Here is a 461,373-nt window from a genome sequence, read left to right as displayed (position 1 = left end):
ATAGCTTGCTCAATTTGTTTAATAGATTGTGTATTTACGTATCTACATCGAACATTCCACTTTTTTTCGTGCTCAGAAAATAATCGATACGTTCCTCCGTATAAATCTTCAGATACAATAAGTTCGTCTCCAGAGTGGAATAGAGAAAGGACGAGGAGAACAGCCGCCATCCCTGAACTACAGGCATAACCTTGTTCGCCATATTCTAAGTCTGCGATCGCCTGTTCTAAAAGACCGCGAGTTGGATTGCCAGTTCGTGAATAGTCAAAGCCAGTAGATTTACCAATTCCTTCGTGACGATAAGCGGTTGAGAAATAAACCGGTGGATTAACCGTTCCTGTTGTAGTTTCACTGCGATTTCCGATTTGTGCTAGTTTCGTTTCGATTGTTGACATGTGAAAATTCCTCCTTTTTAAATTGAAACATTAAGTGAATATAAAATAAAAAAAGCCTTCTAAGAAGAAGGCTTTCGGTTTGAATAGAGTCTTCTTCTCATCTGTCAAATCTTTCACAATTTGCTGGAATTAGCACCTTATTAACAAACTGTTAATGGTTGCTGAGGCGTCATAGGGCCAGTCCCTCTACCTCTCTAGATAAGAATGTTCGTATGAAATTTTTATTATGTTTTTAACTTTACAACAAAAGATAATTGAATTGCAAGTTTATTTTAAATAATTTTTATTTTTCCGCAAGTATCATTGACTTTTACTTTTGTGCATGCTAAATTTATTAAAAAATTAACAAACATTGTTAAAAGGGGAACGCATTTCCTTTTAGCTACATAAATAAAATAATAAAGACAACTCTTATTGAGAGCGGTGGAGGGAAAGGCCCTGTGAAACCCGGCAACCTTCAAACGAAATGTTTGAAACGGTGCTAATACCTGCAAAACGAATGTTTTGCATAATAAGAGGAGGAACGATTATGTCCCCCTCTTCAAAGTGAAGAGGGGGTTTTTATATTGATAGAAATGAGGGAGATTCGTGAAATTACTAGATTTATTATCAAAAGGAATTGTAATAGGTGATGGTGCGGTTGGGACGTTATTGCATTCACATGGTTTGCAAAGTAGCTTTGAAGAATTGAATGTATCTGATCCAGACTTAATTATATCGATTCATAAACAATATGTAGCTGCTGGAGCAGATGTAATTCAAACGAATACGTATGGGGCAAATGAGACGAAATTACGTATGTATGGTTTAGAAAATCAAGTTACAGAAATTAATAGAGCCGCAGTAAAACTGGCGAAAGCATCTGTTACAGACAGAAATGCAATTTTAGGAACAATTGGTGGTATGAAACACATCGGAGCTGTTACAACGACTGATATGGAAAGGGAGTTTATGCTACTTGAACAGGCAGGGGCTTTACTAGAAGAACAGGTTGATGGATTACTATTAGAAACTTTTTACGATGAATTTGAATTACTTCATGCCGTTAAAGTATTGCGTAAGCAAACGAATATTCCAATTGTTGCTCAATTAGCGTTACATGAAGCAGGTACGACTCAAAATGGAAATGATGTCAATGAAATATTAAAGCAACTTATAGATTGCGGTGCAAATGTTGTTGGATTGAATTGTCAACTAGGGCCGCTTCATATGACGGAAGCTTTCAAAATGATATCGATTCCGCAAAATGGCTATTTATCAGCATACCCAAATGCAGGTCTCCCGAATTATGTGGAGGGACGTTATGTATATGAGGGAAGCCCAGCTTATTTTGAAGCGATGACACCGAGATTTATTGAGCAAGGTATTCGATTATTGGGTGGTTGTTGTGGTACGACTCCAGAACATATTCAAAGTATGAAGCACGCTGTTGCGAATATTACCCCTGTAATAGAAAAAGACACGATTCAAAGGCCGAAAGTCGTTCATACGCATGAGAAACGTTCGAAGGCTCACGTCACTCTAGCAGAGAAAGCGAAAAAACAAACGACAGTTGTAGTAGAATTAGATCCACCGAAAACGTTAGATACACAGCGTTTTTTTGAAGGAGCAAGAGCGTTAAAAAGAGCGGGAGCAGATGCTATTACTCTAGCAGATAATTCATTAGCATCGCCTCGCATCTCGAATATGGCAATGGGTGCGTTATTAACCAAGCATGATATCCCAGTATTGACACATTTAACGTGTAGAGATCATAACGTCATTGGACTACAATCTCATTTGTTAGGTTTATCGGCGTTAGGGATGGAAGAAGTGTTAGCTTTAACTGGTGATCCAGCGCGCGTTGGTGATTTTCCCGGTGCAACTTCTGTATATGATTTATCCTCTATTGAGCTCATTAAAATGATTAAAGAAATGAACGATGGACGTTCAATTTTAGGGAAATCAATTGGACCGGCGACAAGGTTTTCTGTAGGCGGCGCATTTAATCCTCACGTGAGGCACTTAAAAGCAGCGGTTAAGCGAATGGAACGAAAAATAGATGCTGGAGCGGAGTATTTTTTAACTCAGCCAATTTACGATATCGCGCTAATTGAAGAAGTGTATGAAGCGACAAAGCATTTGGAACAACCTATTTTTATTGGAATTATGCCGTTAGTAAGTAAGCGGAATGCAGATTTTCTTCATTTTGAGGTGCCGGGTATTACTCTTCCTGAAGAAATAAGAGAGAGAATGGATGGACACGAAACGAAAGAGGCAGCAATTGAGGAAGGGATTCGCATTTCGCAAGAATTAATCGACATAGCGATGAAATATTTTAATGGTATTTATCTTATTACACCATTTTTAAAGTATGAAATTACAGAACATCTTGTTAAATATGTAAGAGAAAAGCAAGAAGTGAAAGAAGGTATTAATTGATGAAGTGTATAGAAGAAAAATTACAGAATAGCATTTTAATATTAGATGGGGCAATGGGGACAATGATTCAGCAAGAGGATTTAACTGCTGAAGATTTCGGAGGAGAAGAGTACGAGGGCTGTAATGAATATTTAGTAGAAACAAGACCAGACGTTATTTTAAAAATTCATAAAGCTTATATTGAAGCTGGAGCGGATATTATTGAAACAAATACATTTGGGGCAACGAATATTGTACTAAGTGATTATGAGCTGTCTCATTTAGATGAAGAACTAAATGAAAAGGCAGCACTTTTGGCGAAGCAAGCTGTTAAAGAAAGCGGGAAGGAAGTATATGTTGCGGGAGCAATGGGACCAACAACGAAAGCAATTAGTGTTACAGGTGGTGTGACTTTTGAAGAATTGATTGAGGCTTATACAAGGCAGGCACGAGGATTGTTAAAAGGAGAAGTTGATGTATTACTCGTTGAGACGAGTCAAGATATGCGTAACGTGAAAGCAGCTTATATTGGAATTCAAGCTGCTTTTGAAGAAATGAAAAAAACGGTTCCTATTATGATTTCAGGAACGATTGAGCCAATGGGAACGACTCTGGCTGGGCAAACAATTGAAGCTTTTTATTTATCAGTAGAACATATGAAACCATTATCTGTTGGATTAAACTGTGCGACTGGTCCGGAGTTTATGAGGAACCATATTCGTTCACTATCTGATTTATCGGAGTGTTACATTTCTTGTTATCCAAATGCAGGTCTTCCTGATGAAGATGGACATTACCATGAATCTCCATCTTCTCTTGCTGAAAAGGTGAAGCGATTTGCTGAAGAAGGATGGGTTAATATTATCGGTGGTTGTTGTGGCACGACACCAGAACATATAAAAGCAATGAAATCCGCGCTAGCATCTCTTAAGCCTCGTGACCATCATGAGAGAGAAGGACATGGAATTAGTGGATTGGAGGCACTTCAATACGATGAGTCTATGAGACCGTTATTTGTAGGTGAAAGAACGAATGTTATTGGATCACGTAAATTTAAACGATTAGTAGCAGAAGGGAAATTTGAAGAGGCTGCTGAAGTGGCAAGGGCGCAAGTGAAGAAAAATGCTCATATTATTGATATTTGTATGGCAGATCCTGATCGTGATGAAATAGAAGATATGGAGAAATTTTTGACAGAAGTTACGAAAGTGTTAAAAGTACCGATTATGATTGATTCAACGGATGAAAATGTTATGGCAAGAGCACTTACTTATATTCAAGGAAAAGCTGTTATCAACTCTATTAATTTAGAAGATGGAGAAGAGCGTTTTGAAAAGGTAACACCGCTTCTTCGTAAGTATGGTGCTGCAATTGTAGTTGGTACAATCGATGAAGATGGTATGGCAGTAAGTGCTGAAAGAAAATTAGAAATTGCAAAAAGAAGTTACGAATTATTAACGACGAAATATGGAATACGTCCGTCAGATATTATTTTTGATGCACTTGTGTTTCCAGTAGGGACAGGTGATGAAGAATATATTGGTTCAGCGGCAGCGACTATAGAAGGAATTCGTCTTATTAAAGAAGCGTTACCAGAGTGTTTAACGATTTTAGGTGTAAGTAACATATCATTTGGTTTACCACCAGCTGGACGTGAAGTATTGAATTCCGTCTTTTTATATCATGCTACGAAGGCTGGATTAGATTACGCGATTGTTAATACGGAAAAATTAGAACGCTATGCGTCGATTCCAGAGGAAGAAAAACACCTTGCAGATGCATTACTGTTTGAAACGACTAAAGAGACGTTAGAAGAATTTACAAACTTTTACCGAGTCGCTAAAAAGAAAGATGTCGTTGTGCAAGAAACGTTAACGCTTGATGAAAGACTAGCAAATTATATTGTAGAAGGTACGAAACAAGGATTACACGAGGATTTAAGTCTTGCACTTGAAGAAGGAAGAAAACCTCTTGATATTATTAACGGTCCGCTTATGACAGGGATGGACGAGGTAGGACGACTATTTAATAATAATGAACTTATTGTTGCTGAAGTATTGCAAAGTGCCGAAAGTATGAAAGCTGCTGTAAGTTATTTAGAGCCATATATGGAATCTAGTGATAGTGCGAAAAAAGGGAAAGTATTATTAGCAACTGTAAAAGGTGACGTGCATGATATTGGGAAAAATCTCGTTGAAATTATTTTAGCGAATAACGGATATGAGATTATTAATTTAGGAATTAATGTACGTTCAGATCGAATTGTTCAAGAAGTACAAGAAAAGAATCCGGACATTATAGGACTTTCAGGTTTATTAGTAAAATCAGCGCAACAAATGGTAACGACTGCTGAAGATTTAAAAGCTGCAAATATTGATGTTCCCATTGTTGTAGGTGGTGCAGCATTAACGAGAAAGTTTACAGATAATCGGATTTCACCATCATATAAAGGGCTCGTTTGTTATGCGAGTGATGCGATGACGGGGCTCGATATTATTAATAAGCTTCAAAAAGAAGAAGAGCGTGAGAAGATGAAACAGGATAAGAAAGAACGGCATCTTCATATCGTAAAAAAAGAGGAGAAGAAAGTAGAAATTCCAGCAGTAATTGAGCCATTACCAAAGGCTGAGGTTATCGTGCCTGATTCAACAAAACGAATTGTATTACGCGATATTCCCGCCCTTCATCTCGCTCCATTTTTAAATAGACAAATGCTACTTGGGCATCACCTTGGATTAAAAGGAAATGTGAAGAAGCTTTTGAAAGAGGGAGATAAGAGAGCGCATGAATTAAATGATTTAATAGATGAATTATTGCAAGAAGGACAATCTTGGTTAAAGCCAAAAGCAGTGTATCAATTTTTTCCAGCGCAAAGCGATGGACAAAACATTGTAATATATGATCCAGAAGATCATACGCGTGTTATAGAGCGTTTCACGTTCCCTAGACAAGGAAAGGCCCCCTATCGTACTTTAGGCGATTATTTGCGCCCAATTGGAGATGAGATGGACTATGTTGCTTTCTTATCTGTTACGGTTGGGGAAGGAGTTCGGGACATTGCTGAAGAGTGGAAGGCGAAAGGTGATTACTTACGTAGTCATGCCATTCAATCGTTAGCGCTTGAATTAGCAGAAGGACTTGCTGAAAAAACACATATGCTCATTCGTGACCGCTGGGGCATTCCAGACTCACCTGAACTGACGATGGAAGAACGTTTCCGTACGAAATATAGAGGAATACGCGTGTCATTTGGTTATCCGGCGTGTCCAGAACTTGCAGATCAAGAAAAGCTATTTCGCTTAATTCATCCAGAGGAAATAGGTATTTCATTAACAGAAGGATTCATGATGGAGCCAGAAGCGTCCGTAACGGCTATGGTATTTTCTCACCCTGAGGCAAGATATTTTAGTGTATTATAGTCTAGAAGGGGGAGACGTATGAAGAAAATAGTCTTTACAGGTGGCGGTTCGGCAGGACATGTAACACCTAATTTAGCCATTATCCCACATTTACAGGAAGACAACTGGGATATCTCTTATATTGGTTCTCATCAAGGTATTGAGAAAACGATTATAGAAAAGGAAGGCATTCCCTACTATAGTATTTCGAGTGGAAAGCTACGTCGTTATTTTGATTTGAAAAATATAAAAGATCCTTTTCTTGTAATGAAGGGTGTTATGGATGCGTATGTAAGGATTCGAAAACTAAAACCAGATGTGATTTTTTCAAAAGGCGGTTTCGTATCTGTACCAGTCGTAATTGGAGGATGGCTAAATAGAGTACCAGTTTTATTACATGAATCTGATATGACGCCAGGACTAGCAAATAAAATTGCGCTTCGTTTTGCTTCGAAAATATTTGTTACATTTGAAGAAGCAGCGAAGCATTTACCGAAAGGAAAAGTAATATATACGGGATCTCCTGTACGTGAAGAAGTGCTGAAGGGAAATCCTGAAACAGGTTTAGCATTTTTAGGTTTTTCACGTAAAAAGCCAATTATTACGATTATGGGAGGCAGCTTGGGCGCGAAGAAAATTAATGATACGGCTCGAGAAGCATTACCAGAACTTCTTAAAAAGTATCAAATTGTTCACCTTTGCGGAAAAGGTAACCTTGATGAAAGTTTACAAAATAAAGAAGGATATAGCCAATTTGAATATGTACATGGAGAACTGCCGGATATATTAGCGGTAACAGATTTTGTTATTTCACGCGCGGGCTCCAACGCAATTTTTGAATTTTTAACATTACAAAAGCCGATGGTTTTAATTCCATTATCGAAATTTGCAAGCCGTGGAGATCAAATATTAAATGCAGAGTCCTTTGAAAGGCAAGGGTATGCCTCCGTATTATATGAAGAAGATGTAACTGTAAAATCTCTGATAAAGTATGTCGAAGAATTGAATCAAAATAATGAGAAGTATAAAACAGCACTAAAAAAATATAATGGAAAAGAAGCAATTCAAACAATCATTCAAAATATTTCAGAGGCATGATGAAACAATCATGCCTCTTTTAGTAGGGTGAAAGATTCCAAGAATTGATATTTTTATGTTACAATAAAGTGAAACTTTAATCAGTTGGGTGCATCCCACATCTAACTTCTTTACTTTTACTGAAATTTGAGGAGGGAGTCTTACTGCCCTCAAATAGCGGGATAATAACTGGGTTAATAGAGAAATTCCAATTAATGAGGCGTGAAAATACGAATGGATTAGGAGTGACTGTGTTGGAGCTAAGTCTCTATGAAAATACTGCACTTATTATATGCTTTGTGTTGTACGTTGGTAGTGTTATTGTTTATATTTCAAGGAAATTTTCGCAAGAAAGAGAGCTTGAAAAGTCAGAGATAACAGCTGAACTAGAAATGTTAGCTGATGAAAGTTATAAAAAACAAAAAATAAAAGAAGACCATGAAGCATCCCATCATTTAAACGCAAATAAGTTTTAAAGATGGGGATTTTTTTTGAAGTTGTTCTTTATTATAGCTATAACAAATAACGCTAAAAAGGAGTTTCCCCATACATAATGAAGGAGTGTATATAAATGAATTTTTATATCGCCTCAGGTTTCCAAAATAAACATCTTGTACGTTCCGTAGCAAATGAACTGAAACATGCAGGATGGCACCATACATATGATTGGGCCAAAAACGAAAGAGCAGCGAATCAAGAACAATTAAGAGAAATTGGTCAGGCAGAACAAAATGCTGTAAAAGAAGCGGATGTGTTTTTACTTATATTAGATGGCGGAAACGGGAGCCATACAGAGTTTGGAATGGCGATTGCGCTAGAGAAAACGATATATGTATATCATGCAGGAAATCCGCTCCAAACAACGTTCTATCACTTGCCAGAAATAAATATTTTTGAAGGAGATGTAGCTGAGTTTGCATCTTATGTTATGAATCATGTGAAATAATGTAACTACCTAAAAGGTTATAAAAGTGATCTTTTGGGTACAGTGATGATAAGAAACGTATATAAAGGAGTACATAATATGAAATTAGAAAATGGATGGGAAACGAGCTTTTTAGAAGTCGTACAAAATAGTGAATTTAAGAAAGAGGCACTTCTTAGTCAATTGCTTTGTCAGGATAGTGAAGAAGTAGAAGAGCTTGTGGATGATTACGGCTACGAAGAACTTGTTGAACGTGAACATGATGATGAGTTAGCTGAAATCTTAGGAGAAGAACTTTTTAGTGAGATGGAACGCCAAGTATTCTTATCTTCAAACCCAGAAGAAAAACTTATTGCATTCGTCAATGGATTAGGTTTTCATGTGTTAGATTGGATCGTTCTTCTTGAAACAGAATTTGGAATTGATAGTGCAAACTTTACATCAGATGCTGTAAAGGTGTTAGAAAAGCGTTTCAGACAGTTTCCGTACATAGAGGACAATACAATTTTTGATATGACATTTGGAGAATCGATGGATGTATTAGAATCTGTTACAGGATTACAACTAAAGGAAAAGATGAACATATAATGAAAAAAGAACGTGATTGGATCACGTTCTTTTTTTACATAATAATAATTTTATCATCTAGTTTTGTCTGCCCGGTAAGAAGTGCGTTTAAATATTCCACTTTTCTTATACAAGCTTGTATATGTCTTTCAACCTCTTGTAACTCTGCTTGGTGATGTGTTTCAATTGGATGAATTTGTACGTTGAATTTTTCAAATTGACTACTATATGTTATTTCTGCATAGCCGCTCATAATATCGGTTTCGTTATGAAATAAAAATTGCCTCGTTTTGTCACAGAATGATACATCCTGAAAGCCATATACTTTTAATGCTTCAATTACTTTTTTTATCATTTTTGTATTCATTTTTTTAACCCTCTTTACGAAGTTCTACTTTTATATTATAACACAAAAAATTACATAGAAAGCGCTTCCAAGTGTATTTTATTATAAACTTTACGTTTCAATCACAAAAATGAAACAAAGAAAAAATAATTGTAAAGAAGGAAGGACTCTTTTATTGTTTCGTCATATATATAGAGAAATAGTGCAATGAAAGGAAATTTTCCGAGGTGGAGATCGTATTTCCAATTTGAGCGCAGTAAAAGAGGTGAAAATCTTGAACTTTGATATTGTAGGACAAAAAGCATATATAAAAGATGGACCGCATCGGAACCGAATTGGAATTGTAAAAAAAAACGAGACAAAATTAGCATCGCAGTTTGCTATTGTAATTGGAGAACAAATCATTGATGTAGAGCTAAAGGATATCGTGTTAGTTGGGGTGGACGTAGGACAATTTCATAAATGGTGCGAACAAAATGGTTATTTGTGAAAAGGACGGGCTGTGAGATAATGAAATATATTTGAGGAAAGAGAATATATTATTGTATTCTCTTTTTCTATGTTTAAGGAGGCGGAGATGAAGTATACAGAACGAGATTTTACACTGGAATTGAAAGAGAAAATTCAATGCATGGAGAAGGAAATAGAACGGATATCACTTAAACTTTATAAAGAGTATTCGCATTTATACATAGAAAAAAACATGGAATTAGATATGGGATTTGCAAGAGAAAAAGAGAATCCCTTTGAGGTGGGTTATTATTCATCAGTTGCTATAGCTATATTAGATGAAGAAAAAGAGATGATTGGATTTTACAATATACCAATTTGGAAATGCGAAAGAATCTTTTTAGGAATGCCAATTCAATCAAACATTTTGGGTAGTAAGAAAGTAGGGGAACTCGCTGATGAATCTTGTTATGAGATTGAGGAAGAGTTAAAAGAGCAATTAAAAGAATACTTGGAGTGATAATTCTCAAGATAAGATCTATAAAGAGGGAACGGAATAAAAAAGACGCTAACAATTGTATGTTAGCGTCTTTCTTTCATTATGAAGCAATTTCACCAGTTTTTGTATCGTCTTGATTGTACGTATCTTGATCTAATTCACCAAGCCATTTACTTGAAATAAGACCTGCTGTCATAGAACCACTTACGTTAAGAGCTGTACGACCCATATCGATTAATGGCTCAACTGAGATAACTAGAGCAACAATACCGATTGGTAAGTTCATTGTAGATAGTACGATTAAAGCTGCGAATGTTGCACCGCCACCAACTCCGGCAACACCGAATGAGCTAATAGCAACAACAGCGATTAAAGTTAAAATAAATTGTGGTTGTAATGGATCAATTCCTACAGTTGGAGCGACCATCATTGCAAGCATTGCTGGATAAATACCTGCGCAACCGTTTTGTCCGATAGATACCCCAAATGAAGCTGCGAAGTTTGCAATTCCTTCGGAGATACCAAGCTTTTCTTTTTGAGCTTCAATATTTAATGGCATCGCACCAGCACTAGAGCGAGATGTGAATGCAAAAGTTAGTACAGGGAACACTTTTTTCAAATATTGAATTGGATTTAAACCAGACAATGCAATTAATAATAAGTGAATGATAAACATTACGATAAGTGCTACATAAGAGGCTAACACGAAGTTACCAAGCTTTAAAATAGCATTTATATCGCTACCAGCAACTGTTTTTGCCATAAGAGCTAATACGCCGTATGGAGTAAGGCGTAAAATTAATGTTACCATACGCATTACGATTGCATATACAGCATCAAGCATTTTCTTAAATAGCTCTGCTTGTTCTGGATATTTTCGTTTTACACCTATAAAGGCAATGCCGATAAAGGCTGCAAATATTACGACAGAAATTGTTGATGTTGGACGAGCGCCTGTTAAATCAAGAAACGGATTTGTAGGCAATAGCTCTAATAATTTATCTGGAATTGTTGTCTTTTCAATAGAAGTAAATCTTTCTTCAACTAGTTTCAGACGAGCAGATTCTGCATCACCTTGTTGTAGGCCTGTTGCAGATACATCAAATCCTGCACTTGCAGCGATACCGACAGCTGCAGCGATTCCTGTAGTAAGAATTAAAATTCCGATAATAAGACCACTAATTTTACCAAGGTTTTTCGTTAACTGTAATTTTGTAAATGCTGAAATAATAGATACTAAAATAAGTGGCATAACGATCATTTGAAGTAATTTCACATAACCGTTACCAATTAAGCCAAACCAAGTATTTGATTCAATAATTACTTTAGAAGTTGGCTCATAAATGAATTGTAATATAAGACCGAATAAAATTCCGACTCCTAAAGCGGTAAATACACGTTTATTAAAAGATACATGCTTACGTTGCATATAATATAATATGCCAACTAAGATGAGCATGACTGCAACGTTAATTCCGACAAGCAGTGTATTCATGTTGATTCCCCCTAATTCCAATCTGTTATATAGAATATAAGGTAATAAAACCTATAAGTCAACTAGGAAATTCCGGGATTAAAAAAAAGATGGCAAAATGCCATCTTTTAATGTCCAGCCCCAGGGACAAGTAAAAATGTCGTGTAGTATGTAAATCCTATGAAGAAAACAGTTAAATATGCCCCGAATACGTATATATACATACGCTCTGTTAATTTTAAATAGCTTAAAAGTACGAAGAAACCTGTTTGTCCTAAAAATAGTAGTGCAGCCTGTTGCATATCTCCTACGTAAAACATAACCGAGAAAATTCCAGTCCAAAAGCCGAGAACGCGAAACATGCGATCCATGCTATTTCCCTCCTTTTCTAGAAAAAGTAAAACCTCTTTTCATTATAGTTTATTTTTCTTACTATTGTAAATATTCATTCATATAAAAAGAAGCCAATTATTATTGGCTTCTTTTTATATGAGAAATTAAATTGTTAGTTTATAATTACAAGATTTACATCCATCTAATAGACTATCATTTCGAGTTAATTCCATGTTAGGGAATAGGATTTCAAAAATTCCTTTCATCATATCTCCGTGCATGTTACAAATTTCAGTTGGATGATGAACAGCCACTTCTTTAAATGGACAATTGTGTACATCATAGAAAATTTTTGTTCCATCTGCACTTAATTCAAATGCAGGTGATAAGCCGGCTGTTGAGAAAGCTTCTTTTGCAATTTGAACTTTTTGTTCTACTGTTAAAGCACCTTCACTCACATTTAAACGTTGCATATGTTGTTGCATTAATTCGGCCCCGAATTGTTTTCCTGTTTCGTATAGCGCTTTCTCACCAGCAGCGCCAAGGCTAAGTAAAGAATTAAATGCTATTCTTGCTAACAATTGATAATCACGGAATGGAAATTGCAATTGAATAACATCTTCAGATAAGACATATAATCTGCTTGGTCTTCCGCCTTTTCCAGTTTTCTTTGTTTCCGATTTAAGCATATGAACATCTTCTAATTTAGATAAATGTAAACGTGCTACGTTTGGATGAATATCGAATTCATCTGCAATTTCTTGTACAGTTACGTAACTATGTTTTTGCGAAATATATTTATAAATGTAATAACGAGTTGGGTCAGCTAAAACACCTGTAATTTTTAAAGCTTGTTCCATGAGGATCTCCACCTTTATCACTTTATCCAAGATAATAACATTATAATACAGATAAACATGAGTATAGGTAATTTCAGACAATAATTCGGAAATTGTTCATAATTTCACAAACATATTTTTCCTTTTTACTCTATTGAAAATACAAAAATCCAAATTTTTATTGTGCATGTTTTCATGCTATATACATAGTGAGGAGGGAAAAGTGATGAATGGGATTGAAATTTTTGCGAATACAATTTTAAAAGAAGCGTGTAGGGTACAAGCGTCAGATTTACATATTGTGCCCCGGCAGAAGGATGTAGCGGTGCAACTACGTATAGGAAAAGATTTAATGACGAGACAATGTATTGAAAAGGAGTTTGGAGAAAAACTTGTCTCACATTTTAAATTTTTAGCATCTATGGATATAGGAGAGAAACGGAAGCCACAGAATGGTTCGTTGTATTTGCAAATTGATGGACAAGAAGTGTATTTACGCCTTTCAACACTTCCAACAGTATATCAAGAAAGTCTCGTTATTCGCCTTCATTTACAAGCATCTGTTCAGCCCTTATCACATCTTTCGTTATTTCCAAGTACGGCAGCAAAACTACTCTCGTTTTTACGCTATTCACAGGGGCTACTCGTGTTTACTGGACCGACTGGTTCTGGGAAGACAACGACAATGTATGCATTATTAGAGGTAATTAGAAAAAAGAAAACACGTCGTATCATTACACTTGAAGATCCGGTTGAAAAAAGAAGTGACGATGTATTACAAATTCAAATAAATGAAAAAGCGGGTCTTACATATGAAACAGGATTAAAGGCTATTTTACGTCATGATCCAGATATTATTTTAGTCGGTGAAATCCGTGATGAAGAAACAGCAAAAATAGCTATAAGAGCAAGTTTGACAGGACATTTAGTAATGACAACGCTGCATACGAATGATGCGAAAGGAGCAATCATTCGTTTCATGGATTATGGTATAACGAGGCAAGAGATTGAACAGTCTTTATTGGCTGTAGCTGCACAGCGACTTGTCGAATTGAAATGTCCGTTTTGCAGAGGGAAGTGCTCAACTTTATGTAAATCAATGAGGCAAGTAAGGCAAGCAAGCATTTATGAGCTGCTATATGGGTATGAGTTAAAACAAGCGCTTAAAGAAGCGAATGGAGAATGTGTTACTTACAAACATGAGACTTTAGAATCGTCAATACGAAAAGGATATGCTTTAGGGTTTTTAGAAGATGATGTTTATGTTTAAGAAAACTTGGAGTTTAAGTAATCAAGTAGTATTGTTGAAACGTTTAGGAGAATTATTAGAAAAAGGCTACTCTCTTTTACAAGCATTAGAATTTTTACAGTTTCAATTACCTGTAGAAAAGAAAGTACAATTGCAACGCATGGTTGAGGGATTAAAAGATGGGAAAAGTCTACACGATTCTTTTCATCAGTTAAGGTTTCATCAGGACATGTTAAGTTATTTATTTTATGCCGAGCAACATGGTGATATTTCTTTCGCTTTGCAACAAGGAAGTGCACTTCTTTATAAGAAAGATAAGTATAGGAGAGACATGATGAAAATAATGCAGTATCCTATGTTTTTGGTGTTTTTTCTACTAATCATGCTTTTTATTTTCAACCTCATCTTATTACCTCAGGTTGAAATGGTTTATAGTTCGTTCGGTTCTAATACACCACTACTTACAGAACAAATTTTAAGTGCAATAAAAATGCTACCTTACATTATTTTAACCGCTATTGTAACTGTTATTATTGGATGTAGTTTATATATGTTGTATTTTAGGAAACTTCCACATATTAGACAGGTAAAAATCATGCATCGTATTCCCTTCATCAAAACATTTCTTATTTTAAAGCATTCACATTATTTTGCTACTCAGTTGAGTGGTTTATTAAATGGTGGACTATCAGTATGCGAAGCTTTAACAATAATGATGGAGCAAAGATATCATCCGTTCTTTCAATATGAAGCGAGCCGAATTGAAAGACAATTAATTGGAGGAGAACAGTTACAATCTATCATTGCTAAAAGTGGGTATTACGAGAAAGAACTTTCTTATGTTATTACGCATGGACAAGCAAACGGTAATTTAGCGATTGAATTAGGTGACTATAGCGATCTTATTATGGAAAAGATGGAACGGAAAATTAAACATATGGTAGTTATCATTCAGCCTATTTTATTTACATGTATTGGAGGAATCGTTGTCCTTATGTATTTAGCGATGATTATGCCGATGTTTCAAATGATGAATTCTATTTAGGAGGCATTTGTATGCAGAATGAGGAAGGATTTACTCTGTTAGAGATGCTATTAGTAATGGTTGTCATAACTATATTATTACTATTAATTATTCCGAATGTAGTTACACAGCGCTCATCGATCCAAGGAAAAGGGTGTGCAGCTTACGTGAAATCTATAGAAGCGCAAATACAAGTATATCAATTACAACATAATAAAATTCCATCGTTAAAAGAACTGATAGATGAAAAGTATATTACAATTGATAAGTGTCCGAATGGCGAATCTATTCATATTTCAGATGATGGCACAGTATCAATTAGGACATTGTGAAACAACAGGGGTTTACTTTTTTAGAGATGTTACTCGTTTTATTTGCTATTTCTGTATTGAGTATAGTTACGTATTTTAGTGTTCATTCCTTATACGAGCGACAAAAAGTTGAACAATTTTTGAGACAGTTTTCAAATGATGTTTTGTATATGCAGCAATTAGCGATAAACCGTCAAAAGCACTATACATTACGTTGGTATAAAGATAGAAATTTGTATGCTATAAAAGAGTTAGGTACAAAGTATTATATCGTCAAGCGGGAGTATGAAGAAGATATACAAATTGATTTGCATACGTTTCCAAACCCGATGACATATAACCCAAGTGGAAATATTAATAGAGGTGGTACGATTATAATTTCGTATCGAAATTATAAATATGAAATTGTATTTCAGCTTGGAAGAGGGAGATTTACGTATCGTGAAATGTCAAAAAGGGTCCATAATGGCTGAAATGATTGTGTCGTTAAGTGTTTTAATGATGGCTGTATCGTTACTACTACCGCAAACAGTATTAGTTATGCAAGAAAGAAAAAATATACAAATTCGTTATAAGGCATCTGGGTTATTAAAAAAAGAAGCAGCTATATATATGTATGGAAATGAAGAAAAGCGAATAATAGAAAAGAATATGAATGGAATTGTGTATTACACATATTGGGGAGGCAATGAAGTTTGTACCATGTGGAGAGATGTGAAAGAAAGAATGGTGGAACAATGCTTTTATGTAGGAGAAAAAGTAAATTAGAATTTGGTTTTTCATTAATAGAAATGATTGTATGTCTGTTTCTATTATCAATATTTTTTTTGCTCTTTCCCCGCCTACATTTCATTGAAATGGAAAATAAACAGTCAAAAGGATTAAATGATTGGGAGTGGGATGTGTTTTTAGGTCAAACGCAATTGGAGTTTCGTGAAGTATCATCTGGAGAACAGCTAGCATTTGAAAATGGAGAAAGTATTTTAAGATTCCGATCGCGTAATGGGAGTGAAGTATCATATGAAAAAGAGAATAGTCGTCTTATAAGAAAGGTAAATAGGCGTGGGAGAGAAGTTGTTTTACAAAATATTGGAACGGTTTCTTACAAACTAACACCTCATGTACTCATTATAAATGTGAAAGATACTAGTGGGAAAATATATGAAGGGGTAGTTATGCGATATAGTGAAATGGAAATGAATGTATGAGAGGGCAAAATGGGTTTACAATGCCTGGAACGATCATCTTTCTTATTTTATTAACTTCTTTTTTTATATACGAAACCAATATGCTGCTTACAGATAAAAATTTTTATATGGAAATAGAACAAAAGTTTTTACTGGATGAACTACTTAACCGATCTATTACAGATATAAAAAAAGACTTACAGCAAAAAGAAAAAGAAGGTGCATTTTTCTTTCAGTATGAAAAGGGAGAAGCGAGTGGGAATTATGTTTTTGAAAATGATTCAATTTTCGTTGCGTTGCAGTGCAAACTCAAACAGGAAGCTTTCTATACGGTGAGCTTTCGGTATAGAAAAAAGGATGGAAAAATAGTCGATTGGATAGAAGGATAATATGTGAAATATATGGAGATAAACCAGGGGTTTCTATTATAAATTGAATTGACTTTTTAGAAGAAATGGATAAATATAATGATTAAAAGTTTAAATTTTCTCAAAAAAGAGAAAGGTAGAAAGAATATGATATATTCATGCTATCCAATCATTATTTTTAGGGAGAATAGGGAAATGACAAATAACAATCAAATAGGTGAAAATAAGGAACAAACTATTTTTGATCATAAAGGAAATACGATTATGACAGAAGATAGAGAAATACACATTATTTCAAAATTCGAAGAACCTCTTATTGTCGTATTAGCAAATGTACTAAGTGATGAAGAGTGTGATAAATTGATTGAAATGTCTAAAAATAAAATGAAGCGTTCTAAAGTTGGTTCATCACGTGATGTAAATGATATTCGAACAAGTAGCGGTGCATTTTTGGAAGACAATGAACTTACTTCAAAGATTGAAAAACGAATTTCATCTATCATGAATGTTCCTGCGTCGCATGGTGAAGGATTGCACATTTTAAATTATGAAGTGGATCAACAATATAAAGCACACTATGATTATTTTGCGGAACATAGTAGATCAGCTGCTAACAATCGTATTAGTACGCTTGTAATGTACTTAAATGATGTAGAAGAAGGCGGGGAAACGTACTTCCCGAAATTAAATCTTTCTGTACATCCTAGAAAGGGAATGGCAGTATACTTTGAGTATTTTTATCAAGATCAATCACTAAATGAGCTTACGTTACATGGAGGGGCACCTGTAACGAAAGGCGAGAAATGGATTGCAACGCAGTGGGTGAGAAGAGGTACTTATAAGTAAAAGCGAGTGTTACGTTTTGTTCTTCATAGTATAAGAACAAAACGTTTTTTTATTAAACAAAGTAGCATCTTTCGTTATAATAACAATTAATAAATGACGATTGAGAGGACAGAAAATGAAATCTATATACATAACCGGCTATATGGGAGCAGGGAAAACAACAATTGGAAAAGCATTAAGTCAAGAACTTCAAATGGATGTTGTAGATACTGATCAAAAAATCGAAGAGAAGCAAAAGAAGGCAATTCGTGATATTTTTGCCGAAGAAGGCGAAATGACTTTTCGGGAATATGAAAGCGAAATGTTACGTTCGCTACCAGTCCATAATGTCATTATTACAACTGGTGGGGGAATTATTGAACGAGCGGAAAATCGCAAGTGGATGAAAGAGAACGGAACTGTCGTGTATTTATATTGTGATCCAAATGTAATTGCAGAAAGGCTTCGTGAAGATACGACACGTCCACTATTTCAAAAGAAAGATATAGATGCATTCGTAAAGAAATTTGAATCACGCCGAGCTTATTATGAAGAGGCTCATATTCATATCGATACGACAAATAAGTCTGTAAAGCAAATTATGAATGAATTAAAGGAAAAGATTAATGTATAAAAAAGTGGACATACTAATCAAGTAGAGGTGATGATAATATGTCTACTAATGATTATGTTCGCTTTGTGACGCAGCAGTTTGTGTCGTATATGGATGCTCCAAAAGAAGATCGAAAACAAAAGAAAGAACAACGCCGTGCTGAAAAAGAGCCATTTATGAATAAGTGGTTTGGTGTTATGCCGCTGAGTGCTGCTTTGTTTTATCGAAATGTAAAAAGTAAAAGAAAAAAATCAAGTTAAATTTTAGTCATATGTCTAGCAAAACAAAGATCCCCTAGTGTCGTAATACACTAGGGGATCTTTGTTTACTGCACGGATTCTTGTTCTTCCGTAACGGCATGTATTTTATTGTTCACCCATACGAACCCTATTCCGATACAAATAGAAATGCCCCAGCCGACAGCGGTCATAATCGCTCTCATTTCACCGTAGCCATCTACACCAAAAACAGAGATGAAATAAATTTTTAAAAAGCTTTTTAATATAAATTGTAGCCCGAAAAATAACGTTAAATATTGCAGTGCTGGATATATACGACTATCACGATAAAGCTCACGACTTTTATCGCGGTCATGGCCTTGCAGCGCTGCAATATCTGCTGCGAAATATAACATAAGTGGTTTTTTTATAAAAATTGTACATATGACGATAATACCGAGTACGATGTGATAATACGCATCGTTCCATAACATTCGTTCAGCTGACCCAGATAATAGATCTACCGTTGTATTAGAAATGAGTGTAATTAAAATAAATAATCCTGTCACGTTAAACTGTTTTTCTTTTTTAAAGGTATACAGTGTATAAATAATCCCCGGAACAGAGGAAAGTAACATCGCGTAATAAGGATCGATATAAGGTTTTGCAAATTTCCAAATGAGGAATGGGATTACGAGATAAAAGACAAGATCTAATATAGCTTTTTTATTTTGATTCATACAAAGCCTCCTTAAGTCATACATATATTTTATAATATAATTTCTGAAAATTGTATAAGGTTTAATGGGAAAAGAAAAAATATATCAATTTTTGAGGGATTAGTAGATTGAAAAAAATTGCCCCTAGCGTAGTAAGTTTTTTTAGTATATAATAAAGGAAACGCTTTCATTTTTAGTTTGTTCACAAAATGGACGGAAAATCACATATTTACTATCGATATGTTGCTTTATAATGAAACTAATTAAATATACATGCATACAATATTGTGAAATAAATAACATAAATAATCTATATAAATGTAAACGTTATCAAAAGAGAGAGGTGGAGACAATGAGTAAATTTTTCTTCAATCATAATCCAGCAACAGTAGAGGATGGAAGGCTTGTTAAATATGCTGAAATTATTTATGGAGAAGGTGGCCGTTCTGTATTAGAAAATTTAATGGTGAAGGCATCTATCAGATTGCGTGATCGTTATCCGAATAAATCTGACGAGCAGATCTCGAACCTAGTAAATAAAGGCATCCATGATATGTTTCAAAAATATGTGAGCGAGTAAGAGTAGCCAATGGCTGCTCTTATTTTTTTGTATAAGGATTGAAACTCTAGCTGAAAATAAACATGTATTTTGAAAAACGCAAAAAGGAGTGGGAAAGATGAGCAATGGAATTGGACGTTCGAAAGAAAATCTTCCAACTGATGCAAATCATGTGAGCGCAAAGGATCGTGCACAGCAGAAACGTATGGCACAGAAAAAACAGCAAGAGCGTAGTGGCGATAGCGAGTAGGGTAGAAAATAGCTCAAAAGAGGCTCCTTCTAAAGCAGAAGGAGCTTCTTCAAGATAGAAAATGATTCGCGGTAACATAAAAAAGGCCACCGTTAATAATTTGCACTGTAATACGTGGTTCATACTGTTCTTGCAGAGCTTGTTTTTCAATTTCATAGCTCTCAGGAAGTTCGTCACTTTCTTCATAAAAACGGTTTAAAAGGTCTAGATCATGATTCCAACGCACTCTTGCTTCTTTTGCCCACGTATGGTCATCTTCTGCAATTATATTTTTTAAAGCGTCTTCTATGCGTTGTAAACCACTTTGAGGTTTAATGATGGGCGAGAGCGTAAAACAAAAATCAGGTATTTTTGGTGTAAGTTTAATGTTTGTTAATGTTTCATGAAAGTTTGCCATCATTGTTCCAGAAATGAGATGAATGCCAATCGAGTGAAGGATGTCTTTTTTTCGATCACATTGATAGGAAACTTTTATATTAATACCGAGCCAAGGGTGGAGCGGTGTATGTGTTGCCCCATTATGTCTTACATCCTCATATAAACGTATGTAAGAGCCTAATTCTTTTGTCGTTTGGAAAATTTGATGTAGACGTGGTGAACCGTAGTGAATAAGCTCACCATCATTTTTTTCATTTTCTTCATTTTCTGGATTTGTAATAAGAGTAAGGCGCATCGGATTCGGTACGCCTCCTGTTTTCTCAAGATAGTGCCAATAAAAAGGGCGATTCATTAATAATTTATCCATCTCAATTGTTAACTGTACATCTAATAAATGAGGAGAACGTTCTAAAATTTCACAGTTATTCGCCTCAAAGAAATTGTATAAGTAATTATGAATTTCATGTTGCTGCATAGCCTTGCACCTCAGCTTCATTTCGTTTCGCAAAGTCGATAATAGATGTTAAGTTTTCCATCTTAATTCTAATTTCACCTTCGCTTTTTGATTGCGCGAAAATTTCTTGAATGTGCGCGTCGATGTTTTTCATATTAATTCTCGTTAAAATTTCATCGAGTTCACCGATAACACGCTCGAATAAGTTGATTTTTTCATATAACAGTTTCAAAATATGTTCTTCAACAGTATGCTTTGTAGCTAAGTTATAAATATGAACATCATTCTTTTGACCGAGACGGTGAATACGCCCGATTCTTTGCTCAAGACGCATTGGATTCCATGGCAAATCATAATTGATCATATGGCTACAAAACTGTAAGTTAATGCCTTCTCCGCCAGCTTCCGTTGCAATTAACACTTGGGCACGATTTTGGAAAAGTTCCTTCATCCAATCTTTCTTCCCGCGTTTAAATCCGCCGCGGAATGGAACGGAAGAAATACCGTGTTGTTGTAAAAACCATTGTAAGTACATTTGTGATGCTCGATATTCTGTGAAAATGACGACTTTATCGTCAATTTCTTTTATAAGCTCTAGAGCTTTAGTTGCTTTCGAGTTGAAAGGAATATGATTAATTTTGTCCATTAGCACATCGATATGTGGATCTTTTATATAATGTTCATTTTCTTTCTGTCTTTTTTCTACATGCTTTTTCAATGAATAGTAAACAGCCTCACGACTACTACACGCTTCCCGTTTTAAAGTTAACGATGAGAAAGCAGATGTGAAGGCGTCTTGTCCTCGCCAATTTTCGATATCATTATATAGAGCTTGTTCTTGTTCATTAAACTCAACAAAAATTGTACGTACATGTCTCTTCGGCCAATCGATACCGGTATTATGTCGTCTATTTCGCACCATTACTTTGTTAATGAGAGCTTTTAAGTCTTCATCTGATTCGGCTGAACGATTTTTGGAAGCGTAATATTCTTCAAAGTTGGATTGATTGCCTAGATGTCCTGGCTTTAATAAAGAAACAAGGTTAAAAATTTCATCAATCTTATTTTGAACAGGAGTAGCGGTTAGTAATAAACAAAACTTCTTTTTTAATCGTTGTGCAAATTCATAGTTTTTTGTTTTATTATTTTTCAGTTTATGTGCTTCATCGATAATAATAAGGTCATATTCTAAGTTCAACACGATATCGCGATGTGGTGAACGTTTCGCAGTATCAATTGATGATACGATTACGTCAGCTTGTTCCCACGAGTAGCTTTTCTTTTGTGCTACAGCGGGAATGAAAAACTTTGTATTCAGCTCGTATGCCCATTGTGATACGAGAGAAGCTGGGACAAGTATAAGTACCTTTTTCACAAGCCCGCGGACCATGTATTCTTTCAAAATAAGTCCAGCTTCGATTGTTTTTCCAAGACCTACTTCATCTGCTAGAATCGCTTTACCATTCATTTGTTCAATTACATTTTGAGCGACTTCTAATTGATGCGGAAGCGGCGTGAAATGGGATAAATGTTTCGGTGCTTGTAGTCCATCAAAAGTAGGAACAAGTAACGATTTTTCTGTTTCATAAGCTAAGTGATATAAATCCCAGTTTGTCCAAGGACCATCTTCATCAATTCTATTTAAAAAATTGTTTTGCCACGTCCGATCTACGGAAATATCGACATTCATTACGACTCTCCCACCTTTTATAAACTAAAGTAATTATTTTTTAATGTATGATGATTTGCCTCAAAAGAAGGCATAATTATCGTTATTAAAGGCTATATGATAGACAATAATAAAGTATTAAATCTCAAAAGCTGTATTTATTGTGTTTTAACATAAAAAATTCTAAATTATTTTTTATGCTAGAATATTGATGAAATATAGCGAATGATGTTAGGATAATGGTGTGAAATGTGTGGAATCTTTCGTATTTTATCCAAGAAAGTGATTTTTTATTTACGCTTTCATAAAAAAATATAATGAGATTCCGTATATCCTATCTTTTCAGAATGAAAATGTTTAGAAAAAGGAAGCAACTTTTATTGATTTGTCAAAGCATAAGGGGGAGAGAGCATGATTACATTACAACGTACACCGTTATTTGATGTATACGCGAAGTATGGTGGGAAAACAATCGACTTCGGTGGTTGGGAATTACCAGTTCAATTTTCAAGCATTAAAGAAGAACACGAAGCTGTACGTACAGCTGCAGGTTTGTTCGACGTGTCTCATATGGGAGAAGTTGAAGTAAAAGGTGTAGATAGTTTAGCATTTTTACAACGTGTTGTTACAAATGACGTATCTACCTTAAAGGTAGGGGGCGCACAATATACAGCTATGTGCTACGAAAATGGTGGTACAGTAGATGATTTATTAATCTACAAACGTGGTGAAGAAGACTATTTATTAGTAATCAATGCATCAAATATAGAGAAAGATTACGAATGGTTAGCAAGTCATGTAATTGGCGATGCGACAGTAGTCAATGTTTCTAGTGAAGTTGCACAGCTTGCAATTCAAGGACCAAAAGCAGAAGGCATTTTACAAAAAGTTGTGTCAGAAGATTTGAAAGAAATTAAGTTCTTTAAATTTAAAAACAATATTCTTGTAGATGGAATTCCAGCACTTGTATCTCGTACAGGTTACACAGGTGAAGATGGATTCGAAATTTACTGTAAGAGTGAAGATGCTGCAAAACTTTGGGAGAAACTTCTTGAAATTGGAGCAGAAGAGGGCTTAAAAGCATGTGGTTTAGGTGCTCGTGATACACTTCGATTCGAAGCAACATTACCACTTTATGGACAAGAATTATCAAAAGATATTACACCGATTGAGGCTGGAATTGGCTTTGCGGTAAAAACAAATAAAGAAGCAGACTTCTTTGGAAAAGCAACGTTAAAAGAGCAAAAAGAAAACGGTGCGCCTCGTAAATTAGTCGGCATCGAAGTAATCGAACGTGGAATTCCTCGTACGCATTACCCTGTATTTATTGGTGAAGAAAAAATTGGGGAAGTAACGAGTGGTACACAATCTCCAACGTTAAAGAAAAGCATTGGTTTAGCACTAATTGATGTAAAATACGCAGCAGTTGATACAGAAGTAGAAATTGAAATTCGTAATAAACGCGTCAAAGCAGTAGTTGTTCCAACACCATTTTACAAACGTTCAAAGTAACGGGGAGAGGGGTAGATTTCATGTTGCATCGTTATCTTCCAATGACAGAAGAAGACAAAAAAGAAATGTTACAAACGATCGGCGTTCAAACGATCGATGAATTATTCTCTGATATTCCAGAGAGTGTTCGTTTTAAAGGGGATTTAAAAATTAAAGAAGCAAAATCAGAGCCAGAGCTTTTAAAAGAGCTATCTCAAATGGCTAGTAAAAATGCTAACTTAAAAGAATACGCTTCTTTCTTAGGAGCAGGCGTATACGATCATTATGCTCCAGTAATTGTAGATCATGTTATTTCTCGCTCAGAATTTTATACAGCTTACACACCATACCAACCGGAAATTTCACAAGGGGAATTACAAGCAATCTTTGAATTCCAAACAATGATTTGTGAATTAACAGGAATGGATGTAGCAAACTCTTCTATGTATGACGGGGGTACAGCTTTAGCTGAAGCGGCAATGTTAGCAGCTGGCCATACTCGCAAAAAGAAAATTCTTGTATCTAGCGCGGTTCATCCAGAATCAAGAGCAGTACTTGAAACGTATGCAAAAGGTCAAAATCTTGAAGTTGTTGAAATTAATCATAAAGATGGTGTAACAGATTTAGACGTATTACAAAGTGAAGTAGATGATACAGTTGCTTGTGTAATCGTTCAATATCCAAACTTCTTTGGACAAGTTGAAAAATTAGCTGATATTGAAAAAATCGTTCATCAACAAAAATCATTATTTATCGTTTCTTCAAATCCATTATCATTAGGCGCATTAACACCACCAGGGAAATTTGGTGCTGATATTGTAATCGGTGATGCACAACCATTTGGTATCCCAACGCAGTTTGGTGGACCGCATTGTGGTTACTTTGCAACAACGAAAGCATTTATGCGTAAAATTCCAGGACGTCTTGTTGGACAAACTGTAGATTCAGATGGTAAACGTGGATTTGTATTAACGTTACAAGCACGTGAACAGCATATTCGCCGTGATAAAGCGACATCTAACATTTGTTCAAACCAAGCGTTAAATGCATTAGCAGCTTCTGTTGCAATGACGGCACTTGGCAAACAAGGTGTGAAAGAAATGGCACGTCAAAACATTTCTAAAGCACAATATGCAAAACGTCAATTTGAAGCGAAAGGCTTTACTGTAACATTTGCTGGACCATTCTTCAATGAGTTTGTTGTAGATTGCAAACGTCCAGTGAAAGAAGTAAACGATGCATTATTACAAAAGAATATTATCGGCGGTTACGATCTAGGCCGTGATTATAAAGAGCATGAAAACCATATGCTTGTAGCGGTAACTGAGCTTCGTACGAAAGAGGAAATTGACACACTTGTAAACGAAATGGGGGCTATCCAATGAAGAACCAAGACCAAGCACTTATCTTTGAAGTGACTAAAGAAGGACGCGTAGGATATAGCTTACCCAAATTAGATGTAGAAGAAGTGAAACTAGAAGATGTGTTTGAGAGCGATTATATTCGAGTAGAAGATGCAGAGCTACCAGAAGTATCTGAACTTGATATTATGCGCCACTATACAGCACTTTCAAACCGTAACCACGGTGTTGATTCTGGATTCTATCCACTTGGATCTTGTACGATGAAATATAATCCGAAAATTAATGAGAGTGTAGCTCGTTTCGCAGGATTTGCAAATATTCATCCACTGCAAGATGAAAAGACAGTACAAGGTGCAATGGAATTAATGTACGACTTACAAGAGCATTTAATCGAAATTACAGGTATGGATACTGTTACTTTACAACCAGCAGCTGGTGCACACGGAGAATGGACAGGTTTAATGTTAATTCGTGCATACCATGAAGCAAATGGTGACTTTAACCGTACGAAAGTAATTGTGCCTGACTCTGCTCACGGAACGAATCCAGCATCTGCAACTGTAGCTGGTTTTGAAACAATTACAGTAAAATCAAATGAAAATGGCCTTGTTGATTTAGAAGACTTAAAACGTGTTGTCAATGAAGAAACAGCAGCACTTATGTTAACAAATCCTAATACATTAGGTCTATTTGAAGAAAATATTTTAGAAATGGCAGAAATTGTCCATAATGCAGGCGGTAAATTATACTATGATGGTGCAAACTTAAATGCGGTATTAAGCCAAGCGCGCCCAGGAGATATGGGATTTGACGTTGTGCATTTAAACCTTCATAAAACATTTACAGGTCCTCACGGCGGTGGTGGCCCAGGTTCTGGTCCAGTAGGTGTGAAAGCTGATTTAATTCCGTACTTACCAAAACCGATTTTAGAAAAAACGGAAAATGGTTATCACTTCAACTACGACCGTCCAGAAGCAATTGGTCGTGTGAAGCCATTCTATGGTAACTTCGGAATTAACGTTCGTGCATACACGTATATTCGCTCTATGGGTCCAGATGGCTTGCGTGCAGTAACTGAGTATGCTGTATTAAATGCGAACTATATGATGAGAAGATTAGCGCCATTCTACGATCTTCCATTCGATAGACATTGTAAGCATGAATTTGTATTATCAGGTCGTCGTCAAAAGAAACTTGGCGTACGTACATTAGATATTGCAAAACGTCTGCTTGATTTCGGTTACCATCCACCAACAATTTACTTCCCATTAAATGTGGAAGAATGTATTATGATTGAGCCGACAGAAACAGAATCAAAAGAAACATTAGATGGTTTCATTGATAAGATGATTCAAATCGCTAAAGAAGTAGAAGAAAATCCAGAAGTTGTACAAGAAGCACCGCATACGACAGTCATTAAACGTTTAGACGAAACGATGGCTGCACGTAAACCAGTTTTACGTTATGCAAAGCCAGCTCCTGTACAAGTTTGATTAGAATAACAAAAAAAGAACTCGCTGCGGCGGGTTCTTTTTTTGTATGGAGAATTTGTGCAGAAATAGTGAAGAAAATGTTAAAAAATTATATTTTTTGTTTCCTAATGGTGTAAAGGTGTAGTTTTATAGGTAGTTTTGTTGAAAAAGTCGGTTTGATAAAAGTATTTATTTTTGTTAGAATTTTATTGAAATTAAGAAGATGTGATGAGGCAAAAATTACTCATTTTTATGTATATGTGAAAAAACGAGCAAGACGGGGGTGAAAGTGTGGGATATCGATGTTATAGAATGGTATACCATTTAGAAAATGGAGAAACAATTAAAGATGTAAAAGAATTTTGCTATCGAGACCAAGGGAAAGTGTTAGAAAGAGTAGTAAATCGTGTAATGGATAATAGAGAAGTGACGGCAATTGATAAACAAGGAACAATCATTTCAATAGCATGTGAGGACATTGTAAAGGTGGAACTTGATTACATAACAGAAAGTTAACCTTGAGTCATATCGAATTATTCGATAAAATAAACTGTTGAATGGTGAAGTGAGAAGAGAGGAGTTTATCATGGGTAGTACAAGACACTTTTATATGTTTATCTTAGCGTTTGTTCTTGTTGTGGCATTAACGATTTACTTAATCGTTGACAGCAGCTGGTACAACACGGTTCATCCGGCATTCCTTCTGTTTATGTATATAGGAATTGCAGTAGTAAGTTTCGGAATGAGAGACGAGATGTTAGATCGCTTTGAAAAGTGATACATATACGAAAGACCAACAGGGAAATGTTGGTCTTTTTTTCTTGGGGAAATTTCAAAAGGCACGTTCTTCAATAACGACAATACGAGAGCAGTAGTTTATAAAAAGAAACGCTATTTGGCACATCTTTTGGAGTATGTAATATAAAGCTGAAAACGATGATGAGAATAAGAAATAGGAAAAATAAAAATAGGATTTGTTTATGTATAGAATTTGGCATATTATTCACTCCTTTTTTAGGTAGTCTGTCCAAAAGAAAGGAGTGTATGAAAAATTTTAGGAGGGGAGAATGATGAACAAAAGAAAATGGTTATATAGAATAGGGGTACTTTTCGTTTCAATCGGTCTCATATTAGCAAATTTTTATTCAGACATACCATCACCGTTGCCTAATTTGCATAAAGGGATTGGTATAAGTATTGTCATAGTTGGTCTGTTTTGTCTTATTGCATCTAACTTTTATAGAAAATCTGAATGAATATAAAAAAGGACAGTTACTCTTTTTCAGAAGTACTGTCCTTTTTAAATAATGTATTCCACAGTTTGGCGATACTCCATATAATGACGATTGCAATGGAGGCGATAATGGACCAAACAATCGATATAATTTCAAGTGTCATGTTAGGAAAGAATGTGAGAATGGATAATACTTTATGAAACAATGATTCTATTATATGAAAACTTATTTGTAATAGAATGACAATCCCGAGTGTAATCCATGCTAACAGTTGATTCCCTTTTTCTTTCCACATGACATTCACCTCACGTTAGCTTAATAGTTTTAAGCCAACAGCGCCGCATAAAATGCAGCTTAAGAAAGCAAGACGACGCCAATCCGCTGATTCTCGGAAAATGAGAATGCCTAGAAGTGCACTTCCAGCAGTTCCGATTCCAGTCCAAATCGCGTAAGCAGTTCCCATCGGTAACGTGTTCATCGCAAGAGATAAGAAGAAGAAGCTTACGCCGAAGTTAGCGATTAAAATAACTTTTGGTGCCCAGCCTTTCTTTTCAGTGGCTACTTTCATAAAGAGTACACCAATAATTTCACACATACCAGCTAGAATTAAAAATACCCAAGCCATTTTATGCAGCCTCCTTCGTTTCTTTTTCTTCTGTTACTCGTTTTAGACCAATTACTCCGAAGAAGATTAAACCGATTAATAAAACTTTTACAATAGAGAAAGGTTCTCCGAAGATGAAAATCTCTGTAAGAACGATTCCGCCAGCTCCGATTCCTGTGAAGACTGCATATACAGTGCCGACAGGTAAATCTTTATAAGCTCTAAATAATAAGACGAAACTAATTGTAATTAATAGAGCAACACCAGCCCACTCAAGTGGTGCCTCCGCTTTTTTTAGTCCAATCACCCAAAAGATTTCAATAATACCAGCGATGATTACATAAATCCATGCCATATGTCATTTCTCCTTCCTACCAGTCGTTAGGTAAAGTGCTTAAAAACGACGCATTGCAAAGGAGCAATCCGTCAGTTTGAAAGTCCGCGCCAAAATACTTTCCAAGAAGCGTCTAAACGTGTCTCAAAACGATTTAAACCTGCGTATAATAGTTCAACCATAAGACCATCGAGTAAGCATAGAAAAGCCTCTAAGGCGTCTTTTACTTCAATGTTATGCAGCTCATCTTGTTCGCTTGCTCTTTTAAATACAGGGAATAAAAGTTTTCCGACGTTTTCAATGTGTACATTTGCTTTATCAATAATTTGTTCGCGAAATGCATCAGGCGGAAAATAAGAAGTTCGTAACCAAAACATCGATTCTTCACTTTCACCAAATCGTTTTGCATAGCCTTTTAATAATTTTAAAAGCAATTCTTCAGTGGACGAATTGGAAAAGCTTTCGATATCGCCTGTGAAGCTCTGCAAATCTTTTTGAAGAGCAGATTCTAAGCATATGAAATATAGCTCTTCTTTTCCTTTAAAGTGTGCGTAAATCGATGGTTTTTTAATCCCAACTTCTTGAGCAATATTTGCCAATGAAGTTCCTTCATAGCCGTAGCGTGCGAAATGAGAAAGTGCTACAGCTTTAATGCGGTTTGCTGTCATTTTCATCCCCTACCTACCGTTCGTTAGGTTAATTATATGAGATGAAAAATATAATGTCAATAGGTGAAGAGCTGAAAAAGAGCGTTATAGGTAACGCTCTTTTTAGACAGTCTCTCGCTTAATTAAATGGAATGAAAGCTCTTTTGCACTGCCGACAATTTGCTCGCTTTGAATCTGCTTATGGAATAAAGAAAAAGCATGTGAGCCCATTGCGAGACCGGGATGTTCAATTGTGGAAATTTCTAATGCCTTTGAAATTTCATGATTATCAAATCCAAGGATAGCAAGGTCTTCAGGTACTAGGATGCCATGTTTTCGAGCCTCTGTTAATAAACCAGCTGCAACTTGATCGTTCGCTGTGAAAATAGCAGTTGGACGATTTTTCATATTTAAAATACGATGGAGTATTTGTGCTCCGTCCTGCATTGTATAGCATTGGTGGAAAATCCATTCAGGATGCAACGTCTTCCCTTCGTTACAAAGTGTATCGGCGAACGCCTTTTCACGCTCCATGGAATTTACACTTGTTTTTCTCGCTAAACAAATTCCGATCTTTTCATGGCCTTTACTTAGTAAATAGGTAGTACCGAGACGAAAGCCTTCATAATGATCTACGTAGATGGATGAAATGAGGGGATGGTTCATTTTTTCACATGAAATAATAGGGGCAAATTTTGCGAAAGGTTCGATTTGTTCCCAAGAGCTCGTCCGGGAGCAAATAATCATCCCATCAAATTGTTTCATTTTCATCATTTCAAGAACACGAATTTCTTCAAGGCTATCGTAATTTGTTTGGCATAAATTAATGTGATACCCAGCTAATAATGCTTCGTTACCAATTCCTTCAATAATGGTACTGAAGTAGGGGAGGTTAATGAAAGGGAGCATAACGCCAATTGTATATGTTTTCCCTCTTATTAAATGGACAGCATTTATATTTTTTGCGTAGTTTAATTCTTCAACAGCATCTAGAACACGCTTACGCTTTTCTTCTTTTACGTAAGGGTGATTATTCAGGACACGAGAAACAGTTGATATCGATACACCAGCAGTTTTAGCAATTTGTTTTATATTGGCCATATGTATCACCTCTTTCTCTTATTATAAAGGGAAAATAATAAGAAAGAAAAAATCTTGACCTGAAAAGCTTTTCACAAACTATGGTATTAATAAGACTTCTTTTTATTCGCGTAACCTTTTCACTTGGGCGTAAGAATGATAGGGGTCTTTTTTGTTTGCAAAAAGTGTTGTCAAAATGTGTGAGAATAACGTGGAAAGTTTTCAAAGGTGTAGTTTGGTGACAAAGCGAATATGAAGAGCATATAAAGTGAAACTTTAATCAGTGGGCGCCATCCCCCACTGATTATTAGCCGGCACTAATCGGGCCGTTAGTGCGGGATCAACGCTTCGTTCGTTAAGAGAGCGGTATGAAAGGGCGGAAACAAATTGAAAAAAAGAATCATTTGTTTCGTGTTTTCTAGTTTTGTACTTAGTTCGTGTTCGTTTCAGCAAACGATGCAAGAAGAAAAACACTTTGTGGGAACAACAGGAGGAGCTATGGATCGTGTTACGGATCCTATTCCGCTAAAGGAAATTCCAAAATATTTTCCGGTGAAGTTTAAAGTTCCAACGTTTTTACCGTACGACATTATAAGTGATGTAAAGGGTGAAGTAAGAACGCTTGGGAAAAAGAAGGCTGTCTTAACGATTAAATATAAACAGCAGGAGCAAGGTAGAAATGAGTATATTGAGTTAAATGTCGCGAACTTTCCTTATAGTTTTCCGGATTTCGTGGAAGAGAAGCGATTTCAAGAACAAATGAAACTAAATAATGGAACGTCTGCTTATTTTAAAAATAAAGATGATTATGAACGTGGTGACGAATTTGCTACGCTTCTATGGAAAGAGAAAGGAATTGAATATCAGCTATTGTATCGGAATGTAGAAGAGAGCGATAAAGACACGATTAAGCAAAATTTATTATACATTGCGAATAAGATGAAATGAAAAAACTAGCTGATTTATTCAGCTAGTTTTTTGTATGTTATTATTTCTTTTTAATTTTGCCTGTCCAAGATTTAAATCCACCTTGTAATTGGTAGAAATCTTTGTAGCCTTGTTTTTTTAAGTATTGCGCTGCACGACCTGTACGGAATCCGCTTTGGCAATATAAGTAAACAGGTTGATCTTGACGAAGTTCTTTATGGCGAAGGCGAATTTGTGATAACGGAATGTTACGTGCACCTAAAATGTGCCCTGCGTTATATTCATCTGTTTCACGAATATCGATAAGCTGTGCTTTACGGTAGCCAGCGCGAAATTCTTCTTCTGTAAGAGTTTTAATTAATTTTTTCTGATAGAAGTACATCCATACAGTGTAGCCGATGAATGCTACGATTACGGCTAATAAAATAATCCAAGTTGTTGACACGATTCTATCGCTCCCTTTTTTCTTATCCTACTTTCAATATTATAATGCCCATATGTATTTATGCAACAGATTCATTTGCATATAAGAAGAAATTTCGTATTCTTTCACAAATTTTGTCGAATTTGGTAGACTAGAGAATGTGAAAAATACTTGGTTATATGAGGTGCAGGATGGGAAAAGAAAAATGGTGTTATATTAACTCTGGTCAATGTTCACCGGCATTTAATATGGCGTTAGATGAATGTTTATTAAATTGGCAAAGTGAAAAGAAAATGCCACCAACAATTCGTTTTTATGAATGGGAAGTACCAACATTAACAGTTGGATATTTTCAACGTGTTGAAAAAGATATTAATATGGATGTAGTTAACGAAAAGAAATATGGATTCGTTCGTCGTCAAACAGGCGGCAGGGGTGTACTACATGACAAAGAGTTAACGTATAGTGTTATTGTGTCTGAAGATCATCCGAATATGCCGAAAACAGTTACAGAAGCGTATCGTGTTATTTCGCAAGGCTTATTAGATGGTTTTAAGGCATTAGGGCTAGAAGCATATTATGCAGTTCCAAAAACAGAAGCAGATCGTGAAAATTTAAAAAATCCACGTTCAGGCGTATGTTTTGATGCACCATCTTGGTATGAAATTGTAGTGGAAGGAAGAAAAATTGCTGGTAGTGCTCAAACACGTCAAAAAGGTGTTATTTTACAGCATGGATCGATTCCATTAGAAATTGATTTAGATGAACTATATGATCTATTTTTATTCCCAAATGAACGTGTGAAGGAACGTATGAAAAGTATGTTTTCTTCTAAAGCGGTAGCAATTAATGAATTAACAGACCGTACATTTACGATAGAACAGTTAATTAAAGCGTTTGAAATTGGGTTTGAAAAAGGATTGGATGTAGAACTTGTTCCATATGAATTAACAGAAGAACAGTTACATGAAGTTCAAACGTTAGCGAAAGAGAAGTATGAAAGTAATGAGTGGAATTATAAAAAATAAGAGATGGCAATTGCCACCTCTTATTTTTTTATAGTAAATTAAGTACTTTTTCTACTTTGATTCCTTTATCTTGTAAAGAACGAAGGCGACTTACAACGTCCATAATTTCTTTGTCAAATGTAACGCTAATACCTTGGCTTTGTAGTTCTTCTTTTAAGCTTTCAATAGAATCATCTATGTCGATGCCAAGCTCGTAATCTTGACAAACTTCAATTGTCTTTTTCACGAGTTTAACATAATTTTCTTGTAGTTTTGAATTTGTTTCAGTCAAAGCAGGCTGCTTCGGTTTTGCAGGAGCAACCGGTGCTGTTTCTTGCTTTGTAACTGGAGTAGGGACTACTTTTTTCACAGGTGCTGGAGTAGTTAGTTCTACAGCCGCTTCTACACTTACTGGCTTCGGTGTCGGTACCGGAGTAGGCTTAGGTGCCATAGCAGGTGTTTCCACACGCGTAACAGGCTTAGGAGCGGGTGGAATTGCTTTTGGAGCTTCTACAACTACTTCTTTTTTCGGCGCTGCTTCTACCTGTGTTTCTTCTTGCTCGGCAGCGTCTTTATTTTCTTTACTCCACATAACGCGTTCAATTTCTAGAGAAACATTGTTTTTGTTCATCGCTGTTAATGTAACTTTACCAACTTCAGCGTTTCCAGTGAAATCAACAATTTTATAAATAACACTCTTGTTCCAATCCACGTTTCCGCTCAAAAATAATTCTTCGTTACATTTCGGCGTTAAGCCCTCGATTTTAATTTCTGCGTTTACACCGTTTTCACTATATACCATAATTAGCGAAGCATTTACATCTTCGTCTGCTAACATTAGTTCACGTACCATTTTGCCGGTGCGTACTTGCGTTTTCTTCTTAACTGACATCTAATTTCTCCTCTCAAAAATTCAGTAATAATAAAAAAATCGTATAACGAAAAATAATTGCTCACGAAGATTTATGATACCGATAATAAAAGCATCACGTCAACAATTAACTTTAATTATTTTGCATTTTTCTTATTTTCTTTATGAAATTTTTCAATTTGTAAAATTAGACAGAAGAAAAACAGCCTTTTGAAGGGCTGTTAAAAATTTGATTTTTTGTATAGTAATTTATATAAAATAAAAAATAAGATAGCAATTAAGGCACTTTGCCAAAAGTTTAGATGGTAAATGAGATAAGGTTGCTTTTGGAAATAAATATTTAAGAATACAGCGGAACAAAATGGAGTAGCAAATGCGAATCCAAATAGAATTCTTCTTTTCCAATTCATTTTCTGATCAAAGGAGTAACGCTTTAATAAATATAAAATAAATAGTATACCTAGTATAATTATTGAAACAGACAAAGTAGTTCCAAGGATGCTAAAAGGCGGACTTGATAATGTATTGTTTTTTTCAAAGAGAAACATAAAAAATGAAATAATTGCATTTATGCCAAACTGTATAGCAAGAAGTAAGCTAATAGAAAATCCAATTAAAGAAGTTTTTTCTAACTTTGTTTGAGTTGGTAAAGCTGATATAAGTTCATCGCAATAAGATTGTAAATTATCTCCAAAGATGTCATAAGCGTTTTTATTTTCTGCTTGTGCTTCGATGAGGTGATCTAATATTTCTAGTAACAGTTCCTCCATTTGTTGCTCGGGTACGTTTGATATTCGAAGATATACTAACATATCACCATAAGCAGCCTCGTTTTCGGAAGTTAGAAGCTCACGTTTTTTATTATTCAATCATGTCTTGTGCATTCATCCCTATCACTCCCCCTGTAATAAGTTATTTACCGTAGTAGAAACCATTCCCCAGCTTTGTTTAAATTCTTCAAGTTGTTCTAACCCTTTATCGGTTACGTGATAATATTTTCGCTTTGGACCGAGTGAGGAAGCTTTTAATGTTCCTTCAATCAATTTTTCTTTTTGCATACGTAACAATAACGGATATATGCTTCCTTCGCTTACGAATGTAAAGCCGTGCTTATTTAATTTTGTACTCAGTTCATATCCGTACACTTCTTCTTGTGAAATAATGTATAGGATGCAACCTTCGAGCACACCTTTTAACATTTGGCTGTGCATGATTTCACCACCTTTTATTTAGGTAACTTGCGTTGCAAGGTAGCTGTTATCCAAATTATAACATTCAGTAACTTGCAAAGCAAGTTACTGAAGTGGAAAACTTTAATGCGTGTTAATTTTTCAATGCTTCCCATACTAACGAGAGGAGGGAAGCATATGAAACCATTTATGCCAAAACTCGTTTACTTTGAACCAAAGGCACTTGAATATCCACTTGGAAAAGAGCTTTATGAGAAGTTTACGAAGATGGGATTAGAAATTCGTGAAACGACATCACATAATCAAATTAGAAATTTGCCAGGAGAAAATGATTTGCAAAAGTATCGTAATGCAAAGGCTACACTTGTCGTTGGAGTGAGGAAGACGCTAAAGTTTGATACGTCAAAACCGTCAGCTGAATATGCAATTCCGCTCGCAACAGGGTGTATGGGACATTGTCATTATTGCTATTTGCAAACGACACTTGGGAGTAAGCCTTACGTTCGTGTGTATGTCAATCTTGATGAAATATTTGAGAAGGCAAAGCAATATATGGATGAAAGGGCACCTGAAATAACAAGATTTGAAGCAGCGTGTACATCAGACATTGTTGGAATTGATCATTTAACACATGCATTAAAGCGGGCGATTGAATTCATTGGAGAAAGTGAATATGGGCGCTTACGTTTCGTCACGAAATATTCGCACGTTGATCATTTATTAGATGCAAAGCATAATGGGAAAACTCGTTTTCGATTTAGTATAAATTCACGATATGTAATTAAAAATTTTGAACCAGGGACATCGCCGTTTGAGGAGCGAATAGAGGCTGCACGTAAAGTAGCAGGTGCGGGTTATCCACTTGGATTTATAGTTGCGCCGCTTTATATGCATGAAGGGTGGGAAGAAGGATACCGTGAACTATTTGAGCGACTGTACAATGCACTAAAAGATTTGTCGATACCAAATTTAACATTTGAATTAATTCAACATCGCTTTACAAAACCGGCAAAAAAGGTCATTCAAGAGCGTTATCCGAAGACGAAACTTGAAATGGATGAGGAGAAGCGTAAATATAAATGGGGACGATACGGCATCGGAAAATACGTATATAAAAAAGATGAAGCAGCAGTATTGGAAGAAACGATAAGAGGTTATATAAATGAGTTTTTTCCTAATGCAGAAATACAATACTTTACTTAAGGGGAGTCTGTATGCAAATACAGATTCTTTTTTGTTTTATATATTTAGGCTCGTTTCCACCTTGTCACGTTATTCTTTCTGGTGTATCATTTTATTGATTGCTTCGTACGGAATAAGCAAAATGAACTTGGATGGAGGAAACCGATGCCTACCCCTAGTATGGAAGATTATATTGAACAAATTTATTTGTTGATTGATGAAAAGGGTTATGCCCGCGTATCTGATATTGCTGAAGCGCTTAGTGTACATCCATCCTCTGTAACAAAAATGGTGCAAAAATTAGACAAAGATGAATATCTAATTTATGAAAAATATAGAGGGCTTGTATTAACAACAAAAGGTAAAAAAATCGGAGAACGTCTCGTATATCGTCATGACTTGCTAGAGCAATTTATGCGTATTATCGGTGTGGATGAAGGTAAAATTTACAATGATGTAGAAGGAATTGAGCATCATTTAAGTTGGGAAGCGATTGATCGCATTGGTGATTTAGTGGAATACTTTGAACAAGATGCAGTCCGAGTGGAAACACTTCGCGGTGTTCAAAGAGCAAATGAAGAGAAAAGTAATTAAGGGGAACGTATGGCGTTTCCTTTTTTATTTCAATTCGAAAAGGATGGGAGAATTATGAAAGCAATTATTTTTGATTTTGATGGATTAATTGTGGACACAGAAACGATATGGTTTCACTCTTTCAGAGATGCTGTTCGTGAATACGGCGAAGAACTACCTTTAGAGGAATTTGCGAAATGCATTGGAACAACAGATGAGGTACTTTATGCATATTTAAATGATCAATTAAAAGAGAAGTTTAACAAAAGTGCATTAAAAGAAAAAGTGGCAACTTTACATAAAGAGAAAATGAAAATACCAAAAGCTCGTGACGGGGTAAAAGAATATTTAGAAGAAGCGAAAGAAATGGGATTAAAAATCGCACTAGCTTCTAGTTCGTCTAGAGAATGGGTTATTCATTTTTTAGAAGAGCTACAGATTCGAGATTATTTTGAAGTTATTAAAACGAGAGAAGATGTTGAGAAGGTAAAACCAGATCCAGCTCTTTATCGAATTGCAATAGAAGAATTAGGAATTAAGCCGTCTGAAGCTGTTGTGTTTGAAGATTCATTAAATGGATTGAGAGCAGCAATTGCAGCGGGATTAACGTGCGTTGTGGTACCTAATGATGTGACACGGAATTTACCATTTGAAAATCATCATCTTCGAATTGAAAGTATGAGAGAGAAAAGTTTAAAAGAAGTGCTTCAAAGTATAAAAAAAGACCGTATTTCCTAAAAGGAAGCACGGTCTTTCTTTTTGCTTTTTTTGCCTTCAATGACAGTTAAATGAGACTGTTTTCTTTTTCGTTTCAAAGTGGAAGAATTCCCTTTTTTACTTTTGTCATTAGAAGTATTTGACTTAAAGAAAGAATTGCCTAGGGGTGCTACATTTTGTTTCCCATGTTTGCGGTTCGATTGTTTTGCCGCACGCTTATATGAGCTTTGCGAATTTGCAGAACCACTGGAATTTGTAAACATCTTGTATAGCAAGTAAAAGATACCGACAACAAGTAACATGTACCCGATATTTCTTAATACACCCATGGGATTTGTAATAACAGATGAAACAAGGCCGAATATTGCCAATCCGATAATAAGCACAAATATAGCGAAAGTAAACGAACGACCGTTCATAAGGGACACCTCCTAAAAACGTATATTAAAATTAGTATATTAACGATGAGGAAAGGAGTTGAACACCATTTTTAAATAATTATTGTTTGTTCTCTAAACGTAATAATTCTTCAAACGATGCAATTGCTACTTCCACTTGATCATCTGTTGGTTCTTTCGTTGTTAATAGTTGTAGCCATAATCCAGGATATCCAAGTACGCGTAATACGGGAATATCTCGTAATCGATTTGTAAATTGCAATACTTCAAAAGAAATACCAAGTACAACTGGAATTAATAAAATTCTGTTTATAACTCGTGCCCAAAGAGGATCTGTAGGGACTAGGAAATAAACGAACATTCCAATAATGACTGTAAATATAATAAAGCTACTGCCGCATCTATAATGGAGACGAGTTTGCTTTTGAACGTTTTCTACAGTCAGAGGAAGGTCATTCTCATAAGCATTGATTACCTTATGCTCTGCACCGTGATACTGAAATACCCGCTTAATAAGTGGGGTTAAAGAAATAAAGTATATATAGCTCAATAATAGCATGAGCTTAATGACACTTTCGACAATGATTTGCCCAGTATGAGATGGGAAAATCGGTCTTGTTAATTCAGCTAATAGTGCAGGAACTGCTGTGAAAATGACTTTACCGAATATGAAAGATAAAACGCCAACAGCTGCAACTCCTAATACCATCGTTAATTTTGATTGTTCTTCTTTTTTATTAGCAATTTGTTCATCATCTTCTGGGTGGACGTCAAATCGTTCAGAAGCGAAGTTTAAATGCTTTGCTCCATTCGCACTTGCATCCACAATAGCGGCAATCCCTCGTAAAAATGGAATTTTTTTTAGGATAGATAATACTTTATTACGAACGCGTGGTAATCGATAAAATTCGATCGATTTATCTTTACGACGAACCGCTGTAACAGTATATTCTCTACCGCCAAACATAACTCCTTCTATGACCGCTTGCCCGCCATATATTTGTTTTGACTCTTCTGCCATGTTAACACCAACCTGTATTTGTTTCTCTCTTATGTAGAAAAAGAGGCAATTGTCATACTGGGTTCTGTCGTTTTGAAATAAGACAATCACCGAGTTTCCTTTATTTTATCGGCAAATACAAGTAGATGACAAGGGAAAATATTATGAGAGTCGGACATTTCTTATTCTTTTTATAGACAAATTTCGCAGGATTTAAACATGCTTCAAAATAGTTTCGGGCATACTATTGAGCGGAGGTGTCGATGTGAGTCAAGAACAATTAGGAACAAGGAATTTTGTGCAGATCGGTTTGTTTGGTGGAATCTTTTGGGGCGGGATATGGTATTTCCTTCATATATTTTCATTCACGGAGGCGGGACCGAATTATTTCCTTTTACCATTTGCGTTTGGAAGTTGGAAAGAGGGGGTATGGGGCAATGTGTCTGGAATAGTGTGTATGGGACTTCTTTCAATTTTGATTGCCTTTTTATATAAAGCATTTTTTGCAAAGTTTGAAGGGATTATTGCGGGAATTATTTATGGGCTATTTTGGTGGGCATTACTGTTTTTGGGGATGGGTTTAATGGCTCCTGTTATTAAAAGTGCGCTCCATTTGCCAAAAGAGACAATTGTAACGACAATATGTATTTTTATATTATATGGTGTGTTTATAGCATATTCTGTTTCTTATGCAGTAAATAGCAATAAAGTAGAACAAGAAGGGCAAGAGAAGACGAACTATTCAAATAAGTGACTCCTATGTTAAAATATTGTATAGATATTAATATTAAGGAGTTTTAAGAATATGAAAAAGTTACTCCTCGTAAACGGTCCTAACCTAAATCGCCTCGGTGTTCGTGAGGTAAATGTATATGGAAAGGGCACGCTAGCGACACTTGAAGCAGATATGAAGCAAGAAGCAGAAACAATGGGAGTGGAGTTAGAATGTTTCCAATCGAATCATGAAGGTGCCATTATCGACATTATTCATGAAGCGGAAGATATATATGAAGGGATCATTTTAAACCCGGGAGCATTTACGCATTATAGCTATGCGATTCGTGATGCCATTGCGAGCATTTCGATTCCTGTTATTGAAGTACATATTTCTAACATTCATCAGCGTGAATCGTTCCGTCATGAATCTGTGACGGCAGCTGTTTGTGCAGGTCAAATTGTAGGATTTGGTTTTTATGGCTATAAGTTAGCGTTATTTGCATTAATGGAGAAATTGAGGGAGGCATAGAGTAATGGAGAAAATTGAAAGATTACGAAGTGCATTTGATGAGGCTGGCATTGACGGTATTTTGTTAACAAATGAACATAGTCGTAGATATATGGCTAACTTCACAGGAACAGCAGGCGTTGTTCTTATTTCAAAAGATCGTGCTCAATTTATTACAGATTTCCGTTACGTCGAGCAGGCAAGTAAACAAGCGGTTGGATATGAGGTTGTACAGCACGCAGGATTGATCATTGATGAAGTGGCAAAGCAAGTGAAAGGGCTTGGAATTCAAAAACTTGGTTTTGAGCAAGATACTCTTACATATAGTTCTTATTCAGTGCATAAGGAAGCGATTGATGCTGAATTTATCCCGACTTCTGGACTTGTAGAAAAGTTACGCTTGATAAAGACTGATTCAGAGATTAAGATATTAAAGGAAGCTGCACAGATTGCAGATGCTGCCTTTGAGCATATTCTATCATTCATTCGCCCGGGAGTATCTGAAATTGAAGTGTCAAATGAACTTGAATTTTTCATGAGAAAACAAGGAGCAACATCTTCTTCGTTTGATATTATCGTTGCTTCAGGTCTTCGTTCGGCATTACCGCACGGCGTGGCATCTGAAAAAGTGATAGAAACAGGAGATTTCGTTACATTAGACTTCGGCGCTTATTACAAAGGATATTGCTCTGATATTACTCGTACGATTGCAGTCGGTGAACCATCTGATAAATTAAAAGAAATTTATAATATCGTTTTAGAAGCACAACTACGTGGTGTGAACGGTATTAAAGCTGGTTTAACAGGTCGCGAGGCTGATGCGCTAACGCGTGACTACATAACGGAAAAAGGATATGGTGAATACTTTGGACACACTACTGGTCATGGAATAGGTCTTGAACTCCATGAAGCACCAGGTTTAGCGTTCCGTTCTGATACAGTACTTGAACCAGGTATGGCTGTAACAGTAGAGCCAGGTATTTATATTCCAGGTATTGGCGGCGTACGTATTGAAGATGATATCATTGTGACAAGTGAAGGTAATGAAGTAATTACGAAATCACCAAAAGAACTTATTATTTTGTAATACACAGGAGGATTTTTTTACATGATTTCAGTAAACGATTTTCGTACAGGTTTAACAATTTCAGTGGACAATGCCCTTTGGCAAGTACTTGATTTCCAACACGTAAAGCCAGGTAAAGGTGCTGCATTCGTTCGTTCTAAACTACGTAACATTCGCACAGGTTCTGTTCAAGAGAAAACATTCCGTGCAGGTGAGAAAGTAGAAAAAGCACACATCGAAAACCGTCGTATGCAATACTTATACGCAAGCGGTGAGGCTCACGTATTTATGGATAACGGAACTTATGAGCAAATCGAACTTGGTGAAAAACAAATCGAGCGCGAGCTTAAATTCCTAAAAGAAAACATGGAAGTAGCAATTATGACTTACCAAGGCGAAGTACTTGGTGTTGAACTTCCAAACACAGTTGAATTACAAGTTACAGAAACAGAGCCTGGTATTAAAGGTGATACTGCTTCTAACGTAACAAAACCAGCTACATTAGAAACTGGTCTTGTTGTACAAGTACCAATCTTCATTAACGAAGGCGAAATGCTTATCATCAACACTGGTGAAGGTAAATACGTTTCTCGTGCATAGTAAAAAAGCACTCGTGATAATTCACGAGTGCTTTTTTTATAGGAAATAGGGTAGATAGTAAATAACTGTTATTATAAAACTGACTAAAACAAGTGAAAGAGTACCCATAATAGATGGAGTCAAAACAATTTGAAATGGTTTTATTTCGCCAGTCTCAACGCCAGTTAATGTTTTACTTATTGCGTGATCTGTAATGTTATTTCTATGGTTACTCATAATAATTAACCACATAATTGCAAATATTGCTAAACTACCAAGGAAAAAGGTCTCTATAAATGACCAACCGACCAATAATGAAAAAAGATAAATAAGAGCTAATTCTACTACAACGGTTAAACTAACTTTCAATACCTTCATATTTTGCCTCCTCATTCTGTAATTTCAACCAATTTAAAAAATTTTCACGTGACACGACATGCAGAGAGCAAGGTGACTTTACTTCTTTCTCTAGTGCAGCGTGTTCGTCTGGAAACTTGTTTTCCACATGCAATGAAATATAAGGTAGTTTTTCTTGTGCTTTTAAAGAGCGGATATTATTCGTTTTAGCACCAGCAAATACGTAGGAAAGTTGTAAGTCTAAAAAGGCGATTTTAAAGATTTCTTTTTTAGCAGCCTCGTTATAGCCTTTTCTCCAGTACGGATAGCCGAGCCAACTACCAATGTGAGATTGCTTTTTCTCATTATTAATATGTTTAAGTGTGGTGAGGCCAATTATTTCATTTTCTTCATTCACAATCATTCTCGATAAGGATTTCTTTTGACGCTCTTCTTCTATTGCGAAAAGAAGAAATGTTTTCGTGTCTTCGATGTTTTCTACCGTTATCCCCAATGCATTTTTTATATGTGGATCACTTGATAGCTCGAAAATCACATTTGTATAGCATAAATCTAGTGGTAATAAAGTGACGTGCTGCATGGTTTAAACCCCTTTTAAACTAAATATACCATAATATACCATGAAATAATATGAATATTCAGATTGTAATTCAGACTTTAGAGAAAAATTATGTTTTTACTTCTGAAATAGACAACCTCTGCATATGGTTGTACAAATATATTCTTTTTTAGAATACGAAGTTAGTAACTGTTACGGGAGAAGGTGGAAGAATGAAACAGTGGCTAGCGGCAATGGAAACATCCGTGCTTGTTATGGGGGCACTTCGATTATTTTCAGGTAGTGCGGAGATATTTGCTGCTTTGCTTATGCTTTATGTGAATGATGCGAAGAAAGCGTTGTTTATAAATGGTATGTTGGCGTTTGTTGGACCTACCGTATTAATTTTAACAATGACAATTGGGATAGCGAGTGTAGCAAGTGAAATTTCTTTCTTGAAGCTCTTTTTTCTAGCGCTTGGAATTTGCTGTATTTTTATCGCATTACTGAAATAGTAAGTCGAGTATAGTGGGGAGAAGCCGATGAAAGAGGTATTAGAAGTTTTACCAAAAACGATGAAGTACTTAATTGAAGAATGTGAGCAATACGATGCTTTAGAGGAAATTCGTGTTCGAATTGGAAGACCGCTAGAGTGTATTGCACACGGAAAGGTGTTTTTTTATGACTATATCACTACTGCAGAGGATGCTATTTACTTATTGAATAAGTTAAGTCAATTCTCAATTTATACGATGGAAGAGGAATTAAAACGTGGGTATGTGACGCTTCGCGGGGGGCATAGAATCGGGTTAGCGGGAAAAGTCATTACAGAAAAAAGTGCAGTGAAAATGATTCGTGATGTCTCTTCCTTTAATATTCGTATTGCTCGTCAAAAAATAGGGATTGCTGAACCGCTTTTGCCATATTTGTATGAAAAAAGATGGTTAAACACGATGGTAATTGGCCCTCCGCAAACGGGAAAAACGACGCTTTTAAGAGATGTAGCACGTTGCATGAGTCAAGGGGTAAGTGCTTCGGAAATTCCTTCCTGTAAAGTGGGGATCGTTGATGAACGGTCAGAAATTGCCGGCTGTGTGAAAGGGATCCCGCAATATGATTTTGGTACCCGAGTCGATGTGTTAGACGCATGTCCAAAGGCAGAAGGAATGATGATGATGATTCGTTCTATGAGTCCTGATATTTTGATCGTAGATGAAATTGGTCGTAAAGAAGATAGTGAAGCAATTATGGAGGCAGTGCATGCAGGTGTTCAGCTTTTTATAAGCGCACACGGATTTTCCTATGAGGATGTTGTGAGACGTCCATCGCTCAAGGCAGTGCTAGAGCTTCGTATATTTGATAGGTTTGTGGAGTTGTCAAAAGCGAGGGGTCCAGGAACGGTTATGCAGGTGAAAGATAAATATGGAAAACCAGTGTTATCAAATAGAAAGGCTGAGGGCGTATGGTGAAAATATTTGGTGCAGTGTTAATCGTTGCGGTCAGCACCTTTTTCGGGTTTTCATACGCTAAAAGATACAGTGAAAGGCCGAGGCAACTTAGATTATTAAAATCAGCACTTCAATCATTAGAGGCAGAAATTATGTATGGACACACACCTTTATCTGAGGCTGCCGAGCGATTAGTTAAACAAATGCCGAAGCCATTAAATTGGATCTTTCAAAGTTTCGCTAAAAAACTAGAAAGTGGAGAACAAACAGTAAGGGAAGCTTGGATAGATAGTTTGAAAGAGAATTGGAAGTTGACGGCGTTTCAACAAACCGAGTATGAAATACTGCAGCAATTTGGTGAAACGCTCGGGCAACATGATCGTGAATCACAACAAAAACATATTCGCTTATGTATTACACATTTGGAGAGAGAAGAAGAGGAAGCAAAAGCTTTACAACTGCAATACGAGAAAATGATCAAGAGCTTAGGGGTACTAGCAGGGCTACTTATTGTAATTTTACTGCTATAGGGGGGAGAAAGGCGATGTCCATTGATGTTGGATTAATATTTCAAATCGCCGGAATCGGCATTGTTTTAGCTTTCATTCATACTGTACTAAAAGAATTGAAGCGTGAGGATATTGCAAATTGGGTTATCCTTGTCGGTTTTGTCGTCATTTTATTTCATGTCGCATTTTTAATTAATACGCTATTCGACAAGATTAAAAGTGTCTTTCTCTTCCAGTAAAGGAGGCGGTTCGAATCGAAATTATACAAATTGTCGGATTAGGCCTCGTTGCTACGTTTTTAGCTGCTGTTTTGAACCAGCATAAATCTAGCATTACATCTTTATTTATTGTGTTCGTAGGTAGCGTGATGTTTCTTATTTTAATTGATCAAATTCATGCTATTTTACAAATGATTGAGAGAGTAGCGAGTGAAGCGAAAGTTAGTAACGTCTATGTGGAAACGTTACTAAAGATTATTGGAATTGCTTATATTGCTGAGTTTGGAGCCCAAATTACAAAAGATGCTGGTCAAGGTGCCATCGCTTCGAAAATTGAACTTGCTGGGAAAATCCTCATTCTCGTTATGGCAATTCCTATTTTGACGGTTGTAATTGAAACTATTCTCGGATTTTTACCGACGGGATAAGGGGGAGTGAATGTTGAGGAGGTTTGGAGCTAAGCTGCTATTTGCTTGCTTCCTTTTCTTTTCTTTACCGGTTGTTGTACAAGCTTCTCCTGTAGAAACAAACGTCGTTGATCAACAATTGGATAAGCTCGGAATTGAAGATGTGAAGCAATTTTGGGACGGGCTTGTTACAAAATATGGAGGCTATTTGCCAGAGAGTCAAAAAGGGAGCTTTATGGAGTTTGTAAAGGGAGAAAAAGAATTCTCTCTAAAAGAGTGGATGATAGGGTTATTAAAATATTTATTTCATGAGCTTGCAGCTAATGGAAAACTGCTTGGCACACTTATTATGCTCACAATCTTTAGTGCATTGTTGCAATCACTGCAATCCGCTTTTTCAAAAAGTAGCGTAAGTAAAATTGCTGATGCTGTTGTATATATGGTACTTATTATTTTTGCTTTAAATAGTTTTTATGTCGTTATGACATATGCAAGAGAAACGATACAAACAATGGTAGATTTTATATTAGCATTATTGCCAATTTTGCTGGCGCTTATAGCAACTGGCGGGGGGGTTGTATCTGTATCGTTTTTTCATCCGGTTATCATTTTCTTAATGAATACGAGTGGTCTTCTTATGAATTATATCGTTCTACCACTTTTATTACTGGCAACGATATTAAGTATTGTAAGTACAATGAGTGATCAATATAAAGTGACGAAATTGTCCAAGCTTCTGCAAAATGTTAGCGTTGGGATTATCGGTATTTTTTTAACGATTTTTTTAGGAGTATTATCTGTACAAGGAACAGCAACAGCTGTTGCTGATGGAATAGCTGTGAAAACTGCTAAATTTGTAACAGGAAACTTCATTCCAGTAGTTGGAAGGATGTTTACAGAAGCGGCAGATACTGTTATTAGCGCATCAGGATTATTGAAAAACACAGTCGGAATTATTGGGCTCGTCATTTTATGCTTAATTGTTGCCTTTCCAGCGATTCAAATTTTCTGTATCGCATTTATTTATAAATTCGCAGCAGCAGTATTGCAACCGGTTGGCAGCGGAGCAATTATTCAATGCTTAGACATTATTGGACGAAGCATCATTTACGTATTTGCTTGCTTAGCTATCGTATCATTTATGTTCTTTTTAAGTATTACAATTATTATTGCTGCGGGGAATATTACACTTATGATGCGGTAGGAGGTGAAGAGTATGCAATTTGTTACAGAGTGGATTAGAAATATTATCGTTTTTTTGCTCTTAGCGACAATGCTTCATCTTATTCTTCCAAATTCGAATTTGCAAAAATACGTTAAATTTGTTGTAAGTCTTTTGTTAGTTGTATTAATTTTAACGCCTCTTTTTAAATTATTGCAGACAGATGTAAATGAAGTAATTGCAAATTTTAATGAAGAAAAGTACGTAGCAGAAGGATCTGTAAAAAATTCAATAGATTCGAAGAAAAAAGAAATACAAGCTCTAACACGTGCATATAGTTTAGAAGAGATGGCTACCAAAATGAAAAAAGAAGTAGGAAAAGAGTTTGAGAAAAAGTATGGTATGACTGTCTCTGAAATACAAATAGTCGCAGCAGAAAATACAGAAGAAGTAAAGTCGGCGAAAGATATTCAATCTGTTGTTGTGACGTTGAAAGAAAAAGAACGCAGTAAAAATGATGCAATCGAAACAGTAAAGCCAATTGAAATTAATACGAAAGAGCCTCCAAAAAAAGTGGAAGAAACGAATGTGGAAATGAAAGATTTCTTTTCAAGCAGGTGGCAACTAGAGGGTAAACAAATCCAAGTTCAAATGGAAGGGAGGACAGGTAGAGTAAATGGACAATAAAGATAAAAATTCGAAGTTCTCATTTTTTCGAAACTTATTGAATGGGGATCAAAAAGAAAGCAACGAGAAGGGTAAAAAGGTAACACCTAAGTTTTTACTTGTCCTACTCATACTTGGAATTTTGCTTATGTTTTCTAGTAGTCTATTTTCAAGTAAAAAAGAAGAAGTACCTGTATTTAAAGAACAAAAAACTCAAAACCAAGAAAAAGACTTACCAACTTTCGGACAAAAAAATAATGATAGTATGTCAAATGTAGAAAAATATGAAAAAGCGTATGAACAAGAATTAAAAGCTGCTTTAGAAGAAATAGCAGGAGTAAAAGACGTAACGATTAAAGTGAATTTAGATTCATCTGAAGAAAAAATTTTAGAAAAAAATACAGTGAAACGCTCACAAACAACAGGTGAAACAGATAAAACAGGCGGTAAGAGAGAAGTAGAGGACGAGTCTCTTGATGAAAAGACTGTCATTATACGTGAAGGGGATAAAGAAACTCCTGTTGTTTTACGAACAGAGAAGCCGAAAGTACGTGGTGTTCTTGTCGTAGCAAAGGGAGTGGATAATATACAAGTTAAAGCAATGGTAAAAGAAGCTGTGATAAGGCTGCTAGATGTACCAGCCCATCGCGTTTCAGTTTCACCGAAAAATTGATAGGGAGGAAATAAAGTGTTAAAAAAACAAACAGTTTGGCTATTAACGATGTTAAGTTTAGTTGTTGTACTATCTGTGTATTACGTGACAACTCCTGACAAAATGAATACAGCATCGCCGGCAACAGGTGAAAAGATTGGACAAGAAAAACAAGGTACTGATAAAGCAGTAACAAACGAAGCACCTAAAGAAACCCCGAAAAAAGAAAATACAAGCAAGGAAACAACAAATAAAGAAACAGACAAAAAAGAAAATACTAAAAAAGAAACAAGTAAAAAAGAGGGTAATGTATCAGTTCAATCAAGTGATGAGAATTTCACAGCCTTACGTATGCAAATGGAAGATCAACGTAGTGAAGCGAAAGCAAAATTACAAGAAGTGATGAATTCTTCGAAATCTTCAGCAACAGAAAAGAGTAAAGCGAAAGATAACTTTGATGCAATCACTACAATGGAAACGAAGCAAGAATTACTTGAGACAGTAATTAAATCTCAAGGAGGATATCCAGATGCTCTTGTAAGAGCTGATGGTACAGATATTAGAGTAACGGTTAAAGCGGCAAAACATTCACAGAAAGAAGCAAATAAAATTATTCAACTTGTAAGAAGTGAAGGCGGATCAAAAGATGTAGGTGTGAAATTTGATCCACCAGCGAAATAAGTGAAACTTTAATCCGTAGGGGGTTTCCCTGCGGATTATTACCTTTTACTAAGCAAAGGGTATGCAAATAGTGGAATAGAGTATGTAAGTACGTGTGAATAGAAAAAAGCTATCATTTTCGATAGCTTTTTTCTATTTTGTCTTTGTAGTTATTTTTACTATGTTCAACTCGGAATGGAGAAACACGTTGTGAGTAAAAGATTAATGGTTCATGGTACTGATGATTACTTTTTCCGGATTTGACGTGGATGCAAAGAACACATGCCCAAACGATTACGGCAGGTAAAAAGAGGATGAGCCATATCATATTTCCACACCTCAGCACAATATATTTTCTACACTTTGAACATACTATTCTTATATGAAGGAATGATGAACGGCGTGTAAACAAAAATTAATATTTGGTAAAAATATGTTATTGACTATAGATGTGGTGAAGAGTGGAGAGGGAATGGCGTGTTTGCTATGTAACGTTTTGCAAAAGTAGTGAATGTTTTTTTTGAAGTGGTCTTGCCAATTTCGTGTGAAACTTGGTATTATTACTAGGTAATAATTTTTTATTGGAATAATATTTTTTACAGGAGTTTCGATTTATTATAAAGAAATATAAATTGGAATGTTTAAAAAATTTATCGTAAGATGGAAATAGTAAATATTTCTATTAGTTAATGAAATATATTTTCTAATAGAATACATCGTATTTTTACAGTCAATCTAGTTTTGTGACGAGAATCTGTAAAAACGGGACAAACAAGAGTATGGGAGTGGATTTTACATGTTTAAAATTCAAGAAGTTCGTGAATTAATTAAATTAATTGATAGCTCTAATATTGATGAATTTGAATACAAAAAAGACGGTACAACAATCAAAATGAAAAAGCGTGGTAATGAAGTTGTTGCTGTGCAAGCACCTGCAGCAAAACAAGCTATGCAACCAGTAGCGCCTGTTGAAGTTGAAACGACAGTAGCAGCAGCGCAAGCAGAAGCACCGAAGCAAGAAGAGAAGAAAACTGTTCAAGATGAAAACCTACATAAGATTACCTCACCAATGGTAGGTACATTCTATTCTTCATCTTCACCTGATACACCTCCATATGTAAGTATTGGGGATAGAGTATCGAAAGATTCTATCGTATGTATTGTCGAGGCTATGAAGTTATTTAACGAAATTGATGCTGATGTAGAGGGCGAAATTGTTGAAATTCTTGTTAATAACGGACAGCTTGTTGAGTATGGACAACCGCTATTTCTTGTAAAAGCGTAATAAGGGAGTCTTTGTGATGATAAAAAAAGTATTAATAGCCAATCGTGGGGAAATTGCTGTACGAATTATTCGTGCTTGTAAAGAAATGGACATTGAAACAGTTGCAATTTATTCAGAAGCAGATAAAGAGTCACTTCACGTACAGATTGCAGATGAGGCGTATTGTGTAGGACCAACGATTTCGAAAGAAAGCTATTTAAATTTGACGAATATTATTAGCGTTGCGAAGTTAACAGGCTGCGATGCTATTCATCCGGGATACGGATTTTTAGCAGAGAATGCAGATTTCGCAGAGTTATGCCGTGAATGTAACTTGATTTTTATCGGTCCAAGTCCAGAAGCTATTTCAAAGATGGGCACAAAAGACGTTGCTCGTGATACAATGAAAGAAGCAGGGGTTCCGATTGTACCAGGTTCACAAGGGATTATTAAAAATACCGAAGAAGCGATCGAGCTTGCTAATCAAATTGGATATCCAGTCATTATTAAAGCGACTGCAGGTGGCGGCGGAAAAGGTATTCGTGTTGCACGCCATGAAGAAGAGCTTATAAAAGGAATTCAAATTACACAGCAAGAAGCTAGTACCGCTTTTGGGAACCCTGGTGTATACTTAGAAAAGTACGTTGAAGATTTCCGCCATGTTGAGATTCAAATAATGGCAGATACACACGGAAATGCCATTCATTTAGGAGAGCGTGATTGTACAATTCAGCGCCGTTTGCAAAAACTATTAGAAGAAAGTCCATCACCTGCACTTGATGAAGATATTCGCAAGCAGATGGGTGAAGCGGCAGTTAAAGCGGCGGTAGCGGTTGATTATACAGGTGCTGGTACGGTTGAGTTTATTTATGAATATAAAACGAAAACCTTTTATTTCATGGAGATGAATACGAGAATTCAGGTTGAGCATCCAGTTACTGAAATGGTAACGGGAATGGACTTAATTAAAGAACAAATTCTTGTTGCTTCAGGAGAAAAGTTATCGTTACAGCAAGAAGAAGTACAATTTAATGGTTGGGCAATTGAATGTCGAATTAATGCGGAAAACCCTGCCAAAAAATTCATGCCATCTCCAGGTAAAGTAGAAATGTACTTACCACCAGGAGGATTTGGTATTCGCGTCGATTCAGCTGTATATCCGGGATATTCAATCCCACCTTTCTATGATTCGATGGTTGCTAAATTAATTGTTCACGGAAAAACACGTGAAGAGGCAATTGCAAAAATGAAGCGCGCACTTAGTGAATTTGTCATTGAAGGCGTACATACAACAATCCCGTTCCATTTGCAATTGCTAGATCATCCTGATTTTGTAAAAGGTGAGTTTAATACGAAATTTTTGGAAGAGCATGAACTTGTGACGCAGTGATACATTAAAGGAGGTTTTTTTCATGGCTGAACATATGTTAGATATGGGTCAAGATACAACTCTTGGTAAAGTAGAAATTGCACCAGAAGTAATTGAAGTAATTGCAGGTATTGCAGCTGCTGAAGTAGAAGGTGTAGCGGCAATGCGCGGTAATTTTGCTACAGATGTTGTTGAGAAGTTAGGTAAGAAAAATCATGGTAAAGGTGTAAAGGTTGAATTAGCAAACGAAGATATTATCGTTGACCTTTATGTTGTAATGTATTTTGGTGTAGCAATTCCAGTTGTTGCTCAAAAGATTCAAGACAATATTCGCCAAGCGCTCTTTACAATGACAGGACTTGAGCCAAAAGAAGTGAATGTTCACATCGTTGGCGTAACATTCGAAACACAAAAAACAGAAATCGAACCAGTGTAAGAATGAAAAGGTGCCTAGTAACATAGGCATCTTTTTTATCGTTTCATTTCTTCACAAATTACAATCCTCTAATTATTATACTATTTCAAAAAATAAGAAATAAAAAAGAAAATGTGTCGTTTTTCCAAAAAACGTACATTGTGATAAGATATGGAACTTGAAGTTAATCTTTTTATTATTTTTCAGCCTTGTAACCCGTGTGTGAAACGATAAATTGTGTTATTATCATTGTATTATAAGGTTGGAAAATCAATGAAAACTGTAAGAGTAAGTGAATTGACGGCTTATAAATTATAATAATATAACAAAGTATAAGGAAAGACTTGAAGCATAAAGGAGAGTTACAATGAAACGTAGGACGGCTAGAGAAAGAGCAATGCAAGCATTATACCAAATGGATATTACAGGTGAATTAGAACCGAAAGTAGCAGTGGAAAACACGCTAGATGAAGGCGAAGAAACAAATGAGTTTCTAGAGTCACTTGTAGTAGGTTTTGTAGAAAATAAAGAAGCAATCGATGAAGCGATTCGTCAAAACTTAAAAAAGTGGAAACTTGAGCGTATTAGTATTGTTGATCGCAGTATTTTACGTGTAGCTGTGTATGAAATGAAATACATGGAAGAAATTCCACACAACGTAACAATTAACGAAGCAATTGAAATTGCTAAAACATTTGGGGATGAGGAATCTCGTCGTTTTATTAACGGCGTTTTATCTAATATAAAAGATACACTGTAAATTCTTTAAGGGGGAATCTTAAAATGGTAGCAGTAATCATCAAAGGAAATGAAGTTGCGGAGAAAAAACGAGCACAATTAACAGAAGAAGTTGTGAAGTTGAAAGAGCAAGGGATTGTACCAGGATTAGCAGTTATTTTAGTTGGAGAAGATCCAGCATCTCGTTCTTATGTAAAAGGAAAAGAAAAAGGCTGTGAACAAGTAGGGATTTACTCAGAGCTAATTGAACTTCCTGAAACAATTACTGAGGAACGCTTGCTTGCTGAAATCGATCGCTTAAATGGCGATGACCGTATTAATGGCATATTAGTGCAATTACCTTTACCGAAACATATTGAAGAAAAAGCTATCATTGAAAGAATTTCACCAGAAAAGGATGTAGATGGATTTCACCCAATTAGCGTGGGACGTATGATGACGGGACAAGATACATTCCTTCCATGTACACCGCACGGTATTGTAGAATTAGTAAAAGAAACGAATCTTGATATTTCTGGAAAACATGTAGTAGTAATTGGAAGAAGTAATATTGTCGGTAAACCAGTGGGACAATTGTTCTTAAATGAAAATGCAACTGTCACATATTGTCATTCTAAGACGCAAAATATGAAAGAGTTATCGAAGTTAGCGGATATTTTAATCGTAGCTGTTGGACGACCTAAAATGATAACAGCGGATTATATTAAAGAAGGAGCGGTTGTAATTGACGTTGGTGTAAACCGTTTAGAAACAGGGAAACTTTGTGGTGATGTTGATTTTGACAACGTGTTAAATGTTGCGGGTTACATTACACCTGTGCCAAAGGGTGTTGGTCCAATGACAATCACAATGCTTCTTCATAATACTGTTGAATCTGCCAAACGTGCAGGTGTCGTTTGTAAATAATTTGAGTCGGCTATGAGGAGAGAGAAATGGAGAAGCAATATTTAACCGTTACAGCGTTAACACGCTATATAAAAACAAAAATAGAATATGATCCGCATTTGCAGTCTGTTTGGTTAAAAGGTGAAATTTCCAACTTTAAAAATCATAGCCGTGGCCACATGTATTTTACATTGAAAGATGAAAATGCAAGAATCGCAGCGGTTATGTTTGCGGGTCATAATCGTAATATTAAATTCAAACCTGAAAATGGGATGAAGGTACTCGTGAAAGGGAAAATCTCTGTTTACGAGGCGAGTGGTTCTTATCAAATTTATATTCAAGACATGCAGCCTGACGGAGTCGGAAATTTACATTTAGCGTACGAACAGTTAAAAGTTCGTTTAGAAGAAGAAGGACTTTTTTCTCAAGTTTATAAAAAAGCAATTCCTCCTTACGCTAAAACAATAGGTGTGATTACGTCGCCAACAGGAGCAGCGATTCGTGATATTATAACAACGATTAAACGTCGTTATCCAATTGGGAATGTTATTGTATTTCCGGTACTTGTACAAGGGGAGTCAGCGGCTCCCTCGATTGTACAAGCGATTCGTACAGCGAATGAAATGGGAGAGATAGATGTACTAATCGTTGGCCGTGGTGGAGGTTCTATTGAGGAATTATGGGCTTTCAATGAGGAAATGGTTGCAAGAGCAATCTTTAAGAGTGAAATTCCTATTATTTCGGCAGTAGGCCATGAAACGGATTTTACAATCGCAGATTTTGTTGCAGATTTACGCGCGCCAACACCGACTGCAGCAGCTGAGCTGGCAGCACCTAACATTATAGAGTTACAAGAAAAGGTATTACAAAGAACTCTGAGATTGCAAAGAGCGATGAGAGAGTTAGTACATAAAAAAGAAGAAAAACTACAAGTGTTGCAAAAATCGTATGCGTTCCGTTATCCAAGACAAGTATATGAGCAAAAGGAAGAGCAATTAGATAGAGCGCTAGAACAGCTTGTTTTAGCGAAAGAGCGCTATATTGATAAAAAGGTGAATCAGTTAAAGCAACTTTCATTTTATTTAGAGAAGCACCACCCATCTCAAAAAATTATGCAAACAAAGGTAGCTGTTGAAACGTTGCAAAAGCAATTACAACGTGAAATGCAAACGTTACTTCAAACGAAAGAATTTGCCTTTGTAAGAGCTGCTCAAAAACTTGAAGCGTTAAGTCCGCTTAAAGTAATGATGAGAGGGTACGGGCTTGTATATGATGAAGAGAAGCAAGTGTTAAAAAGTGTGAAAGATGTAAGCCTTGGAGATGCTGTTTCAGTTCAATTACAAGATGGAATACTAGATTGTAGCGTATCAGGCATAGAGGAGCGTGAATTGAATAATGGAAAATAAATTAAGCTTTGAAGAGGCAATTTCGCAACTTGAGCATCTTGTTTCTAAGCTAGAACAAGGTGACGTACCGTTAGAAGAAGCGATTTCTTATTTTAAAGAGGGCATGGAATTATCTAAGCTTTGTGATGAGAAGTTGAAGAATGTACAAGAACAAATGGCAGTTATTCTTGGGGAAGATGGAGAGCTTGAACCGTTTACTGCTGTAGGAGATGAAGCATAGTGACGATTGCTTTTGATACTTTTTTGAAAGAAAGTAAAACTTTCGTAGAAGAGAAACTTGTAAGCTATGCAAATGAATTACAATGTCCAAATGTACTTCGTGAAGCGATGGCATATTCTTTGGAAGCGGGTGGAAAACGTCTCCGCCCGTTACTTTTGTTTGCAACATTACAAGCGTTTGGGAAAGAAAGAAATCTTGGAGTAGGTGCAGCTTGTGCTCTTGAAATGATTCATACATATTCTTTAGTTCATGATGATTTACCTTGTATGGATGATGATGATTTAAGAAGAGGAAAACCCACAAATCACAAAGTATTTGGTGAAGCGATGGCAGTTTTAGCAGGAGATGGCTTATTGACGTATGCTTTTCAAGTAATTATGGCATATGAGCAAAAAGAAATTTCTGCCGAAAAAAAAGTAAGACTTGTACTTGAACTTGCAAAAGCAGCAGGACCAGAAGGAATGGTTGGCGGACAAGTGGCAGATATGGAAGCTGAAGGGAAACGCCTTACGATTGATGAATTGGAGTACATCCATAAACATAAGACGGGAAAACTGCTTGAATTTGCTGTGCTTGCGGGTGCGATACTTTCTGATGCGACAGAAGAGCAAGAAGAAAAGTTGCTTACGTTTGCCAAATATATCGGTCTAGCTTTCCAAATTCGAGATGATATTTTAGATGTCGAAGGAACCGAAGAAGAGATTGGGAAACCGATTGGTAGTGATCTTTCTAACGAAAAGAGTACATATACGACGTTGTTTACTGTAGATAGAGCAAAGGATATTTTAGAAGAAACAATTGCAGAAGCAAAAGGTGCGATTAGCTCCTTGCAATTACAAGATGAATATTTACTATCTATTTGCGATTTAATTGCAAAACGTAATAACTAATATAACAGCGTTTTCATTTGTTGAGTCATTTATCATTTTATGATATAACTGTAGGAAAAGGTTTTTCTTTTCTTGTTATTGGCAAAAATATATGTAGATTACATTGCCGTTATCACTTCGTGTTAGCGGCTATTTTTTTCATCGCCTAAAGAAATATGGTTTATAATAGGATTAGGGCGCAATAGACTGGTTAATAGCGGGACAAGACGAAAAATAGAAAAGAGAATTTCTTGTTTTGTGTAAATGTTTTTTATAATATTTGACATGTTGACAGATTATGAAATGAAAGTGAGTGATCCATGTGGATCTAACGCAAATTCAAAACCCTAGTTTTTTGAAAGATATGTCTATCAGTGAACTAGAGGGATTGAGTGAGGATATTCGTAAGTTTTTAATTGAAGAGCTCTCTCAAACAGGTGGACATATTGCGCCTAATTTAGGTGTAGTAGAACTCACAATTGCTCTGCATAAATTATTTGATAGCCCGCAAGATAAATTTTTATGGGATGTAGGACATCAATCCTATGTACATAAAATTTTAACTGGACGCGCGAAAGAGTTTGGTACATTAAGGCAATATCAAGGCCTATGTGGTTTTCCGAAACGTTGTGAGAGTGAGCACGACGTATGGGAAACTGGTCATAGCTCGACATCGTTATCGGCTGCAATGGGAATGGCTCTGGCACGTGATTTAAAGAAAACGAAAGAATATGTTATACCAATTATTGGAGATGGTGCTTTAACAGGCGGAATGGCTTTAGAGGCATTGAACCATATTGGACATGAAAAGACAGATATGATTGTTATTTTGAATGATAATGAAATGTCAATTGCACCAAACGTTGGTGCGCTCCATAATGTACTTGGTCGTTTACGTACCGCAGGAAAATATCACTGGGTAAAAGATGAATTAGAGTATATATTAAAGAAAATCCCAGCAGTTGGCGGGAAAGTGGCTGCGACAGCAGAGAAAATAAAAGATAGTCTTAAATATTTACTAGTATCTGGTGTCTTTTTCGAAGAGTTAGGCTTTACATATTTAGGTCCAGTCGATGGGCATGATTATGAAAAGCTATTCGAAACGTTGCAATATGCAAAGAAAACAAAAGGCCCAGTGCTTGTTCACGTTATTACGAAAAAAGGAAAAGGTTATAAACCGGCCGAGAGTGACGTTATTGGAACTTGGCATGGAACAGGACCTTATAAAATTGAATCAGGTGACTTTGTTAAGCCGAAAGAAGTTGCACCAGCATGGAGTGCTGTTGTTAGTGAAACAGTACTTAAGCTAGCGAGAGCGGATGAGCGTATCGTAGCAATTACACCTGCAATGCCTGTTGGATCAAAACTTGAGAAATTCCAAAAAGAATTCCCAAATCGTATGATTGATGTAGGTATTGCAGAACAGCATGCTACAACGATGGCAGCAGGTATGGCAACGCAAGGAATGAAGCCATTCTTAGCAATTTATTCGACATTTCTACAAAGAGCATATGACCAAGTTGTTCATGATATATGCCGCCAAAATTTAAATGTTTTCATTGGAATAGATCGCTCAGGATTAGTAGGAGCAGATGGTGAAACGCATCAAGGCGTATTTGATATCTCATTCTTACGTCACTTGCCAAATATGGTGCTTATGATGCCGAAAGATGAAAATGAAGGGCAACATTTAGTTTATACGGCGATGCAATATGAAGATGGACCAATCGCATTGCGTTATGCGCGCGGTAATGGACTTGGCGTTCATATGGATGAAGAATTAAAGGCGATTCCGATCGGTACGTGGGAGACGTTAAAAGAGGGTACACAAGCAGCTATTTTAACGTTTGGTACGACAATACCAATGGCGATGGAAGCCGCTGAGCGTCTTGAAAAAGCTGGAGTTTCAGTGAAAGTAGTGAATGCTCGCTTTATTAAACCAATGGATGAAGCATATTTACATGATCTTCTAGGAAAGAATATACCGATTTTAACGATTGAAGAAGCTTGTTTAATTGGTGGTTTTGGAACAGGAGTAGTTGAATTTGCATCTGAAAATGGTTACCATAGTGCATTAGTTGAACGAATGGGTATTCCAGACCGCTTCATAGAGCACGGAAGTGTAACAAAATTATTAGAAGAAATTGGTTTAACGACAGATGCTGTCGTAGACCGTATTCATACAATGATTCCATCAAAACAAAAAAGGGCGTAACAAATGAGCGTAAAAAAAGAAAGAGTAGATGTACTATTAGTAGAGCGAGGACTTATAGAAACGCGTGAGAAAGCAAAGCGCGCCATTATGGCGGGACTCGTATATGCAAATGAAATGAGACTTGATAAGCCAGGAGAGAAAATCTCGCAAGATACTGAGATTACGGTGAAGGGACAAGTTATGCCGTATGTAAGTCGTGGTGGTTATAAACTTGAAAAGGCATTAGAGACATTTCATCTTGATTTACAAGATAAAGTTATGATAGATATTGGTTCATCAACTGGTGGCTTTACAGATTGTGCGCTTCAAAATGGAGCGAAATTATCTTATGCATTAGATGTAGGATACAATCAACTAGCGTGGAAATTACGTCAAGATGAGCGTGTTGTTGTAATGGAACGAACAAATTTCCGTTACGTGACACCAGCAGACTTAGAACGTGGTTTACCTCAATTTGCAAGTATTGATGTTTCATTTATATCATTAAAGCTTATACTGCCAGTTTTAAAAACAATGCTTATGCCTAACGGAGATGTAGCGGCGTTAATTAAACCACAGTTTGAAGCTGGAAGAGAGCAAGTTGGGAAAAAAGGTATCGTTCGTGATAGAAAAGTACATGAAGCTGTTGTAGAAATGATTGTCGAGTTTGCTTTAAAAGAAGGCTATGATGTGGAAGGTTTAACATTTTCACCAATTACGGGTGGAGACGGTAATATTGAATTTTTAATTCATCTGAAATGGCATGGTGAACGTGAGAATGGCGAAAATCATTCTCCGATTTCTATAGAGCAAGTTGTTACAGAAGCGCATGACGTTCTAAAACAAAAAGGGAAAGGGGAATAACATATGTTGTTCCTCTTTTTGCTGTAATTGTATAATGATTGTAAAAACAATTGTGTACAAGAAACGAATTATAAGTTAACATAAATAAGTGAAGTATACCAATGTTTAAACTATGGTAAGAGATAGTGTGAGGTGCAAATGTATGAATAAAGGTCAGCGCCATATTAAAATCAGGGAAATTATTGCAAACAAAGAAATTGAAACACAAGATGAATTAGTTGATATTTTACGTAATGAGGGATTTAATGTAACGCAAGCAACAGTATCGCGCGATATTAAAGAACTGCACTTAGTGAAGGTGCCATTACATGATGGGCGCTATAAATATAGCTTGCCAGCAGATCAACGATTTAACCCGTTACAAAAATTAAAACGAAATCTAGTGGATTCATTTGTAAAATTAGACACGGCAGGACATATGCTTGTGCTAAAAACATTGCCTGGTAACGCTCATTCACTTGGAGCACTTATTGATCATTTAGAGTGGGATGAGATCATCGGAACCATCTGTGGTGATGATACTTGCTTAATTATTTGCCGTACACCTGACGATACAGGTGTTGTCTCTGATCGTTTCTTAAATATGTTGTAACAAAAAATCTTGTTTGCTTTCCATCGTAAAGTGGAAAGTGAACAAGATATTTTTATTGGTTAAAAATATGAATTTTCAATTGTAATATAATATTTTGTTTGCATAAAGTTAGAAAATAGATGGATTGACCCGTAAAACAAATGTTTGGTACAATGAAGCGGGTTAGAAGAGTATATACATACAAATATATAACATGATTATTTGAATGAAGAACTGAGAAAATCCTTTAGTAAGGGATTATTTTATAACGAGGTGAATGGGGCATTGTTATCGGAATTATCGATTAGAAACTTTGCTATTATTGAAGCATTAAATATTTCTTTTCAAAAAGGTTTAACGGTTTTAAGCGGTGAAACAGGGGCCGGAAAATCGATTATTATTGATGCGATTAGTTTACTTGTAGGTGGCCGTGGATCAGCAGAATTTGTTCGATATGGAACAGAAAAGGCTGAGATTGAAGGGCTATTTTATGTTGAAGATGAGAAGCATCCATGTATTGAAAAGGCAGAAGAGTTAGATATAGAAATAGAAGATGGCATGATTATTTTAAAGCGTGATATTGCTGCGAACGGAAAGAGTGTATGTCGTGTAAATGGGAAGCTTGTTACACTTAGCATATTAAAAGAAATTGGGAAATCACTTGTTGATATTCATGGACAGCACGAAACGCAAGATTTAATGAATGAAGAACGACATCTGTTTATGCTTGATCACTTTGATGGGGATCGAATCGTTAAACAATTAGACATATATCAAAATGTATACGCTGACTATGAAAAATTAAAAAAACAATTGAAATCGTTAAGTGAAAATGAACAACAAATGGCACATCGCTTAGATTTAATTCAATTTCAGCATGAAGAAATTCGCAAGGCAGATTTAAAGATGGATGAAGAAAATGAATTAACTGAGGAACGATTGCAAATTTCTAATTTTGAAAAGATTTATAAAGCGTTAGGTGATGCATATCGTTCGTTAAGTGCCGACGGACAAGGGTTAGATAATGTAAGAGGTGCAATGGGACAAATGGAAAGTATTACACATTTAGATGAAATGTATCAAGAGAATTATGATTCAATTGCAAATAGCTATTACTTATTAGAAGAGGTTGCCTATCAACTGAGAGAAAAGCTCGATATGATGGAATATGATCCAAATCGTTTAGATGAAATCGAAACACGTTTGAATGAAATTCGTATGCTAAAGAGAAAATATGGAAATACTGTAGAAGAGATTTTAGCGTATGCAGATAAAATTGAACAGGAAATTTTTACAATTGAAAATAAAGACGTTCATATTGAAACGACGAAGAAACAGTTGAAGGAATTAGAGAGTGTTATTCTGAAAGAAGCAACGTTGTTAAGTAATATGCGTCATGAGCTTGCAGAACATCTTACAAATGCAATTCATCAGGAATTAAAAGAATTATATATGGAAAAAACGAAATTTGAAGTGCGAATTATGAAGAGAGCAGGAAATGCAGAAGAACCCCTTGTGGAAGGTGCACCGGTAAGACTTACGGTGGATGGTTACGATCATGTGGAATTTTATATTTCAACGAACCCAGGAGAGCCGCTAAAACCACTTTCAAAGGTTGCTTCTGGCGGAGAGTTATCTCGTATTATTTTAGCTTTAAAAAGCATTTTTTCTAAGCATCAAGGGGTTGCATCTGTTATTTTTGATGAAGTGGATACGGGTGTAAGTGGCCGAGTCGCACAGGCTATTGCGGAAAAAATTTATCGAGTATCAGTAAACTCGCAAGTACTTTGTATTACGCACTTACCTCAAGTAGCTTCAATGGCGGATTCACATTTATTTATTCGAAAACAAGTAGCGAATGATCGGACAATTACATCAGTTACTGTTTTAACTATGGAGGATAAAGTAACAGAAATAGCTCGAATGATTTCTGGTGTAGAAATCACAGATTTAACGACAGAGCATGCGAAAGAATTACTTACGCAAGCGCATCATTTTAAACAGACAGCAGAGGCTATCCAGTAATGGATAGCTTTTTTTCTCAAATGACGATTTCTTAATTCTTCCGGTTATAAATAATGCACTGCAAGGAGAGATTAAAAAGTGAAGCCAAGAGGCTGAATGTGGGGTAGGAGCGAGGAGAGTGAACAAGTTGAAATTAGAAAAATTTCGAAAAATAATAGGTCTTTGTCTCCTTGTTTCTTTAGTTTTTATTGGATGTTTTAAACCGCTTCGAACGTTTATTTCATCACCGAAACAACTTGTTGTTTTTGAAGGACAACAATCAGAAATATCATCATTACCAGTTTTCAAAGCTTCATCCACAAATCGTCATGTATTTACAGTGAGTTCGAATGAACAAAAACAAGGACTTATGGTAAATTCTCATCAAAATGGTGAAGCTGATATGGTATTTCAGCTTGCTGGTTTTCCAGTGAAAAAAGTAAATGTGAAAGTGTTAAAAGATTTTAAAGTAATTCCAGGTGGACAATCAATTGGTGTGAAATTAAATACAAAAGGTGTACTTGTTGTAGGCCATCATTTAATTCAAACTGAAAAGGGTAAAATATCTCCTGGTGAAACAGCAGGTGTACAAATTGGAGATATGATTACTGAAATTAATGGTAAAACAATTGAAAGAATGAGTGATGTAGCACCGTTTATTCATAATAGTGGAGAAACAGGTGAACCGCTTAATCTTGTATTGTTAAGAGATGGAAAATATATTCGTACGAAGCTAACTCCACAAAAAGACAACGGTGAATCGTCTTATCGAATTGGCTTGTATATCCGTGATTCGGCAGCTGGAATTGGAACGATGACATTTGTTCATCCAGATTCTATGAAATACGGGGCACTTGGTCATGTTATTTCTGATAATGATACGAAAAAGCCGATTCAAGTCGAAGATGGACAAATTATGCGCTCGACAGTCACATCAATTGAAAGAGGTAGTCATGGGAATCCAGGGGAGAAATTAGCAAGATTCTCACCAGATCGTGAAGTGATTGGCAATATTACAATTAATAGTCCATATGGTATTTTTGGCAAATTAAATACGAATATGAAAAACGGTATAATGGATAAAGCGATGCCTATCGCATTATCTCATCAAGTAAAAGAAGGACCGGCAAAAATATTAACAGTTATTGATCAAGATAAAGTAGAAGCGTTTGATATTGAAGTTGTTAGTACAGTGCAACAAAAATTCCCAGCCACAAAGGGTATGGTAATAAAAGTAACAGATAAACGTCTATTAGCGAAAACGGGCGGTATCGTACAAGGGATGAGCGGAAGTCCAATTGTACAAAATGGAAAAGTAATTGGTGCTGTTACGCATGTATTTGTAAATGATCCAACATCAGGATATGGTGTTCATATTGAATGGATGTTACATCAAGCTGGAATTAATATTTATGATCAAGAGAAAAAAGCGAGCTAATATATATATTAGCTCGCTTTTTCTGTTGAAAAATTCGTTGAAATTTTGTAAAAGCTCCGCAAGAGGTGTTTTTTGTTGTAAAATAAAAGAAAAGGGTTGAACGTTTCGTTGTATTTCTATGATGGAATGTGTTGCGAAAGGGAATAAATGAACGATAAACATATTTTTTTGTGATTTTATCGGAAAGTAAGAAACTTTAAAAGGGAATTTTCACACAATTGTCGAACAATTCATGTAGCCTAGAAGGATACACATGTCGGAGAATCGATTCGGTAAGGGAGGAAAAGCTGTGGAGAAAATTAAAGTATGTCTTGTGGATGATAATAAAGAACTAGTATCAATGTTAGAGAGCTATGTAGCTGCTCAAGATGATATGGAAGTAATCGGTACTGCTTATAATGGTCAAGAGTGTTTAAACTTATTAGCAGATAAGCAACCTGATGTACTCGTTTTAGACATTATTATGCCACACTTAGATGGTTTAGCTGTATTGGAAAAAATGCGACATATTGAAAGGTTAAAACAGCCTAGCGTAATTATGTTGACAGCATTCGGGCAAGAAGATGTGACGAAAAAAGCAGTTGACTTAGGTGCCTCATATTTCATATTAAAACCATTTGATATGGAGAATTTAACGAGTCATATTCGTCAAGTGAGTGGTAAAGCAAACGCTATGATTAAACGTCCACTACCATCATTCCGATCAGCAACAACAGTAGATGGAAAACCGAAAAACTTAGATGCGAGTATTACGAGTATCATTCATGAAATTGGTGTACCCGCTCATATTAAAGGATATATGTATTTACGAGAAGCAATCTCCATGGTATACAACGATATCGAATTATTAGGATCGATTACGAAAGTATTGTATCCAGATATCGCAAAGAAATATAATACAACAGCAAGCCGTGTGGAGCGCGCAATTCGTCACGCGATTGAAGTAGCGTGGAGCCGTGGGAATATTGATTCTATTTCGTCCTTATTCGGTTATACAGTATCCATGTCAAAAGCAAAACCTACGAATTCTGAGTTTATCGCAATGGTTGCGGATAAGCTGAGACTTGAACATAAAGCTAGCTGAGAGTAGAAGTAGAAAAGGGTTTTTGTTTTAGTAAAACCGATGCATGCTGGAACTCTATACTCGACAGTAATTTTAAAACTAATAAACTTTTTAATGAAAGACCAATGAATGTTATAATTCGTTGGTTTTTTTATTTTGTTTAGAAAAAGAGATTATTTGATATTATGGAAAATAAAACCTGTTTTTAGTAATATTACATGTAAGTGAGTTTTTTTATAAGACAATTAAATAGATATAGATAGGGGGAAGGGGAATGAAAAATAAAATTTCAACTTGGCTAGGAATAGTAGCAGCTATGGGAGTTCTTGCTATTGCAGTTACATTTGGGATGTTAGAACTTGCCGATAATCCAGTAGATAAAGAAGTGAGCGCTCAAATAGATAAAAAAGAAGACCAAACAATAGTAGGTAGAGAGGTAGATGGGGTCTTTGTTGATGTGTATGTTACTGAAAATTCTACTGAAAGAGAAGTCATTACAGCGATGCATCGCATGACTCATCAAAAAGTGGTGGCAGAACGAAAATCGGGCTCTATCCCAATGATTCAAAATAATGCTAAAAAATTAAAAGAAATCATAAATAAGAGTAGCTTTTCGAAGAAAAATGAGCTATTAGCAATTGCTAATAGATGGGCACAAAAAGATTTTAGTAAAATTGTAGAAGATCACAATTATTTCTCGGATGTTCAAGAAGATAACGTTTGTAAAGCAACTAGAGCGATGGATGCGGTAGAAGAGCAACATTATATTTTAACTACATTCGGGGAGGAAAAAGCGAAAGTACTATACGAATCAGGGGATGCTCCGCACGTTCAATAAAAAATAATATAAAGGGCTTCTAGTTTTTTATGATCGTGTTTAAGGACGCAATGGGGGCTTATAAATAAATAGTCTGCTTTCTTTATGATTTGTAACAAAAATAATAAAGGAACGGCTAAATCGCATCGTAGCACATCTGTTAAAGGATTTTAGCAGGGAAGTCATCCGTGATATAATAGAAAATAATAAAAAGCCCTGCAAAACAGGACTGTATTATTCTTCGTCTTTATTTTGTTTTTCTAATTCAACTAGCTTTTGAATTAAAATGTGTTGCGGCATATGCATGAGTTGTTCAAGTGGAACACCTAGTGCTTTTGATAAGCGGACTGCAGTATCTGGAGAAATTTGCAATGGTCTCATAGAAGTACCTCCTTTTTCGTATAGTATAGCATAAGATTGGGGGAGTGAGGATGACTCTTATATTTGCGCATCGTGGTGCGGCTGGAACGTACCCAGAAAATACAATGCTTTCATTTGAAGCGGCTGAGTCTTTTAGAGCGGATGGAATTGAACTTGATGTTCAATTAACGAAAGATGGAAAAGTTGTCGTCATTCATGATGAAACGGTGGACCGGACTACAAATGGAAAAGGTGCGGTTCGGAATTATGTATATGAGGACTTATGTAAGTTAGATGCAAGTTATAAATTTGGTGATAAAGTAGGTTTTTGTAAAATACCACTTTTAGAAGAGGTATTAGAGTGGCTTGAACAAACGAGTTTGCTACTTAATATTGAACTTAAAAATAATAAAATTCCATATAGAGGTTTAGAGGAAGAAGTTATAACGCTTGTACGGAAATTTAGTTTAGAGGATCGCGTTGTATTTTCTTCGTTTAATCACTACAGTATGAAACGGTGCCATATGATGGCTCCTGATATTCAAACTGCAATTTTATATCGCGAAGGTTTGCATAGTCCGTGGGCATACGCGAAAAAAATGGGGGCTACAGCAGTACATCCGAATTATCGTTACCTTCAAGATGCTATTGCTGAACTAACGATGGAAAGTGGTGTAGAGGTTCGCCCTTATACAATTAATGAAGAAACGCTTATGCGTAAATATTTTGATATGAATATATCGGCGATTATTACTGATTACCCTGAAACGGCAAGAACGTTATTGCCGATAAAAAAATGAGACCGCGTGTAACGGTCTCATTTTTTTATTTATAAATAGTGGGGCATTCCTATCTTCTGAAGCGAGCTTGTACTTTATTTCGTTTACGATCTCGGTGTACGACGAAGCCACCAAAAATATAAAACCCGAGCCCGAAGCAGAGAGCGCCGATTAAAAATTGTAACCACAGTATAGAGATTGGTGGAAATAGAATCCCGAATACAGTATCTCTCATTAACTTTATACCAAACACAGCTAATGAAATAGGGATGAGTGCTAATGATAGAGCAAGGTAACGCTGCATATAAACGCTCCTTTTCAGATTATTTTGTTTATTTTAATGATGTTATATGAAAAGGGGGTTTGTCAAGAGGGGGTTGAACGAGTAAGATAAGGGTGTGAAAAAATTTGCAGAGTTACTTCGAGAGGAAGTGTAATATATGAAACAAAAAGTATTAATTGTTGGTGCAGGTGAAGGCGGGAGCGCACTGCTGAATCTGTTATATAGTTCGAATATATTTCAAATTATAGGGATTATTGATATAAATCCGTTGGCAAAAGGATTACAAATTGCTAAGGAATATGGAATTGCAATTGGAGAAAGTGTAACTCCATTTCTTTCTATGCATATCGATGTAATATTTGATATGACAGGTGAAGATGATGTACATAAAGTTTTATTGGAAAAAAAGAAAAAAGACACTCTTCTTATACCAGGTGATATTGCAAAAATTGTTACAGGATTAGCGCATGAGAAGGAAGGGTTAATTGGGCGGTTAGAGGAACAAACGCAACAAGGAGAATTAATTTTAAATTCTACGCATGACGGCATGATCGTAATTGATCAAGAGGGACAAGTTCGTCTTTTTAATAAAAGTGCAGAGCGTATTATCGGATATAAAAAAGAAGAGGCGATAGGAAAATATATTTTAGAAGTTATTCCGACTAGTAAATTACTTCGCATTATACGTACGAAACAAATAGAAGTAAATTATGAACTAACATTAGAGAATGGAAAGAAAATTATTACAACGCGTATACCGATATTAAAAGAGGGCGGAGAGGTACAAGGGGCATTTGCAATTTTTAAAGATATAACAGAAGTTGTAGATTTAGCGGAAGAAGTTACAGACTTAAAAGAAATTCAAACACTATTAGAGGCGATTATTAACTCATCTGAAGAAGCGATTTCGGTTGTGGATGAAAAAGGAAGAGGTTTAGTCATTAACCCGGCATATACGAAATTAACGGGTTTAACAGAAGAAGATATTATTGGGAAGCCTGCTACAACTGATATTGTAGAAGGCGAAAGTATGCATATGAAAGTACTTCGAACGCGTCGTGCGGTGCGCGGAATACATATGAAGATTGGGCAAAAAAAGCGCGATGTAATTGTAAACGTAGCGCCAGTTATTGTGGATGGAATATTGAAAGGAAGCGTCGGCGTTATCCGTGACGTGTCGGAAATTCAAAAGTTAACAAATGAATTGAATAGAGCGAGGCAAATCATTCGCACATTAGAAGCGAAATATTCTTTTGATGATATTGTCGGAAATTCAGATGAAACAACTGCAGCTATCGAACAGGCGAAGCTAGGAGCGAATACACCGGCAACGGTACTGTTACGCGGTGAATCTGGGACTGGTAAAGAATTGTTTGCCCATGCAATCCATAATGGAAGTAATCGAAAATACAATAAGTTCGTCCGTGTAAACTGTGCGGCCATTTCGGAGACGTTGTTAGAAAGTGAATTATTTGGTTATGAGGAAGGGGCGTTTTCTGGAGCGAAAAGAGGCGGGAAACGTGGGTTCTTTGAGGAAGCGAATAACGGTAGTATTTTTTTAGATGAAATAGGGGAGTTATCTGCAAATACACAAGCGAAACTCCTTCGTGTATTGCAGGAAAAAGAAATTGTAAAAGTTGGTGGAACGAAAGCGATACCTATTAATGTTCGAGTAATTGCAGCGACACATGTGAATTTAGAAAAGGCTATTCTAGAAGGGAAGTTTAGGGAGGATTTATATTATCGATTAAATAAAATTCCAATTCAAATTCCATCTCTTCGTCAACGTAAAGGAGATATACCGAAAATTGCGGACAGGTTGATTCAAAAAATTAATCAAGATTATGGTCGTAATGTAGAAGGGCTCACTGATTCAGCTATTTTATATTTACAATCATACGAATGGCCAGGGAATGTGAGAGAACTTGAAAATATTTTAGGACGAGCGATTATTTTTATGAATTATAACGAGATATATATTGATGTACAACATTTACCACCATTACATAACGAAGAGCAGGTGGAGTCAAAGCAATCTCATTTATTACCTGAATTAGAAGAAAAGCCACTTGAACATTTAGTGACAGAGTTTGAAGGGAATATTATTCATGAATATTTGGAGAGATTTGATGGGAATAAAACACAAACTGCAAAAGCGTTAGGAATTTCCGTACGAAATTTATATTATAAGCTAGAAAAGTATGACCATGCAAAAAATAGCATGCAATAAATTGCGTACTGTGCAATTTATTGCATGGTATACAAAAAGCGACAAAATAAGACAGAATCTTTTGTTATTTTCCAAAGTATTGATTTTACTGCATTTTGAATGCGTTTTCATTATTGGTAAGACCACTTTTAAAAGTTGGCACGGTATTTGCTTTATAAATAGACGAGGGACGACGGAAAGGGTTGATTACAAAATATGAAGTTAGAATACTTAATTGATCAAGCAGCGGGACAGCCTAAAAAAACTGTAGCTGTAGCAGTAGCTGAAGATCATGAAGTAATTGAAGCTGTAGCGAAAGCAATTAAATTACAGCTAGCTCAATTTCGTCTATATGGAAATCAAGAAAAAATAATGGGGATGCTACAAGAACATGGTTTACAAACTTCAGAACATGTTGAAGTGATTGCAGCAATGTCTAATGCAGAGGCTGCAGAACTTTCTGTTAAAGCTGTGAGAAATGGTGAGGCAGACGTGCTTATGAAGGGGAACATCCCAACAGCGAATATTTTGAAGGCTGTGTTAAACAAAGAGTGGGGCCTACGTAAAGGTAGCGTACTTTCACATGTAGCAGCATTTGAAGTTCCAAATTATGATCGTCTTATTTTCGTTACAGATGCAGCGATGAACATCGCACCTGATGTAACACAAAAAGCTGCTATTATACAAAATACTGTAGAAGTTGCCCAGGCAATAGGAATCGACTTGCCAAAAGTGGCACCAATTGCAGCAGTAGAAGTTGTGAATCCAGCGATGCAGGCGACAATTGATGCAGCGATGTTAACACAAATGAATCGCCGCGGACAAATTAAAGATTGTATCGTTGATGGACCACTTGCTTTAGATAATGCAGTATCACAAATTGCAGCAGAGCATAAAGGCATAGTAAGTGATGTAGCAGGTAAGGCAGATATTTTACTCGTCCCAACGATTGAAGCTGGAAATGTGCTATATAAATCACTCGTATACTTTGCGGATGCAAAAGTAGGAGCAATGATTGCTGGCGCAAAAGCACCGATTGTTTTAACATCTCGTGCTGATTCAGCAGAAACAAAAGTATATTCATTAGCATTGGCAGTTGCGACTGCTTCAAAATAAACCAAAAAGGGTAAAACATTAGGGGGAAACGACAATGACATTAGAAATCTTCGAATACTTAGAAAAATATGATTATGAGCAAGTGGTATTTTGTCAAGATAAAGAATCTGGTTTAAAAGCAATTATTGCAATTCATGATACAACACTTGGACCGGCTCTTGGTGGAACAAGAATGTGGACATATGATTCTGAAGAAGCGGCGATTGAAGATGCATTGCGTCTTGCAAAAGGGATGACATACAAAAACGCAGCAGCTGGTTTAAACTTAGGTGGTGCGAAAACAGTAATTATCGGTGATCCTCGTAAAGATAAGAGTGAAGCAATGTTCCGTGCACTAGGACGTTATATCCAAGGACTAAACGGACGATACATTACAGCTGAAGATGTTGGTACAACAGTAGATGATATGGATATTATCCACGAAGAAACTGACTTTGTAACAGGTATCTCACCATCATTCGGTTCTTCTGGTAACCCATCTCCAGTAACTGCATACGGTGTTTATCGTGGTATGAAAGCAGCTGCAAAAGAAGCTTTCGGTACTGACAATTTAGAAGGAAAAGTAATTGCTGTTCAAGGCGTTGGTAACGTAGCATATCATCTATGCAAACATTTACACGCTGAAGGAGCAAAATTAATCGTTACAGATATTAATAAAGAAGCTGTACAACGTGCTGTAGAAGAATTCGGTGCATCAGCAGTTGAACCAAATGAAATTTACGGTGTTGAATGCGATATTTACGCACCATGTGCATTAGGCGCAACAGTTAATGATGAAACTATTCCACAACTTAAAGCAAAAGTAATCGCAGGTTCTGCAAATAACCAATTAAAAGAAGATCGTCACGGTGACATCATTCATGAAATGGGTATTGTATACGCACCAGATTATGTAATTAATGCAGGTGGCGTAATTAACGTAGCAGACGAATTATATGGATACAATAGAGAACGTGCACTAAAACGTGTTGAGTCTATTTATGACACGATTGCAAAAGTAATCGAAATTTCAAAACGCGATGGCATAGCAACTTATGTAGCGGCAGATTGTCTAGCTGAAGAGCGCATTGCAAGCTTGAAAAATTCTCGTAGCACTTACTTACGCAACGGTCACGATATTATTAGCCGTCGCTAATCATTCATATATAACTTTTACAAAAGGTGTGGTTACCTCTTATGAGGTTTCCGCTTCCTTTTGAATTTATTAGTGGAGGTAGCAACATTGTCTGTAAATCGAATTCTTGTTATTAACCCAGGTAGTACATCCACAAAAATTGGTGTTTTTGATAATGAAAGACCCGTTCTAGAAGAAACGATTCGTCATGACGTAGAACAGATTGGAAAATATAAGCGAATTATCGACCAATATGAGTTTCGAAAAGAAACGATTTTAGAAGTTCTACATTCTCATGGTATTAACATTTCAAAATTAAACGCTGTTTGTGGACGTGGTGGATTACTTCGTCCAATCGAAGGCGGTACTTATACAGTAAACGATGCGATGTTAGAAGATTTGAAAAATGGCTTTAGCGGTCATCACGCTTCAAACCTTGGAGGCATTTTGGCATATGAAATTGCTTCTGGATTAAATATCCCTGCATTCATTGTGGATCCTGTCGTTGTAGATGAGATGGAGCCGGTTGCTCGTATAAGTGGCATTGCTGGTATGGAACGCAAAAGTATCTTCCATGCATTAAATCAAAAAGCAGTTGCTCGTAAAGTAGCTGAACAGTTAAATCACAAATACGAGGATTTAAATTTATTAGTTACACATATGGGCGGTGGCATTACAGTTGGTGCTCATAAAAAAGGAAGAGTAGTCGATGTGAATAACGGTTTAAACGGAGAAGGACCATTTAGTCCAGAGCGCGCTGGTACAGTACCAGTAGGGCAACTAGTAGAAATGTGTTTCTCTGGTGAGTATTACCGTGATGAAATGATTAAAAAACTTGTCGGACAAGGTGGACTTGTAAGTTTAATCGGTACAAATGATGCGATTAAAGTAGAGAAAATGGTTGAAAAAGGTGATCCTGAAGCAACTCTTATTTATAAGGCAATGGCATATCAAGTTGCAAAAGAGATTGGCGGAGCTAGCGCTGTACTTCACGGAAAAATCGATGCAATCGTATTAACTGGTGGACTGGCATACAGTAAAATTCTTGTCGATGAAATAAAAGAGCGAGTGGACTGGATTGCAGATGTTATCGTACATCCAGGCGAAGATGAGTTAGAAGCGTTAGCAGAAGGAGCACTTCGTGTGTTACGTGAAGAAGAAGCTCCAAAAGAATACGTTGTACGTGAAAAAGAAACGGTAGCTAGGGGTTGAGATAATGGCAAAAGAATATGATTTAGTCATCGTTGGCGGCGGTACTGGTGGATATGTTGCTGCAATTCGTGCATCACAATTAGGATTAAAAACAGCACTAGTCGAAAAAGAAAATCTTGGTGGTACTTGTTTACACAAAGGATGTATTCCTAGTAAAGCTCTTTTACGTAGTGCGGAAGTATATGCAACTGCTAAAAAAAGCGAAGAGTTCGGAGTTATTGCAAGCAATGTAGAACTAAACTTTGCGAAAGTACAAGAGCGTAAAGAGAAGATTGTAACGCAGCTTCATAAAGGCGTTCAACATTTAATGAAACAAGGTAAAATTGATGTGTTTGAAGGTATTGGTCGTATTCTTGGCCCGTCTATTTTCTCTCCTATGCCAGGGACAATTTCAGTTGAACTTGCAAGTGGAGAAGAGAATGAAATGTTAATTCCAAAAAATGTACTTGTTGCAACAGGTTCTCGTCCAAATTCATTACCAGGTTTAGAATTAGATGGAGAATACGTAATGTCTTCGGATCATGCCCTAAAAATGGAAACGCTTCCTAGTTCGATTATTATCGTTGGTGGCGGTGTAATCGGTATTGAGTGGGCATCTATGCTTGCTGACTTCGGTGTAGAAGTTACAGTATTAGAGTATGCAAAAACGATATTACCACTAGAAGATCAAGACGTTTCAAAAGAAATGCAACGTCTATTCAAGAAAAAAGGTATTAAAGTGGTAACTGGTGCAAAAGTATTACCAGAAACATTGGTAAAAGATAATGGAGTAACAATCCAAGCTGAACATAACGGTGAGAAAAAAGAATTTAAAGCTGAAAAAATGCTTGTATCTGTTGGAAGACAAGCGAATACGCAAAATATTGGCTTAGAGAACACAGATATCGTTGTGGAAAAAGGATACATTCAAACAAATGAGTTTTATCAAACGAAAGAATCGCATATTTACGCAATTGGAGATGTAATCGGTGGTTTGCAACTTGCTCACGTTGCTTCTCATGAAGGAATTGCTGCAGTAGAACATATTGCAGGGAAAGAAGTTACACCAATTGATTACTCTATGGTATCAAAATGCGTATATAGCAGTCCAGAAGTTGCTTCTGTTGGCTTAACAGAACAAGAAGCGAAAGAAAAAGGCTATAAGTTAAAAGTAGGTAAGTTCTCATTCCGCGCAATCGGAAAAGCACTTGTATACGGAGAATCAGATGGTTTCGTAAAACTTGTAGTTGATGAAGAGACAAATGACATTCTTGGTGTTCATATGATTGGACCACATGTAACAGATATGATTTCTGAAGCTGGTCTTGCAAGAGTACTTGATGCAACACCTTGGGAAGTAGCACATACAATTCATCCGCATCCATCATTATCTGAGGCGATTGGTGAAGCAGCACTTGCTGTAGATGGAAGAGCGTTACACGCATAAAAATGTGGATTTAGGAGGTTATGAAAAATGGCAGAAGTAAAAGAAAAGCGCCATGAAGAGCTTGGCTTAAGTGATGAGCAAGTATTAGAAATGTTCCGTACGATGTTACTTGCACGTAAAATCGACGAACGTATGTGGTTATTAAACCGCGCTGGTAAAATTCCATTCGTAATTTCTTGTCAAGGACAAGAGGCTGCACAAGTTGGAGCGGCGTTCGCTCTTGATAGAGAGAAAGATTATGCATTACCATACTATCGTGATATGGGTGTTGTACTAGCATTTGGTATGACAGCTAAAGAGCTTATGTTGTCTGCTTTCGCGAAAGCTGGAGATCCAAACTCTGGTGGTCGTCAAATGCCTGGTCACTTCGGTCAAAAGAAAAATCGTATTGTTACAGGTTCATCTCCAGTAACAACGCAAGTACCACATGCAGTTGGTATTGCACTAGCTGGAAAAATGGAGAAGAAAGATTTAGTAACGTTCGTTACATTTGGAGAAGGTTCTTCAAACCAAGGTGACTTCCATGAAGGGGCAAACTTTGCTGGTGTACACAAACTACCTGTTATTTTTATGTGTGAAAATAACAAATATGCAATCTCTATTCCGGTTGAAAAACAATTAGCATGTAAAAACGTATCAGATCGTGCAATTGGTTATGGTATGCCTGGATATACAATAGACGGAAACGATCCGCTTGCAGTATATAAAGCTGTAAAAGAAGCAGCAGATCGCGGTCGTCGTGGTGAAGGCCCAACTTTAATTGAAACAGTATCATATCGTTTAACAGCACATTCTAGTGACGATGATGATCGTGTTTATCGTGATAAAGAAGAAGTAGAAGAAGCAAAGAAAAAAGATTCAATTATAACATTCGCGGCTTATTTAAAAGAAGCTGGTGTGTTAACTGAGGAATCGGAAAAACAAATGTTAGACGAAATTATGCATATCGTAAATGAAGCAACAGAATATGCAGAAAATGCTCCGTATGCAGCACCTGAAGATGCATTGAAGCACGTATACGCAGAATAGGGGGGAACGTTTCATGGCTGTAATGTCTTATATTGATGCTATTACATTAGCAATGCGCGAAGAAATGGAACGCGATGAGAAAGTATTCGTTTTAGGAGAAGATGTTGGTAAAAAAGGTGGCGTGTTTAAAGCGACACACGGTTTGTATGATCAATTTGGTGAAGATCGTGCGCTTGATGCACCGCTTGCAGAATCTGCAATTGCTGGGGTAGCAATTGGTGCAGCAATGTATGGTATGCGTCCAATCGCTGAAATGCAGTTTGCTGATTTCATCATGCCAGCAGTAAACCAAATTGTTTCTGAGGCAGCAAAAATTCGTTATCGTTCTAATAATGATTGGACTTGTCCAGTTACAATCCGTGCACCATTTGGCGGGGGGGTTCACGGTGCATTGTATCATTCACAATCTGTAGAAGCGATGTTTGCAAACCAACCAGGTTTAAAAATCGTTATCCCTTCTACACCATATGATGCAAAAGGCTTATTAAAAGCAGCCATTCGTGATGAAGATCCAGTATTATTCTTCGAACATAAACGTGCATATCGTTTAATTAAAGGTGAAGTGCCGGAGGATGACTACGTATTACCAATCGGAAAAGCAGATGTAAAACGTGAAGGTGATGATATTACAGTTATCACGTACGGATTATGTGTTCATTTTGCTCTTCAAGCAGCTGAAAAGTTAGCACAAGATGGCATCTCTGCACACATTCTTGATTTACGTACTGTATATCCATTAGATAAAGAAGCAATCATTGAAGCAGCTTCTAAAACAGGTAAAGTTCTTCTTGTAACAGAAGACAATAAAGAAGGAAGCATTATGAGTGAAGTGGCAGCAATTATTGCTGAAAACTGTCTATTTGATTTAGATGCGCCAATCGCACGTCTTGCAGGTCCAGACGTTCCAGCAATGCCATATGCACCAACAATGGAAAAATTCTTTATGGTAAATCCAGATAAAGTTGAAAAAGCAATGCGTGAACTTGCGGAATTTTAATCGGGGGGACTATACATGGCTGTAGAAAATATTACAATGCCTCAGCTCGGGGAGAGCGTTACAGAGGGCACAATTAGTAAATGGCTCGTTAATGTTGGCGATCACGTAAACAAGTATGATCCGCTTGCAGAAGTAATGACTGATAAAGTAAATGCTGAAGTACCATCTTCTTTCACTGGTATTGTGAAAGAGTTAATCGCTGGTGAAGGTGATACGTTAGCTGTAGGTGAAGTAGTTTGTGTGATTCAAGTAGAAGGCGCAGACGAAGTAGCAGCAACAGCTGTTGAGGAAAAAACGAAAGAAGAACCAAAGGCAGCAGCAATTACGCCTGAAAAAGCACCGAAAGTAAAACAACCAACTGATGGAAAACCACGTTTTTCACCAGCTGTGTTAAAACTTGCGGGTGAGCATAACGTTGATTTAGATTTAGTAGAGGGTACGGGAGCAAACGGCCGTATCACTCGTAAAGATATTTTAAAGCTAGTGGAATCTGGAAATATTCCACAAGCAGGTGCGAAGAAAGAGGAAGCTGTAGCGGTAGTAGTAGAAGCTCGCCCAGAAGCACCAAAAGCAGCACCAGTAGCGCAAAAAGTAGAAGCTGCGAAACCAGTTTCTGTACCTACAATGCCTGGAGATATCGAAATTCCAGTAACAGGTGTGCGTAAAGCAATCGCAGCAAACATGTTACGCAGTAAACACGAAGCACCACACGCTTGGATGATGATTGAAGTAGATGTGACAAACCTTGTGTCATACCGTAACTCAATTAAAGGTGACTTTAAGAAGCGTGAAGGCTTTAACTTAACGTTCTTTGCTTTCTTCGTAAAAGCAGTGGCACAAGCGTTAAAAGAGTATCCTCAAATTAATTCAATGTGGGCTGGCGATAAAATTGTTCAGAAGAAAGATATTAACCTTTCTATCGCTGTTGCAACAGAGGAAGAATTATTTGTACCAGTAATTAAGCAAGCGGACGAGAAAACAATTAAAGGTATCGCTCGTGAAATTACAGAACTTGCAGGAAAAGTACGCACGAAATCGCTAAAAGCAGACGAAATGCAAGGTGGAACATTTACAATTAATAACACAGGATCATTCGGTTCTGTTCAATCTATGGGTATTATTAATTACCCACAAGCGGCTATTTTACAAGTTGAATCAATTGTAAAACGCCCAGTAATTATGGATAATGGTATGTTCGGTGCTCGTGACATGGTTAACTTATGTTTATCACTTGATCACCGCGTACTTGATGGTTTAATCTGTGGTAAGTTCTTAGGACGTGTTAAAGAAATTTTAGAAAACATGTCAGAAAACAATACATCTGTATATTAATAAAAAGCTCGCTTATGCGAGCTTTTTATCGTCTTATTTCTTCATCTACATCCTACTATATGTATAAATACCTTTCCCAGTAATCTTACAATAAACGATTATGTATTAGGAATTTACGAAAATACATTGCTGATATATGGTATATGGATATAAAATAAGAAAAGAATAATTTTTTTGGCAAATCTTACTGATGAAACTGTAGTATAATATATTGTATTGTATGAAAAAGAGAGTTATTCTATATAAGTGTTTTATAGATAATGTGTAATCAGTCGTCAAAACATGAAGAATGTTGACTCCTGGTTTTTTATTTTGCTGTAACAATGTTTCAGGAGGATGTCATGAAAAGAAGTACCGAGTTTCTAAAAAGTTTAGATGTAAAATTAATTTTAATTTTGTGTGCACTATGTGTGACGAGTATAGCTGCTATATATAGCAGTCAGCAAACGGGACAGTATGGAGCTGCAAACTTTGCTATGAAGCAGGGGATTAACTACATAATTGGGGTTGTATTGTTACTTCTTATTGCTAGCATTGACTTAGATCAGTTGCAAAAATTGTCTTGGCCGCTTTATATTGCTGGGTTTGCTTCACTTATTCTTTTGAAAGTATTACCACCATCAGGTTTTACACCTGAAAAATTAGGTGCAAAAAGATGGTTTGTTTTCCCAGTATTTGGACAAATTCAGCCGTCTGAGTTTTTCAAAATTGCATTGCTTCTTGTAGTAGCGAGTATAGCAGTGAAACATAATGCACAGTATATGGCAAGGACATTCCAAACAGATTTAAAGCTAGTAGGTAAAATTATGCTAGTGTCACTTCCGCCTATGGCGGTTGTATATAGTCAACCGGATACAGGTATGGTGTTCTTATATGCTGCTGCAATTGCATGTATTTTATTTATGTCAGGTATACAAAAGAAATTGATAGCATTATGTACAGTTATTCCGTTGACCATATTATCTGCTTTAATATTTATTTTCTTTAAGTATCAAGATTTTTTCTATAATAATTTAGTTACTTTACTAAAACCTCACCAACAGTCGCGTATTGTAGGTTGGTTAAATCCATTTGAAAATGCAGATCAAGGTTACCAAACGCAACAATCGATTTTAGCTGTAGGTAGTGGAGGAATGGAAGGTAAAGGGTTTGGGGGAGGAAGCGTCTATATCCCAGAGAAGCATACTGACTTTATTTTCGCTACAATTGCCGAAGAAGGTGGGTTTATCGTAGCAGCGTTAGTTGTCTTCTTGTTCCTATTACTACTATATCGAACAATTATTATTGGTTATTCCGCTGATAATTTATTTGGTACATTATTATGCGCTGGATCGATTGGTATATTAACAGTTCAAATATTCCAAAACATCGGTATGATCGTTGGATTAATGCCTGTAAAAGGTATTGCATTACCTTTCTTATCGTATGGGGGAAGTTCCTTATTCTCGAATATGATTATGATGGGGCTCATACTATCGGTACGGAAAACTTATAAAAAATATATGTTTTCAGTTAAGTAAAAAAAGCTGGTTCGTTTTTAAACGAATCAGCTTTTTTACATATATGCTCATAAACGTTGCAAACTAAAACAGGATAGCAGTTTGAGACGGGTAAGGAGTGCAAATTGATGCATATGCATATTTTTGAAGGAGCACGGCATCTTTCTAATAGTGAATGGGTTATTCGGGCTATTATAGCATACATATTTTTAATATTAGTTGCGAAAGCGATGGGGCAAAGGTCTATCGCACAACTTCGTTTTTTAGATGTTGTATTAGTGTTATTGCTTGGTGGGAATATTTCTAACGCATTGTCTGATGAAAAAGTAGGGTTACTGGGCTCGATGATTACAACGTTCATACTTGTTGTACTTCATATTATAAGCTCAGTTTTAATGCTGAAATGGGATAGATGGAGACGCTTTTTAGAGCCAGCACCTATCATTCTTATACACAATGGTTCCATTGATTTTAGCAATTTGAAAAAGGCGAGAATTACGGCGGAATATTTATTTTCGGAACTTCGCATGCGAAATGTGAGCGATATTCAAACGGTTAAATTAGCATTATGGGAAGCGAGTGGCGTTGTTTCTATATTTCAGTATCCAGAATATGAAGCAGCTTCACGGCGGGATCTAAAAGTGGCGGGGAGAAGGTCTCCAGTTTCTTTCATTTTAGTGAAAAATGGAAGGATTCAACAGGACGTTCTCGCTTTAATAGGAAAAACAGAAGAGTGGGCAAAAGAGTTTTTAGAGAAGAGTGCGGAAATTGAATCCATTATGTTAGCTACAGTAGATGAATCACATAAAATAAATATTTTGTTAAAAAAATGAAAAATATACGCATTTTGTCGTTTTGTACATATGATACAATAGTGTGGACAACGAAAAAGGAGGCGATACGGTGGGATATGTAGAAGAATTACGAAAAATAGTTGGTCATCGCCCTTTAATTTTAGTTGGTGCTGTTGTACTCGTTATAAATGAAAATGGTTATGTTTTATTGCAGCAGCGGACAGAGCCGTACGGAAAATGGGGGCTACCTGGCGGACTAATGGAGCTTAGTGAATCACCAGAAGAAACAGCTTATCGTGAAGTATATGAAGAGACAGGAATAAAAGTGAAGAACTTGCGACTAATCAATGTATTTTCTGGAGCGAACTACTTTACAAAATTAGCAAACGGTGATGAATTTCAATCTGTAACAACCGCCTATTATACGGATGAATACGAAGGGGATTTTGTTATGAATAAAGAAGAAGCAGTTCAGCTTAAATTCTTTTCAGTAACAGAACTACCTGACTATATTGTAGGATCGCATAAAAAAATAATTGCTGAATATATGAATATTATGGAAAAAAAGATATAATAAAAGTGAAAGAAATACAAAAACACAGCTCTGGTTGGTAGTCCAGACGCATGATTTCATGTCAGTAACCTTCCCCTCCGGGATGTCCCGTATTTCTAATTTTTTAAAGGAGGGGCTGTCAATGGAGTTGACAGTATATCATGATGGCCAATTTTTTGTTGGAATTATTACATGCAAAGAACAAGGGAAATTGTATGGAGCGAGGTATATTTTTGGAGCGGAACCGTCAGATGAAGAAGTGCTTATGTTTGTGAATGGTTCACTTTTAGAGCATTTTCAGCATTTTGCAAAATGTGGTGTAGAAGTTAAAGAAAAACAGCGTCCTAAAAATATAAAGCGTATCATACGACAAACAGCAAAAGAAACAAATGTTAAACGTTTTACTAAGGCGCAAGAGGCGATTAGTTTATCTTATGAATTGCATAAACAAGAAAAGAAAGTGCAGTCTAAGGAGAAGCGAGAAGCTGAAAAAGAAAGAAGACGTTTAATTAAAGTACAAAAAGCAAAGCAAAAACATCGTGGTCATTAAAGAAAAGGTGTTAGAGCAAGTGCTCTAACACCTTTTCTATACTTAAATACAAGTAAACTTACTTGTATTTCATAAACATTAACTGGTAAGATACAAATAGGTAGTTTTAGAGGAGGGAAAAGAGTGATTAATTTTAACTTTTTTATGAATGATGTTGTCCGCCAAGCGCGTGAAGAGATTGTCTCTGCTGGATATACAGAATTGACGACGCCGGAAGCGGTAGAAGAAGCGTTTAAAAGAAATGGAACAACACTTGTAATGGTAAACTCTGTATGTGGTTGTGCAGGTGGTATCGCTCGTCCTGCTGCTGCGCATTCCGTACATTATGATAAACGTCCTAACCACCTTGTAACGGTGTTTGCAGGTCAAGATAAAGAAGCGACAGCAAGAGCGCGTGAATATTTCGAAGGGTACCCACCTTCTTCTCCATCATTTGCTTTATTAAAAGATGGAAAAATTGTAACGATGGTAGAGCGTCATGAAATTGAAGGTCATGAACCGATGCAAGTTATTGCAAAACTACAATCGTATTTCGAAGAGAATTGTGAAGAACTATAAAAAATAATAAAAAAGGCGGCACGTCCACAATCAAGTGGATGTGCCGCCTTTTTTATTTATTATTTTAATTTCTGAGATATGCATAGTTATGTTATTTTATGCATTATTTTATACACGACAAAAAGCGTTTGTATTGTTATTTTATTTATTTTTATTTTATATATTGCATAAAAATAAAAGTGCTGATACAATACAAACATCGAATAAATATTCTATTAAACTTTTAAATATACATTATTAGGGGGAAGAAAGATGAAGAAGTTATTATCAATATCGTTTGCACTTATTTTAATTGTAAGTATATTCAGCGCTTGTAGTAATGGGGAATCGAAAGAAACAAAAGGAAATAAGAAAGTACTCGTAATGGGGACTTCAGCAGATTATAAACCATATGAATACGTGGAAGCTTCAAAAAGTGATGAAATTATTGGTTTTGATGTTGATGTTGCTAAATATATCGGAAAAGAACTTGGGTATGAAGTGAAAGTGAAAGATATGGACTTTGGTGGTTTATTAGCATCTCTTAGTTCAGGAAAAGTTGATTTCGTAATGGCAGGTATGACGCCAACTGCAGAGCGTAAAAATAATGTTGATTTTACAGATATTTATTTTGTTGCGAAAAATATGGTCGTTTCTAAAAAGGATTCTAATATTAAATCTGTAGAGGATTTAAAAGGGAAAAAAGTAGGAGTACAAACAGGATCTATTCAAGAAGAGAAAGCAGCAGAATTTAAAAAACAAGTAGATTTCCAAGTTGAGGGACGTGACCGTATACCAGAAATCGTACAAGAAATTAAAGCTGGTCGTTTTGACGCTGCAATTATAGAAGACACAGTTGCTAAAAATTATTTAGAGAAAATGAAAGATTTAAAAGGAATTGAAATTAAAGAAGCGCCAGAAGAAGTTGGCGCAGCAATTGCCCTTCCGAAAAATAGTGATAAAACAGCTGAATTTAATAAAGTAATTAAAAAAATGCAAGAAAATGGAGAAATGGATAAATTAGTGAAGAAATGGTTTGGCAGCGAAAAATAAGCTGCCTTTCACTTTTCTTTGAGGGGAATGAAAAGGATGAACTTAGATTTTTCGGCGATTACGCCTTCGATACCATATATACTAAAAGGTTTAGAAGTTACTTTGAAAATTGTAGCAGTATCAGCTTTAGCAGGATTTATTTTAGGAACATTATTAGCACTTTGTAAAATTGCTAGAATACGAGCGTTAAATATAGCAGCAGATTTTTATACATCAATTTTTCGTGGTACACCACTTGTATTGCAATTAATGATTATTTATTTCGGCGTCCCGCAAATAATTGGTTATGAAATACCAGCATTCTTAGCAGCTGTACTTGCATTTAGCTTGAATTCAGGTGCATACATGTCAGAAGTGATTCGTGCTGGTATTCAAGCAGTTGATAAAGGACAAACAGAAGCAGCGATGGCTTTAGGGATACCGTACGGAAAAATGATGAGAAATATTATTTTCCCTCAAGCATTAAAAAATATATTACCAGCTCTTGTGAACGAATTTGCGACACTTACGAAAGAATCGGCTGTAGTAACAGTAATAGGCGCGACTGATTTAATGCGTCGTGCTTACATCGTAGGCGGTGAGACATTTAAATATCTTGAACCATTACTTTTTGTTGGACTCATTTATTATATGTTAGTCATTATTCTTACATTAGTCGGGAAGGCAATTGAAGGGAGAATGAAGAAAAGTGATTAAAATTGAAAACCTTCATAAATCATTTGGTAAAAACGAAGTATTAAAAGGAATTACAACAACGATTGAAAAAGGGGAAGTAGTTGCAATTATAGGACCTTCTGGATCAGGAAAATCAACATTTTTACGTTGTATGAATATGTTAGAAGCACCAACGGATGGTCACATTTGGATTGGAACGGAAGAAGTAACGAATTCGAAAACGAATGTTATGCATGTTCGTGAAAATGTCGGTATGGTATTTCAGCATTTTCACTTATTTCCTCATATGACTGTATTAGAAAATATTACGTATGCTCCTATCAATGTAAAAGGGGTAACGAAGCAAGAAGCTGAAAAGAAAGCGGAGAAACTTTTAGAAAAGGTTGAATTAGTAGATAAAAAAGATACGTATCCGAATCGTCTTTCGGGAGGACAAAAGCAACGTGTAGCAATTGCAAGAGCGTTAGCGATGGAACCGGAAGTTATGTTATTTGATGAACCGACATCGGCGCTAGATCCAGAGATGGTGAAAGAAGTGTTAGAAGTTATGAAATCGTTAGTTACGACAGGAATGACGATGGCTATCGTTACACATGAAATGGGCTTTGCAAAAGAAGTGGCAGATCGTGTTCTTTTCTTGGACGGAGGAAAGCTTGTAGAAGATAGTGTGCCAGAAGAATTTTTTGCAGCGCCGAAAAGTGAACGTGCGCAACAATTTTTACAAAAAATATTGTAATATGAAAAGGTTATGTGAATAATAAGTAGAAAAGGATGACATTGTGTCATCCTTTTTTTATACTAACTGTAAATACGTTTATACATATAGGAGTAATGATATGTTTAAAATTGGATATCGTACAGTAAAAACAGCAATTGGGACAGGCGCGGCAGTTTTTATTGCTCAGTTATTAGGATTAGAATTTTATAGTTCAGCGGGTATTTTAGTTATTTTATGTGTACAAAATACGAAGCGCAAATCGCTTCAAGTGTCGTTACATCGTTTTCTAGCGTGTGTATTATCAATGGTATTCGCGTTTTGTATTTTTGAAACGATCGGCTATACACCACTTGCAATTAGCATATTGTTACTTACATTTATTCCGACTGCAGTTATGCTCAAAATTCAAGAGGGTATTGTCACGAGCTCAGTTATTGTTATGCACCTGTATTCATTGAAGCAAATTACATGGCTTATAGTTGGAAATGAAATTGCTATATTAACGATAGGGATTAGCGTGGCTCTATTAGTGAATATGTATATGCCGAGTAGTGAAAATAAGCTAAAAGAGTATCAAGATAAAATAGAGAGTAATTTTAAAACGATTTTGTTTGAAATGGTTGTGTATTTACGAAATCGAGAAAGTAGTTGGAGTGGAGCAGAACTCATTGAAACCGAGAATATGTTAAATGAGGCAAGAGATTTATCGTTTAAAAAACTTGAGAATGCATTTATGCGAGAAGATGATTATTACTATCGTTATTTTAATATGCGTATGCAACAATTCGAAATTTTAGAGCGAATGATACCACTAGCAGCTTCTTTATCGTGGACATATGAACAAGCTGACATGATTGCAGATGTTGTTGAAAACATTGGTAATGCTATTAGCCCTGAGAGTACTGGCGTTATTTCCTTAAGGCAGCTTCAAGAAATGAGGGAATTATTTAGAGACATGCCATTGCCAGCTACACGCGAAGAATTTGAGATACGTGCGAAACTTGTTCAACTTGTGTATGAAATGGAACAATATTTACTCATTAAAAGTCGCTTTAAGGGAAAGGATAATATAAAAGAACTTATATAGAAGGTAGGAATTATCTATGCCGTATCTTCTCTCTATCATATTATGTCTTTCTTTATCGCCGCTTTGGCCTCTTGGGGATAATCCGCGTGCCGGAGATCCTTTTATTATTGTAAATAAAGCAACGAATAAATTAGCTTACATTGACGATGGAAAGATTCAAAAAGTTTTTCCAGTAGCGACAGGGAAAACGAATGAATTAACTCCAGAAGGAACTTTTGATGTTGTAATGAAAGCGAAGGACCCGTATTACATTGCGAAGAATATTCCGGGTGGATCGCCAAAAAATCCACTTGGGTCAAGGTGGATTGGGTTTAATGCAAGAGGAACTGATGGAAGTAAATATGGAATACATGGAACAAACCAACCGAGTTCAATTGGAAAGTATATTTCACAAGGATGTATAAGAATGAAGAAAAACGATGTGGAATATTTGTTTGATCGTATTCCAATTGGAACGAAAGTATGGATTGTGAAATCGAAAAAATCATTTCAGCAATTGGCAAAAGAAAAAGGAGCCGTTGCATATGAAAAAGCCAACGAAAAGGTTGGCTTTTTCTATTGTAATAAGTTGTCTTGACATGTGTACATAACCATGCGTTAATGAAAGTATAGAAAGATAAAATTAGATAAAGGGGTTGCTCATATGTACTTGAATCCAAAACTTTCGTATATGCAGTTTTTTATGGGATTTCTATTTGTTATTACATTCATATTGGCAACTTTTAATATATGTTCTTATCTTGTAGCGATTGTATGTATGGCATTACTTAATCTCACTTTTGTTATTGGAGCATTTCAGCAGAAACAATATACAAGTTTTGTAATAGCACTTGTAATGTCATTTTCCTTTAGTATTGTAGCGATTGTGTTTTATATAAAATAAACCATCTCGATGTCGAGATGGTTTATTTTTTCATGTGTAAAAAGTAAAAAAAGGACGAACACATCGCCCTTTTTACCAAAACATACTCGCGCCAGCAAGTAATGTTGTTACAAGCATAGAAATTAGCATCACATAAACCATAATTTTTTGAGCTTTTTTATGCATCGTTATACCTCCTTGCAAATCAGTACAATTTCATTGTAACGAGAAATGAAATTATGGACAAGGGGAGAGTGAGGACAAAATTCGGGAGGGGATTGCAAAATATAACAGGAAATTTGAGTGTGTATAGAGAATATAGTTAAAGGATATATTGTTAATTTTTAGTTGGGCAAGCTGAAGAATGGAGATACGATGATGAAAATATACGAAACAGATCGTTTATACTTAAGGGAAATAGATGAGTCGTATGCTGAAACAGTTCTTCAATATTACGACAGAAATCGTGAATTTTTAAAAGCTTGGGAAGAGTATAGACCGGATGATTTTTTTACGCTAGATTATCAAAAGAAAAAGTTGCAAAAGGATAGAAAAGAGTTCGAAGACGGGAAAATCATCAGACTATGGATTTTTAAAAAGGGTGATGATACAAAAATAATTGGGTGTATTTCATTTAATTTAATCGTTCGTGGCATTTATCAATCTTGTGTACTCGGTTATAAATTAGATAAAGCAGAGTTAAACAAAGGGTATACGACAGAAGCACTTAGAAAAGCAATTCAAGTTGCTTTTGAGGAATTTCAGTTACATCGTATAGAAGCTCCGATTATGCCTCGTAATTTAGCATCTATACAAGTGGTGACGAAGATAGGTTTTCAATATGAAGGCGTGTCTAGGAAGATGTTAATGGTAAATGGCGTGTGGGAGGATCATATGCGCTGGGTATTGTTAAATGAGTAATAGAAAGCAGATGGTTATCTAGACATGTAAACCATCTGTTTTTTGTCTTGTATTTCGAAACTTTTGCGAAATTCTGTTATAATTAGTAGTGTTACATACATAATGGTAGTGCAGGAGGCGCAGTCTTATGATTAATCAAGAACGTTTAGTAAATGAATTTATGGAATTAGTACAAGTAGATTCTGAAACGAAATTTGAAGCAGAAATCTGCAAAGTATTAACGAAGAAATTTACAGATTTAGGTGTAGAAGTATTTGAAGATGACACAATGGCTGTAACTGGTCATGGTGCAGGCAACTTAATTTGTACTTTACCAGCAACAAAAGATGGTGTTGATACAATTTACTTTACTTCTCATATGGATACAGTAGTTCCTGGTAATGGAATTAAGCCTTCTATTAAAGATGGATATATCGTATCAGATGGTACAACAATTTTAGGTGCGGATGATAAAGCTGGATTAGCATCAATGTTCGAAGCAATCCGTGTTTTAAAAGAGAAAAATATCCCTCACGGTAAAATTGAATTCATTATTACAGTCGGAGAAGAATCAGGTCTTGTTGGTGCAAAAGCTTTAGATCGTGAGCATATTACAGCGAAATATGGCTATGCATTAGATAGCGATGGAAAAGTTGGTGAAATCGTTGTTGCAGCTCCAACACAAGCGAAAGTGAACGCAATTATTCGCGGGAAAACAGCTCACGCTGGTGTAGCGCCGGAGAAAGGTGTATCTGCAATTACTATCGCAGCGAAAGCAATTGCGAAGATGCCACTTGGTCGCATTGACTCTGAAACGACTGCAAATATTGGACGTTTTGAAGGTGGTACACAAACGAATATCGTTTGCGATCATGTACAAATCTTTGCAGAAGCTCGTTCGTTAATCAATGAGAAAATGGAAGCACAAGTTGCGAAAATGAAAGAAGCATTTGAAACAACTGCAAAAGAAATGGGCGGTCATGCAGACGTTGAAGTAAACGTTATGTACCCAGGATTTAAATTTGCTGATGGGGATCACGTTGTAGAAGTTGCAAAACGTGCAGCTGAAAAAATTGGTCGTACACCTTCTCTTCACCAAAGTGGTGGCGGAAGTGATGCAAACGTAATTGCAGGACACGGTATCCCAACAGTTAACTTGGCAGTTGGTTATGAAGAAATTCATACAACAAACGAGAAGATTCCTGTTGAAGAGTTAGCAAAAACAGCAGAATTAGTTGTTGCAATTATTGAAGAAGTAGCGAAGTAATGGAATAGAAAAAGCGTGTAAATCAATTGTGATTTACACGCTTTTTATTTTGACTCGATTGCTTTGACAAGACGTATAAGCCAATATAAGAAAAACTATGGAAGTATATACGTTGTTGCTATATGTACTAGACGAGGGAATAATCCTAACGTATTCATATTGAAAATCGGAAGTAGTAAATAATTAATTGCAATGATTAATATAACTACAAGGAACATATAGTTAATTTCATCATAATCAGCCTCTTTCACATGTGTATCCTCTTTATATCGATTATAAAAAAGAACAAGTAATTATTATAACTATTGTGCAAAATTTGATATAATAAAAGAACGAACGTTCTGATCAGGGGGTGAGTACTATGCGAGAAATGTATCCGAAAAATGGTCGTGTTATTTTACATGTAGATATGAATTGCTTTTTCGCATCTGTTGAAATTGCTCATGATCCATCATTACAAGGAAAGCCATTAGCGGTTGCTGGAAATGAAAAAGAGAGAAAAGGAATTATAATAACATGTAGTTATGAGGCGAGAGAATACGGAATACGTACGACGATGCCCCTTTGGGAAGCGAAAAGATTATGCCCGCAATTAGTTGTAAGGCGTCCTAATTTCACATTATATCGCGAAGCTTCATTTCAAATGTTTCAAGTCCTTTCCCGTTTTACAGAAAAGATACAACCAGTCTCAATAGATGAAGGATATTTAGATATTACAGATTGCTATGCACTTGGTTCGCCTCTTGAAATAGCAAAGATGATGCAACAAGCACTATTAACAGAGTTACAGCTTCCGTGTAGTATCGGAATCGCTCCAAATCTTTTCCTAGCAAAAACAGCTTCTGATATGAAAAAACCTCTCGGTATTACCGTGCTTCGAAAACGTGATATTCCAGAAATGATTTGGCCACTTCCAGTTGAAGCAATGCATGGGATTGGAGAAAAAACAGCTGAAAAATTAAATGAAATTCATATACATACAATTGAACAGTTAGCGAAGGGAGACGAGCATATCATTCGCGCTAAAATTGGCAAGCACGGTATTGATTTACAAAAGCGTGCAAAAGGTACGGATGATAGGGAAGTGGATCCGAGTCAAATGGGCCAACATAAAAGTGTCGGTAACTCGATGACTTTTTCAAAGGATATGGATGAAGAGAAAGAATTACTTGATATGTTAGAACGGTTATCAAAATCAGTGAGTAAAAGATTACAAAAGCGAACCCTTGTCAGCTATAATATTCAAATTATGATTAAATACCATGATAGGCGAACAGTAACACGGAGTAAGCAATTGAAAAATGCGATTTGGGAAGAACGTGATATTTTTCAAGCAGCATCCCGTTTATGGAAGCAACATTGGGATGGTGATTCCGTTCGTTTACTAGGTGTTACAGCTACTGAAATAGAGTGGAAGACAGAATCGGTGAAACAATTAGATTTGTTTTCATTTGAAGAGGATGCGAAAAAAGAACCACTACTTGCTGTCATTGATCAAATTAATGATAAGTATGGAACACCGATTTTACAACGAGGTAGTCAACTACTACGTAAGCAAGAGAAGTCGTTTCAACAAAAGTTAGAAAATAAGTTTATGTAGAAGGTGTCATGAAGTAGTAAAATCATGACACCTTTCATTTTTAACTTGCTTCTAAATCTAATGAAGTTTTCCAACCAGCTGCAGTAACGCCAGATTCTAATAGCATTCTACTTACTATTTTTTCAATTAAGATAGCCGCATTTGTCTTGCAATGTAATGTAGCCTGTATACACACCTTTCGATTAGAATCTACGTCTTCGCTATACAACTCTTTTAAACCGAGCCCTTCTGTACTTACCATATGCATAAGTAAAAAACGAATATGTGCTTCATTTTCTTCTGAACAAGTAAGGGAAAGTAAGTAGTTTGTTTGTTCTGGTGATTCTTTTTTTGATTTTTTATTCATAAAAAGAGCAATTGGGCGAAGGAGTATATTTGCTAGTAACACGCCGGCTGTACCTAATATAGCTGCAACGAGGAAACCGGCGCCTGTAAGAGTACCGACAGCAGCTGCACACCATAAAGTAGCTGCCGTATTTAGCCCTCTAATACTAAAACCATCGCGGATAATAACGCCACCCCCTAAAAAGCCAATGCCACTAACGACTTGAGCAGCAATGCGGGATGGGCTAGCATCATGATCAAGCATGACGGATAATAAAACAAATATACAGGCACCAAGTGATACGAGAGCATTTGTCCGTAACCCAGCCATTCTGTGTCTCCATTGTCTTTCCATTCCAATGCAAGCTCCTACAATAATTGCTATAACTAATCTGAATACAATGTCGTACCATACCATCATGGTCACCTCCATATATAAATATGTGTTATGTCTTTTAGAATGAGCGGGGAATATCCACTCATTCTTATTTTTACAACCAGCTACGAAACTTTTTAATATAAAGCTTTTTTAGGAATTGTGTTAAAAAAGCGTAGCCTAATAGTATTCCTACTAACCAAGGAAAGTAGTTAAGTGGCAATGCTTGTAAACCAACGGCTGCACCAAGTGGTGAGAATGGAATATAAATCCCGATTGCCATAATAAGAGCGGTTAATAAAACGACTGGTGTTGATGCAGTGCTTTGAATAAATGGAATCTTTTGTGTTCTTATCATGTGAACAATTAAAGTTTGTGTTAACAATCCAACGACAAACCAACCGGACTGGAATAATGATTGCTCGCTCGGTGTATTTGCACCAAATACATTCCACATGACTACGTATGTGATAATATCAAATACGGAACTAATTGGGCCGATACAAATAATGAAGTTTCGTAAGTTTGCAGTATCCCATTTTCGTGGTTTTTCTAGAAACTCTTTATCCATTTTGTCCCATGGAATAGAAAGTTGTGAAATATCATAAAGTAAGTTTTGAATTAAAAGATGAATGGCAAGCATCGGTAAAAAAGGAATGAAAGCACTTGCTACTAACACGCTAAACACATTACCGAAGTTAGAGCTAGCTGTCATCTTAATATATTTTAAAATATTTCCGAATGTAGTACGTCCTTCTAAAATACCTGCTTCTAATATAGTTAAACTTTTTTCGAGTAGAATAATATCGGAAGCTTCTTTCGCAATATCAGTAGCAGTATTAACAGATATTCCGACATCAGCTTCACGTAATGCTACAGCATCGTTAATGCCGTCTCCCATGTAACCTACAGTGTGTCCATTTCCTTGTAATGCGTGTATAATACGAAATTTTTGCATTGGATTAAGCTTCGCAAATACAGTCGTTTCTTCAGCAAGTTTTGCTAATGCTTTATCTGGTAAAGAATCAATCTCGTAACCGAGGATTGGTTCGCCGATATCTAATCCAACTTCTTTACAAACCTTTCTTGTAACAATTTCGTTATCGCCAGTTAAAATTTTCACTTGTACACCATGTTTTTGTAATGCTTGAATTGCAGCTGCTGCAGATGGTTTCGGTGGATCTAAAAAGCCGATATATCCACTGAGAATCATATCTGTTTCGTCTTTTACTGCGTACTCTTTATTATTTATTCTTCTATCTTTTTTATAAGCCACAGCAATAACCCGCATACCTTCACTATTTAATGTCTCACTTAGTTTTTTGACATTTGAACGTATTTCCTCGGTGAGTGGAACGACTTTTTCATCCACTTCGGTGTAATTACAAATTGATAAAATTTCTTCTACGGCACCTTTACAAACCATTGTATGTTCACCTGAAATATCTTTTACGATGACTGACATACGCCGGCGGGCGAAATCGAATGGAATTTCATCTAGCTTTTGAAAAGCTGATGGATTAAATTTATTGTTTTCCTCTGTATGCTTAATAACAGCTTTATCTATTAAATTTTTCAATCCAGTTTGATAGAAACTATTTAAATAGGCAAATTGTAAGACGCGATTGCATTCATTTCCCTTGGGATCTAAGTGACGAACAAGGACAACTTTATCTTCTGTTAAAGTTCCGGTTTTATCTGTACAAAGAATGTTCATAGCACCTAAGTTTTGAATAGAATTTAGCTGTTTTACAATTACTTTTTGTTTAGACATGTTAACGGCACCTTTAGCTAAATTAGCAGTTACAATCATTGGTAACATTTCAGGTGTAAGACCAACAGCGACGGCAATAGCGAAGAAGAAAGCTTCTTGCCAATCTCCTTTTGTGAATCCATTAATGAGAAGGACAATAGGCGCCATAATAAGCATGAATGTAATTAAGAGCCAGCTTACTTTGTTTACACCTTTATCAAAGCTTGTTTCTACACGCTTTCCGATTACCTTATTTGCTAAAGAGCCGAAATACGTATCGGTACTTGTTGAGATGACAACAGCTTTTGCGCTACCACTTACAATATTTGTTCCCATGAAGCAAAGGTTTTCCATATCGAGTGGATTGTAATTTTTTTTCATGTTTTTCGGTAAGATATGCTTATTTTCTGTATGGTAGCAGTGTTCGTATTTTTCTATAGGAAGTGCTTCCCCTGTCAAAGAAGATTGATTAACAAATAAATCTTTAGCGGATACAACACGCACATCAGCTGGAACGATATCACCAGCTGAAAGGGAAATAATATCGCCAGGTACAAGCTCTTCAATTGGAATTTCTGTTGTGTAATTTCGATTTAAATTCGTTACATTTTTTGTTTCATGTACAAATCCATTTATTCTAAATACGCTCGCAGTTGTTCGAACCATAGCCTTTAAATTATCGGCAGCTTTTTGAGAACGAAATTCTTGGGAAAACCGAATCGTTGCACTAAGTAGTACCATTGCAGATACGACAATTGTTCCTTGTATGTCATCTGTGAAAAAGGAGAGTGCCCCAAGAGCTAATAAAACGAAAATAAATGGATTTTTAAATGCCAGCAGAAATTGAATGTACCACGGCGCCATTTTATTATGAGCTATTTCGTTCGGACCGTATAAAGAAAGTCTACGAGCCACTTCTTGTTTAGATAATCCATCTTGTGTTGTTTCTAGAAGTTTTAACGCAGAGATTACATCTTGTGTTGCAACCTCCACTAATAATTCGTTATTTGTTTTCATGCTATCTTGCTCATAAGCATGCTTTGTTTCTTGTCTTTGTAAATTAAACATCGGTAGTTCCTCCTCTGTCATGAAGGAGGAAACAATCTGTTACCTAACTAACTATTTGAAATGGTGAGGAACAGTTTCTTTCCTACCTACATGATGAAATATGAATGTAAAACGTATGGGTATCTGGGCCGAATCATCAATTGCCAACTGTTCCTCACCTCCGTACAATTTAGTAGTTTCTGAATATGCTATGTTTGTTTCATAGTAAGGTGCATATAGACGTAAAAAGACCTTTACTCAAAACGAGTAAAGGTCTGAATTCGCAGTTAAAAGAGTCCACAACAAAGACTGCTAGTAGACATAAATAAAAACAGTTTTTGTGTATGACAAAATACATGCACCTCTCCCTCGTTGAGTTTTAGCACTGTATAGCATAGGTACTGAAACCAGCTACGTTAAAAAAGGCCTTCATTCCGACCTTTCCTGTTGACCCATTGGCGTCTCTCGACATTTTTGGGCAGCAGCGTTTCTCTATACAGGAGCCTCACCTAACAGAGACCATATTCAATTACATGTTGAATGTTAGCACTGTAAAATCGTAGTGTCAATATCTTTTTTATCTGTGTTTTTAAAATATTAAATGGATTTATAATAGATATATGGGATGAAATACATGATATTAATTATAAATAATGTGGAAAATAAATATTTTTATAAAAGGGGAATTTGTAATGGTACCACAAAATTTTATTATAAATATTGAGAATCAAAAGTGGTTGTTTAATGAGCAGGAAGATTTATGTTCTCACGGGGAAATTTATTTAAATGTGGATGGAACGATTATTACGCGGACAGGTATGGATGAGGAATGGGGAATAAGTGAATCAGCTTTAGCTCTGTTACGAACTTTAGATAAAGAATATATTTGTGATATTGAAAATGAAGAGGGGCTTATTTTGCACGGATGTGGCACTATGCTCATGTTAGGATGCCCAATTTCAATTCATTGGACTATAAACCATATAGGTGAAAATGTGGTTTTAAAGGATTTTGTCAAAGTTATTTCTACTGATCAAAAGGCTATATACTATGAAGGGCTTCATATAGAATTGAATGAAAATGAATATAGAAAACAAATTGTTTCTTTTGCACTACAAGCAAAAGAATTATTTAATAAATCAAGTGAAAAGATAATTTTAAATGAGCTTGAGCGAAGTATGTATACCGACTTTTGGACGGAATATGATCATTTGTTAAATAAGTATAAATAAAAAAGCACTGTAACCAGTGCTTTTTTATTATAGATTACGAGATTGTAGGGTTTTCAAAAATAACAATCTCTGAACTGTTTGTAGTTGAAACGCGTTGGGCGTAATATGTTAAAGCTGAAGAAATATATGCTGGTAACGTATCATTTGTATGTGATGTTGTATATTCATGGATTAATTCCTTTAAAGTTGTCCATTCTAATTGTGCTGGGTGATCAGACACGAAAGAACTTACCCAGCGATCAAATGAAGATGAAAAATCAGTTTGTAAACGAAATACTTCTTTCATAATAAAACGCTCCCTTAAAATGTAGTATAATTATTTTACCACAAAACACGAACGATTGGTAAATTTTTTAAGTATAACGTTCGTGTTATATAGTTGTCTAGATGATTGGTTATGTAAATTCGATTTGCCATTTGAAATAACATTCCGTAAGATGAGAGATAGAGTATATTTAGAGCTGGAGGAAAGAAAGTGGAATTTGTATTTTTAGGAACTGGTGCAGGTGTTCCTTCAAAAGGAAGGAACGTTTCAGCAATTGCTTTACAATTGTTAGAAGAACGAGGACAGACTTGGTTATTTGATTGTGGCGAGGCCACGCAACATCAAATATTACATACATCGGTACGTCCGCGCCGCATTGAAAAAATATTTATTACGCATTTACATGGCGATCATATTTTTGGATTGCCTGGTTTATTAGGTAGCCGTTCATTTCAAGGAGGAACTACGCCTTTAACGGTGTATGGACCGAAAGGAATTAAACAATTTATTGAAGTGGCATTATCGGTAAGTACGACACATGTGAAATATCCACTTGAAGTTGTGGAGATAACAGAAGAAGGTACCGTATTTGAAGATAATGAATTTTATGTAGAAACGAAAAGATTGTCACACGGTATAGAATGTTTTGGATATCGTATTGTAGAGAAAGATATACAAGGTGCTCTTTTAGTTGATAAATTGCTTGAGATGGGTGTGAAACCAGGTCCAATCTTTAAACGTTTAAAAGATGGAGAAGTAGTTGAATTAGAGGATGGCACGATATTAAATGGAAATGAGTTTATCGGCCCACCTCAAAAAGGAAGAATTATTACTATCTTAGGTGATACGCGATATTGCGAAGCGAGTAGGGAGCTTGCGCAAGATGCAGATGTACTTGTCCATGAAGCGACTTTCGCAGCAGAAGATGAGCAACAAGCGCATGATTATTTTCATTCCACATCTAAGCAAGCTGCGAGCATTGCACTTCAGGCAAATGCGAAGCGATTAATCTTAACTCACATTAGTTCTCGCTATCAAGGAGATACATATAAGGAATTATTGAAAGAGGCAAGAGAGTTGTTTTCTAATACAGAAATAGCGACAGATTTGAAATCATTCCCAGTAGAAAAATAATAATTTTGTAAAAAATGGTAACGATGGGTTACCATTTTTTTATGTCTAAAAAAATTTAAAAATAAAACTGTTATTATTTTATGCTTATACTTGGATGATACAGAAAATTAGAATGGTTTGAATATATACGATAAAAATACGAAATAATGATTATTTAGAAAAACTGTTATATAAGTCAGATGACATACAAGTGATACAAATAGCAGGAATGGACTTTTATTCAGAACTTTTAAAATTCAACAAAAGTAAGCGTTTTATAAAAAACAAGCTATAATGAGGGCAGATTATAATTTATGATAAGTCACATGCTTTTTAGTTATTATCGTAACAAGTGAAGTTGACTAAACCATGAGAGAGTAACATGAGAATTATAATAGGAAAGATATCACTTGTTTATGCTATGCTTGCAATGGCTTCTGTGTTAAACTTTGGATTGCTACCAGACTTTATTGTGGATTATCTTATATCATTTTTTTAATGAAAATAATACTAAGATTCTTATGTATTATGATAACTGGTATTATTTCAGGTTATATTGGATTACTTTTATTCAAAAATTATCCAATTCATACAGCAGAACAAATTCGTGGTACAACTGGAAAAGCGACAGATGTAGCAGCTTAATAGAATAGTAGAATAAATTTTTTTCATAGAGGTTTAGGGGGAGTTATGATGAAGTATCGCTCAGTATTTGATATTATCGGTCCAGTTATGATTGGACCATCAAGTTCACATACAGCAGGCGCGGCAAGAATGGGGCAAGTTGCTCGCCAGCTGTTTCGTCATGAACCAGAAAGAGTAAGCATTTCGTTATATGGATCATTTGCAAAGACGTATCGAGGGCATGGTACCGATGTAGCACTAATCGGTGGAATATTGGGATTTGAAACAGATGACTTACGTATTCCAGAGGCGCTAGAAATAGCAAAAGAGCGCGGAATTGAAGTGGAATTCATTGAAGAAGATGCCAATGCACCTCACCCAAATACAGCAAGAATTCGTTTGTATAAAGGTGAAGAAGAAATTGAAGTTGTTGCTTGCTCAATTGGTGGCGGTAAAATTGAAGTTGTAGAATTAAACGGATTCGATCTTCAATTATCAGGCACAAGTCCAGCACTACTTATTGTAAATAACGATCGCTTTGGTGCTATTGCAGCGGTGGCTTCAATCCTTGCTACACACGAGATTAACATTAGTACAATGAGTGTTTCTCGTAAAGAAAAAGGAAGAAGAGCGCTTATGGTTATTGAAACAGATGAATTATTAGCAGATGAAGTGATTGAAGAAATAAAAGCGCAACAAAATATTTGTCAAGTAACTATTATGGATTAATTGCAGGGGGGACACACCATGTTTCGGAACGCAGCGGAACTAGTGGCGCAAGCTAAAGAACAAAATGTAAAAATCGCAGAAATTATGATTCAATGTGAAATGGAAACAAGACGTATTTCACGTGAAGAAGTAATTGCTGGTATGGAAAAGAACTTAGTCGTGATGGAACAAGCAGTAGAACGTGGTATTCGCGGCGTGAAATCACCAACTGGTTTAACTGGTGGAGATGCTGTAAAAGTTCAAGCGTATATGAAGAGTGGAAAAGGCTTATCTGGAGATACGATTTTGGATGCAGTAAGCAAAGCTGTTGCAACAAATGAAGTAAACGCAGCGATGGGAATTATTTGTGCAACACCAACAGCAGGGTCTGCTGGAACAGTGCCAGGTGTACTATTTGCACTAAGAGAAAAATTGCAGCCTACACGTGAAGAAATGATTGAGTTCTTATTTACAGCAGGAGCTTTCGGTATGGTTGTTGCGAATAATGCTTGTATTTCTGGTGCGGCAGGAGGATGCCAAGCTGAAGTTGGTTCAGCAAGTGGAATGGCGGCTGCAGCTGCAGTTGAGATGGCTGGTGGAACACAAGATCAAGCAGCTACAGCGATGGCAATTTCATTAAAGAACATGCTTGGTTTAGTGTGCGATCCTGTTGCAGGACTTGTAGAAGTGCCTTGTGTAAAACGTAATGCAGCAGGAGCTGCGAATGCGATGATTTCAGCAGATTTAGCATTAGCTGGTGTAACGAGTACAATTCCATGTGATGAAGTAATTGAGGCAATGTTTAGAATTGGACAAACGATGCCAGTAGCACTTCGTGAAACAGCAGAAGGTGGACTTGCAGCAACGCCGACTGGTCGTCGCCTGCAAGAAGAGATTTTTGGGAAGAACAATAACTAAGTGTAAAAATAGAAAAAGGAGCTCAAGTTTATTTGAGCTCCTTTTTCTATTTTTCTTTTGTTAGTTGTTCTAATGTTTTTCCAAGATTATGTGATCGTTCCGTTGCCTGTGTAATACAAGAAATAAGTGCTTGTTGAAATTCATGTTCTTGTAATACTTCAATACCTGCTTCGGTAGTTCCACCAGGAGAAGTAATTTCCTTTCGCAAAATAGAAGGGTGCTTGTCACTTGCTTTTAGCATTTCAGCAGCACCAATCATCGTTTGAAGAATAAGTGATTTTGCAACATCTTCTTTTAAACCAATTTTTTTTGCAGCTTCTTCCATAGCTTCCACTACGTAATAAATATAAGCAGGTCCACTTCCGGATAATGCAGTGACAGCATGCATATCATCTTCCTCTACAACAGAGACGAGACCGATCGTTTCAAATAAAGATGTTGCAGTGCGAATATGTTCCGCTGTTGCATGTTTTGAAGGGGAGATAGCGGTAGCTGATTTTAGAATGGCTGCGGATGTATTTGGCATTGCACGAATAATTGGAACGTCTTTTTGAAGTAGTTTTCTAATTGAGTGAGTAGAAACACCTGCTAGTAATGAAATAATAAGCACGTTATTATTTATGTATTCTTTAAAAGGGGTAAGCGCCTCTGCAACATCCTTTGGTTTCATTGCTAGAAAAAGAATATTTGCATCAGTAAGTAATTCTTTTTTATTATGAGTACCTTTGACACCGTATTTTTTATGTAGCTCTTGTAATCTCGTCTCGTTAGAACGATTACTTACAGTAATTTGTTCACCTTTAACAACATTTGCATGTAACAAGCCACCAATAATAGCTTCAGCAATAGAGCCTGCACCGAGAAAGGAAATGTTTTGAATAGACATGATGTTCCTCCTTTAATTTTGGTTAGAAATTCTTATAAATGTACATACATTCGTTTTCTTATAGGAAACACCTCTTTTTATCTGAAAATAATGACAAATATATATAGAAGTTGTAAACTGAAGAAGTATTCATTTTTGAACCGGAAAGAGACAGGGGGGCTAAGCATGACGGCGATTCACCGAATGGAGATTCCTGTACCATTTGCAGTGGAAACTGTGAATGTGTTTTTAGTTGAGGGGGAGACATTAACATTAATTGATACAGGGACGAATACAGAAGAGGCAAGGAATGCGTTAGAAAGTCAATTAGGTGCATTAGGATATACGATAGAAGATATTGAAACAGTAGTCATTACGCATCATCATGCAGATCATTGTGGACTTTTAAATATATTTTCTGAGAAGACGAATATTATTGGACATCCTTGGAATGAGCCTTGGATCACACAAAATCCAGAATTTTTAAAGCGGTATCATGAATTTTTTAGAGAGACGGCCTTACAGTTTGGTGTGCCAGCAGCATTTTTGAAAGACGAGTCGTTATTGACGACGAGGACACTTAAATATTCTTGTAATAGATCGTTAACGCATACTGTGAGAGAAGGAGATCGTATTAATTCTTTGCCTGGATTTACAGTGCTTGAAACACCAGGCCATGCTTCTACTCATATTTCTTTATATAGAGAATCTGATGGAATATTAATTGGTGGAGATGCTCTCATTAGTCATATTTCTTCGAATCCAATACTAGAACCACCATATGAAGGGCAAACAGAACGGGCACGCCCATTACTACAATATAATCAAACATTACAGCGTTTAAGCGAAATGAATATTTCACGCATTTTATCAGGGCATGGGGAAGATGTTCTAAATGTGAAACAACTTATTGAAACGAGATTACAAAAGCAAGAAACACGTGCTTTTAAAGTGCTTGAGTTATTAAAGGAAAAACCAATGACAGCATTTGAAGTATGTGTAAAACTATTTCCGGTATTATATAAAGAACAATTACCACTTACTATTTCAGAAACGGTTGGACAATTGGACTATTTAGCATATAATCAACAAGTGATGATTGATGAGTCATCGCAACAATTGATTTATTATGCAAAGTAGGTGACAGCAATGACAGGACGTTTACAAAATAAAGTAATCGTCATTACAGGTGCTTCTAGTGGGATTGGTGAGCAAGTTGCAATGCAAGTTGCAGCACAGGGAGCGACTCCAGTATTAATGGCTCGAACAGAAGAGAAACTACAAGCGTTAGTAGACAAAATTAAAGAAACTTATAATACGCCTTGCTATTATTATGTATTAGATGTAAGTGAAGAGATGGAAGTACAGTCTGTTTTTTCAAAGGTATTACAAGAAGTGGGACGTATTGATATATTAGTAAACAATGCGGGATTTGGTATTTTTAAAACGTTTGAAGATGCGTCAATGGGTGAAGTAAAAGATATGTTCCAAGTAAATGTATTTGGATTAGTAGCATGTACGAAAGCGGTACTACCTTATATGGTAAACAAGAATGAAGGACATATTATTAATATTGCTTCACTTGCTGGAAAAATTGCAACTCCGAAATCGAGTGCTTATGCAGCAACGAAACATGCCGTATTAGGATTTACGAATAGTTTACGCATGGAATTAGCGAATACAGATATTTATGTTACAGCAATTAATCCAGGTCCGATAGATACAAACTTTTTTGAAATAGCGGATCAATCTGGTACATATGTAAAGAATATGGGACGTTACATGTTAAAACCAACATACGTAGCAGAACAAATCGTAAAGTCGATGCACACGAAAAAACGTGAAGTAAACTTACCGAAGTGGATGGGCATTGGTCCGAAACTTTATGCTTTATTCCCAGGTTTATTTGAGCGTGTTGCAGGTAAATCATTAAGTAAAAAATAGGAGATTTCCATATGGAAATCTCCTATTTTTTATTGTTTTCCAGTTACATAATCATAAACAATATCCTCAATTTCCTCGTATAAATCAATTTCAATATTTGAATGAGTCACCGTTTGAATATGTTTCACTAGCATTTCCTGATCTTCTTTTGATATTGGACTGCATTGATATTGTTGAAAACTTTTTATAATCATTTTCTCAATTAATTTTTCGTTCATATTTTTCCCCGCCTGTATGTACGTATGTATTGTTTTATTGTACTTGAAGTGAAATAAAAAAACTACTATGCACTATTTTTGTATAAAAATTCGGTTGAGTATATTATTTTTCTAATAAAATTAAGTTTTTTTAGATTTAAAAATTTATAAATATTTAATTGACTCTATAAATATACAATATTATAATCATACTTAATTTAAAGAATCGATATGAGGAGGAACTTATGAAAGTCGCAATTATTGGAGCCACTGGATATGGGGGCATTGAGTTAATTCGTTTATTAGAACAACATCCATATTTTTCGATAGCATCTCTCCATTCTTTTTCACAAGTTGGTGAGTGTATAACAAATGTATATCCTCATCTTCGAAATGTCCTTTTTCATACGTTACAAGAAATTGATGTGGAGACGATAGGAAAAGAAGCAGAAATCGTATTTCTAGCAACCCCAGCAGGAGTATCGGCGGAGTTAACTCCTAAGTTATTAGCAGAAGGTTTAAAAGTAATTGACCTATCTGGAGACTTTCGTATGATAGATCCTTCGTCATATGAACTGTGGTATAAAAGGCCAGCAGCGAAAGAAGAAATTCTTAGAAAAGCAGTGTATGGGTTAAGTGAATGGAAAAGGACTGGGATTCAAAAGGCAAATTTAATTGCAAACCCAGGATGTTTTGCTACAGCCACATTGCTAGCGATAGCGCCGTTAGTACGTAGCGGCATGATTGAAGAAGATTCGATTATTATTGATGCGAAATCAGGGGTATCAGGAGCAGGTAAAACACCAACAACAATGACTCACTTTCCTGAGCTATATGATAACTTGCACATTTATAAAGTGAATGAGCATCAGCACGTTCCAGAGATTGAGCAAATGCTTACAGAATGGAATAGTGAATCACAGCCAATTACATTTAGCACACATTTAATACCGATATCACGAGGAATCATGATTACACTTTATGCAAAAGTAAAACAAAAGATGGAAATAAAGCAACTTCAAAAATTGTATGAAGAAACGTATGAACAATCGCCTTTCATCCGAATTTGTACGCAAGGGAAATTTCCAAGTCCAAAAGAAGTGAGAGGCTCAAATTATTGTGATATTGGCATAGCTTACGATGAAAGAGCTGAAAGAGTTACGGTCGTTTCTGTTATAGACAATATGATGAAAGGCGCGGCTGGGCAAGCGATTCAAAATGCAAACATAATAGCGGGACTAGAAGAGACAACAGGTTTACAACATATGCCGCTTTATGTATAAGGGGGACATGGTGATTAAAGTAGCGTCTATTACAAAATTAGAAAATGGTTCAATTGTAACGCCGAAAGGCTTTTCGGCAATTGGTACTGCAAATGGTTTAAAAAAGGAGAAAAAGGATTTAGGTGCCATCGTTTGTGATGTACCAGCATCATGTGCCGCTGTGTATACAACGAATCAAATACAAGCAGCTCCTTTGCAAGTAACGAAGGATAGTATAACGGCAGAAGGGAAGTTACAAGCAATTATCGTTAATAGTGGAAATGCAAATGCTTGTACTGGAATGAAAGGATTACAAGACGCATACGAGATGCGCGCATTAGGGGCGGAACATTTTGGGATGAAAGAAAATTACGTTGCAGTAGCTTCAACAGGTGTAATTGGTGTTCCACTGCCGATGGATATAATCCGAAAGGGAGTTGCAACTCTTATACCGACGAAGGAAGAAAGTGAAGCATATTGTTTTTCTGAAGCAATTTTAACGACGGATCTTATAATGAAAGAAACTTGCTATGAAATGATTATTGATGGGAAGAAAGTGGCGATTGCGGGTGTTGCAAAAGGTTCAGGGATGATTCATCCGAATATGGCAACGATGCTTAGTTTTATTACGACAGATGCTCATATAGAGCATGACGTATTGCAAACAGCGTTATCCGAAATTACGAATCATACATTTAATCAAATTACGGTAGATGGAGATACTTCTACGAATGATATGGTCATCGTTATGGCAAGTGGATTATCAGAAACAAGGCCGATAAATATGGAACATACAGATTGGGAAACTTTCGTATGTGCTTTACAGCAAGTATGTGAAGATTTAGCGAAAAAAATTGCGCAAGATGGTGAAGGAGCTACGAAGTTAATAGAAGTAAATGTGCTAGGAGCTCAAACGAATGAAGAGGCAAAAAAAATTGCAAAGCAAATAGTCGGTTCGAGTCTTGTGAAAACAGCAATACATGGTGAAGACCCAAACTGGGGGCGAATTATTAGCAGTATTGGACAAAGTGAAGTAGCTATTCATCCGAACACAATTGACATTACTCTTCAATCTATATCGGTATTAAAAAATAGTGAGCCTCAAATATTTTCTGAAGAAGAAATGAAAGAGAGATTACAAGAAGATGAAATAGTCATTAATGTGTACTTACACTTAGGTGAAGAGACAGGATCAGCTTGGGGCTGTGACTTAAGCTATGAATATGTGAAAATAAATGCTTGTTATCGTACATAAGGAGAGAGAAGATGAGCGATTATATTGTAGTGAAATGCGGCGGTAGTATGTTGAATCAATTAAATGCTGTGTTTTTTGATTGTATAAAGAAATTGCAACAGAAGTATAAAGTGGTGATTGTTCATGGTGGTGGGCCAGAAATTGATGCCAAATTAAAAGATTGTAACATCAACGTAGAAAAAAGAGATGGATTACGCGTAACACCAAAAGAAGTTATGGATGTTGTTCAAATGGTGCTATGCGGAAGTACGAATAAAAAACTCGTAATGAATTTACAAAAGCATAATTTACTTGCTGTAGGTTGTTCAGGGTGTGACGGTAATTTACTTCAAGTTCAACCTGTCAGCGAGGAGATAGGATATGTGGGAGAAGTAAGTTATGTAGAAACAGCCTTATTAAAAGGATTAATAAATATGGGGTATATTCCTGTTATTGCTCCAATCGGGGTAAATGGTAATGAAATTTATAACATAAATGCGGACAATGCTGCAGCTGGGATTGCGGCCGCGTTAGGGGCAAAAGAGCTGATTTTTATTACGGATGTAGATGGAATATTACATGAAGGGAATTTGGTAAAGGAAACGGATGAATCTGAAATTGCAACTTTTATAGAAACAGGTGTTATTACAGGTGGGATGATTCCGAAAGTACAGGCGGCACTAGCATCATTAAAAATGGGAGTGCAAAAGATAAGTATTGTGAATGGTACAAAAGATTTTACTGAGGTTACGGGAGAGTGTATTGGAACGACGGTAACGAAAGGTGTGAGTATTGCATGACGAGTCATCTTTTTCAAACGTATGGCAGAAGAACTATTGAGTTTGTAAAGGGAACTGGAACGAAAGTTATTGATAATAAAGGTAAGCAATATTTAGATTTTACATCAGGAATTGGCGTATGTAATTTAGGACATTGTCACCCTACTGTTCTCAAAGGTGTACAAGAGCAACTTGATGATATATGGCATATATCTAACCTGTTTACAAACAGCTTACAAGAAGAAGTTGCGTCATTATTAACAGAAAATAGAGCATTAGATTATGTGTTTTTCTGTAATAGTGGGGCAGAGGCAAATGAAGCGGCTTTAAAGTTAGCACGTAAGCATACTGGAAAATCTCTCGTCGTAACATGCCAGCAGTCTTTTCACGGTAGAACATTTGGAACGATGAGTGCAACAGGCCAAGATAAGGTAAAAGAAGGATTTGGTCCATTACTTCCATCTTTTTTACATATCCCTTTTAACGATATTAAAGCATTAGAGGAAGTAATGAATGAAGAAGTTGCGGCGGTAATGGTAGAAGTAGTTCAAGGAGAGGGAGGAGTAATACCTGCTGATCTATCTTTTTTGAAAGAGATTGAAACATTATGTAATAAGTTCGGTTCCTTATTTATTATAGACGAAGTACAAACGGGGATAGGAAGAACTGGAACACTATTCGCTTATGAACAAGTGCGAATAGAGCCTGATATCGTTACCGTTGCAAAAGCACTTGGGAATGGGATTCCTGTCGGAGCAATGATTGGCCGGAAAGAGCTCGGAACGTCGTTTACTGCAGGATCACACGGTTCAACTTTTGGCGGGAATTACATCGCGATGGCTGCAGCGAAAGAAGTATTGCAAGTAAGTAAAAGACCATTGTTTTTAAAAGAAGTACAAGAAAAAGGCGAGTATGTATTAGAGAAGTTGCAAGAGGAATTACAGCATGTCGAATGTATTCAAAATATACGTGGTAAGGGGCTTATGATTGGGATTGAGTGTAAGCATGAAGTTGCAAGTTTTATAGAACAACTAGAAAACGAAGGACTTCTCGTATTACAAGCAGGCCCTAATGTTATAAGACTATTACCGCCACTCATTGTCACGAATGAAGAGTTAGAACAGGCAGTATATATAATAAAAAAAGTAGTTTGTACAAAAAACGTATCAATCATATAAGGGGGAAGTTTCATGTCAACTGTACAAGTACCGAAATTAAATACGAAAGATCTTTTAACACTAGAAGAATTAACGAAAGAAGAAATTATTTCTTTAATTGAGTTCGCTATATATTTAAAAAAGAATAAGCAAGAGCCTTTATTACAAGGCAAAATATTAGGGCTTATTTTTGATAAGCATTCAACTCGTACTCGTGTATCTTTTGAAGCGGGAATGGTACAACTCGGGGGACATGGTATGTTTTTAAGTGGGAAAGAGATGCAAATGGGAAGAGGAGAAACCGTTTCAGATACTGCGAAAGTATTATCGCAGTATATTGACGGGATCATGATACGTACATTCTCACACGCGGATGTAGAAGAGCTTGCAAAAGAATCGAGTATTCCTGTTATTAATGGATTAACGGATGACCATCATCCTTGTCAAGCATTGGCAGACCTCATGACGATATATGAAGAAACAAATACATTTAAAGGAATAAAATTAGCTTACGTAGGTGACGGAAATAATGTATGTCATTCATTGTTGTTAGCTAGTGCAAAAGTTGGAATGCATATGACTGTTGCAACGCCTATAGGGTATGAACCGAATGAGGAGATTGTAAAAAAAGCGTTAGCGATTGCCAAGGAAACAGGAGCTGAAATTGAAGTTTTGCATGATCCTGAATTAGCGGTGAATGAAGCAGATTTCATTTATACTGACGTTTGGATGAGCATGGGGCAAGAGGGCGAAGAAGAGAAATATTCTTTATTTCAACCTTACCAAATCAATAACGAACTTGTTAAGCATGCGAAACAAACATATCGTTTCTTACACTGTTTACCTGCCCATCGTGAAGAAGAAGTAACAGGCGAAATTATAGATGGACCACAGTCTATCGTATTTGAGCAAGCTGGTAATCGATTGCATGCTCAAAAAGCGTTATTAGTGAGTTTATTTAGAAATGTAGAAGAGCCTTCCTAAAAGGGAGGTTTTTTTATATTAAAATGTCGGATGTATATTTGGTTAACCATTTCGATATCATTTATAATAAAAGAGAAAACTAAATTTGTTTTTCAGAGTGTGTAAGGACATACTACATATAAAAATATAGTTAAAGAGATGATGAGGGTGAAAACAACTAAGAAAACATATTCGTTTTTTCAGCGGATGTGGAGAATATTAAAGTTTCAATATTATAAGTTGCTTCGATCGCCAGAAGGCGCAAAGAAAGTATCGTTAGGGTTTGCTATAGGATTCGGCTTAGAAATGTTAGTCATTTATACGGCATCGCTCGTATATGTAATATTTTATCCAATCGTCAGGTTAGCAAAGGGATCTTTCCCTGCGGCAGTTATTGGCAATATTATTGGGAAAATATCGTTTCTCCCAGTATTTTTATTTCCGCTTGCGTATGCGCTAGGAAAAATGATTTATCCATTCCATGTACAGAAAATTCATCATGAACCATTTACGGTATCGGACTTGTTTTCAAGTCACATTTTTACGATATTAAAGAGCTTATTACAAAGTGAAGTGTATGTATTAATTGGAATGACGATTTTAGGAGTTGTGTTTGGTCTCATTTCGTATTTCGTTGTGCATTATTTATACGAAAAGAACCGTAAGTTACGCTTGAAGAAAAGGAAGAAACGAGTGAGAGAACCACTTGTACAATTATAAACAATGTCACATCCATTTTCTCCTTTGAATATGTTTAAGAAAAAGGAGGAGAGGATAATGTATTATTATTACGTACCTCAAGTATATCCATATGTAAATTATTATCCGGTTTATGATACGAGTAGACAATACGAATTATATCGGCAACAACAATTACAGCAATTATCACAAATACCACAATTACCACAACAACAGCCTACACAGGAAAAAAAACCATATTTAACAACATGGCCATATTCCAATGTGTACTATGGTAACTATTACGAATCATAAAGCTGCTTCTATTTAGAAGCAGCTTTATACGTTTGTTTTCAAAATTAAATTTTGAATGGTTTGAAGAGAATGAATGAGCTTTTCGCGCTCTTCCTCAGATAATGTTTGGAAATTTTCTTTTAGTTTGTCTAAAATGAATTGCTGATACTGATTTACTAATAATTTCCCTTCAGCTGTTAGGGAAATTAAAATGACCCGTCGATCTTTTTCGCTATAATGACGCTCTATTAGTTCTTCTTGAATAAGTTTGTTTAATAGAGGTGTCATGTTAGGCCGTGAAATCGCTAGCCGCTTGCCGATTTCGGAAACTGCTAATGTGCCGTTTTCATGCAAAAGCAGTAATACTTGTGTATGTGATGGCGGCATATGTCTTTGAGAAGAAAATTCTCCAGGAAGCATAAATTTGCGATAAAAAAGAGGCACTAGCGAAAGAAGATGATCAACAATACGTTCCCACTCGCGTGATTCCATATAAAGGCCCCCTTCCACTATCATTGTAACAAAAAAGACATGTTATAAAAATAGAATTGTTTCATGGTCGCTTTAATATTTGTAGGATAACACTTGCTTTGTAAATGTATTGGCAATAATCGCATAGCCGTTATCATTTGGGTGTACTTGGTCAAATAATAACTCTTTTTTATCATTCGATATTAATTTACGAATTGGTAAAACGATAGATGGTTGATTTGCTTTGGAAATGGAATAAACAGATTCATTCCAGCCATCTAAAAACATATCTGCATAACTTGCGATGGAGTCATCGAGTTGTAACGGGTTATAGAGTTCTGAGAGAATGAGTAAAGCATCCGGATTTTGATCTCGAACTGTCTTTACAATACTTTTTATATCCGCTTCAAAATGGGCTTTTTCTTTATTTAACATTTTTATACCATCTATAACACCAACATCACGATTTAAACGAAATAAATTATTTCCTCCAATATTAATTGTAATTATATTTGCTGCTCTAATTTTTTCCTTTACATCTTCTGATTGAACTTTTTTAGCGAGACGATCTGTTGTAAGACCGTTTACCCCAAGGTTTTCTACTGTAATTGGTTTATGAATTTGTGCTTCTATTTGCTTAGAAGCTAATTCAGCAAATCCACCTTGTGTCGATCCATATCCTTTAGCGAGTGAATCACCTAATACAAGATGATAAAAAGATTCATTTGTTTGCTTATCAATCCAATTTGGGGCAGATGTTTTTTCGGTTTTTTCTTCAGATTCATTTTGTTTTGTCTCGTCGTTCTTTTCAAAATAAGAATAAGAAATGATCAGAAGGAGGAGACAAACAATTGTTAAGATGACTTTTTTCATAAATTCATCCTCCTTGTAATTGGTAATTGTATCATATTCAGCAGTATTAGCAATGTAAGGGCATATTATATGTTTATGAAAAGTTTATAATAACTTTACAGAAAATTTGTTGAAGTTTGTCAAAAAATATTGACGATAGGAAAGAACTTTATATATGATAATGTCAGATAAGGTGAAACTTTAATTAGTGGGAGCTTTATTTCCGATTAATTAATGGTCTTCATCAATCGGGCGTTTAAGGGGACTACTCGTTAGCGCAGGGTGAAATGAAAATTGTGTCTCTAATAGAAGAAAAAAGGTATGTGGTTAGAGACAGATAGGGATTCATTTCATTATTTTTGGTAATTGTATAAGGGGGATTTTTTGTGAAAAAGTCAAAAAAAATGCTAGCTGGAGCAACTCTTGCGATTGGTGTTATAGCGCCGCAAGTAATGCCAGCAACAGCTCATGCAGATGAGAACACTGGGGAGAGTACAGTTAACTTACGAATTCTAGAAACATCAGATATTCACGTTAACTTAATGAATTACGATTATTATCAAACGAAAACAGATAATAAAGTAGGACTTGTACAAACGGCAACACTCGTTAATAAAGCACGTGAAGAAGTGAAAAACTCTGTCCTATTTGATGATGGGGATGCATTACAAGGGACACCGCTTGGGGATTACGTAGCGAATAAAATAAAAGATCCGAAGAATCGTGTGGATCCTAGTTATACACATCCATTATATCGTGTAATGAATTTAATGAAGTATGACGTCATCTCTCTTGGGAATCATGAATTTAACTATGGTTTAGATTATTTAAACAAAGTGATTGAAAAAACGGATTTCCCGGTTATTAACTCGAATGTATATAAAGTTGACCATGATGATAAGGAAGAGAACGATGAAAATTATTTTAAACCATATCATATTTTAAAGAAAGAAGTAGTGGATGAAGCAGGCCAAAAACAAATAGTGAAAATTGGTGTAATGGGATTTGTTCCACCACAAATCATGAACTGGGATAAAGCGAACTTAGAAGGAAAAGTAAAAGCGAAAGACATCGTCGCAACAGCAAGAATAATGGTGAAAAAAATGCAAAATGAGGGTGCGGATATTATCGTTGCATTGGCTCATTCAGGCGTCGATAAGAGCGAATATAAAGAAGTGAATAAAATGGAAAATGCATCATATCATTTAGCAACACAAGTTCCTGGCGTAAATGCAGTATTAATGGGACATTCACATACTGAAGTGAAGGATGTATTTAATGGTGTTCCAGTTGTAATGCCGGGTGTTTTTGGTAGTAACTTAGGTATTATTGATATGCAATTGAAAAAGGTAAACGGAAAATGGGAAGTGCAAAAAGATCAGTCTAAGCCGCAACTTCGTCCGATTGCTGATAGTAAAGGTAATCCATTAGTAGAATCTGATCAAAAATTAGTTAATGAAATTAAAGATGAACATGAAAAGACAATCGAATATGTAAATACACATGTAGGTGAAACGAAAGCACCAATTAATAGTTATTTTTCATTAGTACAAGATGATCCTTCCGTACAAATTGTGACAAATGCGCAAAAATGGTATGTAGAACAAGAACTTAAAAAACCAGAATACGAAAAGATTAAAGATATTCCAGTTTTATCTGCAGGAGCACCATTTAAAGCAGGTGGCCGAAACGGTGCGACATATTATACGGATATTCCAGCTGGAACGTTAGCGATTAAAAACGTTGCAGATTTATACGTGTATCCAAATACGTTATATGCTGTAAAAGTAAATGGGGCACAAGTGAAAGAATGGCTTGAAATGTCTGCAGGTCAGTTTAATCAAATTGATCCAAAGAAAACAGAAGAACAGCCGTTAGTAAATATAGGCTATCCTACATATAACTTCGATATTTTAGATGGCTTAAAATACGAAATTGATGTAACACAACCGGCGAAATACGATAAAGATGGAAAAGTTGTAAATGCAAATGCTAATCGTATTGTAAATATGACATATGAAGGTAAGCTAGTAGCTGACAAGCAAGAGTTCATCGTCGCTACAAATAACTATCGTGGAAGTAGCCAAACGTTCCCAGGTGTAAGTAAAGGGGAAGTTGTATACCAATCACAAGATGAAACACGTCAAATCATTGTGAAGTATATGCAAAAAATAAAAGATATTGATCCAGCAGCTGATCAAAATTGGACATTTAAACCGATTGTTGCAGATAAATTAAATACAACATTTGATTCTTCACCAAATGCACAAAAGTATATAAAGAAAGATGGAAAGATTTCATATGTTGGACCATCTGAAAATGAATTTGCGAAATATGCAATTGATATAACGAAGAAAAATGATGATAAAGAAACTGGTGAAGGAAATCCAACGACACCGCCAACAGGTGGTGGAGAAAATCCAACAACACCGCCAACAGGTAATGGAGAAAACCCAACACCACCAACAGAAGAAGGTAATAATGGTAATGAACCAAAACAAGATGGAAATAATACCGGATCTGGACAAACTACAACAGATGATCAAAATACAAAAGAAACAACAACAACTGTAAGTGAAAATAAAGAAGCTGAAAAAGATGAACGTGATTTACCGAAAACAGGTGCAAGTATTGCTTCTACAATTGGAGCTGGTCTTGCGTTTGTTGGAGCGGGATTACTTATGTTATTTAGAAAAAAGAAAGCGAATAGATAGTAGAGAAATATAAAAAGGATTACCAATTTGGTAATCCTTTTTGTTATATTATGAAACTGGTACTGCTTTTTCTTTTTTCCATGAAAGACCGAATCCAGTAAAGCCGACGATAATGGTTACGACTGGACACGCTAAACAGAAGATTGCGTATGGCAGGTAATCGAATGTTGGAACGCTAAGAACGTTTGTTAAGAATACGCCACTTACACCCCATGGTACGAGTGGATTAATTACTGTACCAGCATCTTCTAATACTCGTGATAAATTACGACGTTCTAAACCGACTTCATCGTATTTATTAGCAAATGCTTGTCCTGTTAAAACGATGGATAAGTACTGCTCACCGAGTAAGAAGTTTACACCAATTGCAGTTGAAGCAGTAGAAATAATTAAGCGTGTACTAGTTTTTACGAAGCTAGAGATAATATTCATCAGCTGCGCTATAATACCCATTCCTTGTAATAATCCTCCCATACAAAGAGCTAGGAAAATAAGAGCAATTGACATCATCATACTTTGCAGGCCACCGCGAGATAATAAGCTATCAATATCTTTGATACCAGTTTTAGAAACGTAACCGTCTTGCATAATTTTTATTAAATCAGCTAAAGAAGTGCTAGGTTTAAAAATAAAGAGAATAATAATCCCTACCACAATTCCTGCAAGTAATGTTGGAACTGCGGGTACCTTTTTAAATGCGAATAGGAACAGTAATAAAATAGGAATCAGTGTAACGATAGAAATCGTTGCATTTTTTTCTAATGTGTTAATAAATGCTGAGAAATCAACGTTTCCACCAGATCCGCTTCCTAAAATGAAAAATGCGATAAAAGCAATAATGAAAGCTGGCACTGTTGTCCAAAGCATGTTACGAATATGTTCAAATAAATCTACACCCGTTACAGCAGGCGCTAAGTTTGTTGTATCAGATAAAGGAGACATTTTATCTCCGAAGAATGCCCCAGAAATAATTGCCCCAGCAATAAGAGCTGGATCGTATCCAAGGGCAGTACCCATTCCCATAAAGGCAAGTCCTACAGTTGCAGCAGTTGTAAATGCACTACCGATACTCGTTCCAACAATTGCACAAACAACAAAAACAGTTGGAACGAAAATTTTTGGAGATACAAGTTGGAAGCCGTATACCATTAAAGTCGGAATAGTTCCAGCTGCGATCCAAACGCTAATTAATACGCCTACAAGTAAGAAAATAAATATAGATGGAATACCAGCTGAAATACTACTAATCATCCCTTTCTCCATAGTAGACCAAGAGATTTTCTTCAGGAATCCAAATGCTAATAAAAGAACGATACCAAATAAAATTGGGATGTGTGGTGAAACTTCTAATTGAATAACACTAAAACCAATACAGAAAAAGATAAAAATTGTTAAAAGAACAGACTCAATTTTTGAAACCATTGTTTTCCCCTCCTAAGTAATGTGAAATAGCTCTTTTTTATATAAAATTCGCCAATATTGTATATTTCCTTCTAAATTTTAGAATTTTGTGACAAATTACCGGTAATTGTTGGTTCTTCTATATGATGCGGAAATGATTGGATAAAAAAACGTCCCTGCATATAATTATGCAGGGACGAAGAAATCGCGGTACCACCCTAGCTTGTGAAATGAATGTATCACAAAATAAAGGGTCATATGATATGCGCTTATAAAATAAAAAACGCCCCTGCAATATATGCAGGGACGAAAAATTCGCGGTACCACCCTAAATTGTGAAACAGTGTCGTTTCACCACTCTTTAGACATAACGGTCTATAACCGTCTTTCACTACTCCTCACGTTTCGTAAAAGAAGCTCCAGGGGGTAATTCATAATTCGCTCTGTACTGGTTCGCACCGACCACCAGCTCTCTGAAATCAGAAATCGAAATACTACTAAATCCTATCATCGCCGATTCATATGATGTTAGTTAAATTTTTATCACATTTTCATCTTAAATGTCAATAAAAATATTAAATGTTTTTTTAGGGAAATAAAGGAGAATTGTTTTAAAGCTCTAATTTTGTACGTTATAATGAATTCGAAAGGGGAGGAAAGAGTGAAGAAAAAAATAATTCTTTTTACCACCTTACTAGTCGTTGGCGGAAGTGCTGGAATTTACACAGCTTTTGCGGCTGAATCAGAGCAGTTGAAACAAAAACAAATACAACAGTCAGAAGTGAAGAAAGTAAAAGAAATAGAAGAGAAGAAATCAATGGAAAAAGCAGCAGAGAAACTAGGAGTTTCTACTGAGGGGAAAACAAAAGAAGAGGTTACGAAAGAAGTAAATACCGCTAGGTTTGAGAAGCGTCATGATTTATTAATTGAGCACGCTAAACAACTTGGAATTGATACAGAGGGAAAAAAAGATGAAGAAATTATTTTAGAAATTGGAAAGATACAGCATGGAAAGTAGAACAACTTATCGTATGATAAGTTGTTCTTTTTTAAGAACTATTTGATTTTAAAATAATTGACAGTCATTCGGATTTAATGTTAACTATATTTATAAACAAGTTAACATTAGGAGTGACAGTTGTGACAATAAATAGTAGAACGATTGAAAAATCATCTTATACATATGAAGAATTAGCAGAGAAAAATAAAGCTTACGTATGGCACCCATTTACACAAATGAAAGATTATTTAGAAGAAGATCCTGTCATTATTGAACGTGGAGAGGGAAGAAAGCTATACGATGTAAATGGTAATGAATATTGGGATGGTGTTTCATCTATATGGTTAAATGTTCACGGACATCAAGTACCGGAATTAGATGAAGCAATTCGTGAGCAATTAAATAAAATTGCTCATTCTACTATGTTAGGACTTGCTAACGTTCCATCTATTTTATTAGCAGAAAAAATTATTGAGGTTGTACCAGATGGATTGAAGAAGGTATTCTATTCTGATTCAGGTTCTACCGCTGTTGAAATTGCAATTAAGATGGCTTTCCAATATTGGCAGCATAAAGGGAAACCAAAGAAACAAAGATTCGTTACATTAAAAGAAGCATATCACGGTGATACAATTGGAGCTGTTTCAGTAGGGGCAATAGACTTGTTTCACCAAGTGTATAGTTCGCTCTTATTTGATGCGATTAAAATGCCGTATCCATATACATATCGTTCTCCTTACGGAAATAATAAGGAGGAAATTGTAAAAAGCCATTTAGCAGAAATGGAAGAATTGTTGAAAGAAAAGCATGAAGAAGTAGCTGCCATCATTGTAGAGCCATTAATGCAAGGTGCTGGTGGAATGATTACAATGCCAAAAGGATATTTAAAAGGACTGCGCGATTTATGTACAAAGTACAATGTATTATTTATTACAGATGAGGTAGCGACTGGATTTGGGCGTACAAGGAAAATGTTTGCGTGTGAACATGAAAATGTGACGCCAGACATTTTAACTGCTGGTAAAGGTTTAACAGGTGGATATTTACCAATTGCAGTTACCGTAACGACAGATGAAATATATAATGCCTTCTTAGGAGAATATGAAGAACAAAAAACATTTTTCCATGGACATAGCTATACAGGCAATCCGTTAGGGTGTGCCGTAGCAATCGCGAATCTAGAACTATATGAAAAAACAAATTTAATAGAAGAAGTGGCACGTAAAACGGATTATGTGGCAGCGCAATTAGAAAAGCTCTTTGCGTATAAACATGTAGGTGATATTCGTCAGTGCGGATTAATGGTTGGTATCGAGCTTGTGAAGAATAAGGAAACGAAAGAAGCTTTTGACTGGACAGAAAGAGTCGGTGTTCAAGTATGTAAACGCTCAAGAGAGCTAGGTATGATTTTACGACCGCTAGGTAACACGATTGTATTTATGCCGCCACTTGCTTCTACTTTTGAAGAGATTGATGATATGTTACGCATCTTATATAAGGCAATCTCGGATGTTACGGAGGGAGAATAATGAGTGGTTTTTTCATAACAGCAACTGATACTGAAGTTGGAAAAACAGTAGTTGCAGGTGCTATAGCAGGTGTATTTAGAGAATTAGGATATAACGTAGGGGTATATAAACCGTTGCAAAGTGGGCATGTTGCATCAAACCCTGAGGGAGATGCGGCAAGGTTAAAAGTATTATCAGGTGTACCGACACAAGAAAATGAAATTTGCCCTTATTCTATTGAAGAACCACTTGCTCCGAGACTTGCCATGAAAAGAGCTGGAAGAGTAGTAAAGTTAAAAGAAATTACTGATTACTATAATGAACTATTAAAAGAGTTTAATAGCTTATTTGTAGAAGGAGCAGGTGGGCTTGCTGTCCCATATACAGAAGATGCTTTAGTAATTGATTTTGCAAAAGAATTACAGTTGCCTCTTATTGTAGTAGCTCGTCCTACATTAGGAACAGTAAATCATACAGTGTTAACGATTGCTTACGCAAAGGCGCATGGCTTAACCGTAGCGGGTGTCATTTTATCAGGTTGCAAAGAATGTGAAATGGAAAGAGTGCAAGAAAATAAAGAGATGATTGAAGAGTTGAGCGGGGTACCAGTTTTAGGATTATTACCATTCTTTGAAGGTGAGTTTACGAAAGAAGAAGTATTGGAATCTGCAAAAGAATATATTATGATTTCAAAATTAGAGGAGTTTATCCAAAATGAATCAAACGTGGCGGGCGCACCTTCAATCTAAATTACAACAATTACATAAGCAAGGGCAGTATCGAAATTTATATGTAACAGAGCAGGCAGAAGAGACTTGGCTTATTCGAGATAAAAAAAGGATGTTAAATTTAGCGTCAAATAATTATTTAGGGTTAGCTGGAGATGAAAGGTTAAAAGAAGCTGCTATTGCCTGTACAAAAAGATATGGAACTGGAGCGACTGCCTCTCGTCTCGTTGTAGGAAATCATCCATTATATGAAGAGGTTGAGAGAAGCATATGTGACTGGAAAGGTACTGAAAGAGCTTTAATTGTAAATAGTGGGTATACGGCAAATATAGGTGCCATATCTTCTTTAGCCTCTCGGCACGATATTGTTTTTAGTGATAAGTTAAATCACGCAAGTATTGTTGATGGAATCATATTAAGCGGGGCAGAGCATAAAAGGTATCGTCATAATGATTTGGATCATTTAGAGAAGCTTTTGAAAATGGCTTCGCCTGAAAAGAGGAAATTAATCGTAACAGATACCGTTTTTAGTATGGATGGTGATACTGCGTATTTGAGAGATTTAGTACAACTGAAAGAGAAATACGGAGCAATCATTATAGTCGATGAAGCACATGCGAGTGGAATATATGGAATCGGCGGAGCTGGATTATCTCACATAGAAAAAAATCTTTCTCAAAAAATTGATATACATATGGGGACGTTTAGCAAGGCTTTAGGGTGTTATGGTGCGTATTTGACAGGTGATGAAATTTATATAGAGTATTTACAAAATATGATGAGAAGCTTTATTTTTACTACAGCTTTACCACCAAGTACGTTAGGAGCGGTGCAAAAAGCAATTGAAATTGTAAAAGAAGATAACGAAAGAAGAGAGAACCTTATAGCAAATGGAGAATACTTCAGAACTAAATTAAGGGATGCTGGTTTTGATATTGGGAATAGTTCAACTCATATTGTACCGATTGTAGTCGGTTCAAATGAACATGCTTTACGGTTTAGTAAAAGGTTGCAAGAGGCAGGGATTGCGGCTATTGCAATTCGTCCGCCAACTGTGCCGGTTCATAGTTCTCGAATTCGCTTTGCAGTTACATCGCAACATACAATAGCTGATTTAAAATGGGCTATTGATCGAATTATTCACATTGCGAAAGAAGAGGAGATTTTCGTATGAACGAGCTAAAGATTATTTTTATTCCCGGATGGGGAATGGAAGAGAATATTTGGGATTTAGTAATTCCGTATTTTAAAGGATATCCTGTTCAATGCATAGATTGGCGTAATGTGAAAGAACGAAGTGAATTTGCGGAACGAATTATAGATGTAGCGCATAATGACAACGTAATTTTAGTTGGATGGTCACTAGGAGCGTTAGCAGCAGTTGAAGCTTATAAAAAGATTAAGGCAAAAGGCATCGTATTAATTGGTGGTACTGCTAAATTTACAAGTACGAGCGATTACAGTAACGGATGGAATGCTTTGCATGTAGAACGGCTGAAAAGAAATTTGGCGAGAAGGAAAGAAGATACGCTCAAGCGGTTTTATGAAAATATGTTTACGAAAGATGAGCTAAAAGAGAATAAAAACTTTGAAGACATTGTAGACCGTTTTAAAGGTGATTCTATTCAGTCTTTACAACTAGGTTTAGATTATTTAATAGAAACAGATATGAGAGAAGAACTAAAAGAAATTAAAGTACCTATACTACTTATTCACGGAGAACAGGATGTAATATGCCCATTGTCTGCGGCACGTAGTATGACGGAGAATAGCAGCAGCGAGCTGAAAGTAGTAAGTGAAGCAGGGCATGCATTATGTGTAACGAATTTTGAATATTGTGCAAATGAGATAATTCAATTTGTAGAGGGGATACGACATGATCAACAAAACGTTACTACAAAAACGGTTTAATGGGGCAGCCGTATCTTACGATCGATATGCAAATGTACAAAAAAAGATGGCACATTCATTACTTTCAATCTTAAAGGAACGATATAGTGAAACGGCATCAATACGTATTTTAGAACTGGGATGCGGGACGGGGTATGTAACAGAACAATTATCAAAGTTATTTCCGAAAGCACATATTACAGCAGTTGATTTTGCTGAAAGTATGATTGCGATTGCGCAAACTAGACAAAATGTAAAAAATGTAACGTTTCACTGTGAAGATATTGAGCGATTACGATTAGAAGAATCATATGATGTCATTATTTCAAATGCTACATTTCAATGGTTAAATAATTTACAACAAGTGTTAAGAAATTTATTTCAACATTTGTCTATAGATGGCATATTACTCTTTTCAACGTTTGGACATGAAACATTTCAAGAATTGCATGCTTCGTTCCAACGTGCGAAAGAAGAAAGAAATATAAAAAATGAAACATCGATTGGTCAACGTTTTTATTCAAAAGATCAGTTGCTTCATATATGTAAGATAGAAACAGGGGATGTGCATGTTTCTGAAACATGTTACATAGAGAGTTTTACAGAAGTTAAGGAGTTTCTGCATTCTATTCGAAAAGTAGGAGCAACTAATAGCAATGAAGGATCATATTGTCAAAGTCCCTCACTCTTTCGTGCGATGCTGCGCATATACGAAAGAGACTTCACGGGAAATGAAGGGATAATGGCAACGTATCATGCTTTATTTATGCATATAACAAAAGAGGGGAAGAGATGAAATGAAACAAGTACAAACAAAAAGGGATTGGAAAAAACTTGCATACGACGTAGTGGAAGAAAAGATGATTACGAAAGAAGATGCAATAGCGATATTAGAAGCTGATGATACAGAAGTTTTAGAAATTATGAATGCAGCTTACATTATTCGCCATCATCACTTTGGTAAGAAAGTAAAATTGAATATGATTATTAATACGAAATCTGGATTATGTCCTGAAGATTGTGGATATTGCTCACAGTCTATTATTTCAGAAGCACCAATTGATAAATATGCATGGTTAACGCAGGAGAAAATTGTAGAAGGGGCACATGAAGCAATACGCCGTAAAGCAGGTACATATTGTATTGTAGCGTCTGGTCGTCGTCCGACGGATAAAGAGGTAAATCACGTAATTGGAGCAGTTAAGGAAATTCGTGAAACGACAGACTTGAAGATTTGTTGTTGTTTAGGTTTCTTAAATGAAGATCAAGCAGGACGTTTAGCGGAAGCAGGCGTGCATCGTTATAACCACAACTTAAATACACATGCAAATAATTACGATAGTATTTGTTCAACGCATACGTATGATGATCGTGTTGATACAGTTCAAAAAGCGAAACAAGCTGGTATTTCACCATGCTCTGGAGCGATTTTTGGCATGGGAGAAACAATTGAAGAGCGTGCTGAAATTGCATTTGAATTACAACGTATAGATGCAGATTCTATCCCTTGTAATTTCCTTGTTGCTGTAAAGGGGACACCTCTTGAAGGGCAAAAAGAGTTAACGCCAGTAGAATGTTTAAAAGTACTGGCAATGATGCGTTTTGTAAACCCAACAAAAGAAATTCGTATTTCAGGAGGACGTGAAATCAATTTACGTTCTGTACAGCCAATCGGTTTATTTGCAGCAAATTCTATTTTTGTCGGGGACTACTTAACGACAGCTGGACAAGAGCCGACTGCGGACTGGGGTATGATTGCAGATTTAGGATTTGAGATTGAAGAATGTGCATTATAAGATAGATGAAAAAGCAAACTTGTAAAAGGGTTTGCTTTTTTTGTAAATAAAATGTAATAAATAGTTGTGAACGCTTGGTATTATTGGTTTTTGAGCGAAAAAAAGAATTTTTGTGGACGAATTTTCCAAGCCCTAGTTGTACATAGTAAATATGTAATTTATATTGGGTTGGAGGATTTTACATGTACAAATACATATTAGCGATTATGACTTGTTTAATTTTAATAAAAGCAATAAGTTCTGATCCAGTTAAGGCTGCTGAAAATCCTGAACAAAAAGAGATGCAACAAAGAATCGAACAACACTTTCGAACGAAAGCTGAACATTTTGGATTGAAAACGGAAGGAAAAGATTTAAAGGAAGTTAGAAAAGAAATTACTATTATAGAAGAAGCGAAAAAAAGAGAGAATGTATGGAGAACAGCACAAGCTCTTCATATAAAAACAGAAGGAAAAACGATGAATGAATTAATAAAAGATGTACAAAAAAAGGTGAAAAAATAAAAAGAGGCCGCAGCCTCTTTTTTTATGCCCATTGTTTTGATAAGTGAGCCATTTCAATTGCAGCAACAGCTGATTCATATCCTTTATTACCAGCTTTCGTACCTGCGCGTTCAATCGCTTGTTCAATTGTTTCTGTCGTTAATACGCCGAAAATAACTGGGATGTCCATTTGTAGTGATAAAGACGCAACACCTTTTGCTACTTCATTACAAACGTAATCGTAGTGAGTTGTAGCACCTCGGATTACAGTACCTAATGTAATAACAGCATCATACTTTCCGCTACTAGCCATCTTTTTAGCGATTAAAGGAATTTCAAATGCACCAGGAACCCAAGCAACATCAATATCATTTTCTTCTACACCGTGACGCTTTAATCCGTCTAAAGCGCCGCCAAGTAACTTACTTGTAATAAATTCATTAAAACGTCCAACAACAACTCCAACTTTTAATCCTGTACCAACCAAATGACCTTCGAATACCATAATAAATCTCTCCTTTAATTATAAGTTTAGTAAGTGTCCTAATTTGTTTACTTTCGTTTGTAAATACGATTTATTCTCTTCTTTTGCTGGCATTTGCAACGGTACACGCTCGACTACTTCTAAATCGTAACCTTCTAAGCCAGCAATTTTTCTTGGGTTATTCGTTAATAATCGTAAACTTTGTAAACCTAAATCTTTTAATATTTGTGCACCGATACCGTAATCACGAAGATCAGCAGGGAAGCCGAGTTTTTCATTTGCTTCTACAGTATCGAATCCTTCTTCTTGTAATTTATAAGCACGAAGCTTATTAAGAAGCCCAATGCCTCTTCCTTCTTGTCTCATGTAAAGAAGAACACCTTTTCCTTCACGCTCAATTTGAGCAAGTGCTGCATGGAGTTGTGGTCCGCAATCGCAGCGATGTGAACCGAATACATCTCCTGTTAAGCATTCAGAATGAACACGCACAAGTACCGGTTCACCTATTGAAATATCACCTTTTACAAGTGCGATATGTTCTTTCGTATCTAATGAGTTAGAATAGCCAATTGCGTGGAAAGTACCGAAATCTGTAGGTAATGTAATTTCCACCTCTCTCGTCACAAGTGTTTCATGATGGCGGCGGTAAGCAATTAAATCTTCTATTGTAATCATTTTTATATCAAATTGTTTTGCGCATTCTATTAAATCAGGTACACGTGCCATCGTGCCGTCCTCATTTATAATCTCGCAAATAACTCCAGCTGGTTCGGCACCGCATAGCTTTGCTAAATCAACAGCAGCTTCTGTATGACCTGCACGACGCAGGACACCGCCTTCTTTCGCAATTAATGGAAAGATATGTCCAGGTCGATTGAAATCAGTGCCTTTTGATGCGGGATTTAACAATTCTTGTATCGTAGTTGCACGTTCGTGAGCGCTAATCCCTGTTGTTGTAGAAACATGGTCAATGCTCACTGTAAACGCAGTATGATGTGAATCTGTATTATGAGATACCATTGGTTCTAATTGTAGACGTTCTGCGTATCCTTCCGTAATCGGTACACAAACGAGACCACGACCATGTGTAATCATAAAATTAATTGTTTCCGGTGTAATGTACTCTGCTAAAGCAATAAAGTCGCCTTCATTTTCTCGGTTTTCATCATCACATACGATAACGACTTTACCTTGTTTTAAATCTTCTAGAGCTTCTTCAATACGATGAAACATTGTGCTTCCCCCTTATAGAAATCCGTTTTCTTGTAAAAAACTTTCGGTCATTGAACCTACTCGTTTTGCAGGTTTAGTAATAAAGCGTTCGATATATTTACCAATCATGTCACACTCAATATTTACGATATCTCCGGCATTTTTTTCTCCAATGACAGATTCGCTTACTGTGTGCGGGATGAGTGAAATCGTTATGGAAGCTTCGTCTATATCAAATATCGTTAAACTCGTTCCATCAACAGCAATGGACCCTTTATGCAAACAATAGTGTAGCAATTTATCAGAAATTGCTATTTTATAATAGACGGCATTGTAATGTTGTTTTTTAGTTAAAATCGTTCCGATGCCATCAATATGTCCTGAAACGAAATGTCCACCGAATCTTCCATTTGCAGACATTGCCCGCTCTAAATTTACTTTAGAGTGGGGTTTAAGCATGCGAAGCGATGTCGACTGCATCGTTTCAGGCATTGCATCAACTGTAAATGAAGTAGTTGTAAAGTTTGTTACAGTTAAGCAAATACCGTTAACCGCGATACTATCACCTAAGTGAACATCTGATAAAATTTTCTTTGCATCAATCGTTAATTTCATCGCTTCTCCGCTTTGTTGCATGTTTGCTATCGTTCCTAATTCTTCTACAATTCCTGTAAACATTCCGTCACCTCGTTTCGGGCATTCGCAACGATTTTTATATCATCACCAATTTGTTTCATCTCTTGAATTTTCAAGGAAAGCGCATCTTGTAATTTTGAAAAACCATTTCCTCCAAATAAAGTAGGAGCATCTTTTCCACCAATTAATTTCGGGCTTATATAGGTTACAATTTCATTGAAATTGTTTGTTTTTAAGAAACTTGCATGAATTGATTGGCCACCTTCAACGAATAGAGAAAGAATTTGTTTCTCTCCAAGAAAGGAAAGAAGGTCCTCGATTTCTATATGCTTCGTTTCCATTTGGAATATATCTATATTTTTAGAATTATAAGAAGATATCTTCTCTTTCTTTACATCCTTACCGACAATAATCCATGTCGGTGCTAAACCATCTGTTATAACATGAGAAGATGGTGGCGTTCGTAAATGGGTATCTAAAACAACGCGAATAGGATGTTTCCCACCATTTGGAATTCTTGTTGTTAAATGAGGATTATCAGCTATAACTGTATTCACTCCAACAAGAATTGCATCATGTGTATGGCGATATTGGTGAACATCAGCACGTGCTTCTTCACCTGTAATCCACTTACTTTCACCAGTTACAGTTGCTGTTTTTCCATCTAAGCTCATCGCTGTTTTGATTGTTACAAAAGGGCGTTTCATTTTCATGTAGTGAAAAAAGTAGCGATTTAATAAAACTGCTTCTGCTTCAAGAACACCGGTAGTTACTTCAATTCTAGCTTCCTCTAATCTTCTTTTTCCGTTACCAGAAACGAGCGGATTACAATCGAGAGTAGCAATTACCACACGCTTAACTCCTTTTTCGATGAGCAATTCACAACAAGGTGGTGTTTTTCCAAAGTGGCTACACGGTTCCAGTGTTACATAAACGGTAGCGTCTTTGGCGTTCTGACCAGCCATTTGAAGGGCATGAACTTCTGCGTGTTCTTCACCAGCTCGTAAATGAGCCCCCATACCAACGATGTTTCCATCTTTTACAACAACGGCACCAACCATAGGATTTGGACTTGTTTGTCCTGATGTTCCTTCTGCTAACTGCAGGGCAATCCTCATATATTCTTGATCTGTCATTTTCTTCACCTCTCCTAAAAAAATCAAAAAACCCCAAGGATTTAATATCCTTGGGGTTTGGGAGACGTGATTTCTAGAAATATAGTTTGAATACGAAAGCATAGGAAAGAAACCTAACGATAATTGATATTTCTGCATAAGGAAAAAACCTAGCAAAATATCGAATTTTTAAACGCTAGTTGTCTCTTTTTATTTCAGTATAAAAAATAAGTATAGAAAATTAAACATATATAAAGAATCAAAATGAATCTTTAAAAATATGCATACTGAAATAAAAGTGTATTCACTATATAAAAAACTAGAAACATATCCTTCTCCCATCCAGACTATACTGTCGGCCCTAGAGTTTCACTAGATCCACCGTTTTCGAGTTGAAAACGGGTCACGGACTTAGAAGTTTTCACTTCATCACCGCCGGTTGGGAATTTCACCCGACCCCGAAGGATGCTGTTTGCTCAAATTATAGCACAAAAAAAATAAAAGGCTAGTAAAAAATATTCGAATGTGAAGAATTGTGTGAAAATATATGTGGGCTGGAATGGAAATAAAAGTATTAGAAATGTTGTAAGGAGAAGGGATATAACGGAGTTGCTAAAAAGAAAAAACATGCACAAAAAAATGTGCATGTCACATGTAAAATTATTCTGCCTCTGGTGCTCTAACAACAGACTCGAATTTACCTTTATGCGAAGCGTCGCAATAAGGCATATTTTTTGATAAACCACAACGGCATAAAGAAAATGCCGGTTTTGCTGGGAATACATTCCCTTGTGAGTCGACTAATTCCACGTCCCCTGTAACGCGAAAAGAGCCATTATCATTTACTTTAATTTGTACTTTTGCCAACGTTATCCCTCCTTCCCAAACGCTTAATTTCATCATATAATCAAGGGAAGTGCTTGACAATATAAAAAGAGCACTTTGTTTGAGAAAGAAGAGAGTGTTATAATAGTTTTCATAACTGACTAGAGTAAGGTGACGAGAGATGGATAAACAATTACATACATTACGAAACATTGCAAATGAGCGCACGTGGGCATCATTTTTGAATGATAATCATCCATATAGTTTGTTACATTGGTCCATTGCAGGTGTAGGGCAAGAGGCAAAGGATGTTTGGTTACTTCAAGATGAAGTAACATTTCAAACGACAGAATTCCCAACGTTAGATGATGCAATGCAATGGATTTCTGAAAATATGGAACAAGTTACAGACGTTTTAGCGCAATAAAAAAACAGGCTTATGCAAGCCTGTTTTTTGTTTCTTTCACATATGTGTTTAAAAATTGATCGATGGCTGCTTCGTACTCTTCTTTATTTTCGTTATAAGAGCAAGCGTGTGCACCACGTTCTGCAATATAAAGTTGTTTATTGTTTTCTTTTGCTTCATATAGTGATTTCGTCATATCAGCTAAAATATAATCATCATCTTTACTATGAATAAAGAGGACGGGATTGTTAATATTTTTTATACAATCAATTGGTGAAACTTCGCGAATCGTATAACCGTCACGCACTTTTAAAAAAGCATTTGCTAAAGGTAATAAAGGCCATTTTGGTAAATGGAATTCAACCTTTAAACGGTGCTGTAATTGTCCGTGAAAATCAGAGAAAGGACAATCTGCAATATAGAAATCAGCACCATCCTCTACAAGTCCTGCGTATTGAAGAAGTGTTGCAGCTCCCATAGATTCACCATGAATACCGAGTGTTATATTTGTTCCAAAGCGACTTTTTAGCCAGTCAACTACAGATTTTAAATCATGTTTTTCATAGTATCCATAGCTTGTTGTTTTTCCGCCAGTTTTACCATGACGACGATGATCATAAATAACGACATTATACCCTCTGTTTAAAAATAACCTTGCATATTTTACAGAGTTCATTTTATTTACAGTTACGCCGTGACAAAAAATCATAAACTTATTGGAATGACCAGCAGGAATGTAATATCCGTGAAGATCATATCCGAATTGTGAAGGAATATGAATTTCTTCTTTATGAAGAGCATCAAAATCTTCTATACGAAAATGTTTTTTCGTTTCTCTTTCGAGTACTTCTTCCTCTGTTTTTTTCTTTAAATACATCACTTTATTTGTAAAGAAAATCCCAAGGGCTGTTATCGCACCTAGTACAGTAAACAATGCTGCAAAAAAACGTTTCATACTTTACCTCATCCTCCAAATACCGTTACATGTGATACACTTATATTGTATCACAATGATATAAAAGGGGAGAAATAGGAAATGGTGCATATACAAAAAATTACGCCAACGATGAAAGAAACAATTCGAATGTTTATGTGTGAGAACTGGGGAAGTTCATTGATGGTTTCACGTGGTAAGGGGCATCAATTAGAAGAGTTGCCAGGATTTGTTGCGTTTTCTAATGACAGAATAATCGGAATTATAACGTATGAAGTGACTGGAAATATGTGTGAAATTATATCGTTAGATAGTATTGAAGAAAGAAAAGGAATAGGGAAGAAGCTTGTGGATTGTGTATTGCAAGTTGCAGAAGAAGAACGGTGCAGGCAGGTTTGTCTTATTACAACAAATGATAATATGAATGCGTTACGATTTTACCAAAAACGTAATTTTGTAATGACTAATTTATATGTGAATGCGGTAGAGGAGGCACGAAAAATAAAGAAAGAAATTCCACGCATTGGATATGATAATATCCCAATTTTACATGAAATTCAGTTGGAGTATCGTTTAGTGAAATGATGTAACAATTTTCAGAAATATGAGTTATTAATCTTGACGGATAGTGTAATTTAGGTTACCGTAAAATTGTAATCTATTACCATATTAAGGGGTGACGATGTGGCAACTATACGTGATGTTGCAAAATTGGCAGGTGTTTCAGTCGCAACCGTTTCACGAGTTATTAATGAAAAAGGATATGTTCATGAGGACACAGTAAAACAAGTAAAGGAAGCAATTGAAGAATTACGTTATAGGCCAAACAGTGCAGCGAAGCCACTATTTAAAGAGAATTCAACGATAATTGCATTACTTGTAGATAATCTATATGACCCATCAAACATCACTTTGCTACATTGTATTGAGGAAATAGCATATAAAGAAGGATATCAAATCATTGTTTGTAATATAGAGAATAAAGATAGATACATATATATGTTGAAGGAGAATAACGTTGCAGGTGTTATTTTAACAAAATCCGTTTTTAAAAGTATAGGAGAAATTCCATTTCCGTTTGTTGTGATTGATGAGCAACAATCACATGGAAATTATTATGAAAGTGGACAGAGGGCTGTTTCTTTATTAAAAGAGAAAGGGTGTCACTTTCTTGCATATTTCGGTGAGGGAGAAGAAAGTGAAGAAATGGAAGATCATATAGCAGGTTTTTTAGATACTGTTTGGGATGAAGGAATCTCTTATCGAGAAGAATGTGTACAAGGGTATACAAATAAACAATTTATTACATTATTGCGAAACAATCCGTATATAGATGGAATTGTAACCTCAAGTGATCAGATTGCTATTGAGTTAATTCGGTCAGCAAGATTTGTAAATATACATGTACCAGATAAATTAAAAATTGTTGGACCGAATGGGAGCATAGAGTGTGAATGGATAGGTTCATCACTACCGGCAATTGAAAGCTATGTCAAAGATAACGGAAAAGTAGCTTTTCAACAATTAAAAGGAAAAATAAAAAAGTAAAAGGTGCGTTTTATACGCACCTTTTTATAATGTAATTGCGGCAATAAAGCCAAATATAAGTAACGGTATATTGTAATGTAGAAAAGTGGGTACACATGTATCCCATATATGATGGTGCTGACCATCAGCATTTAAACCGGATGTTGGTCCGAGGGTACTATCTGATGCTGGAGATCCTGCGTCACCTAGCGCTCCGGCTGTACCAATAATTGCAATTGTAGCCATCGGACTAAATCCAAGCTGAATGCACAGAGGTACAAAAATTGTTGTTAAGATAGGGATGGTTGAAAAGGATGAACCAATTCCCATCGTAACGAGAAGTCCAATAACAAGCATAAGAAATGCAGCGAGTGGTTTGTTATTTCCGATTATATGTGCACTCGTTTGCACCAGAGATTCAACATGTCCTGTTTTTCGAAGAACAGCGCCGAATCCAGCGGCAGCAATCATAACAAAGCCAATAAAGGACATCATACGCATTCCGCTTGTTAATATCGCATCTGCTTCTTTAAGTGGTAGACTACCACTTACTGATAAGACGATAATACCTGCTAAAGCACCGAAAATCATTGATTCTGTTGTTAATTGAACAGTTAATGTAGCAATGATAGATAATAACCCGAAAGTAATGCTACGTTTTGTATAGGGAACAATCTCATTTTCGGTAGTATGAATTTGTTCTGTTTCATACGTACGAGGTTTTCGGTACGTAATGAATACCGCTACACATAATCCAATAATCATACCGAGTGCTGGGATAGTCATTGCTTTTGGAATAAGTGTGACATCAAATGTAAGACCGCTTTGCGCAGCGTTGGTTTGCAATACGTCATGATAAATTTTTCCGAACCCTGCAGGGATCCACATATAAGGAGTAATTAATCCAAATGTAATAATACACGTGACAAGTCTTCGATCCACTTTCAGCTCATTTAATACTTTTAAAAGTGCTGGAATTAAGATGGGGATGAAAGCAATGTGAACAGGAATCACATTTTGTGAGAAACAAGCCATCGTTAAAATAATGAATAAAATAAGTATTTTAGAATAAACTTGTTTTTTCGTGTCTTGTTCATTGCCAATCCATTTTAATGCAGTTTGAATCATAGCATCTGGAAGTCCTGTTTTGGAAAGGGAAATAGCGAAACCACCAAGCATTGCATAACTTAAAGCGATTGGAGCACTGTTTCCAAGACCAGTTGTAAAAGTGTTAATCGTTTCTGAAATACCGAGTCCGCCGATAATTCCGCCTGTTAAAGCTCCAACAATGATGGCGACAATGACCTGGACACGTAACAAACTAAGCAATAGCATAATTGCTACTGCGACGAGTACAGCGTTCATAATAAATGTAATCTCCCTAAATTTTTATTCTGTTAAGACAAGTAAATATGAAACATTTTGCTATGTTTATACATACTTGCGACATATTATTATAAAATGTTTTCTATGAAATGTAAAAGAGCCTTTTGTTACTAATGCTGAAAAGCTAGCTCTTGTTTAATTGATTGCAAAGAATTGGCGAATAATTCTGGTTCTTCTAGATCAGGAGAATGTGCTGAATTTGGGAACCAAATCATTTTTTTTATAGGCGCTTCAATAATATCGCAATATTCCTGAACGAGTGCATAAGGAGTTTGATAATCATAGCGACCAGAACAAAAATAAACTGGAATAGATAAACTTGAGATAGAAGAAAAGAAATCGATTGTCAGCATTTCTTCCCATAAAACGCCAGATTTTAAATTTCCTGCGAGAAACTTGAACCAATCTAATAGCGTATATTCAGGAGAAAAGAAACCTTTTCGTATGAAAGAAAAGGAAGATCCGTTTTGGATTGCTCCTCCGAATGTGCCAAGCCACTTTCTTTGAATAATAAGACGTCTCATATCTAAAAATGGTGGTTTTCCTAATTTTAAAAGGGAAGCTAATGCTTTTTTATGATCATGTTTTTTTGCAGAACTAATTAAATGTTGATATAGCAATTCTTCATTTTGTTTCATATGTACAATTTGCCCAATACCGATGTAAGCCTCGATATACTTTGGATATTGATGTGCTATGTTAAGCCCAATAATACTTCCCCAAGAATGACCAGCGAGAAATAGTTTTTGTTTGTTGAACCTTTTAAGTGCATATTGAATCACTTCTTTTGCATCGGAAACGAATTGTTTGATTGTAAAATTTGCTCCGAAATCTTTCATTGAAAAAGATTTACCCGCCCCGCGCTGATCCCAATTAATAACAATAAAGTGCTTCTCTAATTCTTTTTGAAAATGACGAATAAATCCGATTTGTGCCATGCCGGGTCCACCATGGCAGCATAATAAAATAGGCTGCTCTACGTTTTGCCCACGCATAAGGAGAGTTTGTTTTCGATTATTAATCATAACGCTTTCTATCGTAGCGATACTATTAGGAATGAGTTGTTTGTTTTCAGTATAGAACTGAGGGGTATAGCTACGCAAAAGCATATTGAAAACCTCCTTTTGTGAAATCGTATGAATCGCACAGGCTATTCATTTTGCATATACTGTTAGAAAATCATTGTAACATACCATACTAGTGTCATTTCAACACGGGAGGAGGGAAATTGTGACGATTGGAGAAATTATAGATGGTTTAAATAGGCGTGAATCCATCGCTATTATAGCAAAACGTCTTGAAATAAGCCCGTATACATTATCGAAGAAATTAAGATTGATTGGATACGAATATGATGGAGAGCAGAAGAAACGTATTTTTGTAGGAGATGGAGAAGAACCACGTCACTTACAACTCCAAGAAGCGACCGCCCTTCAATATGAGAAAACAGATTATCAATTATTAATTTATGAGCAATTACAAAGTATTTATGAATTATTAAGAAGAAGAGAAGAAGTAATTGCACCAATTATGAGTAAAAGTACAGAGAAAAAGAGACGCACCTTTTCTATTAATACAGAAATATTAGCAAGATTGGACCTTATATCAGAATCGAAAGGAATTCAAAAATCTAAAATTGTAGAAGAGGCGTTGCAACAATTTTTACAGCAATATGAATTTAACAAAACATCACATTTTGATAACTAAAGAAAAGGATACTATGTTCATTGGAAGAACGAGTATCCTTTTTATGATGCATATTACGTATAAATACAGGATTAGTGCAAATCTTTTATGGCGTGAAAAATGAAATTTCTTATTAGAGAAACACTTAATTTACTTTTTGGATTCTTCCATCAATAACTGGCTGAATTGGTTCTTTTAATTGTTTTACGTAATCGACTAACGCTTCAAAGTCGTTTGGACCAGTTTCTGCATTTTTACCATTTTTAAATGATATGAATCCGTCACCGCCAGAAGCTAAGAAAGCATTTGCAACTACGCTATACGTTTTAGATGGAGATAATTCTTCTCCGTTTGTTAAACGTATATTTGTAACTTTTTCACCGTTTGGTTTATTTGCATCCCACGCATATTGAATACCTGAAATTTGAAGCATTCTTGTTGTTCCTTTTTGCCATTGCTGATTTAAAATATCGCGAATGTCTTGACCTGTTAAATCTACTTTAATCAATTGATTTCCAAAAGGTTGAATACCGTATAACTCACCCCACGTAATATCACCAGCATCTAAGTCATTACGAATGCCACCAGGATTCATGAGGGCGATTTGAGTTTGCATCGTTTGACGCTGAGCATCGGCAACTAAATTTCCAAGAGTGGACTCACCAGCATCATTTTGTTTACGGTCGATAGATGCTGTAGATTTTCCGACCACTTCATTTACAAGTGGTGCGATTTTTTCTTTATATTGATCTAGTTTTTTCTTTACTTGTTTATCAGGTTCTACACCTTCATGATACGTTGTAACAACTTCAGCTTTTTTCTTTATAATATCCTTTGTTTTACGATCAATTGTTACATCCACGTCTGAGAAAGCCGTGCCGTAAGAATTTGCTTGGACAATTAGCTTATTATTTACTGTACCATTTACATACGTATGACTATGTCCACCGAAAATAACATCAACTTCTGGGTCTGTTTCATTTGCAATTCGAGTAAGGTCGCCATTTGTTACCCCAGACTCATCGGTTGTTCCACCGACATGAGCAAGAACGACGATAGATTTAACGCCGAGGCGTTTTAATTGTTGTGTTGATTTATTAATTGCTTCTACTTCATCAGTAATTTGTACATTTTTAAGCATCGTAGGCATAACGACATTTGGTGTATCAGTTGTAACAACACCAATGAATCCTACAGGAACACCATCTACCATTTTTACAGTAAATGGTGGTAAAAATAAGCGGCCAGTTGATTTGTTATAGAAGTTAGCAGCTACATAGGGGAAGTTAGCCCCTTTGAAATTCCCTGTTTTTTCATGATATCCACCGTAAATGAGGCGTTTCATTTCATCAATGCCTTCATCAAATTCATGGTTTCCGATTGTACCAACATCAAATTTTAAATCATTTAAAAATTCAATCGTCGGTTCATCCTGTAATAATGCTGAAACTGGTGGACTAGCTCCGACGATATCACCAGCATGTACGAGAAGTGTATTAGGGTTTTGTTTTTTACGTTCTTTTAAATAAGTAGCTAAGTAATCAGCGCCACCAGCTTCTTTATTATTAATTTTTTTAACAGTATCTAGTTGTCCATGGAAATCATTAATACCAAGCATTTGTACGTCTATGTAGCGGTTTTGTTCAGCTGGATTCTGAGATGGGGGAGCGGCAAATACGCTTGAAAAAGTAATAGTGCTTAAAACAGCAACGGCAGGAATAATTTTTTTCCACATAGTTCATTTCTCCTTTTTTATAATCTGACATCATACGACATAATTTTAATAGATTCATAGGATTATAGCTACATAAAAATTTAGTCTTTTCGAAAAATTAACATATTTACAAAAAGTGGATAATAGAGTAAAGACCCTTTTTTATTGTCGATTGCATCGTGTATCTACTATAATGGAGAAAAAAGTAAAAGGTGAGTAGCATGAAGAAAAAGAAACAAAGACAAATGCAAAGACAATCGCAAGTGAATCCACCAAAGAAAGAAACACTTACATTAGGCGATCAATTAAATGATTCACTCATGCAACAATTAAAGAGTAAGAAGAAAGAGTTGCAAGTGAGAGAAGAGGAAAAAGAGGCAGCTGAACTGGAAAGAAAGCGCAAAGAACAAAAAGAACGTGAAAAGAATAAATCATTTGAAGAACTGCTAAGTGAAAGTAACCTTACTTGGAAAGACTTTAAATAATAAAAAAATGATCAGTGAAATTCACTGATCATTTTTTGACGAGCTTGTAAGAAAAGGGGAGTTATTATGAGGAAAATTGTAGTTGTTCCGCATGAAAATCATTGGAGTGAAAAATTTCAAATGGAGGCTGAAAGATTAAAAACAGCGATGCCAGAAACGGTGAAAATTCATCATATTGGAAGTACGTCAGTGCCAGGACTGGCAGCTAAACCTATTATTGATATGATCATGGAAGTAGAAAGTATTGAAAGGGTAGATAGGTGGAATGAACGATTTATAGAGCTTGGTTACATCGTAAAAGGGGAAAATGGTATTTCAGGACGCCGATTTTTTATCCATGGAACGGAAGAAAAACGTTTGTATCATTTACACGTGTTTGAAAAAGGAAATCCAGAGATAGTAAGGCATTTAGCATTTCGTGATTATATGATGGCTCATTGTGAAGAAGCAGAGGCATATGCAACCTTAAAGAAAGAATTGGCCGAAAAGTATACATATGATGGCACGTTATATACGGAAGGGAAAAATGAGTTTGTGCGCAATGTGGATGAAAAAGCGAAAGAATGGAGAGAAAATAACGTGAATAAATGAGTTCACGTTATTTTTTAGCTATATAAAAGTGTTATGTAAACTGTACGTATGTTTTGACTTTTGGGATGAATCTTGTTGAAATAAAGTTGTGGCTTATAAAAAAATGTAACAATGAAAGGGAGACGACTGTGTATATTCCAACAACTACACTTCATAATGGCGTGAAAATGCCGATGATTGGTCTAGGCGTTTATAAAGCAAAAGAAGGCGACGAAGTAAAACAAGCAGTAAAAACAGCGTTAGAAGTTGGATACCGTTCGATTGATACAGCAACTGTGTATGAAAATGAAAGCGGTGTCGGAGAAGCGATTCGTGAATCAGGAATTCCAAGAGAAGACCTATTTATTACAACAAAAGTTTGGAATGACGATCAAGGATACGAGGAGACACTCGAGGCGTTTGAAAAAAGCTTAAAGAAATTACAAATGGACTATGTAGATTTATATTTAATACATTGGCCAGTAAGAGGGAAGTATGTGGATACGTACCGAGCGTTAGAAAAATTATATGAAGAAGGTAAAGTGCGTGCGATTGGTGTTTCTAATTTTCATAAACATCATTTAGAATTGTTATTACCAAATTGCAAAGTGAAGCCGATGGTGAACCAAGTAGAACTTCATCCGATGTTAACGCAATTTGAATTGCGTAATCATTGTCAAGGTGAGCAAATCCAAATGGAAGCGTGGAGTCCGTTAATGAGGGGCGGAGAAGTATTTCAGCATCCAATCATTCAGGCTATTGCTAACAAATATGAAAAAACACCTGCGCAAGTTATATTAAGATGGGATATTCAAAGCGGGATTGTTACAATTCCTAAATCTGTTACACCATCTCGTATTAAAGAAAACTTTACTATTTTTGATTTCTCACTAACTGAAGAAGAGATAAATCAAATTAACACGTTGAATCGCGATTTACATGTAGGCACAAATCCTGATAAATATGATACGTTATAAAAAAGACTGTCTCCTAATAAAGGAGACAGTCTTCTGTTTATCGGTAATTCGATATTTTTAACGATGCAAAGCATATGTGTCATATTTAACAATTTTTTGAAGTTGTACATATTCTTCTTTAGTTAAAGGTAACTGTTGGCTAGCTCGTATATTTTCCTGCAATTGTTGAAGAGAGCTTGCGCCAGGTATAACAGCTGCAACAGTCTTATTATGTAAGCAATATTGAATAGCTGTTCCTGTTAAAGAGCTTTCTCCAATCGTTTCTTTTACACTCGCTAGAGTTGTATGTAATTCATCGTAAGAATAAGAGAGGTAATCCTTTTCCTTTACTCTTTCTATTTTTCTTGCATTGTTATCAGTTAAAATTCCTTTTGCAAGTGGTCCGCGAGCAATGATGCTAATTTGGTATTCATTCAGAAGCGGGAACCATTCTTCTGGACGACGATTTAAAAGGCTATATTCCATTAGTACACTAACGATGTTTGAGCGTTTTGCATATTCACGGATTACATTTGGACGTATAGAAGAAATACCGTAATGGCGGATAATACCTTCTTTTTTCAATTCTTCAAAAGCTTCAATTGTTTCATCTATTGGATCTTCAATCGTTCCGCCATGAAGTTGGTAAAGGTCAATATAATCAGTTTGAAGTCTACGTAAACTTTCTTTTACTTCAGCCTTTATGTAAGCTTTAGAAGGGTCCCAAGACCAGCCGTTTTTTTCTTCTGTCCAACGATTTCCAACCTTCGTTGTAAGAACAATTTTGTCTCGTTTCCCCTTCAAGGCTTTTCCAACAAATTCTTCATTTAATCCGTAATCATATAAATCTGCTGTATCAAAAAAATTAATTCCTAAATCGATTGCTTCATCGACAATACGCATAGCCTCTGTTTCAGATGTACCGAGAGACATACAGCCAAGGCCCATTTCTGTAACAAATAAATCTGAGTTTCCTAATTGACGTTTTTTCATAGGTCAACCTCCTTACCTTTATTGTACGAGAGGGAAAAGAGGTTGACAAACGTTTCCTTTTCGCTTTGCATTAACTGCCCGTAAAAGCATAATTAATGTGAGCTTAATGGATTAATGTTTCATTTTATTTGCTGTAATCCACTCTTGTACAGTTGTATACTCTTTGCTATATTGTTTTAGCTTATGGCGAATTTGCCATGCTTTTCCGACTAACGTGATGCGATTTGGTAAAATATAAACTTTCATTTCTATCACGCTCCTTTCAATGTGGTAAAATGTATGAAGAAAGAATAGGAAATAGAACAGGGAGATGAAGTAGTATGAGTAATCTTACAGAGAGAACAGTAAAAACTGAGCCGATTTTTGATGGTAGAGTTATAAAAGTTCGTGTTGATGATGTAGTATTACCAAATGGAGAAATGAGTAAACGTGAAATTGTAAATCACCCTGGTGCAGTTGCGATTATTGCTATTACAGATGAGGGGAAAATTGTGCTTGTTGAGCAGTATCGTAAAGCGCTTGAAAAGGCGATTATAGAAATTCCAGCCGGCAAGTTAGAGCCTGGTGAAAAACCAGAGGTAACAGCAGTTCGTGAATTAGAAGAGGAAACAGGATATGTATGTGAAAATATGGAGCTTATTACTTCTTTCTATACATCTCCAGGATTCGCAGATGAAATTTTATATGTATATAAAGCGACAGGTTTGACAAAAAAAGAAAATAAAGCTGAGTTAGATGAAGATGAGTTTGTGGAATTAATGGAAGTATCGTTAGAAGAAGCGATTACTCTTATGAAAAATCTTCGTATTCATGATGCGAAGACGATGTTTGCAGTACAATATTTACAACTACAAAAATAAACACTCGCCAAAGGCGAGTGTTTTTAATTGATTTTTGCATATACACGTGCATCACGTAAGCTACCGTCTGGTGCTAGGAAATCATTTTCCATTGTACCTTCTAGAATGAATTCTAAACGTTCTGCTAAGCTACATGCATTTATATTTGTTGCATCAGTACGAATTTCAATTCTTCTAGCGCCTAGTTTATCAAAGGCGAATTGGATAGCGCCTTTAACAGCTTCAGTCATATAGCCTTGTTTTGTATAATCGCTATGCAACCAGAAGTGAAGTGAAAACTTTGGAATATCCCAGTTTTCAGGTTTTAGTGTAATTGCTCCGATGAATGTACCAGATACTTTATCGTATAAGTGAAAATCAAGTGTTTCACGAAGTAAAAACTGTCCGTGAGCTTCGCGAACAATTTCTTCAGCACTCTCTTCTGTTTCAGCGTTAATTGGTACCCACGGTACTAAGTCTTCTAGAGAAGCTTGGATTGCTTCATATACTTCTGCACCATCACCTGGAAATGGTTTACGAACTTGTAAGCGTTCAGTTTGAAATAATGTTGGAAAATCTAATAATAATGGTTTCAAGAGAAATCCCTCCTATTCTCTACTTTTTAGTTTAGCAAAGTAGAGCGGAATTTCAATGTTAATTCGTCATACTTTTTTCTTTCTTTCATACATTTTTAATAAGAGTGTGAACGGAGGGAAGAAAAATGTGGCGAAAAAATTGGCAAGACCGTGTAATGTCTCACATACAGGAAAACTCTTCATTATATATATTTAACGCTGTTTTATTATTGATGGGAGTAATATTTGGAGCCATTCTTGTGAATAGTTTACAAATCAATCAAAAACAAGATTTATCATTTTATTTACAACGTTTTTTTGGACAAGTCTCTAAAGGAGAATTTGCCATTGCGGGCGAAATGTTTCGAGAAAGTTACTTTTCGCAATTAAAATACATCGGATTTATTTGGATTTTAGGGATTTCAATTATTGGATTACCACTTATTTTTATTTTATTATTTGTAAAAGGAGTTGTTGTTGGATTTACAGTTGGTTTTTTAGTAAGTCAGCATGGATGGAATGGACTATTATTAGCATTTGTATCTGTTTTGCCACAAAATTTAATTATCATTCCAGTCTTTCTCATTATGACAACCATTGCTGCAAGTTTTTCTTTACGGATGATTAGGCATCAATTTATTAGAAAAATAACCGAGCCACTATTACCATTATTAATCCGGTATACATGTTTCTTTCTTGTAATTGGAGCGGTATTAGCAATGGCTTGTAGTGTGGAGGCTTACGCATCACCAGTTTTAATGAAAGAAGTTGTTGAGGCTATTAATAAAAAATAAATATTTTTTGAGAATAATTATCAATTTGTTTTTATTGTTTTTCTTTTGACAGAAGCCCTTCTTCTGATATAATGGTGTAAGAGTGGCGAGGAGGGAGTAGTACCGAATGGAAGAAAGAATTGAACGAATTAAGAAGCAATTACATGCAGCGAGCTATAAATTAACACCGCAACGTGAAGCAACAGTTCGTGTGCTGCTAGAAAATGAAGAAGATCATTTAAGCGCAGAAGATGTTTACCTCCTTGTAAAAGAAAAGTCGCCAGAGATCGGATTAGCAACCGTCTATCGAACTTTAGAACTATTATCTGAGTTAAAAGTTGTCGATAAGATTAACTTCGGAGACGGTGTTTCACGCTATGACTTACGCCAAGAAGGTGCGCAGCGTTTTCACCATCATTTGATTTGTACACAATGTGGTGCTGTACAAGAAATACAAGAAGATTTACTTGGTGAAGTGGAAAGGAAAGTAGAACGAGACTGGAGCTTTAAGGTGAAAGATCATCGTTTAACATTCCATGGGATTTGTAAAAATTGTCAAGAAAATGAAACGGATGAAAAATAACCTTTTCCTATTTATCTAGGAAGAGGTTTTTTATTTGAATAAGGTATAAATTGGTGAAAGCTTGGCATATGTTGTAATAACTTATATTTTGGAGGAATTTACAATGCGCCGAGCTTTAAAATTAACTTTTGATGGAATAAAAGTATTTTTATTATTTACAAGTTGTACGATTTTGTTTTATTTCGCTATACTATGGATAAATGAAGAATATGAAAGCTATCATCGTTATGAAAAACCTAAAGAAGAGACTGTAGAAAAAGTATCAGGGAATGAAGAACCGGCAAAGGATGCTTTCGTAAATAGAATGATGTTTTTCTATGAAAATGGGGAGTAGTGTAGAGTGGAAGATCAATTAAAAGATTTTATTCATTATATGGTTGTCGAAAAAGGATTAGCAAAGAATACAGTAGTATCTTATGAACGGGATTTAAAAAGCTACGTAAAGTATTTGCAAAATGTGGAACAGACGAAAACTTTTCATGAAGTGACCCGTTTACACATTGTTAACTTTTTGCAGTATTTAAAAGAAAACGGAAAATCTTCGAAAACATTGGCGCGTCATATTGCATCAATTCGTTCGTTCCACCAATTTTTACTTCGTGAACGAGCGGTAGAGCACGATCCATCCGTACATATTGAAACGCCGCAAGGGGAACGGAAATTACCAAAAGTATTATCAGTTGATGAAGTAGAGGCGTTACTTCAAACACCAAAAATGACAAGTGCTTTTGGGATACGTGATAAGGCGATGCTAGAGTTACTGTATGCGACAGGACTTCGTGTTTCAGAATTGATTGCACTCAATTTAGAAGATGTACATTTAACGATGGGATTTGTTCGTTGCATAGGGAAAGGGAATAAAGAAAGAATTATTCCACTAGGAAGTTTAGCAACGGAAGCGATTCAAAAGTATATTGAAAAAGGAAGAAGAGAATTAATGGGGAAAAAAGTAGTAGATGCACTCTTTTTAAACCATCATGGTAATCGATTATCAAGACAAGGATTTTGGAAAATATTAAAACGATTAGCGAAAGAAGCAAATATTGAAAAAGAGCTTACACCTCATACGTTGCGTCACTCGTTTGCTACGCACTTATTAGAAAATGGAGCAGATTTACGTGCTGTACAAGAAATGCTTGGTCATGCAGATATTTCAACGACGCAAATCTATACGCACGTTTCAAAAACTAGATTAAAAGATGTATATAAACAGTTTCATCCAAGAGCATAGTTACTATGCTCTTTTTTCATAGATTCAGAAGGGAAGACCGTTTCACAGAAACTTCACAAACATTTCGTATATTGTTTTCAGCAGAAGACTGGAATATTACAATGTATTTCCTCTATACTAAATAAAGTATAAAGGAGGAAATGATGATGAAAAAACTGATTATAACTTTATTTATCGCGATGCTAGCGTTGGCTGGCTGTAATACAAACAAAGAAGAACCGAAAAAAGAACAGAAACTTGAAGCTGTAAAAGTAGCAGTCCAAACAAATCCGAAAGAAATTAAACCAGGTGAAAAAACAGAAGTACAAGCACTTGTTACACAAGGAAAAGAAAAAGTAACGGATGCCGATGATGTAAAGTTTGAAATTTGGAAAGATGGCGACGAAAAGCACGAGATGTTAGATGGTAAGCATAAAGGAAAAGGTGTTTATGCAGTAGAGAAAACATTCGAAACGGATGGAGTATACCATATTATCGCTCACACAAATGCACGTGAAATGCACGTTATGCCGGAAGTGAAAGTTGCTGTAGGAAATGCGAAAGTAGAAGATGCGAAAAAAGAAAATAGTGATCACAGTGCAGGACATGGAGATCATAAAAGTGACACAATGATCCATCTTATGGCTGGAGACATAAAGGCAAATGCTGAATCTACAATGAAAGTTCATTTAAAGCAAAAAGAAGAAGCATTAACTGGTGCTGAAGTACAACTAGAGATTTGGAAAGATGGTGTTGAAAAACACGAATTTATTCCAGCGAAAGAAGGGAATAAAGGAGAGTATGAAACGAAACATACTTTCAAAGAGAACGGTGCTTACAAAGTGAAAGTGCATGTAAGAAAAGGCGAATTGCATGAACATAAAGAAGAAACAATAGAAGTAAAATAAAAAGTAGCTCTTTAGAGCTACTTTTTATTTTTAATATGAAGAAATAAATCATAAAAAAATTAGCACTTCGTTGCAGAATGGATTACAATAGAAGTGTGAAGAAAATGAGAAATTCTACGAAAATGTATTAAAAAGAAAGCGTAAACATGTTATGATATCAGTATCAGATGTCTGACATCTGACTTAGAAAAAACTAGAAATGTTTTTGAGTCGTTTCAAGTAAAACGAAATAGGTTAGAGAATGGTTTAAAGAAGTACTGTTTGACAATGAGAATTCTTATGGATAACAGTTTCACTTTATAGCGTTTTGAACATACTACAAGAAGTAGAACTGAACTTATAGGAGGTCGCAGTTATGAATAAATATAAACGTATATTCCTAGTCGTAATGGACTCTGTGGGAATCGGTGAAGCACCAGATGCTGAGCAATTTGGTGATTTAGGATCTGACACAATTGGTCACATTGCTGAACATATGAATGGTTTACAAATGCCTAACATGGTGAAATTGGGTCTTGGTAACATTCGTGAAATGAAAGGTATCTCTAAAGTAGAGAAACCACTTGGATATTACACAAAAATGCAAGAGAAATCTACTGGTAAAGATACAATGACAGGTCACTGGGAAATCATGGGCCTTTACATTGATACACCATTCCAAGTGTTCCCGGAAGGATTCCCGAAAGAATTACTTGATGAATTAGAAGAAAAAACAGGCCGTAAAATTATCGGTAATAAGCCAGCTTCTGGAACTGAAATTCTTGATGAACTTGGCCAAGAGCAAATGGAAACCGGCTCTTTAATCGTTTATACTTCTGCTGATAGCGTATTGCAAATTGCAGCACACGAAGAAGTAGTGCCACTTGATGAGTTATATAAAATCTGTAAAATTGCACGTGAATTAACATTAGATGAGAAATACATGGTAGGTCGTGTTATTGCTCGTCCATTCGTTGGTGAACCTGGAAACTTTACACGTACACCAAACCGTCATGATTATGCATTAAAACCATTCGGCCGTACAGTAATGAATGAATTAAAAGATAGTGACTACGATGTAATTGCTATCGGTAAAATCTCTGACATCTATGATGGTGAAGGGGTAACGGAATCACTTCGTACGAAGTCTAACATGGATGGAATGGATAAGCTTGTAGATACATTAAATATGGACTTTACAGGTCTTAGCTTCTTAAACTTAGTTGACTTTGATGCATTATTCGGCCACCGCCGTGATCCACAAGGATACGGAGAGGCTCTGCAAGAATATGATGCACGTCTTCCAGAAGTATTCGCAAAACTACAAGAAGATGATCTATTATTAATTACAGCAGACCACGGTAATGATCCAATTCACCCTGGTACTGACCATACACGTGAATATGTACCATTATTAGCATATAGCCCAAGTATGAAAGAAGGCGGACAAGAGTTACCACTTCGTCAAACATTTGCTGATATTGGTGCAACAGTAGCAGAAAACTTCGGTGTGAAAATGCCAGAATACGGAACAAGCTTCTTAAACGAGCTAAAGAAATAGGGGGATAAACAAATGAATCGTGAACTTATTACAAAATCAGCTTCATACTTAAAAGAGAAATTTCAAGAGACACCACAAGTAGGACTAATCCTTGGATCAGGACTTGGTGTATTAGCAGACGAAATTGAGAACGCAGTAACAGTACCTTACAGTGAAATCCCTGAGTTCCCAGTATCAACTGTAGAAGGCCATGCAGGTCAACTAGTATTTGGTACACTTCAAGGTGTAACAGTAGTAGCAATGCAAGGACGTTTCCACTTCTATGAAGGATACGACATGCAAAAAGTAACATTCCCAGTTCGTGTTATGAAAGAACTAGGTGTAGAAACGGTTGTTGTAACAAACGCAGCTGGTGGTGTAAATACATCATTCGAGCCAGGCGATCTTATGTTAATTTCAGACCACATTAACTTCATGGGTACGAATCCATTAATCGGGCCAAATGATTCTGAAATGGGCGTACGTTTCCCTGATATGTCTACATCGTATACAGTAGAACTTCGTGAAATGGCGAAACAAGTTGCAGCAGACTTAAATATTAAAGTACAAGAAGGTGTATACGTTGGAATGACAGGTCCTGTATATGAAACACCTGCTGAAATTCGTATGCTTCGTACACTTGGCGGAGATGCAGTTGGTATGTCAACAGTACCTGAAGTAATTGTAGCACGTCATGCTGGAATGAAAGTATTAGGTATTTCTTGTATTTCAAATATGGCAGCTGGTATTTTAGATCAGCCACTTCATCACGATGAAGTAATTGAAACGACAGAACGTGTTAAAGCTAACTTCTTAGCATTAGTAAAAGCAATCGTAAAACAAATGAAGGGGTGACTTCACAATGAGAATGGTGGACCTAATTGCAAAAAAACGTGACGGACATGCATTAACGACAGAAGAAATTAACTTTATTGTTGAAGGATATACAAATGGTGATATTCCTGATTATCAAGTAAGTTCACTTGCAATGGCAATTTTCTTCCAAGATATGAACGATCAAGAGCGTGCTGATTTAACGATGGCAATGGTAAATAGCGGCGATACAATTGACTTATCAGCTATTGAAGGTGTAAAAGTAGATAAGCATTCGACAGGTGGTGTTGGTGATACAACGACACTTGTATTAGGTCCATTAGTAGCTGCTTTAGACGTACCAGTAGCGAAAATGTCTGGACGCGGTTTAGGACATACTGGTGGTACAATTGATAAATTAGAAGCAGTTCCAGGATTCCATGTGGAAATTGAAAACGATGAATTCATGCGACTTGTAAATGAAAACAAAATCGCTGTTATCGGCCAAAGTGGTAACTTAACACCTGCTGATAAAAAGTTATATGCACTTCGTGATGTAACAGCAACAGTAAACTCAATTCCGCTTATTGCAAGTTCGATTATGAGTAAAAAAATTGCTGCTGGTGCAGATGCAATTGTTCTTGATGTAAAAACTGGAGCAGGTGCATTTATGAAAACGGATGAAGATGCAAAACGTTTAGCAGAAGCAATGGTACGCATCGGTAATAACGTTGGTCGTAATACGATGGCAGTTATTTCTGATATGAGTCAACCACTCGGTGAAGCTATCGGTAACGCACTAGAAGTACAAGAAGCAATTGATACATTACAAGGTAAAGGGCCAAAAGATTTAGAAGAGCTATGTTTAACACTTGGAAGCCAAATGGTGTACCTTGCTGGACAAGCTTCATCTTTAGAAGTTGCACGTGAAAAGCTAATTGAAGTAATGAACAACGGAAAAGCGCTAGAATCATTTAAAACGTTCTTATCAGCGCAAGGCGGCGACGCATCTGTTGTTGATGACCCTTCTAAATTGCCACAAGCACAATTTAAAATTGAAGTGGAAGCGAAAGAAGACGGATATGTATCAGAAATCGTTGCAGACGAAATCGGAACAGCAGCAATGCTTTTAGGAGCAGGACGTGCAACGAAAGAGTCAGAAATTGATTTAGCAGTTGGTCTAATGCTGCGCAAAAAAGTAGGCGATAGCGTGAAGCAAGGTGAATCCCTTGTTACAATTTACGCGAACCGCGAAAATGTTGAAGATGTAAAAGCGAAAATTTATGAGAACATGAAGATCTCTAAAGAACACGTAGATGCACCAACTTTAGTACACGGTATCGTAACGAAGTAATAAAAAAAAGCTGAGGAGATTTCTCCTTGGCTTTTTTTACTATTTTTTGTTTATAATAATAATGGGTGAAATTATGATTAGAATTTGTGCAGTAACAAAAACAGATGAAGTATTATATGATGTTTCTCTAGAAGAAACAAAGAAAGACCATATTGTATGGTATTGGCTAGATTTATATAAGCCAACGAAAGAAGAGTATACATATATTCTGCAAGACCATTTTAAGTTCCATCCCCTTGCAATTGAAGACTGTCTAGAATATGTACAGAGGCCAAAAGTTGATTTTTATGATGGATATAACTTTTTAGTTCTTCACGCGTTTGGAGAAGATGGGCTAGAACCACATGAAATTGATTTGTTTGTTAGTGATCGCTATATTGTTTCTTTCCATTTTTCTCATAATAATGCAATTGAAAGAGTATGGAAAACACTTGGTGAGAAGAGGCGGATTAAGAAAGGACCTTTACATGTAGCACATACAATCACTGATCAAATTGTAGATGATTATTTCGCACCTGTATATTACATTGAAGATCATTTAAATGCGATTGATGATAATTTAACAGGTGAGACAGCAGGAGCCGTGCTAGAAGAAGTATTTGATATTAGGGCAGATTTATCTAAGTTAAGACGTACAATTATTCCAATGCGTGATTTATTGTATCGTATTTTGAATTCCACTCGTTTTTACGGTATAAGTGATCATGAGATTTATTTTAAAGATATACATGATCATTTACTTAAACTTACGGAAATGATTGAGGCAAGTCGAGAGTTAACGGCGGATATTCGGGATAGTTATTTTTCATTAAACTCACATCATATGAATAACATTATGAAAACATTAACTGTATTCTCGACTATTTTCATGCCATTAACATTTATTGCGGGAGTATATGGAATGAACTTTACGCATATGCCAGAGCTTGGTGGACAATATAGTTATTTTATTTGTCTTCTTCTAATGGCATTAATTGGCGGCGGAATGATGGCATGGTTTTATAAAAAAGGATGGTTTAAGTAAAAAACACCGAGGATTTCCTCGGTGTTTTTTCTTAACCAATAGCATGTAATACAAACATAGCTAAGAATAAGCATGTAATGATATACATAGATGGTGCGACTTCTTTACGCTTTCCAAGAGCAACTTTTAAGATAGGGTAAGCAATAAATCCGAACGCAATGCCATCAGCGATACTATATGTGAGCGGGATCATAACGATAATTAAGAATGCTGGAAATCCTTCTGAAAAGTCGTTCAGAGGAATTTGTTGAATGCTTGTAATCATCAGACCGCCAATAATAATTAAGATTGGTGCAATGGCACTATCAGGAATTAATTTGACAAATGGAAGAGCAAACAGTGATGCAAAGAATAGCAACCCAGTAACGATAGACGTCAGACCTGTCTTACCACCTGCAGTAATACCTGCGGCACTTTCTACTGTTGAAACGGTAGGGCTTGTGCCAAATAGACCACATGTCATTGCTGAAATTGCATTGGCTTGGTAAGCACGTGGGAATTTACGATCATCTTCTAATAAACCGTGCAGAAGTCCCATGTTCTCAAAAATAAGCACCATGCTTAAAGAGAATGTTGCAATCCAAAATGGTAAGGAAGAAAGTTTCCCAAATGACATAGCTCCAAACACATCACCGTAATTAGCGAATGAGAATGAACTATTTCCCATTTGACTCGTATCCACAAGACCAAATAACCATGAGATACCAGTTCCTATTGCAATCGTCCATAAAAAGTTTCCACGTACGTTACGAATAAATAATACAAGTGCAATGATAAGAGTAAGTAATGTCGCAAGAACGACAGGATTACTTAATTTCCCCATTGCCACAGCAGTATTTGGGTTCGAAACGACTAAACCACCTTTTTGCAATCCGATAAACGCTAAAAATAATCCAATGCCGACAGTAATCGCTTCCTTTAATGACTTTGGAATTGATACTGATAGCACGCGAGCGATTGGTGTAAAAGCGGCAATTGCAAAAATAATACCAGAGATAAAGACAGCAGCTAATGCTTCTTGCCAAGTTAGTCCAAGCGTATGCACAGCTGTGTACGTGAAGAATGCATTTACACCCATACCAGGGACAAGAATAGCAGGTGCATTTGCCCAAAATGCCATGAGTAGACATCCGACAAATGAACTAAAAACAGTTGCTAAAATTCCAGCTTCAAGAGGAATGCCAGCATCTGATAAGATGGACGCATTTACAATCATAATATATACGATTGTGAAAAATGACGTAACTCCAGCTAAAACTTCTTGTTTTGGTGATGTTTCGTGTAAACCTAATTTAAATGTTCTTTCAAGTATTCCTTTCATGTTAAACCTTCTTTTTCATATCCCTCTCCCACCCGTGATATCTCTTTTGTAAGAGCTCACCGTCCTTTATTATATCAGAACATCATGTTTTTACAACAAGTAAAATGATAACGTTTACTTGTAAAGAGAATTCGTTATAAATACGTAAAAATAGCCCGTATGGATGAAATGATTTCTAATTCACCAGATTGAATGGGCGGGGCTGCTTGTGCATGTAAAGTAGCATAAGACGTAACCTCCCGTGGTAATTGGGCAGATTCTTCAACGAATGAGAGGGGAACAGGATTAATATTTAGATTATATGTACTCGCAATAGCACGAGCTTTTTCTACTGCCTGGTGCAGAGCTTGAATGAGAGCCTTCTCATAATATTTATTTGGATGAGATACTCGGAAACGTAAACCTTTTGCTACATTTGCGCCATTTGATACGGCTATATCATATACTTCCCCAGCTTTTTGTACATTTAAAACGGTAATTTCATACAAATGCTCCACACGGTATCCTTGGAGCAATGCTTTATCATTTACATATTCGTATTGAGGAGTGATCGTATAAGAAATCGTTTCTATATCTTTATCGGCAATACCCAGCTGTTTAAGTGCATCCAGTAATTGTTTTGATTGTACTGCATTTTCTTCCTGCGCTTGTTTTACATTTTTACTATCAGTTCGAATGCCAAGCGTTAATATAACAACGTTTGGTTTTGCTTTGACAACGCCTTCGCCTTGTACAGTAATAGTAGCTTCTTTACCAGTATTAGCTGTGCGTACGTTGTGTAAATAAGGATTTATTCCACCCTGCATTTTCCATCACCATCCTTTTTATATGTATATGTGTGAACAAAAAAGAAATTTATATGAAAAAAGTTACATAAATGAGAATGTTGAGGAAAGAAATCATATACAATATAGGTATTTATAGATTATAATATGTGTAAATATGATAAAAAAGGGACGAGGCTATTGAACGAAAAAAGAGAAACGCTGATTTTAGATTTATCTGCATCATTTCGAAAAATGATACGTTTATTACAAAATGATATTAATACACGTTTTGCAGAACATATGCCATATAATGAATTTTCTGTATTACGTGCGTTATTTTTAAACAGTCCACAGATGGCTTCGCAAATTGCGAGTGAAGTAAACGTAACCTCCAGTCATATTACAGCTGTTACAGATCGACTTGTACGAAAAGGATTAGTAGAAAGAAAACGTTCTAATTCAGATCGTCGTATCGTGTACTTAGAAATTACAGAGCACGGAAGAGAAGTAACTGAAAAACTTGAAGCTGTGCGTAAAGAATATTATAAAGAGAGATTTAAAGGTTGGAGCGACCAAGAAATAGAAATGGTCTTAGAACTATTTGGCCGCGTATTATAATAAATGAGGATAGGAAGCGAAAGCATTCCTATCCTTTTTCTTTTGAATAAAAATATTTTGAAACTCCGATACTTTAATTAAAAGATCGGAGGAAAGATTATGAAATATATTGCTGCACTTACCATTTTATTTGGTAGTTTTTTCTATTTTCAAACATTCACGTACGCAGATACGCCTATCCAAGTGGTGCGAAAAGAAGTGAAGTACATTGAAACTGATAATACAGTTTTATATTCGAAATTATGGGTTCGTTCTATGCAAAACGCAGTATTATTTCACCATAGCGATAATATTCGTAATCGGGACACATTACGTAATGTAACAAGTTCATCGCTTGTTAAAGCGAAGCAACTATCTTTTCAGAAAGCAGCACTTTATATACCGAGACTATCGCAATACGTATCAAAAATAGGGAAAGAAAACATTCAAGTGTACTACATTGCGATTCACTATAATGTGAAAAAAGAAAATGCATATCAATTAGATGGTATGAACTATTTTCTACAAGTATTTGTAAAAGAGCGTGGGGAATGGAAAATTGCCGAAAGTGTAGTTGCACCGACAGAGCAAATTGTGCAAAATGGTGATGGATTTGGGATGAAAGAAGAGATGGTGTATGGGGATAGGAGAGAGAATGTGAAATAACCTCCTCTTTAAGAGGAGGTTATTTCACACGCCAAGAAAATTTAAATTTTAATAAGCGAGATAATAGTAGGTAGACTATCGTACTGGTTCCTATAAAACCAATATAATAATTTAAGATAGAATGACTTCCTCCCGTTGCCATTCCTCCAAACATTCCAATAAAGATTACACAACATATCATACATAGTGTTTTGAGTTTCGGATATAATAGAAAATTCCCATTTTGTTCATTAGGTGATCTTGTATATAAGTACATTCCTAAAGGTAATAGAATAAGTACATTTGCGATTGGGCCGATAAGTTTTGTTGCTGAGGGAATATACGTAAAATTAGGTTCATCATGACGTACGCCTTGTTCATCAGTATAAGCACGTTGAGGATCGTAATTAAAATTAATATTGAATCCGCGAACTGGCGCTAAAATACTCACTTTTTCTATTACTGAACCGTAACGATCTACATTCTCCTCCGTATAGACGGGATGATTAGAAATAAGTCCAACCGTATGAATAGAAATAGCTCCGGCAATTAGAGTCGGCAAAATAAAAGGGAATCCAAGTATAGCAACACTGAAGAATCCTTGTGAAATCATATTACCAGCAATTGTTCCTATGCATAATGCAAGTGTATATATAGCAATTAAGATGATAACCATGTATAAGAAATAGGTATGAAATGGTGAAAATATTTGATACTTATTATGAAAAGTTGCCTTTTTCATAATAGCAAAAAGTCCCCAATTCAATATAACGATAGCTAAAATATTACACACACCAAAAAGCCATTTCGTCATGAAGAGATGTTTCCGTTTAACTGGCATAGACCATAGAATGTCACTTGATTGATTTTGACGCTCCCATCCAATAAGGATGCAGGCTAATGCAATAAGGAGTGCTCCTTGAACCATGATAGCATCGGGAAGTGAAAGGTGATAATTGTATCGGTATATATATTTCCATTCATTATTTTTATGAAAATATTTTAATTGCTCGGCAGATGCTAAGTAGTATTTATAGGATAGTACATAAAAACTTACTAACCAAAATAGCCAAACAATATATTTACTTTGCTTGTAGGTATGCATCCATAATACTTTTTGAAACATAGGATCTCTCCTTTAAAAAACTTTATAGTTTGTAAGACGTGATAATATAAAATAAGTGACGATTCCAAATAAAAAGAACCCAACATAGTAACTAAATAATAAATCAAAACGCTTCAACATTTGCCCACCTATTAATGCAACATAAAAGGTAGTACTCCATATCCAGAGTGAGTTGTATTTTGGAAAAAGGAAAATTTTTTTATTATGTTCATTAGGTGATCGTGTATAAAGAAACATACCAATTAGTAAGCTGGAAATAGTATAGAAGATAGAAACAAGTATTACTTTTGCAGAGTAGTAACTATGAAAAGTGGGTCCCCTGTGTATTACTTTTCCATGATCTTCATATGATTGAGCTGTTGGATGGTAATTATAACTAATTGAAAAGTCTAATATGGCGCTTGAAATGTTGGTCTTTTTATTGAATTCATAAATGTTTTCGAAATTCGTATAACTTTTATTCCCCTGTATTGCCTCAGCATGAGCTGTAAAGAATAGGAGTAAGAGTGAAAAGATTCCCATTCCCATGATGCAAAAAGTAATGCTAAAGATGCTTTGTGAAATAATACTGCCAGTAAATGTACCGATACATAAAGAGACAGTATAGATCGCTATATATGTGAAAATTGCATACAGGAAATATCGATGAAACGGTTCGAAAGATTGATATTCAAAGTGAATCGTAGATTTATAAATAAAATACATAAGACCCCAATTGATTAGAAGTGATAGTACAATGAAAAATCCACCGAAAACCCACTTCGATAAGAACATATCACGTCTTTTAAATGGAAATGTCATAAGTGAATCTCCACTTTGATTACTTCGCTCCCAACCAATCAATATACAGGATAGGATAATTGTAATAATACCTAACCAAAAGCTATTAGAAGAATAAAAAGAATAATGATAGTAGAACTTTTCTTCACCTATTTTTTCTGGATGGAGAAAGAGAGACTGTTGAGTTTCTGCTGCTTGATAGTATTCGAAAGATAAAAAATAAAGCGAACTAAAGAAAAACAGTAACGCAGCATATTTCCCGCGCTTCCAATTCCACATCCACAACGCTTTATGAAACATACCCATCCTCCTCCAGTGTCGTAACGAAGACATCTTCAAGTGACATTGTTAGTTCTTCAATGAGTATAGGTTGCTCTTTATAAAACTTCTCCAGTGTTGTAGCTACATTTCCCTCAATTAAGATTGTATATACTTTTCCCGTTTGGTTTAATATTTTAATATTGCTTAAGTTTTCTAGTTTTTGAGGTAATGAGCGTTCATAGGCTACTTGGATTTTAGCAAATTGTGATTTTGCATCGTCTAGTGATGTAATAGAAGATACAGTATGTCCTTTTAAAATAATGATTGTATCTGCAATTTGTTCAACTTCATCTAAATGATGGGTAGATATGAAAATGGTAATCTCTTTTTCTGCAACTTCTCCAACGAGAAACTGTAAAATCTGTCTTTTAACGATAGGATCAAGTCCGTTTGTTGGTTCATCTAAAATAATATATTCTGCCTGTGCAGCAACAGCTAAAATGATGGCAAGCAGTGCTTTCATTCCTTTTGAATAACTACGAATTCGTTTGTTTGGTAAATTGAAACGCTCTAGTAGTTCGTAGAAATATGGTTCATCAAATGCTGTATAAACTGCTTTATAAAACTTCACGATTTCTTTTACTGTATAACCGTTCAGTATGTTAGTAGAATCCGGAACATATACGATTTTTTGTTTCGTTTCAGGATTTTTATGAATGTCGATATCCTCATATGTAACAGTTCCCTCATCTGGGTCTAAAATACCGACTATCGTTCGTAATAAAGTTGTTTTCCCCGCACCATTTCTTCCAAGTAATCCGACGATACTACCTTTTTGTAATGTGAAAGAAACATCGTCTAAAATTGTTTGATTATCAATTGTTTTCTTCAAGCTTGTCACTTTCAACATCCGTATTTCCTCCAATCTCTTTATAGTATGAATCTATCCAATCATGAATTTTATCTTTCGTAATACCAAGATAAGAGGCTTCTAATAGTAATTGATGAAATTGCTTTTCAACCATAGCGATTTTCCTTTCGTCTAATGTTGGGGTAATCGATTGGGATACAAATGTTCCTTTTCCTCGTAACGTTTCAATAATTCCTTGTCGCTCTAACTCTTGATACGCTTTACTCACTGTATTTGGATTTATAACGAGTAAAGAAGCGAGCTCGCGTACAGAAGGAAGTTTATCACTTGGAGCCAACATGTTTTTCAATACGAGTTCTTTTATATTTTGAACAATTTGTTCCCATATCGGAGTGTTGCTTCTTGGGTCAAGTTGAATATGCAAGAGCAATGTCTCCTTCCTCATATGTATTAAGTGTACTACTGTGTGTAATACACTTAATACAATATAGGGGACGAATGTATTTGTCAAATGAAAATAATAGAAAAAATTGGTATTAAAAAAAGAGAAATTGGAAAAAATAGGTCTGATATAGAATGGAGGGTTAGTCATGAAGCGAGTTTTTGGAATACTTGTTTGTTTCATGTTATTGCTTTCTGGAACTTCAGTGAGTTTTGCGCAATCTGAGAAAACGAAGCAGGAGAAAACAGAAGAAACAACGCCGAAGTTAGCGGAACAAGCGTCGTCAGCAATCGTAATTGAGCAAGATACAGGTAAAGTTTTATTTGATAAAAACCCAAATGAAAAATTACCACCTGCTAGTATGACAAAGATTATGACAATGCTTTTAATTATGGAACAAGTTGAAAAAGGAAAACTAAAACTGACCGATAAAGTTAGAGCGAGCGAACATGCAGCTTCAATGGGTGGATCGCAAATCTTTTTAGAACCTGGGGAAGAGATGACTGTAAATGAGATGTTAAAGGGTATTGCAATTGCATCTGGAAATGACGCATCTGTTGCAGTAGCTGAGCATATCGCAGGTTCAGAAGAAGGATTTGTAAATATGATGAACAAAAAGGCGAAAGATCTAGGGTTGAAAAATACACATTTTCAAAACCCAACAGGTCTTCCGGCCAAAGACCATTATTCGACAGCAAATGATATGGCTATAATGGCGAGAGAATTGATGAAGTATCCACTTATTCGTAAATACACAGGTAAGTACGAAGATTATTTACGTGAAGATACGGATAAAAAGTTTTGGCTCGTTAATACGAATAAGCTAGTACGTTTTTATCCTGGCGTAGATGGAGTAAAAACAGGTTTTACGACAGAAGCGAAATATTGTTTAACAGCATCGGCTCAAAAAAATGGCATGCGTGTCATTTCAGTTGTCATGGGAGCACCAACATCAAAAGAACGGAACAACGAAGTGACGAAGCTTCTTGACTATGCATTTGGACAATATATGACAAAGAAATTGTATACGCGCGGCGAAAAAATTAAGACAGTTCAAGTAGGAAAAGGGAAAAAAGAAAAAATAGATTTAGTTGCGTCAGATAATGTTTCTCTTCTTATGAAGAAGGGCGAGAGTATGGACAAGGTAAAACAAGAAGTAATTGCTGAAAAGAAAGTAAAAGCACCGATTAAAAAAGGTGACGCGCTTGGCACACTTGTTATTAAAAAAGATAAAGATGTTTTATTAAAACAAACAATTGTAGCAAAAGAAGATGTTGCTGCAGCGAGCTGGTGGGAGTTATTTAAAAGAAGTTTTGGGATGTTTTCAACATCAAAATAGCGGCAAATAGTTTGCCGCTTTTCTATTCGTATGCCAGTGAATAATGCTGAAAGGTTTCACTTTATGACGAAATAGTTCTTCTTTTGTCAGCAGGAAGGATTCTTATTTTATATCACGAAAATCTTTATGTATGTGAATAAGTAAAGTTTGAGCATAAGGAGGAAATCGTGTGAGTCTTTCCATGCAATTAGAAGTAAAACGTGACGTCCTATGTGTGAGACTAGAGGGTGAATTAGATCATCATACGGCTGAAGAGTTGCGAACGAAAGTAACAGATATGATTGAGACACATGGTGTTCATCATATTGTTTTGAGCCTAGAGAACTTATCGTTTATGGATAGTTCTGGTCTAGGTGTTATATTAGGCCGATATAAACACGTAAAGGGATTAGGTGGAGAAATGGTTGTTTGTGCAATTTCACCGCCTGTTAAGCGTTTATTTGAAATGTCGGGCTTATTCAAAATCGTTCGCTTAGAAGAAAGTGAAGCGCACGCGCTCGCGACGTTGGGGGTGGCATAGATGAGAAATGAAATGAACCTTCAATTTTCAGCATTAAGTCAAAATGAATCATTCGCTCGCGTTACAGTGGCGGCTTTCATTGCACAACTAGATCCAACGATGGAAGAATTAACGGAGATCAAAACAGTTGTGTCAGAAGCGGTTACAAATGCAATTATTCATGGATACGAAGGAAATGCAGAAGGTATTGTTTATATTTCTGTAATTTTGGAAGAAGCAATGGTGAAACTCACGATTCGAGATGAAGGGATTGGAATCTTTAACTTAGATGAAGCGAGACAACCCCTTTTTACAACTAAACCTGAATTAGAGCGTTCCGGAATGGGATTTACTATCATGGAAAATTTTATGGATGAAGTAGAAGTTATTTCAAACGAATCTTTCGGGACAACAATCCATTTGACAAAATACTTATCAAATAGTAACGCTCTATGCAATTAAGGAGAATAGCCTATGGACATAGAGGTCAAAAATGAGAAGAAGAAACCTCAGTTAAAGGACCACGAGCTAAAAGCGTTAATTCAAAAAAGTCAAGATGGAGATCAACAGGCGAGAGATACAATCGTTCAAAGTAATATGCGTCTCGTTTGGTCGGTTGTACAGCGGTTTCTTAATCGAGGATACGAACCAGACGATCTATTTCAAATTGGATGTATTGGGCTCTTGAAATCGGTAGATAAATTTGATTTATCTTTCGACGTGAAATTTTCAACATATGCAGTTCCAATGATTATTGGAGAAATACAACGTTTTTTACGTGATGATGGATCAGTGAAAGTTAGTAGGTCTTTAAAAGAAACAGGGAACAAAATTCGAAAGATGAGAGATGAGCTTTCGAAAGAGTTCGGAAGGGCTCCAACGATTAATGAGGTGGCAGAGGCGCTAGAACTAACGCCAGAGGAAGTTGTTCTAGCACAAGAAGCGAGCCGGGCGCCTTCATCTATACATGAAACTGTATATGAAAACGACGGTGATCCAATCACTATTTTAGATCAAATTGCAGATCAATCTGAAACGAAATGGTTCGATAAAATTGCTTTAAAAGAAGCGATTAGAGAACTAGATGAACGAGAGCGCTTAATTGTATACTTGCGTTACTATAAAGATCAAACACAGTCAGAAGTAGCAGAGCGCATAGGTATTTCGCAAGTACAAGTTTCAAGACTTGAAAAGAAAATATTAAAACAGATGAAAGATCGAATAGACGAATAATTGTCTATTCGATTTTTTTATGAAGTTAATAGGAGAGAGATGTTAATTTTCGAAAAAATTAACAGAATTTATTGATAATTTAGTTAATTTAAAATATAATCCAAGTATGAACTTGTCATAAAGGGGGGAAGGAAACATGGAAACGAGGCAACAATGGGGAACGAGAGCTGGATTTATTTTCGCAGCGGTCGGATCTGCCGTTGGATTAGGAAACATATGGCGTTTTCCTTATACAGCGTATGAAAATGGCGGCGGGGCATTCTTTTTACCGTACTTATTTGCATTATTAACGACGGGTATTTCATTGTTAGCATTTGAGTTTGCTCTTGGTCATCGTCATCGTGGCTCAGCACCACTTACATTTTTCCGTATTAGCCCGCGTGCCGAATTTATTGGATGGTGGCAAATGTGCGTAACATTTATTGTTTCAACATATTATGCAGTGATTATTGCTTGGTCTATATCGTATACATACTTTGCAATTACTGGAGCATGGGGAAAAGACACGCAATCATTTTTATTTAAAGAGTACTTACATGTTGCAGATAAGCCAGGACAATTTGGAGGACTTGTACCGGAAGTATTAATTCCGTTAGCTCTCGTTTGGATTATTGTGCTTGGCGTTGCATTTAAAGGAGTTAAAAAAGGAATCGAAGTTGTTAACCGTATATTTATTCCTTTATTAGTTGTTATGTTCCTTATTATCGTCGTTCGTGCAGTGACGATGGAAGGTGCTATGCAAGGACTAGATGCATTCTTTAAACCAGATTGGAGTCGTATTTTTGATGGGAAAGTATGGCTTGCTGCTTATGGTCAAATATTCTTTAGTTTATCTTTAGCATTTGGAATTATGATTACGTATTCTAGTTATTTACCGAAAAACTCTGATACAACAAATAATGCCTTTATTACTGGATTCGCAAACTCAGGATTTGAATTATTAGCAGGTATTGGAGTCTTTGCAGCTCTTGGATTTATGGCAAATAATATGGGAGTACCGGTTGATAAAGTAGCAAGTGCTGGCGTTGGACTTGCGTTCGTAGTATTTCCGCAAATTATTAATGAGTTGCCGATGTCACCGTTGTTTGGTGTATTATTTTTCTTATCGTTAACGGTTGCTGGAATCACATCACTTATTTCACTTGCGGAAGTATGCTTTGCCGCTGTATCTGAAAAATTCAGTTTAAGTCGTGAAAAAACCATTGGAATTATGGGAACCCTTCTCGTGTTAGTTTCTCTTGTTTTTGCAACACGTGGTGGACTTATGTTCTTAGATGTTGTCGACTATTTCGCTAATAATTTCGGATTAATTACAATTGCACTTGCGGAAGTAGTTACGATAGGGCTCATTTTACGTCGTTTACCAGTTTATCAAAATCATGCAAACTTTGTATCTGATATTAAATTAGGAACGTTTTGGAGAGTGAGTTTACTCGTTATTACTCCGCTTATGTTAGGGTATATGCTAATTGATGGTACAATCCAAAATATTAAAAAGAACTATGGAGATTATCCGACTGAGTTTGTTGTAACGTATGGTTGGTCGATAGCAGCAGCATTCCTCATAGTTGCAATAATCATTGGTCTGAAAAAATGGGATGCACAAATTCATTCGGACTCTGCCAAACTTGAAAAAGAATGGAAAGATCGAGGTGTTTCATAATGAGTGGATCAGCGATTATGATGATGGTTATTGGAATCGTAGTCATTTGGGGAGGGCTTGCATTAAGTATTGCAAACTTATTTAAGAAAAAGGCATAAGTAAAAAACATCTGCACCAAAATGGTGCAGATGTTTTTTTATGAAAAAATTGTATTAGAAAAAAATTCAATAACCATACTACAACTACGAGGAAGAGTGAAGGGGTGAATGAAAGTTGGAACAAACGATTTATATTAAAATGCGCAATCGTTTAAAAGTTTCTCCTACTTATGAAGTAAAGCTGGGCGATGTTGCTCAACTTGCCGGAGATTCTTCTGTAGTTGAGTTGTTACAAAATGAGATAGTTTACAAAATAACAGCGCATGATAAGACGCATGTTGTAATTGATGTTATGAAAGTAATTGAGATTATTCAACAGAAAGCATCTCATGTACAAATTAATTTACTCGGTTCTGGACAAACTCTTGTTGAAATTATATACGAAAAAAAGAAGGCGCATCCAGTTTTTTTCGGGCTTGTATGGCTGTTACTTTTCATTGGAGCGGCCCTTGCGATCATTTATTTCCATGAAGATGTAAGTATGCAACAAGTACATCAACGGTTATATTACATGATTACTGGAGAATTTAATGCGCAACCACTTTTATTTCAAATTCCTTATTCTTTAGGTCTTGGCTTAGGGATGGTTTTATTCTTTAATCATGTATTTCAAAAGCGAATTAATGAAGAGCCAAGTCCGCTAGAAGTTGAGATGTTTCAATACCAACAGTCGCTTGATCAATATGTAATCGTTAATGAAAACAAGGATAATATGAAACAACTTGCCGATGATTGAGTCTGGATTTGTTATTTTAATTGGTTTAGCTGGAGGGATTGCGGTAGGTAGCGGGTATGTCGCATTTTTAGCTGTACTTGGTATAATCCCCCGTTTAGCTCAATTAACGAGAAGTGGAAAGCATATTCAATATTTTGAGTGGGCAGTCATTGCAGGTACTTTAACAGGGGCTTGGTGTAGTTTGAAAAACATTACATTTCAAACATCGCAATATTGGCTCGTTATATTAGGGATATTTTGTGGCACGTTCATTGGAATGCTTGCTGCGGCATTAACAGAGGTGTTAAATGTTCTACCTATTTTAGCGAAACGAGTAGGGGTAGAGGGGAAGATTGTTGTTTTACTCATTGCTATTGTACTTGGGAAAGTAATAGGATCATTGTTTCACTGGATTTATTTCGTAAAGTAGGAGGCAGTATATAAATGACAAGTCAGAAATTGAAGGATGATTACATAAATAAAGTGAAGGAGTATCATCCAAAGCCAAACTATTTACTAAATTGTATCAAAGCATTTCTTGTAGGTGGACTCATTTGTACAGTTGGAGAAGTATTGATGAAATTTTATATACATTATTTTCACTTCAGTGAACAAGAGGCAGGAAACCCAACTGTTGCAACGCTTGTTTTATTATCCGCGATTTTAACAGGATGTGGTGTATATGATAAAATCGGTCAATTTGCTGGAGCAGGATCAGCGGTGCCGGTGACAGGATTTGCAAATTCTATGGCGAGCGCTGCCTTAGAGCATAAGAGTGAAGGGATTGTTCTAGGGATTGCTACAAATATGTTTAAACTGGCAGGAAGTGTAATTGTATTTGGGGTTGTTGGTGCATATATCATTGGGTTAATAAGGTATACCTTTAAAGTTTTTATGTCTTAAAGGAGGGGCTAGTATGAGGTTGACCGGAAAACAAACGTGGGTATTTCAAAATGATATATATGTGAATGCAACGGGTACTGCTGTCGGTCCGAAAGAAGCTGAGGGCCCTCTTGGAAAAGATTTTGATATTTCATACGATGACTTGCATTGTGGAGAGGAAAATTGGGAGCTCGCCGAACGAAGATTAATGTCAGACTCAATTCAACAAGCAGTGCAAAAAGGGAATATAAAAACATCGCAAATTGATTTCTTTTTAGCGGGAGATTTATTAAATCAAACAGTGACAGCAAATTATGTTGCGCGTAAGTGGGGCATTCCTTTTTTAGGAATGTTTAGCGCTTGTGCGACGTCTATGGAGACTTTAGCAGTTGGCTCAGCTTTTATAGACGGTGGATTTGCAAATCGTGTCTTAGCTACAGTAAGTAGTCATAATGCAACGGCTGAAAGACAATTTCGCTATCCAACAGAGTATGGTGGGCAAAAGCCAGGGACAGCAAATTCAACTGTGACTGGTGCAGGATCTATATTAATTAGCAATGAAAAAAGTGCGATTAAAATTACGGCGGCTACAATCGGAAAAGTGCAAGATTTAGGAATCACAAATCCTTTGGATATGGGGGCAGCGATGGCTCCAGCAGCAGCTCATACAATTCAACAGCATTTTGAAGATTTAAGAAGAAGTGCCGATGATTATGATTTAATTGTTACGGGTGATTTATCAGCTGTTGGGACGCCGATTGCAAAACAACTTTTACTTGAGGAAGGTTACGATCTTGGGCATATATACAATGATTGCGGATTGATGATTTATGAATCAAGTCAAGAAGAAGTGTTTGCAGGTGGTAGTGGTTGCGCTTGTTCAGCAGTTGTCACATATGGCCATTTATTACACGAGATGCAAAAAGGGAATTTACAACGAATTTTTGTCGTTGCCACTGGCGCATTATTAAGCCCGATGATGATGCAACAGAAAGAAACGATTCCAACAATTGCACATGGTGTCGTATTTGAAAGAGTTAAAGGAGAGTGAATTGTGGATTTTATATATGCATTTCTTGTAGGTGGAGCTATTTGTGTAATTGGGCAACTATTGTTAGATTTCGCAAAGTTAACACCAGCTCATTTAATGGCAACTTTTGTAGTCATCGGAGCAATTTTAGATGGATTTGGATTGTACGATAAACTAATAAAGTTTGCAGGTGCTGGAGCAACAGTCCCTATTACAAGTTTTGGACATTCACTATTGCACGGAGCAATGCATGCAGCAGAAAAACATGGATATTTAGGAATTGGTATTGGCATGTTTAGTTTAACGTCTGCGGGCATTTCCGCAGCGATATTGTTTTCGTTTTTTATAGCACTTATATGTAAACCGAAAGGATAAATCAAATGAGACGAAGGGTTGTTTTGGTCACAGATGGAGATGAATATGCAAAGCGGACAATTGAGCTTTTAACAAAGGAATTTGGGGGAAGGTGTATTTCAGCATCACAAAGTAATCCAACCAAATTGACAGGGAAAAAAGTTGTTGAGCTTATTATGCAAACGCCATATGACCCTGTATTTGTCATGTTTGATGACAGTGGATTTATTGGAGAAGGATCTGGTGAGAAGGCTTTAAAATATGTGGCTACCCATAAACAAATTGATGTGCTCGGAATTTTAGCAGTAGCGTCTAATACGCATCATTGGGAATGGGCACGTGTAGATGTAAGTGTAGATCGGAATGGGAATTTAACCGAATACGGTGTTGATAAATTTGGACTTCCAGATGGTGAAATTGGCAGGATTAGTGGAGATACAATATATTGCTTAGACGATTTAAATGTTCCTGTCATTGTTGGAGTTGGTGATATTGGTAAAATGTGCGGGAATGATGAATGGGAGAGAGGGTCACCTATTACTAGAAAAGCGATTCAATTAATTTTGGAAAGGAGTGGTTTTTATGACGAAGCCTAAAAAGGTGGATATCCCTATATCAACTTTCATAAGTGACAATGAAAATTATTTAAAGCAGACAGTTGGACTAGGCGTTACATACGATGTTGGCATTCGTAAATTTCAAATTTTGAATAAAGAAATTGGTGTGTTATTTGTAAACGGACTTTGTGATACAAATTATATTATCCCTATTTTAGAAGAAGCGGTGGATACAAATGAGATAAGGGATGTAGAAGAAGATACAGTGAAGCTTTTAGAGAATCGCTTAATCCATCAACAAGTAAGCAAAGTGAAAACGATGGATGAGGTAATGCTCCAAGTATTATCAGGACTCATTGTGATATTTGTGGAAGGTGAAACGGAAGCGTTCGCGATCGATGTTCGTAGTTATCCAGGGCGAACACCGACAGAACCAGATACCGAAAAGGTAGTACGCGGTGCGAGGGATGGGTTTGTTGAAAATATCGTTGTAAATACAGCATTAATTCGTAGAAGAATTCGAGATCCACGTCTTCGAAATGAAATTATTCGAGTAGGAGATAGATCACAAACGGATATTTGTATTACATACGTTCAAGATGTTGCAAATCCAGACTTAGTAAAGATTATAAAACAAGAATTAAATAACATCGATGTAGATGGAATTACGATGGCGGATAAAACAGTAGAAGAATTTGTTGTAAAGCAAAGCTATAACCCATTCCCACTTATTCGATATACAGAAAGGCCAGATGTAGCAGCAAATCATCTACTAGAAGGGCATGTGTTAGTGCTCGTTGACACATCACCAAGTGCTATGATTACACCGACAACATATTTTCATCATTTACAGCATGCGGAAGAATTTAGACAAAATCCAGCTGTCGGTACATTTTTACGCTGGGTGCGCTTTTTAGGTGTTATATTCTCGTTATTTTTATTACCATTTTGGCTAGTGTTTGTATTTGATCCAACTCTTTTGCCAGCAAATCTTGCTTTTATTGGACCGACTAAGATGACGCATTTACCAATTTTATTACAGGTGTTAATGGCAGAGGTCGGACTTGAGTTTTTAAGGATGGCAGCCATTCATACTCCAACGCCGTTATCGTCTGCAGCAGGGTTGATTTCCGCTATATTAATTGGTCAAATTGCAATTGATGTAGGTTTGTTTGTGCCAGAAGTAATTTTGTATGTAGCGGTTTCGATGATTGGTGCATATGCAACACCGAGTTATGAATTAGGATTAGGGAATAAGGTTGGGAAATTGTTTGTTATTATTTTAACAGGTCTCTTCCATGAGATGGGATTTGTAATTGGTATGACGATATTAATTTTATTTTTAACGTCTATAAAAAGTTTACAAACACCTTATTTATGGCCGTTTTTACCATTTGATTGGGGCGCGTTAACAAAAATTTTACTCCGTCCAACAATGTCTAGTTTAAAAGTACGACCAAGTATTGTAAGACCTCAAAATGTAAAAAGACAAAAATAAACGGGCTTATACACCCGTTTATTTTTTTAGCAAAAATTTATTGTTTTTTAACAAAAATCACACATTTTTTGTGTACACTTAGAGTAGATATTGTGTATGGAAGGGGAAGAGGGCATGATTAAATTATTTGTAAGTGATTTAGATGACACGCTCGTTTACGATGTGAATCATATGCAAAAAGAAGATGAACGTGCGCTGTGTTGGTTAGCTGAGAAAGGGACAAATATTTGTTTTGCCTCTGGCCGCTTTACACATAGAATTGATGAAGTTGTAAAAAGGTTTTCATTCCCATATTACACAACAGGCTTAAATGGAGCGACAATGTTACTTCCGGATGGGGATTTATTCCATGAATCGAGTTTTGAAAATACGGTTGCCCAGGAAATATATCGATATATACATAAAAAAGGACTAGCGGATATTGTTTGTGCAAATGAGCAGCGATATACAAAAAGGAAAAATGAACAACACCATAATTTTGAAGCGTATATGGGTGTGCATATCGCTGAAATTGAAGCGTTAGAAGAAGAGTTTGGTAAGACTGTGCACCCTGCAAAATTGTTTGTTTTTGGAGAAGAAGAGAAAATTGTGACGTTAGATCAAGAGCTACGAGATACGTTTCAAGGCGAAGCGGAAGTTTTTATATCAGGTAAACGCTATGTTGATATTATGCCAAGAGGCGTGAGTAAGGGTAGTGCTCTAAAGCGACTAATGGACCATTTGCAAATTGAAGCAAATGAAGTTGCTTGTATTGGAGATTCTTTCAATGATATTTCTATGTTTGAAGTAACCCCGCATTCATTTACTCTTCATCATGCCCATCCATATGTAAAGGAGAAAGCAAATCATATAGTGCGTTCGGTTGAAGAGGCTGTTATGAAATTACCGTTACTTGTATAAAAAAGAAGCCCGTCACTGGCGGGCTTCTTTTTTACTTGAATAAAGATTTAACAAAATCAATGATACTTGAGAAGAAATCTTTCACTTTATCTAGAAAACTTTGTCCTTCTTCAGATCCTAAAAAGGCAGAAACGTGTTCTTTTGCTTTGTTTAATTGACTACCAACTTGATTCCAATCGATATTAAGATTTTTCATTTTATCAAATAACGATACTAAGTTATCTAACTGTTCATCTGTTAATGTAATGCCTAATTGATCAGCAATTTTTTTAATTAATGAACGTAAATCTTCTGTTGTTTTTGGCTGTTCTTTTGCAATTTCTTCTTTAATTTTTGCAACAAGTTGAACTGCTTTTTCTTCACCAATTTTATCACCAAGCTGGGCTGTTTGTACCATTTCTTCATTCGCTACTTTTTTAACTTCTTCAGGAATTTGTTTATTGGACGCAGTTTCATATGCTTTCATTAATCCAGTTAAAGCTGCAGTTCCTGAAACTTTAAAAGGTGCGTTAATTTGAATTTCTGCATCTTTTACACCTGCTGTAATCAAAGCGTTAGTGTACATTGCATCTGTTACCCAGTTAATGTTCTTTGATCGTACAATAAGACCAGATCCTGGTTTAGTGTATGTAATCATAGAAGAAGAAATTGCTCTCGTACCAATTTGTGCTTTTGGAACAATGCCTTCTAGAAATTTATGTTCTTCCGCATTAGATACAGTAATAATTGTAGCATCTTTCGGTGCTTTCATTTCTTTTAACAGATCTTGTTTTTGTTGTTCGGATAAGTTCTCTCCTAGTGTAACAATTGATTCTCCCTCGATGATGTCTGCAAATGAAGCTGTTGGCATCATAAATACCGTTACAGCTAATAGCAGAGCTAATAATTTCGTTCTCACGAAAAATCGCTCCCTTTCTCTTTCTAAAATTTTCGGGCAACAAAGTTATTATAGTATATATTTCTTATTTGTCACCTAGCTTTTTCCACATTTCAAAAAAGAAGTATCTAGATTGTCGGATTCTTTTTGTTTCTAGTCATGAATGTGGTAATATAGTGCTGAGATAGTTGAAAGGAGACATATACATATGAAAACTTTAGGATACATATTAATGGAAAACGGTGAAAAAATCGACTTGGAATTTTTCCCAGAAGAAGCACCGAAAACAGTAGAAAACTTTAAAAAATTAGCAGAGCAAGGATTTTATGATGGTGTTACATTCCACCGTGTTATTCCTGGCTTCGTAAGCCAAGGTGGAGACCCAACAGGTACAGGTGCAGGTGGCCCAGGTTACTCTATTCCATGTGAAACTGATGGAAACCCTCATAGACACCTTGTCGGATCACTTTCTATGGCTCATGCTGGCCGTAACACAGGCGGTAGCCAATTCTTTGTTGTTCATGAGCCACAGCCACATTTAGATGGCGTTCATACTGTATTTGGTAAAGCAACAAGCGGTATTGAAACAGTATTAAAAATGCGTCAAGGCGATGTAATGAAAGAAGTTAAAGTTTGGGAAGAATAAGGTAAGGGAAAAGAGAGCTTTTGCTCTCTTTTTTTACTTTTAAATGGGACGGGGTACTTCTTCTGCAGCTCATCATACAAGTAGTATTGTTGCTAAAATATATTGCTTGTGAGAACAAACCTTTAACAAATTACATAGAATACATTGCATTATATGTTTCAATAAATATTTTTTGTTATATTAATTTTGCTAGAAGTGTGCTGCTTTAGGGTAACTATTAATGAAGTGATATTGAATGATATGTTTCTTTCCATTCCATATAAAATTTTCTTTTTTTAACTCTATTTATTAAAGGAATAGTGCTGAAACATAGATTTGACTTTCTTCTTTTCGCTTTGTATGATTATCAAGTTGTTTTAGGCTCTTCTCACTCTGTTGAAAATATTGTAAAATGAATATGATATGAAAAGAGTGATTGAGGGGATTACTAGTTTGTAACTTTTGTAAGAAGGGATAAGGGTTATGTTAATTCGTTTTAAAAAAAGTTATGAAAAAATTGCAATGGGGCTTCTTTCGTTTATGCCAACTGAAAAAGATGTGAAAACATTACAATTGACAATGAAAGAATATGAAGCAAAAGATGATTGGCAATTGTATTTGTGGAAAGAGAATGAAGATTTTGTTGGAATAATGGGGATTGTAAAAAAAGAGAATCAAGTATTAGAAATTCAGCATTTGAGTGTCAACCCATCTCACCGTCATGTAGGGATTGGGACAAAGATGGTTCAAGAGTTAAAGAGTAAATTTCTTGAGTTTACAATTTGCGGAAATGAGCAAACAGCAAGTTTTTGCGAAAAATGTAAAGGGCTAGAACAAAATATACATTCGTGAAAGCAGGGATAAGTAGTTTATTATCTCTGCTTTCTTTTTTGTAATTGTTCATTTCGTTCAGTAATGACTTCTGTGCGATCACGCATAGTATGCTTGTTTATAATATATTCACTTGGGATAGCATTCAAATCTTTCCAAGGGAGGTTTTGTTTTTGACATAACTCTGTGCACTGCTTCTCTAACGATGGATCTGATAAGGGTAAAAATAAAGGTACAAAACGTTCTTTTTTATGGATAGATTGCAATCTTTCATTGAGCAAGGAAAGAAGTTGTACTTGATTAATTCCTAAACGTTGTAAAGACACACCGCTTTTTTCTAAAATTGTGATTGCGCTTTTCATCATTTTTGTAGAACCATTCCAGTTATCACGTCTTTGGTGGTATAAAGAAACTGCAATTTGAATGAGACCAACTAAGTAATGATCACGATTTCCTCGTGGTTTTGTCTTCCAGTACTCTTCTAGTATTTCGTGGCATTCAAAATAGTCGTAATCTCCTTGGAAATGAATTAAAAATTGTATGTATTCGGTAGGATACATGTTTTCTCGCCCCTATCTAACGGTTATACATATAAGTGTATCATAGAAATATGAACAATAAACGACTAGGAGATTTCCCCCTAGCCGTTATTGTTCATATTAGCAGAAGCAAGCTGCTCCTACAATAATTAGTAAAATAAACAGTACAACAAGTAATGCGAACCCACCGCTAAAACCACAATCAACGTGACCCATAGTTTTTTGACCTCCTACATTGTTCTTACTACACTGTTATCATATGAAGTGGTGGGCATGATGACATAGGCATCGGTCTATTTTTAATTAAATTTCTTAAAAAGGTTGGATAGAACATGAGTATGCTCTATACTTATGTTGTTATAGAAAAAATGTGGTGGGATGCTTTGTGCAATATAATTTTAAAGTAGAGGCTTTTGAAGGGCCTTTAGATCTATTGTTACATTTAATACATCGTTATGAAATTGATATATATAATATTCCTGTAGCAGATATTACAGAGCAATATTTATCTTATGTGCATACGATGAAAGAACTTCAATTAGATGTTGCAAGTGAGTATTTAGTAATGGCCGCAACGTTATTACAAATTAAAAGTAAAATGTTGTTGCCGAAACATGAAGAAGATGTACTTGATAACGGTGATGATTTTATAGATGATCCTCGTCAAGAATTGATGGAGAGGTTAATCGAATATAAGAAATATAAGCAAGTTGCTACTGAGTTAAAAGAAAGAGAACAAGAAAGAGCACAGCTATATACACGTCCACCAATTGACTTTACATCGTTGCAACAAGAAGAGGAGACAAGCTTGCCTCTTGATGTTACGTTATATGATATGCTAGCGGCATTTCAAAAATTAATGCGCCGTAAAAAGGCAAAAAAACCTGTAACAACACGTATTACTCGTCAAGAAATACCAATTGAACAGCGAATGACTGATATTTTAAAGCAGTTAAAAATAAAGGGTGGTCGCCAAAGTTTTTATGATTTATTTGTTGATGATGAACGTGAAATAATGGTCGTAACATTTTTAGCAGTTCTGGAACTTATGAAAAATCAACAAATCATAATTGAGCAAGAACATAATTTTGATGAAATTTTCGTATCAAGCTCTAATAAATCTGCATAGGGCAAGTATGTAAAATTGGGATAAAAACACTTTATCTCATGCTATGTTTTAATGTATCGTTTGGAACAAGAGAAAAAATATTGAACCGAACGCATTGATTGTGATTCGGTTTTTTGATGTGTATTTTTATGGGAAAATAGAAGGAAGGAGCTCGTGAAATGGATAGGAAAGAACAAAAGTCAATTATTGAAGGCCTTTTATTTGTTTCTGGTGATGAAGGGATTTATCCAGAACAAATAGCGAAAGTTCTTGAAATTGAAATGAATGAAGTAATGAATATTTTAGAAGAAATGCAACAAGAATGTGAAGGTGCAAACCGTGGTTTGCAAATTGTACAGTATGCAAAAGTATATCGTTTTGCTACAAAGAAAGAACATGCTTCATATTATCAAAAACTAATAGATACACCAACAGCTGCTTCGCTCTCACAAGCTGCCCTTGAAACGTTAGCGATTGTTGCATATCGTCAACCAATCACAAGGACTGAAATGGAAGAGATTAGAGGAGTTAAAACCGATAAGGCGTTACAAACGTTGGTTTCCCATTTACTTATAAAAGAAATGGGAAGGGCGGAAGGACCAGGGCGTCCTATTTTATACGGAACAACAAAAGAATTTTTGGACACATTTGGATTGAAAACATTAGATGATTTACCCCCGCTTTCTGAAGAGAATGAACAAATGAATGAAGCAGATTTATTCTTCGGTTCCTTACAAGAGATATCGAAATAAAAGCTTAGCATTTTGCTAAGCTTTTTTTGTATATCAATTATTTACAGTGCCATACTAAATGAAAAAAGGAGACGAGTTATGAGAGGTATGCGGATTATTCTATTATTAGTTTCTGTTTTATTATGTTTTTCTTTAAATAGCGCATCAGCTAAAAGGTATATGATGTCCATTCATACTACGTCTCCTTTACATATGCATCGGCAACATCTTAGTAAAATGAAAGTGAGCTTTTTAAAAGTGGGGCAAGGTGATGCAACACTTATCATAATGCCAAACGGACAAACAATGTTAATTGATGGAGGACCTTATGAAGCAGGAGAGGTTATTATTCAGAAATTAATTGAGAAAGGGATTAATCATTTAGATGTAATTGTCAGTACGCATCCCGATATGGATCATATAGGGGGGCTAATTCCAATTGTAGAGCAAATGCCGGTATCGCTTATATTAGATAGCGGAAAAACATATAGTTCTCTTACTTATCATACATATCGGAATAATATTAAAAAAAGAGGGATACCTTTCGTTTCAGTAAAGGAAGGGCAATATATACCGCTGGATCCACATGTTTCTATACAAGTATTAAACAATGGGAAATCAAAAGATGAAAATAATGAATCCTCAATTGTTTTGAAGGTACGATATGGAAAAGCGGATTTTTTATTAATGGGTGACGCGGATGTACGGACAGAACATGAAATATTAAAACAATTTGATGTACATGCAGATGTTTTAAAAGTGGGGCATCACGGCTCGTATACTTCAACAAGTGAAACGTTTATAAAAAAAGTGGAACCGCAGTTTGCTATTCTGTCTTATGGGAGTAGTAATCCGTATGGACATCCTCACCAAAGTGTAGTAAAACGCTTAAAAAGGCACGGTATAATGGTATATAGAACGAATAAACGTACAGTAGAAATAGAAACAGATGGTGAACATGTTATGTTAGAGTCTAGTGGGTTAATGCCATTGTTGAAGTGACTTCTATATTAGGGGTGGATACTGTCCCTTTTTGGAAAAATGAATACTATATATTATAATTATAATGGACGTAAGAAATTTCCTTTTTTGTTGAATAAAAAGGAAATTTCATTAGAATGTATAGACAACTACTCGTGCATATATTAAGATGGAACTAGGCGAATAAGGTAATAATAACAAGTAGGTATTTCATGGGAAAGGATCGATGAAAATGAAAACGCAAATTGTCATCAATGCCAAAATTTACACAGGTCAAGAAATAGTGGAAAACGGATTTATTCGTTACGCAGAAACCATTAAAGAAATTGGTTTGATGGCTCAATATGTACCACAAGAAAATGAAACTGTTTTTGATGCTACAGGGAAGATTGTAATTCCAGGTATGATCGATGTTCATATTCATGGTGGATACGATATTGATGCGATGGATGCAAATAGCGATGGGTTAGTAACTCTAGGTAAAGAAATGTTAAAAGAAGGGGTTACAACTTACTTCCCAACAACAATGACACAAGCTCCAGAGGCAATTGAAGCAGCGCTAACTGCTGCGAAAGAAGCAAAAGAAAAAGGAGCACATTTCGAATATATTCACTTAGAAGGACCTTATGTTTCAAAGAAACGTGCAGGTGCACAACCACTTGAACATATCGTTCCTGCAAATATTGAGCAATTTAAACAATGGCAAGAAGCAAGTGGGAATTTAATTAAATTAGTAACATATGCACCAGAAGAAGAGGGAGCGTTAGAGTTTGAACAATATCTTACTGAAACTGGTGTAGTTGGCACAATGGGGCATACAGATGCAATTGATGCGCAACTAAAAAATAGAAAGATTACACATGCGACACATTTATACAATCAAATGCGTGGATTACATCACCGTGAGCCAGGAGTTGTTGGTCATGTGTTATTAAATCCAGATGTAATGGTTGAAGTAATTACAGATGGTATTCATATTCACCCTGATATGGTGAAATTAGCATATAAGTTAAAAGGACCGAAAAAAGTAAGTGTTATTACTGACGCAATGCGCGCAAAAGGTCTTGAAGATGGATTATATGAGCTTGGCGGACAGCCGGTACATGTAAAAGATGGTAGTGCTCGATTAGAAGATGGAACGTTAGCTGGTAGTATTCTAAAAATGGATCAAGCTTTCCGAAATGTAATTGAATTTACAGGTTGTTCAATCGAAGATGCAGTACTGATGACATCAGTTAACCAAGCAGAAGAGTTTGGATTAAATAATAAAGGTGCATTAGCGGTAGGAAAAGATGCAGACTTTGTTGTGATGAATGAAGATTTACATGTATATGATACGGTTCGTTTAGGAATTCATATGAAGGAAGGGAAGTAATTAAATGAATATTCTTGTTGTAAAAACTCCAGAAGAACTAGCAGAAGCAGGTTATAAATTAATTGAAGAAGTTGTAAAAACAAAAGAAAATCCAACATTAGGAATGGCTACAGGAAGCTCTCCATTAGGTATTTATGCAGAAATGCGAAAAAATAAACTTGATACAAGCCGTGTAACCACTGTAAACTTAGATGAGTACGTAAATTTACCACATGAAGATAAAAACAGCTATCACTATTTCATGCAAGAACAGTTGTTTGATCATCTTCCATTTAAACAAACTTATGTACCAAACGGGATGGCAAGTGATTTAGAGGAAGAATGCAAACGTTACGAGGGCATTCTAGCTGCTAACCCAGTTGACCTACAGATTCTTGGAATCGGTGAAAACGGTCACATCGGATTTAACGAGCCAGGAACACCGTTTAATTCTCCAACGAACATTGTTGAATTAACAGAATCTACACGCCAAGCAAACCTTCGCTTCTTCGAAAAAGAAGAAGATGTGCCAACTCATGCGATTACAATGGGAATTGGAAGCATTATGAAAGCGAAACAAGTTCTACTTGTAGCTATGGGTGCTAAAAAGGCAGAAGCTGTTAAAGAATTATTGCAAGGTGAATATAGTGAAGAGTGTCCGGCTACAGTTTTACAACGTCATCCGAATGTAACCGTAATCGCAGATCAAGAAGCTCTATCTTTATGCAGTGAGGCGATTGCTGATGAACATCGACAAGTATTCACCATTTCCGATCTATTATCAGATTCAAGAGTGGGTGAAACAGCTAATTGAGGACGGCGAATGGAAGCCGGGAGATAAAATCCCATCTGAGAATGAACTTTGTGATAAGTTCGAAGTGAGTCGTATGACAATCAGACAGGCGATTAATAATTTAGTGGAACAAGGCTATTTATATCGGAAGCGTGGAATTGGAACATTTGTCCAACTTCCGAAAGTGGAACAAAAATTGCAAGGAATGACGGGATTCACAGAAGACATGATTTCTCGTGGGATGAACCCAAGTAGTCAATTACTTAGTTTCCGCCTAGTTCCAGCTACTGCTAAAATAGCAGACCGGTTGAGAATACAGGAGGGGGAATCGGTTTATGAAGTGAGGCGTATTCGCTTAGCTGATGATGAACCGATTGCTTTTGAGACGACATATTTGTCGCCAGCTCTTGTAAAAGATATTAACGAAGAGATATTGCAACAATCTTTATATGAACATTTAGAGAAAAAACTGGGCTTTAAACTTGTTAGCGCTACTCAGTCAATTGAAGCTTCTGTTGCAACGGAAAATGAAGCTGAACATCTGCATATTCCTAAAAAGGCGCCTGTACTTGTAATGCGTCAATGGTCATATTCAGAAGGTGAGATACCGCTAGAGTACGTGAAATGTATTTATCGTGGAGATCGTTATAAATTTATTACGAATATTGCACGTAACAAATAGTATATTTCAGTTTGTGAAGTACAGTGGAAATGAAAATGGATAACATGTAAAGAAATAAAAATACGACTCATCCTTATAAGGAATGAGTCGTATTTTTATTATGAGCAATTACGTGGTTAACAGCATCTTTGACGTGATTTACTACATAGTGAGCGTGTTTTTTCACTGTATCATCGGCTTGCGACATAGCAAAACTGTGAGGAGTTAAAGAAAACATAGGAATATCATTGTAAGAATCCCCTATACAAGCAATTTCCTCAGGTTTTATTTGAAACTCATTTAATAAAACAGAAATGGCAGAGCCTTTACTAACATTCGGTGGCATTACATCTAAACATTGTTCTGCTGAGATGAAAGTACTAACTTTCCCGTGGAATTTTTCATCAATTTTTTTCTGAAGGAGTTGTAAGCTCTCCTTTGTTCCACCGACAGAAATTTTATTTGGGAAAATTGTATCATCAATCTTCTGTAGTAAGTTTGGTTCTTCAACAGAAGTCATTGTTACTTGTTGTTCAAGTTCTTGAATAAAAGGTGTTTTCTCTTCAATGTAATAATTATGCTCATCACTTACATAACGGAAATAAGGATTTTCATTCGTCATAGCTAACAAATCGGGAAGTATGCTGGAATCAAAAGTTGCAGATAATAGTTGTTTATTTTCATGTGTATATACAAAAACACCATTTACACTAATACGATGAAAATTTGTATTTACAGCTTTCATTAAGTCTGCAATTTCATTATCAAGTCTTCCGGAAGCGAAGCAAAGAATAACATTTTGCTCGGCGAGGCTGCGTAGTGCCGCAACATCTTGCTCATCAATAAGACCTCCGTGTTGCATCATTGTACCATCGATATCACTTACAAACATTTTAATCATGTTGTTATCTCCTTTCTATGTACAGTTGCTCTTACATTATACGCATCATATATAAACATGTCTAAAAAATGAATTTTTATTAAATGGCAGATGTTTTACATTGACGACAAAGAAGAATATTCTGTAACATAAAAGTAGGCTATTTAAGTACGAGGGTGGTGTTATATGAATAATTATCTAGAAATTAAAAAAGTTTTAAATAATAATGTCATCATTGCTAGCCATCCTGAACACGAGGAAGTAGTAGTGATTGGTAAAGGAATTGGATTTGGGAAAAAAGCGAAAGATGTATTGGAGCAAGAACAAATCGAAAAAATGTTTGTCTTAAAAAATGAACGTGATCGTGAACAATATAAATTATTAGTGCCGCATGTTAGTGAAAAATTAATTGAATTGATGAACGATATTATGCTGTACATTCAAGAAAAAGCAAAATCTCCACTAAATGAACATATTCATATTGCGTTAACAGATCATATTTCATTTGCAATTAAAAGGTTAAAACAAGGACTTACAATTGATAATCCTTTTTTAGTTGAAACAAAAATGCTCTATCCAGAGGAATATGAAATTGCTGAAGGTGTTGTAGAACTTTTAAATTCTCGTTTGCAAATTACATTGCCAGAAGGAGAAATTGGTTTTATTGCACTTCACATTTACAGTTCGCTTACAAATTCTGATTTATCTTCAGTTAATCAAAACTCCCGTCTCATTGCACAACTTGTATCTTTAATTGAGACAAACTTACAAATTACATTAGATCAAGAGAGCATTCATTATTTACGCCTTATTCGTCATCTTCAATATGCTATTGAGAGGGTGAAAAAAGGAGAAAAAGTAGAGGAATCGCAAAGTTTTGCTGATTTATTAAAGGCGGAGTATCCAGTTTGCTATAACGTGGCTTGGAAGCTAGTTAAGGTCATGCAAAAAGAGTTGCAACTACCTGTATATGAAGCTGAAAGTATTTATTTAACGATGCACTTGCAACGCTTAGTAAAGGCAGAGCATGTGTAAAAAGTCATATATTTTTGTCTAAAATGAAAACGTTAAAAAAAATGATTGAATCGCTTACAATAGTTATGTATAATAACTATTGCAAAGTTATACAAATTTCGACAAACAGATTAAGGAGAGTAACGAAAACGTTTGCCTTAATTATAGTGAACTTATACGTAAACCTATTTTTGACACGTGTTACTGATTCGATCAGGCATGAGTGGAGAAAAGTAAGGAATGTAAGCTAGAGAAAGGGATATACTACCCTTTGTATAGCTATCGTTCTATCTTTTTTTCCTCATGTCTTTTTGGCGTTTGTCGGAAGGTATCAATATAGATAAGAGAGGAAGGGTTTCCATGTTTAAGAAGATCTTTGGTGTTCTTCAAAAAGTCGGAAAAGCGTTAATGCTTCCAGTAGCGATTTTACCGGCGGCAGGTATTTTACTTGGATTTGGTAATGCATTTCAAAATCCACAGTTAACAAATGTTATTCCTGCTTTAAAAGCAGATTGGTTCGTAATGGTTGCAAAAATTATGGAACAATCTGGTGATATTATTTTCGCTAACCTTGCATTATTATTCGCAGTTGGGGTAGCAATTGGTTTAGCTGGTGGAGACGGAGTAGCTGGTTTAGCAGCATTCGTCGGCTACTTAATTATGAACAAAACGATGAGTGTGTTCTTAGAAGTAGATAAGCTAGTGAAAGTAACAAGTTCTGGAGCAGACCCAGTAAAAATTGGATTTGCAGATCCAGCGTATGCAAACGTATTAGGTATTCCGACGCTACAAACAGGGGTATTTGGTGGTATTATCGTCGGTATAGTAGCGGCATATTGCTATAATAAATACTTCAACATTGAATTACCATCATACTTAGGTTTCTTTGCAGGTAAGCGTTTCGTACCGATCGCAACTGCAACATTCTCTTTAATAGTAGGTATTATCATGTGCTTCGTTTGGCCATACATTCAAGGTGGCTTAAACACGTTCTCACATCAAATGATTGATGCGAATAGAACAATCGCAGCATTTATATTCGGTTTAATTGAACGTTCATTAATTCCATTTGGACTACACCACATTTTTTATTCACCGTTCTGGTTCGAATTCGGTCAGTATACAAATGCAGCTGGCGAATTAATCCGTGGTGACCAAAAAATCTTTATGGCACAGTTAAAAGACGGTGTAGAATTAACGGCAGGTACATTTACAACTGGTAAGTATCCGTTCATGATGTTCGGTCTTCCAGCAGCAGCTTTAGCAATGTATCATGAAGCACGTCCAGAAAATAAAAAATTAGCAGCAGGTATTTTAGGTTCTGCAGCATTAACATCTTTCTTAACAGGTATTACAGAGCCACTTGAATTTTCATTCTTATTCGTAGCGCCAGTATTATTCGGAATTCATGCTGTATTTGCTGGTCTATCATTTATGACAATGCAAATTTTAGGTGTTAAAATTGGTATGACATTCTCTGGTGGTTTAATTGACTTCCTATTATTCGGTGTATTACCAGGCCGTACAGCATGGTGGTGGGTAATTATTGTTGGTCTTGTACTAGCAGTTATTTACTACTTCGGATTCCGCTTTGCAATCCGTAAATGGAATCTAAAAACACCTGGTCGTGAAGAGGCAAATGCGAATGACGGTGCAGGAAAAGCAGAAGCAGGCGAACTTCCTCGTGAAGTATTAGTAGCACTTGGTGGTAAAGAAAACATTGCTTCTTTAGATGCTTGTATTACTCGTTTACGTGTTCAAGTTAACGAACAAAAGAATGTAAACAAAGACCGCTTAAAAGAACTTGGAGCAGCTGGTGTACTTGAAGTTGGAAATAACATTCAAGCTATTTTCGGACCGAAATCTGACACGTTAAAATCACAAATTCATGATATTATGTCAGGTCGTACACCTCATGTTGAAAAAGAAGAACCTGTAAAAGTGGAAGAAACTCCTCAAAAAGTTGATGAAAATGAAACAATTGTATCACCAATTGAAGGGAAAATATTACCAATTACAGAAGTACCTGACCAAGTATTCTCAGGAAAAATGATGGGAGATGGATTTGCAATTGAGCCAACTGAAGGAACAGTAGTTTCTCCAGTTAACGGTGAGATCGTTAATGTATTCCCTACAAAACATGCGATTGGTATTCAATCTGAAGGCGGAAAAGAAATTTTGATCCACTTCGGTATTGATACTGTAAAATTAAATGGTGAAGGTTTTGAAGCGCTTGTAGCACAAGGCGACAAGGTGAAACAAGGCCAACCATTATTAAAAGTAGATCTTGCATTTGTAAAAGAAAATGCACCATCTATCATTACACCAATTGTCTTTACAAACTTACAACAAGGGCAACAAGTCGAATTGAAAAAAGATGGAAATGTTAAGAAGGGCGAAACCGCTATTATTGACATTCAGTAGGAATTTGACGCAAAATGTTTATAATTATAATAGGCGATGTGGTTGACCGAACATCGCCTATTATATACAATAGATGATGTAGTACTCACGTCTATACAACTAAAAAAATACTGTAATTTAAAGGAGATAAATTATCATGGAAAAAATCTTTAAAGTAACTAGCGACTCAGGAATTCATGCTCGTCCAGCAACTCTACTTGTAAACACTGCAAGCAAATTCGGTTCTGACATTAACTTAGAGTATAACGGAAAGAACGTTAACTTAAAATCAATCATGGGCGTAATGTCTTTAGGTATTCAACAAAACGCAGAAATTAAAATCACTGCAAATGGTGATGATGCAGCTCAAGCACTAGCAGCTATCGAAGAAACTATGAAAAACGAAGGATTAGGAGAATAATGACTCTTAACATTCAAGGGATCGCTGCATCAAGTGGGATTGCTATTGCAAAGGCTTTCAGACTTGAAAATCCTGAATTTAACATCGAAAAGAAATCAATTACAAACGAAGCTGCAGAAATTGCACGCTTAGACGCTGCGCTTGAGAAAGCAAAAACTGAATTAGAAGCTATTAAAGACCACGCATTTGCTGAGCTAGGTGCTGACAAAGCTGCGATCTTTGAAGCACATTTATTAGTGTTAAATGATCCAGAACTAGTAAACCCAGTAAAAGATAAAGTGAATAGCGAAAAAGTAAATGCTGAATTTGCAATGGATGAAGTTGCATCAATGTTTATTTCTATGTTTGAAAACATGGATAACGAATATATGAAAGAACGTGCTGCAGACATTCGTGACGTAACAAAACGCGTTCTTGCACATTTACTAGGAATTAACTTCTCAAATCCTGGTACAATTTCTGAAGAGGTAATCATCATTGCTGAAGATTTAACACCATCTGATACAGCTCAGTTAAACCGTAAGTATGCAAAAGGTTTCACTACTGATATCGGTGGACGTACATCTCACTCTGCAATTATGGCTCGTTCTATGGAAATTCCAGCTGTTGTTGGTACAAAAGTTGTTATGGAGAAAATCCAAAACGGCGATATCGTTATCATTGACGGTTTAGATGGAGAAGTAATTGTAAACCCATCAGAAGAAACTCTTCGTTCGTTTGAAGAAAAGAAAGCGAAATTTGAAGAGCAAAAAACTGAATGGGCAAAATTAAAAGACCAAGCTACTGTAACAAGTGATGGACATCACGTTGAGCTTGTTGCAAATATCGGAACACCAAATGATGTACAAGGTATTATCGATAATGGTGGAGAAGGCGTTGGTTTATACCGTACAGAATTCTTATACATGGGCCGTGACAATCTTCCAACAGAAGAAGAGCAGTTCGAAGCGTATAAAGCAGTTCTTGAAGGTGTAAAAGAAGGTCAACCAGTCGTTGTTCGTACACTTGACATCGGTGGAGATAAAGAGCTTCCATACTTACATTTACCAAAAGAAATGAACCCATTCTTAGGATACCGTGCAATTCGCTTATGTCTTGATGAGCAAGATGTGTTCCGTACACAACTTCGTGCATTACTTCGTGCTAGCGTATACGGCAACTTAAAAATTATGTTCCCAATGATTGCAACTCTTGATGAGTTCCGTCAAGCGAAAGCGATTTTATTAGAAGAGAAAGCGAAACTTGTAGAAGCGGGTACAACTGTTTCTGATTCTATTGAAGTTGGTATGATGGTTGAAATCCCAGCTTCAGCAGTATTAGCAGATCAATTCGCGAAAGAAGTTGATTTCTTCTCTATCGGAACGAATGATTTAATCCAATACACAATGGCTGCAGACCGTATGAACGAACAAGTATCATACTTATACCAACCATATAACCCATCTATTTTACGTCTTGTAAAAATGGTTATCGATGCTGCTCATAAAGAAGGCAAATGGGCTGGCATGTGTGGTGAGATGGCGGGAGATTCACTTGCTATCCCATTATTATTAGGATTAGGTTTAGATGAGTTCAGTATGAGTGCAACATCTATTCTTCCTGCAAGAACACAACTAAGCAAGTTGTCAAAAGCAGAAATGGAAACATTAGCAGAAAAAGCATTAATGATGTCAACTGCTGAAGAAGTTGTTGAACTAGTTAAAAGCATATAATTAATAAAAAAACCTGAGTCGATTTGAAATCGGTCTCAGGTTTTTTCTATGAGAAAAGTAAATCTTGTTTTCTTACTATAGAGGATAAGACACAGAACTAGATAGCGATAGCAACGATATCAGTTGGGCATACACGTAAAATACCATTAAAAGTATTACGTTGACGGTTCTTATCATCTTTGTTGTCGTCTTTATTATCTTTATCATTATTGTTACGAGCTAAAGCGGAGAAAAGAGCAACACCGTTAGCGAAACCTTCAAAAATTACATCGTTGAAAGATCCGATACCTTTAATGCTTAAAAGAGAAAGCTCTGTTCCAACTGAAATGCTAGCAAGTACGTTACATACAGCTGGTTGTTGTGGTTTTACCTCTCTCTCTTTCTCGCGATGGTCACGATGGTCGCACTCTCTTTCACGATGATGACAGTCTCTAAAGTTATCACAGCATCCAAATGATCCAAACATAATCCTCATCACCCCCTTCACACTTATAATCTATGTAAGTTCGGTAGTTAGTGACTGGACAGAGAGTGGAATTTTTTCTAGGGGATTTTCTCATTTTAAATGACTAGCTGGGTGTTTAGTATGGAATGATGTTTAAAATAGGGGTAATATAACAAAAAAATGTAAAAACCACCAAAATAAACGAAATGGGTAGCTTTTACACTTTTTTACTTTTATATAAAACGACGATATATACAGGAAGAGCTAGGAGTAGTGGTACGATGGATCGTGCAGTATGTTTTTCTGATTCTAATTGAAATGCTTCTTCTTTTGGGAATTGTAAAATGGAGATGTTTGCGGCATCACCAATAAAATATAGAAGCAGTACAGTTACTATGTAACATAAAAGTGCGATCAAGCTTCCGTATGAACTCAATGAAAATCCCTCTCTTGTTATCTATTTGTTATCATTGTATCACAATTGTAATAAAAACACACGGGTATATTTCAATACCTTAACAAAATTCGACACAAAACGTCACGTTTATTTATGATAAAGGAATAGAATATACTTTTCTATAAGTATAAATGTCGAATGATTTGTAGTAATATTACAAAAGTATGACAGGAAATAAAAAACGAAGGTAATGTAGTTACCTTCGTTTTTTATTATTTTGCCCACTCACTCACTTGCTCTACGCTCATACGTGGTGCAGGGTGACCTTTTAAAGTTGATTCACCAATTGTAATAAGCATAATTGGAACGTAACGAGATGAAACGTTAAATTCGTCTGTCAGTGCTTGTGGATTGAAGCCACCAATAGCACAAGTATCCCAACCAGTTGCTTTAGCTGCAAGCATAAGTTGCATTGCTGCGAGAGATGCATTTGAAAAGGCAGCATCTCTCGGGAATTGTTCACGAGCATATGCAGATTCAATATTTTTAGCTAAGCGTTCTTTTGCTTCTTCTTTCATAAATCCTTGTTCTACAATTGGACCATATACTGGCTCAACATTTTTATAAGCTTCTAAATCACCTAAAATAGCGACTACTGCAGAAGCATCAAGAATTTGTTGTTGGTTATAAGCTATTGGGTGTAATCGTTTTTGTACATCTTCACCTTGAAAAACAAGGAATTTCCAGTGTTGTAAGTTCCAAGCGGAAGGTGCTTGTGCTGCGGCTTTTAAAATCTCATGCAATTCTGTAGATGAGATTTCTTTATTTGGGTTGAATGCACGTGTAGATGTGCGTTCATATAAAACGTTAAAAAAGTTGTCGTTTGTCATTATATATCCTCCAAATTGTATATAAAATTATCAAGAAAACGCAATGTATATTACTTACATTTTGTAAGTTGTCGAATTTAAGAATATAATATCTTTATTTTAATTGTCAAGTTTTAAGAAATAAGCTAGGGCATTCATACAAACGATATAATTCCTATAATCATACACTAAAAAAGGAATTTATAGAGTGAAAAGGGAAGATAACATTCTCAATTAGCTTGTTAATATGTATCTCTCGCAAATTAAAGTTTATTAGAGAACAGTCTTTTAAAAATGTTTGTGAGGAATTCAGTAGAACAAGATATATGAAGTGAGTGAAGACTAGTGATGAACATACTACATTTTTTATTAGAGAATACGGTTTTCCAAAATGTGTTACAAGATTTGCAGTTAAATGTCCTTTATATAGAAAATGGATGTAAGCATCAACAAACGATAGAAAATATCCATCCAAAATGTATGTTTATAGCAAATAATTTTGAAGAGGGCGAACTATTATTTCAAAGAACGAAACCGCACATTATAATTATGTATGTAACAGATTATTCTCAAATCAAATATATAAAGAATATGTATACCCCGCAAAGTACATTCATTGTCATTTGGGATCAACAAATAACAAAAGAATTTACAGATGTACTTGCATTAGGAATACGTAATATTGTAATAGCCCCTGTAACTCCACAAGCAGTATTAGAAGAAGTGAATAAGAGTTTGTATCAACTTTCTTTAGTAAGGCAAGTTAGTTTGCAACAGGAACTGCTTCAAACGATGTTTGATTTTCAAAATGATTTATTATTTATAGTAGAAGATGATGAAATTGTTGATTGTAATACAAATTTTTTAACTTTTTTCGGATATGAAAATTTGTTTGCCTATCGTGAGCAACATTTAGTATTTGCTGAACATTTTATTAGAGAAAATGGATACTACTCGACGACGCATGATATAACATGGCTAGACGATACTTTATCAAGTGGTAGAAGAATTAAGATGTCAAATTATGAAGGGGAAGTATCTACTTTTCTATTACGTGCGACACCATTGCCAGAAGATTTATCAAGATTTATTGTAAAATGCACGGAAATTACAGAATTAGATGAAATCTATCAAGAACAAGAAAGACTTGCTATGGTAGATTCATTGACAGAGATTTATAATCGTTTAAAGTTTCAACAAATACTAGAGGTAGAGTGGGAAAAGGTAATACGTAGTGATGAGAAAATAGCAATCATTTTATTTGATATAGATAATTTTAAAACAGTTAATGACACATATGGTCATGATTTTGGTGATTTGGCATTAATACAACTTGCAGAGCTTATGAAATCTAAAGTGGAGCAGCAACACGTATTTGCAAGATGGGGAGGAGAAGAATTCATTATATTAGTGACAAATACAGTAGAAAAGGAAGCATTTCAAGTTGCGGAGTCATTACGATTCTTCATTGAAACAAAGCAATTCACTGGAATTTCGAAGCTAACAGCTAGCTTTGGAGTTGCGTTATATGAACAAGGAACTACAAGAGAAGAATTAATGCAACGAGCGGACATTGCTTTATATGAAGCGAAAAAAAATGGAAAGAATCAAGTATGTGTGTACAGAAAAGAAAAAATGTAATTTTTCGCAACAAATTGTTGCGATTTTTTTTTATTGTTTGATAATAGAATAGGGGGACAATTTTTAGCGAAGGAATTATGGAGGATCGACATGATAAAAAAAGTAATGATAATGGCTTCACTGTCTGCTATAGTTGGCGGCGGAGTATACTATTTTCTTGTTAGCCCCAATATAAAGGAAAACACAGTATTAACAACTAAGGTGAATCCTACTATTGAACCAGAAGTGCAAGGGAATATAGAAGAAAAAGAAGAGCAACAAATTGATTATGCTAGCATATCTCAAAAATTAGATCAATATTTAGTCGGAAAGCAATTTAATGGAACAGTTTTGGTAACAGATAAAGAGCATGTTATATTGAATAAAGGATATGGCTATGCTGATGTTCAAAATAAAATTGAAAATACGCCTCAAACAAAATATCGTATCGGTTCTATTACGAAAACAGTTGTTGCCACATCTATTTTACAGCTGCAAGAACAAGGGAAATTGAATATTCAAGATAATGTAAATAAATATATTCCTTCATTTCCGGAGAATAAAAATATTACGCTATATCATTTATTAACACATACCTCTGGTTTACCTGAACACGCAAAAGGCAATGTTAATGCTGCTTCCCGTTTACAGTTAATTAATTGGATCGGACGTCAAAATTTAGAATTTCCTGCAGGAACAGGTTGGAGATATACAGATTATAATTATATGGTGCTTGCTTATATAATAGAACATATATCGAAAAAACCTTTAGGAGATTACATAAAAGAAAACATATTTGTAAAAGCAGATATGCATGAATCCGGTATGGGAAATATGGTACCTGGCGATAAAAATTTTACAAAGGGTTATGTGAAAAAAGATCAAGAGCTTGTACCAGCGCAGAAGTTAGGCATGGATTGGCTATATGGTTGTGGTGAGATGTATACGACAGTTGGAGATATGAAGAAGTTAGACGAAGCAATTATAAATGGAAAACTTCTTTCTGAACAAAGTATACAAGCAATGTTTTCACCTTCAGCAGAACGGAAATATGCATTTAGTTTTTATATATATGCAGATTATTTTCATAATCATGGTGTATTATCTGGTTGGAACACTTTTAATAATTTTAATAAAGAAAAAGGAACTTTTGTTATGTTATTTTCAAATGTGAAAAATAGTATGGATGATGACTTTAATAAAGAGTTCCGAAAGATGGTAAATGATTTATTAGAACAAAGGGGATGAGAAAATGGAACATAAAACTTTATCAATAGGTTTCATTGGTATTGGCGTAATGGGAAAAAGTATGGTTTATCACTTAATGCAAGATGGTCATAAAGTATATGTATATAATAGAACGAAAGCAAAAACAGATTCTTTAGTGCAAGATGGTGCACATTGGTGTGATACGCCAAAAGAGTTAGTGAAGCAAGTTGATATTGTAATGACAATGGTTGGATATCCACATGATGTAGAAGAAGTGTATTTTGGTATAGAAGGAATTATAGAACATGCAAAAGAAGGTACGATAGCAATTGACTTTACGACATCTACACCTACTTTAGCAAAACGCATTAATGAAGTTGCAAAAAGCAAAAATATATATACGTTAGATGCACCTGTCTCAGGAGGAGATGTTGGTGCGAAAGAAGCAAAACTCGCAATTATGGTAGGTGGAGAGAAAGAAATATATGATAGATGCTTACCTTTACTTGAAAAGTTAGGAACAAACATTCAATTACAAGGACCAGCTGGGAGTGGACAACATACAAAAATGTGCAATCAAATTGCGATTGCTTCCAATATGATTGGAGTATGTGAGGCTGTTGCTTACGCGAAGAAGGCTGGACTGAATCCAGATAAAGTGTTAGAGAGCATTTCAACAGGGGCAGCAGGTAGCTGGTCATTAAGTAATTTAGCTCCTCGAATGTTAAAAGGAGACTTTGAGCCGGGATTTTATGTAAAGCATTTTATGAAAGATATTAAAATTGCTTTAGAGGAAGCAGAAAAATTACAATTATCAGTCCCGGGCTTAAGTATGGCGAAAGAATTGTATGAAGAGTTAATTAAGGATGGAGAAGAAAATAGTGGAACACAAGTATTATATAAAAAATATATAAGGGGGTAAACGAGGTGGACCTTCAAAAGTTTGATGAGATGATTGATACTGTACAGCGAGCTACTTGTATGAAAATTAATGAAAAACAAAAAGAAGCTTTTAAACAAAAGTATGATTTTGAACCAGAATTTGAATATGGAAGAGATGAGAAGGGGCATTATGTAATTCGAACCTCAAAAAAGATGTTAGAAGAAATGGAGTTTTATTTGGCATTGAAATATGATCGTGATGGAGTGGATCTTTATATGCAAGCTGAGATTGACGGTATATTTCATGTATCTGTTAGCTATGGTGAAGATGCCCTACATCTACAAGAATTGTTTCAATTTCTAGAAGAAAATAAATAAAAGTCCTCATTTGAGGACTTTTATTTATTTAGTCATCTTTAATTTTTATAATTATAAGTTAGAAGCGCGGCGGCATCGTTCAACCGGGAATGGGATAATTTGTGCGATGTGATTAGGACCCAATTGTTTTGTACGAGCATGGCGTATTATATAAAAAGCACACAGAATTGAAACAGGAATAGCGCCGAATAAACCAAACAATAAAGCGCTTACACAAGATGCGACAAATCCTAAAACACCAATTTCTAACTCTTCCATAATAGCTCCTAAAATAACTGGAAATGCTCCACATGTAACCCCAAGTATAAGTGCGATAAGTAAGCTCATGATTATCCCCCTCTGTTTGCGATATTATTTTCCTTCTTAATTAATTGTAGTATATCATATACAAAACAGAATTTTCAGAAAAAAATCAATAAATATTCAAAAAATGTTCAAAAAATATACTTGAAAAATCAAGGTGTTAAATTTGTGATGAAGTGGTACTTTTGAGTAAATAAAAAATCAGGCTTATTTCAAAAATGAAATAAGCCTGTTCCATAGGAGGATGTATATATGTAGAGTGAATAAAAGTTTGGAAAAGGGGGTCCAAGTCCTTTTATTCAACTAACTACCTTAATAGATTGGAACCCAGCCTTCAGTTGTCACAAAAATACGAATAGCTACAACTTGACGATCATCTTGCAAGGTAAAATAATGTCTTGCATTTTCAGGAACAGATATGAGATCGCCTGGCTCAAGTTCAACATCAAAGAATTTCCCATCTTTGCCTTCAATAGCGAAAATGCCATGACCACTGACGATAAAGCGAACTTCGTCATCTGTATGATGATGTTCTTTTTGGAAATTAATTAATAATTCGTCAAGGTTAGGTGTGCTATTTGAAAGTGAAATTACATCATGTGCTTTATAACCTCGACTTGCTGAAACATCAGCGATTTCTTTTGAAAAAACAGCTAATATTTCAGCTTTGTTTTCATCTGTTAACGAATAATTTTCATTTAAATGAGTAGGAAGTTTAGAAATGTTCCATTTCTCATATAAAACGCCTTCCTCTTGTAGAAATTTAGATACTTCCACTTCATTTTCAATGCGAGTATTTACTTCATGAATACGAATTTGCGCCATTAGAAACGCCTCCTTGAATTGATAATAGTTTTATATGAAATTGGAATAAAAACTCATAAGCTTCTAATCTTTTCTTTGCATCAAAGCTATCTCGGCCCCATACGGTAATACCGTGGTTACGGATTAATACTGCTCCTGAATCACCTTTTATATGCTTTCGGAAGTTTTCTCCAAGCGTTGGGATATGGGCATGGTTTTCGATAATAGGAATGTGAATTGTTGCACCTTCTTCCCAAATATCGAGAGCTTTAATAATTTCTTGATTTTGAAGGGTGACTGCATCATTATATAAATTTGTGATGACATTGTTATCAGTTGTATGAACATGAAGTACGCACCCGGCATTTGTATTGTTATAAATATGTGTATGCAATACTGTTTCTGCTGAAGGGCGTAATTCAGTCTCTAAAACAGGAACTCCTACATGATCTACTAATAGAAAATCATCTGGAGTGGTTTTTGTTTTATCTTTACCGCTTGCTGTAATGAGAAAAGTAAGTGGCTCATGACTAACTTTTATAGAAATATTACCACTTGTTGCTGGGAACCAATTTCGAGTTGTTAATTCTTTTTTTATCTCGCTTAAGTCATACCATTGACGAAAAAGTTGTTTCATGATTTCACCTCCAACAAATGTTTTAATTCATTTTGAATATCATGGAATGTTTCAAACGGTGTATAAGCAATATAATTCTCTGCACACTTTGTAATAAGGAAGTCACGAGCAAATACTTTATCTGCTTGTTTCGCAGCTTGTAAATCAGTAATTGAATCTCCAATCACAATATGGAAGTCATTCGTATCACTCAATTTACGGATGAGAGATGATTTACATAATCCGCAATGATTTTGACAATGATGATCACAAGGATGAGGCCAATTCACCGTAATGTATTCATTTGAAAAATCTGTTTCATTACAGTAAATTTGCTCTTTTGGAATGAGTCCTTGTAAGAGTGGATAGACGAAGAAATCCATTCCACCTGATATAACGTAAAAAGAAATGTTATTTTCATTTACAAATTGTATAAATTCATGAAAACCATTACGAAGTTCAGCAGTTTCTATTAAAAATTGAATAATTTCATCGTGCAGATGAGTAGGTATTAATCGAAATAATTGAGAAACACCTTCTTGAATAGATAGCTCTTGTGATAAAATTCTATTCTTTACTTCTTCAGCTTCTGGTGGTGCGAATTTTTCCATAATGGACATAATGTTATCATTATTTGTAATCGTGCCATCGAAATCACAAAATACTTGAATACTCATAATTTCACCTCATGAGAGGGATTTCCCCATATTTGTAGTGCACTATGCAAATTTATGTCATCTACTTCATGGAGTGGTTTATTTTGCAAAGTAGCCTCAATTGCAGTACGGAATGCTTTACCACCGCCTTGCGCTCCATTTGGATGTCCATGTATCCCGCCGCCAGCATTAATAACAACATCTTTACCGAAATCTCGTACAATAAAGGGAACGAAACCAGGGTGAATACCAGCAGATGGAACAGAAAAGCTCTTCTTGAAAAATGCATCGTCTTCAGTTAAATATTTTGAGATAGCAAGAGCTTCCTCTTTTTCTAGCGCAACACTTCCGTATGGAGATGGGAATAATGAAAAGTCAGCCCCAGCATAGCGTAGTAGCTTTCCGAGTAATAATGGAGATGAAATTCCATATAACTTAGATGCTGAATAAGCACCACTTACAGCAGGGTGTGCCATAATAGGAACTGGGATTTCATCATCTTCTGCAAGTGATTGCAGTACATCTAGTCCGTAAGCAAATACGTTAAATAATAGAATATCAGCTCCAGCTTGCACTGCACGTTTCGCACTTTCTTTTAAATCAAAAGTTCGTCCTGTTAAATTTACGGCATATAACGTTTTATGTCCGTATGTTTCATATACGGATTGTAAAACTTCTTTTCCAGATACAATGCGTTTCGTAAGTGGTGTTAATGCATTTTCAAATAATATTTCATCATCTTTTACTATATCTACACCACCAATTGCTTGATCGCGTAATTGCGTTTTTAAATACCCAATATTTCGTCCAATCATTCCTTTAAAAATACTCATTAAAAGGGGACGATCATGCACTTGTAAAAGATTTCGAATACCATCTATCCCGAATTTTGGCCCAGGAAAATGTTTTTTTAACTCGTCTGAAAAAGTTAAGTCAATTAATTTTACTTCGCCATCAAGGGATAGCTTTCCAAATGTAGTCGTTAAAATTGCTGGTAAATCTGGACTGAAGTTTAATAACGGATATTCGATTTTAATAATTCCGCGTTTTACTTTTTTACGTAAATACGAATTTGTATGTTGATGTTCAGCTAATTCCACAATATGAATGACGTTGCCTTTATGTTGCTTTAATTGTTCTTGCAATAATTGTGGCAAATGAGTCCAAGAGCCAATTGTTAAACCAAGTGCAATTTGCTCAGCCTTTTTTTCTAAGTTATGTGAATCATCATGGATTAAATACGTCGCTATAATTCCGCTCATTGTTATAACCTCCTAGTTAAATAAAAAAACCTCTCAGCTAAGGAGAGGTTTTTTTACAACCAGCTCCTTATCTGTCAGCGTAATGCTGCGAGAATTAGCACCGTGTCTACAATTGTAGATCGGTTGCCGGGTTTCATCGGGCTCGTCCCTCCACCTGCTCTTGATAAGAAGTATTTAGAAATGTTTAAATTTTTAAGATAACTGAATTTTGTCAGATATTTTTCATGTTGTCAATTACTTTTTGAAAAAATTTAATTTATCAATTCGATTAATGGCTTCCCGTAATCTATCTTCTGTATGCAAGAGACCAACACGGATATACCCTTCGCCATGTTCACCAAATCCAACACCAGGAGCAACTGCAACATGTGCTTTTTCTAGTAAAATATCAGCAAATTGCTCAGAGGTATATCCTTTTGGAACAGGAAGCCATGCAAAGAATGACCCTGTTGGAATGTCTACATTCCAACCAATTGATTGACAAGCCGAAATAAGAGCGTTTCGTCGAGATTCGTAACTATTTACAAGGTCTATTACGCAAGACTGTGAACTTAATAGTGCTTCGCGGGCAGCATCTTGAACTGCACCAAAAATACTAACATACATATGATCTTGTAATAAGTTAATGGTTTCAATGACACTTTCATTCCCTACTGCAAAAGCAATACGCCATCCAGCCATATTGAAAGTTTTCGATAGAGTGTAAATTTCAATACCTGTATTTTTAGCACCGTCTGCTTGCAAGAAACTAACAGGTTTTTGACCATCGAATCCAATCGCACCGTAAGCAAAATCATGAACCACTAGTATATTATGTTTATTAGCAAAATGAATAGTTGCATCAAAAAAATCTTTTGATGCAGTAGCACCTGTAGGATTATTTGGATAGTTTAAAAACATTAATTTTGCACGCTCGGCAATAGAGTTATTAATTTTTGTGTAATCTGGTAAAAAGTTATTTTCTGCAATAAGCGGCATTGTTTCAAATTGTGCTTTTGCTAAAGCAACTCCTGATAAATAATCTGGATAGCCTGGATCTGGAACGAGAATCGAATCACCAGGGTTTGTAAAACAAACTGGTAATTCTACTAATCCAGCCTTTCCACCAAACAATATAGCAACTTCAGTTTTCGGATTTACTACTACATCATATTCACGTTGATAGAATGTTGCCACGGCTTCTTTTAAACTTTCATGTCCGCGAAATGGCGGATATTTATGATGAATGGTCTTTTCGGCAGCATCTTGTAAAGCTTTTACGATATGCTGCGGTGTTGGTTGATCTGGATTACCTTGACCTAGATTAATAACATCGTGACCAGCTGCAACGACTTTGTTAACTTTTGCAACAAGTGAAGCGAAAAATTGTGTTGGCAATGATGTTACTATCTCAGAAGGTTGAAATAATTTCATACTTTCCACCTCTTTTGAAAGTTGTTACAATTCTAGTGACAAATGATATAATCTTTCCAGTATTTTGTAAAGAGAAAAATAAGAATGGGGCTGAAAAAATGAAAGTCGCATGTATTCAAATGGATATTGTTTTTGGAGATGTAGAAAAAAATATTGAGAATGCTAAAAATAAAATAAGCGAAGCTATGAAGGAAAGGCCAGATGTTATCGTCTTACCAGAGTTATGGACAACAGGATATGATTTAACGAGACTTTCTGAAATTGCAGATAGGGATGGAGTGGAAACGAAAGAAAAGTTAATAGAATGGGCGAAGCAATATGATGTACATATTGTTGGTGGGTCCATAGCAAAGCAAACGGAGCAAGGCGTTACAAATACGATGTATGTTGTAAATAATGAAGGACAGCTAGTCAACGAATATAGTAAAGTACACTTATTTCAGCTTATGGATGAACATAAATATTTAATAGCTGGTAATAGTACGGGCGAATTTAAGCTAGATGATGTTGAATGTGCTGGAACAATTTGTTATGATATTCGTTTTCCAGAGTGGATGCGTGTCCATACTGCTAAAGGGGCAAAAGTATTATTTGTTGTAGCAGAATGGCCATTAGTTCGTTTAGCACATTGGCGTTTGCTATTGCAAGCAAGAGCGGTTGAAAATCAGTGTTATGTTGTTGCGTGTAATAGAGCAGGAAAGGATCCAAATAATGTATTTGCGGGTCATTCTTTAATTGTGGACCCTTGGGGTGAAGTTGTAGTAGAGGCGAATGAAGAGGAATCAATTTTATTTGGAGAGCTTGAATTCGAGAAAATTAAAGAAGTACGTAAAGGAATTCCAGTTTTTGCGGATCGCCGTCCAGAATTATACAAATAAAATGTTGACAAGTGATTTTTATTCTTGGTATAGTCTTCAACATAAAGTTAAAAATTCAAAAAATTATACAACTCTTATCAAGAGCAGGTGGAGGGATTTGGCCCGATGAAGCCCAGCAACCGACCGTAATACCATTGTGAAATGGGGCGTTTATTACGCCAAAAGGCACGGTGCTAATTCCAGCAGAAAGTAAAACTTTCTGGCAGATAAGAGGGGAGAAGATAAACTTCAAACCTCTTTCTTAGTGGAAAGAGGTTTTTCTATGTTAGAAAAACCTCTGAATTTAAAAAGGGGGAGAAGACGATGGGATATTATTCATTAACAGAAATAACAGCTGTACAATATGCGAAAGATCATGGCTATTTTGAAGCGAAGGCAAATGTCGTTTGTCATGAAATTGGAGACGGAAACTTAAATTACGTGTTCAAATTAGATGATGGAGAGAAATCAATTATAATAAAACAAGCACTGCCTTATGCGAAAGTAGTTGGTGAAAGCTGGCCATTGTCTATAAAAAGAGCAACGATTGAAAGCAAGGCACTGCAAATTTTTGCGCAGTATGTACCGGATTATGTTCCGGTAGTGTACAGTCATGATGAAGAGTTAGCGATAACGGTAATAGAAGACTTATCAAGACTAACAATTACAAGAAAAGGATTAATAGACGGAGAAGAATATCCGCTTTTATCCCAGCATATCGGCCGTTTTCTAGCACATGTTTTATTTTATACTTCAGATTTTGGTTTACAGTCAGAAGAGAAGAGGGTACTAGAAGGTACCTTTGTAAATCCGGACCTTTGTAAAATTACAGAGGATTTAGTGTTTACAGATCCGTTTGGACATTATGATACAAATGATTATGAGCCAGATTTACAGCTCGTGGTTGATGAACTTTGGAGTGATAAAACTTTAAAACTAAAAGTAGCACAATATAAATATAAGTTCTTAACAAGAAAAGAAACTCTTATTCATGGTGATTTACATACTGGTAGTATTTTTTCGTCACCTTCTGAAACGAAAGTGATTGATCCAGAATTTGCGACATATGGCCCATTTGGATTTGACATAGGTCAATTTATTGCAAATCTATTATTAAATGCTTTATCTAGAGAAGAAGAAAAAAGAAGTGTACTATTTTTCCATATAGAAAAGACGTGGAGTTATTTTGTAGAGACTTTTACAAAGTTATGGATTGGAGAAGGTGTAGAAGTATATACGAAAGAAAAACAATGGTTACCAATTATTTTGCAAAATATCTTTACTGATGCAGTTGGATTTGCCGGATGTGAACTGATTCGTAGAACAATTGGTTTAGCTCATGTAGCAGATTTAGATGAAATAGAAAATAAAGAAACAAGAATTCAAGCTAAGAAGCAAGCGCTATCCTTAGGTAAAGAACTAATAAAATATGAATCTAAAAGTGCAGATATTCAACTGTTTCGAACATTATTTCAACAGACAGTTTCAGGGGGCGTAAAAGCGTGAGTACAATTGTTACTGTTCCGAGATCTGTAAGCTGGAAAGGTGATGCAATTGCGGTATTAAATCAAACGAAATTGCCGCATAGCACAGAATACAAAACATTGACGACTATTGAAGAGGTTTGGAAAAGCATCGTAATGTTAGAAGTACGAGGAGCGCCTGCAATTGGAATTGTAGCTGCATTTGGCTTGGCGCTTGCATCAAAAAAATATAACACTGTACATATTGAAGAATTTCAAAAGAAGTTTAATAGAGATTGTAATTATTTAGGAACGTCACGCCCGACAGCAGTAAATTTATTTTGGGCAATTGATCGTATGAGAGAATCTATTCGAGAGATTACTACAATAAAAGAAGCACAAAAAACATTAGAAGAAGAAGCGCTTCGCATTCAGCAGGAAGATGAAGAGGTGTGCCGAAATATTGGGGAATATGCGTTAACATGTTTTAAAGATGGCGATAATATTTTAACAATCTGTAACGCTGGAAGTATCGCAACTGCCAGATATGGAACTGCATTAGCTCCCTTTTATATTGGAAAAGAGAAAGGTGTGCGTTTACATGCATATGCGTGTGAAACGAGACCAGTTTTACAAGGTGGTCGCTTAACGACCTGGGAATTGAAGCAAGCAAATATTGATGTGACCCTTATTACAGATAATACTGCAGCTCATGCTATTCAAACGAAAGAAATAAATGCAATTATTGTAGGGGCGGATCGAATTGTCGCAAATGGAGATACGGCAAATAAAATAGGGACAATGAATTTAGCTATTTTAGCAAAGCACTTTGATATCCCATTTTATGTTGCTGCGCCACTGTCAACATTTGATGTTAGGAAAGAAACTGGAGCCGAAATAATTATTGAAGAAAGAGATGAAACAGAAGTTACGAAAATCTTTGGAAAACAAGTAGCACCAATCGGAACGAATGTTTATAACCCTGCATTTGACGTAACACCGAACGAATTAATTACAGGAATTATTACTGAGAAAGGTATTATAAGCGGGGATTATAAACGAGAAATTGCATCATTATTTGAAAAACAGGCTAATACATAATAGCTTGTTTTTTTATGCCTAAATGCATTGTTTTCTCTTACTTATATAATGAAAGGAGGAGAAGAGGATGGAAGAGTGGATCAAGATGATAGGTAATGTAGGGTTTCCAATTGTTGTAACATTATATTTACTCCACCGTATTGAAAGTAAATTAGAGGGGGTAATTGTTGCAATTGAGAAGCTCCCGCGGCAATTACTAAAGTACGAAGATCCTCGCGATAAAAAATAAAGTTTGCTCTTCTTGAGCAAACTTTATTTTTTATTGAGCAGTATAGCCACCATCGATAACGACAGCTTGACCAGTTATACCTTTAGCTTTTTCACTCGCTAAAAACATAGCATAATCAGCGATTTCTTGTACTTGTAGCAAACGCTTCTGTGGTACAAGTGGATAAATGACATCTTCTAAAACATTTTCAAGTGGTACATTTCGTGTAGTGGCTAAGTCCTGCAGTTGATTACGTACAAGAGGGGTATCGACATAGCCAGGACAAAGGGCATTCACAGTAATCCCGTGGGTAGCACCTTCTAAAGCAGCAACTTTTGTCAATCCAATTACACCATGTTTTGCACTATTGTAGGCAGCTTTTCCAGCAAACCCGACAAGGCCGTTAATAGAAGCGACATTAATAATACGACCATATTTTTGCTGTTTCATAATCGGAAAGGCATGCTTAATTGCGATAAACGGAGCAATTTGCATAATTTGAATTAGTAGCTCGAACTTTTCAGTTGGAAAGTCTTCAATGGGTGAAACGTGTTGCATTCCTGCGTTATTAATTAATATATCTAATGAACCGAAATGATCAACTGTTTGAGAAATTGCTGCTGTAATTTCCTCTTCAGATGTAACGTCACATTTTAAACCGATAGCTTGAAAACCTTCATTTTGTAATTGTTCAGCAGCTTCTTTCGCACGTTCTTCAAGACGATCAGTAATCACAACTTTTGCACCTTCTTTTGCAAAAGTACTTCCCACTTCATATCCAATACCACTCGCAGCACCTGTTAAAAAGACAACTCGATTTGTAACCATGATGAAAAACATCCCTTCATAATAAAGTTTTCATAGTGCTCTATTTAGAGAGGTTATAATGAAATTCCTGCAAACATTTGGAAAAAATATCGTTAGCTATCTTGTTTTGCAAAATAGTCTTTGCTATACTATTTTGTAAAGCGAGATACTTACGCTTATCTATCTTGTAAAACAAGATAGTAGGAGGATTTGAATTATGTCGACAAGTCAAATGCTGAAAGGGATCTTAGAAGGATGCTTACTTGCTATTATTTCTGAAGGCGAAATATACGGTTATGAAATGAGTGAGAAGCTAGCAAAGTATGGTTTTACAATGGCGAGTGAGGGAAGTATTTATCCGTTATTAATACGAATGCAAAAAGAAGGATTAATAACAAGCGTAATGAAGGAATCTCCATCTGGTCCAAAGAGAAAATATTACACATTAACAGAAAAAGGCGAGGAAGCACTTGATGAATTTATGGATCGCTGGGAAGCGATGCAAAGTAGTGTAGAACGTTTACTTGAAGGGAAGGGAAGGAGAAAATAATGTTATCAAGTGAAGCACAAAAGTTTTTGTTAGATATGAGATTATTTTTGACGGCAAAGAGTGTGAAAGAAAGTGATATTGAAAACTTTTTAGAAGACGCAGAACTTCATTTAATAGAAGGTGAGAGTGAGGGGAAGAGTGTGGAAGATATTTTCGGAAGCTCACCGAAAGAATATGCAAATGAACTTGTAAAAGTGATGGAAAGAGATAGACAGGAAACGTGGAAGCAAATTGGTTTTACAGTAATGAATATCGTATCTTTTTGGATTATTGCTTCTATCTTAATAGTGAGTAATGGAATGTTACAGATTTCACTTATTCAGTGTATCGGTTACAGTTTTTCATTGATTTTAGTTGTTATGGGTCCTAATTTTCTACTTCGCAAAATGACCTTCGTCACAAGCTTTACAAAAACATGGTTTTCTATGTGGTCTTTAGTTATGATTGCTCCATTGTTTTTATTAGGAGCTGTTACGATATTAGATGTGATATATCCTACAAAAATGCTCACATTCACCGAAGTCCAAAGTTATATATTAGCTGGTGGGATTTTTATCATCACAGTAGCTATAAATATATATTTTGAAGGGTGGTTTAAAAACTTATATTTAATCATTCCGCTTTCTATTATGTTAATGTTTAAAACATTTACATCTGAAGATCTTATGCCAATGTTATTTCAAATTATATGTTTATACGGAAGTTTGTTTATTTTAATTTCCCTTGAAATTATGATGAAGACGAATAGAAGAGAAATGGTTAAATAAGGGAGTGATAAAAGTGCTATCGAATGAAGGGCAAAAGTTTTTAGATGATACTCAAGGGTATTTACGAACGAAGGGCATTAGAGAAGCTGATATTATTTCCTTTATAGAAGATGCGGAAGTTCATTTAATAGAAGGAGAAAAGAGAGGAAAGAGTGTAAATGATATATTCGGTCATGCTCCAAAAGAGTATGCAAATCAACTTGCCAAAGAGATGGAAGTTGATAAAAAAGGGAATTATAAATTATTGCTTTACTTTATTATAAATTTATTAGCATTCACGATGATGAAGAGTGTATTTTTTAGTGAAGCCGACCATCGTTTGTCTTATTCTTTAATTGAATTAATCGGATATCCGATTATGATTTTTGTAGGAATTAGTGTATTAATATGGGGCATGAGAACAGCCTCATTTAAGCGTAAAAGAACTGAATTTTTAATTATGTATATAACAGGTGCGATATGGTTTTTATCAATTTTCAGTATTGCATTATTAAATAATTTTTATGGTACAACATTTATTAAATTTACTGCGACAGAAAGCTTCATTCTTGTTGGAATAGTAGTTCTATTTGCAGCTATTGTAAATATTAAATTTGGTGGTTGGTTTACTTTGGCGTATTTACTAGTTCCAATTGCATTGGAATATGTATTCGTAATGATAGATTTATCAAGTATTATTGGAATGTATGTACAACAAATAATTCTTTTCATTGTTATTTATATGCTTTTGAAAATTCATATAAAATTAGAAAAAGGAAAGTATACGAATAAAAAGAGAGACAGTATTATTTATAGGTAAATTGAGTAGTAGTTTTCTAAGGTTAACCTAACAATAACTCTTTTATAAAAAGGATATATGTTGACTATTTTATTAATATATTAGATTACACATCAGGATATATTCTGTTTTTCGGTTTAATAGGAAAGCGGCTGCTCTGGATATGCAAAAAATTATTTCCAAAGAAATATTATATAGGGATTTTTAGAGGGATTACATTTACATTTAGTTGTCTATTTTTATTTCTAGCAGCCGGGATTTGGTTTGTTGATTGGAACAAGTTGTTTTAAACAGTAACATGAGGGTTACTGTTTTTTTCTTTGTAGTAAAGAGCTTTGTAAAGAGAGCGCTTTTTGTTCTGTTGTTAATAAGGAATGAATATGAACGTTTTCTGGACGAGGGACTATCGGATACATAAGATTTGTTGGAGAAGGGTGATGCTCCGAGCCGGTTGGAGAATGAGGATCTGCATGAGTAAGTTTTCCATGAATACGTCTTGTAAATAAAATATGACCGATTTCGTGAGCGAGCGTATATATATTTTTCATAGGGGCAGCCGAATTTGTTAAAACGATATAGCCAGTAAGTTGCTGTTGTTTTGCTAAAGAATAAGCGCAGGCAATTACTGCAGTTTCTTTGAAATAATCACTGCCAATATAACAAATATAAAGGTCGCATTCAGGAGCTTCATTTACACATGTTTGGAAAAAGGATGCCAACTTTTCTTGACTTTGAATGGAATTTTTATAACTGATTTCACGGTCAAAAAAACGGAAAAGTTCATTTAATACAATTACTTCTTGAATTTGAAATGTAATGGGGTGCCAAATTGATTCTGCAACAGCTAAGTCTTTTGCGATACGGTCATCAGAAATATCGGCGCCGGGAGTAATGCAAATACATATATTGACGTATGGATCCATAAGGAACACCTCAAATGAAAAAAAGTTCTTCCTATAATATATGTGGGAAAAAGATGTCATGTATGGATAAACGCCTTCTTTATTGAATATATAGATGACAAGTCGAAAAAATTTCATAGTTCTATAACATGGTATGGTCGTCTTTTTGATATAGTAAAGGAAAGGGGGAGAATATATGTATACATTAAAAATCGTTTCAGACAGAGAAGCACTTTATCAATTTGCGAGTTATGTAAGAGTTGTACAAGGGGTTGAAGATGTATATGTAGAGGTGGGAGAACCTTTATATGAACATCCTTTAATGAAGTTTTATGTACATATTAAGCTGAAAGAAACATATGAGCAGCATAAAGCGTTACAGGAAATAGCAAGATTAGTAGAATTGGGTCGTTTTACATATGTCCATTATCGTAATGATGAAATTGAGGAAGCTTTTGAAGCTGTAAAATATGAAAGTTTTAAGAAATAAAGATGAAAAAATGGAGGCGAAAGCTTCCTTTTTTTCTTTAAAATTACATGAACAAAAAGAGAGAAATTTTGTTATGATAAGGGAGGTTAGGGAAAGGGGAATTTACATATGGGGTATATTGAAGAGTTACGAAAAGTCGTTGGTACAAGACCGCTTATTCTCGTAGGATCAGCAATCATTATATTAAATGATAAACAAGAAGTATTGCTTCAATATCGTTCAGATACATATGATTGGGGTGTACCTGGCGGGGCGATGGAACTAGGTGAAACGACAGAAGAAACGGCACGTAGAGAGTTATTTGAGGAAACGGGGTTAACTGCAAAAATAATGCAATTTCTTGGTGTTCTATCAGGAAAAGAAGTATATTTCCGTTATCCGAATGGCGATGAAATTTTCAATGTCATTCATCTGTATCAGGCACATCATGTGAGCGGGGAATTAAAGCTCGATCATGAAGGGTTGAAACTTCAATATTTTCCAGTAGATAAGTTGCCAAAATTGAATGAAACGACAGAGAAAATTTTGCAAAAGTTTTTATATGCACTGACAGAATAGAAGGTTAATTCCTTCTATTTTTATTATATGAAATATTTTGATTTTTTAGTATGTTTATAGTATGATAGTTATAGATATACATCTTATGGAATTTCACCTAAAAACTTACTAGGGTACATAAGAGAGGGGCAAGTACAAAATGCATAATGTTGTTATTACAGCTGCAGTTCGTTCGCCAATTGGAACTTTTGGAGGAGCGCTAAAAAATGTAACGCCAGTAGAATTAGCTGTTCCTGTACTTCAGGAAGCTGTAAAACGAGGCGGGGTAGAACCACATGAAGTTGATGAAGTAATTTTAGGTCATTGTATTCAAAGAACTGATGAAGCAAATACGGCGAGAACAGCTGCATTAGCGGCAGGATTTCCTGACACAGTTACGGGATATACAATCCAACGTCAATGTTCTTCAGGTATGCAAGCAATTATGTCAGCTGCAATGCAAATCCAATTAGGTGTAAGTGATGTTGTTGTTGCAGGTGGAGTAGAAGCGATGAGTTCGAGCCCTTATGCATTGAAACAGCACCGCTGGGGACAACGTCTACAGCACGGAGAAATTCGTGATACGGTGTGGGAAGTGTTAGAAGATCCGATTCACCATATTATGATGGGTGAAACAGCGGAAAATTTAGTTGAACAATATGAAATTACAAGAGAGGAACAAGATGAAGTTGCTCTTCGCAGTCATACATTGGCACTGAAGGCAATCGAGTCTGGACACTTTGACGATCAAATTGTTCCTATTACAATAAAAGAACGTAGAAAAGAAGTAGTATTTTCGAAGGATGAGCATCCACGTGCAGATATTACAGCGGAAAAATTAGCAGGGTTAAAACCAGCATTCCGTAAAGATGGGTCTGTAACTGCAGGTAATGCATCTGGCCTGAATGACGGAAGTGCAGTTCTAGTATTAATGAGCGAAGAAAAAGCAAAAGAAAAAGGCTTACAACCGTTAGCTAGAATTGTTGGATATTCAGTAGCTGGAGTAGACCCGAAAATTATGGGTATTGGACCAGCACCAGCAATCCGAAAAGGATTAGAGAAAGTAGATTGGTCATTAGAAGATGCAGATTTACTGGAAATTAATGAAGCTTTCGCGGCTCAATATTTAGCTGTAGAGAAAGAGTTAGGCTTAGACCGTGAAAAAGTGAACGTAAACGGTAGTGGCGTAGGACTTGGGCATCCAATTGGTTGTACAGGGGCTCGTATTACAGTAAGTTTAATTCACGAATTAAAAAGACGTGGTTTAGAAAAAGGAATTGCCTCTTTATGCGTTGGTGGCGGTATCGGGGTTGCCTTATTTATAGAAGCACTATAAAAAAGAAGCAGCTATTGCTGCTTCTTTTTTTATGACTCAAATAGATGATGGAATAATCGATCGCGATTTTCAAAGAAAAGTTTCGTCGTTTGATAATGCTCGGTTTCTTCTAATGTGGATTCGTGAATCCCCTCTTGTGTTAAAGAGTATATAGTAGATTCAGGGTAAGCCATTAAAATAGGAGAATGCGTCGCAATAACAAATTGTGAACCTTGTTCAGCTAGTTCGTGCATTCGAATGAGCATGGAAAGTTGTCTCATCGGTGATAGAGCTGCCTCAGGCTCATCTAAAATGTATAAACCTTGTCCTGAAAAACGATTCATAAATAAGGAAAAGAATGATTCACCGTGTGATTGTTCGTGTAGTGAAACGCCGCCGTAAGATTTTATAGCATCTATTTCATCAATATAAGAAGCAACGTTATAAAATGATTCAGCGCGAAGAAAGAAACCGTCGTTTGGTGTATTGAAACTTTTTGAAATTCGAAGGTATTCATGTAAAGATGAATGTGAATCGTTTGTGCTAAAGCGGAAATTCTTCGTTCCACCTTCTGCATTAAAACCTAACGCAATTGCAATTCCTTCAAGTAATGTTGATTTACCCGTTCCGTTTTCTCCAATAATGAATGTTACATTTGGATGGAAAGCTAGTGATTGTAATGTTCGGATAGCGGGTAAGCAGTAAGGATATGCGGAAAAACTAGGGATATTTTCTTTTTTTAATGTGACATTTTGTAAAAAGGGTACGTCAATCAATATATAAACCTCAATTCATAACGGATTTTGAATCTAAAAAGGCAGCAAATACAAGTGTTAATAACACCTGAATCCCTTCTTGTTTTCTGAATATTTATGTGGATTATATCATTTAAACTATCATATTCCAATGTGAAAATAAATATTGCATGAAGTTCCATTCTCTCGTTATGATATATGGTATTCTACTGAAAATGTGAGAAGGAGTTAAAGTATGCCGTTTACATTTGCACATCCAGCAGCAGTTCTTCCTTTTGCGAAAAAGCATTCTAAATATATGTCAGTAACGGCTCTTATATTAGGTAGTATGGCGCCTGACTTTGAATATTTTTTACACTTTAGACCGTATGGTGTTATTGGGCATACGTGGCTTGGGTTCTTATATTTAAATTTACCACTTGTCTTCTTATTAGCATACATATATCATTACATTTTAAAAAAGTCTTTTATAACACATTTACCTAAGCCATTTGCTGGCTACTATACATATGCAGTAGACAAGGGGTGGGGTCTTCATACATGGAAGGATCTTTTTGTATTTTGTTATTCAGCATTATTCGGTATGTTAACGCATGTTGTTTGGGATGCATTCACTCATAAGACAGGCTATTTTGTTATGAAAATACCATTATTGCAAAGAGAATGGTACGGTATCTCTGTTTATAAATATATGCAACATGGAAGTACATGTATTGGTTTTCTATTATTAGCATACGTTTTATGGAAGCATAGAAATGAAATGGGTAAAGACTTTATTTTAGCTTCGGAAAAAAGAAAGTATTGGATTTCAGTAATTGTTGTGGCAACTATTATATTTATCGTGTATGTGTTCCTAGATCCCTATTTTCATATTTTCCAAATTGGAGGTATAATAGTATCTGGACTGACAAGTTCATTTTGTGGACTTTTCATTGTTTCTATAGTTTACAAAGCAAGGGATTAATTTTATATTCATGAATGATAGCGTTAGGAGAAATGAAATGATGAAAGCATGGAAAAGTATTTTTGTTTTATGTAGTTTTCTTCTTATGTTAAGTGGTTGCTTCCATCAAGAAGAAAAGAAAGCTGAACCGAAGAAGAAAGAATCTATTCCTGAAACAAAAGAATATGGTGGGCGTGAGCTGAAAAAAGTAGGACAAAAAGTGAAAGAAACAGGCTGGGGTACTTTCATGTTAGAGCAGATGCATTCTGTGAATCAAACATTTGAAGTAGCGCCAATGAAAATTCACGTACAAGATGTGAAAGTAATCTCTTTATCACAGATGAGTGAAAAGGCAAAAAATACATTGAAAGTATACACGGCACTAACTCCTGAAGAAGTAAAACGTAGATTAGGGGATAAAGTAAGCCAAGAAGATGCAGAATTATATGCATCGCTAAGTGGAACAGAGATTAGTAATACAATTCGTTACGTTGAGATTACATATAAAGTGGAGAATAGCGGAAATAAAAATATGCAATTTTTCTCTATGAATGATGTTATAATTAATGGTAAGCAACATTTTAAAGTAGCGACTCAAAACTTTTTATATGACGAAGATACGTTAGTTGGTACAAAAAATGTATCAAGAGAAGACTATAAGCCTGGTGAAACAAGAGATGGGATTATTGGTTTAATACTTGACGATGGAAAAGACAAGGTAAAGGATATTCAGTTTATAACTGATGATTTACTTGCAGGAGATTCAGAAACACAAGATGTTGTAAAAGAGCCACAAACGTTTAATATCTCACTTTCGGAGTAATGTGTTTTTAAAATAATGTAAGACAAAACAGTCAGCACTCAAAAGATTATGCTGACTGTTTTTTTATTTCTTTTATGTATGAATCTACATTTTGAAAAGGTACCTTAATTTTAAACGCATCTTTTTGTTTATTAAATTGCTTTTCATTATAGGGACCGAAACGTTTATTGTGCTTTACGTCAATAATCCAATAATGTTCACTTTTTTTATTTGCAATTGCTGCGTCAGGGTTATTTGGATCTGATTTTTCCTCAGTTTGTTTTGCAATAATGTATTTATCATCCCAAGCAATGTCTGTAATTTTTGCAGGGATGTATTGTGTGGCATATACAGCATCTTGCGAGGGGAAAAGTTCAAATGCATTTCCAGAAGTACGTATGAGCTCGTATTCATCGTTAACCGTATAAGTTAAGTGACTTGTGTTTCCTGTACAACCAGTTAATAGGAAGGCGACGAATAGGATTATCCATTTTTTCAATATGGGAACCTCCTTTATAATGCTATTGTAACAAATTGTACAAGAAAAGTAAGAGAAACGCTAGTTTACAATGTTTTTTAGAAGTGGTACGATGAGACGGGTAAAGAAGGATATGAAGGAGTCGACATAAAATGAAGTTAAAGATGCATCGTCCAGCGCTTGTAATGAATCGCATAGGTGCTTCCCTAATTGACATGTTTTTAATCTCGGTTATGTATGGTGCAGTAGTAGCTATTATGACCGGAAACTATAGTGCTATGTTTAAGCGCTTTAATATAAGTTTAGGTGATTTTAGATATGATTTCGCAGTAGTTTTCATATTAATGGCGATATATTTTATTGTGTTACCCTTTATTTGGAACGGTGTTACACTTGGCAAAAAGGTAACGAGAATAAAATTAATTTCATTGAAGAGTGAAAAGCTAACGTTGCAAACATTAATTATAAGATTTTTTGTATTGTTATTGCCGAACGTATTGCTATTAGGAATTCCATTAATATGTAACGTATATATGATGTTGTTCCGCAAAGACAATTGCGGTTTTCAGGACTTAATTACAAAGACGAAAGTAATAAGTCTTGTATAATGAAAAAAGACCTTTTTATCCATAAAATAAGAAGGTCTTTTTTTGTTATACTACAATTTATGTAATAATATCATTTTGGGTTTTAATAGATTGAAAATTAAGAAAATTTTATAATGATTAAAATAATATCTTTATATAATAAGGGGGAAATTGAAATGACTGGAGGTAGTGTAATCTTTTGGGGGATTTTAATTTTCATCGGTTTAGTTTTCGATCAGCGTAATAGTAGGAAAAAAGAAGGAGTAAAAAAGTAATCGCTTACAAACGAATGAGCAATTTTTCTTGCTTGCAGATTAATCTTATAAAGGAGTATACTGAATGACGGTAAGACTTATAGAAGGGGTAATGAAAATGAAGCTTGCAGGAAAAGTTGCTATCGTAACTGGCGGTGGCATCGGTATTGGACGTAATACAGCTCTTTTGTTGGCTAAACAAGGCGCAAAAGTTATTGTGACGGACATTGATCAAGAGAGTGGACAAGCAACAGTGGAGGAAATTATGAATCTAGGCGGAGAGGCACTTTTTGTATCCTATGATATGGGAAAGCAAGGAGATTGGCAACGCGTTATTAGCATTACTTTGAATGCATTCAGTCGCATTGATATGCTTTTTCAAAATGGTGGTTTATATAAAATAGATTCTATTTTTTCTCGCCAACAAGAGAACGATTCCAATGTACTTTGTATTAATGACGTTTGGATAGAGATAAAACAATTAACGTCATCTTTTATGAAACAGCAAGAAGAAGTGGTGCTTAGTGATTTACCGATTTTCGGTATTATTAGCACGAAAGGACAATCATTTCATACAGTAGAAGCCCTAGTATAATAATGAAAACCGCCCTCAATATATGTGGACGGTTTTTTTGTATGTTATATAGAAGGAAATTTCTTTAGCGAATACGTTGTTCTGTTTGGCTGTCAAAGAAATGCGCTTTATTTAAATCAAATGCCAATTTAATTTGATCTCCAGGTGAGAATATATGTCGTGCATCAACACGTGCTGCAAAATCTTGATTTCCAAGTTTCATATATAAAATAGATTCAGCACCTAACAATTCAGCAACTTCAATTTTTGTTGTGAAAGTAGTAGATTGTGAAGCTTCTAAAAATAGTAGTTCATCATGAATGTCCTCCGGGCGAATACCTAAAACAATTTCCTTATTTACATAGCCTTGTTCACGTAGCATCTTCATTTTTCCTTCAGATACTTTGATTTTTATGGTATTGTCTATAACGAAATCGGTTTCAGTCAATTTACCACGAAAGAAGTTCATCGCTGGTGACCCGATAAATCCACCCACGAAAATGTTTTCTGGTGTTTCATATACTTCTTTTGGAGTTCCAATTTGTTGAATCTTTCCATCCTTCATAACGACAAGACGCGAAGCCATAGTCATTGCTTCTGTTTGGTCATGTGTTACATAAATTGTTGTTGTTCCAAGGCGATGATGTAGCTTAGAAATTTCTGAGCGCATTGCAACACGGAGTTTAGCATCTAAGTTTGATAATGGTTCATCCATTAAGAAAACTTTTGCATCTCGAACGATTGCTCTACCTAACGCAACACGTTGGCGTTGTCCACCTGATAATGCTTTCGGTTTTCTATCTAAATATTGTTCAAGCCCTAAAATTTTTGCTGCATCTTTCACACGACGATCGATTTCATCTTTTGGTATTTTTCGAAGTTTTAATCCAAATGCCATATTATCATATACACTCATATGTGGATAAAGAGCGTAGTTTTGGAAGACCATTGCGATATCTCGATCTTTTGGAGGAACATCATTCATTAGTTTACCATCAATTGAAAACTCGCCTTTTGAAATATCTTCGAGTCCAGCTACCATTCGTAATGTTGTAGATTTTCCGCATCCAGAAGGACCGACAAATACGATAAATTCTTTATCTTGAATGTGTAAATTAAAATCGGTTACAGCTGTTACGTTATTATCATATATCTTATAAATATTTTCTAATTTAAGTTCTGCCATGGTATTTCCCCCTAGAAATAATTATGCAAACGTTTTCTTTGAGTTCATTATAAACGAATAGATTCAAAAAATAAATAAAAAAATAAAACGTTTTCATTTATTGAAGAGTTATTAGTAATTTTCGTATGTTTTCTTAGAAAAAGAACAATAAAAATTGTAAGCGCTATTTTAAATTGAGATAGAATCTGTTATCATTCATTAATGAAAACGTTTGCGCCTTAAAAAAGAGAAAAATGAATTATGAATGAAATGGGGTAGCATAATGGAAAAACAATGGTGGAAAGAAAGCGTAGTATATCAAATTTATCCTCGTAGCTTTATGGATAGTAACGGTGATGGTATAGGAGATCTTCAAGGGATTATTTCAAAGCTAGATTATTTAAAAGAGTTAGGGATTGATGTGATTTGGTTATCACCAGTCTATGAATCTCCAAATGATGATAATGGTTATGATATAAGCGATTATTGTAAGATTATGAACGAGTTCGGAACAATGGAAGATTGGGATGAGCTATTACATGAAATGCATGAACGTAATATGAAATTGATGATGGATTTAGTTGTTAATCATACATCTGATGAACATAAGTGGTTTATTGAATCACGTAAATCAAAAGATAATAAATATAGAGATTACTATATATGGCGTCCTGGAAAAGAAGGGAAAGAACCGAACAACTGGGGAGCTGCTTTTAGTGGGTCTGCATGGAAGTACGATGAAATGACGGATGAATATTATTTACATCTGTTTTCTAAAAAACAGCCGGATTTAAACTGGGATAATGAAAAGGTAAGACAAGATGTTTATGAGATGATGAAGTTTTGGTTAGAAAAAGGAATTGATGGATTCCGCATGGATGTGATCAATTTTATTTCTAAAGAAGAAGGATTACCAACTGTTGAAACAGATGAAGATGGCTATGTTTCAGGTCATAAACATTTTATGAACGGTCCAAACATTCATAAATATTTGCATGAAATGAATGAGGAAGTATTATCGCATTATGATATTATGACGGTTGGTGAGATGCCAGGTGTAACGACAGAAGAAGCCAAATTGTATACTGGAGAAGAACGAAAAGAGTTGCAAATGGTATTCCAATTTGAACATATGGATTTAGATTCAGGAGAAGGTGGAAAGTGGGATGTAAAACCATGCTCACTTCTTACTTTAAAAGAGAATTTGACAAAGTGGCAAAAAGCATTAGAGCATACCGGATGGAATAGCCTTTATTGGAATAACCATGATCAGCCTCGCGTTGTATCTCGTTTTGGTAACGATGGAATGTATCGCATTGAATCAGCAAAAATGTTAGCGACAGTTCTTCATATGATGAAGGGAACGCCATATATTTATCAAGGTGAAGAAATCGGAATGACGAACGTTCGATTCCAATCAATTGATGAATATCGAGATATTGAAACGTTAAATATGTATAAAGAAAAAGTGATAGACCATGGTGAAGATATAGAAAAAGTAATGGAGTCTATTTATATAAAGGGTCGTGATAATGCTAGAACTCCGATGCAGTGGGATGATCAGAATCACGCTGGATTTACAACAGGTGAACCTTGGATTACTGTAAATCCTAACTATAAAGAGATTAATGTGAAACAAGCAATCCAAGATGAAGGTTCAATTTTTTATTACTATAAGAAATTAATTGAGCTACGCAAAAATAATGAAATAGTTGTATATGGATCATATGATTTAATATTAGAGAATAATCCTTCTGTTTTTGCTTATGTAAGAACATATGGAGACCAAAAACTACTTGTTATTGCAAACTTTACTGCGGATGAAAGTGTATTTGAAATGCCTGAGGATATTAGTTATAGTGAATCAGAATTATTTATACACAATTACGATGTAGAAATCGGATCGATAGATAACATTACATTACGTCCGTATGAAGCGATAGTATTCAAATTGAAATAAGAAAAATCCTTATGCCACCTTGGCATAAGGATTTTTTGGATTACCATTTTAATATGGAGAATCCATATGGAGGAAGTGTAACTTGTAATACACTTGCTTCCGCTGAAAATTCTTCATTTGTATAAATGTTAATTATTTTCTTACCAGTAACATGAAGAGGGAGTGAAACTGTAACTTCACTATTAGTAGGGTTTAAAACGAAAAAGATAGTTTCATCCTCATATGTTTTCGTATAAGAAATATAATTATGTTCATCATTTGCTTCGATGAATTGAAAAGTACCATGTCCTCCAAAAGCTTCATGTTGTTTTCGTAATGAAATCAATGTTTGTATATGTGTAAATAATGCATGATCTTGTTCTTTAGTATCCCAAATCATACATTTACGGCAATCGGGGTCCATACCACCATCCATGCCGATTTCATCTCCGTAATAAATGCATGGAGAACCGATGAAAGAAAGATGGAATACATAGAGCAATTTCAACTTATTTTTATCTCCGTTGCATGTTGTTAAAATTCTTGGAGTATCATGGCTATCTAATAAATGAAAGGCTGCTTCATTTACATTCATAGAGTAGGAATGTAGAGATTCTGTAATTTGCTTCATGAACTCACTTGCTTTAATGGAATCGTTAGCAAAGTAAGAAAGTAGAGCGTTTGTAACAGGGTAGCTCATGACAGCATCAAATTGATCGCCTTGTAGCCATGGAAGGGCATCGTGCCAAATTTCTCCCAAAATATATACTTCAGGATTTAATGTCTTTATTTCAGTTCGGAATTCTCTCCAAAAATTGTGATCGACTTCATTTGCGACATCAAGGCGCCAGCCATCTATATTAAATTCTCGTACCCAATAACGTCCTACTTCAAGTAAGTATTCTTTTACATCTGGATGAGCTGTATTTAATTTAGGCATATACGGTGTAAAGGCGAAAGTATCATAATTTGGAAGTGGCTCGGTTATAATTGGGAATTCATGAATGTGGAACCACTCTTTATATGCGGACTTCTCACCGTTCTCTAGTACGTCTTGAAATTTCTCGAAAAAGTATCCACTATGATTAAACACAGCATCGAGCATTACTTTTATACCGTGCTTATGACATTCTTCAACGAGCTCTTTGAAAGTTTCTTTCGTCCCAAATTGTGGATCAATTTCCATATAGTCAATTGTGTCATATTTATGGTTTGAATGAGCTTTGAAAATAGGTGTGAAATATATTCCGGAAATGCCAAGCTTAACAAGGTAATCAAGGTTTTGAATAACACCAGAAAAATCTCCGCCGAAAAAATTAGTTGGAGTTGGATTCGCACTTCCCCAAGGAAGGGTGTTTTCTGGATTCAGCGTACTATCGCCATTAGCGAATCGCTCAGGGAAAATCTGATACCAAATGGTGTCTTTAATCCAAGATGGTGCTTTGAATACATCATCTGCATGAATAAATGGAAAACAGAAAAAGTTACCAACATCATCATTTGGAATGTTAGAAAAGAATCCTCGCTCTGTATAAATAAGAGTGTCTGTTTCAGATTTTAATTCAAACCCATAACGTAAGCGCTTAAATTTGGGTTCGATTGAAATGGACCAATAATCAAATAATGCAGTAGAACCCGTTTTTTTCATGGGTGTACTTGATGATATCCATTTCCCGTCTTTCCATTCGTAAGGATCACCGTAAATAAGATCGGCGCTTTGAATATCATCTCTCTTAGTACGTACTCGGATGTGAATTGTTTGTTCATCATAAGCGTATGCATAATTATCTTTCGGCCTATGATAAATGGCTTCTTTAAACATATAGAAAATCCCCCTTCAATATCTCTATACATAGTATTCCCTTAAGTGTAATAATAAAGCCTATATTGCAAACGATTGCCTTTCTCGTAGCTTTAATATTGCTTATAAGAGTAGTATTCATTTCATATAAAGTCAATGTATAAAGAGTATAATGACATAATTTTTAAATTAATATTTGCAAAATGAATAAAAGAATGTATAATGATAGACAAATAGCGCAAACGTTTTCATAGACTTGGGATATTGTTTGCGCTTCAATTAAACTATTAAATGCAAACGTTTTCAGTTACTGAGGTACATAGACAATTTAGGGAGGTTTTTGGGATGAAGAAAGCATTATCATTATTAACGGTTTCAGCATTATCTATTGGTATGTTATCTGCATGTGGACCGAAAGATTCAGGGAAAAAAGAGGAAAGTAAAGCGAAAAAAGACTATGACCTTCTTGTTTGGGAAGATGAGAAAAAAGGTGTGGGTCTAGAGCCAGCGGTGAAAAGTTTTGAAAAGAAATATAATGTGAAAGTAAAAGTTGAAGAGGTTCAGATGACGAAACAAATAGAAAAACTTCGTCTCGACGGTCCAGCTGGCACAGGGCCAGATGTTGTAACATTGCCACATGATCATATTGGTAATGCGGTAACAGAAGGGCTACTTTCAGAAGTGAAAGTAGATGATACAGTAAAAAGTAAATTTACAGATTTATCAATAGAAGCACAAACATATAACGGAAAAATATACGGTTTACCAAAAGCGATTGAAACACCAATCTTTATTTATAATAAAAAAATGATGCAAAAAGCACCCGAAACGATGGATGAACTGTTTAACTTCTCAAAAGACTTTATGAAAGATGGAAAATACGGATTTTTAGCATTAGGAGATAACTTCTACTTTGCTAATGCATTTATGGCAGGTATGGGTGGTTATGTATTTGGTGAAAAAGATGGAAAGCCAAATGCAAATGATATTGGATTAAATAATAGCGGTGCGGTACAAGGTGCTGAATATATTCAAAAATGGTACAAAGAAAAGTTATTCCCGAAAGGTATTATCGGTGAATCTGGTGGTTCAGCTGCAGATGGATTGTTTAATGAAGGAAAAGCAGCATCTATTATGAATGGTCCATGGGCATTCCAAGCGATGGAAAAGGCTGGAATAGATTATGGTGTTGCTCCAATGCCGAAATTACCAAATGGTCAACCGATGAAAACGTTCGTTGGTGTAAAAGGATGGCATGTAACAAGCTTCTCTAAACAAAATGATTTAGCTACAAAATTTACTGAGTGGGTTACAAATGAAGAAAATGCTAAAATTCGCTTTGAGAAAACGAAAGAAATTCCACCAGTAAAATCAGTAATGGAAGATCCAATCATTAAAGAAAATGAGGCTGCAAAAGCGGTTGCGACGCAATCGGAAAATGGAATTCCAATGCCGAATATTCCAGAAATGCAGGAAGTTTGGAAACCAGCTGGGGATGCGCTTCAATTAGTTGTATCAGATAAAGAAGCACCAAAATCCGCACTTGATAGTGCAGTGAAACAAATTAAAGGTAATATTGAGGCAAATCATAGTAAGAAAAAATAAGGTGAAATTCGTGCCTCTAATATGAGGGGCACGAATTCTCTCCCTTCCATGTGGGAAGAAAAAAGGGGGAAGGAACATGCAAAAATCTATGGAACCTGCAAAGGGGTTAAACCATTCAAAGCATAGGAAAATGGCAACCGTGTTATCAATCATTCCGGGCATGGGCCAAATATATAATAAACAATTTGTAAAAGGTCTTATTTTTCTAGTATTAACAGGTTCATTTATTGTAGCCTTTGCTGATTTATTAAATATGGGATTATGGGGCATTGTAACGCTCGGTACAGAAGTTCCACGTGACCATTCTGTCTTTCTATTAGTAGAAGGGATCTTGGCACTTATCGTTATCGCGTTTGGGCTCGGCATATATGCATTTAACTTATATGATGCATATCAAAATGGAAAGAAACGTGATATAGGAACACCGTTAAATTCTGTAAAAGAGCAATACCGTAATTTGTTAGATCAAGGCTTTCCTTATTTAATGGTTTCACCAGGTTTTCTACTACTTATCTTTGTTGTCGTATTTCCAATCATCTTCGTAATTTTAATTGGATTTACAAACTATGATTTATATCATTCTCCTCCAGCTAAATTAGTAGATTGGGTGGGTTTTAAAAACTTTATTGATATTTTCACATTACCGATGTGGAGAGATACATTTTTAAGTGTATTTTCTTGGACTGTCATTTGGACATTCGTTGCAACAACATTACAAGTTGCACTTGGTATTTTTTTAGCGATTATCGTAAATCAGCCTGGTATTAAAGGTAAGGCAATTATTCGAACAATCTTTATTTTACCGTGGGCTGTTCCAGCATTCGTATCTATTCTTGTATTTGCTGGTATGTTTAATGAAACATTTGGAGCAATTAATAACCAAGTATTAGCTTTATTCGGGATTGAAAAGATTGCTTGGATGACAGACCCGTTTTGGTCAAAGATTGCTTTAATTATGATTCAAACATGGCTTGGTTTCCCGTTCGTCTTTGCAATGACAACAGGTATATTGCAATCGATTCCAGGAGAATTATATGAAGCGGCTACAGTAGATGGAGCAACTGCTTGGCAACAGTTCCGCAAAATTACATTGCCACTTGTGTTATATGCAACAGCGCCAATATTAATTACGCAATATACGTTTAACTTTAATAATTTTAGTATTATTTATCTATTTAATAACGGAGGACCTGCTGTGTCTGGACAAAATGCAGGTGGAACGGATATTTTAATTTCATGGATCTATAAGTTAACGATGACTTCGGCTCAGTACGGAAAAGCAGCAGCTCTTACAATGATTTTATCGTTAATTGTTATTACAGTTGCGTTATGGCAATTTAAGAGAACAAAATCATTCCAAGAAGAGGATATGATGTAAATGAATATTAAACGACAAAAGATGCTACGTCTTTCATTAAGTTATTTAGTTATCTTCATAATGTGTGCGATTATTTTCTATCCATTACTATGGATAATTGGCTCATCGTTTAATCCAGGGGATAGTTTATCTGGGTCAAGTATTATTCCGAAAAATGCCACATTAGATCATTATCGCAAGCTACTTGATCTCGATTCAAGTAATTACTTACTTTGGTATAAAAATACTTTGAAAGTTAGCGTAATGACGATGATTTTCTCTGTACTAGCCATTAGTTTTACTGCTTATGCATTTTCGAGATATCGTTTTGTTGGAAGAAAGAATGGTTTATTAACATTTTTAATTTTGCAAATGATCCCGAATTTTGCAGCGTTAATCGCACTATATATATTAGCTCAGTTAACAGGATTACTTGATACACATCTTGCATTAATTTTAATTTATGTGGGCGGAGCAATTCCGATGAATACATGGCTTATGAAAGGGTATTTTGATACGATTCCGAAAGAGTTGGATGAATCAGCTCGAATGGATGGAGCAGGGCATTTCCGTATTTTCTGGCAAATCATTATGCCACTTGCAAAGCCAATCGTAGCGGTTGTAGCGTTATTTACTTTCATTGGTCCATTTACAGATTTCATTTTAGCGAGTATTATTTTGCGAACACCAGAAAATTATACTTTGGCAGTTGGATTATATGAAATGGTTGCGAAGAAATTCGGTAATGAATTTACAACGTTTGCAGCGGGTTCTGTGTTAATTGCGATCCCGATTTCAATTTTATTCCTATCACTACAAAAATATTTTGTTTCCGGTTTAACAGCTGGAGGTACGAAAGGATGAAAAATGGGACATTACGTCCCATTTTTCTTTTCATCTCCCTATAAATAACTTTATAGGGAGATGAAAAGAGATTTGACATCACATGTGAAAAGATGTCAAATAAATAGTATATTATAGTATAGGAAAAAATAGCTATATCCCTTACAATACATGAAGAGGGAGAATAGGATTAGTTTTGCAAGATATAAGAAATAAAAGTTTATGACTTGCAATGAGTGCGAGATAAAATATATGAAAAATGGCAGAGAAATGAGAGGAGGGGGATTTTTATGACAGTTACAATTAAAGATGTGGCGAAGCAAGCGAATGTTGCACCATCAACAGTTTCTCGTGTAATTGCTGATAATCCAAGTATAAGTGAAAAGACAAAGCGCCGTGTTAGGAAAGTAATGAGTGAATTAGGGTATCATCCTAATTTAAATGCGAGAAATCTTGCGAACCAAACGACGAAAACACTTGGTCTTGTTATGCCAAGTTCTGCAAGTAAAGCTTTTCAAAATCCATTTTTCCCAGAAGTTATAAGAGGGATTAGTTCATTTGCACACGTAGAAGGTTATGCGCTTTACATGTCGACAGGTGAAACGGAAGAAGAAATTTTTAATGGTGTTGTAAAGATGGTACAGGGACGCCAAATTGGTGGCATTATTCTTTTATATTCAAGAGAGAATGATCGGATTATTCAATATTTACATGAACAAAATTTCCCGTTTGTTTTAATAGGAAAACCATATGATCGAAAAGATGAAATTACATATGTAGATAATGACAATTATACAGCTGCAAGAGAAGTGGCAGAATATTTAATTTCATTAGGGCATAAGCAAATCGCGTTCATTGGTGGTGGTTCAGATTTACTTGTAACGAGAGATCGTTTAGCTGGTATGAGTGATGCCTTGAAATTAGCAGACATTGTATTACCAAAAGAATATATTTTACATTTTGATTTTTCGAGGGAAAGTGGTCAACAAGCGGTTGAGGAATTAATGGGACTGCAGCAACCGCCGACGGCAATTATGGCAACGGATGACTTAATTGGACTTGGTGTGTTAAGTGCTCTTTCTAAAAAAGGATTCGTTGTACCGAAGGATGTTTCTATTGTAAGCTTTAATAATGCTTTATTATCAGAAATTGCGAGCCCTCCACTTTCGACAGTTGATGTGAATATTTATCAGCTGGGATATGAGGGAGCAAAAGCTTTAGTTGATAAAGTAGAGAATGCAGAATCCACTGCAAAGTGTATCATTATTCCTCATAAATTACTAAAACGTCAAACTTGTGATCATTATGCATAAAAAAGCTAAGAGTTTAACTCTTAGCTTTTTTCTTTAGAAAGGCTTCTAATCGGTCGCAGCCTTCTTTTAAAGTTTCAATACTATACGCATAGGACAAGCGAAGGTAGCCTTCACCGTATTCAGAGAATGCTGTTCCAGGAACTACAGCTAGTCCAGCTTCTTTGACAAGATCAAGTGCAAAATCAAATGATGAAGATGTCAAATGACCAACATATGGGAATAAGTAAAATGCACCTGTTGGCTTTTCAACTGTTAATCCCATTTGAGTGAGTCTATTATATACGTAATCACGGCGTTTTTTATATTGGTGGCGCATCATTTTGGGTGCGTCTTTAGCTGCTGTTAATGCTTCAATTGCAGCGTATTGAGCGATTGAAGTAGCACACGTTACATTGTATTGATGAACTTTTAATATGTGTCCAGCTAAATAGCTTGGTGCAAATAAAAGTCCAACACGCCAGCCAGTCATAGAATGTGATTTAGATAAACCGTTAATGACAATTGTCTTTTCACGCATTTCTGGGAAATGAGCGATAGATGTGTGCTTTTGTTCATATACCAGCTCGCTATAAATTTCATCTGAAAGGACGAAAATATTTTTGTCTTTTAAAACATCTACAATATCTTTTAGTTCTTCTGTTGATAAAGTTACACCGGTCGGGTTAGAAGGATACGGTAGTACGATACATCTTGTTTTTTCTGTAATAGCATTTTTAAGCGCTTCAGCTGTTAAACGGAATCCAGTTTTACGAACATCTACAAAAATAGGTGTTGCACCGCATAATCGAATAATAGGTTCGTAACCTGGATAAATAGGAGCAGGTAAAATTACTTCTGTTCCTGGCTCTAAAATCGTTCGAAATGTAACATCAATTGCTTCGCTAGCACCGATTGTAACGATGGTTTCGTTTTCAGGTGAGTAATGTAAATCGTAGTTATCTTTTACGAAGTTACAAGCTGCCTTGCGTAATTCTAGTAAACCAGCGTTATGTGTATAGCTTGTATAGTTTTCTGTAATAGCCCGTTTTGCAGCTTCTTTTACGAGAGAAGGTGTAGGGAAATCGGGTTGTCCGATTGTTAAAGAAATCAAATTATCATAGTTTTGAATCATGTTAGAGAATTGACGGATTCCAGAAATTTGGATGTCCTTCACTCTAGGGTTAATGAATTGTTCCATTGTATCTCCCTTTCTTCCGTTTGAAAATTAAGTTCATTTTATCATATTTTCTATGATCGCGCTTTTTATATGTAATTTAGAAAGAGAGAGAAAAGAGAAAAAAGCCGCTATAAGCGACTTTTTAATATCCGTATTCCCAATCTATTTCATCTTCATTCCAGAGTACAGAGGATACCTTGCCAAGGTGAACAACTGATTCATTTACAGCACATGTGCAATTTTCATCTCCTGCTTTATGCTGTAATTCTTCATATACTGATTTTTCAACATTTTCTAGAACAACCAAATTTTCTTCTTTTAAAACAAGCGTAGTACCCGCCATATTTATCTTCCTCCTACTAAAGTAATGATCACTTATTTGTAAACATAGATAGTATGGATTATATGCTGTATTTTGCTATAGTTGTCCGTCTAAAAAAGTATTTTTATATTTTCTTTGTAATCCGTATTCATTGTATACTGCACGAAGGAAATTTGGTACAGGGTTTACAATCATTTCGAAAATCTGTAACAATTATGATGAGTTGTTAACAAAGAATTAACAAATATGTTAAGAAAAATCAAAATTTTAAAACAAATACACCTATAAAATGATATAATCATATCAAAATACATATAGGGGATGAGAGGTTATGGAGCTTATCCGTGATTTATTGATTCAAATTGCCATCATAATTTTGCCACTATTTTTATATGAAGCGATTCGTTTAAATCGCTATCAAGAAATGCCTCCGAAGCCAAATCGTTACTTTATTATGTTTTTATCTAGCGTTACGCTCGTTCTCTCCATGACATACTCTATTTGTTTTGGCAATGTGTGTGGGTATAACTTTCACCCCATTCCAATTGTCAGTGGTTTTTTATATGGTGGGATTGTTGGTTTAATCCCAGCGGTTATTTTTGTTGCATATGAATGGTTACTAAAGGGAATGAGCTTTCTTCCAGTTTTAGAAGTAATATTTTTATTGATAGTTCCGCTGTTTTTATCAAAGAAATGGTCTCTTTTTTCAAGGGATAAGAAATTAATTTTAGCATTTATGATTTCATCATTTTATGTGCTTGTTTCTTTAGTATTAGGCATGATTAATGTTCTTTTGGAAACAGGATTTACACCGTATATTTCGCAAATATATAGCGGATTTATATTTGCCTCGCTTATCATGGTCATGACAATGGTATTTCAGGTGTATTTAACTGAATATTTAAACGAAAATGCATTGCTACGTACAGAGATGCAAAAATCAGAAAAGCTTAATATTGTAAGTGAGTTAGCAGCAAGTGTGGCACATGAAGTTCGAAATCCACTTACTGTTGTTCGTGGATTTATCCAATTGTTAGAAAGTACGGAAGATGTGAAGAATAAGGATTATATGCGCCTCGTATTAGCTGAATTGGATCGGGCGGAACAAATTATTTCAGATTACTTGAATTTAGCAAGGCCGCAAATTGAGAAAAAAGAACACATTTGTTTATCAGCCCAATTAATAGAAATGACCACTCTCATGTCGTCATTTGCAGCGATGCAAGGTGTATATTTACAAGTTGAAATTTCAGAAAGTCTTTATACGATTGGTGATAAGACAAAGTTGAAGCAAGCTATTATGAATGTTGTTAAAAATGGTATTGAAGCAATTCAAGGAAATAAAGGATATTTAAAAGTAACAGCCATTCAAAAAGACGAAACAATCATAATAAGAGTTAAAGATAGTGGTGTTGGTATGACGAAAGAACAGTTAGCAAGGCTGGGGCAACCATATTATTCTTTAAAAGAAAAAGGGACAGGATTAGGGCTTATGGTAACATTTAGTATTTTACAAGCGCATAATGGTACATTGGAATATAAGAGTGAAAGTGGAAAAGGCACTGAAGCAATTATTATATTACCAGCTGTACAAAATAAGGAATAAAAGTTACCGATGGAAGGTAACTTTTTATTTTATATTGCTTATTCATTTGTTTTTTCTTGTTTTGCTCGGCTAAATAAACTTTTAAATGTTTGAAAGAAACTTTGCTCTTTTGAGGCAGCAACCATTCTTTTTGTTTCTTGAATTTCTCGAATAACTTGCATAAGCTGTGCATCACGATTACTGTCCTTGTTATAAATTTGACTAACAAGTTTATTCATTTTTTCTTCCTGTTTGGATTCTCGTTTATACATATGATTCATTAATAAGTCCATCTTTTCTTTTTGTAATGCATCTGTTTGAGCGGCGTGCTCGACTAACTCTTGAAGCATTTTTTCTTGAGAGCCTTCTTTTACATAAACTTGTTGCATCAATTCATCTAGTTTCTCATCCTTTAAACGATTTTGTGTAATTAGAGTAGAATTTTGATGAATAATTGCTTCATTTAATTGAGCTAGCATTTCAAGTTTCAACATGAATTCCTCAAAGTTACGTCCATCTTCCTTTTCTTTCGGTTGTATCTCTTGCTTATCTTGTATAACTGGTACAGGTGGGGCCTCTTTTTCTTTTAAAATAATCGGTATCGTTTCTGAAATATCTTCTTGTAATGTAGCAGCTCTTTCATGTATAGATTTCAATAGTTTTAAATCATCAAGTTTATAAATACGAGCATCAGCTGTTTTAGAAATCATATAGCCATGTTCCTCTAACAGTTGACTATATTTGCGGACTATATGTTTTGGGATGCCTGTTTTATTCGTGACATCTTTCGTTTTATAGGTAGCTTCCATGATATTTCCTCCCCAAAAAGTATCGTATATATCATTTCAATCTTTTATGAGGACTTCCTTTGAAAAAGAATGTCGGAAGGCTATTAGTTTTCTACAGCATTAGTGAAAAAATGAAAGTTTTTGGCGGAATGGCAAGGAATAACTAAAATAATGTCTGAAAACATATACAGGAGAAGTTTGTTATAATAACGGAGGAAAAAAGAAACTGGTAGAAACATGGAGGTATACATGAAGCAATTAAAAGGTATTATCATTTCAATTATCGCAATTCTGTCTATTTTAGTAGCAGTTTATGAAGTACTTGTGCCAGAGGAAACAAGTGTAAAGAAAACGAATACGTATGATCAAGTGTTAGAATTTCCGAAAGAACGTTATCCAGAGACAGGAAAACATATTACGGATGCTATAAAAGAAGGGCATTCAGAAGTTTGTACAATCGATCGTGGTGGTGCTGCAGATAGAAGGAAATTGTCGTTAGCACCATATCCTTCAAAAAAAGGGTATGATCGTGATGAATGGCCAATGGCGATGTGCAAGGAAGGCGGAAAAGGAGCACATATTGAATATATAAGTCCGGCGGATAACCGCGGAGCAGGCTCTTGGGTAGGGAATAAGTTAGATAAATATCCAGATGGTACGCGTGTGAAATTTGAAGTGAAGTAGTAGTTGTACATTTCATAATGAAGGAGAACGGGAACTATGGAGTTAACAATTTCTTATTCGCAATTAATGTTGATGAACTATGACGGTGAGCAGCCTTATGTAGACTGGACGGATGAAGATTTTGAAAGAGGTTATGCTGAGGCAGAGGGAACTGTTATTTTTGAAGCACTTTCTGATTATACTTGTGAAGTGAAAGTGACCCCAGGGAAACATATTGAAAAAGAAGAAGTGATTAGAACGATTACGGTTCCTTTTACAGTTGAAAATGAAAGTATCGTTATAACGAGTATTCTTTCAAATAAATTTCAAATACCTATTCCAAATGGTGAGTATACAGTGGTCTTACAAGCAATTCCTCTTGAAGAGCCAACGGATGATGAATTATATAAAATACAATACGAATTCTTTTTTGAAAGTAAAGAATAAAAAATGGGTTATCCTCAATAAGGATAACCCATTTTCGTTATGCGTTTGTTTTTAGCAGGGAGCGAGCATCTTTTGCTGCTTGCACCATGTGCTCTAAAGCTGGAATAACTTCTTCTGTTCTTCTCGTTTTTAAACCACAATCAGGATTAATCCAGAAATATTTAGGATCGCATACTTCTAAAGATTGTTCTACGATTTTATACATTTCATCTTTACTCGGTACACGTGGGCTATGAATATCATATACACCTAGACCGATGCCTTTTTCATATGTTGTATGTTTTAATGTATCAATAAATTCACCGTGACTTCTTGATGTTTCGATAGAAATCACATCTGCATCTAATGCGCGAATCGCATCAACAATATCTTCGAAGTTACTGTAACACATATGAGTATGAATTTGTGTTTCATTTGCTACAGAAGAAGTTGCTAAAAGGAAGGATTGAACTGCCCATGTAATATAAGCGTCCCAATCTTTTTCTTTTAGTGGCATTCCTTCACGAAGTGCTGGCTCATCGACTTGGATTACTCGAATTCCGGAAGATTCAAGTAGTTCAATTTCGTGACGAAGAGCTAATGCAATTTGATACGAAACTTCTTTTCTTGGAATGTCATTTCGAACGAAGGACCAATTTAAAATTGTAACAGGTCCAGTTAACATTCCTTTTACAACTTTCTCTGTTAAGCTTTGTGCATAAACAGTTTCCTTAATAGTCATTCCGTTAATAAAGGCTACATCACCATAAATAACAGGTGGTTTTACGCAGCGGGAACCGTATGATTGTACCCAACCGTTTTTAGTGAATGAGAAACCAGCAAGACGCTCACCGAAATATTCGACCATGTCAGTTCTTTCAAACTCACCATGTACAAGGACATCAAGACCAATTTCTTCTTGGTAACGAATCCATTTTTCTGTCTCTTTTTCAATAAATTTTTCATATTGTTCATTTGAAATAACACCGTTACGCCATTCTTTTCGCGTTTGACGAACTTCAGTTGTTTGCGGGAAGCTACCGATAGTTGTTGTTGGTAACAATGGTAACTCTAGGGCAACTTGTTGTAATTCGTATCGCTTTTCAAATGGAAGAGGACGTGAAAAATCTTCTTCTTTTAGTGCTGTTCGTGCTGCTTTGACATCTTCACGGTTACGTACAGCAGATGAACGAATTGTATGATGTACATTTCGATATGTTTCCAGCTCATTACTAATACTTTCTGTACCTTTAGTGAGAGCAGAATGAATAAGAACTAACTCTTCTAATTTTTGATTTGCAAATGCTAACGCATCAAATAGCTCAGTCGATAAGTGAGTTTCTTCTGTTTTATCGATTGGTGTATGCAATAAGCTACAAGAAGGCTGAACAATGAAGTCTTTCGTTTGGACTTGTTTTTGTAGCGTTGTAAATAACGTAAGAACTTCATCAAGGTCAGCTCTCCAAATGTTACGGCCATCTATACAACCGACAGCTAAAGTTTTATCAGCTGGGAATCCATATTTTGAAATAGCATGTAGATTACCTTCTTTACCATGAACGAAATCTAATCCAATACCGGATACAGGGAATGTAATAATTTCTTCATAGTTTTCTTCTACACTATCAAAATATGTTTGTAAAAGAAGGTTCGCATTTGGAACTTCTTTACGAATAGCTTCATAAATTTCTTTTGCTTGTTGAACTTCTTCTTTCGTTAAAGAAGCGAAAATCGGTTCATCAACTTGAATGACTTGTGCACCAGCTGCATGTAGTTCTGAAAGCAGTTGTACGTATGGTGCAACTAATTGTTTTAAAATCGTAGCGAATTGTTCTTGTGTATAACCTTTAGCTAATTTTAAGAAAGTATATGGTCCTAAAATAACAGGTTTTCCATCTACTCCTAATTCTTGTTTTGCCTCTTCGTATAAGCGAAGTGGACGATTATCTTTTAAGGAGATTTGTAATCCCTCTTCATATTCAGGAACGATATAATGATAGTTTGTGTTAAACCATTTTGTCATTTCAGAAGCTACGTGATCTTTAGAGCCACGCGCCATTGCGAAATATACATCAAGGTAAGATGTAAACTCAGAAAAACGTGATGGGATAAATCCTAGCATATAAGCAGTATCCAAAACGTGATCATAATATGTAAAGTCGCCAATTGGAATGAGTTCAATCCCTTTTTCTTGCTGTACTTTTACGTGTTGAAGGCGAATTTCTTTCATTGTTGTTAAAAATTGTTCTTCATCGATTTTATTGGACCAAAAAGCTTCCAATGTTTTTTTCCACTCTCGTTGTAGTCCGATACGTGGATAACCTAAGTTACTTGTTTGAATTGCCATTTTAAATTCCTCCCTAATTGAAAGTAAGCATTTCCGTTTACTAGGAAATACCTATAACAAAAAGTACAAAGACATAGAAAATAAGCCTTCCTTTTTGTTTTAACACCTCATCATCATCCGTGAATCTATCAGTGTTGTTAAAACAGGCAGGTCTCCTGACTTATGCTTCATATAATTTCTTTCACCTTCCCGTTTTCACAGTGGCACTAAAAAGAAATCTCAGCATTTACAGTGGCGGGACCGTGTTGGAGTTTCACCAAGCTTCCCTTTTAAACACGAAACGAAACTTTCGTGTACCTATTTTCCTTTTGAAAGGAATTTAACAAGCGATATGATATTGAAACAAATTCTAACACAATTTTTGGAATTTTGTCTACTGTTTTAAAATAAGAAAATTCCAAAGTTTTTATTTCTTATTATTCTGACTTTTACATTCTGAAGTAACTAATAATATTACATTATAAAAAGAGAAATTGAGCTATGAAAGAAGTAGGGATGTCTTCTTTCATAGCTCAATTTTCATCTATAGCAACTTCTGAAAGCCGGCCTGCTATAGCATCTTTAAGGAGGGTGTTTAGCCATTGTAGTTCAACTGTAATATGCTCAATTACACTTTGTAAAATATATAGTTGTGCACGTGGAACTTTTCCTTTATTACAATCATATATCGTTTGCATAGTATATAAATATTGAAGAGTATCGTTTTTCTTTTTTTCTAAAATAGGAACTAATTCGTGATCATTGCTAAAGTGAGCGAAAGATAAGGCTGAATAAATAGGTTTATATATTTGGTTTTTTGCTTCGAATTGTTTTAATAGTAAAGTGTGGAATAGTTTTTTGCCTTCTTCTGTTATATGAAAAATCGTTTTGTCAGGTCGATTTGTGTCTCTAATTACATTTGTAATATGAATTGCGCCTTGCTTTTCTAATTGCTCGAAGGCGTAATAAAGTGATCCTTTAGCATATTTAATGTAACAATCCATTTGTCGTTCTTTCATAATATGCTGCACTTCATATGGATGTTTATCTCCTTCGAGTAGCAAGCCGAGAATGACTAATTTCATGCTCATGCTGTCTCAACTCCTGTATATAAAAACTTTATCCGGCATTAACGGGCAGTAAGACACCCATCCAAAAATTCAGCGGAACCAAAGAAGTTAGGTGGGGGGCGGGCTGTCCGTAAAAGCCCGATTGGTTCAATTAATAATCAGTGGGGGATGAACAAAACCGCCACTGATTAAAGATTAACTTTATACATATTATAAACGGCATATCCTTTTTCATAAAGGGATATGCCGCTTCTTTTTTATATTAACTGACTTGCTTTTGTTTTTCTTTCTTTTTAGGGCCTGTAAAGAGGCGTTCATTTCCCATAAGTAAAATACAAATAATACTTAGTACAGCCGGAATAAGTGCCCAGAAGAATGTGTTCGCAATAGATGTAGCGAGAGCTTCTTTAATACCCGCTAATATTTCAGCAGGAATTTTTGCGGTAGCGCCTGGCGATAATAAGAAACTTGTGTCTCCACCTTTTGGAGCTAATTTTGCTAGTTCAGGGGGGAACACAGAGTTTAGTTTATCTGTAAAAGTATGATTTTGAATTGTACCGAAAATCGTTACACCAAGAGTCATACCGAGTGATCGGAAGAATGAGTTTGTTGATGTTGCCGAACCACGGTCTCGCATTTCTAATTTGTGAATAGAAGACATACTTAATACTGAGAATGAGAAGCCAACACCAAGCCCAGCGAGAATCATAAATAGTGTTACGAGTAAACGAGGTGTATCCATTGTTAAAGTACTTAATAAATAAATACCAAGAACGAAGAAGACGCCAGATACCATCATAATGTTACGATAGCTTGTTCGAGAAGCTAATTGTCCTCCTGTTTGACTTCCAATTACAGAACCAACCATCATTGGTGTTAAAATTAATCCGGCATTAGAGGCGGAACCTCCAAGAACGCCTTGAATGAAGATTGGAATATAAACTGTACAGATAATAAAAGCGGCACCATAGAAAAAGGCAACTCCTTGACTAGCTGCGAATAAAGGTTTTTTAAATAGATGGAACGAAATAATAGGCTCGGTTGCTTTTCGTTCTACAAAGAAGAAAATAATAAGCGTAATAACTACTGTTGTAAATAAGCCAATAATTACAGTGGAATTCCAGGCATATTCCTTACCACCAAGTTCTAATGCGAACATTAAGCAAACGATACTTATGACAAGTGTAATAGCACCAGCCCAATCAATTTTTTGTTTTCTAAATTCTAGAGACTCACTGTAGTATTTAGTAATGAAGAAAAAGGAGATAAGTCCTAATGGAATATTGATATAGAAGACCCAATGCCAACTTATATAGTCTGTAATATAAGCGCCTAATAAAGGACCGAATACACTAGAGGTCCCGAAAACAGCACCGAATAGTCCTGTCATCTTCCCACGTTTTTCTGGTGGGAAGATATCGTACATAATTGTGAAGGCGATAGGCATAAGGGCACCACCACCGATACCTTGAATAGCTCTATAAATACTTAATTGCTCAATACTTGAAGCTGTTCCGCAGAGCGCAGAACCGAATAAGAAAAGAATGAGGCCACCAATATAAAAACGTTTCCGCCCGTACATATCAGAAAGTTTCCCGAAGATAGGCATCCCTGCCATTGTTGCTACCATATAAGCTGATGTGACCCAAACAAACTTATCAAATCCTCCTAAGTCTCCAACAATTGTTGCCATTGCGGTTGCAACGATTGTATTGTCCATTGCGGCCATTAATATACCAAGCAGTAAACCAGCAACAACAAATTTTGTCTTGTTGGCGTCTTTTTTTAATGGTTGAGTTTCCAAATATAACCCTCCTTTAGAAATAAGTAAACTATATTAAGTTTTGAGTGCAGTGGATAAAAAATTTAAATGTATAGGTGATTTTAATTTCTTTTCCATAAGTGCACTGATATGCCATAAAGAATATTATAGTCAAATTTGACTATAAGGCAAACTTTTTCTTCCGTCAAAATATTCTTTCGTATGAGTAGAGAACGAGTGAGCCATATTGAATATTGCCATAAAGTAAATTGTAAAAAAATTTCATTAAGAACACCTTCTGTTAATAGATGAAAAATGGTTTTTTCTTCATATTGTCGAATAGGATAAAAGGAAGAGAAATATTAAACATTGCTTGTAGTAAGCTTTAGTAATTTGGGGAATTCATTGTGTGTATGATACATCTGAAATGAGGTGAATATATATTATGAAAATATGGGGACGAATTTCGGATACAGGAAAGTATTCAATACCGCTACAACCAGTATTGTGGATTGACGGATCGAAAAAGGAAAATGAATTTCCTCAAGTAGCCGTTACATTAAAAATTGGTAGTATGTATACAGAACAATTTTCGTATGAATTGACCTACGATGTAAACGACATACTTATTATGAGAATTGAAGTGGAAAATAAAGGGGTAGAAATGATTTCGAGAGTTGTTGTAAGTCATATGATTCGAGATTACTTTGCTTATATTCCTAATTCTTTAAAAGTTGATAAGGGGATAAGTGAGTTTTTATTCCAGCTTGTAAGGTGGCGAATTGATGATTTGTTACCGAATGAAAAGGTGGAACTACGTTGTAAAATAAAAGCTAATAAAGATAAAGCTCTTAAACAAGCATTCTTTCAGGCTACATATACATTTCAAGATAAAGAGATATCATATGGTCCACTGCAAACAAATGAAGTTGTTGTGCGTCAATAATAAAAAGGAACCTGTACAAAAGGTTCCTTTTTTTAGTGAAGGTTGTGTTTTTTGAGTATTTTCTTTTGCTCCATTCCTTTTTTTCCTACATAGTTATTTTTGTAGCCAAAGTATAGAATAAATAAAAATGAAACAACATTAACAATAGCGTCAATTTGATCGTTTGTAATAAAGTGTATGCCGAAAGAGGTAAATAATAATTTTAATGATAATAGAAAACCAGCTAGTAACCGCATAGCATCTGATAGATTCTCTTTTTGTAGCATATAGATTACTCCTTTCTATAAAAGTTATATATTATATATATGAAATAGAGTAGAAAAGGTATACAAGCTTAAGCAGAAATGTACATTGGATATGTACATTTTTTATTTGGTAGAAAAACATTATTGATATAGAAACATATATTGGTATAAAAGGGGGAGAAGTATGAAACATAAAGGGAAAATTAGTGGATTATTACTTGGAAATACAGTGGCAGTTACAGAATGGATTGCACTTCAGGATGTAATTGCAAAACTGGATTCACGATCATTTTATACCGTCTTTATTATTTATATATTGCAAATGATACTAAGTTATTATTTTGGACATTGGTACGATAAAAGAGCGAACAAGCGTATGAATGAAGAAGTAGGAGGAATGGCAAGCAACGATTTTGTTGTTGATTTTTTTGGGAAAGTAGCCGCTTTATCTGAAAGAGCTTCCCGTAATATTACAGTTTACATTCTTTCTGTAAAAGAATGGGAAGGATTAAAAGACACGTTGCAAGAAAAAAAATTGGGAGTGTTAGTACAAAAATTAGAGAGTACCATTGTAAAGTCAATTCGGAAGGGAGATGTTGTTACAAAGTGGGATGAAAATAAGTATGTTATTGTAGCAATTGATAATGGTCATGAAACATCAACAATAACAAACAGATTAATGAAAAATATTGAAAGTGAAATAGAAGGTGATTTACTCAGTGTCACTCTTTTATTTGGAGCAGCTAGCTATCCAGTAGAAGGAAAAACGTTTGAAGAACTGTTGAGAAAGTCGCAAAATCAATTGTACCAGTATAGAAATTTGCAAGAAAATGAGTGAAGCTTTGATTTGAAGATATTTGATAGGAAGAAGTTTTATTTGTAACATTTTTTTGACTTTTATTACAAAAAAACGCTGCGTTTGTAATAAAAGTCTTTAAAAATATATGAAATAAGCATATAATTATGATGGTAGTGTCAATGCAATTTGCACAATGTGTTTTATTTTAAAAGTGTAGAGGAAAGCAAGCTCTACACTTTTCCTTTTTAGGAAATGAAAAGAATATTTGTAAGTTGTTGCGAGATATCGATTGTACTGTGTAAAATGAACAAAGAGATTATTTGATAGAAAGCTGGAAAGGGAATGATAGACGTGAGAGCGGAACGATCACCTTTTATCAGGTGAACTATTATAGTCTTATTAAGACTGAGGTGAAATTCTGTGGCCATTAAGGTAATACATAGTGTGAACAGATTTTAAAGAACACGAAGTACTATACTTAAAGATGGATATGGAACTGCTAAATACTTCAAAAAGAATAATGTAATATTAAGTAATAATTTGTACAAACAATATTAATGATCTTCGTAAAAAAGATGCGAGTGTATAGAACAATTACATATTTTATAACTTTTTTATATTACACGATGGTCGTTTATAAGTAGGAGGAAGAGATGTTGAAATATAGTAAATTAGCAATTATAACTGCATTATCAATGACTTTATTAGCCGGTTGTTTTGGACCGAAACCAGAAGAAGAATTATATGTAGCGTTTGAAAACGCTGCTAAACAAGAAAAAACAATGTTTGAAGATGCAAAAAAACTTGAGACTTTAGAGAAAGAAGGACAAGAATTATATAACCAGATTGTGCAAGAAGGAAAAGATAATAATCAAACTGTTAAAGAAAAACTGAATCAAGCAGCAAAGAATACAACTGAACGAGAAAAAGTACTTACAAAAGAAAAAGAGGCCTTAAATAAAGCGCAAGAAGAAGTGAAGTCAGCTGATAAGTATGTGAAGAAAATTGAAGATAATAAGTTGAAAGATCAAGCTGATAAAGTGAAAAGCATGTATGAGAAACGACACGATTCATTTAATAAAATGTATGACAGCTATAATAAATCTTTAAAACAAGAAAAAGAGTTATATACAATGTTACAAGATAAAGGTACTAAATTAAAAGATATTAGTGAAAAAGTAAAAGTAGTAAATCAATCTTATAAGGATATTGAGTCAGAAAAAGATAAATTTAATGAATTCACAAAGTCTTATAATACAGAAAAAGTAGCTTTTTATAAACAAGCAAATATTAAAATTAAAGAAGAGAAAAAATAAAACAGTTTGGCCTACACTTGGCCAAACTGTTTTATTTTTTTGTATAAGTACGACTATACCATGGAACCGGTTCACTTAATTTTTTTTCTTGTTTCAATGCTTCAGGCCCAATATAATCTTGAAGTGTTTTTTTTGCTACTGTTAAAGATAAGGTTGTTTTCGGATTTCGATAGGAGGATTCAAGATGACCAAGATGCGGTAGAATTCGAAAATCTTCTTTCGTAGGAGGGATGTGGAAAAAATAATCGCCTAAACGTATAAGGACATCAGATTGTTGTTGGCTAAAACGTGGGTTTCTAGAAAAATGTAATCCTTCTTTAATTGCTTTTTTTTCAGCAATCAAACGCTCTAAAGCTGTCTTTTTTAACCAGTATAAATATTTAGGATTAGTAGCTGCTTTAGCATGACGATTCACAACGAAAATAGATTGGGCTAGTCGATTAATAGAATGTTGGTTTTGTAATTGAGATTGTGGTTGTGAAGGTTTCATATTGAATCTCCTTTCAATTTTTCATTATTATAGCATAAATAAAATAGGTTTTTATTATATGCAAAAAGTGATTGTATATATTTTCAATATTAAAGCAATATTGTTACAAAAAACAACTATTTTGTATAATAGTAATAGAATATGTTTTTGAAATTTGATAATGAAAGAGTGAGAAGTTTGAAAGAAATATTAAAACAACAGTATGCCATTATAGATATTGGATCTAATACAATGCGTTTAGTTATTTATGAAAAGCAAAATGGAGGTTTTTATAAAGAGATTGAAAATACGAAAGTGGTTGCTAGGTTAAGGAATTACTTAATTGATGGTGTGTTGAATGAAGAGGGAATAGAAGTATTATTACAGACATTATTTCAATTTCAAGAAAGTACAAGGTTCCATCAGTTGCATCATGTACTTTGTGTTGCAACAGCAACAATTAGACAGTCTGAGAATCAAGAGGAAATTAAAAAGCTTATTGAAGGACAAACGGACTTTACTCTTAGAGTATTATCAGAATATGAGGAAGCGCGTTACGGATACTTGGCGGTTATGAATTCTACATCGTTTTCAGAAGGAATAACGGTAGATATTGGTGGGGGAAGTACGGAAGTTACATACTTTAGAAATAGAGAGATTTTAGAGTACCATAGTTTTCCTTTTGGGGCACTTTCTTTAAAGCAACAATTTATTAAAGGTGATATTCCTACTAAAGATGAGTTAGAGGGAATGCAACAGTATTTAGAATTTCAATTTCAAACGTTACCATGGTTCATCAATAAGAAATTGCCTCTTATTGCAATTGGTGGTAGTGCGAGGAACTTAGTAAAAATCCATCAAAATTTAATATGTTATCCTATAGCAGGATTACATTTATACAAGATGAAAGAAGAAGATATTGAAAATGTAAAAGATGAGTTGGAAAAATTGTCGTTCATAGAACTTCAGAAATTGGAAGGATTGGCAAAAGATCGAGCGGATACGATTATTCCAGCGGTTGAAGTATTTCATACACTTGTTAATGTTATAGAGGCACCGGCATTTGTATTAAGTAGAAAAGGATTAAGAGAAGGTGTTTTCTATGAAGAGTTGACAAAAGATTTGGGGATTTCATATTATCCGAACGTAGTTGAAGAAAGTTTGCATTTACTATCACATGAATACGAAATGGACATGGAATTTGTTATTCAACTTATTAAACATGGAAGACTAATTTGCAAACAACTTGAGGAAATAGGGCTTATTTCTATGTCAGTAAAAGACTGGGAAGTATTCCATCAAGCAGCGAAAGTATTTAATATAGGCAAATATATAGACGAAGAAGCGAGCCGTTTACATACGTTTTATTTATTGGCGAATAAGACAATTGATGGCATGATGCATAAAGATAGAGTGAGGTTAGCGCTTATTGCATCTTATAAATCAAAAATGCTATTTAAACAACATTTATCTCCATTTGAAGGTTGGTTTGATAAAAGTGAACAAAAAAAAATCCGTCTATTAGGAGCTGTTTTACAATTTTCAGCTGCTTTAAATGCAAGGCAACGATCGCTTGTTGAAACCATATCTATAACAGAAAGCAAAGAGGCATTAACGTTTAAAGTTTTATGTGAACAGTCTGCATTAGCAGAAAAAGTGCAAGCTGAAAAACAAAAAAAACAGTTAGAAAGAGTATTAAAAACGAATATTAACTTGTTATTTGAACTAAAACATTAGGTCGTACGGATGTCTTTACGAAAAATTTACACTTTGTAATATTGTAATTTGATAAAATAAAATTAACTAAATTATAGTAAAAAAGTTTCAAGGGGAAGTGTGAAGAGAATGGAATTATCGAAGGGGAATGCAGTAAATTTAAATGATACAGCTTATTACAATAATCGAGAGTTAAGCTGGCTAGCATTTAATGAACGTGTACTACAAGAAGCGCAAGATGGAAAAAATCCACTTTTGGAAAGATTGAAATTTATTAGTATTTTTAGTTCGAATTTAGATGAATTCTTTATGGTACGTGTAGCGGGATTAAAGGATCAAGTGAGTGCTGGATTTAATCAGCCAGAAAATAAAGCTGGCTTAACACCAAAAAAGCAACTAAATAAAATTGCGATAAAAGCCCATGAACTAATGACAGTACAATATGATACATTTAAAAATTATGTATTGCCAGCGCTTGAGTTAGAGGGAATTGAACGTTTAACATTCCATGATTTGACGAAAGAGCAGCGAGAATTTATAGAAGAGTATTTTGATGAGCAAATTTTTCCGGTGTTAACCCCTGTAGCTATTGATGCATATCGCCCATTTCCAATGTTATTAAATAAAAGTTTGAATTTAGCTACTCTTTTATATGATGAGAAGCAAGCGGAGGAAGAGAATCGGACGAAGCTAGGAATTGTACAAGTTCCTTCATTACTTGAGCGCTTCATATTTTTACCGAGCGAAGGGCAAAAGCATAAATTTATTTTATTAGAAGACGTAATTAGTAGCTTTACTCATAAATTATTTACGGGATATACAGTATCATCTGTTACTCGTTTCCGTATTACACGCAATGCAGATTTAACGATTCATGAAGAAGGTGCGAGAGATTTATTAAAGGTAATTGAAAAAGAATTAAAAAAACGTAAGTGGGGGGGGGCTGTACGTTTAGAAGTTGGGAAAGAACACATTGATGAAAGAGTATTAGCGTTATTATATGAGGTTCTGGAAGTAAAAGATGAAGATGTATATATAATGGATGGGCCATTAGATTTAACATGTTTGTTTTCTTTATATAAAAAACTAGCTCCTTTATATGAACATCTTGTATATCCGGCTCTTATTCCGCAACCGCCTCAAGATTTAGGTGATGAAGAAGATGTATTTGAAAAAGCAATTGAGCATGATATTTTATTACATCATCCTTTTGAATCATTTCAGCCGGTAGTTGATTTTGTCCGTGATGCGGCAGACGATCCAAATGTACTTGCGATTAAACAAACGTTATATCGAGTAAGTGGTGATTCACCAATTATTCAGGCGTTAAAGATAGCGGCTGAAAAGGGAAAACAAGTGACGGTATTAGTTGAATTAAAGGCAAGATTTGATGAAGAAAACAATGTTCATTGGGCTAAAGAATTGGAACAGGCAGGATGTCATGTTATTTACGGTGTAAGTCACTTGAAAACACATAGTAAAATTACGTTAGTTGTAAGAAGAAAAAACGGAAAAATCGAAAGGTTCGTACATCTTGGAACTGGAAACTATAATGATGCAACAGCGAAGTTATATACTGATTTTGGATATATTACATCAAGAAAAGACTTTGGGGTTGATGCAACCAATTTCTTTAATTATTTAAGTGGTTATACAACAAAGCCACATTTTCATCATTTATCTGTTGCTCCATTTGATATAAGAGAACAATTTATGGATTTAATAGATGAAGAAATCCGTTATCATAGGCAATATGGAAATGGATATATTATCGCTAAGATGAATTCATTAACAGATAAACCATTAATTAAAAAAATGTACGAAGCATCACAAGCTGGAGTAAAGGTAGAGCTCATTGTTCGAGGAACATGTTGCCTACGACCTGGTATTCCAAATGTAAGTGAAAATATTCGTGTAGTTAGTGTTGTTGGAAGATATTTAGAACATAGCCGTATTTATTATTTCCATCATAATGGGGAGGAGAAAATATATTTATCTTCAGCTGATTGGATGACGCGAAATATGGAGAAGCGAGTGGAAATATCTTTCCCGATATTAGATATTGAAATGAAGGCACGAATTAAGGCGATTTTACAGCTTACATTAGCTGATAATGTGAAAACACGTGAACAAAATAAAGATGGTGATTACTATTATGTTATTAATGGTAGTACAGAAGAAATTGATAGCCAAGTGAAGTTGTTTAAGATGGCGTATCAAAATACAGATGCTGAATAATGAAAAAAGTAAAAACCTCTTATGTCTATAAGAGGTTTTTACTTTTTTCTACTCATATGCTCCCAAAATGGGAGGATGAGTAGAAACAATAGTTTTATTATAAGCGTGTAATAAGGTGGCTCGTTGAGAGAATAACATTTGAAATAATCGTTATTTTAACTTAGTAATAGTATGGTTGTTGACATGGTCCACCGTAACAAGGATAAGGTGCTGGCGGCGGGAAAGGTGGTGGATAAGGTGGGTAAAATGGTCGAGGGCCGAAAGCTAATGCTCCGCCGAGTAATCCACCAGCAATTCCAGCTAGAAAGGGAACGCCAAAAAACGGGAAGAAGCGTGAGTCGCCTACTGGACCAATAGGTGCTGAACGGACTGGGATTGGTTGATAATATGGATACATGAACATACCTCCTTTATTGGACTCACTTTCATCATATGGTAAATGAAACGTGGATGAGCGCGTACAAGAAAGGATATGCAAGAAAATAGGCGAATTATTACGAATGTTGGAGTGTAAAAAGTGTAATTTCAGGTTTTGACATAAAACGGAATGGAACACGCGTTCTTCCTAGGCCTCGATTAACATAGAGAGTTAAATCTTGAATTGTATAGAAGCCTTCAATATAGTCTTTGGCGAGTGATGGTGTAATAATAGCTCCTAAAAAAGGAATTTGTACTTGTCCGCCGTGGCTATGACCAGAAAGTTGCAAGTTGATTGGATATCTGGAAACTTGGGGCGCGATATCTGGTTCGTGAACAAGAACAATGTTATAAGTATTTTGTCGTGCATGCTCTAATGTTTTCTCTATTTTGGGTTTGCCTAGTAGTATATCATCGAGACCGAAAATAGAAATCTCACTATTATCCATTAGACGAATTCTTTTTTCATTATTTAGCAATAGTTCAAATCCAGATTCACGCATGATGTGCTCATAGTATTCAGTTCCATATCCACCGTGATCATGGTTACCATAAATAGCGAATTTACCGAAGGGGGCTTGTATATTTTTTAAAATGGATGCAACGAAAGGAGTGTCAGTATACGTTTGGTAATTATCAATGAGATCTCCAGTAAAAAGGACAATATCTGGATTTACAGCATTAATTTTAGAAACAACTTGAGATAAATGTTGAAGCGAGAAATAGTATCCAAGATGTAAATCGCTGAATTGAAGAATTTTCATACCATGAAAACTTTTTGGGATGAGTTGTGATTTTAATGTGTGCTGTGTAAAAGAAATGAAATGGGGTTCTATATATTTAGCATAGTAGTATCCAATGCCACTGGTTATAAATGAATAGAGACAAGTGCGCATACCAATTTTTAAAAAATTTCTTCTTGTAATGTGCTTCATAAAAATATGAGTATACCTCAATGTTTTTATTCCATTTATAGGCTACTCGAATCTCCTTTCAGTTTATTTAAAATATACTTTACATAATAAAAATTTAGTATAGATTACGAAAAAAAATGAATGAAAAGAAAATTCTTTACATTAAAATATCAGAAAAGTTTAAAAATATAAAGATTTCTATTAAATAAAGTGATAAAATGAATGTGTATTCATTTTTTGGAGGGGATGTATGTGAAAGAGAAGGTAGTTATTATAACAGGTGGATCGAGTGGAATGGGAAAAGGAATGGCGACTCGTTTTGCAAAAGAAGGGGCACGAGTTGTTATTACAGGACGTACAAAGGAAAAACTAGAGGAAACAAAGTTGGAAATTGAACAATTTCCGGGGCAAGTATTACCTGTACAAATGGATGTAAGAAATACGGATGACATTCAGAAAATGATTGAACAGATTGATGAGAAGTTTGGTCGAATTGATGTTTTAATAAATAATGCAGCTGGAAACTTTATTTGTCCAGCAGAAGATTTATCTGTGAATGGTTGGAATTCAGTCATTAATATTGTGTTAAACGGTACATTTTACTGTAGCCATGCTGTCGGAAAATATTGGATTGAAAAAGGTATAAAAGGGAATATCATTAACATGGTAGCAACATATGCATGGGATGCAGGTCCAGGAGTTATTCATTCGGCTGCAGCGAAGGCAGGGGTATTAGCGATGACGAAGACGCTCGCTGTTGAGTGGGGACGTAAATATGGAATACGAGTTAACGCTATCGCGCCAGGACCAATTGAACGTACGGGCGGTGCTGATAAATTATGGATTTCAGAAGAAATGGCTAAGCGTACGATACAAAGTGTTCCGCTTGGAAGGCTGGGTACGCCAGAAGAAATCGCTGGTCTAGCTTATTATTTATGCTCAGATGAAGCTGCGTACATAAATGGAACTTGCATGACAATGGATGGAGGACAACATTTACATCAATATCCATTTTAAAAGGGATAAAAAAATGAATGTTTGATTCATTTTTTTATGGTTAAATGTGACGGAATTGTGACATATGAAAGAAAAGTGTTTACAAGAGGTCATATATACGTTATATTTAAGACCTCTTTTTTCTTCATAGTAGAATTGCTAATTCCCCTTAGCATTTTACCCCTCTAATCCCTTCAGGAAAACTGAAGGGATTTTTTATTATTTTTCCGTAAATATCATGTTATAATTTTTGAAAAGTAAAGGGAGGGAAGCACGTTGATAGATGCATTAGATGTAATGAGTAACTTGGATAAAGTCCTTCCTTATTATCAAGCTATTTTTAGTGCTGATGAGCATACTGTAATTGGATATGAAGTAGTAGGACGTATTCAAACAGAAGAGGGCATACAAAGTTTAGCTTCTTTCTTTCACGATGATTCGATTCCAAGTGAATTTCAACTGGAAGCGGATAATATTATAGTAGAAAAAGCTTTAAATCGTTATTTAGAAAGCGATCAAAAATTATTATTATTTATACATCGGAATGCTAATGTATTAATGAATGATGATGATGAAAGCTTGCTTCAACTTTTATTGAGGTATGAAGAACAAGGTTTAAATTTAAAACAAATTGTTTTAGAGATTACAGAACATGAATGTAAAGAAGATATAGAGCAATTTAATCATTTGCTTATGTATTATCGTACATATGGTATTCAAATTTCGATTAATAAAGTCGGAACGGGCACAAGTAATTTAGAGCGTATTAGCGTGTTAGCACCTGATATTTTAAAAGTAGATTTAACGAATTTAAGGCAAACAGCACTTTTACAATCTTATCAAGATATTTTATATTCTTTATCATTACTTGCTAGAAGAATTGGTGCAACTTTGTTATATGAAGAAATAGATGCTTTTTATCAACTGCAATATGCTTGGAAGAACGGCGGAAGATATTATCAAGGTAATTATTTGAAAGAATGTTTACCTGATTTTATTGAAACGAATGTTTTGAAAGAGCGACTTGGTAATGAATGTCATCAGTTTATTCAGCATGAAAAGAAGAAGTTACAAAAAATTTATAATTTGACAGAGATGTTACGCGATCGCATTGGCGATGTTTTATCAAAACAAAAAAAGAATGAAGATATAAATGATTGGTTATTACAATTTAGTCAAAGTGTATCACAGTGTAGTTTTCGTATATTTATTTGTAATGAAGATGGTTTCCAACAATCAGGAAATGTTATGAAAAAAGATGGAGAATGGATTGTGATGCCGGATTATTATATGAAGAACTGGAGTTGGCGCCCGTATTTTCTCGAGAATATCATGAAAATGCGTTTTGAGAATAAGGCAAGGCTTTCAGATTTATATGCAGATATCGAAACGGGCGAAATGGTACGAACATTTTCTTTCCCAATAGATGATGACAACTTTTTATTTATAGATTTATCTTATGAATATTTATATGAAGAAGATGTTTTATTTTAATGCACGAAGAGATTCGTGCATTTTTTGTTTGTTTTTATCATAAATTGGTAATAGTGAAAATGGTGATGAAAATGCTGTCTATCGTTGTAAAGATTTTACGAACGAAATCTGTCCTTTCTTTGCATAATCATTGTTACAATGAATACTACAAAGACAAGTTCTTTTAAAAGGAAGGTGAAAAAATGAGGAAATATGGAATATGGCTTGTTCTATTTGTATGTGTTGCCTTTCTAGTTGGTTATAGTGTTACGACTGTTTTAGGGAAAGAGGAAGTGAAAGTTGATCGGAAAGAAGTATTTACAACGATACAAAAAGGCTATGAAACCCAGTTTTCAATTCGTGGGAAGCATTTGCCGATGAATAAGATGATAGAGACGTTATCACCGTATTTTACAGATAATTTCCTTCAAGTGTTTACAGATGAAAATAGCAGAAGTGATAAACAAAGTGGTGAATATTTACTTCCGGCAAAAGAAGCACCGTTTTCTTTTAATTCAGAAACGAAAATATCGTATGATGAAGAACATAAAAATTTATATGTATATGAGCGGACAAAAAGTGGACAATATCAAATTGTAACATTGAAAAGGGATCAAGATAAATGGAAGTTAGCAGGATATCATGAAAGTCAGGAACTCTTAACTGAAATAAAAAGGTTGCAACAATTATAAAGTGAAACTTTTAATCAGTGGGAGGGATTACTAGCCCATCTAACTCCTTTGCTTTAGCTAAATTTTTTGGGTTTTACTACCTACAAATAGCGGGATAAGAATAGGAATAGGTATTTACCTATTCCTATTCTATATTGAGTAGTTTTTGTAACTTTTCAATTTGAAAACCTGCAACTACTTCGCCATCAATTACGACTGTTGGAGTTGAATAAGAATCATAGTCGTTTAAAAGACGATTGCGAGCAGCAGCGTCTTTTTTTACGTCAAATTCTTCATATGCAACGTTATTATGCTTCAAAAATTCTTTAACAATAACACATGGCGGACAATCAGGTTGTGTATAAACCTCAATTTTTTTCATTGTAATTCCTCCTTTTTTCTGTTTTTTATTATATTCTTCCAGTATAAAAACCGCAATAAAGAAGGGGAAATATGTTCTTTCTGTTTTTTCCTTCGCATTTCGACAAATTTTTAGTTGAGTTTCTGGCCAATAACCTTTATCCTAGAGTGTGGAACATTTTTTCTGTTATGACGGATAGAATGAGTATAGCTGTAAAACCTATTGGTAGGAAGATCAGAGAAAGGAGAGATTTCATGTCTCTACTCCAAGGAATTTTAACTCGACTTGTTAGTCTACAAGAACAAGCTGAAAGCGGTGAAGTAGCACAACGCTATTTTGAAGTGAACGGTGAGCGCAAATGTAGCGTGAAATTTTTCGATAAAAGTGAAATGTATGAGTTAGAAGTGTATCAACAAGGTGAAAAACCTCAAGTGTACCAATTCGATAATATCGACATGGTTGCAATTGAGATTTACGATATCATTTCTTGATACATATAAAAAAGGTACTGCCATATGGCAGTACCTTTTTTAGTTCTATTACTTTCCAGCGTAATGTATAGAATTTTTTTATTTTTCCTACAATGGTATTAAAATGAAAATTTAATCTGTGTAAGTTTGCCTATCCATGTGGATAAGTAGTCCCGCCAACCGGATGAATATGTGAAGCTAAACTTCTCACAATTGCTGGGTTCTGCAAATAGTGGGAGAAATATAACTAGGAGGTTATCGTATGGAACATTTACCAGTTGTGATTTGTCCTAATTGTCAAAGCTCTGCTGAGATTACTCATGTATTAACGGCTCAATCTAATCAAAATGTAATTTATACGTGCCAAGTTTGTCACTTTGTAATTCGAAATATTGAAACGAATAAAGGATAGGAAGTTATAATTTTAGTTTTTGTCCCATACAATGAGAATACGAAAAGTCTGTCTAATTGAAAGGACGTGACTCTGTGGACGGTGCACATAAATTTTACAATGTTTCAGAGAGACATTTAAATTTTGATATGGTCTTTAGCCGTATTTGTAGTTTCATTGAAAAGGATCCACGAAATTTATATCGATTATCCATTGGGACAGACTCGCAAGCACATCAAAAGGATACGAGGTTTATTACAGCAATCCATATTCATCGTGTTGGAAAAGGTGCCTGGGGTTGTTTACACCATAGATCAGTAAAAGATAAGCCAGCAACCTTACGTGAGAAAATATATTTAGAAACGCAGTTTAGTCAAGAAATCGCATGTCTATTTACACCTACTCATATACAAACAATATGGGAGTTATTGCATCCTTATGCTCAAGATGGGGCTGGATTCATAATGGAAATTCATTTAGACATTGGGAATGATGGTTTAACAAAGGAATTTATTTTAGATATGACAGAAAAAATTCGAGCGATGGGATTAACTGCAAAAATTAAGCCGGATGCTTATGCGGCGTTTAGCTATGCAAATCGATATACGAAATGACTTTTTGTATGTTTACAATTGCTACATATCTTTTGGTAAAAACTGAATATTACATCTATTAAATAGGTTAAATTTTTTATATAATAAGAGTAACGATGCGATTGTAAGGAGAGGGGTATATGCAAAGGGAAGTTGTTTTAACGAAGGAAGAAGAAAGTTTACTACTAGATATTTTATTTCAGCAAAATTATGCAAGTGAAATTTTAGCTGTGGAACTTACAGATATTGAGAATGGTTTGAAACAGACGGATGTGATGCAATATAAAAAAATCACAAGGTTATTTTACAGATTAAAAAATAAAGGGTATTAAGCGCTACCGGAATGGTAGTCTTTTTTTTGTGCTGTATGCTAAAATAGCTGTGTGATTGTATTTTTATTGAAATAAATTTAGGACAAAATAATAATATGAAAACGCTGTCATAAAATGTGAATAGAGTTATGAACATAAGCAGGAAAAAGGGAAAATGGGGGATGTAATATGATTAGTATTCCGAAAGACGAATTTCAACAAATTCTTGTGAAGGATTTAATGATTTCATCGGAAAAAGTAGCTCATGTCCAAATTGGAAATGGTTTAGAACATGCTTTACTCGTTCTTGTGAAATCTGGATATTCGGCGATACCTGTCTTAGATCCAATGTATAAATTACATGGTTTGATTAGTACTGCCATGATATTAGATGGTATGTTAGGATTAGAGCGTATTGAGTTTGAAAGACTTGATGATATGAAAGTAGAGCAGGTGATGAAGGAAGATATACCTTTTCTTAAATTAGAAGATTCATTTGCAAAAGCTTTAGAAATGACAATTGATCATCCTTTTATTTGTGCTGTTAATGAAGAAGGCTATTTTGAGGGGATTTTAACACGTCGTGCTATTTTAAAATTGTTGAATAAGAAAGTAAGGCAACATAATCGATAACGTGAGAAAAGTGACTTCATAGAAACGAAGAAGTCACTTTTTTTCGTGCATATCACTTGTGTATGTATTATATTTAAAAAGACATAAAACATAAGGAAAGTTTGCGCTGGAAAATTGTATTTTCTAAATGAAAGCTTGTTGAAATAAGGTGTATGGAAGCTAAGGAAAGAGGGAGAAAGTTGCAAATTGATGATTTTCAAATGATGGTTGTGTTAGCTCAGGAATCAAATATGAGAAAAGCGGCGGAACGTTTATTTGTTTCCCAACCTGCGCTGAGTCAACGATTACAATCTATGGAGAAACAATGGGGAATGAAGTTTTTTATTCGCTCACAAAAAGGATTGACAATTACACCTGAAGGGGAAAAAGTTGCAAATTATGCCAAAGAAATGTTGCAAAAGGAAGAGGATATAAAAAGTGAGCTAGCTGTTTTTAGAACGGAAACTCATGGAACGTTAAAAATAGCTGTTGCATCAGTTATTGGTCAATATTGGCTTCCTCCTGTTTTGAAAAAGTTTGTGCATAAATATCCTTCTGTAAAGATATCGCTGTTTACTGGATGGAGTAGTGAAGTGCAAAAGCAGTTTTATGAAGGAGACGTTCATGTTGCTATACTGAGGGGAACACAAGAATATAAAGGTCAAAAGCAAAAATTATTTGAAGATGAACTGTATTTAGTTGATAAAGAAATAAAAGATATTTCGATGCTAAAAGAAACAAATAGGCCGTTCATTCAATTTAAAAGTGACTCGACTTATTATGGACAAATACAAAATTGGTGGTATGGTTTATTTTCTAATCCGCCTAAGCGAACGATTGTAGTTGACCAAATTGAAACATGCAAACAACTTGTTTTAAATGGTATAGGTTATGCCCTTTTACCTTCTACTGTTTTAAAGGAAGTACAGGAAAATATGTATAAAACACCTGTTCAATTGACGAGAGAAACATGGTTGTTAACAAGTGACTCAGCAAGGCAGTTGAAGCAAGTACAAGCATTTTTAGAAATTATAGAAGAAATTCAAAGGGAAAAATAAGATTATTATCTTGCTACTCGCTCTTTCGTTTGGTAGAGTAACATTATAAATGGATTTAGGAGGCAACAAGAATGAAAATGATGGACGCTAACGAAATTATTTCGTTTATTCAAAAAAGTGAAAAGAAAACTCCTGTAAAGGTATACATAAAAGGGGATTTAAAAGAAGTAACATTCCCTGGAACAGTACAAGCATTTGTGAATAAAAAATCAGGTGTATTATTCGGAGAATGGTCTGAAATTAAGACAATTCTTGATGAGAATAATAAGCACATCGTTGACTACGTTGTAGAAAACGATCGTCGTAATTCTGCAATCCCAATGCTTGATTTAAAAGGTATTAAAGCTCGCATCGAGCCCGGTGCTATTATTCGTGACCATGTTGAAATTGGTGACAACGCTGTAATTATGATGAATGCAACAATTAACATTGGTGCTGTAATTGGTGAAGGTTCTATGATCGACATGAACGCAGTACTTGGTGGACGTGCAACAGTCGGTAAAAACTGTCACGTAGGTGCAGGTGCTGTACTTGCAGGTGTTATTGAGCCACCTTCTGCAAAACCAGTTATCGTTGAAGATGATGTAGTAATCGGTGCAAACGTAGTTGTTTTAGAGGGTGTTACAGTAGGTAAAGGTGCAGTTGTAGCAGCGGGAGCTGTTGTAACAGAAGATGTGCCTCCATACACAGTTGTTGCAGGTACTCCAGCACGTGTAATTAAAGAAATTGATGAGAAGACAAAAGCAAAAACAGAAATTAAACAAGAGCTTCGTCAATTAAACCCAGAGAAATAAAAAGAAAAAAAAGCGTAAGAGCGTAAATGGGCTCTTACGCTTTTTATAGATAGAGGTGCAAAAATGACAGTAAGCAAATTTGTCCAAATTCGTAGAGATCTACATAGAATTCCAGAAATCGGATTTAAGGAATGGAAAACACAACAGTATATTTTAGATTATATAGGAACGCTTTCTCATGAATTTGTGGAAGTGAAGACATGGAAAACGGGTGTAATCGTTAAAGTAAATGGAAAAAATCCAGAAAAAATAATAGGTTATCGTGCAGATATAGACGGTTTACCAATTACAGAGGAAACTGGATATGAGTTTGCTTCTATTCATGAAGGAATGATGCATGCATGTGGCCATGATGTACATACAACAATCGGTTTAGGCCTTCTAACGAAAGCTGTGAGCGAAAGAATAGATGATGACCTTGTATTTCTATTCCAGCCAGCAGAAGAAGGACCAGGCGGTGCTCTTCCTATGTTAGAAAGTGAAGAGTTAAAAGAATGGAAACCAAATATAATTCTTGGTCTTCATATTGCACCAGAATACGCTGTAGGGACAATTGCAACGAAAGAAGGACTGTTATTTGCCAATACTTCAGAATTATATATCGATTTAAAAGGGAAAGGTGGCCATGCTGCCTATCCGCATACTGCAAATGATATGATTGTTGCAGCGAGTCATCTTGTTACACAGCTTCAATCCGTTATTAGTCGCAATGTAAATCCTCTTGATAGTGCAGTAATTACAATCGGAAAAATTACAGGTGGTACGGTTCAAAATATTATTGCAGAAAAATCTCGTTTAGAAGGAACGATTCGAACATTATCAGTAGAATCAATGAAGCGTGTGAAAAGCAGAATTGAGGCAATTGTTGCAGGTATCGAAGCTTCTTTCCAGTGTGAGGCGATTATAGATTACGGAGCAATGTATCATCAAGTATATAACCATGAAGAGTTAACGAGAGAGTTTATGCAATTTGTACATAAACAAACAGATATGAATGTTATTACATGTACTGAGGCAATGACAGGTGAAGATTTTGGTTATATGCTTCGAGAAATCCCTGGATTTATGTTTTGGCTTGGAGTAAATTCAGAATATGGTTTACATCATGCGAAATTAAAGCCAGACGAAGAAGTGATTGAAAAGGCAATTACATTTTTAAGCCAATATGTAAAGTGGAAAGGGAATAGAAAATAAAACTTCCGCTTTCTTGAAGTTTCCAAAAAAAATTTTGTTCTGAGGTGTAAGTAACGCTCGTATAGATTGATTTTAGGCGTTTACATACAAATGAAAGAATAAAGTTAATTGGACTGTTTTAATAATGAGCAGGGGGTTTTTAGCCACTGCTCATTATTAATTATTTGACTAACTTATATATGTTTACTTTTAGTATGAAAAGTGTGTAAAATCAATGTGAAACATAGAAAAAAGGGTGGGGAATTACGTGCAAATTAGCAGTGCGATTTTATGTTTCGTCTTATATGCGTATGTTATTATTGCGGCGGTTTATTTTGGGATAAGTTTTTATGCCTATCGTCTAGTAGATAATAATGAATATGACGAAACATACAAATGGGTGAAGAGATATTTATCACCTGTACTAGAAATTATGAATGGGTTTGTGCTCTTTTTATTTATTGGATTAATTGCTTTCTCAACGAGTTTAGTAGGGAATAAAACTACGTTATTTGTATTGGGTATCATTATTTTTATGCTGTTAGGAATAAGGATTGGTAATACGGTCTTTTGGAATGAAAGAAAAGTAGATGGTTGGACGGGAATGTTAATTCCGTGTATGTTAGCTGCAATCGTGACAAATATAGAACATGAATATTATCAATTACATTTTTGGCTCATTATCGTTTTAACAATTCTTTCTGTTTTGTATATAAGCACAGTAGTACTAACATATATTGCACATGAAAAAGGAGATGTTAAAGGCACTCGTTTCTTTAGAGGACGGGCATTATTTTGGAGTGTGCCGACGATGGCAGTTATCGCGCTTATTGCGATATTAGTAAATGGATATCAATTTTCTAATTGGCAACTATTTTTAGAAAATTGGTGGATCTTTATCTTTTCGTTTATTGCTTTTTTAGGTGCAACGCATTATTTATTTCATCAAAATCATTACATATGGGCGTTGTTATTTGCATTCATACAGCTGCTATTTGCCTTTTTTGGTCAAGAAACATTATTATTCGTTTTTGAAACATTTAGTTCGTTTGGAAATATATTTGTATTTGCTATGTTACTTGTTGGTATCGCTTTTTACTTGCAACAATATTTTTATATACAAAAACAAAAATAAGAGCTAATTACAGTTTTTGTGACGCATATAAAGTGTGTTACACTGAAAATAAATAGTACTTGAAGTTATTGGAGGAATTCCTGTGGGTGAGAAAGAAAAAGAGTTTGCTGTCATTGGACTTGGTCGCTTTGGTGGAAGTATTTGCCGAGAACTAGCTCAATTAGGTATGGAAGTAATGGCAATCGATTCAGATGAGGATAAAATTAATGAATTTGCAAATATAGCTTCGCATGCTGTAATTGCAGATTCAACAGATGAGATGGTATTAAAAAGCCTTGGTATTCGAAATTTTGATCACGTAGTCGTTGCTATTGGAGATAATTTAAATTCAAGTATTTTAACTACTTTGATTTTGAAAGAGTTGGGTGTAAAAAATATTACTGTAAAAGCTCAAAATGATTATCATGAAAAAGTGTTAAGTAAAATAGGTGCAGATCATATTGTGCATCCAGAACGTGATATGGGAAAAAGGATTGCTAATAATATTGCATCAAGCAATGTGTTAGACTACCTTGAGCTTTCAGATGAGCATAGTATTGTAGAGATTATTGCGAATAAAAAAATTGATGGGCACTCTTTAATTGAATTAGATATTCGTGCGAAGTTTGGATTGAATATTGTAGCAATTAAACGAGGTAAAGAAGTTATCGTATCCCCTCGGGCTACGGAGAATATTCAAGCAGGAGATATATTAATTGTCATTGGTCATGACGATGAAGTGGATCGATTTAAACACTTTTTAAGATAAGAGAAAAGAAAAGGACAATGCCTTCATAGCATTGTCCTTTTTCTTATATTTCCATAATGATTGGTAAAATCATTGGACGGCGTTTCGTTTTCTCATATAGGAATGGAGCTAATGTGTCTGTAATTTCATTTTTAATTTCAGACCATTGTGTTGTTTTACGCTCCATTACTTTTTCTAAATGAGTTGTAATTAATGTTTGTGCATCATTGATTAAATCGCTGCTTTCACGCATGTAAACGAAACCGCGTGAGATGATATCAGGTCCTGCTGCAACTTTAAATTCTTTCATATCAATGCTTACAACTACAATTACAAGTCCTTCTTCAGAAAGGATACGACGATCTCGTAATACGATATTGCCGATATCCCCAATACCGTTTCCATCAATGTAGACCGAACCAGATGGGATTTTTCCAGCTACGCTAGCTTCATCAGAACGTAAAGCAAGAACATCGCCATTATCCATAATGAAGCAATTTTCTTCAGGGATACCACAATCATTTGCTATGTTCATGTGCATACGCTGCATACGATATTCACCATGAATTGGCATGAAGTACTTCGGTTTAATTAGACGTAACATTAACTTTTGTTCTTCTTGCCCACCGTGTCCACTTGTATGGATATTTGAAAGTTTCCCGTGAATTACATCAGCGCCAGCGCGGTACAACATGTTAATTGTACGACTTACGCTAATTGTATTTCCTGGAATTGGTGAAGAAGAGAAAACAACTGTATCTCCAGGAATAATTTGAATTTGGCGGTGTGTACCGTTTGCAATACGTGAAAGTGCTGCCATCGGTTCACCTTGACTACCTGTACATAAAATAACAACTTTATTAGCTGGTAAGCGGTTTAGTTGAGATGCATCTATGAATGTATCTTTCGGGCAACGAATATAACCAAGGTTTTGTCCGATTTCAATCGCTGCTTCCATACTTCGACCAAACACAGCTACTTTACGGTTGTTTTCAACAGCAGCTTCAATAACTTGTTGTAAGCGGTGAATATTTGATGCAAAGGTTGCGAATATAATCCGTCCGTCTACTTTACGGAAAATGTCTTGAATGCTATCACCAACGCGACGCTCAGACATAGTAAAGTTTGGAACTTCACTGTTCGTACTATCAGATAATAGACATAGCACGCCATCTTTACCGATTTCAGCCATTTTTGTTAAATCAGCTGGTTCACCAACTGGTGTGAAATCAAATTTGAAATCACCTGTATGAACAACTTGACCTTGAGGTGTTTTCACAACAACGCCGTACGAATCTGGAATACTGTGAGTTGTACGGAAGAAGGATACAGACGTTTTTTTGAATTTAATAACGTCATCTTCTTGAATTTCGTAAAGTTTTGCTTTACGAAGTAAGCCGTGTTCTTCTAATTTGTTTTTGATGAGTGCAATTGCTAATTTTCCGCCGTAAATCGGGATGTTCACTTGACGTAATAGGTAAGGGATTCCGCCGATATGATCTTCGTGACCATGTGTAATGAATAACCCTTTAATTTTATCTTCGTTTCGCACAAAATAAGTGTAGTCTGGTATTACATAATCGATTCCGAGAAGTTCGTCCTCTGGAAATTTAATTCCAGCATCAATTATAATAATTTCATCTTGAAATTGAACAGCGTATGTATTTTTACCGATTTCACCAAGCCCACCGAGAGCAAATACAGCAACTTGGTCGTTTTTTAGAAATTTCATATCGCTATACGATTTCCGCTAATGTTAAATCAGCGTTTTCTTTTTCATATTCAAGATGAGCGCCAGTAACAGACTGAACAAACTCGATATTATATGCGAACTTATTTAATTTTGTACGAACATCCTTTTCAGACGTAGCCTCTAAATATAAAACTTTTGTATTTTCACGTACTGGAACCTCAGTTAATTTTTCTTGATAAAATACTTTAAAAATCATTTGGAAAACCTCTCCTTGTCTATGTTTTGCATTATCTGTTACTTATTATAAAGCAAACAGTCACGATTTTCATGTTTTTTCGAATGAGAATGAAGAAAAAGCCCGAAATGGGCACAATTTAAGCGATTGTCTTTTTACGGACTAGACCGTTTAAATAACGCTTGAGCTTTTTCTTCAGCTTCTTCAGCATGATTACTCCTTCCTTTCCTTATTTTAAACATGCATATTACTAGTGAAAATTCTATCTCTGATATAAGAGATAGGACAAAAGTGAATGGTGAGTCTTGTCCTTTCCCATACAGTGAAAGTTATTCTATAGTAACGATTAGTAGCCGTTAGTTATAGGTATAGTATGAGGAAGAATGGAAAAGAAAATTCATCCGAACAAGTATCCACATGTTTTACTAATATATATATGCAAAGTTTACAAATAAGGTCAGAAAGGGAACGCTTTCTTCACAGATGTTTAATATGTTATACTTTTTTTTAGAATTTGAAAAGTGATATTCAAAATAGGAATATAGAGTGCCAGAAAGGATTTTGACAAATGAATGATAAAATTGTCTTTTTTGATATTGATGGAACATTATTAGATCATGATAAAAAAATTCCACAATCTACACGAGATGCAGTAAAACAGTTACAAGAAAAAGGTGTACATGTAGCAATTGCGACAGGGCGCGCGCCATTTATGTTCGAAGATATTCGTAAGGAACTTGATATACATAATTATGTTAGTTTTAATGGACAATACGTTGTCTTTGAAGATGAGGTAATATTTAATAATCCGTTACATCCAGATTCTTTACATAAGTTTACTCAGTTTGCAAAACAAGAAGGATATCCACTTGTATATCTTGACCATCAAGATATGAGAGCATCAGTGGAATATCATGATTATGTAAAAGAAGGCTTTGGAAGCTTAAACTTTGAGCATCCACCATATGAGCCTAATTTTTATGAGGAACGTAATATTTATCAAACACTACTTTTTTGTGAAGTAAATGAAGAGGAAAAGTTTATTAATCATTATCCAGATTTTCATTTTATTCGTTGGCATGCATATTCAATGGATATCATTCCGAATGGTGGTTCTAAGGCAAAAGGAATTGAGAAATACATTGAAAAGTTAGGTTTTAATCGTGATCAAGTGTATGCATTTGGAGATGGTTTAAATGATTTAGAAATGATCGAAGCCGTTGGCACAGGTATTGTGATGGGAAATGGCCATGAAGACTTGAAAAAACTTGCAAATCATGTGACAAAGGATGTTAGTGAAGACGGTATATATCATGGACTAAAGTGGGCTGGATTGCTATAAGTGAATATGGAACCCATTTCATAATAAAGAGGCGGAAGATTAACTTCCGCCTCTTTATTATTATCGCTCTAGAGGTTTGGAATCATCAGGAGCGGCAAAAGGATTTTCTTTATTGATATGGTCATAGAACATAACGCCATTTAAATGGTCAATCTCGTGTTGGAATACGATTGCTGGTAAACCTTTTAAACGTAATTTTACTTCTTCCCCGTTAATAGAAGTTGCTTTTACTGTAATTCTTGTATAACGAGGAACATAACCAGGTACTTCGCGGTCTACAGATAGACAGCCTTCACCGCCCTGTAAATATGTACGTTCAACAGAATGGCTAATGATTTTTGGATTGAATAATGCATGGCTATATAATGTACCGTCCGCATCGGTTACATGAACTGCAATCATTTTTTTTGAAACACCGATTTGCGGAGCCGCTAATCCGATTCCAGGGCGTAAACTATATTTTTCAGCCATTTCAGGATCTTGGCTATTTATTACAAATTCAATCATTTCTTTTAGGGTAGTTGTATCTTTTTCGCTTGCCGGTAATGAAACATCTTCTGCAACGTTGCGCAAAATAGGATCTCCTTCGCGAATAACATCTTTCATTGTAAGCATATGTAATCTCTCCTTTCCTCTTTAGTCTACCAAAGGAGATGGAAAAAGTCATCGGCAAGAAAGGGAAGGTATTTTGGAAATCGTTCTATTATAGAGTATTTATGTATGTGATAAACAGAAAAAGACGGCAAAGCCGTCTTTTTCTTTCCATAGTTGTTTCGTTTTACATTAGCGAATGCAAGCAGCACCAACGATAATTAAAAGAATAAACAACACAACGATTAAGGCGAAGCCGCGTCCAGACCCGCCACAAGAACCGCCATAACCGTAGGAAGGATATGAACAAGTTGGATAGCAATATGAGTATCCGTACATGAGATGACCTCCTTTATCATTTCCCGCTAATACTGCGGTTACTATAATGTATGGAAGAGAGGGTAGAAATGTATAGGTATTTACCTAAAAAAGGAAGGATAGTTTGTATATTTTTGTTACGAAGAGAGAAAAACTAAAGAGAATTAAATCGTTTACATATTATTCTAAGAGAAAAAATAAGTGAAAAAGGGAATAATATAACAGTAGGTCAATGCTTACTAATACAGATGTAAAAAATAAAAACACGTTTGTGTAGTAGAAACCTGCATATTATTTATAAAAAAACGTATTCAAAGTAATTGACATCGTAATTAGAATAGTTGTAAACTAAAAAACGTGATCAAGATTGTATTAATATGTTTCTGAAAAAACATTAGTACAGATTGTTAGGTACACAAAATTATTCTCAACCGACAGATAAACATGTTGGTTTACATCGTTGCGCTTTTTAAACTGGAAAATAGCCAGTGAAAGCGTTTCAGAATATGGTTCAAGAGAGGAAGAGGTGAACGGAATGGGTACTAAAACAAAAAAGACCCTATTTAATGTTGATGAGCAAATGAAAGCTATCGCAGCTCAATTTGAAACATTACAAATTTTAAATGAAAACGGTGAAGTTGTGAATGAAGCAGCTATGCCTGAATTATCTGATGATCAATTAAAAGAATTAATGCGTCGTATGGTGTATACTCGCGTATTAGATCAACGTTCTATTTCTTTAAACCGTCAAGGACGTTTAGGTTTCTACGCACCTACAGCTGGACAAGAAGCTTCTCAATTAGCGAGTCATTTCGCACTTGAAGCAGAAGACTTCATCTTACCAGGATACCGTGATGTACCACAATTAGTATGGCACGGACTTCCATTATATCAAGCATTCTTATTCTCTCGTGGACACTTCATGGGTAACCAAATGCCTGAGAATGTAAATGCATTAGCTCCACAAATCATTATCGGTGCGCAAATCATCCAAACTGCTGGTGTTGCGTTAGGTATGAAACTACGTGGTAAAAAATCTGTTGCAATTACTTACACTGGTGACGGTGGTGCTTCACAAGGTGACTTCTACGAAGGTATGAACTTTGCAGGTGCATTCAAAGCTCCAGCAATCTTCGTTGTTCAAAACAACCGTTATGCAATCTCTACTCCAGTAGAAAAGCAATCTGCAGCTAAAACTGTAGCACAAAAAGCAGTAGCAGCAGGTATTTACGGAATTCAAGTAGACGGTATGGATCCATTAGCTGTATACGCAGCAACTGCTTTCGCTCGTGAGCGCGCAGTAAATGGCGAAGGTCCTACTTTAATCGAGACTTTAACATTCCGTTACGGTCCACATACAATGGCTGGTGATGACCCAACTCGTTACCGTACAAAAGATATCGAAAACGAATGGGAACAAAAAGACCCAATCGTACGCTTCCGTAAGTTCTTAGAAGCTAAAGGCCTATGGTCTCAAGAAGTTGAAGAGACAGTAATCGAAGAAGCAAAAGAAGATATCAAACAAGCAATTGCTAAGGCTGACCAAGCTCCAAAACAAAAAGTAACTGATTTAATGGAAATCATGTACGAAAAAATGCCTTACAACTTAGCTGAACAATATGAAATCTACAAAGAAAAGGAGTCGAAGTAAGCCATGGCTCAAATGACAATGATTCAAGCAATCACTGATGCTTTACGCGTTGAAATGAAAAATGATCCTAACGTACTTGTATTTGGTGAAGACGTTGGTGTAAACGGCGGTGTATTCCGTGCTACTGAAGGTTTACAAGCTGAATTTGGTGAAGATCGTGTAATGGATACTCCACTTGCAGAGTCTGGTATTGGTGGACTTGCAGTTGGTCTTGCACTTGAAGGATTCCGTCCAGTTCCAGAAATCCAATTCTTCGGTTTCGTTTTTGAAGTAATGGATTCAATTTCTGGTCAATTGGCTCGTATGCGTTACCGTTCTGGTGGACGTTGGACTGCTCCAGTAACAGTTCGTTCTCCATTCGGTGGTGGTGTTCATACTCCTGAACTACATGCTGATAGCTTAGAAGGATTAGTGGCTCAACAACCTGGTCTAAAAGTTGTTATTCCATCTACTCCATACGATGCTAAAGGTCTTTTAATCTCTGCGATTCGTGACAACGATCCAGTTATCTACTTAGAGCATATGAAATTGTATCGTTCATTCCGCCAAGATGTACCAGAAGGCGAATACACAATTGATTTAGGCAAAGCTGATATCAAACGTGAAGGTACAGATGTATCTGTTATCGCTTACGGTGCTATGGTTCACGCTGCATTAAAAGCTGCTGAAGAACTTGAAAAAGAAGGTATCTCTTTAGAGGTTGTTGACTTACGTACAGTTCAACCATTAGATATCGAAACAATCATCGCTTCTGTTGAAAAAACAGGTCGCGTAGTTGTAGTTCAAGAAGCTCAAAAACAAGCTGGTATTGCAGCTAACGTTGTAGCGGAAATTAACGACCGTGCAATCTTAAACTTAGAAGCTCCAGTTGTACGTGTTGCAGCTGCTGATACAGTATTCCCATTCTCTCAAGCAGAGAGCGTATGGTTACCAAACCACAAGGATATTGTTGAAGCTGTAAACAAAGTAATGAACTTCTAATTTTTAGTTTTTCATGTGCAAAAGAAATCAGCACATGCTGGTTTCTTTTGCACATATTCCATAATAATGAAATGAATCAGGGGGCTGAATTCCGTGGCATTTGAATTTAAACTACCAGATATCGGTGAAGGTATCCACGAAGGTGAAATCGTAAAATGGTTTATTAAACCAGGCGATGAAGTAAATGAAGACGATGTACTTCTTGAAGTACAAAATGATAAAGCAGTAGTAGAAATCCCTTCTCCTGTTAAAGGTAAAGTACTTGAAGTACTTGTAGAAGAAGGAACAGTTGCAATCGTAGGAGATACATTAATTAAATTTGATGCTCCTGGATACGAAAACCTTAAATTTAAAGGTGACGATCATGATGAAGCTCCAAAAGCTGAAGAAGCAGCAGTAGAAGCTCCAGCAGCGGAAGCTACTCCAGCAGCAACTGCAGAAGTAGTAAATGAGCGCGTAATCGCTATGCCATCTGTTCGTAAATACGCTCGTGAAAAAGGTGTAGACATTCATAAAGTAGCTGGTACTGGTAAGAATGGCCGTATCGTAAAAGCTGACATCGATGCATTTGCAAATGGTGGACAAACTGTAGCAGCAACTGAGGCTCCAGCAGCAGTAGAAGCTACTCCAGCAGCAGCGAAAGAAGAAGCACCAAAAGCACAACCAATTCCAGCTGGAGAATATCCAGAAACTCGTGAGAAAATGAGTGGTATCCGTAAAGCGATTGCGAAAGCAATGGTTAACTCTAAGCATACAGCTCCTCACGTAACATTAATGGATGAAGTTGATGTAACTGAGCTTGTTGCTCACCGTAAGAAGTTCAAAGCAGTAGCAGCTGACAAAGGTATTAAATTAACTTACCTTCCGTACGTTGTTAAAGCTTTAACATCTGCATTACGTGAATACCCAATGTTAAACACTTCTTTAGACGATGCATCTCAAGAAGTAGTTCATAAACATTACTTCAACATCGGTATCGCAGCTGATACAGACAAAGGTCTATTAGTACCAGTTGTTAAAGATACAGATCGTAAGTCTATCTTCACTATTTCTAACGAGATCAACGATCTTGCTGGTAAAGCACGTGAAGGTCGTCTAGCTCCAACTGAAATGAAAGGTGCTTCTTGCACAATTACAAACATTGGTTCTGCAGGTGGACAATGGTTCACTCCAGTTATCAATCACCCAGAAGTAGCAATCCTTGGTATCGGCCGTATCGCTGAAAAACCAGTTGTGAAAAATGGCGAGATCGTTGCAGCTCCAGTATTAGCATTATCTCTAAGCTTTGACCATCGTTTAATTGACGGCGCAACTGCTCAAAAAGCGTTAAACCAAATTAAACGTCTATTGAATGACCCACAATTATTAGTAATGGAGGCGTAATAACAATGGTAGTAGGAGATTTCCCAATTGAATTAGATACAGTCGTTGTTGGTGCAGGTCCTGGTGGATACGTTGCGGCAATTCGTGCAGCACAATTAGGTCAAAAGGTAGCAATTATTGAAAAAGCTAACCTTGGTGGCGTATGCTTAAACGTTGGATGTATTCCTTCAAAAGCGTTAATCAATGCAGGTCATCGTTATGAGAATGCAATGCATTCTGATGACATGGGTATCACTGCAGAGAACGTAAAAGTTGACTTTACAAAAGTTCAAGAATGGAAAAACGGCGTAGTTAAGAAATTAACTGGCGGTGTTGAAGGCCTTCTTAAAGGTAACAAAGTTGAAATCATTCGCGGTGAAGCTTACTTCGTAGATGCTAACACATTACGCGTTATGACTGAAGATGCAGCTCAAACTTATACGTTTAAAAATGCTGTTCTTGCAACTGGTTCTACACCAATCGAAATTCCAGGATTCAAATACTCTAAACGTGTTATCAACTCTACAGGTGCTTTAAGCTTACCTGAAATTCCTAAAAAACTTGTTGTAATCGGCGGCGGTTACATCGGTATGGAATTAGGTACTGCATATGCTAACTTCGGTACAGAAGTTACTGTAGTAGAAGCTGGCGACGAAATCTTAGCTGGTTTCGAAAAAGCTATGAGCTCTGTTGTTAAACGTGCTCTACAGAAAAAAGGTAACGTAAATATCCATACAAAAGCTATGGCTAAAGGCGTTGAAGAAACAGAAACTGGCGTAAAAGTTAGCTTTGAAGTTAAAGGTGAAATCCAAACTGTAGAAGCAGATTACGTATTAGTAACTGTAGGTCGTCGTCCAAACACTCAAGAAATCGGTCTTGAGCAAGTTGGAGTTAAAATGACTGACCGCGGCATCATCGAAATCGATGAGCAATGTCGTACAAATGTACCAAACATCTATGCAATCGGTGATATCGTTCCTGGACCACCATTAGCTCACAAAGCTTCTTACGAAGGTAAAGTAGCTGTAGAAGCAATTAGTGGCCATGCATCAGCTATCGATTACATCGGAATTCCTGCAGTATGCTTCACTGATCCAGAATTAGCATCTGTTGGTTACACTAAAAAACAAGCTGAAGAAGCTGGAATGACTGTAACTGTATCTAAGTTCCCATTCGCTGCTAACGGTCGTGCATTATCATTAAACAGCACTGACGGTTTCCTACAACTTGTAACACGTAAAGAAGATGGTCTTCTTGTAGGTGCTCAAGTTGCAGGTGCAGGTGCTTCTGATATTATCTCTGAGATTGGTTTAGCTATCGAAGCTGGAATGACAGCTGAAGATATCGCTCAAACAATCCATGCTCACCCAACATTAGGTGAAATCACAATGGAAGCAGCTGAAGTTGCTCTTGGAATGCCAATTCACATTGTAAAATAATTTAAGTAATGTAAATAGCCCCTCTCTTATTGTAAGAGAGGGGCTATTTTTATTTTCATCAAATGACTTGCAAGGTCTTTAAACGTACTTGTCGAATGAATATATAATACTTTAACAAATGATTTAGGCGTAACTTACTTCAAAGGTAATATATATCATCCTATAATATGTAATTGATTCAAACTTAACCCCATATATTAATAAAATAGAGCATGTCAAAGGAGAAGGTTCCATGAAAATATTACATGTTATATTTTATCATTTACTACTATGGAGTGGCTTTTCCACTGTATTAACATTATCGAATGGTGATAAGTTTCATTATAAAGTTATTCTTTTTTTCGTATTCCTGTATTTAGCCTATGTAATAGCATATTTTGTATTACACGTAAGAAAGCAAGCTTTATTTCTTACATGTTCGAATTGTATACTATTTTTAATCATATTATCTATTTTTTAAATTAACGTTTATAAAAATACATTGTTCTTCCATTAAATAATTGTAACTCTCCTTCTAATTTCTTCGCTAAAAAACGGCAAAATTCATTCGCTTTCCCTTTGTCACCATATGTTGCATTAGGTGGTAAAGAAACTTGGATGAAAGATTGTTCATTTTCTATACCAACACCAATATAAATTGAGTCATACCGGTCGTGATTGGATTGAAGTTTTAATGTTGTTGCTGATGTATCTAAAATTTCATAAGGAAAAGCGGTATTTGTATACGGGTAATTAATTTGGGCACCAGTTTTAGAAGTAACTGTTTTATAATAATGAAAAAGTTGTTTTATATCATCTATTGAAACAGATTGTTGATTGGATTTAGGTACAAGCGTAATAAAGGCATGTTGCATATAAGTTCCCCCTAACTTAGTAGAATACTATTATTCTACATCCTACTGAATTTTTTGACAATTAAAAGGAGTATTACATGTTTTGTTTAATATACTAGTAATGAAACGTGATGTAGAAAGGTGGAAACCAATGTTTGAAAAATTGTATGATGAGCATGAAAGTGTGAAGGTACGATTTTTAGGGTTTATGACACATGATACACGTTATGATTTTGGTGTTATTTATACAAATATGTTTTTTGGAAAACCGCTCATTGTTTGTATGCAAACAGGAAGGTCTACTTTACTCGGAAGAGATGATGTAGAGAATGTTCAATATATACAGGAGATTTTTAAATTAGGGTCAGAAGAGGAAGCGAAGGAGTTAGCTCAGTTTTTCAAATTTCTAGTTCCGTCAACTTCTTTACATGCGGAATATGAAGAATAATTAATGTGAAACAGTCGTACTTATAAATATGGCTGTTTTTTATTTGAATATCGCATACTAATTAAAATTTAAAATATTTAATGTGTTATACTAAAAACCTATTGACGTAAAAAGTATAACATATTAAAATAAAGACAGAAAGTTAAGCGGTTACAAAAAAGTTTTTGGGATTATAAACTTAGGGGGAAATGAAAAATGGGAACAATCGTATGTCAAGATTGTGAAGGTACAATTGCACACTTCGAAGATGAGAAAGTAACGGTACTTTACGGGAAATGTGGATCTTGCGGATGTGATCACACAGAGCATACAAAAGCCCAATAATTGATAGGAAATGGACAGCTAAAAGTTTTTAGGACCATAAACTTAGGGGGAAATAAAAAATGGGAACAATCGTATGCCAAGTATGTGAAGGAACAATCGGACATTTTGAAGATGAGAAAACGACGGTACTTTACGGAAAATGTGGAACAAATTGTGACTGTGCTAGAAAAGATAATGCGAAAGCTTAATGATAAATAAATAGATTACTATTAAAACTCAGGGGGAAATGAAAATGGGAACAATCGTATGCCAAGTATGTGAAGGAACAATTGGACATTTTGAAGATGAAAAATCAACAGTACTATACGGGAAATGTGGATCTCATTGCGAATGTGACCATAAAGAACATACAAAAGCTTAATAATAAGAAAAAGCGCCTACATGTGTAGGCGCTTTTTTAATAAATTGTAGTTGTATGGCCAACTGTTGCAACGATTGCATCATCTCTAATTGGAATAAAGCTTATGGATGTCTGTGGTGTACTAGAAGAAGCGTATTGGCTCATTATACGGCTATCGATACGGGTAATAGTATCGGTCAAGAAAGCTGAAATAAAAGCGTAAGGGACTCGTCGTTCATTTAATGAATAAATAATTTCTTCTTTTGTTTTTACACCTACGCCATGTCCGTAAAAAAAGAAATTTCCTAAATAGATTGTGTTTTCTCCTTGCCACTCAATCGTAGCTGGATTCACTTGTGGGTTTTTAAAGTAAACGAGGTCACCTGGAACAAGATCGCCACCGGTTTTTGTTATGAGCCTTAGATCTTGATCGTAGTCCCATGTATAAAGTAAAAGGTTTGCAAATAGACGATTGAAAGTTTCTTCCTCATACAATGATAATAAAGCTTTATAAAAAATAATGATCATAGCGGTTGCACATTCAGTTCCATATAGTTTTCCGTTTTTGAAAATATCTTGTATGGCAATAGAAGGTGGTATGTTTGGAAGAAGCTCGAATCCTCCAAGGGATGTTCTTTTCCAATACTGGGGGTTGCAAAAGGATTGTTGAAATGTGCGAAACTGAAATCCACTTTGAAAAAGTTCTAGTGCAGAGATAATAATATTAACTCGTAAATTGAGATCAAAGCTGAGTTCATCAGCTGTTCGGAAGGAATAAACTTCTTGATTTCCTGCCATTATTGATAAAATTTGTTGTTTCTCTGCTGCAAATGGCTCATATTCATTTGTAATATAAGGATGTACAATAGAACGGCCTATTACAATCATAATAGTATCCCCACCTATACGTTACATTCTTTAGTATCGTATGAAGAATAGGAAAAAAGGTGAAAAAAAAGCCTATCAACTGATAGGCTTGTACTCTTTAATAACACGTAATGTTTGTAATGTCATATCTTCAGGACCTTGTACAGGTAAACCTGCTTCTAAGTTTTTACGAATATACTCTAAGTTTTCTTGTGTAATAATTTCCCCCGGAGTAAAGATTGGAATCCCTGGCGGATAAACCATAACAAAATCAGCTATAATACGACCCGCTGCATTTTCAAATGGAATGACTTCTGTTTCCGAATAAAAAGCATCTCGAGGAGAAAGTGCTAGCACTGGAATTTCTGGAATCTCTACTTGTACTTGAACACCTTTATCTGCCCTATTTCTAAATGTTGCTGCTAAATCTTGTAATGCTGCAATAAGTGTATTTGTATCACTTTCTGTATCTCCCAAAGTGATAAGACATAGTATGTTGTATAAATCTGAGAGTTCTACTTCAATGTTATATTTCTCTCTAAGCCATACTTCAGCTTGGTGGCCGGTAATACCTAAATCTTTTACAGATACAATTATCTTTGTAGGATCATAGTTAAAGGTAGCATCTGTACCTAACATTTCTTTTCCAGGACAGTAAAGATGCTCAATAGAATTTATAGCATCACGAACATGTTCAGCTAATTGTATTGTTTGTTCTATGAGTGCTGTTCCTTCTGTGGCAAGACGTTTTCTGGCAACATCAAGTGATGCTAACAAGATGTAAGAAGTTGATGTAGTCGTAAGCATGCTAATAATAGATTGGACATGCTTTACATTCACCAAGCCTTCTTTCACATTAAGAATAGAACTTTGAGTTAAAGAGCCTCCTAATTTGTGGACACTTGTTGCTGCCATGTCTGCACCAGCTTGCATCGCCGACATCGGCAATTTATCGTGAAAATGAATATGAACACCATGAGCCTCGTCGACTAGTACAGGGATGTCATAAGAATGTGCTAATTGTACAATCTGTTCTAAGTCTGCAGCAAACCCAAAGTACGTTGGATTAATAACAAGTAAGCCCTTTGCATCTGAGTGCTCTTCAAGTGCTTTTTTGACAGATTGAATTGTGATTCCATGAGAAATACCGAGCTTCGGATCGATTTCAGGATGCATGAAAATCGGTTTTGCACCTGAGAAAATAATAGCTGACATTACTGATTTATGCACGTTTCGTGGTACTAGGATTTTGTCACCAGGACCGCAAACGCTCATCACCATTGTCATAATAGCGCCACTTGTACCTTGAATAGAAAAGAAAGTATGATCTGCACCGAATGCAGCGGCTGCTAAATCCTGTGCTTCTTTAATCATACCTTTTGGATGATGTAAATCATCGAGTGGCGCAATATTAATTAAGTCAATTGCTAATGCATTATGCCCAATAAATTCGCGAAATGTAGGATCCATGCCCTGTCCTTTTTTATGACCAGGAATATGGAATTGAATTGGATTTCGCTTACTGTGCTCAACTAAAGCGGTAAACAATGGTGTTTCGTATTGGGACAATCTATACACCCCTTCTTCTTCATAATATTTAGTATAATTTGTTTTATATAATCCTGCTCTAAAAAAGGTAAGTCTTTTTTTAGAATGAGGCTTGTTTTTCTGCCATTCAAAAAATCGTTTTTGAGATGGTAGCTTCACTTTATTTTCTATAAAACAAAAGCATTATATCACCAATAATTATAGATGTATAGAAAAAAATGTTTTTAAGGTGAGTATGTTTAATAGTTAGCCTCAACTAATGAATAGAGGAAGACAATTCCATTAAAATGAATAAATAGTGTATAATGCAGAGTGGCTATAATGAATAATAAAATATTCTCTTTAAGATAGCATAATGAAACAAGAAGAAATGATAAATGAGGTGCGAAATGGAATATCAATATCCGTTAGATTATGATTGGTCAAATGAGGAAATGGTTACAATTGTGAAGTTTTATGAAGCGATTGAGAAAGCTTATGAAAAAGGAATTATAAGAGAAGAATTAATGGGTTTATATCGTCGTTTTAAAGAGATTGTTCCATCGAAAGCAGAAGAAAAGAAAATTGATAAAGAGTTTCAAGAAGTAAGTGGATACTCTATATATCGTGCTATTCAAAGGGCAAAGGAAGTTGAAGAACAAAAGGTTGTAAAAATATAAAAATATTTTGAAAAATAAAAACTGAAGTGATATAATGTGATAACAACTAAAAACGGACAATATAAATTGTCCGTTTTCTACTATCGATTACAAAGTGCATATAAAGGAAGGAGTGGTTGCATCGTAGATTCAATCTTAGCAAGGAATTGTTCGTTGGTCATTGCTGAAAACTCCTCTGGTGATATATGAATACCAACTAATAATTCTGCTTTTTTTACAGTAGCTAGTCGTTCAATCATCTTTTGTAAGTCTTCGGTTTCAAGTGTTTTATGTAATTTCACACTTGGTTTAGTATGGTCAATGGACCAAACGAAGTCATTTGGAATATTTGTTTTTAAATCATTTAAATGTTCTAAGAAGGCATGAGCCGTCTCAACTTTTTGTGGACACTCATAGATTAAACCAAAGTATATGAAGGCATGAGTACCCCATAAGCCGATTTGGAAATGCGGTAGCATTTTATATCCTCGTTTATTTGTTGAAAAAGCAACCCAAGTATCGTTTGGTGGATTGACTTTCCGTCGTGCGTGTTTTGCAACATGATAAAAAAAGTTCTCATCAGTGTGTTTGGATAAGTATTCTGCAAATTGTTCCCCTAAAGCTTCTAGCTTAGGATGAATGTTCGTTTTAATTGCACTCATTCGTTCTTCGAGACCATCAACTGTAAAGACATCAAAATCAGTTGACTTGAATGTTTGTATTGTCATGATTGTTCCTCCAACTCCTATTTTGCTTTTATTTTAGCATAGCTTGTACTATTCATAAAAAAAACAGCACAAAAAAATTAAAATAAAAAATATAATTTTGTTGCATAGATGATTTATCCAACATAGTATAGTATAAAACAAAAAATCAGAAAATTGAATTAATTCTAGTCCGAGGGCAGACGAATATTGGGAGGAGGCAAATAATATGAGACAGGTGATTAATGCGTTAAAGAGAACAGATGCCGAAAAGAGAATACCGGTGCTACGTTTGGAGCTAGATTATGAATTAGCAACTTTATATGATGCGATGATGGAAGATGATAAACAGAAAAAAGAAGAGTGTGTACAAAAGTTAGAAGTGTTAAGACTTGAAATGATTCGTTTAGAAGCGTAATAATAGTATATGTATAAAAAATTAGTTGGTGCGAACCTTATAAAGGGTTCGTTTTTTCTGTGAACAGTATAGATCGGAGTGTTTAAACATGCAAGAAGTATGGAAAGACATCGATGCACACGCCAAACGGTGGATTCGGGATGCAGGAGAGCATTTGATGGCATCAATGAAAAAAGCACTTATTATAGAAACAAAATCAAATGCAGCTGACTTAGTTACAAATATGGACCGAGAGATAGAACGGTTTTTAATTGGGAAAATTAAAGAAACATTCCCGAATCATAATATTTTAGGAGAAGAGGGTTATGGAGACGAGATAACGTCTTCTGGCGGGGTTGTTTGGTTAATTGATCCAATTGACGGTACGATGAACTTTGTTCATCAAAAAAGAAATTTTGCGATTTCAATTGGTATTTATGAGAACGGTATCGGAAAGATTGGACTTATTTATGATCCAGTGCACGATGAACTATATCATGCAGTCAAGGGATCCGGAGCTTTTTGTAATGATATATCAATTCCTCCATTGGAAAAAGGAACTGTAGAGCAAGGTATTGTAGCTTTAAATGCGATATGGCTTACAGATAATCCATTGCTTAATATGGAAAGTATGATGGCACTTGTTAAGAAAGCAAGGGGCACGAGATCATATGGCTGTGCAGCACTAGAGATGATATACGTTGCAACAGGAAGAATAGATGCATATGTAACGCCGAGATTATCACCATGGGATTTTGGCGGAGGACAGATAATTGTAGAAGAAGTTGGAGGTAAGGTGACGACATTCTCTGGAGCGCCACTTTCTATCATAGAGAAGAGCAGTGTGTTAGTTGCAAAACCAGGAGTGTATGAAGAAGTGTTATCGTTTATATTAGAGCAACAAAAAAAGTAAGAGGCTGTGTATAAGCTTCTTACTTTTTAGCGTTATTGTGATTTGCGCATTTTTCTTTTTGTTACAAAACCGTACCCAACTGCAACAAATGTGCCGATAATGCAAATAATAATACCGATTGGACTATTTTCAGCAATCATAATGCCGATACCGATTAAGAAAATAACACCGATAATTGCGGTTAATAAAAAGCGATATTGAATGTGTTCCATTTCTTCACCCTCCAATCTCATTTTACTTTCACAAAAGTAAGAATACAACTATATTTTCATTCTTGCTTTTATTTTAATTGCTATTGTATCCCCTTCGCTCTTATAATAGAGAAGGATTAAAAAGACATTAGGAGTTGGACATGTTGAAAAAACGACAAGATTTACGTAATATAGCAATTATTGCCCACGTTGACCATGGTAAAACAACACTTGTTGACCAGTTATTACGTCAAGCGGGGACTTTCCGTGCGAACGAACACGTTGAAGAACGCGCAATGGATTCAAATGATCTAGAAAGAGAACGCGGTATTACAATTTTAGCGAAAAATACAGCGATTCACTATGAAGATAAAAGAATTAACATTTTAGATACACCAGGTCACGCTGACTTCGGTGGAGAAGTAGAACGTATCATGAAAATGGTTGATGGTGTTTTACTTGTTGTTGATGCATATGAAGGTTGTATGCCACAAACACGATTTGTTTTAAAGAAAGCTCTTGAGCAAAACTTAACTCCAATCGTAGTTGTAAACAAAATTGACCGTGACTTCGCTCGTCCTGATGAAGTAGTTGATGAAGTAATCGACTTATTCATTGAGCTTGGTGCAAACGAAGATCAATTAGAGTTCCCAGTTGTATTTGCATCAGCAATGAACGGAACAGCAAGCTTAGATTCAAACCCAGCAAATCAAGAAGAGAATATGAAATCATTATTTGATACAATTATCGAACATATTCCAGCACCGATTGATAACAGTGAAGAGCCACTTCAATTCCAAGTAGCACTTCTTGATTACAACGACTATGTTGGACGTATTGGAGTTGGACGCGTATTCCGCGGTACAATGAAGGTTGGACAACAAGTTGCTTTAATGAAAGTTGACGGAAGTGTAAAACAATTCCGCGTAACGAAATTATTCGGTTACATTGGATTAAAACGTCAAGAAATCGAAGAAGCAAAAGCTGGGGACTTAGTAGCCGTTTCTGGTATGGAAGACATTAACGTTGGTGAAACGGTATGTCCGGTTGAGCATGAAGATGCGTTACCATTACTACGTATTGATGAGCCAACACTACAAATGACGTTCCTTGTAAATAACAGCCCATTTGCAGGTCGTGAAGGTAAATACATTACATCTCGTAAAATTGAAGAGCGTCTTCGTTCACAATTAGAAACAGATGTAAGTTTACGTGTAGATAATACAGAGTCTCCTGATGCGTGGATCGTATCTGGACGTGGGGAACTACATTTATCTATCTTAATCGAAAACATGCGTCGTGAAGGTTATGAATTACAAGTATCTAAGCCAGAGGTAATCATTAAAGAAGTTGATGGCGTAAGATGTGAACCTGTAGAGCGCGTACAAATCGATGTACCTGAAGAATACACTGGTTCTATTATGGAATCTATGGGTGCACGTAAAGGTGAAATGTTAGATATGGTGAATAACGGAAACGGTCAAGTGCGCCTTACTTTCATGGTTCCAGCACGTGGTTTAATTGGTTACACAACAGAATTCTTAACATTAACTCGTGGTTACGGTATTTTAAACCATACATTCGATTGCTACCAACCAGTACACGCTGGACAAGTTGGTGGACGTCGCCAAGGTGTTCTAGTTTCACTTGAAACAGGAAAAGCATCACAATACGGTATTATGCAAGTTGAAGACCGTGGTGTAATCTTCGTTGAACCAGGTACAGAAGTATATGCTGGTATGATTGTTGGAGAACACACTCGTGAGAACGACTTAACAGTTAACGTTGTGAAAATGAAACAACAAACTAACATTCGTTCTGCGACGAAAGATCAAACTTCAACAATGAAGAAACCACGCCTAATGACTTTAGAAGAATCATTAGAGTACTTAAACGATGATGAGTTCTGTGAAGTAACTCCAGAATCAATTCGTCTGCGTAAAAAGATTCTTGATAAGAGTGAGCGCGAAAGAGCTGCTAAGAAAAAGAAATCGGTTGAAGCGTAAAAACAAAAAAACAACGACCTTTATAAAAGGTCGTTGTTTTTTATTTTGTTTATTTTTTAGAATATTTACTCTTTTTTTGTGGACAGTATTTTTTTTGCGAGTTACTCTTGTATTAAGTGTATAAAGAAAATTGTATTTTACTGCTAGGGGGGAAGAGTGTGTTAGAAAGGATGTCTTTTTTTGCAAAATTGTGTAAGGTAGATGAAAATCCAGAGTTAGGAATGTGGTTACTTTATGGGACGATTATTATATTAAGTGCTCTCGTCTATAATTTAGGGTTTGCTAGAAAGTTGTCTGTACTTAAAAATATTGTGATATACATATCATTAGCAATTGGATGTACAGTATTAACCTTTTTTGCTGTATTTTTACCCGTTGGAGAAGGACTTGTTGTAGCAGCAATTGTACTTGGGATTTATAGATTACGTTTGCGTCAAGCGAAACAACAAAAAGCAGGATGAGGAAGGGGGAGTTTTTATGCGTTCAGTACAAGATGCACTATATAATTGGTTAACAATTAAAACAGTTGCTGAAGCACGTCCAGATGATAGTGCTGCAAAAGAAACGTATTTGTTATTTCAAAATATGATATATGAAGAACATAAATTAAAAAATGTGGAAGTCGAAAAGAACGAGGAGATGTATTTAATTACATACGAAATAAATGGAGAACGGAAATCTGCAAGGTTTCCGTTAGAAGCCATTGATTGTTTTTTGGATCAGATGAATCGTGAACCAGAAAAATATAAATAAGTCCTTATCTATATGAGTAAGGACTTATTTACATTTTACCAATCATCTTCGATTTTTTTATCACGATATAATCGGAAATTACCACTTGCATGACGTTCCATTGTACGCTCTGCAATTCGTTCCGAACATTCCATGCACATATATGTATGAATAGGGCGATTACGCAGTTTTTTTGCCATAGGATTTTCATCATCTAACATATCTTTTTTATCACAAATCATACATTTGACTCTCATTTCGTCACCTCAATACGAATTCTATCAGTATAAGTATATCATGGAAGTATAATGTTTTTGAATAATAGTGGGAAAAAATAATATTTTCGCAATTCAAAAAATAAGTTATGATAAGGATATACCAAGTATGTTTGGAGGTGAAAATATGGCGAATGTAGTAGAGCCTACCTTAACAGAGGGTTTAGTACAAACGTTGCGTAAAGAGTGTATTGTTATGATAGCAACGACAGATTTCGAAAAACAAGTTCCTAACGTAAGTGCTATTTCTTGGGTGTATGCAGTGAGTAAAACTAGTATTCGATTTGCAGTAGATCAACGTTCACGTATTGTGGAAAATATACGGCATAATACAGGTGTGGTATTGACTATAATGGCGAATGAATCCGTATTTTCCATAAGTGGTGCAGGTGAAATTTTGACAGATAGAATGGAAGGTATTTCTTTAAAATTAACTGTAATAGAAGTAAATGTGCAAGAAGTGCGTGATGTTATGTTTTATGGAGCGAAACTTGCAATTGAACCAACATATGAAAAAACATATGATCTTCGGGCAGCGAAAAAGCTGGATAACGAAGTGCTAGTAGGGATAAGAGAATTATAAAGATGCTAAATAAGAAATTCGTTTATTCACTTTTGTAATCGGTTATTGTGATTTAACGTTAATAATTATAATAAAAGGTAATATATTGAATAGAAATGAATAAAGAATAAATAAAAGGTTTAATGACTATGATTTTCGATTCTACCTCGTTTACACGGTACATATAATTATAACAATGGTTCGTCCATATTTTATGGATGAAACCCTTGTTCTACAAATTTAAAAGTGGAGTCAGGGGGTAACAGGTTGGATAAAATTTATGTGTTAGATACGAATGTACTTTTGCAGGATCCTTTATCTATTTTTTCATTTGAAACCAATGAAGTAGTGATTCCAGCAGTTGTATTAGAAGAGGTTGATTCGAAAAAACGTTATATGGATGAAGTAGGACGAAACGCTCGTTATGTATCTAAGTTAATAGATAAATTTCGTGAAATAGGAAAGTTGCATGAAAGTATCCCGCTAGAAAACGGCGGAACATTTCGTATTGAATTGAACCATCGTTCATTTGTGCAACTACAAGATATTTTTGTAGAAAAAACAAATGATAATCGAATTTTAGCTGTAGCAAAAAATCTATCTTTAGAAGAACAGGAAAAAGAGGACGGGAAGTCTGTTATTTTAGTAAGTAAAGATGTACTCGTAAGGGTAAAAGCTGATGCAATTGGTTTGAAGGCTGAAGATTATTTAAGTGATCGCGTAATTGAAGTAGAAAATATATATTCTGGCTTTTTAGAAGGATATATATCAAAAGAACAATTGGATTATTTTTATGAGAAAGGTGAATTGCCTCTATCTGAAATTGCGAATCATCCTTTTTATCCAAATCAATTTGTAGTAATGAAAGATGCATTGGGGGGCTCTAGTTCTGCGCTTGGCATCGTGGATCACTTAGGTAAGAAGGTAAAGAAACTTATTTTTCACAATGAACAAGTGTGGGGGATACGACCACGAAACGTGCAGCAAATCATGGGATTAGAATTGTTGCTTCGTGAAGATATTCCGCTTGTAACGTTAACAGGGAAAGCCGGCACAGGAAAAACGTTACTTGCATTAGCTTCGGGACTTATGCAAACAGAAGACTTAGGGTTATATAAAAAATTACTCGTTGCAAGACCAATTGTCCCAGTCGGAAAAGATATCGGTTATTTACCAGGAGAAAAAGAAGAAAAGTTAAGACCATGGATGCAGCCAATTTTTGATAACCTAGAGTATTTATTTAATACGAAAAAGCCAGGAGAGTTAGATGCTATTTTAGCTGGAATGGGTTCAATTGAAGTAGAAGCCCTTACTTATATACGCGGGAGAAGTATTCCAGATCAGTTCATTATCATTGACGAAGCACAAAATTTAACAAAGCATGAAGTGAAAACGATACTAACTAGGGTAGGGGAAAAGAGTAAGATTGTATTGATGGGAGATCCTCAGCAAATTGATCACCCATACTTAGATGAATATAATAATGGCTTAACGTATGTTGTAGAGAAGTTTAAAGAACAGCGCATTAGTGGTCATGTGAAGTTTGTTAAAGGGGAGCGATCTAATTTAGCTCAACTAGCAGCAGATTTATTGTAAAAAGGAGTGAGCTTAAGCTCACTCCTTTTCTTTAAATAATTGTAAATTTACGGATGTTCCGGATTGGATTTTGTCGATTAGATCCATCATTGAAATAGAGATGAACAGGTCCGTCTTCTTTTAATGGTTTTCCTTCTTTTGAAAAGCCTAGTATAGCATTTTTGACAGTTTCTAATGGAAGTGTCATTGTATGATCTACCGTTTCAATTTCAACTTGCGTAGTGCCCTCTAAAATTTCAGCGTTAGCAAGGAATGGATGAAATGGTATACCAAATGTTCCAGTAATCAGCTGTTCTTTTTTATATTTCTTCACACTTTGTTGTATTGGAGGAAAAGCGGCACCATCACGGATTTCGCGATCCCAATGTTCTGAAGTGTTTTTTAAATAAGTTTCTAGTTCAGACGTGTTTTCTCTAGTTTCATCAAAGTAAGTTGTCAAATCTACTTTTCGATCATCAAAGATCCAAACAGTTGGATCAATAGTGATTGGAAAACGTACTTTTCCGTTAATAAATAAAATTTCGCTCATTGTTCTTCCCCCATTTGTGTTATACTCCCACTTTTCAGTATAATAGTATTAGACACTGTTGTCACAAAAAATGTTTCTATTGCAATTTATGAAAACTATCGCTAATATTAATAGATAGGATAGAGGAGAGTAGGACGGAAACGGAGGGAATCAATTTGGCGTCTGAGACAGTAGCAAATCATCAGGAAAAGGCACTAGCCCTTCTACAAGCGGATGCAGAGAAGATTTTAAGACTTATTAAGGTGCAAATGGACCATCTTACAATGCCGCAATGTCCATTATATGAAGAAGTGTTAGACACACAAATGTTTGGACTATCCCGCGAGGTCGATTTTGCAGTTCGCCTTGGTCTTATTGCAGAAGAACAAGGGAAAGCAATGTTAGGTGAGCTCGAACGTGAGTTATCTGCACTTCATGAAGCGTTTACAAACAAACAACAATAACGGGTTCAAATAAGGGGGCTCAAACTAAATTAGTTTGAGCTTTTTATTTGTATAATAAAGCAGGAAGAATCAATGTACATATGGAATACAACAATAATTAAATTGAAACAGAAAGAGGAAATGAAATGAAAAAAGTATGGAAATCAATGGATTATTCATTGGTACTTCCTCTTGTTATCTTATGTGTGCTGGGAGTTATAATGGTATATAGTTCTAGTTCCATTGTTGCGATTTCGAGATTTGATAAACCAGCAAATTTCTTTTTTAAAAGACAATTAATTACTTTAGTTGTTGGGACAATAGTATTAATAATTATTGCTACTATCCCATATAAAGTTTGGAGAAAACGAATTTTTTTGTTGGGGAGTTACGGTGCTAGTGTTGCCTTATTAGCTGCAGCTGCTTTTTTCACTAAGAAAGTAAACGGTGCAAACGGGTGGATATTTGGAATACAGCCTGCAGAATTTGTTAAGATAACAGTTATTCTCGTCTTAGCTCATTTCTTTGCCAAAAGACAAGAAACGAATACACCTGTTTCCAAAGGGGCAGGTCCAGTACTTATTGGTGTTGGTATAATCATGTTTTTAATATTAAAGCAAAATGATTTAGGTACTGATTTGTTAATTGCAGGAACAGTAGGAATTATGTTTCTTTGTTCGGGAGTACAGGTTAACTTATGGATTAAACGAATTGCTTTAACTTCTATAGTATGGATTCCAGCACTATATCTGCTTGGTAATTATGCATTAAATCCATATCAAAAGGCACGTTTTTCTGTTTTCCTTGATCCGTTTAATGATCCTCAAAAGGATGGATTTCAATTAGTGAATTCATTTATTGGAATCGCTTCTGGAGGGCTTAATGGTAGAGGATTAGGGAATAGTGTACAAAAATATGGTTATTTACCAGAACCGCAAACGGATTTTATAATGGCAATTATATCTGAAGAACTTGGTTTTATAGGTGTAGCTATCATTTTAATCTGTTTATTACTAATTATTATTCGGTCATTTAGAGTTGCACAAAAGTGTACAGATCCATTTGGAAGTTTAATAGCTATCGGAATTGCAAGCTTGTTTGGAGTTCAAACGTTTATTAATGTTGGTGGTATGTCTGGGGTAATACCACTTACCGGAGTACCATTACCGTTTGTCAGTTACGGTGGTAGTTCTTTATTAGCTAATCTACTTGCGATGGGGATACTACTCAATATTGCTAGTCACGTGAAACGACAAGAGAAACAACAGAATGGATTAATGAAAGAAAAAGAACAAAATGGACCACATCTTGTAGTTGTAAAATAAAAAACACATTGTGCTTTAGAGCATAATGTGTTTTTTATTTTTAAGTAGTTTTAAATGTGATGTATTAATATATATTTCAGTTAAAAGATATATCACATTAAGTTGAATGTGATATACAATTAAGTTGTTAGAAAAGGAAGAGGTATGCTATACTATTTTTGTGAAACAAATTGCACAGAAAACTTATCATTTGTTAAAAAATAAGGTATGATGGATAAAAATAAAGTGAAGCTTTCTAAGTATAATATAATGTGGAAAGTGAAGAACTTCACGCTTTTTAAGGTGTGTATATATTTTATCTCTAGAGTGGTAGGAAAGTAGAGGGGGAAAATCATGACAAAGCTGCAACGTATTCAAAAAGTATTGGTAGCTAACCGTGGAGAGATTGCAATTCGTGTGTTTCGAGCTTGTTCGGAACTAGGATTAAAAACAGTTGCAATCTATTCTAAAGAGGATAGTGGTTCTTATCATCGCTATAAAGCCGATGAGTCCTATTTAGTTGGGGAAGGAAAAAAACCAATTGATGCTTATCTAGATATTGAAGGCATTATTGAGATTGCAAAAAGTAATCATGTAGATGCAATCCACCCTGGATATGGTTTCTTGTCAGAAAATATTCAATTCGCGAAACGTTGCGAAGAAGAAGGAATTATCTTTATCGGTCCGAAAAGTAAGCATTTAGATATGTTTGGAGATAAAGTGAAAGCAAGAACACAAGCGCAGCTAGCACAAATTCCAGTTATACCTGGTAGTGATGGTCCAGTAGATTCATTAGAAGAAGTCGAAAAATTTGCTGAAAAGTATGATTACCCGATTATTATTAAAGCGTCCCTTGGTGGTGGCGGTCGTGGTATGCGTATTGTGCGTACTAGTGAGGAATTAGGAGAATCATATAATCGAGCGAAATCAGAAGCGAAAGCAGCCTTTGGTAATGATGAAGTTTACGTCGAAAAATTCGTTGAAAAACCTAAACATATAGAAGTACAAATTTTAGCAGATGAAGAAGGCAATGTTGTTCATTTATACGAGCGTGACTGTTCTGTACAACGTCGTCATCAAAAAGTTGTAGAAATAGCACCGAGTGTATCACTTTCAGATGATTTGCGTCAGCGTATTTGTGATGCTGCTGTGAAGTTAACGAAAAATGTAAACTATTTAAATGCGGGAACAGTAGAATTCCTTGTAAAAGATGATGAGTTTTACTTCATTGAAGTAAATCCACGTGTTCAAGTAGAACATACGATTACAGAAATGATTACAGGAGTAGATATCGTTCAATCACAAATTTTAATAGCTGATGGACATTCATTACATAGCAAAATGGTAGGTGTGCCGAAGCAAGAGGAAGTAGTTGTGCATGGATTTGCAATTCAATCTCGTGTAACAACTGAAGATCCGCTAAATAATTTTATGCCGGATACAGGAAAAATTATGGCGTATCGATCAGGCGGTGGTTTTGGTGTGCGTCTTGATACAGGAAATAGCTTCCAAGGTGCAGTTATTACACCGTACTACGATTCTTTACTTGTAAAAGTTACAACTTGGGCACTTACTTTTGAGCAAGCAGCTGCAAAAATGGAACGTAACTTAAAAGAATTCCGTATTCGTGGTATTAAAACAAATATTCCATTCCTAGAGAATGTAGTAAAACATAAAAACTTTTTATCAGGAGAATATGATACTTCGTTTATTGATGTGTCACCTGAACTATTCTTGTTCCCGAAACGTAAAGACCGCGGAACGAAAATGTTAAATTATATTGGTTCAGTAACAGTAAATGGCTTCCCAGGAGTAGGGAAAAAAGAGAAACCAATTTTTCCAGATGCTCGTATACCGAATGTATTACACTCAGAGCCAATCCAAAATGGCACGAAACAAATTTTGGATGAGCGTGGAGCGGACGGATTAGTAAAGTGGGTACAGGATCAAAAACGTGTACTTTTGACGGATACAACATTCCGTGATGCACATCAGTCATTACTTGCAACTCGTATTCGTACAAAAGATTTACATCAAATTGCAGAGCCAACAGCGAGAATGTTACCGAACCTATTCTCAGCGGAAATGTGGGGCGGTGCAACGTTTGATGTTGCGTATCGTTTCTTAAAAGAAGATCCATGGGAACGATTACTAGATCTTCGTGAAAAAATGCCGAACGTGTTATTCCAAATGTTACTTCGTTCTTCAAACGCAGTTGGATACAAAAACTATCCAGATAATTTAATCCAAAAATTTGTAGAATGTTCTGCTCAAGCTGGCATTGATGTATTCCGTATTTTTGATAGTTTAAACTGGGTAGAAGGCATGAGAGTTGCAATTGATGCTGTACGAGATACTGGTAAAATTGCAGAAGCAACAATGTGCTACACAGGAGATATTCATGATCCATTACGTAGTAAATATGATTTGAATTATTATAAAAACTTAGCAAAAGAGTTGGAAGCATCGGGAGCTCACATTTTAGGTATTAAAGATATGGCTGGCTTACTAAAACCAAACGCAGCATATGATTTAGTTTCAGCATTAAAAGAGACGGTATCAATTCCGATTCACCTGCATACGCACGATACGAGTGGAAATGGTATATTAACGTATACGAAGGCAATTGAAGCAGGTGTTGATATTGTCGATGTAGCGGTGAGTTCTATGGCTGGTCAAACGTCACAACCGAGTGCGAACACATTATTCTATGCACTAGGTGGAAATGAAAGACAACCAGATGTTAATATCGATTCTTTAGAAAAGCTATCTCATTATTGGGAAGATGTACGCAAATACTATGCACCGTTTGAAAGTGGTATGAATGCACCTCACACAGAGGTATATATGCATGAAATGCCAGGTGGACAGTATAGTAATCTTCAACAACAAGCGAAGGCGGTTGGTTTAGGAGATCGCTTTGATGAAGTGAAAGTAATGTACCGTCGTGTGAATGACATGTTTGGAGATATTGTAAAAGTAACACCGTCATCAAAAGTTGTTGGCGATATGGCATTATTTATGGTTCAAAACCACCTGACAGAACAAGATGTTTTAGAGCGTGGACATGCGTTGGACTTCCCGGGATCTGTTGTTGAAATGTTCTCTGGTGATTTAGGTCAACCGTACGGTGGTTTCCCGAAAGAATTGCAAAAGATTATTTTAAAAGGGAAAGAGCCGTTAACAGTAAGACCAGGTGAACTACTAGAGCCAGTAGATTTCGACGCGTTAAAAGAAGAATTATTCCATAAACTTGGACGCGAAGTAACAATTTTTGATGTAGTTGCATATGCATTATATCCAAAAGTATTTATGGACTATGAAAAAGTTGCTGAGCTTTATGGAAATGTATCTGTACTTGATACACCGACATTCTTCTATGGTATGAGACTAGGTGAAGAAATTGATGTGGAAATTGAACAAGGTAAGACATTGATGGTGAAACTTGTATCAATTGGAGAACCACAGCCGGATGGAAATCGTGTCCTTTACTTGGAATTTAATGGTCAACCACGTGAAATTGTCGTGAAAGACGAGAGTGTGAAAGCAACAGTTGCACAACGTGTGAAAGGAAACCGTGAAAATCCAAATCACATTAGTGCAACAATGCCAGGAACGGTAATTAAAGTAGTTGTAAAAGAAGGCGATGAAGTGAAAAAAGGCGATTCTATGGCAATTACAGAAGCGATGAAAATGGAAACGACAGTTCAAGCGCCGTTCAATGGTAAAGTGAAAAAAGTATATGTTAACGATGGTGATGCAATTCAAACGGGTGATTTACTTATTGAATTAGATCACTAAAATAAAAAAAGAGCTGTGTAAATACAGCTCTTTTCTTTATTGCAAAAAATCCCTTGCCGAATTGGCAAGGGATTTTAGTTTTAAATTATTTTGTTTGTTTAGAAGTTGATCCGGCTTCTTTTGCATTCATTTTACTTCTTGTTCCTAACATAACTAAATAGCATAGTACGGCAAACAAGCAAGAAATGAATAGAGAATGTAACAATGCCATTGCTAAACTAGCGTTTGTAAATACAACTAAAATTCCTACTAAAGCTTGAAGTGTAACAAGGATAAATGAAATGATCCATCCCCAATATACTACAGGTTGCTGTTTGTAATGACGAATAGCGAGAATCATCGCGTAAAGTATCCAAGCGAAAATTAACATTGCTGCAACTCTATGGCCCATTTGAACCCATTCATGTAGTTGAGTTGGCATAGGTCTGTTTTTGCTACATAAAGGAAAGTCTGGACAGGCTAAGCTAGCTCGTTCGTGACGTACTAAAGCACCTGTGTAGACGACGATATAACTGTAAATTGTTACACCATAAATATGAAATTTCATTTTTTTGTCCATAATAAGAGAACGTGCATCAAATTTTTGGTCAATTTCAAAGATAAGACACGTTAATAAAATGACAGAAGCAAATGAAATTAAGGAAATACCGAAATGGATAGCAAGTACAGCTGGCATTTGTCCCCAAACAACTGCTGCTGCTCCCATTAATGCTTGTGCAACTAAAAATACGAAGGATAAAATTGCTAACGTTTTTGTTTCACGCACATGTTTATAATATTTCCAGGACAAAATACAAAGGAGAGTGACAAGAATTCCAGCTGATCCTGATGTTAATCGGTGGCTAAGTTCAATAATAGTTTCCATTGATAAATTAGATGGAACAAATTCACCGTTACAAAGTGGCCATGATTTACCACAACCTTGACCAGAACCTGTTTTTGTAACTAAAGCGCCTCCTAATAAAACTATTAATAAATCAAGGCTTGTAATGACTGCTAACCATTTAATAAAGCGTTGCAATCTCTTTCACCATCTTTCTGCTATGAAGTTATTGCGAAATATTTTCATTCCATTATGTATAGAATAAAACGCGCTAGTTCCTATGATATATAAAAAATAATAAAATAGCAAAGAAATGGAGGGGAAAGGAAAGGGGGAGAAAAAAGGTGTAAAAACAGGGTTCGTAAGGAAAAATTTAGGTGAAAAATAGGCTGTTTTGAAAAGAAATGGGGAGAATACGTGTTAAATAGGATAAAATAGTTTATTATAGAAGGTAACATCATGTTATGATAAGGACAAGTCAGAATGAAGTTTTTTATATTCGACACAAAAAGTTCATGTTTTCTTCACAAAATGTTCGGGAAATATGATTTAATATATTGGAGTATGGGCGTAGATTAGTAGTAGAATGGGTTAACAATGTTTCTACTGTAATAATATTGCTATATAGAAGCGAATTATTTCATTTGAAATAGGCGCAAAAAGAAAGATGAAAGTTTTAAGAGGGGGTTAGAGTGATGAACCATGCAACAAGTGAGCTGCATGATGAGTCCGCTGTTACAAGTGTACCGGAAACAACTCGGATACAAGATTTAAAAGCACTCGTTAAAATGGGGATTGTAAACTCAAATACACTTACTGTATTTACAGGATTTTGGTTGGCATTACACTTTAATGGATTAAGTGTAATGGACAATCTGGATAAGTTATTCTTTACAATCGTTGGTTCTGGATTAGTTATGGCAGGGGTATGTTGTTTAAACAACTACATTGATCGAGACATCGATCCATTAATGGAAAGAACAAAGACCCGTCCAACGGTTACTGGAAAGTATAAACCAGGATTTGCACTTACATTTGGACTAGTCATATTACTTCTTGGTTTTGTATTTTTATTATTAACAACACCAATGGCAGTCTTAATGGGATTTATTGGTGCTTTCACATATGTTGTTCTATATAGTTTATGGACAAAGAGAAAGTATACACTAAATACTGTTGTAGGTAGTATATCTGGTGCAGTTCCACCTTTAATTGGATGGGCAGCAATCGATCCATCTTTAGGTCATCCAATTGCTTGGATGTTATTTTTAATTATGTTTATTTGGCAAATCCCACATTTCCTTGCATTAGCGATGAAACGTGTTGATGAATATCGAAATGCAGGAATTCCAATGCTTCCTGTAGTTCATGGATTTGAAATTACGAAACGCCAAATTATGATTTGGACAGTATGTTTATTACCACTACCATTTTATATGAGTGGACTAGGGATAACATTTATGGTAATTGCAACACTGCTTAACATCGGATGGATCGTTTTAGGATTTTATGGATTCCGTAAGAAAGATGACATAAAATGGTCCGTGCAAATGTTTGTTTATTCCCTAAATTATTTAACAATCTTATTTGTATCAATGATTGTAGTTACATTCTTCTAAGACAACGACATAATTGGATTTCTTTACGTTGAGATTTACTTTACTTAACTATAAAGTACAATCTAATTCACAAGGAAAGTGGGGGTTGTTTGTATGAAGAAACAGTGGCGACTGCTTTCGTTCGTTTCACTGCTGGCTTTACTGTTAGGGGGATGCGGTAAAGCCTTTCAATCTACTTTAATTCCGCAAGGAGAAGTAGCAAAAATGCAATATGATTTACTTCTACTGGCGAGTGCAATCATGGTAGGAGTAGTACTAGTAGTTACTATTATTTTCTTGTATGTAATTGTGCGTTTCCGACAAAAGAAAGGTCAGGAAGATTATATTCCAGAGCAAGTTGAAGGAAATCACAAGCTAGAAATTATATGGACAGTTATTCCGATTATTCTTTTACTAATCTTAGCTGTTCCAACGGTTACATATACATTCAAACTTGCTGATGTAAGTGCGATGGAGAAAAAGAATATTGATAAAGATACTATCGTTGTTGATGTAACAGCGAATCTTTATTGGTGGGAATTTTCTTATAAATCAGAAAAGATAGTAACTTCGCAAGATTTAGTCATCCCCACAGGTAAGAAAGTGTATTTAAATTTGAAGGGTGCCGATATTAAACACTCATTTTGGGTTCCATCTTTAGCTGGGAAAATGGATACAAATACAGACAATGTGAACAAAATGTGGTTAAAGGCAGATAAATCGGGCACTTATAATGGTTTTTGTACAGAATTTTGCGGCCCATCACATTCTTTAATGCAATTTAAAGTGAAAGCTTTAGATGAAAGCGAGTACAAAAATTGGCTTGCTGATATGAAGAAGATTGATGGGAAGAAAGAAGTAGCTTCAACAAAGGCGCAAGAGGGCCAAGAAATATTTAATAAAAGCTGTATTGGTTGTCACGCAGTTGGATCTAATGATAGTAGACCACCTTCCGCTCGTATCGCACCAAACTTAGCAAACTTTGCGGATCGCGATATGGTTGCCGGTATTGCCGAAAACAATGAAGAAAACTTAAAAAAATGGCTGAAAGATCCTGAAAATATGAAGCCAGGAAACAAAATGACTGGCAAATATGGCAACTTAACGGATGATCAAATTGATGCATTAAATGCATACTTACAAACGTTAAAAGTTGAAAAGTAAAGAGGGATTATTCGCGAAGGGGAGGTTGAAAACGTGAGTTCTGTAGCAAAAAAACAGGGGATGGGTGCTGTCATATGGGATTATTTAACGACAGTAGACCATAAAAAGATTGCCATTCTCTATTTAATTGCAGGTGGATTGTTTTTTGTAATAGGCGGAATAGAAGCTCTATTTATTCGCCTTCAATTAGCGATTCCTAACAACGCTTTTCTTGTTGGGGATGCTTATAATCAAGTATTGACGATGCACGGTACAACAATGATTTTCCTCGCAGCTATGCCACTCGTGTTTGCATTTATGAACGCCGCTGTACCACTTCAAATTGGTGCACGTGATGTAGCGTTCCCGTTTTTGAATTCACTCGGATTTTGGTTATTTTTCTTTGGTGGAGTATTTTTAAATTTAAGTTGGTTTTTAGGTGGAGCACCTGATGCAGGATGGACATCTTATGCATCTTTAGCTTTAGCTTCTAAAGGTCATGGTGTTGATTTCTATGTACTCGGTTTGCAAATCTCAGGTATTGGTACATTAATTGGAGGGATTAACTTCCTTGTCACCATTATTAATATGCGTGCGCCAGGAATGACGTATATGCGTATGCCGATGTTTACATGGACGACATTTGTAACATCTTCGCTTATATTATTCGCTTTTCCACCGTTAACTGTAGGATTAGGACTTTTAATGTTAGATCGTTTATTTGGAACAAGTTTCTTTAATCCAGCATTGGGTGGGAATACAATTATATGGGAGCATTTATTCTGGATTTTCGGTCATCCAGAAGTATACATTCTTATACTCCCAGCTTTCGGAATATTCTCAGAAATCTTCGCGACATTTTCGAAAAAACGATTGTTTGGTTATTCATCGATGGTGTTTGCGACTGTATTAATTGGATTTTTAGGATTTATGGTATGGGCGCATCATATGTTTACTGTTGGACTTGGTCCAGTTGCTAATGCTATTTTCTCAGTTGCAACAATGGCGATTGCGGTTCCGACTGGTATCAAAATATTCAACTGGCTCTTTACAATGTGGGGCGGAAGTATTCGTTTTACGACACCAATGATGTGGGCAGTAGCTTTCATTCCATCATTCGTAATGGGTGGAGTTACAGGGGTTATGCTAGCATCTGCACCAGCTGATTATCAATTTCATGATAACTATTTCGTAGTAGCACATTTTCATTATGTAATCGTTGGCGGTGTTGTATTTGGTTTACTTGCAGGAGCTCATTATTATTGGCCACTGATGTTTAATAAAGTATTAAATGAAACATTAGGAAAGATAACGTTTTGGCTATTCTTTATTGGTTTCCATTTAACGTTCTTTATTCAGCATTTCCTTGGCTTGATTGGTATGCCACGCCGTTACTACACATATCTTGAAGGGCAAGGGTTGGAAATGGGGAATATGATTAGTTCTATTGGAGCGGTGTTTATGGCTCTTGGGACTATTGTTCTTCTATTCAATGTAATTAAAACGACAGTATCAAAAGAAAAAGCTGGTCGTGATCCGTGGGATGCACGTACATTAGAATGGACAATGCCAGCACCGACACCAGAATATAACTTTAAACAATTACCATTTGTTCGCGGATTAGATCCGTTTTGGATTGAAAAACGTGAAGGTAATAAAGAGATGACAGCAGCGGAACCAGTTGGTGATATTCATATGCCAAATCCTTCGTTTTCACCATTTGTCATTTCTTTTGGATTGTTTATAGCGGCATTTGGTGCAATGTATATGCAGGGTGGAAAAGATAAGTTCTGGTTATTGGTAGCAATTATTGGTTTAATCATTACATTTGGCGCAATGTTCCTACGTTCAGTAATCGATGATCATGGATATCATATTCATAAAGAAGATTTAGATGATAAGGGGGGCAAGGCATAATGCATGTAGATGAAAAATTAACGAATGAAACATTTCCAGCAGAGCCTGAAAAAGCAACCCTTGAAGGGAAAAATAAGTTTGTCGGTTTTTGGTTATTTCTTGGAGGCGAAACAGTATTGTTCGCTTCCTTATTTGGCACATATTTAGCGTTAAAGAATTCTACAAATGGTGGACCAACATCTCAAGAGATGTTCCAAATGCCACTCGTTTTCATTATGACGATGCTTTTATTAACGAGTAGCTTAACGAGTGTATATGCGATGTATCACATGAAAAACTTTAACTTTAAGAAAATGCAACTTTGGTTACTAGTAACTGTATTGCTAGGTTTAGGGTTTTTAGGGTTTGAGATATATGAGTTTTATCATTATACACATGAATTTAAGCATACTATGAGAAGTAGTGCGTTTGGCTCTGCGTTTTATGCTCTTGTTGGTACACATGGACTCCACGTATTGTTTGGGTTATGTTGGATTTTAACATTAATCTTTAGAAATGCGAAGAGAGGTCTAAATTTATACAATGCACCAAAGTTTTATGTTGCATCGATTTATTGGCACTTTATTGACGTAGTTTGGGTGTTTATTTTCACTGTAGTATATTTAATGGGAATGGTGGGATAAACAATGGCAATAAAGCAAACGAATAATCCTAAAGTTGATCTTGTTTATCGGAAGAGAAAAAGTGCGGAGGAAATGAAGCATCAAGTTATTACGTTTGCATTAATGATTTTTTTAACATTAGTTGCATTTGTAGCAGTGGCGTATCCAAAAACTTTTAGTCCGACTTTCTCTGTTCCATTTATTTTACTATTAGCAGTGGTACAAGTAATTTTTCAATTGTATTATTTTATGCATATGAGTCATAAAGGACATGAAGCAGCAAGTTTCTTTCTATACTCTGGTCTGCTAATAGGGTTAATTACAATTTTAGCATTTATGACAATCGTCTGGATTTGAAAAGTGAAAAATAAGGGAGCTTGTGTTGTCACAGCTCCCTCTTCATATTATGGATAACCTTACGAAGGTAGGTGTGAAAATGAGTAACTTGTGGATATTTGGATTTCAGGCTTTATGGAGTCCAATCTTTTTAATATTTATGCTGTCGATTCTTATTGGGTACTTCTTAATTATTGGTCCATATAGAATGCGATTTGAAAATGCGACGAAGGTAAGTAAGAAGCAAATTTTTTATTTTACGACTGGTATTGTTCTTTTGTATTTTGTAAAGGGAGGGCCTATTGATTTAATTGGCCATATTATATTTAGTGCTCATATGTTTGAAATGGCAGTCATGTATATTGCAGTTCCACCGTTACTGTTGCTTGGTATACCGATTTGGTTATATCGTTACATTACTTCTTTTAAGTTCGTTCAAATTATATTAAAGGTATTTGCTAAACCACTTATTGCGTTGTTTGTATTTAACGGCCTGTTTTCTTTTTATCATTTACCAGTTGTTTTTGATACAGTAAAACAAAGTCAAATAGCTCATCCTATTTGTTTAGCTATATTGTTTTTTACAGCAATTATGATGTGGTGGCCGATGTTAAATCCATTACCAGAATATCAAACGTTAAGTGATATAAAGAAACTTGGTTATATGTTTGCTAACGGTATATTATTAACGCCTGCTTGTGCGTTAATCATTTTTGCGACAGCCCCGTTATTTGCAACGTATACGGATCCGGCTGCTTGGATGAAAGCGATGGAACTATGTGTACCAGCGGGCACTTTATCAGATTTAAATATAACGGGACCAGAATTTTTGCACTGGATGCCAGTTGTACAAGACCAGCAAACTGGTGGTATCATAATGAAAATTGTCCAGGAAATAGTGTACGGTACAATTATAGGCTATGTATTCTTTAGGTGGGCACGTAGAGAACGTGAAAAGGATAAGGAGCAGTTGCAACAATTGCCGCCGTATTTACAGACTAAGTGAAAAAGTGTATGGGATTCCATGCGCTTTTTCTTTTTAGTTTTAGCTCCTTTTAAGAAGGTTGAATTTTCTGGCTTTTTATGTTAAGTTAGTGTAGGCGTGTACTAAAAGTGGATATAAAATTTACTACTAGCTTTCATGCGTAATAATTCCATATGTAGTGCAAGTTTTTTAGAGAGTTACAAATATATATTGTTATCTTTAATAAACACGAACTATTTTAAGGGGGAATTTTAATGGGTAGTAGTGGAAGTATGGTAAAGCCGATTAGTGGTTTTTTGACAGCACTAATTCAATATCCAGTACCAGTAGTAGAGTCACGTGCGGACATTGATAAACAAATTCAACAAATCATAAAAACAATTCATTCGACCAAATCAGGTTATCCTGGATTAGAATTAATAGTATTTCCTGAATATAGTACACAAGGGCTCAATACAAAAAAATGGACCACAGAAGAATTTTTATGTACAGTGCCTGGGCCAGAAACCGACTTATTTGCTGAGGCATGTAAAGAATCTAAAGTATATGGTGTTTTTTCGATAATGGAAAAAAATCCTGGTGGTGGAGAGCCATATAATACAGCAGTTATTATTGATCCACAAGGTGAAATGATTTTGAAGTATCGTAAGCTAAATCCTTGGGTACCAGTCGAGCCTTGGAAAGCTGGAGATTTAGGCTTACCTGTTTGTGTTGGACCTGGAGGAAGTAAATTAGCTGTTTGTATTTGTCATGATGGCATGTTCCCTGAAGTAGCTCGTGAAGCGGCCTATAAAGGTGCAAATGTCTTGATTCGTATTTCTGGATATAGCACACAAGTTAGTGAACAATGGATGCTAACCAATCGTTCAAATGCATGGCAGAATTTAATGTATACATTGTCGGTAAACTTAGCGGGTTATGATGGTGTATTTTATTACTTTGGTGAAGGACAAGTATGTAATTTTGATGGGACTACTTTAGTACAGGGGCATCGAAATCCTTGGGAGATTGTTACTGCTGAAGTATATCCAGAACTAGCAGATCAGGCTAGATTAGGATGGGGATTAGAAAATAATATATATAATCTAGGTTCAAGAGGATATGTAGCAACTCCTGGTGGGGTGAAAGAAAACCCATATACGTTTATAAAAGATTTAGCTGAAGGTAAATATAAGGTTCCTTGGGAAGATGAGATTAAAGTAAAAGATGGATCTATTTATGGATATCCAGTAAAAAAAACGATTCATTCTTAGGGAAGGGAAATAAAACAAGCGCATCATATTGATGCGCTTGTTTTTGTTAATCAATAATTTGAAGTTCTTTTAACTCTTTTTCGACATTTTGTAGGAGTTGTTCACTTTTTTGAAGTACATTCGTTGGGAAAGTCTCATCATCGCCATATTCAACGCCGTGAGGATAATAATGTTTTCCTAATAAGGGGGGGAGTAGTTTTACTTCAGCGTGTCTACTGCCGATGTCACCTTCAACAGCAACTCCTTGCACTCGTAAATAATAAATATCCTTTAATATTTCAAATTTATAATCGTATGTAACCCGTTCATAATCCCACTGTCCAGCAAGTACGAAGTGGTTGTTTTCCATGATTTCAGTTAAAAGAGTTAATTCAACGACGGCTCCATTAAATTTCGTATTTGTAAATTGCATATAATACCTCCTTTTTTAATGTTACACCATTATTTTTATAATAGTATGAATAATAAGAAAGTGCAATTCATATTGAGAGAAAAGGGATAATCCAGACTTTTTTCACGAAAATATGATATAGTGAAAAGAGTACGGTACACACAAAAAGAAAGAAAAGGATTTGTGTATATCTCAATTTTATGTTTTGTTCAGGAGGTATATCGTTTGAAGAAATTATTGCGTATCGTAATGATTACATTTTTAATTTTAGCTGTTGATTTATACGGAAAATTACTCGTTTCACAATATATATTAACCCCATCTCAATCAAAGCAAGAAAATAAAATTGTGAAAAAGAAAAAGCAAATTAAGGAAGACTCCTCAGACACTGTTTTAAATATGATTGGTGAAGACTCTGAAAATTTATTGGCGAAGTGGGGAGAACCCTCTCGAATAGAGCCGTCTGCATACGGATATGAATGGTGGGTATACAATCAGGATTTAACTCAGTATGCTCAATTTGGAGTTTCTGAACGTAAAGTTGTAACGGCGTATGCTGCTGGTGAACAAGTTAAGGTTCCACCTTATTATATAAATGAAAAATATGAAGAAGTATATAAAAAAAGTCCGCCTTCGCATGAAATTGCGTTAAAAAGAGGGAAAAATAGTTATCAATTTGAACTATCTGATACCGAAGTCATGGAACAACCGTTAATACCTGTAGAAGATGGATGGGCGCAATTGTATTTTGATCAATTTACACATGAGCTTGTGGGTGTTCGTTATATGGATGATGAAACATTATTACGCCAAAGACCGTATCAGCTCGTTTATTCAGGTGAATTAATAGCAGAACAACCATTGACTCCAGAAAAAATAAAACAAGTAGAAAATGGGAATATGCAACAAATTTTTGATTTAACAAATATCATTCGAAGTCGTCATAAATTATCATTATTAACATGGGATCAGGAAACAGCAGATGTTGCTGTTGGTCACAGTAAAGATATGAAAGACAATAATTATTTTTCTCATGACTCACCTACATTAGGTACGCTAGGAGATCGATTGCAGCGCGGGAAAGTAGGATTTCAACTTGCTGGTGAGAACATAGCGGCGCAACATAGTGATGGAATTGCGGCAGTGCAAGGTTGGTTAAATAGTGAGGGGCATAGAAAGAATTTATTAAATGAACAATTTACAGGATTAGGTGTTGGTGTATACGATAAATTGTATACACAAAACTTTATTCGAAAATAAAGCGAAACTGTAAGCGGTGGGGTGTTACATCACCTAATTAGTTACTTCGTATTCACTGAATTGTAGGTGGGAATCTGACCGTATGCAAATAGCAGAAAAAAAGGTGCATGAATCGTCTGAAAATAGGCGAACCATGTGCCTTTTTTTTCTTACTATATAGTAGATATACATGGAGAGGTGAGGATTATGCCAACAACAAAAGGGCCGTTACATCCATCGGTTCAACAGTTTAAAGAATTTGTAAACCATCACCCTAAAATGGTTCATGAGGTTAGAAATGGTCACAAAACTTGGCAACAATTTTATGAAGAATGGTACTTACTTGGTGAAGAAGATCCAATATGGGCAACTTATAGACCGGATGGAGCGCCTGCGTTTTCTTCGGTAAAAGAAAATAAAAAAGAAAAAGATAATCGAACTGAAGAGGAAAAAACTGCTGATGTGATGGGGCAAATGCTTTCTTTTTTTAAAAAGTTGGACGTGGAACAAATGCAGAACCATTTAGCCAATGTGACGAGTGCTATTGGGAGCGTGCAACAAGTTATTCAGCAATTTCAAGGTAACCGTACGCAGCAAGAACAAAGTACTTCAGAAAATAACCCGTTTTTCTTTCAAAAGGATTAGGGGGGAAAGATGATGAGAGCAGAAATTATGGAGTTTATAAAGGCTGATGAGGATTTATCTCGCTATATTAGAGAGCAACCGTACTGGTATAGAAAATTAACACGAAATCCTGAAGAAAAAGAGGCTTTTGAGTTAGCGGCGATGCAACATTTCAAAAAAACAATACCAGATAAAGTGGAAAAATTTCAAAATCAATTGGCTGTTGCTTCGATCATGATTGATATGTTTCAGTATATGAAGCAACAAAATGCAACCTAATTGCAAGTGAAAAATATGTCCGTCATGCAGAACTTTTGTTACAATAGAGATTGATTATTTAAAAAGGAGTTGCAGCATGACGGAAATTTGTTTAGTACGACATGGACAAACTGATTGGAATTTTCAAGAAATTATTCAGGGGCGAGAAGATATTCCGCTTAATGAAGTTGGTAAGAAGCAAGCAAGTCAAAGTGCAGCTGCTTTACAAGAAGAAACGTGGGATATCATTATAAGTAGCCCGTTAATTAGAGCGCAAGAAACGGCTAATGAAATCGCAAAGGCGGCTGGATTACAATCGATTTTATTAGATGATCGATTTGTTGAACGGAATTTTGGAGAAGCTTCAGGGAAGCCAGTTGCGACTGTTAGAGAGTTGATTGCTGAGGGTAAAGTAGAAGGTATGGAGCAAGATGAAGAGATTGTAGCTCGTTGCTTTGCTGCTTTAGAAGATGTTGCAACAACTCATTTTGGCAAACGTATTATTATTGTTGCTCACTCACACGCGATAAAAGCAATTTTACATGCCATTGAACCAGATGAAATTACATTTAAGACACCATTAAAAAATGCGTGTATTAGTTATGTGAAACAAAATAGTGGGAAATGGGATGTTCTTAAATATAATATAGCGGAACATATTAATGTATAAGTGTGTACGGATATAGTGTGAAAATAGTTTCATTATATCTTTCTTTTGAGTAAGTCACTTCAATTAGTAGTTCTAATCTAAATGTGGTATGATGGATACTCGGAGGTGTCTCTCATGATTGTAGCGACGCTAGAAAGCGTATTAATATTAGATAAGGCAGAGCAGCTTGCAAAAGCGATTATCTGTTCAGATATAGCAGAAGATTATCGTAAGTATTATAGAGAATTACATGAAGATATAGAACTTCAGACGTTAATTCAGCAATTTACAGCGATGAAAGAACGGTATGAGGAAGTACAGCGTTTTGGAAAATACCATCCTGACTACACTACCGTATCAATGAAAATGAGAGAATTAAAGCGTTCTGTGGACTTACATGATAAGGTTGCAGCTTTTAAAAGAGCAGAAACTGCTTTGCAGAAGTTATTAGATGAAGTTAGTGTAGCAATCGGTTCGGAAGTGTCTTCTTCCATTAAAGTACCAACAGGAAATCCATTCTTTGATGCTGGTGGCTGTGGTGGAGGTTGTGGTACTGGCGGAGGTTGTGGTTGTAAAAAAACGGGGTGATGTACCCCGTTTTTTAGAAGTTGGAAGAAAACGTATACAGAGTTTGTCCTGTAATGTTATAAATTTCTGATTGGTTTTCATAGAATATAAAATATATGTTTTTAAAAGGAGAAGATGGAGAAGATTATGTTCGGGCAACGACAAAGTATGATTGTTTATTTACATTCATTGAAACATGCCAAGATTTTAAGGAAATATGGTAACATACATTACATATCAAAACGATTAAAATATGCTGTAGTATATTGTGACATGGAACAAATTGAGCATATGATGCATAAGTTGAACAAACTTCCTTTTGTGAAAAAGATAGAACAGTCGTATCGCCCGTATTTAAAAACGGAATTTGAAAATTCCCGTCCTGATCGAGCAAAAGAATACGATTATAGCTAATAGAAAAAATCCCCTGCTAAGTTTAGCGGGGGATTTTTTAATTGAAATAAAGTGTTATTTCATCGGAGGAATGAAATTGTTCATTCGTAAAATGCCAATTAAATGATTAAAAAATAGTTCTTTTTCTGGGAAAGTTGTAGATGGCTTTACAGTAAAAGTAGCCACTTTTTTTCCGAGTTGCTCTGCCGTTTCTTCAAATAAAATGACACGTTTACTTTTTTTATTTTCAAATACAGGAATGCCTTCACGACATATGTATAATGGTTGGAAATCACCAGTAGTAGTTGGTTTTAATATTACACCAAGCGAACACACTTTTTTATCGTTTTTTATCGTTTCAAATTGTAACATATGTGCTATACGTTCTTGATTTGTTTTGGCAATTTCAAGTAATTCATATAAATCAGAGTAGCCTTCTCCGAGTTCTATAAAGCGTTGAATCATATTTTTTCCTCCTCTTTCTTTTACTGTACCATTTCACTTTTTAAATGAAAAGCACACAAAGAAAAAAAACCCTGCATAGCAGGGCCCTTCTTATACTAGCATGTACTAGTAAGAAGGAAAAGGGAGAGGAGAAACCGGAGGAAGAACTTATGGGGAAACGTAAGTCTTCTCCGCGGTTGGCAACAACATCGAAGGTGATGTTGTTATAATTATTTATGTCCAATCTAAATGAAGATATACATAATGAAATTAAATTTTATGTTGGGCTTTTTATTTTTCTTTTTTTTATTTTGTGATAGGATAAAAAAGATAAAGTGGAACTAATATACATATTGGATTCATATTAGTGAATGATGAGATGAATACATAAAAATAATGAGCGGTTATTTGATGGTGAGTTTTCCGATATTTAGGTGAATGTAATTTGTTAACGGTTACCGAAGTGGGAATGGCTTTGTATAATCGCTCGATATATTGAAATAAAGGTAGTGACAACAGATGAGAGTAGTTTCAGGAAAATGTAAAGGACACCCACTTAAAGCGGTTCCTGGTAATACAACACGTCCAACGACAGATAAAGTAAAAGAATCTATTTTTAATATGATAGGTCCTTATTTTGATGGTGGTATTGCCCTTGATTTATTTGGTGGTAGTGGTGGTCTTGGAATTGAGGCTTTGAGCAGAGGGATCGATAAAGCGATTTTTGTTGATAGGGATAGTAAAGCGATAAAAGTAATTCATCAAAATTTAGAAAGTTGTAGAATACAGGAACAAGCTGAAGTATATCGAAATGATGCGGAACGTGCAGTAAAGGCGCTAATAAAACGTGAAATGTCATTCGATCTTATATTAATAGATCCTCCATATAAAGAGCAAAAAATTGTATCTTTAATTAGTGTAATGGATCAACATGGATTGCTGCATAGTGATGGATTAATTATGGCAGAGCATGGTCATGATGTGGTTTTACCTAATTCAATAGGCAGGCTTGTGAAAGTACGAGCTGAGAATTATGGGATTACTGCAATATCGATTTATAAGTATGAAGGTGAGGGGACAGAATGACAAGTATAGCTATTTCTTCAGGAAGTTTTGATCCAATTACCCTTGGGCATCTGGATATTATTAAAAGGGGAGCAAAAGTATTTGATGAGGTGTACGTAGTCGTTTTAAACAATTCATCAAAAAAACCATTCTTTTCAGTTGAAGAGCGATTAGAACTAATTCGAGAAGCGACAAAGGATATCCCGAATGTAAAAGTAGATTCGCATAGTGGGCTGTTAGTAGAGTATGCAAAAATGCGTAATGCAAATGCAATATTACGTGGTTTACGAGCAGTTTCTGATTTTGAATATGAGATGCAAATTACTTCTATGAATCGAAAATTAGATGAAAATATTGAAACATTTTTTATTATGACAAACAACCAATATTCATTTTTAAGCTCGAGTATTGTGAAAGAAGTTGCGAGGTATGGAGGAAGTGTAGTAGATCTTGTACCTCCTATTGTGGAGCGTGCTTTAAAAGAAAAGTTTCAAACCCCGTTAAAGTGAACGGGGTTTTTCTTTATACGTGCGCAAAAATAATAAAATAATATATAAGTATAGACAAAATAATGTAAAAATTGGTCCGTAATGTATAAAAGATGTCCAAATTTCATGTAGTATAGAAGGATGCTTGGATAAAAATACAGGAATATCTTTTGGTATAGGTGAGAAAGAACTCACTTTCTCATAAAATGGTGTCCAAAATACAAATGTAAAAATAGGGGCAAGAATACTTTGAATAATTCGTGCGAAAAAATAGGGTTTAAATCGGATATCTGTTTCAGCTAATATGCTAGCAACTTGTGCCTGAATAGAAAGACCGCTAAATGCTAAAATGAAGCTTGTTACCATAGCTTGTTGTAAGAGCGGTGTTTCATTTATTTGACTAATCATTTGGCTTCCGAGTGTCATTTCGAAAATACCTGATAATATAGGTATACTAAAATCCGTACTTAGTTGGAAGAATGATAAAATATGTTGCATAATAAAAGAAAGAGCTGCTGTAATGTGGAATACAGTAATCATTTTATTTAACACAGAGAATAAAATAATAAATCCGCCAATCATAAGTAATGTTTGAATAGAAGAAACGATAGCATCCCCAAGTAATTTACCGATTGGCCTTTTTTCTTGTAAGCGCGTCTCGTGAAGAATTAAAAAAGGGTTTTGAAAGCGGCGTTTTTTTGTAGTGTGTGTATTATTTTTGTAAGCGGTATTATGTCCGTAAAAACGCATAATTAATCCGACGGCAAAGTTACTGAAATAATGGGCAGCCGCTAATATAATTCCTAATTTCGGATTATTAAAAAAACCGATAGACACAGCACCGAAAATAAAAAGTGGATTAGAAGAATTTGTGAAAGAAACGAGGCGCTCCGCTTCAATCTGAGTTAAAAGATTGCTTTTTCGTAGTCTAGCGCTTAATTTGGCGCCTGCAGGGAAACCAGAAGCCATTCCCATGGCCCAAACAAATCCACCTATCCCTGGAACGCGAAAAAGTGGGCGCATGAGTGGTTCTAATATAACGCCAATAAATTTTACAACACCGATACTAATTAGAAGTTCTGCAATGATGAAAAACGGTAGTAGTGAAGGGAATACAACTTCCCACCATATATTTAACCCGCGAATAGAAGCTTGCAAAGCGGCTTGGGGGTGGAGTACAAGAGAAAAGGTTAAAAATAGCGTTGATATGGTAAGGAAAGCGGTTTTCCATTTTTCATACATGTAAGTAAATCCCCCTTTGTCCCAAAAAACGTTCATTTCAGTATACGTGGATACGTAGTGAATTTAGACCATAAGTATGAAAAAGGAATGAAAAAAATTAAAGGGTGAGAAAAATGAAAGAACCAAAGATTGGTTTAGCGCTTGGGTCTGGAGGAGCGAAAGGGTTTGCTCATATTGGTGTAATAAAGGTTTTAAGGGAAGCGGATATCCCTATTCATATGATTGCAGGAAGTAGTATGGGGGCGCTAATAGGTACGTTTTATGCGGCAAGTAGTAACGTTGAAAGATTGTATAAATTGGCATCTGTTTTTAAGCGGAAGTATTATTTAGATTTCACGGTACCAAAAATGGGATTTATTGCTGGAAAACGTGTCAAAGATATGATTAAAATGTTTACATATAATAAAAATTTAGAAGAGTTAGATATCCCGACGGCTGTTGTGGCTACTGACATACTGAAGGGGGAAAAAGTGGTTTTTACAAGTGGGCCAGTTGCAGATGCGGTTAGGGCTAGCATATCTGTTCCTGGAGTGTTTGTACCAGAAAAAATAGATGGACGATTATTAGTGGATGGTGGAGTTATTGATCGCATCCCAGTATCGGTTGTGAAAGAGTTAGGGGCCGATATTGTTATCGCTGTTGATGTATCTCCAATTAAGGTGAATGGAGATGTTACGTCCATTTATGACGTAATCATGCAAAGTATTGAAATTATGCAGCATGAGCTTGTAATGAATCGGCAAATTGCATCGGATTTAATGATGCGACCAGCTGTAGAGCAATTTAGTTCACGTGCTTTTACGAACATTGAAGACATTATTCGAGTTGGAGAAGTAGAAGCGGAAAAACATGTTTCAAATATTTATTTATTAATTGAGCAGTGGAAGGAGAAACATAATGTTTAAGCGTTTTCGGTTTATATATGCAATCTTAATAGGGGTTATATTGGCGATGTTACTTGTTTACGTACGTTTACCGTATTATGTAACAAAACCAGGAATGGCTGCCAAATTAGAGCCTTACGTTCAAGTTGAGGGTGGAACGAAAGAATCTGGTGATTTTATGCTTGTTACGGTTTCAATGGGGCCAGCAAATGTGGTGAATTTAATAGCGGCACAGTTTAATAAATATACACATATTTCGAAAGCGGAAGAAATATTGCAAAAAGGTGAGAGTGATGAAGAATATCAATTTCGCCAAAATTATGCGATGAAAGATTCACAAAATGCCGCAATTTATAATGCATATAAACGTGCAAATCGCTCTGTTTCTTTTGAAAATAAAGGTGTATTAGTTGCTGGTGTGGCAAAAGGAATGCCGTCAGAAGGAAAGCTTAAGCTTGGTGATGTTATTATAGCTGTTGACGGAAAAACATTTGAAAAGACGGAGCAATTTATTGAATATATGACTGGGAAAAAAGAAAGCGATGCTGTAAGTATTGAGTACATGAGAAATGGAAAACAATTGAAAGAAAATTTAAATGTAAAGACGATTCCTAATGGAAATGGACGTGTCGGTATAGGTGTTTCTATCGTTACGGAAAGAGAATTAGTGGTCGATCCGAAAGTGAAAATTAATTCTCATGAAATTGGTGGACCATCCGCAGGTTTAATGTTTACATTAGAAATATATAATCAACTTGTGGAAGAAGACTTAACAAAAGGACATGAGATAGCTGGAACAGGTACAATTAATGAAAAAGGAGAAGTGGGCCCAATTGGTGGTATAAATCAAAAAGTGGTGGCTGCTAGCGATGCCGGGGCTGAAGTGTTCTTTGCGCCAAATGAAAAAGGTGCGGAGAAATCGAACTATAAAGATGCACTTGAGACTGCAAAGGATATTAAAACAAAAATGAAAATTATACCAGTGGATACGCTGGATGATGCGTTAACATATTTAGAAAAGATGGATAAGGAAAAAACCTCTCTGAAATAGAGAGGTTTTTTTATAGGAATTTTGTAGTTGTTTCATCATAGCGAATAGGATGGTGTGTTATATCCTGTTTTAATAGTTGCGTGCGTAACGGTTCGTGCATGATGGAGAAATATACAGAGTTTGCTTTTTTCTCTATATCTAAAGCGGCATGGTCAAATGTTTTTGTATGAGTAAGGATTGGAAGTTCGATTTTTTTCTTGTTTTTTGAAAGATAAGTTTGTCCTTTTTGTGACATGCCTAACAGGCGGATATATGGTGCGTGTTGTTCTATATTTGCGCTACGTATTTCCTCTTTTGTTGTGTTTGTTAAAATGTGTGTACAAGCTCTTTGTAATCTAGTCCATGTATAACGTTTTGTTTTTAATGCTTCCATGAATGAATAGAAGGAGGAACTGTTTTGTATTTTTGATAAAATACGATGCTCTAAACCTTCTTCTATTTCATATATATGTCGTAAGTCCCCTGGAGACATCGTCATGAGTTTATATTTAAAAAATGAAAAGTATTGTTCCCAATTATGTAATATCCCGTAGTTTTGTTTGTAATTTGCTAAAAGCGAAGTGGTTGCCTGTGGGAGAAAAGGTTCAATTGTTGTAAATGATCCTTCTTCGCTAAAGAGTTGTTTTCGGATGCTTGTCGCGCTTGCAATATATTGGTCATTAAATGTTTCATCATGATAATGAGAGGCAAATCTTTGTATAGTTTGAGCTTGTATAGAACTATTCTGTGACAGAATTGCTTTCATATATTGGAAGCCTAAAATATTATTTGGTTGTGACATATCAATGTTGTTTTCGGATGTTAAAATGTGTGAGAAAGCATCTGATGTTGCTTTTGCATAACTATTACCAGCGTCCATGAATTGTTTTACAAGGCAGTTAAAAGTCTCTTCTTCGTTTTTTTGTACGGAGATGGTATTATAAAAGTTTTTGATTTGTCCATCCTCACTACCGAAACAAATTTCAGAAACACGTAGGGCATTTAAAATGGAAATAGCACCATTTGCGAAGGTTTCAGCCTTTTGTGTTGCAAAGACGTATGGAAGCTCTACAACAAGGTCTACGCCGTTTGCTAAGGCCATTTTAGTGCGATACCATTTGGAAATGAGTGCGGGCTCACCACGCTGTAAAAAAGGACCACTCATAACGGCAATTATTATATCGGATTGTGTTAACTTTTTTGTCTGTTGCACATGATAAAGATGACCGTTATGAAAAGGGTTATATTCAACAACAATACCACCAGCTTTTATGGTAATCTCTCCTTTCGATGTAGCATCTTTTTGAAAAACGTGATACTCTATATATTATTTACTATGATGACTTCATTATAGTGTAAAGAAAAAACATTGACAAATATAAAATGGCTAGCTATAATTTTGTTTGTTGCCTTGAGGTGATATGATATGAAATGGTCCATCCATCAATTGAATAAATTGAGAAATAAAGGATTGACATTGGATGAGATGGTAGATGTAAGTGAGCTAAAAGAGGTCGAGAAAGATATTCGTGAAATTAATCCTGTGCATGTAATGGGAAGAGTTGATTTTGGCTCCGGTAAGTTTACGTTTCATCTACATATAACTGGAAGCATGGTTTTACCATGTTCTCGCTCTTTAGTAGATGTGACATTACCATTTGACATTAAAACAACTGAGGTGTTCCAAACTTCACAAGAAGAATTTGAAACTGAAGCTGAAATTCATTCTTTAGAAGGAGAAGTACTTGACTTACTGCCCGTAATCAAGGAAAATATACTTTTGGAGATTCCAATGCAAATTTTCAGTGATGATGTTTCTGGTGGAGCACCGACGCAAGGTCAAGACTGGCAAGTGATTTCGGAAGAAGACAAAGAAAAGACTGTTGATCCAAGATTGGCAGGACTTGCAAAGTTTTTTGACAAATAATCGGAAGACTGGTTCAGGCCTTCATATGAAAATAACTATTTCTTTTAAGGAGGTGGGAAGAATGGCTGTACCTTTTAGAAGAACTTCTAAAACAGTAAAAAGAAAGCGTCGTACGCATTTCAAATTATCAGTACCTGGTATGGTAGAGTGCCCAAGCTGTGGTGAAGCGAAATTAGCTCACCGTGTATGTAAAGCATGCGGTACTTACAAAGGTAAAGAAGTAATCAGCAAGTAATTGCGGGAAAATAAACGCAGAAGATATCTTCTGCGTTTATTTTTTTTTTGTCTTAATCTTTAGTTGTTGTATTCTATCTTTTCTAGTAACTGCATATGCTTAATAAAAAATGCATAGGGAGGACTAGAGAGATGGCGACAACAAGACAAGATGCTTGGACTGATGATGAAGATTTGCTTCTGGCAGAAGTAGTACTCCGGCATATTCGAGAAGGTGGAACACAACTTTCTGCCTTTAAGGAAGTGGGAAAAAATTTATCACGTACACCAGCAGCATGTGGATTTAGATGGAATTCTTACGTAAGAAAGCAATATAAAGAACGTATTGAGGAAGCAAAGCAACTTCGTAAAGTAGAAAATTATGAAGTGAAAGAGACGAAGGTGTTAGAACCTACGTCAATTACGTTGAATGATGTTATTGACTTCTTGCAAAATTATAAAGATGAAAACTCTTTAACGGTGTTGCAACAACAAGTTGAATCATTACAAACAGAAAGAGAGCGTCTTCTGGAGCGATTATCAGTATATGAGGAAGAGTATAGAACATTACTTGATTATATCGATCAAAAAAGAAGTGTAATGGTAGTGGAAAGAAACAACGCTCGCTCGAATGAAAAGTTAGAGAAGCTTAAGAAATAAAAAACAGCTGTTATACAGCTGTTTTTTTTTATTTATTTATTAAGCCGATTCTTCGTTTGTAACCGCATTCAAATTTGTTTCTGGATGCCAAATATAAAAATCTCCATCAGTTACTGATACGGGGTTGAAACTTAATTTATCCCAAAAACCAGATGAATGAATACGCGCTATCGTTTTAATAGGAAATTGCATTTGTTTCGCATGATTTACAAGCATTTGCCCGAATCCTTGTTTTTGAAAAGTTGGTAATACTTCAAGTTTATAAAGTTCTAGGTAAGGACCTGTAATTTCGAATGGTTCTCCGCCGTTTCTTTTCATATATAGACTCATACGTGCAATTAGTGATCCGCCATAATAAATACCGTAAAATGGAGATTCACTGTCGTTTTCAATAATGTTTGCTTGCAATTCTTCCAGCATAGATAGTTCTTGGGCTCCGCACCCTTTAAATTTTTTAAATTCATCTAACGTTTTATAATTGATGAGCAAGCGCTCAACTTTTGGGAATCCCATTACATCACATCCTTTTCTTATCTCGTTGAATGCAGAAAAGTAAAAATATTTACAATAATAGTATAACTCATTTTTTTATTTTTATGAAGAAGATAGTATATTTCTTTTATTATTTTTTTGAGGATTTGCTAAACTAAGAGTATAAGTGTATTAATAGGCAGTATATACGTAGTGAAAAATGAGAGTGTATTTGTTTGGCAGAGGACAACGAAATTATAGGGCGTGCTCATGTACTTTAAAAAGATATAAAAAAGGGGGGCGGCAAGGGCGCTTAATGTGAATCCCTTGTGTGAAAATGAAAATTGGAATTGTCGGACCAGGTGCTATTGGTCTATTGTATACATTTTATTTACAAAAAAGTAACCAAAATGTTACGTTGTTTACAAGAACAGCTAAGCAGGCTGAAGAGTTAAATGAAACAGGTGTAACTTGTATTAGAGATAGAACATGTGAAACAGTATATCCATCTGTTTTACCGATAGAAAGTATGGTAGCGCAAAATTTAGATTATATATTTATTGCTGTGAAGCAATATCATATAGATGACATACTACCGTTTGTGGAAGGGGCAGCATCATTAATCTTTTTGCAAAACGGAATGTCACATCTTCAAAAGATGCTGAACATAGGGTGTGAAAATATAGCTGTTGGTATTGTAGAACATGGTGCGAAAAAAGAGGGAGGGCATATCGTTCATCATACTGGAGTTGGGGTAACGAAATTTGGAGTGGTTTGTGGTCAATCTATACATTTCGAAAGTGTATTCCATTCTTTTCCCGTGTCTTATTTTCCAGTTCAAATAGAAACGGATTGGAAAGAGATTATGCATAAAAAATTAGTGGTAAATGTATGTATCAATCCGTTGACGGCGTTATTGGGAGTTAAGAATGGTGAATTAACCAAGAATCGTTTTTTTTATCAAATGATGGAGCAAGTGTTTCAGGAGGTCGCCTTTCTTATTAGAGGAGAAAAAGAGATGGTATGGCAAATGGTACGCAATGTGTGTGAAGGAACGTCTCGTAATACATCCTCTATGCTAGCCGATGTAAGAGCGAATAGACAGACGGAAATTAATGCGATTGTTGGATATGTATTAGAAGAGGCTAAGAAACAGCAACGACCAGTTCCGACACTTCAATTTTTGTTCGATGCAATAAAAGGGTTAGAAACAAGAGTATAAGTGTTATTCTTTGCTTTTACGTGAAACATTGACTACAATGTGGATTGGTGAGAGAACTGGATACGAAAGGAAGAATTATATGGAGATAAAAGAAATCTCTGTTCCGCAACAAGGTGTTGTAGCGGACTATATGAACGGTAAAAAAGAGATACAGTCATGTTTTGATTATATGTTAACAGAAGATGCTTTTAAACAGCGTTTACATGATTTGCGTGAAAGGGAGTTTTTCCGCCAAGATGTAGTAGCGCATTTATTAGAATATAATACAAAATTACAAGCGGGAGAATCTACACTTCAAAATGTAAAAGCGCTTGGAGATGAAAATACATATGTTGTAATAGCTGGACAACAAGCGGGGTTATTAACTGGACCGCTTTATACAATTCATAAAGTTATTTCAATTTTAAAGCTTGCAAAGGAAAAAGAAGAAAGTTTAGGGGTGAAAGTTGTCCCTGTCTTCTGGATTGCGGGTGAAGACCATGATATGGATGAGATTAACCATACTTTTTTAGCGAAAAATAAAAAGATGAAAAAAACTATTTTTTATGATCGTAATCCGAAAAAGGCGAGTGCTTCTGAGTCTGAACTTTCTGTTGAAGATTGTAGAAATTGGATTGAAGAGATTTTTAAAACATATCCAGAAACAAATTTTACAAAGGATGTATTAAAATTTGTTGATGATGCTTTGGAAAAATCGAATACGTATGTAGATTTCTTTGCTTATCTTATTACGAAAATCTTTGCTAATTCTGGTTTAATCCTTGTTGATTCACATCATCCTGAATTAAGAAAGTTAGAAATTCCATTTTTTAAGCGAATTATAAGTAAGTATAAAGAGGTACAAGAGGGCCTTCGTAATCAGCAGGAAGTAATTAAAGAACTAGGATACAAACCGATTATTGAAACGAAGTCTCATGCAGTGCATATATTTATGGAAATAGATAATGAACGAGTATTGCTTGAAGAGCATCAAGGTAAGTTTGTTGGAAAGGATGGGGCGCATTCATTTTCATACGAAGAGTTGATTGAAGAGATGGAGAGAAATCCGGCACGTTTTAGTAATAATGTTGTAACACGTCCTCTTATGCAAGAGTATGTATTTCCTACGCTCGCATTTATTGGAGGTCCAGGGGAATTAGCTTATTGGAGTGAATTACAACAAGTATTCCATACTGTCGGTTTTCAAATGCCACCTGTCGTTCCTCGTCTTACAATTACTTATGTGGAGAGATGTATAGCGACAGATTTATTCGATCTGCAATTGAGAGAAAGTGATCCGTTTTTAAATGATGTCGATAAACTGCGTGAAAACTGGTTGTCTAATCAAATAGAGGAACCGATTGATAATCATTTTGAAAAGGCGAAAAAAGAAATTGCCGATATTCATACATCTTTACAGCAATTTGTAAAGAAAATAGAGCCGGGGTTAAGTGCGTTTGCAGGGAAAAACGAATTGAAAATTAATGAACAAATTGAACTGCTGGAAAGAATGTTGAAAAGAAATGTTGAGAAAAAGTATGAGGTTCAGCTAAATAAATTTCGCCGTATACAATTCGCACTTCGTCCATTAGGTGCGCCGCAAGAACGTGTGTGGAATGTATGTTATTATTTAAATCAGTTTGGTTTGGATTTCGTTGATCGTGTAATGGAAAACCCTTTTTCTTGGGACGGAAAACATCATGTTATAAAACTATAAAATCTTGCTCCTTGGAGCAGGATTTTATTTTTATTCCGTTGAATTTACTGTGAAGTGATTTTTTTCTGAATTATCAATCAAAAAAATAGATGTGATAATTGTGTTGGATACTTAAATATATGACAAAATAGCACAAAATGTAAACGTATTATTCGCTTTTTCGACAGTTTTTTATTTAAATTCCCGCAAAAGATGATAAAATTTAGTATATAATAAAAGAAAATAGCGATTTGTATAGTATGTTGCCTTTATTGGTAAGTTAAATGAGTCGTTCTTTCGTATTATTTCATTCTCTAAGCGTGAAAGATGTGTTTAGAGGAAGGGATACATTCAACATAATTAATTGGAAAAAGAGTAGGTGCAACAATGTTTAAACACGTAACAGTGCTTTTAAAGGAAACAGTAGACGGCTTAGATATAAAGCCAGATGGTACATATGTAGATTGTACACTGGGGGGAGGAGGACATAGTTCTTATTTATTATCCCAATTAACTGAAGGTGGAAAATTAATAGCGTTTGATCAAGATGAGATAGCGATTCAAAACGCGAAAGAAAAGTTCTCTTCATACGGTGAACAGTTTATAACAGTAAAGAGTAACTTCCGCTATTTAGCTGAAAAACTGCAGGAAATAGGTATAACAGAAGTAGACGGTATTTTATTTGATTTAGGTGTTTCATCCCCACAATTAGATACACCAGAGCGAGGCTTTAGTTATCATCATGATGCACCGTTAGATATGCGGATGGATCAAGATGCCCCATTAACAGCATATGATGTTGTAAATAGTTGGTCATATGAACAACTTGTAAGGATTTTCTTCCAATACGGTGAAGAGAAATTTTCAAAACAAATTGCAAGAAAAATTGAAGCTTATCGTGAGAATAAAGCTATTGAAACGACAGGAGAATTAGTAGAGCTAATTAAAGAAGGTATTCCGGCTCCTGCTCGTAGAACTGGTGGGCATCCTGCTAAGCGAGTGTTTCAGGCAATTCGTATAGCTGTAAATGATGAATTAAAAGTATTTGAAGAAGCATTGGAATCTGCTATTGAGATGGTTAAGCCAGGTGGAAGAGTTAGTGTTATAACATTCCATTCATTAGAAGATCGTATTTGTAAAACAACGTTTAAGCGAAATAGTACAACGCCACAATTGCCGCCAGGATTACCGATTATTCCTGATGAATTTAAGCCAAAATTAAAGCTTATTACAAGAAAACCGATTTTACCTTCTGATATAGAGCTAGAAGAAAATAATCGTGCGCGTTCTGCGAAGTTGAGAATCGCTGAAAAACGATAAAAGGGAGAGAGAGGTATGACTAATTTAGCTGTAAAGTACAAACAACAAGCGCAAGAAGAGGTGCAAATTCAAACGCCCCCACAGCAGATGGTTAAGCCGAAAGTTAAAGCGAAAATTACAAGAATCGAAAAACTGTTGTATGTAGCGTTTATTGGCTTTTTATTGTATGCCTGTGTCGCGTTTATTGGAAATAAAGCAGGCCTTTATCAAGTTAATGTAGAAGCAGCGACGATAGAAGAAAAAATTGTACAGCAGCAAAAAGAAAATCAAGAATTACAAGCTGAAGTAGAGAAGTTAAGTCGCTATGAACGAATCGCTGAAGTTGCAAAAAAACACGGGCTAGAAATTAATGCGAATAATGTGAAAGGCCTCAAATAAGGCAATAGGTGTGAAGGAACGATGAAGAAGAATATGACTAAATTTCATACCAATAAGGGAGCAGGTTATTTTATGATATTTTTCCTCCTGCTCTTTTTGCTGTTATTAGCCCGATTTTTTTACATACAATCAACAGGAACAGTTCATAATCAAGATTTAGATGCACTTGCTAAACAAAAGCATAGTAAAACAGGAGTTCTTGAAGCGAACAGAGGAACCATTTATGATCAAAACGGTCATGTGTTAGCGCAAGACGCAAACTCTTATAAAATAGTAGCCGCCCTAAAAGGTGCTAACTCTGTTGAGAATAAAGAAGATACTGCAAAGAAAATTGCAGGAGTACTTGGAAAAGGCGAAGAGGATATTTTAGCTTCTTTAAATAAGGAAGGTAGAAGTCAAGTCGAATTTGGAACGTTAGGTAAGGATTTGACGAAAGAAAAGAAGGAACAAATAGAAGCGTTGAAGTTGCCGGGAATATCTTTTATTACAGAAAATGCAAGGGTGTATCCAAACGGTGATTTCGCATCTTACGTTATAGGTCATGCAAAACCAAATGAGAATGGAACCTCGGTAGGTCAATTTGGCATAGAGAAAAGCTTGGATAAATATTTAAGTGCTTCTAACGGAGAAGTAGCATATACAGGTGACCGTAAAGGTGTGTCTCTTGATGGTGGAAAAGTTAATGTAAAGGCACCTAAAAATGGAGATAACGCGTATTTAACAATTGATCACCGTGTCCAAAGTTATTTAGAAGACGCGATGAAAGCAGCAAGTAAGCAATATGAACCAGAAAGTTTAATAGGGATTGTTGCAGATCCGAAAACTGGAAAAATATTAGCGACGTCTACTAAACCTAGTTATGACCCTAATGATCGTCAAATTAAATATTTCTTCAATGACGCAATTGCCAATGCATTTGAACCTGGATCAACAATGAAAATTTTCACGTTAGCGGCAGCTATTAATGAAGGTGTGTACAAAGGGCAAGATTATTATCAGTCCGGGACATATCAAGTCGGAAATAGGAAAATAAAAGATCATAACGGCGGTGCTGGTTGGGGCTCTATCACGTTTGATGAAGGGGTAGAACGTTCTTCAAACGTAGCGTTTGCAATTTTAGGAGATCAAAAACTTGGTCCAGAACGTTTCCGAAAATATATTCATAGTTTTGGATTAGATGAAAAAACGAACATTGATTTATCAGGTGAAGGATCGAATACAATTTTATTTGATCAGCAAATACAACAAGTGACAACAGCTTTTGGACAAGGTTCCACTGTAACACCAATTCAGCTTGTACAAGCTGCAACAGCTATTGCAAATGATGGGAAAATGATGAAACCTTATGCAATTGATAAAATTGTAGATCCGATAACAGGGAAAGTAAAATTAGAACATAAGCCAGAAGAAGTAGGAAAACCTGTTACAAAGGAAACAGCAGCGCAAGTAAGACAGTTATTAGAACGTGTTGTTACATCTCCGAAAGGTACAGGGACAGCTTATAAAATTGATGGATATTCAGTTGGTGGTAAAACAGGTACAGCGCAAATTCCGGATGGAAAAGGCGGCTATATGACAGGAAGACAGAATTATATATTCTCATTCTTAGGTATGGCACCAATGGACGACCCACAACTTGTTGTTTATGTAGCTGTAAAACAGCCGAAATTAAAAGATGATGAGAACGGTGCACAGCCTTTAGCTGATATTTTTAAATATGTAACAAAAAATAGTTTAGAGTATTTAAAGATTAAGCCAAATGAAGTGAAAGATCCGAAAAAACATCTGAAAGAGCAACAAACTACTGTTCCAGATGTAACTGGTAAAACGATGGCTGAAGCGGGGAAAGCAATTGATAAAGCAAAACTTCGTCCAATCGTATTAGGTGAAGGGAAAGTACAGCAACAAGTACCAAAAGCGACTGAACAAACATTGAAAGGCGACCGAGTCTTCTTGGTAGGAGATAAGCCTACAATGCCAAATATACAAGGATGGGCACTGCGTGATGTTATGAATTTAGCGAAGACATTACAGCTTAACTTGAAGCCTTCTGGTACAGGATACGTAACAGAACAAAGTGTGGCGGAAGGAACATTATTACAACCTGGTACAGAATTAGGTGTCACACTCGTACCGCCACTCGAACCACAACAAGAAGCAGAAAAGCCGTAATGGTAAAAGAGAAGAAGTTCTAATTAAATAAGTACAAGCATATATTGGAACAAGCTAGGCGTAAGGGAGGCTTGTTCCGATATGCGTGTATCAAATGTAACAGTTAGAAAACGACTTATTTTTATACTTATATCAGGTATACTTATCTTCACTATTATCGATATTCGTCTTGGATATGTGCAATTTTTTCTTGGGAATATGTTAACGGATCGTGCGAAAGATTCATGGAGTCGTAATATTACTTTTGAACCCGAACGTGGGAAAATTTTAGACCGAAATGGTGTGGAACTTGCCACGAATAAAAGTGCTCCAACTGTCTTTGTTGTACCGAGGCAAATTGAAAAACCAGCAGAGACTGCAGAGAAGTTAGCTGCAGTATTAGGTGTGGAAAAAGATGAGATTTATAAGAGGATTACAAAAAAAGAATCGATTGTAAGGTTAGATAAAGGCGGAAGGAAAATATCACATGACAAAGCGAAAGAGGTACGAGGCTTAAGTTTGAAGGGCGTGTATATCGCAGAGGATTCTATCCGGTACTACCCATTTGGGAATTTTTTATCACATGTATTAGGTTTTGCAGGTAGCGATAACCAAGGTCTTATGGGACTAGAAAAATATTATGATAAGGAGCTAAATGGGGACAAAGGTCATGTGCGTTTTTTTGCAGATGCGAAAGGACAAAGGATGCCTAATGTTGGTGATGATTTCAAAAAACCAGAAGCTGGTTTAAATTTAGGATTAACAATCGATGCGCGTATTACAAGGATTATGGAAAGAGAAATGAATATTGCGGAGTCAACTTATAATCCAGACGGTATGATTGCGATTGCAATGAATCCTAAAAATGGTGAAATTTTAGGTATGTCTAGTCGGCCGAGTTTTGATCCAGCGGATTTTCAAAGTGTCTCTCCAGAAGTGTATAACAGAAATCTACCTGTGTGGAGTACGTATGAGCCTGGTTCAACATTTAAGATCATTACATTAGCTGCAGCATTGAATGAAAATTTAGTAGACTTAGAGAAGGATACGTTTTATGATGATGGAGCAGCTGAAGTCGGTGGAGCTAGATTGAAATGCTGGAAAGCAGGAGGTCATGGCAGTCAAACGTTTTTAGAAGTCGTTCAAAACTCATGTAACCCGGGATTTATTGAACTTGGTGATCGCCTTGGTAAAGACCGATTATTTAAATACATTCGTAATTTTGGTTTTGGGCAGAAGACTGGAATTGACTTGCAAGGTGAAGGCAGTGGGATTTTATTTAATTTAGATAAAGTTGGTCCAGTAGAGCAAGCAACAACTTCATTCGGCCAAGGGGTTTCTGTTACACCAATTCAACAAGTAGCAGCTGTAGCGGCGGCTGTAAATGGTGGAACATTGTATCAGCCGTATATAGCTAAGGAGTTTATTGATCCAAAAAATAATCAAGTTGTTAGTAAAAAGACACCTGTTGAGAAAAGAAAAGTTATTTCCAAGGAAACTTCAGAAAAAGTTCGTTATGCATTAGAGAATGTTGTAGCGAAAGGTTCTGGTAAAGGAGCTTATATTGATGGATATCGTGTAGGTGGAAAAACGGGTACTGCTCAAAAGGTGAAAGATGGTAAATATTTAGAGAATAATTATATTGTATCTTTTATCGGATTTGCTCCAGCGGATGATCCAGAGATTGTTGTGTATGTTGCTGTGGATAATCCAAAAGGGGTTACACAGTTTGGTGGAGTGGTAGCAGCTCCAATTGTCGGGAATATCCTTCGAGATGCTCTTCCTGTTATGGGAGTGAAACCGAGAAAAGAACAAGTTGAGAAAGAATATAAATGGGGCGATACACCAACTGTGGAAGTTCCGAATTTAATTGGAATGAAAAAGAAAGACTTACAAACACAACTCGTCGATTTGCAGCTTGATATAAGTGGAGATGGAGAGAAAGTAATTAAGCAATCACCAGAAGCGGGAGCTAAAGTAAAAGAAGGCTCAAAAATTAGAATTTACTTCGGGAATTAAAGGTAACATAGTACGTTTTATGGTACAATTGGTGGAAGTGAGTTCTTTATAGAACAGTTACTTAATGTGAGACAATAAGTGTCTCATTCATAAATAGGCCAGTAGCACTTACCTCCTTATATAGGAGGTAATGTGTTGCTTACTGAAAAAAAGATAAATAAACAATGTAGAGAGGGTTTAGTGAAATGAAGTTGCATACACTTTTATCATGTTTGCATGATTTTCCAGTTGTTCCAAAAGAAAATCCAGAAATCACATCTATAGAAGCTGATTCACGTAAAGTGAAAGAAGGAAGCTTATTTGTATGTATGAAAGGATATACGGTTGATAGCCATGATTTTGCTAAGCAAGCAGCGGCACAAGGAGCGGCTGCTATTGTTGCGGAAAGACCAATTGATGTTGACGTTCCAGTTGTACTTGTGAAAAATACTTTTCGTTCGTTAGCGGTTTTAGCTGATTATTTTTATGGTCAACCGACACACAAGTTACATTTAATCGGAATTACAGGTACAAATGGAAAGACAACAACATCGCATATTATGGATGAGATTATGCGAGCACATGGTCATAAAACAGGGCTAATTGGGACGATTAATATGAAAATCGGTGATGAAACATTTGAGGTGAAAAATACAACACCAGATGCACTAACACTTCAACAGACGTTTTCAAAAATGGTTGAACAAGGTGTGGACAGCACGGTAATGGAAGTTTCGTCACATGCGTTAGATCTTGGTCGTGTACACGGATGTGATTACGATGTAGCGGTGTTTACGAATTTAACACAAGATCATTTAGATTATCATAAAACGATGGAAGAATATAAACATGCAAAAGGGTTACTATTTGCACAGCTTGGCAATAGTTATAATCATAATCGTGAAAAGTACGCTGTGCTGAATAGCGATGATAATGTAACAGAAGAGTATATGAGAAGTACTGCAGCAACAGTTGTAACATATGGTATTGATACAACAAGTGACATTATGGCAAAAAATATCGTTATGACGAGTGGCGGGACTACATTTACGCTTGTCACACCGTATGAAAGTGTAAATGTTACGATGAAATTAATAGGTAAATTCAATGTATATAACGTACTTGCAGCAACAGCAGCAGGACTTGTTTCGGGTGTGAAATTACAAACAATCATTGCTGTTATAAAAGAACTAGCTGGGGTTCCAGGACGTTTTGAAGTTGTTGATGGCGGACAAAATTATACAGTTATTGTTGATTACGCGCATACGCCGGATAGTTTAGAAAATGTATTAAAAACTGCAAAACAATTTGCAAAAGGTGATGTGTATTGTATCGTTGGTTGTGGCGGCGATAGGGATCGAACAAAGAGACCGATAATGGCAAGTGTTGCAACAAAATATGCAACTCATGCAATTTATACATCAGATAATCCAAGAAGTGAAGATCCAGCGGCTATTTTAGATGATATGGTACAGGGTGCAAGTGGGAATAATTATGAAGTGATTATTGATAGAAAAGAAGCGATACACCATGCGATCGCTAATGTGAAAGCAGATGATATCATTATTATTGCTGGTAAGGGTCATGAAACGTATCAAATTATTGGTAAAGAAGTTCATCATTTTGATGATCGTGAAGTTGCGAAAGAAGCAATTACAGGGCGTTTAAACAACGAAGAGTAACAACGTGAGAGGAGGACTACATGTGCTTGAGCAAGGTTTATTAGTAACGGCTGGGGTAGCATTCTTAATTTCTGTTGCCCTTTCGCCATTGTTTATTCCATTTTTAAGAAAATTAAAGTTCGGACAGAGTATTCGTGATGAGGGACCAAAGTCACATCAAAAAAAATCAGGGACACCGACAATGGGCGGTATTGTCATATATGTATCTATGATGGTCACTTCACTTATTATGGCGATTAAGTTTAATCATTTAGGTGCAGAGGTTTCGTTATTATTATTAGTGACATTTGGTTATGGATTGATTGGATTTTTAGATGACTACATAAAGGTAGTTAAGAAGAGAAATCTTGGTTTAACATCAAAACAAAAATTAGTAGGTCAGCTTGTTATTGCTATTGCGTTCTTTTTAATTGGAAAAGGGCAAGCATTTCACACATATATCATGATTCCAGGTACGGATGTTAAGTTTGAATTAGGTTGGGCGTATTTTGTACTTGTGCTATTTATGCTAATCGGTGGCTCGAATGCGGTTAACTTAACTGATGGTTTAGATGGTTTATTATCAGGAACAGCGGCTATTGCATTTGGAGCATTTAGTATTATTGCAGTAGCGCAAGAACAATTTGGAGTTGCGATATTCTGTATGGCAGTTGTAGGAGCAGTACTGGGATTTTTAGTATTCAACGCGAATCCAGCAAAAGTATTTATGGGGGATACAGGTTCCTTAGCTTTAGGTGGAGCTATCGCAGCTGTAGCAATTTTATTAAAACAAGAATTACTACTTGTAATTATTGGTGGAGTATTCGTAATGGAAACTTTATCTGTTATTATTCAAGTTATTTCGTTTAAAACAACAGGAAAACGTGTCTTTAAAATGAGTCCATTACACCACCATTATGAATTATGTGGTTGGTCAGAATGGCGCGTTGTTGTAACGTTTTGGTCTGTAGGATTTTTATTAGCTGTGTTAGGAATTTATATCGGGGTGTGGATGTAATTGAAAACTGTAACTGAATTTCAAAATAAAAATATTCTTGTATTAGGCATTGCAAAGAGTGGTTATGCAGCAGCTACTTTGTTGCAAAAATTAGGGGCGAATGTCATTGTAAATGACGGAAAGCCTTTAGCAGACAATGTACTTGCTGCAGAATTACAAGCAAAAGGAATGGACGTTGTATGCGGTGGCCATCCTTTAGAATTATTAGAGAGAAATATTTCTCTTGTCGTTAAAAATCCAGGAATCCCGTATTCTAATCCAATATTAGTTGCTGCGAAAGAAAAAGAAATTCCAATTGTTACGGAAGTTGAATTAGCATATCGTATTTCAAAAGCACCATTTGTTGGAATTACAGGGTCTAATGGTAAAACGACGACAACAATGCTGACATTTGAAATGTTAAAAGAAGGGCAAAAGCATCCTGTTATTGCAGGGAATATAGGAACTGTAGCTTGTGAAGTAGCACAGGATGCAAAAGAAAATGAAGTTGTAGTTACAGAGCTTTCATCGTTCCAATTGATGGGAGTAGAATCGTTCCAACCTAAAATTGCAGCGTTCTTAAACTTATTTGAAGCCCACTTAGATTACCATGGGACGAAGAAGGAATATGGTTTAGCAAAAGCAAATGTTTTTAAAAACCAAACAGAAAACGATTATAGTGTAATAAATGCGGATGATGCAGATGTGATGGAGTTATCTGCGGATACTAAAGGTCAAAAAATCCTGTTTTCGACAACGAAAGAAATTGAAGATGGTGCGTGTATAAAAGATAACGCTCTTTATTTCAAAGGTGAAAAAGTTGTTGAAGTAAGTGATATCGTTTTACCTGGTCAACATAATCTAGAAAATATTTTAGCTGCGATGAGTATTGCGAAATTATTAGGTACTTCTAATGAAGCAATTACGGTCGTGTTAAAACGTTTTACTGGTGTAAAACATCGTTTAGAATATGTAACAACGATTAACAACCGTAAGTTTTATAATGATTCAAAAGCAACGAATATGTTAGCGACTGAGAAAGCACTATCTGCGTTTACACAACCGATTGTGTTACTAGCAGGTGGGCTTGATCGCGGAAATGAATTCGATGATTTAATTCCGTATTTCAAAAATGTAAAAGCGATTGTAACATTTGGACAAACAGCTCCCAAACTAGTAAGAGCGGCAGAAAAAGCGGGATTAGATATAATTGAAAGTGTCGATACTTTAGATGAAGCAGTGGTGAAAGCTTATGCTCATTCTAAAGAAGATGATGTTGTTCTTCTTTCTCCAGCGTGTGCAAGCTGGGATCAATTTAAAACATTTGAAGAAAGAGGAGACATTTTTATACAAGCTGTGCATAAACTTATATAAAGTAAATCAAAACATCAGTAGGCTAACACCTACTGATGTTTTGTTACATAGGGCAAAAGGTTCTGCCTAAAGAGGTGGTGTTTGTGGGTAATGAAGAAAACGCCTGATTTTATTCTCATCATCGTAACACTTTCATTGTTGACAATCGGAATGATTATGGTTTATAGTGCGAGTGCAGTTTGGGCCTCTTATAAAATGGGGGACTCATTCTTTTTTGCCAAAAGACAATTACTGTTTGCGGGTCTTGGTGTAGTAGCTATGTTTTTTATTATGAAAATTGATTATTGGGTGTGGCGTACGTATTCAAAAGTAATTTTGCTAGTTTGCTTCATTCTTCTTATTCTCGTTCTTATTCCTGGAGTAGGTCTTGTTCGAGGAGGAGCACGAAGTTGGATTGGGATCGGAGCATTTTCGATTCAACCGTCAGAATTTATGAAGTTTGCGATGATTATTTTCTTGGCAAAGTTTTTAGCGGAACGGCAAAAATTGATTACATCTTTTAAACGTGGTTTATTACCGGCTCTTAGTTTTGTGTTTCTTGCTTTTGGGATGATTATGTTACAGCCAGACCTTGGGACAGGAACGGTAATGGTTGGGACATGTATCATTATGATATTTATTTCGGGAGCGAGGGTCTTTCACTTTGCGATGTTTGGTTTGCTTGGTGTAGCAGGGTTTGTAGGGTTAATCGCATCAGCACCGTATCGAATGAAGCGCATTACATCATATTTAGACCCGTGGGCAGATCCGCTTGGAAGTGGATTTCAAATTATCCAATCATTACTCGCAATTGGACCCGGTGGATTATTTGGACTTGGGCTTGGACAAAGTAGACAAAAATTTCTTTATTTACCTGAACCACAAACTGACTTTATATTTGCAATCTTATCCGAGGAATTAGGTTTTATTGGTGGTTCATTTGTGTTATTATTATTTAGTCTATTATTATGGCGCGGGATTCGTATCGCATTAGGAGCGCCAGATTTATATGGTACGTTTTTAGCAGTAGGTATTGTGGCGATGATTGCGATTCAAGTAATGATTAATGTTGGTGTTGTAACAGGACTGATGCCCGTTACGGGTATTACCTTGCCGTTTTTAAGTTATGGTGGATCAAGTTTGACATTAATGTTAATGGCAGTAGGTGTATTATTAAATATAAGTCGCCATTCTCGCTACTAAACCCTGTTTATAAGACAGGGTTTTTCGTATGTGTGTAAAAATGCAATATGTATATAGAAATAAATATAATGGAAATAAGAAAAGAGAAGCGGAGGAGTTAGTAGTGCGTGTATTAGTGAGTGGTGGGGGTACTGGTGGTCATATTTATCCAGCTCTTGCTTTAATTAGAGAAATAAAAAAGTTAAATCCAGAAGCAAGATTTTTATATATTGGTACGGAAAATGGACTAGAGAGTACAATCGTTCCAAAAGCAGGTATACCATTTCAATCTATTGTTATAAGCGGATTTAAACGAAAAATATCATTAGATAATGTGAAAACAGTAATGCGTTTTCTAAAAGGTGTACAGGATAGTAAACGATATATTCGTCGTTTTAATCCGGATATCGTAATTGGAACGGGTGGATATGTATGTGGACCAGTTGTATACGCTGCAGCCAAATTAGGTATTCCGACTATTGTACATGAACAAAATAGTGTACCAGGTGTAACGAACAAATTTTTAAGTCGTTATGTTGATAAAGTTGCTGTTTGTTTTGAAGCAGCTACAGAGCATTTTCCAGAGTCAAAAGTGGTAATGACAGGTAATCCGCGAGCATCAGAGGTAATGGATCAAAATGGAATGAAAGGGAAACGTTCAGTTGGGCTTTCTCTTCCTAAAAAGTCTGTACTTATATTTGGTGGAAGTCGTGGGGCTAGACCGATTAACGATGCCTTCGTTGAAGCAATTGAACAGTTTGGGAACAAAAGCTACGAAATACTATATGTAACAGGTGAAGTACATTATGACAAAGTGATGGAAGCCGTGAAGCAAAAAGGGAACCCGAACAATGTTATTATTAAGCCGTTCATTCATAATATGCCAGAGGTACTAACTGGTGTAGACCTTGTTGTTTCAAGGGCTGGGGCAACAACACTTGCAGAATTAACAGCGTTAGGAAAACCAAGTGTGTTAATACCGAGTCCGTACGTAACAAATAATCATCAGGAAAAGAATGCACGTTCAGTTGTTGATAAAGGAGCGGCAAAAATGTTACTTGAAAAAGATTTAACAGCTGAAACACTTATTCGTGATATTGATGAGATTTTATTGGATGCACAAACATTACAAAATATGAAGCTAGCTGCTAAGAAACTAGGTATTCCAGATGCAGCAAATAAGCTGTATGAAGTAATGAATAAGCTTGTAAAAAAATAAAGTGAGGCTTTAATCAGTGGGGAGTGATTCTCTCTCGTTGATTATTACCTTTCACTAATCGGATGTTTACTGGCATCCCGATACCGCCTAACTTCTTTGTTACCGCCGAATTTTGATTTAGGAGCTGTAATGCCCGTAAATAGAGGGATAACGTTAGGTGAACGCCCTGCATATTATTGTCATAAGGAGACTTAATATGGGGGAGATTGTCTATGGAACAATTAGTAAATGAGCTTATAGAAGCAGACGTTGGTCGTGTTTTAGTTAACGAGTCGTTAGCGCGTTATACAACTATGAAAATAGGTGGACCAGCGGATATTTTAATTGTGCCTAAGCATGTAGCCGGTATTGAAAAAACATTACAGTTAGTAAAGCAATACAAAACGAAGTGGACTGTAATTGGGCGCGGTTCAAACCTTCTTGTATCTGATCGAGGCATAGAAGGTGTTGTTATTCGTTTAGGAGAAGGATTAGATCACTTAGAGGTCGAAAAACATAAGGTAAGAGTTGGTAGTGGATATTCTCTTATTAAATTGTCAACTTTACTTAGTCGTCAAGGGTTAGCTGGATTGGAGTTTGCAAGCGGCATTCCAGGAAGTGTCGGTGGTGCAGTATATATGAATGCAGGTGCACATAAATCGGATATATCGAGTGTATTATCGAAGGCTCTCATTCTGTTTGAAGACGGTACAATTGACTGGTTAACGAATAAAGAACTGGAGTTTTCTTATCGGGCATCTGTATTGCAAACGAAACGGCCTGGTATTGTTTTAGAGGCGGAGTTTCAATTACAGGCGGGAAAACGTGAAGAAATTGTACGTAGCATGCAAAATAATAAAGATTACCGCCGTGAAACGCAACCATGGAATCACCCGTGTGCAGGAAGTATATTTCGGAATCCAATCCCACATTTTGCAGGCGATTTAGTAGAAAAAGCAGGGCTTCGTGGTTATAGGATTGGTGGAGCTCAAATTTCTCAAATGCATGGCAATTTTATTGTTAATACCGGGGGAGCTTCAGCGCAAGATGTATTGTCCTTAATTGAATTAATAAAACATACAATTAAGGATAAATTTGATGTAGATATGCACACAGAAGTAGAAATCATTGGAAGATAACGGTTATTCGTTCCGCTCATTATCATTTATGTTATAATAAGAAGATAAGAACGGCATGAGGAACATGCCGTTCTTTATGTTACATAGGGGGATCGTACATGAATAATAGTAAAGTGATTAAACTACAAGATCGTGTACCAAAATTGAAAAATCAAAAGAAAAAAAACAAAAAAAATGTTAATCATCGATTGATTTTATACATATCAATTTTATTTTTATTAGTGCTCTTTTTAATTTATTTTCGGTCTCCGCTTAGTAATATAAAAAAGATTAGTGTGTTTGGAAATCATTATATGACGGATGAGCAAGTAATGAAGGATTCAGGCGTGACATATGATACAAGTTATTTCCGAGTGACAGCACATAAAGCTGAAGAAAACTTAACGAAGCGAAAAGAAATTAAAGCAGTAAATGTAAAAAAACGTTTTCCAAACAAGATTGATGTTCATATTGAAGAATATTTAACGATTGGTTATATAAATAAAGAGGGAAAATTACAACCGTTATTAGAGAATGGAAAAACACTTGATGTACTACCTAATGGAAAACTTCCTGTTGCAGCACCGATTTTCGAACCTTTTAAAGAAGAGAAAATGAAGGAGTTAATCGCTGAACTAGAAAAATTAACACCAGCTATTTTAAAATCTATTTCGGAGATTCGCTATTCTCCAACGAATGCGAATGAAGATCATCTTACTTTATATATGAATGAAGGTTATGAAGTGAGCACTACGATTCAAAATTTCGCAAAACGTATGGAAGCCTATCCGCTTATTTTAAAAACAATTGAGCCAGGTAAGAAGGTATTAATTGATTTAGAAGTAGGTGCATATACGAAAGAATTAGGTGCGGAAGAAAAAAAAGAATAGAATGGTAGTTTTCGTTGCTTATAGCAGAAAAAACAAAACAAACGTTCTATTATATGCATACGAATTTAGAAGAATGGTTCATTTGATGAAAAATATGTAAAAATTCTTAGATTCATACTAGTATTGGTACAAGTTTCACTTTTCTATGAGTACATCTTAGTGTAGACTTATACTTGGCGGTAAACTTTACACTCGAAATAGAATTATTTCAAGATAAGCAGTTATTCATAGTTTACTGCGATATTCTTAATTGAATGCTAAATAAAAATAAGAAAAATATAGGGTTAAAAAAGGGAAACGTATAAAGACGTTGAATATTTTTCTTATAAATAGTAAAGTTGCGATTGTTGTTCCATATATTGAGTTGTATGGTATAAATAAAGAAGGAGGTGCCAAAGAATGAACAGCAATGAAATATATGTTAGTCTTGACATCGGTACATCCAATGTTAAAGTCATCATTGGTGAAATGGTTAATGACAGCTTAAACATTATTGGTGTTGGAAATGTAAAATCAAATGGTTTAAAGAAGGGATCGATAGTTGATATAGACGAGACTGTTCGATCAATTAAAAAAGCAATTGAACAAGCTGAGCGTATGGTGGGAATCCATATTGAGCAAGTTGTAGTAGGTGTCAATGCAAACCAGGTACAGCTACTTCCTTGTCACGGAGTAGTCGCTGTTTCAAATGAAGATCGTGAAATCGGGAATGAAGATGTCTTACGCGTTCTAGATGCAGCACAAGTTGTGTCAATTGCTCCAGAACGTGAGTTTATTGATGTGGTACCTCGACAGTTCATCGTAGACGGTCTTGACGAGATTAACGATCCACGCGGGATGATCGGTGTAAGATTAGAAATGGAAGGTACACTTATTACAGGCTCGAGAACTTTACTACATAACCTACTTCGTTGTGTAGAAAAAGCAGGTCTTGAAATTGTTGATATTTGTCTTCAACCTTTAGCGGCTGCAACAGTTGCTATATCTTCAGATGAAAAAAATAGAGGAGTAGCCCTTGTTGATATGGGGGGAGGATCTACAACTTTATCTATTTTTAAAGACGGAGAGTTACAAGCGACGAGCGTATTACCATTAGGTGGAGACCATATAACGAAGGATATTGCAATTGGGTTGAAAACTTCAACAGAAAATGCAGATCAAATTAAGTTGAAATATGGACATGCTTTTTATGATACAGCATCTGAAGAAGAGATGTTTACGGTTCCTATTATGGGAAGTGATCAAACAGAACAATATTCTCAGTTGGAATTATCGGATATAATAGAGGCTCGTGTAGAGGAAATTTTAATGTTTGTTCAAGATGAAGTGCGTAAGTTAGGAGTAAAGCAAGTGGCTTCTGGTTATGTACTAACTGGCGGAATTGCTTCTATGCCAGGTGTTCTTGATCTTGCATATGATATTTTACATGAAAATGTTCGTGTAGCAACTCCTGATTATATTGGTGTGCGTGAGCCCCAATATACAAGCGGAGTTGGATTAATTAAACATTCTTATCAAAAAGCTAAATTACGTGGGAAAAATGTGCAGGAAAAGCAAGAGCATTTTGAAACAGTACCAGCACCAGCACCAACGCCGGTACAACAGCAACCTGCGAAACAAAAAACTCGTAATCAAAACAATAATAATCAAAATGATGACCGTATGATGTCAAAAGTAAAACGTGTATTCCGTTATTTATGGGATTAAAATTGGACACGAAAAATGAGGTTCTAGGGGGATTTCGACATGTTAGAGTTTGATACTACTCAAGATCAATTAGCGAATATAAAAGTTATCGGTGTCGGCGGTGGCGGAAACAATGCTGTAAACCGTATGATTGAACACGGTGTACAAGGTGTAGACTTTATCGCTGTGAACACTGATGCACAAGCATTAAATCTATCAAAAGCTGAAACAAAAATGCAAATTGGTGGAAAATTAACGCGTGGACTTGGTGCAGGCGCAAACCCTGAAGTAGGGAAAAAAGCTGCAGAAGAAAGTAAAGAACAGATCCAAGAAGCACTTCGTGGTGCAGATATGGTCTTCGTAACTGCTGGTATGGGCGGTGGAACTGGAACTGGTGCAGCTCCAGTTGTTGCTCAAGTTGCAAAAGAATTAGGTGCTTTAACAGTTGGTGTTGTAACACGTCCATTTACTTTTGAAGGACGTAAACGTGCAACGCAAGCAGCATCTGGTATTGCAGCATTTAAAGAAAATGTAGATACTCTTATTGTAATTCCAAACGATCGCTTATTAGAGATCGTTGATAAAAATACGCCAATGTTAGAAGCATTCCGTGAAGCTGATAACGTATTACGTCAAGGTGTTCAAGGTATTTCGGATTTAATTGCAACGCCAGGTTTAATTAATTTAGACTTTGCAGACGTAAAGACAATTATGTCTAATAGAGGTTCTGCTTTAATGGGTATTGGTTCTGGTAACGGGGAAAATCGTGCTGCAGAAGCTGCGAAAAAAGCGATTTCTAGTCCATTACTAGAAACATCTATTGATGGAGCTCAAGGTGTTATCATGAATATTACGGGTGGCGCTAACTTAAGCTTATATGAAGTACAAGAAGCGGCAGATATCGTAGCCTCAGCTTCAGATCCAGAAGTAAATATGATCTTCGGTTCTGTTATTAACGAAGGATTAAAAGATGATATCGTTGTAACTGTAATTGCAACTGGTTTTGATGATAGCATTGCAACTCAACCACCAAAACCAATTATTCGTCCGAATGCGAACCACACGCAACAACAGCAACAACCAGTAGCTCAACCTTCAAAACAACGTGAAGTAAAACGTGAAATGAAGCGTGAAGAGCCAGTTGTACATGAACGTCATTCAGATTCAGATGATATCGATATTCCAGCATTTTTACGTAACCGTCGTAGACGATAAAAAAAGGAGCTTTCATGCTCCTTTTTTGTTTTTTAAATGGAAAAGACCTGCTAAGCAGGTCTTTTTTTATTTCGTATATTTCAATATATTTTGTTGGTGAAAATAAGAGTATATCATTCTATGAATTTGTACTTTTATTCTTTACCGACAGATTATGTCTAGAAATCACAAAATAACAAAAAAACACCTCCGCAAATTGACACACTTTCCTATTGGATATGCATTATACTAGTCTCAACTTGAAAAAAGAGGTGAATTGTTTGGTTGTTTACGCCGACGTTGTTTGGTTGTTAAACGCCTGCATTGATTTTCTTCTGCTTTTATTAACAGCTACCGTGTTAAAAAAGAAAATCAAAAGATGGAGGCTTGTGTTAGGGGCATTTATAGGTTCAACTATTGTTATTTTTGCCTTTACTCCTTTTGCTTCTATGATGACACATCCAATTATGAAACTACTGTACTCGTTACTTATTGTGTATACAGCATTTGGGTTTACAACATTTAGAAATTATGCACAGACTGTTTTTACTTTTTACTTTGTAACCTTTATGGTTGGCGGAGGATTAATTGGAACTCATTTCTTTTTGCAAACGAATGAAATGGTAAATGGATTGGTTCAATCTCAGTCAATTTCTTACGGCGATCCAATTAGTTGGTTATTTGTTATTTTTGGCTTTCCGGTAATTTATTATTTTTCTAAAAAGCGTATTGAAAGCGTAGAGGTCACGAAAATACACTATGACCAAATTGTGAAAGTAAAAATTCAATTGGCCGAAGAAGAACTAGAACTGGCAGGTCTTATTGACAGTGGGAACCAACTTTACGATCCATTAACAAAAACACCCGTTATGATTATGCATGTTTCATCATTAGAACATTGCTTACCATCTTGGTTAACAGAACAAATTTATTCCAAAACAGAAATTCCTCAAATACCAGAAAATGATTCTGGTTGGGCGACAAAATTACGTTTAATTCCTTTCCGTGCAGTAGGAGTAGAAAGTCAATTTTTGTGGGCAATTAAGCCTGACAGTGTGCAAGTTGATCATGAAGGTAGTTCTATTGTTGTAAACAAAGTATTAATTGGATTAAATACACAACAACTGTCTACAAATGGGGAGTATCAATGTATTGTGCATCCAAAAATGTTGATTTCACAAAAAATGGTGATCGCTTAATAATGAGAGGCGGGATAATATGATGAAATTAAAATTTTATTTAGTATACCTTTGGTATAAAGTATTGCTGAAATTAGGAATTAAGACCGATGAAATTTATTATATTGGTGGAAGTGAAGCGTTGCCACCACCGTTAACGAAAGAAGAAGAGGAAGTTCTTTTGAATAAATTGCCAAAGGGAGATCAGGCAGCAAGGTCATTACTTATTGAACGTAACTTAAGGCTCGTTGTATATATAGCAAGAAAGTTTGAAAATACAGGGATAAATATTGAAGATTTGATTAGTATAGGAACAATCGGCCTTATTAAAGCGGTAAATACATTTAATCCAGAAAAGAAAATAAAATTAGCAACATATGCATCGCGTTGTATAGAAAATGAAATTTTAATGCATTTACGTCGAAATAACAAAAATCGTTCAGAAGTTTCTTTTGATGAACCGCTAAATATTGATTGGGATGGGAATGAACTGTTGTTGTCTGACGTGTTAGGTACAGATGATGATATTATTACAAAAGATTTAGAAGCTACTGTAGATCGTCACCTTTTAATGAAAGCATTACACCAATTAAATGATCGTGAAAAACAAATTATGGAACTTCGGTTTGGTCTTGCCGGAGGAGAGGAAAAGACGCAAAAAGATGTGGCGGATATGCTTGGGATTTCACAGTCATACATTTCGCGTTTAGAAAAAAGAATTATAAAAAGATTACGAAAAGAATTTAATAAAATGGTGTGAAGAATAAGACCAGCCGTTATGTAGGCTGGTCTTATTCTATTTAGTTGTATTAGGAAAGATAATTTAAATAAAAAATCGTGAAAAAACCATATGCATAAAATCCCCTTCAAAGGAAATACTTTACACTGTACAGCAACTCCCGATAGGAGGGAACACTTTGACGAGAAACAAAGTAGAAATTTGCGGTGTTGATACAGCTAAACTTCCAGTATTAAAAAATGAAGAGATGCGTAAATTATTTCGTGAAATGCAAAGTGGAGAGATAAGCGCAAGAGAAAAATTAGTGAATGGAAACTTACGTCTTGTACTGAGCGTCATCCAAAGATTTAATAACAGAGGAGAATATGTTGACGATTTATTTCAAGTTGGTTGCATTGGACTTATGAAATCAATTGATAATTTTGATTTAGGCCAAAATGTAAAATTTTCAACGTATGCTGTGCCGATGATTATTGGGGAAATACGCAGATATTTGCGTGATAATAATCCAATTCGCGTATCGCGCTCATTGCGAGATATTGCGTATAAAGCTTTGCAAGTAAGAGAAAAGTTGATTGCAGAAAATTCAAAAGAACCAACAGCAATGGATATTGCAAAAGTGCTAGAAGTAACTCATGAAGAGATAGTATTTGCTTTAGATGCGATTCAAGACCCAGTTTCATTATTTGAACCGATTTATAATGATGGAGGAGATCCTATCTTTGTTATGGATCAGTTAAGTGATGAAAAACAAAAGGACGAGCAGTGGGTTGAAGAATTAGCATTAAAAGAAGGAATGAAGCGTTTAAATGATCGAGAGAAAATGATTATTAGAAAACGTTTCTTCCAAGGAAAGACACAGATGGAAGTTGCAGAAGAAATTGGGATTTCCCAAGCGCAAGTATCACGTTTAGAGAAGTCAGCCATTAAACAAATGAATAAAACGATTCAAGGATAAGGTCTCACCAATTATGGTGAGACCTTTTTATATGTAATATGGTTTGTGCTCATAGTAGGGGATTAGTGTTCATATAATGAAACTAGCATGGTGTTTCGTATAGGTGGCTTCCTGTAAATATGAGAAACAGTTTCCAATTCGTCATATAAGGGAGAGGATAAAAATGGTGATACGAATTTCAGAGTTACAGATGAAGGATGTTATAAATATTTCAGATGGAAAAAGGATTGGGAATATTGGAGATATTGAAATTGATATGAACACAGGGAAAATTTGTTCTGTTATTATTTCCAAACAGACACGTATGCTAGGTATTTTTGGAAAAGATGTTGAGATTGTAATTCCTTGGAAGGAAATTGTGAAAATTGGGGAAGATGTCATACTTGTAAGAGTAAATCCTGTTAATTCTGTAACAGAATCAATACAAACACCGACAATTTCATAAAGAATATTACAAATTCCTCTTTTTTTTCTGTTAGGATTATGAAAAAATAAAAGTATGGTAAAATAGACAGGAAGTACCATGCTTTTTTCTGTTATTTTAATTAAAAGGAGCCGCTTTATTATGAGAGAACCATTTAAATATGTGGACGGTATACTGTATTTACAAGCGTGGAAAGAACTTGGAAACATTACTGCTGGATTTACGACAAAAGATGGTGGGATAAGTACGGGCTCCTTTCATGCGATGAATTTAGGATTACATGTGAATGATATCGTGGAGAACGTTCATGAAAACAGACGCATTTTAGCAAATAAGTTACAAAAACCATTAGAAAACTGGATTTGCTCTGAACAAGTTCATGCTCATCATGTTGAAAAAGTAGGGCAACAGGAAAAAGGAAGTGGCGTCTATTCATATGAGGACGGCATTTCAAAAACAGATGGCATTTATACGAGTAATGAAGATGTTCTGTTAACGTCTTGTTACGCGGATTGTGTTCCGCTCTATTTTTATGCACCATCACATGGTATGATAGGACTTGCGCATGCTGGATGGAAAGGCACTGTACAAGAGATTGCAAAGGAAATGATTCAAAAGTGGAATGCAGAAGGTATTTCAAGTGATGAAATTCATGTTGCAATTGGGCCGTCGATCGGATCTTGTTGTTATGTTGTGGATGATCGTGTATTAACAGCAGCACAGGAAGTAGTTAGCGGTGCTGTTCCTCATCAAAAAATTTCTGACGGGCAGTACGCAATTAATTTAAAAGAAATTAATCGTATATTATGTGTACAAGCAGGCATAAAAGAAGAGCATATTGTAATGTCATCTCTTTGTACAAGCTGTGAAGAGCAACTATTTTTCTCTCATCGTCGTGATCAAGGTAAGACAGGAAGAATGTTGAGTTTCATAGGTTTTAAGGAGGAAGGAAGCAAGTGACAGTACAAGAAAATTTAGTGATTGTAAACGAAGCTATTAAAGAATCTTGCGCTCGAGCTGGACGTTCGTTGCAAGATATTAAACTTGTTGCAGTGACAAAAACTGTAGGGATTGAAAAAACAAACGAAGTAATTGAAGCTGGAATTATCGATTTAGGTGAAAATAGAAATGAAGGTTTCTTACAGAAATACGAGCATTTCGGTTCAAAAGTTAATTGGCACTTTATTGGCTCATTACAAACGAGAAAAGTAAAAGAAATCATTAATGAAATTGATTATTTACATTCGTTAGATCGTCTTTCCCTGGCGAAAGAAATTCAGAAACGTGCTGATAAGAAAGTGAAATGCTTTATTCAAGTGAAAACCTCATCCGAAGAATCGAAGCAAGGATTGGCAATAGAAGAGGTTGTTTCTTTTATTCAAAGTTTGCAAGAATTCGATAAAATTGAAGTGGTCGGACTAATGACGATGGCTCCATTTACAGAAGAAGAGGAAGAAATCAGACGCTGTTTTAAGGAATTACGTATGCTACAAACAGAGGTGCAGGAGCTAGAGTTATTACATGCGCCATGTAAAGAATTATCAATGGGAATGTCCAACGATTACACGATTGCAATTGAAGAAGGGGCTACATATATTCGTTTGGGAACGATTTTAGTAGGAAAAGCGTAAAAGGAAGGAGAATCTTATTATGAGTTGGTCAAAAGTAAAATACTTCTTTTTTGATACACCGGAAGAAAAAGAAGCAGCTCAATATGGTTATGAAAAGGAGCAAACAGACATGAAAAAGCAGCAAGATCCACCAGAACAACAAGATGTTACGTTTCCGAAAGCGCAACCGAAGCAAAATGTTGTGAGTATTGAAACAGCAAAACAATCTTCAAAAGTTGTTTTATTAGAACCACGCACATATTCGGAAGCGCAAGGGATTGCGGACCACCTAAAAGGTAGACGAGCTGTTGTAATTAATTTGCAGAGAATGTCTACTGATCAAGCGGTACGTATCGTTGACTTTTTAAGTGGTACTGTATACGCTATAGGCGGGGACATTCAAAAAATAGGACCGAAAACATTTATGTGTACACCTGAAAATGTTGATATTGTTGGTGCAATTTCAGAGTTATTCGGTGAAGAAGAAGAAACAAATATAAAGAGGTGGTAATACGCCATGACAACAGTTTTAATGGTGTTAAGTTCTGCTATCGAGATTTACTCGTGGGCACTGATTATTTACATTCTCCTATCATGGTTTCCTGGTGCAAAGGAATCATCTTTTGGAGAGTTCTTGGCGCGAATTTGTGAACCGTATTTAGAACCATTCCGCAGATTTATTCCGCCGCTGGGTATGATTGATATTTCTCCACTCGTTGCGATTTTTGCGTTAAAACTTGCTAAAAGTGGTTTGTTCAGCTTGTTCGGCTATTTCTTATAGTAAGAGGTTAAATACATGAGCATTTACGAACATTTTAGGCCTGATGAAGAGGTCTTTGTAGATAAAGTGCTAGAGTGGAAGCGAACGGCGGAGTACCATCAAGTGAAATTAACAGATTTCCTTGATCCAAGACAGCAACAAATTGTTTCTATGGTAATTGGACAAGGAGATGTTGCTGTGCAATTTGGTGGTGCAACGCCTAATGCAGAGCGTAAAAGAGCACTCATTTATCCAGACTATCTAGAATTAAATGAAGAAGAATTTCAAGTAGAAGTATTAGAAATTGACTATCCTTCCAAGTTTTATACGCTAGAACATAGGCAAATATTAGGTACATTTATGTCTCTTGGTTTAACGAGAGAAAAATGTGGTGATATTTTGCTGCAAGAAAATCGTGCCCAAATTGTAGTTGCGAAAGAAATCGTATCGTACATTGAGATGAACTTACAAGCAATAGGAAAAGTAAAAGTCTCCTTATCAGCAGTACAAGGAGAACAAATTCTACAGATACATGAAACGTGGGGGGAGAAATCTGGAACGGTTTCTTCACTTCGTTTAGATGTTATGTTAGCTGAAATGTTACATTTATCTAGACAGAAAGTACAACCTTTCATTAAAAATGGTTTAGTAAAAGTTAATTGGAAAATAGTGGAACAAACTTCTTATGAATGTTATCCAGGAGACGTTTTCTCTGTTAGAGGATATGGCCGAAGTAAATTATTTTCTGTAGAAGGTAGAACAAAACGCGACAAATGGAGAATTTTGTATGGTATACTAAAATGATTGGTTTTTTAGAAGGAAATCCTCCTATTTTGTCGAAGAAAAGATATAATTGAAAGAGGAAATTTAGATAACTACTTGGAGGTGGCGTTGTGCCGTTAACACCATTAGATATTCATAACAAAGAATTTGGTCGCGGATTCCGTGGCTATGATGAAGATCAAGTAAATGAGTTTCTTGATCAAATTATCAAAGATTATGAATTGGTCATTCGTGAGAAAAAAGCTTTAGAAGAAAAAGTTGCGCAGTTAGAAGGGAAGTTAGATCATTTCTCTAATATTGAAGATACGTTAAACAAATCTATCGTTGTTGCGCAAGAAGCAGCGGAAGAAGTAAAACGTAATGCGCAAAAAGAAGCGAAATTAATTGTGCGTGAAGCTGAAAAGAATGCTGATCGTATTATTAACGAAGCATTAGTAAAATCAAGAAAAGTTGCTTTTGATATTGAAGAGTTAAAGAAACAAGCGAAAGTATTCCGAACTCGTTTCCGTATGTTATTAGAAACACAGCTTGAAATGTTAAACAACGATGATTGGGATAAACTAATTGAGTTAGAAGACGAAGTAGATGAACTGTTGAAAAAAGAAGAAACAGTGTAAGCTTGACGTTTTTCTCATTATTACATATAATTTTAAACAACATATTTATTAAGAAAAACGAAGATAGGGATAAGTACCTTTTCAAACCTTATATAGCGAACTGAGGACGGTGTAAGCTCAGGATAAGGAGATAGTGGGAATATCACCCTGGAGTTCCGCGCTGAACAAATAGAGTAAGCGTAGGCGTGTATTCGCGTTAAGAATATAAGAGGATTCTATACATATGTATATGATCTACTAGGGTGGTACCGCGGGAGACTTTCTCGTCCCTTTTTGGGATGAGAAAGTCTCTTTTTTATTCCGTTTTTTAAGTATTTCTTATATACATGTAAGGAGGAATTGAGCATGGAGTACAAAAATACATTACTGATGCCGAAAACAGAGTTCCCAATGCGTGGGAACTTACCAAAACGTGAGCCTGCAATGCAAGAAAAATGGGCTGAAATGAATATTTACGAAAAAGTACAAGAACATACAAAAGGTCGTCCTTTATTTGTATTGCATGATGGACCTCCATATGCGAATGGTGACATTCATATGGGACATGCATTAAATAAAGTATTAAAAGACTTTATTGTTCGTTATAAATCAATGACTGGTTTTAGTGCGCCATATGTTCCAGGATGGGATACGCACGGTTTACCAATTGAACAAGCTTTAACAAATAAAGGTGTAAAGCGTAAAGAAATGACAGTTGCTGAGTTCCGTAAGTTATGTGCAGAGTATGCATATGAACAAGTAGAACGTCAACGTGAACAATTTAAGCGTTTAGGTGTACGTGCAGATTGGGATAATCCATATATTACTTTAGAGCCAGCTTATGAAGCACAACAAATTAAAGTGTTTGGTGACATGGCGAAAAAAGGTTATATCTATAAAGGTCAAAAACCAGTTTACTGGTCTCCAACGAGTGAATCTGCTTTAGCAGAAGCTGAAATTGAATATCAAGATAAAAAATCAGCATCTATTTACGTAGCATTCCCTGTAACAGATGGAAAGAATGTATTAGAAGGTGATGAAAAGTACATCATTTGGACAACAACACCTTGGACATTACCTGCAAACTTAGGTATTTCTGTTCACCCAGAGCTTGAATATAGTATTGTAAAAGTAAATGATGAGAAATTTATCATTGCTTCTGAGCTGTTTGAGACAGTTGCAAAAACGTTAGAGTGGGAAAATGCTGAAGTTGTGAAAACAGTAAAAGGTAGCGAACTTGAGTACACAGTTGCAAAACATCCATTCTACGATCGTGATTCATTAGTTATGCTAGGAGATCACGTAACAACAGATGCAGGTACAGGTTGTGTTCATACAGCACCAGGACACGGGGAAGATGACTTCGTTGTTGGTAAAAAGTATGGATTAGAAGTACTTTGCCCAGTCGATGATAAAGGTGTATTAACAAATGAAGCACCTGGATTTGAAGGCTTATTCTATGATAAAGCTAACAAGCCAATTACAGAAAAATTAGAAGAAGTAGGCGCGTTACTGAAACTAACATTCATTACACATTCATACCCACATGATTGGAGAACGAAAAAACCAATTATTTTCCGTGCGACAGCACAGTGGTTTGCATCTATTGAAGCATTCCGTAAAGAATTAATAGAAGCTGTAGCGGAAACGAAATGGGTACCAGCATGGGGAGAAACTCGTCTTCATAATATGGTTCGTGACCGTGGTGACTGGTGTATTTCTCGTCAGCGTGCATGGGGTGTGCCAATTCCGGTATTCTATGCTGAGAATGGCGATCCAATTATTACGGATGAAACAATTAACCATGTAGCAGATTTATTCCGTGAACACGGTTCTAACGTATGGTTCGAGCGTGAAGCGAAAGATCTATTACCAGAAGGATTTACACATCCGGGTAGCCCAAATGGCGAATTCCGTAAAGAAACAGACATCATGGATGTATGGTTCGATTCAGGTTCTTCTCACCAAGCGGTATTAGAAGAGCGCGAAGATTTACAGCGTCCAGCTGATTTATATTTAGAAGGATCTGACCAGTATCGTGGTTGGTTTAACTCTTCATTATCAACAGCAGTTGCTGTAACAGGTAAAGCTCCATATAAAGGCGTATTAAGTCACGGTTTCGTATTAGATGGTGAAGGACGTAAAATGAGTAAGTCGATTGGAAACATCGTCGTACCGAAGAAAATTATGGATCAATTAGGCGGAGACATTTTACGCTTATGGGTATCTTCTGTTGACTATCAATCTGACGTACGTATTTCAGATGATATTTTAAAACAAGTAGCAGAAGTGTATCGTAAAATCCGTAACACATTCCGTTTCTTATTAGGAAACTTAGACGACTTTAAGCCAAGTGAAAATGCAGTAGCTGTAGCTGAACTTCGTGAAGTAGATCGTTACATGTTAGTGAAATTAAATGACTTAATTACAAAAGTTAAAGAAGCATATGAGACATACGACTTCGCTGCTGTGTATCATGCAATTCATAACTTCTGTACAATTGATTTAAGTTCATTCTACTTAGACTTTGCAAAAGACATTTTATACATTGAAGGTGCAAATCACGAAGATCGTCGTGCAATTCAAACTGTATTATATGATGTTCTTGTTGCGTTAACAAAACTTGTAACACCAATCTTACCGCATACAGCTGATGAAGTATGGCCATACATTCCAGGCGTAACAGAAGAAAGTGTACAATTAACTGATATGCCAGAAGCTGTACAATTAGATGACGCGGAAGCGTTAAAAACAAAATGGGATGCATTTATGACATTACGTGATGACGTGTTAAAAGCACTAGAAGTAGCTCGTAATGAAAAAGTAATCGGTAAGTCATTAAATGCAAGCATTACGCTATATCCAACTGCAGAAATGAAAGCTATGTTAGAGTCTATTAGCGAAGACTTAAAGCAATTATTCATCGTTTCTGAGTATAAACTTGGTGGTATGATGGATGAAGCGCCAGCAGATGCACCGAAGTATGAACATACAGCGGTTGTTGTTGCGCAAGCAACTGGTGAAACATGTGAACGTTGTTGGGTAGTTTCAGAAACAATTGGTAAAGATGCTGAACATGAAACATTATGTGAGCGTTGTGCAACAGTTGTTAAAGAAAACTATGTAAAATAATAAAAAACTGACTGCTATTCATGCAGTCAGTTTTTTTTGTTGATGGCATATCAAAAAAACTTTTCAGACTCTTTCCTGTGAAGGAAAAATGTGTGTGAGGTAAGCAAATAAATTTCGGACACACTAACTGTACATTACAGCTAGGAGGAATGTACACGTGAATGAAATTTACATGGAAATAAAAGAAGAATTGCAATTGATGAGAAAAGAGTTGCAAGAGAGACTAGCTAAAGAAGTAATGCACAAATATGATGTCGAGTTCAGCCAAGAGCTTGGATATGAAATTAAGGAAGAGATAAAGAGAAAATTGCTATTACATGATATAAAAGAGGATTTAAAGGATGTAGAACGCGCATTATTTAAAATGGAAATAGACATGTACGGTATTTGTGAAGAGACGGGGAGATTAATTTCGACAAAGCAAATGAAGACAATGCCGACTGCTCGTACGATTCATGAATTCTTCTATGAAAAGGTAAATGTATGAATACGCACAACGATATTATATTACCTTTTTTTAATTTATTTTATTCTTCTATAAAGGTTCATTGTGAAAAGGTAGCAGCTATGCTAAAATTTTGAGGTACACTGTCTTTGTGGGGGAAATGAAAATGATATATTATGTAATAGCGTTATTTGTCATTGCTATCGATCAAATATCGAAGTGGTTAATTGTAAAGAACATGGAATTGGGTACGAGTATTCCGATTATCGACAATGTATTATACATAACATCACATCGAAATAGAGGCGCTGCTTGGGGTATTTTAGAAAATAAAATGTGGTTCTTCTACATTATTACAGTTGTTTTTGTAGTGTTTATCGTATTTTATATGAAAAAGTATGCGAAAACAGATAAGCTTCTAGGTATTTCGTTAGGCCTAATTTTAGGCGGGGCAATTGGTAACTTTATTGATCGTGTATTTAGACAAGAAGTAGTGGATTTCATTCACGTGTATATTTTCTCGTACAACTATCCAGTATTCAATATAGCTGATTCAGCGTTATGTATTGGTGTTGTATTAATTATTATTCAAACATTATTAGAAGGCAAGAAAGCGAAGGAGTAATTGAATGAGTGAAGTAGTACAAGTAACAGTTGTAGAAGAGCAAAAAAATGAGCGAATTGATAAATTCGTTGCAGGAATAAATAACGAATGGTCACGTTCACAAGTACAGCAATGGATTAAAGATGATGTTGTGACAGTAAACGGGAAAGCAGTAAAAGTGAATTATAAAGTAAAAGAAGAAGATGAAATTACAGTAACGATTCCTGATCCAGAAGCGTTAGATATTCAACCAGAAGATATGAATTTAGAAATTTATTATGAAGATGCAGATGTGCTTGTTGTAAATAAACCACGTGGTATGGTTGTACATCCAGCGCCAGGACATACAAGTGGTACGCTTGTAAACGGCCTTATGCACCATTGTACAGATTTATCAGGTATCAACGGTGTAATGCGTCCAGGTATTGTGCATCGTATTGATAAAGATACATCTGGATTATTAATGGTTGCTAAGAATGATATGGCGCATGAATCACTTGTAAATCAACTTGTAGCAAAAACAGTAACAAGACGTTACAAAGCAATTGTGCACGGTGTTATCCCGCATGATAAGGGGACTATCGATGCACCAATTGGTCGTGATAAGAAAGAGCGTCAAAGTATGACAGTTGATGAAAATGGTAAAAATGCTGTTACTCACTTCCAAGTGTTAGAACGCTTTAAAGACTTTACACTTGTAGAATGTCGCTTAGAAACGGGACGTACGCACCAAATTCGTGTTCATATGAAATATATTGGCTATCCACTTGCAGGAGATCCGAAGTATGGTCCCAAGAAAACGTTAGATATGAATGGACAAGCACTTCATGCAGGTATTTTAGGCTTTGATCATCCTCGTACTGGTGAATATATTCAGTTTGAGGCACCGATTCCAGAAGTATTTGAAGAAGCATTAAATATTTTACGGAAATAGTATTGACAAATCACAAGAAAACTGAGATACTGACAACAGTTAAATAATGATCCTTTAACACAGCCCCGTGAGGTTGAGAAGGTAACGGTTTGAAATACTTAGGGTATGCTGTACCCTTTTTTCAAAAGTCCTCTCGCACACGCTGAGAGGACTTTTTTTATACCATTACTCTCACGCAAGAAAAAAAGCTTGGAGGTGTAGAGCATGCAAGAGAAAGCTGTCGTTTTAGATGACCAAATGATTCGCCGTGCTTTAACACGAATTAGTCATGAAATCGTGGAACGAAATAAAGGTGTCGATAATTGTGTTCTTGTCGGAATTAAAACTCGTGGAATTTTTATTGCACAACGTTTGGCAGAACGAATTGGTCAAATTGAAGGAAAAGAAATGGAAGTTGGAGAGTTAGACATTACGTTATATCGTGATGATTTAACACTGCAATCCAAAAATAAAGAACCACTTGTAAAAGGTTCTGATATCCCTGTAGATATTACGAAGAAAAAAGTTATCCTTGTGGATGACGTGTTATATACAGGAAGAACAGTTCGAGCAGCAATGGATGCTCTTATGGATTTAGGTAGACCATCTCAAATCCAACTGGCGGTTCTTGTTGATAGAGGTCATCGTGAACTACCAATTCGCGCTGATTATGTAGGAAAGAACATTCCAACATCAAGTGAAGAGCGTATCGAAGTTGATTTGCAAGAGACAGATCAACAAGATCGAGTAAGCATATACGATAAGTAAAGCCCTTTTAAATGTAGTCCTGTGAGGCTGCCAAAGGGTCTTGGCTTTCATATGTCAAATTTGGCATACGAAAGTGTAGGACTCTTTGTGCACAGGCACAAAGAGTTTTTTTATTGCAAAGATTTAAACTGAAGGAGGATGTAACAATGGAACAAAAGCCAGTGTTAGACGTTAATGAAGTACCGAAACCGGGAAAATGGTTATTTTTGAGTATACAACATTTGTTCGCGATGTTTGGATCAACAGTGCTTGTTCCGTTTTTAACAGGATTGAATCCATCAGTAGCATTAATATCAAGTGGATTAGGAACGTTAGCGTTTCTTCTTATAACGAAAGGTCAAGTACCTGCCTATCTAGGATCATCATTCGCCTTTATCGCACCGATTATAACAGCGAAAACGGCAGGTGGACCGGGAGCAGCAATGCTTGGTGGTTTGCTAGCAGGGCTTGTGTACATCTTAATCTCACTCGGAATTAAGAAATCAGGATCAGAGTGGATTATGAAATTACTTCCGCCAATCGTAGTTGGACCGGTAGTAATGGTAATCGGTTTAGCGTTAGCACATACAGCAGTTAATATGGCGATGAACGGTGCGGATGGCAAATATAGCTTTATACACTTTTCAGTAGCATTAGTAACATTAGCAATTACAATTATATGCTCGATATTCGGAAGAGGATTTTTCAGTATCATACCAGTGTTACTTGGCATTATCGGCGGATATATCTTCGCTTACTTCCAAGGGCTAGTAGACTTAAAGCCGGTAGCTGAGGCAAAATGGTTTGTTGTACCAGATTTCACAGTACCATTTGTCACATACACACCAGAGTTTTCATGGAAGATTGTACTCTTGATGGTACCAGTTGCACTAGTAACAATATCAGAACATATCGGACATCAAATTGTACTTGGAAATGTTATTAAAAGAGATTTAATTGAAAAACCAGGTTTACACCGTTCGATCTTCGGTGACGGAGTAGCAACATTAATCGCATCACTAATCGGTGGGCCACCGAATACAACGTATGGTGAAAACATCGGTGTGCTAGCAATTACGAGAGCATACAGTGTATACTTATTCATCGGTTCAGCAGTATTCGCAATCATGTTCGGATTTATCGGTAAGATTTCTGCGCTGATTCATTCGATCCCAACACCAGTTATGGGTGGGGTATCAATCTTACTATTCGGTGTAATTGCATCAAGCGGATTACGCATGATGGTAGATGATAAAACAGATTTAAGTGACAAACGAAACTTAATGATTGCATCAGTAATACTAGTAATCGGTATTGGTGGAGCGGTACTTCACATAGGAGAATCGTTCCAAGTAGAAGGAATGGCACTAGCAGCAATTGTAGGTGTACTGTTAAATCTACTACTACCGGAAACGAAACAAATAAAACAACCTAAGCAGATTGCTTCATAATAATAACCTTTTAATTCAGTCCTGTGAGACAGAAAAGGGTGGCTTCTTCCTTGCGCCCTAGTCTTACATGACTAGGGTGTTTTTATACAAATGTTGTTATAAAAATACAAAAGTGGTAACATAAAAATCAGAAAGATGAGGGATGACGATGAGCCATTTGTTAACGATGAGTGAATTATCGGAAGTAGAAATTTCAGAAATCCTAAAAGACGCAGAAGATTTCGCGAATGGAAAAGAGAGCAAAACGACAGAGCAAACTTTTGTTGCGAACTTGTTCTTTGAGAATAGTACGAGAACGAGATTTAGCTTTGAAGTTGCTGAGAAGAGATTAGGACTAGATGTTTTAAACTTTTCAGCGGATGCATCTAGCGTACAAAAAGGAGAAACTCTATACGATACGATAAGAACACTAGAATCAATCGGAACAAAAGCGGTGATCGTCCGCCATGAGCAAGATCGCTACTTCGATGAACTAAAAGATCAGGTAAATATCCCAATCTTAAACGCTGGAGATGGATGTGGAAACCACCCAACGCAGTGCCTACTCGATCTTCTTACAATTAAACAAGAGTTTGGAAGATTTGAAGGATTAAAGATTGCGATAGTAGGAGATGTTCGTCATAGCCGAGTAGCACGTTCTAATGCAGAAGCATTAACGAAACTGGGTGCAACAATTTACTTTGCAAGTCCAGAAGAGTGGAAAGATGAAGACAGCACATTTGGAACATACAAACCATTGGATGAACTTGTTCCAGAAGTGGATGTAATGATGTTACTTCGTGTACAACATGAGCGTCATGATCATTATGAAACAGACATTATGAAAGAGTATCATGAGAGACACGGATTAACAGTGGAAAGAGAAAAGCGTATGAAAGAAGGAAGCATTATTATGCATCCAGCTCCTGTAAACCGTGATGTTGAAGTTGCAAGTGAACTTGTTGAGTGTGAGCGTTCACGCATATTTAAACAAATGGAAAATGGAGTTTACGTAAGAATGGCTGTACTAAAACGCGCCTTACCAAATGTATTAGGAGGAATGAAACATGAATTACTTGTTTAAAAATGGTCGTTATATGAATGAAGAAGGAAAAATCGTAGCAACAGATCTTCTCGTACAAGACGGTAAAATCGCTAAGGTAGCAGAAAATATTACGGCAGATAATGCTGAAGTAATCGAAGTGAACGGAAATTTAATCGCACCTGGATTAGTAGATGTACACGTACATCTTCGTGAACCAGGTGGTGAACATAAAGAAACAATTGAAACAGGTACACTAGCAGCGGCAAAAGGTGGATTCACTACAATTTGCTCAATGCCAAATACACGCCCAGTACCAGATTGCAGAGAACATATGGAAGACCTGCAAAAACGTATTAAAGAAAAAGCGCATGTCAACGTACTACCATACGGAGCAATTACAGTACGTCAAGCTGGTTCTGAAATGACAGATTTCGAAACATTAAAAGAACTTGGAGCATTTGCTTTCACAGATGACGGCGTAGGCGTACAAGATGCTAGCATGATGTTAGCGGCTATGAAACGTGCAGCGAAATTAAATATGGCAGTAGTTGCGCACTGTGAAGAGAATACGCTTATTAATAAAGGTTGTGTACATGAAGGGAAGTTTTCTGAGAAACACGGATTAAACGGTATCCCATCAGTATGTGAATCTGTACATATTGCAAGGGATATACTGCTTGCTGAAGCAGCAGATTGTCACTATCACGTATGTCACGTAAGTACAAAAGGTTCTGTACGTGTAATCCGTGATGCGAAACGAGCTGGAATTAAAGTAACAGCAGAAGTAACACCACATCACCTAGTGTTATGTGAAGATGATATCCCATCAGTTGATCCTAACTTTAAAATGAACCCACCGCTTCGTGGAAAAGAAGACCATGCAGCATTAATTGAAGGATTACTAGATGGAACGATCGATATGATCGCAACTGACCATGCACCGCATACAGCGGAAGAGAAAGCACAAGGAATTGAAAGAGCGCCATTCGGAATTACTGGTTTTGAAACAGCATTCCCACTTCTATACACAAACCTTGTGAAAAAAGGAATTATTACATTAGAGCAGTTAATTCAATTCTTAACAGAAAAGCCAGCTGATACATTCGGCTTAAAAGCAGGTCGCCTGAAAGAAGATAGAACAGCTGATATTACAATCATTGATTTAGAACAAGAAGAAGAGATTGACCCAACAACATTCTTATCAAAAGGAAAAAATACACCATTCGCAGGTTGGAAATGCCAAGGATGGCCGGTAATGACAATCGTTGGTGGTAAGATCGCATGGCAAAAGGAGAGTGCATTAGTATGAAAAGACAACTTATCTTAGAAGATGGAACAGTATTAATTGGAAAAGGTTTCGGAGGCGAAATTGAAAAGTCAGGTGAGGTTGTATTTACAACAGGAATGACTGGATATCAAGAAACATTATCTGATCCATCATATTGCGGTCAAATCGTAACATTCACGTACCCATTAATCGGAAACTACGGCATTAACCGTGACGATTTTGAATCGATTCACCCATCTGTAAATGGCTTAATCGTAAACGAAATTTGTGATCACCCATCAAACTTCCGTAATGAAATTTCGTTAAATGATTACTTAAAAGAAAGAAATATCCCAGGGTTAGCAGGAATTGATACAAGAAAATTAACGAGAAAAATTCGTCAATACGGTACATTACGTGGACGTCTATGTAACATGGATGCAGATGTAGAATACATCGTGAGCCAATTAAAAGCGACAGTATTTACAGATCACGTGAAACGCGTATCAACGAAAGATCCATACCCAAGCCCAGGCCGTGGACACCGAGTTGTACTTGTAGACTTCGGAATGAAACATGGTATTTTACGAGAATTAAACAAACGTGACTGTGATGTAATTGTAGTACCTTACAATACAACAGCAGAAGAAATTTTACGCCTTAGCCCAGATGGAATTATGTTAAGTAACGGACCTGGAGATCCGAAAGATGTACCAGAAGCAATTGAAATGTTAAAAGACATTATCGGTAAAGTTCCTTTATTCGGAATTTGCTTAGGACATCAACTATTCGCTCTAGCATCTGGTGCGAATACAAGTAAGTTAAAATTCGGTCACCGTGGTTTAAACCATCCAGTAAAACATCTTGCAACTGGAAAAGTAGCAATTACATCTCAAAATCATGGTTACGCAGTAGAAGAAGAATCAGTTAAAAATACAGAACTTGAAATTACACATGTCGCTTTAAATGATGGAACAGTAGAAGGTCTTCGTCATACGAAGTTCCCAGCATTTACAGTGCAATACCATCCAGAAGCTTCAGCAGGACCAGAAGATGCAAATGATTTATTCGAAGATTTCTTAGAAATGATTGAAAACTTCAAGAAAGAAGGGGAAGAGTTATGCCAAAACGCCTAGACATTAACACAATTTTAGTAATCGGATCAGGACCAATTGTAATTGGGCAAGCAGCAGAGTTTGACTACTCTGGTACACAAGCTTGTCAATCTCTTAGAGAAGAAGGTTACAAAGTAATCCTTGTTAACTCTAACCCAGCAACAATTATGACAGATACTGCAACAGCAGATAAAGTATATATAGAACCATTAACACTAGAATTCGTAAGCCGTATCATTCGTAAAGAACGTCCAGATGCAATCTTACCAACATTAGGTGGTCAAACAGGTTTAAACATGGCTGTTGAACTTGCGAAATCAGGCATACTTGAAGAGTGTGGAGTTGAAATTTTAGGAACGAAATTATCAGCAATTGAGCAAGCGGAGGATCGTGATTTATTCCGTACATTAATGCAGGAATTAAATGAACCAATTCCATCTAGTACCATCATTCATACGCTAGAAGAAGCACATGAATTTGTAAAAGAAATTGGATATCCAGTTATTGTTCGCCCAGCATTTACAATGGGGGGAACAGGTGGCGGAATCTGTAATAATGAAGAAGAACTAATTGAAATCGTATCAGGTGGATTAAAACATAGTCCAGTAACACAATGTTTATTAGAAAAGAGCATTGCTGGTTGTAAGGAAATTGAATATGAAGTAATGCGTGATTCAAATGATAACGCGATTGTAGTATGTAATATGGAAAATATCGATCCAGTTGGAGTTCACACAGGTGATTCTATCGTAGTAGCACCGAGCCAAACATTAAGTGACCGTGAATATCAAATGTTACGAAACACTTCATTACGAATTATTCGTGCATTAGGAATTGAAGGTGGATGTAACGTTCAGCTTGCACTTGATCCACATAGCTTCCAATACTATGTAATCGAAGTAAACCCGCGTGTAAGTCGTTCATCTGCACTAGCATCTAAAGCAACTGGATATCCAATTGCGAAGCTAGCGGCAAAAATTGCAGTCGGTCTAACATTAGATGAAATTATAAATCCAGTAACACAAAAAACATACGCTTGCTTCGAGCCAGCATTAGACTATGTCGTTTCAAAAATTCCGCGCTGGCCATTTGATAAGTTTGAATCAGCAAACAGAACACTGGGTACACAAATGAAGGCAACTGGTGAAGTTATGTCAATCGGACGTAACTTAGAGCAATCATTATTAAAAGCGGTTCGTTCTTTAGAACTTGGCGTTTATCACTTAGAGTTAGAGCATTTAAAAGAACTTGATAAAGAAACAATGAAAAAACGCATTATAAAAGCTGATGATGAGCGACTGTTTATTGTAGCAGAAGCAATTCGTCAAGGTGTAACGAAAGAAGAAATCAACGAATGGTGTGAAATGGACTTCTTCTTCTTACAAAAAGTTGAAAACATCGTAAATATGGAACGTGAAGTAAAAGCGAATGTAGGAAATATGGAAGTACTACAAACTGCGAAAGAGATGGGCTTCAGCGATCACTACGTTGCAGCAGCTTGGAATAAAACAGAGCGTGAAATTTACGATATGCGTAAAGAAAGCAATATAACTCCTGTTTATAAAATGGTAGATACTTGTGCGGCAGAGTTTGAATCTGCAACACCATACTACTACAGCACATATGGTGACGAGAATGAATCGGTTAGAACAGATCGTAAGAGTGTAGTAGTTCTAGGATCTGGTCCAATCCGTATCGGTCAAGGTGTTGAGTTTGACTACGCAACTGTTCACTCTGTATGGGCAATTAAAGAAGCTGGATATGAGGCAATCATTGTTAATAACAATCCAGAAACAGTTTCAACAGACTTCAGTATTTCTGACAAATTATACTTTGAACCATTAACAATTGAAGATGTAATGCACATTATCGATTTAGAAAAGCCAGAAGGTGTTATCGTTCAGTTCGGTGGACAAACGGCAATTAACTTAGCGGCGAAATTAGAAGAACACGGTGTGAAAATTTTAGGAACATCACTTGAAGATTTAGACCGCGCAGAAGATCGTGATAAGTTTGAAGCAGCTCTAACACAGCTTGGTATCCCGCAACCAGTTGGTAAAACAGCAACAACTGTAGAACAAGCGGTAGCAATCGCTGAAGAAATTGGTTATCCAGTATTAGTAAGACCGTCTTACGTACTAGGTGGACGTGCGATGGAAATCGTATATCGTCAAGAAGAATTACTGCACTACATGAAAAATGCAGTTAAAGTTCATGCAGAGCATCCGGTATTAATTGACCGTTACATGGTTGGTAAAGAAATTGAAGTAGATGCAATTTCAGACGGTGAGAATGTATTCATTCCAGGTATTATGGAACATATTGAACGCGCTGGAGTTCACTCTGGTGACTCAATTGGAGTATACCCACCACAAAGCTTATCTGAAAAACTAAAAGAACAAATCATTGAACATACAATTGCACTTGGAAAAGGTTTAAACATTGTTGGATTACTAAATATCCAGTTCGTAGTATTCAAAGATCAAGTGTACGTAATTGAAGTAAACCCACGTGCGAGTCGTACAGTACCGTTCTTAAGTAAAATTACGGGCGTACCGATGGCGAATGTTGCAACGAAAGTTATTTTAGGTCAAGACTTAGTAGAGCAAGGATACGGAACTGGTTATCACCCAGAAGAGAAAGAAGTATATGTAAAAGCGCCGGTATTCTCGTTTGCGAAACTACGCTCAGTTGATACAACATTAGGACCTGAAATGAAGTCAACAGGGGAAGTAATGGGTAAAGACTTAACGCTTGAAAAAGCATTATACAAAGGATTAGTTGCTTCTGGAATTAACATCCCAACGCACGGATCAGTAATCATCACAGTAGCGGATAAAGATAAAGAAGAGGCAATGGAAATTGCAAAACGTTTCCACGAAATCGGTTATAACTTATTAGCAACAGCTGGAACAGCACAATCGTTAGCAGAGCAAAATATTCCAGTGCAAGTGGTAAACAAAATTGATTCTGAAGACTATAACTTACTTGATATTATCCGTCAAGGAAAAGCACAGTTTGTAATCAATACATTAACAAAAGGCAAACAACCAGCGCGTGATGGTTTCCGCATTCGCCGTGAATCAGTAGAAAATGGTGTGGCTTGCTTAACATCACTTGATACAACGAGAGCAATCTTACGAGTATTGGAATCTATGACATTCTCAGCTCATTCAATGAAAGAAATTACGCAAACAAAGCGTCACGAGGTGGTACATGCATGATGCAAAAGCAAAATATGATTGTCGTTAACCAAAAAGAAATCGCAAAAAACATTTACGAATTAGTGCTTCAAGGAACGTTAGTACAGCAAATGAACGAACCAGGGCAGTTTGTACACATTAAGGTAGCAGAGGGCATTGCGCCCCTTCTGCGCCGCCCAATTAGTATTTGTAATGTAGATCAAGAGAAGAACGAATTTACAATGCTATATCGTGCCGAAGGACAAGGGACAAAAACATTAGCAACTAGAAAACAAGGTGAAATGATAGATGTACTAGGACCATTAGGACACGGTTTTCCTGTAGAAGAAGCAGAAGCTGGTCAAACAGCTTTACTAGTAGGCGGGGGAATTGGTGTACCACCACTTTATGAATTATCACAGCGCCTCGTTGCAAAGGGTGTACGTGTGATTCACATCTTAGGTTTTCAAACGAAAGATGTTGTTTTCTATGAAGAAAAATTTGCAGAACTTGGTGATACGTACGTTGCGACAGTAGACGGTACACACGGTACAAAAGGATTTGTCACAGATGTAATTGATAATTACGGAATCGAATTTGACATTCTTTATTCATGTGGCCCGTTAGCGATGCTTCGTGCATTAGAAGGACGTTACAAAGAGAAAAAAGCATATATTTCATTAGAAGAGCGTATGGGCTGTGGTATTGGAGCTTGTTTCGCATGTGTATGCCACTTACAAGAAGATCCAAGTGGACATTCTTACAAGAAGGTGTGTAGCGACGGACCAGTATTTCCAATCGGGGAGGTTGTACTATGAACAGATTGCAAGTTGAATTACCAGGATTATCATTAAAAAATCCAATTATACCGGCATCTGGATGCTTTGGATTTGGTCGTGAATATGCACAGTTTTACGATTTAAGTGTACTAGGATCAATCATGATTAAAGCGACGACAGAACAACCACGTTATGGAAATCCAACGCCTCGTGTTGCTGAAACACCAGGCGGCATGTTAAATGCAATCGGACTTCAAAACCCGGGATTAGACAAAGTAATGAATTCGGAATTACCATGGTTAGAACAATTTGACCTTCCAATTATTGCGAACGTTGCAGGCTCACAGGCTGAGGATTACGTAGCGGTTGCGAAGGAAATTTCTAAAGCGCCTAATGTCCATGCACTAGAATTAAATATTTCTTGTCCAAACGTAAAAACAGGTGGTATCGCCTTTGGTACAAATCCTGAAATTGCTGCTGATTTAACGAAGCGAGTAAAAGAGGTTTCTGAAGTACCTGTATACGTGAAATTGTCACCGAACGTGGCAAACATAGTGGAAATTGCAAAAGCGATTGAAAATGCAGGTGCAGATGGTTTAACGATGATTAATACATTGCTTGGTATGCGTCTAGATTTAAAAACAGCTAAACCAATTTTAGCAAACCGTACAGGCGGATTATCAGGTCCTGCGATTAAGCCAGTAGCAATTCGCATGGTACATGAAGTAAGCCAAGCGGTTAACATTCCAATTATCGGAATGGGCGGTATTGAAACAGCGGAAGATGTAATTGAATTCTTCTACGCTGGCGCAAGCGCAGTTGCAGTAGGTACAGCGAACTTTATCGATCCGTTCGTATGTCCGACAATTATTGAAGAGTTACCAGCATTACTAGATGAATTAGGATTTGATCATATTTCGGAATGTCAAGGAAGGAGCTGGAAGCAAACATGTCACAGTCGTTAATCGTTGCACTAGATTTTCCAGGGAAACAAGAAGTAGAACAATTCTTACACCACTTTGAAGGGGAAGAGTTATTTGTCAAAGTAGGTATGGAGTTATTTTACAAAGAAGGCCCTGCAATTATTACGTACTTAAAAGAAAAAGGACATAAGATTTTCCTAGATTTAAAACTTCATGATATTCCGAATACAGTAAAAAGCGCTATGCGTAGCCTAGCTAGTCTAGATGTTGATATGGTAAATGTTCATGCTGCTGGGGGAAGTAGCATGATGAAAGCTGCGATTGAGGGATTAGAGGAAGGTAAGCAAGAAGGAAAAGAGAGACCGATTTGTATTGCAGTTACACAACTAACAAGCACTTCGGAAGCTATGATGAAAAAAGAGATTGGCATTGAGAAAACGTTAGAAGAAGCGGTTGCTCATTATGCAAAATTAACGAAAGACAGTGGACTTGATGGCGTTGTTTGTTCAACACTTGAAGTTCCAAAATTACGTGAAGTATGCGGAAATGAATTTGTAACAGTAACACCGGGGATTCGTCTTGCAAGTGATGATGTTAATGACCAAGTGCGCGTAGCAACACCGAAACGTGCGAGGGAACTTGGCTCAAGCTACATCGTAGTTGGACGCAGTATTACGAAAGCAGAAAATCCGCTTGAAGCGTATAAAACAGTAAAACAACAGTGGGAAGGTGTAACAGTATGAAAAAAGAAATCGCATCGCATTTATTAGAAATTGGAGCAGTATTTTTACAACCGAATGATCCATTCACTTGGTCTTCAGGTATGAAATCACCAATTTATTGTGATAACCGTTTAACTTTATCTTATCCAAAAGTACGTCAAGCGATTGCAGCTGGATTAGAAGAGTTAATTAAAGAGCACTTCCCAACTGTAGAAGTTATTGCAGGAACAGCAACTGCTGGTATTGCGCACGCTGCATGGGTAAGCGGTCGTATGGATTTACCAATGTGCTACGTACGTAGTAAAGCAAAAGGTCACGGTAAAGGGAACCAAATTGAAGGAAAAGCTGAAAAAGGTCAAAAAGTAGTAGTAGTAGAAGACTTAATTTCAACTGGTGGTAGTGCAATTACGTGTGTAGAAGCACTTCGCGAAGCTGGCTGTGAAGTATTAGGAATCGTATCAATCTTCACATACGAGCTAGAGTCAGGAAAAGAAAAATTAGAAGCAGCTAACGTAGCATCATATTCTTTAAGTGATTACAGTGCATTAACTGAAGTTGCAGCAGAAAAAGGTATGATCGGACAAGCTGAAACGAAAAAATTACAAGAGTGGCGTAAAAATCCAGCTGACGAAGCTTGGATCACAGCGTAACATAAAAAAAGACGACTGCGGGGGAACGCAGTCGTCTTTTTTATCATTGTTAAAAATTCAAGTAAAGTCCTATCGATATCAAAGAAAATTCATATTATAATCTTTCTACTAAAAACTACTTAGCGCTTTCTGCAAGCTCATATCCTCTTACAAACAATAGAGTCATATAAGAAACAATAAATGAGAAGATGCTGTACATGCCAACCCAAAAGAAGAATTTTGGAGTGAAGGCGATAACACCTATTATTAAAAAACTAGCAAACGTTACAATCGGCATTACGTAATACGTTTTCGTCTTGCGTGTTCCAATAACAGAAACGATAAAGATAAGTAATGGACAAATTAATAAGACGAAAATCAATTCATTCATAGTTATGTCCCCTTTTCTAATGGAAGTAATCTGTACCTCGTAAACGTTTTTTAAATAAATATTCTCTTAATATAACTTCGCTAACATGTAGATAATCCCTTTAGAAAGTCACTGGATTTCATAATAAAAAGCGTAAGCAAGAGAAAACTTGCTTACACTATAGAATAAACATCGCAACGATCGTGGTGACAATTAAGCCAATCACAACTGGTAAAAAGTTTCGGCGTGCGAGTTCAAATGGATCCACTTTACAAATGGCAGCGGCAGGAATAAGCGCCCAAGGAATTAAAGTCCCGCCTCCGGTCCATATGGCAGCAATTTGCCCGAGTGCTGTTAATGTAGCTGTTCCATGCCCAAGTGCTGTTCCGAAAAGATTGGCAATTGAACCAGCAAGTGATATACCAGAAAAGCCAGATCCATCTAATCCTGTTATGACACCAACGATAGTTAATGTTCCCGCCGATACGTATTGATTTAAAGGAACAGTTTGAGATAAGGCAATCCCTAAGTCGTTAATGATTCCATGTGAACCTTTCGGTAAATAGTCTCCGATAATTTTCACAAAACCGCTATCTCCTAAATAAAAGAGTGCAGCAATTGGAATAACTGGACCAAAGATTTTAAATCCAAATTGGAGCCCTTCTATAAAATAATCGGTTGTTTTATTTAGTCCATTACCTTTGTAGGCGATGAGGGAAATGATGATAATCATAATAACAGTCGTTCCGCCGATAAGTGCTGTTGCATCGCTTCCTTGTAGTTTAAATTGAATCATGCAAAGGATATCGATGATATATACGATAGGGATACATATAGCGAGCCATTTCTTTATGCGAGGAGATAATAAAATAGTAGTTTTAGATGGTTCCGTTGATGCAGGGGAGTTTTGCAAGGATAATCCTGTATCAAATTCTTTTCGTAAGAAGAAAAAAGCGACAGAAGTTGTAACAACGCCCATCACGATAACGAGGGGAACACTGGCAGAAACGACGCTGGAAACAGGAAGACCAGCCGCGTCTGCAGTTAATTTCGGTGCACCTTGAATAACGAAGTCGCCAGATAAGGCGATGCCGTGTCCGAATAAGTTCATAGCAATGGCAACCCCAATTGGAGGAAGACCGACGCGTACAGCGACGGGGAATAAAATAGCTCCCATTAAGGCGACAGCTGGAGAAGGCCAAAAAAAGAAAGAAATTGTCATCATTAAAAGGCCGATAATCCAGTAGGCGAGGGTAGGGGTACGAATCATCTTTGTAAATGGTGAAATCATCGTATCATTTATGCCAGTATGAACGAGTAGATTGCTCATTGATACGATAATAGAGATGATTAATATAGTTGGTAAAAGTTCAGTAATAGCGTAAATGAAACTTTGAAAAATACCGCTAACGGCAAGAGGGATAGAACTTGTAGCGGTTAATGCTAATAAAAAGATAAAAACGATACAAATAATCGTCGTATCTTTCCGGAGAATAAAAAAGGTAATAATAGTGAGTAAGCAAATAACATAGAGAGCGTGTAATAGCGTTAATTCAACTCCCATAACATTCACATCCTTTAGGCATTCGTGTAGTTTATTGTATGAAAGCAGTAAAAGTATGTGAGTATAGGAAAAAAAAGTGAAATTTCATGTACTGTAATGGTAAGAAGTAGAAATGGATGTTACAATACAATTAATCCTAAAAATGGAATTTAAGGAGGGCTTATGCGCAAAAAAATCGGGTTTTGGGGATTCATTATATCTTGTAGTCTATTAATCATTTTAAATCTATTTACAAACAATGAATGGATAAGTATCACCCCTCTTTTTGGGTTTGTTTTTATACTGTTATACCGATGGGATGACATGAAACAACATAGTAAGAAAAGCATTGGAATTATGATAGGTATCATTGTTGTTTGCTCATTTTTCATAGGGTTTATTTTAATAGAAGGACAGAAACAGATGGAGAAAATGTCTATTTTTCAAGAATGGATGTCTTCTGCAAAAGGTCTTTATATTGTAATTGTAGTTGTTATTTTTCTTAGGTTCACGATAAGAATATGGAGTTACATATTAAAGAGAGGATAGAATGGAGGTAGTAAGAATGAGAGGAAAAATAGGATATTATGGTGTGCTCGTTTGTTTACTATTATCAGTTATTTCAGGGCAATTTTTAAAAAGTGAATGGGTAGCAGTTATATTATGTATAGGAGTATTGATTTTTGCACCTATGTATCGCTGGAATGAATGGAAAGCATATAGTCGAAAAAAGAAAATGGTTTTCAGCATCGAATTTGTCATTATAATCAGCACAATTCCGTTTTTGTTATGGAAAGGAAATGAGATAATAGATGGAATTGTAATGTTTCAAGGGTGGTTGTTTATTGCGAAAATGCTATATTTAATATGCATTTTAATGTTGGTAGTGGTAGTCACTAAAATAATAAACGAAAAGCTATTCGTTAATGAATAAAAGAAAATACCACCTTATTCGGTGGCATTTCCTCATTTTACTGCATGAGCTTTTTGCATCTTTTTAATTAAACGAATTTGTCCACGATGATTGATTTCATCTTCAAAAACGTGAAACCACTTAAAATAGTTATTTGCTGGTTTGTCATACCAAAAGTCTGTCGTTTTAAATAACCATTCATCAGGTAACGATTGAAAATTCTCGATTGTTTTGGAACGTACTTCTTGTAATGTATTTATGTAAAATTCTATAGCGTTTCCTTTTATTTTCTCACGTCCAAGATCGCCTAATTCAATGCCAGGTAACCAGTGTTCTAATTCAGCCTCCGTTGGTTCACGGTCTTCAAAAGTATGAATCTGGTAGTAAAATCCAATAGCAGCCATATGATACAATAACATGCCAATTGAATTTGCTTCCTTATCATATAAATAATCAAGTTCTTCAATTGTTAAACTTTCCACTGCTTGCATTGTTGTATAGCGAGCGTAATTCATCATGGAAACAAGCTTTGAAAATTCTACATGTAAACCCTCCAATTTATCAATTACAAAATTCAATTAAAATTCCCCCTCTTTAAACGATGACTCCAGAGAAAGAATTCTATGTGCAGAGAAAAACTCCTTTTAAAAAGTTCATGATTTTAACAAGGAATCACAATTAGTTCCCGATTTGATTTTGTAATAACTTCATATCCGTCTTTTGTGATGACAATATCATCTTCAATTCTACAACCGCCCCAGTTTGGTATGTAAATACCAGGTTCAACTGTAACAACCATACCTTCTTCTAAAGTAGCCTGACTTTCTTGGGATAGGCGAAGAGGTTCATGTATTTCTAACCCAAGACCATGACCAGTAGAGTGTCCAAAGTATTGACCGTATCCATGTTCTGTAATGTAATCTCTCGTTATATCATCGATACTTTTCGCAGTTTCTCCAGGCTTAATTGCTTTAGTTCCACGTTTTAAAGCTTCTCGTACAACATTGTATATCTTTTTGAATTCTTCTGATGATTCTCCGATTGCTACAGTACGAGTTATATCGGAACAATATCCATTGTAAAGTGCACCGAAATCTAATGTAACGATGTCGCCTCGCTCGATTATTTTATTTGATGCAACTCCATGAGGAAGTGAAGAACGAACGCCAGAAGCTACAATGATTTGGAATGAAGAGGATGTAGCCCCTTTTTTTCGCATGAAAAATTCCAACTCATCTCGTACATCATTTTCACTTATTCCTGGTTTTAGAAACGTAATGATGTGGTGAAATGCTTCGTCAGCAATATTAGCTGCGATTTTCATTGTTTCTATTTCCGGCATGTCTTTAATAATACGAATATTTTCGATGATTTCGCACACTTGAACCATTTCCACATGTACGCATTTTTGTAAGTTTTTATATTGTTGCAATGTCATGTTGTTCTCTTCAATTCCGAGTTTTTGAATGTTTAATTTTGATACTTGATTTGCAATTTCTTTTTCTAAATTTCCTGTATGCATAATAATTTCAGCATCTTTTATTTGTGATTTCGCTTGATCTACATAGCGAAAATCAGTTATAAAAACAGCTTTATCCGCAGAGATTAAGACGACGCCAGCACTACCTGTAAAGCCTGTTGCATATTGGCGATTTTCTTTTTTGGTAATGAGTAACCCGTCAATTTCATAGTTTTGTAGTTGATTTTGGATTTTATTAATTTTTAAAGTCATGTTAATTCCCCCTATTCACAGTATTTAATAAAGCAAATAGTGTGCCAAAATGTATATTTGAAGAAAGGATAGTAGGGAAAACATATATTTTAAGGGAGATAAGAAAATAGCCCGCCATTTGTGGGAGACGGTTTGTTTATAAAATTCAGATTGCTTCAATAAATAGCAGGGGGATGAAAAAATATTGATTGGAGTTACACTTGTACTTTATTTACATGCTTTAAAAAATTTATACAAATGTAAAATGACACTGTCAATTTTTTTGACAATATTGAATGGATATAGCAACTAAATTGAAAATAAAAAATGCGTTGCTTATAAGCAACGCATTTTTTATTTACGCTTTTAATTTCATTACAATATCAGCATCTGGTGTTACATATACGGTTTGCTGATTGTCGTACGTAACAAAACCAAGTTTTGCACCACTCGGTTTTTTGACATGGCGTATTTTGGTGAAATCAACAGGTACAGAGCTAGACTCTTTCGCTTTACTGTAATACGCAGCAATTTTGGCAGCTTCTAGTAAAGTTTCTTCAGCAGGCTCTAAAGAACGAATGACAACGTGAGAGCCAGGTATGTCTTTCGTATGTAACCAAATTTCATCACGGCGGGCAAACTTCGTTGTTAAATAATCATTTTGTTTATTGTTTTTACCAACGAAAATCTCTGTACCATCACTTGCTAAATATTTATCTAATACTGGTTTAGTAGGTTTTTTCTTTGTGTTTTTCGTTTTGCGATTGCGCACATAACCTTCTTCAGCTAATTCCTCACGAATTTCTTCAATATCTTTTGAAGAAGCAGCTTCCATTTGTTGAAGTAAGCTATCAAAATAAAGAATTTCTTCATTTGTTTTTTCGATTTGTTCTTCTACAATAACAACTGAATTTTTCGCTTTTTGGTACTTTTGGAAATAGCGTTGCGCATTGTCAGATGGTGTTTTTAAAGGATCTAATGTAATTTTTACAGTTCCGCTATTTTCGTCGTAATAGTTAACGACTTCAATATCTTTATCCCCTTTTTTCAAAGCGTACATATTGGCTGTAAGTAGTTCTCCAAATAGTTGATATTTATCTGCCTTTCCGGCATCTTGCAGTGTTTTTTCGAGTTTAATGAGTTTTTTCTCGTTTTTATTTTTTTCGTTTTGCATAAAGCGTTCTAAATCATGAGCTTGTTGTTTTACACGATCACGTTCTGCTTTGCCAAAGAAGAAACGATCTAACAATTCGCTCACTGATGAGAATGTTTTTTCTTCTCCTTGCAAGTGTGTAAGAGGGAAAAGATAAAAGAATTCTTTTCCATTTGCAGTAATCATTGCTGGTGTATATGCATGAGATAGTAATGGTGTTTGTATAGAGAAAAATGCTTCTGATAATGCTTTCTCGTTTACCATACCGGCTTTCTTTACTACTTCTTTTGCAAATAATGGGGATATTCCCATGAAAGCCCCGACGAGTTGTTTATCCATATTTCCAGATAGAAAGTCTAGCGGTCTAATAAAATCATCTGCGGTTTCAATTTGCAGAGGATTGATTTTATGTTGGGCTGGTGGCGCGACGTACTCAGCACCAGCATATACAGTTCGGTGACGGTTTACGGCTAATGAAACGTGTTTTAAGCTATCTAAAATCACGTTTGTTTTCGTATCTAATAAGATAATGTTGCTATGTCTTCCCATTATTTCAATTACTAATGTTTTTAATGATTCGTCTCCGATTTCATTACGACTGCGAACTGTAATTTGGATAATCCGTTCTAAGTCGATTTGTTCAATTTTTTCAATAAATCCACCTTCTAAATGTTTACGAAGAAGCATACAAAACATCGGCGGTATTGCTGGCGAATCGTAGTTTTGATTCGTTAAGTGCATACGCGCATATGTAGGATGAGATGAAAGAATTAGTTTTTGGTTCTTTCCATTCGCTCGAATATGTAATAAAATCTCGTATTTTGAAGGTTGGTATATTTTAGAAATCCTTCCCGTGTAAAGAGAATTTTCAATTTCATGTGTAATCGCTCTTGTAAATAATCCATCGAATGCCATTAATGAACACTCCTTTCTAACTAAAAGTTAATTATAGCATTTTTTTGGACGAGGCTGAATAAGCTTTCAATAGAGTATGTCTGGAATCAGGAGGTCGATGGCAGGATGAACTGGTATGGAATGCGAGCACATGAAGTGGAAGAAAGAACGAATACGAATGTAAAGGTTGGACTTACGGAGAAAGAAGCAGAAGGGCGAATTAAGAAATTTGGTACAAATGAATTAGAAGAAGCAAAAAGGCCTTCTGCACTAATGGTATTTTTAGCGCAATTTAAAGATTTCATGGTACTCGTTTTGTTTGGAGCAACAATTGTTTCTGCGTTTTTAGGTGAATACATTGATTCTATTGCTATTGTTGCCATTGTTATTATCAATGGTATTCTCGGCTTTTTTCAAGAAAGAAAAGCTGAAAAATCATTGGAAGCTTTAAAGGAACTAGCTGCTCCACAAGTTACTGTAATGCGGAATGGAAAGTGGGTAAAAGCACCATCTAAAGCACTTGTTTTAGGTGATATTATTAAGTTTTCCAGTGGTGATCGTATTGGGGCTGATGTGCGTCTTGTTGAGGCATCAAGTTTATATATTGAAGAGTCTGCTTTGACAGGGGAGTCCGTACCTGTGCAAAAGAAGGTAGAAGCATTGCAAGGGCAAGAGGTTGCAATTGGTGATCAAAAAAATATGGCTTTTATGGGGACAATGATTACGCGAGGATCTGGAACAGGTGTCGTTGTAGCAACTGGTATGAATACAGCGATGGGTCAAATTGCAAATATGTTACAAAATGCAGAGCAAATGGAAACACCACTGCAAAGAAGGTTAGAACAGCTCGGAAAAATATTAATTATTGTAGCTCTTATTTTGACAGCGCTCGTTGTATTGGCTGGTGTGTATCAAGGGAATGAAGTATATCATATGTTTTTAGCTGGCGTATCGCTAGCTGTTGCGGCTATTCCAGAAGGGTTGCCAGCAATTGTTACAGTAGCTTTATCACTTGGTGTACAGCGGATGATAAAAAAGAGAGCAATTGTACGAAAGTTACCAGCCGTAGAAACGTTAGGTTGTGCTTCCGTTATATGTTCTGATAAAACGGGGACAATGACGCAAAACAAAATGATGGTAACACATATGTGGTCAGGCGGAGAATTGTGGAAAGTGACAGGGCAAGGATATGAACCTAATGGCTCTTTTATGAAAGGTGAAATAGAAGTGAATCCAGCTAAGACAAAAGCACTTTATCAGCTACTTACATTTGGTTCACTATGTAACAATGCAAATATTATTCAAAAGAAAAAGGCGTACGTATTAGATGGAGATCCAACAGAGGGAGCGCTTGTAGCTGCAGCAATGAAAGCTGGGATTACACGTGAGGCATTGAAAGGGAAATTTGAAATTATTCGTGAATTTCCATTTGATTCAACTCGAAAAATGATGAGTGTTATTGTACGAGATCGAGAGGGGAAGAAGTTTATTGTTACGAAGGGAGCACCGGACGTTCTTTTGCAAATGAGTCAAACGATTTTATGGGGGGATAAGCAGCAGCCGTTAAGTGAGTTATATAGAAGAGAAGTACAGGCGGCTATTCATAGCTTAGGTAGTCAAGCGCTTCGAACAATTGCAGTTGCGTTTAAACCTTTAAAAGTCACGGATTCTATTGAACATGAAAGAGACGTTGAAAAAGATTTTATGTTGGTTGGGATACAAGGTATGATTGACCCGCCAAGGCCAGAAGTGGCGCAGGCGGTAAAAGAGTGTAAAGAAGCTGGTATTCGAACGGTAATGATTACAGGTGATCATAAAGTGACAGCAATGGCGATTGCTGAACAATTAGGAGTTTTGCCACCAGATGGACGCGTTGTTGAAGGCGTAGAACTCGCGAATATGGATGTGGAGGAATTAGAAAATGTTGTAGAAGATACGTATGTATTCGCTCGTGTATCACCTGAGCATAAATTAAAAATTGTTAAGGCACTGCAAAATCAAGGACATATAGTAGCCATGACAGGCGATGGAGTGAACGATGCTCCAGCTATAAAAACAGCGGATATTGGGATAGCGATGGGAATTACAGGGACAGATGTTGCGAAAGAGGCCTCTTCACTTGTTTTACTAGACGATAATTTTGCTACAATTAAATCAGCAATTAAAGAAGGAAGAAATATATACGAGAACATACGTAAGTTTATTCGCTACTTATTGGCGTCAAACGTTGGAGAAATTTTAGTCATGTTATTTGCGATGTTACTTGCATTACCACTGCCGATGGTTCCTATTCAAATTTTATGGGTGAACTTAGTTACTGATGGTTTACCAGCGATGGCATTAGGTTTGGATAAGGCTGAAGGAGATGTGATGAAGAGAACGCCGCGCCACCCGAAAGAAGGGGTATTCGCTAGAGGGCTTGCGTGGAAAATAATAAGTCGAGGGTTTTTAATTGGGGCAGTGACGTTAGTAGCGTTTATTATTGCGTATAACCAACATCCAAATGAACTGAAATATGCACAAACTGTAGCGTTCGCGACGTTGGTACTTGCTCAGCTTATTCATGTATTTGATTGTCGTAGTGAGCATTCTGTCTTTCACCGCAATCCATTTGGGAACGTGTATTTAGTAGGGGCGGTTATCATTTCGTTACTACTCATGCTAGTGGTTATATATTATCCACCGTTACAACCGATCTTTAGCACAATGCCGATACAAGCAAGAGATTGGTTATTAATTGGAGGTTTGTCATCAATTCCGACTTTCTTACTAGTAGGTTCTTTATTAACAGGGAAAAAGGCGAAAAAGAAAAAGCCAATGTTATATAAGAAGGGATTAAACTTGAAATAGTCAATGTTATGAAAATGTGATATAATTTACAGAAGGTAGTAGAGCCTTGTCTCTATTACCTTTTTCATTGAGTTATTTTATGGCTTGGATGTGATAAAAATGATTTCTAGTATGACAGGGTTTGGAAGATCGAAAGTAGAAAGTGATACTTTTCAAATTACAGTAGAAATGAAATCGGTGAACCACCGTTTTTTAGAGATGAGTATTCGACTTCCTAAGCAAATGATGGTATTTGAGGACAAAATTCGTAAAATAATTGCACAGCAAGTTCGACGTGGACGCATTGAGGTGTCTATTAGTATAGCAGGTGAAGGACTTGTTGAAAGAAAATTAAGTGTGAATTGGTCACTTCTTGAGCAGTACCAATCGATGATGGAAGATATAAAAGGAAAGTTTCAATTACAAGATTCTATTACACTCGAGCAATTAATGGCAATGCCAGAAGTAACAGCAATTGAAGAAATAGAAAATGTAAATGAACATTTTGAGAACAGTTTATATGAGGCTGTTCGTCAAGCTGCTCATATGTTGAAAACGATGAGAGATGGCGAAGGAGAACGATTACATAAAGATATAGCGTATCGTTTACAAGAGATTAGCAATTGTGTAAATGCAATTATTCCACATGCACCAATTGTTACACAAAAATATCGTGAACGATTAGAAAATCGCTTAAAAGAATTACATAATCAAGAGTTAGATGAACAAAGATTGCTAACAGAAGTCGCAATCTTTGCAGAGCGTTGTGATATTCATGAAGAGTTAGTTCGTTTGCAAAGTCATTTAGAGCAATTTCATGAAACATTGCAGATTGAAGAGCCTGTTGGAAGAAAAATGGATTTCATCGTGCAAGAGATGCATAGAGAAATTAATACGATTGGTTCTAAGGCAAATGACTTAACAATTTCAAAATATGTTGTAGAAATGAAAAATAACCTTGAAAAAATTCGTGAACAAGTACAAAATATTGAGTAGCTTTCAAAAAATATATAAAGTTATACGTGGTGGAGAAATCGGATAGACTTACTAGGAGGCGCAAACTATGGCCATGCGGTTTTTAAATATTGGATACGGAAATATTGTATCTGCTCATCGAATTATTGCTATTGTAAGTCCGGAGTCAGCTCCTATTAAACGAACAGTACAGGAAGCACGCGAACATAATGCTTTGCTTGATGCTACGTATGGGAGAAAAACAAGGGCGGTTATTGTTATGGATGATGGGCATGTTGTATTAAGTCCAATTCAACCAGAGACGATTGCACATCGTTTGAATAATAAAGAAGATTTAAGTGAGGAAGGGTAGGTTTTACATATTTATGAGAAGTAGAAGAGGATTGCTCATCGTTCTTTCAGGGCCTTCTGGGGTTGGAAAAGGAACGGTTCGTAAAGAGCTGTTTAGCCATGAGGATACACGTTTTCAGTACTCTATTTCAGTAACGACACGTAAGCCGCGTGAAGGTGAAGTAGATGGTGTGGATTATTTCTTTAAAGAAAGAGAAGAATTCGAGGAAATGATTCGTAATGAAAGATTACTTGAGTGGGCTGAGTTCGTAGGTAATTATTACGGAACACCGATTGACTATGTTGAAAAAACATTACAAGAAGGAAAAGATGTATTCTTAGAAATTGAAGTGCAAGGAGCAATTCAAGTTAAGAAAGCTTTCCCAGAAGGTGTATTTATTTTCTTAGCACCTCCAAGTTTATCTGAACTAAAGAGCCGTATTGTCGGCCGTGGTACAGAGACTGAAGATGTTATTGAAAATCGTTTAACTGTAGCGAAAGAAGAAATCGAGATGATGGACGCTTACGACTATGTAGTAGAAAACGATCAAGTTGAATTAGCTTGTGATAGAATTAAAGCAATTGTGGTTGGCGAACATTGCCGCCGCGAAAGGGTAGCAAAATATTATAAAGAAATGACGGAGGGTCTATAATTATGTTAAATCCATCAATTGACTCATTACTACAAAAAATCGATTCTAAATACACACTAGTAACAGTGGCTGCAAAGCGTGCACGTGAAATGCAACTTGCTAATAACTGTGTTGTAGAGCAACCGGTTTCTCATAAGTGTGTAGGTAAAGCATTAGAAGAAATCGATGCGGAAGTATTAAGCTACGTACCAAGTGAAGATAAAGTTGCTGAATAAGCCTTTGCCTTCGACAAAATAAAACATAGACTTTATAATTTTCTATGTAACGGTAACAACCTATTTACAAGTAGGTTGTTATTTTTTTACGAAAGGAATGAAATATTGGTACTGACGAGCTGGGAATTCTATTTCAGTATTATAAGTTTGAAAAAGAAAGAGGACGAGTCATATGCTAAAAGGGAAAAAGATACTTCTATGTGTAACAGGAGGCATTGCGGTTTTTAAAGCAGCTGCGTTAACGAGTAAATTGACACAATCTGGCGCGATTGTAAAAGTAATGATGAGTGAGTCGGCAATGAAGTTTGTTACGCCTCTTACATTCCAAGCACTTTCTCGCCATGATGTATATACGGATACATTTGATGAGAAAGACTCGGCTGTTATTGCTCATATTGATTTAGCAGATTGGGCGGATGTTGTACTTGTCGCACCTGCTACTGCCAATTGTATTGGAAAGTTAGCTGGTGGTATTGCAGATGATATGATTACAACTACTTTGTTAGCTACTGCAGCTCCGGTATGGATTGCGCCTGCTATGAATGTGCATATGTATGAAAATAAAATTGTTCAAAAAAATATGATGACATTGAAAACGCTAGGATATACGTTTATTGAGCCTGGGGAAGGCTTTTTAGCATGTGGATATGTAGCAAAGGGACGACTAGAAGAACCTGAAGCGATTATCGCACGGTTAGAGGAAGCTTTCTCAGAACACAAACCATTGCAGGGAAAAAGAATATTAATAACTGCTGGCCCAACACGTGAAAAAGTTGATCCAGTTCGTTTTATGACGAATTTTTCTTCTGGAAAAATGGGGTATGCGATTGCAGAAGTGGCGGCGAATTTAGGCGCTGATGTTATACTCGTTTCAGGACCGACAGCATTAAATCCACCGTTACATGTAACGACAGTGCAAGTGGAATCTGCACAAGATATGTTAGAAGCAGTTCTTCAACATTATCAAAACGTAGACGTTGTCATTAAAACAGCAGCAGTTGCAGATTATCGTCCGAAATATGTTCATGATAATAAAATGAAAAAGCAAAATGGTGATGCTGTCATTGAACTCGAAAGAACGGTGGATATTTTAAAAACGTTAGGTCAGAAAAAGGATAAACAGTTACTTATCGGTTTTGCTGCTGAAACGACAAATGTAGAGGAATATGCAACGAAAAAACTACGTGAGAAAAATGCAGATATGATTGTCGCGAATGATGTAAAAGCGCAAGGAGCTGGATTTGGCACGGATACGAATATTGTAACGATGTATAGAAAAGATGGAAAAGTTATTGAGTTGCCACTTTTAATGAAAAAAGAGGTAGCTCGTGAAATATTAAAGCAAATTGAAATGATGTTAGAAGATGATCGTTTATGAAATTTGCAAGTGTAATTGTTGATGTACCTGCCCGTCAGACAGATCGACCATTTGATTACATTATACCTAAAAAATGGGAAGATATTGTACAGACAGGAATGCGGGTAGTAGTTCCGTTTGGGCCAAGAAAATTGCAAGGTTTTATTATTGGGATTAAAGATTCGGTGGATGTAGAAAGTAAGAAGTTAAAGACGATCCATGAAATATTAGATGTAACACCGGTTTTAAATGATGAATTATTAAAACTTGGATATTGGCTTACAAGTGAAACGTTATGCTACATGATTTCAGCTTTTCAAGTGATGCTTCCAACTGCGATAAAAGCAACGTATAAAAAACGTCTACAACTTTGTAAACAGGAAGAAATAGCACCTAAAATACTATATTTATTTCAGGATAAAGAAGCAATTGATTTTGAAGTAATCGAGCAACAGCCACATTTATACCGGACTATTCAACAAGAAATTAAAAATGGTACGGTTGAAGTCGTTTATCAAGTGAAAGATAAAGTACAAAAGAAGAAGCAAAGAGTTGTTCAGCCGGAGTTGCCAGAAGATAAATTAGAATTAGCGGCATTTGAACTGAAAAGTAAAAAACAACAAGATGTACTCTATTATTTTGTGGAAAATTATAAAAGTGTACCGTTGAAAGTAATTACAGAAGAGTTACAAATAACAGATGCTCCAATAAAAGCACTTGTTAAAAAGGGATTCATTTCAGAAAAGTATGTGGAAGTATACCGAAATCCGTATGACGATGATGGTTTTGAACAAACGAAACCATTGCCACTTACGGAGGAACAAAAACAAGTTATTACACCGATTTTATCATCAATTACAAATGAAACTTATAATCCATTTTTACTATATGGTGTTACAGGAAGTGGAAAGACAGAAGTATATTTACAATCTATAGCAGCAGTGCTCGAGAAAGGAAAAGAAGCTATCGTTCTTGTTCCTGAAATTGCACTAACACCCCAAATGGTGGATCGTTTTAAAGGTAGGTTTGGCTCGCAAGTTGCAGTTCTTCATAGTGCGTTGTCTGTTGGAGAAAAGTATGACGAGTGGCGTAAGATTTTAAGAAAAGAAGTGAAAGTTGTAGTTGGTGCGCGTTCAGCCGTTTTTGCGCCTTTTGAGAATTTAGGGATTATTATTATTGATGAAGAGCATGAATCAAGTTACAAACAAGAAGATAATCCAAGGTATCATGCAAGAGATGTGGCTGTCTGGAGAGGGCAATACCATAAATGTCCTATCGTTCTTGGTAGTGCGACACCAACACTTGAATCGTTTGCAAGGGCGAAAAAAGGTGTTTATGAACTACTAACAATGGAAAAACGTATGAATGAACAAGCTTTACCAACGGTAGAGATTGTTGACATGCGAGAAGAACTTCGTGACGGGAATCGATCAATGTTTTCTAAGGCGCTGCATGAAAAAATAGCAGATCGATTAGAAAAGAAAGAACAGATGGTACTCTTCTTAAATAGAAGAGGTCATTCTACATTTGTTATGTGCCGTGATTGTGGGTATGTTGTACAATGTCCGCATTGTGATATTTCATTGACATATCATAAAATGAATCATCGTTTAAAATGTCATTATTGTAGTTACGAAGAAAATATGCCAACTGAGTGTCCAGCTTGTCAAAGTACATACATTCGTTTCTTTGGTACAGGTACACAAAAGGTAGAAGAAGAAATTACAAAACTATTTCCAGAGGCGCGAGTCATTCGAATGGATGTAGATACGACAAGTCGAAAAGGAATGCATGAAAAATTATTAAAGGCGTTTGGGGAAGAAAAAGCAGATATATTACTTGGAACACAAATGATTGCTAAAGGATTAGATTTTCCGAAAGTAACGCTTGTTGGGGTTTTAACTGCAGATACGATGCTTCACTTACCTGATTTTCGTGCAAGTGAAAAGACATATCAGTTATTGACGCAAGTAAGTGGACGAGCGGGTAGACATGAATTGCCAGGGGAAGTTGTGATTCAAACGTATACGCCAGAACATTACAGTATAGAGTTAGCGAAGAACCAACAATATGATGTGTTTTTTGACCAAGAAATGCAAATGAGACGAACAAGACAATATCCTCCATATTACTATGTTGTACTCGTAACCGTATCTCATCCTGAATTATTAAAAGCGGTACAAGTGACGGAAAAAATTGCCTCGTATTTACGAACGCATTGCTCGCAGCAAACAATGGTGTTAGGACCAGTTGCTTCAGCAATTCCAAGGATAAAAGATAGATATCGTTATCAATGCATGATAAAATACAAACGGGAACCAAACTTAAAGAACGTGCTCAAAATGGTAAATGAACATTATCAAGCAGAAATGCAAAAAGAGCTACAAATCTCAATTGATTTTAATCCAACAATGTTAATGTAGCGGAGGGAAATATGGCAGTTTTAGAAATAGTAAAGCATCCAAATGAAGTGTTAGAAACACCATGCGAAAGAGTAATTAACTTTGATAAAAAGTTAGTGAAATTGTTGAAAGATATGCATGAAACAATGTTAATTGCGGACGGAGTCGGTTTAGCTGCGCCTCAAGTAGGTGTAAGCTTGCAAGTAGCGGTTGTTGATGTCGATGATGATACTGGGAAAATCGAGTTAATCAATCCATCAATATTAGAAAAACGTGGTGAACAAGTAGGTCCCGAAGGATGTTTAAGCTTCCCGGGACTTTATGGTGAAGTAGAACGTGCGGATTATATTAAAGTAAGAGCACAAAATCGCCGTGGGAAAGTATTTTTATTAGAAGCGGAAGGATTTTTAGCGCGTGCAATTCAACATGAAATCGATCATTTACACGGTGTTTTATTTACATCGAAAGTGACAAGATATTATGAAGAAAACGAACTAGAATAGGTGTTAAAAGGAGCGGTTTTTAAATGATAAAAGTAGTGTTTATGGGAACACCGGACTTTTCAGTGCCGGTGCTTCGTCGTCTTATTGAAGATGGCTATGAGGTAGTAGGTGTTGTGACGCAACCTGATCGTCCAGTAGGTAGAAAAAAAGTATTAACACCTACACCTGTTAAAGTTGAAGCGGAAAAACATGGTATCCCTGTGTTACAGCCGTTAAAAATTCGTGAAAAAGATGAATATGAAAAAGTATTGGCATTAGAGCCAGATTTAATTGTAACAGCTGCATTTGGTCAGATTGTACCAAATGAAATTTTAGAAGCACCGAAGTATGGATGTATTAATGTCCACGCTTCTTTACTTCCTGAACTTCGTGGTGGTGCACCAATTCATTATGCAATTATGGAAGGTAAAGAAAAAACAGGTATTACAATTATGTATATGGTAGAAAAATTGGATGCTGGTGATATCTTAACGCAAGTGGAAGTGGAAATTGAAGAGCGTGAAACGACAGGCTCATTATTTGATAAATTAAGTGAAGCAGGAGCACATCTTCTATCTAAAACAGTACCTTTATTAATTCAAGGTAAGTTAGAACCGATTAAACAAAACGAAGAAGAAGTAACGTTTGCGTACAATATAAAACGTGAGCAAGAGAAAATTGATTGGACAAAAACAGGTGAAGAAGTATACAATCACATTCGCGGATTGAATCCATGGCCAGTTGCTTATACAACTTTAGCAGGACAAGTTGTTAAAGTATGGTGGGGAGAAAAAGTGCCTGTAACTGAACCGGCTGAAGCAGGTACGATTGTTGCGATCGAAGAAGATGGTTTTGTAGTAGCAACTAGTAATGAAACAGGTGTTAAAATTACTGAATTGCAACCTTCTGGTAAAAAGCGTATGAGTTGTTCACAATTTTTACGTGGAACAAAACCTGAAATTGGAACGAAGTTAGGAGAAAATGCATGAGACAAAATGTTCGTGAATTAGCTCTTGATGGTTTAATTCAAGTGGAAAAAAGTGGTGCATATAGCAACTTACTTTTAAATAATTTAATTGAAAAAAGTGCAATTGATAGAAAAGATATTGGTTTATTAACTGAAATTGTATATGGAACGATTCAACGTCGTGACACATTAGATTATTATTTACAGCCTTTTTTAAAAAAGAAGGTTGAGGCGTGGGTAAGAGTATTGCTTCGCTTATCTTTATATCAAATGATTTATTTAGACCGAGTGCCAGAAAGAGCGGCTATTCATGAAGCGGTTGAGATTGCAAAGCGTCGCGGGCATAAAGGAATTGCTGGTATGGTGAACGGTGTATTACGTTCGATTCAGAGAGAAGGTGTACCTTCTGTAGATGAAATCAAGGATCCAGTAGAACGGCTTGCAATTGCGATGAGTCATCCAGTTTGGCTTGTACAAGAGTGGACTTCTGCATATGGCTTAGAAACTGCAGAGAAAATGTGCGAAGTAAATATGTTACCTCCTGTACCTACAGCGCGTGTGAATGTTGATAAGGTAACGGTAGAAGAAGCGATTGAGTTGTTGGCAAGTGAAGGTATAGAAGCAAAACGTGGTGACTTGTCAGATGATGCAATTCAGATTGAAAGAGGAAATGTAGCGCATACAGAAGCGTTTAAAAAAGGATTTCTTTCTATTCAAGATGAAAGTTCTATGCTTGTAGCACGCGCTTTAGAACCAAATGAGGGAGAGACAGTTCTTGATAGTTGTGCGGCTCCTGGTGGTAAAACTACGCATATAGCTGAGCGTTTAAAGGGAACTGGTAAAGTAATGTCTCTTGATTTACATGCACACAAAGTACGTTTAATTAAACAGCAAGCAGAGCGACTTGGGTTAGAAAATGTCGAAACAAAAGCGCTAGATGCTAGAAAAGTGCAAGAGCACTTTTCAAATGAAACGTTTGATAAAATATTGGTAGATGCACCGTGTTCTGGATTTGGTGTAATTAGACGTAAGCCTGATATTAAGTTAGGAAAAGATAAAGGCGATAGTGAAAGATTATCGACGATTCAACTTGCGATACTAGAAAAAATAGCACCGTTATTAAAACAAGGCGGTCGTCTTGTTTATAGTACGTGCACAATTGAGAAAATAGAAAATGAACAAGTAATAGATAAATTTTTAAAAGAACATCCTGAATTTGAATGGGATACTACGATAAAAGAACGTATGCCAGAAAAATTAAGTCCGTATATTAATGAAGGTCAAGTACAAATTTTACCGCATTATTTTGCAACGGATGGCTTTTATATTGCTTGTTTAAGGAAGAAGGTGTAGCATCATGGAAACGACTGTAAGAAAACAAAAGAAAAATGTAGAAACGAAGAAACCATCAATTTACTCTTTACAAATTCATGAAATGCAAGATTGGTTAAAGGAACAAGGAGAACCGAAGTTCCGCGCTGGACAAATTTTTGACTGGCTATATAAAAAACGTGTAAAAAATTATGAGGATATGTCAAACCTTTCTAAAGGATTGCGTGATAAATTGTCGAATTCCTTTGATATTACTACTTTAAACACGTTAGTAAAACAAACGTCTTCGGATGGAACGATTAAATTCTTATTCCAATTATATGACGGGTATTCTATTGAAACGGTATTAATGCGACATGAATATGGAAATTCCATTTGTGTAACAACGCAAGTTGGTTGTCGTATTGGATGTACGTTCTGTGCTTCGACGCTTGGTGGACTAAAACGAAACCTAGAAGCTGGAGAAATCGTAGCGCAAGTAGTAGAAGTTCAGCGTGCGCTTGATGAAACAGAAGAACGTGTAAGTTCTCTTGTTGTTATGGGAATTGGAGAACCATTTGATAATTACGATAATTTAATGGGATTCTTACGCATCACTAACCATGAAAAAGGACTTCATATTGGTGCTAGACATATGACTGTTTCGACGAGTGGAATTATCCCGAAAATTTATAAGTTTGCTGAAGAAGAACTACAAATTAATTTTGCGATTTCATTGCATGCTCCAAACTCAGAATTACGTTCAAAATTAATGCCGATTAACCGTGCTTATAAATTACCGGATTTAATGGAAGCTATTAAATACTATGTAAATAGAACAGGGCGCCGTATTACTTTTGAATATGGATTATTTGGAGGAGAAAATGACCAAGTTGAGCACGCTGAAGAGCTTGCTGCGCTCTTAAAAGGTGTAAAATGTCATGTAAACTTAATCCCGGTAAACTACGTACCTGAACGTGATTATGTACGTACACCACGTGAGCAAATTTTCTTGTTCGAGAAAACGTTAAAAGATCGTGGAGTGAATGTAACGATTCGCCGTGAACAAGGTCATGATATTGACGCAGCCTGCGGTCAGTTGCGTGCGAAGGAGCGCAAAGAAGAGACGAGGTGACGAGATGAAAGCCGTATTTCTATCGGATAAAGGAAAAGTTCGTCAACATAATGAAGATAGTGCAGGAGTTTTTCACAATTTAGATGGAAATGTTTTAGCGGTAGTAGCAGATGGAATGGGAGGTCATCGAGCTGGTGATGTAGCTAGCTCGATGGCCATTCAATTATTCCATGATTATTGGAAGCAAACGCATAATATGAATGAACCGAAAAAAGTAGAACAATGGTTACATACTAGTGTTGGGATTATTAATGAGCGTATATATGAATACGCTCAGCAAAATGTAGAATGTAATGGTATGGGAACAACGCTTATAATAGCTGTTTGTACAACAAGTTTTGTGACGATAGGGCATATAGGAGATAGTCGTTGCTATATGGTATCAGAAGGAGAAATGACGCTTGTAACGGAAGATCATTCGCTTGTAAATGAGCTTGTGAGACATGGTGAAATTTCAAAGGAAGATGCAGAGTATCATCCGAAAAAGAATGTGTTATTAAGAGCGCTAGGAACAGAAGAAAAAGTTGGATTAGATGTTAAAACGTTGGTGCTTGAGGAAGATGATCAATTACTTCTTTGCTCTGATGGGTTATCAAACAAAGTTTCTATTGATGATATGCAACAAATTTTACAGTTAAATGAACAGCTTGAAGGTAAAGGGCAGCGTCTCATTCAATTGGCGAATGATCGCGGTGGAGAAGATAATATCACACTTGTTCTTATTGATTATGCGGGTTCGACAAACGAAAGTAGGTGAAGTGCAACGTGCTGATTGGAAAACGCTTAAATGACCGTTATAAGCTACTGAAAATGATTGGTGGTGGCGGAATGGCCAATGTATATTTAGCTCATGATGATATACTTGGCCGAGATGTAGCGGTAAAAATATTAAGACTCGACTACTCAAATAACGAAGAGTTTATTAAACGTTTCCATCGAGAAGCGCAGTCTGTTACAACGTTGTCGCATCCAAATATTGTGAATATGTATGATGTCGGAGAAGAAGATGGTATATATTATCTTGTCATGGAATATGTACCCGGGCAAACATTGAAGCAATACATAATTGAGCGAGGTATGTTACCTATAGGAGAAGCTCTTGATATTATGGAGCAGTTAACATCCGCCATGGCACACGCCCATCATTTTGAAATTGTGCATCGTGATATAAAGCCGCACAATATTTTAATTCGAGCTGATGGAATAATAAAAGTAACAGATTTTGGAATTGCGACAGCTACAAGTGCAACAACAATTACACATACAAATTCAGTACTGGGTTCAGTCCATTATTTATCACCAGAACAGGCACGTGGCGGGATAGCAAATAAACAATCGGATATTTATTCTCTTGGAATAGTTATGTTTGAATTGTTAACAGGAAGACAACCGTTTTCTGGCGAATCTGCTGTTGCTATAGCTTTAAAACATTTACAAAGTGAAATCCCATCACCAAAAAGATGGAATGAAAATATTCCGCAAAGTGTTGAAAATATTATATTAAAGGCAACTGCAAAAGATCCTTTCCATCGATATCAATCTGCCAATGCGATGAAGCGAGATATTGAAACTGCGCTATATCCAGAGAGGATAAATGAGCAACCATTTTACATACCAGAAGATATGGAAGCGACGAAAGCGATTCCGATTATTCAACAAGAACAATTATTTGAAAATGTAAGTGATGAAACGATTGTTTTAAAAGGGAGTAAGGTGGAAGAACCGATAAGAGCAGAAGCAGCTGAGTTAGATAAGAAGAAAAAACGGAGTAACAAGTGGCTTAAAGTTTTAATTTCAACATTTTTATTTTTAGCAATAGGAATAACATTAGCGCTTACGGTTATTCCAGGATTATTTATTCCGAAAGATGTGAAAGTGCCTGATGTGGCTGGTATGAAATACACGACAGCTGTAAATACGTTAGTAGAAAAGGGCTTTGAGGTGACGGAGCCTAATATTGTATATACAGATGATGTTGAAGTTGGGGATGTAATAAAAACGGAACCTGTAGCAGGAAGAGTCGTAAAAGAAAACGCTAAAATTACTATCTATCAATCAGGTGGAAAAAAGAAAAGTAAGATGGCGAATTTCACAGGGCAAAACTTTGAGAGTGTAAAAGCTGAGTTAGAAGAAAAATATAAACAAGTTACAGTAAATTATATTGAAAATGATAAGCCGAAAGGTGAAATTGTAGAGCAAATTCCGACGCCTGATCAAATGGTTATAGAAGCGGAGCAAGAACTGAAAATCTGGGTAAGTAAAGGTCCTTATCAAATTAGACCAGGTGACTTTTCGGGGTGGACTGAAAATAGTGTAACTGGTTATTTGAATGAGAGAAAACTAACGTCAGATATAAAACGAGAGTACTCAGATTCAGTCGAAAAAGGACTTGTAATTTCGCAATTTCCAAAACCAGGTACACCATTAAAAGAGGGAGATAAAGTAACTATTATTATCTCTGATGGTCAAAAGCCTAAAGTGACTAAAACGGTAAAAGTGGACAATATCTCTATCCCATATGAGCCTGCTGTAACAGGTGAAAAAAAGCCGCAAACAATAGAAATTTATAAAGAAGACATGCAGCAAAAAATGGATAGACCGGTTGAAACGAGAACAATTACTGAATCAGCGACTATTTCTTTAGAATTTGTAATTCAAGAAGGTTCAAAGGGACACTATAAAATTGTACGAGATGGAGTAACGATTATTGATAAAGAAGTACCATATCCAACTCAATAATAGTGAAAGTCTACTTATTATTATTGCCTGTTATGCTGTCTACAAAGTGGACGGTATAGCAGGCAAAAATATATGATTCAAAAAGCTAGTAAAGTGATGCAGCTGTAAATATTTTTTTGCATTTAATGGAAGATTTAATGTATATTAGCGAAAGTATATATGGTAGGTTTTGAAATCGTTATTTGGAAAATTTAAATCCATTCATTTTTAAATTCAGCATCACCTTATACAAAAAAAGGAGAATTCTATGCCAGAAGGAAAAATTATAAAAGCTTTAAGTGGGTTTTATTACGTGCAGCATGAAGAAGGGGTTACGCAATGTCGTGGGCGAGGTGTATTTAGAAAAAATAAAATTACACCACTTGTAGGAGACCAAGTTGTTTTTCAGGCAGATAATCCAACTGAAGGTTATGTGCTTGAAGTGTTTGATCGAAAAAATGAACTTGTTAGACCTCCTATTGCTAATGTCGATCAAGCGATCCTTGTGTTCTCTGCAGTAGAACCAGATTTTAATCCTGGACTGTTAGATCGATTTTTAGTGCTGATTGAATATCATAACATTAAGCCAATTATTTGTATTAGCAAGATGGATTTAGTAGATGAAAAGATGAAAGCAACTGTTGAAGCTTATGCGAATGATTATCGTGAGATGGGTTATGATGTTTTATTTACTTCTATTAATACGTCAGAAAGTATTGATATATTAAAACCATACTTAGAAAATTGTGTTTCTGTTGTTGCGGGTCAATCTGGTGTTGGGAAATCTTCAATGCTTAATGTGCTACGTCCAGAATTAGAGCTGAAAACAAATGATATTTCCTCCCATTTAGGACGCGGGAAGCATACGACAAGACACGTAGAATTAATTGCAATTGGGAGTGGACTAGTAGCAGATACACCGGGTTTTAGTTCACTAGATTTCATTGATATAGAAGTAGAAGATCTTACATATTGTTTTCCAGAGTTGAAAGAAGCGAGCCAATACTGTAAATTTAGAGGGTGTACACATCTTTCTGAACCGAAATGTGCTGTGAAAGCTGCGGTTGAAGAAGGGAAGATTACAGAATATCGCTATAAGAACTATAAACAATTCGTAGAAGAAATTAGAGAGAGAAAGCCGAGGTATTAGTTATGATTAAAATTGCACCATCGATTTTATCAGCAGATTTTTCAAAATTAGGGGAAGAGATTAAAGATGTAGAAAAGGGCGGAGCGGATTACATTCACGTTGACGTAATGGATGGACATTTCGTACCAAATATTACGATTGGACCATTAATTGTAGAAGCTATCCGTCCAATTACATCATTACCATTAGATGTACATTTAATGATTGAAAATCCTGATAACTATATCCCGACTTTCGCACAAGCGGGAGCGGATATTATTACTGTTCACGCAGAGGCGTGTCCACATCTGCATCGTACAATTCAGTTAATTAAATCTCACGGTATTAAAGCGGGCGTTGTATTAAATCCACATACGCCAGTTTCAGTGATTGAGCATGTATTAGAAGATATAGATATGGTATTACTTATGACAGTAAACCCTGGATTTGGTGGACAGAAGTTTATCCATTCTGTATTACCGAAAATTAAACAAGTTGCAGACATGGTGAAAGAGCGCAATCTAGAAGTAGAAATTGAAGTTGATGGTGGTGTAAATGCTGAAACAGCAAGACTTTGTGTGGAAGCAGGAGCAAATGTACTTGTAGCTGGATCAGCAGTATACAATCAAAAAGACCGCGGTGGAGCAATTCGCGTAATTCGTGGGTAGTGATGAACTTTTATCCTAGTAAGGTATTCATAGGATAGGGTAAAAATATGTAAAAAGGCAATCTACCGAATGGCAGATTGCCTTTTTACAATGGAAGGGGAAGAAAAAATGATTATTCATATTTTGGCAGGAGGACCTTCGGAATATTGCGCAGATTTTGCTCGATATGAGAATGAGGAAGTAGTGTGGGCTGCGGTTGATAGGGGAGTATACCGTCTATTAAAGAAAGGGATTACCCCGGCTGTTGCGTTTGGAGATTACGATTCAGTTACTGAAGAAGAATTAGTATGGATGGGACAGCAAACGAACGAATTACATATTGTTCCGCGGGAAAAAGATCAAACGGATTTAGAAATTGCAATCAACTGGGCATTAGGAAAGAAGCCGGCACTAATTCGTATTTTTGGTGCTACCGGTGGAAGACTTGATCACGGTTTGGCAAATATACAAATGCTTTTAAAAGGGTTAGAAGTAGAGATAGAAATGTGTATTGTGGACAATAAAAATGAAATAACAGTTAAAAAAGTGGGTACACATATAATTGAAGAAAATAAAAATTTTCCTTATGTATCTTTTGTACCAGTTACTGAAATAGTGGAAGGGATTACATTGTTTGGTTTTAAGTACCCTCTTACTAATAAAACAATAGAGTGGGGATCAACACTTTGTATTAGTAACGAACTCGTTGAGGAAAAAGGTACTTTTTCATTTACTTCTGGCATATTAATGTTGATAAGAAGCACTGATTGAAGAAACAATTTTGCTCCTTACATCATATAGTGACCAAGTGGAGTAATGGGGATTAGGAGGGAAACCATGAGATTTTATACAATTAAGTTACCTAAATTTCTTGGTGGAATTGTTCGTGCAATGTTAAATACCTTCAAAAAAGATTAAAAAAGCACCTATCACCGGTGCTTTTTCCATTGTTATAGTAAAAAAAGAGCCTATCGGCTCTTTTTTTTATTATTAAACACGTTCGATTTTGCCAGATTTTAATGCTCTAGCAGAAACGTAAACACGTTGAACTTTTCCGTCGATGCGTACGCGAACTTTTTGAAGGTTAGCGCCCCACTTACGTTTTGTAGCGTTCATTGCGTGAGAACGAGAGTTACCAGAACGAGCTTTTCTTCCAGTAATAGCACAAACACGAGCCATTTATATTTCCCTCCCTTGATACCTTACCATACGTAATTTTTCAATGTTAGTCTTTTATGCGATGCTAAAAACACTACTATAATTTAACACAACTAAAAAGAGAATGCAACACCGTAGAAAAAAGAAATCAAGAAAATTTACTTGACACTATATGTCAATGAAGAAAAGTTAAAATCCATAAAAATTGCTTGACATATTATAGTGGTACATGTTGTATAATAACAATGGACTATTTTGCTCATCATAAAAAAGTGTAATTTAAAACATAAAATATGAGAGTGAAAAGAAAGAACGATGGAATTTTCTTTAAAAAGATTATATGATAGTAACTAAAGTAGTCTAGCTCACTTTCACCATTTATGAAGGGGGAAACGAGATGTCAATTGAAATTAAAACGAAGTACGGTCAAATTGATATTAGTACAGATGTAATTGCAACAATTGCTGGAGGTGCCGCGGTAGATTGCTACGGTATCGTAGGTATGGCATCAAAAAATCAGTTAAAAGATGGATTAACAGACATTTTACGAAAAGAAAACTTCACTAGAGGTGTTATTGTTCGTAAAGATGAAGATGAAGTACATATTGATATGTATATTATTGTGAGCTATGGTACGAAAATTTCAGAAGTGGCACATAATGTGCAGACGAAAGTGAAATATACACTAGATCAAACTGTAGGACTAGCAGTAGATTCTGTAAACATCTACGTACAAGGAGTTAAAGTAATAAACTTGTAATGTGCATTAAGGAGGAAAATCTGTGTCAATTCAAAAAATTGATGGAAAACGTTTATCACAAATGATCATGCAAGGAGCGAATAATTTAACAAATAATGTTCAGCTTGTTGATGCATTAAACGTATTTCCAGTTCCAGATGGCGATACCGGTACAAACATGAACTTATCTATGACTTCAGGTGCGCGTGAAGTGAAAGCAAATCCTTCACAGCATGCTGGTAAAGTCGGCGTAAGTTTAGCCAAAGGATTATTAATGGGAGCTCGTGGTAACTCTGGAGTTATTCTATCTCAGTTGTTCCGTGGTTTCTCTAAATCCATTGAACAAAAAGAAGAATTAACAACAGTTGATTTTGCTGCAGCACTAGAAGCTGGAGTAGAGGCGGCTTATAAAGCGGTTATGAAACCGATTGAAGGAACGATTTTAACGGTTGCAAGAGAAACGGGTAAATATGCAGTAACAGTTGCGAAAAAACAGCGCGACTTTGTTTTGTTTATGGAAGACGTTGTGAAAGAAGCAAACGCATCGTTAAATCGTACGCCAGATTTATTACCTGTATTAAAACAAGTTGGCGTTGTAGATAGCGGTGGTAAAGGTCTTGTAGTGGTATACGAAGGATTTTTAGCTGACTTAAAAGGAGAAACGATTTCTTCTGATGCACCGACGCAAACATCTATGAATGAGATGGTACGCGCAGAACATCACCGTAGTGTACAAAGCCAATTGAGTACAGAAGATATTAAGTATGGATATTGTACGGAGTTCATGGTGAAATTAGAGGCTGAAAAGGTGAAAGAGCATAATTTCTCTGAACAAAAATTCCGTGAAGATATTAGTGTATATGGTGATTCTCTACTAGTTGTGTCTGATGATGAAATTGTAAAAGTTCATATCCACGCAGAACATCCTGGAGACGCTATGAACTACGGGCAAAAATACGGTAGTTTAATTAAGATTAAAGTAGAAAATATGCGTGAACAGCATACTGCTTTATTAGATGAACCTGCTATGGTTCCTGAACAACCAGCTCAATCGAAAGAAAAACAACCATATGGTATCGTAACTGTGGCAATGGGGTCTGGTATTAAAACTTTATTTGAGAGCATCGGCGCAACGAAAGTTATCGAAGGTGGTCAAACGATGAATCCAAGTACGGAGGATATCGTGAAGGCAATTGAAGAAGCAAATGCTGAAAAAATCATTATTTTACCGAATAACGGAAATATTGTAATGGCAGCAGAACAAGCGGCATCAGTTGTAGATCAAGAAGTTATTGTTGTTCGTTCGAAAACAGTTCCTCAAGGTATGGCAGCAATGTTAGCATTTAACCCAGTTGGAACGTTAGAAGAGAATGAAGAAAACATGCAAGAAGCTTTATCTCATGTGAAAACAGGTCAAATTACGTATGCTGTACGTGATACGGAAATTGATGGTGTAGCAATTCAAAAAGATGACTTCATGTGTATTGCAGATGGAAAAATTGTATCTACAAATGCTGAAAAAGTAGGAGCTGCGAAGCAATTACTAGAAGCGCTTATTGATGAAGATTCTGAAATCGTAACGATTCTACAAGGTGAAGATGCAACTGACGAAGAAGTAGCGGAGTTAGTTGAATTTGTAGAAGAGAAATTTGAAGATGCAGAAGTAGAAGTGCATGCTGGAAACCAACCAGTGTATTCTTTCATCTTCTCTGTAGAATAAGATAAGATTCGTTTTGAAAATAAATGGATTACTTACTTGCTAATGGATAAGGAGTAGTAATATGAAGTTTATTACTAGTTTTTATTCAAAAGGCTAGCATATTGAAGAGAGAAAAGAGCCTTGCTGCTAATAGTGAGGCTCTTTTTTACTTGTTTTATATAAGGGATTTGAGTAGTTTCTCTTAGAATGCCTATGATAGAATATATAAGGTGAAAGAGAGCGATTACAGATGCTAATTGGTACTCAAATAAAATGCAATAAAGAAAATAATGTGACGGGGTGTGAGAATCTTGAATGATGTTGTACAAGTTCCTGTTACGGATGTAAAGGGGATCGGAGGAGAAACATCTGAGTTACTACATGAGATGGGGATTTATACAGTTTCTCATCTATTAGAACATTTTCCGTACCGTTATGAAGATTATGCGATGAAAGATCTTGCTGAAGTAAAGCATGATGAACGTGTAACGGTTGAAGGGAAGGTTCATAGTGCTCCTTTGCTGCAATATTATGGTAAGAAGAAATCGCGTCTAACAGTTCGTGTTCTCGTCGGTCGTTATTTAATTACGGCGGTATGTTTTAATAGGCCTTACTATAAGCAAAAATTAACGTTAGATGAAACGGTAACGATTACTGGTAAATGGGATCAACATCGTCAAACAATTGCTGTATCAGAACTTCATTTTGGGCCAGTTGTACGTCAACAAGAAGTGGAGCCAGTTTACTCAGTAAAGGGGAAACTTACAGTAAAACAGATGCGTCGTTTTATTGCTCAAGCGTTAAAGGAATATGGAGATTCTATAGTCGAAGTGTTACCGGATGGTTTGTTAGGCCGGTATAAATTATTACCAAGATATGAAGCACTTAAGGCTTTGCATTTTCCGGTAGGACAGGAGGATTTAAAGCAAGCGCGTCGCCGTTTTGTATATGAGGAATTTTTCTTATTTCAGCTGAAAATGCAAACGCTGAGGAAAATGGAGAGGGAAAATTCAAAAGGGACGAAGAAAGAGATTCCGTCAGTAGAATTACAAGAATTTATCGATGCACTGCCGTTTCCGTTAACGGGTGCGCAGCGCCGAGTTGTAGATGAAATTTTAAAAGATATGACATCTCCTTATCGGATGAACCGACTATTACAAGGTGACGTTGGTTCTGGGAAAACAGTTGTTGCTGCGATTGGCCTTTATGCATCGAAATTAGCTCATTATCAAGGTGCTTTAATGGTTCCTACAGAAATTTTAGCTGAGCAACATTATCAGTCGCTTGCTGAAACGTTTTCGCATTTTGGTATGAAGGTGGAACTGCTAACAAGTTCTGTTAAAGGTGCGAGACGACGAGACATTTTAGCGAAGTTAGAACAAGGAGAAATAGATATTCTTGTTGGAACGCACGCTTTAATTCAAGATGAAGTTATATTTCATAGGTTGGGTCTCGTTATTACGGATGAACAGCATCGATTTGGTGTAGCGCAGCGCCGAGTTTTACGGGAGAAAGGTGAAAGTCCAGATGTATTATTTATGACAGCGACACCAATTCCGCGTACGCTTGCAATTACTGCATTTGGAGAGATGGATGTTTCAATAATCGATGAGATGCCAGCAGGGAGAAAGGTGATTGAAACATACTGGGCAAAACATGATATGTTAGATCGCGTCCTCGGTTTTGTTGAGAAGGAGATAAAAAAAGGAAGACAGGCATACGTTATTTGTCCTCTAATTGAAGAATCTGAGAAACTTGATGTGCAAAATGCTATCGACTTACATAGTATGCTGACGCATCATTACCAAGGGAAATGCCAAGTTGGATTGATGCATGGGAGATTATCGTCTCAGGAAAAAGAAGAGATAATGGGACAGTTTAGTGAAAATAAAGTGCAAATTCTTGTATCGACAACAGTTGTTGAGGTTGGTGTGAACGTACCGAATGCGACTGTGATGGTTATTTATGATGCAGAACGTTTCGGTTTATCGCAGCTTCATCAGCTTAGAGGGCGTGTCGGGCGTGGTAGTGAACAATCATATTGTTTATTAATAGCAGACCCTAAATCAGAAACAGGAAAAGAAAGAATGCGCATAATGACTGAAACAAATGATGGATTTGTATTGTCAGAAAAAGATTTAGAATTACGAGGTCCTGGAGATTTTTTTGGGAGTAAGCAAAGTGGCTTACCGGAATTTAAGGTTGCTGACATGGTACACGATTATCGAGCGTTAGAAACAGCAAGGCAAGATGCGGCGATACTAGTAGAGTCAGAAGCATTTTGGCACAATGATCAATACGCTGCCTTGCGTACGTATCTTGATGGGACAGGTGTGTTCCAAGGAGAGAAGCTCGATTAAAGGGAGTCAACAAAAAAATTGTTGCATTCTACTTTCAATGATTATATACTACTGTTAGTACCTAGTCATAAAAATGGATGGTGCGGTATGAAGAAAAGAAGAAGTAAAAAAGAAAGACAAGAATTATTACAACAAACAATCGAATCAAATCCTTTTATTACGGATGAAGATTTAGCGGAAAAATTTCAAGTGAGTATACAAACAGTACGACTGGATCGTATGGAATTGTCTATTCCTGAATTAAGAGAGAGAATTAAACATGTAGCTACAAAGCAACATGAAGAAGATGTGAAATCTTTACCGTTAGAAGAGGTTGTCGGAGAAATTATTGATATTGAATTAGATAGACATGCAATCTCTATCTTTGAAGTAAAGGTAGAACATGTATTTAAAAGAAATCAAATTGCCCGTGGGCATCATCTGTTTGCGCAAGCAAACTCACTAGCTGTTGCGGTTATTGATGAAGAATTAGCTTTAACTGCAAAGTCTACCATTCGATATATTCGCCCTGTAAAATTAGGAGAGCGTGTTGTTGCAAAAGCGCGTGTTGAAGACGTAGAGAATGATAAGGGACGGACGGTTGTCAAAGTGCGTAGCTTCGTTGGAGAAGAACTTGTTTTTACAGGCACTTTTGAAATGTATCGATCTAGTAATTATAGTGAGGAAGGTAACAACTTATGAAAATCGCAATAGATGCAATGGGCGGAGATCACGCTCCGAAGGCTGTAGTATTAGGGGCAATGAAAGCTATTAAGGAATATTCTGATTTACATATTACGTTAGTAGGGAAAGAAGAGGAAATTCGTCAATACTTAACGAGTGATGAACGAATTACTATTCTTCATACAGACGAAAAAATAGAATCGACGGAAGAACCAGTAAGAGCGGTTCGTCGAAAAAAACAAGCTTCAATGGTACTTGCGGCACAGCAAGTAAAGGATGGAGAAGCAGACGCTTGTATATCCGCAGGTAGCACAGGAGCTTTAATGGCAGCTGGATTATTTGTTGTCGGTCGTATGGAAGGAATTGAGCGACCAGCTTTATCGCCTACAATGCCAACTGTAGATGGAAAAGGTTTTGTTATGTTAGATGTTGGAGCAAATGTTGATGCAAAACCAATTCATTTATATCAATATGCAGTAATGGGATCTGTTTATGCTGAGAAGGTAAGAGGAATTGAAAATCCTCGTGTTGGACTATTAAACGTTGGAACAGAGGATGGAAAAGGAAACGAGCTTTCAAAGCAAGTATTTGCAATGCTTAAGGATGCGCCAATTAATTTCGTTGGGAACGTTGAATCGAGAGATTTATTGCAAGGTGTAGCAGATGTTGTTGTATGTGATGGTTTTACAGGGAATGTAGCGTTGAAATCATTAGAAGGAACAGCACTTGCGCTATTCTCTATGTTGAAAGAACAACTAATGAGTTCGTTTACGAGCAAATTAGCAGCGGCGGTATTAAAGCCAAAACTTATGGTATTAAAAGATAAAATGGATTATTCGGAGTATGGGGGAGCTGCATTATTTGGATTGAAAGCACCTGTCATTAAGGCTCACGGTTCTTCTAATGACCAGTCGATATTTAGTGCGATTCGTCAAACGAGAGAAATGGTAGCGAAAGAAGTAATTCCTACAATTTCAAGCGTAATGGAGAAAGAGTCACTCCAATAAGAGGAGGATTTGAAATGGGAAAAATAGCATTTCTTTTTCCAGGCCAAGGTTCACAGGCAGTTGGAATGGGTAAACAATTAGCAGAGAATAATAAAGAGGTTGCAAAAGTGTTTGCAAAAGCAGATGAGGTGTTACAAGATTCACTTTCAGAAGTGATTTTTGAAGGACCGCAGGAAAAGCTTACATTAACAACAAATGCTCAGCCTGCATTATTAACAACGAGTTTTGCTATTTTGACAGCTTTGAAAGAGTATGACATTACACCTAACTTTGTCGCTGGTCATAGTTTAGGTGAATATAGCGCTCTTGTAGCAGCTGGTGCATTAACTTTTGAAGATGCTGTATATGCTGTAAGGAAACGTGGCGAATATATGGAAGAAGCTGTTCCAGACGGGGAAGGTGCGATGGCAGCTATATTAGGTGCTGACCTAGATATGCTGAAACAAGTTACAGAAGAAGTAACAAGTGAAGGATATGCAGTGCAAATCGCTAATATGAATAGTACGAAGCAAATTGTGATTTCTGGAACGAAGCAAGGTGTAGAGGTTGCTTCTCAAAGAGCGAAAGAAAATGGTGCAAAGAGAGCAATTCCACTAAAAGTAAGTGGGCCTTTCCATTCTTCACTTATGAAGCCGGCAGCTGAGAAGTTCCAAAGTGTTTTAAATGAAATTACAATTCATGACACGAATATTCCTGTTATTGCAAATGTTACAGCGGATGTTATTACACGTGGTGCTGACATTCAAGAAAAGTTAATCGAACAGCTTTATTCGCCTGTATTATGGTACCCGTCTATTGAATGTATGGTGCAGCAGGGAGTAGATATATTTATTGAAATTGGACCTGGAAAAGTACTTGCTGGACTTATGAAGTCGATTGATTCATCAGTGAAAGCATATGCGATATATGATGAAGAGACATTAAAAGATACCATTTCAAATTTGAGAGGAGAAAACTGATGTTAAAAGGGAAGGTAGCATTAGTAACTGGCGCTTCACGTGGAATTGGTCGCGCGATTGCGATCGATTTAGCGAAACAAGGGGCAAATGTAGTAGTGAATTATGCAGGTAATGAACAAAAAGCAAATGAAGTAGTAGATGAAATTAAGAAATTAGGTTCTGATGCAATTGCGGTAAGAGCAGATGTTGCAAATGCTGATGATGTTACAAATATGGTGAAACAAACAGTAGATACATTTGGACAAGTTGATATTCTTGTAAATAATGCTGGTGTAACAAAAGATAATTTATTAATGCGTATGAAAGAAGAAGAATGGGATACAGTTATTAATACAAACTTAAAAGGTGTATTCTTATGTACAAAAGCAGTATCTCGCTATATGATGCGTCAACGTCACGGTAGAATTATAAATATCGCTTCGGTTGTTGGTGTTATAGGAAACCCAGGGCAAGCTAATTATGTTGCTGCTAAAGCGGGTGTTATTGGATTAACAAAAACATCTGCAAAAGAGTTAGCAAGTCGAAATATTACAGTGAATGCAATTGCGCCGGGCTTTATTGCGACTGATATGACAGATGTACTAGATGAGAATATTAAAGCAGAAATGTTAAAAGTTATTCCAGCTACTCAATTTGGTGAAGCGCAAGATATCGCGAATGCTGTAACGTTTTTTGCTTCTGATCAAAGCAAATATGTTACAGGTCAAACGTTAAATGTTGATGGCGGTATGGTAATGTAATAAAAGAATCGATTTCACCTAGTTTTTTTGGTCAATATTTAATATAATATTTGAGGGGAGGTGAATGGAATGGCAGATGTTTTAGAGCGCGTAACAAAAATCATCGTTGATCGTTTAGGAGTAGAAGAGACTGAGGTAGTACCAGCTGCAAGCTTCAAGGAAGATTTAGGAGCAGACTCCCTAGATGTAGTAGAACTTGTAATGCAATTAGAAGATGAATTCGAAATGGAAATTTCTGATGAAGATGCTGAAAAGATTGCTACTGTTGGCGATGCTGTGACTTACATAGAGAGTCATCTATAATGCTTAAGTGAAGTCCCGTTTTTTAGCGGGGCTTTCTGGCTTATATCTGGAGGGACCTATGCCGTACCGAAAATATAGAGAAAAAAAATACGAAACAAAATATCGTGAAGCATTTAAAGTGTTTCAAGAAAAGATAGGTATTACGTTTACAGATGAAAAATTATTGATTCAAGCATTTACGCATTCATCGTATGTGAATGAGCATCGAAAAAAACCGCATGAAGATAACGAGCGTCTTGAATTTCTTGGAGATGCAGTATTGGAACTTACTGTATCGCAGTATCTGTTTCAAAAATATCCGACAATGAGCGAAGGAGAGTTAACAAAACTACGTGCAGCTATTGTATGTGAGCCATCTCTTGTTCGTTTTGCGAACGAATTGTCATTTGGTAGCCTTGTTTTATTAGGAAAAGGTGAAGAAATGACAGGTGGACGTGAACGACCAGCTTTATTAGCGGATGTCTTTGAAGCGTTTATTGGTGCCCTTTATCTTGATCAAGGGTTAGAAACAGTTTGGGAATTCTTAAAAGAAATTGTATATCCGAAAATTAATGAGGGTGCTTTTTCTCATGTGATGGATTATAAGAGTCAGTTACAAGAATTGATTCAGCGTGATGGTAGTGGCAATGTTGAGTATCAAATTTTGCAAGAAAAAGGACCAGCTCACAATCGAGAATTTGTGTCACGTGTTACGTTAAATAACGTAGCTTTAGGTCTTGGTAGTGGTAAGTCGAAAAAAGAAGCAGAGCAACAAGCTGCTGCAGAAGCATTGAAAAAATTAAAAGAACAACTATAAGGAATCCCCCTTTGAATGAGGGGGATTCCTTATGCATAGAATGAAACTTTCTTTTTGTTTGTGAATAAAAGGAAGGGAAATCCGTATGATAGCTCGTTTTTGTATAGATAACAGTTATAGCAACGGAGAATAGGAGGAAGGCCTTTCGTGTTTTTAAAAAGATTAGAAATAGCAGGATTTAAGTCTTTTGCTGAGCGTGTATCTGTTGATTTTGTCCCAGGTGTAACTTCTGTAGTAGGCCCTAATGGAAGCGGGAAAAGTAATATTACTGATGCGATTCGCTGGGTACTTGGTGAACAATCTGCAAAATCATTACGTGGTGCAAAGATGGAGGATATTATTTTTGCAGGCAGTGATACGAGGAGAGCGGTTAATGTTGCTGAAGTAACAATAACTTTAAATAATGAAGATCAACGTTTACCAATTGAATACAATGAGGTGTGTGTAACACGTCGTGTATCTCGTTCAGGTGATAGTGATTTTTATATTAATAAACAATCATGTAGATTGAAAGATATTATCGATTTATTTATGGACTCTGGTATGGGAAGAGAAGCTTTTTCAATTATTAGCCAGGGGAAAGTGGAAGAGATTTTAAGTAGTAAGTCAGAAGAGCGTCGAGGTGTATTTGAAGAAGCGGCAGGCGTACTGAAATACAAACTTCGCAAAAAGAAAGCTGAAGGGAAGTTAGCAGAAACACAAGAAAACTTAAATCGTGTACAAGATATAATTCATGAATTAAGTAGTCAAGTAGAACCTTTAGAAAGACAAGCTTCTATTGCGAAAGATTATCTTGAGAATAAAGAAGAATTAGAGAAAGTAGAAGCTGCGCTTATTGTACATGAAATTGAAGAATTGCATGAGAAATGGGAAGCGCTTCGAAATCAGTTTGGGCATAATAAAGACGAAGAAGCTAAAATGTCAACGGATTTACAAAAAAGTGAAGAAGAGCTTGAGGAATTACGAGGACAATTACAAGCGGTAGATGAGTCTGTAGATTCGTTGCAAGAAGTACTTCTTCTTTCTAGTAAAGAGCTAGAAAAACTAGAAGGACAGCGCGAGTTGTTAAAAGAGAGAAAGCAAAATGCTACGACGCATTGTGCGCAACTTGAGCAGTTAATTGTTGAATTAACAGAGAAAGCTAAAAGTTACGATGGTGAAATTGCGTCAAGTACAGAAGCTTTAATGCAATTTGTGAATGAAGTAAAAGAGTTAGAGCAAAAATTGCATGATAATGAGCAACTACTTGCTACTTTTGCTGACAATTTAGAGGAACAGATTGAGAATTTAAAAGGTGACTATATTGAACTTTTAAATCAACAAGCTAGTCATCGCAATGAATTATCTATGATTGAAGAACAATCTAAACAGCAAACGTCTAAAAACGAGCGGCTGGATGAAGAGAATGCGAAATATGTAGAAATGCGTATGGAAATTACAGCGAAAAAGACGAAACTTGTAGAAAATTACGAACAAGTGAAAGAAAAAGTAGCTGGCATCCTCTCAAACATACAGAAGACAGAGGCGGCGCTCGGGAAATGTAAGACGCAGTATAGTGAAAATGAAACAAAACTGTATCAAGCATATCAATTTGTGCAACAGGCACGTTCTCGAAAAGAAATGCTTGAAGAGATGCAAGAAGATTATTCTGGCTTCTATCAAGGTGTACGTGAAGTATTGAAAGCTAGAGAAAATAGGTTGCAAGGTATCGAGGGTGCTGTTGCGGAACTGTTAACGGTACCTAAAGAATACGAAGTTGCAATGGAAATCGCTCTAGGTGCAGCGATGCAGCACATTGTTGTACAAACAGAGGAACATGCTCGTAATGCAATTGCATTTTTAAAGCAAAATAAACATGGGCGTGCAACGTTTTTACCACAAGCTGTTATTAAAAGTAGGTCGTTATCATTTGAGCAATTACGCATTGTAAATCAACACCCATCGTTTGTAGGTGTGGCGGCAGAACTTGTGCAGTACAATAATAAATATGAAAATGTAGTTTCAAATTTATTAGGTACTGTTATTGTTGCGAAAGATTTACGCGGAGCAAATGAGTTGGCGAAACAACTGCAATACCGTTATCGCATTGTAACAATCGAAGGGGACGTAGTGAATCCTGGCGGTTCTATGACTGGTGGAGCGGTAAAACAAGCGAAATCTTCTTTATTAGGACGCCAACGTGAACTGGAAGAGTGGACTCGCAAGTTAACTGATATGGAAGAAAAAACAACGAAGTTAGAAAACTTTGTTAAAGCAGTAAAACAAGAGATTCAAGAAAAAGAAGTGAAAATACGCGAACTAAGGCAAACTGTAGAAGCAGAGCGTGTAGATGAGCAGAAATTAAGAGAAGAGATTAATCGTTTAGAATTAGAAGAACATCGTATTAATGACCGCTTGTCTATTTATGATTTAGAGATTGAAGGTTTTTTACAAGATCGAGTAAAAACACAAGGGCGTAAAGAGGCGTTAGAAGGGATTTTAACGAATCTTCAAGCTGATATCACAGAGTTAGATAGTAAAATTGTAGCTTTAACAAAACAAAAAAGTGAGCAACATTCTTCAAAAGAAAAAGTTCAAAAAGAAATGACTGAGTTAAAAGTGCTGGTAGCTGAAAAGCAACAACGCTTATCTAATCAAAAAGAAAAAGTTGAACGATTTACGAAGGAAAAAGAAGAAACGGATGCGACACTTGTAAAAACGAAAGAGGATTTAGCTTTCTTAAAACAAGAAATGACATCTAATTCAAGTGGTGAAGAGCAAATTACGAATATGATTGAGAAGAAAGCGTATGATCGTAATCAAACTTCAGAATTAATTCGCTCTCGTCGCGAACAACGTGTCTCGTTGCAAGAGAGAGTAGAACATTTAGAGCGTAATTTGAAAGAAACGACAGGTAAACATAAATATATTATTGAAATGTTGAAAGATCAAGAAGTGAAAATAAACCGACTTGATGTAGAGTTGGAAAATAGATTACAACATTTACGTGAAACATATACGATTTCATTTGAAGCGGCAAAACTAAAATATACAATGACAATGCCTGCAGAAGATGCGCGTAAGAAAGTAAAATTAATCAAATTATCCATAGAAGAGTTAGGTACAGTGAACCTAGGGGCAATTGATGAATATGAACGCGTAGCGGAGCGTCATACATTTTTACTAGAGCAGAGAGACGACCTAGAAGAAGCGAAAACGACATTGCACCAGCTTATTACCGAAATGGATGAAGAAATGAAAAAACGCTTTTTTACTACGTTTGAAGGCATTAGAATGGAGTTTCAATCGGTATTCTCTGAGTTATTTGGAGGCGGAAGAGCGGATTTAGTAATGACTAATCCAGAGGATTTACTAAATACGGGTATTGATATTGTAGCACAACCGCCAGGGAAGAAATTGCAGAACTTAGGTTTACTTTCAGGTGGAGAGCGTGCTTTAACGGCAATTGCGCTTTTATTTGGTATTTTAAAAGTGCGCCCAGTACCGTTCTGTGTACTAGATGAGGTAGAGGCCGCCCTTGATGAAGCGAATGTAGCTCGTTTTGCACAGTATTTAAAGAAATTTAGTGATGAGACGCAGTTTATTGTAATTACACATAGAAAAGGTACAATGGAAGAGTCTGATGTGTTGTACGGTGTAACAATGCAAGAATCAGGGGTATCTAAACTTGTTTCGGTTCGTTTAGATGCCGGAGAAGAACTTATTGCAAGTGAATAGGAAGGATGGGAAAGTATGAGTTTTTTTAAAAAACTAAAAGAAAAAATTTCAAAACAAACGGATACAGTTACAGAGAAATTTAAACACGGATTAGAAAAAACTAGAAATTCATTTGCGGATAAAGTGAATGATTTAGTGTATCGTTACCGTAAAGTGGACGAAGATTTCTTCGAAGAGTTAGAAGAAATCTTAATCGGTGCAGACGTTGGCGTCGCAACGGTAATGGAATTAATTGATCAATTGAAAGAAGAAGTACAACGTCGTAACATTCAAGATCCAAAAGAAGTACAAGCTGTTATTTCAGAAAAACTAGTAGGAATTTACAAAGGTGACAGAGATTTTAGTAACGAAATTAATATGCAAGAAGACCAATTAACGGTTGTTTTATTTGTTGGTGTTAACGGTGTAGGAAAAACGACGACAATTGGTAAACTGGCGCATAAGTTTAAATCAGAAGGTAAGTCAGTCTTATTGGCGGCAGGAGACACATTCCGTGCTGGGGCGATTGAACAATTAGAAGTATGGGGCGATCGCGTTGGTGTAGAAGTGATTAAACAAGGATCTGGATCTGATCCAGCGGCGGTTATGTATGACGCTGTACAAGCTGCAAAAGCACGTAAGGTAGATGTATTACTATGTGACACAGCAGGACGCTTGCAAAATAAAGTAAACTTAATGAAAGAGTTAGAGAAGGTGAAGCGTGTAATTGAGCGTGAAGTACCAGGTGCTCCTCATGAAGTATTGCTTGTTATTGATGCAACAACAGGACAAAACGGTTTAAGCCAAGCGAAAACATTCCGTGAAGCAACGAATGTAACAGGTATTGTTTTAACGAAGTTAGATGGAACTGCTAAAGGTGGTATTGTATTAGCGATTCGTAACGAAATTGATGTACCGGTGAAGTTTGTTGGATTAGGAGAGCAAATGGATGACTTGCAGCAGTTTGATCCAGAACAATATGTGTATGGTTTATTTGCGAACTTAGTAGAAACAGAAGAAGCGTAAGCGAAAGAAGCGGTATTTCCGCTTCTTTTTCTATAAAAATATATGATGTTAAGAAAAAAACTTGACACTCTTTTGGACTCCATGTAAACTAACTTATGTAAAGGGAAATCACTTAACAAAGGATGATCCAACATGCTCGAAAAAACAACGAGAATGAACTATTTATTTGATTTTTATCAATCGTTGTTAACGCAAAAACAAAGAAGTTATATGTCGCTTTATTATCTAGATGATTTATCTCTTGGTGAAATTGCGGAAGAATTTGATGTAAGTCGCCAAGCCGTGTATGATAACATTAAACGGACTGAAGCGATGCTTGAAGAATATGAAGAAAAATTAGTATTACTTCAAAAGTTTCAAGAGCGACAGCGACTTGTTGCAAAGCTAAAACAGCTAATCAGCGAAGAAGAGCATGTGAATGAAGAAATGAAACAAGTTGTTGAAGCTATCGAAAAATTAGATTAGGAGGGCGGCAATATGGCATTTGAAGGATTAGCCGACCGACTTCAACAGACAATGCAAAAAATCCGCGGCAAAGGAAAAGTTTCTGAAGCCGATGTGAAAGAAATGATGAGAGAAGTTCGTCTAGCTCTTTTAGAAGCAGATGTTAACTTTAAAGTAGTAAAAGATTTTGTGAAGCGTGTGTCTGAACGTGCTGTCGGACAAGATGTAATGAAAAGTTTGACACCTGGACAACAAGTAATTAAAGTTGTACAGGAAGAACTTACAGAACTTATGGGCGGAGAGCAAAGCAAAATTGCTGTTGCTAATAAGCCACCGACTGTTATTATGATGGTTGGTCTGCAAGGTGCGGGTAAAACAACGACGACAGGTAAGCTTGCGAATTTGCTTCGTAAAAAGCATAATCGTAAACCGATGCTTGTTGCAGCGGATATTTACCGTCCAGCAGCGATTAAACAGCTTGAAACATTAGGGAAGCAATTGGACATGCCTGTATTTTCTTTAGGAGATCAAGTAAGTCCTGTTGAAATTGCGAAACAAGCGATTGCAAAAGCAAAAGAAGATCATCATGATTATGTTTTAATCGATACAGCGGGTCGCCTGCATATTGATGAAGAACTAATGGATGAATTAGCGAAAGTTAAAGAAGTTGCGAAGCCGGATGAAATTTTCCTTGTTGTCGATGCGATGACGGGACAAGACGCGGTAAATGTTGCACAAAGTTTCCATGAACAGTTAGGTTTAACAGGTGTTGTATTAACGAAATTAGATGGTGATACCCGCGGTGGTGCTGCATTATCTATTAAGGCTGTAACAAACACACCGATTAAATTTGCTGGTATGGGTGAAAAACTAGATGCAATTGAAGCGTTCCATCCAGAGCGTATGGCATCCCGTATTTTAGGGATGGGCGATGTCTTAACATTGATTGAAAAAGCGCAAGCTACAGTTGATGAAGAGAAAGCAAAAGAACTTGAGCAAAAAATGCGTACGCTTTCGTTTACGCTTGACGATTTCCTAGAACAACTTGGACAAGTGCGTCAACTTGGACCGCTTGATGAATTGTTAGGAATGCTTCCTGGTGCAAATAAAATTAAAGGGCTGAAAAATGCGCAAGTTGATGAAAAACAAATTGGGCATATTGAGGCAATTATTCGTTCTATGACTAAATTAGAACGAGAACAACCGGAAATAATCAATGCTAGTCGCAAAAAGCGCATTGCCAAAGGTAGCGGTACAACTGTACAAGAAATCAATCGTCTAATTAAGCAATTCGATGACATGAAAAAAATGATGAAGACGATGACGGGAATGCAAAAAGGCAAGAAAAAAGGACTAGGTGGATTGAAGTTTCCATTCATGTAAGGAAAAAAAGATGGCTCTGTTAAGAAAAAATACTTTACAAAGCAATAGTCTTTTTGCTAATATAATTATCTGTGTGAAATAAATTCGGAGGTGCTTTATAAATGGCAGTTAAAATTCGTTTAAAACGTATGGGAGCTAAAAAAACTCCTTTCTATCGTGTAGTTGTTGCAGATTCTCGTTCTCCTCGTGACGGACGTTTCATTGAGGAAATCGGAACTTACAATCCAGTTGCTCAACCAGCTGAAGTTAAGATCGACGAAGAAGCAGCATTAAAATGGTTAGGAAATGGTGCTAAACCATCTGATACAGTTCGTAACTTATTCTCTAACCAAGGTATCATGGAGAAATTCCACTTATCTAAACAAGGTAAGTAATTGAGGCAATGACTATGAAGAAGTTAGTCGAGACGATTGTCAAGCCTCTTGTCGATCATCCTGAAGATGTAAAAGTTACACAGGAACTTTGCAACGGAGAGATAAAGTATCGATTAACTGTACATCCTGAGGATGTTGGAAAAGTCATTGGAAAGCAAGGGAGAGTTGCGAAAGCGATTCGAATGCTCTTGTATTCAGTGGGACATCATAATGATGAAAAAGTAACACTGGAAATTCAATAAACGTAAAAAGGGCGAGGAGTTATTCCTCTCCCTTTTTTAACATTTAAATAGAGATTGCATGTTCCATCTATGAAATGGAGATGCTTAATTTATATAGAAACCAGGGGTGACATACTATTTATGACAAAGTGGTTTAACGTAGGGAAAATTGTAAATACTCATGGAGTAAGAGGAGAAATCCGTGTGATTTCTCGTACTGATTTTCCAGAAGAGCGATATAAAGTAGGAAACACGCTATACATATCGAATGAGAAAGACACAGACTATCTTCCAGTGAAGGTAACTTCTCATCGCCAACATAAGACATTCGATTTATTAACATTTGAAGGATATAACAATGTAGATGAAGTAGAGAAGTTTAAAGGTTCTTTAATAAAAGTACCGGAAGAGCAGTTAGGTGAACTTGCTGAAGGTGAATACTACTATCACGAAATTATTGGTTGCAGCGTTGTAACGGAAGAAGGAGAAGCGCTAGGGACAATCAAAGAGATTCTCTCTCCTGGTGCAAATGATGTTTGGGTGATTAAACGTCCGAAGGGTCAAGATCTCTTAATTCCTTATATTGATGACGTTGTACTTCAAGTTAATATTGAAAATAAATTAGTAACCATTCATGTAATGGAAGGATTGCTATAATGAAAATTGATATTTTAACGTTGTTCCCAGACATGTTTACCGGTGTATTTGGATCTTCTATATTAAAGAAGGCACAAGAAAAGGAAGCGGTAAACCTTCGTGTTGTTAACTTTCGTGATTATACAACAAGTAAGCATAATAGCGTAGACGATTATCCTTACGGCGGAGGAGCTGGTATGGTGCTTACTCCTCAGCCTATTTTTGACGCTGTAGAAGATTTGACGAAAGAGACAGAGCGTAAGCCGAGAGTTGTCTTAATGTGTCCGCAGGGCGAAAGATTTACGCAGAAGAAAGCGGAAGAGCTTGCAGGGGAAGAACATTTGATCTTTGTATGTGGGCATTATGAAGGGTATGACGAACGAATTCGTGAGCATCTCGTAACGGATGAGATTTCTATTGGTGACTATGTATTAACGGGCGGAGAATTAGCTTCTATGGTTATTACTGATAGTGTTGTACGTCTCTTGCCAGGCGTGCTAGGAAATCATGCTTCACAAGTAGAGGATTCGTTTAGTACAGGTTTATTAGAGCATCCTCATTATACACGTCCGGCTGATTTTCGTGGTATGAAGGTACCGGATGTATTAATGTCAGGGAATCATAAAAATATTGACGAATGGCGACATAAGGAATCTTTGCGCCGTACGTATACGCGTAGACCTGATTTGTTAGATGATAGAGATCTATCTAAACAAGAGAAAAAATGGCTTGAGGAAATAAAGCGAGAGCAGTAATAACTTCATATATTTGCTATTGCAACAGGCCTAGTAATATGCTATTATAACATTTGTGCTACTGAAATCAGTAGCCGTATTAACGATGTTCCGCTGTAATTTATTAAGACTTTATAAGAGCATCTGTTTAAAGGAGAGAATTTAATATGCAACAATTAATCGCAGAAATTACAAAAGGCCAATTAAAAACTGACCTTCCTTCATTCCGTCCTGGTGACACTTTACGTGTACACGTAAAAGTTGTTGAGGGAACTCGTGAAAGAATTCAGCTTTTCGAAGGTGTTGTAATTAAACGTCGTGGTGGCGGAATTAGTGAAACATTCACAGTTCGTAAGATTTCTTACGGTGTAGGTGTTGAGCGTACATTCCCAGTTCACACGCCAAGAATCGCGAAAATCGAAGTACTTCGCCGTGGTAAAGTACGTCGTGCTAAGTTATACTACTTACGTAACCTTCGCGGTAAAAAAGCACGTATTAAAGAAATTCGATAAGACATGTATGGGAGCTTGTAAATGCACAAGCTCCCTTTTTCCAATCTATATGAAATTTTGGTATAATACGAACAGCTTACATAACCGTGGAGGGGAAATGCATGAAAAAAGAGAAGAGTTCACTTTGGGAATGGATTAAAGCAATTTTGATTGCTGTTGTATTAGCTGGTGTTATTAGACAGTTTTTCTTTGCGCCAATTCTCGTAGACGGGGTATCGATGGCACCTACTTTACATGATCGTGATCGAATGATTGTAAATAAAATTGGTTATCACATTGGAGATCCGAAACGATTTGATATTATCGTATTTCGAGCAACAGAAGATAAAGATTACATTAAGCGCATTATAGGCCTACCGGGCGATGAAATAGAGTATCGTAATGATAAGCTGTATGTTAACGGAAAGGCTTATGAGGAGCCGTATTTAGACAAGCAGAAAAAGCAAATTGCTGACGGACCGCTTACATATGATTTTAATCTTGAAGAAATGACAGGCAAGAAAACCGTTCCAAAAGATCAATTATTTGTTTTAGGTGATAATCGTCGTTTTAGTAAAGATAGCCGTTCAATCGGTACGATTTCAATGGATCAAGTAATTGGTAAAGCTAATATGTTATATTGGCCGTTAGAAGACGCACGTATTGTGAAATAAATGAAAAAGAAGGTGGCAACATGGTAATTCAATGGTTTCCAGGGCATATGGCGAAGGCTAGACGCCAAGTAACGGAGAAATTAAAATTAATTGATGTTGTAATTGAACTTGTAGATGCTCGATTACCATTATCATCTCGAAACCCAATGATTGATGAAATCATTACACATAAGCCAAGGCTTGTTGTTTTAAATAAAGCGGATATGGCAGATGACCGTTTAACAAAACAATGGATCGCATATTTTAAAGAAAAAGGTCATATGGCAATTTCGATTAACGCGCAAGCTGGACAAGGTATGAAAGAAATTGCAGCAGCTTGTAAAGTGCTTGTTAAAGAAAAATTTGATAAAATGGTTGCAAAAGGTATTAGACCGAGAGCGATTCGTGCATTAATTGTAGGTATACCAAATGTTGGTAAATCTACATTAATTAATAAATTGGCAAAGAAAAATATTGCTAAAACAGGAGATCGTCCAGGTGTGACAACAGCTCAACAATGGATTAAAGTTGGGAAGGAAATGGAATTGTTAGATACGCCAGGTATTCTGTGGCCTAAATTTGAAGATCAATTAGTGGGTCTTCGCTTAGCGACGACGGGTGCAATTAAAGATTCAATTTTAAATTTACAAGATGTAGCTGTTTACGCATTACGTTTTATGGAGAAACATTATCCAGAACGCTTGAAAGAACGCTATAATTTAAATGAGATTCCAGAAGATATTGTGGAATTATTCGATGCAATTGGAAAAAATAGAGGCTGCTTAATGGGCGGCGGAATGATTGATTATGATAAGACATCTGAGCTTGTACTTCGTGAGCTTCGTGGTGGCAAACTTGGAAAAATGACGTTTGAAACACCGGAAGAGTTTGCAGAGCAAGTAGAAGATGTGGAAAAATAGAAGAAGTATAAGACGTGCGTTTGTGCGTCTTTTCTTTTTGGATACGTTTAAAAAGGAGTTTGTATAAATGCAAAAAATGACGATAAAAGAAGCGGAAAATGTATTGAAAGAAATTATGAATGAAGAAGATGATCGCTTTCAACTGTTAATGAAAGATGAGCGAAAAGGCGTTCAAAAGCTCGTTTTGAAGTGGTATAAACAAAAAGAGTTAGAACAGAAAGAAAAAGAGAATTTTTTTGAAATGTCCAAGTATGAAAATGCTTTGCGTGAAAAAGGGGTCACATATATCGCGGGTATTGATGAAGTAGGGCGTGGCCCGTTGGCTGGGCCTGTTGTGACGGCAGCTGTCGTCCTTCCAGAGGATTTTTATATTCCAGGGTTAAATGACTCAAAAAAGCTGAGTGAAGCGAAACGTGAGCGTTTTTATGATGAAATAAAAGTACAAGCAATTGCAATTGGAGTAGGAATTGTATCACCGCAAGTTATTGATGACATTAATATTTACCAAGCAACGAAACAAGCAATGTTAGATGCAGTTGCAAATTTATCTTGTACACCCCAACATTTATTAATTGATGCGATGAAGCTTCCTACACCAATTCCGCAAACCTCAATTATTAAAGGTGATGCGAAAAGTATTTCTATTTCAGCTGCATCTATTATTGCGAAAGTAACGAGAGATCGTATGATGAAAGAACTGGGAGAAAAGTATCCTGAATACGGATTTGAGCAACATATGGGATATGGCACAAAGCAACATTTAGAGGCAATTGAAGTGCATGGAGTATTAGATGAACACCGAAAGTCATTCGCGCCAATTAAAGATATGATTCAAAAATAAGCTGTAAATATACAGCTTATTTTTTATTTTGGCATATAAACATTACTATTTTCGAAAAAGAATAAAGCGATTTCAGTTTTCTGACACTTTATTGTAGACAGCGTGCCAATCATCTTATACAATGGCAATGTAATGTTTTTTAAACATTAAAAAACTTTTCGAGTAAAACAGGAAAACAGGGGAGGATGGGACCATGAATATCCATGAGTACCAAGGTAAGGCAGTCCTTAGAAGCTATGGGGTTAGCGTTCCGAACGGGAAGGTTGCATTTACAGTAGAAGAAGCTGTAGAAGCAGCGAAAGAACTAGGAACAGATGTATGTGTAGTGAAAGCACAAATTCACGCTGGTGGACGCGGCAAAGCTGGCGGAGTAAAAGTTGCAAAAAATTTAGATGAAGTTCGTACATATGCAGAAAGCATTTTAGGAACTACACTTGTGACACATCAAACAGGTCCTGAAGGTAAGGAAGTAAAACGCTTACTTATCGAAGAAGGTTGCGATATTAAAAAAGAATATTATGTAGGTCTAGTTTTAGATCGTGCAACTTCTCAAGTTGTTTTAATGGCGTCTGAAGAAGGCGGAACAGAAATTGAAGAAGTAGCAGAAAAAACACCTGAAAAAATCTTTAAAGAATATATTGATCCAGCAGTAGGCTTACAAGGTTTCCAAGCACGCCGAATTGCATTTAACATCAATATTCCAAAAGAGCTTGTAGGACAAGCTGTGAAGTTTATGATGGGCTTATACCGTGCGTTTATCGAAAAAGATTGCTCTATCGCTGAGATTAACCCACTTGTTACAACAGGTGAAGGTAAAGTTATGGCATTAGATGCAAAATTAAACTTTGATTCTAATGCGTTATATCGCCATAAAGACATTTTAGAGCTTCGTGATCTTGATGAAGAGGATTCAAAAGAAATTGAAGCTTCAAAATACGATTTAAACTACATTCCTTTAGATGGAAATATCGGTTGTATGGTTAATGGTGCAGGTTTAGCGATGGCTACAATGGATATCATTAAACATTACCACGGTGACCCAGCTAACTTCTTAGATGTTGGTGGCGGTGCAACTGCTGAAAAAGTTACAGAAGCATTCAAAATTATCCTTTCTGACAAAAATGTAAAAGGTATCTTCGTTAACATTTTTGGTGGTATTATGAAGTGTGATGTTATTGCAGAAGGTGTTATTGAAGCAACGAAACAAGTAGGTCTTGAGTTACCTTTAGTTGTACGTCTTGAAGGTACAAACGTAGAACTAGGTAAGAAAATTTTAAATGAGTCTGGCTTAAATATTGTTGCAGCAGAATCTATGGCAGACGGTGCACAAAAAATTGTTTCACTAGTGGGCTAATAGAAAGCGGGGGAGAAAAATGAGCGTATTAGTTAATAAAGATACAAAAGTTATTGTTCAAGGTATTACAGGTTCTCAAGGTTTATTCCATACAAAACAAATGATTGAATACGGTACGAAAATTGTCGGTGGTGTAACACCAGGTAAAGGCGGCACTGATATTGAAGGTGTACCAGTATTTGATACAGTAGAAGATGCAGTGAAAGCAACAGGCGCAAACGCTTCAGTTGTATACGTTCCACCCGCTTTTGCGGCAGATGCAATTATGGAAGCAGTTGATGCAGAAATTGATTTAGTAGTATGTATTACTGAAGGAATTCCTGTATTAGATATGGTAAACGTAAAGAGATATATGGCTGGTAAACATACACGTTTACTTGGACCAAACTGCCCAGGTGTAATCACACCAGATGAATGTAAGATTGGTATTATGCCAGGATATATTCATAAAAAAGGTCATGTTGGTATCGTATCTCGCTCTGGTACATTAACGTATGAAGCTGTACATCAATTAACACAAGAAGGTATTGGCCAATCTACTGCTGTAGGTATCGGTGGAGACCCTGTTAACGGTACAGACTTTATTGATGCGTTAAAAGCATTTAATGAAGATGAAGAAACACATGCTGTAATTATGATTGGTGAAATCGGCGGTACAGCAGAAGAAGAGGCAGCTGAATGGGTAAAAGCTAATATGACAAAACCTGTTGTAGGCTTCATTGGTGGTCAAACAGCGCCTGCTGGCAAACGTATGGGCCATGCTGGTGCAATCATTTCTGGTGGTAAAGGAACTGCTGCTGAAAAGATTAAAACAATGGAAGCTTGTGGCATTAAAGTAGCTGAAACTCCAGCAGTTATGGGAGAAACGCTAATCTCTGTTTTAAAAGAAAAAGGTCTATTTGAGACTTGCAAAAACTATTAATCTGTTGAAAGACACCTTCTTACTTGAGGGTGTCTTTTTACACTTTTTTCTGTTTACATAATAAAAATTATGGGTAAGGAGAATCAAGATGAAAAGAGAGCGGTTATTACATCTTCATTACTTGCTAGCAGATTATTGGAAAGCGATGGAGAGGCTACTATATGTCGATCCAGAATTAAAGAACATATATAATTTTAACGAAAAACAAATGGAGCACTACACTGGAATATCCTCGAAAAAATCTTCAGAACTAGTGAAATTTCTTCAAAGTTCAAATCTTCCGCAATATATATCTTATTTAGAGAAAAATCGTATCTTTTATATAACGATATGGGATGAAAATTATCCACAATTATTACGTGAAATACAAGACCCTCCCTTCGTTTTATATGGAAAAGGAGAGAAAGATTTTCTAAATAAAGTAAATAAATTAGCAGTTGTTGGAACGAGAGAACCATCATTATATGGTCATGAGAGCTTGAAATTTATTTTACACCCTTTATTAGAAAGAGAGTGGCTTATTGTCAGTGGGTTTGCAAAAGGGATAGATACAATGTCTCATGAGATTACAGTAAGGCATCATTGTCCCACTATTGGGATATTAGGGCATGGATTGTCGTTTATGTATCCGAAAGAAAATAGACATTTATATGAAATGTGGAAGGAATATATATTGTTATTGACAGAGTATCCTCCGCACTATGCACCGAAAAAATGGTATTTTCCAAAAAGGAACCGGATTATTAGTGGTATAAGTAAAGGTGTTTTAGTTGTAGAAGCGAAATCGAGAAGTGGGACACTTATTACTGCAGACCTTGCGTTAGAGCAAAATAGAGAGGTGTTTGCGCTTCCTGGACCTATATTTATAGAGGGGGCATCGGGAACAAATCATCTTATTCAACAAGGCGCAAAATTAGTAAGAAATGCAGAAGATATCTTGGAAGAGATTTTAAATTAACCTTATATTTTTAAATTTTTATTAAACAATTATTGACAAATGGTAGATTGGCACTGTATGGTATATTCATTCTTGATTGACAAAAACAAGAGAAATCAATAAGATTAATGAAGACTTGAATCCACCTCTTAAGGAGGCACTAGCATGTCAGATTACCTCGTGATCGTGGAGTCGCCTTCTAAGGCGAAGACCATTGAGAAATATTTAGGGAAAAAATACAAAGTTGTCGCGTCTATGGGACATGTTCGCGATTTGCCAAAAAGTCAAATGGGGATAGAAGTAAAGAACAACTTCACCCCGAAGTATATTACCATTCGTGGTAAAGGTCCCGTATTAAAAGATTTAAAATCAGCGGCGAAAAAAGCAAAGAAAGTCTATCTCGCGGCCGATCCAGACCGCGAAGGGGAAGCAATTGCTTGGCATTTAGCGAATACGTTAAATGTGGACGTTGAATCAGATTGTCGGGTTGTGTTTAATGAGATTACGAAAGATGCAATCAAAGAATCATTTAAACATCCTCGTGCAATTAATATGGATTTAGTAGATGCACAACAAGCAAGACGTATACTTGATCGTCTTGTTGGTTACAATATTAGTCCTTTATTATGGAAGAAAGTAAAAAAAGGATTAAGTGCAGGGCGTGTACAATCTGTAGCAGTTCGTTTAATCATCGAACGTGAAAAGGAAATTCAAAGCTTTGAACCTGAAGAATTCTGGACAATTAAAACAGAATTTGTAAAAGGAAAAGACACATTTGAAGCAAGCTTTTACGGTGTAGATGGGGAAAAGGTTCAATTAACGAATGAAACGCAAGTGAATGAAATAATTGAACAGATGAAAGACAATGCGTTTTCAGTTGAAAATGTAATGCGCAAAGAGCGAAAACGTAATCCTGCATTACCGTTTACAACATCTTCCTTGCAACAAGAAGCAGCACGTAAGTTAAACATGCGAGCAAAGAAAACGATGATGCTTGCACAGCAATTGTATGAAGGGATAGATCTTGGAAAACAAGGAACTGTAGGTCTTATTACGTATATGAGAACTGATTCAACACGTATCTCAGAAACAGCTCAAACAGAGGCTCGTACTTACATCACTGAAGCGTATGGTACGGAATACATAGGAACAGAAAAGAAGAAAGAAACGAAAAAGTCAAATGCACAAGATGCACATGAGGCAATTCGTCCTACTTCGGTAATGAGAAAGCCAGAGGAACTAAAAAGTTTCTTAAGTCGTGATCAACTTCGATTATATAAATTGATTTGGGAGCGATTTGTTGCAAGTCAAATGGCGTCTGCTATAATGGATACTGTGACAGCGAGACTCATTAATAACAATGTTCAGTTCCGTGCAAGTGGATCGGTTGTAAAGTTCCCAGGATTTATGAAAGTGTATGTAGAGTCGAAAGATGATGGTGCTGAAGAAAAGGATAAGATGTTGCCGCCTTTAGAAGTAGGGGAAACTGTATTTTCGAAGGATTTAGAACCGAAGCAACATTTTACACAACCTCCTCCGCGCTATACAGAGGCTCGTCTAGTAAGAACACTTGAAGAACTTGGAATTGGAAGACCGTCGACTTATGTACCTACACTTGAAACGATTCAAAAACGTGGATATGTAGGCTTGGATAATAAACGCTTCGTTCCGACTGAACTTGGTGAAATAGTAATTGAACTTATTTTAGAATTTTTCCCGGAAATTATTAACATTGAATTTACTGCCAATATGGAGCAAAGCCTTGATGAAGTGGAAGAAGGAAATGCCAATTGGGTGAAAATTGTTGATGATTTCTACGTAGGATTTGAACCGCGCTTAGAAAAAGCGGAAAAAGAAATGCGTGAAGTGGAAATTAAAGATGAGCCAGCTGGGGAAGACTGTGAATTATGCGGACATCCAATGGTCTTTAAAATGGGTAAATACGGGAAGTTTATGGCTTGTTCGAATTTCCCTGATTGTCGTAATACAAAACCGATTGTGAAAGAAATCGGTGTAACTTGTCCGAAATGTGAAGAAGGACAAATTATTGAGCGTCGTAGTAACAAAAAGAAACGCCTTTTCTATGGATGCGGTACGTATCCAGAATGTGACTTTGTATCTTGGGATAAGCCGATTGGTCGTAAATGTCCGAAGTGTGAAGGCATGCTTGTAGAGAAGAAGTTGAAAAAAGGCGTGCAAGTACAATGTATTTCGTGCGATTATGAAGAAGAACAACAAATGTGAGCGTAACTGCTCACATTTTTTTCGGGAAGAAAAGGAAAGGTGATATATATGACAACACAAGTAGTAAACGTCATTGGCGCAGGTCTTGCAGGAAGTGAAGCGGCTTACCAAATTGCAAAACGTGGTGTCCAAGTTAGATTATATGAAATGAGGCCGGTAAGGCAAACGCCAGCTCATCACACAGATAAATTTGCTGAATTAGTATGTAGTAACTCACTTCGTGCAAACACTTTAACAAATGCAGTTGGAGTTATTAAAGAGGAAATGCGTTTAATGGATTCTGTAATTATTCGTGCGGCAGATGAGTGCTCTGTACCAGCTGGAGGTGCGTTAGCTGTAGACCGTCATGAGTTCGCAGCTAAAGTAACAGAATACGTAAAAAACCATCCGAATGTAACGGTAGTGAACGAAGAGCTTACTGAAATTCCAGAAGGACCAACAATTATTGCAACAGGTCCACTTACATCTCCTGATCTTGCTGCACAATTAAAAGAACTAACAGGTGAAGATTATTTCTATTTCTACGATGCGGCAGCACCAATCGTAGAAAAAGACAGTATTGACATGAATAAAGTATATTTAAAATCGCGTTATGACAAAGGGGAAGCTGCATATTTAAATTGCCCAATGACAGAAGAAGAGTTTGACCGTTTTTATGAGGCTTTAATTGCTGCTGAGACAGTGCCTTTAAAAGAGTTTGAAAAAGAAATTTTCTTTGAAGGTTGTATGCCAGTAGAAGTTATGGCAAGTAGAGGGAGACAGACGCTAGTATTTGGACCTATGAAACCTGTTGGATTGGAAGATCCAAAAACAGGGAAAACGCCATATGCTGTTGTTCAGTTACGTCAAGATGATGCAGCAGGAACTTTATACAATATCGTAGGTTTCCAAACGCATTTAAAGTGGGGACCACAAAAAGAAGTGCTACAGTTAATACCGGGACTGGAAAATGCAGAGATTGTACGTTATGGTGTAATGCATCGTAATACGTTTATTAATTCACCTAATTTGCTTCGTCCAACATATCAATATAAACAACGTGATGATTTATTCTTCGCTGGTCAAATGACTGGAGTAGAGGGATATGTTGAATCAGCAGCATCAGGATTATTAGCAGGAATTAATGCTGCACGTCTTGTGCAAGGTGAAGAGCCAGTTGTATTACCGTCAGTAACTGCGATGGGCAGCATGGCAAATTACATTACGGCAACGAACGCTAAAAACTTCCAACCGATGAATGCGAACTTCGGTCTATTTGCACCGTTAGAGAAGAAGATTAAAAAGAAAGCGGAACGAAATGAAGCATACGCAACACGCGCTTTAGAAACAATTCAAAATTTTGTAAATATTTAGTTAAATTTCTTGCAAAGGCTACTAAGTTGTGATACGATTTAGTAGCCTTTATTGAGGTGAGTTGTGTGAATGTGAAGAAATTGTTACAATTATTCGTTGGATATTTACAAATTGAAAGAAATTATTCAAAATATACAATTGCAAGTTATCAAAATGATTTAGAACATTTTGTGCAATTTATGGAGCGAGAAGGCATATCCTCTTTTTTAGACGTTACATACGCGGATGTTCGTTTGTACTTAACGACGTTGCACGATGAAAAGTTAGCCCGTAAATCTGTCGCAAGAAAAGTATCAAGCTTACGAAGTTTATATCGTTTTTTGATGCGTGAAGGTTATCGGAAAGATAATCCGTTTGCACTTGCGTCACTCCCCAAAAAAGAATTGTCAATCCCAAAGTTTTTATATGCTGAAGAGTTAGAGGAATTATTTGAAGTTTCTGACACGGGAACGCCATTAGGTCAAAGGAATCAAGCTTTATTAGAGTTGATGTATGCGACTGGAATCCGTGTGAGTGAATGTGTCAATTTACAACTTACCGATATTGACTTTGCGGTGGGAACAATTTTAGTAATGGGAAAAGGAAAAAAACAAAGGTATATTCCGTTCGGAAGCTATGCGCAAGATTCTTTAATTACTTATATAGAGAATGGGAGAAAACAGTTAGTTAATAAGACTGACGAAGACTCTCGTATGGTGTTTTTAAATGCGAAAGGTACACCGCTAACAAGTCGTGGAGTGCGTTATGTTTTAAATGAACTCATTAAAAAGGCTTCACTGACAATGCGAATAAGTCCCCATATGTTAAGGCATACATTTGCTACACATATGTTAGATGAAGGGGCGGATTTACGTACTGTACAGGAGCTATTAGGTCATGAGAATTTGTCGACCACACAAATTTATACGCATGTCTCTAAAGAAAGATTGCGTTCTGTTTACATGAAGCATCACCCGCGGGCATAAATTGCTTTAAAAGCTATAAAAACAAATAAAGGAGTTTTTTCTATGGGGAATTTCCACGCTACAACGATATTTGCAGTTCATCATAATGGAGAATGTGCAATGGCTGGAGATGGTCAGGTGACAATGGGAAATGCTGTTGTAATGAAACATACAGCTCGTAAAGTTCGCAGACTTTTCCAAGGTAAAGTTTTAGCTGGTTTTGCAGGTTCAGTTGCTGATGCATTTACTCTTTTTGAAATGTTTGAAGGAAAATTAGAAGAGTATAATGGCAACTTGCAGCGTGCAGCTGTTGAAATGGCAAAACAATGGCGTGGCGATAAAATGTTACGTCAACTAGAAGCGATGCTCATTGTCATGGATAAAACAACTATGCTCCTTGTTTCAGGTACAGGAGAAGTGATTGAACCGGATGATGGTATTTTAGCAATTGGATCTGGTGGGAATTATGCACTTTCTGCAGGTCGTGCTTTAAAGCAATATGCAAGTGAACACTTAACAGCGAAACAAATTGCGAAAGCGAGTTTAGAGATTGCTGGCGATATTTGTGTTTATACGAATCACAACATAATTGTTGAAGAATTGTAGAATCGTAAGGGAGGCATTTTATATGCATTTACATTTTACTCCGCGCCAAATTGTGGAAAAATTAGATCAATACATCATCGGTCAAAAAGACGCAAAGAAAGCGGTTGCTGTAGCGTTGAGAAATCGATACCGTCGCAGTAAATTAGCTGAAAATTTACGTGATGAAATAGCACCTAAAAACATTTTGATGATTGGACCGACAGGTGTTGGGAAAACAGAGGTAGCACGACGAATGGCGAAACTCGTTGGAGCACCTTTTATTAAGGTTGAGGCTACAAAATTTACAGAAGTTGGATATGTGGGTAGAGATGTAGAGTCGATGGTACGTGACCTTGTGGAAACATCCGTTCGTATTGTAAAAGAAGAAATGGTAGTGAAAGTTCAAGATAAAGCAGAAGAGCAAGCGAATCAACGTCTTGTTGAAATTTTAGTGCCGAGTCCGGAGAAGCAATCTGGATTTAAAAATCCATTAGAGATGCTTTTTGGGGGCGCTCAAAATTCGAGTCAAACGTCTGATACACAAGAAGATGGTGAAATTGAAAAGAAACGTCAAGATGTGGAGAGAAAGCTTGCTGCAGGGCTTCTTGAAGACGAAATTGTATCGATTGAAGTGACTGAGCAACAGTCGTCAATGTTTGATATGTTACAAGGAACTGGCATGGAGCAAATGGGAATGAATTTCCAAGATGCGTTAGGGAGTTTTATGCCGAAAAAAACAAAAAAACGTAAACTTTCTGTAAAAGAAGCAAGAAAACTCTTGACAAATGAAGAGGCACAGCGCTTAATTGATATGGATGAAGTTACACAAGAGGCTGTTTATCGTGCTGAACAGCTCGGGATTATTTTTATCGATGAAATTGACAAAATTGCTGGTAAGCAGTCGAATAGCGTAGATGTATCACGTGAAGGTGTGCAACGTGACATTTTGCCAATTGTAGAAGGGTCGAATGTTGCGACAAAATACGGATCAGTAAAAACGGATTATATTTTATTCGTTGCAGCTGGAGCGTTCCATATGTCTAAACCGTCGGATTTAATTCCGGAATTGCAAGGGAGATTTCCGATTCGAGTAGAATTAACGAAATTATCGACAGACGATTTTGTTAAAATATTAATCGAGCCTGACAATGCGTTAATTAAACAATATATGGCATTATTAGCGACTGAAGGTATAGAAATTGAATTTTCAGACGAAGCTATTCGTAAGATTGCTGAGATTGCTTATCAAGTTAATCAGGATACAGATAATATTGGAGCAAGAAGACTTCATACGATTATGGAGAAGCTCCTTGAAGATTTATCGTTTGAAGCATCTGAAATTACGTTAGAGAAAATAACGATAACCCCTCAATACGTTGAGGAGAAATTAGCAACAATTGCTAAAAATAAAGATGTGAGCCAGTTTATTTTGTAATAGTGTCATCAGGTGACTCGCCCTAGTTTCCAAGTGATGAAAAAATATGTGAGTAACATGTAGGAGGAACTTTTGAAATGGAATTATTAGCAAAAACAAGAAAATTAAATGCGTTATTACAGAGCGCAGCAGGGAAGCCTGTAAACTTTAGAGAAATGTCTGACACAATGTGTGAAGTAATCGAAGCAAACGTATTCGTAGTTAGCCGTCGTGGTAAATTACTAGGTTATGCAATTCACCAACAAATCGAAAACGAACGCATGAAGCAAATGCTTGCAGAACGTCAATTCCCAGAAGAATATACACAAAGCTTATTCAACATTACAGAAACATCTTCAAACTTGGATGTGAACAGTGCTTACACAGCATTCCCAGTAGAAAACAGAGAATTATTTGGTCAAGGTTTAACTACAATCGTACCAATCGTTGGTGGTGGTGAGCGTCTAGGTACATTAGTATTAGCTCGTCTAGGTCAAGAGTTCTTAGATGACGATTTAATCCTTGCTGAGTACAGCTCAACTGTTGTAGGTATGGAAATCTTACGTGAAAAAGCAGAAGAAATCGAAGAGGAAGCACGTAGTAAAGCTGTTGTTCAAATGGCGATCAGCTCATTATCTTACAGTGAGTTAGAAGCAATTGAGCACATCTTCGAAGAATTAAATGGAACAGAAGGTTTACTTGTTGCAAGTAAAATTGCTGATCGCGTAGGAATTACTCGCTCTGTAATCGTAAATGCACTACGTAAATTAGAAAGTGCTGGTGTTATTGAGTCTCGCTCTTTAGGTATGAAAGGAACATACATTAAAGTGCTAAACGACAAGTTTCTACAGGAACTTGCTAAATTAAAAACAAACTAATTTATAAAGAACTCTCCTCGATTGAGGAGAGTTTTTTTTGTGCAATGATTGATGGTGCTTGTGAAAAGTGGCATAAGCGTGTTTTCTGGGAAAACTATTAATTGTATTTTGCTTTTTTGCTTAAAAGAAATGAAGGTTGGTAATACTAGAATTCGAGTATGAACAAAGAAAGTTTTACATTGTTCGCATTTTCGACTTGATTGTAATATTTCAGTATGATATAGTAAGCAGTGGTGTCAGTACAAAGTACACACGTTTACTGATTTAAGTGTTGGTGCTACGTTTGTAGTTTCGCTTAGAGATGAAGTAAACGGAGGATATCAAAAACCATTTAGGAGGAACTATATTATGTCAGTAATTTCTATGAAGCAATTGCTTGAAGCTGGTGTTCATTTCGGACATCAAACTCGTCGTTGGAACCCAAAAATGAAGCGTTACATTTTCACAGAGCGTAACGGTATCTACATCATCGACTTACAAAAAACTGTGAAAAAAGTTGAGGAAGCTTACAGAACGATGCGTGACATCGCTGCTGAAGGTGGAGACATTTTATTCGTAGGTACTAAAAAACAAGCACAAGAAGCTATTAAAGAAGAAGCAACTCGTGCGGGTATGTACTTCGTTAACCAACGTTGGTTAGGTGGAACTTTAACAAACTTCCAAACAATCCAAAAGCGTATCAAGCGTCTTAAAGACATCGAAAGAATGCAAGAAGATGGTACTTTCGAAGTACTACCTAAGAAAGAAGTTGTTCAACTTAAAAAAGAGTTAGAGCGTCTTGAGAAATTCTTAGGCGGTATTAAAGATATGAAAGGTCTTCCAAGTGCATTATTCGTAGTAGACCCTCGTAAAGAGCGTATTGCAGTTGCTGAAGCACGCAAATTACACATTCCAATCATCGGTATCGTTGATACAAACTGTGATCCAGACGAAATCGATCACGTTATCCCAGCAAACGATGATGCAATTCGTGCTGTAAAACTTCTTACATCTAAAATGGCAGACGCGATCCTTGAAGCAAAACAAGGTGAAGAAACTGTTACTGCGTAACAAAGTTGGAAAGGTGATAAGGGGTTCGGCCTTTTATCACCTTTTTTAAGGTATAAACACCTTTATAAAAAGTATAAATACATATTTTAGGAGGATGAAAAGTATGGCAATCACTGCTCAAATGGTAAAAGAATTACGTGAAAAAACTGGCGCAGGTATGATGGACTGCAAAAAAGCTTTAACAGAAACTAACGGCGACATGGAGAAGGCAATTGACTTCTTACGTGAAAAAGGTATTGCGAAAGCTGCTAAAAAAGCAGACCGCATTGCTGCTGAAGGTTTAACTTTCATCGAAACAAACGGTAACGACGCTTTAATCTTAGAATTAAACTCTGAAACTGATTTCGTTGCGAAAAACGAAGGTTTCCAAGCATTAATTAAAGAACTAGCTGCTCACTTATTAGCTAACAAACCTGCTAACGTTGAAGAAGCTATGACTCAAACAATTGAAGGCGGCAAAACAGTAGAAGAGCACATCAACGAAGCAATCGCTAAAATTGGTGAAAAACTTACACTTCGTCGTTTCGAAATCGTATCAAAAACTGATGCAGATGCATTCGGCGCTTACCTACACATGGGTGGACGTATTGGTGTATTAACAGTTCTTGAAGGTTCTACTGATGAAGCAGCTGCTAAAGATGTAGCAATGCACATTGCAGCAGTTAACCCTAAATATATCGACCGCGATGCTGTAACAGCTGAAGAAGTTGAGCATGAGCGTCAAGTATTAACACAACAAGCATTAAACGAAGGCAAGCCTGAAAAAATCGTTGCAAAAATGGTTGAAGGCCGTCTAGGCAAATTCTTCGAAGAGATTTGCTTACTTGACCAAGCATTCGTTAAAAACCCTGATATGAAAGTTCGTCAGTTCGTTGAGTCTAAAGGCGGAACATTAAAAGGATTCGTTCGCTACGCTGTTGGCGAAGGTATCGAAAAACGTGAAGACAACTTTGCTGAAGAAGTAATGAACCAAGTAAAAGGTAGTAACTAATACAGATTAGGGAACACATTGTGTTCCCTTTTTTAAAATAAAGATGTAAGCAATTGGAGGTTCATTATGAGTAAACCGAAATATAATCGTGTCGTTTTAAAGTTAAGTGGAGAAGCTTTAGCTGGAGAGCAAGGATTTGGAATTAATCCAACTGTTATTAAGTCAGTTGCAGAACAAGTAAAAGAAATTGCAGAACTTGATGTAGAGGTTGCTGTTGTTGTTGGTGGCGGTAACATTTGGCGTGGGAAAATTGGAAGTGAAATGGGCATGGATCGTGCAGGAGCAGATTACATGGGCATGTTAGCTACAGTTATGAATTCATTAGCTCTTCAAGATAGCTTGGAGAATATTGGAATCCAAACTCGTGTACAAACTTCAATTGAGATGCGTCAAGTGGCAGAGCCTTACATTCGCCGTAAAGCAGTTCGTCACTTAGAGAAAAAACGTGTTGTTATCTTTGCAGCAGGTACAGGTAATCCATACTTCTCTACAGATACAACAGCAGCATTACGTGCAGCGGAAATCGAAGCAGACGTTATTTTAATGGCGAAAAATAATGTGGATGGCGTATATAGCGCAGATCCATCTATTGACCCAACGGCTACGAAATACGAAACGCTTACTTACTTAGATGTATTAAAAGAAGGTTTAGGTGTAATGGATTCTACAGCTTCTTCTCTATGTATGGATAATGATATTCCATTAATTGTATTCTCGGTTATGGAAAAAGGTAATATTAAACGTGCCGTTTTAGGCGAAAATATTGGAACAGTTGTAAGGGGGAAATAAATATGGGACAACAAGTATTGAAGTCTTCAAATGAAAAAATGGAAAAAGCAGTTGCTGCTTATTCTCGTGAATTAGCAACAGTTCGCGCTGGTCGTGCAAGCTCGTCTGTATTAGATAAGGTACAAGTTGATTACTATGGTGCACCAACACCAGTTGTGCAATTAGCGAACATTACAGTTCCAGAAGCACGTTTACTTGTAATTCAACCTTATGATAAAACTTCTATCGGTGATATCGAAAAAGCAATTTTAAAAGCAGATTTAGGCTTAAACCCTTCTAATGATGGAACTGTAATTCGTATTGCATTCCCTGCATTAACAGAAGAGCGTCGTCGTGATCTTGTTAAAGTTGTGAAAAAATATGCTGAAGAAGCAAAAGTTGCTGTTCGTAACGTACGTCGTGACGGAAATGATGATCTTAAGAAGCTTGAAAAAGCTGGCGAGATTACAGAAGATGATTTAAGAGGATATACTGAAGATATCCAAAAAGAAACAGATAAATATATTGCAAAAGTTGACGAAATCGCAAAAAACAAAGAAAAAGAAATCATGGAAGTGTAATAGCGATAACTTCGCAAATATGACCCTCTTCTTAAGGGGGTCTTTTTACACTTTTAGGCATACGTCTGCTTGTTGGAGGGTATGAATGATGTTTAAAAACTTTCCTTTTTTTAAAGGTAAAAAGGACACATCGTTTGATCATCTCGTTGAAGAAGTGAAAAAAGGATATATCCCAGAACATATTGCCATCATTATGGATGGGAATGGAAGATGGGCAAAGAGGAGAGCAATGCCTCGTATTGCGGGACATCATGAAGGTATGCAAGTTGTAAAGAAAATTACAAAATTTGCAAGTAAACTTAATGTGAAAGTGTTAACTCTCTATGCTTTTTCAACTGAGAACTGGAAAAGACCGAAAAAGGAAGTTGATTATTTAATGAAGCTTCCAGAAGAATTTCTAGGTACATTTTTACCAGAATTGATTGAAGAAAACGTACAAGTCCGAGTAATAGGGCAAAAAGATCGTCTTCCTACGCATACACGCAGAGCGATGGAGAAAGCCATGGAAGATACGAAAGAGAATACGGGATTAATTCTTAATTTCGCGTTAAACTATGGAAGTCGAGATGAAATCGTTTCTGCTGTGCAACATATGATGAAAGATAACGAGGAAGGAAAAATTCGTTCTGAAGAGGTAAGTGAAGAAATGCTTTCTTCCTACTTAATGACGAGTTCTTTACCTGATCCAGAGTTGTTAATCCGAACAAGCGGAGAGCTACGTATTAGTAATTTCATGTTATGGCAAATTGCGTATTCGGAGTTTTGGTTTACAGACGTGTATTGGCCAGACTTCAAAGAAGAACATTTGCTAAATGCAATTACTGACTTTCAACATAGAGGGCGCAGATTCGGAGGCGTGTAGAAAGAGAGGGTTTGGTAGTGAAACAGAGAATTATTACTGGAGTGGTTGCTGCCGCGCTATTCATTCCCATCGTAATATACGGTGGCGTGCCTTTTACGGTTTTAGTGTATGCACTTGCTTCTATAGGTTTATATGAATTAATTCGTATGAATAAGCTTACGCTTATTTCAGTACCGACAGTTTTAGCTGCAGTATTATTGTGGATTCTTTTAATTCCAAGTAGTGCATCAGAACTGTTTACATGGATTGGATTAGGTAAATTGGAAATCACATTTGTGATTGTTTTATTACTTTTATCATATACAGTCCTTTCTAAGAATACATTTACTTTTGATAATGCTTCATTTTTACTGATGGCAACGACATATGTGGCAATGGGATTCTTATATTTAAATGAAACGAGAATATTAGGAATTAAATATGTGTTTTGCGCATTATTTATTATATGGGCTACTGATTCAGGCGCATATTTCGTAGGAAAAGCATTAGGCAAGAGAAAATTGTGGCCAGAAATTAGTCCAAATAAAACGATTGAAGGTTCATTAGGCGGCATCGTTTGCGGAATTATCGTGGCACTTGTTTACAACGCGTTCTTCCCAGTTGAATCGAATGTAGTAATTTTAATTGTGCTGACAATTATCATTTCTATTTTTGGACAAATTGGTGATTTAGTACAATCTGCTTTTAAACGTCATTATGGCGTAAAGGATTCAGGTACAATTTTACCTGGACATGGTGGTATATTAGATCGAACAGATAGTTGGTTATTCGTTTTACCAATTCTCTACTTCTTATTACAATACAATTAATAAATGAACGAGGGGTTGGAGTCATGAAAAACATTAGTTTATTAGGTGCGAGCGGATCAATTGGTACACAAACTTTAGATGTATTACGCTCGCACCCAGACCAATTCCGTCTCGTTGCTTTTTCTGTAGGGAAAAATATTGACTACGCAGTAAAGGTAATTCAAGAATTTTCTCCGCAAATCGTCTCTGTGCAAAGAGAGGAAGATGTTTTAAAATTACAAGCTGTTTCTGGTAATACAAAAATTGTATATGGTAGTGAAGGGCTTTTAGAAGTAGCATTACATCCAGATGCGGAGATTGTAGTAAATGCTGTTGTAGGTAGCGTAGGGTTGTTACCAACACTTCGTGCAATTGAGGCGAAAAAAACAATTGGAATTGCAAATAAAGAAACGTTAGTAACTGCAGGACATCTTGTAATGGAAGCAGCACGAAAACATAATGTTTCGTTACTTCCAGTAGATAGTGAACATTCAGCTATTTTTCAATGCTTGAATGGTGAAAATGAGAAAAGAATTTCTCGTCTTATTATAACGGCTTCTGGTGGAAGTTTCCGTGATAAAACGAGGGATGAATTGCATCATGTGACCGTAGAAGATGCGCTTCGACATCCAAACTGGTCAATGGGTTCGAAAATTACAATTGATTCTGCTACAATGATGAATAAGGGACTAGAAGTAATTGAAGCACATTGGCTTTTTGGTATCCCTTACGAGCAAATCGATGTTGTTTTACATAAAGAAAGTATTATCCATTCTATGGTTGAATTTGAAGATCGTAGTGTAATGGCGCAGCTTGGTTCACCTGATATGCGAGTACCAATTCAATACGCACTTACATATCCTGATAGATTGCCTCTTTCAGACACAAAACAGTTAAACTTATGGGAAATAGGGACGTTGCATTTTGAGAAAATGGACCAAGAAAGATTCCGTTGTCTACGTTTTGCGTATGAAGCTGGAAAAGCAGGTGGAAGTATGCCAGCTGTAATGAACGCAGCGAATGAAGTAGCTGTTGAAGCCTTTTTACAAAAGAGAATTGGTTTCTTAACAGTAGAAGACCTCATTGAAAAAGCAATGAACCATCACAATGTCATTGCACGTCCGAGCTTAGAGGAAATTCTGGAAATTGATGCAGCCACAAGACGGTTTGTGATGGAACAAATTTAGCAAAGGTGGTTATGGAATTGAATACAGCGATTGCCTTTATATTAATTTTCGGTGCACTCGTATTTTTCCATGAGCTAGGACATCTATATTTCGCAAAAAGAGCAGGTATTTTATGCCGCGAGTTTGCGATTGGTTTTGGTCCGAAAATATTCTCATTTGAAAAGAATGAAACGGTGTATACGATTCGATTACTGCCCCTTGGTGGCTATGTAAGAATGGCTGGCGAGGATGCGGACACAGTTGAGTTAAAGCCTGGGAAAAAGGTTGGCCTTGTATTAAATGAAAAAGACGAAGTTGTGAAATTAGTTTTTGATGGATATGAAAAGTATCCAAATGTTCGTGTCATTGAAGTCGAACAAGCTGATTTGGAGCACAATCTAACAATTTCGGGCTATGAGGAGTACGAGGAAGAGCTTCAAACGTTCCGAGTGAATGAAAAAGCTCGTATTATTACTGCGGGGGAAGAAATTCAAATTGCTCCGTATAATAGACAATTTGGTTCAAAAAAATTAGGGCAACGCGCTTTAACAATCTTTGCGGGTCCTGCAATGAACTTCATTTTAGCATTTGTTATTTTTGTGATTCTTGGATTTGTACAAGGGGTTCCTATTGACAAACCAATGGTCGGAAAAGTGATGGATAATAGTGCAGCACAGCAAGCTGGATTGAAAGAGAATGATACAATTCAAGCGATTGATGGAAAAAACACAAGTACATGGAAAGATGTTGTTGACATTGTACGTGAAAATCCGGATAAAGAAATTACGTTACAAGTAAAGCGTGATAATGAACAGTTTAATGTGAAAGTAACGCCAACACTCGATAAAGAAGGAAAAGACGAAGTTGGTAGAATTGGTGTTTATTCCCCTGTAGAGAAAACAGTAATGGGTTCTATTAAATCAGGATTTGAACAAACATACCAATGGACGAAACTAATTTTTGAATCTCTTGTGAAATTAGTAACTGGTCAATTTTCTATTAATGAGTTGTCAGGTCCAGTAGGAATTTATAATCTAACAGATCAAGTTGTAGATTATGGATTTACGCGTGTACTAAGTTTAGCGGCAGTTTTAAGTATTAATCTTGGTTTATTCAATTTATTACCAGTTCCTGCTTTAGACGGTGGCCGTTTATTCTTCTTCTTAATTGAGGCGTTACGAGGAAAACCAATTGACCGTCAAAAAGAAGGAATGGTTCACTTTATTGGTTTTGCATTATTAATGTTATTAATGTTAGTTGTAACATGGAATGACATTCGTAAGTTTTTCTTGTAAAATAGAATGAAACTTATAATGAAATAGAGCCCGTAGAATAAAATCCCTCACCTAATTCGAGGTGAGGGGTTTTACTGCGTGTAAGAGTAAAATGAAGAGGTGCAAATAAATGAAACAAAGTATGGTATTCAGTCCTACATTACGTGAAGTTCCAGCTGATGCTGAAATTAAGAGTCATCAATTATTACTTCGCGCAGGTTTTATGCGTCAAAATGCTTCTGGTATTTATAGTTTTCTACCATTTGGGTTAAAAGTATTACACAAAGTAGAACGTATCGTTCGAGAAGAAATGGAGCGCGCAGGAGCTGTGGAATTATTGATGCCAGCTATGCAAGCTGCAGAATTATGGCAAGAATCAGGTCGTTGGTATTCTTACGGATCTGAATTAATGCGTATGAAAGATCGTAACGCTCGTGAGTTTGCTTTAGGAGCGACGCATGAAGAAGTAATTACTGATCTTGTACGTGATGAAATAAAATCATATAAAAAATTACCGTTAACATTATATCAAATTCAAACGAAATTCCGCGATGAACAAAGACCTCGTTTCGGTTTATTACGTGGAAGAGAGTTTCTAATGAAAGATGCATACTCTTTCCATGCTACACAAGAGAGCTTAGATGAAGTATACGATCGCTTATACAAAGCATATTCTAACATTTTTGCTCGTTGTGGTTTGAACTTCCGTGCAGTTATTGCTGATTCTGGAGCAATGGGCGGAAAAGATACACATGAATTCATGGTATTATCTGATGTTGGTGAAGATACAATTGCATACTCTGATACATCTGATTATGCAGCGAACATTGAAATGGCTCCTGTTGTAGCTACGTATACGAAGAGTGACGAAGCGGAAATGGCACTTGAAAAGGTTGCAACGCCAGATCAAAAAGCGATTGAAGAAGTATCTGCATTCTTAAACATTGAAGCTGACAAGTGTATTAAGTCTATGGTATTTAAAGTAGATGAGAAATTAGTAGTTGTACTTGTTCGTGGTGATCACGAAGTAAACGATGTAAAAGTGAAAAATGTATACGGCGCTTCAGTTGTTGAGCTTGCTTCTCATGAGGAAGTAAAAGAATTATTAAATTGTGAAGTTGGTTCATTAGGACCGATTGGTGTAACAGGTGATATCGAAATTATCGCTGACCATGCTGTAGTATCAATTGTCAACGGATGTTCAGGAGCGAACGAAGAAGGATTCCATTATGTAAATGTAAATCCAGAACGTGACTTTAAAGTAAGTCAGTATACAGATTTACGCTTTATTCAAGAAGGAGACCAATCTCCAGACGGAAACGGAACAATTCTTTTTGCACGTGGAATTGAAGTTGGTCATGTATTCAAATTAGGAACTCGTTATAGTGAAGCAATGAACGCAACATTCCTAGATGAAAATGGGAAAACACAACCACTTATTATGGGTTGTTACGGTATCGGTGTATCTCGTACAGTGGCAGCAATTGCAGAGCAGTTTAATGATGAGAACGGCTTAGTTTGGCCGAAAGCTGTAGCACCGTTCCATGTGCATGTAATTCCAGTAAATATGAAATCTGATGCACAACGTGAAATGGGTGAAAACATCTACAACTCATTACAAGAAAAAGGCTATGAAGTGTTATTAGACGATCGTGCAGAACGTGCAGGTGTTAAATTTGCAGATGCAGATTTATTCGGCCTTCCAGTTCGTGTTACAGTTGGTAAAAAAGCAGACGAAGGTATTGTAGAAGTGAAAGTACGTGCTACAGGTGAGTCTGAAGAAGTAAAAGTAGAAGAACTTCAAACATATATTGCAAATATTTTAAAATAAGAAGAGGTACCTCGTAATGGGGTACCTTCTCTTTCTTTGTAAACGTATTTTGTAAAAGAAGAAGTGAGAAATCTTTCTTTGTAGTACGTTTCAATTTATAATAGCAAATGGAAGGAGAGTGCTTATGTCTTTAACAAATGAACAACAAGAGCGATTTCAAATTTTGCTCCAGCAGTTGCAAATACCAGACGACCTTATAAATCAATATTTACAAGGCGGTGGTATTGAAAGGCTCGTTATTGATAAAGCGAATAAAAGTTGGCATTTTGATTTACAAGTGCCACGTATTTTGCCTACAGAATTATATGAATTGCTAGAAACAAAGCTTAAGCAATCATTTTCTCATATTGCAAGAACAACATTTGCATTAGAAACAGAGAATAAACAATTTACAGAAGAAGAAGTGAGGGCGTATTGGCCGCTTTGTACGGAACGAATTACATTTTCACCTATGTTTGCTTACTTAAAGAAACAGCTTCCGCAGGTGAATGGAGTGAAGTTGCTAATAAATGTGAATAATGAGCTGGAGTCTACTGCTTTAAAGAAAAACGTTGCGAAACCAGTAGGGGATCAATACGAAGCTTTTGGATTTCCACGTTTCCAGTTAGACACACATATACAGCAAAATGCAGAAGAAATGCAAAAGTTTCGTGAGCAAACGCAGCAAGAAGACCGCGAGCGTGTTATACAAGCTATGGAAGAAATGGCGAAGAAGCAAGCTGAAGAAAGTAGCGTTGTGTATGAAGGACCGATTACACTCGGGTATCTTATTAAGCCAGATGAAGAGATTACACCGATGCGAGAAATTCAAGATGAAGAAAGAAGAAAAACGGTTCAAGGATATGTCTTCCATGTAGAGACAAAAGAGCTTCGTAGTGGACGTACGTTATTAACTTTAAAAATAACGGATTATACGGATTCTATTATGATCAAAATGTTCTCGCGTGACAAAGAAGATATTCCAATGCTGCAATCCTTGAAAAAAGGAATGTGGGTGAAAGCCCGTGGTTCAGTTCAAAACGATACATTTGTTCGAGATTTAGTAATGATTGCGAATGATATTAATGAAATAACAGGTCCGTCTCGTAAAGATAAAGCGCCAGAAGGCGAAAAGCGTGTAGAACTTCATCTTCACACTCCCATGAGCCAAATGGATGCTGTTACTCCTGTTTCTAGGCTTGTTGCCCAAGCTGGTAAATGGGGACATGAAGCTATTGCGGTTACAGACCATGCTGTGGCTCAGTCGTTCCCGGAGGCATATTCTGCGGGGAAAAAGGCTGGAGTTAAAGTTATATACGGTGTAGAAGCGAATTTAGTTAATGATGGTGTACCGATAGCGTATAACGAAGCGCATCGTTTACTTGCGGAGGAAACGTATGTTGTTTTCGACGTTGAGACGACAGGTTTATCAGCTGTATACGATACAGTCATTGAGTTGGCTGCCGTAAAAGTAAAGGGTGGCGAAATCATTGATCGTTTTGAATCTTTTGCAAACCCACATCAACCATTATCAGCGACGATTATTGAATTAACAGGTATTACAGATGATATGTTAACTGATGCACCAGAAGTGGACGAAGTGTTTAAAAAGTTTGAGGAATGGATGGGTGACCATACCCTTGTTGCCCATAACGCAAGCTTCGATATGGGATTTATTAACGTAGGTTTTAAAAAGGCTGGGTTAGAAAAAACGAATAACCCTGTTATTGATACGTTAGAACTTGCACGATTCTTATTCCCAGAAATGAAAAATCACCGATTAAATACGATGTGTAAAAAACTTGATATTGAATTAACGCAACATCACCGTGCGATTTATGATACAGAAGCGACGGGATATTTACTTGTGAAAATGTTGAAAGACGTAATTGAAAAGGGATTTGAATATCACGATCAATTAAATGATAGTATGGGGCAAGGGGATGCGTATAAGCGTGGCCGTCCAAGCCATCTGACGTTACTTGCCACATCAGATGTTGGATTGAAAAATTTATATAAACTTGTTTCATATTCTCACCTTAATTACTTTTACCGTGTACCACGAGTACCGAGGTCACTATTAAAAAAATATCGTGAAGGAATTTTAGTAGGAACGGCTTGTGATAAAGGTGAAGTGTTTGAGGCAATGATGCAAAAAGCTCCTGAGGAGGTAGAAGAAATTGCACAGTTTTATGATTACATTGAAGTAATGCCTCCAGAGGTGTTGCGTCATTTAGTAGAGCGTGAACTCGTTCGAGATGAGGGACAATTAAAAACAATTATCTCTAACTTAGTAAAACTAGGCGAGACGTTAGATAAACCAGTTGTTGCTACAGGGAACGTGCATTACTTAGATCCAGAAGATGCAATGTATCGTAAAATTTTAGTCAGTTCGCAGGGCGGAGCCAATCCGTTAAATCGACATTCATTACCGCCAGTACATTTCCGTACAACTGATGAAATGCTAGAGTGTTTTTCATTTTTAGGTGAAGACAAAGCGAAAGAAGTTGTTGTGACGAATACACAAAAGGTTGCGTCATTAATTGGTGATGTTCGTCCAGTAAAAGATGATCTATATACACCGAAAATTGAGGGTGCCGATGATGAAACACGTGATATGAGTTATAAAATGGCACGCAGTATATATGGTGAAGAACTACCAGAAATTGTAGAGGCTCGTTTAGAAAAAGAATTGAAAAGTATTATTGGACATGGATTTGCCGTTATCTATTTAATCTCACATAAGCTTGTGAAAAAATCGTTAGTCGACGGATATCTAGTAGGTTCGCGTGGTTCGGTAGGTTCATCGTTCGTTGCAACGATGATGGAAATTACAGAAGTAAACCCATTACCACCACACTATGTCTGTCCAAAGTGCAAGCAATCTGAATTCTTTAATGATGGTTCCGTAGGCTCTGGTTTCGACTTACCAGATAAAGATTGTCCGACATGTAATGTGGCATATGTGAAAGATGGACATGATATTCCATTCGAAACGTTCCTTGGATTTAAAGGAGATAAGGTACCCGATATCGATTTGAACTTCTCCGGGGAATACCAACCACGTGCCCATAACTATACGAAAGTACTGTTCGGTGAAGACTATGTATACCGTGCTGGAACGATTGGTACAGTTGCGGAAAAAACCGCTTATGGATATGTAAAAGGTTATGCAAATGATCACAATTTAACAATTCGAAATGCAGAGATTGATCGCTTAGTAGCGGGATGTACAGGGGTAAAACGTACAACTGGACAGCATCCAGGTGGTATTATCGTTGTGCCAGATTACATGGATATCTTTGATTTCTCACCAATACAGTTTCCTGCTGATTCAATTGGTGCTGAGTGGAGAACAACGCATTTTGACTTCCACTCGATTCATGATAATTTATTGAAACTTGATATACTAGGACACGATGATCCGACCGTTATTCGTATGTTACAAGATCTAAGTGGTATTGATCCGAAAACAATCCCAACGGATGATCCAGAAGTAATGAAAATTTTCTCTGGTCCAGAAACGTTAGGGGTAACGGAAGAACAAATTAACTGTAAAACAGGTACACTTGGTATCCCGGAATTCGGTACGAAGTTCGTAAGACAGATGTTAGAAGAGACAAAACCAACGACATTTTCAGAATTGGTCCAAATTTCTGGGCTGTCACATGGTACTGACGTATGGCTTGGTAATGCAAATGAGTTAATTTATAACGGTACATGTACGCTGAGTGAAGTTATCGGTTGTCGTGATGACATCATGGTATATTTAATCTATCAAGGTTTAGATCCATCATTAGCCTTCAAAATCATGGAGTCGGTTCGTAAAGGTAAAGGTGTACCAGAAGAATGGGAAGATGACATGAAAGGTAATAATGTGCCAGGTTGGTATATTGATTCATGTAAGAAGATTAAATACATGTTCCCTAAAGCCCATGCGGCTGCTTACGTACTTATGGCTGTGCGTATCGCATACTTTAAAGTACATTTTGCACTTTTATTCTATGCGGCATATTTTACAGTCCGTGCAGATGATTTTGATGTAGAGGCGATGGCGAAAGGTTCAGCATCCATACGTGTAAAAATTGATGAAATTGCTCAAAAAGGATTGGATGCAGCGCCGAAAGAGAAGAGTTTATTAACAGTACTAGAAATGACACTGGAAATGTGTGAGCGTGGATATTCATTCCAAAAGGTCGATTTATACCGCTCGCATGCAACTGAGTTTATTATTGATGGGGATACTTTAATTCCTCCATTTAATGCAGTGCCTGGTCTTGGTACGAACGCAGCCTTAAGTATTGTGGAAGCGCGCAAAAATGGAGACTTCTTATCAAAAGAAGACTTACAGCAGCGAAGTAAGGTTTCGAAAACAATTATTGAGTATTTAGATAGCCAAGGTTGTTTAGGAGATTTGCCAGATCAAAACCAATTATCACTGTTCTAATAGGTAGGAAAAGTCTTTGCAAATCAATATTTGCTATGGTATACTATAAACCGAGATAACCATGTCATGTATATTTTGTGAAAAAGAGAGTGGGGAAACCCACTCTTTCGTGTTACTATCTACATTTTATTCATGTAGATAGTAAAGACATTTCTGTCGTATATACATATTTTGTTACAAGTTTTACTTCTTAAATTTGGTAATACTAAGACAGATATTCCCTGCTTAACGGCAGGGGCTTTTGTTAGCTAACGAGAAAGAATAAGATAGACCGTCTTTGTGAACGGGATCTTTTCTTGTAAATGGTACATGGCGGCAGGAAGGAGGCTGTTTATGGATAAGAAAGTCACAGAAGTTGTAGAAGCATTTGCGCAGCCAATCGTTGAAGAGTTAAATCTTGAACTTGTAGATGTAGAGTATGTGAAAGAAGGACAAGACTGGTTCTTACGCGTATTCATCGATTCTGAAAAGGGAGTCGACATTGAAGAATGCGGTGCGGTAAGTGAACGTTTAAGCGAAGCTTTAGATAAAGAGGATCCAATTCCTCACCTTTACTTTTTGGATGTATCATCTCCTGGAGCAGAACGCCCATTAAAGAAAGAGAAAGACTTCCAGCAAGCGGTAGGAAAACAAGTGGCAATTAAAACATATGAGCCAATTGATGGCGAAAAGATGTTTGAAGGAAAGTTACTTTCCTACGACGGTACTACAATTACACTACTATTAACAATTAAAACACGTAAAAAAGAAATCCAAATTCCAATGGATAAAGTTGCAAATGCGCGACTTGCTGTTACGTTTTAGTAAGAAGGGGGATCTTCATGAGCACTGAGTTGTTAGATGCTTTGCTCGTATTAGAGTCAGAAAAAGGTATTAGTAAAGATATTATTATTGATGCGATTGAAGCAGCATTAATCTCTGCTTATAAACGCAATTTTAACCAAGCACAAAACGTTCGTGTGAGCTTTAACCCAGAAGTGGGAACAATTCAAGTTTTAGCACGTAAGGACGTTGTTGATAATGTGTTTGATCCACGTCTTGAAATCTCTGTAGAAGAGGCAAGACAAATTAATCCAAACTACCAAGATGGCGACGTACTAGAAATTGAAGTAACGCCAAAAGATTTTGGTCGTATTGCAGCGCAAACTGCAAAACAAGTTGTAACACAACGAGTTCGTGAAGCAGAACGTGGTGTTATTTACTCAGAATTTAGTGATCGTGAAGAAGACATTATGGTTGGTATTGTACAACGCCAAGATGCTCGTTTCATCTACGTAAGCTTAGGCAAAGTAGAAGCTTTATTACCTGTAAGTGAGCAAATGCCAAATGAGCAATATAAGCCACATGATCGTATTCGCGTATTTATTACAAAAGTAGAAAAGACAACAAAAGGACCACAAATTTACGTATCACGTACACATCCTGGTCTTTTAAAACGTTTATTCGAAATGGAAGTTCCAGAAATTTATGATGGAACTGTAGAAATTCGCTCTGTAGCGCGCGAAGCAGGAGATCGTTCTAAAATCTCTGTGCATGCAGAAAACATTGATGTTGATCCAGTTGGTTCTTGCGTAGGACCGAAAGGACAACGTGTACAACGTGTTGTAGATGAACTAAAAGGTGAAAAGATTGACATCGTTCGCTGGTCAAATGACCCAGTTGAATATGTTGCAAATGCTTTAAGCCCATCACAAGTTGTTAAAGTACTTGTAGATGAAGATGAAAAAGCAACAACTGTTGTTGTTCCAGACCACCAGCTATCGTTAGCTATCGGTAAGCGTGGACAAAATGCACGTCTTGCAGCTAAATTAACAGGCTGGAAAATTGATATTAAAAGTGAGTCTGATGCGAAACAACTTGGAATTGTTACAGAAGAAGATAGCGTAATCGCATTCGGATTCGATTCAGTTGAAGACGAAATCGAATAGAGGTGATGAGTATGAGCAATCGAAAAGTTCCGTTACGAAAATGTATTGCGACGCAAGAGATGAAATCAAAACGAGAGCTGGTTCGCATTGTTCGTTCCAAAGAGGGCGAAGTGTCTATTGATTTATCTGGAAAAAAATCAGGACGAGGTGCATATTTGTCAAAAGATAAAGAATGCATTATACAAGCCCAAAAGAAAAACATTTTGGAACATCATCTAAAAGCGAAAATCGACAGTTCTCTGTACGAAGAGCTTCTTGAGCTTGTTGAGAAGGAGTCGAAATAAGTGTCCGATTGGAAATCGTTTTTAGGACTAGCAAATCGCGCTCGAAAAATCATTTCGGGTGAAGAACTCGTTTTAAAAGAAGTACGAAGTGGTAAAGCAAAGCTCGTATTGCTTTCTGAAGATGCGTCAGCGAACACTACTAAACGTATCACTGATAAAACGACGTACTACAACGTACCAATGAAAAAAGTCGAAAATCGACAACAATTAGGGCATGCGATTGGGAGAGACGAGCGAGTCGTTGTAGCTGTGTTAGATGAAGGCTTTGCGAAAAAGCTACGTAGCATGCTCGATACAAATTACCGGGGGTGAAGGTATGAGTAAAATTCGAGTACATGAATATGCAAAAAAAAATAATATCTCAAGTAAAGATCTTATGACAAAACTTAAAGAGATGAATATCGAGGTTTCGAATCATATGACAATGTTAGAAGACGAAGTAGTAAATAAATTAGATAATGAATATAACACTGGAGCGGAAAAACCTTCTGTTGCAGATGAGTTTGAAGTAGAAGAGAAAGTTGTTCGCAGTAAAAAGAACAGCAATAAGAAAAAGAAAAAAGGCAAAGGAAATGAAGACAAACGTCAAGATAACTTTGCTGGAAGACAACAAACACAAATAGTAGAAACACCAGATAAAATTACTTTCTCTGGAAGCCTTACAGTAGGTGAACTTGCTAAAAAGTTAAGCAAAGAGCCATCTGAAATTATTAAAAAGCTCTTCATGCTAGGAATTATGGCGACAATTAACCAAGATTTAGATAAAGATACAATTGAGTTAATCGCTACTGATTACGGTATTGAAGTAGAAGAAGAAATAGTGGTAAGTGAAACTGAGTTTGAAACATTCATGGATGAGCAAGATGATGAAGAAAACTTAAAAGAGCGTCCAGCTGTTGTTACGATTATGGGACACGTTGACCATGGTAAAACAACATTACTTGACTCTATTCGTAATTCAAAAGTAACTGCTGGCGAAGCTGGTGGAATTACTCAGCATATTGGTGCATACCAAGTTGAAGTAAATGATAAGAAAATTACATTCTTAGATACGCCTGGTCACGCGGCATTTACAACAATGCGTGCTCGTGGTGCGCAAGTAACTGATATTACAATCCTTGTTGTTGCAGCTGATGACGGTGTTATGCCACAAACAGTTGAAGCGATTAGCCATGCAAAAGCAGCTGGAGTACCAATTATTGTTGCTGTGAATAAAATGGATAAACCAGCGGCGAATCCTGATCGTGTAATGCAAGAATTAACAGAATATGAATTAGTTCCAGAAGCTTGGGGCGGAGACACAATTTTCGTACCAATTTCTGCAATTCAAGGCGAAGGCATTGACAACTTGCTAGAGATGATTCTTCTTGTAAGTGAAGTAGAAGAATATAAAGCAAACCCAAATCGTTATGCAACGGGTACTGTAATTGAAGCACAGCTTGATAAAGGTAAAGGAACTATCGCGACATTATTAGTTCAAAACGGTACGCTTCGAGTTGGAGATCCAATTGTTGTTGGAACTTCATTCGGACGTGTTCGTGCAATGGTAAGTGATATTGGTCGTCGTGTAAAAGTTGCTGGTCCATCAACTCCTGTTGAAATTACAGGTTTAAATGAAGTACCACAGGCTGGAGATCGTTTCATGGCATTCGCTGATGAGAAGAAAGCTCGTCAAATCGGTGAATCACGTGCACAAGAAGCGTTAGTTGCACAACGTGGTGAGAAATCTAAATTAAGCCTTGAAGATTTATTCCAACAAATCCAAGAGAGCGATGTAAAAGAAATCAACTTAATCGTAAAAGCAGACGTACAAGGTTCTGTTGAAGCGATGGCAGCATCACTTCGTAAAATTGATGTTGAAGGCGTAAAAGTTAAAATCATTCACACTGGTGTAGGTGCGATTACAGAATCTGATATTATTTTAGCTTCTGCATCTAATGCAATTGTAATTGGATTTAACGTACGTCCGGATGTGAACGCGAAGCGTACAGCTGAATTAGAGAACGTTGATGTTCGCTTACACCGCATTATCTACAAAGTAATCGAAGAAATTGAATTAGCAATGCAAGGTATGCTTGATCCAGAATTCGAAGAAAAAGTAATCGGTCAAGCGGAAGTTCGTCAAACATTCAAGGTAACAAAAGTTGGAACAATTGCAGGTTGTTACGTAATTGACGGTAAAATTACACGCGATAGTGGCGTTCGTATTATCCGCGATGGTATAGTAATTTTCGAAGGACAACTTGATACGTTAAAACGTTTCAAAGACGACGTAAAAGAAGTTGCACAAAACTATGAGTGTGGTATTACAATTGAGAGATATAATGACCTTAAAGAAGGGGACATCATTGAAGCATACGTTATGGAAGAAGTGAAGCGATGATTGTCGCTTCACTCTCATTCGAGTGTATGATTTACGATGTACATTCTTTAAAAGAGAAACGGGCAATTTTGCAACGAGTGCTAACTCGTGTGAAACAGCGCTATAATGTAGCTGTTTCTGAAGTTGGGCATCAAGATGTATGGCAACGTACAGAAATTGCGATTGTTTCCGTATCCTCAAATCGTGTTATCTGTGAAAAAGAAATGAATCGTGTACTGGAGTACATCGATTCATTTCCTGAAATTGAACGTACGATAACACAATTGGAATGGTATTGAATGAGGTGAAGAGTTATGAAATTACGTGCAAACCGTGTAGGCGAGCAAATGAAAAAAGAATTAGGCGACATCATTAGTCGTAAAATTAAAGACCCACGTATCGGATTTGTTACAGTAACAGATGTACAAGTGAGTGGTGATTTACAAATTGCCAAAGTATATATTTCTGTTTTAGGTGACGAAGAACAGAAAGAAAATACGTTAAAAGGTTTAGCGAAGGCAAAAGGCTTTATTCGTTCAGAAATTGGCCAACGTATTCGTCTTCGTAAAACACCGGAAATTACCTTTGAGTTTGATGAGTCTATCGGATATGGTCATCGAATTGATACACTTTTACATGAAATTAATAAAGACGGTAAACGTGAAGAATAATGGATAGACATTTGTCTATCCATTTTTTCAATGCAAAATAAGTTTTGGATATTTACTACGAAAGAATTATGATGAGGTGAACATATATGGAAGGTGTAGTATTATTACATAAGCCAAAAGGCATGACATCACATGATTGTGTATTTAAATTAAGAAAGGTATTGAGAGAAAAGAGAATTGGTCATACGGGAACATTAGACCCAGATGTAACAGGAGTATTACCAATTTGCGTCGGAAGAGCAACAAAAATTGCACAATTTTTAACAAGTGAAACGAAAACATATGAAGGTGAAGTAACATTAGGATTTTCAACGACAACTGAAGATGCTTCTGGTGAGGTTGTTGAAACGAAAAATATAGATCGTGCTATTACTCGTAAGGAAATAGAAAAAGTTCTTGCTGAATTAACAGGCACGATTGAACAAAAGCCACCAATGTTCTCGGCTGTAAAAGTAAACGGGAAAAAATTATACGAATATGCAAGAGCAGGACAAGAGGTGGAACGTCCAGTTCGTACAATTACGATTCATGAGTTCGTATTACTTGATGATCGTGAAGTTTTTGAAGGAGAAAATATTTCATTCCGTTTCCGTGTAACGTGTAGTAAAGGAACATATGTAAGAACGTTAGCGGTAATGATTGGGGAGAAACTTGGTTTCCCATCACATATGTCTCACCTTGTAAGAACGGCATCTGGTGAATTTTTATTAGAAGATTGCATATCATTTGAAGAAATTGAAGAAAACGTGCAAAATGGAACAGTAGAGTCTATCTTCATTTCAATTGATGAAGCATTAAGTAAGTTTCCAAAAATGGTTGTAGATGAAAAGCAAGCAGAGAAAATTAAGAATGGTATGTTCTTAAAGAATGAATTAGAAATAACGGCACCATTTATTACAGTGTTTGATAAAAATGATCGTTGCTTAGCAATTTATGAACATCATCCGAAACATCCTGGCATGTTAAAGCCGATGAAAGTACTTGTGAATAATCAAGAACTAAAGCTATAATGAATTATTGGAAGGATTATTACAGAAAAAGGTGAATTCAAGCGTGAAACTTATTCATTTAACTCATCCACATGAACAAAATAAATTAGAATTACCACCTACTGTAATGGCATTAGGATTTTTTGATGGCATTCATTTAGGACATCAATGTGTAATTCGAACTGCGAAAAAAATAGCGGACGACAGAGGATATAAAAGTGCAGTTATGACATTTCATCCCCACCCATCTGTTGTTTTAGGGAAAAAGGATGCGCATGTGGAGTATATTACACCAATGCGTGATAAAGAAAAAATAGTCGAAAGCTTAGGAATCGATATATTATATGTGATTAAATTTGATGAATCATTTGCAGGGTTATTACCGCAACAATTTGTAGATGATTATATTATTGGTTTAAATGTAAAGCATGTAGTAGCAGGGTTTGATTATTCATATGGACGTTTAGGAAAAGGAAAGATGGAGACTTTACCATTTCATGCAAGAGGGGAGTTTACACAGACTGTGATTGAAAAAGTTGAATTTCAAGAAGAGAAAGTAAGTTCTACAGCATTACGAAAGTTAATTCGAAATGGCGAAATGGAACAAATTCCATCTATTTTAGGTAGAGCCTATACTGTAGCGGGAACAGTTATACACGGCGACAAACGTGGACGCCAAATTGGTTTTCCAACAGCTAATGTAGGTTTAAGTGATGAGTATTTATTGCCACCTGTAGGTGTTTATGCAGTGAGATTAAAAGTTCACGATGAATGGTACGATGGTGTATGTAATATTGGATATAAACCGACTTTTAAAGAAGATGAGCGTCAATTATCAATTGAAGTGCACTTATTTGAATTTAACAAAGATATATACGACCAAAATGTTACAGTAGAGTGGCATATGCGTATAAGAGAAGAGAAGAAATTCAATGGCATTGATGAGTTAGTTGAACAAATCGCAAAAGATAAGAAAACAGCACAAGAATATTTTGCGAGCGAAAAGAATATACTTGCTTTTTCAAATGAAAAGTAGTATTCTATGTTATGTACTTTATGACAACCATTGCTTGGCATTGCGACTCACCGACGCTTGCTAGGTAATTGGGGGTTTAATTAATAGGAGGTGAAATAGGATGGCTTTAACACAAGAGCGTAAAAACGAAATCATTGCACAATTTAGAACTCATGAGACTGATACTGGTTCTCCAGAGGTTCAAATTGCTGTCCTAACGGAGCAAATTAACACTCTAAACGAGCACTTACGTACTCACAAGAAAGATCATCATTCACGTCGTGGTCTATTAAAGATGGTTGGTAAACGTCGTAACTTACTAACTTACCTTCGTAATAGCGATATCACACGTTACCGTGAATTAATCACAAAGCTTGGCTTACGTCGATAGTCAAAGAAGCGGGAATATTCCCGCTTTTTTGTTAGGTAAAAATATATCTTCTACGCTTTATAGCTTACTTAATTTTAGGCAATACTAGAGGTAGAATATTGTGATATACTATCCATTTACATAGAAGAATTGAATACTTTAAATTGAGAGGGGTACTTAAATGAGTCAAGAAAAGCAAGTCTTCTCGATAGATTTAGCTGGTCGCCAGCTAACAGTTGAAACTGGTCAGCTTGCCAAACAAGCGAACGGAGCAGTATTAGTAAGATATGGCGATACAGCGGTTCTATCTACAGCAACTGCATCAAAAGAAGCTAAAAATGTAGATTTTTTCCCACTTACAGTAAACTATGAAGAGCGTTTATATGCAGTCGGAAAAATTCCTGGCGGTTTTATTAAGCGTGAAGGTCGTCCAAGTGAAAAAGCAATTTTGGCAAGTCGTTTAATCGACCGTCCAATTCGTCCGCTATTCGCAGATGGTTTCCGTAACGAAGTGCAAGTTGTCAGCATTGTAATGAGTGTTGATCAAGATTGTTCTTCTGAAATGGCAGCTATGCTTGGTTCTTCATTAGCGTTATCGATTTCAGATATTCCATTTGAAGGTCCAATCGCTGGTGCGACAGTTGGTCGTATTAATGGCGAATTCGTTATTAATCCAACAGTAGAACAGCAAGAACAAAGTGATATCCACTTAGTTGTAGCTGGTACGAAAGATGCGATTAACATGGTTGAAGCAGGAGCAGATCAAGTGCCTGAAGAAACAATGTTAGAAGCAATTATGTTTGGTCATGACGAAATTAAACGTTTAATTGCATTCCAAGAAGAGATTGTACAAGCTGTAGGTAAAGAGAAATCAGAAGTGAAACTTTATGAAGTTGACGCTGATCTTAATCAAGCTGTACGTGAAATGGCTGAGAAGGATATGCATTCTGCAATTCAAGTACATGAGAAACATGCACGTGAAGATGCAATTAACGAAGTGAAAAAGCGTGTAATTGAGCATTACGAAGCTGAAGAAGCTGACGCTGATACATTAGGACAAGTAAATGAGATTTTATATAAAATTGTAAAAGAAGAAGTACGTCGTCTTATTACAGTTGAAAAAATTCGCCCAGATGGCCGTAAAGGTGACGAAATCCGTCCTTTAGCATCAGAGGTTGGTATTTTATCTCGTACACACGGTTCTGGTTTATTCACACGTGGACAAACACAAGCATTAAGTATTTGTACATTAGGTGCATTAGGCGATGTGCAAATTTTAGATGGTCTTGGTGTAGAAGAATCAAAACGCTTTATGCACCATTACAATTTCCCATCATTTAGTGTTGGTGAAACAAGACCGATGCGTGGACCAGGTCGTCGTGAAATTGGTCACGGGGCACTAGGAGAGCGCGCACTTGAGCCTGTAATTCCATCTGAAAAAGATTTCCCATACACAGTACGCCTTGTATCTGAAGTATTAGAATCAAATGGTTCTACTTCACAAGCAAGTATTTGTGGTAGTACTTTAGCAATGATGGATGCGGGTGTTCCACTTAAAGCTCCAGTTGCAGGTATTGCAATGGGTCTGGTTAAATCTGGTGAGCATTACACAATTTTATCTGATATTCAAGGTATGGAAGATCATTTAGGTGATATGGACTTTAAAGTAGCAGGTACAGCACAAGGTGTAACTGCACTGCAAATGGACATTAAAATCGATGGTTTATCACGTGAGATTTTAGAAGAGGCATTACAACAAGCGAAAATTGGTCGTGTGCACATTCTAAATCATATGTTATCTGTTATTGCAGAGCCACGTACTGAATTATCAGCTTACGCTCCAAAGATTATTACAATGACAATTAACCCAGATAAAATCCGTGACGTTATTGGACCAAGCGGTAAACAAATCAATAAAATTATTGAAGAAACTGGTGTTAAAATTGACATCGAGCAAGATGGTACAGTATTCATTTCATCAATAAATCAAGAAATGAACGACAAAGCTAAGAAGATTATCGAAGATATCGTTCGCGAAGTACAAGTAGGTGAGATCTACGAAGGAAAAGTGAAACGTGTTGAGAAATTCGGTGCTTTCGTTGAATTATTCAGCGGTAAAGATGGATTAGTTCATATTTCTGAACTTGCACTTGAGCGTGTAGGTAAAGTAGAAGACGTTGTGAAAATCGGTGATGTAATTACAGTTAAAGTTATCGAGATTGACAAGCAAGGTCGCGTAAATCTATCTAGAAAAGTATTGCTAAAAGAAGAGCAAGAAAAAGAAGCTGCTAAAGAAGAAGACAAACAAGAGCAGCAATAAGTAAAAGCCAGTTAAACTGGCTTTTTTTGTTATGTAAAAAACATGATGTTCATATATTTTTATGTCGGTATAGGTATAGTTTTCATTATAACGCTCAAATTAACAAAGATAAGAAGAAAATGTTTTTATATAGTTAATTTGGGAGGGTTTATATGAAAGTTCGTATATTGGCATACATATGTATATTTTCTTTATATGTCAGTTTAGGCTCTTATTCTGTTTTTGCACAAGATAACTTGCATGAAGAAATTCAAAAGCATGCAAAACAGTATGAGATTGCACCTCAAAATGCGATGATTGATAAAATATGGAAGGCAACACCTGGATATAATGGAAGACAAGTGGATATTGAAGCATCGTATAATAATATGAAGAAGCTAAAGGAATTTGATCAAAAATATCTTGAATTCAAAGAAGTCTCACCGAGTGTTCATTTGGAAGATTTATCACCAGCTCCAATTTATAGAGGGCATCCAAATAAAAAGATGGTAGGATTAACAATAAATGTGGCATGGGGAAATGAGTATTTGCCTCGCATATTAGAAATCTTGAAAAAGCATGATGTGAAGGCCACTTTCTTTTTAGAAGGACGTTGGGTGAAAGAAAATTTGCGGTTTGCAAAAATGATTGTCGATGCAAAACAAGAAGTTGGAAATCACTCATACACACACCCTAATATGAAAACGTTATCCTCAGATGAAATACGAGATCAGTTACAAAAAACAAATCGAATGATAGAAGTAGCAACGAATCAAAAAGTAAGATGGTTTGCCCCGCCGAGTGGAAGCTTTCGAGATGAAGTCGTAAAGATTGCAGATGATTTTCAAATGGGAACGATTATGTGGACTGTAGATACGATTGATTGGCAGCGACCTGAGCCAGATGTACTATTGCAGAGAGTAATGAGAAAAATACATCCAGGTGCTATCATATTAATGCATCCTACTTCGTCTACAGCAGAGGCTTTAGATATAATGATTACAAAATTGAAGGAACAAGGATATAAAGTGGGGAATATAACTGAATTACTGGATGAAAAACGTGTGGATTAAATACATTTGCATGACATTCATCCTTAAACTTGTTATCATTAAATAATAGCGTTTTATTTAGAGAAACTGGCAGTAGGAGGAAAGTTTTTGATTAAAAAATATACTTGTAAAAATGGTGTAAGAATAGTTATGGAGAATATACCAACTGTAAGATCGGTTGCAATTGGTATTTGGATCCATGCGGGATCAAGAAATGAAAATGAAAAAAATAATGGGATTTCTCACTTTTTAGAGCATATGTTCTTTAAAGGGACAGAGACACGTAGTGCACGAGAGATTGCAGAATCATTTGATAGCATTGGTGGTCAAGTGAATGCATTTACTTCAAAAGAATATACTTGTTACTATGCAAAAGTATTAGATGAGCATGCTAAATATGCTTTAGATGTTTTAGCAGATATGTTCTTTAATTCAACATTTGATGAGGAAGAACTGAAAAAAGAGAAGAATGTCGTATGTGAAGAAATTAAAATGTACGAAGATGCGCCAGATGATATTGTGCATGATATGTTAACGAAAGCAACATATGAAACGCATCCACTTGGATATCCTATTTTAGGAACAGAAGAAACGCTTAATACGTTTACAGGTGATACGTTACGTCAATATATAAAAGATCATTACACACCTGAAAATGTAGTTGTATCAGTTGCAGGAAATATTGATGAAGCATTTTTACAAACAGTGGAGCAATATTTCGGTAGTTATGAAGGAACAACAAACCGTGAACAAGTACATAGCCCAATTTTCCATTTTAATAAGGTAGCCCGTAAAAAGGAAACGGAACAAGCTCATTTATGTCTAGGATATAAAGGTTTACAAATGGGACACGAAGATATTTATAACTTAATTGTATTAAATAATGTTTTAGGCGGTAGCATGAGTAGCCGTTTATTCCAAGAAGTACGTGAGCAACGTGGATTAGCTTACTCGGTATTTTCTTACCACTCTTCTTATGAAGATACAGGTATGTTAACACTTTACGGTGGAACAGGTAGCCAACAATTAGATACACTGTATGAAACAATGCAAGAAACATTAGAGACATTGAAAAATACAGGTATTACAGAAAAAGAGCTTATGAATAGTAAAGAGCAATTAAAAGGAAACTTAATGTTAAGTTTAGAAAGTACAAATAGCCGTATGAGCCGTAACGGTAAAAATGAATTGCTTCTTCGTAAACATCGTTCACTTGATGAGATTATTGAAAGTGTAAACACTGTAACAAAAGAAAATGTGGACGGATTAATTCGCAACATGTTTACTGATGAATTCTCTGCGGCACTTATTAGTCCAGATGGAAAACTTCCAAAAGGAATAAAACTATAATCGATTTTTATGATGTATCTGATAATAACCTTCTCTCTTTTTAAATGAGAGAAGGTTATTTTTTTTATACATATAGAATAGGTACTAATTATAGACAATGCAAATGAAAAATTCAGTAGTGGGAGTGGAGTATGTATGCGATTAAGTGAATTAAGTGGTAAAGAGGTTGTAGATATAGAAAAAGCGGAAAAAATGGGAGTCTTAGGTTATATGGATTTAGAGATTAATGAGAAAGACGGACAAATACAAACACTTATAATACCTGTAGGGAAGTGGGGAGGTTTTAAAAAGGAACCACAAGAAGTAAGGGTGGCATGGAGTCAAATAAAGAAAGTCGGACATGATATGCTTCTTTGTGATAGTATAGATCGTTCAAATTCGGAGTGAAGGATGGCCATTTTGGTCATCTTTTTTTGTATCTACATAGAAACCTGATAAATCATATGTGCATTTGGATTTTCAATCACCATAAACTCGTACATTACATATGATGTGGAGGAAAAAGAAAAAGTAGGCACTTTTCTTATAAATGACAGAAAAAGAAGGTGAATTAGGGAATGTTGACTGAGATGCATATTGCTGTCATAGGAGGAGATGCAAGGCAGCTAGAAGTAATTCGTAAGCTAGTTGAATTGGATGCGAAACTTTCTTTGATAGGGTTTGATCAGTTAGATCATGGTTTCACAGGGGCAGCAAAAGAAAGTATACAAAATTTAGATTTCACTTCTGTAGACGCAATTATTTTGCCGGTTGCAGGTACAAATGCTAAAGGAGAAGTAGATACTATTTTTTCAAATGAAAAAGTTTCAATAACGAAAGAACAAATTGAAAATACACCAGAACACTTTACTATATATTCGGGTATTGGTACACCTTACTTGGAAAATCTCGTATCTACTACGAACCGAAAACTTGTTAAATTATTTGATCGTGATGATGTGGCAATATACAATTCTATTCCAACTGTAGAAGGTACATTAATGATGGTAATTCAACATACCGACTATACAATTCATGGGTCCAATGTAATGGTTCTAGGATTTGGTAGAACAGGAATGAGTGTTGCGAGAGCATTTCAATCATTAGGAGCCCATGTCAAAGTTGGAGCAAGACGATCTGAACATATTGCACGTATTACAGAAATGATGTTTTCTCCTTTTCATATGCAAGACATAGAGAAAGAAGTAGGAAATATCGATATTGTAATCAATACAATTCCGCACCTCGTTGTAACAGCGAATGTTATTGCAAAAATGCCAGCTCATACGTTAGTGATTGATTTAGCTTCTAAACCAGGCGGTACTGACTTTAGATATGCGGAAAAAAGAGGAGTCAAAGCGTTGCTAGCACCTGGATTACCAGGTATTGTTGCTCCCAAAACGGCTGGGCAAATTTTAGCAAATGTTCTTTCTCAGTTATTAGCAGCAGATGCAATTGCAAAGGAGGAGGAAAAGAAATGAGTTTGAAGGGGAAACGAATTGGTTTCGGATTTACGGGTTCACATTGTACGTATGAGGAAGTTATGCCGCACTTAGAAAAATTAATTGCTGAAGGGGCAGAAGTACGTCCCGTTGTTTCATACACTGTTCAATCAACAAATACTAGATTTGGAGAAGGAGCAGAGTGGATTAAGAAAATTGAAGAAATAACAGGTTTTAAAGCAATTAATTCAATTGTTGGAGCAGAGCCACTTGGACCTAAAATTCCATTAGACTGCATGGTAATCGCTCCTTTAACAGGAAATTCTATGAGTAAATTTGCAAATGCAATGACAGACTCTCCAGTACTAATGGCAGCAAAAGCGACGTTAAGAAATGGCAAGCCTGTCGTATTGGCGGTTTCGACGAATGATGCATTAGGATTAAATGGGGTAAATCTCATGCGCCTAATGGCAACAAAAAACATCTACTTCGTTCCATTCGGTCAAGATGCACCAGAGAAAAAACCCAACTCAATGGTAGCTCGCATGGAGCTGCTGGAAGACACAGTATTAGAAGCACTGCAAGGAAAGCAATTGCAACCGGTGGTCGTAGAAAAATTCAGATATATGAATTAAAAAACGAAAAAAAACGGACAATTTTTGATGAAACCATCATTCTTACTGTAGAATATGATAAAATTAACGTTATTAAGATTAGAAGGGGTATTGTATACTCCTTCTGATTCTAAGTTATAGAAGGATTGGTATCTAGAAAGGGGCATAGTGATGGAAAAGCAAAAAACTTTTCATGTCGCTGTAGTTGGAGCAACCGGCGCAGTTGGTGAACAAATGTTAAATACTTTAGAGAAACGAGAATTTCCGATTGGGAAGTTAACGTTACTTTCATCTAAACGATCTGCAGGTAAGAAACTTGTATTTAAAGGCGAAGAATTTACAGTTCAAGAGGCAACTCCTGAAAGCTTTGAAGGAGTAGATATCGCACTATTTAGTGCTGGTGGATCTGTATCGAAACAATTAGCGCCAGAAGCAGCAAAACGCGGTGCGATTGTTGTTGATAATACAAGTGCATTCCGTATGACAGAAAACGTGCCACTTGTTGTACCTGAAGTAAATGAAAATGACTTAAAAGAACATAATGGCATTATTGCAAATCCAAACTGTTCTACAATTCAAATGGTAGTAGCTCTTGAGCCAGTTCGTCAGCAATATGGTTTAAAACGAGTAATCGTTTCCACATATCAAGCTGTATCAGGTGCTGGTGCGGCAGCTATTGAAGAACTTCATGAACAATCACAAGCAATCTTAAATGGCGAAGAAGTTAAGGCAAATGTTCTTCCTGTATCAGGTGATAAGAAGCATTTCCCAATTGCTTTTAATGCGATTCCACAGATTGATAAGTTCCAAGATAATGGATTTACATTTGAAGAAATGAAAATGATTAACGAAACGAAAAAAATTATGCATATGCCTGAATTAGAAGTAGCGGCAACGTGTGTACGTTTACCAGTTGTATCAGGACACTCTGAGTCTGTTTACATCGAAGTAGAAAAAGAAGGCGTAACAGTAGAAGAATTAAAGAGCTTACTTGCAAATGCGGAAGGTATTGTTCTGCAAGATAATCCAGAAGAGCAGTTATATCCAATGCCAGCTACTGCAGTAGGTAAAAACGAAGTATTCGTTGGAAGAATCCGTAAAGATTTAAATAACGATAAAGGATTCCATCTTTGGGTCGTATCTGATAACTTATTAAAAGGCGCTGCATGGAATTCTGTTCAAATTGCAGAGCGCTTAGTAAAATTACAATTAGTGTAAACGGCTAAGAGAAGGTGCAAAATATGAAAATAATTGTTCAAAAATTTGGTGGCACATCAGTACGTGATGACAATGGACGTAAGCATGCGCTTCATCATATAAAAAAATCATTAGCTGCTGGTTATAAAGTAGTTACTGTCGTATCTGCTATGGGCCGTAAAGGTGAACCATATGCAACGGATACGTTATTAAGTCTTGTAAATCAAGAGGAATCTACTATTTCTAAACGTGAGCAAGATTTATTATTATCGTGCGGAGAGTTAATCTCTGCAATTGTTTTCTCTAATATGTTGAATGAGAATGGTATAAAAGCAGCAGCATTAAATGGTGCACAAGCTGGTTTTGTAACGAATGATGACTTTACGAATGCAAAGATTATTGAAATGAATTGCGATCGTATACATGAAGAGTTAGAAAATGTAGATGTAATCGTCGTTACAGGATTCCAAGGGCAAACGAAAAAAGGTGATACGACAACACTTGGACGCGGAGGTAGTGATACTTCAGCTTCAGCATTAGGTGTTGCACTTCATGCTGAATACATCGATATATTCACTGATGTAGAAGGTGTTATGACTGCGGATCCTCGTATTGTAAAAGATGCACGTCATCTTCAAACTGTAACGTATAACGAAATTTGTAACATGGCTTATCAAGGTGCGAAAGTCGTTCATCCACGTGCAGTTGAAATTGCGATGCATGCAAAAGTGCCACTTCGTGTACGTTCTACGTATTCTGATAGTGAAGGTACGCTTATTTCAGCATATGACGGTGCTACAAGAGGTCGTGATGTAGAAGAACGTCCTGTTACAGGTATCGCCCACGTATCAAACGTAACGCAAATTAAAGTGCTTGCAAAAGAAACGGCATATGATTTGCAACAACATGTGTTTAAAGAGATGGCGAACGAAGGAATAAGTGTTGATTTAATTAATATTTCACCTACTGGCGTAGCATATACGGTGAGTGATAATGTATCAAGTCATGCAGTTAAATTATTAAAGAACCTTGGATATGAGCCAATTGTGACAGAACATTGTGCGAAAGTATCTATCGTTGGAGCTGGAATGGCAGGATACCCAGGGGTTACTGCGAAAATCGTTACAGCTTTAGCGGAAAAAGGTATTCAAATTCTGCAATCGGCAGATAGTCATACAACAATTTGGGTTCTTGTAAAAGAAACTGATTTAGTGGAGGCTGTAAATGCATTACATAGTGCGTTTGAGCTTTCAAAAGAAAAGCAACTGGAACAATAAGGAGTGAGACCATGATAGATTTTGGGACAATTGCAACCGCGATGGTAACACCGTTTGATATAAACGGGAATATCGATTTTGCAAAGACAACGAAATTGGTAAATTATTTAATTGATAACGGTACAACAGCAATCGTGGTAGGAGGAACGACAGGAGAATCTCCTACATTAACTTCAGAAGAGAAGGTAGCGTTATATCGCCATGTCGTATCTGTTGTCGATAAAAGAGTGCCCGTAATCGCTGGAACAGGTAGCAATAATACGCATGCTTCTATTGATTTAACTAAAAAGGCAACAGAAGTTGGTGTGGATGCAGTAATGCTAGTAGCACCGTATTATAACAAACCGAGTCAAGAAGGAATGTATCAGCATTTTAAAGCAATTGCTGAAAGTACGCCACTTCCGGTTATGCTATATAACGTTCCAGGACGATCTATTGTACAAATCTCCGTTGATACAGTTGTTCGTTTATCAGAAATAGAAAACATTGTTGCTATTAAAGATGCAGGCGGCGATGTGTTAACAATGACAGAAATCATTGAAAAAACAGCGGACGACTTTGCGGTATACAGCGGTGATGACGGTTTAACGTTACCGGCTATGGCAGTTGGAGCGAAAGGTATCGTTTCGGTAGCATCTCATGTTATCGGAAACGAAATGCAAGAAATGATTACAGCATTTCTTGCAGGAGAGTTTAAGAAGGCACAAAAATTACATCAATTACTTGTAAGAGTAACTGATTCATTATTTATGGCGCCAAGTCCAACTCCAGTAAAAACAGCGTTACAAATGGTTGGATTAGATGTAGGTTCTGTACGTTTACCACTTCTTCCATTAACAGAAGAAGAAAGAGTAACGTTACAATCTGTAATGCAATCTATTCCTCGTTAATAAAAATGACCTAGTTTCACACTAGGTCATTTTTTTATTGATATGAAAATGTTTGAATCTGTTTTAAAGTAAATCTTTTATAAAATGATTTTAAGCTTGCCTTTCTCATCTGTATATGAACCTATAATATTGAAAACGAGTATATTACGCTACGCGTTCTCTACTGGCTAAAGTATGATATGGTCCTTTCGTTAATTTTGTTTCAACCTCTTGTTCTCGATAGTGACTGTCAAATCCCGCTAAAAATTTAACCTTATTAAATTTTTAGCGGGATTTTGTAATTCATAGCTTTTTGTCATGTAATGCAATGTTTATAAGAAAAGGATCTTACATCTTTAATTTTGTTGAAAAGTAGTTGCTGGTACAGAAAATACTTTCGGTTATGTTTTTAGAGGAATTGCCTCAAATATGACGTAATCTATAAAAAAGCTTCATTTTATAAGTGTTTTTGTGCGATTCAAGAAAAAAATCTAGGAAATCCATCAAATGAAAGTAATTTAAAGTATTTAGGGTAGTTTTTTCCAAATAACATGGAGTATAAAAGCAGCGGAAATAAGCCATATACTTTTAGTGCTGTTCCTTTCTTTTACTTTTTCTTTCGCACGATTTAACTTGTGTTCTATTTCTTGTATCAGGTATAATATGGCTAAGTAGCTTAGTACGGGTATGCTTAGCAAAATTGGTAAAAATTATAATTTAATTACATTTTCATATCATATCGAATAAGATATTTGATTTATATAATGAAAGAGAGGTGAAACCTGGTTTAAAAAATAAACAAGGACATGATATCGCATAACGGTAAGGACATTCGTCTTGGACGGTGAATATATGGTGGTTGTAGAGTTTCCCCTGGTGTCTCTGCAATTTTAGTGAAATCAGTGTTTGCAAGATTTTTAAACCAGGCAACAACATGAAGAGAAAAGAGAATGAGTCTGTTAAAGTATTTGCTCTTGGTGGAGTAGGTGAAATCGGGAAAAACATGTACTGTGTTGAAATTGATTCTGAAATCTTTATTGTGGATGCAGGGTTAATGTTCCCGGGAGATGAAATGTTTGGAATTGATATCGTTATTCCTGATATTACATATTTAGTGGAAAACCAAGAGCGAGTAAAGGGTTTATTTATTACTCACGGTCATGAAGATCATATTGGTGGTATTGTTTACGTACTTCGTAAATTATCTATTCCAGTGTATGCAACGAAATTAACAGTAGGACTTATACAAGAAAAACTTGGCGAAGCGGGTATGTTAGGTCGTGTAGACTTAAAAACAATCGATTCAAATTCAACAGTAGAGTTTAATACTACAACGGTGTCATTCTTTGGAACGACACATAGTATTCCAGATTCTGTTGGTGTTTGTTTCCATACATCAAAAGGTGCAATCGTATATACAGGAGACTTTAAATTCGATCAAACTCCAATTGGAAATAGTGGAGCAGACCTTGGGGAAATGGCTCAAATTGGAAATGAAGGCGTACTTTGCTTATTATCTGATAGTACAAACGCAGAGCGCCCAGGTTATACAGGTTCTGAAAAAGAAGTTGGTGTAGAAATTTCTAAAGTGTTCTACGGCGCAGAAGGTCGTATTATCGTTGCTTCATTTGCATCGAATGTACATCGTATTCAACAAGTATTTGATGCAGCTGCCGAAACAGGGCGAAAAGTAGCGGTAGTAGGACGTAGTATGGTGAAAGTAGTAGACATTGCAAGACGTCTTGGTTATTTAGATGTTCCAGAAGGTATGGTTATTTCATTACAAGAAGTAGACAACTTCCCAGAGAAAAAGGTAGCTATTTTAACGACAGGTAGTCAAGGTGAACCGATGGCTGCTCTATCTAGAATGGCAAAACAAGCACATAAACAAATTTCAATTCGTAAAGGTGATACTGTTATCATTGCTGCTTCGCCAATTCCGGGTAATGAAATATCTGTATCAAAAATTATTGATTTGTTATTTAGAGCTGGAGCTGAAGTTGTTTATTACGGCGAAAGAAAAGTTCATGTTTCAGGTCACGGTAGCCAAGAAGAATTAAAATTAATGTTAAATTTAATGAAACCGAAGTACTTTGTACCCGTACATGGTGAGTTCCGTATGCAAAAAGCACATGCGTATTTAGCTGAAGATGTAGGTATTACAAGAGAAAATATCTTTATCGTAGAAAAAGGCGATGTAATTGCTTTTGGTGACGATGAAGCGAACTTAGTCGGTAAAGTACAAGCTGGTAATGTTTTAATTGATGGATTAGGTGTAGGTGACGTTGGTAATATCGTTCTTCGAGATAGAAAGATGTTATCTCAAGATGGAATATTAGTAGTAGTTGTAACGCTTGGTAAAGATGAAAAGAAAATTATCTCTGGTCCAGAAATCATTTCACGTGGTTTCGTATATGTTCGTGAGTCAGAAGCGTTAATTGAACGATCTACAGAGATTGTACGTATGATTGTTGAGCAGTCAATTAAAGAATATTCGATTGAATGGTCAATGTTAAAACAAAATATTCGTGAATTATTAGGACAGTTCTTGTACGAAGAGACAAAGAGAAAACCTATGATTTTACCGATTATTATGGAAGTATAAAAAAGATCACCCTTATGGGTGATCTTTTTTTTCTTTTTAACCCTATCGAATGAAATTTATAACTTAAGAAATAATAGTTATATACGAGTGAAAGGGGATGCGAAATGACAGAACGTGATCGATATACAAATGAAGAAAAAGAAACTGAGCCAAAAGAAGCTGGAAAAGAGGCTTCAATAGTAGAAAAAATTCAACAGCTTGGACAGACAAATGTACCACAGATGAATGAATCACGTATTCATTGTTTAACGATTATCGGACAAGTGGAAGGTCATGTTCAATTACCGCCGCAAAATAAAACAACAAAATACGAGCATATCATTCCGCAAATTGTTGCGATTGAACAAAATCCGAAAATTGAAGGTTTGCTTTTAATATTAAATACGGTTGGAGGTGACGTTGAAGCTGGACTAGCAATTTCAGAAATGGTAGCTTCACTTTCAAAACCAACAGTATCTCTAGTTTTAGGTGGGGGACATTCCATCGGTGTACCGATTGCTGTTTCTACTGACTATTCGTTTATTGCGGAAACTGCGACGATGACAATTCATCCAATTCGTTTAACAGGTCTTGTCATAGGTGTGCCGCAAACATTTGAGTATTTGGATAAGATGCAAGAAAGAGTTATTCGTTTTGTGACGAAGCACTCGAAAGTAACAGAGGATCGTTTTAAAGAGCTTATGTTTGCGAAAGGAAATTTAACGCGAGATATTGGGACGAATGTAATTGGTGGAGATGCAGTAAAGTACGGTCTTATAGATGATGTTGGTGGTATTGGAAATGCGATTCGAAAATTAAACGAATTAATAGATGTTCGCGCGGAAGGTAGTGCAGAAGGGACAATGTTACAATGATTTTATATACAATTATGCCAGAGCAACTTGTGTATCCGGCCGATTATTCACAATGTGAAAGTCAAAAAGTTGTAAATATAAATGGTGTGGAATTAATGGTTTCTGAAGAGGAACATGGGTGTTATTCTATTGTACGTGTGCTAAGTACGGACCCACTTCACTATTTAGAGTTTGAGCCCGGTCAGAAAATAACCTTTTAGCAAAAAGAAGGATTTTGTTTAGAAGCTATGGTATAATATAAAAAACAAGACGGTTGAGCAGCCATGAGTAGGCTGCTTTCTTCTGTTTATTTAGCATTTTACAAGAAGTGTAAAAATAGAAGATATAAAGACCTGAAAAATAGAGAAAACAGACATATAAATAGAGCATTTTTAGGGGAGCTTTACTTATATGTAGAACACGAGGTGAAGAAATGGCAAAACAAAAGCAAAGAGGGACGAAGGCAAAGGCAAGACGTACGATAAAGCCAACTTTGTATTATGAAATCGTCGGTTTAACTCTTTTTGCACTTTCAATCATTACGATTTTACAGCTAGGCGTTGTAGGGAAATCGTTTGTGTTATTTTTTCGCTTCTTCTTTGGTGAGTGGTACATAATTGGTGTGTTAGGTGTAATAGCTTTATCGGTTTCCTTTGTTATAAAACGCGGATGGCCGAACCTTTTAAATAAACGGTTAATTGGATTTTATTTAATTGTATTGGCAATATTAATGTTTAGTCATATTACATTATTTAACCTTCTTACAAAAGATGGAGCAGTGCAAAATACTTCTGTTATTGTGAGTACGAAAGATAACTTCTTTCTTGAAATGAAAAAAGGGCCAGATAGCGTTCATTTAGGCGGTGGTATGTTTGGTGCGCTTATGTTCGCGACATGTTACTTCCTATTCGACGAAGTAGGAGCCTATATCATTGGGATTATTTTAGTTATTCTCGGGGTACTCTGTATAACAAATAAACATATTGGAGAAGTGTTAGCTCCAGTTGGTAGAATTCTTAGAAGTCAATTTCAAGTGATGCAAGTGGATTATAAAGATTGGAGATCCAAAAGAACGGCTGAACAAACAGAAAAGAAAAAAACAACAAGAAGTACAAGAAGCAAACGTGCTGCAGAACAAGAAGAAGTGATTGAGCCGATGGAAGAAATCCAAATTGATCCGCCAATTATTTCAAATTTCACTGAGAATTATCCTGCAAATGAAGAAGAGGATAAACGAATTGAAGTAGAGCAAGAAGATTTGATCACTTCACCGTTTATTGAAGAGACTCCACCAATTGAAGAATCAAAGAAAAAGCGTGGAGAAAAAATCGTTGAATCGTTAGAGAGTGAAGCGCAAGCACCTCCTATGCAATTTTCAAATGTAGAAAATAAAGATTACAAGCTTCCTTCACTTGATATATTAAAATTTCCAAAGAATAAGCAAGTTACAAATGAAAATGCGGAAATTTATGAGAATGCTCGTAAATTAGAACGTACATTCCAAAGTTTCGGAGTGAAAGCGAAAGTAACAAAAGTGCATAGAGGTCCTGCAGTTACAAAATATGAAGTGTATCCTGATATGGGGGTAAAGGTAAGCAAAATTGTCAGTTTAAGTGATGATTTAGCCCTTGCATTAGCTGCAAAGGACATTCGTATTGAGGCGCCAATTCCCGGGAAATCAGCTGTAGGGATCGAAGTTCCGAACTCAGAAGTTTCGATGGTAACGCTGAGGGAAGTTCTTGATTCTAAGGCTAACAATCATCCGGAAGAGAAGTTGTTAATTGGTCTTGGCCGAGATATTACAGGTGAAGCTGTATTAGCCCGTTTAAATAAAATGCCCCATTTACTCGTAGCTGGTGCGACAGGGAGCGGGAAAAGTGTATGTATTAACGGTATTATTGTTAGTATTTTAATGCGTGCAAAACCACATGAAGTAAAATTAATGATGATTGACCCGAAAATGGTAGAGTTAAATGTATATAACGGTGTGCCTCATTTGTTAACACCAGTTGTAACTGATCCGAAAAAAGCATCGCAAGCATTGAAAAAAGTTGTGAGTGAGATGGAACGTCGTTATGAATTGTTTGCTCATAGTGGTACACGTAACATTGAAGGATACAACGATTATATAAAAGAGCATAATAGTCAATCAGAAGCGAAACAACCCGAATTACCGTATATTGTAGTAATTGTGGACGAGTTAGCAGATTTAATGATGGTTGCTTCGTCTGATGTAGAGGATGCGATTATGCGTCTAGCGCAAATGGCTCGTGCTGCTGGTATTCATTTAATTATTGCAACGCAACGTCCGTCAGTTGACGTTATTACGGGTGTTATTAAAGCGAATATTCCATCACGTATTGCATTCGCTGTATCTTCTCAAACAGATTCTCGTACAATTCTTGACGGTGGTGGTGCAGAGAAGCTACTAGGTCGTGGCGACATGCTGTTTATACCAATTGGTGCATCGAAACCTGTACGTGTACAAGGTGCATTTTTATCAGATGATGAAGTTGAGAGAGTTGTAGAATATGTTATTGGACAGCAAAAAGCACAATATCAAGAAGATATGATTCCGCAAGATGTTCCTGATACGAAGCAGGAAGTAGAAGATGAATTATATGATGAAGCGGTTCAACTTGTAGTGGAAATGCAAACAGCATCTGTTTCTATGCTACAACGTAGGTTTAGAGTAGGTTATACGCGAGCTGCTCGTCTAATTGATGCAATGGAAATGAATGGTGTAGTAGGTCCATATGAAGGTAGTAAACCGAGAGAAGTACTCATTAATGATGTACAAGAAAAAAGTTCTTAAAAAAGCCTAATTGTTTTTACAATTAGGCTTTTTTATATAGTGTTTTTATTATATACTATACTCAGCAATAAAGAAAGGGCTTACATTTAGAGGGTATCTTTAGAATACGAATACTTTGAGTATGTTTTATGTAAATGTTCGATATTTAATGCAGAAAAATGTTGGATTTTGTTGACACGTATGAGAGCAAGTGGTAAGATTACTTCGAAAAGAATCACTGCCTCATATAATCTTGGAGATAAGGTCCATAAGTTTCTACCTGGCAACCATGAATTGCTAGACTATGAGGGGAAAAGTGTGTAACAAAGGATGTAAAGGATCTTTGTGCCGAACTTTTTCTCGAAATGAGGAATGTTTATGGTGCAAAGTTTTTTTTATACAGTAAAGAGTGAAAATTTCATTTTAAAAAATTATTATTATTTATTCGACAATTGCGCTTATTTTTAGTGGTTAGTCATTTGTACTATGTTGTAAGTTGAAAAAAGAGAAAAGAAGTCTTACATCAGAGGTCGAATAATTGAAATGCGGGGGAGTCTTATGTCAGTAAAATCCGATAGTCGTCACCTATATTTACGGGTGATTGATCACATCAAAGAAAAAATTAAAGATGGGGCTTATAAAGAACGACAAAAGTTACCATCAGAGTTTGATTTAGCGAAAGAACTTGGCGTAAGTAGAGCGACTTTAAGGGAAGCGTTACGTATTTTAGAAGAAGAAAATGTTGTCATTCGTAGACATGGTGTAGGGACATTTGTAAATGCAAAGCCATTATTTTCTTCTGGAATAGAACAACTTTCTAGTATTACAGATATGATTTCTAGTGTGGGGAAAACACCAGGAACGATCTTTTTATCATCATCTACTACAACTTTAACAGAAGAGGAAAAAGAGAAGTTTAATAGTGAAGATGGTTTCAATGCAGTGATGATTGAACGCGTGCGTACAGCAGATGGGGAACCTGTTGTATATTGTATCGATAAACTTGCAAAAGAAATATTGCCAGATTTATCGGGTTACAATGAGGAGTCATTATTAACGGTGATACATAATAACACGCATAAGCGCATAACATATGCGGTTGCTCACATTGAGCCAATTGGCTATCACCCTAAAATCTCACCGATTTTAGAATGTGAGCCTGAAACAGCACTGCTTGTATTAAAACAAATGCACTATGATCAAAATGATGAGCCAATCTTATATTCTATCAATTACTTTAGAGCTGATAAGTTTAGCTTCCACGTATTAAGAAAGCGTATGTAGGTAAGTTCCTTTTTAGGGAGGTGACAGCAAGAAGTAAGGGACAGCAGCGAAAGAATAAAAAAATATATATCATTTTTGGAGGGGTTTCTAGTATGAAGAAAAAAGCAGGTCTTTTATTATCATTAACATTAGCAGCAAGTACAGTTTTAGGTGCATGTGGTAACTCGGATAAGGCAAGCAGTGATAAGAAAGACACGAAAGACTTCAAGGTCGGTATGGTAACGGATGTTGGGGGCGTTGATGACAAATCGTTCAACCAATCGTCTTGGGAAGGACTAAAAAAGTTTGGTAAAGATAACGGATTAAAGGAAAAGACAAATTATCGTTACCTACAGTCTGAAAAAGAAGCGGATTATATTCCAAACTTAAAGAAATTTTCAAAAGATAAGTATGATTTATCTTTCGGAATTGGTTATAAATTAGAAGGTGCAATTAAAGAAGTAGCAAAAGAATCTCCAAAACAACAATTTGCAATCGTTGATACTGTAGTAGATGCACCAAACGTAACGAGCATTACATTTAAAGATCATGAAGGTTCATTCCTTGTAGGTGCGGTAGCAGCTATGTCAACAAAATCGAATAAAGTAGGATTTGTTGGTGGGATGAAGAGTGATTTAATTAGTAAATTCGAAAATGGATTTAAAGCGGGTGCAAAAGCAGTAAATCCAAACATTGAAATCGTATCTGAATATGCAGAAGCATTCGATAAACCTGAAAAAGGTACAGTTCTTGCATCAGCAATGTATGGTCAAGGCGTAGACGTAATTTATCATGCTGCTGGTGGTACAGGTAACGGTGTATTCACTGAAGCGAAAAACCGTAAGAAAAAAGGTGAAAATGTTTGGGTAATCGGTGTTGACCGTGATCAAAACCAAGAAGGTATGCCTGAAAACGTAACATTAACTTCAATGGTAAAACGTGTAGATATCGCTGTTGAAAAAGTAGCGCAAGAAGCGAAAGACGGTAAGTTAAAAGGCGGTAAAGTAGAAGCGTTTGGTTTAAAAGATGACGGTATTGGTATTTCAAAAACAACTGATAACGTGAAAAAAGTTAACCCTGAAATTTTAACAAAAGTAGAAGAATTTGAAAAGAAAATTACAGACGGTGAAATTAAAGTACCGGCTACAGATAAAGAGTATAAAGAATATGAAGCTTCTCTAAAAAAATAAATAGAGAAATAGCAAAGGTTAGTTCATAGAACTAACCTTTGTATGTATAAAACTTCCGAATTGCTTAATAAGTTAATAGTGTAATAGGGAATGTTCCCTGTTAAAAGGAGGAACACAATGGAATACGTAATTGAGATGAATAACATTACGAAAGTATTCCCAGGCATTGTAGCGAATGATGATATTACGCTGCAAGTAAAGCAGGGTGAGATACATGCTTTACTTGGAGAAAATGGTGCAGGGAAATCCACATTGATGAATGTACTATTTGGTTTGTACCAACCAGAACAAGGTGAAATTAAAATTAAAGGAAAGTCTGTAAATATTACCAATCCGAATGTGGCAAATGACCTTGGTATTGGAATGGTTCATCAGCACTTTATGCTTGTTCATAATTTTACAGTTACAGAGAATATTATTCTCGGAAATGAACCGAGGAAAAAAGGGAAAATTGCTGTTGAGGAAGCTGCTAAAGAAATTCAAAAACTGTCTGAACAATACGGTTTAGCTGTAGATCCATATGCGAAAATACAGGATATTTCAGTGGGTATGCAACAGCGTGTTGAGATTTTGAAAACTCTTTACCGCGGTGCAGAAATTTTAATATTTGATGAACCGACAGCTGTGTTAACACCACAAGAAATTCATGAGCTAATTCAAATTATGAAAAAGCTTGTGCAAGAAGGAAAATCTATTGTTCTTATTACACATAAGTTGAAAGAAATTATGGAAGTTTGCGATCGTTGTACGATTATTCGTAAAGGAAAAGGAATTGGAACGGTTGACGTTGCAAATACGGATGAAAATAAACTTGCAGAATTAATGGTCGGACGTCAAGTGAATTTTAAAACAGAAAAAATAGACGCGAAACCAAAAGAAGAGGTACTTTCAATTGCAAATCTTGTTGTTCACGATGCACGTCAACTACCTGCTGTAAAAGGCCTTGACTTAACTGTTCGTGCGGGGGAAATTGTTGGGATTGCAGGGATTGATGGAAATGGACAAAGTGAATTAATAGAAGCAATTACTGGTTTACGAAAAGTTGAGTCAGGTTCTATTGCAATTAAAGGGAAAGAAATAACAAATTGGCCTGTTAGAAGAATAACAGAAGAAGGAATTGGTCATATTCCAGAAGATCGTCATAAACACGGACTCGTCCTTGATTTTTCTGTTAGAGATAATATAGTTCTGCAAACGTACTATAAGAATCCGTTTTCAAAGAAAGGGATTTTAAATTTCAGCAAAATTACAGAAAAAGCAAAGGCTCTTATTGAACAGTTTGATGTACGTACACCTAGTGAGCAAACTTTAGCACGCGCTCTATCTGGGGGAAATCAACAAAAAGCAATTATTGCACGTGAAGTAGACCGTGATCCAGATTTATTAATCGCAGCACAGCCAACACGTGGTTTAGATGTAGGAGCAATTGAATTTATTCATAAGAGATTAATAGAGCAAAGGGATAAAGGGAAAGGTGTATTACTTTTATCACTAGAGTTAGATGAAATCTTAAATGTTAGCGATCGAATTGCTGTTATTTATGAAGGGAAAATTGTAGCAATAGTTGATGCGAAAGAAACGAATGAACAACAGCTTGGATTGTTAATGGCTGGGGGAACAAAGAAGGAGCAGGTGGGTACAAATGGCTAAAAAACTTTTAACAGAACGAACGATAAATATTTTAGTCCCAGTACTATCCGTTATTTTTGGCTTACTTGTCGGAGCGATTGTAATGTTAGTTAGTGGTTATGATCCAATTGTAGGTTATAGTGCACTTTGGACAGGGATGTTCGGTAGCGCAAGTGCGATTGGTGAAACGCTTCGTACAATGATACCGCTTATTCTTGCTGGTTTATCAGTGGCGTTTGCATTTCGTACAGGTTTATTTAATATCGGGGTAGAGGGTCAATTGCTAGTTGGTTGGCTTGCAGCGGTTTGGTTCGGTTATGCAGTTTCACTACCAGCTTTCCTTCATATTCCATTATCTATTTTATTCGCAGCATTGGTAGGAGGAATTTGGGGCTTCATTCCTGGATATTTAAAAGGAAAGTTTCAAGTTAATGAGGTTATTGTAACAATTATGATGAACTATATCGCATTATATGTAACATATGACATCATTAAGCGCTTTTTACATGAAGGTAATGATAAAACGTATGACATTAAAGAGAGTGCATCACTATCTTCAGACTGGCTTGCTAGCATTACTGATGGTTCGCGTCTTCACTGGGGAATTATTGTAGCAATATTAATCGCTATTTTAATGTGGTTCTTATTAGATCGAACAACTTTAGGCTACGAATTAAAGTCGGTAGGATTTAATCAGCATGCTTCTCAATATGCAGGTATGAAAGTTTCTCGTAATGTAGTATTCTCCATGACAATTGCTGGTGCATTTGCGGGGATTGGTGGAGCGATGGAAGGATTAGGAACATTCCAGAGTATGACCGCGATGTCTTCGTTTACAGGAGTAGGATTTGATGGGATTGCCGTAGCATTACTTGGAGGGAATAATCCGTTTGGTATAATCCTTTCAGCTTTATTATTTGGTGGTTTGAAAAGTGCTTCCCCTCAAATGAACTTTGAGGCAGATGTACCATCAGAGCTTATTAATGTAATTATTGCATGTATCATCTTCTTTGTTGCATGTAGTTATGTGTTAAGATGGGCGCTTACACGCATGAGCAAGGAGGGGAAATAAATGAGCTTTTTAGATATATTAGCCATTCTTGTGACAGGTACGTTATATACATCGGCACCTATCATTTTCACAGCACTAGGTGGAGTATTTAGTGAACGATCGGGTGTTGTAAATATCGGATTAGAAGGACTAATGCTATTTGGTGCATTTATTGGAGTTGTTACAAACTTATTAATGGGTGATACTTGGGGAACGATGACCCCGTGGATTGCGTTATTATTTGCGGCAATTGGTAGTGGATTATTTGCATTACTTCATGCGGTAGCTTCTATTACATTCCGAGCAGATCAAGTTGTAAGTGGTGTAGCAATTAACTTCTTATCTCTTGGTTTAACGGTATTTGCAATTAAGAAGATTTTTGATAAAGGGCAGACTGACTTTATTCAGTATCGTATTGAAAAGATTGATATTCCAGGCCTTTCGGATATTCCGGTTTTAGGGAAAATATTTTTCTCGAATGTACCAATAACGTCGTATATTGCCATTATTTTAGCATTCGTTGTTTGGTATGTTATTTATAAAACACCGTTCGGTCTTCGTCTACGTGCTGTTGGTGAACACCCAATGGCAGCGGATACGATGGGGATTAACGTATATAAAATGCGCTATATTGGAGTCTGTATTTCAGGAGTGTTTGCTGGAATTGGTGGAGCGATTTTTGCAATGTCAATTTCTAATAACTTCTCAGGGGCAACTATTACAGGACAAGGTTTCTTAGCTTTAGCTGCTATGATTTTTGGAAAGTGGAATCCACTAGGCGCACTAGGTGCAGCTCTATTCTTTGGTTTTGCGCAATCTCTTAGTGTAACGGGCGGAACAATTCCTGTATTAGATCAAATTCCAAGTGTTTTATTAACGATATTACCATATGTATTCACAATATTAGCGCTTGTTGGTTTTGTAGGTCGTTCTGAAGCTCCGAAAGCATTAGGAACTCCTTATGAAAAAGGAAAACGATAAGTATTTTATAAGTATAAAAAAGCTCGCACATTAGTGTGGGCTTTTTTACATAGAATATATTTAATACGGAATTTTACTATGTTCCTTACATATTAAAGTTTTTAGAAAGAATCATATGTAAGCATAATAAGGGAGAAAAGTTGATTTTTTATTTCTAAAAACTGTATATTGAAGAGGAATATTCCTATATACGTAAAGGAGGGCTATAAATGAAACTAATGGAACAACAACTACATGAGTTAGGTGGTTTGCGCGTACATATTATTCCGACTGATAAATATAAAACGAATACCTTTGTATTTCGTTTTAAAGCGCCTTTAAATGAGGAGACGGTGACAGAGCGTGCCCTATTGCCATACGTATTGCAAAGTGCCACAGAAAAATTACCTTCTGTAATTCGTCTTCGTCAATATTTAGAAGAATTATACGGGTCTTCTTTAGCGGTAGATGTAAGTAAAAAAGGGGAAGACCATATTATCTCCATTTATGTAGACATTGCAAATGAAGTTTATTTACATGATGCACCACCGTTATTTGAAAAAGCGCTTTCTATGTTGTCTGATATTGTGTTACATCCAGCAACCGAGGGGAACGGTTTCCTATCTTCTATCGTAGAAAGTGAAAAAAGAGCACTGTTACAGAGAATTGAAGCTACTTATGATGATAAAATGCGTTATGCAAACGAGCGTTTAATTGAAGAAATGTGCAAAGTAGAACCGTATCGTTTAAGTGCAAATGGAAAAAAAGAGAGTGTTGCTTCTATTACAAATGAAAGTCTGTATCAATATTATCAAAAGGTGTTAGCGGAAGATGAGATGGATCTATATATTATTGGTGATATTTCAGAAAACGCCGTTGATCTTGTAAGTAAGTATTTTTCTATTTCAGCTCGTCCAGTGAGAGAAAGAAATGTACTCCTTCATAGACGAAATAATGAAGAAAAAGAAGTTGTTGAAAAACAAGAATTAAAACAAAGTAAATTACACATCGGTTATCGTACATTTGTCACATATAAAGATGAAGATTATTTTGCATTGCAATTGTTCAATGGATTGTTTGGTGGTTTTTCTCATTCGAAGTTATTCGTAAATGTGCGTGAAAAAAATAGTTTAGCGTACTATGCAGCATCGCGCTTTGAAAGTCATAAAGGTTTATTATTTGTTATGTCAGGAATCGAAGCGAAAAATTATGAAAAAGCAGTTGAGATTATTAAAGAACAAATGCTTGCGATGCAAAACGGAGAGTTTTCTGAAGAAGAAATACATCAAACAAAAAGTGTCATCCAAAATCAAATATTAGAGGCGATTGATACACCGCGTGGATTTGTAGAAATGCTATATCATGGTATTATTTCAGATCGTACACGTCCAGTTGAAGAATGGCTTACAGGTATAGAAAGTGTAACAAAAGAAGAAATTGTAAAAGTAGCTAAAAATATTGAACTAGATACAATTTACTTTTTACAAGGAACGGAGGGAGAGTAAATGGAAAAAATTGTTTATGAGCAATTAAAAGAAACACTCTATTATGAAAAACTTCCTAATGGATTAGATGTATATGTTTTACCGAAACAAGGATTTAATAAAACATTTGCGACGTTTACGACGAAATATGGTTCAGTAGATAATACATTTGTACCATTGGGGAAAGAAGAAATGATTCGTGTGCCTGATGGGATTGCACATTTTCTTGAGCATAAATTATTTGAAAAAGAAGATCACGATGCTTTCCAATTGTTTAGTAAACAAGGAGCATCGGCAAATGCTTTTACATCCTTCACACGAACAGCTTACCTTTTTTCATGTACTTCAAACGTAGAACAAAATTTAAATACATTGCTAAACTTCGTGCAAGAGCCTTATTTCTCTGAAAAAACAGTTGAAAAAGAGAAGGGGATTATTGGGCAAGAAATTCAAATGTATCAAGATAACCCAGATTGGCGTTTGTACTTTGGGTTAATTGATAGCTTGTTTGTAAAACACCCAATTAAAATTGATATTGCAGGCACAATCGAATCTATTAGTAAAATTACGAAACATTTATTATATGAATGTTATGAAACATTTTATCATCCGAGCAATATGTTATTATTTGTTGTGGGTGCAATTGATCCAGAGAAAACAATGGATTTAGTACGTGAAAATCAAGCGGAAAAAGATTATAAAAACCAGCCAGAAATTGTGCGTTCATTTGAAGAGGAACCAAATGAGGTAAATGAAAAGAAAAAAATTATTTCAATGCCTGTGCAAACACCGAAATGTTTAGTTGGTATTAAAGCGACTAATTTAAAAGAAAAGGGGCAAGCGCTTTTAAAACAAGAAATTGCGCTTACGTTACTCTTAGATTATTTATTTGGAAAAAGTTCTGTTCATTACGAAGCTTTATATAATGAAGGACTTATTGATGATTCATTCTCGTATGACTATACAGAAGAAAATAACTTCGGTTTTGCAATGGTTGGTGGTGATACGAAACAACCTGATGAATTGGCAGATCGTTTAAAAGATATTTTATTAAAAACAGATTATGATCAATTAGATGCGGCGGCATTAGAACGAGTGAAGAAAAAGAAAATTGGTGGTTTTTTACGCTCGTTGAATTCACCAGAATATATTGCAAATCAATTTACACGATATGCGTTTAATGAATCTAGTCTATTTGATGCATTGACTGTATTAGAAGGGCTGACGGTTCAAGACTTACAAGAAGTAGCAAAATTATTGTTATCAGAAGAAAAAATGAGTGTTTGTCAGGTGTTACCGAAAAAATAACATTTTAAAGATACCCTCATCTTATCATTGAAAAATTGTAAGATGAGGGTATTATTTAGTTGTGTGAAAATTGAACTTGTAGAGATAAGAGAGGGAATTTATGAAAAAGTATGCGTTAGTAACTGGAGGGAGCGGAGGGATTGGCTCTGCTATTTCGAAACAATTAATTCAAGATGGATATACAGTTTATGTTCATTACAATAACAGTGAAGGAAAGGTATTGGAATTGCAGAAAGCATGGGGAGAAGTTATCCCTGTTCAAGCGAATTTGGCTTCTAGTGATGGAGCAGAGCAATTGTGGGGACAAATTGAACACCCTATTGATGTTATTGTATACGCAGCTGGGAAGAGTATTTTTGGACTAGTAACAGATGTAACAAACGAAGAATTGGGTTATATGGTAGAACTTCAAGTGAAGAACGTATATAAATTACTTTCAATGGCACTTCCGCCTATGATCGGGAGGAGAAGTGGTAATATTGTAATTATTTCATCTATATGGGGACAAATAGGGGCTTCTTGTGAAGTGCTGTATTCAATGGTAAAAGGGGCGCAAAATTCATATGTGAAAGCTTTAGCGAAAGAAGTTTCTTTAAGTGGATTACGTGTGAATGCAGTAGCACCAGGAGCAATTGAAACGGAAATGTTAAGTGTTTTTTCTGAAGAAGATAAAATGGGAATTGCTGAAGATATACCATTAGGTAGAATAGGATTACCAGAAGAAGTAGCAAAAACAGTTTCATTCCTCGTATCACCAGGAGCATCATACATAACTGGACAAATCATCGGAGTGAATGGCGGTTGGCACTGCTAAAAATTTCTTACATAAAAAATGAACAGTTGCACAAATTAAGGATGATTTTATTACTCAATAGTGAGGTGCTTAATTATGTCAGTATTAGATAATTTTGATCAGTGGAAGAGCTTTTTAGGAGATCGTTTAGAGCAAGCGCAAGGAAAAGGTTTAGACGGCGGTGCGGTATCAGATATGGCATTTCGTGTTGGCGACTACCTTGCTAATGAAGTAGAAGGGCGCAATGACCAAGAGAAATTATTAGCTGAGCTTTGGAAAGTTGCTGATGAACAGGAGCAACATACAATTGCAAACTTAATGGTTAAGTTTGTACAACATAAGTAAAAGTAGAGAGGAGATTCTCCTCTCTACTTTTTTTGTATAATAATTACACAGGATAGATTATACATTTAGCTTCCCTATTAAGGTGAAATCATATAATATAGTACGTAGGTGTAAAGTAAGCAAGGGGAGTGATCTTGGATGATTGAATGGTATTTTGAATATGAAATACATAAAAACCGACCTGGCTTGCTTGGTGACGTTTCTTCGTTAATCGGTATGCTCGGCATTAATATTGTCACAATTAATGGTGTAGATAATGCACGACGTGGGTTACTTCTTATGTGTGATAATCAAGAGCAAATCTCTAGACTTGAATCAATTTTAAATACGATGGATAACATAACGGTAACGAAATATCGTCCGCCCAAGCTAAGAGATAAGCTAGCGGTTAGGCATGGTAGGTACATACAACGAGATGCAGATGATAAGAAAACATTTCGATTTGTGCGTGATGAATTAGGCTTACTTGTAGACTTTATGGCAGAAATTATGAAAAAAGAAGGCCATAAACTAATTGGGATACGCGGAATGCCTCGTGTCGGAAAAACAGAATCCATTGTTGCTGCAAGTGTTTGTGCAAATAAAAGGTGGTTATTTGTATCATCTACTCTTATTAAGCAAACTGTTCGTAGTCAATTAATTGAAGATGAGTATAGCGATGACAATATTTTCATCCTAGATGGAATTGTGTCAACGAAGCGTGCCAACGAAAGACATTGGCAGCTCGTTCGTGAAATTATGAGATTGCCTGCAACGAAAGTTGTGGAACATCCTGATGTATTTGTGAGTCAGTCAGAATACACATTGGATGATTTTGATTATATTATCGAGTTGCGTAACGATTATGATGAAGAAATTCAATATAATTTAGTAGATGAAATTGAGCAAGGTACGCAAAATAATTTCTCTATGTTTGACTTTTAAAGAAATATTGAGGTGTTAGTAGTGACGGAATTGGGACAAAAGCTGAAAGAAGCAAGAGAAGCGAAAGGCTTGTCTATTGATCAGCTGCATGAAATTACAAAAATTCAAAAACGCCATCTAGTGGCAATTGAAGAAGGCAATTATGATGTATTGCCAGGAGCTTTTTATGCGCGTGCATTCATTAAACAATACGCAGATGCTGTTGGATTAAATGGAGAGGAACTGCTTGTAGAACATCAGAGTACGATACCACAATCTGAAAGGCGTGAAGTTCCACAAGTATCAACGGGACAAAAAACACAAGAAACAATGCAAAAATCTTCATCATGGCCAGTTGCAGATCACATGCCGAAAATCTTAGTTGCGCTGTTAGTAATCGCGGTTGGAGTCGTAATCTGGTTTGTGTTTCAAGCGTTAACTGGAAAAGATGATGAAAAAGTTCCGAGTGCTCAAAGTGAGAAAATTGAAGTTCAAAAAGCGAAAGATTCTCCGTTAGATACGAAGAAAGCGGAAGAGCCAAAGAAAGAAGAGCCAAAGAAAGAAGAACTAAAGAAAGAAGAACCAAAGAAAGAGGAGCAGCCAGCACCACCAACTGGACAGCAAGAAGTGAAAGTAGTTGGAACAACTGGTAAGGTATCTACTTTGGAAATTCATAATAATAAAACGTTAGAATTGGAAATTTCAGCGAAGGGTGCAAGTTATGTAGATGTTAAGGATGATGCGGGTAATGAAATTCTAAACACTACAGTACAAAGCGGTCAAACAGAGAAACGCGATGTATCAACATTAAAAGAAGTACGACTTAATATTGGAAGTGCACCGAATGTTGAAATTAAACTGAATGGCCAAGTGCTTGCTTTCCCGTTAGATCCACAAAAAGAATATCACCAAAGATTGGTGATTAAAAACCAAGGGATAGAGCAACCTGCACAATAACAGTCATCGCTTCGATGACTTTTTTTTCGATGAACAAATGTTTTTGATATGATGGAGGAATAGCTGTGAATTTACCAAATAAAATTACAATATCTAGAATCTTCTTAATTCCAATTTTTATGGTAATTATGTTAGCGCCCTTTGATTGGGGTTCATACAAAATTGGTGATGTTGATTTGCCAATTCAACATTTAGTAGGGGCACTTATCTTTATCATTGCTTCAGCTACAGATTGGATTGATGGACATTACGCAAGAAAGTATAATCTTGTAACGAATTTAGGAAAGTTTCTTGACCCATTAGCTGATAAATTACTTGTTTCAGCAGCACTTATTACATTGGTAGAGATGCAATATGTACCGGCTTGGATTGTTATTGTAATTATCAGTCGTGAGTTTGCTGTAACAGGTTTACGTCTTGTACTTGCTGGAACAGGGGAAGTAGTTGCGGCAAATCAGCTAGGGAAAATTAAGACATGGACACAAATTATTGCGATTGCAGCATATTTATTACACGATGTACCTTTAAATTTAATCCATATTCCAGTTGCTGATATCTTCATATGGATTGCATTAATCTTTACTGTTATTTCAGGATGGGATTATTTCTGGAAAAATAGAGCTGCTTTTGTAAACTCAAAATAGAAGTTTATGGGGGAATTAGGATGAATGCTGAGATTATTGCGGTTGGAACTGAATTATTACTTGGACAAATTGCAAATACAAATGCCCAGTTTTTATCTGAAAAGTTAGCTTCAATTGGAATTAACGTGTACTATCATACTGTTGTTGGTGATAATAATAAGCGACTGCAAAAGGCGATTGAAGCTGCGGAAGAACGTGCTGATATACTTATTTTTACAGGTGGATTAGGACCGACAAAAGATGATTTAACGAAAGAAACGATAGCGGCTAGTTTAGATGAAGCGCTTGTGTATGATGAAAAGGCATTAGCCTTAATAAGTAATTACTTTAAGCGTACAGGCCGTGAATTTACGGAGAATAATAAAAAGCAAGCGCTCGTCTTAAATGGAGCAACAGTATTTGCAAATGACCACGGTATGGCGCCTGGTATGGGGGTAAATAAGAACGGAAAAGTTTATATTTTATTACCAGGGCCGCCAAAAGAAATGAAACCAATGTATGTAAGTTACGTGGAGCCTTTTTTACGTAATTTTACAACAGGAGAAAACATTTATTCCCGTGTGCTTCGTTTCTTCGGTATCGGGGAGTCCCAATTAGAGGTGAAAGTTCAAGATTTAATTGATGGACAAACAAACCCAACAATCGCCCCGCTAGCAAATGATGGAGAAGTGACATTACGTTTAACCGCTAAGCATCAAAATGTTAGCGAAGCGGAGAAACTAATTCAACATGTGGAAGATTTGATTTTAGAAAGGGTAGGAGAATTTTTCTACGGATATGACCAAGAATTTTTGCATTATAAGGCAATCGAGTTATTGAAGAGAAAAGGGTTAACTTTAGCATGTGCAGAAAGTTTAACAGGTGGTCTTTTTGGAAATCAAGTAACTGAAAATGCTGGTGTTTCTTCTGTATTTAAAGGCGGTGTCATTTGTTATCATAATGATGTGAAGCAACATGTATTGTGTGTGCCTGAAGAAGTGTTGCATACTGATGGTGCAGTTAGTAAAGAATGTGCTCGTTATCTTGCTGAAAATGTTAAGGATTTATTAAAAGCGGATATCGGAATTAGTTTCACTGGGGTAGCAGGGCCAGATGCTTCAGAACAGAAAGAGCCAGGAACAGTATTTGTTGGATTGGCGATTAAAGGTGAACAAACTGCAGTTTTTCCTCTTAATTTAAGTGGAAGTCGTCAACAAATTAGAGAACGCTCGACAAAATATGGATTTTATCATTTATATAAAAAGCTAGAAGAGATATAAGTTTCTTCTAGCTTTTTTTATAGTTAAATTACGTATTTATGTAATGGAAAATAAAAAAATCGAATAAATGTTCGATTTTTGTTGGCAAATTGAATTGAAAATAGGTATAATAAGATTAGCAATTCAGTTAAGGAGGAATTTTGAATGAGTGATCGTCAAGCGGCATTAGATATGGCGTTAAAACAAATAGAGAAGCAATTTGGTAAAGGTTCAATTATGAAATTAGGAGAACAAGCGGAACGTAGAATTTCTACAATTTCAAGTGGTTCTTTAGCACTTGATGTGGCATTAGGGGTAGGCGGATACCCACGTGGCCGTATTATCGAAATTTACGGACCTGAAAGTTCAGGTAAAACGACAGTTTCATTACATGCAATTGCAGAAGTACAACGTCAAGGTGGACAAGCAGCATTCATCGATGCGGAGCACGCAATGGATCCTGTATATGCACAAAAATTAGGCGTTAACATAGATGAATTACTATTATCACAGCCTGATACAGGGGAGCAAGGATTAGAAATCGCGGAAGCTCTTGTACGAAGTGGTGCGGTTGACATTATCGTAATTGACTCTGTAGCAGCTCTTGTACCGAAAGCAGAGATTGAAGGCGACATGGGTGACTCACACGTAGGTTTACAAGCACGTTTAATGTCACAAGCACTTCGTAAGCTTTCAGGAGCAATCAACAAATCAAAAACAATTGCAATCTTTATTAACCAAATTCGTGAAAAAGTTGGGGTTATGTTCGGAAACCCAGAAACAACTCCAGGTGGTCGTGCGTTGAAATTCTATTCAACTGTCCGTCTTGAAGTGCGTCGTGCGGAGCAATTAAAGCAAGGTAACGACATCGTTGGTAATAAAACAAAAGTAAAAGTAGTGAAAAATAAAGTAGCGCCACCATTCCGTGTTGCTGAAGTTGATATTATGTACGGAGAAGGTATTTCAAGAGAGGGTGAAATCTTGGATATGGCTTCTGAGCTTGATATCGTTCAAAAGAGCGGTGCTTGGTATTCTTATAATGAAGAACGTTTAGGACAAGGTCGTGAAAATTCGAAGCAATTCTTAAAAGAGAATACGGACTTAAGAGAGGAAATTGCCTTCTTTGTTCGTGATCATCACGGAATTGGTGAAGATTCTGGTGTGGAAGACACGGAAGATGCAACTCTTCAAGATTAAAAAATAAAAGACACGGGTCCCGTGTCTTTTATTTTTTTACCTTCTATTAAAGGGGTATCTATCGTAGTGGTTAAAATATTTTTTTGACTCAAATGGGATGTGTAAAGAGGAATATTCATACGTTTTAAGGGAATAAAATGGTATTTACTAAGGTTTTCCAGGATAGTATGCTATCAATTTTTCAAATTCAGATAACATTAAGGACTGAAGGTAAAGAAAGTAAAAGTAGACAACGCTTGACAATGAAAATTACGATAGATACAATGAGAATGTATATTTTTTCTTATATACGATATACTCTTCTCAAGAAGAGAAGTAATATTCGGAGTAAGGTTTAAATCTTACCGAAATAATAATATGACATTTTAATTGTGAAATGAAGAAAGTCCCTTAAAAAAGCGGGACGACGGTCTTTGCTGTATATTGTAATTTAATGTACATGCCGACAGTCTTTTTTCATTCATAGCAAGGGGAGGTGAAATCATGAGTAGTACAGTTTGGATACTCATCTCCATTTTGCTTGCAACAACAGTCGGTGCAGTTGTTGGCTTTTTTGTTCGAAAGTCTATTGCTGAAGCGAAGATTAATGGTGCGGCTAATGAAGCGAAACGTATTTTAGACGAAGCGAATCGTGAGGCTGAAGCACTTAAGAAAGAAGCGCTTTTAGAAGCAAAGGATGAAATTCATACACTTCGTACAGAAGCTGAATTAGAAATTCGTGACCGTAGAAGCGAATTACAAAAACAAGAAAATCGTTTAATGCAAAAAGAAGAGAACCTTGATCGTAAAGACGAAACGCTCGATAAACGCGAGCAGCAGTTAGAGAAGAAAGAGGAATCTCTTGTAGCGAGACAACAACAGATTGAAGAGTTGGAAAGCAAAGTGGGAGAGTTAGTTCAAAAGCAACAAACAGAATTAGAGCGCATTTCCAATCTGACACGCGAACAAGCGAAAGCAATTATTCTTGGTAAAGTAGAAAATGAAGTTTCTCATGAAATCGCTGTTATGGTAAAAGAAAGTGAAGTTCGCGCGAAAGAAGAAGCGGATAAGAAAGCAAAAGAGATTTTATCTCTTGCAATGCAAAGATGTGCAGCTGATCATGTTGCTGAAACAACCGTTTCGGTTGTAAATCTTCCAAATGACGAAATGAAGGGACGTATTATCGGGCGTGAAGGTCGTAATATTCGTACGTTAGAAACGTTAACGGGTATTGACTTAATTATCGATGATACACCAGAGGCGGTAATTCTTTCTGGATTCGATCCAATTCGTCGTGAAACAGCTCGTATCGCTCTTGATAAACTAGTACAGGACGGACGTATTCACCCAGCGCGTATTGAAGAGATGGTCGAAAAATCAAGACGTGAAGTGGACGAGTATATTCGCGAAGTCGGAGAGCAAACAACGTTTGAAGTGGGTGTTCACGGATTACACCCAGATTTAATTAAAATTTTAGGTCGTTTAAAATACCGTACAAGTTATGGACAAAACGTCTTAAAACACTCTATGGAAGTTGCATATTTAACTGGACTTATGGCAGCAGAGCTTGGTGAGGATGAAAAACTAGCAAGACGTGCTGGTCTATTACATGATATCGGAAAAGCGATTGACCATGAAGTAGAAGGTAGCCACGTTGAAATTGGTGTTGAACTCGCAACGAAATATAAAGAGCATCCTGTAGTTATAAACAGTATCGCATCTCACCATGGTGACACAGAACCAACTTCTATCATTGCAGTTTTAGTTGCAGCAGCAGATGCTTTATCAGCTGCAAGACCGGGAGCTCGTAGTGAAACGCTTGAAAACTACATTCGTCGTCTTGAAAAGTTAGAAGAGATTTCAGAGTCTTATGAAGGCGTTGAAAAATCATTTGCAATTCAAGCAGGACGTGAAGTTCGTATTTTGGTAAAACCAGATACAATCGATGACTTAGAAGCTCATCGTTTAGCTCGTGATATCCGAAAACGTATTGAAAATGAACTGGATTACCCAGGACATATTAAAGTAACTGTTATTCGTGAAACACGTGCAGTGGAATACGCAAAATAAAGTGGTGAAACACCACTTTATTTTTTTGTGTTGGAATTGGATAAAATAAAGACAGTTATTTAGCATAAAAGTGAAACAAACTTATAATAAACATATTATAAGGAATTTACTTGATGCTATAGCAATAAAAAATGCAGTACATAGAAAGGGTAAGACATATGAGAATATTATTTGTTGGGGATGTAGTAGGATCTCCTGGTAGAGGTATGATTCAACAGTACGTACCGGCATTAAAGAAAAAATATACACCTACAGTAACAATCATTAATGGAGAAAATGCAGCAGGTGGCCGTGGGATTACAGAAAAAATATATCGAAACTTTTTAGAGTGTGGGGCACAAGCAGTTACACTTGGAAACCATGCTTGGGATAATCGTGAAGTATTTGAATTCATCGATGATGCAAAATATCTTGCAAGACCAGCTAACTTCCCAGAAGGAACTCCAGGAAAAGGACTTATCTTTGTGAACTGTAATGGAACAGAAGTTGCAGTTATTAACTTACAGGGGCGTACTTTCCTTCCTCCGATTGATTGTCCATTCCGTAAAGTGGATGAATTAATTAATATTGCGAAAAAACGTACGAATATTATCTTTATTGATTTCCATGCGGAGACTACAAGTGAAAAACAAGCGCTAGGTTGGTATGTAGATGGACGTGCTACAGCAGTAGTAGGTACGCATACGCATGTCCCTACAGCGGATAACCGTATTTTACCAAGCGGAACGGCATATATTACAGATGTTGGGATGACAGGGCCATATGATGGAATTTTAGGTATGGACCGAGAAGCAGTATTGAAGAAGTTTTTAACGAACTTACCGGTACGATTTGAAGTAACAAGTGGTAGAACGCAATTAAGTGCAGTGTTAATTGATGTGGATCCAAATACAGGAAAAGCAAAGAAAATTGAGCGCATTTTAATTAATGACGATCAACCATTTTTTGAGTAAATTTCCGTTAAATTTTAGATAAGTTATTATATTTTAATTTTTTAGAAAAATTACGAAAATTTAGCAGGAATACGCGCCATTCCTCGTGAATATAAGTTAAAGTGAAATAATTGCTAATACTTTTTAAAGAAACGAGGAGGAAACGCGGAATGGAAATATTAAAAGTTAAAGCAACGTCGGTCCCTAATTCTGTAGCTGGTGCACTTGCAGGTGTTATTCGCGAACGCGGAACAGCAGAAATTCAAGCTATTGGTGCAGGTGCATTAAACCAAGCGGTAAAGGCAGTAGCAATTGCAAGAGGGTTTGTAGCGCCTAGTGGTTTGGACCTAATTTGTATCCCAGCGTTTACAGATATTATGATTGATGGCGAAGAGCGTACAGCAATAAAATTAATTGTAGAACCTCGTTAAGTTTAAACAACCTGTTTGCAGTATGCAAACAGGTTGTTTTTATAATGGAGGAATGAAAATGAAAATTTTTGATGCTCATTGTGATGTGCTCTTTCAGTTATGGAGTGCAAAGGGAAAAAAGAATTTTAAAAACGATCCGCAATTACATATTACATTTCAACAGTTAAAGGAAAGACAAGGAAGTATACAATGTTTTGCAATATATGTGCCAGAAACAGTGACGTATGAAAAACGATTTGAAGCGGCATTACAAATGATAGATATTTTTTATAATGAAATTCTATCGCTACCAGGTGTGAGATTTATCCGAACGAAAGAGGATATAAATAGATTAAAACAAGACGAGGTTGGCGCGCTATTAACGTTAGAAGGGTGCGAAGCAATTGGCAAAGAAGCGATGAAATTACGTTTGTTTTATCGGTTAGGTGTACGTTCTTTCGGATTAACATGGAACTATGCGAATTTGTTAGCTGATGGGGCGCTAGAGACGCGTGGAGCAGGTTTAACTACTGTTGGTAGACAAGTTGTACAAGAGTTGAATACTTTGCAATTATGGACGGATCTATCACATTTAAATGAGAGAAGTTTTTGGGATGTGATAGAAATTGCAAATAACCCAATTGCATCCCACTCAAATTGTTATAAACTGTGTGAGCATCCACGCAATTTAAATGACGAACAAATTAAAGCGCTTATACAGAGAAATAGCATAATCGGTGTTACTTTTGTACCGCAGTTTCTAACAAGTGAAAGACAAGCAAATATAACAGATATAGTAAAACATATCGAATATATTTGCTCGCTAGGTGGAGAAAACAATATAGGGTTTGGTTCAGATTTTGATGGGATTGTAGATACGGTTGTCAATGTATCTGCCTACCGAGATTATGAAAATGTCATGAATGAGCTTTATAAATACTATGCTGCATCTACTGTAGAAAGATTTTTATATGATAATTTTGTTGAACATATGAGTTTTTAAGTTTTTGGTTTAAAATTCAGAATAATTAAAATTAATTCATTTGATTTTATTGCTTTTTTTAAGACCTAATACTAGAATGAAAAACAAAATAGCTTTATACTAAAGATTCAGGGAAATCAGAAGAGGCATAATTTGCGTCCGTTGTAGTTTATTTGCATAAAAAATGCTAAACTATTACTGTAAAAAAATACACTACAATGAATGCAGCCAAAAGGGGTGTAGGAGATGATTAGTCAACTTTCATGGAAAGTTGGAGGCCAACAAGGTGAAGGAATTGAAAGTACAGGAGAAATCTTCTGTATTGCATTAAACCGATTAGGATATTACCTATACGGTTACCGCCACTTCTCATCACGTATAAAAGGCGGCCATACAAATAATAAAATTCGTGTAAGTACAACAGAAGTACGAGCGATCTCAGATGATTTAGATATTTTAATTGCTTTTGACCAAGAAACAATTGATTTTAACTTCCACGAACTACGTCCAGGTGGAATTGTAGTTGCGGATGCGAAATTTAATCCAACAATACCTGATAATACAGATGTAAATCTATATGTGATACCGTTTACAGATATTGCTTCAGAATTAGGCACATCATTAATGAAAAACATGGTTGCTGTTGGAGCATCAAGTGCAGTATTAGGATTAGACGAAACAGCTTATTTAGATGTTGTTGAAGAAATCTTTGGTCGTAAAGGAGAGCAAGTCGTTCAAAAGAATATGGACGCAATTAAACGCGGCTCTCAATATATGAAAGAATTACTAGGTGAGAAAGTAAACATGATGCAGCTTGAAAAAGCTGATGGTAAAAAACGCATGTTTATGATTGGAAACGACGCAATCGCATTTGGTGCGGTAGCTGGTGGTGCTCGTTTTATGTCAGCATACCCAATCACACCTGCATCAGAAATTATGGAATACTTAATTAAAAAATTACCGAAAGTCGGCGGAACAGTAATCCAAACTGAGGATGAAATCGCAGCTTGTACAATGGCAATCGGTGCAAACTATGCTGGTGTTCGTACATTAACTGCATCTGCTGGTCCTGGTCTTTCATTAATGATGGAAGCAATCGGTTTAGCAGGTATTACAGAAACTCCATTAGTAATTGTTGATACACAACGTGGTGGTCCAAGTACGGGATTACCAACGAAACAAGAACAGTCTGACTTAATGGCGATGATTTACGGTACGCATGGTGAAATTCCAAAAATCGTAATGGCGCCAAGTACAGTTGAAGAAGCTTTCTATGACATTGTAGAAGCATTTAACTTATCTGAAGAATATCAAGTTCCTGTTATTTTCTTAACAGATTTACAGCTTTCGTTAGGAAAACAAACAGTAGAACCACTTAAATTAGATAAAGTGGAAATTCGTCGTGGTAAGCTTGATTTAGAAGCGGAATTACCAGAACGTGAAAATAAAGCATACTTCAAGCGTTATGAAGTAACTGAAGACGGCGTTTCACCGCGTGTTTTACCTGGTATGAAAAATGGTGTTCACCATGTTACAGGTGTAGAACATGATGAAACTGGAAAACCATCGGAATCAGCAATAAACCGTAAAGATCAAATGGACAAACGTTTCCGTAAAATGGAAAACTTGAAGTTTAATACCCCTGTTTATAAAAATGTTAAGCATGAAGAAGCAGACGTATTGCTTGTTGGATTTAACTCAACTCGTGGTGCGATCGAAGAGGCAATGACGCGTTTAGAACAAGAGGGTATGAAAGTAAACCATGCTCATGTACGTTTAATTCACCCGTTCCCAACAGCTGAAATCGATCCACTTGTGAAAAAGGCGAAGCGTGTTGTAGTAGTAGAAAACAATGCAACAGGTCAGCTTGCTAACATTATGAAAATGAATCTTGGTAATGGTGAGAAAATTTCTAGTCTTTTAAAATATGATGGAAACCCATTCTTGCCGAAAGAGATTTACAACGAATGCAAAAAAGGGGTTGTATTAAATGGCAACATTTAAGGACTTTCGTAACAGTGTAAAGCCAAACTGGTGCCCAGGTTGCGGAGACTTCTCAGTGCAAGCTGCAATTCAACGTGCGGCAGCTAACGTTGGTTTAAATCCAGATGAACTTGCTGTTATTTCTGGTATTGGCTGTTCAGGCCGTATTTCAGGTTATATTAATTCATATGGTGTGCATAGTATTCATGGTCGTGCCCTTCCGATTGCACAAGGTGTAAAAATGGCAAATCGTGATTTAACAGTCATCGCTTCAGGTGGTGATGGTGATGGATTTGCGATTGGTATGGGACATACAATCCATTCTATTCGTCGTAATATCGATATTACGTACATCGTAATGGATAACCAAATTTACGGGTTAACAAAAGGGCAAACTTCACCACGTAGTGAAGCTGGATTTAAAACGAAAAGCACACCGCAAGGTTCAATTGAACCATCACTAAATGTAATGGAAATGGCTTTAACAGCTGGTGCGACATTTGTGGCGCAAAGCTTTTCGAGTGATTTAAAAGAATTAACACAAATTATTGAAGCTGGTATTAACCATAAAGGATTTTCATTAATTAACGTATTTAGCCCATGTGTTACTTACAATAAAGTAAATACCTACGATTGGTTTAAAGAGAATTTAACGAAACTAAGCACAGTAGAGGGATATGATCCATCTAATCGCATGATGGCTATGCAAACTTTAATGGAAAATAACGGTTTAGTAACAGGTTTAATTTATCAAAATACTAAGCAACCATCATATCAAGAACTTGTTAAAGGCTATAGTGAAGAGCCTTTAGTGAAATCTGATTTAAATATGGATCAGAAAATGTTTGATGAGCTTGTTGCTGAATTTATGTAATATAAGAAGAGGAGGTTGCCATGTGGCAACCTTTTTTTATTAGAAAAATATAGGGTAGTCTTATTTACTTAGAAAATTCAGAATGGTAAAATAATATATAAATCGTTGTATGAAAATGGCAAGTTCATTGCTTATGAAATGTAAGATAATAAAGGGCCTCTGTATTGTTAAAATTGGCGAAACAGGTCATACTATGGTAATGTTTATAGGGATAAAGCAATATGCTTTTGGGTAGGACAACAAGAAATAATAAAAAGGGAATGTCTATTTGCGTGGGGAAGACTTCATTCTTATGAATGATTAGATTGATTACTCAAGTTTCAAAGGACAAGTTATCTCTCAAGCTATCTAACCATTTTTGAGGTGAGTCTAGGCGCATTAAAATGGACTATAGAGTGTGTATAGTTAAGGGTGAAAGGAGATTACCGATGAACGAGCAACAACGATTAGCAAGTCAACAAGCAAATTCCTCTACGAAAAAAGAAGAGAAAGATTATAGTAAATACTTTGAAAGTGTATATCAACCACCTTCCTTAAAGGATGCGAAAAAGCGAGGGAAAGAAGAAGTTAAAATTGAACGGGATTTTGGCTTACCTGAAGAGTTTCGCAATTTTGGTACAGGAAGAAAGTTCTATATTCGTACATATGGTTGTCAAATGAATGAGCATGATACGGAAGTAATGGCAGGTATTTTCACAACGCTTGGATATGAACCAACTTTTTCGACTGAGGATGCAGATGTAGTTTTATTAAATACTTGTGCAATTCGTGAAAATGCTGAAAATAAAGTGTTTGGTGAACTAGGCCATTTAAAGTCACTAAAGCGAAGAAATCCGGACCTTTTAATTGGTGTATGTGGTTGTATGTCTCAAGAAGAATCTGTTGTAAATAAAATTATGCAAAAAAATCAGCATGTAGATATGGTATTTGGAACGCATAATATTCATAGATTACCGTACATTCTAAAAGATGCGATGTTCTCGAAAGAGACGGTAGTTGAAGTATGGTCAAAGGAAGGCGACGTAATTGAAAACCTTCCGAAAGTACGTCGTGGTGATATTAAAGCTTGGGTAAATATTATGTATGGCTGTGATAAGTTCTGTACGTATTGTATTGTACCGTATACGCGCGGAAAAGAGCGGAGCAGACGTCCAGAAGATATTATCCAAGAGATTCGTCATTTAGCTGCGAATGGTTATAAAGAAATTACATTACTTGGACAGAACGTAAATGCATATGGTAAAGACTTTGAAGATGTAGAATACGGTCTTGGTGATTTAATGGACGAACTTCGTAAAGTTGATATTGCCCGTATTCGTTTTACAACGAGCCATCCACGTGATTTCGATGATCACTTAATTGAAGTGCTTGGCAAAGGTGGCAACTTAGTAGAACATATCCATTTACCAGTTCAATCTGGAAGTACAGATATGCTGAAAATTATGGCGCGTAAATATTCACGTGAGCATTATTTAGAACTTGTAAGAAAAATTAAAGAAGCAATTCCAGATGCAGTATTAACAACAGATATTATCGTTGGTTTCCCAAATGAAACAGATGAGCAATTTGAAGAAACGATGTCGTTATATCGTGAAGTAGGATTTGATACTGCCTTTACATTTATTTATTCTCCTCGCGAAGGTACACCAGCTGCAAAAATGAAAGATAATGTACCTATGGAAGTGAAGAAAGAACGTCTTCAACGCTTAAATACACTAGTAAATACGTTGGCAATTGAAAAGAATAGTCGTTACAAAGGTCAAATTGTAGAAGTGTTAGTTGATGGGGAAAGTAAAAATAATCCGGAAGTACTTGCAGGTTATACTCGCACGAATAAACTTGTAAACTTCGTCGCTTCAAAATCTTTAATTGGTCAGCTTGTGAAAGTAAAAGTAACGGAAGCAAAAACTTGGTCTCTTAACGGGGAATTAGTTGAAGAGCCGATTGAGGTGAAATAATAGATGAAAGTATATTCGAAAGATGACATTGTTGAACAAGCAAAAGAATTAGCAAAAATGATTTCTGAAACAGAAGAAGTTGATTTTTTTAAGAAAGCAGAGGCGCAAATTCATAAAAATGAAAATGTAAAGCGCGCAATCGATGAAATTAAAGCACTGCAAAAACAAGCAGTAAACTTGCAGCATTACGGGAAGTGGGAAGCTTTAAAAAAGGTAGAAGCTGAAATTGATGCATTGCAAGATAAGTTAGACAGTATTCCAGTCGTACAAGAATTTAAATCTTCACAAACATATGTAAATGACTTATTACAGTTAGTTGCTAGTACAATTTCTAACAACGTAACAGATGAAATATTAATTTCAACTGGTGGCGATGTACTTAAGGGTGAAACTGGCGCAGCGGTAGAAAGTAAAAAAGGAAATTGTGGTTGTTAAAGAGATGTCATATTGACATCTCTTTTTTTTAGTTGATTAAACGTAAGTTCTTCTCAAAAAAAGAATGACACATTCCGCTATTGTCACGCATATGATTAAGTGAATAGTGATTGAGGAGGGTTACGAATGTCCGAATTTAGAGAGATTATTACAAAAGCAGTGGTTGGAAAAGGACGTAAGTATACAAAGTCAACGCATACATGTGAATCGAATAATGAACCAACAAGTATTTTAGGGTGCTGGGTAATTAACCACTCGTACGAAGCAAGAAAGAATGGGAAGCATGTGGAAATTGAAGGTTTCTATGATGTGAACACTTGGTATTCATTTGATGGAAATACAAAGACTGAAGTTGTAACAGAACGCGTGAACTACACGGACGAAGTAAGCATTGGTTATCGTGATAAAAACTTTTCTGGTGACGATTTAGAAATTATTGCTCGTGTTATTCAGCCACCAAATTGTTTAGAAGCGCTTGTATCACCAAACGGTAATAAAATTGTTGTAACTGTAGAACGTGAATTTGTAACAGAAGTAGTTGGAGAAACGAAAATTTGTGTAAGTGTAAATCCTGAAGGCTGCGTAGAATCAGATGATGATTTCCAAATTGCTGATGATGAATTTGAAGAATTAGATCCGAACTTTATCGTTGATGCAGAAGAAGAGTAATAGAAAGCTAGGGAGAAGTTCTTCCTAGCTTTTTACTTTACATAAGTGGCGCTGAATGAACATGATTCTTTATGAAATATGTTATAATGAAGATAGACTCCTGAAATAGGAGATATGGATGTCCGTGAAATGTGACATATATGAAAATTGATTACTATGTAAGAATTATGGAGGAAAAGTATGACGCAATATACCCCTATGATACAGCAATATTTAAAGGTTAAGGCAGACTATCAAGATGCCTTTTTATTTTTCCGATTAGGCGATTTTTATGAAATGTTCTTTGAAGATGCCGTTAAAGCAGCTCATGAACTTGAGATTACATTAACGAGCCGAGATGGTGGCAGTAGTGATCGTATACCGATGTGCGGTGTACCGCATCATGCAGCTAAAAACTATATTGAACAACTTGTTGAAAAAGGATATAAAGTTGCTGTTTGTGAGCAAGTGGAAGATCCAAAAACAGCTAAAGGTGTAGTGCGCCGTGAAGTAGTACAACTAATTACGCCAGGAACGATGATGGAAGGGCGTACAATTGATGAGAAAGAAAACAACTTCTTAGCCGCATTAACACATTTTGAAGATGGATCATATGCTTTAGCTTGTAATGATTTAACGACTGGACAAAATACAGTAACGTTATTGACTGGTTCAGTAGAAGATATTTTATTGGAAGTGTATGCAACTGGTTCGAAAGAAATTGTTGTAGATTCTTCATTTTCTAAAGATGAATTAAATAAATTAACTGAAACGTTAAAAATGACAATTTCATATGAAGATGCAACGGCAATTCCTGAAGGATTAGAACATCTTGTGAAAAATGTTTCGCAAGCAAAGTTAATTAAAGCAATTGGACGCTTATTTAACTATGTGATAAGAACGCAAAAACGTTCATTAGATCATTTACAACCTGTAGAAATTTATTATACGAATCAATTTATGAAAATTGATGTGCATTCAAAGCGAAATTTAGAGCTGACGGAAACACTTCGAACGAAAGAAAAAACAGGATCATTATTATGGCTATTGGATAAAACAAAAACAGCTATGGGTGGTCGTATGTTAAAACAGTGGATGGAACGTCCACTTATTCAGAAAGAAAAAGTTGAAGAGCGTTTAGAAATGGTTGAAACATTTGTAAATGATTACTTCTTACGTGAAGATTTAAAAGAAAAATTAAAAGAAGTATATGATTTAGAACGTTTAGCAGGAAAAGTTGCATTTGGTAATGTCAATGCACGGGACTTATTACAGTTAAGACGATCTTTACTTCAAGTACCAGCTATTTTAGAAGCGATTAGTTTGTTAGATAATGCTTATGCAGCAAGGTTAATTCAAGGCGCAGATCCATGTGAGAGCTTAACTGAATTACTAGGAAGAAGTATTCAAGAAAACCCACCGCTTTCTATTAAAGATGGAGATATTATTAAAGACGGTTATAATGACAAGCTTGATCAATATCGTTACGTTAGTAAAAACGGAAAAACGTGGATCGCTGAGCTTGAAAAACGAGAGCGTGATATTACAGGAGTTAAATCGTTAAAAATCGGGTACAACCGTATTTTCGGCTACTACATTGAAGTGACGAAGGCGAATCTTGCAGCACTTCCAGAAGGCCGCTACGAACGAAAACAAACGCTTGCTAATGCTGAACGTTTCATTACAGATGAACTGAAAGAAAAAGAAACGTTAATTTTAGAAGCAGAAGAAAAAATTGTACAACTAGAATACGATTTATTTACAGCGCTTCGTGAAGAAGTAAAAGTATTTATTCCGAAATTACAACATTTAGCAAAAGTAATTAGTGAATTAGACGTACTGCAAAGTTTTGCGACAGTTAGTGAAGAAGAACAGTTTGTAAAACCTGTACTAACAACGAAGCGTGAAATCTTTATTAAAGATGGTCGTCATCCTGTCGTTGAAAAAGTATTGAACGGGAAATTGTATGTACCGAATGATTGTATTATGCCAGAGAAGATGGATGTCTTTTTAATTACAGGACCGAACATGTCTGGTAAAAGTACGTATATGAGACAGTTAGCACTTGTAACGGTTATGTCACAAATTGGTTGTTTCGTACCAGCGACAGAAGCAGTATTACCTGTATTTGACCAAATCTTTACGAGAATTGGTGCAGCAGATGATTTGATTTCAGGTCAAAGTACATTTATGGTCGAAATGTTAGAAGCGAAAAATGCAATTGCAAACGCATCAGAAAGAAGTTTAATTTTATTTGATGAAATTGGACGAGGTACATCTACGTATGATGGCATGGCACTTGCACAGGCAATCATTGAACATATTCATGACCAAATTGGGGCAAAAACGTTATTTTCTACACATTATCATGAATTGACTGTGTTAGAAGAGAGTTTAGATCAACTGAAAAATGTACACGTTTCAGCAATTGAAGAGAATGGTAAAGTAGTATTCCTTCATAAAATTCAAGATGGAGCAGCAGATAAAAGTTACGGAATCCACGTTGCGCAACTTGCAGAGCTTCCAGATAGCTTAATTGCCCGTGCGAAAGAAGTGTTAGCACAACTAGAAGGACAAGAAGAAATTATTATTCCAAAGCGTGTAGAAGTGAAAGTGCAGGAGCAAGAAGTTATTCCAGAACCTGTAGTTGTAAAAGAAGAGCCAGTAGAAGTACTAGAGGCGAAAGTAGAGACTGAGGAAGAATCACAACTATCTTTCTTTGGAGGAGAACAGTCTTCGAAGAAACAAGACAAGCTTGCGTTAGATCAAAAAGAAACAGCAGTACTGGCGCAAATTAAAAAAATTGATTTACTTGATATGACGCCTTTAGAAGCGATGAACGAACTGTATCGCTTACAGAAAAAGTTAAAGAAAGGATGAGTAAGTAGATGGGGAAAATTCGCAAACTCGATGACCAACTCTCTAACTTAATTGCGGCAGGAGAAGTAGTAGAGCGTCCTGCTTCAGTCGTAAAAGAACTTGTGGAAAATTCTATCGATGCGAATAGTACATCTATTGAAATCCACTTAGAAGAAGCTGGTTTATCGAAAATTCGCATCATTGATAATGGAGATGGCATTGCAGAAGAAGATTGCATCGTAGCTTTTGAACGACATGCGACAAGTAAAATTAAAGATGAAAACGATCTGTTTCGCATCAGAACACTCGGTTTCCGTGGTGAGGCATTGCCGAGTATCGCCTCAGTTAGTGAATTAGAATTAATCACTAGCACAGGTGATGCACCTGGTACACACCTTATTATTAAAGGTGGAGACATTATAAAGCAAGAGAAAACCGCGAGCCGAAAAGGAACAGATATTACAGTACAAAACTTATTCTTTAATACACCAGCGCGTCTTAAATATATGAAAACCATTCATACAGAGCTTGGTAATATTACAGATATTGTGTATCGTATTGCAATGTCACATCCAGAAGTATCGTTAAAGCTGTTTCATAATGAAAAGAAATTGCTTCATACGTCAGGTAATGGTGATGTAAGACAAGTACTTGCATCGATTTACAGCATTCAAGTTGCGAAGAAACTTGTTCCGATTGAAGCTGAATCTTTAGATTTCACAATTACAGGCTATGTAACATTACCAGAAGTAACGAGAGCATCTCGAAATTATATGTCAACAATCGTAAATGGCCGTTACGTTCGAAACTTTGTATTAATGAAAGCAATTCAGCAAGGATATCATACATTACTGCCAGTCGGACGATATCCAATCGGATTTTTATCGATTGAAATGGATCCAATGCTTGTTGACGTTAACGTACATCCTGCAAAATTAGAAGTTCGTTTTAGTAAAGAACAAGAATTGCTAAAGCTTATCGAAGAAACATTGCAAGCTGCATTTAAAAAAATACAGCTCATTCCAGATGCAGGCGTAACAACGAAGAAAAAAGAAAAAGACGAGAGTGTGCAAGAACAGTTCCAGTTTGAGCATGCGAAGCCGAAAGAACCATCCATGCCGGACATTGTTTTACCAACTGGCATGGATGAAAAACAAGAAGAACCGCTGCCTGTGAAACAGCCAGCACAACTGTGGCAACCGCCGAAACAAGAATGGCAACCACCACAGTCGCTCGTAAGAGAAGAACAAAGTTGGCAGCCATCTACTAGACCGATAATGGAAGAACCAATTCGAGAAGAAAAATCGTGGGACAGTAATGAAGAGGACTTTGAATTAGAGGAATTGGAAGAAGAAGTTCAGGAAATAAAAGAGATTGAAATGAACGGTAATGACTTACCGCCACTTTATCCAATTGGACAAATGCATGGAACATATATTTTCGCTCAAAATGATAAAGGCTTATATATGATTGACCAACATGCCGCGCAGGAACGTATTAATTATGAATACTTCCGTGATAAAGTAGGAAGGGTAGCGCAAGAAGTACAAGAACTGCTTGTACCGTACCGTATCGATTTATCTCTTACTGAATTTTTACGTGTTGAAGAGCAACTAGAAGAACTGAAAAAAGTCGGTCTATTCTTGGAGCAATTTGGCCATCAATCCTTTATCGTCCGCTCACATCCAACGTGGTTCCCGAAAGGACAAGAAACAGAAATTATCGATGAAATGATGGAGCAAGTTGTTAAACTAAAAAAAGTTGATATTAAAAAATTACGTGAAGAAGCAGCCATCATGATGAGCTGTAAAGCATCGATTAAAGCGAATCAATATTTAACGAACGATCAAATATTTGCTTTACTGGAAGAACTACGTACAACAACAAACCCGTATACATGCCCGCACGGAAGACCGATTCTTGTGCATCATTCTACTTATGAGTTGGAGAAGATGTTTAAGAGGGTTATGTAGAGTGAATAAACTACATTTCAAAAGGGGGCAACATTTACTGTTGCTCCCTTTTAATATGTAGATTTAATTGTTAAACGAGAATATGGTGAAGTAATTTTGCAGTTTATTTCTTGGCTGCGTTAGCTTATATTTATCTATGTATAAAAAAGCGCTGTATACAGCACTTTTTAAAAGGTGCATGAATAGTATAATGAAGATTTTTACATTATTAAAGACATAACTATGCATGGCCTAATATTGATTCTTATTTGGTTAATTGTCATAAGGATCTATACGATTATTTATTTTTATTATTATTAATTTTTTCAGTGTATAGAACTTGCTCTTTGTAGTGTTTCTTAATTGGAAAGTTATGTGTACCTGTGCCGTTCTTGAATTTTTTATCAATGGGGTTCTTTAGAGGAACTGTTGTGGTTTCAGTAAATTCATATGGGTAATTTATTTTAGATTTATCTTCAAACATGAAAATGCCTCCTTTTAGGATTTCCTAAATTCTTTACTATAACATGATATGCATATAGATTTTTTTGGACTAGTTATTTATATAGGTTAATGGAATTTAATTACATAACCACTGAAGCCTTTTAAAGGAAAATAATTTGAGAAAGAAATGGTATGAATAGCCGTTGGCTCCTATTGTTATTTTTTTGTTTGACAGCGCAGTGAATAATGCATATAAATTCAATATAGATTGTTTTTATAATATGGTTTATATGAGATTTTCTTGATAATATAATGTGGAATATTATAGTATTATTAGGTTATTAGGAACATTTAATGCTGTTTCATAACTGAAAGGGAATTGAAAAAAAACTGAAACTTTTCTCATAAAAATTCAATCTAACTTGAAAAATGAAAGGAAAATGAAATTTTCCAAAAGATATTCTTTGTTAAGATAAAAAGCATACATACAAAAAGTATTGGTATATCTTAAAAATGTATTTTCAAGATATAGTGGGGGAAAAGATGAGATTAGAAAAACAATTAATAAAAAAGATGTATTATGAAACATTCCTAATGGAGAATGAAACAAAACCAACTCTTGACGTACTTGGACAAGCTTATGTAAACGATGAAAAAAATGAGATTTCTGATGGGTCTTATATTCGTTTTGCACAAGGTGAATTTTATTATCGTCATCAAGATTTTGAAGCAGCTATTTTTAAATGGGAGAAGGTTAGTAATGAATTAGCACCATGGGCACAAAAAAATATTGCGGATGCTTATTTCGAACTTAATCAATTATCATATGCTGAAAATATTTATACTTCTATTACTACTGATAATAAAATATTGATGATTGAAATTAGACTACAATTACTTTCTCTTTACATTGAGCAAAATAATTTTGACTCAGCTTTCGGTGTTATTAAAGAAGCAGTTTCTTTAAATCCTGATTATCCGAATGTCACAAAAATTGCCCGTTCCTTTTATGAGGAACAGCAAGATTTTGATAGTGCAGTAGAGCTTGCTGTGAATGAGTTAATTCGAATAGAATCGTATCCGTGGTTTGAGGTATTAAAAGGATATATTGATAAAGGGTTTACTAAACATATTTCACCAGATTATTTTTATAATGCATTAGCTACATTAAATAATGTAGATCAAGTACAGTTTACGCAAATGGTTTCATCACTTTGGAACAGTTATAAAGATGAACAAAATTATTTATTATGGCTTAATACAATAAATGAATTTTTCTTACATATTGAAATACATTCGTCCGATATATGGAACAAAGTTTCTGCTTTTTACGAAGAAACTTACTTTGCATTAATTCAAGGTCAATATACGCTTAGACAATTAAACGATATCATACCCAATCTGTTAGCAAATTGGTTAAAAGTAGTTAATCCATCTTATGCTGTATTTCCATCTGCAGCTGTATTGGCATGGGATGAGATTTTCCCTTCCAAAATAGATTCAGCAAATATAGAGCATGCGGAAAACTTACTGTCACATTCTATTAATCATGTAAATGGCTTAGAGTACAGCTTACACCTTTTTGAATCTATTACAGAGTGGGCACAAAAGCACAATATAGAAATAGGTCACCGATTTAAATGGTTAGTTGACGAACTCGCAGATTTAAGAACAAATCGTATTTTAGTAACGGGAACTTCAGGAAATGGAAAAACTACATTTATTAACTCTATATTAGGAGAAAACATATTAGAAAAATCAATTTCAAATGTAGTAGTTTTAAAAAATGATGCTCATATAGAAATAAACGCTATAACAGACTCAGCAATTACAACAACGGAAGATGTCTCTGATTACCATAATATGATGTCTCAGCACCATCAAACATATAGAGATAGAGCGTGTGTTGAATTTAAATTACCATGCAGATTTTTAAATGAAAATAAACTTACATTTGTAGTGACACCTGGCTTTAATAGGAATAACGACACTAGAGATGAGATATTCGAATATTTAAATTCTGTAGACGAATTACTGTTCGTATTGAATGCGGATTCACCTTTTACTGACAAAGAACGTGACATTCTATTAAGTATTCAAGAACATACGCCAAATTTACAAATTCATTTCTTATTAAATAAAATCGATAACATTTACAGTGAAGCAGAAGTGAAAAGGGTATTACATGATACGGCAACGAGAATAAACACATATTTCCCGCATGCGAGAATTTTCCCTTATTCCTCGTTATATACAAGTAGTAAACAATTAAATGATTTAACTGAGTTTATTCATTTTAACTTTAATCATAAAAATATCGATGCAGAACGTACTGAAAAGTTATTATTTTTCATTCGAAAAACAATTACATATCTTTTGGATAAACGTGTTGAGAAAGAAAATAATCTAGTAGATGCTATTAATTGGAATGAAGATATGCTAGTGAAACTAAACGGTAGCATTAATAACCTTACTGCATTTGAGAGGGAAAAAATTCATTTCATTACACAATCATATCGTTCAATGAAGACTGAAATTACAAATGATCTTACTGAAAATATTCCGAAGATATTAAAGAGCTGTTC

General features: G+C 36.0%; 489 protein-coding genes, 1 pseudogene, 8 riboswitches and 2 other annotated features (2 of these 500 running past the window's edge). Of the genes and pseudogenes, 383 read left to right on the top strand and 107 right to left on the bottom strand.

From position 1 onward, the window contains the following. Positions 1–395 carry the 5' portion of a cystathionine gamma-synthase/O-acetylhomoserine thiolyase gene (gene metI, locus CN409_RS16200; protein WP_097981592.1) on the bottom strand. 718 nt of this gene lie to the left of the window's left edge, so only the first 395 of its 1,113 coding nucleotides appear in the window; it begins with the start codon at positions 393–395; the stop codon falls past the left edge of the window. A 94-nt stretch (positions 396–489) separates the two neighbouring features. Then, positions 490–600, bottom strand: a riboswitch (SAM riboswitch). Positions 601–803: 203 nt separating this feature from the next. Next, a riboswitch (SAM riboswitch) is annotated at positions 804–913 on the top strand. 70 nt (positions 914–983) lie between these two features. Here metI and CN409_RS16195 point away from each other — a divergent pair. From CN409_RS16195 to CN409_RS16170, 6 genes are all read left to right on the top strand, one after another. Beyond that, a complete protein-coding gene (locus tag CN409_RS16195; RefSeq protein ID WP_000770366.1) occupies positions 984–2,816 on the top strand; it encodes a bifunctional homocysteine S-methyltransferase/methylenetetrahydrofolate reductase in 1,833 nt (610 codons plus the stop codon). Further along, the gene (metH, locus tag CN409_RS16190) at positions 2,816–6,214 is read left to right on the top strand and encodes a methionine synthase (protein WP_086390481.1); all 3,399 of its coding nucleotides are present in this window, start codon (positions 2,816–2,818) and stop codon (positions 6,212–6,214) included. The genes CN409_RS16195 and metH overlap by 1 nt, the downstream gene beginning before the upstream one ends. Before the next feature lie 18 nt (positions 6,215–6,232). Continuing rightward, positions 6,233–7,291: an undecaprenyldiphospho-muramoylpentapeptide beta-N-acetylglucosaminyltransferase gene (locus tag CN409_RS16185; RefSeq protein ID WP_063675682.1), complete on the top strand. Its 1,059-nt coding sequence runs from the start codon at positions 6,233–6,235 to the stop codon at positions 7,289–7,291. A gap of 194 nt (positions 7,292–7,485) precedes the next feature. After that, positions 7,486–7,746: a DUF3966 domain-containing protein gene (locus CN409_RS16180; protein ID WP_001250699.1), complete on the top strand. Its 261-nt coding sequence runs from the start codon at positions 7,486–7,488 to the stop codon at positions 7,744–7,746. A 95-nt stretch (positions 7,747–7,841) separates the two neighbouring features. Next, positions 7,842–8,216 carry a nucleoside 2-deoxyribosyltransferase gene (locus CN409_RS16175; RefSeq protein ID WP_001012339.1) on the top strand — a complete coding sequence of 125 codons (375 nt, stop codon included), beginning with the start codon at positions 7,842–7,844 and terminating at the stop codon, positions 8,214–8,216. A 78-nt stretch (positions 8,217–8,294) separates the two neighbouring features. Then, entirely contained in the window at positions 8,295–8,783 is a 489-nt protein-coding gene (locus tag CN409_RS16170) for a hypothetical protein (RefSeq protein WP_000764263.1), read from the top strand. Between the two features lie 34 nt (positions 8,784–8,817). Here CN409_RS16170 and CN409_RS16165 read toward each other — a convergent pair whose 3' ends face one another. Beyond that, the gene (locus CN409_RS16165) at positions 8,818–9,129 is read right to left on the bottom strand and encodes a hypothetical protein (protein WP_001093240.1); all 312 of its coding nucleotides are present in this window, start codon (positions 9,127–9,129) and stop codon (positions 8,818–8,820) included. 253 nt (positions 9,130–9,382) lie between these two features. On the opposite strand from CN409_RS16165, the gene CN409_RS16160 reads away from it, so the two are divergent. Continuing rightward, the gene (locus tag CN409_RS16160; RefSeq protein WP_001008326.1) at positions 9,383–9,598 is read left to right on the top strand and encodes a DUF3912 family protein; all 216 of its coding nucleotides are present in this window, start codon (positions 9,383–9,385) and stop codon (positions 9,596–9,598) included. A gap of 87 nt (positions 9,599–9,685) precedes the next feature. Beyond that, entirely contained in the window at positions 9,686–10,078 is a 393-nt protein-coding gene (locus CN409_RS16155) for a hypothetical protein (protein WP_063675680.1), read from the top strand. A gap of 79 nt (positions 10,079–10,157) precedes the next feature. Here the strand turns inward: CN409_RS16155 and CN409_RS16150 are convergent, their stop codons facing one another. From CN409_RS16150 to CN409_RS16140, 3 genes are all read right to left on the bottom strand, one after another. Then, positions 10,158–11,552, bottom strand: coding sequence for an L-cystine transporter (locus tag CN409_RS16150; RefSeq protein ID WP_063675679.1), 1,395 nt, complete (start codon positions 11,550–11,552; stop codon positions 10,158–10,160). A gap of 107 nt (positions 11,553–11,659) precedes the next feature. Beyond that, positions 11,660–11,902: a DUF2626 domain-containing protein gene (locus CN409_RS16145; RefSeq protein ID WP_000375619.1), complete on the bottom strand. Its 243-nt coding sequence runs from the start codon at positions 11,900–11,902 to the stop codon at positions 11,660–11,662. 126 nt (positions 11,903–12,028) lie between these two features. Beyond that, the gene (locus tag CN409_RS16140; protein WP_000434110.1) at positions 12,029–12,724 is read right to left on the bottom strand and encodes a helix-turn-helix transcriptional regulator; all 696 of its coding nucleotides are present in this window, start codon (positions 12,722–12,724) and stop codon (positions 12,029–12,031) included. 205 nt (positions 12,725–12,929) lie between these two features. Here CN409_RS16140 and comGA point away from each other — a divergent pair, with 205 nt between their 5' ends. The 10 genes from comGA to CN409_RS16090 all read left to right on the top strand — a co-directional run bounded on the left by comGA (position 12,930) and on the right by CN409_RS16090 (position 18,540). Continuing rightward, positions 12,930–13,973 (top strand): competence type IV pilus ATPase ComGA, encoded by a 1,044-nt coding sequence (gene comGA, locus CN409_RS16135; protein WP_001013181.1) that lies wholly within the window; start codon positions 12,930–12,932, stop codon positions 13,971–13,973. Beyond that, positions 13,960–14,997, top strand: coding sequence for a competence type IV pilus assembly protein ComGB (comGB, locus tag CN409_RS16130; protein WP_003257965.1), 1,038 nt, complete (start codon positions 13,960–13,962; stop codon positions 14,995–14,997). The genes comGA and comGB overlap by 14 nt, the downstream gene beginning before the upstream one ends. An 11-nt stretch (positions 14,998–15,008) precedes the next feature. Beyond that, the gene (gene comGC, locus CN409_RS16125) at positions 15,009–15,308 is read left to right on the top strand and encodes a competence type IV pilus major pilin ComGC (protein WP_001178680.1); all 300 of its coding nucleotides are present in this window, start codon (positions 15,009–15,011) and stop codon (positions 15,306–15,308) included. After that, a complete protein-coding gene (gene comGD / locus CN409_RS16120; RefSeq protein WP_002082168.1) occupies positions 15,305–15,760 on the top strand; it encodes a competence type IV pilus minor pilin ComGD in 456 nt (151 codons plus the stop codon). The genes comGC and comGD overlap by 4 nt, the downstream gene beginning before the upstream one ends. Next, the gene (locus CN409_RS16115; RefSeq protein WP_000829465.1) at positions 15,753–16,055 is read left to right on the top strand and encodes a hypothetical protein; all 303 of its coding nucleotides are present in this window, start codon (positions 15,753–15,755) and stop codon (positions 16,053–16,055) included. The genes comGD and CN409_RS16115 overlap by 8 nt, the downstream gene beginning before the upstream one ends. Beyond that, positions 16,025–16,495, top strand: a complete 471-nt coding sequence (gene comGF / locus CN409_RS16110; RefSeq protein ID WP_000923110.1) for a competence type IV pilus minor pilin ComGF — start codon at positions 16,025–16,027, stop codon at positions 16,493–16,495. The genes CN409_RS16115 and comGF overlap by 31 nt, the downstream gene beginning before the upstream one ends. Further along, the gene (gene comGG, locus CN409_RS16105) at positions 16,492–16,863 is read left to right on the top strand and encodes a competence type IV pilus minor pilin ComGG (RefSeq protein WP_001214886.1); all 372 of its coding nucleotides are present in this window, start codon (positions 16,492–16,494) and stop codon (positions 16,861–16,863) included. The genes comGF and comGG overlap by 4 nt, the downstream gene beginning before the upstream one ends. A 174-nt stretch (positions 16,864–17,037) precedes the next feature. Continuing rightward, positions 17,038–17,688, top strand: a complete 651-nt coding sequence (locus CN409_RS16100; RefSeq protein WP_000183866.1) for a 2OG-Fe(II) oxygenase — start codon at positions 17,038–17,040, stop codon at positions 17,686–17,688. Between the two features lie 115 nt (positions 17,689–17,803). Beyond that, complete coding sequence (locus CN409_RS16095) at positions 17,804–18,301, top strand: shikimate kinase (RefSeq protein ID WP_000836666.1); 498 nt, start codon at positions 17,804–17,806, stop codon at positions 18,299–18,301. A gap of 38 nt (positions 18,302–18,339) precedes the next feature. Further along, positions 18,340–18,540, top strand: a complete 201-nt coding sequence (locus CN409_RS16090; protein WP_000106083.1) for a YqzE family protein — start codon at positions 18,340–18,342, stop codon at positions 18,538–18,540. Between the two features lie 65 nt (positions 18,541–18,605). Here the strand turns inward: CN409_RS16090 and CN409_RS16085 are convergent, their stop codons facing one another. Both CN409_RS16085 and CN409_RS16080 read right to left on the bottom strand, forming a co-directional pair. Beyond that, positions 18,606–19,238 (bottom strand): VC0807 family protein, encoded by a 633-nt coding sequence (locus CN409_RS16085; protein WP_086390483.1) that lies wholly within the window; start codon positions 19,236–19,238, stop codon positions 18,606–18,608. Between the two features lie 141 nt (positions 19,239–19,379). Continuing rightward, the gene (locus tag CN409_RS16080) at positions 19,380–19,496 is read right to left on the bottom strand and encodes a hypothetical protein (protein ID WP_003279814.1); all 117 of its coding nucleotides are present in this window, start codon (positions 19,494–19,496) and stop codon (positions 19,380–19,382) included. Positions 19,497–19,569: 73 nt separating this feature from the next. Here CN409_RS16080 and CN409_RS16075 point away from each other — a divergent pair, with 73 nt between their 5' ends. Continuing rightward, positions 19,570–19,797 carry a hypothetical protein gene (locus CN409_RS16075; RefSeq protein WP_000032702.1) on the top strand — a complete coding sequence of 76 codons (228 nt, stop codon included), beginning with the start codon at positions 19,570–19,572 and terminating at the stop codon, positions 19,795–19,797. 97 nt (positions 19,798–19,894) lie between these two features. Beyond that, complete coding sequence (locus CN409_RS32555) at positions 19,895–20,026, top strand: hypothetical protein (RefSeq protein WP_000064665.1); 132 nt, start codon at positions 19,895–19,897, stop codon at positions 20,024–20,026. A gap of 49 nt (positions 20,027–20,075) precedes the next feature. Here the strand turns inward: CN409_RS32555 and CN409_RS16065 are convergent, their stop codons facing one another. Next, complete coding sequence (locus CN409_RS16065) at positions 20,076–20,879, bottom strand: YqhG family protein (protein ID WP_086390484.1); 804 nt, start codon at positions 20,877–20,879, stop codon at positions 20,076–20,078. After that, positions 20,866–22,548 carry a DEAD/DEAH box helicase gene (locus tag CN409_RS16060; protein WP_001100040.1) on the bottom strand — a complete coding sequence of 561 codons (1,683 nt, stop codon included), beginning with the start codon at positions 22,546–22,548 and terminating at the stop codon, positions 20,866–20,868. Before CN409_RS16060 ends, CN409_RS16065 begins: the two co-directional genes overlap by 14 nt. A gap of 390 nt (positions 22,549–22,938) precedes the next feature. Between CN409_RS16060 and gcvT the strand changes: the two genes are divergently transcribed. From gcvT to CN409_RS16020, 6 genes are all read left to right on the top strand, one after another. Further along, a complete protein-coding gene (gcvT, locus tag CN409_RS16055; protein WP_086390485.1) occupies positions 22,939–24,039 on the top strand; it encodes a glycine cleavage system aminomethyltransferase GcvT in 1,101 nt (366 codons plus the stop codon). A gap of 20 nt (positions 24,040–24,059) precedes the next feature. Then, complete coding sequence (gene gcvPA / locus CN409_RS16050; RefSeq protein WP_000903240.1) at positions 24,060–25,403, top strand: aminomethyl-transferring glycine dehydrogenase subunit 1; 1,344 nt, start codon at positions 24,060–24,062, stop codon at positions 25,401–25,403. After that, the gene (gene gcvPB / locus CN409_RS16045) at positions 25,400–26,875 is read left to right on the top strand and encodes an aminomethyl-transferring glycine dehydrogenase subunit 2 (RefSeq protein WP_000795712.1); all 1,476 of its coding nucleotides are present in this window, start codon (positions 25,400–25,402) and stop codon (positions 26,873–26,875) included. Before gcvPA ends, gcvPB begins: the two co-directional genes overlap by 4 nt. A gap of 291 nt (positions 26,876–27,166) precedes the next feature. Next, the gene (locus CN409_RS16035) at positions 27,167–27,370 is read left to right on the top strand and encodes a DUF3929 family protein (RefSeq protein ID WP_140161792.1); all 204 of its coding nucleotides are present in this window, start codon (positions 27,167–27,169) and stop codon (positions 27,368–27,370) included. A 70-nt stretch (positions 27,371–27,440) separates the two neighbouring features. Beyond that, positions 27,441–27,632 (top strand): hypothetical protein, encoded by a 192-nt coding sequence (locus tag CN409_RS16030; protein ID WP_000535933.1) that lies wholly within the window; start codon positions 27,441–27,443, stop codon positions 27,630–27,632. 289 nt (positions 27,633–27,921) lie between these two features. Next, positions 27,922–28,110 (top strand): hypothetical protein, encoded by a 189-nt coding sequence (locus CN409_RS16020; RefSeq protein ID WP_086390487.1) that lies wholly within the window; start codon positions 27,922–27,924, stop codon positions 28,108–28,110. A gap of 16 nt (positions 28,111–28,126) precedes the next feature. On the opposite strand, the gene CN409_RS16015 is transcribed toward CN409_RS16020, so the two are convergent. The 5 genes from CN409_RS16015 to CN409_RS15995 form a co-directional block, all read right to left on the bottom strand. Next, positions 28,127–28,384 (bottom strand): DUF3975 family protein, encoded by a 258-nt coding sequence (locus tag CN409_RS16015; RefSeq protein ID WP_086390488.1) that lies wholly within the window; start codon positions 28,382–28,384, stop codon positions 28,127–28,129. A 15-nt stretch (positions 28,385–28,399) separates the two neighbouring features. Beyond that, complete coding sequence (locus CN409_RS16010; RefSeq protein ID WP_086390489.1) at positions 28,400–28,714, bottom strand: DMT family transporter; 315 nt, start codon at positions 28,712–28,714, stop codon at positions 28,400–28,402. Position 28,715: 1 nt separating this feature from the next. Further along, the gene (locus CN409_RS16005) at positions 28,716–29,048 is read right to left on the bottom strand and encodes a DMT family transporter (RefSeq protein ID WP_000312340.1); all 333 of its coding nucleotides are present in this window, start codon (positions 29,046–29,048) and stop codon (positions 28,716–28,718) included. A gap of 71 nt (positions 29,049–29,119) precedes the next feature. Then, positions 29,120–29,701: a TetR/AcrR family transcriptional regulator gene (locus CN409_RS16000; RefSeq protein ID WP_002082177.1), complete on the bottom strand. Its 582-nt coding sequence runs from the start codon at positions 29,699–29,701 to the stop codon at positions 29,120–29,122. 96 nt (positions 29,702–29,797) lie between these two features. Next, positions 29,798–30,775, bottom strand: coding sequence for a LacI family DNA-binding transcriptional regulator (locus tag CN409_RS15995; protein ID WP_086390490.1), 978 nt, complete (start codon positions 30,773–30,775; stop codon positions 29,798–29,800). A gap of 390 nt (positions 30,776–31,165) precedes the next feature. Here CN409_RS15995 and CN409_RS15990 point away from each other — a divergent pair, with 390 nt between their 5' ends. Further along, complete coding sequence (locus tag CN409_RS15990) at positions 31,166–31,702, top strand: hypothetical protein (protein WP_033668925.1); 537 nt, start codon at positions 31,166–31,168, stop codon at positions 31,700–31,702. Positions 31,703–31,742: 40 nt separating this feature from the next. Here CN409_RS15990 and CN409_RS15985 read toward each other — a convergent pair whose 3' ends face one another. Then, positions 31,743–32,126: a rhodanese-like domain-containing protein gene (locus CN409_RS15985; RefSeq protein WP_000108654.1), complete on the bottom strand. Its 384-nt coding sequence runs from the start codon at positions 32,124–32,126 to the stop codon at positions 31,743–31,745. Between the two features lie 170 nt (positions 32,127–32,296). On the opposite strand from CN409_RS15985, the gene CN409_RS15980 reads away from it, so the two are divergent. Beyond that, positions 32,297–33,133 carry a lipoate--protein ligase family protein gene (locus tag CN409_RS15980; RefSeq protein ID WP_000514076.1) on the top strand — a complete coding sequence of 279 codons (837 nt, stop codon included), beginning with the start codon at positions 32,297–32,299 and terminating at the stop codon, positions 33,131–33,133. Between the two features lie 28 nt (positions 33,134–33,161). On the opposite strand, the gene CN409_RS15975 is transcribed toward CN409_RS15980, so the two are convergent. The 3 genes and pseudogenes from CN409_RS15975 to CN409_RS15965 all read right to left on the bottom strand — a co-directional run bounded on the left by CN409_RS15975 (position 33,162) and on the right by CN409_RS15965 (position 35,194). Further along, the gene (locus tag CN409_RS15975; protein ID WP_000111891.1) at positions 33,162–34,004 is read right to left on the bottom strand and encodes a hypothetical protein; all 843 of its coding nucleotides are present in this window, start codon (positions 34,002–34,004) and stop codon (positions 33,162–33,164) included. Positions 34,005–34,204: 200 nt separating this feature from the next. Continuing rightward, positions 34,205–34,871: pseudogene (locus CN409_RS15970) on the bottom strand (DUF1129 family protein). Between the two features lie 5 nt (positions 34,872–34,876). Then, on the bottom strand, positions 34,877–35,194 hold the full coding sequence (locus CN409_RS15965) for a PadR family transcriptional regulator (protein ID WP_000556083.1): 318 nt from the start codon (positions 35,192–35,194) through the stop codon (positions 34,877–34,879). Between the two features lie 156 nt (positions 35,195–35,350). Between CN409_RS15965 and splB the strand changes: the two genes are divergently transcribed. The 3 genes from splB (at position 35,351) to CN409_RS15950 (ending at position 37,666) form a co-directional block, all read left to right on the top strand. Next, positions 35,351–36,376: a spore photoproduct lyase gene (splB, locus tag CN409_RS15960; protein ID WP_000802106.1), complete on the top strand. Its 1,026-nt coding sequence runs from the start codon at positions 35,351–35,353 to the stop codon at positions 36,374–36,376. Positions 36,377–36,520: 144 nt separating this feature from the next. Next, positions 36,521–36,949, top strand: coding sequence for a transcriptional regulator MntR (gene mntR, locus CN409_RS15955; RefSeq protein WP_001143081.1), 429 nt, complete (start codon positions 36,521–36,523; stop codon positions 36,947–36,949). A gap of 54 nt (positions 36,950–37,003) precedes the next feature. Continuing rightward, on the top strand, positions 37,004–37,666 hold the full coding sequence (locus CN409_RS15950; protein WP_014894887.1) for an HAD family hydrolase: 663 nt from the start codon (positions 37,004–37,006) through the stop codon (positions 37,664–37,666). On the opposite strand, the gene CN409_RS15945 is transcribed toward CN409_RS15950, so the two are convergent. After that, the gene (locus tag CN409_RS15945) at positions 37,663–38,064 is read right to left on the bottom strand and encodes an SA1362 family protein (protein ID WP_001014463.1); all 402 of its coding nucleotides are present in this window, start codon (positions 38,062–38,064) and stop codon (positions 37,663–37,665) included. The two genes, CN409_RS15950 and CN409_RS15945, sit on opposite strands and share 4 nt — an antisense overlap. 79 nt (positions 38,065–38,143) lie before the next feature. After that, on the bottom strand, positions 38,144–39,064 hold the full coding sequence (locus CN409_RS15940) for a DUF1385 domain-containing protein (RefSeq protein ID WP_000807119.1): 921 nt from the start codon (positions 39,062–39,064) through the stop codon (positions 38,144–38,146). A gap of 244 nt (positions 39,065–39,308) precedes the next feature. Here CN409_RS15940 and CN409_RS15935 point away from each other — a divergent pair, with 244 nt between their 5' ends. From CN409_RS15935 to efp, 4 genes are read left to right on the top strand one after another with little or no spacing between them, the layout of a single operon-like run. Further along, positions 39,309–39,797 (top strand): YqhR family membrane protein, encoded by a 489-nt coding sequence (locus tag CN409_RS15935; RefSeq protein WP_000076885.1) that lies wholly within the window; start codon positions 39,309–39,311, stop codon positions 39,795–39,797. A 51-nt stretch (positions 39,798–39,848) separates the two neighbouring features. Continuing rightward, positions 39,849–40,289, top strand: coding sequence for a type II 3-dehydroquinate dehydratase (gene aroQ, locus CN409_RS15930; protein WP_000735140.1), 441 nt, complete (start codon positions 39,849–39,851; stop codon positions 40,287–40,289). Between the two features lie 4 nt (positions 40,290–40,293). Continuing rightward, entirely contained in the window at positions 40,294–41,355 is a 1,062-nt protein-coding gene (pepQ, locus tag CN409_RS15925; protein ID WP_000411042.1) for a Xaa-Pro dipeptidase, read from the top strand. A 21-nt stretch (positions 41,356–41,376) separates the two neighbouring features. After that, complete coding sequence (efp, locus tag CN409_RS15920; RefSeq protein WP_000626513.1) at positions 41,377–41,934, top strand: elongation factor P; 558 nt, start codon at positions 41,377–41,379, stop codon at positions 41,932–41,934. A gap of 36 nt (positions 41,935–41,970) precedes the next feature. Here efp and CN409_RS15915 read toward each other — a convergent pair whose 3' ends face one another. Together CN409_RS15915 and CN409_RS15910 are read right to left on the bottom strand one after the other, a co-directional pair. After that, a complete protein-coding gene (locus CN409_RS15915) occupies positions 41,971–42,291 on the bottom strand; it encodes a hypothetical protein (RefSeq protein ID WP_000866225.1) in 321 nt (106 codons plus the stop codon). After that, positions 42,272–42,850 carry a GNAT family N-acetyltransferase gene (locus CN409_RS15910; RefSeq protein WP_086390492.1) on the bottom strand — a complete coding sequence of 193 codons (579 nt, stop codon included), beginning with the start codon at positions 42,848–42,850 and terminating at the stop codon, positions 42,272–42,274. The genes CN409_RS15915 and CN409_RS15910 overlap by 20 nt, the downstream gene beginning before the upstream one ends. 191 nt (positions 42,851–43,041) lie before the next feature. Between CN409_RS15910 and CN409_RS15905 the strand changes: the two genes are divergently transcribed. From CN409_RS15905 to CN409_RS15865, 9 genes are read left to right on the top strand one after another with little or no spacing between them, the layout of a single operon-like run. After that, complete coding sequence (locus CN409_RS15905) at positions 43,042–43,323, top strand: YqhV family protein (RefSeq protein ID WP_000816050.1); 282 nt, start codon at positions 43,042–43,044, stop codon at positions 43,321–43,323. 27 nt (positions 43,324–43,350) lie between these two features. Continuing rightward, the gene (gene spoIIIAA / locus CN409_RS15900) at positions 43,351–44,277 is read left to right on the top strand and encodes a stage III sporulation protein AA (RefSeq protein ID WP_000665903.1); all 927 of its coding nucleotides are present in this window, start codon (positions 43,351–43,353) and stop codon (positions 44,275–44,277) included. Continuing rightward, positions 44,271–44,786, top strand: a complete 516-nt coding sequence (gene spoIIIAB / locus CN409_RS15895) for a stage III sporulation protein SpoIIIAB (protein ID WP_000238702.1) — start codon at positions 44,271–44,273, stop codon at positions 44,784–44,786. The genes spoIIIAA and spoIIIAB overlap by 7 nt, the downstream gene beginning before the upstream one ends. A gap of 14 nt (positions 44,787–44,800) precedes the next feature. After that, the gene (spoIIIAC, locus tag CN409_RS15890; protein ID WP_000020914.1) at positions 44,801–45,004 is read left to right on the top strand and encodes a stage III sporulation protein AC; all 204 of its coding nucleotides are present in this window, start codon (positions 44,801–44,803) and stop codon (positions 45,002–45,004) included. 23 nt (positions 45,005–45,027) lie between these two features. Further along, positions 45,028–45,411 carry a stage III sporulation protein AD gene (spoIIIAD, locus tag CN409_RS15885; protein WP_079245909.1) on the top strand — a complete coding sequence of 128 codons (384 nt, stop codon included), beginning with the start codon at positions 45,028–45,030 and terminating at the stop codon, positions 45,409–45,411. A gap of 10 nt (positions 45,412–45,421) precedes the next feature. Further along, positions 45,422–46,594 carry a stage III sporulation protein AE gene (spoIIIAE, locus tag CN409_RS15880; protein ID WP_000946111.1) on the top strand — a complete coding sequence of 391 codons (1,173 nt, stop codon included), beginning with the start codon at positions 45,422–45,424 and terminating at the stop codon, positions 46,592–46,594. A gap of 12 nt (positions 46,595–46,606) precedes the next feature. Then, complete coding sequence (spoIIIAF, locus tag CN409_RS15875; RefSeq protein WP_001161037.1) at positions 46,607–47,239, top strand: stage III sporulation protein AF; 633 nt, start codon at positions 46,607–46,609, stop codon at positions 47,237–47,239. After that, positions 47,229–47,891, top strand: a complete 663-nt coding sequence (gene spoIIIAG / locus CN409_RS15870) for a stage III sporulation protein AG (protein WP_000368886.1) — start codon at positions 47,229–47,231, stop codon at positions 47,889–47,891. Before spoIIIAF ends, spoIIIAG begins: the two co-directional genes overlap by 11 nt. 15 nt (positions 47,892–47,906) lie before the next feature. After that, positions 47,907–48,551: a SpoIIIAH-like family protein gene (locus CN409_RS15865; RefSeq protein WP_000914711.1), complete on the top strand. Its 645-nt coding sequence runs from the start codon at positions 47,907–47,909 to the stop codon at positions 48,549–48,551. 112 nt (positions 48,552–48,663) lie between these two features. Here the strand turns inward: CN409_RS15865 and CN409_RS15860 are convergent, their stop codons facing one another. Then, positions 48,664–48,858 carry a hypothetical protein gene (locus CN409_RS15860; protein ID WP_003309905.1) on the bottom strand — a complete coding sequence of 65 codons (195 nt, stop codon included), beginning with the start codon at positions 48,856–48,858 and terminating at the stop codon, positions 48,664–48,666. A gap of 468 nt (positions 48,859–49,326) precedes the next feature. On the opposite strand from CN409_RS15860, the gene accB reads away from it, so the two are divergent. From accB to CN409_RS15780, 15 genes are all read left to right on the top strand, one after another. Beyond that, positions 49,327–49,815: an acetyl-CoA carboxylase biotin carboxyl carrier protein gene (gene accB, locus CN409_RS15855; RefSeq protein WP_000472862.1), complete on the top strand. Its 489-nt coding sequence runs from the start codon at positions 49,327–49,329 to the stop codon at positions 49,813–49,815. Between the two features lie 16 nt (positions 49,816–49,831). Continuing rightward, positions 49,832–51,184, top strand: a complete 1,353-nt coding sequence (gene accC / locus CN409_RS15850) for an acetyl-CoA carboxylase biotin carboxylase subunit (protein ID WP_000592870.1) — start codon at positions 49,832–49,834, stop codon at positions 51,182–51,184. 22 nt (positions 51,185–51,206) lie between these two features. Continuing rightward, positions 51,207–51,599 carry an Asp23/Gls24 family envelope stress response protein gene (locus tag CN409_RS15845; protein ID WP_000807630.1) on the top strand — a complete coding sequence of 131 codons (393 nt, stop codon included), beginning with the start codon at positions 51,207–51,209 and terminating at the stop codon, positions 51,597–51,599. A 346-nt stretch (positions 51,600–51,945) separates the two neighbouring features. Beyond that, the gene (nusB, locus tag CN409_RS15840; protein WP_000830247.1) at positions 51,946–52,338 is read left to right on the top strand and encodes a N utilization substance protein NusB; all 393 of its coding nucleotides are present in this window, start codon (positions 51,946–51,948) and stop codon (positions 52,336–52,338) included. A 23-nt stretch (positions 52,339–52,361) separates the two neighbouring features. After that, positions 52,362–53,222 carry a bifunctional methylenetetrahydrofolate dehydrogenase/methenyltetrahydrofolate cyclohydrolase FolD gene (gene folD, locus CN409_RS15835; RefSeq protein WP_000226733.1) on the top strand — a complete coding sequence of 287 codons (861 nt, stop codon included), beginning with the start codon at positions 52,362–52,364 and terminating at the stop codon, positions 53,220–53,222. Between the two features lie 26 nt (positions 53,223–53,248). Next, positions 53,249–54,607: an exodeoxyribonuclease VII large subunit gene (xseA, locus tag CN409_RS15830; RefSeq protein WP_000415249.1), complete on the top strand. Its 1,359-nt coding sequence runs from the start codon at positions 53,249–53,251 to the stop codon at positions 54,605–54,607. Further along, positions 54,597–54,827 carry an exodeoxyribonuclease VII small subunit gene (gene xseB / locus CN409_RS15825; protein ID WP_000428424.1) on the top strand — a complete coding sequence of 77 codons (231 nt, stop codon included), beginning with the start codon at positions 54,597–54,599 and terminating at the stop codon, positions 54,825–54,827. Before xseA ends, xseB begins: the two co-directional genes overlap by 11 nt. Beyond that, on the top strand, positions 54,827–55,717 hold the full coding sequence (gene ispA, locus CN409_RS15820; protein WP_000150374.1) for a (2E,6E)-farnesyl diphosphate synthase: 891 nt from the start codon (positions 54,827–54,829) through the stop codon (positions 55,715–55,717). Before xseB ends, ispA begins: the two co-directional genes overlap by 1 nt. Before the next feature lie 301 nt (positions 55,718–56,018). Further along, positions 56,019–57,911, top strand: a complete 1,893-nt coding sequence (gene dxs / locus CN409_RS15815) for a 1-deoxy-D-xylulose-5-phosphate synthase (RefSeq protein ID WP_000366457.1) — start codon at positions 56,019–56,021, stop codon at positions 57,909–57,911. Between the two features lie 3 nt (positions 57,912–57,914). Next, on the top strand, positions 57,915–58,754 hold the full coding sequence (locus CN409_RS15810; protein WP_000111874.1) for a TlyA family RNA methyltransferase: 840 nt from the start codon (positions 57,915–57,917) through the stop codon (positions 58,752–58,754). Positions 58,755–58,896: 142 nt separating this feature from the next. Further along, positions 58,897–59,346 carry an arginine repressor ArgR gene (gene argR / locus CN409_RS15805; protein ID WP_001032580.1) on the top strand — a complete coding sequence of 150 codons (450 nt, stop codon included), beginning with the start codon at positions 58,897–58,899 and terminating at the stop codon, positions 59,344–59,346. Between the two features lie 264 nt (positions 59,347–59,610). Beyond that, positions 59,611–61,350: a DNA repair protein RecN gene (gene recN / locus CN409_RS15800; protein WP_044784469.1), complete on the top strand. Its 1,740-nt coding sequence runs from the start codon at positions 59,611–59,613 to the stop codon at positions 61,348–61,350. Between the two features lie 118 nt (positions 61,351–61,468). Further along, the gene (spoIVB, locus tag CN409_RS15795) at positions 61,469–62,767 is read left to right on the top strand and encodes a SpoIVB peptidase (protein ID WP_002000940.1); all 1,299 of its coding nucleotides are present in this window, start codon (positions 61,469–61,471) and stop codon (positions 62,765–62,767) included. 289 nt (positions 62,768–63,056) lie between these two features. After that, positions 63,057–63,851 carry a sporulation transcription factor Spo0A gene (spo0A, locus tag CN409_RS15785; RefSeq protein ID WP_014894889.1) on the top strand — a complete coding sequence of 265 codons (795 nt, stop codon included), beginning with the start codon at positions 63,057–63,059 and terminating at the stop codon, positions 63,849–63,851. Positions 63,852–64,104: 253 nt separating this feature from the next. Further along, entirely contained in the window at positions 64,105–64,668 is a 564-nt protein-coding gene (locus tag CN409_RS15780) for a PRK06770 family protein (RefSeq protein WP_086390493.1), read from the top strand. Positions 64,669–64,881: 213 nt separating this feature from the next. Here the strand turns inward: CN409_RS15780 and CN409_RS15775 are convergent, their stop codons facing one another. Next, a complete protein-coding gene (locus CN409_RS15775) occupies positions 64,882–65,028 on the bottom strand; it encodes a YycC family protein (RefSeq protein WP_001247671.1) in 147 nt (48 codons plus the stop codon). Positions 65,029–65,078: 50 nt separating this feature from the next. On the opposite strand from CN409_RS15775, the gene CN409_RS15770 reads away from it, so the two are divergent. Then, positions 65,079–65,807: a glycerophosphodiester phosphodiesterase gene (locus CN409_RS15770; RefSeq protein WP_000172594.1), complete on the top strand. Its 729-nt coding sequence runs from the start codon at positions 65,079–65,081 to the stop codon at positions 65,805–65,807. A 49-nt stretch (positions 65,808–65,856) separates the two neighbouring features. Here CN409_RS15770 and CN409_RS15765 read toward each other — a convergent pair whose 3' ends face one another. After that, positions 65,857–66,090 (bottom strand): DUF2627 domain-containing protein, encoded by a 234-nt coding sequence (locus CN409_RS15765; protein ID WP_001190195.1) that lies wholly within the window; start codon positions 66,088–66,090, stop codon positions 65,857–65,859. Between the two features lie 136 nt (positions 66,091–66,226). Between CN409_RS15765 and CN409_RS15760 the strand changes: the two genes are divergently transcribed. The 19 genes from CN409_RS15760 to CN409_RS15655 all read left to right on the top strand — a co-directional run bounded on the left by CN409_RS15760 (position 66,227) and on the right by CN409_RS15655 (position 84,853). Then, positions 66,227–68,299, top strand: coding sequence for a sigma-54 interaction domain-containing protein (locus CN409_RS15760; RefSeq protein ID WP_000810981.1), 2,073 nt, complete (start codon positions 66,227–66,229; stop codon positions 68,297–68,299). Positions 68,300–68,494: 195 nt separating this feature from the next. Continuing rightward, positions 68,495–69,394, top strand: a complete 900-nt coding sequence (gene yqiS, locus CN409_RS15750) for a phosphate butyryltransferase (RefSeq protein WP_000764673.1) — start codon at positions 68,495–68,497, stop codon at positions 69,392–69,394. A 34-nt stretch (positions 69,395–69,428) separates the two neighbouring features. Next, positions 69,429–70,529: a leucine dehydrogenase gene (locus CN409_RS15745; protein WP_086390494.1), complete on the top strand. Its 1,101-nt coding sequence runs from the start codon at positions 69,429–69,431 to the stop codon at positions 70,527–70,529. 87 nt (positions 70,530–70,616) lie between these two features. Further along, on the top strand, positions 70,617–71,720 hold the full coding sequence (buk, locus tag CN409_RS15740; RefSeq protein WP_000115782.1) for a butyrate kinase: 1,104 nt from the start codon (positions 70,617–70,619) through the stop codon (positions 71,718–71,720). Between the two features lie 4 nt (positions 71,721–71,724). Continuing rightward, positions 71,725–73,146, top strand: coding sequence for a dihydrolipoyl dehydrogenase (gene lpdA / locus CN409_RS15735; protein WP_086390495.1), 1,422 nt, complete (start codon positions 71,725–71,727; stop codon positions 73,144–73,146). A gap of 27 nt (positions 73,147–73,173) precedes the next feature. Beyond that, positions 73,174–74,175, top strand: coding sequence for a 3-methyl-2-oxobutanoate dehydrogenase subunit alpha (gene bfmBAA / locus CN409_RS15730; protein WP_000852551.1), 1,002 nt, complete (start codon positions 73,174–73,176; stop codon positions 74,173–74,175). A 13-nt stretch (positions 74,176–74,188) separates the two neighbouring features. After that, positions 74,189–75,172 carry a 3-methyl-2-oxobutanoate dehydrogenase subunit beta gene (gene bfmBAB, locus CN409_RS15725; RefSeq protein WP_000290071.1) on the top strand — a complete coding sequence of 328 codons (984 nt, stop codon included), beginning with the start codon at positions 74,189–74,191 and terminating at the stop codon, positions 75,170–75,172. A 15-nt stretch (positions 75,173–75,187) separates the two neighbouring features. Then, positions 75,188–76,504 (top strand): dihydrolipoamide acetyltransferase family protein, encoded by a 1,317-nt coding sequence (locus tag CN409_RS15720; RefSeq protein ID WP_000257646.1) that lies wholly within the window; start codon positions 75,188–75,190, stop codon positions 76,502–76,504. Between the two features lie 341 nt (positions 76,505–76,845). Then, positions 76,846–78,024, top strand: a complete 1,179-nt coding sequence (locus CN409_RS15710; RefSeq protein WP_000831177.1) for an FtsW/RodA/SpoVE family cell cycle protein — start codon at positions 76,846–76,848, stop codon at positions 78,022–78,024. Positions 78,025–78,131: 107 nt separating this feature from the next. Next, complete coding sequence (locus CN409_RS15705; RefSeq protein ID WP_000550956.1) at positions 78,132–78,836, top strand: DUF421 domain-containing protein; 705 nt, start codon at positions 78,132–78,134, stop codon at positions 78,834–78,836. Positions 78,837–78,906: 70 nt separating this feature from the next. Continuing rightward, a complete protein-coding gene (locus CN409_RS15700) occupies positions 78,907–79,371 on the top strand; it encodes an NUDIX hydrolase (protein ID WP_097981594.1) in 465 nt (154 codons plus the stop codon). A gap of 121 nt (positions 79,372–79,492) precedes the next feature. Next, entirely contained in the window at positions 79,493–79,900 is a 408-nt protein-coding gene (locus CN409_RS15695) for a YjdF family protein (RefSeq protein ID WP_000424202.1), read from the top strand. Between the two features lie 144 nt (positions 79,901–80,044). Beyond that, the gene (locus CN409_RS15690; RefSeq protein WP_001979317.1) at positions 80,045–80,458 is read left to right on the top strand and encodes a BrxA/BrxB family bacilliredoxin; all 414 of its coding nucleotides are present in this window, start codon (positions 80,045–80,047) and stop codon (positions 80,456–80,458) included. Positions 80,459–80,710: 252 nt separating this feature from the next. After that, positions 80,711–81,490 (top strand): transporter substrate-binding domain-containing protein, encoded by a 780-nt coding sequence (locus tag CN409_RS15680; protein WP_000735462.1) that lies wholly within the window; start codon positions 80,711–80,713, stop codon positions 81,488–81,490. Positions 81,491–81,526: 36 nt separating this feature from the next. Continuing rightward, positions 81,527–82,186: an amino acid ABC transporter permease gene (locus tag CN409_RS15675; protein ID WP_001046915.1), complete on the top strand. Its 660-nt coding sequence runs from the start codon at positions 81,527–81,529 to the stop codon at positions 82,184–82,186. Beyond that, positions 82,179–82,901, top strand: coding sequence for an amino acid ABC transporter ATP-binding protein (locus CN409_RS15670; protein WP_097981597.1), 723 nt, complete (start codon positions 82,179–82,181; stop codon positions 82,899–82,901). The genes CN409_RS15675 and CN409_RS15670 overlap by 8 nt, the downstream gene beginning before the upstream one ends. Positions 82,902–83,001: 100 nt before the next feature. After that, positions 83,002–83,970, top strand: coding sequence for an aromatic acid exporter family protein (locus CN409_RS15665; protein WP_000472671.1), 969 nt, complete (start codon positions 83,002–83,004; stop codon positions 83,968–83,970). A gap of 16 nt (positions 83,971–83,986) precedes the next feature. Next, positions 83,987–84,547, top strand: a complete 561-nt coding sequence (locus CN409_RS15660; RefSeq protein WP_001146571.1) for a L,D-transpeptidase — start codon at positions 83,987–83,989, stop codon at positions 84,545–84,547. Between the two features lie 66 nt (positions 84,548–84,613). Next, positions 84,614–84,853 (top strand): DUF3894 domain-containing protein, encoded by a 240-nt coding sequence (locus CN409_RS15655; protein WP_000281167.1) that lies wholly within the window; start codon positions 84,614–84,616, stop codon positions 84,851–84,853. A 72-nt stretch (positions 84,854–84,925) separates the two neighbouring features. Here the strand turns inward: CN409_RS15655 and prli42 are convergent, their stop codons facing one another. Beyond that, positions 84,926–85,018: a stressosome-associated protein Prli42 gene (gene prli42 / locus CN409_RS31880; protein WP_000549037.1), complete on the bottom strand. Its 93-nt coding sequence runs from the start codon at positions 85,016–85,018 to the stop codon at positions 84,926–84,928. Between the two features lie 189 nt (positions 85,019–85,207). Between prli42 and CN409_RS15645 the strand changes: the two genes are divergently transcribed. Next, positions 85,208–85,753, top strand: coding sequence for a GNAT family N-acetyltransferase (locus CN409_RS15645; protein WP_014894891.1), 546 nt, complete (start codon positions 85,208–85,210; stop codon positions 85,751–85,753). A gap of 127 nt (positions 85,754–85,880) precedes the next feature. Beyond that, positions 85,881–86,999: a tripeptidase T gene (locus CN409_RS15640; RefSeq protein WP_000609802.1), complete on the top strand. Its 1,119-nt coding sequence runs from the start codon at positions 85,881–85,883 to the stop codon at positions 86,997–86,999. 95 nt (positions 87,000–87,094) lie between these two features. Here CN409_RS15640 and CN409_RS31875 read toward each other — a convergent pair whose 3' ends face one another. Next, positions 87,095–87,250 (bottom strand): hypothetical protein, encoded by a 156-nt coding sequence (locus CN409_RS31875; protein ID WP_000656487.1) that lies wholly within the window; start codon positions 87,248–87,250, stop codon positions 87,095–87,097. Positions 87,251–87,360: 110 nt separating this feature from the next. Here CN409_RS31875 and CN409_RS15635 point away from each other — a divergent pair, with 110 nt between their 5' ends. Continuing rightward, positions 87,361–88,599: a DNA polymerase IV gene (locus tag CN409_RS15635; protein ID WP_001208861.1), complete on the top strand. Its 1,239-nt coding sequence runs from the start codon at positions 87,361–87,363 to the stop codon at positions 88,597–88,599. A gap of 40 nt (positions 88,600–88,639) precedes the next feature. On the opposite strand, the gene CN409_RS15630 is transcribed toward CN409_RS15635, so the two are convergent. Further along, positions 88,640–89,341 (bottom strand): MgtC/SapB family protein, encoded by a 702-nt coding sequence (locus CN409_RS15630; protein ID WP_000262346.1) that lies wholly within the window; start codon positions 89,339–89,341, stop codon positions 88,640–88,642. 73 nt (positions 89,342–89,414) lie between these two features. After that, positions 89,415–92,120, bottom strand: a complete 2,706-nt coding sequence (gene mgtA / locus CN409_RS15625; RefSeq protein WP_141527708.1) for a magnesium-translocating P-type ATPase — start codon at positions 92,118–92,120, stop codon at positions 89,415–89,417. A gap of 335 nt (positions 92,121–92,455) precedes the next feature. Continuing rightward, positions 92,456–92,623, bottom strand: a riboswitch (M-box (ykoK) riboswitch). A 168-nt stretch (positions 92,624–92,791) separates the two neighbouring features. On the opposite strand from mgtA, the gene CN409_RS15620 reads away from it, so the two are divergent. Then, positions 92,792–93,331: a hypothetical protein gene (locus tag CN409_RS15620; RefSeq protein WP_000249065.1), complete on the top strand. Its 540-nt coding sequence runs from the start codon at positions 92,792–92,794 to the stop codon at positions 93,329–93,331. A gap of 34 nt (positions 93,332–93,365) precedes the next feature. Here CN409_RS15620 and CN409_RS15615 read toward each other — a convergent pair whose 3' ends face one another. Then, positions 93,366–93,617 (bottom strand): DUF3932 family protein, encoded by a 252-nt coding sequence (locus CN409_RS15615; protein WP_000665709.1) that lies wholly within the window; start codon positions 93,615–93,617, stop codon positions 93,366–93,368. 189 nt (positions 93,618–93,806) lie between these two features. Here CN409_RS15615 and rnz point away from each other — a divergent pair, with 189 nt between their 5' ends. The 3 genes from rnz to sdaAA all read left to right on the top strand — a co-directional run bounded on the left by rnz (position 93,807) and on the right by sdaAA (position 96,959). Continuing rightward, positions 93,807–94,730, top strand: coding sequence for a ribonuclease Z (gene rnz / locus CN409_RS15610; RefSeq protein WP_000397454.1), 924 nt, complete (start codon positions 93,807–93,809; stop codon positions 94,728–94,730). A gap of 672 nt (positions 94,731–95,402) precedes the next feature. Next, complete coding sequence (sdaAB, locus tag CN409_RS15600) at positions 95,403–96,062, top strand: L-serine ammonia-lyase, iron-sulfur-dependent subunit beta (RefSeq protein WP_000877451.1); 660 nt, start codon at positions 95,403–95,405, stop codon at positions 96,060–96,062. 18 nt (positions 96,063–96,080) lie between these two features. Continuing rightward, positions 96,081–96,959 carry an L-serine ammonia-lyase, iron-sulfur-dependent, subunit alpha gene (gene sdaAA / locus CN409_RS15595; protein WP_000489454.1) on the top strand — a complete coding sequence of 293 codons (879 nt, stop codon included), beginning with the start codon at positions 96,081–96,083 and terminating at the stop codon, positions 96,957–96,959. Between the two features lie 46 nt (positions 96,960–97,005). Here the strand turns inward: sdaAA and proI are convergent, their stop codons facing one another. Further along, complete coding sequence (gene proI / locus CN409_RS15590; protein ID WP_000027254.1) at positions 97,006–97,845, bottom strand: pyrroline-5-carboxylate reductase ProI; 840 nt, start codon at positions 97,843–97,845, stop codon at positions 97,006–97,008. A gap of 165 nt (positions 97,846–98,010) precedes the next feature. On the opposite strand from proI, the gene CN409_RS15585 reads away from it, so the two are divergent. Both CN409_RS15585 and CN409_RS15580 read left to right on the top strand, forming a co-directional pair. After that, positions 98,011–98,964 carry an MBL fold metallo-hydrolase gene (locus tag CN409_RS15585; protein WP_000125124.1) on the top strand — a complete coding sequence of 318 codons (954 nt, stop codon included), beginning with the start codon at positions 98,011–98,013 and terminating at the stop codon, positions 98,962–98,964. A 9-nt stretch (positions 98,965–98,973) separates the two neighbouring features. Beyond that, on the top strand, positions 98,974–99,768 hold the full coding sequence (locus tag CN409_RS15580) for an SDR family NAD(P)-dependent oxidoreductase (RefSeq protein ID WP_000147794.1): 795 nt from the start codon (positions 98,974–98,976) through the stop codon (positions 99,766–99,768). 29 nt (positions 99,769–99,797) lie between these two features. Here CN409_RS15580 and CN409_RS15575 read toward each other — a convergent pair whose 3' ends face one another. Then, on the bottom strand, positions 99,798–99,986 hold the full coding sequence (locus tag CN409_RS15575; protein WP_001003222.1) for a YqzH family protein: 189 nt from the start codon (positions 99,984–99,986) through the stop codon (positions 99,798–99,800). Between the two features lie 224 nt (positions 99,987–100,210). On the opposite strand from CN409_RS15575, the gene argC reads away from it, so the two are divergent. The 7 genes from argC (at position 100,211) to CN409_RS15540 (ending at position 106,353) form a co-directional block, all read left to right on the top strand. Beyond that, a complete protein-coding gene (gene argC / locus CN409_RS15570; protein ID WP_000861237.1) occupies positions 100,211–101,248 on the top strand; it encodes an N-acetyl-gamma-glutamyl-phosphate reductase in 1,038 nt (345 codons plus the stop codon). Positions 101,249–101,258: 10 nt separating this feature from the next. Then, positions 101,259–102,482: a bifunctional glutamate N-acetyltransferase/amino-acid acetyltransferase ArgJ gene (gene argJ / locus CN409_RS15565; protein WP_000598383.1), complete on the top strand. Its 1,224-nt coding sequence runs from the start codon at positions 101,259–101,261 to the stop codon at positions 102,480–102,482. Between the two features lie 11 nt (positions 102,483–102,493). Next, a complete protein-coding gene (gene argB, locus CN409_RS15560) occupies positions 102,494–103,261 on the top strand; it encodes an acetylglutamate kinase (protein WP_001286792.1) in 768 nt (255 codons plus the stop codon). Beyond that, positions 103,258–104,418, top strand: coding sequence for an acetylornithine transaminase (locus CN409_RS15555; protein ID WP_000200545.1), 1,161 nt, complete (start codon positions 103,258–103,260; stop codon positions 104,416–104,418). Before argB ends, CN409_RS15555 begins: the two co-directional genes overlap by 4 nt. A gap of 12 nt (positions 104,419–104,430) precedes the next feature. Next, positions 104,431–105,381: an ornithine carbamoyltransferase gene (gene argF / locus CN409_RS15550; protein ID WP_000108860.1), complete on the top strand. Its 951-nt coding sequence runs from the start codon at positions 104,431–104,433 to the stop codon at positions 105,379–105,381. A 138-nt stretch (positions 105,382–105,519) separates the two neighbouring features. After that, positions 105,520–106,080: a DUF2062 domain-containing protein gene (locus CN409_RS15545; protein ID WP_003279874.1), complete on the top strand. Its 561-nt coding sequence runs from the start codon at positions 105,520–105,522 to the stop codon at positions 106,078–106,080. 57 nt (positions 106,081–106,137) lie between these two features. Then, entirely contained in the window at positions 106,138–106,353 is a 216-nt protein-coding gene (locus CN409_RS15540; protein WP_000291956.1) for a hypothetical protein, read from the top strand. A gap of 24 nt (positions 106,354–106,377) precedes the next feature. Here CN409_RS15540 and CN409_RS15535 read toward each other — a convergent pair whose 3' ends face one another. Together CN409_RS15535 and CN409_RS15530 are read right to left on the bottom strand one after the other, a co-directional pair. Continuing rightward, the gene (locus tag CN409_RS15535; protein WP_000445819.1) at positions 106,378–106,824 is read right to left on the bottom strand and encodes a MarR family winged helix-turn-helix transcriptional regulator; all 447 of its coding nucleotides are present in this window, start codon (positions 106,822–106,824) and stop codon (positions 106,378–106,380) included. A gap of 72 nt (positions 106,825–106,896) precedes the next feature. Beyond that, on the bottom strand, positions 106,897–107,676 hold the full coding sequence (locus CN409_RS15530) for a GDSL-type esterase/lipase family protein (RefSeq protein WP_000755850.1): 780 nt from the start codon (positions 107,674–107,676) through the stop codon (positions 106,897–106,899). Positions 107,677–108,041: 365 nt separating this feature from the next. Between CN409_RS15530 and cpdB the strand changes: the two genes are divergently transcribed. Next, complete coding sequence (cpdB, locus tag CN409_RS15525; RefSeq protein ID WP_086390499.1) at positions 108,042–110,369, top strand: bifunctional 2',3'-cyclic-nucleotide 2'-phosphodiesterase/3'-nucleotidase; 2,328 nt, start codon at positions 108,042–108,044, stop codon at positions 110,367–110,369. Positions 110,370–110,417: 48 nt separating this feature from the next. On the opposite strand, the gene nhaC is transcribed toward cpdB, so the two are convergent. Next, positions 110,418–111,791 (bottom strand): Na+/H+ antiporter NhaC, encoded by a 1,374-nt coding sequence (gene nhaC / locus CN409_RS15520; protein WP_000253730.1) that lies wholly within the window; start codon positions 111,789–111,791, stop codon positions 110,418–110,420. A gap of 278 nt (positions 111,792–112,069) precedes the next feature. Then, positions 112,070–112,290: a binding site (T-box leader), on the bottom strand. 141 nt (positions 112,291–112,431) lie between these two features. Here nhaC and CN409_RS15510 point away from each other — a divergent pair. From CN409_RS15510 to CN409_RS15475, 8 genes are all read left to right on the top strand, one after another. Further along, a complete protein-coding gene (locus CN409_RS15510; protein WP_000726908.1) occupies positions 112,432–112,788 on the top strand; it encodes a hypothetical protein in 357 nt (118 codons plus the stop codon). Between the two features lie 77 nt (positions 112,789–112,865). Next, the gene (bioA, locus tag CN409_RS15505; protein WP_140161791.1) at positions 112,866–114,299 is read left to right on the top strand and encodes an adenosylmethionine--8-amino-7-oxononanoate transaminase; all 1,434 of its coding nucleotides are present in this window, start codon (positions 112,866–112,868) and stop codon (positions 114,297–114,299) included. After that, positions 114,299–115,027 (top strand): dethiobiotin synthase, encoded by a 729-nt coding sequence (bioD, locus tag CN409_RS15500; RefSeq protein ID WP_000012478.1) that lies wholly within the window; start codon positions 114,299–114,301, stop codon positions 115,025–115,027. Before bioA ends, bioD begins: the two co-directional genes overlap by 1 nt. After that, positions 114,993–116,180, top strand: a complete 1,188-nt coding sequence (gene bioF, locus CN409_RS15495; protein ID WP_001077300.1) for an 8-amino-7-oxononanoate synthase — start codon at positions 114,993–114,995, stop codon at positions 116,178–116,180. Before bioD ends, bioF begins: the two co-directional genes overlap by 35 nt. Then, positions 116,177–116,917 carry an alpha/beta fold hydrolase gene (locus CN409_RS15490; protein ID WP_001004158.1) on the top strand — a complete coding sequence of 247 codons (741 nt, stop codon included), beginning with the start codon at positions 116,177–116,179 and terminating at the stop codon, positions 116,915–116,917. The genes bioF and CN409_RS15490 overlap by 4 nt, the downstream gene beginning before the upstream one ends. Continuing rightward, positions 116,883–117,692 (top strand): malonyl-ACP O-methyltransferase BioC, encoded by an 810-nt coding sequence (bioC, locus tag CN409_RS15485; protein ID WP_000608912.1) that lies wholly within the window; start codon positions 116,883–116,885, stop codon positions 117,690–117,692. Before CN409_RS15490 ends, bioC begins: the two co-directional genes overlap by 35 nt. Before the next feature lies 1 nt (position 117,693). Continuing rightward, complete coding sequence (gene bioB, locus CN409_RS15480; protein ID WP_000815856.1) at positions 117,694–118,692, top strand: biotin synthase; 999 nt, start codon at positions 117,694–117,696, stop codon at positions 118,690–118,692. Between the two features lie 182 nt (positions 118,693–118,874). After that, positions 118,875–119,195, top strand: a complete 321-nt coding sequence (locus tag CN409_RS15475; RefSeq protein WP_000280032.1) for a hypothetical protein — start codon at positions 118,875–118,877, stop codon at positions 119,193–119,195. 22 nt (positions 119,196–119,217) lie between these two features. On the opposite strand, the gene ribH is transcribed toward CN409_RS15475, so the two are convergent. From ribH to CN409_RS31460, 5 genes are all read right to left on the bottom strand, one after another. Next, positions 119,218–119,679, bottom strand: a complete 462-nt coding sequence (ribH, locus tag CN409_RS15470) for a 6,7-dimethyl-8-ribityllumazine synthase (protein ID WP_000230895.1) — start codon at positions 119,677–119,679, stop codon at positions 119,218–119,220. An 18-nt stretch (positions 119,680–119,697) separates the two neighbouring features. Continuing rightward, positions 119,698–120,891 carry a bifunctional 3,4-dihydroxy-2-butanone 4-phosphate synthase/GTP cyclohydrolase II gene (ribBA, locus tag CN409_RS15465; RefSeq protein WP_079245893.1) on the bottom strand — a complete coding sequence of 398 codons (1,194 nt, stop codon included), beginning with the start codon at positions 120,889–120,891 and terminating at the stop codon, positions 119,698–119,700. A 12-nt stretch (positions 120,892–120,903) separates the two neighbouring features. After that, the gene (gene ribE / locus CN409_RS15460) at positions 120,904–121,548 is read right to left on the bottom strand and encodes a riboflavin synthase (RefSeq protein ID WP_079245892.1); all 645 of its coding nucleotides are present in this window, start codon (positions 121,546–121,548) and stop codon (positions 120,904–120,906) included. Next, the gene (gene ribD / locus CN409_RS15455; protein ID WP_097981600.1) at positions 121,530–122,642 is read right to left on the bottom strand and encodes a bifunctional diaminohydroxyphosphoribosylaminopyrimidine deaminase/5-amino-6-(5-phosphoribosylamino)uracil reductase RibD; all 1,113 of its coding nucleotides are present in this window, start codon (positions 122,640–122,642) and stop codon (positions 121,530–121,532) included. The genes ribE and ribD overlap by 19 nt, the downstream gene beginning before the upstream one ends. 305 nt (positions 122,643–122,947) lie before the next feature. Further along, a riboswitch (FMN riboswitch) is annotated at positions 122,948–123,091 on the bottom strand. A gap of 190 nt (positions 123,092–123,281) precedes the next feature. Continuing rightward, the gene (locus tag CN409_RS31460; RefSeq protein WP_001151582.1) at positions 123,282–123,488 is read right to left on the bottom strand and encodes a CDGSH iron-sulfur domain-containing protein; all 207 of its coding nucleotides are present in this window, start codon (positions 123,486–123,488) and stop codon (positions 123,282–123,284) included. A gap of 139 nt (positions 123,489–123,627) precedes the next feature. Here CN409_RS31460 and CN409_RS15445 point away from each other — a divergent pair, with 139 nt between their 5' ends. After that, on the top strand, positions 123,628–123,873 hold the full coding sequence (locus tag CN409_RS15445; protein WP_000360793.1) for a DUF2552 family protein: 246 nt from the start codon (positions 123,628–123,630) through the stop codon (positions 123,871–123,873). 10 nt (positions 123,874–123,883) lie between these two features. On the opposite strand, the gene CN409_RS15440 is transcribed toward CN409_RS15445, so the two are convergent. Then, positions 123,884–124,807: an alpha/beta hydrolase gene (locus CN409_RS15440; protein ID WP_000819241.1), complete on the bottom strand. Its 924-nt coding sequence runs from the start codon at positions 124,805–124,807 to the stop codon at positions 123,884–123,886. Between the two features lie 81 nt (positions 124,808–124,888). Between CN409_RS15440 and CN409_RS15435 the strand changes: the two genes are divergently transcribed. Together CN409_RS15435 and CN409_RS15430 are read left to right on the top strand one after the other, a co-directional pair. Continuing rightward, positions 124,889–125,371 (top strand): GNAT family N-acetyltransferase, encoded by a 483-nt coding sequence (locus CN409_RS15435; RefSeq protein ID WP_000233419.1) that lies wholly within the window; start codon positions 124,889–124,891, stop codon positions 125,369–125,371. 99 nt (positions 125,372–125,470) lie between these two features. After that, entirely contained in the window at positions 125,471–126,334 is an 864-nt protein-coding gene (locus CN409_RS15430; RefSeq protein WP_000201358.1) for a LacI family DNA-binding transcriptional regulator, read from the top strand. Between the two features lie 24 nt (positions 126,335–126,358). On the opposite strand, the gene CN409_RS15425 is transcribed toward CN409_RS15430, so the two are convergent. Together CN409_RS15425 and CN409_RS15420 are read right to left on the bottom strand one after the other, a co-directional pair. Beyond that, positions 126,359–127,678, bottom strand: a complete 1,320-nt coding sequence (locus tag CN409_RS15425; RefSeq protein WP_000994811.1) for a Na+/H+ antiporter family protein — start codon at positions 127,676–127,678, stop codon at positions 126,359–126,361. A gap of 131 nt (positions 127,679–127,809) precedes the next feature. After that, positions 127,810–128,808 (bottom strand): alpha/beta fold hydrolase, encoded by a 999-nt coding sequence (locus tag CN409_RS15420; protein WP_042595620.1) that lies wholly within the window; start codon positions 128,806–128,808, stop codon positions 127,810–127,812. A 121-nt stretch (positions 128,809–128,929) separates the two neighbouring features. On the opposite strand from CN409_RS15420, the gene CN409_RS15415 reads away from it, so the two are divergent. Beyond that, a complete protein-coding gene (locus tag CN409_RS15415; RefSeq protein ID WP_000151934.1) occupies positions 128,930–129,406 on the top strand; it encodes a ribbon-helix-helix domain-containing protein in 477 nt (158 codons plus the stop codon). Between the two features lie 124 nt (positions 129,407–129,530). On the opposite strand, the gene CN409_RS15410 is transcribed toward CN409_RS15415, so the two are convergent. Then, the gene (locus tag CN409_RS15410; protein WP_000265545.1) at positions 129,531–131,120 is read right to left on the bottom strand and encodes a bifunctional metallophosphatase/5'-nucleotidase; all 1,590 of its coding nucleotides are present in this window, start codon (positions 131,118–131,120) and stop codon (positions 129,531–129,533) included. Between the two features lie 200 nt (positions 131,121–131,320). Between CN409_RS15410 and CN409_RS15405 the strand changes: the two genes are divergently transcribed. The 3 genes from CN409_RS15405 (at position 131,321) to CN409_RS15395 (ending at position 133,131) form a co-directional block, all read left to right on the top strand. Further along, positions 131,321–131,584: a YqkE family protein gene (locus CN409_RS15405; RefSeq protein WP_000727553.1), complete on the top strand. Its 264-nt coding sequence runs from the start codon at positions 131,321–131,323 to the stop codon at positions 131,582–131,584. A 66-nt stretch (positions 131,585–131,650) separates the two neighbouring features. Continuing rightward, positions 131,651–132,175, top strand: coding sequence for a GrpB family protein (locus tag CN409_RS15400; RefSeq protein WP_001227184.1), 525 nt, complete (start codon positions 131,651–131,653; stop codon positions 132,173–132,175). Positions 132,176–132,303: 128 nt separating this feature from the next. Next, on the top strand, positions 132,304–133,131 hold the full coding sequence (locus CN409_RS15395; RefSeq protein WP_000275862.1) for an aldo/keto reductase: 828 nt from the start codon (positions 132,304–132,306) through the stop codon (positions 133,129–133,131). Positions 133,132–133,188: 57 nt separating this feature from the next. On the opposite strand, the gene CN409_RS15390 is transcribed toward CN409_RS15395, so the two are convergent. Further along, positions 133,189–134,103, bottom strand: a complete 915-nt coding sequence (locus CN409_RS15390; protein WP_000747233.1) for an aldo/keto reductase — start codon at positions 134,101–134,103, stop codon at positions 133,189–133,191. 111 nt (positions 134,104–134,214) lie between these two features. After that, positions 134,215–134,349: a Z-ring formation inhibitor MciZ gene (gene mciZ, locus CN409_RS15385; RefSeq protein ID WP_000870291.1), complete on the bottom strand. Its 135-nt coding sequence runs from the start codon at positions 134,347–134,349 to the stop codon at positions 134,215–134,217. Positions 134,350–134,423: 74 nt separating this feature from the next. Here mciZ and CN409_RS15380 point away from each other — a divergent pair, with 74 nt between their 5' ends. After that, positions 134,424–134,963 carry an NUDIX domain-containing protein gene (locus tag CN409_RS15380; protein WP_000067931.1) on the top strand — a complete coding sequence of 180 codons (540 nt, stop codon included), beginning with the start codon at positions 134,424–134,426 and terminating at the stop codon, positions 134,961–134,963. A 23-nt stretch (positions 134,964–134,986) separates the two neighbouring features. Here the strand turns inward: CN409_RS15380 and CN409_RS15375 are convergent, their stop codons facing one another. Next, entirely contained in the window at positions 134,987–135,538 is a 552-nt protein-coding gene (locus tag CN409_RS15375; RefSeq protein ID WP_000803497.1) for a GNAT family N-acetyltransferase, read from the bottom strand. Positions 135,539–135,693: 155 nt separating this feature from the next. Here CN409_RS15375 and spoIIM point away from each other — a divergent pair, with 155 nt between their 5' ends. From spoIIM to corA, 9 genes are all read left to right on the top strand, one after another. Further along, positions 135,694–136,311 (top strand): stage II sporulation protein M, encoded by a 618-nt coding sequence (spoIIM, locus tag CN409_RS15370; RefSeq protein WP_223308695.1) that lies wholly within the window; start codon positions 135,694–135,696, stop codon positions 136,309–136,311. A gap of 106 nt (positions 136,312–136,417) precedes the next feature. After that, positions 136,418–136,873 carry a ferric iron uptake transcriptional regulator gene (gene fur, locus CN409_RS15365; RefSeq protein ID WP_000392657.1) on the top strand — a complete coding sequence of 152 codons (456 nt, stop codon included), beginning with the start codon at positions 136,418–136,420 and terminating at the stop codon, positions 136,871–136,873. Positions 136,874–136,976: 103 nt separating this feature from the next. Next, the gene (locus tag CN409_RS15360) at positions 136,977–137,207 is read left to right on the top strand and encodes a YqzK family protein (RefSeq protein ID WP_001250432.1); all 231 of its coding nucleotides are present in this window, start codon (positions 136,977–136,979) and stop codon (positions 137,205–137,207) included. Between the two features lie 6 nt (positions 137,208–137,213). Beyond that, positions 137,214–138,104 (top strand): site-specific tyrosine recombinase XerD, encoded by an 891-nt coding sequence (gene xerD / locus CN409_RS15355; RefSeq protein ID WP_000390088.1) that lies wholly within the window; start codon positions 137,214–137,216, stop codon positions 138,102–138,104. Positions 138,105–138,250: 146 nt separating this feature from the next. Beyond that, positions 138,251–138,991 (top strand): FixH family protein, encoded by a 741-nt coding sequence (locus CN409_RS15350; RefSeq protein WP_000733456.1) that lies wholly within the window; start codon positions 138,251–138,253, stop codon positions 138,989–138,991. Positions 138,992–139,346: 355 nt separating this feature from the next. Further along, positions 139,347–140,531: a phosphopentomutase gene (gene deoB, locus CN409_RS15345; protein WP_001046081.1), complete on the top strand. Its 1,185-nt coding sequence runs from the start codon at positions 139,347–139,349 to the stop codon at positions 140,529–140,531. A gap of 12 nt (positions 140,532–140,543) precedes the next feature. After that, on the top strand, positions 140,544–141,365 hold the full coding sequence (locus CN409_RS15340; RefSeq protein ID WP_001078446.1) for a purine-nucleoside phosphorylase: 822 nt from the start codon (positions 140,544–140,546) through the stop codon (positions 141,363–141,365). Positions 141,366–141,372: 7 nt separating this feature from the next. Further along, positions 141,373–142,677, top strand: coding sequence for a pyrimidine-nucleoside phosphorylase (locus CN409_RS15335; protein ID WP_016077276.1), 1,305 nt, complete (start codon positions 141,373–141,375; stop codon positions 142,675–142,677). 61 nt (positions 142,678–142,738) lie between these two features. Beyond that, positions 142,739–143,701, top strand: coding sequence for a magnesium/cobalt transporter CorA (gene corA, locus CN409_RS15330; RefSeq protein ID WP_002026281.1), 963 nt, complete (start codon positions 142,739–142,741; stop codon positions 143,699–143,701). Positions 143,702–143,732: 31 nt separating this feature from the next. Here the strand turns inward: corA and CN409_RS15325 are convergent, their stop codons facing one another. Together CN409_RS15325 and CN409_RS15320 are read right to left on the bottom strand one after the other, a co-directional pair. Then, positions 143,733–145,022 (bottom strand): NCS2 family permease, encoded by a 1,290-nt coding sequence (locus CN409_RS15325; protein ID WP_000676243.1) that lies wholly within the window; start codon positions 145,020–145,022, stop codon positions 143,733–143,735. Positions 145,023–145,156: 134 nt separating this feature from the next. Then, positions 145,157–145,828, bottom strand: a complete 672-nt coding sequence (locus CN409_RS15320; RefSeq protein WP_001161431.1) for an SIMPL domain-containing protein — start codon at positions 145,826–145,828, stop codon at positions 145,157–145,159. A gap of 159 nt (positions 145,829–145,987) precedes the next feature. Between CN409_RS15320 and CN409_RS15315 the strand changes: the two genes are divergently transcribed. Both CN409_RS15315 and CN409_RS15310 read left to right on the top strand, forming a co-directional pair. Then, complete coding sequence (locus tag CN409_RS15315; RefSeq protein ID WP_001003307.1) at positions 145,988–146,407, top strand: MarR family winged helix-turn-helix transcriptional regulator; 420 nt, start codon at positions 145,988–145,990, stop codon at positions 146,405–146,407. A gap of 99 nt (positions 146,408–146,506) precedes the next feature. Next, positions 146,507–147,052, top strand: coding sequence for a hypothetical protein (locus CN409_RS15310; RefSeq protein ID WP_016077277.1), 546 nt, complete (start codon positions 146,507–146,509; stop codon positions 147,050–147,052). Between the two features lie 19 nt (positions 147,053–147,071). Here CN409_RS15310 and CN409_RS15305 read toward each other — a convergent pair whose 3' ends face one another. From CN409_RS15305 to CN409_RS15290, 4 genes are read right to left on the bottom strand one after another with little or no spacing between them, the layout of a single operon-like run. Next, on the bottom strand, positions 147,072–148,157 hold the full coding sequence (locus tag CN409_RS15305; protein WP_097981602.1) for an ABC-2 transporter permease: 1,086 nt from the start codon (positions 148,155–148,157) through the stop codon (positions 147,072–147,074). Between the two features lie 12 nt (positions 148,158–148,169). Next, complete coding sequence (locus tag CN409_RS15300) at positions 148,170–149,237, bottom strand: ABC transporter permease (RefSeq protein WP_137073604.1); 1,068 nt, start codon at positions 149,235–149,237, stop codon at positions 148,170–148,172. Then, positions 149,227–150,108, bottom strand: a complete 882-nt coding sequence (locus CN409_RS15295) for an ABC transporter ATP-binding protein (RefSeq protein ID WP_000922124.1) — start codon at positions 150,106–150,108, stop codon at positions 149,227–149,229. Before CN409_RS15295 ends, CN409_RS15300 begins: the two co-directional genes overlap by 11 nt. Next, complete coding sequence (locus CN409_RS15290) at positions 150,074–150,493, bottom strand: GntR family transcriptional regulator (RefSeq protein ID WP_000548027.1); 420 nt, start codon at positions 150,491–150,493, stop codon at positions 150,074–150,076. The genes CN409_RS15295 and CN409_RS15290 overlap by 35 nt, the downstream gene beginning before the upstream one ends. Positions 150,494–150,659: 166 nt before the next feature. Between CN409_RS15290 and dacF the strand changes: the two genes are divergently transcribed. From dacF to CN409_RS15215, 14 genes are all read left to right on the top strand, one after another. Continuing rightward, positions 150,660–151,850: a serine-type D-Ala-D-Ala carboxypeptidase DacF gene (gene dacF, locus CN409_RS15280; protein ID WP_000832002.1), complete on the top strand. Its 1,191-nt coding sequence runs from the start codon at positions 150,660–150,662 to the stop codon at positions 151,848–151,850. A gap of 169 nt (positions 151,851–152,019) precedes the next feature. Further along, a complete protein-coding gene (gene spoIIAA, locus CN409_RS15275) occupies positions 152,020–152,370 on the top strand; it encodes an anti-sigma F factor antagonist (RefSeq protein ID WP_000059135.1) in 351 nt (116 codons plus the stop codon). Continuing rightward, the gene (spoIIAB, locus tag CN409_RS15270; RefSeq protein WP_001243398.1) at positions 152,371–152,811 is read left to right on the top strand and encodes an anti-sigma F factor; all 441 of its coding nucleotides are present in this window, start codon (positions 152,371–152,373) and stop codon (positions 152,809–152,811) included. A gap of 12 nt (positions 152,812–152,823) precedes the next feature. Then, the gene (sigF, locus tag CN409_RS15265; RefSeq protein WP_000350729.1) at positions 152,824–153,582 is read left to right on the top strand and encodes an RNA polymerase sporulation sigma factor SigF; all 759 of its coding nucleotides are present in this window, start codon (positions 152,824–152,826) and stop codon (positions 153,580–153,582) included. Between the two features lie 136 nt (positions 153,583–153,718). Continuing rightward, entirely contained in the window at positions 153,719–155,245 is a 1,527-nt protein-coding gene (locus CN409_RS15260) for a sodium-dependent transporter (RefSeq protein WP_000450088.1), read from the top strand. Beyond that, positions 155,245–155,343 carry a methionine/alanine import family NSS transporter small subunit gene (locus CN409_RS15255; protein WP_000016826.1) on the top strand — a complete coding sequence of 33 codons (99 nt, stop codon included), beginning with the start codon at positions 155,245–155,247 and terminating at the stop codon, positions 155,341–155,343. The genes CN409_RS15260 and CN409_RS15255 overlap by 1 nt, the downstream gene beginning before the upstream one ends. A gap of 115 nt (positions 155,344–155,458) precedes the next feature. Further along, positions 155,459–156,079: a stage V sporulation protein AA gene (locus CN409_RS15250; RefSeq protein WP_000438368.1), complete on the top strand. Its 621-nt coding sequence runs from the start codon at positions 155,459–155,461 to the stop codon at positions 156,077–156,079. Then, positions 156,072–156,488, top strand: coding sequence for a stage V sporulation protein SpoVAB (spoVAB, locus tag CN409_RS15245; RefSeq protein WP_000572938.1), 417 nt, complete (start codon positions 156,072–156,074; stop codon positions 156,486–156,488). The genes CN409_RS15250 and spoVAB overlap by 8 nt, the downstream gene beginning before the upstream one ends. Positions 156,489–156,502: 14 nt before the next feature. Continuing rightward, on the top strand, positions 156,503–156,961 hold the full coding sequence (spoVAC, locus tag CN409_RS15240) for a stage V sporulation protein AC (protein ID WP_000203809.1): 459 nt from the start codon (positions 156,503–156,505) through the stop codon (positions 156,959–156,961). 13 nt (positions 156,962–156,974) lie between these two features. Next, positions 156,975–157,991: a stage V sporulation protein AD gene (gene spoVAD, locus CN409_RS15235; RefSeq protein ID WP_001241139.1), complete on the top strand. Its 1,017-nt coding sequence runs from the start codon at positions 156,975–156,977 to the stop codon at positions 157,989–157,991. A 3-nt stretch (positions 157,992–157,994) separates the two neighbouring features. After that, complete coding sequence (spoVAE, locus tag CN409_RS15230; RefSeq protein WP_000345907.1) at positions 157,995–158,345, top strand: stage V sporulation protein AE; 351 nt, start codon at positions 157,995–157,997, stop codon at positions 158,343–158,345. 5 nt (positions 158,346–158,350) lie between these two features. Then, positions 158,351–158,920 (top strand): stage V sporulation protein SpoVABEA, encoded by a 570-nt coding sequence (spoVAEA, locus tag CN409_RS15225; RefSeq protein WP_001254416.1) that lies wholly within the window; start codon positions 158,351–158,353, stop codon positions 158,918–158,920. Then, positions 158,907–160,379 carry a spore germination protein SpoVAF gene (spoVAF, locus tag CN409_RS15220; protein WP_000165593.1) on the top strand — a complete coding sequence of 491 codons (1,473 nt, stop codon included), beginning with the start codon at positions 158,907–158,909 and terminating at the stop codon, positions 160,377–160,379. Before spoVAEA ends, spoVAF begins: the two co-directional genes overlap by 14 nt. 96 nt (positions 160,380–160,475) lie before the next feature. Then, positions 160,476–161,279, top strand: coding sequence for a Cof-type HAD-IIB family hydrolase (locus CN409_RS15215; RefSeq protein WP_141527707.1), 804 nt, complete (start codon positions 160,476–160,478; stop codon positions 161,277–161,279). 31 nt (positions 161,280–161,310) lie between these two features. Here the strand turns inward: CN409_RS15215 and CN409_RS15210 are convergent, their stop codons facing one another. Further along, positions 161,311–162,177 (bottom strand): DUF1002 domain-containing protein, encoded by an 867-nt coding sequence (locus tag CN409_RS15210; protein ID WP_001259343.1) that lies wholly within the window; start codon positions 162,175–162,177, stop codon positions 161,311–161,313. Positions 162,178–162,364: 187 nt separating this feature from the next. Between CN409_RS15210 and CN409_RS15205 the strand changes: the two genes are divergently transcribed. Continuing rightward, complete coding sequence (locus tag CN409_RS15205; protein ID WP_000853784.1) at positions 162,365–162,802, top strand: peptidylprolyl isomerase; 438 nt, start codon at positions 162,365–162,367, stop codon at positions 162,800–162,802. A gap of 462 nt (positions 162,803–163,264) precedes the next feature. Then, positions 163,265–163,633 (top strand): GNAT family N-acetyltransferase RibT, encoded by a 369-nt coding sequence (ribT, locus tag CN409_RS15200; RefSeq protein ID WP_000908401.1) that lies wholly within the window; start codon positions 163,265–163,267, stop codon positions 163,631–163,633. A gap of 20 nt (positions 163,634–163,653) precedes the next feature. Here the strand turns inward: ribT and CN409_RS15195 are convergent, their stop codons facing one another. Both CN409_RS15195 and CN409_RS15190 read right to left on the bottom strand, forming a co-directional pair. Further along, a complete protein-coding gene (locus CN409_RS15195) occupies positions 163,654–164,172 on the bottom strand; it encodes a DUF309 domain-containing protein (protein WP_000283612.1) in 519 nt (172 codons plus the stop codon). Positions 164,173–164,271: 99 nt separating this feature from the next. Further along, on the bottom strand, positions 164,272–164,367 hold the full coding sequence (locus tag CN409_RS15190; RefSeq protein ID WP_000510194.1) for a YjcZ family sporulation protein: 96 nt from the start codon (positions 164,365–164,367) through the stop codon (positions 164,272–164,274). A gap of 169 nt (positions 164,368–164,536) precedes the next feature. Between CN409_RS15190 and scpA the strand changes: the two genes are divergently transcribed. From scpA to CN409_RS15155, 6 genes are all read left to right on the top strand, one after another. Beyond that, positions 164,537–165,280, top strand: a complete 744-nt coding sequence (gene scpA, locus CN409_RS15185) for a segregation/condensation protein A (RefSeq protein ID WP_001199753.1) — start codon at positions 164,537–164,539, stop codon at positions 165,278–165,280. Positions 165,281–165,438: 158 nt separating this feature from the next. Continuing rightward, positions 165,439–166,011, top strand: a complete 573-nt coding sequence (gene scpB, locus CN409_RS15175; protein ID WP_000375173.1) for a segregation/condensation protein ScpB — start codon at positions 165,439–165,441, stop codon at positions 166,009–166,011. Positions 166,012–166,089: 78 nt separating this feature from the next. Then, positions 166,090–166,992 carry a ComEC/Rec2 family competence protein gene (locus tag CN409_RS15170; RefSeq protein WP_001214828.1) on the top strand — a complete coding sequence of 301 codons (903 nt, stop codon included), beginning with the start codon at positions 166,090–166,092 and terminating at the stop codon, positions 166,990–166,992. 211 nt (positions 166,993–167,203) lie between these two features. After that, the gene (nagA, locus tag CN409_RS15165; protein WP_002082222.1) at positions 167,204–168,346 is read left to right on the top strand and encodes an N-acetylglucosamine-6-phosphate deacetylase; all 1,143 of its coding nucleotides are present in this window, start codon (positions 167,204–167,206) and stop codon (positions 168,344–168,346) included. Between the two features lie 4 nt (positions 168,347–168,350). Then, positions 168,351–169,139, top strand: a complete 789-nt coding sequence (gene nagB, locus CN409_RS15160) for a glucosamine-6-phosphate deaminase (protein ID WP_016077280.1) — start codon at positions 168,351–168,353, stop codon at positions 169,137–169,139. After that, complete coding sequence (locus tag CN409_RS15155) at positions 169,069–169,800, top strand: GntR family transcriptional regulator (protein ID WP_014894892.1); 732 nt, start codon at positions 169,069–169,071, stop codon at positions 169,798–169,800. Before nagB ends, CN409_RS15155 begins: the two co-directional genes overlap by 71 nt. 73 nt (positions 169,801–169,873) lie before the next feature. Here CN409_RS15155 and CN409_RS15150 read toward each other — a convergent pair whose 3' ends face one another. Beyond that, positions 169,874–170,680, bottom strand: a complete 807-nt coding sequence (locus CN409_RS15150; protein ID WP_086390505.1) for a Cof-type HAD-IIB family hydrolase — start codon at positions 170,678–170,680, stop codon at positions 169,874–169,876. A gap of 165 nt (positions 170,681–170,845) precedes the next feature. Between CN409_RS15150 and glcT the strand changes: the two genes are divergently transcribed. The 4 genes from glcT (at position 170,846) to ptsP (ending at position 176,209) form a co-directional block, all read left to right on the top strand. Next, complete coding sequence (gene glcT, locus CN409_RS15145) at positions 170,846–171,694, top strand: glucose PTS transporter transcription antiterminator GlcT (RefSeq protein ID WP_001067323.1); 849 nt, start codon at positions 170,846–170,848, stop codon at positions 171,692–171,694. A 339-nt stretch (positions 171,695–172,033) separates the two neighbouring features. Continuing rightward, on the top strand, positions 172,034–174,097 hold the full coding sequence (gene ptsG, locus CN409_RS15140) for a PTS glucose transporter subunit IIABC (RefSeq protein ID WP_000473176.1): 2,064 nt from the start codon (positions 172,034–172,036) through the stop codon (positions 174,095–174,097). Positions 174,098–174,233: 136 nt separating this feature from the next. Next, positions 174,234–174,497, top strand: coding sequence for a phosphocarrier protein HPr (ptsH, locus tag CN409_RS15135; RefSeq protein ID WP_000411080.1), 264 nt, complete (start codon positions 174,234–174,236; stop codon positions 174,495–174,497). Then, positions 174,497–176,209, top strand: a complete 1,713-nt coding sequence (gene ptsP, locus CN409_RS15130; RefSeq protein WP_000174216.1) for a phosphoenolpyruvate--protein phosphotransferase — start codon at positions 174,497–174,499, stop codon at positions 176,207–176,209. Before ptsH ends, ptsP begins: the two co-directional genes overlap by 1 nt. Before the next feature lie 97 nt (positions 176,210–176,306). On the opposite strand, the gene CN409_RS15125 is transcribed toward ptsP, so the two are convergent. From CN409_RS15125 to CN409_RS15115, 3 genes are all read right to left on the bottom strand, one after another. Continuing rightward, the gene (locus tag CN409_RS15125) at positions 176,307–176,675 is read right to left on the bottom strand and encodes a DUF3915 domain-containing protein (protein ID WP_000468031.1); all 369 of its coding nucleotides are present in this window, start codon (positions 176,673–176,675) and stop codon (positions 176,307–176,309) included. A gap of 196 nt (positions 176,676–176,871) precedes the next feature. After that, positions 176,872–177,090: a hypothetical protein gene (locus CN409_RS15120; RefSeq protein WP_000100494.1), complete on the bottom strand. Its 219-nt coding sequence runs from the start codon at positions 177,088–177,090 to the stop codon at positions 176,872–176,874. Between the two features lie 233 nt (positions 177,091–177,323). Further along, positions 177,324–177,941 carry a nitroreductase family protein gene (locus CN409_RS15115; protein WP_000180387.1) on the bottom strand — a complete coding sequence of 206 codons (618 nt, stop codon included), beginning with the start codon at positions 177,939–177,941 and terminating at the stop codon, positions 177,324–177,326. Positions 177,942–178,268: 327 nt separating this feature from the next. Between CN409_RS15115 and CN409_RS15110 the strand changes: the two genes are divergently transcribed. From CN409_RS15110 to CN409_RS15095, 4 genes are all read left to right on the top strand, one after another. Then, entirely contained in the window at positions 178,269–179,561 is a 1,293-nt protein-coding gene (locus tag CN409_RS15110; RefSeq protein ID WP_001023182.1) for a GGDEF domain-containing protein, read from the top strand. A gap of 90 nt (positions 179,562–179,651) precedes the next feature. Beyond that, complete coding sequence (locus CN409_RS15105) at positions 179,652–180,788, top strand: serine hydrolase (RefSeq protein ID WP_000592890.1); 1,137 nt, start codon at positions 179,652–179,654, stop codon at positions 180,786–180,788. A 4-nt stretch (positions 180,789–180,792) separates the two neighbouring features. Then, positions 180,793–181,671: an NAD(P)-dependent oxidoreductase gene (locus tag CN409_RS15100; RefSeq protein WP_000400426.1), complete on the top strand. Its 879-nt coding sequence runs from the start codon at positions 180,793–180,795 to the stop codon at positions 181,669–181,671. Positions 181,672–181,676: 5 nt separating this feature from the next. Continuing rightward, positions 181,677–182,009, top strand: coding sequence for a DUF3909 family protein (locus CN409_RS15095; protein ID WP_000365616.1), 333 nt, complete (start codon positions 181,677–181,679; stop codon positions 182,007–182,009). A gap of 51 nt (positions 182,010–182,060) precedes the next feature. Here the strand turns inward: CN409_RS15095 and CN409_RS15090 are convergent, their stop codons facing one another. From CN409_RS15090 to CN409_RS15065, 6 genes are all read right to left on the bottom strand, one after another. Then, positions 182,061–182,336, bottom strand: a complete 276-nt coding sequence (locus tag CN409_RS15090) for a hypothetical protein (protein WP_000054662.1) — start codon at positions 182,334–182,336, stop codon at positions 182,061–182,063. 288 nt (positions 182,337–182,624) lie between these two features. Beyond that, positions 182,625–183,137: a 1,2-dihydroxy-3-keto-5-methylthiopentene dioxygenase gene (locus tag CN409_RS15085; RefSeq protein ID WP_000057322.1), complete on the bottom strand. Its 513-nt coding sequence runs from the start codon at positions 183,135–183,137 to the stop codon at positions 182,625–182,627. Beyond that, the gene (locus CN409_RS15080) at positions 183,115–183,753 is read right to left on the bottom strand and encodes a methylthioribulose 1-phosphate dehydratase (RefSeq protein ID WP_086402858.1); all 639 of its coding nucleotides are present in this window, start codon (positions 183,751–183,753) and stop codon (positions 183,115–183,117) included. The genes CN409_RS15085 and CN409_RS15080 overlap by 23 nt, the downstream gene beginning before the upstream one ends. Continuing rightward, positions 183,750–184,409, bottom strand: a complete 660-nt coding sequence (gene mtnX, locus CN409_RS15075) for a 2-hydroxy-3-keto-5-methylthiopentenyl-1-phosphate phosphatase (protein ID WP_000027488.1) — start codon at positions 184,407–184,409, stop codon at positions 183,750–183,752. Before mtnX ends, CN409_RS15080 begins: the two co-directional genes overlap by 4 nt. Continuing rightward, the gene (gene mtnW / locus CN409_RS15070) at positions 184,406–185,650 is read right to left on the bottom strand and encodes a 2,3-diketo-5-methylthiopentyl-1-phosphate enolase (protein ID WP_086402859.1); all 1,245 of its coding nucleotides are present in this window, start codon (positions 185,648–185,650) and stop codon (positions 184,406–184,408) included. The genes mtnX and mtnW overlap by 4 nt, the downstream gene beginning before the upstream one ends. 64 nt (positions 185,651–185,714) lie before the next feature. Continuing rightward, a riboswitch (SAM riboswitch) is annotated at positions 185,715–185,820 on the bottom strand. 64 nt (positions 185,821–185,884) lie between these two features. Beyond that, on the bottom strand, positions 185,885–187,063 hold the full coding sequence (locus CN409_RS15065; RefSeq protein WP_097981605.1) for a pyridoxal phosphate-dependent aminotransferase: 1,179 nt from the start codon (positions 187,061–187,063) through the stop codon (positions 185,885–185,887). A gap of 14 nt (positions 187,064–187,077) precedes the next feature. Here CN409_RS15065 and CN409_RS15060 point away from each other — a divergent pair, with 14 nt between their 5' ends. The 4 genes from CN409_RS15060 (at position 187,078) to CN409_RS15045 (ending at position 190,713) form a co-directional block, all read left to right on the top strand. Further along, complete coding sequence (locus tag CN409_RS15060) at positions 187,078–187,941, top strand: carbon-nitrogen family hydrolase (RefSeq protein ID WP_016080413.1); 864 nt, start codon at positions 187,078–187,080, stop codon at positions 187,939–187,941. Between the two features lie 71 nt (positions 187,942–188,012). Next, a riboswitch (SAM riboswitch) is annotated at positions 188,013–188,154 on the top strand. A 90-nt stretch (positions 188,155–188,244) separates the two neighbouring features. Then, complete coding sequence (gene mtnK / locus CN409_RS15055) at positions 188,245–189,426, top strand: S-methyl-5-thioribose kinase (protein WP_000542676.1); 1,182 nt, start codon at positions 188,245–188,247, stop codon at positions 189,424–189,426. Then, complete coding sequence (gene mtnA / locus CN409_RS15050; RefSeq protein WP_000104611.1) at positions 189,423–190,484, top strand: S-methyl-5-thioribose-1-phosphate isomerase; 1,062 nt, start codon at positions 189,423–189,425, stop codon at positions 190,482–190,484. Before mtnK ends, mtnA begins: the two co-directional genes overlap by 4 nt. A gap of 67 nt (positions 190,485–190,551) precedes the next feature. Then, complete coding sequence (locus tag CN409_RS15045; protein ID WP_000393336.1) at positions 190,552–190,713, top strand: YvrJ family protein; 162 nt, start codon at positions 190,552–190,554, stop codon at positions 190,711–190,713. Positions 190,714–190,743: 30 nt separating this feature from the next. Here the strand turns inward: CN409_RS15045 and CN409_RS15040 are convergent, their stop codons facing one another. After that, on the bottom strand, positions 190,744–191,520 hold the full coding sequence (locus CN409_RS15040; RefSeq protein WP_000258453.1) for a 3-hydroxybutyrate dehydrogenase: 777 nt from the start codon (positions 191,518–191,520) through the stop codon (positions 190,744–190,746). A 196-nt stretch (positions 191,521–191,716) separates the two neighbouring features. Here CN409_RS15040 and CN409_RS15035 point away from each other — a divergent pair, with 196 nt between their 5' ends. From CN409_RS15035 to CN409_RS32365, 4 genes are read left to right on the top strand one after another with little or no spacing between them, the layout of a single operon-like run. After that, the gene (locus CN409_RS15035) at positions 191,717–192,049 is read left to right on the top strand and encodes a PadR family transcriptional regulator (protein ID WP_000107977.1); all 333 of its coding nucleotides are present in this window, start codon (positions 191,717–191,719) and stop codon (positions 192,047–192,049) included. Next, the gene (locus tag CN409_RS15030; protein WP_097981373.1) at positions 192,049–192,816 is read left to right on the top strand and encodes a DUF1129 domain-containing protein; all 768 of its coding nucleotides are present in this window, start codon (positions 192,049–192,051) and stop codon (positions 192,814–192,816) included. Before CN409_RS15035 ends, CN409_RS15030 begins: the two co-directional genes overlap by 1 nt. 13 nt (positions 192,817–192,829) lie before the next feature. Next, positions 192,830–193,615 (top strand): DUF1129 domain-containing protein, encoded by a 786-nt coding sequence (locus CN409_RS15025; protein ID WP_000950457.1) that lies wholly within the window; start codon positions 192,830–192,832, stop codon positions 193,613–193,615. 44 nt (positions 193,616–193,659) lie between these two features. Next, a complete protein-coding gene (locus CN409_RS32365) occupies positions 193,660–193,884 on the top strand; it encodes a DNA-binding protein (RefSeq protein ID WP_309445958.1) in 225 nt (74 codons plus the stop codon). A gap of 15 nt (positions 193,885–193,899) precedes the next feature. Here the strand turns inward: CN409_RS32365 and CN409_RS15015 are convergent, their stop codons facing one another. Further along, positions 193,900–194,517 carry an ImmA/IrrE family metallo-endopeptidase gene (locus CN409_RS15015; RefSeq protein ID WP_000371606.1) on the bottom strand — a complete coding sequence of 206 codons (618 nt, stop codon included), beginning with the start codon at positions 194,515–194,517 and terminating at the stop codon, positions 193,900–193,902. 175 nt (positions 194,518–194,692) lie between these two features. Here CN409_RS15015 and CN409_RS15010 point away from each other — a divergent pair, with 175 nt between their 5' ends. The 3 genes from CN409_RS15010 to CN409_RS15000 all read left to right on the top strand — a co-directional run bounded on the left by CN409_RS15010 (position 194,693) and on the right by CN409_RS15000 (position 196,859). After that, complete coding sequence (locus CN409_RS15010) at positions 194,693–194,986, top strand: DUF3928 family protein (protein WP_000288330.1); 294 nt, start codon at positions 194,693–194,695, stop codon at positions 194,984–194,986. Between the two features lie 108 nt (positions 194,987–195,094). Then, positions 195,095–195,544, top strand: coding sequence for an NUDIX hydrolase (locus CN409_RS15005; protein ID WP_002005651.1), 450 nt, complete (start codon positions 195,095–195,097; stop codon positions 195,542–195,544). Between the two features lie 139 nt (positions 195,545–195,683). Continuing rightward, positions 195,684–196,859 carry an acetyl-CoA C-acetyltransferase gene (locus CN409_RS15000; RefSeq protein ID WP_000552075.1) on the top strand — a complete coding sequence of 392 codons (1,176 nt, stop codon included), beginning with the start codon at positions 195,684–195,686 and terminating at the stop codon, positions 196,857–196,859. A 29-nt stretch (positions 196,860–196,888) separates the two neighbouring features. Here CN409_RS15000 and CN409_RS14995 read toward each other — a convergent pair whose 3' ends face one another. Beyond that, entirely contained in the window at positions 196,889–197,614 is a 726-nt protein-coding gene (locus CN409_RS14995) for an AAA family ATPase (RefSeq protein ID WP_000568001.1), read from the bottom strand. A gap of 214 nt (positions 197,615–197,828) precedes the next feature. Between CN409_RS14995 and CN409_RS14990 the strand changes: the two genes are divergently transcribed. Beyond that, entirely contained in the window at positions 197,829–198,557 is a 729-nt protein-coding gene (locus CN409_RS14990) for a DUF4184 family protein (RefSeq protein WP_001116870.1), read from the top strand. A gap of 37 nt (positions 198,558–198,594) precedes the next feature. After that, positions 198,595–199,359, top strand: a complete 765-nt coding sequence (locus tag CN409_RS14985; RefSeq protein WP_000973902.1) for a hypothetical protein — start codon at positions 198,595–198,597, stop codon at positions 199,357–199,359. A gap of 46 nt (positions 199,360–199,405) precedes the next feature. Here the strand turns inward: CN409_RS14985 and CN409_RS14980 are convergent, their stop codons facing one another. Continuing rightward, complete coding sequence (locus CN409_RS14980; RefSeq protein WP_000758794.1) at positions 199,406–199,837, bottom strand: DUF3997 domain-containing protein; 432 nt, start codon at positions 199,835–199,837, stop codon at positions 199,406–199,408. 131 nt (positions 199,838–199,968) lie between these two features. Between CN409_RS14980 and CN409_RS14975 the strand changes: the two genes are divergently transcribed. From CN409_RS14975 to CN409_RS14965, 3 genes are all read left to right on the top strand, one after another. Continuing rightward, positions 199,969–200,424 carry an RDD family protein gene (locus tag CN409_RS14975; RefSeq protein ID WP_000769078.1) on the top strand — a complete coding sequence of 152 codons (456 nt, stop codon included), beginning with the start codon at positions 199,969–199,971 and terminating at the stop codon, positions 200,422–200,424. A gap of 155 nt (positions 200,425–200,579) precedes the next feature. After that, positions 200,580–200,678 (top strand): hypothetical protein, encoded by a 99-nt coding sequence (locus CN409_RS14970; RefSeq protein WP_000145659.1) that lies wholly within the window; start codon positions 200,580–200,582, stop codon positions 200,676–200,678. Between the two features lie 64 nt (positions 200,679–200,742). After that, on the top strand, positions 200,743–201,252 hold the full coding sequence (locus CN409_RS14965) for an SDR family NAD(P)-dependent oxidoreductase (RefSeq protein ID WP_000218411.1): 510 nt from the start codon (positions 200,743–200,745) through the stop codon (positions 201,250–201,252). A 64-nt stretch (positions 201,253–201,316) separates the two neighbouring features. Here CN409_RS14965 and CN409_RS14960 read toward each other — a convergent pair whose 3' ends face one another. Further along, positions 201,317–202,417, bottom strand: a complete 1,101-nt coding sequence (locus CN409_RS14960; RefSeq protein WP_000818934.1) for an ABC transporter ATP-binding protein — start codon at positions 202,415–202,417, stop codon at positions 201,317–201,319. A gap of 262 nt (positions 202,418–202,679) precedes the next feature. Here CN409_RS14960 and malL point away from each other — a divergent pair, with 262 nt between their 5' ends. Continuing rightward, positions 202,680–204,356: an oligo-1,6-glucosidase gene (gene malL / locus CN409_RS14955; RefSeq protein ID WP_000415169.1), complete on the top strand. Its 1,677-nt coding sequence runs from the start codon at positions 202,680–202,682 to the stop codon at positions 204,354–204,356. A gap of 40 nt (positions 204,357–204,396) precedes the next feature. Here malL and CN409_RS14950 read toward each other — a convergent pair whose 3' ends face one another. After that, positions 204,397–206,157 (bottom strand): alpha-glycosidase, encoded by a 1,761-nt coding sequence (locus tag CN409_RS14950; protein WP_000471785.1) that lies wholly within the window; start codon positions 206,155–206,157, stop codon positions 204,397–204,399. A 324-nt stretch (positions 206,158–206,481) separates the two neighbouring features. Between CN409_RS14950 and CN409_RS14945 the strand changes: the two genes are divergently transcribed. The 4 genes from CN409_RS14945 (at position 206,482) to malR (ending at position 211,254) form a co-directional block, all read left to right on the top strand. Beyond that, positions 206,482–207,741: an extracellular solute-binding protein gene (locus tag CN409_RS14945; RefSeq protein WP_097981372.1), complete on the top strand. Its 1,260-nt coding sequence runs from the start codon at positions 206,482–206,484 to the stop codon at positions 207,739–207,741. 76 nt (positions 207,742–207,817) lie between these two features. Beyond that, positions 207,818–209,119 (top strand): maltosaccharide ABC transporter permease MalC, encoded by a 1,302-nt coding sequence (gene malC / locus CN409_RS14940; protein ID WP_097981370.1) that lies wholly within the window; start codon positions 207,818–207,820, stop codon positions 209,117–209,119. Then, positions 209,120–209,962, top strand: a complete 843-nt coding sequence (malD, locus tag CN409_RS14935) for a maltosaccharide ABC transporter permease MalD (RefSeq protein WP_001022600.1) — start codon at positions 209,120–209,122, stop codon at positions 209,960–209,962. 269 nt (positions 209,963–210,231) lie between these two features. Then, the gene (gene malR, locus CN409_RS14930) at positions 210,232–211,254 is read left to right on the top strand and encodes a maltose operon transcriptional repressor MalR (protein ID WP_000219054.1); all 1,023 of its coding nucleotides are present in this window, start codon (positions 210,232–210,234) and stop codon (positions 211,252–211,254) included. Positions 211,255–211,267: 13 nt separating this feature from the next. Here the strand turns inward: malR and CN409_RS14925 are convergent, their stop codons facing one another. Further along, positions 211,268–212,431: an aminotransferase A gene (locus tag CN409_RS14925; RefSeq protein ID WP_000434586.1), complete on the bottom strand. Its 1,164-nt coding sequence runs from the start codon at positions 212,429–212,431 to the stop codon at positions 211,268–211,270. A gap of 121 nt (positions 212,432–212,552) precedes the next feature. Continuing rightward, positions 212,553–212,753, bottom strand: coding sequence for a hypothetical protein (locus tag CN409_RS14920; RefSeq protein WP_000929277.1), 201 nt, complete (start codon positions 212,751–212,753; stop codon positions 212,553–212,555). Positions 212,754–213,063: 310 nt separating this feature from the next. On the opposite strand from CN409_RS14920, the gene kinB reads away from it, so the two are divergent. Further along, positions 213,064–214,338 carry a sporulation sensor histidine kinase KinB gene (gene kinB, locus CN409_RS14915; protein WP_000420369.1) on the top strand — a complete coding sequence of 425 codons (1,275 nt, stop codon included), beginning with the start codon at positions 213,064–213,066 and terminating at the stop codon, positions 214,336–214,338. A gap of 38 nt (positions 214,339–214,376) precedes the next feature. Here the strand turns inward: kinB and CN409_RS14910 are convergent, their stop codons facing one another. Then, positions 214,377–215,126: a DUF3967 domain-containing protein gene (locus CN409_RS14910; protein ID WP_000388468.1), complete on the bottom strand. Its 750-nt coding sequence runs from the start codon at positions 215,124–215,126 to the stop codon at positions 214,377–214,379. Positions 215,127–215,354: 228 nt separating this feature from the next. On the opposite strand from CN409_RS14910, the gene nucA reads away from it, so the two are divergent. Continuing rightward, the gene (gene nucA / locus CN409_RS14905; protein WP_000811494.1) at positions 215,355–215,789 is read left to right on the top strand and encodes a DNA-entry nuclease; all 435 of its coding nucleotides are present in this window, start codon (positions 215,355–215,357) and stop codon (positions 215,787–215,789) included. 36 nt (positions 215,790–215,825) lie between these two features. Further along, positions 215,826–216,215 carry a competence protein ComJ gene (locus CN409_RS14900; RefSeq protein WP_000424022.1) on the top strand — a complete coding sequence of 130 codons (390 nt, stop codon included), beginning with the start codon at positions 215,826–215,828 and terminating at the stop codon, positions 216,213–216,215. Positions 216,216–216,252: 37 nt separating this feature from the next. Here the strand turns inward: CN409_RS14900 and metE are convergent, their stop codons facing one another. From metE to CN409_RS14885, 3 genes are all read right to left on the bottom strand, one after another. Then, positions 216,253–218,541 (bottom strand): 5-methyltetrahydropteroyltriglutamate--homocysteine S-methyltransferase, encoded by a 2,289-nt coding sequence (gene metE, locus CN409_RS14895; protein ID WP_001007602.1) that lies wholly within the window; start codon positions 218,539–218,541, stop codon positions 216,253–216,255. A 128-nt stretch (positions 218,542–218,669) separates the two neighbouring features. After that, positions 218,670–218,857, bottom strand: a riboswitch (cobalamin riboswitch). Between the two features lie 196 nt (positions 218,858–219,053). Next, on the bottom strand, positions 219,054–219,611 hold the full coding sequence (locus tag CN409_RS14890) for a PadR family transcriptional regulator (RefSeq protein ID WP_000062064.1): 558 nt from the start codon (positions 219,609–219,611) through the stop codon (positions 219,054–219,056). Positions 219,612–219,852: 241 nt separating this feature from the next. Further along, on the bottom strand, positions 219,853–221,394 hold the full coding sequence (locus CN409_RS14885) for an MDR family MFS transporter (RefSeq protein WP_097981369.1): 1,542 nt from the start codon (positions 221,392–221,394) through the stop codon (positions 219,853–219,855). A 403-nt stretch (positions 221,395–221,797) separates the two neighbouring features. On the opposite strand from CN409_RS14885, the gene CN409_RS14880 reads away from it, so the two are divergent. Continuing rightward, a complete protein-coding gene (locus tag CN409_RS14880) occupies positions 221,798–222,298 on the top strand; it encodes a hypothetical protein (RefSeq protein ID WP_000708116.1) in 501 nt (166 codons plus the stop codon). A gap of 32 nt (positions 222,299–222,330) precedes the next feature. Here CN409_RS14880 and CN409_RS14875 read toward each other — a convergent pair whose 3' ends face one another. Beyond that, entirely contained in the window at positions 222,331–222,564 is a 234-nt protein-coding gene (locus CN409_RS14875; RefSeq protein ID WP_000939448.1) for an SPP1 phage holin family protein, read from the bottom strand. A 163-nt stretch (positions 222,565–222,727) separates the two neighbouring features. Between CN409_RS14875 and CN409_RS14870 the strand changes: the two genes are divergently transcribed. Beyond that, positions 222,728–223,381: a diguanylate cyclase domain-containing protein gene (locus tag CN409_RS14870; protein WP_000680815.1), complete on the top strand. Its 654-nt coding sequence runs from the start codon at positions 222,728–222,730 to the stop codon at positions 223,379–223,381. A gap of 614 nt (positions 223,382–223,995) precedes the next feature. After that, entirely contained in the window at positions 223,996–224,658 is a 663-nt protein-coding gene (locus CN409_RS14865; protein ID WP_000922470.1) for a YkyA family protein, read from the top strand. 31 nt (positions 224,659–224,689) lie between these two features. On the opposite strand, the gene CN409_RS14860 is transcribed toward CN409_RS14865, so the two are convergent. Then, positions 224,690–225,148: a YkyB family protein gene (locus CN409_RS14860; protein WP_000804864.1), complete on the bottom strand. Its 459-nt coding sequence runs from the start codon at positions 225,146–225,148 to the stop codon at positions 224,690–224,692. A 141-nt stretch (positions 225,149–225,289) separates the two neighbouring features. Here CN409_RS14860 and CN409_RS14855 point away from each other — a divergent pair, with 141 nt between their 5' ends. Beyond that, entirely contained in the window at positions 225,290–226,864 is a 1,575-nt protein-coding gene (locus CN409_RS14855; protein WP_052658738.1) for a Ppx/GppA family phosphatase, read from the top strand. A gap of 108 nt (positions 226,865–226,972) precedes the next feature. Then, positions 226,973–229,081, top strand: coding sequence for a polyphosphate kinase (locus tag CN409_RS14850; protein ID WP_000423553.1), 2,109 nt, complete (start codon positions 226,973–226,975; stop codon positions 229,079–229,081). Between the two features lie 160 nt (positions 229,082–229,241). Here CN409_RS14850 and CN409_RS14845 read toward each other — a convergent pair whose 3' ends face one another. Next, on the bottom strand, positions 229,242–229,478 hold the full coding sequence (locus tag CN409_RS14845) for a hypothetical protein (protein WP_000283738.1): 237 nt from the start codon (positions 229,476–229,478) through the stop codon (positions 229,242–229,244). Positions 229,479–229,575: 97 nt separating this feature from the next. After that, positions 229,576–230,433: a metallophosphoesterase gene (locus tag CN409_RS14840; RefSeq protein ID WP_002082238.1), complete on the bottom strand. Its 858-nt coding sequence runs from the start codon at positions 230,431–230,433 to the stop codon at positions 229,576–229,578. 231 nt (positions 230,434–230,664) lie between these two features. Here CN409_RS14840 and fadH point away from each other — a divergent pair, with 231 nt between their 5' ends. From fadH to CN409_RS14825, 3 genes are all read left to right on the top strand, one after another. Then, positions 230,665–231,429: a 2,4-dienoyl-CoA reductase gene (fadH, locus tag CN409_RS14835; protein ID WP_000660913.1), complete on the top strand. Its 765-nt coding sequence runs from the start codon at positions 230,665–230,667 to the stop codon at positions 231,427–231,429. Between the two features lie 255 nt (positions 231,430–231,684). After that, the gene (locus tag CN409_RS14830; RefSeq protein WP_000564306.1) at positions 231,685–232,902 is read left to right on the top strand and encodes an EAL domain-containing protein; all 1,218 of its coding nucleotides are present in this window, start codon (positions 231,685–231,687) and stop codon (positions 232,900–232,902) included. Positions 232,903–233,084: 182 nt separating this feature from the next. After that, positions 233,085–233,573, top strand: coding sequence for a DUF3993 domain-containing protein (locus CN409_RS14825; RefSeq protein ID WP_001233816.1), 489 nt, complete (start codon positions 233,085–233,087; stop codon positions 233,571–233,573). Positions 233,574–233,697: 124 nt separating this feature from the next. Here the strand turns inward: CN409_RS14825 and CN409_RS14820 are convergent, their stop codons facing one another. Further along, positions 233,698–233,934 (bottom strand): glutaredoxin family protein, encoded by a 237-nt coding sequence (locus tag CN409_RS14820; RefSeq protein WP_000717872.1) that lies wholly within the window; start codon positions 233,932–233,934, stop codon positions 233,698–233,700. 233 nt (positions 233,935–234,167) lie between these two features. Here CN409_RS14820 and CN409_RS14815 point away from each other — a divergent pair, with 233 nt between their 5' ends. From CN409_RS14815 to CN409_RS14770, 10 genes are all read left to right on the top strand, one after another. Next, on the top strand, positions 234,168–234,404 hold the full coding sequence (locus tag CN409_RS14815; RefSeq protein WP_000055151.1) for a YkuJ family protein: 237 nt from the start codon (positions 234,168–234,170) through the stop codon (positions 234,402–234,404). Positions 234,405–234,645: 241 nt separating this feature from the next. Continuing rightward, on the top strand, positions 234,646–234,795 hold the full coding sequence (locus tag CN409_RS31870; protein WP_000400650.1) for a hypothetical protein: 150 nt from the start codon (positions 234,646–234,648) through the stop codon (positions 234,793–234,795). Between the two features lie 74 nt (positions 234,796–234,869). Further along, positions 234,870–235,388, top strand: a complete 519-nt coding sequence (locus CN409_RS14805) for a ribonuclease H-like YkuK family protein (protein WP_000348492.1) — start codon at positions 234,870–234,872, stop codon at positions 235,386–235,388. A gap of 119 nt (positions 235,389–235,507) precedes the next feature. Continuing rightward, positions 235,508–235,699, top strand: coding sequence for an antirepressor AbbA (gene abbA / locus CN409_RS14800; protein ID WP_001188692.1), 192 nt, complete (start codon positions 235,508–235,510; stop codon positions 235,697–235,699). Between the two features lie 168 nt (positions 235,700–235,867). Next, on the top strand, positions 235,868–236,311 hold the full coding sequence (gene cbpB / locus CN409_RS14795; protein ID WP_000623573.1) for a cyclic-di-AMP-binding protein CbpB: 444 nt from the start codon (positions 235,868–235,870) through the stop codon (positions 236,309–236,311). A gap of 152 nt (positions 236,312–236,463) precedes the next feature. Further along, positions 236,464–237,348 (top strand): LysR family transcriptional regulator, encoded by an 885-nt coding sequence (locus tag CN409_RS14790; protein WP_003261853.1) that lies wholly within the window; start codon positions 236,464–236,466, stop codon positions 237,346–237,348. Positions 237,349–237,419: 71 nt separating this feature from the next. Further along, positions 237,420–238,142 (top strand): 2,3,4,5-tetrahydropyridine-2,6-dicarboxylate N-acetyltransferase, encoded by a 723-nt coding sequence (gene dapD, locus CN409_RS14785; protein ID WP_097981367.1) that lies wholly within the window; start codon positions 237,420–237,422, stop codon positions 238,140–238,142. 63 nt (positions 238,143–238,205) lie between these two features. Then, on the top strand, positions 238,206–239,336 hold the full coding sequence (locus tag CN409_RS14780) for an N-acetyldiaminopimelate deacetylase (RefSeq protein WP_000218671.1): 1,131 nt from the start codon (positions 238,206–238,208) through the stop codon (positions 239,334–239,336). 247 nt (positions 239,337–239,583) lie between these two features. Beyond that, complete coding sequence (locus CN409_RS14775) at positions 239,584–240,450, top strand: cytochrome C oxidase assembly protein (protein ID WP_086396387.1); 867 nt, start codon at positions 239,584–239,586, stop codon at positions 240,448–240,450. 82 nt (positions 240,451–240,532) lie between these two features. After that, entirely contained in the window at positions 240,533–241,198 is a 666-nt protein-coding gene (locus CN409_RS14770; RefSeq protein ID WP_000504032.1) for a potassium channel family protein, read from the top strand. Between the two features lie 43 nt (positions 241,199–241,241). Here the strand turns inward: CN409_RS14770 and rnjA are convergent, their stop codons facing one another. Further along, entirely contained in the window at positions 241,242–242,909 is a 1,668-nt protein-coding gene (gene rnjA / locus CN409_RS14765) for a ribonuclease J1 (protein ID WP_000670375.1), read from the bottom strand. Between the two features lie 4 nt (positions 242,910–242,913). Further along, entirely contained in the window at positions 242,914–243,126 is a 213-nt protein-coding gene (locus tag CN409_RS14760; RefSeq protein ID WP_000576435.1) for a DNA-dependent RNA polymerase subunit epsilon, read from the bottom strand. A gap of 547 nt (positions 243,127–243,673) precedes the next feature. On the opposite strand from CN409_RS14760, the gene CN409_RS14750 reads away from it, so the two are divergent. Further along, complete coding sequence (locus CN409_RS14750) at positions 243,674–244,447, top strand: Cof-type HAD-IIB family hydrolase (protein WP_000998271.1); 774 nt, start codon at positions 243,674–243,676, stop codon at positions 244,445–244,447. Positions 244,448–244,507: 60 nt separating this feature from the next. Here CN409_RS14750 and def (CN409_RS14745) read toward each other — a convergent pair whose 3' ends face one another. Both def (CN409_RS14745) and CN409_RS14740 read right to left on the bottom strand, forming a co-directional pair. After that, a complete protein-coding gene (gene def / locus CN409_RS14745; protein WP_000957043.1) occupies positions 244,508–245,062 on the bottom strand; it encodes a peptide deformylase in 555 nt (184 codons plus the stop codon). A 168-nt stretch (positions 245,063–245,230) separates the two neighbouring features. After that, complete coding sequence (locus CN409_RS14740) at positions 245,231–245,377, bottom strand: YjcZ family sporulation protein (RefSeq protein WP_000274562.1); 147 nt, start codon at positions 245,375–245,377, stop codon at positions 245,231–245,233. 514 nt (positions 245,378–245,891) lie between these two features. On the opposite strand from CN409_RS14740, the gene pdhA reads away from it, so the two are divergent. From pdhA to CN409_RS14715, 5 genes are all read left to right on the top strand, one after another. Beyond that, on the top strand, positions 245,892–247,007 hold the full coding sequence (gene pdhA / locus CN409_RS14735; protein ID WP_000536895.1) for a pyruvate dehydrogenase E1 component subunit alpha: 1,116 nt from the start codon (positions 245,892–245,894) through the stop codon (positions 247,005–247,007). 3 nt (positions 247,008–247,010) lie between these two features. After that, positions 247,011–247,988, top strand: coding sequence for a pyruvate dehydrogenase complex E1 component subunit beta (gene pdhB, locus CN409_RS14730; protein ID WP_000068163.1), 978 nt, complete (start codon positions 247,011–247,013; stop codon positions 247,986–247,988). Between the two features lie 93 nt (positions 247,989–248,081). Beyond that, positions 248,082–249,371 (top strand): pyruvate dehydrogenase complex dihydrolipoyllysine-residue acetyltransferase, encoded by a 1,290-nt coding sequence (gene pdhC, locus CN409_RS14725; protein WP_000863420.1) that lies wholly within the window; start codon positions 248,082–248,084, stop codon positions 249,369–249,371. 5 nt (positions 249,372–249,376) lie between these two features. Further along, the gene (gene lpdA / locus CN409_RS14720; RefSeq protein ID WP_000260104.1) at positions 249,377–250,789 is read left to right on the top strand and encodes a dihydrolipoyl dehydrogenase; all 1,413 of its coding nucleotides are present in this window, start codon (positions 249,377–249,379) and stop codon (positions 250,787–250,789) included. Between the two features lie 232 nt (positions 250,790–251,021). Beyond that, positions 251,022–251,249, top strand: coding sequence for a hypothetical protein (locus CN409_RS14715; protein ID WP_000697469.1), 228 nt, complete (start codon positions 251,022–251,024; stop codon positions 251,247–251,249). A 1-nt stretch (position 251,250) separates the two neighbouring features. On the opposite strand, the gene CN409_RS14710 is transcribed toward CN409_RS14715, so the two are convergent. Then, positions 251,251–251,643, bottom strand: a complete 393-nt coding sequence (locus CN409_RS14710; RefSeq protein ID WP_001163295.1) for a DUF1885 family protein — start codon at positions 251,641–251,643, stop codon at positions 251,251–251,253. 130 nt (positions 251,644–251,773) lie between these two features. On the opposite strand from CN409_RS14710, the gene CN409_RS14705 reads away from it, so the two are divergent. The 4 genes from CN409_RS14705 (at position 251,774) to CN409_RS14690 (ending at position 252,755) form a co-directional block, all read left to right on the top strand. Then, the gene (locus tag CN409_RS14705) at positions 251,774–252,070 is read left to right on the top strand and encodes a DUF3055 domain-containing protein (RefSeq protein ID WP_000462038.1); all 297 of its coding nucleotides are present in this window, start codon (positions 251,774–251,776) and stop codon (positions 252,068–252,070) included. Between the two features lie 195 nt (positions 252,071–252,265). Then, the gene (locus CN409_RS14700; protein ID WP_000536778.1) at positions 252,266–252,394 is read left to right on the top strand and encodes a GapA-binding peptide SR1P; all 129 of its coding nucleotides are present in this window, start codon (positions 252,266–252,268) and stop codon (positions 252,392–252,394) included. A gap of 59 nt (positions 252,395–252,453) precedes the next feature. After that, positions 252,454–252,582: a GapA-binding peptide SR1P gene (locus CN409_RS14695; RefSeq protein ID WP_000536803.1), complete on the top strand. Its 129-nt coding sequence runs from the start codon at positions 252,454–252,456 to the stop codon at positions 252,580–252,582. Positions 252,583–252,626: 44 nt separating this feature from the next. Next, complete coding sequence (locus CN409_RS14690; protein WP_000536796.1) at positions 252,627–252,755, top strand: GapA-binding peptide SR1P; 129 nt, start codon at positions 252,627–252,629, stop codon at positions 252,753–252,755. A 36-nt stretch (positions 252,756–252,791) separates the two neighbouring features. Here CN409_RS14690 and CN409_RS14685 read toward each other — a convergent pair whose 3' ends face one another. Together CN409_RS14685 and speA are read right to left on the bottom strand one after the other, a co-directional pair. Then, positions 252,792–253,622, bottom strand: a complete 831-nt coding sequence (locus CN409_RS14685) for a protein-glutamine gamma-glutamyltransferase (RefSeq protein ID WP_000635339.1) — start codon at positions 253,620–253,622, stop codon at positions 252,792–252,794. A 75-nt stretch (positions 253,623–253,697) separates the two neighbouring features. Continuing rightward, a complete protein-coding gene (speA, locus tag CN409_RS14680; RefSeq protein ID WP_000084903.1) occupies positions 253,698–255,170 on the bottom strand; it encodes an arginine decarboxylase in 1,473 nt (490 codons plus the stop codon). A 368-nt stretch (positions 255,171–255,538) separates the two neighbouring features. Between speA and CN409_RS14675 the strand changes: the two genes are divergently transcribed. Further along, entirely contained in the window at positions 255,539–255,808 is a 270-nt protein-coding gene (locus CN409_RS14675) for a UPF0223 family protein (RefSeq protein ID WP_000456553.1), read from the top strand. Positions 255,809–255,888: 80 nt separating this feature from the next. On the opposite strand, the gene CN409_RS14670 is transcribed toward CN409_RS14675, so the two are convergent. Further along, complete coding sequence (locus tag CN409_RS14670) at positions 255,889–256,515, bottom strand: YktB family protein (protein ID WP_000155316.1); 627 nt, start codon at positions 256,513–256,515, stop codon at positions 255,889–255,891. 205 nt (positions 256,516–256,720) lie between these two features. Between CN409_RS14670 and CN409_RS14665 the strand changes: the two genes are divergently transcribed. Continuing rightward, a complete protein-coding gene (locus tag CN409_RS14665; protein WP_001250164.1) occupies positions 256,721–256,909 on the top strand; it encodes a hypothetical protein in 189 nt (62 codons plus the stop codon). A gap of 88 nt (positions 256,910–256,997) precedes the next feature. Next, positions 256,998–257,801, top strand: a complete 804-nt coding sequence (locus CN409_RS14660) for an inositol monophosphatase family protein (RefSeq protein ID WP_001158709.1) — start codon at positions 256,998–257,000, stop codon at positions 257,799–257,801. 32 nt (positions 257,802–257,833) lie between these two features. Here CN409_RS14660 and CN409_RS14655 read toward each other — a convergent pair whose 3' ends face one another. Beyond that, on the bottom strand, positions 257,834–258,013 hold the full coding sequence (locus CN409_RS14655) for a DUF5325 family protein (RefSeq protein WP_000400123.1): 180 nt from the start codon (positions 258,011–258,013) through the stop codon (positions 257,834–257,836). A 140-nt stretch (positions 258,014–258,153) separates the two neighbouring features. Here CN409_RS14655 and typA point away from each other — a divergent pair, with 140 nt between their 5' ends. The 3 genes from typA (at position 258,154) to CN409_RS14640 (ending at position 260,751) form a co-directional block, all read left to right on the top strand. Beyond that, positions 258,154–259,998 (top strand): translational GTPase TypA, encoded by a 1,845-nt coding sequence (gene typA / locus CN409_RS14650; protein ID WP_000914761.1) that lies wholly within the window; start codon positions 258,154–258,156, stop codon positions 259,996–259,998. 158 nt (positions 259,999–260,156) lie between these two features. Further along, positions 260,157–260,459, top strand: coding sequence for a YlaH-like family protein (locus CN409_RS14645; protein ID WP_000893662.1), 303 nt, complete (start codon positions 260,157–260,159; stop codon positions 260,457–260,459). 16 nt (positions 260,460–260,475) lie between these two features. Then, entirely contained in the window at positions 260,476–260,751 is a 276-nt protein-coding gene (locus tag CN409_RS14640) for a hypothetical protein (protein ID WP_001258138.1), read from the top strand. A gap of 35 nt (positions 260,752–260,786) precedes the next feature. Here the strand turns inward: CN409_RS14640 and CN409_RS14635 are convergent, their stop codons facing one another. Next, positions 260,787–260,987 carry a YlaI family protein gene (locus CN409_RS14635; protein WP_002082250.1) on the bottom strand — a complete coding sequence of 67 codons (201 nt, stop codon included), beginning with the start codon at positions 260,985–260,987 and terminating at the stop codon, positions 260,787–260,789. Between the two features lie 145 nt (positions 260,988–261,132). Here CN409_RS14635 and CN409_RS14630 point away from each other — a divergent pair, with 145 nt between their 5' ends. Further along, positions 261,133–261,588, top strand: a complete 456-nt coding sequence (locus CN409_RS14630; RefSeq protein WP_000024600.1) for a pyridoxamine 5'-phosphate oxidase family protein — start codon at positions 261,133–261,135, stop codon at positions 261,586–261,588. Between the two features lie 246 nt (positions 261,589–261,834). Next, positions 261,835–263,163, top strand: a complete 1,329-nt coding sequence (locus CN409_RS14625) for a PhoH family protein (RefSeq protein ID WP_000358083.1) — start codon at positions 261,835–261,837, stop codon at positions 263,161–263,163. 31 nt (positions 263,164–263,194) lie between these two features. On the opposite strand, the gene CN409_RS14620 is transcribed toward CN409_RS14625, so the two are convergent. Then, the gene (locus tag CN409_RS14620) at positions 263,195–263,692 is read right to left on the bottom strand and encodes a hypothetical protein (RefSeq protein ID WP_016077289.1); all 498 of its coding nucleotides are present in this window, start codon (positions 263,690–263,692) and stop codon (positions 263,195–263,197) included. Positions 263,693–263,847: 155 nt separating this feature from the next. Between CN409_RS14620 and CN409_RS14615 the strand changes: the two genes are divergently transcribed. The 3 genes from CN409_RS14615 (at position 263,848) to pyc (ending at position 269,219) form a co-directional block, all read left to right on the top strand. Further along, complete coding sequence (locus tag CN409_RS14615; RefSeq protein ID WP_000135694.1) at positions 263,848–264,135, top strand: Fpa/YlaN family protein; 288 nt, start codon at positions 263,848–263,850, stop codon at positions 264,133–264,135. Positions 264,136–264,260: 125 nt separating this feature from the next. After that, positions 264,261–265,439, top strand: a complete 1,179-nt coding sequence (locus tag CN409_RS14610) for an FtsW/RodA/SpoVE family cell cycle protein (RefSeq protein ID WP_086390517.1) — start codon at positions 264,261–264,263, stop codon at positions 265,437–265,439. A gap of 333 nt (positions 265,440–265,772) precedes the next feature. Beyond that, the gene (gene pyc, locus CN409_RS14600) at positions 265,773–269,219 is read left to right on the top strand and encodes a pyruvate carboxylase (protein WP_017763554.1); all 3,447 of its coding nucleotides are present in this window, start codon (positions 265,773–265,775) and stop codon (positions 269,217–269,219) included. An 85-nt stretch (positions 269,220–269,304) separates the two neighbouring features. Here pyc and ctaA read toward each other — a convergent pair whose 3' ends face one another. Then, positions 269,305–270,240, bottom strand: a complete 936-nt coding sequence (ctaA, locus tag CN409_RS14595; protein ID WP_097981366.1) for a heme A synthase — start codon at positions 270,238–270,240, stop codon at positions 269,305–269,307. Positions 270,241–270,737: 497 nt separating this feature from the next. On the opposite strand from ctaA, the gene ctaB reads away from it, so the two are divergent. The 7 genes from ctaB (at position 270,738) to CN409_RS14560 (ending at position 277,876) form a co-directional block, all read left to right on the top strand. Next, the gene (ctaB, locus tag CN409_RS14590; RefSeq protein WP_001015054.1) at positions 270,738–271,661 is read left to right on the top strand and encodes a protoheme IX farnesyltransferase; all 924 of its coding nucleotides are present in this window, start codon (positions 270,738–270,740) and stop codon (positions 271,659–271,661) included. A gap of 93 nt (positions 271,662–271,754) precedes the next feature. Beyond that, positions 271,755–272,804 carry a cytochrome c oxidase subunit II gene (coxB, locus tag CN409_RS14585; protein WP_000745273.1) on the top strand — a complete coding sequence of 350 codons (1,050 nt, stop codon included), beginning with the start codon at positions 271,755–271,757 and terminating at the stop codon, positions 272,802–272,804. A gap of 60 nt (positions 272,805–272,864) precedes the next feature. Further along, positions 272,865–274,700 (top strand): cytochrome c oxidase subunit I, encoded by a 1,836-nt coding sequence (gene ctaD / locus CN409_RS14580; RefSeq protein WP_153577875.1) that lies wholly within the window; start codon positions 272,865–272,867, stop codon positions 274,698–274,700. Then, positions 274,700–275,323 (top strand): cytochrome c oxidase subunit III, encoded by a 624-nt coding sequence (ctaE, locus tag CN409_RS14575; protein ID WP_000557861.1) that lies wholly within the window; start codon positions 274,700–274,702, stop codon positions 275,321–275,323. Before ctaD ends, ctaE begins: the two co-directional genes overlap by 1 nt. 3 nt (positions 275,324–275,326) lie before the next feature. Beyond that, positions 275,327–275,659, top strand: coding sequence for a cytochrome c oxidase subunit IVB (gene ctaF / locus CN409_RS14570; RefSeq protein ID WP_000985703.1), 333 nt, complete (start codon positions 275,327–275,329; stop codon positions 275,657–275,659). A 79-nt stretch (positions 275,660–275,738) separates the two neighbouring features. After that, a complete protein-coding gene (gene ctaG, locus CN409_RS14565) occupies positions 275,739–276,644 on the top strand; it encodes a cytochrome c oxidase assembly factor CtaG (RefSeq protein WP_041488175.1) in 906 nt (301 codons plus the stop codon). 233 nt (positions 276,645–276,877) lie between these two features. Further along, entirely contained in the window at positions 276,878–277,876 is a 999-nt protein-coding gene (locus CN409_RS14560; protein WP_000535809.1) for a formamidase, read from the top strand. A gap of 46 nt (positions 277,877–277,922) precedes the next feature. Here the strand turns inward: CN409_RS14560 and CN409_RS14555 are convergent, their stop codons facing one another. Continuing rightward, complete coding sequence (locus CN409_RS14555) at positions 277,923–278,288, bottom strand: YugN family protein (protein ID WP_001160945.1); 366 nt, start codon at positions 278,286–278,288, stop codon at positions 277,923–277,925. Between the two features lie 204 nt (positions 278,289–278,492). On the opposite strand from CN409_RS14555, the gene CN409_RS14550 reads away from it, so the two are divergent. From CN409_RS14550 to CN409_RS14525, 6 genes are all read left to right on the top strand, one after another. Beyond that, a complete protein-coding gene (locus tag CN409_RS14550) occupies positions 278,493–279,527 on the top strand; it encodes a CAP domain-containing protein (protein WP_000735372.1) in 1,035 nt (344 codons plus the stop codon). A gap of 186 nt (positions 279,528–279,713) precedes the next feature. Further along, a complete protein-coding gene (locus CN409_RS14545) occupies positions 279,714–280,151 on the top strand; it encodes a YlbD family protein (RefSeq protein WP_001143333.1) in 438 nt (145 codons plus the stop codon). Between the two features lie 12 nt (positions 280,152–280,163). Next, positions 280,164–280,409 carry a YlbE-like family protein gene (locus CN409_RS14540; protein WP_001200990.1) on the top strand — a complete coding sequence of 82 codons (246 nt, stop codon included), beginning with the start codon at positions 280,164–280,166 and terminating at the stop codon, positions 280,407–280,409. Positions 280,410–280,485: 76 nt separating this feature from the next. Further along, positions 280,486–281,058: a histidine phosphatase family protein gene (locus CN409_RS14535; RefSeq protein ID WP_000134944.1), complete on the top strand. Its 573-nt coding sequence runs from the start codon at positions 280,486–280,488 to the stop codon at positions 281,056–281,058. 114 nt (positions 281,059–281,172) lie between these two features. Beyond that, complete coding sequence (locus CN409_RS14530; protein WP_000634361.1) at positions 281,173–281,625, top strand: YlbF/YmcA family competence regulator; 453 nt, start codon at positions 281,173–281,175, stop codon at positions 281,623–281,625. A 126-nt stretch (positions 281,626–281,751) separates the two neighbouring features. Continuing rightward, a complete protein-coding gene (locus CN409_RS14525; protein WP_002082261.1) occupies positions 281,752–282,018 on the top strand; it encodes a YlbG family protein in 267 nt (88 codons plus the stop codon). A gap of 54 nt (positions 282,019–282,072) precedes the next feature. On the opposite strand, the gene CN409_RS14520 is transcribed toward CN409_RS14525, so the two are convergent. Next, positions 282,073–282,462: a DUF7147 family protein gene (locus CN409_RS14520; RefSeq protein WP_086390404.1), complete on the bottom strand. Its 390-nt coding sequence runs from the start codon at positions 282,460–282,462 to the stop codon at positions 282,073–282,075. Positions 282,463–282,960: 498 nt separating this feature from the next. Here CN409_RS14520 and rsmD point away from each other — a divergent pair, with 498 nt between their 5' ends. Both rsmD and coaD read left to right on the top strand, forming a co-directional pair. After that, complete coding sequence (rsmD, locus tag CN409_RS14515) at positions 282,961–283,527, top strand: 16S rRNA (guanine(966)-N(2))-methyltransferase RsmD (protein WP_081143617.1); 567 nt, start codon at positions 282,961–282,963, stop codon at positions 283,525–283,527. Continuing rightward, a complete protein-coding gene (coaD, locus tag CN409_RS14510; protein ID WP_000200601.1) occupies positions 283,524–284,015 on the top strand; it encodes a pantetheine-phosphate adenylyltransferase in 492 nt (163 codons plus the stop codon). The genes rsmD and coaD overlap by 4 nt, the downstream gene beginning before the upstream one ends. On the opposite strand, the gene ylbJ is transcribed toward coaD, so the two are convergent. Next, a complete protein-coding gene (ylbJ, locus tag CN409_RS14505) occupies positions 284,007–285,236 on the bottom strand; it encodes a sporulation integral membrane protein YlbJ (RefSeq protein ID WP_000273087.1) in 1,230 nt (409 codons plus the stop codon). The genes coaD and ylbJ overlap by 9 nt on opposite strands. Before the next feature lie 113 nt (positions 285,237–285,349). Here ylbJ and CN409_RS14500 point away from each other — a divergent pair, with 113 nt between their 5' ends. Together CN409_RS14500 and CN409_RS14495 are read left to right on the top strand one after the other, a co-directional pair. Next, positions 285,350–286,141, top strand: a complete 792-nt coding sequence (locus CN409_RS14500; protein WP_000662584.1) for a patatin-like phospholipase family protein — start codon at positions 285,350–285,352, stop codon at positions 286,139–286,141. Then, complete coding sequence (locus CN409_RS14495) at positions 286,134–287,171, top strand: SepM family pheromone-processing serine protease (RefSeq protein WP_000476296.1); 1,038 nt, start codon at positions 286,134–286,136, stop codon at positions 287,169–287,171. The genes CN409_RS14500 and CN409_RS14495 overlap by 8 nt, the downstream gene beginning before the upstream one ends. Before the next feature lie 10 nt (positions 287,172–287,181). Here the strand turns inward: CN409_RS14495 and CN409_RS14490 are convergent, their stop codons facing one another. Then, positions 287,182–288,363: a nucleotidyltransferase gene (locus CN409_RS14490; RefSeq protein WP_003307657.1), complete on the bottom strand. Its 1,182-nt coding sequence runs from the start codon at positions 288,361–288,363 to the stop codon at positions 287,182–287,184. Between the two features lie 213 nt (positions 288,364–288,576). Between CN409_RS14490 and CN409_RS14485 the strand changes: the two genes are divergently transcribed. The 3 genes from CN409_RS14485 to CN409_RS14475 all read left to right on the top strand — a co-directional run bounded on the left by CN409_RS14485 (position 288,577) and on the right by CN409_RS14475 (position 289,950). Then, positions 288,577–289,077, top strand: coding sequence for a YceD family protein (locus CN409_RS14485; protein WP_000872137.1), 501 nt, complete (start codon positions 288,577–288,579; stop codon positions 289,075–289,077). 61 nt (positions 289,078–289,138) lie between these two features. Next, the gene (rpmF, locus tag CN409_RS14480; protein WP_001984764.1) at positions 289,139–289,312 is read left to right on the top strand and encodes a 50S ribosomal protein L32; all 174 of its coding nucleotides are present in this window, start codon (positions 289,139–289,141) and stop codon (positions 289,310–289,312) included. A gap of 131 nt (positions 289,313–289,443) precedes the next feature. Beyond that, a complete protein-coding gene (locus CN409_RS14475; RefSeq protein ID WP_000246470.1) occupies positions 289,444–289,950 on the top strand; it encodes an RsfA family transcriptional regulator in 507 nt (168 codons plus the stop codon). 39 nt (positions 289,951–289,989) lie between these two features. Here CN409_RS14475 and CN409_RS14470 read toward each other — a convergent pair whose 3' ends face one another. Beyond that, complete coding sequence (locus tag CN409_RS14470) at positions 289,990–290,463, bottom strand: N-acetyltransferase (protein WP_000506698.1); 474 nt, start codon at positions 290,461–290,463, stop codon at positions 289,990–289,992. A gap of 295 nt (positions 290,464–290,758) precedes the next feature. Between CN409_RS14470 and panE the strand changes: the two genes are divergently transcribed. From panE to pyrE, 39 genes are all read left to right on the top strand, one after another. Next, the gene (gene panE / locus CN409_RS14465) at positions 290,759–291,643 is read left to right on the top strand and encodes a 2-dehydropantoate 2-reductase (RefSeq protein ID WP_002082267.1); all 885 of its coding nucleotides are present in this window, start codon (positions 290,759–290,761) and stop codon (positions 291,641–291,643) included. 79 nt (positions 291,644–291,722) lie between these two features. Continuing rightward, entirely contained in the window at positions 291,723–293,339 is a 1,617-nt protein-coding gene (gene bshC / locus CN409_RS14460) for a bacillithiol biosynthesis cysteine-adding enzyme BshC (RefSeq protein WP_086390363.1), read from the top strand. A 366-nt stretch (positions 293,340–293,705) separates the two neighbouring features. Further along, the gene (gene rsmH, locus CN409_RS14455; protein ID WP_000472508.1) at positions 293,706–294,638 is read left to right on the top strand and encodes a 16S rRNA (cytosine(1402)-N(4))-methyltransferase RsmH; all 933 of its coding nucleotides are present in this window, start codon (positions 293,706–293,708) and stop codon (positions 294,636–294,638) included. A gap of 15 nt (positions 294,639–294,653) precedes the next feature. Further along, positions 294,654–295,016 (top strand): cell division protein FtsL, encoded by a 363-nt coding sequence (gene ftsL, locus CN409_RS14450; RefSeq protein ID WP_000182806.1) that lies wholly within the window; start codon positions 294,654–294,656, stop codon positions 295,014–295,016. Positions 295,017–295,037: 21 nt separating this feature from the next. Continuing rightward, positions 295,038–297,188 carry a penicillin-binding protein gene (locus CN409_RS14445; RefSeq protein ID WP_000739962.1) on the top strand — a complete coding sequence of 717 codons (2,151 nt, stop codon included), beginning with the start codon at positions 295,038–295,040 and terminating at the stop codon, positions 297,186–297,188. Between the two features lie 81 nt (positions 297,189–297,269). After that, the gene (locus CN409_RS14440) at positions 297,270–299,186 is read left to right on the top strand and encodes a stage V sporulation protein D (protein ID WP_001266235.1); all 1,917 of its coding nucleotides are present in this window, start codon (positions 297,270–297,272) and stop codon (positions 299,184–299,186) included. Between the two features lie 185 nt (positions 299,187–299,371). After that, entirely contained in the window at positions 299,372–300,847 is a 1,476-nt protein-coding gene (murE, locus tag CN409_RS14435; protein WP_000766291.1) for a UDP-N-acetylmuramoyl-L-alanyl-D-glutamate--2,6-diaminopimelate ligase, read from the top strand. Positions 300,848–300,869: 22 nt separating this feature from the next. Next, positions 300,870–301,844, top strand: a complete 975-nt coding sequence (mraY, locus tag CN409_RS14430; RefSeq protein WP_000893058.1) for a phospho-N-acetylmuramoyl-pentapeptide-transferase — start codon at positions 300,870–300,872, stop codon at positions 301,842–301,844. Next, positions 301,845–303,197, top strand: a complete 1,353-nt coding sequence (gene murD / locus CN409_RS14425; protein ID WP_000860096.1) for a UDP-N-acetylmuramoyl-L-alanine--D-glutamate ligase — start codon at positions 301,845–301,847, stop codon at positions 303,195–303,197. A 90-nt stretch (positions 303,198–303,287) separates the two neighbouring features. Continuing rightward, complete coding sequence (gene spoVE, locus CN409_RS14420) at positions 303,288–304,379, top strand: stage V sporulation protein E (protein ID WP_000753521.1); 1,092 nt, start codon at positions 303,288–303,290, stop codon at positions 304,377–304,379. A gap of 103 nt (positions 304,380–304,482) precedes the next feature. After that, complete coding sequence (murG, locus tag CN409_RS14415; protein ID WP_014894899.1) at positions 304,483–305,577, top strand: undecaprenyldiphospho-muramoylpentapeptide beta-N-acetylglucosaminyltransferase; 1,095 nt, start codon at positions 304,483–304,485, stop codon at positions 305,575–305,577. Positions 305,578–305,789: 212 nt separating this feature from the next. Then, the gene (murB, locus tag CN409_RS14410; protein WP_000437031.1) at positions 305,790–306,695 is read left to right on the top strand and encodes a UDP-N-acetylmuramate dehydrogenase; all 906 of its coding nucleotides are present in this window, start codon (positions 305,790–305,792) and stop codon (positions 306,693–306,695) included. A 98-nt stretch (positions 306,696–306,793) separates the two neighbouring features. After that, positions 306,794–307,564, top strand: coding sequence for a cell division protein DivIB (gene divIB / locus CN409_RS14405; protein ID WP_001065791.1), 771 nt, complete (start codon positions 306,794–306,796; stop codon positions 307,562–307,564). 399 nt (positions 307,565–307,963) lie between these two features. Next, positions 307,964–309,271: a cell division protein FtsA gene (gene ftsA, locus CN409_RS14400; protein WP_001087559.1), complete on the top strand. Its 1,308-nt coding sequence runs from the start codon at positions 307,964–307,966 to the stop codon at positions 309,269–309,271. Positions 309,272–309,310: 39 nt separating this feature from the next. Further along, positions 309,311–310,465, top strand: a complete 1,155-nt coding sequence (ftsZ, locus tag CN409_RS14395; protein WP_000888984.1) for a cell division protein FtsZ — start codon at positions 309,311–309,313, stop codon at positions 310,463–310,465. Between the two features lie 260 nt (positions 310,466–310,725). Continuing rightward, on the top strand, positions 310,726–311,643 hold the full coding sequence (spoIIGA, locus tag CN409_RS14390) for a sigma-E processing peptidase SpoIIGA (protein WP_000261975.1): 918 nt from the start codon (positions 310,726–310,728) through the stop codon (positions 311,641–311,643). Between the two features lie 19 nt (positions 311,644–311,662). Then, positions 311,663–312,382, top strand: a complete 720-nt coding sequence (sigE, locus tag CN409_RS14385; RefSeq protein ID WP_000976948.1) for an RNA polymerase sporulation sigma factor SigE — start codon at positions 311,663–311,665, stop codon at positions 312,380–312,382. 157 nt (positions 312,383–312,539) lie between these two features. Then, on the top strand, positions 312,540–313,319 hold the full coding sequence (gene sigG / locus CN409_RS14380; protein WP_000197755.1) for an RNA polymerase sporulation sigma factor SigG: 780 nt from the start codon (positions 312,540–312,542) through the stop codon (positions 313,317–313,319). A gap of 163 nt (positions 313,320–313,482) precedes the next feature. After that, the gene (locus tag CN409_RS14375) at positions 313,483–313,764 is read left to right on the top strand and encodes a YlmC/YmxH family sporulation protein (RefSeq protein ID WP_000236745.1); all 282 of its coding nucleotides are present in this window, start codon (positions 313,483–313,485) and stop codon (positions 313,762–313,764) included. A gap of 120 nt (positions 313,765–313,884) precedes the next feature. Continuing rightward, positions 313,885–314,703, top strand: coding sequence for a peptidoglycan editing factor PgeF (gene pgeF / locus CN409_RS14370; protein WP_001209008.1), 819 nt, complete (start codon positions 313,885–313,887; stop codon positions 314,701–314,703). After that, positions 314,700–315,374 (top strand): YggS family pyridoxal phosphate-dependent enzyme, encoded by a 675-nt coding sequence (locus tag CN409_RS14365; RefSeq protein ID WP_000218005.1) that lies wholly within the window; start codon positions 314,700–314,702, stop codon positions 315,372–315,374. Before pgeF ends, CN409_RS14365 begins: the two co-directional genes overlap by 4 nt. Before the next feature lie 19 nt (positions 315,375–315,393). Beyond that, on the top strand, positions 315,394–315,864 hold the full coding sequence (locus tag CN409_RS14360) for a cell division protein SepF (RefSeq protein WP_000119129.1): 471 nt from the start codon (positions 315,394–315,396) through the stop codon (positions 315,862–315,864). Positions 315,865–315,870: 6 nt separating this feature from the next. Then, entirely contained in the window at positions 315,871–316,134 is a 264-nt protein-coding gene (locus CN409_RS14355) for a YggT family protein (protein ID WP_000214323.1), read from the top strand. Positions 316,135–316,149: 15 nt separating this feature from the next. Then, on the top strand, positions 316,150–316,917 hold the full coding sequence (locus CN409_RS14350; protein WP_000029712.1) for a YlmH family RNA-binding protein: 768 nt from the start codon (positions 316,150–316,152) through the stop codon (positions 316,915–316,917). 89 nt (positions 316,918–317,006) lie between these two features. Continuing rightward, complete coding sequence (divIVA, locus tag CN409_RS14345; RefSeq protein WP_001131611.1) at positions 317,007–317,513, top strand: septum site-determining protein DivIVA; 507 nt, start codon at positions 317,007–317,009, stop codon at positions 317,511–317,513. Between the two features lie 51 nt (positions 317,514–317,564). After that, positions 317,565–317,787: a binding site (T-box leader), on the top strand. 71 nt (positions 317,788–317,858) lie between these two features. Continuing rightward, a complete protein-coding gene (gene ileS2 / locus CN409_RS14340) occupies positions 317,859–320,624 on the top strand; it encodes an isoleucine--tRNA ligase (RefSeq protein ID WP_086390361.1) in 2,766 nt (921 codons plus the stop codon). A gap of 157 nt (positions 320,625–320,781) precedes the next feature. Further along, entirely contained in the window at positions 320,782–321,111 is a 330-nt protein-coding gene (locus tag CN409_RS14335) for a TraR/DksA C4-type zinc finger protein (RefSeq protein WP_097981364.1), read from the top strand. A 124-nt stretch (positions 321,112–321,235) separates the two neighbouring features. Beyond that, positions 321,236–321,694: a lipoprotein signal peptidase LspA gene (gene lspA / locus CN409_RS14330; protein ID WP_000642180.1), complete on the top strand. Its 459-nt coding sequence runs from the start codon at positions 321,236–321,238 to the stop codon at positions 321,692–321,694. Positions 321,695–321,698: 4 nt separating this feature from the next. After that, entirely contained in the window at positions 321,699–322,607 is a 909-nt protein-coding gene (locus CN409_RS14325; RefSeq protein WP_000005854.1) for an RluA family pseudouridine synthase, read from the top strand. Positions 322,608–322,811: 204 nt separating this feature from the next. Next, entirely contained in the window at positions 322,812–323,354 is a 543-nt protein-coding gene (pyrR, locus tag CN409_RS14320; RefSeq protein WP_001156491.1) for a bifunctional pyrimidine operon transcriptional regulator/uracil phosphoribosyltransferase, read from the top strand. A 146-nt stretch (positions 323,355–323,500) separates the two neighbouring features. Next, positions 323,501–324,784, top strand: coding sequence for a uracil permease (gene uraA, locus CN409_RS14315; protein ID WP_016098906.1), 1,284 nt, complete (start codon positions 323,501–323,503; stop codon positions 324,782–324,784). Between the two features lie 148 nt (positions 324,785–324,932). Then, the gene (gene pyrB, locus CN409_RS14310; protein WP_000018846.1) at positions 324,933–325,847 is read left to right on the top strand and encodes an aspartate carbamoyltransferase; all 915 of its coding nucleotides are present in this window, start codon (positions 324,933–324,935) and stop codon (positions 325,845–325,847) included. Continuing rightward, entirely contained in the window at positions 325,831–327,117 is a 1,287-nt protein-coding gene (gene pyrC, locus CN409_RS14305) for a dihydroorotase (protein ID WP_086390359.1), read from the top strand. The genes pyrB and pyrC overlap by 17 nt, the downstream gene beginning before the upstream one ends. After that, positions 327,114–328,211: a carbamoyl phosphate synthase small subunit gene (locus CN409_RS14300; protein ID WP_000828669.1), complete on the top strand. Its 1,098-nt coding sequence runs from the start codon at positions 327,114–327,116 to the stop codon at positions 328,209–328,211. Before pyrC ends, CN409_RS14300 begins: the two co-directional genes overlap by 4 nt. Beyond that, positions 328,196–331,414, top strand: coding sequence for a carbamoyl-phosphate synthase large subunit (gene carB / locus CN409_RS14295; RefSeq protein WP_097981363.1), 3,219 nt, complete (start codon positions 328,196–328,198; stop codon positions 331,412–331,414). The genes CN409_RS14300 and carB overlap by 16 nt, the downstream gene beginning before the upstream one ends. Next, complete coding sequence (gene pyrK / locus CN409_RS14290) at positions 331,411–332,190, top strand: dihydroorotate oxidase B electron transfer subunit (protein ID WP_000983355.1); 780 nt, start codon at positions 331,411–331,413, stop codon at positions 332,188–332,190. The genes carB and pyrK overlap by 4 nt, the downstream gene beginning before the upstream one ends. Next, positions 332,187–333,116 carry a dihydroorotate oxidase B catalytic subunit gene (gene pyrD, locus CN409_RS14285; protein WP_001081049.1) on the top strand — a complete coding sequence of 310 codons (930 nt, stop codon included), beginning with the start codon at positions 332,187–332,189 and terminating at the stop codon, positions 333,114–333,116. The genes pyrK and pyrD overlap by 4 nt, the downstream gene beginning before the upstream one ends. After that, a complete protein-coding gene (gene pyrF / locus CN409_RS14280; protein WP_000083509.1) occupies positions 333,101–333,817 on the top strand; it encodes an orotidine-5'-phosphate decarboxylase in 717 nt (238 codons plus the stop codon). The genes pyrD and pyrF overlap by 16 nt, the downstream gene beginning before the upstream one ends. Then, positions 333,814–334,446: an orotate phosphoribosyltransferase gene (gene pyrE / locus CN409_RS14275; protein ID WP_000711463.1), complete on the top strand. Its 633-nt coding sequence runs from the start codon at positions 333,814–333,816 to the stop codon at positions 334,444–334,446. The genes pyrF and pyrE overlap by 4 nt, the downstream gene beginning before the upstream one ends. A gap of 115 nt (positions 334,447–334,561) precedes the next feature. Here pyrE and CN409_RS14270 read toward each other — a convergent pair whose 3' ends face one another. Together CN409_RS14270 and CN409_RS14265 are read right to left on the bottom strand one after the other, a co-directional pair. Continuing rightward, entirely contained in the window at positions 334,562–334,816 is a 255-nt protein-coding gene (locus tag CN409_RS14270; protein ID WP_001003933.1) for a YbeF family protein, read from the bottom strand. 157 nt (positions 334,817–334,973) lie between these two features. Then, positions 334,974–336,359: a membrane protein gene (locus CN409_RS14265; protein WP_000537904.1), complete on the bottom strand. Its 1,386-nt coding sequence runs from the start codon at positions 336,357–336,359 to the stop codon at positions 334,974–334,976. 162 nt (positions 336,360–336,521) lie between these two features. Between CN409_RS14265 and CN409_RS14260 the strand changes: the two genes are divergently transcribed. Both CN409_RS14260 and CN409_RS14255 read left to right on the top strand, forming a co-directional pair. Then, positions 336,522–336,887 (top strand): YoqO family protein, encoded by a 366-nt coding sequence (locus tag CN409_RS14260; protein ID WP_086390358.1) that lies wholly within the window; start codon positions 336,522–336,524, stop codon positions 336,885–336,887. Between the two features lie 16 nt (positions 336,888–336,903). After that, the gene (locus tag CN409_RS14255; protein ID WP_074789272.1) at positions 336,904–337,272 is read left to right on the top strand and encodes a YoqO family protein; all 369 of its coding nucleotides are present in this window, start codon (positions 336,904–336,906) and stop codon (positions 337,270–337,272) included. 32 nt (positions 337,273–337,304) lie between these two features. Here CN409_RS14255 and CN409_RS14250 read toward each other — a convergent pair whose 3' ends face one another. The 3 genes from CN409_RS14250 to CN409_RS14240 form a co-directional block, all read right to left on the bottom strand. Continuing rightward, positions 337,305–337,829: a DinB family protein gene (locus tag CN409_RS14250; RefSeq protein ID WP_086390357.1), complete on the bottom strand. Its 525-nt coding sequence runs from the start codon at positions 337,827–337,829 to the stop codon at positions 337,305–337,307. An 83-nt stretch (positions 337,830–337,912) separates the two neighbouring features. Next, complete coding sequence (locus tag CN409_RS14245; protein WP_086390356.1) at positions 337,913–338,983, bottom strand: M24 family metallopeptidase; 1,071 nt, start codon at positions 338,981–338,983, stop codon at positions 337,913–337,915. A gap of 337 nt (positions 338,984–339,320) precedes the next feature. Next, positions 339,321–341,030: an Rqc2 family fibronectin-binding protein gene (locus CN409_RS14240; RefSeq protein ID WP_097981361.1), complete on the bottom strand. Its 1,710-nt coding sequence runs from the start codon at positions 341,028–341,030 to the stop codon at positions 339,321–339,323. 105 nt (positions 341,031–341,135) lie between these two features. Between CN409_RS14240 and CN409_RS14235 the strand changes: the two genes are divergently transcribed. The 17 genes from CN409_RS14235 (at position 341,136) to spoVM (ending at position 359,077) form a co-directional block, all read left to right on the top strand. Then, the gene (locus tag CN409_RS14235) at positions 341,136–343,859 is read left to right on the top strand and encodes a calcium-translocating P-type ATPase, SERCA-type (RefSeq protein WP_001104763.1); all 2,724 of its coding nucleotides are present in this window, start codon (positions 341,136–341,138) and stop codon (positions 343,857–343,859) included. 99 nt (positions 343,860–343,958) lie between these two features. Then, positions 343,959–344,834, top strand: coding sequence for a YicC/YloC family endoribonuclease (locus CN409_RS14230; protein ID WP_000625867.1), 876 nt, complete (start codon positions 343,959–343,961; stop codon positions 344,832–344,834). A 67-nt stretch (positions 344,835–344,901) separates the two neighbouring features. Further along, positions 344,902–345,165 (top strand): extracellular matrix/biofilm regulator RemA, encoded by a 264-nt coding sequence (remA, locus tag CN409_RS14225; RefSeq protein WP_001251456.1) that lies wholly within the window; start codon positions 344,902–344,904, stop codon positions 345,163–345,165. A 13-nt stretch (positions 345,166–345,178) separates the two neighbouring features. Beyond that, positions 345,179–345,796 (top strand): guanylate kinase, encoded by a 618-nt coding sequence (gene gmk / locus CN409_RS14220; RefSeq protein WP_001257742.1) that lies wholly within the window; start codon positions 345,179–345,181, stop codon positions 345,794–345,796. A 2-nt stretch (positions 345,797–345,798) separates the two neighbouring features. Then, complete coding sequence (rpoZ, locus tag CN409_RS14215) at positions 345,799–346,011, top strand: DNA-directed RNA polymerase subunit omega (protein WP_000933962.1); 213 nt, start codon at positions 345,799–345,801, stop codon at positions 346,009–346,011. A 172-nt stretch (positions 346,012–346,183) separates the two neighbouring features. Then, entirely contained in the window at positions 346,184–347,389 is a 1,206-nt protein-coding gene (coaBC, locus tag CN409_RS14210; RefSeq protein WP_000911744.1) for a bifunctional phosphopantothenoylcysteine decarboxylase/phosphopantothenate--cysteine ligase CoaBC, read from the top strand. After that, on the top strand, positions 347,386–349,791 hold the full coding sequence (gene priA / locus CN409_RS14205) for a primosomal protein N' (protein WP_044782951.1): 2,406 nt from the start codon (positions 347,386–347,388) through the stop codon (positions 349,789–349,791). The genes coaBC and priA overlap by 4 nt, the downstream gene beginning before the upstream one ends. Positions 349,792–349,802: 11 nt before the next feature. After that, a complete protein-coding gene (gene def / locus CN409_RS14200) occupies positions 349,803–350,273 on the top strand; it encodes a peptide deformylase (protein ID WP_000279470.1) in 471 nt (156 codons plus the stop codon). 23 nt (positions 350,274–350,296) lie between these two features. After that, a complete protein-coding gene (gene fmt / locus CN409_RS14195; RefSeq protein ID WP_000598805.1) occupies positions 350,297–351,241 on the top strand; it encodes a methionyl-tRNA formyltransferase in 945 nt (314 codons plus the stop codon). Beyond that, positions 351,238–352,572, top strand: a complete 1,335-nt coding sequence (rsmB, locus tag CN409_RS14190) for a 16S rRNA (cytosine(967)-C(5))-methyltransferase RsmB (protein ID WP_001249661.1) — start codon at positions 351,238–351,240, stop codon at positions 352,570–352,572. Before fmt ends, rsmB begins: the two co-directional genes overlap by 4 nt. A 4-nt stretch (positions 352,573–352,576) precedes the next feature. Beyond that, positions 352,577–353,665: a dual-specificity RNA methyltransferase RlmN gene (gene rlmN, locus CN409_RS14185; protein ID WP_000450548.1), complete on the top strand. Its 1,089-nt coding sequence runs from the start codon at positions 352,577–352,579 to the stop codon at positions 353,663–353,665. 4 nt (positions 353,666–353,669) lie between these two features. Further along, positions 353,670–354,422, top strand: a complete 753-nt coding sequence (locus tag CN409_RS14180; RefSeq protein WP_000648709.1) for a Stp1/IreP family PP2C-type Ser/Thr phosphatase — start codon at positions 353,670–353,672, stop codon at positions 354,420–354,422. Between the two features lie 8 nt (positions 354,423–354,430). Further along, the gene (gene pknB, locus CN409_RS14175) at positions 354,431–356,404 is read left to right on the top strand and encodes a Stk1 family PASTA domain-containing Ser/Thr kinase (RefSeq protein WP_000904750.1); all 1,974 of its coding nucleotides are present in this window, start codon (positions 354,431–354,433) and stop codon (positions 356,402–356,404) included. Positions 356,405–356,651: 247 nt separating this feature from the next. Beyond that, on the top strand, positions 356,652–357,533 hold the full coding sequence (gene rsgA, locus CN409_RS14170) for a ribosome small subunit-dependent GTPase A (RefSeq protein ID WP_001113932.1): 882 nt from the start codon (positions 356,652–356,654) through the stop codon (positions 357,531–357,533). A gap of 2 nt (positions 357,534–357,535) precedes the next feature. Further along, positions 357,536–358,180 (top strand): ribulose-phosphate 3-epimerase, encoded by a 645-nt coding sequence (rpe, locus tag CN409_RS14165; protein WP_097981360.1) that lies wholly within the window; start codon positions 357,536–357,538, stop codon positions 358,178–358,180. A gap of 69 nt (positions 358,181–358,249) precedes the next feature. Further along, positions 358,250–358,930: a thiamine diphosphokinase gene (locus CN409_RS14160; protein ID WP_140161781.1), complete on the top strand. Its 681-nt coding sequence runs from the start codon at positions 358,250–358,252 to the stop codon at positions 358,928–358,930. Between the two features lie 66 nt (positions 358,931–358,996). Further along, positions 358,997–359,077: a stage V sporulation protein SpoVM gene (gene spoVM / locus CN409_RS14155; RefSeq protein ID WP_001213599.1), complete on the top strand. Its 81-nt coding sequence runs from the start codon at positions 358,997–358,999 to the stop codon at positions 359,075–359,077. A 72-nt stretch (positions 359,078–359,149) separates the two neighbouring features. Here the strand turns inward: spoVM and rpmB are convergent, their stop codons facing one another. Beyond that, positions 359,150–359,338, bottom strand: a complete 189-nt coding sequence (gene rpmB, locus CN409_RS14150; protein ID WP_000124776.1) for a 50S ribosomal protein L28 — start codon at positions 359,336–359,338, stop codon at positions 359,150–359,152. Between the two features lie 376 nt (positions 359,339–359,714). Here rpmB and CN409_RS14145 point away from each other — a divergent pair, with 376 nt between their 5' ends. The 88 genes from CN409_RS14145 (at position 359,715) to mutL (ending at position 458,365) form a co-directional block, all read left to right on the top strand. Further along, positions 359,715–360,077 (top strand): Asp23/Gls24 family envelope stress response protein, encoded by a 363-nt coding sequence (locus tag CN409_RS14145; protein ID WP_000021109.1) that lies wholly within the window; start codon positions 359,715–359,717, stop codon positions 360,075–360,077. Between the two features lie 22 nt (positions 360,078–360,099). Beyond that, on the top strand, positions 360,100–361,776 hold the full coding sequence (locus CN409_RS14140; protein WP_000027131.1) for a DAK2 domain-containing protein: 1,677 nt from the start codon (positions 360,100–360,102) through the stop codon (positions 361,774–361,776). Between the two features lie 290 nt (positions 361,777–362,066). Next, positions 362,067–364,115 carry an ATP-dependent DNA helicase RecG gene (gene recG, locus CN409_RS14135; RefSeq protein ID WP_001000822.1) on the top strand — a complete coding sequence of 683 codons (2,049 nt, stop codon included), beginning with the start codon at positions 362,067–362,069 and terminating at the stop codon, positions 364,113–364,115. A gap of 87 nt (positions 364,116–364,202) precedes the next feature. Continuing rightward, positions 364,203–364,796: a transcription factor FapR gene (fapR, locus tag CN409_RS14130; protein WP_000747349.1), complete on the top strand. Its 594-nt coding sequence runs from the start codon at positions 364,203–364,205 to the stop codon at positions 364,794–364,796. Continuing rightward, complete coding sequence (plsX, locus tag CN409_RS14125; RefSeq protein WP_000684100.1) at positions 364,793–365,785, top strand: phosphate acyltransferase PlsX; 993 nt, start codon at positions 364,793–364,795, stop codon at positions 365,783–365,785. The genes fapR and plsX overlap by 4 nt, the downstream gene beginning before the upstream one ends. Before the next feature lie 14 nt (positions 365,786–365,799). Next, complete coding sequence (gene fabD / locus CN409_RS14120; protein ID WP_000515907.1) at positions 365,800–366,744, top strand: ACP S-malonyltransferase; 945 nt, start codon at positions 365,800–365,802, stop codon at positions 366,742–366,744. Continuing rightward, a complete protein-coding gene (gene fabG, locus CN409_RS14115) occupies positions 366,744–367,484 on the top strand; it encodes a 3-oxoacyl-[acyl-carrier-protein] reductase (protein ID WP_086390353.1) in 741 nt (246 codons plus the stop codon). Before fabD ends, fabG begins: the two co-directional genes overlap by 1 nt. A gap of 69 nt (positions 367,485–367,553) precedes the next feature. Further along, a complete protein-coding gene (gene acpP, locus CN409_RS14110) occupies positions 367,554–367,787 on the top strand; it encodes an acyl carrier protein (RefSeq protein WP_000786062.1) in 234 nt (77 codons plus the stop codon). Between the two features lie 58 nt (positions 367,788–367,845). Further along, positions 367,846–368,583 (top strand): ribonuclease III, encoded by a 738-nt coding sequence (rncS, locus tag CN409_RS14105; protein WP_001146875.1) that lies wholly within the window; start codon positions 367,846–367,848, stop codon positions 368,581–368,583. A 147-nt stretch (positions 368,584–368,730) separates the two neighbouring features. After that, positions 368,731–372,300, top strand: coding sequence for a chromosome segregation protein SMC (gene smc / locus CN409_RS14100; RefSeq protein WP_081143607.1), 3,570 nt, complete (start codon positions 368,731–368,733; stop codon positions 372,298–372,300). Positions 372,301–372,315: 15 nt separating this feature from the next. Beyond that, the gene (ftsY, locus tag CN409_RS14095) at positions 372,316–373,305 is read left to right on the top strand and encodes a signal recognition particle-docking protein FtsY (protein ID WP_097981358.1); all 990 of its coding nucleotides are present in this window, start codon (positions 372,316–372,318) and stop codon (positions 373,303–373,305) included. Between the two features lie 132 nt (positions 373,306–373,437). Then, positions 373,438–373,770: a putative DNA-binding protein gene (locus CN409_RS14090; protein ID WP_000891062.1), complete on the top strand. Its 333-nt coding sequence runs from the start codon at positions 373,438–373,440 to the stop codon at positions 373,768–373,770. 12 nt (positions 373,771–373,782) lie between these two features. Beyond that, entirely contained in the window at positions 373,783–375,132 is a 1,350-nt protein-coding gene (gene ffh / locus CN409_RS14085; RefSeq protein WP_000863460.1) for a signal recognition particle protein, read from the top strand. 101 nt (positions 375,133–375,233) lie between these two features. Continuing rightward, complete coding sequence (rpsP, locus tag CN409_RS14080) at positions 375,234–375,506, top strand: 30S ribosomal protein S16 (protein WP_000268748.1); 273 nt, start codon at positions 375,234–375,236, stop codon at positions 375,504–375,506. A 14-nt stretch (positions 375,507–375,520) separates the two neighbouring features. After that, positions 375,521–375,748: a KH domain-containing protein gene (locus CN409_RS14075; RefSeq protein ID WP_000737393.1), complete on the top strand. Its 228-nt coding sequence runs from the start codon at positions 375,521–375,523 to the stop codon at positions 375,746–375,748. Between the two features lie 120 nt (positions 375,749–375,868). After that, entirely contained in the window at positions 375,869–376,384 is a 516-nt protein-coding gene (gene rimM, locus CN409_RS14070) for a ribosome maturation factor RimM (protein WP_000170272.1), read from the top strand. Continuing rightward, a complete protein-coding gene (gene trmD, locus CN409_RS14065) occupies positions 376,384–377,118 on the top strand; it encodes a tRNA (guanosine(37)-N1)-methyltransferase TrmD (RefSeq protein WP_000686901.1) in 735 nt (244 codons plus the stop codon). The genes rimM and trmD overlap by 1 nt, the downstream gene beginning before the upstream one ends. Positions 377,119–377,264: 146 nt before the next feature. Next, a complete protein-coding gene (gene rplS / locus CN409_RS14060) occupies positions 377,265–377,609 on the top strand; it encodes a 50S ribosomal protein L19 (protein WP_001186516.1) in 345 nt (114 codons plus the stop codon). Between the two features lie 101 nt (positions 377,610–377,710). Then, positions 377,711–378,262, top strand: a complete 552-nt coding sequence (gene lepB, locus CN409_RS14055) for a signal peptidase I (RefSeq protein WP_000711853.1) — start codon at positions 377,711–377,713, stop codon at positions 378,260–378,262. A 20-nt stretch (positions 378,263–378,282) separates the two neighbouring features. Then, complete coding sequence (gene ylqF / locus CN409_RS14050) at positions 378,283–379,161, top strand: ribosome biogenesis GTPase YlqF (RefSeq protein WP_097981357.1); 879 nt, start codon at positions 378,283–378,285, stop codon at positions 379,159–379,161. Between the two features lie 67 nt (positions 379,162–379,228). After that, a complete protein-coding gene (locus CN409_RS14045) occupies positions 379,229–380,002 on the top strand; it encodes a ribonuclease HII (RefSeq protein ID WP_001171121.1) in 774 nt (257 codons plus the stop codon). Positions 380,003–380,195: 193 nt separating this feature from the next. Beyond that, a complete protein-coding gene (sucC, locus tag CN409_RS14040; protein WP_001020791.1) occupies positions 380,196–381,356 on the top strand; it encodes an ADP-forming succinate--CoA ligase subunit beta in 1,161 nt (386 codons plus the stop codon). A gap of 19 nt (positions 381,357–381,375) precedes the next feature. Further along, entirely contained in the window at positions 381,376–382,278 is a 903-nt protein-coding gene (gene sucD / locus CN409_RS14035) for a succinate--CoA ligase subunit alpha (protein WP_000115178.1), read from the top strand. Positions 382,279–382,366: 88 nt separating this feature from the next. Then, a complete protein-coding gene (gene dprA / locus CN409_RS14030; RefSeq protein WP_000818044.1) occupies positions 382,367–383,236 on the top strand; it encodes a DNA-processing protein DprA in 870 nt (289 codons plus the stop codon). Between the two features lie 144 nt (positions 383,237–383,380). After that, positions 383,381–385,459 carry a type I DNA topoisomerase gene (gene topA, locus CN409_RS14025; RefSeq protein WP_097981354.1) on the top strand — a complete coding sequence of 693 codons (2,079 nt, stop codon included), beginning with the start codon at positions 383,381–383,383 and terminating at the stop codon, positions 385,457–385,459. A 48-nt stretch (positions 385,460–385,507) separates the two neighbouring features. Beyond that, entirely contained in the window at positions 385,508–386,812 is a 1,305-nt protein-coding gene (gene trmFO, locus CN409_RS14020; RefSeq protein WP_000213006.1) for an FADH(2)-oxidizing methylenetetrahydrofolate--tRNA-(uracil(54)-C(5))-methyltransferase TrmFO, read from the top strand. A 65-nt stretch (positions 386,813–386,877) separates the two neighbouring features. Next, entirely contained in the window at positions 386,878–387,777 is a 900-nt protein-coding gene (gene xerC, locus CN409_RS14015) for a tyrosine recombinase XerC (RefSeq protein ID WP_001101245.1), read from the top strand. Between the two features lie 42 nt (positions 387,778–387,819). Beyond that, on the top strand, positions 387,820–388,362 hold the full coding sequence (gene hslV, locus CN409_RS14010) for an ATP-dependent protease proteolytic subunit HslV (protein ID WP_000526274.1): 543 nt from the start codon (positions 387,820–387,822) through the stop codon (positions 388,360–388,362). 22 nt (positions 388,363–388,384) lie between these two features. Further along, the gene (hslU, locus tag CN409_RS14005; protein ID WP_000550084.1) at positions 388,385–389,776 is read left to right on the top strand and encodes an ATP-dependent protease ATPase subunit HslU; all 1,392 of its coding nucleotides are present in this window, start codon (positions 388,385–388,387) and stop codon (positions 389,774–389,776) included. A 77-nt stretch (positions 389,777–389,853) separates the two neighbouring features. After that, positions 389,854–390,633 carry a GTP-sensing pleiotropic transcriptional regulator CodY gene (codY, locus tag CN409_RS14000; RefSeq protein WP_000421290.1) on the top strand — a complete coding sequence of 260 codons (780 nt, stop codon included), beginning with the start codon at positions 389,854–389,856 and terminating at the stop codon, positions 390,631–390,633. 348 nt (positions 390,634–390,981) lie between these two features. After that, the gene (rpsB, locus tag CN409_RS13995) at positions 390,982–391,683 is read left to right on the top strand and encodes a 30S ribosomal protein S2 (protein WP_000111485.1); all 702 of its coding nucleotides are present in this window, start codon (positions 390,982–390,984) and stop codon (positions 391,681–391,683) included. A 103-nt stretch (positions 391,684–391,786) separates the two neighbouring features. After that, on the top strand, positions 391,787–392,674 hold the full coding sequence (gene tsf / locus CN409_RS13990; RefSeq protein ID WP_001018576.1) for a translation elongation factor Ts: 888 nt from the start codon (positions 391,787–391,789) through the stop codon (positions 392,672–392,674). A gap of 66 nt (positions 392,675–392,740) precedes the next feature. Further along, a complete protein-coding gene (gene pyrH, locus CN409_RS13985; RefSeq protein WP_000042669.1) occupies positions 392,741–393,463 on the top strand; it encodes a UMP kinase in 723 nt (240 codons plus the stop codon). A 2-nt stretch (positions 393,464–393,465) separates the two neighbouring features. Beyond that, a complete protein-coding gene (frr, locus tag CN409_RS13980) occupies positions 393,466–394,023 on the top strand; it encodes a ribosome recycling factor (RefSeq protein WP_000531505.1) in 558 nt (185 codons plus the stop codon). A gap of 85 nt (positions 394,024–394,108) precedes the next feature. Continuing rightward, positions 394,109–394,885, top strand: a complete 777-nt coding sequence (gene uppS, locus CN409_RS13975; RefSeq protein ID WP_000971296.1) for an isoprenyl transferase — start codon at positions 394,109–394,111, stop codon at positions 394,883–394,885. A 17-nt stretch (positions 394,886–394,902) separates the two neighbouring features. Beyond that, complete coding sequence (gene cdsA, locus CN409_RS13970; protein ID WP_000813589.1) at positions 394,903–395,694, top strand: phosphatidate cytidylyltransferase; 792 nt, start codon at positions 394,903–394,905, stop codon at positions 395,692–395,694. A gap of 23 nt (positions 395,695–395,717) precedes the next feature. Then, positions 395,718–396,860, top strand: coding sequence for a 1-deoxy-D-xylulose-5-phosphate reductoisomerase (gene dxr / locus CN409_RS13965; RefSeq protein WP_000790358.1), 1,143 nt, complete (start codon positions 395,718–395,720; stop codon positions 396,858–396,860). A gap of 17 nt (positions 396,861–396,877) precedes the next feature. Next, complete coding sequence (gene rseP, locus CN409_RS13960) at positions 396,878–398,134, top strand: RIP metalloprotease RseP (protein WP_001090241.1); 1,257 nt, start codon at positions 396,878–396,880, stop codon at positions 398,132–398,134. Positions 398,135–398,243: 109 nt separating this feature from the next. Further along, entirely contained in the window at positions 398,244–399,944 is a 1,701-nt protein-coding gene (locus CN409_RS13955) for a proline--tRNA ligase (RefSeq protein WP_097981353.1), read from the top strand. A 124-nt stretch (positions 399,945–400,068) separates the two neighbouring features. Further along, positions 400,069–404,370 (top strand): PolC-type DNA polymerase III, encoded by a 4,302-nt coding sequence (locus tag CN409_RS13950; protein WP_000059996.1) that lies wholly within the window; start codon positions 400,069–400,071, stop codon positions 404,368–404,370. A gap of 333 nt (positions 404,371–404,703) precedes the next feature. Further along, on the top strand, positions 404,704–405,174 hold the full coding sequence (rimP, locus tag CN409_RS13945) for a ribosome maturation factor RimP (protein WP_000359095.1): 471 nt from the start codon (positions 404,704–404,706) through the stop codon (positions 405,172–405,174). Positions 405,175–405,191: 17 nt separating this feature from the next. After that, a complete protein-coding gene (gene nusA, locus CN409_RS13940) occupies positions 405,192–406,298 on the top strand; it encodes a transcription termination factor NusA (RefSeq protein ID WP_000102598.1) in 1,107 nt (368 codons plus the stop codon). An 11-nt stretch (positions 406,299–406,309) separates the two neighbouring features. Further along, positions 406,310–406,582 carry an RNase P modulator RnpM gene (gene rnpM, locus CN409_RS13935; RefSeq protein WP_000071123.1) on the top strand — a complete coding sequence of 91 codons (273 nt, stop codon included), beginning with the start codon at positions 406,310–406,312 and terminating at the stop codon, positions 406,580–406,582. Next, the gene (locus CN409_RS13930) at positions 406,583–406,894 is read left to right on the top strand and encodes a YlxQ family RNA-binding protein (protein ID WP_001286522.1); all 312 of its coding nucleotides are present in this window, start codon (positions 406,583–406,585) and stop codon (positions 406,892–406,894) included. It abuts the gene before it with no gap. 4 nt (positions 406,895–406,898) lie between these two features. After that, positions 406,899–408,965 carry a translation initiation factor IF-2 gene (infB, locus tag CN409_RS13925; RefSeq protein WP_000036346.1) on the top strand — a complete coding sequence of 689 codons (2,067 nt, stop codon included), beginning with the start codon at positions 406,899–406,901 and terminating at the stop codon, positions 408,963–408,965. Next, positions 408,962–409,243, top strand: coding sequence for a DUF503 domain-containing protein (locus CN409_RS13920; RefSeq protein ID WP_000634349.1), 282 nt, complete (start codon positions 408,962–408,964; stop codon positions 409,241–409,243). The genes infB and CN409_RS13920 overlap by 4 nt, the downstream gene beginning before the upstream one ends. A gap of 15 nt (positions 409,244–409,258) precedes the next feature. Further along, complete coding sequence (gene rbfA / locus CN409_RS13915; RefSeq protein ID WP_000776437.1) at positions 409,259–409,615, top strand: 30S ribosome-binding factor RbfA; 357 nt, start codon at positions 409,259–409,261, stop codon at positions 409,613–409,615. Positions 409,616–409,701: 86 nt separating this feature from the next. Further along, positions 409,702–410,625 (top strand): tRNA pseudouridine(55) synthase TruB, encoded by a 924-nt coding sequence (gene truB / locus CN409_RS13910; protein WP_000399363.1) that lies wholly within the window; start codon positions 409,702–409,704, stop codon positions 410,623–410,625. A 43-nt stretch (positions 410,626–410,668) separates the two neighbouring features. Next, a complete protein-coding gene (gene ribF / locus CN409_RS13905) occupies positions 410,669–411,640 on the top strand; it encodes a bifunctional riboflavin kinase/FAD synthetase (protein ID WP_000766703.1) in 972 nt (323 codons plus the stop codon). 100 nt (positions 411,641–411,740) lie between these two features. Then, positions 411,741–412,010, top strand: coding sequence for a 30S ribosomal protein S15 (rpsO, locus tag CN409_RS13900; protein ID WP_001229392.1), 270 nt, complete (start codon positions 411,741–411,743; stop codon positions 412,008–412,010). Between the two features lie 160 nt (positions 412,011–412,170). Beyond that, positions 412,171–414,309, top strand: coding sequence for a polyribonucleotide nucleotidyltransferase (gene pnp / locus CN409_RS13895; protein WP_000076744.1), 2,139 nt, complete (start codon positions 412,171–412,173; stop codon positions 414,307–414,309). A 152-nt stretch (positions 414,310–414,461) separates the two neighbouring features. Continuing rightward, positions 414,462–415,361 (top strand): polysaccharide deacetylase family protein, encoded by a 900-nt coding sequence (locus CN409_RS13890; protein ID WP_000868223.1) that lies wholly within the window; start codon positions 414,462–414,464, stop codon positions 415,359–415,361. Positions 415,362–415,448: 87 nt separating this feature from the next. Beyond that, positions 415,449–416,690, top strand: a complete 1,242-nt coding sequence (locus CN409_RS13885) for a M16 family metallopeptidase (protein ID WP_000593001.1) — start codon at positions 415,449–415,451, stop codon at positions 416,688–416,690. Between the two features lie 135 nt (positions 416,691–416,825). Then, complete coding sequence (locus CN409_RS13880; protein ID WP_001239759.1) at positions 416,826–417,077, top strand: YlmC/YmxH family sporulation protein; 252 nt, start codon at positions 416,826–416,828, stop codon at positions 417,075–417,077. A gap of 170 nt (positions 417,078–417,247) precedes the next feature. Beyond that, a complete protein-coding gene (gene dpaA / locus CN409_RS13875; RefSeq protein ID WP_000954735.1) occupies positions 417,248–418,150 on the top strand; it encodes a dipicolinic acid synthetase subunit A in 903 nt (300 codons plus the stop codon). Further along, positions 418,147–418,746 carry a dipicolinate synthase subunit B gene (gene dpaB / locus CN409_RS13870; protein ID WP_000053596.1) on the top strand — a complete coding sequence of 200 codons (600 nt, stop codon included), beginning with the start codon at positions 418,147–418,149 and terminating at the stop codon, positions 418,744–418,746. Before dpaA ends, dpaB begins: the two co-directional genes overlap by 4 nt. Before the next feature lie 150 nt (positions 418,747–418,896). Then, the gene (asd, locus tag CN409_RS13865; protein ID WP_000414849.1) at positions 418,897–419,943 is read left to right on the top strand and encodes an aspartate-semialdehyde dehydrogenase; all 1,047 of its coding nucleotides are present in this window, start codon (positions 418,897–418,899) and stop codon (positions 419,941–419,943) included. Positions 419,944–419,966: 23 nt separating this feature from the next. Next, positions 419,967–421,199, top strand: a complete 1,233-nt coding sequence (gene dapG, locus CN409_RS13860; protein ID WP_000692450.1) for an aspartate kinase — start codon at positions 419,967–419,969, stop codon at positions 421,197–421,199. An 11-nt stretch (positions 421,200–421,210) separates the two neighbouring features. Continuing rightward, a complete protein-coding gene (dapA, locus tag CN409_RS13855; protein WP_000564762.1) occupies positions 421,211–422,089 on the top strand; it encodes a 4-hydroxy-tetrahydrodipicolinate synthase in 879 nt (292 codons plus the stop codon). Positions 422,090–423,002: 913 nt separating this feature from the next. After that, complete coding sequence (locus CN409_RS13850; RefSeq protein WP_098217806.1) at positions 423,003–424,673, top strand: ribonuclease J; 1,671 nt, start codon at positions 423,003–423,005, stop codon at positions 424,671–424,673. A 104-nt stretch (positions 424,674–424,777) separates the two neighbouring features. Then, the gene (gene tepA, locus CN409_RS13845) at positions 424,778–425,527 is read left to right on the top strand and encodes a translocation-enhancing protein TepA (RefSeq protein WP_000139825.1); all 750 of its coding nucleotides are present in this window, start codon (positions 424,778–424,780) and stop codon (positions 425,525–425,527) included. Next, positions 425,524–425,727 carry a YlzJ-like family protein gene (locus CN409_RS13840; protein WP_000605020.1) on the top strand — a complete coding sequence of 68 codons (204 nt, stop codon included), beginning with the start codon at positions 425,524–425,526 and terminating at the stop codon, positions 425,725–425,727. Before tepA ends, CN409_RS13840 begins: the two co-directional genes overlap by 4 nt. A gap of 212 nt (positions 425,728–425,939) precedes the next feature. Continuing rightward, positions 425,940–428,321, top strand: coding sequence for a DNA translocase FtsK (locus CN409_RS13835; protein WP_001118795.1), 2,382 nt, complete (start codon positions 425,940–425,942; stop codon positions 428,319–428,321). 202 nt (positions 428,322–428,523) lie between these two features. Beyond that, a riboswitch (purine riboswitch) is annotated at positions 428,524–428,625 on the top strand. A 233-nt stretch (positions 428,626–428,858) separates the two neighbouring features. Next, positions 428,859–429,584, top strand: coding sequence for a GntR family transcriptional regulator (locus CN409_RS13825; protein WP_000114182.1), 726 nt, complete (start codon positions 428,859–428,861; stop codon positions 429,582–429,584). Between the two features lie 92 nt (positions 429,585–429,676). Next, positions 429,677–430,753, top strand: coding sequence for a BMP family lipoprotein (locus tag CN409_RS13820; protein WP_000725767.1), 1,077 nt, complete (start codon positions 429,677–429,679; stop codon positions 430,751–430,753). Positions 430,754–430,870: 117 nt separating this feature from the next. Further along, positions 430,871–432,403, top strand: coding sequence for an ABC transporter ATP-binding protein (locus tag CN409_RS13815; protein ID WP_000456928.1), 1,533 nt, complete (start codon positions 430,871–430,873; stop codon positions 432,401–432,403). Next, positions 432,396–433,454 carry an ABC transporter permease gene (locus CN409_RS13810; RefSeq protein ID WP_001085255.1) on the top strand — a complete coding sequence of 353 codons (1,059 nt, stop codon included), beginning with the start codon at positions 432,396–432,398 and terminating at the stop codon, positions 433,452–433,454. The genes CN409_RS13815 and CN409_RS13810 overlap by 8 nt, the downstream gene beginning before the upstream one ends. Next, positions 433,455–434,414, top strand: a complete 960-nt coding sequence (locus CN409_RS13805) for an ABC transporter permease (RefSeq protein ID WP_000008857.1) — start codon at positions 433,455–433,457, stop codon at positions 434,412–434,414. Between the two features lie 209 nt (positions 434,415–434,623). Beyond that, entirely contained in the window at positions 434,624–435,898 is a 1,275-nt protein-coding gene (yfmF, locus tag CN409_RS13800) for an EF-P 5-aminopentanol modification-associated protein YfmF (RefSeq protein ID WP_000772416.1), read from the top strand. After that, positions 435,899–437,185 carry an EF-P 5-aminopentanol modification-associated protein YfmH gene (gene yfmH, locus CN409_RS13795; RefSeq protein WP_097980902.1) on the top strand — a complete coding sequence of 429 codons (1,287 nt, stop codon included), beginning with the start codon at positions 435,899–435,901 and terminating at the stop codon, positions 437,183–437,185. It begins immediately after the preceding gene. A gap of 100 nt (positions 437,186–437,285) precedes the next feature. After that, positions 437,286–437,999: an elongation factor P 5-aminopentanone reductase gene (gene ymfI, locus CN409_RS13790; protein ID WP_000759625.1), complete on the top strand. Its 714-nt coding sequence runs from the start codon at positions 437,286–437,288 to the stop codon at positions 437,997–437,999. Positions 438,000–438,074: 75 nt separating this feature from the next. Next, positions 438,075–438,323 carry a DUF3243 domain-containing protein gene (locus CN409_RS13785; RefSeq protein ID WP_000114444.1) on the top strand — a complete coding sequence of 83 codons (249 nt, stop codon included), beginning with the start codon at positions 438,075–438,077 and terminating at the stop codon, positions 438,321–438,323. A gap of 138 nt (positions 438,324–438,461) precedes the next feature. Further along, positions 438,462–439,247: a DUF3388 domain-containing protein gene (locus tag CN409_RS13780; protein WP_000574107.1), complete on the top strand. Its 786-nt coding sequence runs from the start codon at positions 438,462–438,464 to the stop codon at positions 439,245–439,247. 21 nt (positions 439,248–439,268) lie between these two features. Further along, a complete protein-coding gene (locus CN409_RS13775; protein ID WP_000137465.1) occupies positions 439,269–440,183 on the top strand; it encodes a helix-turn-helix domain-containing protein in 915 nt (304 codons plus the stop codon). A gap of 65 nt (positions 440,184–440,248) precedes the next feature. Beyond that, positions 440,249–440,827, top strand: coding sequence for a CDP-diacylglycerol--glycerol-3-phosphate 3-phosphatidyltransferase (gene pgsA / locus CN409_RS13770; RefSeq protein ID WP_001052967.1), 579 nt, complete (start codon positions 440,249–440,251; stop codon positions 440,825–440,827). A gap of 20 nt (positions 440,828–440,847) precedes the next feature. Further along, a complete protein-coding gene (locus CN409_RS13765) occupies positions 440,848–442,086 on the top strand; it encodes a competence/damage-inducible protein A (protein WP_097980903.1) in 1,239 nt (412 codons plus the stop codon). A gap of 144 nt (positions 442,087–442,230) precedes the next feature. Next, positions 442,231–443,262, top strand: a complete 1,032-nt coding sequence (gene recA, locus CN409_RS13760; protein WP_001283853.1) for a recombinase RecA — start codon at positions 442,231–442,233, stop codon at positions 443,260–443,262. Between the two features lie 483 nt (positions 443,263–443,745). Further along, complete coding sequence (gene rny, locus CN409_RS13750) at positions 443,746–445,311, top strand: ribonuclease Y (RefSeq protein ID WP_000099770.1); 1,566 nt, start codon at positions 443,746–443,748, stop codon at positions 445,309–445,311. A 158-nt stretch (positions 445,312–445,469) separates the two neighbouring features. Further along, positions 445,470–446,264, top strand: coding sequence for a TIGR00282 family metallophosphoesterase (locus tag CN409_RS13745; RefSeq protein WP_001221092.1), 795 nt, complete (start codon positions 445,470–445,472; stop codon positions 446,262–446,264). Positions 446,265–446,413: 149 nt separating this feature from the next. Next, positions 446,414–446,674, top strand: a complete 261-nt coding sequence (gene spoVS, locus CN409_RS13740) for a stage V sporulation protein SpoVS (protein WP_000404341.1) — start codon at positions 446,414–446,416, stop codon at positions 446,672–446,674. A gap of 22 nt (positions 446,675–446,696) precedes the next feature. Further along, positions 446,697–447,656: a dipeptidase gene (locus tag CN409_RS13735; protein WP_003309838.1), complete on the top strand. Its 960-nt coding sequence runs from the start codon at positions 446,697–446,699 to the stop codon at positions 447,654–447,656. A 225-nt stretch (positions 447,657–447,881) separates the two neighbouring features. Next, positions 447,882–449,639 (top strand): 2-oxoacid:acceptor oxidoreductase subunit alpha, encoded by a 1,758-nt coding sequence (locus tag CN409_RS13730; protein ID WP_000625417.1) that lies wholly within the window; start codon positions 447,882–447,884, stop codon positions 449,637–449,639. After that, entirely contained in the window at positions 449,626–450,492 is an 867-nt protein-coding gene (locus tag CN409_RS13725; protein ID WP_000190155.1) for a 2-oxoacid:ferredoxin oxidoreductase subunit beta, read from the top strand. The genes CN409_RS13730 and CN409_RS13725 overlap by 14 nt, the downstream gene beginning before the upstream one ends. A 428-nt stretch (positions 450,493–450,920) precedes the next feature. Next, a complete protein-coding gene (gene miaB / locus CN409_RS13720; protein WP_001005392.1) occupies positions 450,921–452,450 on the top strand; it encodes a tRNA (N6-isopentenyl adenosine(37)-C2)-methylthiotransferase MiaB in 1,530 nt (509 codons plus the stop codon). A 3-nt stretch (positions 452,451–452,453) separates the two neighbouring features. Beyond that, positions 452,454–452,885, top strand: a complete 432-nt coding sequence (locus tag CN409_RS13715; RefSeq protein ID WP_000870460.1) for a YlbF/YmcA family competence regulator — start codon at positions 452,454–452,456, stop codon at positions 452,883–452,885. A 126-nt stretch (positions 452,886–453,011) separates the two neighbouring features. Continuing rightward, on the top strand, positions 453,012–453,554 hold the full coding sequence (cotE, locus tag CN409_RS13710; RefSeq protein ID WP_001288799.1) for an outer spore coat protein CotE: 543 nt from the start codon (positions 453,012–453,014) through the stop codon (positions 453,552–453,554). A 180-nt stretch (positions 453,555–453,734) separates the two neighbouring features. Next, on the top strand, positions 453,735–456,413 hold the full coding sequence (gene mutS / locus CN409_RS13705) for a DNA mismatch repair protein MutS (RefSeq protein ID WP_000195990.1): 2,679 nt from the start codon (positions 453,735–453,737) through the stop codon (positions 456,411–456,413). An 8-nt stretch (positions 456,414–456,421) separates the two neighbouring features. After that, positions 456,422–458,365: a DNA mismatch repair endonuclease MutL gene (gene mutL, locus CN409_RS13700; RefSeq protein ID WP_000516486.1), complete on the top strand. Its 1,944-nt coding sequence runs from the start codon at positions 456,422–456,424 to the stop codon at positions 458,363–458,365. Positions 458,366–458,642: 277 nt separating this feature from the next. On the opposite strand, the gene CN409_RS13695 is transcribed toward mutL, so the two are convergent. Next, positions 458,643–458,828, bottom strand: coding sequence for a hypothetical protein (locus tag CN409_RS13695; RefSeq protein ID WP_000461138.1), 186 nt, complete (start codon positions 458,826–458,828; stop codon positions 458,643–458,645). Positions 458,829–459,331: 503 nt separating this feature from the next. Between CN409_RS13695 and CN409_RS13690 the strand changes: the two genes are divergently transcribed. Continuing rightward, positions 459,332–461,373, top strand: partial view of a dynamin family protein gene (locus CN409_RS13690; RefSeq protein WP_001235297.1) — the 5' portion only. The gene runs 742 nt beyond the window's last position; 2,042 of the gene's 2,784 nt are visible here — the first part of the coding sequence; it begins with the start codon at positions 459,332–459,334; its stop codon lies beyond the right edge, outside the window.

It is taken from the genome of Bacillus sp. AFS012607 (genome assembly GCF_002558005.1).
Classification (GTDB): Bacteria; Bacillota; Bacilli; order Bacillales; family Bacillaceae_G; genus Bacillus_A; species Bacillus_A thuringiensis_S.
Note: the sequence above shows the minus strand (reverse complement) of the source record. Positions and strands in the feature narration are given on the sequence as shown.

What these genes read in the sequence shown, in the direction of transcription:
- CN409_RS14270 (WP_001003933.1), bottom strand. Translation starts at nt 334,816, where the DNA reads ATGAATGAATTGATTTTCGTCTTATTAATTTGTCCATTACTTATCTTT.
- yfmH (WP_097980902.1), top strand. Translation starts at nt 435,899, where the DNA reads ATGGAAAAAATTGTTTATGAGCAATTAAAAGAAACACTCTATTATGAA.
- xseA (WP_000415249.1), top strand. Translation starts at nt 53,249, where the DNA reads ATGGAGAAGCAATATTTAACCGTTACAGCGTTAACACGCTATATAAAA.
- bioF (WP_001077300.1), top strand. Translation starts at nt 114,993, where the DNA reads ATGAATCAAACGTGGCGGGCGCACCTTCAATCTAAATTACAACAATTA.
- frr (WP_000531505.1), top strand. Translation starts at nt 393,466, where the DNA reads ATGGGACAACAAGTATTGAAGTCTTCAAATGAAAAAATGGAAAAAGCA.
- CN409_RS14520 (WP_086390404.1), bottom strand. Translation starts at nt 282,462, where the DNA reads ATGATTCAACGCTTTATAGAACTCGGAGAAGGCTACTCTGATTTATAT.
- CN409_RS14945 (WP_097981372.1), top strand. Translation starts at nt 206,482, where the DNA reads ATGAAGAAAGCATTATCATTATTAACGGTTTCAGCATTATCTATTGGT.
- spoIIIAB (WP_000238702.1), top strand. Translation starts at nt 44,271, where the DNA reads ATGGTGAAAATATTTGGTGCAGTGTTAATCGTTGCGGTCAGCACCTTT.
- CN409_RS15040 (WP_000258453.1), bottom strand. Translation starts at nt 191,520, where the DNA reads ATGGTTACAAATCGAGTTGTCTTTTTAACAGGTGCTGCGAGTGGTATT.
- argC (WP_000861237.1), top strand. Translation starts at nt 100,211, where the DNA reads ATGAAAGTCGCAATTATTGGAGCCACTGGATATGGGGGCATTGAGTTA.
- malL (WP_000415169.1), top strand. Translation starts at nt 202,680, where the DNA reads ATGGAAAAACAATGGTGGAAAGAAAGCGTAGTATATCAAATTTATCCT.
- mutS (WP_000195990.1), top strand. Translation starts at nt 453,735, where the DNA reads ATGACGCAATATACCCCTATGATACAGCAATATTTAAAGGTTAAGGCA.
- rpsP (WP_000268748.1), top strand. Translation starts at nt 375,234, where the DNA reads ATGGCAGTTAAAATTCGTTTAAAACGTATGGGAGCTAAAAAAACTCCT.
- CN409_RS15400 (WP_001227184.1), top strand. Translation starts at nt 131,651, where the DNA reads ATGAGGAAAATTGTAGTTGTTCCGCATGAAAATCATTGGAGTGAAAAA.
- CN409_RS16030 (WP_000535933.1), top strand. Translation starts at nt 27,441, where the DNA reads ATGGGTAGTACAAGACACTTTTATATGTTTATCTTAGCGTTTGTTCTT.
- CN409_RS14160 (WP_140161781.1), top strand. Translation starts at nt 358,250, where the DNA reads ATGGCAGATTGCCTTTTTACAATGGAAGGGGAAGAAAAAATGATTATT.
- lepB (WP_000711853.1), top strand. Translation starts at nt 377,711, where the DNA reads ATGAAAAAAGAGAAGAGTTCACTTTGGGAATGGATTAAAGCAATTTTG.
- CN409_RS13810 (WP_001085255.1), top strand. Translation starts at nt 432,396, where the DNA reads ATGGCTAAAAAACTTTTAACAGAACGAACGATAAATATTTTAGTCCCA.
- CN409_RS15745 (WP_086390494.1), top strand. Translation starts at nt 69,429, where the DNA reads ATGACATTAGAAATCTTCGAATACTTAGAAAAATATGATTATGAGCAA.
- CN409_RS15110 (WP_001023182.1), top strand. Translation starts at nt 178,269, where the DNA reads ATGAACATACTACATTTTTTATTAGAGAATACGGTTTTCCAAAATGTG.
- acpP (WP_000786062.1), top strand. Translation starts at nt 367,554, where the DNA reads ATGGCAGATGTTTTAGAGCGCGTAACAAAAATCATCGTTGATCGTTTA.
- spoVE (WP_000753521.1), top strand. Translation starts at nt 303,288, where the DNA reads ATGAAGAAAACGCCTGATTTTATTCTCATCATCGTAACACTTTCATTG.
- CN409_RS14445 (WP_000739962.1), top strand. Translation starts at nt 295,038, where the DNA reads ATGAAGAAGAATATGACTAAATTTCATACCAATAAGGGAGCAGGTTAT.
- comGG (WP_001214886.1), top strand. Translation starts at nt 16,492, where the DNA reads ATGAGAGGGCAAAATGGGTTTACAATGCCTGGAACGATCATCTTTCTT.
- CN409_RS14990 (WP_001116870.1), top strand. Translation starts at nt 197,829, where the DNA reads ATGCCGTTTACATTTGCACATCCAGCAGCAGTTCTTCCTTTTGCGAAA.
- rpoZ (WP_000933962.1), top strand. Translation starts at nt 345,799, where the DNA reads ATGTTAAATCCATCAATTGACTCATTACTACAAAAAATCGATTCTAAA.
- CN409_RS14855 (WP_052658738.1), top strand. Translation starts at nt 225,290, where the DNA reads ATGTTTTTGAAATTTGATAATGAAAGAGTGAGAAGTTTGAAAGAAATA.
- CN409_RS14470 (WP_000506698.1), bottom strand. Translation starts at nt 290,463, where the DNA reads ATGGGATTCCCAAAAGTTGAGCGCTTGCTCATCAATTATAAAACGTTA.
- CN409_RS15360 (WP_001250432.1), top strand. Translation starts at nt 136,977, where the DNA reads ATGCGCCGAGCTTTAAAATTAACTTTTGATGGAATAAAAGTATTTTTA.
- sdaAB (WP_000877451.1), top strand. Translation starts at nt 95,403, where the DNA reads ATGAAGTATCGCTCAGTATTTGATATTATCGGTCCAGTTATGATTGGA.
- CN409_RS14850 (WP_000423553.1), top strand. Translation starts at nt 226,973, where the DNA reads ATGGAATTATCGAAGGGGAATGCAGTAAATTTAAATGATACAGCTTAT.
- nagB (WP_016077280.1), top strand. Translation starts at nt 168,351, where the DNA reads ATGAATATTCTTGTTGTAAAAACTCCAGAAGAACTAGCAGAAGCAGGT.
- def (WP_000957043.1), bottom strand. Translation starts at nt 245,062, where the DNA reads ATGCTTACAATGAAAGATGTTATTCGCGAAGGAGATCCTATTTTGCGC.
- spoVS (WP_000404341.1), top strand. Translation starts at nt 446,414, where the DNA reads ATGGAAATATTAAAAGTTAAAGCAACGTCGGTCCCTAATTCTGTAGCT.
- pyrR (WP_001156491.1), top strand. Translation starts at nt 322,812, where the DNA reads ATGCAAGAGAAAGCTGTCGTTTTAGATGACCAAATGATTCGCCGTGCT.
- accC (WP_000592870.1), top strand. Translation starts at nt 49,832, where the DNA reads ATGATAAAAAAAGTATTAATAGCCAATCGTGGGGAAATTGCTGTACGA.
- CN409_RS15655 (WP_000281167.1), top strand. Translation starts at nt 84,614, where the DNA reads ATGTACTTGAATCCAAAACTTTCGTATATGCAGTTTTTTATGGGATTT.
- CN409_RS14545 (WP_001143333.1), top strand. Translation starts at nt 279,714, where the DNA reads ATGCCAACAACAAAAGGGCCGTTACATCCATCGGTTCAACAGTTTAAA.
- CN409_RS14715 (WP_000697469.1), top strand. Translation starts at nt 251,022, where the DNA reads ATGAAAATATTACATGTTATATTTTATCATTTACTACTATGGAGTGGC.
- tsf (WP_001018576.1), top strand. Translation starts at nt 391,787, where the DNA reads ATGGCAATCACTGCTCAAATGGTAAAAGAATTACGTGAAAAAACTGGC.
- bioB (WP_000815856.1), top strand. Translation starts at nt 117,694, where the DNA reads ATGAAACAAGTACAAACAAAAAGGGATTGGAAAAAACTTGCATACGAC.
- CN409_RS15390 (WP_000747233.1), bottom strand. Translation starts at nt 134,103, where the DNA reads ATGAAAAAACGTCAATTAGGAAACTCAGATTTATTTGTTACAGAAATG.
- spoVAC (WP_000203809.1), top strand. Translation starts at nt 156,503, where the DNA reads ATGACAAGTCAGAAATTGAAGGATGATTACATAAATAAAGTGAAGGAG.
- CN409_RS16140 (WP_000434110.1), bottom strand. Translation starts at nt 12,724, where the DNA reads ATGGAACAAGCTTTAAAAATTACAGGTGTTTTAGCTGACCCAACTCGT.
- deoB (WP_001046081.1), top strand. Translation starts at nt 139,347, where the DNA reads ATGAATAAATATAAACGTATATTCCTAGTCGTAATGGACTCTGTGGGA.
- CN409_RS14910 (WP_000388468.1), bottom strand. Translation starts at nt 215,126, where the DNA reads ATGGAAGCTACCTATAAAACGAAAGATGTCACGAATAAAACAGGCATC.
- CN409_RS14610 (WP_086390517.1), top strand. Translation starts at nt 264,261, where the DNA reads ATGAAAAAAGTATGGAAATCAATGGATTATTCATTGGTACTTCCTCTT.
- CN409_RS15115 (WP_000180387.1), bottom strand. Translation starts at nt 177,941, where the DNA reads ATGACAAACGACAACTTTTTTAACGTTTTATATGAACGCACATCTACA.
- CN409_RS15320 (WP_001161431.1), bottom strand. Translation starts at nt 145,828, where the DNA reads ATGCAGGGTGGAATAAATCCTTATTTACACAACGTACGCACAGCTAAT.
- ribBA (WP_079245893.1), bottom strand. Translation starts at nt 120,891, where the DNA reads ATGTTTCATCGTATTGAAGAAGCTCTAGAAGATTTAAAACAAGGTAAA.
- CN409_RS14965 (WP_000218411.1), top strand. Translation starts at nt 200,743, where the DNA reads ATGACGGTAAGACTTATAGAAGGGGTAATGAAAATGAAGCTTGCAGGA.
- priA (WP_044782951.1), top strand. Translation starts at nt 347,386, where the DNA reads ATGAAATTTGCAAGTGTAATTGTTGATGTACCTGCCCGTCAGACAGAT.
- CN409_RS15085 (WP_000057322.1), bottom strand. Translation starts at nt 183,137, where the DNA reads ATGGCGCAAATTCGTATTCATGAAGTAAATACTCGCATTGAAAATGAA.
- CN409_RS13730 (WP_000625417.1), top strand. Translation starts at nt 447,882, where the DNA reads ATGATTAGTCAACTTTCATGGAAAGTTGGAGGCCAACAAGGTGAAGGA.
- CN409_RS16090 (WP_000106083.1), top strand. Translation starts at nt 18,340, where the DNA reads ATGTCTACTAATGATTATGTTCGCTTTGTGACGCAGCAGTTTGTGTCG.
- ctaF (WP_000985703.1), top strand. Translation starts at nt 275,327, where the DNA reads ATGGCAATAAAGCAAACGAATAATCCTAAAGTTGATCTTGTTTATCGG.
- spoVAD (WP_001241139.1), top strand. Translation starts at nt 156,975, where the DNA reads ATGAGGTTGACCGGAAAACAAACGTGGGTATTTCAAAATGATATATAT.
- rplS (WP_001186516.1), top strand. Translation starts at nt 377,265, where the DNA reads ATGCAACAATTAATCGCAGAAATTACAAAAGGCCAATTAAAAACTGAC.
- CN409_RS15490 (WP_001004158.1), top strand. Translation starts at nt 116,177, where the DNA reads ATGAACGAGCTAAAGATTATTTTTATTCCCGGATGGGGAATGGAAGAG.
- CN409_RS14475 (WP_000246470.1), top strand. Translation starts at nt 289,444, where the DNA reads ATGGCGACAACAAGACAAGATGCTTGGACTGATGATGAAGATTTGCTT.
- dxr (WP_000790358.1), top strand. Translation starts at nt 395,718, where the DNA reads ATGAAAAACATTAGTTTATTAGGTGCGAGCGGATCAATTGGTACACAA.
- remA (WP_001251456.1), top strand. Translation starts at nt 344,902, where the DNA reads ATGGCCATGCGGTTTTTAAATATTGGATACGGAAATATTGTATCTGCT.
- hslV (WP_000526274.1), top strand. Translation starts at nt 387,820, where the DNA reads ATGGGGAATTTCCACGCTACAACGATATTTGCAGTTCATCATAATGGA.
- CN409_RS15150 (WP_086390505.1), bottom strand. Translation starts at nt 170,680, where the DNA reads ATGATTAAAATGTTTGTAAGTGATATCGATGGTACAATGATGCAACAC.
- rpmB (WP_000124776.1), bottom strand. Translation starts at nt 359,338, where the DNA reads ATGGCTCGTGTTTGTGCTATTACTGGAAGAAAAGCTCGTTCTGGTAAC.
- ptsH (WP_000411080.1), top strand. Translation starts at nt 174,234, where the DNA reads ATGGAAAAAATCTTTAAAGTAACTAGCGACTCAGGAATTCATGCTCGT.
- ftsA (WP_001087559.1), top strand. Translation starts at nt 307,964, where the DNA reads ATGAACAGCAATGAAATATATGTTAGTCTTGACATCGGTACATCCAAT.
- CN409_RS15905 (WP_000816050.1), top strand. Translation starts at nt 43,042, where the DNA reads ATGAAACAGTGGCTAGCGGCAATGGAAACATCCGTGCTTGTTATGGGG.
- ftsL (WP_000182806.1), top strand. Translation starts at nt 294,654, where the DNA reads ATGACTAATTTAGCTGTAAAGTACAAACAACAAGCGCAAGAAGAGGTG.
- fmt (WP_000598805.1), top strand. Translation starts at nt 350,297, where the DNA reads ATGATAAAAGTAGTGTTTATGGGAACACCGGACTTTTCAGTGCCGGTG.
- CN409_RS15535 (WP_000445819.1), bottom strand. Translation starts at nt 106,824, where the DNA reads ATGGAATCACGCGAGTGGGAACGTATTGTTGATCATCTTCTTTCGCTA.
- miaB (WP_001005392.1), top strand. Translation starts at nt 450,921, where the DNA reads ATGAACGAGCAACAACGATTAGCAAGTCAACAAGCAAATTCCTCTACG.
- pepQ (WP_000411042.1), top strand. Translation starts at nt 40,294, where the DNA reads ATGGAGAAAATTGAAAGATTACGAAGTGCATTTGATGAGGCTGGCATT.
- CN409_RS15065 (WP_097981605.1), bottom strand. Translation starts at nt 187,063, where the DNA reads ATGAAATTATTTCAACCTTCTGAGATAGTAACATCATTGCCAACACAA.
- CN409_RS15305 (WP_097981602.1), bottom strand. Translation starts at nt 148,157, where the DNA reads ATGTTTCAAAAAGTATTATGGATGCATACCTACAAGCAAAGTAAATAT.
- CN409_RS15170 (WP_001214828.1), top strand. Translation starts at nt 166,090, where the DNA reads ATGAGAGGTATGCGGATTATTCTATTATTAGTTTCTGTTTTATTATGT.
- CN409_RS14840 (WP_002082238.1), bottom strand. Translation starts at nt 230,433, where the DNA reads ATGAAGCACATTACAAGAAGAAATTTTTTAAAAATTGGTATGCGCACT.
- lspA (WP_000642180.1), top strand. Translation starts at nt 321,236, where the DNA reads ATGATATATTATGTAATAGCGTTATTTGTCATTGCTATCGATCAAATA.
- CN409_RS15945 (WP_001014463.1), bottom strand. Translation starts at nt 38,064, where the DNA reads ATGAACGGTCGTTCGTTTACTTTCGCTATATTTGTGCTTATTATCGGA.
- CN409_RS14975 (WP_000769078.1), top strand. Translation starts at nt 199,969, where the DNA reads ATGAAGTTAAAGATGCATCGTCCAGCGCTTGTAATGAATCGCATAGGT.
- bioA (WP_140161791.1), top strand. Translation starts at nt 112,866, where the DNA reads ATGTTAACTATATTTATAAACAAGTTAACATTAGGAGTGACAGTTGTG.
- CN409_RS14870 (WP_000680815.1), top strand. Translation starts at nt 222,728, where the DNA reads ATGAAACATAAAGGGAAAATTAGTGGATTATTACTTGGAAATACAGTG.
- dapD (WP_097981367.1), top strand. Translation starts at nt 237,420, where the DNA reads ATGAAAATGATGGACGCTAACGAAATTATTTCGTTTATTCAAAAAAGT.
- CN409_RS31870 (WP_000400650.1), top strand. Translation starts at nt 234,646, where the DNA reads ATGGAACATTTACCAGTTGTGATTTGTCCTAATTGTCAAAGCTCTGCT.
- CN409_RS15155 (WP_014894892.1), top strand. Translation starts at nt 169,069, where the DNA reads ATGAACATCGACAAGTATTCACCATTTCCGATCTATTATCAGATTCAA.
- CN409_RS14900 (WP_000424022.1), top strand. Translation starts at nt 215,826, where the DNA reads ATGGAGTTAACAATTTCTTATTCGCAATTAATGTTGATGAACTATGAC.
- CN409_RS15420 (WP_042595620.1), bottom strand. Translation starts at nt 128,808, where the DNA reads ATGCTTTTGCGTAGCTATACCCCTCAGTTCTATACTGAAAACAAACAA.
- CN409_RS14670 (WP_000155316.1), bottom strand. Translation starts at nt 256,515, where the DNA reads ATGACAATACAAACATTCAAGTCAACTGATTTTGATGTCTTTACAGTT.
- CN409_RS15995 (WP_086390490.1), bottom strand. Translation starts at nt 30,775, where the DNA reads ATGGCCAATATAAAACAAATTGCTAAAACTGCTGGTGTATCGATATCA.
- asd (WP_000414849.1), top strand. Translation starts at nt 418,897, where the DNA reads ATGGAAAAGCAAAAAACTTTTCATGTCGCTGTAGTTGGAGCAACCGGC.
- CN409_RS15580 (WP_000147794.1), top strand. Translation starts at nt 98,974, where the DNA reads ATGACAGGACGTTTACAAAATAAAGTAATCGTCATTACAGGTGCTTCT.
- fabG (WP_086390353.1), top strand. Translation starts at nt 366,744, where the DNA reads ATGTTAAAAGGGAAGGTAGCATTAGTAACTGGCGCTTCACGTGGAATT.
- CN409_RS14640 (WP_001258138.1), top strand. Translation starts at nt 260,476, where the DNA reads ATGCGTTCAGTACAAGATGCACTATATAATTGGTTAACAATTAAAACA.
- comGC (WP_001178680.1), top strand. Translation starts at nt 15,009, where the DNA reads ATGCAGAATGAGGAAGGATTTACTCTGTTAGAGATGCTATTAGTAATG.
- CN409_RS14560 (WP_000535809.1), top strand. Translation starts at nt 276,878, where the DNA reads ATGGGTAGTAGTGGAAGTATGGTAAAGCCGATTAGTGGTTTTTTGACA.
- murE (WP_000766291.1), top strand. Translation starts at nt 299,372, where the DNA reads ATGAAGTTGCATACACTTTTATCATGTTTGCATGATTTTCCAGTTGTT.
- CN409_RS15630 (WP_000262346.1), bottom strand. Translation starts at nt 89,341, where the DNA reads ATGGTATGGTACGACATTGTATTCAGATTAGTTATAGCAATTATTGTA.
- CN409_RS15425 (WP_000994811.1), bottom strand. Translation starts at nt 127,678, where the DNA reads ATGAACGCTGTACTCGTCGCAGTAGCAATTATGCTATTGCTTAGTTTG.
- lpdA (WP_086390495.1), top strand. Translation starts at nt 71,725, where the DNA reads ATGGCAAAAGAATATGATTTAGTCATCGTTGGCGGCGGTACTGGTGGA.
- rsmD (WP_081143617.1), top strand. Translation starts at nt 282,961, where the DNA reads ATGAGAGTAGTTTCAGGAAAATGTAAAGGACACCCACTTAAAGCGGTT.
- dacF (WP_000832002.1), top strand. Translation starts at nt 150,660, where the DNA reads ATGAAGCGAGTTTTTGGAATACTTGTTTGTTTCATGTTATTGCTTTCT.
- CN409_RS15615 (WP_000665709.1), bottom strand. Translation starts at nt 93,617, where the DNA reads ATGAAAGAAGTATTTCGTTTACAAACTGATTTTTCATCTTCATTTGAT.
- murB (WP_000437031.1), top strand. Translation starts at nt 305,790, where the DNA reads ATGGAACAATTAGTAAATGAGCTTATAGAAGCAGACGTTGGTCGTGTT.
- CN409_RS15035 (WP_000107977.1), top strand. Translation starts at nt 191,717, where the DNA reads ATGTCGACAAGTCAAATGCTGAAAGGGATCTTAGAAGGATGCTTACTT.
- comGA (WP_001013181.1), top strand. Translation starts at nt 12,930, where the DNA reads ATGAATGGGATTGAAATTTTTGCGAATACAATTTTAAAAGAAGCGTGT.
- CN409_RS14845 (WP_000283738.1), bottom strand. Translation starts at nt 229,478, where the DNA reads ATGTATCCATATTATCAACCAATCCCAGTCCGTTCAGCACCTATTGGT.
- malC (WP_097981370.1), top strand. Translation starts at nt 207,818, where the DNA reads ATGCAAAAATCTATGGAACCTGCAAAGGGGTTAAACCATTCAAAGCAT.
- CN409_RS15010 (WP_000288330.1), top strand. Translation starts at nt 194,693, where the DNA reads ATGTATACATTAAAAATCGTTTCAGACAGAGAAGCACTTTATCAATTT.
- rimM (WP_000170272.1), top strand. Translation starts at nt 375,869, where the DNA reads ATGACAAAGTGGTTTAACGTAGGGAAAATTGTAAATACTCATGGAGTA.
- CN409_RS14235 (WP_001104763.1), top strand. Translation starts at nt 341,136, where the DNA reads ATGAACTGGTATGGAATGCGAGCACATGAAGTGGAAGAAAGAACGAAT.
- CN409_RS14355 (WP_000214323.1), top strand. Translation starts at nt 315,871, where the DNA reads ATGACAACAGTTTTAATGGTGTTAAGTTCTGCTATCGAGATTTACTCG.
- CN409_RS15045 (WP_000393336.1), top strand. Translation starts at nt 190,552, where the DNA reads ATGGAAGAGTGGATCAAGATGATAGGTAATGTAGGGTTTCCAATTGTT.
- rsmB (WP_001249661.1), top strand. Translation starts at nt 351,238, where the DNA reads ATGAGACAAAATGTTCGTGAATTAGCTCTTGATGGTTTAATTCAAGTG.
- CN409_RS14440 (WP_001266235.1), top strand. Translation starts at nt 297,270, where the DNA reads ATGCGTGTATCAAATGTAACAGTTAGAAAACGACTTATTTTTATACTT.
- dapA (WP_000564762.1), top strand. Translation starts at nt 421,211, where the DNA reads ATGATAGATTTTGGGACAATTGCAACCGCGATGGTAACACCGTTTGAT.
- kinB (WP_000420369.1), top strand. Translation starts at nt 213,064, where the DNA reads ATGGAGCTTATCCGTGATTTATTGATTCAAATTGCCATCATAATTTTG.
- CN409_RS15555 (WP_000200545.1), top strand. Translation starts at nt 103,258, where the DNA reads ATGACGAGTCATCTTTTTCAAACGTATGGCAGAAGAACTATTGAGTTT.
- CN409_RS15980 (WP_000514076.1), top strand. Translation starts at nt 32,297, where the DNA reads ATGGGAAAAGAAAAATGGTGTTATATTAACTCTGGTCAATGTTCACCG.
- CN409_RS15965 (WP_000556083.1), bottom strand. Translation starts at nt 35,194, where the DNA reads ATGCACAGCCAAATGTTAAAAGGTGTGCTCGAAGGTTGCATCCTATAC.
- CN409_RS16010 (WP_086390489.1), bottom strand. Translation starts at nt 28,714, where the DNA reads ATGGCTTGGGTATTTTTAATTCTAGCTGGTATGTGTGAAATTATTGGT.
- CN409_RS14890 (WP_000062064.1), bottom strand. Translation starts at nt 219,611, where the DNA reads ATGAGCATGAAATTAGTCATTCTCGGCTTGCTACTCGAAGGAGATAAA.
- CN409_RS15030 (WP_097981373.1), top strand. Translation starts at nt 192,049, where the DNA reads ATGTTATCAAGTGAAGCACAAAAGTTTTTGTTAGATATGAGATTATTT.
- CN409_RS15445 (WP_000360793.1), top strand. Translation starts at nt 123,628, where the DNA reads ATGGATAAACAATTACATACATTACGAAACATTGCAAATGAGCGCACG.
- CN409_RS15705 (WP_000550956.1), top strand. Translation starts at nt 78,132, where the DNA reads ATGCATATGCATATTTTTGAAGGAGCACGGCATCTTTCTAATAGTGAA.
- rlmN (WP_000450548.1), top strand. Translation starts at nt 352,577, where the DNA reads ATGGAAACGACTGTAAGAAAACAAAAGAAAAATGTAGAAACGAAGAAA.
- CN409_RS15090 (WP_000054662.1), bottom strand. Translation starts at nt 182,336, where the DNA reads ATGAGCTTACTTATCGCACTTATACTTGGGGTTACATGTGGAGCATTT.
- ctaB (WP_001015054.1), top strand. Translation starts at nt 270,738, where the DNA reads ATGAACCATGCAACAAGTGAGCTGCATGATGAGTCCGCTGTTACAAGT.
- spoIIIAE (WP_000946111.1), top strand. Translation starts at nt 45,422, where the DNA reads ATGTTGAGGAGGTTTGGAGCTAAGCTGCTATTTGCTTGCTTCCTTTTC.
- CN409_RS14865 (WP_000922470.1), top strand. Translation starts at nt 223,996, where the DNA reads ATGTTGAAATATAGTAAATTAGCAATTATAACTGCATTATCAATGACT.
- CN409_RS14710 (WP_001163295.1), bottom strand. Translation starts at nt 251,643, where the DNA reads ATGCAACATGCCTTTATTACGCTTGTACCTAAATCCAATCAACAATCT.
- CN409_RS14180 (WP_000648709.1), top strand. Translation starts at nt 353,670, where the DNA reads ATGAAAGCCGTATTTCTATCGGATAAAGGAAAAGTTCGTCAACATAAT.
- prli42 (WP_000549037.1), bottom strand. Translation starts at nt 85,018, where the DNA reads ATGCATAAAAAAGCTCAAAAAATTATGGTTTATGTGATGCTAATTTCT.
- CN409_RS13825 (WP_000114182.1), top strand. Translation starts at nt 428,859, where the DNA reads ATGTCAGTAAAATCCGATAGTCGTCACCTATATTTACGGGTGATTGAT.
- CN409_RS14265 (WP_000537904.1), bottom strand. Translation starts at nt 336,359, where the DNA reads ATGGGAGTTGAATTAACGCTATTACACGCTCTCTATGTTATTTGCTTA.
- sigF (WP_000350729.1), top strand. Translation starts at nt 152,824, where the DNA reads ATGGACATAGAGGTCAAAAATGAGAAGAAGAAACCTCAGTTAAAGGAC.
- CN409_RS16005 (WP_000312340.1), bottom strand. Translation starts at nt 29,048, where the DNA reads ATGGCATGGATTTATGTAATCATCGCTGGTATTATTGAAATCTTTTGG.
- CN409_RS13890 (WP_000868223.1), top strand. Translation starts at nt 414,462, where the DNA reads ATGAAAGTTCGTATATTGGCATACATATGTATATTTTCTTTATATGTC.
- spoIIIAA (WP_000665903.1), top strand. Translation starts at nt 43,351, where the DNA reads ATGAAAGAGGTATTAGAAGTTTTACCAAAAACGATGAAGTACTTAATT.
- uppS (WP_000971296.1), top strand. Translation starts at nt 394,109, where the DNA reads ATGATGTTTAAAAACTTTCCTTTTTTTAAAGGTAAAAAGGACACATCG.
- spoIIIAF (WP_001161037.1), top strand. Translation starts at nt 46,607, where the DNA reads ATGCAATTTGTTACAGAGTGGATTAGAAATATTATCGTTTTTTTGCTC.
- CN409_RS14245 (WP_086390356.1), bottom strand. Translation starts at nt 338,983, where the DNA reads ATGACTTTAAAAATTAATAAAATCCAAAATCAACTACAAAACTATGAA.
- CN409_RS16100 (WP_000183866.1), top strand. Translation starts at nt 17,038, where the DNA reads ATGACAAATAACAATCAAATAGGTGAAAATAAGGAACAAACTATTTTT.
- CN409_RS13955 (WP_097981353.1), top strand. Translation starts at nt 398,244, where the DNA reads ATGAAACAAAGTATGGTATTCAGTCCTACATTACGTGAAGTTCCAGCT.
- CN409_RS14325 (WP_000005854.1), top strand. Translation starts at nt 321,699, where the DNA reads ATGAGTGAAGTAGTACAAGTAACAGTTGTAGAAGAGCAAAAAAATGAG.
- CN409_RS14860 (WP_000804864.1), bottom strand. Translation starts at nt 225,148, where the DNA reads ATGAAACCTTCACAACCACAATCTCAATTACAAAACCAACATTCTATT.
- CN409_RS15215 (WP_141527707.1), top strand. Translation starts at nt 160,476, where the DNA reads ATGGAAGGGGAAGAGGGCATGATTAAATTATTTGTAAGTGATTTAGAT.
- rpe (WP_097981360.1), top strand. Translation starts at nt 357,536, where the DNA reads ATGATTAAAATTGCACCATCGATTTTATCAGCAGATTTTTCAAAATTA.
- sdaAA (WP_000489454.1), top strand. Translation starts at nt 96,081, where the DNA reads ATGTTTCGGAACGCAGCGGAACTAGTGGCGCAAGCTAAAGAACAAAAT.
- CN409_RS16155 (WP_063675680.1), top strand. Translation starts at nt 9,686, where the DNA reads ATGAAGTATACAGAACGAGATTTTACACTGGAATTGAAAGAGAAAATT.
- CN409_RS15575 (WP_001003222.1), bottom strand. Translation starts at nt 99,986, where the DNA reads ATGAACGAAAAATTAATTGAGAAAATGATTATAAAAAGTTTTCAACAA.
- CN409_RS14760 (WP_000576435.1), bottom strand. Translation starts at nt 243,126, where the DNA reads ATGATTTTTAAAGTATTTTATCAAGAAAAATTAACTGAGGTTCCAGTA.
- CN409_RS15125 (WP_000468031.1), bottom strand. Translation starts at nt 176,675, where the DNA reads ATGTTTGGATCATTTGGATGCTGTGATAACTTTAGAGACTGTCATCAT.
- splB (WP_000802106.1), top strand. Translation starts at nt 35,351, where the DNA reads ATGAAACCATTTATGCCAAAACTCGTTTACTTTGAACCAAAGGCACTT.
- proI (WP_000027254.1), bottom strand. Translation starts at nt 97,845, where the DNA reads ATGTCTATTCAAAACATTTCCTTTCTCGGTGCAGGCTCTATTGCTGAA.
- sucC (WP_001020791.1), top strand. Translation starts at nt 380,196, where the DNA reads ATGAATATCCATGAGTACCAAGGTAAGGCAGTCCTTAGAAGCTATGGG.
- pyrB (WP_000018846.1), top strand. Translation starts at nt 324,933, where the DNA reads ATGAGCCATTTGTTAACGATGAGTGAATTATCGGAAGTAGAAATTTCA.
- CN409_RS15950 (WP_014894887.1), top strand. Translation starts at nt 37,004, where the DNA reads ATGAAAGCAATTATTTTTGATTTTGATGGATTAATTGTGGACACAGAA.
- codY (WP_000421290.1), top strand. Translation starts at nt 389,854, where the DNA reads ATGGAATTATTAGCAAAAACAAGAAAATTAAATGCGTTATTACAGAGC.
- CN409_RS16175 (WP_001012339.1), top strand. Translation starts at nt 7,842, where the DNA reads ATGAATTTTTATATCGCCTCAGGTTTCCAAAATAAACATCTTGTACGT.
- uraA (WP_016098906.1), top strand. Translation starts at nt 323,501, where the DNA reads ATGGAACAAAAGCCAGTGTTAGACGTTAATGAAGTACCGAAACCGGGA.
- CN409_RS14705 (WP_000462038.1), top strand. Translation starts at nt 251,774, where the DNA reads ATGTTTGAAAAATTGTATGATGAGCATGAAAGTGTGAAGGTACGATTT.
- malD (WP_001022600.1), top strand. Translation starts at nt 209,120, where the DNA reads ATGAATATTAAACGACAAAAGATGCTACGTCTTTCATTAAGTTATTTA.
- CN409_RS15975 (WP_000111891.1), bottom strand. Translation starts at nt 34,004, where the DNA reads ATGTCAGTTAAGAAGAAAACGCAAGTACGCACCGGCAAAATGGTACGT.
- gcvT (WP_086390485.1), top strand. Translation starts at nt 22,939, where the DNA reads ATGATTACATTACAACGTACACCGTTATTTGATGTATACGCGAAGTAT.
- CN409_RS16085 (WP_086390483.1), bottom strand. Translation starts at nt 19,238, where the DNA reads ATGAATCAAAATAAAAAAGCTATATTAGATCTTGTCTTTTATCTCGTA.
- CN409_RS15410 (WP_000265545.1), bottom strand. Translation starts at nt 131,120, where the DNA reads ATGTGGAAAAAAATTATTCCTGCCGTTGCTGTTTTAAGCACTATTACT.
- coaD (WP_000200601.1), top strand. Translation starts at nt 283,524, where the DNA reads ATGACAAGTATAGCTATTTCTTCAGGAAGTTTTGATCCAATTACCCTT.
- CN409_RS15340 (WP_001078446.1), top strand. Translation starts at nt 140,544, where the DNA reads ATGAATCGTGAACTTATTACAAAATCAGCTTCATACTTAAAAGAGAAA.
- CN409_RS15775 (WP_001247671.1), bottom strand. Translation starts at nt 65,028, where the DNA reads ATGAGACCATTGCAAATTTCTCCAGATACTGCAGTCCGCTTATCAAAA.
- lpdA (WP_000260104.1), top strand. Translation starts at nt 249,377, where the DNA reads ATGGTAGTAGGAGATTTCCCAATTGAATTAGATACAGTCGTTGTTGGT.
- CN409_RS14690 (WP_000536796.1), top strand. Translation starts at nt 252,627, where the DNA reads ATGGGAACAATCGTATGCCAAGTATGTGAAGGAACAATTGGACATTTT.
- CN409_RS14300 (WP_000828669.1), top strand. Translation starts at nt 327,114, where the DNA reads ATGAAAAGACAACTTATCTTAGAAGATGGAACAGTATTAATTGGAAAA.
- panE (WP_002082267.1), top strand. Translation starts at nt 290,759, where the DNA reads ATGAAAATTGGAATTGTCGGACCAGGTGCTATTGGTCTATTGTATACA.
- CN409_RS14360 (WP_000119129.1), top strand. Translation starts at nt 315,394, where the DNA reads ATGAGTTGGTCAAAAGTAAAATACTTCTTTTTTGATACACCGGAAGAA.
- comGB (WP_003257965.1), top strand. Translation starts at nt 13,960, where the DNA reads ATGTTTATGTTTAAGAAAACTTGGAGTTTAAGTAATCAAGTAGTATTG.
- mtnK (WP_000542676.1), top strand. Translation starts at nt 188,245, where the DNA reads ATGGGATATTATTCATTAACAGAAATAACAGCTGTACAATATGCGAAA.
- CN409_RS13780 (WP_000574107.1), top strand. Translation starts at nt 438,462, where the DNA reads ATGATTGAATGGTATTTTGAATATGAAATACATAAAAACCGACCTGGC.
- CN409_RS16170 (WP_000764263.1), top strand. Translation starts at nt 8,295, where the DNA reads ATGAAATTAGAAAATGGATGGGAAACGAGCTTTTTAGAAGTCGTACAA.
- CN409_RS13765 (WP_097980903.1), top strand. Translation starts at nt 440,848, where the DNA reads ATGAATGCTGAGATTATTGCGGTTGGAACTGAATTATTACTTGGACAA.
- CN409_RS14540 (WP_001200990.1), top strand. Translation starts at nt 280,164, where the DNA reads ATGAGAGCAGAAATTATGGAGTTTATAAAGGCTGATGAGGATTTATCT.
- spoVAEA (WP_001254416.1), top strand. Translation starts at nt 158,351, where the DNA reads ATGAGACGAAGGGTTGTTTTGGTCACAGATGGAGATGAATATGCAAAG.
- CN409_RS14985 (WP_000973902.1), top strand. Translation starts at nt 198,595, where the DNA reads ATGATGAAAGCATGGAAAAGTATTTTTGTTTTATGTAGTTTTCTTCTT.
- CN409_RS15680 (WP_000735462.1), top strand. Translation starts at nt 80,711, where the DNA reads ATGAAGAAGTTATTATCAATATCGTTTGCACTTATTTTAATTGTAAGT.
- CN409_RS15260 (WP_000450088.1), top strand. Translation starts at nt 153,719, where the DNA reads ATGGAAACGAGGCAACAATGGGGAACGAGAGCTGGATTTATTTTCGCA.
- CN409_RS14970 (WP_000145659.1), top strand. Translation starts at nt 200,580, where the DNA reads ATGACTGGAGGTAGTGTAATCTTTTGGGGGATTTTAATTTTCATCGGT.
- CN409_RS14535 (WP_000134944.1), top strand. Translation starts at nt 280,486, where the DNA reads ATGACGGAAATTTGTTTAGTACGACATGGACAAACTGATTGGAATTTT.
- spoVM (WP_001213599.1), top strand. Translation starts at nt 358,997, where the DNA reads ATGAGATTTTATACAATTAAGTTACCTAAATTTCTTGGTGGAATTGTT.
- typA (WP_000914761.1), top strand. Translation starts at nt 258,154, where the DNA reads ATGTTGAAAAAACGACAAGATTTACGTAATATAGCAATTATTGCCCAC.
- gcvPB (WP_000795712.1), top strand. Translation starts at nt 25,400, where the DNA reads ATGAAGAACCAAGACCAAGCACTTATCTTTGAAGTGACTAAAGAAGGA.
- CN409_RS15695 (WP_000424202.1), top strand. Translation starts at nt 79,493, where the DNA reads ATGGAGTTGACAGTATATCATGATGGCCAATTTTTTGTTGGAATTATT.
- CN409_RS14655 (WP_000400123.1), bottom strand. Translation starts at nt 258,013, where the DNA reads ATGGAACACATTCAATATCGCTTTTTATTAACCGCAATTATCGGTGTT.
- ptsG (WP_000473176.1), top strand. Translation starts at nt 172,034, where the DNA reads ATGTTTAAGAAGATCTTTGGTGTTCTTCAAAAAGTCGGAAAAGCGTTA.
- CN409_RS15205 (WP_000853784.1), top strand. Translation starts at nt 162,365, where the DNA reads ATGAAAACTTTAGGATACATATTAATGGAAAACGGTGAAAAAATCGAC.
- CN409_RS15000 (WP_000552075.1), top strand. Translation starts at nt 195,684, where the DNA reads ATGCATAATGTTGTTATTACAGCTGCAGTTCGTTCGCCAATTGGAACT.
- CN409_RS14145 (WP_000021109.1), top strand. Translation starts at nt 359,715, where the DNA reads ATGTCAATTGAAATTAAAACGAAGTACGGTCAAATTGATATTAGTACA.
- glcT (WP_001067323.1), top strand. Translation starts at nt 170,846, where the DNA reads ATGAATAATTATCTAGAAATTAAAAAAGTTTTAAATAATAATGTCATC.
- pyrH (WP_000042669.1), top strand. Translation starts at nt 392,741, where the DNA reads ATGAGTAAACCGAAATATAATCGTGTCGTTTTAAAGTTAAGTGGAGAA.
- spoIIAB (WP_001243398.1), top strand. Translation starts at nt 152,371, where the DNA reads ATGAGAAATGAAATGAACCTTCAATTTTCAGCATTAAGTCAAAATGAA.
- CN409_RS16080 (WP_003279814.1), bottom strand. Translation starts at nt 19,496, where the DNA reads ATGCATGTATATTTAATTAGTTTCATTATAAAGCAACATATCGATAGT.
- CN409_RS14635 (WP_002082250.1), bottom strand. Translation starts at nt 260,987, where the DNA reads ATGAGAGTCAAATGTATGATTTGTGATAAAAAAGATATGTTAGATGAT.
- nusA (WP_000102598.1), top strand. Translation starts at nt 405,192, where the DNA reads ATGAGCACTGAGTTGTTAGATGCTTTGCTCGTATTAGAGTCAGAAAAA.
- CN409_RS14255 (WP_074789272.1), top strand. Translation starts at nt 336,904, where the DNA reads ATGAGAGGAAAAATAGGATATTATGGTGTGCTCGTTTGTTTACTATTA.
- CN409_RS15475 (WP_000280032.1), top strand. Translation starts at nt 118,875, where the DNA reads ATGTACAAATACATATTAGCGATTATGACTTGTTTAATTTTAATAAAA.
- CN409_RS15005 (WP_002005651.1), top strand. Translation starts at nt 195,095, where the DNA reads ATGGGGTATATTGAAGAGTTACGAAAAGTCGTTGGTACAAGACCGCTT.
- pyrK (WP_000983355.1), top strand. Translation starts at nt 331,411, where the DNA reads ATGATGCAAAAGCAAAATATGATTGTCGTTAACCAAAAAGAAATCGCA.
- trmD (WP_000686901.1), top strand. Translation starts at nt 376,384, where the DNA reads ATGAAAATTGATATTTTAACGTTGTTCCCAGACATGTTTACCGGTGTA.
- CN409_RS14660 (WP_001158709.1), top strand. Translation starts at nt 256,998, where the DNA reads ATGCAAGAAGTATGGAAAGACATCGATGCACACGCCAAACGGTGGATT.
- CN409_RS14740 (WP_000274562.1), bottom strand. Translation starts at nt 245,377, where the DNA reads ATGTACGGATACTCATATTGCTATCCAACTTGTTCATATCCTTCCTAC.
- CN409_RS14485 (WP_000872137.1), top strand. Translation starts at nt 288,577, where the DNA reads ATGAAATGGTCCATCCATCAATTGAATAAATTGAGAAATAAAGGATTG.
- ribE (WP_079245892.1), bottom strand. Translation starts at nt 121,548, where the DNA reads ATGTTTACAGGAATTGTAGAAGAATTAGGAACGATAGCAAACATGCAA.
- CN409_RS14815 (WP_000055151.1), top strand. Translation starts at nt 234,168, where the DNA reads ATGTCTCTACTCCAAGGAATTTTAACTCGACTTGTTAGTCTACAAGAA.
- CN409_RS14350 (WP_000029712.1), top strand. Translation starts at nt 316,150, where the DNA reads ATGAGCATTTACGAACATTTTAGGCCTGATGAAGAGGTCTTTGTAGAT.
- pgeF (WP_001209008.1), top strand. Translation starts at nt 313,885, where the DNA reads ATGAGAGAACCATTTAAATATGTGGACGGTATACTGTATTTACAAGCG.
- coxB (WP_000745273.1), top strand. Translation starts at nt 271,755, where the DNA reads ATGAAGAAACAGTGGCGACTGCTTTCGTTCGTTTCACTGCTGGCTTTA.
- CN409_RS14045 (WP_001171121.1), top strand. Translation starts at nt 379,229, where the DNA reads ATGCAAAAAATGACGATAAAAGAAGCGGAAAATGTATTGAAAGAAATT.
- pnp (WP_000076744.1), top strand. Translation starts at nt 412,171, where the DNA reads ATGAGTCAAGAAAAGCAAGTCTTCTCGATAGATTTAGCTGGTCGCCAG.
- CN409_RS15335 (WP_016077276.1), top strand. Translation starts at nt 141,373, where the DNA reads ATGAGAATGGTGGACCTAATTGCAAAAAAACGTGACGGACATGCATTA.
- CN409_RS16115 (WP_000829465.1), top strand. Translation starts at nt 15,753, where the DNA reads ATGGCTGAAATGATTGTGTCGTTAAGTGTTTTAATGATGGCTGTATCG.
- CN409_RS15845 (WP_000807630.1), top strand. Translation starts at nt 51,207, where the DNA reads ATGGCTGAACATATGTTAGATATGGGTCAAGATACAACTCTTGGTAAA.
- CN409_RS13880 (WP_001239759.1), top strand. Translation starts at nt 416,826, where the DNA reads ATGCGATTAAGTGAATTAAGTGGTAAAGAGGTTGTAGATATAGAAAAA.
- ylqF (WP_097981357.1), top strand. Translation starts at nt 378,283, where the DNA reads ATGGTAATTCAATGGTTTCCAGGGCATATGGCGAAGGCTAGACGCCAA.
- rimP (WP_000359095.1), top strand. Translation starts at nt 404,704, where the DNA reads ATGGATAAGAAAGTCACAGAAGTTGTAGAAGCATTTGCGCAGCCAATC.
- CN409_RS13815 (WP_000456928.1), top strand. Translation starts at nt 430,871, where the DNA reads ATGGAATACGTAATTGAGATGAATAACATTACGAAAGTATTCCCAGGC.
- rbfA (WP_000776437.1), top strand. Translation starts at nt 409,259, where the DNA reads ATGAAATTACGTGCAAACCGTGTAGGCGAGCAAATGAAAAAAGAATTA.
- ffh (WP_000863460.1), top strand. Translation starts at nt 373,783, where the DNA reads ATGGCATTTGAAGGATTAGCCGACCGACTTCAACAGACAATGCAAAAA.
- CN409_RS16150 (WP_063675679.1), bottom strand. Translation starts at nt 11,552, where the DNA reads ATGAATACACTGCTTGTCGGAATTAACGTTGCAGTCATGCTCATCTTA.
- CN409_RS14630 (WP_000024600.1), top strand. Translation starts at nt 261,133, where the DNA reads ATGGCGAATGTAGTAGAGCCTACCTTAACAGAGGGTTTAGTACAAACG.
- ctaG (WP_041488175.1), top strand. Translation starts at nt 275,739, where the DNA reads ATGAGTAACTTGTGGATATTTGGATTTCAGGCTTTATGGAGTCCAATC.
- CN409_RS16020 (WP_086390487.1), top strand. Translation starts at nt 27,922, where the DNA reads ATGATGAACAAAAGAAAATGGTTATATAGAATAGGGGTACTTTTCGTT.
- CN409_RS13735 (WP_003309838.1), top strand. Translation starts at nt 446,697, where the DNA reads ATGCAAACAGGTTGTTTTTATAATGGAGGAATGAAAATGAAAATTTTT.
- CN409_RS15530 (WP_000755850.1), bottom strand. Translation starts at nt 107,676, where the DNA reads ATGAAAAAAGTCATCTTAACAATTGTTTGTCTCCTCCTTCTGATCATT.
- CN409_RS16065 (WP_086390484.1), bottom strand. Translation starts at nt 20,879, where the DNA reads ATGCAGCAACATGAAATTCATAATTACTTATACAATTTCTTTGAGGCG.
- corA (WP_002026281.1), top strand. Translation starts at nt 142,739, where the DNA reads ATGGGTGAAATTATGATTAGAATTTGTGCAGTAACAAAAACAGATGAA.
- ctaE (WP_000557861.1), top strand. Translation starts at nt 274,700, where the DNA reads ATGCATGTAGATGAAAAATTAACGAATGAAACATTTCCAGCAGAGCCT.
- bfmBAA (WP_000852551.1), top strand. Translation starts at nt 73,174, where the DNA reads ATGGCAGAAGTAAAAGAAAAGCGCCATGAAGAGCTTGGCTTAAGTGAT.
- CN409_RS13715 (WP_000870460.1), top strand. Translation starts at nt 452,454, where the DNA reads ATGAAAGTATATTCGAAAGATGACATTGTTGAACAAGCAAAAGAATTA.
- CN409_RS13745 (WP_001221092.1), top strand. Translation starts at nt 445,470, where the DNA reads ATGAGAATATTATTTGTTGGGGATGTAGTAGGATCTCCTGGTAGAGGT.
- pyc (WP_017763554.1), top strand. Translation starts at nt 265,773, where the DNA reads ATGACAAAGCTGCAACGTATTCAAAAAGTATTGGTAGCTAACCGTGGA.
- CN409_RS14260 (WP_086390358.1), top strand. Translation starts at nt 336,522, where the DNA reads ATGCGCAAAAAAATCGGGTTTTGGGGATTCATTATATCTTGTAGTCTA.
- CN409_RS15665 (WP_000472671.1), top strand. Translation starts at nt 83,002, where the DNA reads ATGTTTAAAATTGGATATCGTACAGTAAAAACAGCAATTGGGACAGGC.
- yqiS (WP_000764673.1), top strand. Translation starts at nt 68,495, where the DNA reads ATGAAGTTAGAATACTTAATTGATCAAGCAGCGGGACAGCCTAAAAAA.
- CN409_RS14240 (WP_097981361.1), bottom strand. Translation starts at nt 341,030, where the DNA reads ATGGCATTCGATGGATTATTTACAAGAGCGATTACACATGAAATTGAA.
- CN409_RS14685 (WP_000635339.1), bottom strand. Translation starts at nt 253,622, where the DNA reads ATGATTGTAATAGGCCGTTCTATTGTACATCCTTATATTACAAATGAA.
- gmk (WP_001257742.1), top strand. Translation starts at nt 345,179, where the DNA reads ATGAGAAGTAGAAGAGGATTGCTCATCGTTCTTTCAGGGCCTTCTGGG.
- ribT (WP_000908401.1), top strand. Translation starts at nt 163,265, where the DNA reads ATGTTAATTCGTTTTAAAAAAAGTTATGAAAAAATTGCAATGGGGCTT.
- CN409_RS14790 (WP_003261853.1), top strand. Translation starts at nt 236,464, where the DNA reads ATGGAAGCTAAGGAAAGAGGGAGAAAGTTGCAAATTGATGATTTTCAA.
- CN409_RS15310 (WP_016077277.1), top strand. Translation starts at nt 146,507, where the DNA reads ATGAAATATATTGCTGCACTTACCATTTTATTTGGTAGTTTTTTCTAT.
- argR (WP_001032580.1), top strand. Translation starts at nt 58,897, where the DNA reads ATGAATAAAGGTCAGCGCCATATTAAAATCAGGGAAATTATTGCAAAC.
- CN409_RS16035 (WP_140161792.1), top strand. Translation starts at nt 27,167, where the DNA reads ATGGTATACCATTTAGAAAATGGAGAAACAATTAAAGATGTAAAAGAA.
- spoIIIAC (WP_000020914.1), top strand. Translation starts at nt 44,801, where the DNA reads ATGTCCATTGATGTTGGATTAATATTTCAAATCGCCGGAATCGGCATT.
- argF (WP_000108860.1), top strand. Translation starts at nt 104,431, where the DNA reads ATGTCAACTGTACAAGTACCGAAATTAAATACGAAAGATCTTTTAACA.
- CN409_RS15760 (WP_000810981.1), top strand. Translation starts at nt 66,227, where the DNA reads ATGAAACAAAAAGTATTAATTGTTGGTGCAGGTGAAGGCGGGAGCGCA.
- aroQ (WP_000735140.1), top strand. Translation starts at nt 39,849, where the DNA reads ATGAAAAAGTTACTCCTCGTAAACGGTCCTAACCTAAATCGCCTCGGT.
- yfmF (WP_000772416.1), top strand. Translation starts at nt 434,624, where the DNA reads ATGAAACTAATGGAACAACAACTACATGAGTTAGGTGGTTTGCGCGTA.
- CN409_RS14950 (WP_000471785.1), bottom strand. Translation starts at nt 206,157, where the DNA reads ATGTTTAAAGAAGCCATTTATCATAGGCCGAAAGATAATTATGCATAC.
- CN409_RS13785 (WP_000114444.1), top strand. Translation starts at nt 438,075, where the DNA reads ATGTCAGTATTAGATAATTTTGATCAGTGGAAGAGCTTTTTAGGAGAT.
- folD (WP_000226733.1), top strand. Translation starts at nt 52,362, where the DNA reads ATGGTAGCAGTAATCATCAAAGGAAATGAAGTTGCGGAGAAAAAACGA.
- CN409_RS16180 (WP_001250699.1), top strand. Translation starts at nt 7,486, where the DNA reads ATGAGGCGTGAAAATACGAATGGATTAGGAGTGACTGTGTTGGAGCTA.
- CN409_RS14090 (WP_000891062.1), top strand. Translation starts at nt 373,438, where the DNA reads ATGCTCGAAAAAACAACGAGAATGAACTATTTATTTGATTTTTATCAA.
- cotE (WP_001288799.1), top strand. Translation starts at nt 453,012, where the DNA reads ATGTCCGAATTTAGAGAGATTATTACAAAAGCAGTGGTTGGAAAAGGA.
- ctaD (WP_153577875.1), top strand. Translation starts at nt 272,865, where the DNA reads ATGGGTGCTGTCATATGGGATTATTTAACGACAGTAGACCATAAAAAG.
- CN409_RS15585 (WP_000125124.1), top strand. Translation starts at nt 98,011, where the DNA reads ATGACGGCGATTCACCGAATGGAGATTCCTGTACCATTTGCAGTGGAA.
- dprA (WP_000818044.1), top strand. Translation starts at nt 382,367, where the DNA reads ATGAAAAGAGAGCGGTTATTACATCTTCATTACTTGCTAGCAGATTAT.
- pyrF (WP_000083509.1), top strand. Translation starts at nt 333,101, where the DNA reads ATGTCACAGTCGTTAATCGTTGCACTAGATTTTCCAGGGAAACAAGAA.
- CN409_RS14075 (WP_000737393.1), top strand. Translation starts at nt 375,521, where the DNA reads ATGAAGAAGTTAGTCGAGACGATTGTCAAGCCTCTTGTCGATCATCCT.
- sigE (WP_000976948.1), top strand. Translation starts at nt 311,663, where the DNA reads ATGATGAAATTAAAATTTTATTTAGTATACCTTTGGTATAAAGTATTG.
- CN409_RS16185 (WP_063675682.1), top strand. Translation starts at nt 6,233, where the DNA reads ATGAAGAAAATAGTCTTTACAGGTGGCGGTTCGGCAGGACATGTAACA.
- CN409_RS15405 (WP_000727553.1), top strand. Translation starts at nt 131,321, where the DNA reads ATGAAGAAAAAGAAACAAAGACAAATGCAAAGACAATCGCAAGTGAAT.
- argB (WP_001286792.1), top strand. Translation starts at nt 102,494, where the DNA reads ATGAGCGATTATATTGTAGTGAAATGCGGCGGTAGTATGTTGAATCAA.
- CN409_RS14780 (WP_000218671.1), top strand. Translation starts at nt 238,206, where the DNA reads ATGACAGTAAGCAAATTTGTCCAAATTCGTAGAGATCTACATAGAATT.
- CN409_RS15780 (WP_086390493.1), top strand. Translation starts at nt 64,105, where the DNA reads ATGAAAAATAAAATTTCAACTTGGCTAGGAATAGTAGCAGCTATGGGA.
- malR (WP_000219054.1), top strand. Translation starts at nt 210,232, where the DNA reads ATGACAGTTACAATTAAAGATGTGGCGAAGCAAGCGAATGTTGCACCA.
- CN409_RS13920 (WP_000634349.1), top strand. Translation starts at nt 408,962, where the DNA reads ATGATTGTCGCTTCACTCTCATTCGAGTGTATGATTTACGATGTACAT.
- CN409_RS14495 (WP_000476296.1), top strand. Translation starts at nt 286,134, where the DNA reads ATGTTTAAGCGTTTTCGGTTTATATATGCAATCTTAATAGGGGTTATA.
- CN409_RS14230 (WP_000625867.1), top strand. Translation starts at nt 343,959, where the DNA reads ATGATTTCTAGTATGACAGGGTTTGGAAGATCGAAAGTAGAAAGTGAT.
- CN409_RS16145 (WP_000375619.1), bottom strand. Translation starts at nt 11,902, where the DNA reads ATGGATCGCATGTTTCGCGTTCTCGGCTTTTGGACTGGAATTTTCTCG.
- CN409_RS15640 (WP_000609802.1), top strand. Translation starts at nt 85,881, where the DNA reads ATGATTAATCAAGAACGTTTAGTAAATGAATTTATGGAATTAGTACAA.
- ileS2 (WP_086390361.1), top strand. Translation starts at nt 317,859, where the DNA reads ATGGAGTACAAAAATACATTACTGATGCCGAAAACAGAGTTCCCAATG.
- CN409_RS16015 (WP_086390488.1), bottom strand. Translation starts at nt 28,384, where the DNA reads ATGTGGAAAGAAAAAGGGAATCAACTGTTAGCATGGATTACACTCGGG.
- CN409_RS15255 (WP_000016826.1), top strand. Translation starts at nt 155,245, where the DNA reads ATGAGTGGATCAGCGATTATGATGATGGTTATTGGAATCGTAGTCATT.
- CN409_RS16165 (WP_001093240.1), bottom strand. Translation starts at nt 9,129, where the DNA reads ATGAATACAAAAATGATAAAAAAAGTAATTGAAGCATTAAAAGTATAT.
- rsmH (WP_000472508.1), top strand. Translation starts at nt 293,706, where the DNA reads ATGTTTAAACACGTAACAGTGCTTTTAAAGGAAACAGTAGACGGCTTA.
- CN409_RS15080 (WP_086402858.1), bottom strand. Translation starts at nt 183,753, where the DNA reads ATGAAACAACTTTTTCGTCAATGGTATGACTTAAGCGAGATAAAAAAA.
- CN409_RS15645 (WP_014894891.1), top strand. Translation starts at nt 85,208, where the DNA reads ATGATGAAAATATACGAAACAGATCGTTTATACTTAAGGGAAATAGAT.
- CN409_RS16075 (WP_000032702.1), top strand. Translation starts at nt 19,570, where the DNA reads ATGAGTAAATTTTTCTTCAATCATAATCCAGCAACAGTAGAGGATGGA.
- CN409_RS32555 (WP_000064665.1), top strand. Translation starts at nt 19,895, where the DNA reads ATGAGCAATGGAATTGGACGTTCGAAAGAAAATCTTCCAACTGATGCA.
- nhaC (WP_000253730.1), bottom strand. Translation starts at nt 111,791, where the DNA reads ATGGTTTCAAAAATTGAGTCTGTTCTTTTAACAATTTTTATCTTTTTC.
- bioD (WP_000012478.1), top strand. Translation starts at nt 114,299, where the DNA reads ATGAGTGGTTTTTTCATAACAGCAACTGATACTGAAGTTGGAAAAACA.
- mciZ (WP_000870291.1), bottom strand. Translation starts at nt 134,349, where the DNA reads ATGAAAGTTTATATTTTACCAAATCGCATCACGTTAGTCGGAAAAGCA.
- divIB (WP_001065791.1), top strand. Translation starts at nt 306,794, where the DNA reads ATGAATAATAGTAAAGTGATTAAACTACAAGATCGTGTACCAAAATTG.
- ylbJ (WP_000273087.1), bottom strand. Translation starts at nt 285,236, where the DNA reads ATGTATGAAAAATGGAAAACCGCTTTCCTTACCATATCAACGCTATTT.
- CN409_RS14825 (WP_001233816.1), top strand. Translation starts at nt 233,085, where the DNA reads ATGAGGAAATATGGAATATGGCTTGTTCTATTTGTATGTGTTGCCTTT.
- CN409_RS15380 (WP_000067931.1), top strand. Translation starts at nt 134,424, where the DNA reads ATGAGTAATCTTACAGAGAGAACAGTAAAAACTGAGCCGATTTTTGAT.
- pdhB (WP_000068163.1), top strand. Translation starts at nt 247,011, where the DNA reads ATGGCTCAAATGACAATGATTCAAGCAATCACTGATGCTTTACGCGTT.
- scpB (WP_000375173.1), top strand. Translation starts at nt 165,439, where the DNA reads ATGGATAGGAAAGAACAAAAGTCAATTATTGAAGGCCTTTTATTTGTT.
- CN409_RS15435 (WP_000233419.1), top strand. Translation starts at nt 124,889, where the DNA reads ATGGTGCATATACAAAAAATTACGCCAACGATGAAAGAAACAATTCGA.
- truB (WP_000399363.1), top strand. Translation starts at nt 409,702, where the DNA reads ATGGAAGGTGTAGTATTATTACATAAGCCAAAAGGCATGACATCACAT.
- pyrD (WP_001081049.1), top strand. Translation starts at nt 332,187, where the DNA reads ATGAACAGATTGCAAGTTGAATTACCAGGATTATCATTAAAAAATCCA.
- rpsO (WP_001229392.1), top strand. Translation starts at nt 411,741, where the DNA reads ATGGCTTTAACACAAGAGCGTAAAAACGAAATCATTGCACAATTTAGA.
- rpmF (WP_001984764.1), top strand. Translation starts at nt 289,139, where the DNA reads ATGGCTGTACCTTTTAGAAGAACTTCTAAAACAGTAAAAAGAAAGCGT.
- rnpM (WP_000071123.1), top strand. Translation starts at nt 406,310, where the DNA reads ATGAGCAATCGAAAAGTTCCGTTACGAAAATGTATTGCGACGCAAGAG.
- CN409_RS15015 (WP_000371606.1), bottom strand. Translation starts at nt 194,517, where the DNA reads ATGGATCCATACGTCAATATATGTATTTGCATTACTCCCGGCGCCGAT.
- bfmBAB (WP_000290071.1), top strand. Translation starts at nt 74,189, where the DNA reads ATGGCTGTAATGTCTTATATTGATGCTATTACATTAGCAATGCGCGAA.
- rncS (WP_001146875.1), top strand. Translation starts at nt 367,846, where the DNA reads ATGCCGTACCGAAAATATAGAGAAAAAAAATACGAAACAAAATATCGT.
- trmFO (WP_000213006.1), top strand. Translation starts at nt 385,508, where the DNA reads ATGACAACACAAGTAGTAAACGTCATTGGCGCAGGTCTTGCAGGAAGT.
- CN409_RS14555 (WP_001160945.1), bottom strand. Translation starts at nt 278,288, where the DNA reads ATGCAATTTACAAATACGAAATTTAATGGAGCCGTCGTTGAATTAACT.
- spoVAF (WP_000165593.1), top strand. Translation starts at nt 158,907, where the DNA reads ATGACGAAGCCTAAAAAGGTGGATATCCCTATATCAACTTTCATAAGT.
- CN409_RS16095 (WP_000836666.1), top strand. Translation starts at nt 17,804, where the DNA reads ATGAAATCTATATACATAACCGGCTATATGGGAGCAGGGAAAACAACA.
- CN409_RS14375 (WP_000236745.1), top strand. Translation starts at nt 313,483, where the DNA reads ATGGTGATACGAATTTCAGAGTTACAGATGAAGGATGTTATAAATATT.
- CN409_RS15860 (WP_003309905.1), bottom strand. Translation starts at nt 48,858, where the DNA reads ATGATATGGCTCATCCTCTTTTTACCTGCCGTAATCGTTTGGGCATGT.
- mtnW (WP_086402859.1), bottom strand. Translation starts at nt 185,650, where the DNA reads ATGAGCGGAATTATAGCGACGTATTTAATCCATGATGATTCACATAAC.
- ftsY (WP_097981358.1), top strand. Translation starts at nt 372,316, where the DNA reads ATGAGTTTTTTTAAAAAACTAAAAGAAAAAATTTCAAAACAAACGGAT.
- CN409_RS14620 (WP_016077289.1), bottom strand. Translation starts at nt 263,692, where the DNA reads ATGAGCGAAATTTTATTTATTAACGGAAAAGTACGTTTTCCAATCACT.
- xseB (WP_000428424.1), top strand. Translation starts at nt 54,597, where the DNA reads ATGGAAAATAAATTAAGCTTTGAAGAGGCAATTTCGCAACTTGAGCAT.
- rpsB (WP_000111485.1), top strand. Translation starts at nt 390,982, where the DNA reads ATGTCAGTAATTTCTATGAAGCAATTGCTTGAAGCTGGTGTTCATTTC.
- accB (WP_000472862.1), top strand. Translation starts at nt 49,327, where the DNA reads ATGTTTAAAATTCAAGAAGTTCGTGAATTAATTAAATTAATTGATAGC.
- CN409_RS15675 (WP_001046915.1), top strand. Translation starts at nt 81,527, where the DNA reads ATGAACTTAGATTTTTCGGCGATTACGCCTTCGATACCATATATACTA.
- pyrC (WP_086390359.1), top strand. Translation starts at nt 325,831, where the DNA reads ATGAATTACTTGTTTAAAAATGGTCGTTATATGAATGAAGAAGGAAAA.
- CN409_RS15940 (WP_000807119.1), bottom strand. Translation starts at nt 39,064, where the DNA reads ATGGCAGAAGAGTCAAAACAAATATATGGCGGGCAAGCGGTCATAGAA.
- CN409_RS14500 (WP_000662584.1), top strand. Translation starts at nt 285,350, where the DNA reads ATGAAAGAACCAAAGATTGGTTTAGCGCTTGGGTCTGGAGGAGCGAAA.
- cbpB (WP_000623573.1), top strand. Translation starts at nt 235,868, where the DNA reads ATGATTAGTATTCCGAAAGACGAATTTCAACAAATTCTTGTGAAGGAT.
- nucA (WP_000811494.1), top strand. Translation starts at nt 215,355, where the DNA reads ATGAAGCAATTAAAAGGTATTATCATTTCAATTATCGCAATTCTGTCT.
- gcvPA (WP_000903240.1), top strand. Translation starts at nt 24,060, where the DNA reads ATGTTGCATCGTTATCTTCCAATGACAGAAGAAGACAAAAAAGAAATG.
- spoVAB (WP_000572938.1), top strand. Translation starts at nt 156,072, where the DNA reads ATGATTGAGTCTGGATTTGTTATTTTAATTGGTTTAGCTGGAGGGATT.
- pyrE (WP_000711463.1), top strand. Translation starts at nt 333,814, where the DNA reads ATGAAAAAAGAAATCGCATCGCATTTATTAGAAATTGGAGCAGTATTT.
- rsgA (WP_001113932.1), top strand. Translation starts at nt 356,652, where the DNA reads ATGCCAGAAGGAAAAATTATAAAAGCTTTAAGTGGGTTTTATTACGTG.
- ymfI (WP_000759625.1), top strand. Translation starts at nt 437,286, where the DNA reads ATGAAAAAGTATGCGTTAGTAACTGGAGGGAGCGGAGGGATTGGCTCT.
- ftsZ (WP_000888984.1), top strand. Translation starts at nt 309,311, where the DNA reads ATGTTAGAGTTTGATACTACTCAAGATCAATTAGCGAATATAAAAGTT.
- metE (WP_001007602.1), bottom strand. Translation starts at nt 218,541, where the DNA reads ATGGCAATTCAAACAAGTAACTTAGGTTATCCACGTATCGGACTACAA.
- CN409_RS14525 (WP_002082261.1), top strand. Translation starts at nt 281,752, where the DNA reads ATGTTCGGGCAACGACAAAGTATGATTGTTTATTTACATTCATTGAAA.
- CN409_RS15545 (WP_003279874.1), top strand. Translation starts at nt 105,520, where the DNA reads ATGATGAGGGTGAAAACAACTAAGAAAACATATTCGTTTTTTCAGCGG.
- fabD (WP_000515907.1), top strand. Translation starts at nt 365,800, where the DNA reads ATGGGAAAAATAGCATTTCTTTTTCCAGGCCAAGGTTCACAGGCAGTT.
- metH (WP_086390481.1), top strand. Translation starts at nt 2,816, where the DNA reads ATGAAGTGTATAGAAGAAAAATTACAGAATAGCATTTTAATATTAGAT.
- mntR (WP_001143081.1), top strand. Translation starts at nt 36,521, where the DNA reads ATGCCTACCCCTAGTATGGAAGATTATATTGAACAAATTTATTTGTTG.
- CN409_RS15100 (WP_000400426.1), top strand. Translation starts at nt 180,793, where the DNA reads ATGGAACATAAAACTTTATCAATAGGTTTCATTGGTATTGGCGTAATG.
- CN409_RS13850 (WP_098217806.1), top strand. Translation starts at nt 423,003, where the DNA reads ATGAAGAGAAAAGAGAATGAGTCTGTTAAAGTATTTGCTCTTGGTGGA.
- CN409_RS14920 (WP_000929277.1), bottom strand. Translation starts at nt 212,753, where the DNA reads ATGGCGGGTACTACGCTTGTTTTAAAAGAAGAAAATTTGGTTGTTCTA.
- tepA (WP_000139825.1), top strand. Translation starts at nt 424,778, where the DNA reads ATGACAGAACGTGATCGATATACAAATGAAGAAAAAGAAACTGAGCCA.
- CN409_RS14875 (WP_000939448.1), bottom strand. Translation starts at nt 222,564, where the DNA reads ATGCTACAAAAAGAGAATCTATCAGATGCTATGCGGTTACTAGCTGGT.
- CN409_RS13820 (WP_000725767.1), top strand. Translation starts at nt 429,677, where the DNA reads ATGAAGAAAAAAGCAGGTCTTTTATTATCATTAACATTAGCAGCAAGT.
- mtnX (WP_000027488.1), bottom strand. Translation starts at nt 184,409, where the DNA reads ATGAGTATTCAAGTATTTTGTGATTTCGATGGCACGATTACAAATAAT.
- CN409_RS14820 (WP_000717872.1), bottom strand. Translation starts at nt 233,934, where the DNA reads ATGAAAAAAATTGAGGTTTATACACAACCTGATTGTCCGCCATGTGTT.
- CN409_RS15350 (WP_000733456.1), top strand. Translation starts at nt 138,251, where the DNA reads ATGAAAAAACTGATTATAACTTTATTTATCGCGATGCTAGCGTTGGCT.
- bioC (WP_000608912.1), top strand. Translation starts at nt 116,883, where the DNA reads ATGATCAACAAAACGTTACTACAAAAACGGTTTAATGGGGCAGCCGTA.
- fapR (WP_000747349.1), top strand. Translation starts at nt 364,203, where the DNA reads ATGAAGAAAAGAAGAAGTAAAAAAGAAAGACAAGAATTATTACAACAA.
- CN409_RS13725 (WP_000190155.1), top strand. Translation starts at nt 449,626, where the DNA reads ATGGCAACATTTAAGGACTTTCGTAACAGTGTAAAGCCAAACTGGTGC.
- CN409_RS13950 (WP_000059996.1), top strand. Translation starts at nt 400,069, where the DNA reads ATGTCTTTAACAAATGAACAACAAGAGCGATTTCAAATTTTGCTCCAG.
- CN409_RS15190 (WP_000510194.1), bottom strand. Translation starts at nt 164,367, where the DNA reads ATGGGTCACGTTGATTGTGGTTTTAGCGGTGGGTTCGCATTACTTGTT.
- dapG (WP_000692450.1), top strand. Translation starts at nt 419,967, where the DNA reads ATGAAAATAATTGTTCAAAAATTTGGTGGCACATCAGTACGTGATGAC.
- comGF (WP_000923110.1), top strand. Translation starts at nt 16,025, where the DNA reads ATGCTTTTATGTAGGAGAAAAAGTAAATTAGAATTTGGTTTTTCATTA.
- efp (WP_000626513.1), top strand. Translation starts at nt 41,377, where the DNA reads ATGATTTCAGTAAACGATTTTCGTACAGGTTTAACAATTTCAGTGGAC.
- coaBC (WP_000911744.1), top strand. Translation starts at nt 346,184, where the DNA reads ATGCTAAAAGGGAAAAAGATACTTCTATGTGTAACAGGAGGCATTGCG.
- CN409_RS15325 (WP_000676243.1), bottom strand. Translation starts at nt 145,022, where the DNA reads ATGAAAGGAATACTTGAAAGAACATTTAAATTAGGTTTACACGAAACA.
- hslU (WP_000550084.1), top strand. Translation starts at nt 388,385, where the DNA reads ATGCATTTACATTTTACTCCGCGCCAAATTGTGGAAAAATTAGATCAA.
- def (WP_000279470.1), top strand. Translation starts at nt 349,803, where the DNA reads ATGGCAGTTTTAGAAATAGTAAAGCATCCAAATGAAGTGTTAGAAACA.
- CN409_RS15710 (WP_000831177.1), top strand. Translation starts at nt 76,846, where the DNA reads ATGAAAAGAAGTACCGAGTTTCTAAAAAGTTTAGATGTAAAATTAATT.
- nagA (WP_002082222.1), top strand. Translation starts at nt 167,204, where the DNA reads ATGAAAACGCAAATTGTCATCAATGCCAAAATTTACACAGGTCAAGAA.
- topA (WP_097981354.1), top strand. Translation starts at nt 383,381, where the DNA reads ATGTCAGATTACCTCGTGATCGTGGAGTCGCCTTCTAAGGCGAAGACC.
- CN409_RS15810 (WP_000111874.1), top strand. Translation starts at nt 57,915, where the DNA reads ATGAGCGTAAAAAAAGAAAGAGTAGATGTACTATTAGTAGAGCGAGGA.
- CN409_RS15690 (WP_001979317.1), top strand. Translation starts at nt 80,045, where the DNA reads ATGAATGATGTTGTCCGCCAAGCGCGTGAAGAGATTGTCTCTGCTGGA.
- ribH (WP_000230895.1), bottom strand. Translation starts at nt 119,679, where the DNA reads ATGGTATTCGAAGGTCATTTGGTTGGTACAGGATTAAAAGTTGGAGTT.
- mgtA (WP_141527708.1), bottom strand. Translation starts at nt 92,120, where the DNA reads ATGTTTAATTTACAAAGACAAGAAACAAAGCATGCTTATGAGCAAGAT.
- ptsP (WP_000174216.1), top strand. Translation starts at nt 174,497, where the DNA reads ATGACTCTTAACATTCAAGGGATCGCTGCATCAAGTGGGATTGCTATT.
- CN409_RS14700 (WP_000536778.1), top strand. Translation starts at nt 252,266, where the DNA reads ATGGGAACAATCGTATGTCAAGATTGTGAAGGTACAATTGCACACTTC.
- CN409_RS15770 (WP_000172594.1), top strand. Translation starts at nt 65,079, where the DNA reads ATGACTCTTATATTTGCGCATCGTGGTGCGGCTGGAACGTACCCAGAA.
- plsX (WP_000684100.1), top strand. Translation starts at nt 364,793, where the DNA reads ATGAAAATCGCAATAGATGCAATGGGCGGAGATCACGCTCCGAAGGCT.
- CN409_RS13805 (WP_000008857.1), top strand. Translation starts at nt 433,455, where the DNA reads ATGAGCTTTTTAGATATATTAGCCATTCTTGTGACAGGTACGTTATAT.
- rny (WP_000099770.1), top strand. Translation starts at nt 443,746, where the DNA reads ATGAGTAGTACAGTTTGGATACTCATCTCCATTTTGCTTGCAACAACA.
- infB (WP_000036346.1), top strand. Translation starts at nt 406,899, where the DNA reads ATGAGTAAAATTCGAGTACATGAATATGCAAAAAAAAATAATATCTCA.
- CN409_RS14530 (WP_000634361.1), top strand. Translation starts at nt 281,173, where the DNA reads ATGATTGTAGCGACGCTAGAAAGCGTATTAATATTAGATAAGGCAGAG.
- CN409_RS14675 (WP_000456553.1), top strand. Translation starts at nt 255,539, where the DNA reads ATGGAATATCAATATCCGTTAGATTATGATTGGTCAAATGAGGAAATG.
- CN409_RS13835 (WP_001118795.1), top strand. Translation starts at nt 425,940, where the DNA reads ATGGCAAAACAAAAGCAAAGAGGGACGAAGGCAAAGGCAAGACGTACG.
- CN409_RS15300 (WP_137073604.1), bottom strand. Translation starts at nt 149,237, where the DNA reads ATGTTTCATAAAGCGTTGTGGATGTGGAATTGGAAGCGCGGGAAATAT.
- CN409_RS14750 (WP_000998271.1), top strand. Translation starts at nt 243,674, where the DNA reads ATGAATGATAAAATTGTCTTTTTTGATATTGATGGAACATTATTAGAT.
- CN409_RS14960 (WP_000818934.1), bottom strand. Translation starts at nt 202,417, where the DNA reads ATGGCAGAACTTAAATTAGAAAATATTTATAAGATATATGATAATAAC.
- CN409_RS15720 (WP_000257646.1), top strand. Translation starts at nt 75,188, where the DNA reads ATGGCTGTAGAAAATATTACAATGCCTCAGCTCGGGGAGAGCGTTACA.
- CN409_RS15635 (WP_001208861.1), top strand. Translation starts at nt 87,361, where the DNA reads ATGCGAGAAATGTATCCGAAAAATGGTCGTGTTATTTTACATGTAGAT.
- CN409_RS14880 (WP_000708116.1), top strand. Translation starts at nt 221,798, where the DNA reads ATGAAAATATGGGGACGAATTTCGGATACAGGAAAGTATTCAATACCG.
- CN409_RS13840 (WP_000605020.1), top strand. Translation starts at nt 425,524, where the DNA reads ATGATTTTATATACAATTATGCCAGAGCAACTTGTGTATCCGGCCGAT.
- CN409_RS15105 (WP_000592890.1), top strand. Translation starts at nt 179,652, where the DNA reads ATGATAAAAAAAGTAATGATAATGGCTTCACTGTCTGCTATAGTTGGC.
- CN409_RS15915 (WP_000866225.1), bottom strand. Translation starts at nt 42,291, where the DNA reads ATGAAGGTATTGAAAGTTAGTTTAACCGTTGTAGTAGAATTAGCTCTT.
- CN409_RS15195 (WP_000283612.1), bottom strand. Translation starts at nt 164,172, where the DNA reads ATGTATCCTACCGAATACATACAATTTTTAATTCATTTCCAAGGAGAT.
- spoIIM (WP_223308695.1), top strand. Translation starts at nt 135,694, where the DNA reads ATGTCTCACATACAGGAAAACTCTTCATTATATATATTTAACGCTGTT.
- CN409_RS15540 (WP_000291956.1), top strand. Translation starts at nt 106,138, where the DNA reads ATGTATTATTATTACGTACCTCAAGTATATCCATATGTAAATTATTAT.
- CN409_RS15910 (WP_086390492.1), bottom strand. Translation starts at nt 42,850, where the DNA reads ATGCAGCACGTCACTTTATTACCACTAGATTTATGCTATACAAATGTG.
- CN409_RS14665 (WP_001250164.1), top strand. Translation starts at nt 256,721, where the DNA reads ATGAGACAGGTGATTAATGCGTTAAAGAGAACAGATGCCGAAAAGAGA.
- CN409_RS13695 (WP_000461138.1), bottom strand. Translation starts at nt 458,828, where the DNA reads ATGTTTGAAGATAAATCTAAAATAAATTACCCATATGAATTTACTGAA.
- CN409_RS16060 (WP_001100040.1), bottom strand. Translation starts at nt 22,548, where the DNA reads ATGAATGTCGATATTTCCGTAGATCGGACGTGGCAAAACAATTTTTTA.
- recA (WP_001283853.1), top strand. Translation starts at nt 442,231, where the DNA reads ATGAGTGATCGTCAAGCGGCATTAGATATGGCGTTAAAACAAATAGAG.
- CN409_RS15660 (WP_001146571.1), top strand. Translation starts at nt 83,987, where the DNA reads ATGCCGTATCTTCTCTCTATCATATTATGTCTTTCTTTATCGCCGCTT.
- carB (WP_097981363.1), top strand. Translation starts at nt 328,196, where the DNA reads ATGCCAAAACGCCTAGACATTAACACAATTTTAGTAATCGGATCAGGA.
- dpaA (WP_000954735.1), top strand. Translation starts at nt 417,248, where the DNA reads ATGTTGACTGAGATGCATATTGCTGTCATAGGAGGAGATGCAAGGCAG.
- pdhA (WP_000536895.1), top strand. Translation starts at nt 245,892, where the DNA reads ATGGGTACTAAAACAAAAAAGACCCTATTTAATGTTGATGAGCAAATG.
- nusB (WP_000830247.1), top strand. Translation starts at nt 51,946, where the DNA reads ATGAAACGTAGGACGGCTAGAGAAAGAGCAATGCAAGCATTATACCAA.
- bshC (WP_086390363.1), top strand. Translation starts at nt 291,723, where the DNA reads ATGGAGATAAAAGAAATCTCTGTTCCGCAACAAGGTGTTGTAGCGGAC.
- CN409_RS16000 (WP_002082177.1), bottom strand. Translation starts at nt 29,701, where the DNA reads ATGAAAATGACAGCAAACCGCATTAAAGCTGTAGCACTTTCTCATTTC.
- CN409_RS15440 (WP_000819241.1), bottom strand. Translation starts at nt 124,807, where the DNA reads ATGAAACGTTTTTTTGCAGCATTGTTTACTGTACTAGGTGCGATAACA.
- sucD (WP_000115178.1), top strand. Translation starts at nt 381,376, where the DNA reads ATGAGCGTATTAGTTAATAAAGATACAAAAGTTATTGTTCAAGGTATT.
- mutL (WP_000516486.1), top strand. Translation starts at nt 456,422, where the DNA reads ATGGGGAAAATTCGCAAACTCGATGACCAACTCTCTAACTTAATTGCG.
- dpaB (WP_000053596.1), top strand. Translation starts at nt 418,147, where the DNA reads ATGAGTTTGAAGGGGAAACGAATTGGTTTCGGATTTACGGGTTCACAT.
- abbA (WP_001188692.1), top strand. Translation starts at nt 235,508, where the DNA reads ATGCAAAGGGAAGTTGTTTTAACGAAGGAAGAAGAAAGTTTACTACTA.
- CN409_RS15620 (WP_000249065.1), top strand. Translation starts at nt 92,792, where the DNA reads ATGGTACCACAAAATTTTATTATAAATATTGAGAATCAAAAGTGGTTG.
- CN409_RS15295 (WP_000922124.1), bottom strand. Translation starts at nt 150,108, where the DNA reads ATGTTGAAAGTGACAAGCTTGAAGAAAACAATTGATAATCAAACAATT.
- spoIIIAG (WP_000368886.1), top strand. Translation starts at nt 47,229, where the DNA reads ATGGACAATAAAGATAAAAATTCGAAGTTCTCATTTTTTCGAAACTTA.
- ribD (WP_097981600.1), bottom strand. Translation starts at nt 122,642, where the DNA reads ATGACAGATCAAGAATATATGAGGATTGCCCTGCAGTTAGCAGAAGGA.
- CN409_RS14925 (WP_000434586.1), bottom strand. Translation starts at nt 212,431, where the DNA reads ATGGAACAATTCATTAACCCTAGAGTGAAGGACATCCAAATTTCTGGA.
- CN409_RS14695 (WP_000536803.1), top strand. Translation starts at nt 252,454, where the DNA reads ATGGGAACAATCGTATGCCAAGTATGTGAAGGAACAATCGGACATTTT.
- fur (WP_000392657.1), top strand. Translation starts at nt 136,418, where the DNA reads ATGGAAGAAAGAATTGAACGAATTAAGAAGCAATTACATGCAGCGAGC.
- CN409_RS15765 (WP_001190195.1), bottom strand. Translation starts at nt 66,090, where the DNA reads ATGCAGCGTTACCTTGCTCTATCATTAGCACTCATCCCTATTTCATTA.
- rnjA (WP_000670375.1), bottom strand. Translation starts at nt 242,909, where the DNA reads ATGAAATTTCTAAAAAACGACCAAGTTGCTGTATTTGCTCTCGGTGGG.